Genomic DNA, 461,373 nt, shown 5'->3' on the forward strand with positions numbered 1-461,373 from the left:
GATCGCATACCCCAAGATGGCTGACGGACCAGAGAGCACAGCTGCCTGCCCAATACCTAAAAATAGCCCCGTACCTATTGCTCCGCCAAGAGCAATGAGCTGTATGTGCCTATTGCTTAGCCCGCGTTTTAGTTTTTTGTTTTCTGTAGCGTTTGTTTCCAAGATATGTGTAGTCGTTTTGATGTAAAATGCTGTAGCGTTGTAGTGCTATCGATTTCTGTTGTTTATGCCAAGTTCGCTGTAACCGACGAGTTCGTCCCAATAGGTGCCTAAACGTCGATTATAGATTAATATTTGGTAATCATTTCCCGTTTCAAAATGATTTCCGGAGAAGGCGTCGGTAACGGTTTTTTTTTCGGGCTCTTCCAATACATAGGTATAGTCATATAGCCCTTGTTTTAGTTTTAGTGCTGCCGTCCACCGATCCTTTTCTTGATCATAATGTAGCTTGTTTTCCGCGTTACGCGCATAGTTGTTGAATCCGCCCACAATATAGATATTTCCGTTGACCGTTTTGGCTGTTTTTAGCGAAAAATGAACGGTCGCATAATCTCCGTCAATATCTTCATCTGAAAAATCTCTATTTCTGAAATAAAAACGTCCGTTTTCATCGAAAGTGGAGGCGTAGCTGCTTCCAAATTGGTCCTCATCGGTGTTAAGCTCCACGGTGATAGAAGAATCGAGTGAATTTAGCGTTCGAATGCGTTCAGATGCGATGCGTAAGCTGCGTAGATCTACAAAACGAAACTCATCGCGCCCATCAAAATCCAACGTTGCACTGTTGTTATATGTGAAGACATTCGTGCTGGAAAAATTTGGTTTCTGTATCTTCAGGAAGTGGTCAGGACGCTGGTTCTGCAACACATAAACCGCTAAATCTCGTTCTGGGTTGGGGATGGTGAGGGCGGTACGCAGCTCGATATCGAGCTTTTGGTTGTGCGGGCGGTTGGCGACGTTCAGCGAAGGCTTGATCTGCGCAGCTATGCTTACCAAGTCATGCAATACATAGAATCTACGTGTCAATATAAGGCGTTCCTTATCGCTATCTTCATATACTTTAAGAATATAGTTACCGGCTAGCTTTGGTTTGAGGTTTGCTGATGGAAAGGTCAAGCTGTAGCGTGTATAGGCTTGGGATGTTCCTTTGGAAGAGGTGAACTCCTCCAGTCTATCCTCGTTGAATCCGTCTACGTAGTCGAGGATTGTCGCGCGGCTAGGCGTCCAGTCTTGGTTGCAGTGTTCTATCCCGTAGTAGTAGTTACGCACGTCGCCGCGGAGGTCGTCAAAGGTGAGTATCAATGTGCTATTACTGCCCAACGTATATACTGGGAGCTGGTTTTCCTTGCCCACTGGATACAGCTGCACACTTCGTATAGCCGTTAGATACGCATGGTTGTCATATAGCATCTCCTGCTTTGGTGAACGCTCGAAGCTGCTTCTTTCTTTTTTCTTCTTTTGGGCGAAAGACAGCAAGGCGATGTTCGAGAGAATAAGCAAAGACAATAATCGGATAGTCAGGGCCGTGTTCATTTCGTAAAAATAAGAAAACGGAGACATTAACAAGGTCGGGGCTAGAATTTATTTATAAAAAAGGCCTAAAAGTATGGCGATCCTTTTTGTTGTATTCATCGGATACAATAAAAAGGATAGCATAGAAAGATTAGCGTTACTGCTATTGGAGAAGGGGGAGCGAATAGTGTTGCCCTAGGGCAGTTCTACAGATTACTTTTCTCCACGTTTGTATCGGTCATCGCGCAGCCGCAGCCTTTGGCGCAACCACCCGATTTCTTTTTCGATGGTATAAATTTTTTGAACAGGTAGGCCATTGCAACGACGAATACCAGTCCAATAACAATATACTGTATAGTCAAATTCATCTTCTATTTCATTAGTTGATACACGACAAATGCGATGAGGTAAGCTATACCGGTCATCATCACCGTCTGTATCATGGTCCATTTCCACGATCCCGTTTCGCGTTTCATAATAGCAATGGTACTCATACACTGCATAGCAAACGCGTAGAACAATAATAACGAAATACCCGACGCTAAATTGTATGCCGGACGGCCCGTGTTTCTGTTGATTTCCGATTTCATTTTACTCAACAGGGTTTCTTTCTGTGCATCATCTTCGATGTCCACATCTTCGCCGAGGCTGTAAACCGTGGCCATAGTGCCTACGAATACCTCGCGTGCCGCAAAGGAAGATACTAAGCCAATACCCATTTTCCAGTCATAACCCAAGGGCGCAACGACAGGCTCAATACCCATGCCGATGTAGCCCAAGAAGGAATGCTCTAATTGGAACGATGCAACTTCCTCGGCAAGCTCTTCTTCTGCTAGGCCGGGGTTCGCCTCCGTAACGTAGCGTTCGGCCTCGCTGAAGCGATCGTTCGGCCCGAAACTGCCCAGCACCCATAAGATCACGGCCATGGCTAGGATGATTTTTCCAGCTCCAAAAAGGAAACCTGATGTTTTATCCCATACGTTGGTGGCCACATTGCGCCAGTCTGGCGTCTTGTAGGAGGGGAGTTCGAATATTAAGAATGATTTATGGTTGCTCTTGACAATCTTGTTAAGTACCCAGGCTGATACCAAGGCTGCAAGCACGCCCAAGATATAAAGTAAGTTCAATACTAAACCCTGCAGACCGAATCCTAAAAAGGTGTCATCGGGAATCACCAAAGCGATAAGTACCACATAGATAGGAAGACGAGCTGCACAGGTCATAAATGGGGTAACAAGCATCGTGATCAACCGTTCTTTGGTATTTTCGATATTGCGTGCCGCCATGATCGCTGGCACCGCACAACCAACACCCGACATCAAGGGAATGACAGACTTTCCATTCAACCCATATGGACGCAACCACCTGTCCATCAGGAAGACTACCCGGCTCATGTAACCTGTTTCTTCCATCAAGGAAACCAAAAGAAACAGGATGGCAATTTGCGGTACGAAAATAACGATACCACCAATGCCCGCCAATATTCCCTGGGTGAACAGATCTGCAATAGGTCCTTCGGGCAGGGTAACAGCCATGAAATCAACAAATGCCGCAAAATTTTCGTCTATCCAATCCATGATCGGGGCAGATAGGGTGAAAACCAGCTGGAAAAGGAGGAACAACAGGAAAAAGAAAATCACATACCCCCAAACCGGATGCAACAGCACCTTGTCGATTTTGTTTGTATTGCTTACATGTTGGTTTTCCTTGCTGAAGACGATGTCTGCAATATCTTTTTCTATGCGCTTATTGCGCTGTATGGCTTCAGATTTCTGCAGCTGGTTCCCAGAAATTTTGTGTTTCTCCCGAATCTCGATCAATTTTTGTCGTTGCTCCATCGAAAGAAAGGATACATGGTCTTGCGCCAAATATTGCCAGGTTTGGTATTCGGTGCTGAGCGGGAATACTTTTTTGGTTTCTTCCAGCGCCTCACTATACTGCTCGTCTGCTGTAAATCGGCTGAGGTAATGCCCGGGGCGCTCGTCGAACGCTTGGATAAGATGTTGAATGCCCTTGCCATTACGCGCATCGGTAGTGAACACTTTTGTACCCAGATAGCTTTCCAGTTGCTGGTAGTCTATTTCCAGTCCTTTCGTTCGCAACTCGTCAATCATGTTGATCACGAAGATCGCAGGTACCCCAAGTTCACGTGCTTGCTGGTAAAGCACAATCGATCTTTTTATATTGTTCGGCTCGGCGACCACGACGACAAGATCGGGGTAGGTAAGACTATTTTTGTTTGCTAAGGAATTGAATACAATCTCTTCATCCAAGGATGTAGGAAACAAGGTGTATGTGCCCGGTAGGTCAACCACGGTATATGTCTTTCCATTGGTTTTCACGGTACCCTCTCTCTTTTCAACGGTGATGCCGGGATAGTTTCCTACCTGTTGATGTAACTTGGTGATGCGGTTGAACAAAGACGTTTTCCCGACGTTAGGATTTCCTAAGAGGGCAATGATTGTTTTTTTCATAGGATTATTTTTCGACAAAAATGTGGGAGGCTTCAGATTTTCGGATGGCTACCAAACTGTTTGAACCAAGGAGATGAAGGCCAATGGGGCCATTGAATGGGGCCTTGTGCCTAACTTCGACGATGCATCCCGGAAGCAGACCCATTTCAAAGAATTTTGCCGGTAATTCCGTGGTGCTCAGTTCGCTAATCGTGGCCCTGTCGCCAACTTTTAAGCGATCCAAAGTGAAACTTTTTTGCATTTTCTGTGTTAAAATAATAATATAATTTATATTCGTATTCGAAAATATTTCGCTGTGCGACCAAAGATAACCAATTTGGATTTATTCTAGGGAATTTAAGTTGTCACACTTTTGTATTACTAAGCCATGTACATGAAGATCGAAGAAGAACTTAAAGTGAAAAAATTTACAAACGATTGGCAGCGAGCTACTGTCAATGTATTGTTTACGGCAAGCTGGCTGGGGTTGATACTGGAGAAGCGGGCCTCAAAGCGGCAGATAACGCTGCAGCAGTTTAATGCTTTGCGAATATTGCGCGGTCAGTTGCCCAGTCCTACAACAAACAATCTCTTGCGTGCCCGTATGATCAGCAACACGCCAGACATATCACGGCTAGTGGACAGGATCGTGGCTAAGGGGCTTGCTTCGCGCTCCAAGAACAAAGATGATAAGCGCGCCGTCGATCTCTTTATCACACAAAAGGGGCTAGATTTGCTCGATGAAATTGAGGAGGACATGATGCTTTCGGACATCCTGCCCGACAATTTATCGGAACAGGAGGCGGCTACGTTAAGTGCGCTGCTCGATAAGCTGCGCGGCGAAAGTTCGGAAGAGGATTAATGCTTATGCCCTTCATGTCCATGATCGTGATCATGGGCATGATCGTGGTCGTGGTCGTGATCGTGGTCGTGGTCGTGACCTTGTTCTTGCGGAGCGCTATGTTCTCCGTGGTTGTGGTCATGTCCTTCAAAAAGGAAATTCGCTAGCGATACCAGTACGCCCAAAAGCACGGCGATCATCTTTTTCTTGTTGAATTTGTGGTGATCTGCCGATCCAGATTCAAAAAGAATGGTGGTCGAGATATGTAGGAATATACCGATCACAATGGCCATGATCTTATCGAAATATTTCGATATGCTGCCAATTTCGCCTTCACTTATTCCCTTACTGGTTATAAAGCCCAGTGGCGTCATGGCGGCAAAAAGCAGTACGAAGAGACCGATCTGTGTTTTAGATAGGCGAGTGCTCAAGAGCAAGCTGCCTAATGCGAATGCCGCAGGTACGTGGTGAATGGCAATACCGAAAACAAGTTCCGACTGATGTCCCGCCGCCAAGGGCATGCCTTCGAGAAAAGCATGCAGACACAAGCTTACCATAATACCCAGCGGAAATACTTGATGGTTGTGCTGGTGGATATGCCCGTGCTCGATGCCCTGTGAAAATTGCTCCAATAACAGCTGAAATAGAAAACCGCCCAAGATATACAGTCCTATAATTTCGGGACGAGTACTATCCGTGAGGTATACATGTGGTATAAGGTGTAAGACCGTGATACTAAAGAGGTAGGCCCCACTAAAGGATAGTACAAGTTTAAGCAGATTGGTGTTGTCTCTTTTCACAAAGAAGACCGACAACCCGCTAACGAAAGCAGAAATGAATAATACGCTGACGATTAAGAATGAACTCATGTTGTTACTGTTTCAGGAATTTTAGTGTTTTGGAGGAAACTGGGAAAGAATCGTTTGAAAAGGTAACCTACCCCTGTGCCGATTAATATACCCAATAATGCACCACATATAATGTCTACGGGATAATGTACCCCAACATAGATTTGCGAAAAGCTGATCAAACTGGCCCAAGTGATGCCTAGCCATAAAGCATGTTTCCAACGTCTGCGGAACAGGCTGATCCAAAAGAAGGCCATGGCAAAGTGGTTCGTAGCATGCGATGAGGTGAAGCTGAATCCAGAACCACAACGAACGCGTATGTTCACCTCGTTTTTAAATACCAAATCGTTGCATGGACGAATGCGCTTCACATTCTTCTTGATCAAGTGCGAAGATAGTGCATCCGAAATACCGAAATTGGCCAAGGTGAAGGCTACGATCAAGATGCCCATCTTGCCGTAATGCTTGATGAAGAAAATGATTAAAAAAAGATACAGCGGAGCCCAAGTGTAGGGATTGCGCAAGATGGGGAGTAGCCAATCAAAAAAAGGATTGCTTAATCCTTGATTGATGGCCAGAAATACTTCCTGGTCAAAATGAATGAGTTGATTCAACATAATTTCCGTAGATATATAAATACCCCCAAAAGTAATTAATAAATATATAGGTCGCATGCTTTTAACAAAACGACACAATGTTGCAACAAAGGTATGCTTTTGCCGTCAAATGTGAAACTTTTATATGATAATTTGTTATATAAAGCTATTTTTACGGTTCAAATAATTGATTATGACACTTATTAAATCGATATCGGGTATCCGCGGAACCATTGGCGGAAGGTCTGGGGAAGGGCTTACACCGATAGACATCGTAAAGTTTACGGCTGCATTTGGCAAGATTCTTTTACGCAATACAGGAAACAAGAAAATTGTGGTGGGGCGCGATGCGCGCCTTTCTGGAGATATGGTGAGCAACTTAGTGGTTGGTACGTTACAGAGTATCGGCGCAGACGTTGTCAACCTAGGACTGTCGACAACGCCTACAGTAGAGATTGCAGTGCCGCTAGAGCAGGCCGCCGGTGGCATTATCCTGACAGCGTCCCATAATCCGGGACAATGGAATGCACTGAAGCTCCTTAATAGCAAAGGCGAGTTCATTAGTGACGTAGAAGGCAAGGAGGTACTTGCATTAGGCGATAACCTAGACTTTGATTTTGCTGAGGTGGGCGACTTGGGTGTTGAAGTGAAGGACGGCAGTTATTTGCAAAAACATATTGACGCGGTTTTGGCTTTACCACTGGTGGATGTGGACGCTATCCGTGCAGCCAACTTTAAGGTAGCCGTAGATGCTGTAAATAGTACTGGCGGAACCTTTATTCCGGCCTTGTTGGAAGCGTTAGGCGTGCAGACGGTATACAAGATACATTGCGAGCCAAATGGGCATTTTCCGCATAATCCAGAGCCTTTGAAAGAGCATTTGACGGATCTTTCGGCTGCTGTGGTGGAGAATAATGCCGATTTGGGGATTGCGGTGGATCCTGATGTGGACCGTTTAGTATTTATGATGGAGGATGGCGAATTGTTTGGTGAAGAGTATACACTCGTAGCTGTGGCGGATTACATCTTGGCGCATACTAAAGGTAACACGGTATCTAATTTGAGCTCCACACGCGCTTTACGTGACGTTACACAAAAGCATGGTGGCGAATATTTTGCTGCAGCTGTTGGTGAGGTCAATGTCGTTACAAAGATGAAAGAGGTCAATGCCGTGATCGGCGGTGAAGGAAACGGCGGAGTGATCTATCCGGATTCCCATTATGGACGTGATGCCTTGGTTGGGGTAGCCTTATTCTTGAGCCATTTGGCGAAACTGGGTAAGAAAGCTTCCGCATATCGTGCCGAGCTGCCGCAATACTATATGTCCAAAAATAAGATCACCTTGACCCCAACGTTGGATATTGATGATCTACTCGCTAAAATGGAGGAAAAGTACAAGCATGAGCAGTATTCCAATATCGATGGCTTGAAGATCGATTTGGAGAATGAGTGGGTGCATCTTCGCAAGTCAAATACCGAGCCTATCATTCGTATCTACTCCGAAGGCCCTACGCAGGAAGCTGCCGAAGCCATAGCGCAACGGATTATCCAAGAGATAGAAGAAATCATTAAATAAAAAAAACGGCCTAGGCCGTTTTTTTTATTTAAGACCATTTCCAGACCAATATGCGGATACTTTTGTTGCCATGTATCATTGGGATGATTTCCAATTTCGGCACCTTATGGTATTCTAAGATGGCGATCAGCGGCTTTAGGTTGTCCTTGTCGGATACGAGGGTAGTGATCCATCCCAATTGTTCCTTATAGTCCATGCTCTCATAGATCATCGTGCGAATAAATTGTTTTTCGCCACCCTCACACCATAGTTCGTTGGGATGGCCGCCGAAGTTCTGCACTGGAAGCTTGCTACTGTCTTTATGGAGGTTGTTGAACTTTCTAGTTGTTTTTTGCCAGTTATCTTCTCTAGACTTGAAAAAAGGCGGGTTACAGAACACCGCGTCGAAACGATCTTCCGGAATGATGATACCTTTAAATACCTGATTTTTTTCTTCTTGCAGGCGCAAACTAATGTCACGCTTCAAGCCTACGTTGGACTTCAGAGTCGACTGCGCATGGTTTAATGCAGGAAGCTCAATATCCGTTCCCACGGCGCTCCACTGGTAGCTTCGCTGTGCGATGATCGGATAAATAACCGATGAGCCCGTGCCGATATCCAGCACCTTTACCTTAAATCCTTTGGGCACCACGCCGTCGTTATCTTTTGCGAGCAGATCGGCTACGTAATGCACATAGTCTGCACGTCCAGGAATGGGCGGGCAGAGGCTGTTTTTTAGAATGGACCAGTTGTCGATCTGGTAGTAATTTTTTAAGAGGCCTTTGTTGAGTTCGAATACAGCTTGTGGGTTTGAGAAATCGATAGACTCCTTACCTGTAGGCGTAGTAATAACGAAATCTTTTAATGCGGGGTTTTTTGTGCTTAGTTTTTTTATATCGTATCCGTTCAGATGCAGGTTGCGCGGATGTAGACTTTTGCTTACTGGTGTGCTCGACATAACATGTTATTTTAGGCAAAGGTACCATTATTATTGTTGTCTTTGGGGAAACTAGCTATATTTACTCCCTAAGATATCTCCTCACGCATTTTTTTGATAGATGATAGAATCAAACGTATTACTGGTCATGCTGCTTTTTTTCTTCATGGCTATGCTTTTTGTGCTCAGCCAGCGGCTGAAAATTTCCTATCCGATACTATTGGTGGTCGGTGGCCTACTGATCTCTCTGATACCGGGCACACCGCAGATAAGCCTGGACCCCAACATTATTTTTCTGGTCTTTCTACCGCCGTTATTATTTGAAGCAGCTTGGTATACCTCTTGGGATAATTTTCTGAAATGGCGACGTTCGATATTTATCATGGGCTTTGGGCTGGTTTTTGTTACCTCGCTGGCCATTGCTTATTTTTCGGTAGCTATTATCCCTTCATTTACCTTGGCACTGGGCTTTTTGTTGGGCGGTATTATATCGCCGCCCGATGCGGTGGCGGCAACTTCGGTGTTGAAGGGCGTCCGCATTCCTAAGAGGGGAATTACGATATTGGAGGGCGAAAGCTTGGTTAATGACGCGGCCTCTTTGACGGTATTCCGCTTTGCACTGGCGGCGATTATTTCGGGCACCTTCGTGCTGCAGGAGGCGGCTACCGAATTCCTTATTCTCGCCGTGATGGGCGTTGTCGTCGGGCTGGCGATTGCCCATGTGCTCTATATTTTTTTACGCTATGTCGCGAAATCGTCGAGCATTACGACACCCATTACGCTGATAGCGCCCTACATCATGTATATCGTGGCCGAGCATTTTGAGTGGTCGGGGGTGCTGGCGGTGGTGAGCGGGGGACTGTTCCTTTCGTATCGTGCAAAGGATTATATGAACCACCATACCCGAATACAAACGAAGGAAGTATGGGCTACGGTGGGCTTTTTGCTGAATGGTTTTGTGTTTATTTTGATCGGTCTAGAGTTGCCGATTATTGTCCAAGGGCTGGATGGATACTCCATTGAGGAGAGTGTAAAGTATGCGCTGTTGATTAGCGCTATCGTTATTGTGTTGCGTGTCGTTATGGTCTATCTATCTGCCTTCGTGCCTAGGTTGCTGTTTCCACATATACGACGAAAAGAAGTCAGCCCGGGTTGGAAGCTTCCCTTGGTGGTAGGCTGGGCTGGAATGCGCGGCGTAGTATCGCTCGCGTCTGCGCTTGCCATTCCCTTGACATTGGATAACGGCAGTTCCTTTCCTCACCGTAACCTGATTCTTTTCATCACCTTTGTGGTTATCTTGGTGACCTTGGTGTTTCAGGGCTTGACACTTCCTTTCTTGATTCGCTGGGTGAAACTAGAAGAGATGGATGAAGAGGTGCCAGAAAATGTACAGTTGGAGTCCATACGCTTGGCTTTGGCCAAGGAAGCGATCGATTATATGGATACGCATTATGCAGACGCTATGCAGCAATACGAAACGATTGCGCGCGTGAAGGAGCAATATCAACGTAGTGTACGCGCTACGGAGAGCGCGCTGGATGACGATGCACGACTTCGTTTGAGTGGTGTTCGCGCACTGTACAGCAAGGTAGCACTAGAGCTAATACAGGTGCGTCGGCAAGGCTTGGAGCGCTTTCGTAGCGAGAAGAAATTTGATGCAGAAGTCATCAAGCAGATCGAACATAATTTGGACTTGGAAGAGTCCCGCTTAATACACGGTTAATGGCAGATTTTGATATTAAAGAGTTTTTGGACGCTAAGGTCAGTTTGTTCAACAGGCCTAGTTTTATTGAGAACGACCCTATTTGTATACCACACCTGTTTTCAAAACAGCAGGATATCGAAGTGATGGGCTTTTTCGCTGCCATTCTTGCTTGGGGGCAGCGCAAAACGATCATCAACAAGTGTAACGAACTTATTGAGCGTTTTGACGGTGCCCCGGCACAATTTATTCAGCAACATCAGGAGCAGGATCTTAAGCAACTTCTCGGCTTTAAACACCGCACCTTTAATGATACCGATCTCCTTTATTTCGTCGCCTTTTTGCGCTTTCATTACCAGTCATTCTCCTCCTTGGAAGATGCTTTCCTTATCGGGCAAAAGCATGCACAAGTTTTTAGTATGGAGCAGGCACTCAATGCGTTCAAAGCTTACTTCTTTTCCTTGCACGACCACCCAATACGCACCAAAAAGCATATCAGCTCGCCGGCACAGAAATCCAGTTGCAAACGCTTGAACATGTTTCTGCGCTGGATGGTGCGCAAAGACGACCAAGGCGTAGATTTCGGGATCTGGAACCGCATTTCGCCAGGCGCACTCATCTGTCCCTGCGATGTGCACGTGGATCGTGTAGCGAGGCGATTTGGATTGATTGTCTCCGATAAGATCAATTGGAAAACGGCTGTGGAGCTCACGGAAAACCTCAAAGCTTTTGACCCGACTGATCCTGTGAAATATGATTTTGCGCTTTTTGGAATTGGTGTAGAGGGGGAGATATAGAAAGCGTGCGGCCGAACCGCACGCTTTCTAGGGTATATTATCTGGTCGCTATACGCAACAAGAGATCCACCATCCTGTTGGAGTAACCAAATTCATTGTCGTACCAACCCACTACTTTGACCAGTCCGCCCACAATAGATGTCAGCTGTGCATCGAATACACAGGAATAGGGGTTGTTGATGATATCCACCGATACGATAGGATCTTCAGTATAGAAGAGCACATTGGACAAACTTCCCGCGGCGGCTTCCTGAAACTTTTGATTTATAGCTTCGACCGTAGTCTCTGCTCGCAGTGTGCAGGTAAAGTCGGTGAGCGAACCATTGAGCACTGGAACACGAATACCTGCACCGCCCAGGCGGCCTTCCAAATGGCTAAACACATTAGTGATCGCTTTGGCCGCCCCTGTAGTCGTCGGAATGATAGAGGAGGATGCAGCGCGTGCGCGGCGAAGGTCGCGATGTGGTGCATCGTGCAGGTTCTGATCGCCCGTCATGGAATGCACCGTCGTGATGTAGCCATCTTTAATTCCCCAGTTTTCATCGAGGATCTTGACTAGCGGCGCTACGTTGTTGGTCGTACAGGATGCGTTGGAGAACAGATCGCTGCTCCAGTCGAAGTCCGTATCGTTAATACCCAAGACCACCGTAGGTACATCTTTATCTGTTGATGGCGCCGAGATGATCGTCTGTTTGGCACCTGCTAGCAAGTGCTTTGAAGCCTTCTCACGACTTGTAAAGAATCCAGTAGATTCGACAACAGCATGAATGCCTAAGCTTGCCCAAGGCAGGTTTGCCGGATCTTTTTCGCGAAACACCTGTATGCGATGACCATCTATATAGAGGCTTTCGGCATCGAAAGTAACCATATGCGGAAAAGGACCATGTACCGAATCATATTTCAACAGATGGGCGAGGGTAGCCGTATCCGTCAGATCGTTTATGGCGACAACCGAGATGCGCTCTTGCAGGCCACGACGGTAGATATTACGCAGGGTATGTCGGCCTATGCGACCAAAACCATTAATGGCTGTTTTCATTATTTGGTAAACTCCGCCAACACAAAACCGATCTCTTTCTCTCCGTCCCAACTGTTTTTTAACTTTCCGTCGGCACCGTAAACATAGTTTGCTGGGAATTGCTGCGGCACATGGAATTTCTGAATAAACTCTTGGTTTCGGTCATACAGTACTTCCACGTTGGGCTTATCGACGAGCTCTTTACCAAATGTTTCGAGAAAGGAAGCCATCAGGGCAGGGTCATTCATCGAAATGAAATAGAGGTTCACATCCTTGATCTTAGCATAGTTTTTAGCAAGAAGGCCTGCTTCGTGCTGGCAGTGTCCACAGCTGGGGTCGAAGAGTATAAATACACTATTTTTTCCGGTGGGGATATCCGCTTTGCTAAAACCAATGCCGGATTTTACTTTATAAAATTTGAAGTCAGGAATGTTGGTAGCGGCTTCCTTGGCCATAGCTGGAGCTGCTGCTGCAGGGGCTGACGCTGCCGCGTGTTCATGCTGAGCCGCAGCGGGCTGCTCTTGCGTCTGTTGCTCATTGGTTTGCGAGCTGCTGCCCGATTGACAAGCACTGAAATAAACCAACGCACTTAGTGCCATGCTGCTGAAAAAGTATTTCATGTATACGGTGTTTTTTTTGATATCCAAAACTAGGAAAATTTGACGCAAGGCGACCTATAAAAAGTAGGAAATGATGATAAAATGAAAAAAGGCTTCTGATTTTCACCAGAAGCCCTTTTTATATCGTTTGTTTCGTCCTTACGGCGCAACAACTTTTGCAGCAGGAACCTTCTCTTCCGAGATGTGTTTTCCTTTGCCCAAGTCATAAACAGCAGGAGCAGCAAGGATAATCGAGGAGTAAGTACCCACAATAATACCGATTAAGATGGCGAAAGAGAATCCGCGGATAACCTCACCACCGAAGATGAATAATACCACCAACACGAAGATGATCGTAAGGGAAGTGATTACTGTACGGCTTAACGTAGTGTTGATTGCGTGGTTTACCACCTCACCGAAATCTTTACTGTGTGCACCCGGTTTGCTCAAGTCTTCACGGATACGGTCAAATACAACAACCGTGTCATTCACCGAGTAACCTAATACCGTTAGAATCGCCGCTACGAAATGCTGGTCGATATCTAAAGAGAAAGGTACTATTCCGTCCAAAATGGAGAAAAGACCCAATAAAATCACCCCGTCATGGATAGTTGCGACAGCTGCACCAGCAGAATATTGCCATTTGCGGAAACGTACTAGGATATATCCTGCAATAATCAAGATCGAGAATACACCAGACCAGATAGCTCTATCTTTGATATCTGTAGCGATGCTTGGTCCCACTTTTTGCGAAGAAAGAATCTCATGCTTGTTGCCAGAAATTTTGGAAAGACCTTCGTTCAATTTCGCCAATACTTCTGCATCCGCTTCGTCGCTTGTTTCTTCGATGTGATAAGTCGTTGTTATGCGCACTTGGTTTTCGCTACCGAAAGTTTTCACCTCTGTAGTCGAGTTGAAGGTCTCGTCCAAGTTTTTACGAACATCTTCTAAGTTCACCGGTTGCTCATAGCGCACGGTGTAGGTACGTCCACCTTTGAAGTCTACGCCTAAAGAGAAACCTTTAGTGAAGATAGACCCTACACTGATAACAACTGCTACTACGGAAATAGCGTAGAACAACTTCCGTTTTTTGATGAACTGGAAGTTCGCATTTTGAAGTGTTTTAGCCGACCAAGGGTAGGATACCGAAATCTTCATGTCTTTGTCTAACATGTACTCGAAAATCAAACGAGAGATGAAGATAGACGTGAATAGGGAAGTGATGATACCGATCATCAAGGTAGTGGCAAAGCCTAAGATTGGTCCGCTTCCGAAGAAGAACAATACTAAACCAACCAAGAAGGTCGTGATCTGTGAATCCAAGATGGAAGGCATTGCATGTTTGTAACCGTCGGCGATAGCCTGGCGGATGCTTTTACCAGCACGTAATTCTTCACGAATACGCTCATAGATTAGTACGTTGGCATCCACCGCTGTACCCATGGTCAACACGATACCGGCAATACCTGGAAGGGTCAATACCGCATTCAGGGAAGCCAAGATACCCATCAAGAAAAATACGTTGAACAATACCGCGATATTCGCTGCGATACCTGCACGGTTGTAGTAGGCAATCATAAAGATCATTACGACTACGATACCGATAACCGCAGAGTTTACACCCGCATCGATAGCCGCTTGTCCTAATGAAGGACCAACGATAGCCTCTTCTACGATTTTAGCTGTTGCTGGAAGACGTCCAGCTTTCAAGATGTTAGCTAAATCTTTGGTGTCTTCGAAGGTGAAGCTACCAGAGATTTGGGAGCTACCATTTGGAATTTCTTCATTTACGGAAGGAGCGGAGTATACCACACCATCCAATACGATTGCAATAGCTTCTCTATTTTGAGCAGCCTGCGCGGTGATACGACGCCATTGACGCGCTCCTTCAGTGTTCATTTGCATGGATACAACAGGTCTGTTTTGTTGATCCACGTTATCAGTCGCATCGGTGATTACTTCACCAGTCATCACAGCACCATTATCTGTGCCGGATGTTTTGATGGCATATAACGACAAGAAGTTTGGTGTGCGTTGTTCCGGTTTAACAGCCCATAAAAGCTTAAGGTTGCCTGGGATGGTTGCCTTAACTTCCGGACGATTTAGGTAAGCATTTACGCGCGCCGTATCTTTTAAGCTCGCGATACCTACCATCGGGCCAGCCATCAAGGTAGGTTGACCATTTTGACCCATTGCTGTTGCTGGGTTCAATAGTGCAAATAAAGGGTTGCTTGCAGCTAGTTCGGCCGAAACGGCTGTGGAGTCTGTGCTATCCTTTTTCGCCGCACCTAGGTTGGCCAATAGATTGTCGTCGTTTTTGGTGCTGTCTGCAGTCGCTGTAGAGTCATTTGCCGCCACAACAGGTTTTGCTGCTGCTGGCGTATTTGTTTTAAGCGATGAAGCTAAAATATTGTTGATGTTTTCCAACAAAGGATAAACTTGGAAGTTATCATGCGTAGCATAGAATTCCAATTTAGCCGATCCTTGAAGAAGCTTCCGTACACGAATCTCGTCATTCACACCCGGCAATTCAATCAAGATACGGTTGGTACCTTGTTGGATTTGGATGTTTGGCGACGCTACCCCAAACTTGTCAATACGCGTACGTAAAACTTTGTAGGAGTTTTGGATAGCATTGTCTGCTTCCTTGCTTAGAAAATTACGAACGTCAGCATCTGAGCTGGTCGCTTTGATCAATGCGGAGTTATCTTTTGTTGCGAAGAACGTCGCTAATGGGGTAGAAGCACCGCCAGCTTTGTATTCGTCCACAAAAAGCTCAACAACGCTCTTGTTTACGGATTTACTTTTCTGAACAGCTGTTTCTAAAGCTGTGTTGAATTTATCGTCTTTAGGATTGTTTGCTAAGTTTTTGATCAACTCGTCCAAGGATATTTCCATGGTTACGTTCATCCCACCTTTAAGATCCAGACCTAGCGCCAGCTCGTGTGCTTTAGCTTCTCTGTAAGTGAACTTCGCAAGTCCCAAATTATAAACCTCTTCACCTGCCATCGAATCGAGGTATGCCTTTTCTTTGGCCATATCGCCTTTGGCATACTCGGAAGCATCTCGTTCTACTTTTCGTGTAACAAATGTGAATGATAGGGAATAGAGGCATGCTATTGACACCACTATTACCAAAAATTTAATCAGCCCTTTACTCTGCATTGTCTGTATTCGTGTATTTGTTTGATAGTTTATATTATTCTTTATGTACGATTTAGCTTAATAATACCTAGCCAAGATTCGCAAAGGTATAAAAATTTTGTATAAAGAATACATTATTCAACATATATGCAAACAAAAAACGATTTTAATTGTAGGTCGGCTAGGAAGCGCTTGGTAATAAGCAGAATGGGGTAAAACTGCTGCCAAAAAGCAAGGTGGACAGGGCTATGTTGAGCCGTCCACCTTAGCTATTGATCTTTAATGTTTTACTTGATCGTGAATTTGAAACCCAGTGTGAAACGAGCTGGTTCAAAACTGGAGCGGTTGGTCAGGTTCCACCACGGCTTCCAGTCGAAGTGGAAAGCAATGGGAGCGGTCGGAATTTTGTATTCCAAACCTGCGGCAGGCCTGATCGCAAAAAATGTGCGATCGCCTCTTCTGTCCCAACGGTCGTCCCAGCCAAACCAGCGGTCGTCATCAACAAAGGTCAACTGTGGTCCCACGCCCACATACCATCCCAATCCGTTTGTGCCGGGAATCTGCTGATTGTACGAGTAATCTACGCCCAACGTCACGATATCCTCGCCAAATAATACTTGTGCATTACCTGCGTTAGCGCCACCAAAGGAGTGCTTTATTTGCGGACCTACCAACGTTGGTCCATCTCCTACATCGATACCAATTCCGATAGCCGTTCTGTATGGGGTTTGCGCGGATGCTTCCTGCGCGCCCAATGCCAAAAATGTTGCCGATAGTAGCGATAAAAATACTTTTTTCATGGTTGTGTAATCTATAATTCCATATGCCATCGACTTTCGATAGCGCATTTGGCATCTCTTTGCAAATAGTTTGCCAAATTTGCGCTGCCGCCCGGTAAAAAAGGAATCCTCATGCTATTTTAATCTGAATGTCATCCTTTGATAAAAAAGTATTATTTTTTGATAAATTCCAGGAAATATGTAAATTTGCCTGGCAAATAGAAACTCCAAAGATATTTGCCATATGCAATTAGATCCACAAAAATTTGTAGCTGAAGGTCTCACATACGACGACGTTTTGCTTATCCCAGGTTATTCAGAAATTCTTCCACGCGACGTTGACACAAGCACACAACTGACTCGTAAGATACGGTTGAACATCCCTTTGGTGTCCGCAGCTATGGACACCGTAACAGGCGCCGATTTGGCTATTGCCATAGCACAGGCGGGCGGAATCGGGATGTTGCACAAAAACATGACGATTGACGAGCAGGCCGCAGAAGTGCGTAAGGTTAAACGCTCGGAAAGTGGTATGATTCAAGATCCCGTTACCCTATTGGAAGGATCTACCGTAGGTGATGCTTTTAAGATTATGAAAGATCACAAAATTGGTGGTATTCCGATCGTGAGTGAAGTGGGAAAACTGGTTGGGATTGTTACAAACCGCGATCTACGTTTTCAAAAAGATATGTCAAAACCCATTAATGAGTTGATGACGAAAACCAATTTAGTAGTAGCGCCGGAAGGAACAGATTTGATTCAAGCAGAGGAGATTTTGCAGAACCAAAAAATTGAGAAACTTCCTGTCGTTGACAGCGAAGGCTACCTGAAAGGACTTATTACCTTTAAAGATATTCAGAAATATAAACATTATCCCAATGCTGCAAAGGATAGCCATGGACGCCTGCTTGTCGGTGCTGCTGTGGGGGTGACTGGTGATACACTGGAACGTGTTGCTGCTTTGGTAAAGGCCGGCGTTGATGTGGTGACCATCGATACGGCTCATGGTCATTCCAAAGGTGTGGTGGATAAATTGAAGGAAGTAAAAGCGGCCTATCCGGAGTTGCAGGTTATCGTGGGTAACATCGCAACAGGTGCTGCCGCGAAGATGCTGGCTGAAGCAGGTGCCGACGCAGTGAAAGTGGGTATTGGACCAGGCTCGATCTGTACGACTCGTATCATTGCTGGTGTAGGGGTGCCACAGCTATATGCTGTTTACGAAGTTGCCAAAGCCTTGAAAGGTACAGGTGTGCCACTTATTGCCGATGGTGGTATCAAGCAAACAGGAGATATCGCGAAAGCGATCGCCGCTGGTGCAGATACTATTATGGCGGGCTCTTTGTTTGCCGGAGTAGAGGAAGCGCCAGGCGAAACCATTATTTACGAAGGACGTAAGTTTAAATCCTACCGCGGAATGGGTTCCCTAGAGGCTATGGAAAAAGGTTCTAAAGACCGTTATTTCCAAGATGTCGAAGACGATATTAAGAAATTGGTACCGGAAGGTATCGTAGGCCGGGTGCCGTATAAAGGGACTTTGGCCGAGGTGGTTTACCAATACATTGGTGGTTTGCGCGCATCAATGGGTTACTGTGGTGCACCTACTGTCGAGCGTCTAAAAGATGCGCAATTTGTTCGTATCACCGGAGCAGGATTGCGCGAGTCGCATCCGCACAACATCTCCATTACGAAGGAAGCACCGAACTACAACAGCCGCGGCTAGGGATTGTTAAAATCCCTTTATCCTTTGCTATTGCAATATTTTGTTATTAAATTGCTGTTAAGTAATTGATAATTATAAATTTTAAACAGTAGCATTATGGGAAAAGGCGATAAAAAAACACGTAAAGGGAAAATTATAATTGGATCTCACGGCAAGAAAAGGCCGAAAAATGGACCACGAGTAACTATTAAAAAGACGCAGGAAGAAGCGTCATAAAAAAATCCCCGATCGCGATTTTGTGCTCGGGGATTTCTTTTTATGATCTACCCATATGGTCGTTAGGTAGACCCGTTAAAGCAGACTAGCGCTAAAGCGATCATTATCCAATAAACGGGATACCGTTTCGTATGATTTGGTTTCTTAGGTTAAGTGATAGATATCGTCGAAATATGGGCTAGTTGCTGCTTTTTGATATGTTAAGGTTTACAAAACTCCTTTTAAAATCACCTATGTTATGAATATCATCAGATTGTTCGTGATCGCGGCACTACTTTTAGCAAGTAACCAACTGTATGCACAACACGCTAAATTGTTAAAAGGGAAGGGATATAAAGGTTTTGTCTTTCCAAAAGAATACGCTGTTTGGGGCTTTCCTCCAGAAAACGGGCGTTATACGCCGAGTTCAGAGGATATTGAAAATGCAGAGGAAATCTTGGCGAATAGTATGAATACGGCTTACATGCTTAATAAGCAGAAGCAATATAAGCATCCACCGATCAATAGAAAAACACTCAAAAGATATATTCGACAATATGTAGGGCATGTATTGCCAGATTCTAGCGCCGTTGTTGAAATATTTCTTCACAGAGGACTGGATATGAATGATGAGGACTTCGCTAGAGATGTACTTCATGTACTGGACGGGGGCGCCAATCATTGGTATATTCGAGTGAACCTTTCTAAAAAGGAGGTATCTGATATGGCGGTGAATGGGATAAGCTAAAGAATGAGTCAAATAATGTATATTTTTCAATCTCGTAATGGTTAAAAAAAAACATTCGATAAAACCGGTTAACGAGATAGCAGCCTTTAGAAGACAATTCGCTATAGTAGGTGCAAAGCTATCAATAGTTACAGGATCTTACGTCCGTAATTTGATAGATTCCGAAGGGGCCTATCTGTATCGTCAATTACCTGGAGTAGCTTTAAATTCAGGTATGCATTTGGGAGTGGTTGATGCATTACTTAAACAGAATAATGCACGAGGGATTTATTCAGAAATACTCCATCCGGATACCGCTGCGCAATTATATAGAAATCATTTTCGTAATTCGGCTTAGATCATCGTCAGATAAGGAGGCTTAGTTAGAGAAGATATTTGTTTACATAAATACTATTAGCTATGAAAATATCGGTTGTGTTCGTAACATTTTGCACCTTAGTTTGCTCGGCGGTGTTATACTCCTGTGGCACGCTTGGAAACAAAAGTTTACATCTTGATAACCATACCTATTCCACGGGACATTTAGGTATGCTTGGTGAGGCAACTATGCGCTTCCGTGAAAATAAGTACTTTGTTTATCGAAATCATTCACCATACGTATTCTCCGAGGGGGAGTTTAGCTGGATTGGGAGAGACTCTATCTTACTCAGGTCATATCCTAAAGAGTTAGACAGTACAGGTATGTATTACGAGAAGAATAGAGGGTTCTATTCTAATCTGTCTGGAAAAAAAATTAAGGTAACTAAGAGAAAATTGTATTTTATCAGTTCGATTTTTTATCTGAAAAAATGAGTTTTATCTCTACAGCTATAAATGATTGAATTGAAGGTTTGAAATGCCATCCCCATTTGTATTGATGTGCGTTTTGTTTATATACTGATCGACGGAGGAGGTACTTAGGTACCCGTGCAATTATACGGGTATAGAAAAGGGCATTCCAATGAGAAATGCCCTTTTTTAGTCTGCTAAAACTTACGTTAGTCTGCTATTTAAGATTATTGATAGCTTCCTGCTCGCGTAATTTTTCGACGTTGTTTTTCTCGCCGAATTCTTCCGTTTTTTCTTGGAAAGAATCCAATATAGCTTTGATTGCGTCAGCGTTGTCGGCGGTACGTTGGTAAATGTCCGGTATTTTGGACTCGATGGTTTTATCACCCAGTTCGATATTGTCCACTTCGATTTTACCAATTTTTTCTAAAACAGCCTGCTGGCTATTTCTTACATCTTCCAGCTCTCTGGTAATCTTTGCCATAAGGTCAAATTTCTTCAGTTTGTCCATAGTCTTCATTTTGTTTTAGTACTGATAATAAAACGTATGGAAAAAGAAATTGTTTTAAAAAAAGCGATAAGGTAAACCTCATCGCTTATATTTTAGGGATCGCGGCGAAAGCAGTAGGGGCTTATAAGCTACGTCCGGGGTATGATTTCAATCCTTCGGCGATACAAGCGAGTGCCGCTTGTAGGTCTTCCTGTTTTAACACATACGCCATGCGCACCTGGTTATATCCGGCACCTTCACTGCTGTAAAATCCAGTTGCCGGCGCCATCATCACGGTTTCGTTATTATACGAAAACTCTTCAAGCATCCATTGGCAAAAACGATCGGCATTATCTATCGGGAATTTGGCTACCACGTAAAAAGCACCACCCGGGTTCGGACAAAATACACCCTCGATGGCGTTAAGTCCATCCACCAAAGTATCGCGGCGTGCGGTGTATTCCTTGGAAACGGCTTCAAAGTAGCTGTCTGGTGTGTCCACAGCCGCTTCGCTCGCCAGTTGACCTTCTAAAGAAGGGCTCAGTCGGGCCTGCGCAAATTTTAATGCCGTTTGGTAAAGCTCGCGATTTTTGGTGATCAAGCAGCCTATGCGGGCACCGCAGGCAGAATACCTTTTGGATACCGTATCGAATACCACGACATGCTCTTCCAGTCCTTCGAGATGCATGGGCGAAATAAACTCGCGTCCATCATAGCAGAATTCGCGATAGGCCTCATCGGAGAAGAGGTAGAGATCGTGTTTCAAGCAAAGGTCGCGCAAGGCTTCCAGTTCTTCACGCGAATAAAGATATCCCGTGGGGTTATTGGGGTTACAAATCGCAATTGCCTTTGTTTTTTCGGTAATCAATTTCTCAAATTCTGCAATAGGAGGAAGTGCAAAACCGTTTTCTATGTACGACATGATGGGGGTGACCACGATATCGGCCGCACAGGCAAATCCGTTGTAGTTGGCGTAGAAAGGTTCCGGGATGATAACTTCTTCGCCAGGGTTTAAGCAGGCCTGCATAGCGATGGTAATGGCCTCCGAGCCACCGTTGGTTACCAAGATATCTACGGGGGTGAGGTTATAGTTTAGCTTGTTGTAATATTCTGCCAGTTTGGCGCGGTAGGATGCCGTACCTTCAGAGGCCGTGTAGGCCCACACCTTGAAGTCAATACCTTTTAAGGCATTCAACATACCTTCCGGCGTTTCAATATCTGGTTGACCGATATTGAGGTGGTAAATTTTCTTGCCATCTTTCTTCGCCTGATCAGCAAAGGGCGTTAGCTTTCTAATCGGCGAAGCAGGCATTGCTATACCTTTGTTCGATATCTTTGGCATCGTAGACTAATTTGTTTATGTGCTGCAAAAATAAGAAAAAGAAAATGCTAGCAACGAGATTGGAGGTAAAGTTTTTAATGCAATGCGCACAAAAAAAGCCATCGCGAGGATGGCTTTTATCGTAAAAAAGTATTTAATCGTTATTCAACACTACCTTTTACCGTCAATGTTTTTACCGGAGTCTTCGTGTTCGACTTCACCGTAAATTGTTTGGTAAATGGACCTTTCGCTGCTGCGTTGTAGGTTACGGTAATGGTACCAGCTTCACCTGGTTTGATAGGTGTTTTGGTAAATTCAGCTACTGAACATCCACATGAAGGCTTTACCTCTGAAATGATGATCGGCGCATCACCTGCATTGCTAAATTTAAAATCGTAAGTAGCAGGCTTATTCTGCGGAATGTTGCCATAGTCATGGGTTTCCTTCTCAAATTTGAATTCTCCGATGGCTGTGGCCATAGCGGTAAATCCTATAATCGCTACAAATACGGCTAATATTCCTAATGTCTTTTTCATTTTTCGTTTTCTTTAGTATAGATACCTAATCCAATCAAAATACAAGCCAAAATTACAAATTAACAGCGCGTTATCGCCCCGTTTTGGCTAAATAAACAAAAATATTACAGAAAGTCTAGATAATGCCCTCTTTCAAAAGGTCTTGCAAGTGTACGATACCGCGATACTTGCCGTCTTCCACCACGAGCAGTTGGGAGATGTTGTCCTGACGCATGCGGTGCAGGGCTTCTACGGCGAGCTCTTGACGATCGATGGTTTTAGGTGCTTTGGCCATGATGTCGCTTGCTTTTAGTCCGGTGAGGTCTTCGTGCTTCTCTAACATGCGGCGGATATCGCCATCGGTTATGATACCCAGCAGCTCATCGTTATCGATAACAGCTGTTGCACCAAGACGGTGTTTGGTGATGGTGATGATGACCTCACGGATATTGGCGTTGGGAGCCAGCTCCGGTTTGCCATTATTGTCGGATAAGTCCGCCACACGCAGGTACAGCTGTTTGCCGAGAGCGCCACCGGGATGGTATTTGGCAAAGTCGCGATCCGAGAACTGTCGACACGTTTGTAAAGCTACCGCTAAGGCATCGCCCATAGCCAGCTGGGCCGTGGTGCTTGTTGTCGGCGCCAAGTTATTGGGGCATGCTTCCCTTTCGACAGTCGTATCTAGGATATGGTCGGCCTGCTGTGCAAGGAAGGAGTTGAGGTTGCCCACCATGGCAACGAGCGTGTTACCGGTTTGTTTTAAAAAAGGAACAAGCACCTTTATTTCCGGCGTATTTCCACTTTTTGATAGGGCGATGATAAGATCTTCCGGTTGGATAATACCCAAGTCGCCGTGGATGGCGTCGGCGGCATGCATAAAGATGGCGGGCGTGCCGGTAGAGTTAAATGTGGCCACCATTTTCTGTGCGATGATGGCACTTTTTCCGATGCCCGTCACGATCACGCGACCCTGTAAATTCAATATTCTGTTCGTTACGTCAACAAAATCCTGATCGATAGTTTGGGTCAAATGTTGTATGGCCGCAGCTTCCAGTTGCAGCGTCTCCACCGCGTTCTTTTTAATATCGATGTTGTGTATCACAGAAAAAATATCTAATTTTATATTACGAAACTACAAAAGTAAGTTATTTAAGACGCATTAAAGTCACAGGTCCATCTAATTTTTTGTTCTACAGTCAATGGAAATAGAAAAATCACTATTTGACAATTTGCAGGAATTTTTCGGCTTCGATACATTCAAAGGTGATCAGGAAGCTATCATAACAAACATCCTTAACAAGAAAGATACGTTTGTTATTATGCCTACTGGTGGAGGGAAATCAATCTGTTATCAATTACCCGCTTTGATGAGCGAGGGTACCGCAATCGTTATTTCTCCGTTGATTGCCTTGATGAAAAATCAAGTCGATCAATTACGGGCATTTGGCGGCAATGAGAGCATTGCTCACTTTCTTAATTCATCGCTCAATAAGAGCGAAATCACTAAGGTGAAGCAGGATGTGACCGATGGGAAAACGAAGTTGCTTTATGTGGCTCCCGAATCGTTGGCGAAAGAAGAAAATACGCAGTTCTTGCGGCAGATTAAGGTATCTTTTGTTGCGGTGGACGAGGCACACTGTATCTCGGAGTGGGGGCATGACTTCCGACCAGAATACCGTAAGATTCGTCAGGTTATCAACGGCATTGGGGAAGGTATTCCTATCATTGCCTTGACAGCAACGGCCACACCGAAGGTGCAATCCGACATCCGTAAAAATTTGCAGATGAACGATGCCACCCTGTTCAAATCGTCTTTTAACCGATCCAACTTGTACTACGAGGTGCGTACCAAGAAGAATGTTGTGAAAGAGATCGTGAAGTTCATTCGTGCGAATGCAGGCAAGACTGGTATTATTTACTGTTTGAGTCGCAAGAAGGTGGAGGAGATTGCTGAAGTTTTAAATATTAACGGGATCAAGGCGCTGCCCTACCATGCAGGGCTAGATGCCAAGACAAGGGCCGATACACAGGATAAGTTTCTGATGGAAGATGTGCAGGTCATCGTGGCGACGATAGCTTTTGGTATGGGTATCGATAAGCCGGATGTGCGCTATGTGATCCACCACGACATTCCGAAGTCTATGGAAGGTTATTACCAAGAGACAGGGCGTGCGGGGCGCGATGGTGGCGAAGGCTACTGCTTGGCCTTCTATTCGGAAAAGGATGTCGAGAAGCTTACAAAATTTATGAAGGATAAGCCGGTTTCGGAACGGGAAATTGGTACACAGATATTAAAAGAGGTGATCGACTATTCGGAATCCTCGGTTTGCCGTAGGAAGCAGATATTGCACTATTTCGGCGAGCAATTTGACGAAACCGGCTGCAACAGCATGTGCGACAATTGCCGCACGCAGAAAACACAGTTTGATGCTGAAGAATCGCTGTTGGAGGTGCTTGGTTTTGTGAAGGAACAGGGAGACAAATTCGACGATCACCACATTATCAATGTGATGATTGGGCAAAACAACCAACCCATATCGGCCTACAAGCATGATACACATCCTTTGTTTGGTAAGGGTAAGGAGAAGGGCGTAAACTATTGGAAATCATTGATCCGGCAAGCGGAGCTTAACGGATTTATGAAGAAGGATATCGACCATTATGGGCTACTGATATTGACGGAGAGCGGAAAGAAATATTTGGCCAATCCTTATGCCATCAAATTTATCTTGAACCGGCCGATGGAAAAATCGGATGATGAGCTGGGGGATGATATTGGTGCAGGCGCCGGAGCATTGGATACCGAACTGTTGAAGATGTTGAAGGAGCTTCGAAAAAAACTGGCCAAGCAAAAATCGCTGCCGCCTTTTGTAATTTTTCAGGATCCGTCGTTGGATGAGATGTGTACGCACTATCCGGTAAGCTTGGATGAGCTGAAGCAGATTCAAGGGGTAGGAGCCGGCAAGGCCACGAAATTTGGTGTTCCTTTCGTGGAAATGATCAAGAAGTATGTGGATGATAACGACATCGACCGTCCGCAGGATATGGTGGTGAAAAGTACCGCAAACAAATCGGCGTTGAAGGTTTCCATTATCCAAAATATAGACCGTAAAATTGGTCTAGACGATATTGCTTCGTCGAAGGGTATCAGTTATGAAGATCTGCTGAAAGAAGTGGAATCAATCGTAAACTCGGGTACCAAGCTCAATATTGGCTATTTTGTGGACGAAATGATCGATCGTGACCGTCAGGATGAGGTGTACGACTATTTCCGATCTGCCGAGGTAGATTCCATTAAGGAAGCTTTGGCCGAGCTTGGCGAGGAAGATTACACGTTTGAAGATGTGCAGTTGATGCGGATCAAGTTCATGTCAGAATTAGGAAATTAATTACCAATAGATTATATGATTCAACAGTATTTGCCGGGCATAAAGAATGCTGATTCTAAACAGTTTTTTTTGATGGCCGGCCCTTGCGCCATAGAGGGGGAGGAGATTGCTTTGCGTATTGCGGAGCGCATTGTCACGATAACCGATAAGTTTAATATTCCGTATATCTTTAAAGGTTCCTACCGCAAAGCAAACCGCTCTCGGGTGGATTCGTTCACCGGTATTGGCGACGAAAAGGCACTTAAAGTATTGGAGAAAGTAGGGAAGACTTTCGGTGTACCTACCGTAACGGATATTCATGAAAGCCATGAAGCCGCTATGGCCGCGGCCTATGTCGATGTGTTGCAGATCCCGGCATTTTTGTGTCGCCAAACAGAGCTGCTAGTAGCGGCAGCAGAGACCGGCAAAGTGGTGAATATCAAAAAAGGACAATTTCTTTCGGCTGGATCCATGCAGTTTGCCGTGGATAAAGTGAAAGACTCAGGCAATGATAAGGTGTTTTTGACCGACCGCGGGAACTCTTTTGGCTACCAAGACTTGATTGTCGATTTTCGGGGTATCCCAGAAATGCGTGCTTTTGAGGTTCCGACGATTATGGATTGTACGCATTCCCTGCAACAGCCCAACCAAACCTCGGGTGTGACAGGCGGTAAGCCGGCGCTTATTGAAACGATTGCTAAGGCAGCTATTGCCGTAGGCGCTGATGGTTTATTTATCGAAACACATCCTGATCCGGCCAATGCAAAATCCGACGGCGCTAATATGCTCCACTTGGATTTGTTGGAAGGACTACTGGAGAAGTTGGTTCGCGTGCGCGAAGCTATTCTTTAAGATACAGCAATAGAAAATTTAAAATGCCCGCGATCGCGGGCATTTTGCTTTCAACAAATTTTTATAGCCGAATGGCACTTATCTAAAAGCTTATCGGGAGCCGAGCCCTGCGCGATTTTTTCTAATGTTTGGCGGGATGGCTCCCATGCTCCATAATGCCCAATAGATCAAGACAGGCTGAAAGAATAGCCTAGTCAAGCGTGCGGTATCGGAATCAAGTCCAAAGGCGTCACGATGGTTCAGGTATTGGGCAATGTTGCCCGGAAATACGAGAACGAAAAAGATAGCCAAGAGCCAGGGGATCGATCGGCTGCGGTGTCCCGCAAAAATAACCAAAAGTCCTAAACCAATTTCTACAACGCCTGAGAGTACCACGACGCGATCCTTATCCATCGGCAACCAATCAGGAACCTGCGCACGAAAGGCCCTTCGCGCAAAGGTAAGATGTGCAATGCCGGCAAACAGCATGAAAGTACCCAGCAACAGCCGCGCTCCATGCTTAACCATACCCAATTTATTCGTTCTTGCCATAATGCTTATGTTCTACGATGTCCCTTCAGTAGAACGGAATGGGATCAACTATGTTTGTTTATTGACTGATTTTTTGCTAGCCTGTCTCTTCTTTTAGCTAAGTATTGCTATGCGATGCAAGGGCTACCTACAGTAAAAAATAAAATCTACAAAAAAGGTAGACTTTATTTAAAACTATTTTTATATTTGCCGTATCCTTACCATATCATATGGAACGATACAAACTATACAAGTAATCAATTGGCGTTGGCACTTGTCATTATTTACCCTTAAACAACTCAAATCCATGAAGGCATTTCGCGTAGATGCGTATTTTTTACCTACATTTCTCTCAGTCCCTGTCTGTGGACAAAAAACATTTAGTATTCGCTTCACTCGGACACAAGTAAGCGCCATGTTAAACGCTCCCATGCGGATGGTTAACACCGTGCTTTGGATGTTTTCGTCTGCAATTTCCGTCGTTCGGGACATACAATAATCAAGACTTCCTAACTATCCTTATTAATCGAGGAAAGCCGGTCTGTCATCATTGTTAAGGATGACAGCTGGTTTTCTATTACCCAACCACAAAAACTATTCTAATGAAAAAAAATAGCATATGCTACTATCTTTATGCGCTGCTGTTGGTTTTATGGCTCCCGTATGTGCAGGGGCAGGAGCAAGCAAAGCCTATTATCAACGCGGTGCTGAGCGGCACGGTGATCGATGCAACGACTAAACTGCCTTTGACCGGCGCATCGCTTAGCTTGCAAGCCGTTACGCATACTGTGACGACGGATAAATTTGGTCGTTTTCAATTTGTTACCGGACAGAAGCTGCCATTTACCGTCACTATTTCCTTTGTAGGTTACGAAACCAGAACGATCACCGTGGAGCAGTCGCCTGCGGTACTTGAGCTACAGGCCTCCGAAAATACCTTGGAAGAAACGGTAGTCGTAGGATACACAACGGCGAAAAAGTCTAGCTATACCGGTTCTGTGGCGACCGTTGGCGCCAAGGAGCTGGATAGATTGCAGATCACAACCATTGGTAAGGCTCTACAGGGGAGCGTGCCCGGGCTGCAGTCTATCGCCGCGTCGGGACAGCCGGGAGCAGATGCAGATATTTTTATCCGTGGTGTAGGCTCGGTAAATGCGTCTACGGCGCCGCTCTATGTTGTCGACGGTATCCCGGGAGCCAATCCAAATAATCTAAATCCAAAAGATATCCTTTCCATCTCGGTCTTGAAGGATGCCACGGCTAGTGCACTATATGGTTCGCGAGGTGCGAATGGCGTTATTGTGGTCAGCACAAAATCTGGGGATCTTAATGCAAAAACCGCAATTAACTTTTCTGCAAATTATGGATTCACCGGTAGAGCAGTGGCCGATTACGACTACCTATCGCCGCAGGATTACTACGAGTTGCAATGGGAGGCGATACGCAATACGCAATTGGATCAAGGCAAGGCCGCTGATGTGGCCGCTCAATATGCGACAGACTACCTAGTAGATGGCGCACTGAAGGTTAATATTTATGGGCCGGCGTATCCTAAACCCGTTGGGCTTGACGGCAAGCTGCTGGCGGGAGCCACGCCACTGTGGAACGACGATTGGGGAAAAGCGATAGCACGCACAGGCGTCCGCCAGCAGTATGACCTGAGCGCAAGCGGTGGAAGTGCAAACACACGCTACTATTTTTCAGGCGGCTACCTCAACGAGCAGGGCTGGATACGCACATCGGAATTTGAACGCTATAACTTCCGTACAAATGTGCAATCAACCGTAAACAGTTGGTTTGAGATCGGCGCCAATGTCTCCCTCTCGTCCGGCGCACAACGTTCGCCCAACCAAAGTGATAGCAACACCGGTAATTATGCTAATTTTCAGCGGCTCATCTCGAATATATATCCGGTTTACGAACGGAACCCCGATGGCAGTTATGTGCTGGATGAAGATGGGGGGCGGAAATGGGATTACGGCTTATGGCGACCTACCACGGCAGCAAGTGGATCCAACATCTTGGGAAGTGCAGAGCATGCTATTTCGGGAACAAAAAACGACGCGGTCTTGCTGGGAACAAATTTCAAAATCTCTTTTCTTAAGAACCTCTACCTGCGCAGTACGGCAAATGTGGATTATAGAGCATCGAGTTCGCACAGTTATTCGCATTCCTACTACAGCACAGGTGTGATTGCGGAAGGGGCGGGATCGGCAAGCAGAAGCGCGAGTCGTGCACTGAACTACACCGTGAACAGTTTCTTGAACTACGAGCTTAATCTGCTTGATAAGCATAACTTCTCGGTGTTGCTGGGGCCGGAAGTTTATGTGGAAAACCGATCGTCTCTATCGGGCAGCCGTACTGGCTTTCAAGTGCTTGGCAAAACGGAGCCTTCGGCAGGCACCTTGAGCGGTGTGTTTAATGGTACCTCGGAAGATTATCGCCTTTCCAGCTGGCTGTCTCAGTTAAACTATAATTTTTTGGGTCGTTACCATTTCTCGAGTAGTTATCGTCGGGATGGATCGTCTCGCTTCAGCAAGCAATCGCGCTGGGGCGACTTTTGGTCTGTTGGTGCTGCCTGGAATGTCAAAAAGGAGGCGTTCTTGACCAATGTTTCCGCTGTAAACAACCTGAATTTGCGTGCCAGCTATGGTGCACAGGGCAATGATAAGGTGGGCAATTTTGCCTACGGCGGTTTCTACTCCATTTATAACAGTTTGGATATGCTCGGGCTGTTGCCTTCTGATCTACCTACGCCGAATTTGAAGTGGGAAACAAACCTGAACCTGAATGTGGGTGCCGATGTGGCACTATTCAATAATAGGTTGATCGCGCAGATCGACTTCTTTGATCGACGGTCTAAAGATTTACTTTTTCTAAAACCTCTTTCTCCATCGACGGGATACAGCGGCATCAATGCCAATATCGGATCGTTGAGCAATCGAGGAATAGATGGGCAGATTACGGGTGTCGCTATACGCAACAAAGATTTCCGCTGGACGGTAACCGCAAACTTTGGACACTACAAGAATAGGATTACCAAGTTGCCGCAAGAAGAAATATTGACCGGCTCCATAGGTCAATACGGTAATACCAAGAAGATGGTTGAAGGAGGCTCTATCTATGATTTCTACATCAAGGAGTGGGCCGGTGTAGATCAGGAGACCGGTAAGGCCACTTGGTATAAGGATGAACTGGATGCGGAAGGTCGCGTGACGGGACGAACTACCACGGCAAACCAAACCGAAGCGACGCCTTATTTCCAAGGGAGTTCGCTGCCCGACCTGTATGGCGGCTTAAGCAATACATTCAACTATAAAGGCCTTGAGCTATCTTTTCTGTTCTCCTATAACCTAGGCGGCAAAATCTTCGATGGGGATCAACCTATGGTGATGCATGTAGGTTCAGCACCGGGGCGTGCTTGGTCAACGGAGGCGCTGAACCGCTGGACACCGGAAAATACGGATACCGACTTTCCGCGCCTGTCTTACGTGTCGGATCCTTGGAACACGATTCCATCCACGCGGTTTCTGTATGATGCTACCTACGCCCGGCTCAAAAATATCAACTTAAGCTATGCTCTTCCGCGAGAGCTGGTAAACCGTTGGTCGCTGGCCGATGTACGCCTACGCTTCGTTGGCGAAAATTTGCTGACCTTATATGCGCACAAGGGTCTAGATCCCGAGCAAACGGTTGATGGTACCACCTATTACCGCTATCCGGCGCAAAGAGCTTACTCTTTTGTTTTGAATGTGTCCTTTTAATTTAATTAAAATTCGATCATGAACTTGAAATTTCGATCTATATTGGCTTTCCTACCTTTGCTATGCGCATCGTGTAGTGATAGTTTTTTTGATGCGGCTCCGGCCACGCAAATTACCACTCCTGAGGTCTTCAATTCTGAAGATAATATCAATGCTTTTGTAAATGGCGCTATCCGCTACCTGTTAGAAAACAGTACTTCACAGGACAATCCGGGGCTGCCCACCATTTTCCTTACTCACGAGGTGATGGGCGAAGACGCCTTTGCGCGCGACGGACGTTATGGCTTTCGCGATTCGTATCCTTTTCGTGACCCTTTCGACAATACTACACGCAGGGCGCTGTTTTTTTGGACCTTGCAGTACACATCGATAGACCATGCCAACAACATCATTGCCAACCTACCCCTTGACGAAAATAGTAAGGAAACGCTGAAGCATCTTAAGGGACAGGCCTATGCGCTTCGAGGACACAATTACCTGAACTTGGTGCGTCAATATCAATTTACTTATGTAAAAGACCCCAATGCGAAGGCGGTGCCCATTTATACGGAGCCGACCACGCCTGATACCGATCCCAAGCCATTGTCTACTGTAAAGGAGGTGTATGATTTGGTGATTAGTGATTTAAAGGAAGCGGAGCGGCTATTAGTGGGCTATCAGCGTAGCGTGAAAAATCGACCTGATTTACATGTCGTCTACGGTCTGCTCGCACGTACCTACTTGACGATGGAGAACTGGGAGCAAGCAAGGGATTATGCGATAAAAGCACGAGCGGGATACGCCATCATGTCTGCCGATCAGTATAAAGAAGGCTTTAACGATGTGAGCAACAGCGAATGGATTTGGGGCCATCCGCAAACGGCTACACAAAATAAGGGCGGAGCATCCTATCTCGCCTACATTGAAACAACACCCTACACGACGGATGCACGTGGTACGAACTTATATTTCGGTTACAACAGTATTATGCCGGATCCAAATTTCATCGCTCTATTTGAAGCGGGCGATGTGCGAAAGTCGCTATTCGATATCGCTAATCAACCTGCAGAGGCGATTTACCGTTCCTACCGGTACAGGAAATTCCGCAACAAACATCCGAATCGCGATGGGCATATTGTACTGATGCGTTCGTCCGAGCAATTGCTGATCGAAGCGGAGAGTAAGGCGCGTTTGGATAACTTGACAGGAGCAGTGGAAGTACTGAACGAATTACGGCAAAAACGTAATTTGCCACTACTTGGCGTGTCTGGCTTTTCAAAGGCTGCATTGATCGATGAGATTCTTTTGGAACGTAGGAAAGAATTATGGGGAGAAGGATTTCGGCTCTATGATATCTTGAGGCTGCAAACCGCGCCGCAGCGTCGTGAAAGTAGCGAGACATTTGTTGATGCGGCAGGCAACAGGGTGGGCATTCTAGGACATTGGATCACCAAATTTCCTGACGGAAGCAATTTCGTACCCAACAGTAAATATTACCTGTTTCCTATTCCGCTGAATGAACTAAATAACAACCCCAACTTATAGAGCCCGCGTAAAGAAAGGAACGCTTTAAACAAAAATCCCAAGGTTTATCTTCTTGGGATTTTTGCTTTGAGATAAACGTCGGATCAAGGTGTCACATCAGGACTTTTCAACTTGGCAAGCTTGCCAAACTTAGTAAGCTTCACGTAGGCGAGCGGGTCATCTTCCGCCATGCTTTCGGGCAGGTGTATAACGCCTTTTCTATGCAGGGAGTTGATGCTCTCTTCCAGATCCGAGCGGCCAGATAAAGCCGCTATAGTAAGGGCTGCCGTCCGTTTTGGATTTTGCAGCAGCGTTACGATGGTAATTTCTGTATCTGTTAGCATGACTCATCAAATTAAGGTTAAACAAAAATATAATCTCTGTTCATTACTTGTATTTCGCCTTGTAGAGCGCATGCTACATTTATGAAAATACTGCGTAGAATACTACCTTAATTCCTATAATTCGTCTTTTCCCATTCTGCGATCGACCACGATTGTCTGTCCTTGTGGTATGTGCTGCTCGATAGCCGCTTCTTTTTCAAGATCCTCGTCATCGATGTCCAGCTCCTCGTTTTCTTCCCATTCATCCAGATCCGGATTCTCACGCTCGAGTGGATCTACATCGGGTTGTACGGGCGGAAGATTTTCAATTTCTTCGCCCTCTTTAGGGAACTTGTCCAGCTCGTTGGGTTTTTCTGGATCATTCGCTTTTGTTTTCGATGACTCGTCGTGTGCTCCTTGGCCCGTCATCATTAACGCGATGATGGCGGGATGATGTATGTTTGTTCTTCTCATGTTTTATGTTTTTATATAGAACTCTCTAGCGTGCATTTGGTTCATTTTCGGGAGGTACGAAGTGCTTTTGCTATTCGACAGTATTTCTTCTTAAAAATTGCTAATTTAGGGCTATGAGTTATATCGGCAATCCGTTGTTTCAAGCGCTATTTCAAGGAGATATCCCGCGTTTAATCGTAGGTGAAAATACGACAGATTGTATAGTAGTGGATTACAATAGCGCTTACGAATTGTTGTTTCAGCTGGATGCATCTATCGACTACCGCGGTAGCGATTGTTGGCTGCTGTTTGGGCATGACAATAGGAGTGAATCTAGGGAATCAGCACTTACGGCAGCGCTGCAACAAGCAAGTAATTTAGGGAAATCTGTATGTATCAAGGTAGGAGATGCTGGCTTTGTGATGCAGAACGATAGGCGGCTTTTGCAACCGGAGGACGAGTTGGAGATTTTGCCAGTTTATAGCGATGGGAATATCCCTGCTTATTTTATTCTTTCTTGGATAGGCTCGGATACGTATTTGGCTACCAAACAGCTTCTTAATAAGGAAGAGCTTGCTGCAAATATGGAACAGCAACATCGCTTAGCAGATAGTTTGGCGAAGGAACAGGCATTGGTGGAAGAAATGACGGCACTGAACGACGAGCTTAGCGCAACCGTAGAAGAGCTCTCGGCCACGAATGAGGAGCTGCTGGCGTCGCAGCATAGTTTGAACAGTAAGCACGAAGAGCTGTTGGCTAGCGAGGAGCGCTTCCGCCTGCTGATTAGGCAGGCACCGGTCGGGATTTGTGTCATTCGGTCTTCCGATCTGAAGATTGTTGAGGTCAACGATGGCTACTTGACGCTAGTGGGCAAGAAAAGAGAAAATCTAGCCTACAAAATGGTATGGGATGCCATTCCTGAGGCTGCATCCTTTTACGGGCCGATTATGGACGAAGTGATTCGCTCGGGAATGCCTTTTGTGGCGACTGAACACGAACTGCTGCTGATCCGTTTCGATCAGCCGGAGACGGTGTGGGTGGATTTTGTGTATGAGCCGGTGATTGCTGATAACGGAATGGTGAATGCCGTGTTGGTGCTAGCGATAGATGTGACGGAGAAAGTGAAGTCTAGGAAAGCCATTGAGGAGGCAGGAGAGCGCACTCGTTTGGCGGTAGAATCGGCAGAGATTGGCACTTTTGAATATAACTATGATACGGATAAAGTGCTCACTTCTGCACGGTTTGATGATATATTTGACGTTGCACGTCCGGATTCAAGAGCGCAGCTGCTAGGCAATTTTCATCCGGATGATGTACACCTGAGTGCAGAGGCACACGCCGTAGCAGCGCGGGATGGCAAGATGATGTATGAGGCAAGGATTTTGCGTCGTGACCAATCCGTGCATTGGATTCGTGTACATGCAAAGGTATTTTACCATCGTGACGGGACCGCGCACAAATTGCTTGGGACGGTACTTGATGTCACCACGCATAAACAATTGCAGCATCAGAAGGATGATTTTATCTCCATTGCGAGCCACGAGTTAAAGACGCCCATCACTTCGTTGAAGGCCTCCCTACAGTTTTTAATGCGTATACAGGATCGGAAGGATGTCGATCTTTCGGGAAAGCTGCTGCAACAGGCCAATCGTAGTATGGAGCGAATCAGCAAGCTGATTGATGATCTGCTTAATGTAAGCACCGTGAATAGTGAACTTCAGTTGAACAAGAAGCGATTTGTGTTGAACGATTTGTTTACGGATATCTGTGCAAATATGCCGGCCTTAGATCGTTACAACCTGTTGATCGAAGGGGATAGCAATGTATCGGTTTATGCAGATGAACACCGTATAGAGCAGGTTTTGGTTAACCTCTTGAATAATGCGTTGAAGTATGCTCCCAGTTCGCAGGAGATAGGCTTTAAAGTAGAAATTCAAAATCAATTTGTACGTGTCTCCTTGCGTGACCAAGGGCCAGGCATTCCTGTCGAGAAACAGCATAATATATTCAAGCGTTATGTGCGTGCCGATGATTCCGGGATAAAGGTATCGGGCCTTGGTTTAGGACTATACATCAGCGCAGATATCATTCATAGGCATCAGGGAGAAATAGGGGTGGAAAGTATACCTGGCGAGGGTGCTACATTTTGGTTTACTTTACCGGCTTTGTAGGTAAAGTAGAAGAACATTAAAAAGAGCGGTAAAGGACTATGAACCATGCATTGATAGCGGTACGACAAGCATTGACAGGTTTGGCAAATGAAGAGGGGCAGAAGGCCGTGCAGCGATACCATAAAGACGATATAAAGACTTTGGGCATTAGTGTTCCTAAATTGCGGGAGTTATCCAAAAGTTGGATCAAAACTATGAAACCCTTGGGAAAGCAGTCTTGCTTTGCAACTTGCGACGAACTGTGGCGCACCGGCTGGATAGAGGAGGCCTTTTTGGCGTCGGAGCTGGTCTACGCTTTCCGGAAGGAATTTGAGAGAGAAGATTTAGCGCGTTTTTACATATGGATAGCGCAGCATGTGTCCAATTGGGCAACATGTGACAACTTTTGTAACAATACGGTGGGTAGTTTTTTAATGAAGTATCCCGAATTGCTTTCGACGATGCAGCATTGGGCTGTGCAGGATAACCGTTGGTTGCAGCGGGCGGCGGCGGTTTCGCTGATCGTGCCGGCACGCAAAGGATTGTTTATGGATGTTGGACTTGCTATCGCGGACACGCTATTGCTGCGGGATGATGATTTGGTGCAAAAGGGCTATGGCTGGTTGCTCAAAGTGTATAGTAAAGTGCGTCTGGATGCGGTATATGCTTTTGTGAAAGCACGTCAGCATGCGATGCCTCGCACAGCGCTTCGGTATGCAATAGAGCATTTTCCTACAACGTTGCGGCAGGAGCTGATGCAAAAATAGCTGTTTCCGAATAAAATAACAGTCTAGCATTCCAGGCGTATCGTTGGAGAAGTATAGGCTTCGATAAAAAATAGGCATGCTACCTCTTTTTGGTAAATTGTCCTCAAAAATAGCAAACTATGAAAAATGTAGAAAGGGTATATAAAATGTCATTCGCTGGCGTTTATCCGCTTTATATCCAAAAGGCGGAGAGAAAAGGGAGAAGTAAGGAAGAGGTCGATCAAATTATTTTTTGGCTTACGGGCTACGATGCGGCAGCCTTGGAAAAGATCTTGGAACAGAAAACGGATTTTGAGCATTTTTTTAAGGAAGCACCCTTGTTAAACCCCAACGTTTCTAAAATCACGGGCGTTATCTGCGGGTACCGGGTGGAAGATATTGAAGAGCCACTGATGCAAAAAGTGCGTTACCTTGACAAGCTTATTGATGAGTTGGCGAAAGGGAAAGCAATGGAAAAAATTCTCCGGGCATAAAAATGATTAATGTAGGATCGGCTTGTAGCGTAACTCTCCTTTAATCTCCATTATTTTTTCGTCCTTTGTAGTAATCTTGATGTTGGCCTTTAAAGCTTGTTGTTGCAGGCTTTTGAAGGGCTGGATAAGCCACGTACTTGGCCAATAGTTAAAATCCATAACGAGACCTAGCAGCGCGTCCTTTTTCGCAAATTTGATATCCTTATGCGGATTGGCATCTGTAGATAGGAAAATATGCCGTCCGTTTACTTCCTTTTTGAATTTATAAAACATCTTGTCGGGTAGCTGTTGCGCGAACGTGCTGTCGCCCTGCCACACACTCTCTATCATCGGAACCTGTATTTCCTGTATAGCACTTGTCTCTACGCTGTTGAAGTCCTCATCATAATCGTAGGTGATGATGGTATCTTGCTGGGAAACTGTTTGCTGCCGTACAAGTAAATCCATGTAACGAAGTTGACTAGAGGTTTTGTCTCCTCCTGTCGCAGTATTCGAAAAATTCGATAAGGCTTCCGTTAGGAGGGGTACGCTGGATATCGGGAGCTGGCTCCAAAAAAGTAGGGCGATGTCGTTCGCGTTGAAGGCTCTTGCCTCATATTGGCCTTTGGGCAATGCTCTGTCTAACTGCCATGAGCCCTGAATCTCCGTTTTGTCATTATGTATGTGAGCCTGTATGGATAACTTACTATCTAACGTCCAGTAGCTTAAGTGGTCTTGTTTAGGAAGCTTTTTCACCGCGTTAAGTTGGCGAATTTGTAACCAGTTATCTTCTTGCTGTAGCACTTCGGCTGTAAAGGATGGGCTGCTGCTATCTCTTAGTGCAAGGCGAAAAAGTATTTTATCTCCCGATTGGAGTAACGCTATATTTTTTGATAAGTGAATCGCCGTACCATCTGCGGAAGTTTCCGTTTCGAGCTTATACTTTTGTAGGAATGTATCCCATTGCGCTTGATCATTGATCTTCTGTACACTATAATAGCTATGCGAATCTTCGGGTAAACTGTAAAGATAGATGCGGGCAGGGATGTCTATGCCGGCATTCCAAATATCCTGCAGCAGGGTTTTCGTCAGGCTGTCGTTGGATGAACCTTGCTTGGAACGAGCGGACATAAGGGAGCCGAGGTTGTCGATAAGAAGATCGTCCACGGCCAAAGCCAGTATCGCTGCACTGTTTCGATGTACATACTGTTGCTCCGCCTTGGAAGCTCTAATATAGTAAAGTATCATTGCCGCAACACAGGTTACGACAAGGATACTTACTACGATTCCAATTGCTTTTTTCATCGGTTGGCGGCCTACTTGCTATCGATATTTACTAGTATCTGCTGTAGGAGATACTGAAGTGCATTGTTTTCCTTCTGCGGAAATGCGATGGAGAACTCGCCGCCGATGCGGTTTTTCTTTAAACCATTTGCCGTGATGCTGATATCGCCAAATTCGGAAAGGCTCTTCACTGTTTTGTGCCAACTGCCAACAATAGGCACGCCCAATTTGTTGATGACATCGGGTATCTTCGCGGTGTGTACGGTAGCGGCCATGTTGTTTCCAAAAATTTGTTTTCTCACCGAGGCGTCTTTACTGGCTACAAAACGGTTTTCCTTGATGGATAGCAGTTGTGCTTCGTCATTGCCCACAAAAACGATGTCGTCTTTGAAAAAGATATAAACAGGCATGGATTTTTCATTCTCCGAAATCTTAAAAATACCATTCGTAAGGCTCGCCTTCTGCTCTTTCTCGGCAAAGGCCAACAGTCTAGTAAATATGCGCTGATCTTCCGAGGTGAACATCCACAGGAAATTGGGTATTTCCTCCTCTTTGGTTTTTGTTACCTGCGTATAGTTGTAGTCGTCGTCATACTCATAGTCCACGTATTCAGTGGTCACTTTCTTCAGGTCATTGATAAATACCACGTGGTCACCCTTCATGACTTTGCTAATGGCCTTCTCGTCCAAGGCGATCTGTAGCGCTATTCCACCTATGCTTACCAAGTCGCTGTAGGAAGAAACCAGCGGGCCATACCAACGTTCAAACAAGGTAGGGATACTATTTAAATAGGCTTCCGTATTGACGTTCAACGAAAGATAGCCGAGATGGTTTTCTGGTACATATTTCGCGAACTTACGGTTTGCTTTGTTCTTGTACATCTTGGCAAAGATTTGCTGCACATCTTTGTCTAAGCCGATAGATGTTTTTAGCTTTAGAACATTATTCTCTTGTACAAAGTCTAGGACGGCATCTTGATAGCCATAGTCTAGATTTCTCATGTTGAAGCCGAAGCTCATGCTTAGCACATCGTAAGGAAGTGCGCTGCGGTAAACATCGTCAAGATCCTTTACCCAAAGGTGCACGAGGGTATTGTTCTTGTCATACTCCAATATCTTCTTGTCTAGGCTAACTGCGTTCTGTGCCTGCAGCAAGGATTCGAAATCTCGGGATATCCAATTCAAGAAAGCGGTATTCCGAATAGAGTCGTTTTTGGTATGAACGGCCATTTCTGCCTGATAGGTTTCGTCAGAGTAGCTTTCTAATTCCACATCGTAATGTGTGGCATAAGCCGTGTCTACCTGCGTACTAGGTACAGCCCAATCGGCGGCATCGGATTGGACGGGTGGAGGAGGAGGGGGAACGGAGATGAACACAGGCGGTGGAGGGACAGAATCATATTCAAGCTCCATCTCTACCGCGACGGTGCTGTCGGCCTCGGCCATTACCCAGTCATCTTCTACGTCTGCTGCAACGGCAATTGCGCTATCGGCGGCGACGGCCCAATCGTCTGCATACATATCGTCTGCCGTAACAATCGTATCAACGGCATAAGGCGCATCATACCATGTATCAGCGGCGGCGGTAGGCGTTATGCCATACGCTGCTGCAATGCTATCGTTTTGGAAAAAGTGGCTCTTGTAGTCGCCCGTAAGGATGAATAAGCTGTTGTCGTTCCATGCAAGCTGCGTCTTCCCTTCTTTGGCGATGGTTTTACGGTATCCGCCGGGGGCGCTTTCAACCGAAAAATCGCTAAAAATATGCTGCTCGATCTGATGCCCTGCCTTTAGTGGGATTAGGATGCCCACGTAATAGGAGCTATCGGTATCCGTTTTATAGACGTAGGCATTGCGATCATAAGCAAGATCAAAATCTTCGATCTTGTTCATGTCTAATGCATGTTCGGCCTGTAATGCCTCGAATGCACCGAGCTTCGAAAGCACTTCATTGAGTTTTTCAAAAGAGCTGTGCTTGACGATGGCCTGGCTATTCACGACGGCAACAAGATCGGCCTGCGCTGGAATGCGCTGCACCAAGTCTTGCCCATAGACCAAGGTCGATGTTGACAGGGCAAGCAACCCTACCAGATAATTTTTTGGAGACATAGTAATTATTTTGTTAACGTGATGGTATTTGCTAAACTAATTGACCCGTTGATTAGCGCCGTTGCTGGCACTTTTAAGAACACTGCATTTCCGTTGCTGGATACTTTTGCTGACTTATTAGTCTGGGATTTGATGTTCTTTTCAAAGCGTATGATGTTCGTATAAAAGGCCTCGGCAAATAGCTTTTGATCCTCGTTAGGAATCTTGGCAAACTCTTTGGCGATGTCGGGCATATACTTGTAATTGCGCACAAAAGCAGGGGTAGATGCCTGATAAGCATAGCTGTTGTAGCTCGTTATCTTCGCTTTAAATTGCTTCGAAAGCGTGTTGCTAAATTCGTTGAGGGCTTGTACCGACTTAAAATTGCAGGAAAGCGTAGCGATGTAATTGTTGAAATCGAGGCTATACTGTACATTGCTGATGCCTGTTGTGGCCTTGAGGCTGCGTACAGCATTTTCCATCTCTTGCTTGACTGTCGCTTGCGATGGAATATTGATGCCATTCACGGTTTTTAATTTCATCAGTGAGGCTACTTTTGTCTTGCTTTTGCTGAGGTTCAAGGTCGCTTTTATGCTACCCGATCCATCCTGTTTCATGTCAATTTGTTCAACCAGATCGAAACAGCTGCTGAGCAAGCAGGATCCAACGATAATAAATAATGCGTTAAACAGTCGTTTCAATAAATTCATCTTCATATGGCGTCAATAGTTTGCTTGATGTTTATGATTAATCAAGAATTTTAGCAAAAATAATACGGTGATATTCCTTTTATTTGATGGCCAATAATTCTCGTATCTTTAGCAAAAAGAGCGCCAACGTCTGCGTTCAGCAGTATTTTTTTTCTAGAATTATGCAGAAATTCCATAGAGCCATTTTTTTGTGTAAAACAATCTATCTTGAACTTATATCAGTTGTGATGTCTTATAAGTCCGTATTCAATGGCTAGTTTGATAGCCGAGCTGAGATTCGATGCTTTGAATTTTTCGATCACATTTTTTCGATGGCTTTCCACAGTGTGCGGACTGATGAACAGCTTCTCCGCAATCTGTATGGTTGTTAACCCTGTGGCGGCCTCTGCTAGGATTTCCTTCTCGCGACGCGTTAGTTTGGGCACTCTTTTTAGTCCATCCAAATCTTTCTGTTCAATGACTTTACGCGACTGCGCACACAGGAACTTCTTGCCTTCCAAAACCTGTTCTATGCCTGCGATGATTTCTTCTGCCGAAGCATTTTTTTGGATATATCCACTGGCACCTTCCTGCATCACACCATTGATCACCGCATACTCGTTGTGTACGCTAAGCATGATGATGGGCATCTCGGGGAACAGCAGTAGAAGCTGCTCCAGCAGTTCCATACTGTTGGCGTCAGGTAAGTTAATGTCGAGCAGGAGGATCTCGGCAGGATGCTGCTGCAGTCCACTCATCATGCTAGCAGCATCAGCATATCCGCCTACCACCTCGAGGTAATCTTCTTTGGATAGTATATTCTTCAACCCTTCTAAGAGAAGGGGGTGATCATCTGTAATCGCAATTTTCGTCATAGTCGCGTGGCCTTGTATAAGGACGACTATCGTTGCCGGTTATCGCCCTATTTGAATAGCCTAAAGATAAGCATTGCCGAGACGATCTTATATCCCCGAAATCCACCATTTTAAATCCGTGGGCTTTTTGCGCTTTGTAAATGGAAGGCTGTGCAACAACAAAAAATCCTGAAGCGGGGAACTTCAGGATTTTACCAAACCAATTATTAACCTAAATTATGAAATTATGAATTCTTATTTTATACTACCAAAACGAAGAATTTATCTCGGTATTACGCCTGCTTGATGATTTTAACAGTTGTTAACATTTTGGAGGTTAGACTATTCAGGAAGCTCGCGTAAATTTTGTCCTAGAAAGAGCTCGTTCCTTTGCTCGGCAGATAGCGCCATAAATCGCTCGTAATGTTTCAGCACGTCACTGATCATTTCATTTTTTGTAAAATACTGTATGTCGTATCCGGCTCTGTTATCCCCGAAGTAAGTGTGTGGCACATATGTGTTTTTCTCGCTGATGTCTGGGGCATTATCTTCGTTACGCAGATAGTCGGAGACTGTCTTGGATTCGTTTCTTACGCCATAGATGAAGTCGGCCATGTTCTCGTGTTGAATTTTGATTTCCACATAATAGGGGGCTTGTTCAAGCGAACTTTCCACCTTGGCGATAATACCATGTTCTTCGAACGCTAGTTTCAGCTCTTCCAATGCGGGTTTAACAATCTTAAAGAGGTGTTGGTTGATGTCTTTTTTCTCGTGATAGGAAACGATACTTTCCAGTCGATCCTTCCAAAGAGCACCCGACCAGCTGTTGGTAGCATGCGATAAGGGCCTGTCATAATATTGGGCATCAATGAGCAATCCACGTATCAAACTGTAACAGAATAACAACATGATGATTGCGAAGGGCAGCGCGGTGATCAAGGTCATGGTTTGTAATGACTGTAAGCCCCCAGCGTTTAGCAGGATTAATGAAACGATGGCGAGCATGCCGCCCCAAAAACTCAATTGCCATTTTGGTGAATGTTCCGCATTATTGGAGGAGATATTGTTCATGACATAGATACCCGAATCTGCTGAAGTCACGAAGAAGATAAAGATGATGAATAGGGAAAAGATACTTACGATATCTGATAGCGGGAAGTATTCAAAAAACTTGAAGAGCAGCAGATCTGCTTGGTTGACCATGGCAGATATGTTTCCCTGTGCCTCATGCTGATCCAACCATATGGCGCTGTTGCCGAAAAAGGTCATCCATAGAAAATTGAAGAGTGTGGGGATCAGCAATACTGCTCCTATAAATTCACGTATGGTTCGGCCTTTTGAAATCTTAGCGATGAAAAGTCCGACGTATGGCGACCAAGATATCCACCAAGCCCAATACAATATGGTCCAGTTGAAGAACCATTCCTGCCGCTGCGGCTCGTAGGCGTGCGTATTAAACGTGAGACTAAAAAAAGCATTGATGTAATAGCCGATTCCTTCTGAAAGACTACCAAACAGGAAGGTAGTGGGGCCACATAGGAGTACAAAGAGCAATAGCAGAACTGCTGCTATGATATTAAGTTGACTAAGGTACTTGACGCCTTTCGTTACACCGGAGGTTGCAGACAAAATAGAAATCGCCATGATGACCAACACAATGATGACCTGATAGAAGAAGTTGACTTCAGGTAATAGGCCGATATGCACTAAGCCGGCACAGAGCTGCATCACGCCGAAGCCCAGCGTGGTCGTGATACCGAAGAAAGTGCTGCATAGGGCAAACATATCTACGATGTCGCCTGCGCGACCGTTGATCTTATCTTTAAGTATGGGGTAGAAGCAACTACGCAACGAAAGGGGAAGGCGGTACCTGTAGGTGAAGTAGGCTAGGCTTAGGCCCACGACACCATAAATGGCCCAGGCGTGTATGCCCCAATGGAAAAAGGTATACAATTGGGCATCTTTAGCGCGTTGCTGTACCGATAGATTGCCCAGCGAGGCATCCGCGTAATGTGAAATGGGTTCGGCCACGCTAAAATACATCAACCCTATGCCCATTCCAGCCGCAAATAGCATGGATACCCAAGAGAAAAATGAAAACTCGGGCTTGGCGTCGTTAGGGCCCAATTTGATATTCCCGTATTTGCTGATAAATAAAAAGAGTAGAAAGAATACAAAAAGGGTGACTACCAGTACATATAGCCAATTGAAATTTTGGAAGAGGCTATTTTTGACGATGGATAAATAGTGCTCCGTTTGGGATGGAAAGATAACAGAAAGAACCGAAGTGCCGACTATGAAGAGTAAGCTTGGTATAACGATACCCGGAAGAAATGTAGTTTTACTTTTTTTTAAGCGCATGTATTACATGTTTTGACAACCTTTGGCTGTAACAAACGACTAGTGCAGAGGTGATTTTCGATTTTTATTGAACTCAAAGATATGCAGCTTACCATCAACGTAGTGAACCGATGCCCATAGTTTAAAATCGAGTTGAGGAAAAATAAACGGTACCTTTTGCTAGTCTTGGTGAATAGAATTTTATACTGTATTTTGGTTGTTTTTCCTCTTAAAAGTCTGCGAATATAGCTTAAATAAGTTGTTTATGCAAATTTTGTTTCGTTACTTATGTGCCGGCCCCGATGTTGAAACAAAAAAAAGGCCAACGTACATGGGGTAGCTGACCTTTTTTTTGGAAATCTTAACCGATGATCTTTTACAGAACCTCGGCGATAAAATTCCCCGTTTGGTTGATTAAGTCTCTTTTTGCGATGATTTCTTTTAGGTTGATCTTTCCGATCACGTATTTGAAATCTTGGCCATAGAAACGCTCGCTAATGGATTCGAATTTTAAGCTATTTAGCACGTTATCGTCTGCATACCGTAAATAGACGGTCAGCTCGTAGTTGCTGCTGTATTGTATTTGACCTGCTTCGAGATGTTTTTTATATTCGTAGCGATAGCCATAGCGCAGGGCGGTAATGTCAGATAGGACGGCAGAACCGGTCGGGTGTCCGCCGGCACCTTTGCCATAGAAAAATTGTTCGTCGGCAAAGGCCGCTTTGACCAAGACGCCGTTGTTTTCGTTTTCTACGTTGTACAGAATGTTATCTGGGCGAACGAATTTCGGCAATACATACAGCACTACCTCGTCATTGTTTATCTCCTTGGCCAACGGCAACAGCTTAATCTTGAATCCCTTTTCCTTGGCAAAGCGAATATCTTGATCCGCTAACTTATCGATGCCCAAATTGAGGATGCTTTCCGGATCGACGTAAATGCCGTAAGCGTGGGAGGCCACAATGGCGAGCTTATACTTCGGATCGTAACCGCCAACATCAAGCGTAGGGTCTGTTTCTGCGAAGCCGAGGTCTTGTGCCTTTTTCAATGCAACATCATAGCTCTGCCCCTCATTGAATATCTTCGATAAAATGTAGTTGGATGAACCATTGAAGATCCCACTCACGGAATGCAACAGCTCGTTATCGTAGTATTCTTCCAAGTTACGGATAATAGGGATACTACCACAAACGGCTCCTTCGTAAAGCAGGGAGGTGCCATGTTGCTGTTGTATCTCTGCCAACTCTTCAAGATGCGAGGCAATCATTTTTTTATTGGCCGATACCACATTTTTTCCAGAGGTCAACGCTCTTTTGGTAAAGGTATAGGCCGCATCGGCATCGTCAATCAGCTCCACCACGGTGTTTATCTCTGGATCGGCCAATATGGCTTCAGGATCGGTGCTGAATAGTTCTGCAGGCAAGGTTCTTTTCTTATCCGCATTTTTTATAACGAATTTCTTAATTTCTAAATTTAACTTTTTTGTTTTTATAATATCATATAGACCCTGTCCCACGACACCGAAGCCAAACATGCCTATTATTAATTTCTCTCTCATCTTGTTTTGTTGTATCTACTTTATTTTAATATGCTTTAGGTTCTATTTTATTGAATTTTTTCAAACGCTGCCTGTAGATCGTCTTTGATATCGTCTACATGCTCGATGCCTACGGATAAACGGAGTTGGCCTGGATACACACCGGCGCTGCGCTGCTCCTCGTCTGATAGTTGCTGGTGCGTCGTTGCTGCAGGGTGAATGATAAGTGTCTTCGCATCGCCTACGTTGGCCAAGTGGCTGATCAGATCCAAAGCGTCGATAAATTCATTGGCTTTTTCTGCTCCACCTTTTATGGTAAACGAAAGCACCGATCCATAGCCATTCTTAAGGTACTTTTGGGCAGCCTCATGATAAGGATGATTCTTTAGTCCAGGATAACTTACCTTTTCAACCTGCGGATGTGCCTCTAGCCATTGCGCTATTTCATAGGCATTGTCCACATGGCGTTGCACGCGCAAAGAAAGGGTCTCCAATCCTTGTACTAAGAGAAAGGAGTTGAAAGGGGAGAGTGCAGGCCCGAAGTCGCGTAGGCCTTCCACCCGTGCACGGATGATAAATTGTATGTTTCCGAAAGGGCCGTTGGGGCCAAATACATCGGAAAATACCAAGCCGTGGTAGCCTTCGGAAGGTTCGGAAAACTGTTTGAACTTGCCGTTGCTCCAATTGTAATTTCCGCCATCGATAATTACGCCGCCAATACTAGTTCCATGTCCGCCGATCCATTTTGTGGCCGACTCGACAACAATGTGCGCCCCATGTTCCAAGGGTTTAAAAAGATAACCTCCAGCGCCAAATGTGTTGTCCACAATCAGGGGTAGATCATATTTTTTTGCCAAGGCAGATATTTTGTCGAAATCGGGAATGCTGTAGCTGGGATTACCGATAGTTTCTAGGTAAATAGCCTTGGTTTTGTCGTCGATTAGTTTTTCTATGTTTTCGGCTTCGCTATCCGCCGCAAAGCGTGCCTCGATGCCTAGGCGCTTGAAAGATACCTTAAATTGGTTGTAGGTGCCTCCATATAGATTGGCTCCTGCAACAAAATTTTCTCCACTCTCCAAGATGTTGGTCAGCGCGATAAACTGAGCAGCTTGTCCGGATGCCACAGCCAATGCGGCAACGCCGCCTTCCAATGCGGCAATGCGCTTTTCAAACGCGTCGGTGGTGGGGTTCATGATGCGCGTATAGATATTGCCAAACTCTTTTAACGCAAACAGATTGGCACCATGCTCAGCATTGTTGAATACATAGGACGATGTTTGGTAGATCGGCAAGGCGCGAGCGCCTGTTGTAGGGTCTACCTCCTGGCCAGCGTGAACCTGTAGGGTTTCGAATTTATGGGATTTATTTATTGACATAATATGCGGAATTAATGATTAAACAATGTTGTTATGCACACTTCGGGGAGAGAGGTGGTCGTTCGCAAAGATGAAATATCGACGGATGGGCATGTGCGTCGCCCATTGCCGTTTTTCAAGAACGACTAGCGCATTCGTGTGGCACAGCCAAAGCAACAAGAAATAGCGCTTAATGGATATACTACAGATGTAAATAATAAAATTGAATGTTGTGCTATCATTGTCTTATTTCATTTATATGCTCCAAGAAGATATTTCCTTGGACAGGAATTGGCACCTTTTCAACACCTGCTGAAGGTTGCCAGTGGGTCATCGAGCCAGTCTCTCGCCACTTCTTTATAAATCAAGACCTAGCCAATGGAAGGTGTTGATTAGTGTACCACAATTGAAGTACAGCAGCAAATATAGTCCTTTTTGCAGATAATGCAAATTATTTTTTTGAAAGATGGAAGTAGGATGGAAAAAGGCGTTAAAAGGAAAAGCCCCTTCGTAAGAAGAGGCTTTTGTGGTGCCAGCTGGATTCGAACCAGCGACACAAGGATTTTCAGTCCTTTGCTCTACCAACTGAGCTATGGCACCGTCAAGTTTTTATTTTGAATCTGTTACTTTCAGATTGTGGGTGGTGCCAGCTGGATTCGAACCAGCGACACAAGGATTTTCAGTCCTTTGCTCTACCAACTGAGCTATGGCACCGCTAAGTTTTTGTTTTAAATCTGTTACATTCAGATTGTGGGTGGTGCCAGCTGGATTCGAACCAGCGACACAAGGATTTTCAGTCCTTTGCTCTACCAACTGAGCTATGGCACCTTTTTGCAACGTATTTTTCTTCCATTGCGTTGCAAATCTAGGTTCTTTTTTTGAATTCTAAAACTTTTGCTGTAATTATTTTCGGGGCTCGAATCAACTGATTGATTTTGATTGAGATAAAATTACATCAAATAAACACTGTAGAAGGCTAAATAAGCTATCTTTGCACTTCACAAAATTATTATGAGTAAAAAAGGTAGAGTTTTGGTCGCAATGAGTGGTGGAGTTGACAGTTCCGTAGCGGCCGTCATGTTGCACGAGCAGGGCTATGACGTTATCGGTATTACGATGAAGACTTGGGATTATGCGTCTGCGGGAGGTTCGTCAAAAGAGACGGGCTGCTGTAGTTTGGATAGTATCAATGATGCTCGCGCACTCGCGGTGGGGTATGGCTTCCCTCATTATATTTTGGATATTCGTGACGAGTTTGGTGATTATGTGATCGACAACTTCGTTGATGAATACATCGCTGGTAGAACACCCAATCCCTGTGTCTTGTGCAATACGCATATTAAATGGTCGGCGCTTATGAAGCGTGCCGATAAATTGGATTGCGAGTTTATAGCCACTGGACATTACGCCAATATACGGATGCACGACAATGGCCGTTATGTGATTTCCAAAGGGCGGGATGAAAATAAGGACCAATCGTATGTATTGTGGGGCGTGTCGCAGGAAAACTTGGCACGGACGCAATTCCCATTAGGAAGTTTTACGAAGAAAGAGATACGCCAAATGGCCTTGGAAATGGGGCAGGCGGAGCTCGCGCAGAAATCGGAAAGTTATGAGATATGCTTTGTGCCCGATAATGACTATCGTGCCTTCCTGCGCCATAAAAGACCAACTTTGGACGAGGAAATCGGCCCTGGGAACTTTATTCTTTCTGATGGAACCGTGGTAGGTAAGCATATTGGCTACCCTTACTTTACGATAGGACAGCGTAAAGGCCTTGGAATTGCCTTGGGAAAACCGATGTTCGTTATCGAGATCCTTCCTGAAAGCAATTCGGTGGTACTTGGTGAGGAACACGAGTTGGAGAAATCACAGGCTTTTGTACGCGATATCAATTTGGTGAAGTATGCTTCGTTGGAGCAACCCTTGGAGGCGGTAACCAAAATACGGTACAAGGACGCTGGCGCGCAATCGCTGTTGACGCAACAAGGGAATATTATGCAAGTGGATTTTGCCCATCAGGTGAAAGGCATTGCACCTGGGCAGTCGGCAGTATTCTATGAGGGAAATGACCTGCTTGGTGGCGGCTTTTTGATGAAATAAAGTATGCTCCTCGATGGAGGATAAATCGAACATAAAAAGGGGATGCAAAATTTGCATCCCCTTTTATTTTATCGTTTATCGCGTTGCGATTAGAGTTTTGCGATCTCTTGTGCAAGGTCGATAATTTTGTTGGAGTAACCCCACTCGTTATCGTACCAAGATACTACTTTCACAAAGTTGTCGTTCAAAGAGATACCAGCTTTAGCATCGAAGATCGATGTACGTGCATCACCCAAGAAGTCCGTTGAAACAACCTCATCTTCTGTATAACCCAAAATACCTTTCAAGTCGCCTTCAGATGCGTCTTTCATTACTTTCTTGATGTCTTCGTAAGAAGCACCTTTTTCTAAGCGTACAGTTAAGTCAACAACAGAAACGTCAGCTGTAGGAACACGAAGGGACATACCTGTCAATTTTCCTTTCAATTCAGGAAGAACCAAACCTACGGCTTTAGCAGCTCCTGTAGAAGAAGGGATGATGTTTTGGTAAGCACCACGGCCACCTCTCCAGTCTTTCGCTGAAGGTCCGTCAACTGTTTTCTGTGTTGCTGTTACGGCGTGTACTGTTGTCATCAAGCCCTCAACGATACCGAAGTTATCGTTCAATACCTTTGCGATAGGCGCAAGACAGTTCGTTGTACAAGAAGCGTTAGAAACGATAGTATATTCTGCTTTAAGATCTTTATGGTTAACACCCATTACGAAAGTAGGGGTATCATCTTTTGCAGGAGCAGACATAACAACTTTCTTCGCGCCAGCGTCGATGTGTTTTTGAGCCAATTCTTTAGTCAAGAAAAAGCCAGTAGATTCGATGATTACTTCAGCACCTACTTCGTCCCATTTAAGGTCTGCAGGATCTTTCTCTGCCGTGATACGGATTGTTTGTCCGTTAACGATAAGGTTGCCATCTTTTACTTCTACGGTGCCATCAAATCTGCCGTGTGTAGAGTCATATTTAAGCATGTATGCTAAGTAATCAGGCTCTACCAAGTCGTTGATACCAACGATTTCGATATCGCTGCGATTGATTGCTGCTCTAAATGCTAAACGGCCGATACGGCCGAATCCGTTAATTCCAATTTTCATTTTATTAATTTTTATTAATGTAATACTTTACTAGATTTTGAACTGGTTCTTTGATGATTTCCCCAATATTCAATCCATACTCATTACCCAGCTCGCGGAGGGTATCGGCATAATTGCTGGCCACGGATCCCGTAAAATTAAACTGATGGTCAGGATAGGTTTCCGATAGCGGTATCAGGTATGTTTTGATATAGATTTCCAATCCCTTCTTGATGTGCTGTGCAAAGTAGGGCTCCTCACGGTGCTCATATATAAAGTCTGCAAAGCTGGTCAGGAAAAGGTTAGGGTTGGGGTTGTAATAGATACGGTCAAGGATCAATCGGCGGTCAAGGTTGTATCGATGCAGCAGTTTTTCCTGAATGCCCGTAGGCATAGTTTCCGTTAGGAAGTCTTTCAACAATTGCCTGCCCAACCAATTGGTCGATCCCTCGTCGGCAAGGATATAGCCCAAGCCGTAATTATTGGGTAACAACTTCTTGCCATTGTAGTAGGCCGCGTTAGACCCGCTACCGATAATACCGATAATGCCTTTCTCATCGCCGAAGGTAGAAATGGCAGAAGCCAATACATCATGACTCGCCTTCACTTTGGCATTTTTGAAAAACTGAGTGAATACACGTTCGATTTTTTCTTGGCGCTCGGGCGACGAAGCCCCTGCACCGAAGAAATAGATCTTCTTTATTTTTTCGGCATTATTAATAAGGTGTGTGCTCTTGTTCAGTAACTGTAATATGTAGCGATCATCCTGTATGTACGAATTAATGCCCGACGTGCGAAAGCCATGCAACACACGGCTTTTGTCGGCTATTCGCCAATCAGCATACCTCGATCCACTAAAAACTACTACAATCATACTCCTTATTAAATGGCCATAATTTTTGCAATCTCCACAAGGTCTTCGTTCAGTTTAAGTTCCTTCTTGCTCAACGCTTCTTCTAGGGGAGTGGTTACGATTTCCGATCCGCGAACGCCAATCGTCGCACGCGAATTGCCTTTGAGCAACTCCATAACTGCAGAATAGCCCATACGTGTCGCTAACACACGATCGGCACTACTTGGTGCACCACCACGTTGCAAATGCCCTAAGATACTAACTTTTGTGTCAAAATAATCAAATTTTTCTTTCACACGCTTAGCCACATTGGTGGCGCCACCATTCTTATCGCCTTCGGCAACGATCACGATCATCGATGATTTATTGCTATCAGCACCTTGCTCGAGCATTTCGATCAATTCTTCGATAGCGGTGTCTTTTTCCGGTAGTAAGATCGCTTCAGCGCCACCGGCGATGCCTGCGTTGAGGGCAATGCAACCCGAATCGCGGCCCATCACCTCTACGAAAAACAGACGGTTGTGGGAGGCTGCTGTATCGCGTATTTTGTCGATGGCATCAATCACGGTGTTGTTAGCCGTGTCATAGCCAATGGTCAGGTCGGTGCCGTTAAGGTCATTATCGATCGTGCCCGGGATACACATCACAGGGATGTCGTACTCGCGGGAGAAAATTTCCGCTCCTGTGAACGTACCGTCGCCACCAATCGCTACCAACGCGTCGATGCCGGCCGCTTTGACGTTCTCATAGGCCTGTGCACGTCCCTCTGGCGTTCTGAAAGCCATGCAACGTGCCGTTTTTAATATAGTACCTCCTTGTTGGATGATCGAGCTTACCGATGGACTGTCCATATCGAACATCGTATTGTCTATCATACCTTGATAACCGTGGTAAATTCCGGTTACTTTTTTGCCATTGTATATTGCTGTTCTTACAGCTGCACGAATCGCTGCGTTCATGCCTGGCGAATCTCCGCCCGATGTAAAAACACCTATTCTTGTAATTTCTTCCACTCGATGAATCATTTTAGGTATTACGAATATAGTGTGTATTTTTTACACTATTAAATTTTTTTTGCTTTTTTTAGATTATTGTGATATAATTGGGGAATATTGTTAAATGATTTAACAATTCGATTATAAAGAACGCACTTAAATTTGAGATTATTTTGCAGACTCATTTTACGATAGACTGTGTTATCTACAGTTTTAACGATGGAAAGCTACAAGTATTGTTGACGGAGCGTAACGAATATCCTTACAAAGACTGGTGGGCCTTGCCTGGTTTCTTTGTCGAAAGAGGAGAGGAGATGGAAGACGCTGTAAAGCGCATCCTGTATGAGCATACCGGATTAAAGGATATCTTCATGGAGCAGCTTGGTGCATTTGCAGGCGTTAAGCGGCACCCGCAAGGTAGAATTCTGACGGTAGCTTTTTCGACGATCGTAAAATATGAAGACGTGAAGTTTAAGATTAAGCCGATGACTTCTTATATGCGTCAGGCGCAATGGTTCCCTATCGATCAGCTGCCTGAACTGGCATTCGACCATCACCGCATTATCCAACAGAGCCTGCAAAAGTTGAAACACGGCATCAACTATTCGACCGCCATCTACGAATTGCTACCAGAAAAATTTACGCTCACCCAATTGCAACAGGTTTACGAGGCTATACTAGGCAAAGAATTGGATAAACGAAATTTCAGAAAAAAGATTGCTAACGACGGCTTCCTCAAAGAACTGCAAGAAGTGCAAAAAGGGGTTTCCTACCGTGCAGCACGGCTTTACAAATTCGATAAACGCAAATTTCACAAACAGGTTGGCTTAGACTAAACGCAACTAGATTCGTCATCCATTTGTTAATTTCCCGTTAAATTTCAATTCTTTAGGAGTTGATGCTTGGCTGGTCTTTTACTTTTTTATATTTTTGAACGTTTTTAGAAAAAAGTCAGAAAGTATAAAGGTAAAATGGACAATAAGAAGGATCAGATTATTCAAGCGGCCCTCAAACGATTTGCACATTACGGTTTCAATAAAACTACGATGAGCGAGATAGCGGTGGACTTGAATATCACGAAAGCCAATCTATACTACTACTATCCCGACAAAAACGCGTTGATCAAAGATGTGTTGGTGCATATCTCCGAAGACATCCTGCAGAGTCAGTATGCTATCATTGAAGGTTACGACAGTAATTTGGTGGCGGTGTTGCATGCACTACTGGAAAAACGGGCAAACTATCTTCGGGACTACTATGTGCTCCATATCAGCGAAAATCTGGAATGGATAAAAGGGCAGGGTGTAGGTACGGTATTGGAAGAGATGCATGTTAAAGATAAGGAGATGATGACCGTGTTGTTTGAGAAGGCGGTCGCAGCAGGCGAGGTGACGCTAGATAATGTAGCCGAAAATGCAGCCTGTTATATCGAGATCATCAAAGGTCTAAGTCTTATTCGCAGTGTCGCGGATGTACTTTCGGGCATGCCCAATGCATACAATGTCGACGAAATTCTGGATAGCCAAAAGCGTACAACGGAATTTGTTTTCAAAAATAAAATAATCAGCAAAAACTAGTATACAGATAATCTTCTTAAAAATGAAATTCAAATTTTTGAGTGTTATGGCGGTCGGTCTGCTCTTCTCATGGAGCAGGGCCCAAGCTCAGGAGACCTTGACGCTCCAACAAGCAGTCAAATTTGCCTTGGACAATAAAAAAGAGGCGAAAAATGCAAAGCTTGACTTGAGCAATGCCCAATTTCAGATCGATGAAGTGCGCGCTGGCGCATTGCCGCAGATCACCGGTGTTGGCGGATTGACGTACAATCCATTGATTCAACAGAACGTTATTGTGATGGAAGATCCCGCAACAGGTCAATCTACATCGACGGTCATTCAGTTTGGGCAGCCTTGGCAGGCTAATTCAAACCTGCAGGTTAGTCAGCAAATATTTAACCAAGCGCTCTTTACGGGGCTGAAAGCCGCCAATACCACTCGGGAATTTTATCAGATTAATAAAGAGCTTACCGACGAGCAGCTGATCGAGAAGGTTGCGAATGCTTACTATCAAGTGTTTCAATCGCAACTACAGGTTGCTACTGTTCAAAGTAACTTGAACAATACCGAAAAAAACCAACGCGTAATCCAAGGTTTGGTGGATGCTGGGTTGGCGAAGAAAATTGATTTGGATCGTACAACAGTACAGGTCAATAACTTAAAAGCACAACTTCAACAAGCGAAAAACGGGATGGAGATCCAAGAGAATGCGCTCAAGTTTGCGATGGGTATGGAGATTACGACAGATATCGATCTTCCAGATGAAACATTTGCCATTGACGCTGAAGCATTGGAATCGTTACCTATCGATCTTTCTAACCGCACCGAGATACGTGCCTTGGAAAAGCAGGCTGAACTGTTGGAGTTGGACAAGAAAGCAAAGATAGCCGATTACTACCCAACGCTTTCTTTCTCCGGTAACTTAGGCTATATGTCTTTTGCGCAAAGTTTCCCGATCTTTAATAGTAATGCCACGAAGACAGCCTATTCTGCAGTCGGATTGAACTTGTCAATTCCGATTTTTAATGGCGGAAAAACGAAAGCGCAGGTCAACCAAAAGAATGTAGAGATCTTGCGTGCAAAGACAGACTTGGAGGATACCAAATTGGCCTTGGTTATGGCTAGTGAAAATGCACGCACCCAAGTGAAAAATAGCTTGTTGACGATCAACTCCAATCAGGCAAACGTGCAATTAGCGAAGGAAGTTTTAGATAATACCGAAAACAACTATAAAAATGGTCTAGCTACCTTGACGGAGCTTTTAGATGCCGAAAATGCATACGCAGATGCGCAAAATAATCTAAATACCTCTTTGCTAGACTACAAAGTTGCTGAGGTACAGTTAATCAAATCCAAAGGAAATTTAAAATCATTAGTAAACGAATAACTAACTATATATGAAACGTATAATAATTACAGTAATCATCGTGGCCGGCGCTTTGGCAGGTATCATGTTTTTATTGAATAAGAATAAAGCAAAAAATGAAGCACAAACGGCTGTCGTTGCGCAGAAGAATGCTGCAGTCGCTGTACGGGCCGATTTGGCAGATATTCGTGAGGTAAATACGCAGTATATCACTAATGGTTCGTTCTCGCCGAAACAAGAGGTTGTGCTTTCTGCGGAGGCTTCTGGTCGCGTAATTAGGGTTTTGGTGGATGAAGGTGATGCAGTACGTGCAGGACAAACCCTAGCCGTGGTTGATGGCGATAAGCAAAGCGTAGATCTAGCGAATATGCAGGCTAACTATGAGAACGCAAAGGCCGATCTAGCACGCTACGAAAACGCATTCAAAACAGGCGGGGTGACACAGCAACAGCTTGACCAAGCGAAATTGAAGGTAGAAAATGCAAAGAACAGTTTGAAATCTTCACAGCTATCTGCGTCTGATGCCAATATCTCGGCTTCCTTTGCGGGTGTTGTTAATAAAAGAAGCATCGAGCCAGGTACTTACGTGTCGCCAGGTACGCAGATGTTTGAAATCGTCAACGTATCTACCTTAAAATTATTGGTCAACGTGGACGAAAAGAATATCGGTCAGGTAAAAGTGGGGCAATCCGTAAAAGTGGAGTCTACTGTTTTGGCCAATCAACAATTTGATGGTGTGGTGAAGTTTATCGCACCTAAAGCGGATGCTAGCTTGAACTTCCCGGTAGAGCTAGAGATTCGTAACAATGCTTCCAACGATTTGAAAGCAGGTATGTATGGTACAGCTTACTTCGGTGCAGATGCCAAGTCTAGTGTGCTTACTGTACCTCGTACAGCATTTGTTGGTAGTGTAAGCTCCAACCAAATATTTGTGATCAAAGATGGCAAAGTTGTCTTGACGAAAGTGGTTTCGGGAAGAAGCTTCGGCGACTATATCGAGATTGTTTCCGGTTTAGAAAAAGGTACACAGGTTGTTACATCCGGCCAAATCAATCTTTTGGACGGAACTGCAGTGGAAATTATTAAGTAAAAAAGCGAAATCAGTTCGATGAAAATATCTGAAATATCCATAAAAAGGCCAAGTATAATTATCGTACTCTTTATTATACTTACACTTGGTGGTATCTTCTCTTACTCCCAAATGGGGTACGAGTTGGTGCCGAAATTTGAGGTCAACGTAATTAACGTGCAAACGGTATATCCAGGTGCTTCGCCTTCCGAGGTGGAGACGTCGGTCACGAAAGTGATCGAGGATGCCGTCGCCAGTTTGGAGAACGTAAAGAAAATAGAGGCGAAGTCCATGGAATCTGTGTCGATGGTGATGATCCAGCTGAACACAGGTGCGGATGTGAACTTCCTCTTAACGGATGCGCAGCGTAAGATCAATGCCGTAATCAACGAGCTTCCTGACGATGCGGAAACACCTGCATTGTCGAAGTTCTCCATTGATGACGTGCCGATCATGAACCTGTCGATCACGTCTAAATTGACGGAAAAGGAACTATATGATCTATTGGATCAAAAGATTCAGCCTGTGTTCGCGCGTATCAACGGTGTAGCCAAGGTCGATATGGTTGGTGGTGAAGAGCGTGAGATACAGGTGAGCGTAAACCCTAGTAAATTGGAAGGCTATGGTCTATCCATTGTACAGGTGCAGCAAGCGATAGCTTCTGCCAACTTGGACTTTCCTACGGGAAATGTGAAGACCCGCGACAATCAAACGACGCTACGTCTTTCGGGTAAGTTTGCTACGCTAGACGAATTACGTGAACTTCCGTTGAACACGCCTAGTGGTGTGATGATCCGCTTGAGTGATATCGCAGATGTGCAGGACGGTATTAAGGATATCGAAAAGATAGCACGTATCGACCGTCAAAATACCATCATGTTGCAGGTCTACAAACAGTCTGACGCGAACGCGGTGGCGGTGTCGGAACTGGTGCAGAAGATGATGGGCAGCGTAGAGAAGGATTTCGAAGCGCAAGGTGTTAAAGTTGGATTGGCGAACGATACCACAGAATATACGTTGACAGCGGCAGATAACGTGGTGCACGATTTGATGATCGCAATCGGTTTGGTAGCGTTTATCATGTTGTTTTTCTTGCACAGTTTGCGCGACGCGTTTATCGCTGTAGTAGCTATTCCGCTTTCCTTGATCGCGACCTTCATCTTCTTGAACCTATTGGGCTATACGCTGAACTTGATGTCACTATTAGGGCTTTCCCTTGTGGTAGGTATCTTGGTGGATGATGCGATTGTGGTTATCGAGAATATCCACCGCCATATGCAGATGGGTAAAAACAAGGTGCGGGCGGCTTTTGATGGCGCGAAAGAAATCGGTTTCACGGTATCGGCCATTACCTTAGTTATTGTGGTGGTATTCTTACCAATCGCGATGTCTTCGGGCTTGGTGTCTGATATCTTACGTCAATTCTGTGTGACGGTCATGGTTTCTACCTTGTTGTCGTTGTTAGTTTCCTTTACCGTGGTGCCTTGGTTGTACTCCCGTATGGGACAGTTGACGCACTTGGACAACAAAACCTTCTTTGGTCGTATCTTGACCGGATTCGAGGCTGGTTTGACGAAATTGACACACTGGATCTCGGGTATCTTGGAGTGGGCCTTGAAGAACCGTTGGAACAAGGTGATTACCTTGGTGCTATCGCTGGTTCTCCTTATCGCTTCCTTTATGTTGGTAGGCAAAGGCTATATCGGTTCCGATTTCTTCCCGGGCAATGATAAAGGGGAGTTTTACCTGCAGATTGAAATGAACAAGGATGCTTCATTGGAGCAAACCAACTTCATGACCCAAAAGGCAGAGAACTATTTGGCGCAGAAGCCGGAAATCGAGCGTATGATCACGACCGTCGGACAGGCGTCTGATGGAACGATGAGCACCTCGGGAACGAAATATAAAGCGGAAATACATATTATCACCAAAGAAGGCTTTAACCAAGAGAACCCAACGAAGGTTTACTCGGCACAATTGCGCCGGGAAATGGAAGGCGTATTGGTGGGCGCTAAGGTGAAGACGGTGAACATGGGCTTAATGGGGGCTGAACAGGCGCCGTTGATGCTGACGTTGATCGGGTCTTCGCAGGCCGACGCCTTGGAGGCAGCACGCAAGTATGAAGCTATTTTACGCAATATTCCGGGAGCTTCGGAAGTGAAGTTAACATCGGAAGATGGTAATCCAGAGATCAGTGTGAAAGTGGATCGTGATAAGATGAACTCCCTAGGCTTGGATGTATCTACGGTAGGTATGACCATGCAGACGGCATTCTCTGGTAATGATGATACCAAGTTCCGTGCAGGTGATACCGAGTATGACATCAATATCCGTTTTGACGAGATTGGTCGCGGTAACATTGCTGACGTACAGAACCTGAAGTTTATGAATAAGGACGGCCAAGCCATGCGTTTAGAGCAGTTTGCAGATGTATCGTATACTTCGGGTCCGAGTTTATTGGAGCGTCGCGATAAGTCGCCATCGGTATCGGTACAGGCGCAGGTTGTTGGACGTCCATTAGGATCTGTCGCTGCCGACTGGCAAGCAGAATTTGAAAAGGTGCAATTGAAGCCAGGTGTTTCCTACAAATGGGGCGGAAACATGGAAAACCAAGAGGAAGGTTTCGGAACCTTGGGTATCGCATTGTTGGCGTCTATTCTATTGGTTTACCTTGTGATGGTTGCGCTATATGATAGTTTCGTGACTCCATTTGTGGTATTGTTCTCCATTCCGTTGTCGTTCATCGGCGCGCTATTGGCCTTGGCTTTGACCAACCAAACGCTGAATATATTTACCATCTTGGGTATTATTATGCTTATCGGTTTGGTGGCGAAAAATGCGATTATGTTGGTCGACTTTGCTAACCATAAAAAGGATGCAGGTTCAACGACCTACGATGCGCTCATCGCGGCGAACCATGTGCGTTTCCGCCCGATTTTGATGACAACCATCGCGATGGTTATCGGTATGATTCCTATTGCCGTGGCAACAGGTGACGGTGCCGATATGAACCGCGGTTTGGCTATCGTGATCATCGGTGGGTTGCTTTCTTCCTTGTTCCTGACCTTGGTCGTGGTGCCGGTTGTATATTCCATCTTCGATGGATTAGGACGCCGTTTTGGTAAGAAAGAAAAAACACCGTATGCCGAACTTATTACGGCAGACTATGAGAAGAGTGAAGACTATGTGGACGAAATGGAAGTCCAACATTAATATATGATCGCTTAGCTTACCTTAGTAAGCAAAAAACGGGGAGAATGCATACGCATTCTCCCCGTTTTTGTTGTTGGATACAAACAACTTAGCATTGGAGACTGAATATAATTCTTTGCGATATTTTGTCATTTTTTCGCATAAACACGCACGAGGATAGGAATAATTTCTATATTTGTCCTTTATTAATAATTAATCTAAATAAATACTGTGCGTTTAGCCATTATTTTAGTAGGGGTTTTTTGGTCGTTTTTCGCTTACGGACAACGATATCTAGAGGGACAAGTATGGGATGAACATGGGCAACCATTGCCGCTAGCTTCCGTAATCGAATTAAACACACGAGTGACGGTTACGACAGATAAGCAAGGTAGATTTCAGTTGAGAGCAGTTGGGCAGGACTCTATTTTTATAAAAGTGAATTTTATAGGAAAACGCAGCTTCACGCAAAAGTATCCACAATCAGCGCTCGGGCAATTGCAAATCATCCGTTTACAAGATCTTTCTCTTAGACTGGATGAGGTAACTGTTCTACCAACATTTACTAATAGCGGAGAGTCTAATTCATCTATCAGTATAGACCGACAGGCTATCGAACAATTACAGGCATTTAGCTTAGTTGATGTGATGAATTCATTACCTGGAAAAAAGACAGCGCCACTTGATCTCAATACGCTTTCTACCTTAACATTTCGAGGTACTATTGGTGGAAATCACGATTTTAATAATTCGCGAGGTATCGCGATCATCATCGACGATACACGTATATCCAATGACGCGAATATGCAGACGCGTGGTTTGTCTCGTGGGGGCATACCTAGCAGTACAATTACTTCGGATGGTTATAGCGACAGTTACTTTGGAAACCAATCTACTAAAAGCTATGATACGCCTTTTCAAGGGATTGACCTACGTGACATTCCGGTAAATAATATCGAGAAAATAGAAGTAATACAAGGTATCGCGCCTGCTCGTTATGGGGAGGTGACCAATGGCGCGGTGATCATCGATAGACAAGCAGGAAAGAGTCCCTATATAGTTAGCTTCAATATCAACGGTGGTTCTACAAACAGCTCTATAGCAAAAGGTTTTCAGCTTCCAGGAAATTGGGGGGCACTTAATTTCAATGGAAGTTGGGGCTATAGCAATGCAGATCCAAAGGATAAGGTCAAAAGCTTCAATCGTTTTAGTGAAGGGATTGTGTGGACAACAACTACAAAGCGTATGAAAAACACCTTGTCGCTAGACTTTAGTCATCGCAAAGATGACAAAAAACAAGACCCTGATGATGAAACCTTACGTACTTCGCGCTTCAGCAATTTTAAGGTTGGGGTCAGCAACCGATGGAGTTATGCCGTCGACAAACAATTGATGCAACGTATTCAGGTGAACGCAGCAATGTCTTTCGGAAAGCAGGAGTCATATGCGTCTTATGCTATTAATCAAGGTTTACGACCAATTGCCAACATGGATACCAGTGGAATTTATGAAGGTGTCTATCTCAATCAATCGGTGATGACGGAAGAACATATCTTAGGCAAGCCGCGTACCGCTTCGTTATCGATCTCCAGTAACGGCATTTGGAATTGGGCAAATGTGCAACATACGGTGAGTTACGGTGTAAACTACAGCCTATCGAACAATGGAGGCCGCGGTGTCATTTCGGATCCGAACCGACCTCGGTTTGTAGGTACTAATCACCAAAATTTGCGACCATACTCTTTTGAAAATATTCCCGCAGCTCAAAATATCGGCATTTATATGGAAGACCAGTTTAAGTGGATGATCGGATCTCGGGAACTATCAAGCAATTTGGGCTTACGTTTTGATCTTCAAAATGGTTGTGGAACGATTCAACCAAGAATCAATTCGCGCTTAAAATGGAACGAGCGTTGGACTTTCACAGGAGCATTGGGAGTGGCCACTAAAGCACCGTCATTGGCAGACCTATATCCGGGGCCTACTTTTATAGATTACGATTTGATTACGGCTACAACCGGTTCTATTGATCCATCGCTCTACGTGCTCTTCACCGATAAGATAATAGTTGATAATAGTGCTCTCAAACCTGCTAAATCCCTACAGATCGAGCTGGGTGCGACAAGGAAAGATAGATGGATTTCTTCCTCGATGTATGCTTATTTTAAACGGAACTATGATGGTTTCACCGCGCTTAGTAATTTTCGACGTTACGTGTTGCCCAAATTTAACTATTGGCTCAATGAGGAAACAAATAAGTACGAGTATGTTCCTTCGGGCGAAACGCTTGCCGTTGGAGGCTTTTGGGATTATAGTATGACGAATGGTTTACAGTCCGACAGTTATGGAGTGGAGTGGTTTCTCAGTACGCCCCGTATCCCCTTGATACAAACCTCATTTTCATTGAATACCTCATTTACATACACGTACAATAAAAGTGCAACCAATCAAGCTGTAAGTAGAGAAGACCGTATTTACGTAGATGGGGATCGCTACATCAAAACCGTATACTATGAGCCGTTGGAGACGACGGGCACCTTCTTGATGACCAAGTTAAATACGGTTACGCATATACCACGCCTAGGCTTCGTTGTAAATTTCTCCTTGGATCTGAATATTCTTGATAGATCGAGTTCGGTAAGCAGTTCAATACCTATAGCCTATATTGATGACCAGGTATACTATCACGAGCTAGCTGCGGAACAACGTTCGACAGAACCGTTTGCAGGATTAAATCGCCTCTCTAGCGACGCACGTACCGTAAGGGTACCATTTGTGTATGGAACAATCAATATGGGATTAGAAAAGGAAGTAGGTAAAAATATAAGGATTAACATGCGATCCTACAACCTTTTCGATATGCGTCCCTACCGATTGGTCAGACTCAACAATGGACAGGAGCAGGTGTTTAATCCAAATACGAAACCAAGCATTACAATAGGGACAACAATTAAATTTTAGTATATATGAATAGCAAATTTTTATTATTGATGACCATGGTCGTTGCTTTATTAGCATCTTGCCAGAAATCCGATGACAATCGTGTACAACCTGTATCGTTTAATTTGACCGTGAATGCCAAGGAAGGGGAATTTTCTTTTCCTGTCAATAATGCGAGCGTCAAAATAACAAATAAAGCCAGCGGAACAAGTTATACAGCTGTTGCCGAAACCGAAGGAAGAGCACTATTTTCCAGTTTAGTTCCTGGTAGCTACGACTTAACGGTGACCTTGGTTGTACCCGCAGCAACTTATACGCAGATCACAGGAATCGTTACGGAGGAAGATGTGACATTTAATGGTTCGATGGAGGGACTAAACCTTCAGCAGGATACTGATCAATCCATAGATTTAGTCGTCGGTCGTGTAGGCGGTTGGCTATTCAAGCAAATCTACTACGCCGGATCAAATACCACACGTGGAGCCAGCTTCCGTGACGTATTCTTTGAGATCTATAATAATTCTAACACGGTGATGTATGCCGATAGTCTCTACTTCGGGCAGGCTGAAGGTAAGAACAATAACAGCAGCAACGATTATGTGTTGGCCAACTTCCAGTACGACTGGAGTAAGTCACTCAATATTTCAACATCGGCTGGCCTTAATGCTAATACGGATTATATTTATGCCAATAGTATCTTGATGATTCCTAGCGATGGTAGTGGGAAAAAATATCCTGTTGAGCCAGGTACAAGTATCATCATAGCAGCTAATGCCGTAGATCATACCGCTAGTTACCCATTGGCGGATGGTTCGCCTTTGCCGATTACTGATCCTACACTGACGGTAGATTTATCAAAAGCCGACTTCGAAACGTATTTGGCGAGCTACCTCGGAGGGACTCCTTACAGGTTCGATATTGATAATACAAATGTGCCCAATGTAGAGGTTATCTATTTTGTTTCTGGAAACGATATGGTGTTGGATGCAAATGGCAGAGACGCTTTTTTCCTGTTTAAGGTAGATGCTAGTGCTGCACGTGTTAACGATTTACCCAACGTCGCGATCCCTACTGTTCGCGAAATTACGGCAACAACGAATCTGTTCAAGCAAATTCCAGTAAGCTACATTGAAGATGCCGTGGAAGTTCAAAATCCAGTTGATGGATCCCGTGTGCCCAAACGGTTGCCTACGGTATTGGATGCCGTACGCACTCATGTCCCAGGCGGTCGTTATTCAAGCCAATCAATTGTGCGCAAAACATTAAAGACGGTCAACGGAAGACGTATCTTGAAGGATACCAACAATTCTAGCGAAGATTTTGGTGTGCTATTGAAGGCTGATGCAAGCAAATCGGCTTCATCTTTTATTGATTAATAATATTGTCGAGCATGGATAACGTGAACTATGCTCGACATTTCATATTCCTTATGCGGTATCTATTCCTTATCTGTACCTTATTTACTGGATTCTATGTGCACGGGCAGAGCCCAAAAACAGATAGTTTACTATTTACACGAAACGGAGAACATAGGCTTGACTTCCTCTTTCGCGCAACTACGCTAATGTCTGACAGTGCGCGAAGCAATATTGGGACAGCTAGTCTTTTCTTTGATACTGAAAAACGCGACTATCGGACGGCACAGCAGGCACAACATACCAATACAGTGGGTATGGATGCTCGAGGGATCAGTTACCTCGGTGGCAAGATGGTCGTTTCGGGTATTTTCAGTTACCATAAGGTTTGGCAAGATAGCTTGTCCTATAGCCTTTCTGGGCTTGAAGATAATAGCTTGCCCACGTACTACTTCGTCCAAAAGGCGGGTCAGTTTGAACGACAAACTTATCGAGCAAATGCGCACATTGGTCATGAGTTGAGCCAAGATTGGCGTGTAGACGCTGCATTAGATTATACGCACCATTGGGCTACACGATCAATAGATCCGCGGATGGATTTCTACAGCATGGCTTGGTTGTTTAAGCCAAGTCTTAGCTACAATCTGCATATAGGCAAAATTTCCTTGCAGCCTGTTTACGGTAAAGGAACTGCGCAAACCGATATATCCTATAAACATGATCCATACAACTCCGGCGATCAGTATCCTGAATATTATTATGTCAATAATTACGGCTATGGATCAATCGATGCACAAGACTCTATTCCACTACGGCAATATGACCGATACCTGGGATTGCAGTCGGAGGGAGCGATTCGCCTTGATCGTTATGAACTGTGGTGGAATATAGGATATATGCTAAGAAACATTGAAAGTACGCACGATTCTAGGCATCTGGACAATTACTTTGTAGTGCAAACGTTTGATCTCGAGACTTTTCATATGGATTTTCTGCTTTCGCAATTAGGCGATAATGCGGGCAGCTTGCGGTTGGGCTTGGTACATCGCTCCGGCGTGGATGGTGCGTACTACAATGGACAGAATTATTTTCTAACACAATGGGAGGGGAGTCTGTCGCTATCCAAAACGGTACAACAAGCGTCAACGTGGCCCAAAGAATTTGGGATAGATTTAAAAATGGCTTACGATGAGCGCGATGATGCGGCTTCCAGTCACTATGCGGAGAGAGTAGGGCTTGATATTGCCTTACCTATTTCTATTGCAAAACGATGGAGAAGCCAAAGAAGTGTTCGGTGGCAGGTTGCACCCGCCATACGTATTCCCTTACGAAATACCCTGGATATCCCTGTGACACAGGTTAATCATTTTTCAACGGGAATTGCTTACCCTGAGTTTTATTACTATTCTGTGAAATCGGTAAATTTGCAATCTCGAATTACATTCTTAACGAGGTCTCTTTGGAAAAATACACCTGTAGGATTTTTTGCCTTGGGTGATTTTACCAAGCCTTTTGGCTTCAAAGGCGAGCTTTACGGTAATAGCCTGCGTTATACGGGTAGTAACTTACGCCTACGGATTGGCGTCAATTTTTATTTGTAGTTTTATTCGCTTGAGAGAAGAGAGGCGATAAAATGAGTGTTTTTTTGAATGACTTCAGTGATGAGAAAATGTGTTGTTTTACTGTTGATAGCTTTTGTAATACTGCTATCATCTTTTTTCACTAATCGAGATCAGCAACTTAGAGCGCTGTACGAACGTCCGGTAGCAGCTTGGCCGAAACCCGACATCGATTCCGGAGTACGTTGGCAGGAATTCAGTGCTCTGCCAAAAGTAGATAGCAATTATTTCGAACTAATGGAGTCGCCGCAAGTGGTATTGGGTAAATATCTTTTCTTTGACCCAATTTTGTCAGGGTCGAATCAAATATCTTGCAGCTCATGCCATAATCCACAAACATCTTGGGCCGATAAACTGACCGTACCCGTGGGCAACGATCATTTAGAAGGAACGCGCAATACACCATCCCTGTTGAATGTGTATGCTAAAACTACACTGTTTTGGGACGGCCGAGCAACTTCCTTGGAAGAGCAGGCTTTATCGCCCATAGAAGCACATCATGAAATGAACATGAAGCTCACTGCCCTTGTTCCCAAATTGAAGGCTATAGCGGGCTACCGTGAGCTTTTCGAAAAAGCGTATGGGGATCCTGACTTTTCTATGCCCGAAATCATGCAGGCTTTGGGAGCATTCCAGCGTACGCTAAAAAGTCGGCGTAGTCGATTCGATGAATTTTTGGACGGGAATTACAGTAGTCTTTCTGATCAAGAGCTACGTGGTATGCACCTGTTTCGTACCAAAGCGCGTTGTATGAATTGCCATAATGGTAAATTTTTTACTGACGATGAATTTCACAATATTGGATTAACTTACTACAAAAGGAAATATCAGGATTTAGGACGTTATGAGTTCACCAAGAATCCCGTAGATGTCGGCAAGTTTCGCACACCCTCTCTGCGCGACGTTATGAACACAGATCCCTGGATGCATAATGGCCTCTTTTGGAACATGACGGGACTGCTAAATATGTATAACAGCGGTATGCAGATGAATTCGGCGACGCCCGAGCAAAAGGCTGCTGATCCGTTGTATCCAGTTACCGATCCGCTTATGCGTAAGTTAAATCTCAGTAAAGCAGAAATCCAAGACTTAGAAGCTTTCCTCCATGCTATAACTGCCACCAAATACCGAATGCATAGACCGGAGAAGTTACCACGATAAAAGCTTTGAGCTTTTTCTACGTTCAAGTGGTAAGTTTAAAAATGGCGGTTTCAAACTTCGTTAATAGTATTGACAAATTTCTTCAGAAAATACAATCATCGTATATTTGTTTAAACGCAAAAAGCTATGAGTACATCTGAAACATCTCCATTTTACGATTTGTCTGCCCGCACTCCTGCAGGGAAGGAGCTTTCCATGATTGATTTCAAGGGCAAGGTGCTGCTTGTGGTCAACACGGCTACACGTTGTGGACTTGCGCCGCAGTTTGATGGGCTTGAGCGGCTTCATCAACAGTATAAGGATCAGGGGTTGGTGATCTTGGGCTTTCCCTGCGACCAGTTTGCGGGGCAAGAGCCAGAGCGGAATGAAGACATGGAGCAGTTTTGTAAGGTGAACCATGGCGTTACCTTTCAGCTAACGGAGAAGTGCGACGTGAATGGTGCCCATACGCATCCAATCTTCGCTTATTTAAAAAAGGAATTGGGCGGTCTGTTTGGACGCCGCATCAAGTGGAATTTTACGAAGTTTGTCGTCGATAAGCAGGGGCGACCTGTAAAACGCTTTGCACCGATCAGCAAGCCAGAGGCAATGGAATCTTTAATTCAGAAACTACTAGCGAAAGGATAAATGCAAACCATCCGCCTGCAAACGTTTATAAAGGCAAAGGCAGAACTTGTGTTCGACCTTTCTCGTGATATCGATTTGCATAAGCAGTCTGCTGTGGGAACAAACGAGACCGCTGTTGCTGGAAAAACCGAAGGGTTGCTTGCACTTGGCGAGACGGTTACTTGGCGAGCTAATCATTTTGGTCTGTTTCATCGGCTCACCGTTCAGATAACGGAGATGGAAAGACCGCTGCGGTTTACCGATGTGATGCTCAAGGGGCCATTTAAGTCCATGCAGCATCAGCATCTTTTTTCAGACGTAGATGACGGCACTTGGATGTACGATGTATTTTCCTTCGAAGCTCCTTTTGGTTACTTAGGGCGTTTTGTCGAGCTGTTGTTTTTAAGCAGCTATATGACAGCATTCTTAAAAAAGAGAAATGAGATTTTAAAAGCGGTTGCAGAATCAATGGCATTATCTTCTGACGACCAGAATTATCCAAATAAATGACTTTCCCTTGTGATTCCATTTTCTTCCTAAACAACAAAAGGACATCGGCATAGATGTCCTTTTGTTGTTTATGCTTTTTAAGCCTTATTTTTTTGGAACAATCGTTTGGTAGACGACCGATCCTTCATGATCTATGCACTGCACGCTAAGCTGCGTCTTGTTGATGGCAAAGTACATAAAGCCATAGCTCGATGCCTCAAAGCGGCTGTAGGCCAAGCCCTTTTTTACAGGTGTCACCTCCGAGCCACTGCCGGAGATAAACTGTTGAAACGACTTGTCGCTAACCTTCAGATGCTGCATGGAATGCTCGTGGCCGGAAAGGTAAACCGGGATTTCGTGTTTCTGCAAAATAGGCTCTAATACTTTCCGTACAGCAAGGGTATCATAGTTCTCCGTGCGTGGTCCTGCCGTATAGATAGGGTGGTGGCCTACTACAATTTTCCATTGCGCACTAGAATCGGTCAAAAGCTTGTCGAGCCAGGCTAGTTGTTTCTCGGGCTGTTGTCCCGCCACATGAGGGCCGTACTCGCTGTTTTTGTAAAATTCAGGAATAAGCGGATTGGTGTCGATAAAGGCCATCAACACTTCGCCTTGTTCTCTTAGCTTAAAGGTTTTGCTATAGTATCGCGCTGGCATTTTCCAACGACGACTGATGGCACTATACCGCACTTGCGCATCGGGATCTGATTTATAGTCGTGGTTGCCGAGGATCGGATACCAGTCCCATTGCAAGGAAAAGTCGGTATAAACGTTTTCAAAGGAATAATGCCAAAGTGGATCGTGCTCGCTAATCACCCCTGATGGGTAAAAATTGTCGCCGGTGGATATGATAAAATCATTGGGATGGTTTGCCGTCCATTTACCCATTTGCTGCGCCACTTGCACTTGGTGGTCGGCACCATTACGTCCCCAGTCGCCTATAGCGACAAAATGTAGATCATATTCATCTTTTAGGGATGCTCGGCTGTTCAGGTCTTCACTTTCGATCATCGTTGGCCGCGAGGATGCTGCGAGAGCCATTGGTACAGCGGATAAACCAGCACCCAAGGCTGTGCCTAGGGTGCTTTTCATAAAATCTCTTCTTTTCATGTGCTGCTGATACTTTAGTAGCCCCTGTTTTGAGTCCAGTTCGTGTTGACATTCATCACATCTCGAGGGATAGGGAAGATTCTCCGGAAGCGCTCGGAAGTTCCCGCAGGATAGAGGGATTTAAACCCCCAGTCTTCTTCAAACTTGCCAAACCGAATTAAATCATTCCTGCGCCAAGATTCATCAGCAAATTCGCGGGCACGCTCGTCCAAAAGATCGGCAAGTGTCGGCTCTGTTGTTAACAAAGGCGCATTCACGTAACTGCGGATTTGATTGATAAGTGACCTTGCAGTTTCGCCATTACTAGCTGTTCCTCCGCGGAGGATGGCTTCCGCTTTCATCAGCAGTACATCTGCATATCTGAAAATAGGTACATCGTTGCTTTGACTACGTTGGTTGGCCGCAGTGACATTAACATCCATATAGAATTTTACCGAGCGGTAACCCATAGAACGTCCTTTTTGGTCGTTCCCAGCATTGAGTGTTGCTGCTCCATCTGGCCGTAGGGTAATATCTTTGGTTGTTTCCATTTGCCAATTAAAAGTAACATCTGCATCACTACCATTATAGTCCTGATCTATTCCCTTTTTAGAAGTACGGATAAGAAAAGGGCGACTTAGATCCGGAGCATAGTCCGCCCAATAATATTGCAGTCCACCCATATAGGCATTATTGCGCTCGTCTCCTGCAAGATTGAACTTGGCAAGAAATGCAGGTAACACGCGCAAGGTTCCGCCCACACTTTGTGGCAGTGCTGCAAATTGATTTTGCCCGCTGCGGTGTATCCAATACCGGGCGTAAGTCATTCCCTGTTGCTTTTCGCGGTCAAATGGCATGGCAAAAATAAAATCCTTAATTTGTGGACCATTATCTGGGCGGAATTTCTCTAAAAATTTATGACTTGTTAGATTGAACTGTCCAGACGCGATCACATCATCACACATCGCAATCACTTGATTCAATTTTTCGTTAGTCATTGAGGGCGTATAGCTAGCTACATCTTCTGTGTTGTAAACAGACCAATTCAGATAGAGCTTTGCCAGTAATGCATCGGCCATAAAGCGTGTGGCCTTACCATAGGTTGCTGTTGACACCTCTGCAGGAAGACGCTCTCTAACGGCTAGAAGCTCTGATTCAATGAAGCTACAGATTTCCGCCCTCGACGTTCTGTTCGGTATACGATCTACCTTGCCCGTAATAAGCGGAGCCGCACCGAAATTATCCATTAATATAAAGTAAAAGTAGGCGCGCATGGCACGCATCGGAGCTGATTTTTCGCTCTCATCATCGCCAAAAATGGTCAATACATTGTTTGAAAGGTTTATGCCCGTCATGGCGGCGTTCCACATGCCCGGTAAAATGGCGTTGTCTGGTGTCCAGTTGTGCACATGTAGTTCACGGAATCGCCCGCCGTCGTAATAGTCTGTCCCAAGGGCTAGGCTGACGGCTTCGTCAGAAGATAATGTTTGTACCATCCAATGGTTGTAGCCTATTGCCCCCCGATATGCGGCATATACATCAGCAGAAATAGCCTCAGCTGCGCGTTCGGTGTTTGGGAATTCGGTGTATTGAGACTTGATATCCACGTCCAAGTCGGTACATGAAGCGACTGTACCAGCCAAAATGGACGCAGCGAGTAGTCGAAGAAATATTGTTGATTTCATGAGTTTTTAGCAATTTTTATAGGTTGAAATTTAATCCGAACATGACAGTTCTCGTACGTGGGTAGGTTTGACGGTTATCAACGCCTGGGGTTAAGCCACCTAGATCGATCTCGGGATCGATTCCTTTGTAGTTCGTCAGTACGAAGACGTTGTTCATCGTTGCATACAGTCTAACGTTTTTAAACTGCTTGCCGAGATTGCGGAAATTGTAGGAGAGACTTAAGTTGGCCAGACGTAGATAGTCACCACTTTCAAGATAGCGATCAGATAAATAGTGAGCATTGATATCTGTTGCTCTTTCGGTATCGACAACACTTGCCAATAAGTTCTTTTGTCCTGCATTACCCACAACGTTGGAATGTCTTGCCCGAGTGGCATTCATGACCTGATGTCCGAATACACCTTGAAACATGGCTGTCAATGCAAAATTTTTGTAACGGAGATTGTTGTTCCATCCCAAAGTAAACTTTGGCTGTGCACTTCCCGTCACTGTTCTGTCCTTGTTGACCGGCGTGATGGTGGTTTCACCTGTACGCTGTCCTGTTTGTGCATCGCGAACAAAGAAGGTTGATACACCATTTTCATTGTATCCGGCCCATTCCCACGTATAGAATTGCCCAATAGGAGCTCCTTCCATCAATCGCTGTTGAAAAGCATTGCTTTGTCCAGCGCCACCTAGATCGGCAAGGTCAACGTATCCAGTAGAAAATTCTTGGTTGGTAATGCGTGTAACTACATTTTTGTTGTGCGAAGCGACGATTCCGCTAGTCCATTCAAAATGCTCAGATTTAACCGGCACGACGTTTAAGGTAAGCTCGACCCCTTTATTGTTGATCTCACCGACGTTGGCCGTCAAGGAGCCGTAGAGATATTTCGTTGTGGAAACGGCATAGTCGTAAATCAGGTCAGTGGTATTCTTGTCGTAAAACTCTACTGTACCGCTTAATCGATTGTTCAGGAGGGCAAAGTCAATACCTAAGTTCAACATACCTGTCCGTTCCCAACGTAAGTCCGGATTCGAATTGCGAAGTGCAGCTAAGGTACGGAGGTCGTTGCCAAAAGCATCGGTATAGAAACTAGACGTGGCGCCGTATACTTGGCGTGACGTAAACACATCAAATCCCAATGAGTTTCCACTGACGCCGTAGCCAGCGCGCAACTTAAGGTCGTCAAATAAACCTAGATCACGTACGAATGCTTCCTCCGATAAACGCCAAGCAGCAGATACTGATGGGAATGTTGCCCATCGGTTATTTGCGCCAAAGGCGGATGATCCATCACGCCTTACTGTAGCTTGAAAGAGGTACTTACTATCATAAGCATAATTTAGGCGTCCGTATACGGATATCATCCTTAACGTGGAAAGGTAGTAATTGCCGAAGCCGAGAAGATCAACAACATTGGCCATTCCGGGATTGTAGTAGCTCAGCCCATCATCGTAGTAATCTGAAGTAGTCAGCTGAAAGCCGTCGTTATTATTGTTTTCTTCCCATGAATAGCCAGTTAGAGCAGACACTTTATGTCTTCCAAAAAATGTCTTGTCGTAGCTGAGGTTCATCTCCATCACCTTGCGTTCGTCTTCTACTGATGCACGAATCGATTTACCGTTTTGATTTCGTGCTGCCATGGAAAGGCTCGTGTAGTACTGTGCATTGTTATACTGTCTGTTTTGTAAGGACAGATCGATATTGTAGGTTAAGCTCGGTAGAATTTCGTAGCCAACTTTTGCGTGTGCTTGGATGACTTTGGTTTTCGAAAAGTTTGTGTTTTCTTCAATCAGCGATACCGGATTGACGTATTGCGAGCGATCTGTTTTTTCGAACCAACTGCCATCTTCTTGCCGAATAGGGGAAACCGGTAGGTAATAGTACATCGCATCATATACGCTGAGCCCATCGCCTAACGCCAATACATCATTTTGCTTGGTTATGCTGGTGTTAACATTGAACGAAGCGGTGAGCTTGTCCTCCAAAGCTTTTGTTTGTACAAAACCACGTCCGATTTGGCGTCCCATGTCGGTGCCTTTGATCACACCATTGTTTTGCAATGTATTTAAACTTGCACTGTATTGCGTCTTTTCTGTTCCTCCGATCAGCGACACGTTATGGTTCGTGGATATTCCCCGCCGTTCTACTTCCTTTTGCCAGTCTGTATCTGCTCCTAGATCATCCGTCGGTTCCATAGAAAAACCGTTTTGATCAATGAAATTGCGGTATTGTTCGCCATTCATCATTTGGTAGCGCTTGGCGACGTTGTCCAATGCTAAATAGCCATTGTAAGAAATCGAGGATTGCCCAGCCTTACCGCGTTTCGTGGTAACAATGATCACACCGTTAGCCGCTTTTGATCCATAGATCGCTGTGGCCGATGCATCACGAAGTACGTCAATGCTCTCGATGTCATCTGGTGCTACCAAGGTAAGTGATGCTCCCGGAACGCCATCGATAACGTAGTAAGGTTCCATCGCTTCTCCAGAGCGGAGTGTCGATGCCCCTCGAAGGCTAACCGATGGACGTGCATTTGGATTACTGTTATTGGTCGAAATGGTCAAACCGGGGACTTTGCCTTGCAACATTTGGGCAGGGGAAGATAATACCCCTACGTTCATGTCCTCTGCTTTCACCGTTGTGATCGAACTGGTTACATCTTTTCTTGCGATACGTCCATAACCAATAACAACCTCTTCGAGTGCGGTGCTAAGAGGCAATAGTTTAACACTTAAGGCCAACGGTTTGCCCGCTTGCACGTTGTAGCCAGCGAGCGTGTCGGGCTGAAAGCCTACATAGCTAAAGATAAACTGGTAGGGACCACCTTCGGGTAGGTTGCTGAAGGAGAAGAGCCCTTTATCGCTGGAGCTGGTGGCAAAGCTTTTGCCCGTAGCGCCATGCACGGCCTTGATACTTACGCCCGACAAAAATTCGCCGGATTCATTTTGCGTGGCGCCTTTTACCTGCTCCTGTTGTGCCTGCGCTTGCGAGAGGCCGGCCGTGAGCAAAGCGAAGAAAAGTACGCTTTTTCTTAATTGAGACGGTTTGTTAAACATGGGTTGTTTTACTTATAGGTTTTCTTGTGTGTTGTGTGTGTTGTTTTGCTCTTGTTTGTAAATATGGTACTGCCCATTGGCATCCACCTCGTACCGTAGATCATTGATCAGACAGATGACCGCAAGTACTTCCTGCACCTGTTCGCGTTCCGGCTCGATTGTACCTGTGTACTGGATTTTTTCAATGCTTCGGTCGTTGATTTTGATAGCGATGTTGTATGCTTTTTCTAAGGCTGCGAAGACATCGTCCAACGGTATGTTGTCCAGTTGAATACGTGAGCTGTTTTGCTCCATCTGTGCTGAAGGTTTTGTTGGCTTCGGCTCGATTTCCTTCTTACCGCTGTGTGCGACTAAACGCATGCTTGCATCGAATAGGAGGTTTTCCCCGATATTGTCCAAAAAGATATTAGCGAAGGCTGGCTTTGTGGTTGTGGATGCAACAAGCACCTTCCCGCTATGTAGCTTGATGGTCGTCTGATGGTTTTTTGATCGGGTGTCGATGGTAAAGGAGGTGCCCAGCGCGGTGGTCTTGGTTGCGTTGGCATAGACGCTGAACGGACGTGAAGGATCTTTAGCAACCGCGAAGTATGCCTTACCATCGAGCTGTATCTCGCGGCTGTGTGCCGTAAAATGTCTACGGTAGCGGATACTACTGTGGGCAAATAGCTTTACTTTGGATTGATCAGCAAGTACCACAGCGCTGTCGGTACTTTCGTTGTTGGCTAAGACCACCCAGCCGCTATCCGTTAGCGGAACTTGCTTCTGCTCGACACGATTGCTTTGCATGGCCGATTGTTCTTCGCTGTTCCAGCGCCAGAGGTTAAACGTCATCAGCAAGAGTACAGACGCCGCGGCCGCATATGCTATTAAACGCCGAGTTCTTACTTCTTTCCGCTCCTTGCGACTTTCTTGCTCGCTTGATGCATGTATATCCTTTTCGATAGCAGCCTGCATTTTCGCAGAAGGAACTTCATGTTCCGTATTCTGCTGTTCAAAGGACTGCCAGTCTTGGTCATTGAAGATATCTTCAATGATGTAGGGATTCTCCAATATTTTTTTTCGCGCCTGTTGTTTCTTGTCGATTGCGTCTTGCTCGCCTTTTCGCCTGTTTTTTCCGAACTTCATATTAATATTACGCGGCTCGAAAGGGTATCCCCCGTTGCTTAACAATTATTTAATGTGGGGATTGGTGATGGATAGTGACGAAGTGACGAGGTAATGGATAGTGATGGATAGTGACGAAGTGACAAGGTGATGAATAGTGATGAAGTGACGAGGTGATGAATAGTGATGGACAATTTCAGGTCGTCACTTTATCACGATGTCACTATATCACTATTTACAACATAATCGAGTAAAGATGCTGTTTGAGTTGCAGGAGTGCTTTGCCGATATGCTGCTCGACGGTTTTGGGAGAAATGGAGAACAGTTGTGCAATTTCTTTGTGCGATAGTCCCTGTTTTCTGCTGAGTTCAAAAACAAGTCTTCTCATTTTAGGCATATTTTGTATATCATGCTCCATCAGCTGCAAGAGGTCTTTGCTTTCGATGGCATCGATCAAGCTATCTGTAAATGGCGTTACAGCAGAATCTCCTTCATATTTGAATCGGGTAGCTTCTTTGCGCAGCAGGTCGATCATCACTTGTCTAGCCATGCCAAACAACTGAATATTGATGGCGAGCTGCTCACTGAGAATATGCCTTTGTTTCCATAATTTAATAAAAGTCAGTTGGGTAACTTCCTCTGCAATATAGGTGGATTGTGTGCGTTGCAGGATGAAACCATAAATCTGACTATGGTATTCATTATAGACAAGATTGAAAATCTTCTGATTATCGGCCTTTATCGCTTTTACATATTCCATGAGTGCAGCAAAGTTAAAGGCTTTGTTTGCACATCTTTGTTAAGGCATTGTTATGCTTATGTGAATTAGTTTCACGTTTGCTCCTGTGGCATACGCAATACGGGCTACTGGAAAAAAGAAGTTTATACCTGTTTTTCAGCAGCCCGCAGGCAGGAATTCTTCGTATTACGAAAGTCTAGGTATTCTCGTTTTCGACTTTCTCTAATTTATACAATTGCTCGTCGAGTTTAGTCAACCGATAGGATGCTCCTTCGGCAAGATCGAGCTCTGCTGCGGCAACTTTTCCCAAGTTGAGCACGTGAGAGCGGTCGCCACGATAAGAGAATCGGCATTCAAACTCGTTGATGATAACGACTTTGACCTTTTTTGTGCGGTTGGGGAACAGCGACTTAAAATCTTTGGTAATGCGTATCTGATTTTTCTTGACATCATCCGCTGTGATTTTGTTGCCTCGAGATGGTAGTATGGCCGATTCCGAAACGGTTTCGTTGCTAGGGGGCGTTACCGATTGGGCAGCTGCCGCACTGGGCTTGTTGATGATATTCCGAATATAATACAGCCTGTTTCTCGACTTTTCGTTCGATCGTTCATCGATCTCAAAATCTTCCTTCCTCGATTTGAATAGATGCGATACCTTTTCGAATCCGTAGTTTCGAGCATCAAAATCGGGTTTACGCTTGATGATGAGGCTTCCTATTTCGCCAAGAAAGGCCCAACCATTTTCGTCGGCCGTATCATCAACGGCATCCTTCAGCATCAGCAGAGTATCTTCATCCAGCTCCGTGATGCGCGGCTCCTCTGGTGCTGCAACTTCAGCGGCCGCCGTATCCACCGGGACAACTTCTACAGGTGCTGCTTCGACGACCACTGGTTTGGCTGCTGGCTGGTTGTTTTTCTTCGGCGTTTTCTTTGCTGGCGCTACCTTTTCTAGGATTTCGACGTAAATAAACTTGTCGCAGGAAGCGATAAATGGCTTGGGTGTTTTACGTTCCCCAATACCGATGACGAGTTTACCCGACTCGCGCAGCCGCGTGGCCAAACGCGTAAAATCGCTGTCGCTGGAAACGATGCAAAAGCCATCGACCCGGTCGGAATGGAGGATGTCCATAGCGTCAATGATGAGTGCCGAATCCGTTGAATTTTTTCCTTGGGTATAGCTGTACTGCTGAATAGGGGTAATGGCGTGGATCAATAAACTGTTTTTCCAGTTTTCCACGTAGGGACGCGTCCAGTCTCCGTAGATACGCTTGATCGTTGGAATACCGTAACGGTTCACCTCATTCATTATTTCCTCTACTTTCTTGGATGACACGTTGTCCGCATCGATCAATATTGCAATTTTTAGATCTTTCTGATTTGCCATGATAAAAAATATCCGTAAGCCGAAGCGGCTTATGGTCTGTATTGTTACAAAATACGGTATTGTGCAGACGTATGCAAATGTTGCTAGCCTTTCCAAGAACCTGCCGATACTTTGGCCCAAGCGGCAGGTGTTGAAGTAGGGATGTATTCATCTCCTAACAATTTGTTGACAGTGTTATACGATTGCTTGGATACCTTTTTTGATTTGACTTGGTGTGATGCCGAATTTGCGGGTAAAGGCGGTCGAAAAGTGCCGCGCATTTTGATAGCCAATGGCTTCGGCCACCTCGTTCACAAGCATTTCCTGCTCACGAAGCATACGCATGGCCTCCGTCATCTTGAGGTCGTTCCAAAACCCGAAAACGGTATTGCCGAAGAGCTCTTTAAAGCCTTTTTTTAAGGTGAATTCGTTGGTACCAAATTGATGGGCCATATCGATCAATGAAATCTGCCGATCCATGTTCTGGCTGATAAACTCCTTTACCGCGTATATTTTATCGATATCTGCCTTCTTGAACGATGTTGGTCGCTCGTCGTTTGCAAGCTGTTCGAGTTGAAGCATCAGCAGCTCGATGATCTTCGACTCCAAGTACATCCGTTTAAATAAACCGGTTCTCTTGCAGGCAATGATGTCATTGATCACCTGTCCCATCTGTTGGCTAATAAGCATGTTGCTCGCTTGGAGCAGATCCGATTGTTGGTTTATTATTTTATTGCGGAAACTGTCGAAAACCTGCTGCTCCTGCGGCAGGTATTTTTGAAAAAATGCAGGCTCCAAGTTGATTTCAAAAAGCTGAAGTTCCTTATCGTTCCAATGCATCTCTCCCTGTATTTGGTTGGCATATATGATATTGTGCTGGTTGGGAGAAAAGCGGATCCCTCGATCAAATCTGCTGCTATTTGCCAAGCTTTCACCCTTTAGTGTAAAATGCATTTCCACACTTTCGAAATCACTCTCAAAAGCAAATTTCGCACTTTTCATAAGCCTAGCGTGGCCATAACCGATATGTACTCCCTCAAAATAGATCTCCTTATAGAAGCCTTCTCCCGAGGCCGATTGCAGATTGGTCGTGCATTCCGAAAGCGTATGCCATTCCGAACTGTATCGGTCTGGATATTCTTTCGTTAGTAGGGAATCGTTCGCAATAGGGTCATATAAACGTACATGCATAATATTTATTTGATGTTGATCGCGGATTATTTACTCCGTCTATCGGAGGCGGTCATATCAGATACCGCGTATTTTTGTACAAAGCTACTATTTATTTAGAATGATTCTTGATTATTAAATATTTTTTCATGACAACAGATCAACCTGTAAAACGAAAGACGGGCATCGCTCGATTGCTGGAAATAGCTGGCCGGCGAAAACTGTTACTTTTTTTATCCTGCCTACTCGCAATCCTTCACGCATTACTTAGCCTAGTGCCCTACCTGATGGTCTACCTTATACTGGAGGGGTTGACCCAACAGGATATCAACTTTCCGATTATACAGCAACAACTGTCTTACGCCGTTATCGCTGCATTATGCAGTATGTTGTTGCTCTTCCTTTCCGGTGTGTTGTCGCATGTGGCGGCATACAATATTCTATACGAACTACGCTGTTACATTGCCGAGAAGATTGGGAAGCTATCGATGGGCTTCAGTAGCAATCGTAATTCTGGCGCGATAAAGAAGGTGCTGTCCGATGATGTCGAACGTATTGAGGGATTCATTGCTCATCAAATTCCTGACTTCGTTAAGGCCATTGTATTACCTTTGGTGACCATTTCCTATCTGTTTTTTCAAGATTGGCGTTTGGCAGCCATCAGTTTTGTGCCGCTGTTCGTACTGGCGGTCTACATCCCAATAGCTTATTCCAGTCAGAGTAAAGTCTTGATTCAACGTTATCATCAATCGTTGGAAGATATGAATGCCGGCATTGTGGAGTATGTCAGGGCCATGCCCGTGATGAAGATTTTCAGACAATCGGCAGAAACTTTCGACAAGTATGGTCAAACGGTACATCGATTTGATGGCTTTGTACGGGATTGGATCAAAAGTAGTACGCCAGCCTTCGCTGTTTTTATGAGCTTCACTAGCAACGCGCTTTTGCCCGTTTTGGCCTTGGGTCTGTATCGCTACTTTGGGCAGGATCTCTCGTTGCCGATACTGCTGTTGTTCCTGATTTTGGGTACAGGCTACATCAAGCCACTGTTTGCCCTCAGCAACATGAGTATGCAACTATCGGTTATCAATCGAGGGGTTGCACAAATCGATGCGCTTTTGGACGAGGAGGTACCAGAAGAAGCACCGTTTCAGCAGCGCCCAGTGAACTATGATGTGACTTTTCAGGATGTTTCATTTAGTTATGATTGTTCGGAATTGGTGTTGAGAAGTCTGAGTTTTCATTCTAAGCAGGGCACTATAGTCGCTTTGGTAGGACCTTCTGGGGCAGGGAAAAGTACAGTGGCGCAGTTGCTATCGCGCTTTTGGGATGTGCAGAAAGGAAAGATTACTATTGGAGGGATCGACATCCGCGATTACCCGACGGCACAGCTTATGGACATCGTTTCTACGGTATTTCAGGATAGTTTTATGTTCCAGCAATCGCTGTTAGAGAATATCCGGATGGGGATGAAAAAGACCGACGAGGAGGTCGTCGCGGCAGCAAAGGCGGCGCAGATTCATTCGGTTATTCAGGCGCTGCCCCATGGATATGATACTCTTTTTGGCGAGTCTGGCGTACATCTCAGTGGGGGCGAACAGCAGCGCATACAGTTGGCTAGGGCTATACTGAAAAACTCGCCCATACTCATCTTGGATGAAGCTACTGCTTTCGCCGATCCAGAAAGCGAATACAGCATTCAACAGGCCTTAGCGACACTCATCGCCAATAAGACTGTTTTCGTCATCGCTCATCGGTTAAGTACCATTGTCGATGCCGACCAAATCTTACTTATCGACAAAGGCGAGCTTGTGGCGCAGGGTAAACACAACGAGCTGTTGGAAAATGCGCCGCTTTATACGCGCATGTGGAATGCGCATCAGCGCGCGAAGGAATTTGCCGTTACGGCACAGCATACATTAAAGGAAGGAAAAAATGCTTAAGAATCTAAAATACATCGCCACACTGGATAGAAAAGGAACCTACCGCGTGATCGGTTGGGAGGTGTTGCACAGCTTGTTTATAGCAGCGCCATCAGGCATTCTGTTGATTATTGTACGCGAGCTTTTCGCCGAGCATCCCGATGTGGATAAAGTGTGGCGCGTCGTCGCGCTGATGCTTATCCTGCTACTTTTGCAGTTTATGGTGGCCTCCAAGGCTATGGTGACGTCCAATTTATGGGTCTATGGACTCGCCAACAAGCTGCGGATCAAACTTGGGAATAGGATCCAACGATTTTCTTTAGGCTTTTTTAAAAAACGTGATCCCGGTGATATCGCAGCGGTACTTTTACAGGATGTAGCCAATTTTGAAGGAATTTTTGGACATAGCGTAGGAAACATTGCCGCTGCCTTGTGTGGTACGCTGCTTTTGTCCTGCTTTCTATTTGTCTACGACTGGCGCTTGACACTTTGTTTGCTGGCGGCATTGCCGCTGGTGTATCCTTTCCTTCTTATTGCGCAGTATTTTGTGCGTAAGCTTGGAAGAAAACAAATTGCCGCAAGAAATGCAGTAGGCGCAAAATTTTTGGAGTATATAGAAGGTATCCGACACCTGAAGTCCTACGGTCAGGTGGGGGATAGGAATGATCGATTAAACCAGGCTTTCGACGATCTACGCAAGAAAAGTATCCGCATGGAAGCGATTCCAGGACCGTTTATTTTGACAGCAGGTATCGTCTTCGAAATCGGATTTATCTTGATGATCGCTCTCGGCGTGTTTTATCTTACTACGCAGGAGATCAGCATCCCCGTTTTGATCACCTTTCTGATTTTGGGATACAACCTATATCAACCGCTTAAGGTTATCATGGTCGATTACGTCATTCTACAATATATGAATGAAAGCTTAGTGCGTATCATCGATGTTTTGGAGCTACCCACCATGGAGACAGGAACGGCAGCGCTGCCGGACACTTGCGATATCGTCTTTGACGCCGTGACTTTTGGTTATCAGGGGCAGCCCACCGTATGCGATCTGAATTTTACCGTTCAAGCCGCTTCTATGACGGCCTTGGTTGGACATTCGGGATCCGGTAAAACAACGATTGCTTCACTTATAGCCCGCTTTTGGGACGTGGATGCCGGAGCGATACGTATCGGTGGAATTGATGTCCGAGCTATTTCCCAAGATGTATTTTATGGCATGATAAGCGAAGTATTTCAAGACGTGTACCTATTTGATGATAGTATCTACAATAACATCAAAATCGGTAAACCGGATGCCAGCGAGATGGAGATTATAGAAGCAGCTGATAAGGCGCAGGTATTGGAATTTGCCTGGGAATTGAAGCAAGGTATGCACACACGGGTTGGAGAGGGCGGTAGCAGGCTTTCTGGCGGGCAGAAACAACGCGTAAGTATTGCTCGTGCATTATTAAAAAATGCACCGATCGTGTTGCTTGACGAAGCGACGGCTAGTCTTGACCCAGAGAACGAATTTTTTATCCAGCAGGCCATTCAGGAGCTTGTCAAGGAAAAAACGGTGATTGTTATTGCACATAAATTGGCAACGATACAGCAGGCTGATCAGATATTGGTTCTTGATAAAGGTAAGATTGTTGAGCGCGGTACCCATGATCAATTGCTAATCCAAGGAAAGACGTATAGCCATATGTGGACACTGCAACAGCAATCCAAGGGCTGGCGTATGTAGTTGTGGGAAACAATATGCTGGGCATCGTTGTTTATTGGGTGGGTAAATTCAATAAACTATGAAAGAGCGCATCAGAAAACTAACGGTATTAGGAAGTTTTAATCAAGTACTGGTATTCTTGGTTTTGCTCTTTGCTATTTTGCATTTTGCCAAAGCTTTTCTGATCCCGGTGTTGACGAGTGCATTGTTTGCTATGTTGCTTGTGCCAATTTGCCATAAACTGGAAGCGTGGCGCATGAAACGCGGATGGGCAGCCGTGCTGGTGGTTTTGTTGACGCTTTTGTTAATTGTTGCTGTTCTTTACGTGCTGGTAAACGAGTTGGTAGGCTTAGCAAGCGATTTGGCGCTTATCGGTGACCGCGTTGCTGAGATGTTGGACAGTGGCTACGATTATGTAGCTGAACATTTCGATATTTCGAAGGTGAAACAAAAAGAGTACCTGCAAAAGCAGGCGGCGCAGTGGTCGAGTTCGGCAGGGAAAGTGGTAGGAGGAGCGATTTTCTCGTTGGTGTCGGTACTAGGGAACCTATTGATTATTACAATTTACACCATTTTAATGTTGATTTATCGAGCACGGATAAAGCGCTTTGTCTTTGAATTGGTAAGCCGACATGCGGGACAAAGCGAGCTCGGGCATGCCCGCAGTATTGTAGAAAAAATCACCAAAGTATCCAGTTTGTACGTTGGCGGTATTTTTCTCGTTGTGGCCATCTTATCCATTATCTACTTCACGGGCTTGACGATTATCGGTGTGAAGAACGCCTTGTTTTTCGCTATTTTGGCAGCCCTGATTAATGTTATTCCTTACATAGGATCTGTGGCGGGAGGAGCTATTGTTGTGCTTTACACGTTGGTGACGGGAGATACATTGACCATTCCGATTGTGGTGGCGCTGTTTTTTACCGCTGTGCAGCAACTTGATAGCTATGTGCTGACTCCTAAAATAACTGGTGGGCAGGTAAAGATCGGTCCGTTGTTTACGATTATGGTCTTGTTGCTGGGTGGAATGTTGTGGGGGGCTGCAGGAATGATCCTATTTATCCCTTTACTGGGAATCTTTAAGGTGATTTTTGATAATATCGAACGTTTAAAGCCGTATGGACATCTTATTGGCGACTAAGACTCACTTTTTTCTCGTCGCTTGGCGGTTAAACTTCGGTATTTAAGAACGCATTTAAAGGCAAAATATCCTGTGGAAATTAAGATGAGTGCAATGCCCAATGCAATAGCTAGGTAATTTAAAGTGTTGGTCTTTAGCTTCGCCGCAAGGCCAATAAGCGTAAAGTGCATTCCTCCATAGAAAAATGCGATCAACAATAAGACGCGCTGTATTACCTTCTTCTTCAATTTAAATAGCTCAATGTTCCTTAGACTTTTCCGCAATGACCACGGCTGTAACCTGTTGCGCAGGTATTTCCGGTTAACGTATTATCGCCGATGAACCAAAGATATTACTTTAAGTTTTTCTTTCCAAGAAATAAAAACGATTCCGTGTAAACTGTTATAAAAATGATACAACTCGTGAAACCGGCAGTTAAAATGCAGATTGTAGTGCTTATTATTGGTTTACATAAGGTTAGCCAGCGATTTATCCCTGTTTGCTGGTTAATATCATATAGGTAATCACACATTTTGTGACGCAATAGGCCATCACTAATAGGATGAGTAATAGGCCAAAGAAAATAGACGAATAATTAAACAAACTGCTGCTAAACCTAGATTCTAAGCCCAGCCCCATCAAATTGAGTCCCGCGTAAAAAAAAGCGAATAATTTCACGAATTTTTGTACTAATTTCTTTTCCATCGTGTGCAGTTTATAATGTTATAAAAAACTATGCCTTAAACTTTCTTGTATCAAATTTACCTGACGGATGTGTTAGCTCTGTAGGTTTGTAATTGATACTGCTAAAGTATACGTTTTTTTAGTTGGCTACAAATCAAACTTATAATATGTAGATTTTCAATTACAGCTGATTTTGTATTGAACAATCTTAGGCTTAATTCGTTCAGCAATATATGTAATATTTAATGATTAATGAAAATAAAATATCATGTGGAAAGAAGATAATAATATGCTCTATCGCCAGTTTTCATTCAAGGATTTTGGAGAAGCATTTGCCTTTATGGCTCGTGTGGCGTTGCTCGCCGAAAAGCATCAACATCACCCTACGTTGACAAACAGTTACAGTAAAGTAGAAATTTGGTTGACCACGCATGACGCGGGTAACCGTGTTACGGAAAAGGATAGAGCGCTTGCAGCAGCTATTGATCAATTCGTTTAAGGACGCTTTACACACTATAAAGCAAAAAAAAAGGTTTTCAAACGGGGAGAATGAAAACCTTTAGCTAACCAATTATAAACCTAAATTATGATGATACAAATATAGTGTATTTTATACACTAAGTGCAAGTTTATTTTTATTTTTTTTTTCAATAACGTGGTTGTTGAGACGCTTTCATTACGAAGCACTCAATACTTTTGCTTTTTCTTGGTCAAACTCGGATTGTGTCAAGATGCCTGCGTCCAATAGTTCTTTGAGATCGAGCAATGCTTTTTTCTTATCGATATTACCTGTAGTTGCCGTTACTTGTGTGGTATTTACAGTCCGTGTGCTACCCGCATGCGATCCATGTTTGATAAGGAGTGCAGTAATTTCATAGAATCCTTTGCTATTGGCATAGTCTATCGCTTTTTGCTCTTTAACGTTAACGATGTGTGGATCAGCCTGCTGCTCCAAAAGATAGTTAACGATATCTTTTTTTCCATTGGCGGCGGCATAATGCAGGGCCGTGTTGCCTGACTCATCCTGTATATTGATAGCAGCACCGCGCTGTAGGAGCAATTGGACCATACTCAAATGGGCATTTTTAACGGCCAAATGCAACAAACTTTCCCCGCCTTGTGCTTGCTGTGGCTGCAGATTGAGCTGGGCATCGATGCTCAAGTTGCTATTAGTTTCTACCCAGTCGAGGTAGCCATAGAGATATTGTTCGTTTCCGTTTACGGGACGGCTGTAGTTGACATCAAGTCCTTTTTCCAAAAGAAGTTGTATCACATCTTTCTGATTGTGTGCGCAGGCATACCAGATCGGGGATAGTCCATCCTTGTTGTTGCCATAGATATCGGCACCGTGTTCGATCAATTTAAAGATCATTGCTTTGTTTCCTTGATAGCAGGCCACTAAAAGTGGGCGTTCTTCTTGGTGGTTACTGTGGTCCACGGATGCGCCATATTCCAAAAGCAAGTCGGTCAGGAGGGCATTTTTGTTAACCACGGCAAGTAGGAGGGCGGTATTTCCCTGTTTATCGGTATGATCCACCGTTGCGCCGACCTCTAAAAGCTTGCGTGCTAAGGCCGTGTGTCGCGCTGATGCGGCAAGCAGCAGTGCTGTTTGCGCTAGGTTGTTCTCGCCATTGACATCCATCCTCGCATCGATCAACGGTTGCAGCAATTCCAGTTGGCCGGTTTGTGCCATCACATGCAGCAAGCTGTTGCCCTGAAGGTCATTGATGTTGGCGTTAGCACCTTGCTCCAAGAGAAAGAGGAACGTTTGTTTTTGCTTTTGTAAGGCAGCAAAGTAAAGGGGCGTTTCGCCCTGATGATCCTCGTAGTCTAGCGTGGCACCAGCATTCACCAAGGTTTTTACTAAATCGAGATAACCTCGATGAGCAGCATAATGGAGTGCTGTTCTTCCTTTTTCATCGGTATACTGCACATCAACCTCGTTGTTTTGCAGCAGTAGCTCCGCTATTTTCCGTTTGCCGTTTTCGCAGGCAATAATAAATGACATCGACATCTTGTTAATTTTGCTGGGTAAGTAGTAGCTCTACGGTTTTCACTTTCAGATTATCATTAGAAGCAAGTTGGAGTGCACTTTCCTCTTTATTGTTTACCAATGTCGGATCAGCACCAGCCTCCAATAGCATTTTCACTTTGCGGTAGATGTTTTTAGCCACTTTTTGATCATAGTTGCAATCTATCGCGCATACGTAATGAAGAAGCGTATTTCCCTGTTCGTCTGTTTCGTTGACATCGGTAGAACTGCTTTTCAATGCCTCTTCCAGTACGATCGGATCTTTTACGACTACCCATTGCCATCCGGACTTAGGAACACTGTAATAGGGGCTCGTGCTGTTGAGGTCGGCACCGTCGGCTAAAAGCTGTACCAACAGCTCTGGGTTTGTCTCGTAGCTCGCTGTCAACATGCGTAGATATTCGTGAAACGCACCGACGCCTTGCTTATTACGTTGTTCAAAATCTATGGGCTCATAAGTAGCAAGCTGTCGGTAGAGCTTCACATCCAGTTTGTGGGCTAATGCGTAGAAGTAGGCCGAGTTGCCTTCAGCGTCCTGTTCGTTGGGGCTGGCTCCTTCTTGCAGCAATCGATCGAGCAACTGGGGTTTATTGTTTTCAATGGCCATGTGTAGTGCCGTCTTTTTAACCACATTTGTTGCATTGACGTCAATACCTTCTGCGAGCAGCAGGTCTAAATAGGCTAATTGCCGCTCGATCGCTGTTCGGCTGTAGCGTGTTAGCTTATGGATAAGCGTTTCGTCTGCATTGTTACGCACGTTGCTGTCTAAGCCGGCCTCAAATAGTGTTTTTATAATGTCGGGATGTGCTCCAAGTTCAATTGCATAGCTGAGCAGCGTCTCACCCTCCACTTCATCCTGCACATTGTCGGCGGCGGAAAGCAATTGGCTTAACATGGAAAGCAGGGCTTCATCGGGTTCGTTAACGCGAAAGATGTCTGCGTAAATACTGTCGGAAAAGCGATCAAATTCGTAAATATCATTGGGGACAAAGCCTTTCTTTGAAAGCGCGAGCAGTAAATCATACTGTTTATGGCGTATCAGCTGATCGAAAATACGACCTAGGGCGTAAATACCTAAGTTGGGAGGAATGCCCTCGCCATTTTCCAATAATTGTGTGGCCATTTCGAAGTCTCGTTGATCGAGGGCCTGCATGAATGCGGTTTTTTCTGTCATATACTAAAAACGTTCTTTGGTGGAGCTTCCGTATGTTGTCTTGTGAAAACAAGGTTGATGCTGACTTGTCACAAGGAAGGTGCCAAAGTCTTGAATTATTATGTCCTTAACAGGATTTTGATAAGTTAAGGACATTTGTTTGCGGTCAATGGATCGTTTTTCGGAGTTATCGTTATATTTGAATTTTACAATTCGGATGATGAAAGAACCTCAAGTTACCAGTATAGACGATTTTTACAGGGAAGCCTCTTCTTTTCTGAAAAAAGAGGTGGAGGAACTGTTGCCCCTTGGGATACAAAAAGACATCGGACATTTCAATGTTTTCGATATCTTCCAAACGATACAGGATGCTAAGCGCAACAAAACGATGCCCTACAACCGTCGTACCTATTATAAGATCAGCCTTATCCGCGGACAAAATCGTGCGGAGTATGCCGATCGTGTGGTACAGGTAAAACGAAACGGTTTACTATTTGCCACACCCAAGATTCCCTACCGCTGGATTCCCGAAGCAGAAGAGCAGGGCGGCAGTTTTTGCGTGTTCACCGCAGATTTTATGCACAAGAACAAATCGGGACTAGACCTCGAAACGCTTCCGCTGCTGCAGCCCGGTGGCTATCCCATATTTGAACTTTCTGATGAGGAAGCACAGGAGGTGTCACTATTGTTCAGTAAGATAAAAAAGGAGATCAATGGTGATTATCTCTATAAATACGATTTGCTTCGCAACTACGTGAATGAGCTGCTGCACTATGGACAGAAATTGCAACCTGCTGCTTGGAGCAGTCCAAAGATGGATAGTGGCGCGCGCGTGTTAGCTCTGTTTATCGAGCTGCTCGAAAGGCAGTTTCCCGTTGAGTCTATTTCGCAGCGGCTGCTTTTGCGTTCAGCTAAAGACTATGCAGATCGTCTTTCCATACATGTGAACCATTTAAACAAGGTACTGAAGGAAAAAACGGGATTTACGACCACGCAAGTCATTGCGCGACGAGTGATTAACGAGGGCAAGATTTTGTTGAAACAAACCGGATGGAATATTTCCGAGATTGCCTTTGCACTGGGTTTTGAAGAGGTTGCCCATTTCTCTAATGCTTTTAAGAAATATACCCTCATGTCTCCGCAAGCCTTTCGATCATCATGATGATTTGAATTTTGCAAAGGAAGCTTTGATGACTGCAAGTCCGGAGAACCACTTGCTGCGTAATTTTGTTTTATAAATATCGAAAAGATGAAAACAGCAAAATTAGCACTTATCACAGGCGGAAGCCGCGGCTTGGGCCGCGACATGGCCTTGAATTTAGCGAAAGAAGGTAAAGATGTGGTTTTTACCTATCACAGCGACGAACAGAAGGCTTTGGCTACGGCCAAGGAGATTGAAGAACTGGGACAGCGCGCCTACGTTTTTCAGTTGGATACACGTGATGTCAAGCAGTTTGACGGCTTTATTGCGCAACTGATGCAACGTTTACAAGAGGACGGACGCGAGCAAAAGATCGATTTTCTGATCAACAATGCGGGTACAGCACTGTACGCCGGCTTCCTAGATACGACGGAAGAGCAGATCGACGAGATGTTCTTGATCCATTACAAAGCGGTGTTTTTCTTGACACAGAAATTGGTGCCTTATCTACAGGATGCCGGGCGTATCATCAATATATCTTCAGGCTTGGCACGCTTCTCTTTCCCGGGAAGCTCGGGCTATGCGTCTATGAAAGGCGCCGTAGAGGTGTTAACGCGTTACTTGGCGAAAGAGCTTGGGGCACGTAAAATAGCGGTCAACGTGGTGGCGCCGGGCGCTATAGAAACAGATTTTGGTGGCGGCAGAACGCGCGATGACGCAACGATCAATGCCAACATCGCCGCAGCAACAGCCTTGGGCCGTGTAGGCCTTCCCGAAGATATTGGGGCTATCGTTGCATTCCTCTGCTCCGAAGGCGCCGGCTGGATAAACGGCCAGCGTATCGAAGTGTCTGGCGGCATGCTGTTATAAGTCGTAAATCCCCAACAAAAACGGCCTAGCTCCAAAGGAAGCTAGGCCGTTTTTGTTGGGACAAGTTTAAGGTTCCAATGTCGCGCTCAAGGTAATTGCAAAACTGAATGCACCACTTACGGGGCAATTTTCCTTTGCTCCTTTAGCGATTTCCTGAAACTGATCATCGGCTATACCAGGAACTTTAGCGTTTAAGGTCAATGCTGATTCAACGATTTTTCCATTATCTAGTGAAATGACCGATGTTGTTTCCAGCTTTTCCGGTGTGAAGCCTGCTTCAGTGAGATCCAAGCTTAACTTCATGGTGAAGCATCCGGCATGTGCCGCAGCCAGTAATTCTTCCGGATTGGTGCCTATACCATCCGCAAATCGGCTGTTAAATGAATATTGTGTTTCGTTCAATACCGTACTTTGGGTAGTCAAATGTCCTTGTCCCTCTTTAATAGTGCCGTTCCAAACGGCGGTTGCTTTGCGTTTCATATGCTTTTTATTGATGTATTGGAATAACAACCGTAATTGAAAATAGTGTGCATTTTCATAAAAACGTGACGATTGGCTGATAAAGTAGGGTCAATAAACGGCTGTAGACGCTATTGTTTCCACGCATTAACAATTTTATGCCTATTTTTAGAGTAAATAAGATAGCCTAACGTCTATCTTACCATGGACATTCCACAGCATTTAGAGATGGCGCAGAAAAACTCCAAATCCGTAACAGATTTGATAAAAACCTATAGTGGTCAGCTCTTGCGTTTTGTGAAAGGAAGAGTGAAGAGAGATGAAGATGCCGAAGACATCCTACAGGAGGTTTGGTTTCAGTTTAGCCGCCTGACCAATATCGATGAGTTGGAAAATGTAGGTGCTTGGTTGTATCGCGTCACACGTAACAAGATCACAGACAGTTATCGCAAAAGCAAGACTGAGGCGCTCGACGAAATGGTGGAGGATGGCGAGGAAGGGGAATTTCCCATTCGGCAGCTATTGCTTGCCGATGATTCGCAGGATCCAGAGCTGAAGATGTTTAAGGATATCTTTTGGGACGAGTTGATGAAGGCACTGGACGAACTGCCCGAGAAGCAGCGGAAAGTCTTTCTGCTGAACGAGATGGAAGACAAAACCTTGCAAGAAATTGCTGATATGGAAGGCGAGAAGCTGAAGACCATCATTAGCCGCAAAGGCTACGCGGTGAAGCACTTGCGTTTGCGTTTGAAAAGTTTATATGACGAATTAAAATATTAGGAGATATACGATTATGGGATTTAATAGACATGGAAAAAGAAAAGGCAAATTTGTTTTTATCTTTTTTGCGATACTCTTAGGCTGCGGTTTGCTGATTGCGCTGCTGCAGTATCTATGGAATACGTTATTGACCGATATTTTCGGCTTAAGAGCCATCAGCTATTGGGAGGCGCTCGGATTGTTTATCCTGTCGCGCATTCTTTTTGGGCGTGGATTTGGAAAGCCTAAAAACGGTTTTCGAAGGAACCAACAGTTAGAAGAGTCGATGTCAGAGGAAGATCGGGAGAAATTAAAAAGCGAATGGAGGAAACGGTTTGAAGAAAAATGTAAATGTTAAAAACTGCATAAAGATATAAATGCGTAAAAGAAGGTCGGGACGATATGTTCGACCTTTTTTTGTGTAAAATCGTTCCGTTTTTATAGGTATGGACCCGTTTAAATTGAATTGTTATATCCATTAGGAGCCTATTTTTTTAGTTTTCGTCGGTCTCCGAATAATTTTTGGAAGAATTTTGAAAATGCTTAAAGTAAAGTCGAGGGATTGCTCGTCTACTACAGCAAAGGCCTTTAATATTAATTGTAAAACAAAAGAAAAAATGAAAAATAAATTTAAATATATCTTACCGAGCCTGATAGGCTTGACGGTCATCTTGGGCGCATTGAGCTTCTTGATTGTAGCGCTGTTTAAGATCATGATATTGATCACCGTTGTTACGGCAGTTGGCATGTGGATCGCTGCAAGGCGTTTCAAAAGAAGGATTCGCCAGCAAGAAATGGCCGTTCCACACTTTCGGAATGCCGGTTTTTTTGCAAATGAAAATATGATCGCCGTCGTACCCGTATCATTTAAGTCACAGTCGGCCAAAGCCGCCATTATTCCCGTTCGATAACCCATTAAAAAATTACAACATGTTTAGAAGAAATCAACAATCCGATAATAACCACCAACAAGCAGCATTTTGTGGTGCTGCGTTCCGCAATAAATTCGAGAAATTTCAACAGCACTTTTTTGACGGTGCTTTTAATGAAGGGCATGGAGCGGCCTCCCAAGTGCCAGCGAATATAGTTGAACACCCAGCTTATTTTGAAATTCAGCTCTTTGCCGCAGGCAGAAAGAAGGAACTTTTCAAAGTTGTCGTAGAAAACAACTTGTTGCAGGTGTCGTATGAAGAGCCTATAACCGAGCAGACTTCGGAGTTTCGCCATCAGGAATATGTAGCTGGATCGTTCAATCGTGCATTTAAACTGGACGAGCAGGTGCTTAGCGATAACGTGCAGGCTAGTTTTGAGGATGGTGTGCTTACCATTATCTTGGCCAAGAACCCGGAAACTAACAAGCCAGTTCAAGAGGTGCACATCAGTTAGCTGTGTAGACCTCATTTCTAAAGAGGCAGCTTAACAAACGAATACTTTTCGTCATCGCGAGGTGAAATGACAAGGCAGCAATCTTTGCATATAAACTGCAGATTGATTCCTACAGACCAGCATACGGCGGTCGTCATACATCCTCGCGATGACGTGTTTTTATCGAGTAGTACCCCCTCAACAAAAGCCCTTTTTTTATGATACCCGTTTATTTATGCATCCGCAGTTTTCGATAAACCAATAGCCTTCGCTCTACTATCCCTATGCAACGGAGGAGATGCATTATGCAAAGGGATCTTTGCGCAATGAAACAACTTAAAACCACTGGGAAACCATCCAAACGCTAACTGTTCTGCCTCTAATACTAGCGATAATTTGGCGTTTTCAACCTGAAAAAATGTAAAACTTATGGGAAATGCCTCACTTCACTAGTGAAATGACATTTTTTCTATGGAAAGCTTGTTTAAAGCAGTGTAAAACGTGTTTTTTGTCGGTCGCAAATTTCATCGTCTCAAAAAAATCATCTTTTTTGTCATTTTAATGTCATGTGGAAATAGCGTTTTATTGCTATAAGGAGCAAATTGCTGTTCGTTCTATATATTTTTATGTTTTTTAATTATACTAATTCTAAATAATAAAAGTTTAATTATATTTGCCCGAATACAGAAGGGGCCATTAATCCCCCTATTGTGTTCGGTTGTTTAGTTTAAGTACATTAAAACATAGAAAATGAAATCATTATCCTACGTATTACTCGTTTTTGTCGCGCTGATTCTGGGTGGAAGAACCGCGGAAGCACACGCTATTTGGTTGGAAAGCTCAGCGCAAGCAAGCAAAGGGCAGGCGCAAGAGGTTCGTGTTTACTACGGCGAGTATGTCACTGCTGAATTGGAGAAAACAACGGATTGGTACTCTGACCTACGTTCTTTGGAGGTATTTGTTGTAAAACCTGATCAATCGCAAATAAAGCTAACCTTAGAAGATAAAGGCGATTATCTATTATCTTCTTACACGCCCGAAGAAGATGGAGTTTATTTGATCTATACCACACACCCCACGAAGGATTTGGGTGGTAAAACGCGCTACGAGTTCACTTCACAACTTGCTGTTCAGGTGGGAAAATCCACCGCCGCTGCGCAAAGCAAATTGCCTTACGAGGTTAAGGTAGCTGCGAAAGCTTTCAAGAAAGGTGATAAAGTTGCGATAAGCTTGACGAAAGATGGTAAGCCCGTTCAAGGTCAGGATATCCTACTGATGTCTGCTTCAGGCTGGTCAAAAACCTATAAGACGGATGCACAGGGCATCGCTACGGTTGATGTGCTTTGGTCTGGAAAGTATGTTGCGGAGTTCGGGCATAGCGAAGAGGCTTCCGGCACTTGGCATGGGGCGGCATATAGTGCAACTTGGCAAGGTATAACCACCAGTTTCTCTGTAAAATAGTACTTGCTTGGTTGTCCAATGGGTTAAAACTGGACATCCCAACAGATATAGAGATGGCTACCTGCACAAGCAGGTAGCTATCCGTTTCACAAACAGCCCTAATTAATTATGTTTTCGTTTATTTTATTCCTTTTTTTTCTAGGCTTTTTTTGCTTGATGAATACGTCAAAGCGTATAAGTTGGCCGCAGAAAAATGATTTTCTACAACGATGGAGCGTTCGCCTGAAAGAAAGTCGGTTAGTAGCCGGCTTGTTATTTCTACTCGCCACCGTGCTAGCGATTTATTTCCTAGGATTAGGAGCCGGGATTTTTGGAGCGCTGGTTATGCTGATGGCGATCGGCTGCTTGAGCATCTTGTTTTTTCCGTTTCGTTATATCGGACTGCGTGGCGTTGTCGCGTTGTTCATCGTTTGTCTTGTCTTGGAACTGATTTTTTAAACCATGCCAGCTAATAAGAAATATTTAACAAAATCACCATGGCTAAGGCTTAGTAAGATCCTTGCCGGAACTGTCGGCGGTTATGCCGTGATGCTAAGTTTTCATCTTGCACTTTGCAGCTTTCTCCCTAAAGGAGAAGTCGTGGCCACGGCCTTTATCATGGGGTATATTATGTGGTCATTTTTACTGCTGTGGGCTTTCGTCGCCAAAAATGTATGGCGCGTATGGTTAACCTACATCCTGTTGACCATTATTTTTTTATTACCTTATTTATGGAGTACTACATTTAATCATGGATCCTAGAAAGTATAATATCTATTTTCATACTCATACGATCAGCGGTATTATTATAGCAGCGCTGTTGTATGTTATATTCTTTGCAGGATCTTTTTCCTTTTTCAAAGACAATATTACAGCCTGGCAGCATGGCAAATCTGCTGTTGCCGATACCGTGGAGACAGACTACAATTACCTGTTGGATTCGCTTTCCAAGCAGTACAATCTACTTGGTCGAAACTTCGATTTCTATTACCTCAAACAGGGGCATGGCGCTTATGTCAATATGAGTGTATCGGCCGACACGACAGTCAGTAAGCCAACACCTAAAAAAGAAGGGGGCGGCAGACGCAGGCGCGGCGCATCGGCAGAAGATTCTGCTTACTTTTTGTATCATTTTGCAGAAAAGAAGCCGAGTTCTTACGCAGAAGGATACGATATGGGTGAATTTTTGTATCGCTTGCACTTCTTGGCGCAACTCAATCAGCTGCCCATCAAGATTGGAACGCCTTTCGGCTATTTGTTGGCAGGCATTGTTTCCTTTCTATTCTTGTTTGCTTTGATCACAGGCTTATTTTTGCATTGGGACAAGATCAAAACCAACTTTTTTCTATTTCGGCCCTTTAGTAAATGGAAAACCGTATGGACGGATATGCATACGGCCCTTGGTGTAATTGGGTTTCCATTTCAGTTTGTGTTTGCTGTAACAGGAATCATCTTGATTGTCAATTTTGTGCTGATTACGCCCTTCAGTAAGCTGCTGTATGAGGGCAATGACGAGGCTGTCTATGAAGAACTGTTGTACAGCAAAAATATCAAGGTCGATTATGCGTACAGTAAGCTCGATCAAAGGTTTGACTTGAATGCCTTTGTTAAAAAATGGGAGTCGGAATGGAAAGACGCACAAATCACGCGATTATATATACGTAATTTCCAAGACAAGAGCATGCAGGTAGGGATTGAGTTCAAGCCGCTTTCCAAGGTTGCCTTCGCCGGATCGGGATACGCCCTGCAGGAAATTGAGAGCGGTAAGGTATTGGCCTACAAGTCACCGACCAAGGACGGTACCTATATCGATGCCGTCAAAAGCATCATCTACCACTTACATTTCGGAGACTTTGGAGGACGACCGTTGCAGATCACTTTTTTCACCCTTGGATTGATGGGCTGCATGGTCATTATTTCAGGTATTGTGATTTGGCTCGTCGCGCGCGATAAGAACAACGTGCCGGCCCACAAACGAAAATTTAATTTTTGGGCTTCCAACTTCTTCCTTGCCGGTTGTTTAAGCATGTTGCCCGTCACGGCCTTTACATTCGTTATGCTCAAGGCATTGCCCGTTATTAACCAATCGGTGATCTATAATGTATATTTTTACAGTTGGTTAGTTCTTGGGGTTTATTTGATGGCATTGCGCAACCTCGGACGCATGAACAAGCATGTATTGGTTCTATCTGTGCTGACCTGTTTTGCCGTTCCTATTGCGAATGGAGTGACAACTGGGCACTGGTTTTGGAGAACTTGGGCAGCGGGAGCTACGGATCTTCTCGCTATTGATCTGTTGTTTTTTATTTTGGGCATAGGTTGCTTAGTTGCTTTCCTGAAGGTACGTAAGCAAGCAAAGCCTTTCCAAATATTGGCTAAAAAGTAATCTGTCCCCTGCGCCGTACGATGACGGCTCGTTGATCGCCTCGGTAGCATTTTCATGTTGTCGAGGCGATTTTGTTTCCCGGAAACCCTGTTCTAGGTCATGCTTACAGCATATGCCACTATACATCTAAACGTTTTTTGCTTGGTTTCGTTCTTTATAGTAAAGAACAAAAGCTATGGAACAGATAACAGTAACGACCGAGCGAGGTGTAGAGACGACAACAACATTGAAAAATGGCGATGTTCTGATCGAGATTGCCCAAATCCCAAATGACGATGTTGGTATCCCCCAAGCAACAGCATTTTACCTGAATAATGAATTGGTGGAACGGAGTTTCTTCCAGCAGCGATTAAAGGAAGGCTAGCTGAGGTAAGCCGAAGCGTTTAGTCGAAAGATGTCGGTTTAAACTTTCTGTTAAACGAGGAATTGTTAACAAAAAAATATTTTTTGTGCAGCAGCGGGAAACGATGAAATGAGCGGATTAATTCCTACTTTAGTGCACAAAAAAAGACATATGGCATCAGGTATTTTTGCAATTTTTGATGATATAGCTGCGTTGATGGACGATGTGGCTGTGGCAAGCAAAATTGCTACACGGAAAACGGCAGGTATATTGGGAGACGACTTGGCAGTGAATGCCGAGAAAGCAACGGGCTTCCTCTCTTCTCGCGAACTTCCGGTACTGTGGGCGATCACGAAGGGATCGTTGTTAAACAAAATCATCATCGTACCTATTGCATTGTTGCTCAATGTTTTTTTTCCTATCGCCATCAAAGTCATATTGATTTTGGGTGGATTTTATTTAGCCTATGAAGGGGTAGAGAAAATTATCGAATACCTTTTCCACCGCGCAAAGACGGGTGAGGAGGTGATCGCAAAAAGCGAAGAAAATGCAGAAGAGGTAGAACGTACGAAGATCAAGTCGGCAGTTACGACGGATTTTATCCTCTCGGTAGAGATTGTGATTATCGCCTTGGGTACCGTGTTGGACCAAAGTTTAACGATACAGATATTAACGGTGTCCGTGGTCGCTTTGTTGGCTACAGTAGGCGTGTATGGCATTGTAGCGCTTATTGTTCGGATGGACGATGCGGGCTATGCATTAATAAAAAAATCAGAAAATAAAGGCTTTTTAGCGAAGCTAGGTGCTGTATTGGTGAAATCGTTACCCATTATTATCAAATCGTTAGCCGTGATTGGAACTATTGCTTTGATTTTGGTGTCGGGCGGAATTTTCGTGCATAACATCGATTACTTGCACCATCTATTGCCGGCAGTACCCGCGATGCTCAAGGAGGCCTTGATAGGCTTAATAGCAGGGGTTCTTGTGGTAGCGGTCGTCAGTATTTTCCAAAAGCTGTTCAAGGTCAAAAAGAGCCATTAGAAAAAAAGAGGTTTTTCGTTTTCGAAAAGCCTCTTTTTTTGTTGCAGAGGAAGGGATCGAACCTTCCATTTACTCTCCACTGATCGAGTGCTCTGCTTAGTGTTTCTCCACGAAACGGAGGCAAAAATAGTAGATTTTTGAAAGGATAAGTGGTTGGATTGATTTGATAATATAATTATCACGATTCGTTAATGTTAACAGATGCTCGCTGTTAACCTCATGTTCATATTGAAGTTTTATATTTGTTTTATGATGGATAATAGATTTCGCACCGCCGTTGTTTTAAAGGAGATAGCGGATGACGCGCATAACTTTAAAGCTTTACCAGAACCTAGCGGTTGTTTTCCGTATCGATTGCAGCTGGAGGCCGTATTGGGTGATGATGTGGCAGCATGGTCAGACAAGATTTCTTTTCACATGCTTGGCGATACCGGCAGCCCGCGCTATTCTTCGTTTCAGGCGGTGGTGGCCGAGGTGTTGAACGAGCAGAGTAACCGCGAGGTGTATGCCGAAGATACCCCCGCTTTCTTGTACCATTTGGGTGATATCGTTTATAACCACGGTGAAGCCAAGGAGTACCCAAAGCAGTTTTTGGGTCCCTATGAACGTTACGAGGCGCCGATATTTGCGATTGCTGGTAACCACGATGGAGACATCAACCCCGAGAGTGCGGTTCCCTACCAAAGCTTAGAGGCCTTTATGGATGTTTTTTGTGATACCGAGAGGCGCCCCATTGGCTTTGGCGAAGGAAGTAAGCGTAAAAGCATGATTCAGCCGAATGTCTATTGGACGTTGGAAACTCCGGTAGCCCGCATCATCGGTCTTTATCCGAATGTGATCAAACATGGAGCTATCGATGCGGAGCAGCGCGCTTGGTTTATCGAAGAGCTTCGCCATGCGCAAGCACATCGGGAACAGCAAGCTGTTGTGTTATGTATACATCATGCGCCTTTTTCTGCCGACACCAACCATGGATCGAGCGAAAAAATGATTGACTTTCTAGATAGCGCCTTTGAAGAGTCTGGAATGCGACCCGATATCGTGTTCAGCGGTCATGTGCACAATTACCAACGTTTCGAAAGGACCTATGCAGATGGTCAGGTGGTCCCCTTTATTGTGGCAGGCGCTGGAGGCTATGTGGATTTGCATCAGGTGGCGCATAAGTCGGAAGCTAGGGTAGAGGCATTGTCGGTAGCGGATGGATCGGTGCAGTTGGCTGCATTTTGTGAAGACCACTATGGATTTCTGAAAGTAGATGTGCAACGCACAGCCGAAGGGTTTCTTATGGATGTTGCCTATTATATACTTCCCAAAGATGTAGAGGAAGCGAAAAATATCGGTGCAAGTCTCTTTGAGCAAGTTTCCGTGCCAATTAACCGTGATCTATGCCTTTCACACGAGGAAAGTAAAGGTTTTTCGGAACGATCGTGATGCTTCATCTGCAAAATGAAGAAATCTATGATGCTATGTGGCTATTTCGGATATTAGCCCTTCAACAAAGGTTGTAACACTTTCCAAACGTTGTCGGCAACTTTTACTTGCCCAGCTTCCGTGGGATGTATGCCATCGGCTTGGTTAAGGGGAGCTTGACCCGCCACACCGTCTAGCAAAAAGGGGATCAATTCCATTTGCTGTTCCTTGGCCAACTTGGGAAATAGAGCTTTAAACTCTCCGAAATAATCTTCACCCACATTTGGTGGAACCAACATCCCGGCAAGCACTAGTTGGCAAGACGGATATTTTTCCTTCACTTTTTGTACGATTTGGCGTAAATTTTCGTAGGTGCTGGTAGGATCTATGCCGCGCAATCCATCATTGGCACCCAGCTCTAGGATAAAAATGTCTACCGGATTTTGGAGCAGCCAGTCGATGCGTTCATTACCTCCCGCACTGGTTTCGCCGCTAAGCCCGGCGTTCACTACGGTATATGGTAGATTTAAAGAATCAATTTTTGCTTGGATCAGTTCTGGGAAAGCGTCCTTAGGATCTTCAAGTCCGTATCCGGCGGTCAAGCTATCACCAAAAAATAATATGGTCTTCGACTTCGTTGAAGGGTTGTTTTGGGATTGTTGGGTTGAATCGGAATCGCTATTTTCTGCCGTCGATCCGCTGGAGCTATTTGTATTGCTGCAGGAAATAGAAAAAATGACAACGAAAAGAAAAAAGCACCGTCTATAAAGTGAAATCATATTACTAATTTAAGCAAAAGTAAGAGAACAACAAATATGTCAACAGCAATACTACATATCAATAAGGTATCCAAGTCATATGGCAAAGGAGAATCTGCCGTTACGGTTTTAAAAGATATTGACCTTTCGGTCGAAAAAGGAACGTCATTATCCATTGTCGGCCCATCGGGCAGTGGCAAAACAACGCTCCTCGGGCTGTGCGCCGGCTTGGACCAGTCGACCACGGGCGAGATTATGCTGAACGGCATTCGGCTGAATGGGCTGAGCGAGGACAAATTGGCGGCAGTGCGAAACGCACACGTGGGCTTTGTATTTCAGAATTTCCAATTGCTGCCCACCCTTACTGCCTTGGAAAACGTTATGGTGCCCTTGGAGCTAAAAGGTATGCGTAACCACCGGAAAACAGCCATAGATCTTTTAGAAAAGGTGGGCCTCGCCCATAGGGCGGCACACTATCCATCGCAACTTTCAGGAGGCGAGCAGCAGCGGGTGTCGTTGGCACGAGCCTTTGCCAATCAACCGCAAATATTGTTTGCCGATGAGCCCACGGGTAATTTGGATGCCGAGACTGGCGCTTTGGTAGAACAACTGCTTTTTGACTTGAATAAATCTGCCGGAACCACCTTGATTTTGGTGACCCACGATTTGCAGCTGGCGGCGAAAACAGATCATATCTTATCCCTTAAAGGAGGGCGTATCGTATGAGTTGGAAATGGATTTTTTTGATGGCTTGGCGCGATAGCAGGCGTAGCCGCGCCCGTCTATTTTTGTATATCGCATCGATTGTTTTAGGTATATCCGCTTTCGTGGCCATGGATTCGTTCAAGACCAATCTTAACCGAGATATTGATGCGCAGGCGGCCGGTTTGCTGGGCGCCGACCTAGAGCTGTCCTCACGCACATCGCCGCAGGATGGAGCGCTTGCCTTTATTGATAGTATCGCAAAAAAAAGTGAAGGCCATGCTCGAGAAGAACGTTTCGTGTCGATGCTGCGCTTCGTGAAAAATGGTGAATCCCGGTTGATACAGGTTCGTGGATTATCCGCCGGCTATCCCTATTATGGCGCTGTGGAAGGTGAGCCTACCCATATGATGGATAGCCTCAGCGATCCTTCAAAAGTGTTGCTGGAAAATGAGTTGATGCTGCAATTTAATGCGTCGATAGGCGACTCTGTACAGATCGGCGATCAAGTGTTTACCATTGCTGGCAAGGTGTTGAAGATGGCCGGCAGAACAGGCTTTGCCAGTAGCATGGCACCATCGGCACTTTTATCATTGGATGCCATGGCCGCAACAGGCCTCAAGCAGGTGGGCAGCCGTGTAGATTACTTTTACTACTTTAAGCTACCTCGTTCCTTCGCTATCGATGGTTTTGCACAGCGAAATGAAGAGCTGCTGGAAAAATACCAACTGGGATCGGCGACGATAGCTTCGACTAAGGAAAATACAGGACGATCTTTTGCTGACGTGACCCGCTTTATGCAACTGGTGGGCTTCGCAGCTTTGCTACTGGGAGCCATCGGTGTTTCCAGTGCCGTGCATGTTTACGTGCAGGAAAAGATGGTCACAGTAGCCACCTTGCGCTGTTTGGGTGCTACCGCCAAAAAAACGTTTGCTATTTTCTTTGTGCAATTTGCGGTTATCGGTGTGTTATCCGGTATCGTTGGGTCTGTTTTGGGCTCGCTCTTACAGTATCTGCTGCCGCTAGTGATGCAGGAATTTGTACCTGTTGACCTTTCATCCGCCGTTTCGTGGACAGCCATCTTACAGGGCATTGTGCTGGGCTTTGGCATTGCCGTTTTGTTTGCTTTATTACCGCTCAGCAGCATACGCAAGATTTCTCCTTTAAATACCTTAAGGGTAATCTCTGATACAGCTGGTTCGCCTGCAGATCCACTACGTTTGGCCATTATCGGCTTGATCCTGCTATGTCTAACGCTGTTTTCCAGGTTGCAATTGGAGGATTTGAAACAGACGGCCTTTTTCGTATTGGGGATTGCCTTTACCTTTGCGGTGTTATATGGCACGGCACAGGGATTGATGTTTATGGTGCGGCGTTTTTTTCCGCAACGATGGCCTTACGTGTGGCGACAAGGGCTCGCCAATCTGTTCCGTCCGCGTAACCAAACGATTGTCGTGGTATTAGCGATAGGATTCGGTACCGCGCTGATCGCCACGCTATCCTTTGTGCAAGACATGCTCTTAAAGCGTGTGGATGTAAGCAATGATGGCGGACAGGCCAATGTTGTATTGTTTGACATACAGCCCGGCCAGCGGGAAGGTCTGAAAACATTGATCGAGGAGCAGCGTCTTCCGGTGATGGAAGAGGTACCTATTGTTACCTTGCAGCTTTCGGAGATCAACGGGCACAATCTGCAGGATGTGCTAGCCGATTCTACCTTGGGGTACTCGGCGCGTGCTTTTCGTGGCGAAATACGAGCTACCTATCGAGATTCCTTAGCCGATTCGGAGACATTGGTCGCCGGAAAATGGATAGGGCAGGTTCAAGCGATGGATACGGCACAAGTATCCTTGGAAGAAGGCTACGCAGAACGGATAGGAGCAAAGGTTGGGGACAGGCTACTGCTCAATGTGCAAGGACTGCCAATGCCAGCGCGCGTGGCTAGCTTGAGGCGTGTAGATTGGAACCGCTTTCAGACGAACTTCCGCATGGTGTTGGCCAAAGGCTCGCTGGAGAAAGCACCTCAGTTTTTTGTGATGATGACCAAAGCGGAGAATGAAGGACAGTCGGCAGCCTTGCAGCGCAACGTGGTGCAATCTTTTCCGAATGTATCGGTTATCGATCTACACAGTTTGATCGCCACCTTGACCGAAATTTTGGATAAAATAGGCTTTGTCATTCGCTTTATTGGTTCGTTCAGCATCTTAACAGGTGTTATGGTGCTATTTTCATCGCTGATGATTAGTAAATACCAACGGTTGAAAGAGAACGTCTTGCTACGCACCTTGGGCGCCAGCAAGCGGCAGATTGGACAGATCTTGTTTTCCGAGTACCTGTTTTTAGGGTTGTTTTCTGCACTCACCGGTTTGCTGATCGCCGTGGTTGCCACCAATGCGCTGGCTCTATTCGTTTTTGAAGCTACCTTTGTACCATCTATCGTCATCCTGCTAGGACTGCTTGTTGCCGTCGTACTGGTATCGGTAGTTATTGGTGTCTTTAACAGCTTGTCCAGCCTGAATAGGCCTACATTGGAGATACTAAGGAAAGACTAAGCGTATACGCAACTTTTATTTAGTGAACTAAGTCGGAGCTTCAGTTGCTACCGGCTTTTTTCGTAGGCTGCTAGGCGAGGGCTTGTCCCATTTTTTTAGATAGTGGCACAAGTGGCTTTCATCGCTAAAACCAAACTCAGCGGCTATCTGTTTCAAGGTCATCTGCCCAGATCGTACACGACTTTCGATCAATTTTGATCGATAGGCATCAATGTATTTTTTGTAGCTGATCTCGAAGTTACGCTTAAAGTAAGCGCCGAAGTAGTTTTCTGCAATATGAAACTGCTCGGATATCGCTTTGATGCGTATCGCGCTCGGCTGGTAAATATGCTGATGGATGTAGTAGATAAGTTGCTCTTTATCGATGACGTCCTTATTTGCTGTTTTTTCCTGTTGTAGGTTTGTTTCTACGAGAAGTCCGAAAACGGAAAGGATTTGATGATATAGCAAAGGTGAATGGGATAGTTCCTGAAGCCCTTGATATTCGGCAATATTGTCGATCAAGTTTTTTAAGGTCTTGCGATAAGGCTGGGGAATCCGCAATTTTTCCTCTTTCCAATGCGCATTTTTCATTAACGCTATAGGAAAAAGATCCAACGAGCCATGAAGGAAGAGATCTTGATCCTGATGAAAAAAGCTGTCCGTGAATTTGATGAAGCAGAACCGCGTCGTTTTCACAATTTCAAAGTAGTGTTCGTCGTCTGGAGATAGCAAAAACACATCCCCCGCAGCATAAGGTACAACTAGCTTGTTGAAGTGGTGTCTTCCGGAGCCCTTATAGATATAGATAAGCTCGTAGTATGTATGGCTATGTATGGGGAGCGGATAGGTATCCGTACTGTATGTTTCAATTTCTAGTTCTTCGAAAAGTCGACGTTTCATGCCGTTAAATTACAAGTTTATGTTTGTTTTTTACAATAGATTGGCTGCCGTTTTCAAGAAATTGCACTATAGCGATTGGTATAGTGCTTCAAGCGCTGTCAAGATCATTTAGAAAACAGCACATTTATTATGACAGAAAACAAAATCAATACAGCAATCTTAGGATACGGTTTTTCAGGTTCGGTTTTTTTTGCACCATTTTTGGCTATTCATCCCGGTTTTAATCTTGTGGCCGCGTTGGAGCGAAACAAGAAACGTATTCAGGCTGACTACCCAGACGTTACCTCGTATGAGAAACTAGATGAGCTCTTACACGACGAAAGGATTGAACTGGAGGTTGTCAATACGCCCATTGATACGCATTATGAGCTCGCTAAAGCGGCGCTGGAAGCGGGAAAACATGTGATTGTAGAGAAAACGTTCACTACCTCGGCAGATCAAGCGCTTGCGCTTCAACAGTTGGCTCTCGATCGGAGTTTACAGCTTTTTGTTTATCAGAATCGACGTTTTGATAGCGATTTCTTGACTGTAGAGAAGGTATTGCGCAGCGCGAAGCTAGGGGAGGTCGTAGAAGCCTCGTTATCCTATGATCTGTACCTGCCGCAAGTGCGTGGGGATGTACATACGGAGCAGCCTTGGAGTGGAGGCGAATTTAACAACCGTGGATCGCATGTGGTGGATCAGGCCGTTAAACTATTTGGTCTTCCAAATGCGGTGATGGCAGATTTTGCGGCATTTCGTCCGCATTCACCCGTAGAGGACTATTTCGAACTGACGTTGACCTACGTGGATAAGCGGGTGAAAGTACGCGGAACGGATATAGCCTGTGGACAACAGCCCGCCTTTGTGTTGCATGGACTGAAGGGCAGTTTTATAAAATCAAGATCGGATAGGCAGGAAGAGCTACTGCTACAAGGGCAAAAACCAAGTGCGCTTGAATGGTGGAGCGAGGAGCCCACAGACTTCGGCCATTTAAGGTATGAGCTAGAAGGACAAATCATGACAGAACCTGTGGAAAGCGAGGCGGGAAACTACTACCATTACTTTGAAGGCGTGTATCAAAGCTTGCGACACGGAGCTGCTGTTCAGGTATCGGGTATAGACGGCTACAAAACGATGTTGGTCATGGATGCCGCGCGCCGCAGTGCGCGTGAAGGCCGTTGGATAAAGATTGAAGCTGCCACCGATTTATTGTAAGCGATGAATAGAAAAACATTTATTGGCGCATCCAGCATAGTAGGGGCTTCGTTGTTGGCCAATGTAGGAAAAGCAGTTTCCAGTAGCCGGCCGCTGCCCGTATCTTCGGCGTTAACGTTGCCCAGGTTGTCTGAGCTTCGGCGGCTGGCTATCTGCATACCGGGGGAGCATGCCGTAGGTCTTAACGTGACGAAAGTAGCTGATGCGGTGCGTCCGGCCAATGTGGTGGTCAAAGGACATGAGGCTCAGCAAATGATGACCTTAGCTCGAACAGTTTATCAGCTTGAATATGCTGATGGCACGGTGATGATCGACTCGGGCATGGACCTTGAAACGCACCGCACATTCGGAAAAACGGAGGAGCCATTCTACCCAGAAAACTTCGAAACTGTTCAAGAAGCTTTGTTGCAGGCCAAGCTTATTCTTTTTACGCACTACCATGCCGACCATACCGCCGGCGTTATCCGTTCGCCCCATTTCGATAAGATTGCTCATAAAGTGTGGTTGACGCGCGACACGGCAGATTTGTTGCTCCATCATCCGCACAAGGAAACGGTGCATATAGCGGAAGACCGATTGAACCGTTTTGTCGTTGCCGACTTTTCAAACTGCTTGCCCTTGGCACCAGGGCTGGTTATTTGGAAGACTCCCGGGCATACCACAGATTCGAAAATGCTCTATATCCGTTTGCAGGACGGTCAGGAATTTATACATAGCGTAGACAGTGGCTGGTCGATGCAGAACATTCTGGAGATGAAGATGAAAAACGCTAGCTGGGTGAAGGAAAATGAAACGCAACTGTTGGAACAGTATCGCTGGCTCAACGAGATAATGAGCGAGAACCCCAAGTTGACCGTGCTCTGTACACACGATAATGAGCAATATGAGAGGCTACGTGCCGACGGGATTTTAGGAAGCACGCTGCATACTGCTGCTAGTCAAACGAAGCGTTGAAATCACTTGATAATAAAAACGCGTTGCTCCCGATGGAAGCAACGCGTTTTCTTTGCCAAAATGTTGGACTTAGATAACGCGAACGCGAACTGCGTTTACGCCTTTTTTTCCGTTTTCAACTTCGAAGCTAACATCGTCACCTTCGTTTACTTCGTCAACTAGACCTGATACATGGACGAATATGTCTTGACCACCGTTTGATGGTGTAATGAATCCGAAACCTTTAGTTGTGTTGAAAAATTTGATTTTTCCTTCTTGCATGATAATTGTATTTAAATGTATTATATTTTATTAATGTCTATTGATGTTTAGGCTACGCTTTCCTTGCGTGACTTTAATTTTGCCACCTTGATCACGTTGCCTGTTAATTTCTGTATGCCATCGAGGTTTTTACGTTCCTCACTGCTGCATAGCGATACAGCAATACCGGTTTTTCCGGCTCTACCCGTTCTACCGATACGGTGCACGTAGGTTTCGGATACTTCGGGCAGTTCGTAGTTGATCACGTGAGGTAGCTCGTCGATGTCTATACCTCGTGCCGCAATATCCGTTGCCACTAAGATCTGTATTTTTCCATTTTTGAACTCACTCAATGCCTTTTGGCGAGCACCTTGCGACTTGTTTCCGTGTATGGCCATGGCATGAAAACCTTGCTTGTTGAGCATCTTCGCAACGCGATCGGCACCGTGCTTCGTCCGAGTGAACACTAGTGTCTGTTTCGGGTTTTCTTGTCGCAATAGGGAAACGAGAAACTTTGGTTTTTCGGGTTTTTCCACATGATATACCGACTGCTCGATAAGTGCTGCCGTTGACGACACCGGATTTACGTTGATCTCTACATTTTCGCGAAGGATGGATGTAGCAAACTTGCGGATAGGAGGTGGCATCGTTGCCGAAAAGAACAGGGTTTGTCTTTTCGCCGGTAGGAAGCTTAATATTTTCTTGATATCATTCACAAAACCCATATCCAGCATGGTGTCTGCTTCATCGAGCACAAGGATCTCTACCGAAGAAAGTTTAATTTCCTGCTGCCGTGCCAAGTCTAGTAGACGTCCCGGCGTAGCGATGACGATGTCAGTACCTTTGCGCAGGCTGCTAATCTGCATGTTGGCAGAAACGCCTCCGAATATCAACGTTTGTCTGGTCTTTAGGTATTTTCCGTATAACTTGAAGTTTTCTTCTATTTGTATGGCCAGCTCGCGTGTAGGCGTCAATACCAGCACACGTGGTGCTCCATTAGACGACTTTACTGCTGCAATTTTTTGAATGGATGGAATGGCAAAGGCTGCCGTTTTTCCCGTGCCAGTTTGTGCACAACCAATAAGGTCTTTATTGCTCAAAATAACCGGTATAGCCTTCTCCTGTATAGGCGAAGGGTTGTTATAGCCCATTTCGCGTATAGCGTCTAGAATAGGCGGAATAATGTTTAAATCTTGAAATGTCATGATAGAGTAGGAAATCTCTTACGCGCAGCGAAAGCTATCCCTTGAAAGGCCTTTAAGTGTATAGTGGATGTTTTTTGCTGACAATCCAAATGTGGTGATCATTGTTCTTTTCCTAAATAAATAATAGGCGGCTGATAAAGCGAAAACTGAACAATAAAAATCAAATCAGCAATAGCAAAGGCAGTAGCCTGAATAAGGAACAAAGGTACAGTAAATTTGTGTAAACAAAATATTTATTTTTTTTCGTTTATAATAACACCCGGAAAGATCGGTTAGGCGGCCTTTTAAATCCCTATGGAAAGGGCATTAGCCTTAGTTTTGCCTTCATATTTTAAGAAATACTTTTAAAATTAAATTTTTGTTTTAACGGATTGACATACAAGTTCTTTTGTTGTTTTGCGTGGAAAATGACGTGTTTTGCTCTTTAGCATAGACCTCTACCTTTCTAGAAAGCCTATTTTATTTTGTACATTTACAAAAATCGGCAAACCATACGTGGCCGGTTAGTAATATGAAAGAAAACTATAGTGAATTTTTAGGTCGTTTTGAGAAGAGGTTGCATTGCCTTTTCCATAGCGAATCGAATATCAATGAATTGAGTGTGAACCGCGGCCTTCCTGCCGAAATATGGGACGGCATAATGGAGTTGAAACCACTTAGCGTGGCTATTCCAGAGGAATTTGCTGGACGGGGTACACAGGTGAAAGAATGTTTAGGAATTCTAGCCGCGGCCTCGTATGAATCGCTGCCTCTATCATTGACCTTCGGTATCAACATAGCGTTGTTTCTCGAGCCCTTCGCCAAGTATGGACAAGAGGGGATGAAGAACTACGTCTTTAGTCGCTTTTTGGAAGGACAAGCGATGGGCGGGTTAATGATTACGGAACCTGATTTTGGAAGCGACGCCCTAAACATGCGTACATTTTACACGCAGGAGCAGGACTCTTATCGCTTAAAAGGGACAAAGCATTGGCAGGGACTTACCGGAATGGCTGAGTTTTGGCTTGTGGCGGCTCGTAAACAGTTGGCCGATGGCGAATTGGCGCGCGATATAGATTTCTTCGTAACAGATAATAATAAAGAAGGACAGAAAATTCATGTAGAGCACTATTTTAACAACCTCGGGCTGTACATGATTCCATATGGTTTGAATACAATTGATATCGAAGTGCCCGCTGAACAGAAGTTGTTGCAGCATAGCACTGGTATTAAAATGATGTTGGACATTCTGCATCGCAGCAGGCTGCAATTTCCGGGGATGGGCATGGGCTTTATCAAACGTATGTTGGATGAAGCGTTGGCTCACTGCACCAGCCGCAAGGTAGGAGCACAAAAGTTGCTTGAGTTGGATTCGGTACAGTATCAGTTGTCACGTATTCAATCTTCGTATTCCCTTTGCTCAGGTATGTGTGCACGCAGCACAGCCATTAGTGGTATTGATCACGACCTAGCGACTAAAGGCTTGGAAGCCAATTCTATGAAAGCGTTGGTGACCGATTTAATGCAGGAAGCAGCACAGATTTGCGTGCAGCTATCCGGCTCTAGCGGTTACAAGATCGATCACGTTGCGGGACGTGGGATCGTGGATAGTCGTCCTTTCCAAATATTCGAAGGGTCAAACGAAATGCTGTATACACAGATTGCTGAAATCGTGGTTAAGCAGATGAAAAAGGAAAAACAGTCGAATTTGGGCGTTTTCTTGCAAACATTGGAACAAACGAAGCTTATAGGCGACCGCTTTGCCAAGCTGCTTGATTTTACTTTGCCCGAGGGCATGGTGCAACGTCAATTGATAGTGTTGGGTAAAGTTATCGCCCGTCTCATTACGTTGCAGTATGTTTTTGAGATGAGCGCCAAAGGCTTCCGATCGGATCTATATGAAAATAGTTTCAAGCATATGCAGATGGATATTCGCAAATTGCTTTCGGACTTCTCGAATGTCAATAACGCGACACCTATTGTCGAGTATCAAGAGGCTTCCAACTGGATGGATTTTATCTAGAAAACTAGGTTATATACTAAACAGAACAGGCTCAGCAAATTCTTGCTGAGCCTGTTCTGTTTAGTGCCTAAACCAACCAAGTAGCTTTCTTTACGGGGAGGTCTTAGTATTCCGGAAGAAATATTTCGCCACGCAGATAGAGCGCTGCACGTCCGGCAATTTCTACGCGGTCTTTTTGGTGGGCGCAATACAGTTCGCCACCCCGCTTGGAGAGTTGGCGCGCCGTTAATGTTTGTTTGCCGAGTTTTTGACTCCAATAAGGGATGAGGGTGCTGTGGGCCGAGCCACAAACGGGATCTTCGTCAACGCCCACGGCAGGTCCGAAAAAGCGAGATACAAAGTCCTGATTATCGCCTCTTGCGGTAACGATAATCCCACGGGCATCGATCTCTTTCATCAGTTGCAGGTTGGGAATAAGCTCGGCAATCTCTTTTTCGGAAGAAAAAACGAGCATATAGTCCGTCTTTCCTCGATAGGCTTCGATAGGTCTGGCATTCGTAGCTTCGATCAGGAGGTCGGTCAAGTCGGTTTTTTCGATTTGGTCTGTCGGAAAATCCAAGGCGAAAAGTCCGTCGACGACGTTGACATGTAGATAGCCACTGCGTTGCGAATGAAAGGTAATTTGCTGCTGCGAGGGCTCTTCAAAGTGGTGGATGACGTAGGCCGCGGCAAGGGTTGCATGTCCACAGAGGTCCACCTCGACGGCAGGTGTAAACCAACGGATGGCGTAATGCTCGGCATGTTTGACATAAAAGGCCGTTTCAGACAGGTTGTTTTCCGCTGCAATGTTTAACAATTGTTCATCGGAAAGCCACTTGTCTAGTGGGCACACGGCGGCAGGGTTTCCTCCAAACGTTGTAGCGCTAAATGCATCGATTTGAAAAATAGGGGTGCTGTGCATGGTATTTAAATTAGCTATGTTGTATTACTGTGTACGAATCAAGTTTCCCAAACGCTGTAGATCGAAACGTAGGCCCTCATTCCATTCGAGTGCAAAGTTCAAACGTAAGCAGTTGTTGTAGCGGTTATGTTGGGTGAACATGCGGCCCGGAGCGAAGCCTATTTTTTGACGGATAGCGAGATCGTATAGCTTGCTGCTGTCGCAATTTTTATCAAGCTCTACCCAAAGCATAAATCCACCCTGTGGACGTGATATTTTGGTGCCTTCCGGGAAGTAGTTATGTATCACGTCTTCGTAATGAAAGAAATTTGCTTGTAGTTTTTTTCGTAGCAAGCGCAGGTGATGATCGTAGCGTCCATGTTCCATAAACTCGGCCACTACTTCTTGGTGTAGGGAGGGCATAGCAATGGTCTGCAGGAGTTTTTGGCGTAGTACTTGGCTTTTGTAGCGTCCGGGGGCCACCCAGCCAATGCGGTATCCCGAGGCCAAGGTCTTGGATACCGAGCTGCACCACATCACGATGCCCGCCTCATCAAAGGCTTTGCAGGGCTTAGGGCGGCTGTTGTCGAAGGCTAGGTTACCGTAGATATCGTCTTCAATCAAGGGGATATTGTGCTGGGTTAGCATGGCTACCAGCTCTTTTTTATGTGCTTCGGGCATACTAGAGCCTAAAGGATTGGAGAAATTGGTTACGAAACAGCATACATCGATTTTATGAAGCACTTTCTGCAAGGCGTCAAGATGAATCCCGGTGAGGGGATGAGTGGGGATTTCAATTGCTTTTAGTCCCAATGCTTTGATGATCTGTATGGTGCCAAAGTAGATAGGGCTTTCGATAGCTACGGTGTCGCCCGGTTTTGTGACCGCCATAAGGCAGTTATATATCGCATTCATGGCGCCGGAGGTGGTAATAAGATCGTCCGCTTTTAATTTTCCATCCCATAACATGGACCATTTTGCAACGGAGCGCCTCAAATTGGCACTTCCCTGCACATCTTCATAGGACATCGATGCATCATGAAGATCCGTACGCCGAGCCAGCGTGATTAGGCTCTTGTGAAGTTTTTCTGTTGGCAATAGTGTTTTATCGGGCACCCCCAACGAGAACTGGCGAATTTCTTTGTTTTGCAGGTTGCTGAAAACCTTGGATATGAGGTCATCCGATATTTGTTCCTGTTCATTATAGCTGGGCAAAGAGCTGCTGGGCAAAGGTAGCTTGCGCAATGAGGTATGGCTAACAAAGTATCCCGACCGCGACAGGCCGTGGATGAGTGAGCGTCCTTCTAAAGTAAGGTAGGCTTGTTTGATGGTGTTGAGCCCCACTTGATGGAGTTGCTGCAGGCTACGCAGTGAGGGCAGCTTGTCGCCCGGGCTTAGTGTGCCCGCTTTAATCTGGTTTTCCATTTGGGCGGCTATTTTTAGATATAATGCTTCCTTCTTCATTCTTTTACAACCGGTATTTTATTAATTCCATTGATTGATCCATCGTACTAAAATAGTGATGTCTGTCGCCAATATTTCAGCCTCACATAAGTCGCCGAAGCTTTGTTTAAAAATCTCTTCTGAAAATAAAACTAACTTTCTTTTCGATACGTTGTCTACATTTTTTTTATCAAAGCAGGTATGAATTTCGATGGATCTTCCTTCCACGCAAACTGCACGAGCGAAGCCGATGATTTGTTGGTCTTCCTGCAAGATCGCTAGCGGTATGCCGAAGTCTGCCTGCACCGTGTTTGCCGCTACGCTAGCACTATGTTTATCGCGAATATTTGTCTTGTTTCCGCTTCGGTATACCGATACCAGCGCGCGCATGTCTTCAAGGTATACGGGTCTACAGAACTGTTCATCATGTTGCTTTTCCATGGCTCTATCTTCTTTGTGCATACAAAGCTATTCGGATGGAAGCAGCAGATACAGATCCAAATAAAGGAATTTTTTAGGACACAGACGAGGTTTTTGTTTGCTTGCACAGGTGTTTGCTCAGGGCAGCGGCTTTACACAAATGTAAACTGCTTGCAGAAGTTTTGCTAACACGTATTTGCAAGGCTGAAAACATAAAAAAATATAATGCATAAGTTAGGGCTGAATTGCGCAAGAATTAGTTCCTTTGTCCTGCGTCAGGTCGGTTAGTAATGGCTTATCGACCACCGGACGTCGATTTATTGTATTAATTTATATCATATGCCTTTTTTATTTAGATGCTTTTTGACTTTAAGTTTGCTTGGCGGGCTAGCCTTTGCCCAAAAGCAACCTATTGATTATGTAAATCCTTTTATCGGTACCACAAACTATGGAACAACAAATCCAGGAGCCCAAATGCCGCAAGGGCTGATGAACGTATCACCTTTTAATGTGATGGGATCTACGTTGAATGCTGTTGATAAAGATGCGCGTTGGTGGTCTACACCATATGAATATAACAATAAGTATTTCACTGGTTTTTCGCATGTCAACTTAAGTGGTGTTGGATGTCCGGACATGGGGAGCCTTTTGCTGATGGCAACTGGAGGTGCTCTGGAAGTTGACTACCATAAATATGGAAGCACATATAGCCAAGAAGCTGCTCGTCCGGGATATTACACGAATACGTTGGATAAATATGCGATCAAGGCCGAGGCGTCCGCGACGCAGCGCGTAGGTATTTCGCGATTTACTTTTCCGAAGGGGCAGCACCACATTCTGCTGAATCTAGGTGAGGGATTGACCAACGAGACGGGAGCCAGTGTGCGCCGTGTGAGCGACACCGAGGTAGAAGGTTCGAAGTTGCTGGGTTCTTTTTGCTATACCAATAACCAAGCAGTGTATCCCATTTATTTTGTCTTGCGTGTAAATAAAAAACCAACACGTGCCGGATCATGGAAATTTCAACGACCGGGCGCAGCGTGGGAGAACGATTGGAATAAAGACGCTGGAAAATACAAGCTTTTCACAGACTACCGCGCTGAACTATCGGGCGATGACATAGGCAGTTACTTTACCTTCGATACACAAGCGGGCGAGACCGTGGAGGTGCAGCTCGCGGTGTCTTTTGTGAGCATAGAAAATGCACGACGTAACTTGGAAGCGGAGCAGCCGGTGGGTGGTTTTGATGCTATTCGCAAGCAGGCAGAAGCGGCTTGGAACAAAGACCTGTCAAAGATTGAAGTCGAAGGTGGAACAGATGATCAAAAGACGGTGTTCTACACCGCACTTTACCATGCCTTGATTCACCCCAACGTGTTTCAGGATGTCAATGGCGAGTATCCCGCTATGGAAACGCGCGAGACCCTTAAGTCGGATGGCAACCGGTATACCGTGTTTTCCCTCTGGGATACCTATCGGAATGTACAACCCTTGATGAGCCTACTTTTTCCCGAACGCCAGCGGGACATGATTCGTTCTATGATTGGGATGTACAAGGAGCATGGCTGGATGCCAAAATGGGAACTGTACAGCCGTGAATCTTATACCATGGATGGCGATCCAGCTATACCTGTTATTGTCGATGCCTACATGAAGGGAATTCGTGATTATGATATCAATGCCGTGTACGAGGCCTTTTATAAATCGGCTACGGTGACGGATAGCAGCAATCGGATAAGACCGGATAACGCGGATTATGTAAAATATCATTATGTGCCTTTACGTGATTCGTTCGATAATTCGGTATCGCACGCAATTGAATATTATGTGGCCGACTGGAACTTGGCGCAGTTGGCGAAATCATTGGGCAAGACAGCGGATGCCAAGTTGTTTGAAGAACGTGCACAGGGTTACAAGAAATATTACTCCAAAGAGTCTGGCACTTTTCGCCCGATTCTGCCAGACGGGAGCTTTCTGACGCCTTTTGACCCGCTGATGGGTGCTAATTTTGAACCCAACCACGGTTTTCATGAAGGTAATGCCTGGAATTACAGCTTTGCCGTGCCTCATGATATTCCTGGCTTAATAAAGCTTATGGGCGGCAAAAAGAACTTCGTGGACAAGCTGCAAGCGACGTTTGATAAGGGATACTTTGATGTAACCAATGAGCCTGACATGCTTTATCCGCATATCTTCTCGGAAATAGCAGGGGAGGAATGGCGCACGCAAAAGCTGGTTAGCGCCATATTGCAAGAACATTTTACCAATACGCCTGCCGGTATTCCTGGCAATGATGACACGGGAACCATGTCAACCTGGGCCTCTATGAATATGATGGGCATTTATCCGCTTTGTCCTGGGCGTCCAGATTATACTGTTGTTACGCCGGTATTTGATAAGGTGACAATTCATTTAGATCCAGCTTATCATCAAGTTGCTAGCCAGTTGGTTATCCGAAAGGAAGGCAAAGGGGCGTACATCAAACGAATCAAGGTCGACGGAAAGGTAAATTCTGGGTTCAAAATTGGGCACCAGCAATTGGTACACAGTAAGGAAATAGTGATTGAAACCAAGTAAGTAGCTTGGGAGAGCTACGTTAGCTGTTCTCATCAAAAAAAATGCCCGTATGTAAAGACATATGGGCATTTGCTTTTTTTGCCAAAACTTTTCCTGTCTCTATTTACTTGTCGTTTCTGCTATGTTGCAGGAGCAGCCCCGACAGTTCAGATAGGTGGGCGCTGCCCCGCTGAACCGGATCCATTTTGCTGTTACCACCCCAGCTTTCATCATCGCTATTCCACAATACCGACCAAGTAGTGTTTTCTCGTAGCGGAACTTCCTGTTTATGGGATGAGAAGTTGAATATGCACAGCAGATCTCGTTCCTGCGTTTGTATATGCAAGGTAATCGTTTCGCGATCTTGATCGTGTTTAACAGAAAATTGTTCACGACTCCATTCGACCGCAGATAGAAGCGTTTTCCGGAGGTGTAGCAGAGCCTTGTAGTATGAAAGGTTTTGCTGCCCATAAGCACTTTCCATCTCTTTCCAATCCAATATCGAATCCCGATATGTAGATATTGCCTGTGGGTCTGGCGGTTCACCCGAAGCATGGAATTCCGAAAATTCCTGCTTACGTCCCTTTCGTACGGCCTCAATAAGCTCATCATCACCGTGGCTCACAAAATATTGGAAAGGTGTTTGCGCGCCCCATTCTTCGCCCATAAATAACATGGGCGTGAAGGGAGATAAGGATACAGCCATGGCCATTAGGCGTTGAGCCGCTGGAGCGAATAAAGTAGCGCTTCGTTCGCCTAGCATTCTGTTTCCCACTTGATCATGGTTTTGCGCGAACACCACAAAACATTCGGCCGCCAATCCATCGGCGCTGCTGCCAAAGAATTTTTTTCGGTGAAACGAAAAGTTGCCATCAAATACGTAGGCGTCTTGGTAGGCTTTTGCGAGGTGGGCTACTCCGTTAAACTCGGCATAATAGCCTTTTCTTTCCTCGCCGACGGCCACACGTAGTGCATGGTGAAACTCGTCTAACCACTGTCCATCCATGGCAAATCCATTTTTTGCTAGCGGTTCCAAGTACCGTCGATCGTTTAGGTCGCACTCCACAAAGAGGTAATGCGATCGGCCCGTCTCCAACATGATGGCATCTGTTAGCGTCCGGATATCTTGTAAGATGTGTACTGGACTAAAATCTTTGATGGCGTGAACGGCATCCATGCGCAAACCATCGATATGGAAGTCTTCAAACCACATGCGTACATTATCAAGGACGAAATCGCGCACGCCATAGTTATAGACATCATCGAAATTGACGGCCTTTCCCCAAGGGGTGCCATACTTGTCGGTGAGGTATGGCGCAAATTCAGGCAGATAGTTTCCTTCCGGGCCGAAATGATTGTACACGACATCTAAGATAACGGCTATGCCCGAGGCATGGCAGGCATCAACCAGCGCCTGCAATCCCTTCGCGCCACCATAACTATTTTGGACGGCAAAAAGGAAGACACCATCATAGCCCCAGTTGCGCTCGCCGGGAAACTGTGCGACGGGCATAATTTCTATAGCGTTGATACCAAGCTCACGCAGATAGGGGAGTCGGTTGATGACGCCCTGAAAGTCATGGCTATCGGAAAATGTACCGATGTGTAGCTCGTAGATAACCAGCTCGCGTTGCTTCGGAGCGCCATAGTGAAGATCTGTCCAAGCATATGCGAGATCTACCACGGCTGATGGCCCGTGTACACCTTCGGGCTGCGCGCGTGATGCCGGATCTGGCAGTTCCTTCTCGTCTACAAGCAGTCGATAAAGGTCGCCCTCCTGCAAGATGTCCGTATCGAGCTGCCAGTATCCATAGTCGGCAGCCTGCAGGGATAGTTTGCTGTTGTTGGCTAAAATCAGACAGTCAACCTTTTTAGCTAACGGTGCCCATACCCTCAAATGAGCGCGCTTGTCTGTAATGGAAAGTCCTATTTTTTGGTTCGTTGTGCTGTGCATGTTAAAGCTTTTCGTGAGTTGTAGGCGTCTTGTGTTGTTAAGCTTTATGTTTAGACATCAGTAACACAATCGATCGAGCAGGTACCACCACTTCGGCTCCAGCAGTGTATTCTTCGTGTGCTTCAATAACATCTAGGTTGGTGTCTAGCATTTTTACCCATTCTTTGCTGTATTTTTCGCTCGGTAGCTTGTAGGTGATGGGCTCCCAATAGGCATTGAACATGATATAAAAGCTGTTGTCGACGATTTTGGATCCATCATCATTTAGGGAACGAATGCCCTGTCCGTTTAGGAAAACCGCTAGGGAACGTGCAAAATCGTGCTGCCAATGAGCATCTTCCATCTCGCTGCCTTCAGGTAAAAACCAAGCAATATCTTCTAAGCCTACACCTTTTATAGGCATGCCTTGGAACCATTTTCGCCGACAAAACGAGGGGTGGTCTCTTCGGAAAGCGATTAGCTGTTTGGTGAAGGCTAGCAAACGCTCATCTTTTGCAGCCCAGTCTAGCCAAGAGATCTCATTGTCTTGGCAGTAGGCATTATTGTTGCCCCCCTGTGTGCGACCATATTCATCTCCTGCGACAATCATCGGCACACCTTGTGACAGGAATAGGGTAGCCAAAAGGTTTCGCTTCTGCTTTGACCGGAGGGTGTTGATCGCTTCATCATCGGTTGGGCCTTCGGCGCCACAATTCCAAGAGCGGTTATGGCTTTCACCATCATTATTATCTTCTCCGTTCGCTTCGTTATGCTTTTCGTTGTAGGAAACCAAATCGTGCAGCGTAAAACCGTCGTGGGCAGTGATAAAATTGATGCTGGCGGTAGGTTTCCGGTAGTCGTCGAGGTACAGGTCTGACGAGCCCGTTAGCCGCTCTGCAAATTCGCCCAGCATGCTATCGGCACCAATCCAAAAGTCGCGAATACAATCTCGGTATTTTCCGTTCCATTCGGCCCATCCGGAAGGAAACTTGCCCACTTGGTATCCACCTTCACCAATATCCCAAGGCTCTGCGATAAGCTTCACCTGCGAAATAATAGGATCTTGGTGAATTACGTCGAAAAAGGAGCTTAGCTTATCCACTTCATGAAGCTCGCGGGCCAAGGCCGAGGCCAGATCAAAACGGAAGCCATCCACATGCATTTCCTGAATCCAATAGCGCAGGCTGTCCATAATCAAGCGTAGCACGCTAGGGAATCTGGCGTTAAGCGTGTTTCCGGTGCCGGTATAGTCCATATAGTAACGAGCATCATCGGCCAGTCGGTAGTAGGCGGCATTGTCTATGCCGCGAAAGGATAGCGTAGGCCCCATTTGGTTGCCTTCTCCCGTATGGTTGTAAACCACGTCTAGTATTACCTCTATACCAGCTTTATGCAGCGCTTTAACCATGTTTTTAAATTCGTTGACCTGTTGTCCTTCTATGCCGTTTCCCGCATAGCGTACATCCGGGGCAAAGAAACCTACCGTATTATATCCCCAGTAGTTGGTTAAGTTGTTGTCCTTGAGGTGCCTGTCGGTAATAAAATGATGCACGGGCATCAGCTCGATAGCGGTAATACCTAATTCCTTAAGGTAATCTAGCGTAACGGGATGTGCCAAAGCAGAATAAGTGCCACGTATTTCTTCCGGAATATCGGGGTGAAGCTCCGTAAATCCCTTCACATGTGTTTCGTAGATGATACTTTTATGCAAGGGGATGCGCAGCGGACGATCGTCTTCCCAGTCAAATGCATTGTCTACCACCACGCATTTAGGGATAAATGCTGCGCTATCTACTTCGCTGAAGCTGAGGTCTTCATCCGGATGACCAACTTCATAGCCAAACAAGGCATCATCCCACTGTAACGTACCGGCGATAGCTTTTGCATAGGGATCGATTAACAGCTTGTGCGGATTGAAGCGGTGGCCTTGGGCTGGGTCGTATGGACCGTATACGCGAAATCCATACAGCTGTCCCGGTCCGATATCTGGAATGTAGACATGCCAAACTTGGTGCGTGCGTTCTTTTATCCTGATCTTCAGCGATTCTGTAGGATCATTGGTATTATTGAATAGACATAGATCTACCCCTTCGGCATTTTCCGCATAGATCGAAAAGTTAACGCCTTTTCCATCATAGGTTGCGCCCAAAGGGTATGGCGAACCTGCAAATACTGTTGTGTTCATTGTTTTAATAATTTCTTTTGTTAAGGTTGATAAAAACTGGGTAATGTACGCGTGCTAAATGTCCAGCGTGCTTTCCTTGTCAGAGGCGCTAGACCTAGTTTGGTAATATTCCATATATGGCGGCCATTATATTCCTTTTTTTGTTCCTGTTATTGAACAATCATAGCTGTCGCTAAGTTTTAGAAATGGATTTTTTATTTTAATTAGATAGTCCGAACAACTTTTGATGGTAAAAAAGGTTATAGCTCAAAATAACAATTGAATTTATGGCAGCAATAGAAAAATTGTTTATGATGGGCGTAGAGATTGGCTTTGTCGGGGAGATCGTATGGCGTACGGTTATTATGTTTATCTTGATATTATTGATTTTGAGATTGTCAGGTCGGCGGGGCGTGCGTCAGTTAACGCTTTTTGAAGTTGCTATTATTATCAGCTTGGGTTCAGCGGCGGGCGATCCGATGTTTCAGGAAGATGTTCCAGTACTTTACTCGGTGGTTGTATTTTCTTGTGTAATAGCTGTCTATAAGATGGTGACATGGGCAGCCTCACGTTTTCAATGGGTTGCCACAGCGATGGAAGGAAAGGCGATGACCATTGTTAAAGATGGCGTTTTTGATGTGCGAAATGAAAATAAACACGACTTCTCGAAGATGGAATTCTTCGCAGAGCTACGAAACTTAGCTGTCGAGCATCTCGGGCAAGTGCGTGAAGGCGTGTTGGAGGTGGATGGAACCATGAGCGTGCTATATTACAGTGACGAGGAAACAAAGTATGGCTTGCCGTTGTTTCCCTCGCATTATAAAGAAGTGGATGTTCAGCAAGAGCAAGGTCCATTTGCCTGTATGTACTGCGGTTTCATACGGACCATAGTTGAGCATAATACATTAACGTGTACGCACTGCCAACGTAGCAAATGGACTATTGCTTTACATACAAAACGTATCGCCTAATTTCGAGATTGAACATCTATCACATCCTGTCGTAACCTTTTGCATAAGATTTCAGGCGTTCCTGTACATGTTGGTTAAAGGCGGCGGGTAACATTCGCCATGTCCAATTTCCTGTCGTGCTTGACGGCGTGTTCATTCGATTCTTTTTACCAAGCGATAAGACATCCTGCATCGGTATGATTACTGTATCCGCTACGGAGGCATAGGCTGCTCGGATAAGAAGGTCTGCCACATTCTTGGCATACACGGTGGACGATAGATAAAATTGCATGCGTCTGCGAGCATCGGAATCTAAATCTTCTTTGAACCAGCCCACGGTGGTATTGTTGTCGTGCGTGCCCGTGTATACCACAAAATTATTGCCGTAGTGATGCGGCACATGTGTAGAATGTGGCATGTCGTCGCCGAATGCAAATTGAAGGACTTTCATGCCCGCCAGTTTGTATTTGTCGCGTAGGTCATACACCGCTGCATCGATGTCTCCGAGGTCCTCGGCAATAAAGGGCATGTTGGGGAAGTTTGCTTGTATCTGTTTGAAAAGCGCTGGCCCAGGAGCTTCCACCCATTGTCCTTCTATAGCGTTATCGGCCGGCATCGGAATTTGCCAATAGGCCACGAAAGCGCGGAAATGATCCAAACGCACCAAATCGTATAAGGCCAAATTTTGCTTGATTCGTCGTAGCCACCAGCTGAAGTTTTCTTTCTTATGTTCAGCCCAATTGAATACGGGCATACCCCATTGTTGTCCTTGCGCATTAAAGTAGTCGGGAGGAACGCCCGCTATGAATTGAATCTGCCCGTCATTGTCCAATGAAAATAAATCGGGCTTTGCCCATACATCCGCGGCATCGTGTCCAACATAAATCGGGATGTCTCCGACGAAAGAAACATGAAGGTGGTAACAATATTCTTTAAGTTCTTTCCATTGTTTAAAGAATATGTACTGTATCCATTGCTCAAATCGTATGTCTTCGATATGGTCTTTAGCGAAGGCTGCCAGCTGTGCGGAATCTCGATGTTTAAAAGCTGCCGGCCACATGTGCCAAGGCTGTTCGCCATGCTGCTTGCGCAAGGCCATGAATAGGCTGTAATCATGAAGCCAACTTGACTCTCTAGCGCAGAAGTCCACAAAGTCGGCATCTTGATCTAAAGGAGCTTGCTTAAATGCTTGATGAAGGTAGTGCATCTTAATGCGCACAACGTCATCGTATACGATACTATTCGATAGCGGAACATGAGCACTTTCCAATTCGCTAGCATCCAAGAGTCCGGCGCTAGCCAAACTTTCTAGACTGATCAATAATGGATTGCCGGCCATAGCACTTAACGTGCTATAGGGCGAGTAAAACTGCTCTTTGGAAAGTGGGCCGAGCGGCAATACCTGCCAGTACTGTTGCCCGGCATTGTATAGCGCATGGGCAAAGTCTCGCGCTGGTTTTCCCAAATCGCCGATACCGAAATCGGAAGGCAACGAGCTGATCGACATGAGGATTCCAGCTTGACGTTTGTTGGGTTGGCTTTCATATTGCACGATGGCTAGCGGAATGTCTGTAAATAGGTTGTTTACATGCAACTCGTTGCCCTCGCCTTGGCGCGCCCGTAGGCAATCCGTCCAGCTTACTGTGTCTATTGTAGGTAGGATGACACGTGTGTCGCTCCAGTCAAAATCAGTTACCGTACATTTATGCAGTTTGTCTATGCGAGCTAGATGAAGCGGAAGAACAACGATTGTCCAGCTATCGCGGTGTTGCCGAGCAAACGCCAGTATATGTGCTTGGTATTTGCCCGTAACCGTCAGTGGCAGGTAGCTAGCCTTCTCGGACAGGCTGTCTGCATGCTTACGGAGTATGGCCAGTTGTTGGGTTAACCACAATTTTATTTTTCCATTGTTTCGCTCTTTCCATAGCGTCGACGCCTTTTCACTGGGTTGTATGCGGGAGATGTCTGTAAGATACTTGCTCCGTTGTGCGAAATCAACAGCGCGACGATTGTCTGGGTCAACGAAGCTAAAGTCCCAAAGTTCCGTACCTTGATAGGTGTCAGGTATGCCGGGCAAGGTAAACTTTAACATCACTTGACAGAGTGAATTGATTATCGCAAAATCATTTAACTGTGCATGTAGCTTGTGTAGTATTGTCTGAAAATCGTTTCCCTCCATTAGTAGAAAACGGGCAAATGCTGCTGTCTTTTCCTCATACTGTTCATCAGGCTGCGCCCAGTCGGAATGCTCCTTGCCTTCACGCAGATATTTCGTTATGTAGGCCAGTAAACGTTCTTCAAAATGCTCGTCTTGATCCAATATGGGGTGGGAGGCGAATATTGCTTGGAATATCGCATACTGGTCATTTGGATGTGGCAGTGCATGCTGGTACTGACTTTTAAGTTGTTTTTGCCACTTTTTGACCGTCTTAGCCCATAATGCCGGGCAGGCTGTCAATACTTGAAGGCGGGCGCGGGCGTCCTCACCACGCTTGGTGTCGTGTGTCGCGGTGGTATTGAGCGCTTTTGGCCAAGCTCGTTGGCGATGGATCATAGCTGCATGGAAATCTTCGATAGCGATTCCAAAATTTGCGGGATGGTCACCCACCTCGTTTGTCCCGAGAAACCGATTGTAGGTGTACATCAAAGTGTCTTCTACACCTTTGGCCATTGCTGGTCCCGTAAATTGCATACAGCGCGTAAAAAAGCGGCTAAAGCGCGCTGCATATGTGGCGTCATCTCCCAGTTGTGCACGTCTGCATGCTGCCCAAAACAGCTGCACCTCCGAAGGCGTATCTGGATTATTCTTCTTGAGCTTTTGGTATACGGCATCGATAATTTGGAAATCCGATTCGGAGCAGGGGAAAGATGCGGCATAGCTTCGGTATGTAGGGAATAGCACAAGGAAAGAACGGATGACCTTCGCTAAATTTCTAGCTTTCGGTGCCTGTTCGCCATCTGCTAATTGCAGTCGGATGAAAAGATGCGCGAGCTGATCCATTTCGCCCTGCATATGTTTTGTCAAAATCGCGGTCTTCTTATTGCGCTGTTGTCTTTTTAAGGATAGCTGCTTACCGACATATTTTTCGTAGATTTTTGTGAAGGCTTTTTCTCCGTTAGCATCAATAAGCACGTTATTTACAGCAGCAAGAAACTCATATCCGGTTGTGCCGGCAATAGGCCAGTTGTTTGGTAAGTCCTCGTTGTGCTCCAGAATCTTTTCGGCAACGATATAGGTATCTTCACCAACGAGGCTCCTTAAGTCCATTAAATATTGTGTCGGATTATAAATGCCATCAATATGATCGATACGTAAGCCATCAATTATCTTTTGTTCAAGCAATTGACCAACAAATCGATGTACATCCTGAAAGACCTTTTCGTTGTTGATCTGCAAACAAATGAGTCCATTTACGGTGAAAAAACGGCGAAAGTTAATGTTTGTGTCGGTTTCTTGCCAGTGGCAAAGGCGGTAATGTTGCTTTTTTAAAAGCTTGCGCAATTTGCTGTGCGAGGCATTGATTTTAGCCAGAAAATCGCCAAATCGTGCTGAAGTGTTGGGTTCTTCCGCATGCTGGGACGTAGCTTTCTTTTTGTTAAATTCAATTAATAGCTCCTTTACACTTAAAGCGGACAGTGGCCATTGTTGTTCAAAATATTGAAAATATAATTTGTTGTCATTAAGGGTGATATTGATTTCATTATTCTCGATGACTTCATCTAAATCATTTCCTAAAACGGGTACCATCAACTGCTCTTGAGAGAACCATTCCTCACTGAGGCTACTATCGAAGTAATCGCGATAAGATGATGCTGGGCCGTGCTCCAGCAGATCCATCAACCATTTGTTTGCAGGATGGAAGGCCATATGGTTGGGCACGATATCCTGCAACCAACGCATCTGTTGCTCGCTCAGTTTTTGCTTAATACCAATGAGCTGCTCCAAGCTGCCTATCTCTGGGTTTATCGTATGCATGTCAACACCATCATATCCATGATTGCTACCCGCGACGGCTTGAAAGATAGGCGAGGCGTAGATGGTATCTATGCCTAGATCGGAAAGATAGGAAATGATGCTGTTTAACTGGTCGAATGTAAAGTCTTTATTTAGTTGGAGTCGGTACGTTGCTTTTGGCGCGTTCATATGCTGTGATATAGCTGTGTTTTTTCTTGGAAAGAGAACAAATCTGCTTGCTGAAAGTTTTATCGATTTAAACCGGAATTTAACAAAACGTTTTCTCGGCGCAACTGTTCTAGGGGTATATGAAGTGGCAAACGAAACGGCAATATTACGACAGTTACTATCGGGTATCCTACAATCTTCGTGATCTGGACTTTCCTATGGAAATCGACACCCTGCTTTGTAAAAATGAGGCCTTGCGCTTGAGAAATCGGCAGATGTATTTCGATCACCTTGTTGCGATTGGCCACGCCAACCTACGCGAGGAGATGCTGCAGTTCGATATGGTATCCCAAAATTTGTTGCTGCTCGATCCGTTGGCTATGCAGCAGCTGGTGAAAGCATGTCATGTTAGCGTATTACAGTCTGATATCTGGATCGATGATGAAGATTGCATTTTCAAGCTAACCCACGTTGCTGAAGATCAGGTATTGTTCGCGTTGGACAAAACGTTGACAGCTATCGTGCAAGTCAATGTGTTGCCGCAGGAACTCATCGGTTACCGTGCGGTTTGGGTGGATATCAGCGAATTTCAGCATAGCCTCAGCACGGCGGATCTAGATCGATACCGTAGTCGCCTAGCGTCTTAGCCCTACTTTTTAGAAATAAATCATTGAACAACATATTATGAGTACAGAGAATTTAGTGCAACAAGATGCTATAGCAAAGCTTAAAGAAATGATCGATGCCATGGATATCGGCATGTTGGGATCTTATCCAGTGGAGACAGGTTATATGCACGCCGTGCCAATGAGTAGGCAAGAAGTGGATGACGAAGGTGCTATTTGGTTTCTATTTTCCAACGAGAGCGATTCGTATGCGCATTTTGAACAGCAGGATAAAGCTACGCTACTTTACAGCGATATTAATAAGTATAGTTTTTTAAGTATCAACGGGCATGCGGTGGTGAGCCGCGATAAAGAGCGCATCGAGAAATATTGGAATAAGATGATGGAAGGCTGGTTTGATAAAGGAAAAGATGATCCGCGCATCCGCGTCTTGAAGATCGTTCCGTCGGAAGCACATTATTGGGATAACAAATCCAATAAGTTGATCACCCTAATTAAAGTGGCTGCGGGTGCTTTAACAGGACAAAAGGCAGATACGGGGCGTCAAGGAGATCTTGATTTTTAATAGCCTGCTTGGGCTCTTGCGAATCCATCAGATTTTTTAGCGGATCACATTACACAAGATAATGTGATCCGTTTTTTACTTTATACCAAAGCGTTCAGCTATGATCTATGGATAGTGGTTATCTGATGGATCTCCGTTTACCGTATTTCCCAAAGCCATGATTGCTCCCTATCCTTTACTCGTTTCTTTAGCCGTAGATTTTGACTAAAAAACTACGTAAAATATGCAAGTAGGTGTAAAAACACCTGTTCGTGCGGATGTTTTTACATCATTTGAATATCAGATTATCGTACAAACTCCTGTTTTGTTTCATCCGGTGAAAATAGCGCCGGAAAACTAAAACTTCTTTGATTAATCAGCGTTTTTACCCTACACATCGCAAGAAGACGATCGAAATTTTTAACATCTCTTTGGCGCCGTGTAGCGAATGCGATTTTCGCATGTTGATTTTTTTTGACGAAAAACATAACATTTATACGATGAAAATAGGTATCACTTTCTCCGCTTTCGACCTCCTCCATGCAGGACACATTAAAATGCTTGAAGATGCAAAAGATCAATGCGATTATCTAATATGCGGTTTGCAAACCAATCCTACCTTGGATAGGCCAGAGAAAAATAAGCCGACACAAACGGTTTTTGAAAGATATATGCAGCTTCGAGGATGTAAACATGTCGATAAAATTATACCCTATGCAACGGAGCAAGATTTAGAAGATATCTTACGTTCCTACAAATTGCATGTACGCATTTTGGGGGACGAATATATCAACAAGAATTTTACGGGTAGGGGATATTGTGAAGAAAAAGGAATCGAGCTCTACTTCAACAGACGGGAAAACCGTTTTTCCAGTTCTTCGCTACGGCAGATCATAGCAACGAAGCAGGAGGTTGTCGATACAGCCATTGTCAATTTGAAGGAAAACTTGGACTTCTCGCCAAAGCGCGCAAATGCGTAGTTGGTTTTTCGTTACCATAATCAGATAATAAATGAAGATAGGAATAACATTTGGCGTATTCGACCTACTGCACTTAGGACACTTGGTGATGCTTGAGGAGGCAAAGCGAAATTGTGACTACCTGATCGTAGCGCTACAGGCTGATATGCCTGACGCAGCTAGCGGAAATATGGCCGCACAAACCATGGTAGAACGCTTTATCAAATTGGAAGGCTGTCAATTTGTGGATGAAATCGTGCCTTTTGAATCTGATAGCGACGTGATGGATATGTTGCAGTCTTTGGCGGTCGATATTCGTTTTGTTGGCGAGGAATATAAAGATTCCAATTTTTTGGGTAAGCAATACTGTATCGCAGAAGGCATTGCATTACATTACACCAAGCGTAGGCATCGTTTTTCGAGCGCGGCTCTTCGCAATATCGTTACAGAAAAGGAGATGGCGAAAGCGAACACTGCTCAAGCGGTAGAAAAAGCGACATTGACCTTACAGCGATCTTAGGATAAATAACAAGAAAATACAATTTTAATAATATATCAATATGGGAAGTATAGCAATTTTAAATGATTTGACAGAGATCAATAATGATCGTGTAGCAGGATTCGAAAAAGCTTTAGCAGATATCAACGATGAAAACGTTGACCTAAAAGCAATTTTTCAACGCTATAGTGAGCAGAGCCGTAAGTTCAGTCAAGAGCTAAGTGCGTTAGTGGCTAGTCACGGTGGTGATATTGAAACGGGCAACAGCGTAGCAGGCACCTTGCATCGTGCATGGATCGACGTAAAGTCTTTGTTCGGTGGATCAGACCGCGTTAGCATCTTAAATGAAGCAGAAAGAGGCGAGGACGCCATTAAAGCGGCTTATAAGACGGCCTTGGAGAAAGGTGAGTTAACCGGCGAAGCATTGTCGACGGTGAGCAAGCAAGCAACAGAAATCAACGAAGGACACGATGAAATCAAGGCCTTGCGTGATGCCGCTCGATTGGTCGATTAATTTGTTAATAACGTAACTTGAAAAAAGCCATGCTTCCGAGCGTGGCTTTTTTATTTGGCGAATTTTTATGCTTTTGCCCAATACTACAAATGCGAAATAAAAGTTGTCTTCAATAGAACTTGTTGGTTACATTTGCATTCAAGAACCGTATTTGATTGTTCGCTCAAACGCTTTAGCTGTTTTGAGTGACATCTTTCACAGTGTATCCATAACATATGAAACGAAAGCTCTTTTTTACCGTATTGACCGGTTTGACGCTGGTAGGATGTGCCGCTTTGGACAACAAAGGGGAAACCTCCTACGCTGATTTGGTGAACCCCTTCATTGGCACTGATTTTACAGGGAATACTTACCCCGGTGCACAGTCGCCATTTGGGATGGTGCAGCTAAGCCCGGATAATGGCCTGCCCGGTTGGGACCGCATTTCGGGGTATTTTTATCCTGATAGCACTATCGCTGGATTCAGCCATACCCATTTGAGTGGTACCGGCGCTGGCGATCTTTACGATATTTCGTTTATGCCGGTCACGTTGCCTGTGCGCGAAGCCGAAGCACCGCTAGGCATCTATTCTGCGTTTTCTCACGACCAGGAGCGTGCCTCTGCAGGTTACTACCAAGTGAAATTGCTCGATTATGATATTGATGTGGAGCTTACGGCCACGGCGCGTTGTGGGATACAGCGCTACACTTTTCCGGAGGCTGATGCTGCCATCTACCTCAATCTTAAGAAGGCGATGAACTGGGATGCCACGCAAGACTCGTATATTGAAGTGGTGGATTCCGTAACGATTAAAGGTTACAGATACTCGGATGGATGGGCGCGAAACCAACGTGTTTTTTTCTATACACGCTTTTCGAAGCCATTCAAACAGGTTAATTTAGATACGACTGCAATAGCAGTGGCCAACGATGGCGTAGCGGTGGTTGGCCCTAGTGGTCCCCAAGGGACGGCGGGCAAAACACCGAGAGCATTCGTTGCTCGGTTTGATTTTTCAACCCAAAAGGGGGAGCAGATCCTTGTTAACACCGCAATTTCGGGCGTGAGCATGGAAGGTGCGCAAAAAAATCTGGAGGCAGAAGTGCCGACAGATGATTTCGATCGCTATTACGGCGAGGTAAAAGAATCATGGAATAAAGAGTTGGGTAAAATCGCGGTCGAAGGAAACGATCAAGATGATAAGGTTAAGTTTTATACGGCTCTATATCACGGTATGTTAACGCCTACCATCTACAGTGATGTTGATGGTTCCTATTTGGGGGCTGACCGGAAGATTCACAAAACCGATGGCGGAATCAACTATAGTACATTCTCCCTTTGGGATACCTATCGTGCCTCACATCCGCTGTTCACAATGCTGGCGCCAGATCGTGTCAACGATATGGTGAAATCGTTCATTAGCTTTTACGAGCAACATGGCCGTCTTCCGGTATGGAATTTCTACGGTAGCGAAACCGATATGATGATCGGCAACCACGCAATCCCTGTTATTGTGGACGCCTACCTCAAAGGTATTGGTAATTTTGATGCAGAGAAAGCACTGGCCGCTTGTGTAGCCAGCGCTAACACTGATGCGTATCGCGGTATTGGACTCTACAAACAGTTGGGCTACGTTCCTTATGACGTTACCGATAAATACAATGCCGAAAACTGGTCGTTATCCCGCACATTGGAATATGCTTTTGATGATTATTGTGTTGCCGTAATGGCCAAGAAGATGGGGAAGACCGATATCGCGGATACCTTCTTTAAACGTGCCGAACATTATAAAAATGTGTATAACCCAAGCAGCAGCTTTATGCAGCCGCGCGACAGTAAAGGAGTATTTATTGCAGACTTTGATCCAGAGGAGTACAGCGCACATATTTGTGAGAGTAATGGCTGGCAGTATTTTTGGTCGGTGCAGCATGATATAAAAGGCTTGGTCAAGTTGGTTGGCGGTGAGCAGCGTTTTGCAGCAAAACTGGACAGTATGTTTACTTTTCATTCGACAGATACCGCTTCTTTGCCAATCTTTAGTACGGGTATGATCGGTCAGTATGCGCACGGTAATGAACCGAGCCACCATGTCATATACCTGTTCAATGAAGTGAAGCAGCCTTGGAAAACACAGGCTTATATAGCAAAGGTAATGCAAGAGCTATATTTGAATAATCCGGCGGGCTTGAGTGGCAACGACGACTGTGGACAGATGTCTGCCTGGTATGTGTTGAGTGCTATGGGTTTCTATCCGGTAGATCCCGTGAGTGGAAGATATGAGTTGGGTAAGCCGACTTTTCCTTCTGCAAAACTACAGTTGGATAACGGGAAAACCTTTACCGTGCTGGCGAAAGACGTGAGTAAGAAGAATATCTATGTGCAATCTGTTTCGCTGAATGGTAAACCATTGGACACAAGTTATATCACCCATGATCAACTACTTGCCGGAGCTACCTTAGAATTCCAAATGGGCGACCAACCCGGACCCGTGTGGTATAAAAATTAAACAGGCGCTATCTAGCGGATAATGTATTGAACCCTGTGTTTTGAACGCTATTTACAAGCGCTTAAAACACAGGGTTTTCTTTATAGATTCTTTTTAAAATAGGAGTAGACTAAGGGCCGGCGTCAAGATTAAGGAGATAATAGACGAAGCACCCACTAAAACCGCGGCATCTTCCTCTTCTGTCTCTAAAAACGAAGCAAAGACAACCAAGTTGGCTGCGATAGGAAAACTTGCCATCAGGATCATCAACATGCGCTGTTCCTCGTCTAGAACGGTGATGAAGTTTTTTTCGAGAAGTACCAACAGGAGGAGGACGAGCGCACCTGCGACATACCGCAGACCCATAATTTTGCCGAGCGAGGCATAGGCCACCTTTTTGAAGTCTATGCTGCCCAACGTGAGGCCGATGATGAACATGCCCAATGAGGAAACTATCCAACTTACCACATTAGCCACTTCCTCCATCACTTTGGGCAGCTCCACGTTGGCTATGTTAAGTCCGATCGCTAGCGCACAGGCGTATATCGCCGGAATTTTAAATACTTTCAAAGCGGCTTCTTTCGCTGATATTCCTTTCGTTCGCGACATCAGAAAGAAGCCGATTGTGTCGCCATAGAGGGCATTGCCTACGTATGCACTAATGATTAATGGCATTTGTTGCTCACCGAACAATGCCATCACAATAGGAATACCAAACCAGCCGATATTATAGTAGGAAAAAGCGCCCTTCAGCAGGTTGCCGTCGAAGTCTTTATGGACTATTTTCTTGCAGATGATGGCGGGTATATTCATAGCAAGAGCCAATATGAAAATAATGGAACCAATAACTGCTGTCTCTTGCAAATCTGCCTTCAGCAGGTTTTCAATGATCAGGAAAGGGATAAACAGAAACAATAGGGATTTCGATATCCAGCGGCTATCCATTCCCCATTTCTTGTTGACGCCCCAGCCAATCAACATAAAAATGTATAAAGGCAATACCTTTGTTGCGAGTGCTTGTAATAAATCCATTAGCCTAGGTTTTTGAGTAGGTCGTCGGTTAAGATGTCCGCCTGTTCAACGTTAAACCAAAGCGCATTTATGTCGAGTTGCAAGCCAGCAAGTTGGTGGCCGATGACATAAAAAGGAGAGGGCCTTTTCCGCCGAGAGTGCTGAACACGTAAACTTTCCAAGTCCGCCTTTATCCCGCCTGCTGGATGCGCTTCTATATAACCTTTTTTCAGCATACGAGGGAGCAGGGGTTGATCGATCATTTCGCTGACAGTGACGGTTGGTCCCGAGGCATTGATTACAAAGTCTGCCTCGCTTGAATTTCCATCCTCGGTGGTTAAGACAAAGCAATGGCCGTTCCATACGATGTCATCGGTGTTTCCAATAATGCTTAGTTGACCTGAGCGCAACGCATGCTGAATCTTAATAGCATTCTCTACAGGCATTGCATGTCTATTTATATCAAAGTAGGGCTTCATCCATTTTAGGAACAGCAGCTTTTGATCAACAGGAAGCAGTTTCCAGATGGCATAAGTTTCCTCGCGAAGCGAATACAGGATGTTTTGCAGGAGACATTGCTTGCCGGTTGCCAAGGCTATATCCTCATCGAGAAGAGTCAGCTGATTACGGTGCTCCCGTTCTTCAGCTAGCCAGTCTATTGGTTTTTCCAGATAGCTCTCTGCTTCCGAACGAAACATACGAATCAAGTCGGTGAAACGCAATGGCTTTTGTTTCTCGCGGATCGACTTGCGCACATTGGCCAACGTTAAAACCTTTCGTTCGTAGGGAATTTCGGTAGGCGATTGCACACGAGGCAATAGTCCCTTCAGAGAAAAGAAGCTAATAGGCCCTCGATGACCATTGTCTATCAAGGTGATAAGTGCGTCTATCGCCGTTAGACTACTACCGACAATACTTACACGAGCGCTTTTATCTGCTATTTGATGTAACAAGCGGCTTGAAGGCCAAGGCGAAGAAATGAAGTTAGCCTGTTTTCTCAGTTTGCCGAAGGCATTTGATGCGGTATTTCCGGTTGCCAATATGCTGTAGTCGACGGTGTGCCGCTTACCCTCATCAGTTTCTAGGATCAGTATGTTCTTTCTTGTCCAGGTTGCATCAACGACCTCGGCGCGGATAAGATCGACGGAAATACCTTCCTGTTGTGCAAGCGTGCAGTATGACGAAAACATTTCGTGTAGGTATTGGCCAAAAAGCATGCGTGGAGGGTAAGCATCTGGGTGTACACTCACTTGCGGAAATTGTTGGGCGATCCTATCATGGCTTTGGTGCATCCATTGAACAAAATGCATCCGCTCATGCGGAAAGATACCCATCAACCCAGCTTTCGTGTTGAGGAGGTGTCCTTCCTGACCCGTTCCGAAAGCCAACCCTTCTCCAAAATGCTCTCTTTTTTCGAAGATAAGAATACGCAACGGATGGGGAGGTCGCTGCAGGACGTATTTCAGGACGAGTTGCAGAAAACAGGCGGTGCCACTTGCGCCAGCGCCAATAATGGCGACGGTCTTAGAATCGTTTTGCTTCATATCTAACGTTGAACAATATTGGAAGCACATCGTTCAGGACGATAGGAAAAAACGTTCACCGTCTTTTGCTAGTTAAGCGATATTGCGCTTAACTTTCATACGTTTTCCCTGCTATTGAAACGGGAATGTTAAACCAAAAAGTGGTTCCCAAGCCAAGTTGGCTTTTGACGCCAATACTGCCGCCATGGAGGTTGATGATCTCTTTTGATACATACAAGCCTATACCAAATCCACTTACAATATCTGTTTGTGTATTTTCTATCCGATAAAAGCGGGTAAATATTTTTTGTTGGTCTTCCTCTGCAATACCCGATCCTTCGTCAGAGACCCCTACGTATAGGCTATCTTGGTCTTTTCGAGCCTCAATACGAATGTCGCTTCCGCTGGGGGAGTACTTTATGGCATTGTTGATGAAGTTTATGATCACCTGTTCCACTTTATCACGGTCGGCGGAAATCTGATGTTCTTCTTCCATGTCGAACACGAAGTTGTGACTGCTGACCGTCTGTTGAAGCATCTGCCCGATGGTAGATATCAGCTCCTTGAGCGAGAAGACATGCTTGTTCAAGCGCAACTTGCCTTCGCCAATTCTGGCGATATCCAAAAAGCTTTCTATGAGCAGTTTCATGCGTGCACTTTGTCGGTTGGCACTTGCTATCAAATCGTGCATCTGCGGGTTTTCCAAACTTTTGCTTTTGTGCTGTAGGATCTGTAGGTAGCCCGATAGTGAAGTTAATGGCGAGCGTAGTTCATGGCTAACGATACCGAGAAAGTCTAGCTTACGCTTTTCTTCCAATTTCTGCACCGTAAAATCGATGATTACACCATAGGCCATTAGGTTTTGGTTTTCTTCGTTCCAAATACGACTTCCGACCATGCGTAGCCAGCGTTTGTCATCTACATGGCGATTCATTACGAACTCCAAATCAAAGTTGTTCTTTTCAAGGATAACCTCCAAGATGTTGGTTTCCTGTTCCACATCGGCGATAACAATCGGATAGCCAAAAATCGCTTCGGCATCAGAGGGACTGCTATCGTCCAAGCCATACATAGCGCGCACATGTTTGTTGATGATCGTTTCCTTGGTTTCCGGATTAAAGGAAAAGGTGCCTATCTTTCCGGCATCAACAATTAAGCGCTGCTCCAAGGCATTCTGCGCAATAGCGCGGTTGAATGCGTCGATACGTTGTTGCGCAAGCACGCGATCGCTGATATCTAGGATGGTTCCGGAAAAATGAATCGGACTATTGGTTTCATCAAAATAGGCTCTTCCTTTTGCTTGCACCCACACTGTGCGCTCGTTTTGATCACCTATCGTCCGGAATTGTATATCGTAATACCCTGCTGAAGCCGGAGTTCGTGCATAAGCTATGGCTTCGGCAACAGCTTTTCTATCTTCGTGATGTATATATGTCAAGGCCAGCTGATAGGGAATTTCGTCTTTTTGTGGAGCACCGAACAATTCTTGGCTACGTTGGTCCCACACGACGATCTCATCCACAATATTGAATTCCCAAATACCTATTTTTGCCGATAAGAGGGCTAAATTCAACCGTCGTTCGCTTTGCGACAGCTGTTCAAAAGCACGTCTCAGGTGATCGTTAACTTCGCTGTTGGTCTTTTCGGACTCTCGCAGTTGCAAATTGGCCGTAGCCAAGTCACTGTTTACGTCGGTCAGCTCCTCCATCGTAGCCGCAAGTTCTTCATTGGCTTCCTGCAACCGACGTTCCCTATCTTCCAACAGCTTTCTGGCATGCACAGATGCTGTCACATCCATAACGGTACCTATAAAACGGATCGGTTCGTCAATTTCATTGAAATAGACCGTGCCAACGGCATGTACCCAAGTCACCTCTTCTGTTTGTATATTTACAGTCCTGTAATGCACATCGTATCGTCCATCGCTAGCCTGACGATCGAAAGCATGTTTGACAGCCGCCAACGTGTTTGGCTTATCTTCGGGGTGAAGCCCAGCCACAAAATCGCGGGTATAGCTCACTTCGCTTTCTCTCGGTACACCAAAAAGTTCTTTGCATCGATCATCCCAAATCAGGATATCCTGTTTTACATCCAAATCGAATATTCCAAGATCCGCGGCCTCCTTTGCACGCCTTGACTGGTCGAGTGCTAAGTCTAGTTGTTTATAGGAGTTGCTAAGTTCGTCAACCGTGTTGGATAGTTTCTCGTTGATAACCATGTATTCTTCGGTCAGCGCTTGCTGCTCTTCAATACTGGCGCGTAGTTCTTCGTTCAACGCAGCTTCTAGCATTTCCTTTTTGCGCACGGTGGCCCAAGCCTCTAATCTGCTAGATACTTCTTGTGCTGTGTGCAAAATCGCATAGGTCTTTTTCTCCGCATTCAAAAGGGGACGGTATTCAAAATCAAAGTAAAAAGTAGTGGGAATACCATCAATTAGGATGTTTGCTGGCACATCTTGCGCTCGGTATATTTCTCCAGTTTGCCAAACCCCTTGTAGGATGTCAACAAAACCCTGAACCGCGAATTCAGGAAAGCTGTCGCCCAGATTGGTGCCAATAACCTCTGCTGTGGTCGCCCACATATCAAGCATATCGCGATTGGCATAGACAATATGTAAGTCTTCACTGTCGTATATCGCTGTAGCTTGCGGCACTTGGTTCAGGACGTTGAGAATGTCTTCTGGAGTAGTAATCATAAGCAAATATAGGCCAATTTACTCGCTGAAATCTCTGTAGCATTCTATGGCTTAAAGAACAGGTATTTTGACGGGGTCGCGTGCTGAAAACTACCTGCTGAGATCGCTTTTTTTTGGAGATATTGTTCTAAAAGAAGGGAGTGGATACTGAAGTAATTTAATAGTAGCTTCGAGAGTCGCAGTATTGATCGATGAAGTAAGTCGCTATCAAATAAAAAGACAGCCGTCTCCTGCGTTCGTTAATACCTACACAAGAGACGGCTGCGTGCTGGATGCCGGTTGTTACCGACGGAATAAAACGTTATCTTACTACACGTACATTTTTTGCGTTGATCCCTTTTTTGCCTTCTTCGGTTTCATATTCGACAGTGTCGTTCTCCCGAATATTTCCCAATAAACCGGTAGAATGTACGAAAATGTCTTTGCCTCCATTAGATGGCGTAATAAAACCGAATCCTTTTGTTTCGTTAAAAAACTTTACTTTTCCTTGTTGCATGTTTTTAAAATTTGTAAATGATCATTCTGTGCTCATGCAAGATGCATGAAATGATTTTGGTAACAATTTCTATACCAAATAAATGACTTTTAATAAGTATTTTGTTTTTCATTTTATGCGTGGTATCCAAGGGGCATGGTCTCAAATTCTACAAAACATTCCGTACAAATGTTTGTTTTTTTTATATGGAATGGAAAGAAAGGTTATGGGGCTATAATGCTGTAGATGGATTCTATGAAAGCCCACAGAAATTTAATTTTGAGTTCAGTCCAGAGAGACTACTCGTGCGCAACCAAGCACTACGCAATGCTGATCGAAGTCTATATCGGAATTTTTTATTGGAAAACTATCCTTTTCACCAGAGGCAGGAGATGGAGAAGTTTGATCGAGTGGCCAATAACCTGCGTAGACTATCGGCATTTGAAGCTTTGCGCTACATTGATGATCGGCAAGTGAATGTTCTTTGTGCAGATCTCGATTTCCATGAGGAGTATGCCATATTTAGGGCGATGCATGTTGAAGAGGCAGAGCTGGCAACATTCAAAAATGCGGTTGATCACGAGTTGTTAGAAAATTATGTGATGCCCGAGCAGCTCTTAAGTCGACCCTACGTTTGGATCGATATGTCGAGTTTGCCCAAGCAATAACTGGTTTATCACCGGATATTATTTTTTAAAAACTTTTTTTGTCGTAAATTCGTGACTTATTCTTTTACCGAGTTTATGAAATGAAAGAAAATCAAGTTATTTACCTGCTGTTGGGAGCTGTGCTGTTGAGCAAGGTTATTATAGGATTTCTGATTGTACATCTTTTACGCCGAAAGCGTGAGTTAAAAAAAGAACGAACGAAGTTATGTGCATCTAATGAACAGTTAGAGGACCACATTGCAAAAATCGAAGAGCAACAGAAGGAACTTTTAGCTGCGGAAAATTTCAAACTCAAAATCTTGTCCTTAGCCTCCCACGATCTTCGTACCCCTTTTCAAGAACTATCCATGCTACTGGAATACGTAGATGTGCTCCAATTGGATGAAGCGTCCCTTAAAGAGGTTACATCCAGTGTGAAAGGGCAGGTAGGCGTTTCCAAGGCCTTGCTGGACAATGTATTGGTATGGACTGCCGGGCAGTTACGTGGCAACGAATATACCAAAGTCACATTTTCCTTGAAAGAGCAAGTAGACCAGGCGATCAGTCTTTTTGCTACGCAGAGCAAAAAGAAAGGGTTACATATCGAACAGCATATCGATTCATCGCAGGCTATCCAAGGTAATGTGGATATTTTCAACTTTGTGTTACGCAACTTGCTGAGCAATGCCATCAAGTATTCTGATATCGGCGGAACGGTAGAGATCGGCTTGCTAGGCGATAAAGAAGGTATGCTTCGTTTTTTTGTGCGTGATTTTGGATCGGGTATGGATGTCGCTGTGTTACAACGTTTGCAAAAGGGCGAGTTAATGGAAAGCAAAAAGGGTACGGAGAATGAAAAGGGGATGGGACTCGGGTTATCGCTGTGTCAAGATCTTATTGCTCGCGTAGGCTGGTCTATGGATATCCGTCGTGAAGAAAGAGGAAGTTGTTTTAGTTTGCTACTGCCTTTGGAAGATGCTAAAGAAGCTCCAAAAACTGGCAACGAATTGTTTTACAGGAATAACTAGCACGAATATCAAAATGAGTAACGTGCCATTAGGTACTTAAAGGCGCTATGGCGCATATGTTATTCTGGCGATGCGTATTCACTTTTTGTTTTCTTAAAGCGATGCGCATGCTTTTTTTGTTAATGTTTATTACGCAGGAAAATACGGATGAAGTAGACTAATCCGATAATAGATAGTAGATTGAAAATAAATATAAAACCCAATAGATAGATGAAAGAAGAAGGGGCGTATAAGTAATAAAGCACCAATAGTGCAATGATGCTTATCGACGAGAAAATACCAATTTTAAAGTATTTTTTCTGCTGTGCAATGCGACCGGATAGACGTAATTTGCGTTCGCTTCTGCTTTCAATTGTTATTGCTTCCACTGTTTTCACGCTGCGTGTTTCATGCTTGGTTTACGAATACTTATTTAATTTGATTATTGTTCAATCATCGGAACGTCAAAAATACTGGCAAAGAATATGCCGCTTTTTGATAAAAATCGTTACCACTGTGTAATTTAAGTAGAAATTCGCAGCGTACCAAGTGAAATATCGTTTTTCTACGTATACACTTGATTTTCAATAAGCAGTCATATTGATTTTTGTCAACTACTTTCTGTTGTATTGTAAGTAAATATCCCTTCTCGATGAAGCAAATAAAAGGTTTTTATAAAAGACTAGTAATTTAGTAGTTTATTTATTTTGTTGATGTTTGAACATTGCTTAGTTTTGAAAAATACCAATACATACTAACATGCTTCTATTTTTACGTCAATTAAGCCATCGGATTTGGGTGCGATCGTTCTTTTCAACAGTACCGGCGTTAGTTCTTCTCGTACCAAGGGTCATTTCATCAAAAAGTGAATCCTATCTATGTACCAAGAATCTCGTTTTGTTGTTTGCTATACTGTTAGGGGTGATGCAAGGGAACGTTTTTGCGCAAGAAAACGATGAGCATAGTACGAAAAAGCCAATGAACATTCTGTTTTTGGTGTCGGATGACATGCGTACGGAGCTTCATGCTTATGGTGTTCAGCGAGCAAAGACACCAAATCTAGATCAGTTGGCAAAAGATGGGGTGCTGTTTGAACGGGCGTACTGCCAATACCCGTTGTGCGGACCGTCTCGAGCCTCTTTGCTCAGCGGAAGACGGCCAACGACAAGCGGTTTGTATGGCAATAGGGAGTGGTTTGGCGCCAGTTTCCCAGATTGGGTAAGCTTACCCAAATATTTTAAGCAACAGGGATACCTTACCCTTCGTACAGGCAAAATCTTTCATGGTGGTATCGATGATACCGAGGCATGGGTAGAAGGTGGAGAGCAACGTTTGCATCAAAATCCTATTTCCGTGGAAGGTCCGGGATCTGTGGGCGTTGAAGAATTTTATCGAGGAATTTGGAACAATATGCCTAAGGTAGCCCCAGGTGCCAACCCGCAGGTAAAGCCCGATCGCTGGGAGGCTGTTCCCGATGAGCAGGCGCTATCCCTTGGCGATACCAAGGTTGCTGATCAGGCTATCGCCTATATTCGATCCAGCAAAGATGCCGATAAGCCATTTTTTATAGCCTGTGGCTTTTCAAAGCCGCACGCACCATTGATTGCGCCAAAGCGTTTTTTTGATCTCTATAATCAAGATGATATACAATTGCCTCCGAATTTTGCATCACTCCCCTCCATTCCTTATGGATTTCCCGCCGGATCAATTCGCCCGCGCAATGCGGATCTTTTTGTCAACCGTTCGGCATCGGTAGAGGAGGCTCGCGCCATGACTTTGGCTTACCTGGCCTGTGTAAGTTATGTAGATTGGAATGTAGGGCGTGTTCTACAGGAGTTGGAAGACCAAGGGCTACGGGAAAACACCATTATTGTTTTTTGGAGTGATCACGGTTATCAACTGGGCGAGCGCGGCAAATGGTCAAAAGCAGGGTCATTATGGGAGCAAGGAACTAGGGTGCCGTTTCTCCTTGTTGATCCGCGCGCACAAGGCAATGGACAATCGTCTCCGCGCGTCGTGGAGCTATTGGATATTTATCCCACGCTGGCCGAACTTTGCGGATTGCCTCAGCCGGAAGGTGTTGAAGGCTTGAGTTTGGCGCCGCTGCTAGCAGATCCCCGTTCTTCTTGGGATCGACCGGCCTACACGGTTTGGAATGAACATGGTAAAGGCATTACCGGGGTGGCCGTGCGCACCGAGAAATGGCGTTATGCGCAGTTTTTTGGCATTGGCGAAGGCGCGTTCTTAACGGATGCTGAAAACGATCCGCATGAACTCGTTAATTTGGTCGCTGATCCGCGATATGCGGAGGTGGTGCGGCATTTACGAGCGCTTGCTGAGGCCTATGTGGCTGGCAAGACGGAAAGATCAGCGGCGCCGTAGGGATCGTTGTCGATCGATCCCTACGCTGTGTTGTGCCCGGTGCTGCTGTGCGATAGTACCAAAGGAATTATTGACCGGTTTGTGTCGCTGATATACCGGTGTATCGATCACCGACTATTTTTATAGCCGATAGGGCTGCGGTAAGCTGTTCCAGTTCACTAGGGTCAAAGCTATAGTCGGCGGCCGCAAGGTTTTCGTGTAGATGCGCCGCTTTTGTTGTGCCCGGTATAGGGACAATAAAAGTTTTTTTAGCCAGTAGCCAGGCTAGTGCCACCTGTGCCGCGGTGAGCCCGCGTTGGTCGCCAAAATCTTTCAAGATCTCTATTAGGGGCCAATTTGCTATAACCGCTTCTTTTTGGTAGCGGGGTAGTGACGGCCGATTGTCGTTCGCCGCATTATATTTCGTGCGTTCATGGAGATAGCCCGAGAGCATTCCGCGACTAAGCGGCGAGTAGGGTACGAAACCGATGCCCAACTCTTCACATGTGTTAAGAACATGTTGTTCTGGTGAGCGGGTCATTAACGAATATTCACTTTGCAGTGCCGTTAGCGGTTGTATCGCGTGTGCTTTGCGCACTTGTGCAGCGCTTGCTTCGCTCATTCCAAAATGTTTTACCTTGCCCTCCTTTATCAGATCGCTCACCGTGCCAGCGACCTCCTCCAAGGGAACCTGTGGATCTACGCGATGTTGATACAAGAGGTCTATATAATCGGTGCGCAGATGCTTGAGTGAATTTTCCACGACCTGTCGAATACGTTCGGGGCGACTATCCAGTCCTTCGCTTGGAATACCATTTTTGAATCCAAATTTTGTTGCTATGATTATCTCTTTGCGGAAGGGTGCCAGTGCTTCGCCAACCAACTGCTCATTTATGATGGGACCATAAGCTTCCGCGGTATCAAAAAGTGTAACGCCCATGTCTTTCGCTTTTCTTAACAAGCTGATCATGGCGCCTCGATCCGGCACGAAACTGCGGTGGTAGCTCATGCCCATGCAACCTAATCCTAATGAAGATACCTTTAGGGCTTGCTTTCCCGATCCCAAAACTCGGCTCGCGGATCCATCGGTTTTGGATTGTGTACTTCCGTTTGATGCGAAGGCCGTCGATGTGAAAGATAGTAGTGAAGGGACACCTAGCGCGGCCGTTTTTAGAAAATCTCGTCGATTGTTACTGTTCATACGATTGCTGTTTTTAGTTCTACATCGTTTTGTTAAAAACAAAGTTCAGCAATTCCAAATCTGTCGTTGGTGTATGGATTACGGTTTTAGCTACCACTTTTACCGAAATCGTGTTGATTAATGCTTATTGAAGTCGGTTAGGTTGACGATATTTTTGATTTTTTCGTCCAGTTCTCTGGTGCTCAATTTAAGCATGGCTATTTCTTCGGGCATATCCTTGCCAAATTTTTCACCAAGGTATTCGGCAATGCCCAAAATAGAGGATACGGGCCTGCGTAGCTCGTGAGATTGGTAGAAGGTTACCCTGCGCAAATGTTCATTTTGCTCAGTCAATCGCGCATCCTGTTTCACTTTTTGTGTAACGTCCAGCGCATTGCAAGATACACCAATAATATTGTCTTCAGGATCTAGGGCCGGCTCAAAATAAACGAGCCAATAAAGATGAGTTTTTTCGCTTTTAGAATCCACATGCACCACGCTAGGTTCGCCTTTTAGCGCGAGTTTGTAGCTTTGCATTAATTCCAGAGCACTGTGTTTCTGTATGTATCTTCGTACGTCATCGCCTTCTTTTGGGTCTTCCGCACAGTTTTCAAAAACAAGGTCTGCGAATATGGTGTTGTAGCTTAATATTCGGAAATTTGTATCTAATAGGAGATGAAGGACAAGTTTACTGTTAAAAAAGGACTTTAATCGTATCTGCGAAAGACGCACATCTTCCAGTTTCTCTTTGAGAAGCATAATACTCGCTTGCAGTTCAAACAATTGCACGATTTGTTTGGCCAGGATGCTTAACATCGATAGCTGCGTCTCGGAGAGGGTAAGGCAATGGTCACTCAATACACATAGCGTTCCCACCTTATGTTCATCGTGGGTCAATAAGGGAACGTTTACGTAAGACCGTATAAAGGGGGCGCCCAAAACATAGGGGTTGTTGAGTAGTTTTGGTTCTTGCCAAGTATCTTGTACAATAAAAGGACGTTGGCCAACGATCGGTATATCGGAAAAGGCCTCATGCCAATAGTTGTTCTCTGGCGTGATGCCCCAATTGTAATGAAAATGGGGAGCAACGGTATCTAATATGGTGATCGAGGCAATCTGTGCAGAACATACTTCAGCGGCGAGTTGCACCAAATCGCGTACTTCTTTTTCATTTTCGAATTGTATACTGAGAAAACGGTCCAGCGCTCGAAGTCTTTTTATCTCCCTTAATGGCATAGTTGTTTACTCGGTTGGTAGCGGTTTGTGTTGTTGATTTCGTGCATAAAACTTAGGAACTTCCGAATGCATTTTCGAAAATTCGCTTAAAATTACTAATACTTAAGGGTTTTTTTAAATAATCTTTGACGAGTTTCTTTCCTAAACTACGATCGCGATCACTTTCGGCTGTAGAGGAGCTCACCATGTAGACGTGACTGTTGTCAAATATATTCATTTTCTCCATCTCATCAATCAGTTGCCATCCATCGATCAGCGGCATATTAATGTCTACCAAGATTAAGCTTGGAATATCTTCCTGCGTTAAAGAATCTGCACCAAAATAGGTAAGTGCTTCTTGCCCGTTGCTGAAAAACAAAAGCTTGGCATCGCTAGAACAGTGCGTAAAATATGTTCTGCACAAAAACTGAAAAACTGGATCATCATCAACAACACTTATCAACATACGCAAACAATATATTTGTTTAGTTAAACACGTAAAACTTCCTCATAATTTAATTTACGCCCCAATTATACGAAAAAATGATTAGAACAAATGGTATTAGGCGACTTTATTTGATAGCTAAATGTTGCACATTGTGTACCATGGGGTTAGAAGCTCTACATTTTATAACATTATTGGCAGGACTTTGTTTTCAATCGATTGCGTAAATTGGATTACATTTCGATTTTGCTAAGAAAACGGCAGTTTTATAGTTTGTTTATCAAAAAAAGCGTTATATACAATATGCATGAATTTCAAGATTTGTTTTTAGCGTTAAATTATTAAAGGTCTTGTTTTTTGTTGCTGGACAAACAGGATTTATTCTTTTGTAAAAGAACACCTGCTCATCTACCGTTGCTGTGCATACTGTGCTGTGTCCTGTTCTATATAAAGACGCAACCTGCTGATTTGGAAATGATAAATACGGAAAAATTAGCTAAGATTAGGGAATAAAACCAAAAGCTCCACCTGCTTTCGGACGATATTTTATTATATTTGCTCTTAATTTAGATTTAATATAAATAATTAACTATCGATATATGATAAAGAAGTTTATTCTATCAGCCTTGTTACTGGCTTCGTTATCGGGGAAAGCACAGAACAGCACCTTGTTGACTGCCGATTTTTGGAAATCAAACCCAACACTTGTACAGGTTAAAGCAGAGATCGAGAAGGGCAACAGTCCTTCGACGCCGAATGCGGCATCCTTTGATCCGGTCACTATGGCGATCATGAATAAGGCTTCAAATGATGTCATTAAGTTTTTGATCGAGCAGGATGGTAACAGTGTGACCAAAAAAACACACCACAGTAGAAGCTATTTACATTGGGCGGCATCCAGTGGCAATTTAGAGTTGGTTCAGTATCTTATCGAGAAAGGTTCTGACGTCCATTACCAAGATAGTCATGGTGATGCTATTACAGCCTACGCCGCTTCATCGGGTAACAAAAATACCGCGATATTCGATGCTTTGTTTAAGGCAGGGGTTGATCCAAAGCAAACTTACAGCGATGGTGCAACACTTTTAATGCTCGCTGTAGCAACGGATAAGGATTTGAGCATCAGTGATTACTTCGTATCCAAGGGCTTATCCCTTGATGCCAAAGATGCGCTTGGACGTACTGCAGCAGATTATGCTGCGAAATTGGGGGATACGGCCTTGATGGAGAAATTGGCAACAAGAGGAGTGAAGCCTACAAATCAAGCGTTGTTTTTCGCAACACAGGGTTCACGTCAATCAAGCAACGGTCTGGAAACCTATAAATACTTGGTGGAAACCTTGAAATTGGACCCCAAAGCAACTAATAAAGATGGAGCAACTATCCTACACGCTTTGGTCCGTCGTCCAAATATGGAGATCGTCAACTATTTTATCGGTAAAGGTGTTGACCTCAGTAAAGCAGACCGGGAAGGCAATACGATCCTGATCAATGCTGCCGCTGGACACGATGCTAAACTTGTTGAGCTTTTACTTAGCAAAGATAAGCAGGTTAATGCGCGCAATGAAAAAGGAGAATCGGCATTGACGAAAGCAGTGGCCAATGGCTCTTCGGAAGTTGTCGCACTGTTACTGAAAAATGGTGCTGATGTTAAAGTTTTGGATAAGGATGATAACAACTTGGCTTACTACTGGTTTAGCTCTTTCCGTGAAGCCGGTGCTGGCGGCGGCCCGCGTGGTCCTCAAGCTACTGGGAATGACTTCGAAGAAAAATTAGCCATCTTAAAGCAAAATGGCCTATCGGTAACCGAAGCACAGAAAAATGGAAGCTCTTTATTTCATGTGGCGGTAGCCAAGGAAAATATCAACTTGATCAAGAAAGCTTCGGAGCTTGGTGCAGATGTAAATGCACAAGACAGTGAAGGCACTACCGCTTTACATAAAGCTGCACTTATTGCCAAAGATGATACCATGCTGAAAGCACTACTTGCTTGCGGTGCTAAAAAGGAGCTGAAAACAGAGTTCGATGAAACGGCTTATGATTTAGCCAAAGACAACGAGTTTTTGACCAGTAACCAAGTTTCTGTTGATTTTCTAAAATAACATAATGAATAAAACATTGCGATTTTTAATGATCATCACGGCGTTCGTGCTGTTGAGTAACGTAAGCTATGCGCAGTCGAGCAAATACAAGTGTATGATTCAAATGAATAGTTATGAAGGAGAGGCAGCCTATGTGGTGATCTCTTTGATTAGCCCTAATGGAGCCTACGAGAAGACATTGTCAGTCTTGGGTCCTGATAAACAATGGTACAATACCCTTAAAGAATGGTATAAGTTTCAGACCAAAACAGGCGAGAAGCTCAGTGCAGTCACTGGCGCCTCTGTTGGCGGTGGCGATCGCGCCGTACGGACTATTGCCATCGATGATGCTAAATTGAACAAGGGCTACAAGCTACGCTTTGAATCAGCTGTAGAAGAGAAGAAATATCATGTACAAGATGTAGAGATACCGTTGACTAGCGACGCGGTCACGGAGCGTGCTGTCGGCAAAGGCTATATCCGTTTTGTAAAGCTTAGTAAGGTTCAGTAACAGCTAGGCATGACATTATCGCTATGGAGGTATGCGCATTTAGCCTTAGCAATCATATCTTCACTTTTTTTGTGCCTGCTGTCTATCACAGGGGTGATCCTAGCGGTGGATGCCGTGGTCGAGAAAACCCCAGGATACCGGGTTGAAAATTTTGATACATTAAACCTCGCGCAGGTCGTCCCACGATTGCGCGAGGTTTATCCCGATATTATTGAGCTAGTTGTTGATCACAACGGCTTTGTTCGCATCGATGCGCTGGATGAAGAGGGCAACTCGGTCAATGGGTTTGTCGATCCTAATACAGGGAAGATCCTCGGATACGTGAAACCCAAAAGTGCATTCATACAGTGGGTCACAGCCTTGCATCGTTCCCTTTTTCTGCATGAAACTGGGCGGGTTATTGTCGGTATAACCTCTTTTCTGCTGCTACTCATCACCTGCAGCGGATTTGTATTGATCGTTAAGCGGCAACAGGGGCTTCGGCAATTCTTCGCCAAGATCAATAAAGATAGTTTTTCCCAGTATTTTCATGTGACCACGGGTCGATGGAGCTTATTGCCGCTTTTACTGATTTCCATAACGGGCACCTACTTGTTTATGGCGCGGATGGATTTTTTTTCGCGGGATGCCTTCACCGTGGAAAGCGAGTCCGCCGCCAAGGCCTCGGCAGAAGAGCTGCCCTTAGATAGATTTCTTGTTTTTAAGAACACCGGGCTGGCCGATCTCGAGAAATTGGAGTTCCCCTTTATGGAGGGCGATCCCGAGGAGTTTTTTGTGCTGAAGCACCGAAAAGGCGAGCAAAAGATAAATCAGCTGACGGGGGAGGTGTTCTCGGAGACAAGAAGCCCCTATAGTGTTGTCTTGGAGAAGTTAAGCCTTGACCTGCATACCGGGCGGATCAGCATATGGCTTGCCGTGTTGCTGGGCTTAGCCTCGCTCAACATCCTCTTTTTTATCTACACCGGTTTTGCTATCACCTATAGGCGCACCCGCACAAGGATCAAGAATGTGTATAAAGCCGAGCAGGCCGATATTGTGCTGCTGGTAGGTTCGGAAAATGGCAGTACGCTATTTTTTGCAAACCAAGTGCATAAACAGTTGCTGCAGGATGGTAAGCGTGCTTTCCTGGCCGAGATGAATGCATATCGCGTTTTTCCGCAGGCAGAGCAGCTGCTGCTATTCACCGCGACTTTCGGTATGGGCGATGCGCCAACAAATGCCCACAAGTTTTTGTCTTTGCTCGCTGCTCATCCCCAGCAGCATCCTATTCAATTTTCCGTCGTTGGCTTTGGTTCGCGCTCCTACAGCAATTTCTGCGGATACGCCAAGCAGGTCGATACAGTGCTTGCAGAGCAGGTCTGGGCTGAACGGCAACTCCCTTTATATTGCGTTAACGACCGCTCGCCGGATGAATTCGTACGTTGGGTGCATGCTTGGTCGGCAGAGAATTTGCTCGCTTTGGCCACCGCGCCAACGCTGTATAGCCCTAAGATTTTGGGTTTAAAAACGTTGAAGGTAATCGATAAAACGGAGGTGAGTACGGATAATCTGACCTTTAAAATTAGTTTGAAAGTACGCGCACGTACGAGCTTCCAATCTGGAGATCTCTTGGCTATCTATCCAACAAACGATTCCGTAGAGCGCTTTTACTCCATTGGTAAGCGCAACGGGCATGTGCAGCTGATGGTCAAATTACATGAACAGGGGCTTGGATCCAGTTACCTATATCGCCTTCAGGTTGGTGATGAGATACGAGCACGGCTGATGGCCAACCCTCATTTTCATTTTCCCAAAAAGGCTAGAAAAGTTTTGATGATTGCTAATGGAACGGGTATAGCGCCGTTCTTAGGAATGATCAGCAGCAACGCTTCGCACACAGCTATTCATCTGTATGCCGGTTTTAGGTATAAAAATTCTTTATCGGATCAGTATCAGCAATTTGCAGATGAAGCAATCGCTAAAGGGCGCTTGCAATCCTTTGATATGGCATTTTCCAGAGAGGAACCTGCACAATATGTAATGGATCTTATCCGTCGAGATGCCGATTTTGTGGTAGATCTATTGCGCGGTCAGGGCGTTTTGATGATTTGTGGAGCATTGGCTATGCAAAAAGACGTAGAAGATCTTATTGATCAGGTGATCTCCGTGAGGGGGGGACAGTCTTTGGCGCATTACAAAGAAAATGGGCAAGTACTAACGGATTGTTATTGATATGGAGGCGGTGAAAAGCGTGTGTAGGTTAGCTATGTTGCTATCGATCGCCATCTGCTTGATGGGCTTACCCTTTAAACTTGACGCACAAGTCACCGTAAAAAGAGGAATGACCTTGATGGGCTCGCGCTTTGAGGTTACCGTCATCGAGCGCGATAGCGTATGGGCAAATATGTATATAGACAGTGCGGTATCGGAGATAAGGCGCATCGAGAACCTTATTTCGGAATGGCAGCCCCATACGCAAGTCTCGGCCGTCAATCGAGCGGCTGGCATTAAACCGGTGCGCGTAGATCGCGAAGTATTTGCGCTTACACAGCGTGCTTTAGCATTTTCTCGCTTATCTGATGGTGCCTTCGATATCAGCATTGCCGCGTTGGATCGCATTTGGCGCTTTGACGGAAGCATGGACGAACTGCCTACGCCCGAGGCCGTGCAGCGGTCGATTGCCCATGTCGGTTATCAGGATATTGTCTTGGATAGCGTGGCGTCCAGCATTTACTTGGCGCGTTCGGGAATGAAAATAGGATTCGGCTCCATAGGCAAGGGCTATGCGGCAGATCGAGGACGTGATCTGCTGAAGCGCTTAGGTGTTCAAGGCGGAATTGTCAATGCCTCCGGCGATCTGTCTACTTGGGGTACCCAGCTTAATGGGCAGCCCTGGCGGGTCGGCATCAACAATCCGCTTAAAGCGCATAAAATGATTGCCGTGCTGCAGATGAAGGAGGAATCTGTCGCCACCTCTGGTAGTTATGAAAAGTACGTGGAGTTTGGTGGTAAACGCTATGCGCATATCATCAACCCCAAAACCGGATTTCCTGCTTCGGGGCTTATTAGCGTGACGGTTTACGGTCCTTCCGCCGAGTTTGCCAATGGCCTAAGTACGTCCATGATGGTCTTGGGTGCTCGTGAAGGAGCAAAGCTCTTACGCCGGTTTCCGGCCTATAAAGCGGTGTGGATGAGTGATGGGGGACGCGTGAGAAGAATTCGTTAACTGAATTTTTATCGCTTCGGTTCCGTCTGCTGGAAAAATGCCAACCATGGCTTGTTTGTTGATGGTGAAATAGTTAGCCTCGTTTCCGCTATAACGTTTAGTTAGGCGCTTAATGATCCTTGTAAAAAAGACCTCGACGTAGTCAAATTATCCTCTCCTACAGTTAAGATGTTTAGTTTTTATTGATTAGATTTGTTGTTCAATCAGGTACTAAATAACCATTTCTGTGGCATTACTATTTAAAGATGGCCGTCCAGTGGTGAGGTTGAGAGCGTTTCGCGCTATTGATGATCCAGCAACTTGTGAGCGTTTTATTGAAGGACATGCTCGCGTATTAACTGCGATAGGTGTAAAGAAAGTGACTTCGTCTAAGGACGAATGGATGTTTAACCCGGCGGCCTTTGTGTTGATCGTTGAATCCCTCGACGGAGAGAATGTATATGGCGGCGCTCGGGTTCATGTTGCTGGAGGCACGCAACCACTACCGATCGAAGAAGCAACCGGTAACATGGATTCTAAAATATTCGATCTGGTTTGGGCTTATGCACGGCAGGGAACGGGTGAAGTCTGTGGGCTTTGGAACTCTCGGGAAATAGCAGGATACGGTGTGGGCAGTATCTTTTTAACGAGGGCGGCTGTAGCCATATCTACGCAGATTGGCCTGAAGTCTTTGTTCGCCCTCTGCGCTCCCTACACAGTAGCGATGGCCCAAAGCGTTGGCTACCAGCTAGAAACAAGCGTAGGTAACAATGGAACCTTTTATTACCCCAAATTAGATCTTTTAGCCACTACACTAATCCTTCAGGATGTCAAAGAACTCTCTTCGGCAAATGATGAAGAGCGTGATGCTATATTCCAGATCAGAAAGCAGGTGAACTTGACTACCGTGGAGAAATTACGGAAAAGGGAGATTGAGATCGAGTACAAATTGGAACTGCCGTTTATGGATAGTTGGGATTTGGAGGCCGTTATTGCCAAACTGCAAGGTAACTTGCCGCGAACAAATGTGGACGATAGCAACGGGATCAACCTTTTTTAATAAACCTTGTCTTAGACATGTCTATACCTATGGAACATACTTATCGACCGGAATTTTTATTCTTGAGCAATCCTGCCGATCAAGCCCGTTTTGATTCGTTGCTAGCAGATCAACCTCATATAACGCTGTTTGATACCTTGGAATCGCAGCTTAGGGAATTGGTCAAGGTGCTACGGCCCACAGAGAATCCCAGTGACGCGGAATTTGCTACCTACATTACAGAACATCTAAACGGAACTTCTTTATCCAGCTACGGCGTTTGGGTATATTACCCCTGGAGCAATAGGCTGGTGCATACCTTGGCAGAAGAAGAGTTTGTCCGCGTTCGTACCAATCGAAACCAAAACAAGATTACACAAGCAGAGCAAGATACCCTATCACATAAGGTCGTTGGCATTATCGGCTTGTCTGTTGGGCAATCCATAGCCTTAACCATGGCCATGGAGCGTGCCTGTGGGACATTAAGGCTTGCCGATTTCGATACGGTAGAGCTTAGCAATTTAAATCGCATTAGAACCGGGATTCACAACTTAGATATCCCCAAAACGGTGATCGCTGCTCGTGAGATTGCAGAGATCGATCCCTTTATTCAGGTAGAGCTTTTTAATTCCGGATTGACAGCGGAAAACATGGATACTTTTCTGTTGGAAAACGGCCGGTTGGATATACTTGTCGAAGTGTGCGATGGTCTGGAGATTAAATTGAAAAGCCGGGTAGCAGCTCGTAAACAGGGCATCCCGGTACTTATGGAAACGAACGACCGCTGTATGGTTGATATCGAACGTTTTGATATCGAGCCTGATCGAGCCATTCTACATGGCCTAGTACCTCAAGAGGATATCGACAAAGTGAGCAGCTTGTCAGGGCAGGAGCGCTTGGCGCTTATCTTGAAGTTGGTAGATGCCGAACAGCTTTCAGCAAGGATGAAACAGTCTTTTGCTGAGGTGGGCAAGACATTGCGCTCTTGGCCGCAGCTAGCTTCCTCCGTTGTCTTAGGTGGTGGCATCGCAACGGAAGTAGCACGCCGCATCATGTTGGGCGAAGATATTCCATCTGGCAGGCGCTACTTCGATGTGGACTTGATTTTGCCGCAAATTGTTTAAAAAAGGAAATTGGTTTCCAAGAAATGAGGAGTACCTTAGGTTTGTCTTGAGAAAAAGGGTTATGGTATTTAGGCTAGTTTTTATTGCTTTTCTGTTTTGTGGTACACTGTTTCATGCGGCGGCACAGCCTACGATCAGTATTACGTCCCAGCAGGTTATTAGTTATTTTGGGCGGGAGGTCTCTGTTTTTCAGGATTCCAGCAATAATTTGACCTTAGATGGAGCCATCGCGAAGGATTTGCTGTTTAAACCATCGCGCACAATGGTGCCAAATTTTGGGGTGAGCGAATTCAATAACTGGATAAAGTTTAACCTAGTCAACCAGTCTGATGAAGAGCACCTCGTGCTCAATGTCAGCAATCCCGTTATCGATGAAATTACCTTGTACACTGTGCGTGGTGCAGCGCGTGATAGTGCGGTTGTCCATCTTTCCGATTCCTTGGGAAAACGAAGGTTTGAGCATCAGTTTTACACCTTCGACCTTTCGCTAAAAAAGGGCGAGTCGGCTACCTGTTACCTCAAAGTGGTTAGTAGCAAGCAGGTGTTGGTGCCCATGAGCTTGTCCGACGAGAAATCCGTGGTAGGCGAGATTTCCAGATTTGACTTTCGATCGGGTATTTACGTAGGTATTATGCTGACGATGTTGTTGTACAACTTGTTTCTGTATTTTTCTGCAGGCGATAAGCACTATTTAGTTTATGTACATTATATCTTCTGGGTAGCTGTAGCTCAGGTTGCTATTTTAGGTTACCTCAATCGTTTCTTCCCAGATACTATTTTGGCCAGCCGACATTTGATTACCTTCGCTGGGGCCATGTCGGGTATTGCTTCCGTAATTTTTGTAAAGTCGTTCCTGAATGTAAAGGCTTACGCACCCAAACTCTTGAAATGGTTGAATCTGGTCATTTTAGGGGATGTCATCGCCCTATTGTTCTTGTTGTTTGATAAAGCGGTCATCAGCTACAATATGGTGAATTTTGTAGCCGCATCAGGTTCGCTTATTGTGTTGTTAACCGGTCTGTTGACCTACAAGAATGGAAATAAGTCTGCCACACTATTTTTGATTGCTTGGGGAATATTTTTAGGTAGCGTAATCATTTATGTGCTGAAGGATTACGGTATTGTGCCCTACAATTTGTGGACGGCGCACATCGTTCAGATTGGGGCTTCCTTGGAAGCGCTCTTGCTTTCCTTTGCATTGGGGGATAAGATCAACCTATATCGAAAAGAAAAAGACGCCTCGCAGGCGCGTGAATTGGCTGCTTCTTTGGAAAATGAGCGGTTGATACGCGAGCAGAATACCATGTTGGAGTTGAAGGTTGTCGAGCGCACCCGTGCGTTGACGAGCTCCAATGAATCTTTGCATGATGCCTTACGGAATTTGAAGGAAGCGCAGTCGCAGCTTGTCGAAGCAGAGAAGATGGCCTCTTTGGGTCAGCTTACCGCAGGTGTCGCGCACGAGATCAATAACCCGATTAATTTTGTGACGTCGAATGTGGCACCCTTAAAGCGTGATATCAACATGCTGTGGGAGACATTGTATGAAATTGAGAAATTGGCTTTTGACGAACAGATCTCACTGACCGATAAGAAAGATCGTATCGAAACATTCAAACAAGAGATGGATGTCGACTACCTGAAGACGGAAATCGAGTTCTTATTAAAAGGTATGCATGACGGCGCTCACCGAACCGCCGAGATTGTTAAAAGTCTGCGTATATTCTCTCGCGTCGATGAGGATACCGTTAAATTCGCTGATATCAACGAGGGGCTCGAGTCTACACTGGTTATCCTAAGTAGCTTGGTACGCGATGGAATTACCGTAGAGACCATATACGGCGATATTCCAAAAGTAGAATGCCATGCTGGAAAGCTGAATCAGGTGTTCTTAAATGTGCTCACCAACGCCGTGTATGCCATCAACGATAAGTTCAAAAATAATGGTGGTGGTACCTTGCATATTGAAACCGGTATTCACGAAGATGAGAAGTACGTCTTTATCCGTATTGTCGATAATGGGGTCGGTATTCCAGAGGAAATTCGGGAAAAGATTTTTGAACCATTTTTCACGACCAAGGATGTCGGCGAGGGCACTGGTCTCGGGATGTCGATCGCTTACAATACCATTGCTAAGCACCACGGCCGCATTATTGTCGATTCCACATTGGGTGAAGGAACTTCTTTTACATTGGTGATCCCTATAGAGCAGAATATTTTATAAAAGGCTCCCTAAACCACGTAAATATGATTAACTTCGTGTATCGCTTGCCAGACTAACATTTTAGCGTTATTCGATTATGCAAAATAAGCTACAGATACTTTACATAGATGATGAGGTCAATAACCTAGTTGGATTTAAAGCTAACTTTAGATACCAGTATGAGGTACACATCGCATCGAGCACCAAGGAAGCCGAAGAGATTTTGGCAGCCAATCCGCACATACGTATTATCTTTTGTGATCAACGTATGCCGGATGAATTGGGGGTAAATTTTCTGCAGCGCATAAAAAAGGACTATCCGCGTCCTATTCGTATTTTGTTGACGGCTTATGCCGATATGGAAACGGTTGTCGATGCGGTCAATAAAGGGCACATCTTTCGCTTTGTGCGCAAGCCTTGGATGGAGGAGGAGATTATCACTTCGATCGAAGAAGCCGATAAATTCTATGTGGCTAACTCCTTGCTGGACATCCAAAATGAACAGTTGACAAAGGCATATGATGAGTTGGACAAGTTTGCCTATAGTGTGAGCCACGATCTGCGTGATCCGCTATCCGGCGTGTTGTCTGCCGTGAAATTGGCGCTGCAGTTTGATCAAGTAGAGCATATTCATGAGTTGTTGCGCCTTATGGTCGATTCCTTGACGAAGCTCGATGCCTATATTGATAGCCTACGGGATTACTATCTTTTACGCCGCGGAGATTTAACGCTTTCGGATATCAATTTCGAACAGTTGTTTGAAGATATTAGTGAATTCTACAAGGTGTCCACACGCAGTGGTACTGTTGTTTTAAACACGCATGTTGATCAGTATACGCTATTTCGTAGCGATAAGGTGGTGCTGGAACTTATCCTGCACAATCTGTTGTCCAATGCGTTCAAATATCAGCGTCAGGAGCATCAAGATAAAAAGATTGATCTTGCCGTTAAAGTCGCCAATGGCGAAGCCAAAATTACCGTGCGTGATACAGGAATAGGAATTCCCAAAGAACATATCGACGATATCTTTACTTTGTTTTTCCGAGCCAGTGATCAGGCGCAAGGTATGGGCTTTGGTTTGTATAATGTGCAAAGTGCGTTGCTTAAACTTCAAGGTACCATATCGGTCGAGTCGGAGTTGGGAGAAGGGACGACTTTCACCGTGGTGGTTCCGGCCAAATAGTAGCTATAACAAAAGGGCGTTTTTCAAAAAAAGACGCCCTTTTGTTATACGTTAAAAGTATTTTGTTTAGATGGCTAGAAATAGCCTGTTTATGACAATAGTTTTTGGCGAAGCAAAAATTCCAGTTGCTCGTTGGATACTTCTAGTTTGGAGTAGGTCTCCAATATTTGTTTGCGCTCGGCATAAAGCTCATAGGCTCGCTGAATAGTCTGATCAAGCTCTTCTTCGCTCCAAGGTTTATTCAAGTAGTGGAAGATTTTCCCTTTGTTCACCGCGTCCACTACGGCCGCCATATCCGTGTAGCCTGTCAATAGTATACGCATCGGATCTGGGTCAATCTTAATGATCTCCTCCAAAAATTCTACGCCCGTCATCTCCGGCATACGTTGGTCGGTGATAATCACGTCGATGGCATTCTTGCGAACAATCTCCAATGCTTTTGCTCCGCTTATTGCCGTGAATACTTGGTATTTTAGACGGAAAGTAGCTTTAAAAGAAATCAGGTTATTTTCTTCGTCATCCACATACAAAACCGTTATTTTTTTGCTTTTCTCTTCCATGGCGCTTCGTCTTTTTTCAAAAGTAGATAAAAGAAAACTAATACAGCAATGTAGCATAAAAAAAGCAATATTGCAAGCGGTTTTTTCGATTACCTAGCTCGTGTATTCTACCTAATCGATCGTGCAAAACAGCTACTGGGCTCATGCTAGGCCTTGTTTTGCTGTTTGTGTTTGATATTCACTTAGTTCTTAATAAGCACGCTTACAGTTGCTTTGTAACGGTTTGATCGAGTACGCAGACCTAAACTGATGTTGATACTTTTGCTTTTTTTAAGGTCAACACCGTAATTTCCGGCCATATACCAATGCGCCCTTGCAAACCATGGAAACCGAAACCCCGGTTTACATACAGGTATTTTCCGTCCTGCTGATAAAGCCCAGCCCACTGCTTATAGAAGTATTGGATGGGGCTCCAGCGGAGAAAGGGTAGGTCGAGGCCAAATTGCATACCGTGCGTATGACCTGATAAGGTCAGCTGTACGTCCTGCGGGTGATCGATTACCTGCTCTGTCCAATGCGAAGGATCGTGGGACATCAAGATTTTGAACGCAGCTTTATCTACGTTTTCCGTCGCCCTATTCAAGTCGCCGTATTGCTGGAAACCTCCCTTGCCCCAATTTTCTACGCCTACCAACGAAATGCTTGCGTTGCCTTTGTGAATGTTCATGGACCTGTTGCGTAGCAACTGAAAACCGATCTCGTGGTGGACTTCTTCGAGTTGCTGCAGGTTGTACGATTTTGCCTGTTGGCTTTCCCAGCGCACGTAATCGCCATAGTCATGGTTTCCCAGCACGGAATATTTACCATAGCTGGCCCGCAATTCACCAAAGGTGCTGCTCCAAGGTTTCATCTCCTCGGCCGTATTATTGACCAAATCACCGGTAAATAGGATGAGATCACTTTCCTGCGCATTGGCGAGATCAACGCCTTGCTGCACGCGTCGTTTATTTTTCAAACTTCCCGAGTGAATATCGGAAAGCTGCGTGATGGTGAAGCCGTCGAAAGCTGTAGGCAGGTTTGGGAAGTATAAGGTCTCCCGCCGCACCTTGTAGTGGTATTTGCCTCGTGTAAGCCCGAAAATCATAATCAGGAAAGTGCCTACAGCGATAAGCAGTGCCGCTTCACTCACGTAGATATTTCGATATGCAAATCCGGTTAGCAGCCGAACGATATCTTCGCCCAGCAATATAGGCGAGGCAAGGAGTTTAGGAATGAGCGATAGCATGAGCGCACTAATAAGCCAAGGGAGATAATCCTTGGCGCGCGCACGAAAAGCCGGAACCAAAGCAATGCTGCTCAGCGCGAAGATCAAGCCCAAGTCGATGGCCCAATAAAGAAAGGCCATACCGGGAACTACCGTCAAAGTGGAGACCGCCTGATAAAAGTAAATATCGCCGATTACCAAAAGTATAATCAGCAGAATAATGCGCTTTGCCATGTTTGTTTTTTTAGGTAGACGAACCGGAGAGGGAAATACTTTAGGGGATGTAAAGTTTTCCTTGAAATGACATTTATTCATCTCGAAATTAGTTGACAATTTCGCTGATGGTAGGGGAATTTCAAACGTTGTAGTATTTCAAACAATCGTTTGTGTTAATTTATTCGCAATACCCGCATTTTCATTATTAACTATTTTCTTTTGCTTTGCTCTTGGGTGATCTAATGCCCATTCATAACTAACCAGATATACTTAGATGATAATTATTCGATTGAATTTTAAGTGCTTGATTTTTTTAAGACCGACTACTGTTGGTCTTCGTAGATCTGCCAAACTGATGCGATTATGCCTTGTCGTGTTGGTTACGACATGTTTTTCGTCGCTTTTATCCCATGCTTATGCGTCTTGCGAAACGCCTCCTGTTTTCTATGTCGAAAGTGAAGTACTTTTAGATAGGGACATTCAAACGCAGGTTTCGGGATCGGTAAAAGATAGTTTGGGAACGCTCATGGCGGGAGTATCCGTTTTCTTAAAAAATAGCCCTTCAAAAGGTACTACGACGGATTTGAATGGCCTCTTTGCATTGAATGTACCGGCTGATGCCGTTCTCGTTTTCCGAATGACAGGTTATCTTTCTCAGGAGATTCCACTAGCAGGTCGAACGGTAATTGATGTTGTCCTTCATGAGGATAAGCAGGGCATCGAAGAAGTGGTGGTCACGGCTTACGGGCAACGCGCAAAGAAGAGTGACGTTATCGGCTCCATCACGTCGGTAAGTCCTAAAGAACTCCGCGTGCCCGCCAGTAACTTAACATCTGCTTTGCAGGGGCGTGCCGCTGGGGTGATTGCTTTTCAGCGAAGTGGCGAGCCTGGGACGGACAATGCCGATTTCTTTATACGCGGGGTGGGTAGTTTTGGCACCAACCAACGCCCTTTAATCTTGGTCGATAACATGGAGATGACGGTAGATGATTTGGCACGTATTCCGGTCGACGATATTGAAAACTTCTCGATACTACGAGATGCATTGGCGTCCTCGGTGTATGGTTCACGTGGTGCGAACGGCGTTATTCTCGTAACAACAAAAGCCGGACAAGAAGGACCTACGAGAATAGGCTTTCGTGCAGAACAGCGCATCTCCAAACCCACGCAGTCCCTTAAATTTGCCGATCCGGTAACCTGGATGCGTATGTACAATGAAGCCGTTACAACACGGGATCCGCTAGGTATCGAACCGTATTCACAGTTTAAAATTGATCGCACTGTGGCTGGTGACGACCCAATAAGTTTTCCAGCAGTGGATTGGCTCGGCACATTGACCAAGGAAACCACCACGACTCAAAATTATAACCTCAATGTTTCCGGTGGAGGGCAAATAGCGACCTACAATGTCAGCGGAAATTACACCAACGACAACGGGCTATTGCGGATGGATCCGTTAAATAATTTTAATAACAACGTCAATTTTCAAGTTTTAAATCTTCGAAGTAACGTTGGGATAAACTTCACGAAGAGCACGAATGCGATGATTCGTACAGTGGCCAACCTGCAGAACTACAACGGTCCGCCGACTAATGGATCAGAGGTGTTTAACGCTGCCGTTCGTGCTAATCCGGTCATGTTTTTGCCCGTTTACCAGCCTGGTGCATCCCAATCCTATATTCAGCATCCTATGTTCGGAAACATGGGTGATGGAACACCACTATTTGTTAACCCCTATGCACAGGTGATGCGGGGATATTCGGAAAGGCGGCGCAGCAATATTCAAGTCCAAATCGAGTTAAGCCAAGATTTTTCTGAGATTGTAACCCCTGGTTTACGGTATCGTGGTTTGGTTAATATACTAAGAAACAATTACTTCACGCAATCTCGTGTGTACAACCCTTTTTACTATGAGCCCATCGGTACGGACCCTACAGATGGTAACTCGCTATTGTTTCGTCCTATAAATCCAGACACTGGAACGGAGTTTTTAAATTTTGTCGCGGGCGAACGTACACAAGCAGCCATCTATTATATAGAAAACCAATTTTTCTACAACAAGACCTTTGCGGAAAAACATCGTCTCGACGCCATGATGATCAACACCATCCGAGACAATATTAGTACGCCTGTCAATGAAGCAATTTCCCTCATCAGCTCCTTGCCCAGTCGTAACGTATCCTTCTCCGGAAATTTAACTTACGGATATGATAGCCGTTATATGGCGCAGTTTTCTTTTGGATACAACGGTTCCGAAATTTTTTCCGATCAGTATCGTTGGGGTTTCTTCCCCTCTTTTGGCGCTTCTTGGACCGTTTCAAACGAAAAATTCTTCGAAGCCTTAAATTCCGTGATCAGTAATCTGAAAATTCGGTTCTCCCATGGTACACTGGGCAATGATCGGATTTTGGATACGCGTTTCTTCTATCTCTCCGATGTGAATCTGAATAATGCTACCTATTCTTATCCTTTCGGCTTGCCCGCAGAAGCAGGTAGAAGAATTGTCAACGGCGTACTGGTAAACCGGTATGCCAACCCCAATATTGGTTGGGAAATGTCTCGCCAAACCAATTTAGGGATGGATTTAAGTTTGTTTAATGGCGCGCTCTCTTTGAATGGTGAACTTTATCAGCAATTTAGGGATAATATTGTGCAGCAGCGTACGCTATCCTCCATCAATGGACTTACTGCACCTGTTTTCGCCAATGTGGGCAAGTACAAAAGCAGGGGCTTTGAAAGTGAGGTGATGTTTAACAAAACCGTTAATTCGCATTTCTGGCTACAAGGGCGTGGTACCTTTACCTTGGCGACTGGCGAATTTGTCTTTTTTGAAGAGCCTATCTATGCCGATCCATATAGAACGCGTATCGGAAGTGCCGTAAACCATCAATTTGGTTATATCGCCGAACGACTATTTGTTGATGATAATGAGGTATATAATAGCCCCGAGCAGGCACTTGGATCAGTGGTGCGCGGAGGTGATATCAAATATCTAGACGTCAATGGAGATGGCGTTATCAACGATGACGATCGCATGCCCATCGGGCATCCCACGACACCAGAAATCAATTACGGCTTCGGTTTAAGTACGGGCTATAAGGGATTTGATTTTTCGTTTTTCTTTAGTGGAGTAGGGCGTACTTCTTTATTCATTAATCCAACCACGATAAACCGAGGTGTAGGGCCTTTTGGTAATCCTAGTGCTCCAAATGCTGTGTTGCAAACCTGGGCCGATAGCTACTGGACAGAATCTACAAAAGATATCAATGCGCTTTGGCCCCGTCTAAGTGAAACACCATTGGCCAATAATACGGTGCAAAGTACATTTTGGATGCGCAATGGAAGTTTTTTTAGACTGAAGCAAGTGGAACTGGGCTATACGCTGAACAAGAAGTTTTCTGAGCGATATAAGTTTAAGACATTTCGGGTGTATGCCACTGCTACCAATCTTTTTACGTGGAGTGCTTTCCGACTATGGGATCCTGAAATGGGAGGAAGCGGACTGAACTATCCATTACAACAGGTATTTAATATTGGAATAAACGCCAACCTCTAATTATACTAGACTATGAAATTTAAAAAATATATTTTCAGCATGTTAACGGTTTTTAGCTTAACGACTTCCTGTAATAGCTTCCTCGACATCGTTCCAGATAATGCGCCGGTTTTGGATCAGGCCTTTGCCATGCGCACTATGGCCGAACGGTATTTGGTGACCTGTTATGCTTCTATTCCACCTAGTTTTTCGTTAACGGGCAATGCGGGTTTGCTCGCTGGCGACGAATTTTGGCTGAGTTCCGAAGCAACATATACGGGATATGCCAATTGGCGTATCGCCTTGGGTAACCAAAATGGAGATAATCCCTTGTTAAATTTCTGGGATGGCAATAATGGCGGAAATAGTCTTTGGATTGGCATTACCAATTGTAATGTCTTTTTAGAAAATATTATGTCTGTCCCAGATATGAACGACATAGAAAAAGAGATGTGGGCCGCAGAGATCAATGTACTTAAAGCCTACTATAACTTTTTATTGCTTAAGCAATATGGGCCTATTCCCATTCGAGATACCAACATTCCTATTTTCGCTCCTTATGAAGAGTCGCAATTGCCTCGAAATTCGGTGGATGAATGTTTTGCCTACATTGTCAATTTGATTGATGAAGCCAGACCCAGCTTAATGGAAGATGTATCTACACCTAATACCGAGACAGGGCGCATTACACAATTGGTTGCTGTAGCACTGAAAGCGGAAATACTCATGTATGCCGCTAGTCCATTATTTAACGGCAATGTCGGCTTGGAAGCGTCTATACGTAATCGGGATGGCAAGGTACTTTTTGATCCTAATTTTTCGATGGCCAAATGGCAAGCTGCAGCGACAGCATGTAAGGAAGCCATTGATTTTGCACATGCTAGAGGAAAGGCGCTGCACACCTGGACGCCTTTTAACCAGGCAAATACCTATCAAGCTAGCACCCATCATCAAATGAGTATTCGCGAAGCATTCAATGAAAGCTCGAATAATGCAGAGCATATTTGGATCGATTCAAGATCGCTGGCTAGCGGTGCCGTACAAGGAAATTTCATGTTACCCAGATACACGGCTAATGCTTCTACCGGAACCTTATTAGGCTTTATGAGTGTAACCTTAAATATGGCTGAAAAGTTCTACTCAAAGAATGGGGTGCCTATTGAAGAGGATATCTCTTATCCGTACAACACACGTTATGGACTGACCGCAGTGCCTAATACGGATGCTTATCGTTTTGACCTTGTTGCGGGCAGACAGACGGTTCGCTTAAACATGGATCGCGAACCTCGATTTTACGCCAGCTTAGCCTTCGATGCTGGTCGGATATACATGAATCAAGTTGGGTCCGACGCCAGCGCTTACAATGTAGATATGCGCTTGTCAGGTCCATCGGGAAAAGTTAATCCTAATTTTTTCAATTGGACAGGCTATGCATCAAAAAAACATTACAACTATCGAACAGAGGTTGCCGGCAGTAACGCCTATACACCTCGGGTTTTTGGTTACCCTTTGATTCGCTTGGCCAATCTCTACCTCTACTATGCAGAAGCGCTAAATGAGATCAATGGCCCATCTGCGGAAGTGTATTCATTTATTGATTTGGTTCGAACACGCGCGGGTTTACCGGGGGTGGTTGAATCCTGGCAAAGTTTCTCTTCTAATCCGGGAAAACCCACTACACAAGCGGGACTACGAGAAATTATAAAAAGGGAGCGGACCTGCGAATTCGCGCTCGAGGGAATACGGTATTGGGATTTATTACGATGGAAAGATGGTATTGCAGAATTGAATACAGCCATTACAGGCTGGAATATCAATCAATCGGCCGATAACGCCTATTACCGTACTACTTTATTTTACACAAGATCATTTACCGAACGAGACTACTTCACACCAATCAGTTTGAATGAGCGTAGGAGAAACCCCAACCTTGTTCAAAGTGGAGGATGGTAAAAACAACTAACAATAATGATTATGAAAACATGTAGAAATACTTTTATGAATAACTTCTTTTTGAGACTGTTGATGGTCATTGCATTTGGTGTAAGCAGTTGCCAAGAAGATCTAGGCTTAAGCCATGTGCGTACAGGAGAGCAATCTGCGCCTCCCACAAACTTGACGTTTGAGGAGGCTCCCGGTGGGGCTACTATTTCTTATAACCTGCCTACTCATCCAGATTTGCGTTATGTTAAAGCAACGTATACCCTAGAAAATGGAAGAACCATGGTGGGAAAGGCGAGTCTCTACGACAATAGCATAAAGGTAGAGGGCTTTGCACAAATTGGAGATTATGATGTGACATTGGTGGCGGTAAGCGTAGGGGAAGTAGCGTCCGCCCCGGTGTCTATCCGTATTCGTACCGGAAAGCCGTCTTATCAAATAATAGCTGAATCTTTTCAATCGAGCGAGCATTTCTACAGTACCTTCGGTGGAGTAAATGTATTCTATGAAAATGCCGCGGCTGCGAATCTTATTCTACGAACATTTCGATTTGGCTTAAATCCCGAAACTAACGGACGAGAATGGCTTTTGCTGCAGGAAACTTATACTAGAGCACTCAATGGTACCATTCGTGTACGCGGACAGCAGCCTCAAGAAGAGCGCTATGGCGTAGTGGTTCGAGATCAATGGGGAAATGTTTCTGATACGATTGAACGTTTATTGACACCGCAAGAGGAGTATAAATTTGAAGGTATTCGCATGTTCACGGGAATACAGCCATACTCCGAACAGAATAGAAATGGTGATTTTGTGCGTAACAATGCTGGGCAGGCAAATAGCGCTGATATGCAGATTGCTTTTTTTGACGGAGTGGAGGCTACGCCTTTTTATAACACCATGCGACAATGGTGGGGCAGTGGTACACCTATACCTTTTCAATTCACCATGGATTTAGGGAGAGCTTCACAAATCAGCAGGATAAAAATGTGGGGAAGGAACGATAATCAATCGCTTTATTTTCAGGCAACCCACCCCAAGGAATTTGAGCTGTATGGTAGCAATGCTCCAGCAGCAGACGGATCATGGGACAGCTGGACACGGATTGGTACTTATGAGGGAGTACGCCCTTCTGGTTTGCCCTTTGGTACCAATGCAAATGCTGAAGATATAACATATGCAAGGACGGGAGAAGACTTTGAAGTTGATTGGGAACACCCCGGAGGGTTCAGGTACTTTAGAATACGTGTGAATTCAACGTGGAACGGTATCAGGGAACAAGTATTAAACAATGCATTAACTGTCGCTATAGCCGAGTTACAACTATTTGGTGTTTACGTAAATTAATTATGAATTATGATAAAGTTAATAATCTATGCGATCCTTATACAACTGACCTTGTCTTTGATGAATAGTTGTAAGCCCGCCGATTTTTGGTATGGGGAATACCGCCAAAATGGCGAAGTATATTATCCTGGCCGGATAGATTCGCTATCGATCTTGCCGGGAAATCAGCGAGCCATCTTACGATTTCGCGCGACAACGGACCCACAAGTAACCTATTTAAAAGTTTATTTAAGAAATAGCTTATCTGCCAATCAAACTTTTAGTGTTCATGATTTGCGAAGTGGCGATCACGGACAAATTCAACTGCTTGAGCTACCCAATCTTGCCGAAGCGACCTATACGGCGAATGTTTTTTCCTTTACAGCACAAGGAGATAGTTCACGTGCAGTTACAGCCTCTCGTTTTGTGTATGGCAATAGATACATTAATACCTTAACAAATCGACCTTATTCCACAATAAACCGTACGAATCCTGATGAGCATTTTCTAGTCTTTTCGCGGGAGCCTAACCTTCCACGGCTAGGATTATTTTATCCGATGCAATTTACGGAGATAACGTATACTGACAGAGCTGGCGCAACGAAAACCGTGACTACAACACCTTACAATGACTTTGTGAGTTTAGCAGACGCGGCACGACCGAGCATTATACGTTATCGAACGGCCTACAAACCCGTTGCTACCTCAATTGATCTGTTTTACACAGATTACAATGACGTTGCTTACGATTAATTTGTTGTGTTAATTTTTATCATTTCCTTAGGCTTAGCAAGCCGAAGGAAATGATCATTTATACCTTCATTATCTTTGTCAATATTATAGGCAGGGATGCCAAGTCATAATGATTTTCATAGATCAAGTATTTCGTTTCCCACTGCGGGCCAAATTTATCTTTGAAGTCGTAGAGTCCCTGATAGTGTCGGAATTGGCGCAGGCGTTCGTAGGCAAATTTCATGGCCCATTCGGGCAGTCCCTGCGGTTTGTCGATGCCCGACATGGCGGCCATCCCCATGTTGAGGTATTGTTTATCCTGTTTTTGAAGTTCGGAGATCAAAGCGACAATCAAAGCGTCCATCACGCCGGCTGGCGCATCTGCCGTCTTACGGACGAGGTCGTACGTACCTTCGTCCGATGCATAGTCGGGAATAATGTTCAGAAATGCGACGACTTTTTCATCGCTATTCTCAATAGTTATAATATCTTGAGCCTTCAGTTCTTCCCAATCAAACATACCTGAGGAAAACAGGATCTCTTTACGATCCATGCTTGTCAACCATTCGTCGGATACGTACTTAAGTTTCTGTAAAAGTCCATCTTTTACGGGAGCTGGATGTAAAATGGGTGCGTAGCCTTTCTTGCTCAGCGCATTCAATACATTGCGTAGTGATTTGCGATCTTTTCCTTCCAAACTAAAGGTGGGTAGGTGCAAGCGAGCCTCTTGTCCCAAAGGCAGGGCTTTCTTATCGAGTGACTGAAATAGGGAAACTCTTTCTTCGGCAATTTTGTAATAGGCCGTCTTCAATCCATTGGCGAGGCAAAAGTGTTCAAATTCGGCTACTATGCCTAACATTGTCGTCGGGTCGTCCTCGCATACAGGCTCGCCTAGCGCTACGGCAAAGCCTGATGCGGTCTTGTAGGCTACAAATCCGTCCTGCGCTGCCGCAAAGAAATACGCTTTATCGGGATAAGTTTTAAAGTAGTCGTCTGCAGATCTACCATAACGGGATAACAAGGCCATCGCTCGCTCTCGTTCCTGCTGTACCGGCGTGACATGAAAAATAAAAGGCTTGACAAACACATAGAGGAGCAGCAAGAGCGAGATGGCACCAAGGAAATTAATCGAACGAACGAAGCCCATCCCAAATCGGGTAATTGGTTCTGGATCGGGCTCCAGCAGCAGGTAACTACGAAGCGTTCCTTTTATCGATTGCCAAAGCGAAAAGTCTACATTGAATTCTTTTTTATCCAAAAAATAGAAACCTACAATACCATAGATAAGCACCGCTAGCAGAATAAAAAGGGCGGTTTGTACGCCAAAATTTTGGAGATGTGGATCACCTTTGAGTCGGTAATGCTGCCGTGTAAAAAGGAGTACCACGATGGTGAACAGTGCGAGTGAAGCCTCTTCGTAGTCTATCCCCTTGGTCAGGTTTCCAACGAGGCTTAGTCCTGCGAAAATTAAGGCCAGCCACCAGGCATTGCGCAGTCCTCGTACCAAGAATGCAGCGCAGCACAGCAAGAGTATACCGAGGATAAGTACAGCAACGGACGAAAAATGAATGAGATCTAGCGGAATGAAGTTTTCCAACAGCCGCAGCCGATTTCGAAACGGCGGTGTAAGCACCGATATCATATTGACAAAGCCCAGTAGGGTCAAGAGTATGCCGGGTAAGAGGCGTAAAATAATGTTACCCCGAACAAAGAAGAAAGCAGCTACGCCCGCTAACAAAGGTAGCCAGAATTCGAATACCCGATACAGGAGGGTGATGGACAAGGCTTCCACATCAGCTATGCCATAGGATTGGAGCACCAAGACCAGCGATATCTCTACTGCGCCGAGGCCTCGTAGAAAAGGGGAGATGGCGAAAAACAAGGTGGCGATAATGTAGCCTGCGGCACAGCTTTCCAATGAGGCCTCAACGCCCAGTGCCTCCATCGCGATATAGAGATGCACAATACCTACTATTTCCACGCCCAGCGAGCAGAGGAAGGTATACAGCAGATCCCATTTTTTAAATTTTCCGCTACCAATCTCGTTGGCAAGCACCTCAAACTGTGGGCTGATGCGGTAAAGTAGTTTGTAGACAGCTCCGCGTTTTAGGAAAGAATAGGTGGCCACAGTCAGCGTGATGATCAGCAGGAACAGGCCTAGTAGCGCAGCCCAGGTGCTTGATGTGGTACTTTTTGTAAGGGCAAGGTACACGATGACGGGTAAAGCGACAAGGGCTAAGGACGCAATGCCCGTCATACCAAAGATGTAGGATGCAAAGCCGATCTTGTTTTTGCTAATGCCTTTACGCTCGATTTCCTCCGTAAAAAAGGCCAACGACGTAACACCTCCTCCAGGGAGGAATACGCTTACGAGATTTCTTTTCAAAAATAAGCGAAGGGCTTCGGCCAGCCGGATGCTACTGTTCACAGCACGAAACGAGAAGATATACATCATCGCCTGCAGCAGGATATAAATGATGGTCACCAACAGTCCCAAACCGATATATTCCGGTATGGCCTGCGCCAATACCTTTCTTGCTTCAGCTATTTCTGTGTACTGCTTGCGGAAAAAGTAGACGGCCAAGATCAGGAAAAGAAAGGCCAAGACTTCCTTAAAATAGTAGTTATTAGCTTTGAGCTGTAATTTCATAGGTTAACGTGTTTTTGACGTTGCATCCACGATGCTGTTAAAGTCGTTATTGTAATGGTGGCCTCCCGGTAAAATTTCCACCGCCACGCCGATGCGTTTGAAAGCTTGCGTCACGGCTGAATCTTCACCGTCACCAAACAAACATAATCTCTGTATGCCGCTCGTTTTCCGTAGTTCTGCTACCACATCGTATGGATTCTGCCGTAGCCCGAAGCTCAACATATCACTCACATGTATTTCAAAATCCCCATGGGTATCTGGCGAAAGTAAGATGATTTCCTTTAGGTTTTCTTTAGGTTTACCGATCAACCTATTGGCGACAAAGGGCGCAATACACGCACCGAAAGAATAACCCATCAGTGCGATGCGGGCATTGGGATGTTCTTTTAAATAAAGCTGTAGCACATGGCTGATAGCGGCGGTCGTTTCTTCAGGACTACGCTTTTGCCAAAAATATTTTTGGGCATCAAGCCCCATAACGGTAAATCCCTGTTTTGTGTATGCTGCTGCTAATCCTTGATCAAAGCTTGTCCATCCGCCATCGCCGGAAAGGAAGAACAGGAGCTGATCGCCTTTATTTTCCTTTGCCGCAAGGATGTGTATAGGTAGATCTGTTTGTATCGAGATGAAATGCTTGCTGCCTAAGCTATTCTCCAAATGTGTTTGCCTGATCTTTTGGTATGCACTTTTAAATTGGGGTAGCCAATTATCGGTAATGGAGAAACCATGTCCAACCAACGGTAGGCCAATGAGTTCTGCTTGTTGCATATCTTTTAAGAACAGCTCGGTTTTCTCGTAATCACATACCTCATCTTTAAGTCCGTTTAGTACAAGGAAAGGACTAGGAACCGCCTTGACCGGATCTAGGTAGTAGGTGTTTTTTTGTTTTAGGCGATGGAAGGGGAGCCCATTTGCTTTGCAAGGGGCTGCCGGCAATTCGATATCCGGCGAAAATCCAAGCGCAATAGCTCCCATGAAAGTTCCGGATGGAGCCTGCGCCAATAATCCATACACTAGTGTTGCACCATACGAATAGCCTACTAAGATCGGCTTTTGGTAATCTTTGAACTTGTATTTTTTCTGTAGCATCAAGCTCAGCTGTTCAAAATCAGCTGCGGGATAGAGACAGCCCTTTTTTTGTTTTGCCAGCGCAGCTTTGTAGGCTTTTGCATCGATCCCGGCAACAAGGGCACCTTGCTCAGCAAGGTAACGTGCCATGTTGCCAACCACCATCGCCAGACACGAACAATACCAACGATTGCGCTTCTTGTGGAGGATGGTAGAGCGTAAGCTTTCCAAATCGGCCATAGGAGAGTGCTTCCTGTGCAGCAAATGATGTCACATGGAACAGGGAGCTGTTAATAATTAGCGCTATGTAGGTCAACGTTTTTAATACCATCATGACAAGCGATTAACGGGACATCTCTAAAACAATAATTTAAAAGGAATGTTTTCCTGCACGAATTGAAAGTTTTTTAGGACTAGCATTTCCTAGTATAAGGTAATTAGCTACGCGGATTGTCGCGATAATCATTGTTCCTAAAGCTTTATGGTACCCTGCAGACAGCCCGATCTCATGTCGGGCTGTCTTCTTTTAATCTTTACTGCAGCGGTAGAACCATTACGTTGTCAGGTTCTTATGGTGGTAGAGGTAGGGTTTTAATTACTTTTGTTGTTTTTCTTACAAAAGATAAACAAAAGTAAATATATGTAATTATTTATAACTATGAATGCTTGTTAATGTGTTAATATGTCGTCGAAAATCTACAACTGATCGTCTAATGATTAAATTATGTGTAGCTTTTTGCTAGTTTTTGGATTGATTTTTCGTGTGCTGATAATCACGATGACTCCGTGTGCGTTAGTCTATTGATCTTTAGGGGTTTTCAGAATAAACTGATTTTAAAAGCGTCGGCCAATCATCTTCACGCCAGTATAGTTCTTCCATTAATAGCTTCGCTTTTCCGCCATCCTTGGCGTCGTATCCATGAAACACCAAGTAATCTTGGCTATGGATGTTCAGCACAGCGTTATGTCCTACACCATGCCAGTCGGCATTTCCTTCAAGCAACAATTTTCCTCCTCCTTTTGCCATGTCGATGCCTTCGCTATCCAAATACGGCCCCTGCAACTGCTTGGAGCGTCCCACGATCATCTTGTAGGTGCTGGCTGCTCCTTTACAGCAATAGTCTATCGAGGCAAAGAGATAATAATAGCCATTTTTATGGCGAAAGATAAAGGGCGCCTCTATCGCATTTTCGGCTACGCCCTGAGGCAGATCACTGTGGATGCTGTCGGCAGCAGCTCGTCGGCTGGCAATAGTGGGGAGATTCGTTAGATCATCATTTGTTCTTAAGCCATCCTTGCTGAGTTTAACCAGTTTTAGTCCTCCCCAAAAAGAACCGAAGCTTAAATAAGGCTGCCCATGTTCGTCGCAAATGAAATTCGGATCGATGGCATTCCAGTCGGTGCTACCGGGGAACGATTGGAGCAGGAGCCCATGGTCCACCCACTGAAATTCAGGGTCTTTCGGGTCGAGTGTTTTGTTGCTGGCTACAGCAATGCAGGAGGTGTTTTTTCCGAATGCCGAAACACTATAGTATAGGTGGTATCGCCCGTTGTGGTAACTGATGTCGGGCGCCCAGATGTGACCCGTAAAGCTTGGTACGGCCTTGACGGCCCAAGCGGGTGGTTCGGCAAATACGGGCGCTTCACGCGTCCAATTTTTGAGATCGCGCGAGCTTGCTACGGTTATGCCTTGACCAGTGGAGAAGAGGTAGAAGCAATCGCCCTGCTGTATAAGCACAGGATCGTGTACGGGGAGCTTGCCCAAGCGCTGTGCTATGCACATGTAGCATCCCAGCAGGGTAACAAAGAGCAAGCTGATAACTTTCATGCGATGGATTGGTTGGTTTAGTTTGGTCAAAAATAAAAAAAGGATAGCAATTTAGCTATCCTTTCTAATATGGCGCGTGACAAAATATAGGTCACCGGTATCTTTGTCTTTGTAAGCCTCTGTTAATATGCCCTGCCCGTAGCTCAGGTCGATGAGCAAGTCGCCCTTTTCGTTGTACTGCTTTTCTTCCATAATTTTTTTTGTTTATATACTTCTTCTAAGAGCAACAACCATACCGTTTGCCGCTTTTGCGTGAATAATATTTAAACATGAACTTTACGAATCTTACAAGTAAGCCATATTTAACTTAGACGGAAATATTGATATTAAGCCAAAGAAAATGGAAATTGGCTATACAAAAAAGGGAAAGATTATTACCGATATCTGTATTCTAAAGATAAGCTCAAAAATTTGGATCAATGTTTAAACTTCTTATCTTTACCTATTATGTGCCAATTTTGCGAGCTAATTTATTTATTTTAACATAGTATCTTTATTTGAAAATCAATATTAAAGACTGATGTAATAATGGGCATAAAGTTATTTGATGAAGGTCAATTGGATATCTGTTGCCCTTGCTCCGCAAACAGGCACAAGGTAGGGAAATTGCGTACTAGTTGCTTACGGGAAATAGGCTTCAAAACGCTGGAGTTAACATGAACATGTCGGAATATGGAACTTTCGAATAACGAACATAGCTTCTATAACGAAATCAAAGATTTGCTTACGCAGGCTCGAAACCAAGCCTATCGTGCGGTCAATTCCATTATGGTGCAAACCTATTGGCAGATCGGTAAGCGTATTGTAGAGCAGGAGCAGCAGGGTAAAAGCCGCGCAGACTATGGCGATTATTTGGTGACGAATCTATCTTCCTATTTGTCGGATACCTTTGGAAGAGGTTTTTCAGAAGCCAACTTGCGGAACATGAGGCATTTTTACCAGACTTTTCCCGACTTCGACCAATCCGTTACGCACCGCGTAACGAATCTCAGCTGGACAAATATCCGTCTGACTATGCGGATTGATGATCCCACAGAGCGGGACTATTATATCAAGGAGGCCACAGGACAAAATTGGAGTTCGCGTGTACTAGAACGCAATATTAAGAGCGGTTACTATCGTCGCTTACTTTCTACACAACACGCTCATGCACTTTCAGATTCGGATAAACATAATCCAGCGGATTTCATTAAAGACCCTTACATTGCCGAGTTTCTGGATGTACCCGAAGATTTGACCGGAAAAGAGTCCATATTAGAAAAGTCATTGATCAGCAATTTGCAAAATTTTCTGCTTGAACTTGGAAAAGGTTTTTCTTTTGTCGAGCGTCAGATGCGTATCAGCACAGAGACTTCCCATTTTTATGTGGATCTAGTTTTCTACAACTATCTGCTAAAGTGTTTTGTGGTAGTCGATTTGAAAACAACCAAGCTTAGCCATGGCGATATCGGTCAGATGGATATGTACGTTAGAATGTTTGATGCAATGAAGCGTGGAGAGGACGATAATCCGACGATTGGTATTATACTTTGCTCAGAGAAGGATGAAACCATTGTCAAATATTCGGTTTTAAATGAGAATAAGCAACTGTTTGCTTCTAAGTACAAAACTGTATTGCCCACTGAAGAGGAGCTGGCAGAGATGATGTTCTTACGCAATCTTAAATTGGTTGAAACAAGAGCGGATAATGACTTGACATAAAAACTACTATGTCATACGCAGTAAGTAAATGTTTTTTCTATTTACTGCGAGAGTTTTGTAGATTTGCGGCTTATAGCGGTACCTAAAAAAGCATCGCTGTTGTAAAACGTTTAATATCAATCGGGGTGCACGAAAGTGCTGAGAACATACCCATTCTCGTATCACAATACGAGAGGAACCTGATCCAGGTAATGCTGGCGTAGGGACAATTTCCTTTCTTACTGCTTTGTGCGCCGCTTTTTCGATGGATTTTTATTGGGGAGACCCGCATGTAGATGACAGAATTTATAGAGAAAATCAGCAGCGCGCTGCAAGCAACTTCATGGATAGAACGCTTGGCCGTAGGCTTCAGTATTGTGCAGGTGCTGCTATCCAGTAGGAACAAGATATCCAACTACTTTTTTGGCATCTTATCCATCGTGCTGACGATATCCGTGTTGTTTCAGGCGCGGTTGTATGCCGAAATTTTACTCAATATGTATTACCTCGTGATGAGTTTTTACGGCCTTTGGTATTGGAAGTTTCGCAATCAGCAAGCCGAGGTACCTATTACACGCTGCACAAAGGGAGAGTGGCGCACGGTATTCGCAATCGTCATTTTGGGCTATGGCGCACTTTTCCTCTTCCTCCGTTATTTTACAGATTCTGATGTTCCCATGCTGGATGCCATTGTTTCCAGTAGCGCCTGGGCAGGCATGTGGCTCTTGGCAAAGCGGAAGATCGAGAACTGGATTTTATTAAACATCAGTAATTTCATTGCTGTTCCGCTATTGTTCTACAAAGATCTGTATCTTTTCGCCTGTTTGACCATCTTTCTATTTATCGTCGCTATTGGCGGTTATATCAAGTGGCGCTCCATTATGAAAGATCAATTTCAATCCAATCCCCATCCCCATGTTGCATAAAGAAACGCTAGACCTGATCCAAGAAGATATTGCGCTATCTATCGAACAAAAGAAGCTTAGCGATAAGATGTTAAAGCTTATTTATGACAAGAAATGGTTTAACCTGTGGGTGCCCAAGGGCTATGGCGGCTTGGAGATGCCCTTGGCGGAAGGATGTGTGCTGTTGGAAGAACTGGCCTACGTTGATGGCGGCTTTGGATGGACGGTGACGCTCTGTGCGGGAGCCAATATGTTTGCCGGCTTTTTAGACCCTGCTTTGGCTGTAAACATCTTCGGCAAGCGCGAGGTATGCTGGGGCGGCAGTGGCAAGCCATCAGGCCGTGCCGATAAGCTGGCGGATGGCTATCTCGTGACAGGCTACTGGAAATATGCGACGGGCGCACCGCACCTCACGCATTTCACCTTGAATGCTTGGATTTATGAGTCGGGAAAGCAAGTCTGCGATGCTGCAGGCAATCCGGTGTACCATTCCTTTTTTGTCGATCGCGACGATGTGCTTGTTCATTACGACTGGGACACCTTTGGCTTGGCTTGCACGGCGAGCCACAGCTTCTCGGTGGAAAAGGTATTCCTGCCAGAGGATAGGGCCTTTGATTTGCTACCCGAGCGAAGGCAGCATGAAGCGCCCTTGTATTATTATCCTTTTATGACCTTTGCCGAGTGTACCTTGGCCGTCAACTATTGGGGGATGTTCCGTCGTTTTCTGGATGTGCTGGAGCGGCAGCTTTTTGTGAAGTCCACCGACCCTTCTTGGGATGCGGCGGCTGGGAAAAAGCGCTTTATGCAGGTGGATCAGTCGCGCTCGGCACTCACTGAACAGGCCAAACGGCTCTACGCGCTTATGGACGCTACTTGGGGAGATCCACAACCGGACGATACAGCCCTTCAAGAAATAGCGACTTTAAGTCGAGAGATGGTGCAGCGTATAAAACAGGATGCGGCAGCATTATTTTCCTTTGCGGGCATTAGCGGAGCGCAGCAGGATAGCGAGTTGAACATTGTCTTTAGGCATCTCTTTACCGCGGCGCAGCATAGTTTGCTCAACAGCTAAGTTCAGCCTTTGCGGCTGATACCTAGATCGTCCTTAGCAGTCAAACTGACGGCTAGCTTCGTAGACTTTGATACCCTGTTCGGTCATCTCTCGCGAGGGGATCCATAAAACACGCTCTTCCTCATAGCCACGAGGCACGGAGATAATGAAATCCGGTCGGTTATCACCGTCGAGATCGCCCACGAAAAGAACTTTAATAAAGGTATCCTGAAAAGACTCCTCTGCCACCAAGGTAAAGGCACGACCTGCTGCGTCGGTTAGGGTAAGGCTGTAGTTTGCTACCACATGAAAAATAGATTCCTTGCCATTGTCCTCGCTCACCGTAAACGATTCTTGGATATCGCCTTTTCCGACTAGGCTATAGCGGCTACCACCGCAGGTGAAGTCTTGTTTCTCGTTGGGCCAAATCTTATCGTTCGCCAAGGCGATGGCAGGATAGCTGCCGCTCTTTAAGTCGGCATGGCGCAGCAACAGCAAGCTTTTGTTCTTGGTCTCTACAGCTTTCGTTTTTATACCGGCACATTCATCAAATCCAGTAGACGTGGTATACTGCAGCGGTGCTAGGTGCAAGTTATTACCCTGTTGGTACACATCAAGCCAATCCCCAAGTAGCAAGGAGTCGGGGTCATCACGAGGTTCCCATAGGCGGTAGGTACCCGTCAAGTAGCTCTTGCCTTCGATAAAGTCCATGGCTGTCACGGCGTTGGCCTGTTCCTCGGCAGGAGGAGCAGCTACCAAAGTAGAGTCTGTATCATCCCTGTTTTCCAAGGAATCTTCCGCTACGGTTACCAGCTGCTGTCGTGGCTTGGAACCAATATTTTGGCAGGACGATAAGACCACACAGGCCGCAAGAAGAGAGTATATAGTATGCATGCACGAACGTTTAAGAAAAACACCTATCATCCTTAACGAACGAGCACCGCTGTTTGTTTGCAGAAGCTTGTTGATACGGGGCTGTCCTAAAAGATAATTTATCAAATCAAAATGCGTCATTGCGAGGAAGTATGACGACCGCCGAAGGCAGCTCCGTAGGAAACCAATCTGCATTTTGATTTTCTAAGATTGCTTCGCCGTCGTTCCTCCTTCTCGCAATGACGAAAGTTAGTTACTTTTTAGGCAGTCTCGCTATGCTCTGTTAAGAAGCGCCGTTTAAGGCCTCTTTGATGATGCGGAACGATTCCAGTCTTTTTCCATTGTCAAAGATATAGTTTGTTGTCATGATTTCATCGATTTCATATTTTTTTATGAAAGCTGGGACCTGGTCGGCAATCAGCTCCGCATCACCGATAAAGGTACAGGCGGTCATGTTGTATACTGCTTTTTCGATTTCGGGAATGCCGTCGTAAATAACCTTCTCGGTGGGAGGTGATAGTGGGCGACGGTGATTGGTCAATATACCGGCGAACATATTAAATAAGCTGGTCGACAGAAATTCTGCTTCGGCAGTGGTCTCGGCCGCGATAATGTTGACGCAGGTGATAAAATAAGGTTTATCCAAATGGCGGGATGGCTTAAATTCACGTCGGTATATCTCAGCCGCTTGGGCAAACATGGCTGGGGCGAAATGCGCCGCAAAGGCGTAGGGCAATCCCAGTTCTGCCGCCAAATGTGCCGAGTCGGTGCTGGATCCTAAAATATACAAGGGAATCTCCAAGCCTTCACCGGGAAAGGCTCGTACTTTCTCCGTAGGATCATCGTTTTCAAAATACTGTTGCAACGCCCGCACATCATCCTTAAAGTAGAACGCCGTATTCAGGTTGTTGCGGCGCAGCGCCATAGCCGTTACTTGGTCGGTGCCGGGAGCACGCCCCAAGCCAAGGTCTATGCGGCCTGGATAGAGGCTTTCCAGCGTGCCAAATTGCTCGGCCACCACCAGCGGCGCATGGTTGGGCAGCATAATGCCGCCAGAGCCTATGCGGATGCTCTTCGTTTGCGAGGCCACATGGCCTATCAACACGGCCGTGGCCGAGCTGGCGATATGTTCCATATTATGGTGCTCCGCAAACCATATACGTTCGTAACCTAATTGCTCTATATATTGTGCGCCCTCTACGCTTCGCTCGATAGCCTGCTTCACCGAATCTCCTTTGGATACGGTTGCCAGATCTAGCGCGGATAGTTTAATGTTGTTCATAGCTTAAAAATACAAGCTTCCCTGCAACAATGTGTAATCGCAGTGTAATTCCAACAAGACTGTATAAAAAGCTTGACATTCTACGGACTTTTTAACGATGCTGTTGCCCACTCGAAGGTTTAATTAGGAATATTCTCGATACGATTCCGCTTAGGCGGGATGGAGACAGCGCTGTTATTCTTCAGGCAGACGGATGGCCTGTATAGCGACATGCTCGCCACTTTGCAGGCTGCAGAAGAAGAGAAAGTCGTCGCCGCCATCGGCAATCTTAAATTTCTTACGGATATCTTCTACCCGGAGCGGGAAATTCTTGCTGATGACATTCGCCTTGCGGAGGCCTAAGCCTTTCTTGAGCGAACGCAGGGGATGTACGGCAATGACCTCAAAGCGGCGTCCGGGAAAGTCGGGCAGGAGATCGGGACTCGTATATAAGTGGGTATGCGGATGCAGCTTGTTGATCCCTAATTTATGGCCTAGGCTTTTGAAAGCACCGGCTTTCGTGAGCGCGACATCGGGGTCGTATAGGTAAGCATCCACGGGGCCGAAGGAGGATTCCGCAGCTTGCTCCTCGGCGTAGCTGAAGCTGAAGGTCTGTTGCCCTTGGGGCAGCAGGCGGACGGCATGTACCTGCACATCGCCTTCGTAGCCTTGCTCTTGCACAAAGAGTAGCTCCTTGCAGTCGTTCTGCACGCTGAGAACATACACCTCCTTGACATGTTGCAACGTTTGCAAGGCCAAGGAAATATCCAGCAGGGGCGCTAGCTTGCTGATGATGCACCGCGCTTTGGAAAAGAAGAGTGCCTGATGCTCCACAATATTTGGTTCGCAATCTTGCAAGCGAAAAACCTTTTGCTGCTGCACACGCCGTGATGGGTCGGAATAGATATAATCAAAGCGCTCCTTGCTGCCCTGCAGTAGAGCTATGCCATCACCCGCATGGCAGCTGATATTTTCGAGACCCAGTGTTTGGAAGTTATGCGCAACGATTTCCGCCAAGGCTTCATTGCGCTCGCAATGCCATACCTTGGTTGCGCTGCTGGCAAAATAAAAGCTGTCTACCCCAAAGCCTCCGGTGAGGTCGATAAGCTTGCTGCCAGCTTGTATCAAGGAAGCCTTGAAATTTCCGGTCTCCACCGATGAACATTGTTCGAGGCTCAGCTTTTCCGGATAATAGATACCCGGTACCAAGGTCCAAGGTGCTATTTTCTTTGCCGCCCGTTGTCGCCCATCAATCTGTTGCGCCAGCTCGCTGGATGAAACGGACGTAAAAGGAGATTTACGCAAGGCCATATCAGCAGCCTGCGCATCCTGATGTTGGCGCAGGTAGTCTTGTACGGCTTCGGATAGAATGGCTTTATTCACCTTGGTATAATTTCCTGATCTGTAGGTAGACTACAGTTTCTTGACCAGCAATTGGCAAGTATAGCTGTCTTTCAATTCTCTGATAATTTGCTTGTTGACCAATACCCTGTCAATGGTTTCTTGATTGAAGTAGCGTATGGTGATCAGTTCCAGTCCTTTTTCTACCGAAACTTTGTAGCGTTTTTCCAATTCTTCGAGTAGCGTATCGATGTTTTTACCGGTATCGTCTACACTCACACAAAAACTGATCGCACTGTTGTGCATCATATTTATCTTGATGCGGTTGCTGTGGAAGAGGTTGAAAATATGGCTCAGGTTATCCTCTACAATAAAGGAGAAATCCCGAGGCTGTATATTGATGAACACCTGGTTGACCTTGAAGATAAAGGAGGGCACGGGTAGGCCTTGGTTGGTACTGCGGATAAAGGTGCCCGGTTCCGAGGGATTCACGAAGGAACGTACATTCAGCGCAATCTTTTTGTTCTGCAGCGGTTTGATGGTTTTCGGGTGTATCACCGTTGCCCCATAGTAGGTAAGCTCTATGGCATCCGTGTAGGAAAGCTCCGGTATTAGCTCGGTATGGTCAAACCATTTCGGGTCTGCATTCAAGACGCCCGGAACATCTTTCCAGATGGTGATGTCTTCGGCGTTAAGGCAGGATGCAAAGATCGCCGCCGAATAGTCGGATCCTTCACGCCCTAGCGTGGTGGTGAAGTTCTCCGAGGTCGAGCCAATAAAGCCTTGCGTAATGATAACATGCTCATCCAGCATTGTCGGCAGGTCGCGGCGAATTTTTTCTTCGGTTTTCTCCCAATCCACAGCCGCCTCGCGGTAGGTATTGTCGGTAAATAAATAGTCGCGCGCATCGAGCCATTTGGCAGCAATACCGCTGTGCAGCGCATAGGCAGCAAGAATTTTTGAAGAGGCCATCTCACCGGTCGATACGATTTGATCGAAGAGGTAATCGTAGGTATCCTGCGGTTCTTCCTCTAAGACCCATTCTACCTCTACAAAGCAGTTGGCTATCTCGTCGAAAATAGGATGCTTGGGGTCGTCGAATAGGTCGACTAATATTTGATGGTGCCAGGCTTTGACAGCGTCCAAGCGCGCAAAGGCTTCGCCCGTTTGCTCAACATAGTGCTGGGTAACCTCCTGCAGCCTGTCGGTCGTTTTGCCCATAGCCGACACCACCACCAGCAGCTCGTCCTTTTTATAGTTGGCTACGATATGAGCAACGTTTTTTATACTTTCCGCATCTTTGACCGATGCACCTCCAAACTTAAATACTTGCATGTAATTCGTTAAAAGTTAGATTTTGGTTGATAGCTCTTTATATAGCCTGCGTCCTTCCTCTGTCAGGAGTTCCTCAATATCCGAATAGGGGATAACCAAGGTGGTGGAACCCTCTGCATAAGATTTTATCTCGTAGGGGTTGTAGTGAAACAACAAGCCCTCTCTCGTTAACCCAAAATTTGCCGGAAGCACAAAGCTGTCGTTGGCAAAGAAGTAGGAGCTGCCATAGGCGGCCGTGTCGGCTAGGTTTTCCAGCTTTTTAAAGTGCCTTTCGGCAACCGTCAATAGCTGCGTGGTATCGCTAACGAAGTCGGTCAGCGCAAGGCGTTTTTTTTGTGCCACATCGAAGGTAAACCACAGCTCGATCTCCATGCCATGCGCACCACCCGTGTAGTCGTTTATCGCCGTACGCAGCGTCAATACCCCCGGTTCATTCAGCACCACTTTGGAATCTTGGTGCTTGAACCAAGCATGGAAGGCCTCGTTGCCGGCGTCGATCTGCTCTTCGGCATACTCGTTAAATCCGCCAAGAAAACTTTCGGAAACCTGCTCCACGGTTTGCTCGCCATCAATGAAGATCGCCTCCAGCACCATGCTGTCGATTTCTGGGTTAAACACCGGATATTGCGCGGTGAACAGCGTAGAATCTATGCTGCTTTCGGTGCCCGTGAGGTAGGGGCTGAATGCTTTAAACTGCTTCAGCTCGTAGTGCAGGGTGTCTCCCGCGGCCGATCCATTCGTGGCCTGCGTCGACGATTCCGACCTGCGGTCAGCAAAGCAAGCGCTCGCCAACAATGCGGCAAGCAGACCCGCAAAAAGACTGCTATTGCTTAATTTTGAAAATTTAAAGACACATTTACCCATTCGCTATCAAAATCTGCATTGTACTTTTTATAAAACTCGATGGCCGGCGCGTTCCAATCCAACACTTGCCACATCATGCCGCTATAACCCTTTTCTTTTGCATAAGCTACCGTGCTATCCAGTAGCAGCTTCCCGATGCCCATCCCGCGCGCTTCCTCGGTCACGATCAGGTCTTCTAGGTACAGGCGGCGCCCTTTCCAAGTGGAGTAGCGTATGTAGTACAGCGCCAAGCCGATGATGCGGCCATCGCGCTCGGCCACAAAAGCGCCCCATACGGGCTGCTCGCCAAAGCCGCTGTTCACAAACTCCTCCATACTTACCGTCACAGCATCTGGCTGCCGTTCATAAATCGCCAACTCGCGGATCAGCTCCAGCATCGCCGGACAGTCGGCTGCTTGCGCCGCTCTAATTGTCGTCATCTTTGAGTTTGAAGTGTTTGACTACGCGTTTGCCAAATACGGTGCTGCCCAAGCGCACCATGTTGCTGCCGTTTTCCACGGCCAGTTTGTAATCGGATGACATGCCCATCGAAAGGGTGTCAAACGATTCTACGCCACGGTAGAAGCTAGTTTTTATACCGTCGAACAGCATTTTCAATTCGTAAAACTCTTCTTTGATTACCTTTTCGTTTTCCGTGTTGGTGGCAATGCCCATCAATCCGCGGATACGTACATGCTGCATCGCCGCAAACTCCTCATCGCGCAAGAGCTCGATAAGCTCGGCATGATCCAGCCCAAATTTGCTGTCCTCATCGGCAATGTATACTTGCAGCAGGCAGTCGATCACGCGATTGTGCTTTGCCGCATGTTTGTCGATCTCTTTTAGTAGTTTAAGCGAATCCACAGATTCGATCATGGCCACAAAATGGGCTATATATTTTACTTTATTCGTTTGCAGGTGGCCAATAAGGTGCCATGCTATATCTTTCGGAAGCGCTTCCTCTTTTTCCAATAGTTCCTGCACCATATTCTCACCGAAAACGCGCTGCCCAGCGGCATAGGCTTCCAGGATATCCTTCACCGGTTTGGTTTTGGAAACAGCCACCAAGGTGACGTCCATCGTTTTCAGTTCTTTTTGTAAGGTTTCAATATTTAATGCAATGCTCATTTCCGTCAAATTTCAACGTTCAAAAACTTAAAAGTGGTTATTCAGATGCCTTTTCGTAAATTTGTACAAACTTACGAAATGCAACGCTTATTACTTATTATATTGTCTTCGTTTTTTTTGTTGATTTCTTGCAAAAAATCAGCGCCAGAAGGAATTTTATCGGAAAAGAAGATGGCCGACCTGATGGCGGAGGTGCATTTGCTGGACGGCTATTTGAATACGCTGCCGGTGGATAGCTCGCGCAAGATTATCGACGGACTGTATGGCCAAGTGTTTCAGAAGTATGGTCTCGACTCGGCCAAATTTACGCAAAACCTAAGCTTCTACCTTGGCGACCCCACGCTATCCAAAAAGATCTATGTCGAGGTCAATAAGAAGTTGACGGGGCTGGATCGCGAGTATCGCCTAGGCGATTCCTTGGAGAATGTGCGCGTCAGCGACAGCATACGGTATGTGCAATATTACACACGCTTGCGGGATGAGGCTTACCAACTTATTCAGCAGGTGTATCTGGATAGCATTCCGCTGACCTACCGCACCTATAGAAACGATTTTATGCGCCGAGCAGGATTGACCTTAAATATTTTTCAAAATGAGCAGGTGCCCGTAACAGGGCCGGTGCCTTTACCAAGCAGCAACCTGCAGCAGCCTGCGCCCGTGTCCGGTGCAGATGCCACACCTAAAACACTGCCCACGGTGCCCGCATCGGGAGCAGCCGAGCGCCCACCCGCTGTATTACAGCGTGAAGTGGTGCCCCAAGTAAATTAAAATTATATATGATTTTCCCTAAAAATGCCCTAGATAAATTGGGCTTTATAGAAATTAAAAGCCTGATCAAAGAGAAGTGTTTGAGTGAACCGGGACGGGAGATGGTGGAAAAAATACAGCCACAGACCAAACTGGATCAAATCGATCGCTTTTTACGTCAAACCCAAGAATTCAAAGATTTGTTGCAGCATGATGCGCCGCTGCCGGTGGATCATCTCTACCCAATAAAGCCCTTGGCCGAAAAGGCCAAGCTGGAAGGCGCCTTTCTCGCCGAAGAGGAGTTCTACCGCATATTGCTGTCCCTGCGGACGGTGTATGCTGTTATCCGCTACTTCAATGAGCGCGAAGGGCAGTACAGCAACCTGGCCTTGCTCTTCGAGCATCTGCCCATCGAAACTAAAATTGTACGGCAGATTGAAACGGTAATCGACGACCGCGGTAAGATGAAGGATAATGCCTCGCGTTTGCTGCTGGACATTACCCAACAGATCTTGAAAAGCGAGCAGGAAGCTCGCAAACGCATCGATCAGGTGTTCAAGCAGGCGCAAAATAACGGGTGGACTGCCGATGGCAACCTGACCGTGCGCGATGGCAGGCTATGTATCCCGATTCTAGCGGAGAACAAACGTAAGCTCAAAGGCTTGATCCATGACGAGTCGGCAACAGGTCAAACGGCTTATATTGAGCCGGAAGAGGTGTTTCACCTTAATAATAAGGTGCGCGATTTGGAGTTTGAGCGCCGCCGCGAGGTGATCCGTATCTTAACCGAGCTGACAACCGAGCTGCGCCCTCATGTGCCTTTGCTCTTGGCCTATCACGGCTTGTTGAGTAAACTGGATTTTGTGCGCGCCAAGGCTTTGTTTGCCATCGATATCGAGGCACACATGCCCGAGCTGTCTAAAGAGGCGGAGGTGAACCTGGTCAACGCGCGACACCCTTTGTTGCTTATCAACGCCAAAAAGGAACAGCATACGGTTGTGCCGCTTAATATCAAGATCGATCAGCAGGATCGCGTGATTTTGGTATCGGGCCCTAATGCCGGCGGTAAGTCGGTTTGCATGAAAACCGTGGGTCTCTTACAGTTGATGGTGCAGGCGGGCTTGCTTATTCCGGCAGATGATACCTCTAAGATAGGGGTGTTTCGGCAGGTGTTTGCCGATATCGGCGATGATCAATCCATCGAGAGCGACCTCAGTACCTATAGTGCGCACCTCTCCAAGATGAAGCACTTCACTGAGTTTGCGGATGCGCGCACCTTGGTGCTAATTGATGAGTTTGGTACGGGGACGGATCCGCTTTTTGGTGGCCCTATGGCCGAGGCGGTGCTCGAAGCGCTCAACAAAAAGAATATTCGCGGCGTGGTGACCACGCACTACTCCAACTTGAAGGTTTTTGCGGCCAATACGGCTGGTTTGGAAAATGCATCCATGCTTTTCGATAATGTGGCCATGCGCCCGCTATATATCCTGCAGGTGGGTAAGCCGGGCAGTTCATATGCTTTTGAGATCGCACAGAAGATCGGCCTTCGGCCAGAGATTTTGGAAGCGGCCAAGCAGAAGATTGGCACCCAACAAAAGAAGGTCGATACCTTATTGGTGGATTTGGAGCGCGATAAAAAGCTGGTGCACGATACCAAGATTGCCATCGGCAAGCGCGAGAAGGAACTGGAAACCCTCAAAGCGGAGTATGAATCGTTGCAAGGGCATCTGGAAGAGAACAAACGACAGCTGCTTCGTGATGCCAAAGAGGAAGCGCGGCAGATTTTGAAGGATGCCAATAAGCTTGTCGAGCATACCATCGCTGAAATTAAATCGGCCCAAGCGGATAAGGAGCGCACCCGCGAACTGCGACGTGACCTGCATGCCGCGGTGGACAAGAATACGCAGAAGAAGCCGAGCCCTAAGCCGGTGGAAAGTGCCAACCATGTTTCGGATGAGCTGATCGAGGTCGGCGATTGGGTGAAGCTAATCGATGCGGATACGGAAGCTCAAGTGATGGAAGTGGCCAAAGGCAACAATCTGATCTTGGCCTTGGGCGACCTGCGCACCGTGGTTAAGAAAAATAAGGTAATCAAGTTGCGGGGCAAGGAAAAGGCTAAGGTCGTTAAACGACACCGGGCTATGTCCAGCGACTCGGTGGCCGATTTTCAGCCCGAGGTTGACGTGCGCGGTATGCGTACCGAAGATGCTCTTCGGCAGCTGGAAACGGTATTGGATCGCGCCGTCATGATCGGTTACCCTACCTTAAAGATATTGCACGGAAAAGGGGATGGCATCCTCCGTAAATTTGTGCGCGACTACCTGCGCAAATATAGCCATGTGTCGCATTTCGAAGATGAGCATGCCGACCGCGGTGGCGATGGCATTACCTACGCCTATATCAGTTAAAATTTCAAAAGCCTGCTAGGAACACAAATTCTAGCAGGCTTTTTGTAGGAGGATAAGGGATAAATACGTTTTCAACCTGTGTAACATTAAAACATATGCGTAATATAATTATCCTTTCCAGTATCTCCCTTTGTGTGTTAAGCGCCTGCTCAACCAGCAAACAGACTAAGTCGTTGATCCAAGACTGCCCCGAAGAGAAAATCGTGAACAAAATGCCTATGGTGCAAACAGAGGGCAAGTCTGATAAACCGAATAGCTATTTTATCTATAAAGGCGAGCGTCGCGAAATTGCGGAGTTTGACGAGCAATGGTTAAAGGAAAATTGTGATATTAAGGAGACGGAGGTGCATTAGTATCGTAAGGTGTTTTTTGGAAGAGTTTTTTTAAAACGGTTTTCCAAAAAAATCCTAACCCTTATCCCTTCGGTCTTCAGCTCGGACGGGGCCTTCTTTTTTTCTAAAAAAGAAGCAAAAAATCGTCGCTGGATTTTTGTTGCATCCTTGTGGGATAGTGCAGAGGCAAATGACTACAGTCGCAACAAAAATGAGGCGACATTTTCGGTTAATATAAGGGGCAGAGGCAATAATATTATAAGGCAACCTTTCTGCCGCATACCGCGTCTAGGCATGGCGCACCATTAAAAAAATCCCAACACGTATCCCTTCCGTCCTCAGCCCGGACAGGGCCTTCTTTTTTTCTAAAAAAGAAGCAAAAAATCGTCGCTGGATTTTTGTTGCATCCTTGTGGGATAGTGCAGAGGCAAATGACTACAGTTGCAACAAAAATGAGGCGACATTTTCGGTTAATAAAAAGGGCAGAGGCAATAGTTTTATGAGGCAACCTTTCTGCCGCGTACCGCGTCTAGGTACTAGGCATTCGAACATGATAAATTAAGGCATCGTCCGTATTTCGACATTACATATTATTAAAGGCATACACATAATCTAACGATATAATGGCCTCGCTGGCGCGCCGAATGTTCTTGCGGTTTCCGGATACTTCATACACAACGGTGAGGTGCTGTCCTTTTTTTTCGAGCCCTTTGCGCTGCATACGTACCTTGTGTTCTTTCATAAAACTCTCAAATTCGCCCAAGTGGGATACCTGTATATCTTGAAAGGTGACATAGATGGTGCGCATAAAATAGATATCGGATAGCAAATGTTCCATCTTTTGGAAAAGCGACAGCACGAGTACCATCAAGGCGGTAAGAACAAAGCCTAGTTGGTATTCTTCAAAGCCTACCATCATGCCAATTCCCGCCATCGACCAAATAACGGCTGCCGTGGTTAATCCCTGCACGGAAAATTTGCCTTGGTATATTACGCCGGCTCCCAGGAAGCCTATACCCGTAACAATATTGGCGGCAATACGATCGTCGGATACATTACCCATACGCGAAAGCAGGGTGAATACCGTAGACCCAAAGCAGATGAGGATCACGGTGCGAAATCCTGCCGACTTATTTTTATACTCGCGCTCAAAACCTACAATAGCGCCACAAAGGATAGACATCATAATGCTTTGCAGCCTGCTATCTTCGAACCATTCAAACATACCCCGATTATTTTACGTAATGCCGTAAATATACATGTTTTTCAAAGGAGTTTTATGAGCATCACGAGTAGGGGACAATCATGCTTGCACATCATCCGCCCCATGTAGCGCCAATAGGTATATCTACGTTTTATAGGCTCGCTAGGTAATTATTATGTAGATTAAATCTAAAAATGACGTTTCTCAATAAGTTCTTGTCGATTTTCAGTAAATGGACTGCGTTATTCTATCCCAATGTTAACATAAGCTCCCACTTGTGTCAAAGAAGTTTTCCACATTTTTGATATGTTAAAATTTGTTAAAATGACAACAAACGGGCAACTTCATTGAAATTATGAAAATCAAAATAGCGCCAACTATTTAAGGGTTATAAATTTATAAATATCTACTGCTTGAATTTTGAGGAGTCTCCGCTAATTCTTTGTACTTCTGTGTATTAAGTTTATGTTAAGTTTCAGAATTATCACCCGTGATTTCTAACTTTGCAGTACTAATTTTAGAACAACAAAAATTAAGTATGAAAAAATCTCTACTTTTCTTTGCTTTAGTTCTCGCTAGCTACGGGACTATTCAAGCACAGGTAACCACAAGTAGTGTGACTGGACAGGTCACGCAATCTAGTGGACAACTTACTGCTGGCGCTACTATTAAAGCGACGCACACACCTTCCGGAACTGTATACAGCAGCTCTACAAATGAGAGTGGTCGTTTTAGTCTTGCTGGTATGCGCGTTGGTGGCCCTTATCGCGTCGAAGTTACTTATATCGGCCAAACACCTATAGTTTATGATGACATTTATTTAAAATTGGGAGAACCATTTGCATTAAATGTTATATTTAATGAGAATGCTACTTCACTTGATGAGGTTGTTGTGACTGCAGAAGGTAGCAGAACGTTAAGAACAGGAGCTTCTACAAGCATTTCTAACAGACAAATCCAATCATTGCCGACAGTTTCTAGAAGCTTGAATGATTTTACTAGATTGACTCCTCAAGCAGATATTAAAGGTAGTTCATTATCTATCGGCGGTATGAATAACCGTTTTAACCAGCTAACGATAGATGGTGCGGTTAGCAATGACGTGTTTGGATTAAGTGAAGGAGGAACAAATGGCGCTAGTACAGGTGTTTCGCCTATATCATTGGACGCGATTGAGGAAATGACAGTGCAAGTGGCACCGTTTGATGTTCGTGCGGGTGGATTTGCTGGCGGTGGTATCTCCGCTGTTACGCGTTCAGGTACAAATGATGTTCAAGGGTCTGCTTATTTTTTCACTAGAAATCAAAATCTTACTGGAAGAACACCAGGAGCATTAATCGGAGATGATGGCGAACGTCTAAAACTTGCAAACTTCACAGAGAGACAGTACGGCGTTCGTGTTGGAGGCCCGATAGTAAAAGATAAGTTGTTTTTCTTTTTGAATTATGAAAAGACAGAAAACGTTACTCCATTAAGTTTTATCCCTGGTGGAGCTGATGGTTCACAATTGCGCGTTGCCGATATTGAACGTGTTGCAGCTCGTGCAAGCGCGTTAGGCTACGACCCAGGAAGTTTCTTAGATCAAGAAACTAGAAATGAATCAGACAAAATCTTCGCTAGATTTGATTACAACATCAATGATATTCATAAATTAACAGCTCGCTATAGTTACGTTAGTGGTTCAGCTACTGATTTAAGTAGATCGATTAATGCTTTAACGTTCTCTAATGGTGCTATATTAAGAGAAAGTAAAACGAATTCCGCAGTTATTGAGTTGAATAGCCGCTTTTCAAATGAGTGGTCTAATAATCTAGTTGTCGGATACACAGCGGTAAGAGAACCTCGTTCAGCACCAGGATCTCCTTTCCCAAGGGTTGCCATTCAATTGGGGGGCGGACAGTTTATTAATTTGGGAACGGAGCCTTTCTCTACGGTAAACCAGTTAGACCAAAATGTGTTTACGTTAACGAACAACTTGACGTGGTATAAAGGTAATCATACCTTGACGTTTGGTACACATAATGAGTTCTACAAGATGTACAATGGTTTTATTGGTAGTGCGTTCGGTAATTACACCTTCAGTAATTCACCTGCTAGCGATATCAATCCCGCAACTGGACAATCTTACACGGCAATCGATAACTTTGAAAGAGGTTTAGCAAGTGCTTTTCAATATAACTACAGTAACACGGATGACCCTAGACAGGGTGCTGATTTTAGTGCTTTACAGTTAGGCTTTTATATTCAGGACGAGTTTCAGGTTGCTAGTAATCTGAAGTTAACTGGTGGTATCCGATTGGATATTCCGATGTATTTGACAGATCCCATGGAGAATACCGACTTTAATAGCTCTATCTTGGCAATGCGTTATGACGTCCAAACTAACAGAATGCCGAAACCAGCATTTATGTGGTCCCCTCGTGTAGGTTTCAACTGGGATGTAAATGAAGATAGATCTACAGTGATTCGTGGAGGTGTTGGTGTGTTTACATCTAGATTTCCATTCGTATGGGCATCTGGAGCATATACACAAAGTGGCGCTTTACTAGGAGGAAATCAGCTTAATGCTGGATCTGGTAACGCTCCTAATATCACATTTATACCGGATGTTAATAATCAGCCAAAGCGTGATGGCACTGTAACACCTTCTGGTAATATCTCCGTATTAGCTGAGAACTTAAGATTACCGCAAATTGCTAGAAGTTCGATTGCTGTCGATCAGAAATTGCCATGGGGTATCCAAGGTACTGCGGAATTTATGTATTCAAAGAACCTTAGTTCTTTCCGCTTTACAGATTTAAACTTAACCGATCCTATCGGTCAATTGGAAGGTGCGGACAATCGCGTTATTTATGCTGCTAACAATAATGATAAACGTGTGTTAGATAATTACACGCAGGTGATCTATATCAACAACGAGAATCAAGGTTATTCTTGGTCTGCAACGGCACAATTGTCGAAAAGCTTTGCTCAAGGATTCTTTGGATCTATCGCTTACACGTATACAGAGGCGAAAGATTTATTCTCTGGATCTTCTTCGCAGAACCAATCTAACTTCTTTAGAACAGCTACAGTGAATGGTCCAAATAATATTACATTAGGACATAATCCATTTAGTACAGGTAGCCGAGTTATTGGAGTTGCATCATATACAAAGCAGTATATTAATCACTTGGGTACAACCATCTCGTTGGTGTACAATGGACAGTCTGGTGCTAGATTCTCATACCTTATCAATGGTGATCCAGGAAGAAGCTCGTCAGGTAGTGCTAGTGACCAATATGCTTTGATGTACATCCCTAGAGATGCAAGCGAAATGCGTTTTGTAGCACAAAATAACATGACGGAGGCACAACAGTGGCAAGCTTTTAACGAATTTATTGAAGCAAATCCTTATTTGAGAGATAGAAGAGGTAAATATGCGGAAAGAAATGGTGATCGCGCTCCTTTCTCTCACAAATTTGACTTTAGAATCTTACAGGACATCTTCACGAATGTTGGTGGTAAAAAGAACACAATTCAGTTATCTTTGGATATCATGAATGTTGGTGCGCTGTTGAATAAAGATTGGGGTAAGCAATATAGCGGTGGTGGAAGTTTTTGGGATAATTCTTTCCGTCCTGTTACTTTTGATAGTTATGTTGCTGGTACAACAACACCTCAGTACAGATTAGGTGATTTAAATGATAATGTGCCTTATTTTGTGTCAGACTTACCATCGAGATGGTCTGCTCAAGTTGGTGTTCGTTACATCTTTAACTAAGATCAAATTGATTTAAGATAAGAAAAGTCGTCTCTTCGGAGACGACTTTTTTTGTGGATATGCGGATGTATTGTTTTTGATATCAGCGATTTGTAAAGCTAATATCTTCTACAATATATGCACTTCCAAAGTTGTTCGGATCATGTCTCACGGTCGCGATTATATGTTTCCATTTAAGTATTGTATTGAACTTAGGATCGCTTACGTCAATTGGATCGATAGATTGGAGTACTTGCTTAAATGCAGCGGCGACTCTCGCAGCTTCTACATTCATTTCTTCTAACTTCCCTTTAATTATATCGTCGGTAGGAATTAATGTTATCGACGGATAGGAGAACTGGAATACTCCATCTTCTGTTTTGTTTATAAGGATTGCATCTCCGTCAGGTAATGTGCTTCTTATTAGTTGTATTTTAAAAACATCATTACCGTTATATTTTGTTTTTTTTAAGACCTTAACAAATTTAAAGTGACAGCAACTACCATCCATCGGCGGATTATCTAGAATAACGAATTTTGCACGGACGTTGTAAGTGTAACCGGGTATCCTCGGAAAGTCATGAAGTTTCATATCTGTGGACTCCTTTGTTTTTGTAACGATCAAGCGATCGTCAGTTGAGCCTTGATGTGGTCCGACAGTCAGATTGACAGTTTCTCCATTTCGAAAGCCCCATTCCGACGTTTTCTCGCATGCTGTTAATCCCATTACCAGCATACAGCATAAAATAGATTTTAATTTCATAAAGTTTAATTATACGTAGATTTATTAATACGGCTTTGCTTTTAGATATGCTACAGCTTAATAATTATTTAATATTCTCTTATGCTTTCAAAAGTAGCGTTACTCAATTTGTATATTTATTAGAAAGAAATCCATCCCTAATTTCATTTGAGTAAGATACAAGTCAATAAATTGACTAAACGGTAGGCATAGGTGCCTATCTTGAAAATGATCGGAATTGATCGGATTTGATCGAGATTGATCGTTTTTGATCAAAATCACTACAAAAAGGATGTCATCTGCATACATCAAGTTTGTTTTGACGGACATCAGATTTACGTCGTCATGTGAATGTGTTAACAAAGCACCCATCAGGTTGAACCAATCATGGGAATAAATGAACCAGACAAGCATCAAGTCGACCTTGTCAAGTGAATAGTGTAACCAAGCAAGCATCACGTTGAAACCATCACCTGAATAAGCCAGCTAAGCATCCAACAAGTTGACTTTTTCATATGAATATATTGACCAAACATCCATCAGGTTGAGTTTGTCGAGTGAATATAAGGATCAAGCAAGCATCACGTCGCCTTTGACGCCTGAAGACATGAACCAAGCATACATCAGATCAGGGGAACTCAATGAAGACATGACGCAAGCATTCCTCAAGCTTTTATTGATACTAGCCGATGCGCTGCCGACCATGTTCAATATTGATGGCAAGGTGATTACTTGTGACCGACAAGTGATTACTTGTGACCGACAAGTGATTACTTATGACCGACAAGTGATTACTTATGGCTGACAAGTGATTACTTATGGCTGGCAAGTGATTACTTGTGACCGACAAGTGATTACTTGTGACCGACAAGTGATTACTTGTGACCGACAAGTGATTACTTGTGACCGACAAGTGATTACTTTTGGCTGGCAAGTGATTACTTGTGACCGACAAGTGATTACTTATGGCTGACAAGTGATTACTTGTGACCGACAAGTGATTACTTGTGACCGACAAGTGATTACTTGTGACCGACAAGTGATTACTTGTGACCGACAAGTGATTACTTTTGACCGACAAGTGATTACTTATGGCTGGCAAGTGATTACTTTTGGCTGGCAAGTGATTACTTGTGACCGACAAGTGATTACTTGTGACCGACAAGTGATTACTTGTGACCGACAAGTGATTACTTGTGACCGACAAGTGATTACTTGTGACCGACAAGTGATTACTTATGGCTGACAAGTGATTACTTGTGGCTGGCAAGTGATTACTTATGGCTGACAAGTGATTACTTATGGCTGGCAAGTGATTACTTATGGCTGGCAAGAATACGGTATGATCCGAACCACTGATAGTCCGTCGAGAACGCTGATGATTCGTCAAGAAACCCTTTTGGCTCGCCATTTAGGCCAGCAGCGTGACCTAATCTTTGATCGGATATAATAGGGGTGTGTGTGATCCATATTGCTATACAAAAAACAAGGAGCCTCCGCATTGGAGGCTCCTTTATAGTATACGGTTATTGTAAAGCGAGAAAATTACTCAGCTACAACTTCGAAAGGAACTTGAACTTTCACTTCTTTGTGCAAGTTTAAGTTAGCTACGTATTCACCTAAGTGTTTAGGCTCTTCTTCGAAAGTAATACGGCGACGATCTACGTCAAAACCTTGTGCTTTCAAAGCTTCCGCCAATTGGATGCTGTTCACTTTACCGAAGATCTTACCAGACTCACCAGCTTTTGCACCGATAGAAAGTTTTACGCTTTCTAATTTCTCTGCCAATGCTGTTGCATCTTTTTTGATTTTCTCTTGTTTGAACTGCGCTTGTTTGATGTTTTCTGCCAACACTTTTTTCGCTGAAGGAGTAGCTAAAGTAGCAAATCCTTGAGGAATTAAGTAGTTACGACCGAAACCAGGCTTTACAACTACAACGTCGTCTTTCTCGCCTAAGTGTTTAATATCTTGTTTTAAAATGATTTCCATGTCGTCTCCTCCTTATTTTAATGAATCAGCTACGTAAGGCAATAGACCAACGATACGCGCACGTTTAACCGCTTGCGCTACTTTGCGTTGGAATTTCAATGAAGTACCTGTAAGACGGCGAGGTAAGATTTTACCTTGATCGTTTACAAATTTCATTAAGAAGTTTGCGTCTTTGTAATCGATATATTTAATACCGTTCTTTTTAAAACGACAGTATTTTTTACGGTTGTCCTCTACTTTAGGGGCAGTTACGTATTGGATGTTTTCGTTTGCCATTAGTTTGCTACCTCCTCAGTTTTAGTTTCCGTTTTTTTGTTAAATGCACCGCTACGTTTTTTCTCGTTGTATGCCAATGCATGTTTGTCAAGAGCAATAGTTAAGAAACGCATTACACGCTCGTCACGTTTGTATTCAAGCTCTAATTTTTTGATTAATTCACCTGGAGCCTTGAATTCAGTTAAGTGATAAAATCCAGTTGTTTTTTTCTGGATTGGATACGCTAATTTTTTCAAACCCCAATTGTCTTCAGCGACAATTTCGGCTCCGCCCTCTGTAAGGATAGCTTTGAACTTTGCGATTGTTTCTTTCGCAGCCTCCTCAGAAAGCAACGGGGTAAGAATGATGACAGATTCGTACTGTTGCATTTTTAATAGATTTGTTAATTAAATAATACTTTCCGCACTTACGGAAGTGCAAAGGTATAAATTTAATTTGTATTTATGCAAGTTGATTGGAAAAAATTAGCTACACAGCTGCCCATCGACATAGTACCACAATCCCTGTACTTTTTTGAAGTTTGATTTTTCATGATGTACGGCTGTTTGAAACTGCGCATCAAGGTAATGTGCTTTAAATTCGACGCTGTGCGTGCTGGCTTGGATAATCTCGAGCTGCATCCATTTGTTGGCCTGCGCCCATTGCCGAATATCCTGCTTGCTTTGGTAGCGACGGCTGCTGGGGTGAAAGCTGTCGTATAGAAAGTCGATAAGCTGCAGTGTGAATGCCGTATAGCGCGCACGCATCAGCTGCTCGGCCGTTTCAGCGGCGGCGAGGTTGCTATGCACCTTGCTACAGCAATCGGCATAGGGAAGGGACGAACCACAATTGCAGCGCGACATGTTAAGCTGTTTTTTGTTGTTTACGCTGTAGTGCTTCTTGGCTTTCGCGAAAAGCCTTCTCCTGCTTATAGCGCACCCATTTGGCCTTAAAGAGTTTGCGCATCAGCTTGTCGGTATAGCGGATTACGAACACCTCGCGCAGCATCTTGAGCAGGCGCAGGGGCGATGCCGGAAAGGAGCGTAGCGTAACCGAGAAGCCTGCTTCAAGGTAACGGTTGAAGTGCCAATAGCCGCTAGGCATAAACAGCGCATCACCATGCTCCATAAAGATTTCGTAGCCTTGCGCATGTGCTAGGGCAGGGAACAGCTGGTAATCGGGGTTTTCGTAATCGATATTGTACACGGTATGCACAGACAAGGGCACCTTATAGAGGTAAGGCGCTTGGTTGGGTGCGAACAGGAGCACGCGTTTTTTGCCTTCAAACTGAAAATGCAAGAGGTCGCCTAGATCCACATCGTAATGCATCAGTACGCGTGCCTCACTGCCCCCGAAGAACAGGGTAGGGATGCGTTTAAAGTACTTGAAGCCCAAGTCGGGGTAAGAGAAATTCTTGAGTAGCTCCGGAAGCTTATCGGTAATGATATAGAAAAATATACGGAGATCGGATGGTTGCGACTTGATGAGTTTGATGTAGTCGCGCATCTTCATCGTGGTGACGGGCTCGTCGGTCGCTTTGTTGGGGTCGGCCGGCTTATTGTCATAAAGACCTACTTCTTGTTCACCGGCCTGTTCGAAGATGTAATCCAAGTTCCATTTGTCGTAGGCCTCCCAGCTCTTTGCCAGTCCCTTGATCAAAACCGGTCGCTGGGGCCGGAAATATTGCGCTAAAAACGTCTCTTTACTTATATTTTCTACGGTATCGACTTCCGATAAAAGCATAATATGAATTTTGTAGTTAAATGTAACAAAAATATTTCTGTCAGAATAACATCATACTGCTTTTTGACAAAACTAAGCGAAGAAAAAATACGTTATCCATATAAACTAAACAAAACACTATTTATGACATCACTCAAAAATGAACTAGTCGGAACTTGGAAATTGCTCTCCTATATAGAGGTTCCCATCGGAGGTGATGATTCCCTGTTTCCCATGGGCAAAAATCCATACGGATTGCTGATGTATTCGCCAGATGGATTTATGTCGGTGCAGATCAGCCGGGAAGAACGTTTACCCTACAAGAGCAATGATAAATTACAAGCTAGCGAAGAAGAGATGCTTTCTTCCTTGCATGGCTACATCGCTTTCAGCGGAAAATTTAAGGTAGATAACAGCAGCGCTATCGTTACCTACATGATTAAGAGCTCGCTCTTTCCCAATTGGAAAAATAAGGTGCAACGCCGCAAGATCGACTTTGAGGGCGATATCCTCTACCTTAAGTCCACCGAGCCCATCCTCTCCAATGGGCTGCATGTGAATTCCTATATGACTTGGCAACGTACAGACCGGGTTATCGACGAGTTTTTCGAAGAACGTATACGTAAAGAATTGAGCTTACAGCCCTAACAAGAAATGATCAACGCATAAAAAAGGACGCCATCGGCGTCCTTTTTTATGTATATACGGCAAACGATTAGTTGGCCGCGTCAATTTTTGCTTGGATCTCAGCCGATTTAGCCTCGTCCTGTTGGAAGTCATAGTAACCTTTCAAGCTGCGAAGTGCATCGCTATCGGAAGGATTCAATTCTACCACTTTCTCTAGATAAGGAAGGGCTTCTTTGATCTGCTCTTTCAACGCATTCACCTTGGTGTTATAATCCGTATTAGATAAGGATTTGTCATCGTTCAAGGCATTCAGTTGATCTCTCACGCCATTGATGATCGTTGCCGCCGCATTTCTGTTCGCATCGGAGTAGTTTGGATCGATAGCAACCGCTTTTTTGTAGGCTTCAATAGCTTTATCGTTGTTATTTGCTGCCGACTGTGCTATACCTAAATAGTAGTACAACGATTTGTTGTTGCTATCTTTCGCAATTTGGCTCTCGATATCAGTCACTACTTTAGCCTCGTTACCCACGATCAGGTTCAGCTCGATGTTTTGTACCGCTGCATCATTGTCGTTAGGGTAGGCCTGTGCTGCTTGTGCTGCATATTCAATTGCGCTCGCTGTATCTTTAGCCGATAAGTAAAGCTTTGGAAGGTCAACCATTACCGCTTTGTGCGAGGAGAATTCCTTTGCTGGGATCAACAATTTATACTTCTCGATGGCATTTGGATAATCTTGGTTTTGGATCGCCGCCAAACCCGAGTAGTAAGTCAAGGTGGTGTCGCCAGGCAAGAAGGTCAACGCTTGATCGAAAGAAGCATAGGCAGTTTTAAAATCTTGTTTCTCCCATGCAGCTACACCTTGGTTGAAGTTGAACTGTCCAAGAACCTGTCCAGCAACCTTGATGTTTTCAGCGTGTTTGCCTTCTTTGTCAAGCTCTTTTGCTTTGGCAATACCTTCTTGTGCAGCCGTAGCAGCTTCTGCCGTGTTGGCTGTGGCCGCTAAGTTAGCATTTACCAAGGCATATACCGTCCACGTATCTGGATCTTCTTTGGTTTTTTCGTGCGCAACAGCTAAGTCGATCGCTTCTTTTGCAGCGTCAAGGTTGCTTTTACCCAATTCTGCCGAACCTGCTGCTTTCAGCTCTTCAAATTTCTGCAAAGCAGCTTTTGCTTTTCTTAAATTACCTGATTGTGCAAAAGTAGTGGTGCCCGCGGCTACCAATAAAGAAAATACTATTGCTTTTTTTACATTCATACCTAATTATTTGATAGTTGATTCAATAATAATTTTACACGATCCAATTGTGCTAGATCGCCAGACTTCTCATAGTACAATGATAGTGACTTTAAAGCATTAACGTCATATGGACGAATTTCGTTTGCCTTCAGCAATAAATTTTGTGCATTGTACTGCGCTTCGCCATTATCTTCGTTCTGTAGGAAGTCATTCAAATAGATCAAACCTAGCGCCAAATTGGACTCGTAATTGTTTTCGTTGAGCTGCAACACCTGTTGGTAGTACTTTTTTGCTACATCAAGGTTGCCCACCGTTTCGTTGGAGTATCCCGCTAGGTAGTTGAGCTCAATGTTCTGAGGCTCATAACGAATAGCTTCATCGATGATCGGCACGATGGCCTTATATTCCGTGTTCTGCGCGAACTCTTGAATAAGGTTCATCAATACCGCCTTATTTTCTGGAAACTTGGTGCGTGCCGTTTGCAAGGTATTCAACACCGCCTGCTTGTTGCCTAGTGCTTTGTAGATATTCACCAGCTCGAGGTAACGCTCGGCACTAGGATCACCCGTTTTCAAAATCTGATCATAATAACCTACAGCAGCTTCATACTGCTTGTTTTGCACAGCCAATAACGCCAAGTTGTAAGTCACATCATAGTTTGCAATGTTCAACTGCTTAACGCGCATGTAGCTGTTGTAGGCCGCTGTATAATCTTGCTTGCCCAAAGCTTTGTTGGCTTGGAAAATATGCGCGGCCGCTAAGTTCTGCTTTACATATTTCGCTTCCGATGCATAGTTCTGCAAGTCACGTGGCTTTAACTTCGCCAAGGCGTCGTAGGTGATGTCGATAGGATCCTTCGGGTTTTTGATGGTCCGCGAGGAATCCGCATAGGCCATAGAGCTATAGATCATCGCGCGCAACACATTTACGCGGACGCTCGTCGAGTCCCGGCGTGTGAGGTAGGCCGCATCGATAAATTTCTTCGCGCTTTCCAAATTTTTCAAATCTCCGGTTTGCGTGAAAAAGGCAAAGCTGTTGCTACTCTCCTTATAGTTGGATTGGGCAACGGCGTTTACCGAAATACAAAGCAACACCCCCGAAGCGAGGGCGCGCCAGCTAGAAGCTCGTTTATTGCTCGTTATTGTCATTTGCATCTGTCGATCCATTTGATTCTTCGTTATCTGTATCGGCATCCGATCCTTCGATTCCTTCGATTTCCTCGTCTTCCTCGCGGGCTACTTTGGTGATCGAAGCGATGGCGTCCGTTTCCTTCAGCGTAATTAGGCGCACACCCTGTGTGGCGCGTCCCATCACGCGAAGCGTATCTACACCAATCCGTATCACGATTCCCGACTTGTTGATCATCATGAGATCGTCGGCATCGGTCACCCCTTTGATCGCCACCAACTCGCCCGTTTTATCGGTCACGTTGATGGTTTTGACACCTTTACCACCCCGGTTTGTTACGCGGTAGTCTTCGATGTCGGTGCGCTTGCCGTATCCTTTCTCGGAAACCACCAATACCGTGGTATCCGTACTATCTACAGCAATCATGCCAACTACTTCATCGCTTTCGCTGGCTAGGCTAATACCACGCACACCGGTAGCCGTTCTTCCCATTGGGCGAACCGTCGATTCATTGAATCGGATCGCTCTTCCCGAACGTAAGGCCATCACCACCTCGCTGTTACCTGTCGTTAGACATGCTTCTAGCAGCTCATCACCCTCGTTGATATTGATGGCGTTGATACCGTTAGCACGTGGACGCGAGTAGGCCTCCAGCGATGTTTTCTTGATTGTACCTTTTTTGGTACACATGATGATAAAGTTGTTCTCCAAGTAGTCCTGATCCTTCAGGTTGATGATCTTGATGAAAGCCTTGATCTTCTCTTCCTTCGGCACATTGATAATGTTCTGTAGGGCACGTCCGCGCGATGTGCGGCTACCTTCCGGTATTTCGAATGCACGAAGCCAGAAGCAACGACCCTTATCCGTAAAGAGTAGGAGATAGTTGTGCGCAGAGGCCGTGATGATATGCTCGGTAAAGTCCTCGTCGCGGGTAGTAGAGCCGATAGCCCCCTTGCCGCCGCGTCCTTGCCTACGGTATTCCGTAAGCGGCGTGCGCTTCACGTAGGAGTTGTGCGAAATGGTGATTACGATCTCTTCATCGTCGATGAAATCTTCCATACGCATATCTTCTGCCGAATGCACAATCTGCGAACGGCGCTCATCACCATATTTCTCTTTGATCTCGGCAAGTTCATCTTTAATGATCTTCATGCGCAGACCCTCATCAGCCAATACTTCTTTCAAGTAGTCGATCGTTTTCATCAACTCCGCATATTCTTCTTTGATCTTGTCGCGTTCTAGTCCGGTCAACCGTCTCAGCGTCATATCCAAGATGGCACGTGCTTGTACATCGGTTAGTCCAAACTGCTCCATCAAGCCCAAGCGCGCGTCTTCCGGCGTATCTGATGCACGAATCAATTTGATGACTTCATCCAAATGATCCAATGCGATCAAGTATCCTTCTAAGATATGTGCTCTTTTTTCAGCTTCTGCCAGTTCGAATTTCGTACGGCGGATAACCACTTCATGGCGGTGCTCCACAAATTCGTGGATCATGTCTTTCAGGTTCAGCAGCATCGGACGTCCTTTTACCAAGGCGATGTTGTTTACTGAAAATGAAGTTTGTAGCGCTGTATATTTGTAGAGGTTGTTTAATACCACATTGGCATTGGCCTCTCTTTTTATTTCGTAAACAATACGGAAACCGTCACGATCGGATTCGTCACGTATAGTAGCTATACCTTCGATTTTTTTCTCGTTCACCAGCTCGGCCGTACGCTCGATCATATTGGCTTTATTGACCTGGTAGGGGATCTCCGTCACAATGATACACTCGCGTCCATTCTTCAAGGTTTCGATTTCCGCTCTACCGCGCATCACCACGCGTCCGCGACCCGTTTCGCAGGCATCCTTCACGCCGTTATAGCCGTAAATAATACCGCCCGTTGGGAAGTCGGGGCCTTTGATGTGCTGCATCAATTCGGAAACCTCTATATCGCGGTTATCAATGTAGGCTACCGTACCGTCGATTACCTCCGAAAGGTTGTGTGGCGCCATATTGGTGGCCATACCTACTGCAATACCGGATGCTCCGTTGACCAATAAATTGGGGATACGTGTCGGCAAGACCGTCGGCTCCTGCAGGGAATCATCGAAATTGAGTTGGAAGTCCACCGTATCTTTATTAATATCGGAAAGGATTTCCTCGGCTATCTTTTTCAACCTAGCCTCGGTATAACGCATGGCCGCTGGAGGGTCACCATCTACCGATCCGTAGTTTCCTTGTCCATCCACCAACGGATAGCGCATGCTCCACTCTTGTGCCAAACGTACCATCGCATCGTACACCGACGAATCACCATGCGGGTGATACTTACCTAAAACGTCTCCAACAATACGGGCAGATTTCTTGTAAGGTTTTCCACTCGTTACGCCCAAGTCCAACATGCCATAAAGTACACGTCTGTGTACAGGTTTCATACCGTCTCTAGCATCGGGTAGGGCACGGGAAACAATGACTGACATAGAATAATCTATGTAGGCAGATTTCATTTGATCCTCGATGTTAATAGGAATGATCCTGTCGTTTGCAGGGACTAAATTGTTTTCGTTTTCTGTTTCTTCAGCCATATTTATGTGGTTTCGATAAAACTTGATGTGTTAAGAAATTTGCACACATCGCATGCGAAGTTACGAATTTTTTTAATTGATAGGTGTATGCACTGCGCCGAAAAAGTTGATCTATAGCGCCTGCAAACCTGTGAATAGCATATAGTGAGCCAGTTGCTGAAATTCGCGGTAGATACCTTTCCGCGAAAAACAAAGGTGCTTAGTTTTATTTCTGTCATATTTTTATTAAAAAAAGCTAATGTTTGTGTTTTTTATAATAAAAGTTTGCAAAGTGTGATAAAATTTAAAAAATATGCTATTTTTGCTTTTCATTTGACCAAGGGATGTCGAATGGCTATGTTATAATTTATTTACTATTAATATATTAACGATGAAACACAATTTTGGGGCAGGACCATGCATTCTTCCAAAGGAAGTATTTCAAGAAGCTTCCGAAGCAGTTATTGAGTTTAACAATACCGGGCTTTCCATTCTTGAAATATCGCACCGTTCCAAAGAGTTCGAGCAAGTGGTCATTGAAGCTGAAGCATTGGTGAGAGAGCTGTTGAATGTGCCTGCCGATTATTCGGTCCTGTTTTTACAGGGTGGTGCTAGCCAGCAGTTTGCCATGGTGCCGATGAACATTTTGCCGGAGGGAGGAAAGGCTGCGTATTTAGATACAGGCGTTTGGGCTTCGAAAGCAGCCAAAGAAGCGTCGAAACTAGGTACTGTTGAAATTGTTGCTTCATCGTCGGATAAGAATTATACCTACATTCCAAAGGATTTCACCGTTCCGGCGGATGCTACCTATTTTCACTATACCTCAAACAACACCATCTACGGAACAGAGATTTTCGAGAAACCAAATGTTAATATTCCTACCGTGGTGGATATGTCTTCAGACATTTTAAGCCGGGTGATCAACGTTGCTGATTTTGATATTATCTATGCGGGTGCACAAAAGAACATGGGGCCGGCAGGCGTTACCTTGGTGATCGTGAAAAATGATTTGCTCGGCAAATCGGCTCGCGTTATCCCAAGTATCTTCGATTACCAGCAACATGCTAAAGCTGGTTCGATGTACAATACGCCGCCTGTTTACTCGATCTACGTATCAATGTTGAACCTGCGTTGGTTGAAAGCCAAAGGTGGGGTGGAAGTGATTGAGCAAGAAAACATCATTAAGGCGCGCACGCTATACGAAGAAATTGAACGCAATCCATTCTTCAAAGGCACAGCCGCCGAGGCGGATCGCTCACGTATGAACATCACCTTTGTGATGGACACTGCAGAGCAGGAAGCTGCATTTTTGGAATTGGCGAAAGAGCGCGGCTTGGTCGGTATTAAAGGGCACCGCTCGGTGGGTGGTTTCCGCGCCTCGATCTATAATGCCTTGACGATTTCGTCGATCAATGCTTTGGTGGATGCGATGAAGGAGTTTGAAGAAAAGCATTCCTCATAGGAGTTCGTTACTGAAATCCCTGTCCTAGGCAGCGGTTTCAACTCTTCATTTTTGACTTTTTTACTTTTTACTTTTTAATTTAACAATGAGAATATTAGCAAACGATGGTATTGACGCAGCCGGAAAAAGACTGTTGGAAGAAGCCGGTTTTGAAGTTGATACAAACCATATACCTCAAGAAGAATTAGCCGATAAGCTAAATGCCTATGATGCCGTAACGGTGCGCAGTGCTACAAAATTGCGTCAGGCGCTTATCGATGTATGCCCCAATATCAAAGCGATCGGTCGTGGCGGTGTGGGCATGGACAATATTGATGTTGACTATGCGCGCTCCAAAGGTATTGCCGTGATCAATACCCCTGCAGCCTCTTCCTTGTCTGTTGCAGAACTGGTCTTCGCTCATTTACTTAACGGCGTACGTTTCTTATTTGATGCCAACCGTAAAATGCCGGTAGAAGGCGATACCAATTTCGCAGGCTTGAAGAAAGCTTACGCTAAAGGGGTAGAGCTGCGTGGCAAAACAATTGGTGTGGTAGGCTTTGGCCGCATTGGTCGTGAAACCGCGAAAGTAGCCCTAGGCCTTGGTATGGATGTGATCTACACCGATCTGTTTGATGGTCCTACGACCTTGAGCGTAGCATTCTCTGGCGGTATTACGGTGGAGCTTCCTGTAAAGCAAGTGAGCTTCGAGGAGCTGTTGAAAGCGGCTGATTTCATAAGCTTACACGTTCCTTTCTTGGATAAACCCGCGATCGGTAAAGAAGAGTTTGCCTTGTTGAAAGATGGCGTGGGCTTGGTTAACGCATCACGCGGTGGTGTGATCGATGAGTTGGCCTTGATCGAGGCATTGGACAGCGGCAAGGTATCGTTTGCGGCATTAGACGTGTTCGATAACGAACCTACACCACGTAAAGAACTTTTGGCGCACCCACGCATATCGTTGACACCGCACATTGGGGCGGCAACAAACGAGGCACAAGAGCGTATCGGTATTGAACTTGCCGAGCTGTTGATAGACAGCTTGAAGAAGTAGTTCTCCGCATAATCTTACTTATGCGGCACAAAAGCAATTTCCAGCGTTTGTGCCGCATTTTTTGTTTAATATACACGTTGAATTAATTACTTTTACACGTTTTTAAAGAATAGCTTACAATAAAATTATGAAAATTTTAAAATTCGGTGGTACTTCTGTGGGTAGTGCCCAGCGCATCAAAGGGCTGCTGGATATTGTGAATCCTGCAGAGCGCCAGATTGTCGTTTTATCCGCTGTGGCGGGCACAACGAATGCTTTGGTAGAAATTGGTCAAGCCTTTTTGGCCGGAAAGCGCGAAGAAGCGATAGAACTTGTCAAACAACATAAAAATAAGTATGAATACCTCATCAAGGAATTGTTCAGTACCGAGCAGGGGCTCGATAAGGGCAAGAACCTGATCGATTACCATTTCAATTATATTGCTTCTTTAGGCAATGAGATGTTTACACCTGTTGAAGAGAAGATTACCCTTGCGCAAGGCGAGCTGCTATCAACCACCTTATTTCATTTTCATTTGGAGGAGATTGGTGTGCCTTCGGTGCTTTTGCCAGCCTTGGATTTTATGAAGATCGATGAGGACAATGAGCCAATGGTGGAATACATCGGCGAGAAATTAAAGAATTTGTTGAGCATACATCCGGCAAATACCTTGTTCATTACGCAGGGCTTTATCTGTCGCAACTCCTTTGGCGAGATCGATAACCTGCGCCGTGGCGGATCCGATTATACGGCTTCCCTTATTGGCGCTGCTATCCAAGCCGACGAGGTGCAGATCTGGACAGATATCGATGGTATGCACAATAACGATCCGCGCGTGGTGAAAAATACCTCGCCGATTGCCAACCTCAGCTTTGATGAAGCTGCGGAGCTTGCTTACTTCGGAGCGAAGATCTTACATCCACAAAGCGTTTTTCCAGCACAAAAATACAATGTGCCGGTACGCCTTTTGAATACTATGGATCCGCAAGCAGCAGGTACGCTGATTAGCAAAGAGGGGGGAACCACCGGACAGATCCGCGCTATCGCCGCGAAGGATGATATCACGGCTATACACATACATTCTTCCCGCATGTTGTTGGCTTACGGCTTCCTACGCAAGATTTTCGAAATTTTCGAGCGCTATAAAACGCCGATCGATATGATCACGACCTCGGAAGTTGCCGTGTCGCTTACCATAGACGATACCCGCAACCTTGGCGATATCATTCGTGAGGTGGAAGATTTTGGACATGTGCGCGTAGACCACAACCAAACGATTGTTTGTGTGGTGGGCGACTTCAGCGCCAATACGCATGGCTATGCGGCGCGGGTGCTCGATGCCGTAAAACATCTTCCTTTACGCATGATCTCTTATGGAGGCTCTGACTACAATGTTTCCATCCTGTTGGATACGGAGCACAAAACGGAAGCCCTTCGCTCTTTACATAACCGTTTATTTTAATTGATCGATACGCATGTTGTTTAACAAGTCTCAGGAAGAGAAAATAAAGCATTTAGAAACACCCTTTTATTACTACGACTTAGCGCTGCTGAATACAACCTTGGATCAGGCCAAGGCAGCTGCCGATAAGTATGATTTTCATGTACACTACGCCTTGAAGGCAAACTTCAACGATCGTTTGTTGGAGACTATACAAGGGAAGGGCTTTGGCGCGGATTGCGTTAGCGGCAACGAGGTGCAGAAAGCTATAGACAGCGGCTTTCCGGCCAGCAAGATCACTTTTGCCGGTGTGGGCAAATCCGATAAGGAGATCCGTATGGCCCTAAAGCATGGGATCTTTACGTTCAACGTGGAGTCTATCCAAGAAATGGAAGTCATCAACGAACTGGCGGAAGAAGAAGGGGTAGTGGCTAGTGTATCGCTACGCATCAATCCCAATGTGGATGCGCACACGCACCATTATATCACGACGGGGCTCGATGAGAACAAATTTGGCGTGCCGACCTCCGAATTGGAGAAAGCGGCGGCTGTGATTCGCAAGTCGGCCAATGTGGAACTGATGGGCTTACATTTCCATGTGGGCTCGCAGATTACAGATATGAACGTGTTCAAAAGTTTGTGTGTCAAAGTGAACGAGTGGAAGAACTGGTTTGAGGAGCGTGGAACGCAAATCAAAGTGCTTAATGTAGGCGGCGGACTGGGCGTTGATTATCAGCAGCCGGACGCGCATCCTATTCCGGACTTTGAAGCCTATTTTGCGGTGTTCGACAAGTTTTTGGAGCGCTCGGCGCAACAAGAGGTGCACTTTGAGCTGGGCCGTGCCCTGATCGCGCAATGTGGATCCTTGGTGAGCAAGGTGCTGTATACCAAAAGCGGTATCAAGAAGCACTTTTTGGTGCTCGACGCAGGGATGACTGAGCTTATGCGGCCGGCTTTGTACCAAGCCTATCACCAGATAGAACGGGTGGGCGGCGACCATGCACAGGCAGCAACCTTAAACTATGATGTGGTAGGTCCTATTTGCGAGAGCTCGGACTGCTTTGGTAAGGAAGTGCCACTACCGGAGTCTAAGCGTGGCGATCTAATCGCTATACGTACGGCCGGTGCATATGGTGAGGTGATGGCTTCCCGCTATAACCTGCGCGACGAAATTCGTTATGTATACGACAGTGAACTGTAAGCGCTAGTCTCAAGCCGGACAGCCATATAGATCATCTAAGCTATTTAGAAGCCGAATACTTTTCGTCATTGCGAGGAGGAGGAACGACGAGGAAGCAATCTTTGCGTGTTACATGCAGATTCACTTCCTACACAGCTGCCTTTGGCGGCCGTCATACTTCCTCGCAATGACCTTTTTTTAACGGTGCGGTGGATTCACACGGAAGATAAAGCCCGATCCGTAAATAGTTTCAATAGACAGCTGTTTAGAGTGCTTTAGCAGCTTCCTAATCCGAGAAATAAATACATCTAAGCTGCGTCCCATAAAGTAATCGTTTTCCCCCCATATCTGCAGCAGGATATCTTCACGGCGCAACAGTTTCTCTTGGTTTTCATTTAGAAAAAGCATCACCTGCATCTCGCGCAAGGTGAGGTCTACCTGCTTGCCATCGGGGCAGTTCATTTTATGGGTGTTTCGGTTGATCTGCACATCGCCAATCTGCGTGAGTATACTGTCGGGTTCGCGGGGCAAGGGCTGCGGACGCTGAAAGTCCAGTCGCTTTAAAATGTTCTTGATGCGTAGCACCAACTCATCCACATCGAAGGGCTTGGTGATGTAATCGTCTGCTCCGATATTAAGCCCTTGTAAGCGATCTTTTTTTTCACGCCGAGCTGTCAGAAAAAGAAAGGGTTGCCCGGCGAGCTGCTCACTAATTTCTGCCGCCAGCTGGAAGCCGTTATAGTCGGGCAATTGCACGTCGATAAGTACCAAGTCGAAATTGCTGGATGCCTTAAACACTTGCAGTGCTTCGGTAGCGCTTTTGGTCCATGCTACCTCGAACCCCACCATTTCTAGATATTGCGACACCACATTGCCGAGGTCGGTTTCATCTTCTACATACAAGAGTCGTCGTTTTTGCTCCATGAGGTGATAAAAATAAGCGTTCAAAAATAATTAATCGATCCAAATCGTAAATAGGGTGCCTGAATCTTTGGCACTATCGACATCGAGTTGCCAACCGTGTGCCTCGGCAACCTTCTTGACGTAAAATAGACCTAAGCCTAGACCTGGCCGATTGCTAGATTCTTCGCCTCGGTAGAACTTCTGAAAAATAGATTTTAGCTGCTTCTCATCTAGGCCTATGCCGTTATCGCCAATCTGTATGCCCGTGCGATCGGCCTGCCGTATAAGCTGCACGCGGATACTTTTGCGTATGGACTTATTGTACTTGATCGCGTTATCAAAAATATTATATATCGCTGTTGTAAACAGGAACTTGTTGACTTTTATTTCGATGTCTGCATCAGGCAGATCGTTGATCAATTCCAGATCGATATGCTGCTCTAAGGATAGGCGATAATCGCTTACCGACTCCGCCAGTAGGGGCAGCAAGGGGAGGCTCTCCTGCTCGAGGTTATACTCGTTCAGTTCGGTGATATTAAGCGCTTGCTTAATAAGCTTTTGCAAGCGGGAGGACTGCCGCGCGATGATGGCCGTCAATTCGGGAATCTTCTCTTTCCACAATGCCTGATCCAGATTTTCAATGCTTCTGTTGGCCACGATAATGGTGGTGATCGGCGTATGAAACTCATGGGTGATGCTATTCAGGAAGTCGGAAGTCATCTCGGTCATTTTCTTTTGCCGCAGCCAGTTTCGGTAGGTTAAAAAGTAGATACCGATGACCATGGCGATGGCTAGAAAAGACAGGAGCAGCGTGGGCATCATCTGCTTCAGGATTTTGTAAAATCGGGAATCGAGATCGTCGGCATGAAGCTCAAATGCAATTTTGTAGGAGTTGCCCTGCGGACTGCTAACCGTAAGGCCGGTAATTTGGTTCTGCTTGTCAATAACATCCAAGGAGCCATCGATTAAGATATGGGGGATTTGCTCATCCACCTTCCATTTGCCGTTGAGCACGGGAATGTAGTGGCGACCATCAAAGGTGATCTGCAGATCGGTGATGATCAAAGCAAAGTTCATGGTAGTATCTAATGTTCTGCTGATGACAAGCTCCCGGAAGATGCTGTCCATATTGCTTTTATCCCGCAAGGCGGTGAAGAGGGTGTCACAGAAAGATTGTGTCAACTTATCAAACTTTGGAGAACCATCGCCATAGGCCTCGCGAAATCCGGCATAGCGCGGCTTGATAATGGAGTCTATAATCTTCTGTCCGCCTAGGAAAAGCTTATCGTTTAGCATCAAATTGCGGTAGGCGCTATCCAAGCTCTTGCGCTCCTGCACCTGATATTGGTTGTTGCGCAAGACAAAGGTATTGTAGATAAGCAGGTACTGCACAATAAATAGCACCGAGAAGCTAATAATGGATATAGGGATATGCTTTTTGTTCATGTGATCGTTAAAGACCGTCTATCTTGAGCCCAGGTCTGCATTTAATACGCGATAATACAATAAAAATCGAACATTGCGCCCTGAAAAAGGCGGATTATTGCGCCCGTTAACAATCTGTTAACAATCTATTAGGAAGTCATTAACAGCGATTGGTGGGGATAATTTCTTATTTTGGATAGCGGAATGTTGTATTGTTGGGCATAGACCTGACAGCATATGGCAGCTACATAACCACAAAACTACAGTGACTATACTACGGCAGATAAAGACCTTTACCAAGAATATATGAAAGTAAGCAAAACGAAGAATTGGGTGATAGCCCTGTTGGGCTTGGGGATGCTCCAGGCAAACAGTGGCCTAATCGCGCAGCAAAAGACGTCGGCAGGCGCAAAGAAAGCAGCCGTGCAGACGGCTATCCAAGAAATTTTGGAACCGGTGGACTATGTGAACACCTTGATGGGTACAGATTCGAAGGTGTCCCTATCCAACGGTAACACCTACCCCGCGGTAGGCCTGCCTTGGGGGATGAACATGTGGACCCCACAAACCGGAAAAATGGGCGATGGCTGGCAATATACCTATGGATCGGATAAAATTCGGGGTATCAAGCAGACGCACCAACCCTCGCCCTGGATGAACGACTACGGCCAATTTTCATTGATGCCTATATCCGGCAAAGCGGAATTTGACCAAGAAAAACGTGCCAGCTGGTTCTCGCATAAATCGGAAGTCGCAAAGCCTTATTATTATGGTGTTTACTTGGCGGATTACCATGTGATGGCAGAGGTTACACCAACGGAGCGTGCCTCGATGTTTCGCTTTACCTTTGGCAACCCCGATAGCGCTTTTGTGGTGCTAGATGCCTTCGATAGAGGCTCTGAGGTGCAGGTGATACCGGAGAAGAACATGCTGATTGGCTATTCTAGCCGCTACAGCCGCGGCAAGCTGCCAAATTTCAAGAACTACTTTATCATCGTCTTTGACCAGCCGATCGATACCTACCAAATTTTGGAAGAAGGAAAGCAGGTTGCTGGTAAGAAAACAAATGGCAAACATGCCGGAGCCATTATCGGGTTTAAGAAAACAACTGGCAAGCAGGTGGTGCAGGCTAAAGTAGCCTCTTCCTTTATCAGCGCCGAGCAGGCCGAGCTTAACCTAAAAGAGCTGCAGAACGACAGCTTTGAGCAGATCAAAGCCAAAGGACGTGCAAAATGGAACGAGGTGCTGGGTAAAATTACTATCGAAGGCGCTACCGACGAGCAGTACCGCACCTTTTACAGCACGCTTTACCGCACGGTGTTTTTCCCGAACAAGCTTTACGAGATCAATAAAGAAGGCAAGGCGGTGCACTATAGCCCTTATACAGGCGAGGTAAAGCCGGGCTATATGTTTGCAGGTACAGGTTTCTGGGATACATTCCGGGCACTTTATCCGTTGTTGAACATGTTGTATCCAAGCATCAACAAGGAGATGCAAGAAGGCTTGCTAAATTGCTACAAAGAGGGCGGTTTCTTGCCTGAATGGAGCAGCCCGGGCTTTGCGGACATTATGGTGGGCAACAACTCTGCATCCGTGGTAGCGGAAGCTTACCTAAAAGGTGCACGTGGTTATGATATCGGCACACTGTATGAAGCATTGCAGCATGGAGCAAACCATGAAGGACCGATGACGGCAGTGGGTCGCAAAGGTGTAGGCTACTACAACGAGCTGGGCTACGTGCCTTACGATGTGGGTATCAACGAAAACGCAGCGCGTACGTTGGAATATGCCTACGACGACTTCGCGATTTATCGCCTAGCGAAAGCCTTAGGCAGACCAAAAGAAGAGATTAAGCTATATGCGGATCGTTCGCAGAACTATAAAAAGCTGTTTGATCCAGAAACCAAGCTGATGCGCGGTAAAAACAAAGATGGCAAATTCCAAGCGCCATTCAATCCGTTGAAATGGGGTGATGCCTTTACAGAAGGCAATAGCTGGCATTACTCTTGGTCGGTATTTCACGATGTGCAGGGGCTTATCGATTTAATGGGCGGCGACAAGGTATTCGTCAACATGCTTGACTCGGTATTTAACCAAGCGCCAGACTTTGACGATAGCTACTATGGCGGCGTGATTCACGAGATCCGTGAGATGCAGATTGCCAACATGGGGCAGTATGCACACGGAAACCAGCCTATACAGCATATGATCTACCTGTACAATTATGCTGGCGAGCCATGGAAGGCACAATATTGGGCACGCGAGGTATTGAACCGTATGTATAAGCCTACACCAGATGGTTACTGCGGTGACGAGGATAACGGGCAGACTTCTGCTTGGTATGTGTTCTCGGCCTTGGGCTTCTACCCAGTTTGTCCGGCGATGGATCAATATGTAATGGGCGCTCCTTTGTTCAAAAAAGCGACCTTGCATTTGGAGAATGGTAAAACATTTACCATCGAGTCTGCCAACAACTCGGCCGAAAACCGTTACGTGAAAGATGCCAAATTGAACAATAAAGCCTTCACCAAAAACTGGATCGGCCACGAAACGATCTTGAACGGTGGTAAACTGACGATCGATATGGACGCGGTGCCTAACAAAACAAGAGGGGTGAGCAAGGATGCCGTGCCTTACTCGTTCACATCAGATAAGGATAAATACTAAGAAATTAACCAAAGAAATAACAAGATGAAGAAGATGTTTTTAGTAGCGCTATTGGCGGGCAGCATAGGCTTGGCAAAAGCACAGGACGGATGGAGCCGTTTGGATAAAGATATAGAGCTAGCCGTTTCCGTCGATACCTTGAAAGAGGGCAAATATAGCTTGGTATATATTGATAAGGCTACACAATTTGATCCGGTCGTGAAGCAACGTTTAATCAAGACGTTCTTTAACACCTATCCAAAATTAGCGAAGAAGTACAATAAGGATGCGACAAGCAAAGTTGTCTTTGTCATGGATCCTGCCTATACCGGCATTGCGGCAGCAGGCGGTGGGGTGATTCGCTTTAACCCGGAGTGGTTTAAGAAGAATCCAGGCGATATCGATATCGTGACGCACGAAGGCATGCACTTGGTGCAGGCCTACCCGGGCAACTCGGGACCCGGATGGATTACGGAAGGTATTGCAGACTATGTGCGCTTTGTGGATGGTGTGGACAATGCCGGTGCAAACTGGAAGTTGCCTGACCTAAAGCCAGAACATCACTACGAAAATGCTTACCGCATTACGGCTCGTTTCTTCTATTGGTTGGAAACCAAAGTTAAAAAAGGAACCATGGTGAAGCTTGACAAGGTGATGCGCGAGCGGAAATACAACGATTCGTTCTGGCAGGAACAGACCGGTAAGACACTGGATGCCCTGTGGCAAAGCTATGTGGCTAACCCTGCTATTTAAGAAAAATTTAATTAAGTTCGTAAGTAGGAAGACCGAATGGGAAGCTAAAACTTTCCATTTGGTCTTCTTTCGTAAAGTTAACATATGATGAAACTGAAAAATTTAGGCCTGCTGTTGCTTCTTCCGTTTGCGGCAGCGGCGCAAAAACAAGAGTTGGTAAAGTATGTGTCGCCCATCATCGGGACGGCAAAGATGGGGCATACCTTTCCCGGCGCGACGGTTCCATTTGGCGCTGTGCAGCTCAGTCCGGATACCGACACTATTCCCTACGCGGTAAACGGTCGATACAATGGCGAGGTATATCAATATTGTGCTGGCTACCAGTATAAAGACCCTACGATCGTAGGCTTTAGCCATACGCATTTCAGCGGCACCGGCCACTCCGATTTGGGCGATATATCCGTGATGCCTACGGTAGGTGCGGTACAGCTTAACCCCGGCACGGCCGATAAACCGGAAACAGGCTATCGCTCACGCTTTGACCACGCCAAAGAGACGGCAGAGGCCAATTATTACAAGGTGTTTCTCGATGATCCAAAGGTGCTGGCAGAGATGACCACTTCCAATAGGGTAGGCTTTCATCGCTACACTTTTCCAAAAGCAGCCGACGCACACATCATCCTCGACCTTAAATCGGGTATCTACAACTACGATGAGAAGAATGTGTGGACGGTGGTTCGTGTGCTTAACGATACGCTCGTGACTGGATATATGCAAAGCCATGGTTGGGCGCGTACACGGACGGTTTACTTTGCCATCAGCTTTTCCAAACCATTTAAGAACTATGGTGCGCAGCAAGATGATAAAAAGCAGGCGTACAAAGGCTTTTGGCGTAAATTTGACCAAAGTGATAACTTCCCAGATTTGGCAGGCAAACAGTTGAAAATGCATTTTGACTTTGCTACCGAAGATGCGGAACAGGTACAGCTGAAGGTAGCCCTAAGTCCTGTGAGCATGCGCAATGCCCTGCAGAATATGGAGCAGGAAATTCCGCATTGGGATTTTGAGCGGGTGAAAAAAGAAGGTCAACAACTTTGGGAAGCGGAGCTACAGAAGATCAAAGTAGATATGTTGACCAAAGATGATTACGTGAACTTCTATACGGCGATGTACCACGCGGCCTTGATGCCTACCGTATATATGGACGCTAACGGCGAATACAAGGGCTTGGATCAAGAGGTGCATAAAGCCGATGGATTTGTAAACTACACGTCTTTCTCCCTTTGGGACACTTTCCGCGCATTCCATCCTTATATGAACCTGATCAACCCTGCGCGCAATGCGGATATGGTGGCATCTATGATGGCCCATTACGACCAAAGTGCGCTGAAGATGCTGCCTATATGGTCGCATTATGCCAATGACAACTGGTGTATGAGCGGCTACCACGCCGTTTCCGTTGTGGCGGATGCGATTATCAAAGGGGTGTATAAAGGCGATGCCAAAGCAGCGCTAGCAGCCTGTGTGCAAACAGCCAACGCGAGACGGTATGAAGGTATAGGGCCTTATATCGACCTAGGATACGTGCCAGATGAACTATCGGGCACCTCGGTGTCCAACACCTTGGAATATGCTTACGATGATTGGTGTATTGCCCAGCTGGCCAGGCACCTTGGAGATGAAGCGGTTTATCAGACTTTCGCCAAACGTGCCGACAGCTGGAAAAACCTATTTGATGACCGTATCGGCTTTATGCGCCCAAAAGATTCAAAAGGAAACTTCAGGGCTAAGTTTGATCTTTTGGAAACACACGGACAAGGATTTATCGAGGGTAATACTTGGAATTACAGCTTGTACGTGCCACACAACCCAGAAGGCCTAATGGAACGTATGGGGGGCAGCAAACGCTTATCCGCTTACTTGGATTCCTTGTTTACCATGCATTTGCCAGATAAGTTCTTCGCCAATACAGAGGATATCACCCGGGAGGGTATCATCGGTAACTATGTGCACGGCAATGAGCCGGCTCATCACGTGGTGTACCTACACAACTTGGCCGGTATTCCGTGGAAGGGCCAAGATCGTATCCGAATGATCTTGAAGAACCAATACCATACTGGCCACGATGGGCTAGGTGGTAACGATGATTGTGGGCAGATGAGTGCTTGGTATCTATTCAGCTCGTTGGGCTTCTATCCGGTGAGCCCGGGAAGCGACGAATATTGGTTGGGAAGCCCTTCCGTGAAACAGGCTAGTGTTACTTTGGCCGATGGTAAGCTGTTTGAAATCGAAGCCGCAAACCAGTCGGAAAAGAATGTGTATGTGAAGGAAGTGCTCTTGAACGGTAAGCCCGTGAACGGATACCGAATCAAGCATCAGGATATTGTGCAGGGCGGAAAGCTTAAATTTGTGATGAGCGACAAACCCAATAAGCGTGTGAAGTAGTGAACGCGTTGTAAATAAAAAATGAGCCGCATCTTTTGATGCGGCTCATTTTTTTTATAGCGTTTCTTTAATCTCCACCTACTTCATGTTGACCACTTGGTCAACCACATAGCGGGTGTTGCCACGCCAAGGCAAGATGCCGTGATATTCTTTATAATGCAAATCAAAGTATTTGCCACTATTCACTTCAAGGAGGTTAAAGATGGAATCGCTCTCGATGGAGAACTCAAATTCATTGCTGGAGATACCCGTGCCCACCTTGGCGCTGCCAAAGCCTTCCTGTATTAATTTTCCTTCGTAGGTCTTAAAAAGATTCCCCTTTTTTACGGCGTAATTGAGGTATCCTGATTTTACCCCTTCCCCGAACACAAAGTAATACCTGTAATATACATATCCACTTCCCGCAAGAAGTAATATTAATACGGTCCAGCCTAAAATTTTTCGGAATGTGCCGGATTTCTTTTTCGACGTATCATACGTTGCTGCCATCTCGTTTTTTTCTTTATTGTAACTAAAGATATCATCTTTGAATGATATAAAGAAATATATCGAGTTAATCCTGTATGAAATCGATTGTCAACATGCCCTTGGTGTTTTCGATCAGGCGGCGACCATCATCATTGACATGCCGCAACTTGATGTTTTTGCCAAGTGCTTGGTAGCGATCCTGCACCTTTTTGAGCGCTTCCAAGGCCGACATATCAACTATGCGGCTCTCCTGAAAGTCGATAACAATTTCTTGGGGATCGCTTCCGAAGTCAAATTTTTGGGCGAAGGTGCCTGCCGAACCAAAAAATAGGGGTCCATGTATATAGTAATGCTTTTCACCATTTTCGGTAAGCACTTTACGCGCCCGGATCATTTTGGCATTGTCCCAAGCGAAGACCAAAGCAGCGAGGATAACGCCGATGAGCACCGCGAGCGCAAGATTGTGCATCAAGATGGTGATGGCGGCAACCAGCACACAGATCAATACATCGCTTTTGGGCATCTTGTTCCAAATGCTGAAGGTGCTCCACTTAAAGGTGCTGATGGCGACGACCATCATTACACCCACTAGTGCAGCCATCGGGATACGCTCGATGATGGAACTACCAAAGAGAATGATCAATAAAATCGTTAGCGCACCGATAATACCGCTGAGGCGTGCCCGCGATCCGGCATTCAGGTTGACAAAGGTTTGCGCAATCATGGCGCAGCCGCCCATGCCCGAAAAGAAACCGTTGGCGATATTGGCGGTACCCTGCGCAATGCATTCCCGGTTAGCACTCCCTCGTGTATCCGTTACCTCGTCCACGATGGTTAAGGTCAACAGGCTTTCGATAAGGCCCACGCTGGCCATAATTAATGCGTATGGAAAGATGATGAATAGCGTGTCAAGGTTGATCGGTACCTGCGGTATATGGAAAGGAGGGAAGCTGCCTTTTATTTGGGCGATATCTTTCACCGTTTTGGTATCGATGCCAAAACCTAGCACCAGCAAAAATAGGACGATGATGGCGATCAGGGAAGCGGGGACGGCTTTGGTGATCTTTGGAACAGTAAAGACGATGGCAATGGTCAGTAGAACAAGACCTAGCATGGTATAAAGGGAAGCTCCCTGTAGCCATACCAGCTTTCCGGCATCCAATACTTTAAACTGCTCAATCTGTGCCATAAAGATAATGACGGCTAAACCATTCAAGAAGCCATACATCACGGGTTCGGGAATCAGGCGAACAAACTTACCAAGACGGAAAACACCCACTACTATTTGGAGTAAGCCGGCCAAGGCCACGGTGGCAAAGAGGTATTCCACACCCTGCGTGTGGATCAAAGCAACAAGCACGACGATGGTGGCGCCGGCACCACCGGATACCATGCCTGGACGACCGCCCAAGATGGCGGTGACCAAACCCATGATAAAGGCAGCATAAAGGCCTGTCAAAGGTGACAGGCCTGCAAAAATGGCAAAGGACAATGATTCTGGAATCATGGTCATGGCAACGGTTAGACCGGCCAGTAGTTCGTTTTTATAGTTTACCTTTTGCTTGAAATCAAAAAGTGTAAAATTTTGCATAATCTGTCTCCGAAATTAACGGCTACAAAAATGCAAAAATTTCAGGGTTATCAGCTTTTGTAATTAAACCATTTTATCAATTCCTTAAAGCTTGCTTTCTTGCCATACATCAGGATTCCGGTGCGGTATATTCTGCCGGCTACCCAAGTGGTCAGTAAAAATCCGGCAACGAGCAGCAACAAGGACACAATGATTTGCCAAGTAGGAACCCCGAAAGGAACACGCACGAGCATCGCAATAGGCGAGGTGAACGGAATAAAACTTAACCAAGTGGCAATGCTACCATTTGGATCGTTGACCAATACTCCGAAAGAAAGGATATAAGTCAGGAGCAAAGGCATGGTGATGGGCATGGTGAATTGTGTGGCTTCGGTCTCACTATCTACGGCTGAACCTACTGCGGCAAACAACGCGCTATACAGGAAGTATCCGCCCAGAAAGAAAGCGAAAAAGCAAAGCAAGAGCTCCGTGAAATTGACCGATTGCAAGGCGTTCAAAAAGTCAAGGCCTCCCGCTGCCGGCATAGCGCCCTTGTTTTGAGCCATAGCTTGTGCTGCGATATCTTGCTGCTCAAAAATGAGGGTGGTGGCAGCACTAGTCAAGGCCGTGGTTAAAACTAGCCACAGTAGAAATTGCGTCAAACCAACGAGGCCAATGCCGATGATTTTGCCCATCATCAGTTGAAATGGCTTCACGGAAGAGATAACCACCTCCACGATACGACTCGTTTTTTCTTCGATAATGCCGCGCATCACTTGTGCGCCATATAAAAATAGCGACAGGTAGACCAAGACCGATAAAGCCATCGCAATGCCCATGGCAACCTCTGTATGGCTCTCTTTGGCATCGCCATCTTCGGATAGTTCCTTGGCAGCGATACTGATACTATCGTTGATCTTTTTAATATTCTCGCCATCAAGCCCTAATCGTTTATATTCTACATTGCGGATGATTTCCTTTAAATGATCCTTCACCTCATTTTGGGTGGTGATATTGGGTTTGCCGGCAGACAGTAGTTCCACCTGCCGTGTTTCGTAGAAGTCTTTCGGGATAATCAGCAGGTTGGTGTTGTCTTCTTGATTTTTAAGCTGCTCAATCTGTTTTTGCAACTCCACATTGGAATTGGTATAGGTCAGGTTCTTATTGCTTTTGAGCAAAGCCGCCACGCTGCCTTCCTCGTCTACAATATGAACAATGGCGTGCTTATCTTCAAAGCTCTTCTTGGTGAGGTAAAATACACCGACGTACATACCGATGAAAAACAAGGGCACAAGAAAGGTGGTGAGTAAAAAGGATTTCTTTTTTACACGACTGAAATACTCACGCTGTATAATTAATGGAATTTTGCTCATCGTCTTTTAGGATAAAGTGTGGTTAGCGTTTTTGGTGACTTTGTCTATAAATATATCGTGCATGGAAGGCACGATTTCCCGTACCTGCAGGATATCTATCTGCGGAATGAGGAACAGCAACAGTTCATTGAGGGAGGTCTGGTTGTCGGTGCGCACGGTCATCACTTGCTCTTCAGCTGTAGCCGATTGGTCAATCACCTCAAATAAGGCTGGGTTGAACTGCAAAGTTACACCGCTCTTAGTTTGATAGACGATGCTGTAGGTCTGGTTTTTGTACGAACTTTTGATATCAGCGACCGAGCCATCCAGTATCTTCTCCGATTTGTTGATCAACGCGATATAGTCACAGAGTTCTTCCACAGACTCCATGCGGTGGGTGGAATAGATGATGGTGGCTCCTTTTTGATTAAGCTCCAAGATTTCCTGTTGGATAATCTGTGCATTCACCGGGTCAAAGCCAGAAAAAGGTTCATCGAGGATGATTAAGTCGGGCTCATGTAATACCGTGGCCACAAACTGCACCTTCTGCTGCATACCTTTACTCAGGTCTTCGACTTTTTTATCCCACCAGGATTGCATCTCCAGCTTTTCAAACCAGTATTTGATACGCTGCATCGCGTCATTCTTTTTAAGTCCTTTAAGCTGCGCCAGATAAAGCATCTGTTCGCCGATCTTCATCTTCTTGTAGAGGCCACGTTCCTCCGGCAGATAACCGATGCGCTCGATATGTTTGGGTTTGAGTGGCTCGCCGTCGAAGATGATCTCACCGCTATCCGGCGCCGTAATCTGGTTGATGATGCGGATGAGCGACGTTTTGCCAGCACCATTGGGACCCAAAAGACCGAAAATTGATCCTTTGGGTACGTGTAGTGACACGTCGTTTAGGGCGCGGTGGTTGCTATATTGTTTGACAATATTTTTGATTTCCAGCATTGGTTTGTCTATTTTTCCTTAAAATAAGGCAAAAAAAACCTAAAATAATAGTGCCTTGAAAAAATGAGTTGTTTTTAGCTTTCGGAATTCTTTACCTTTGCGTATGTTAATAAAATCTGCAGAGTTTGTTTGTAGCAATACAGATGTAAGACAGTTGCCAGCGCCACAACTGCCTGAATATGCATTTATCGGACGGTCAAACGTTGGTAAATCGTCGCTAATCAATGCGATGACACGCAGGAAAGGCTTGGCAAAAACCTCGCAAAAGCCCGGGAAAACACAATTGATCAACCATTTTATCATGAACGAAGATTGGTACTTGGTGGATCTGCCCGGTTACGGCTTTGCGCAGACCTCCAAAAAGAACCGTTCGGAATGGGAGAAATTTATTCGTGCCTACCTCACCAAGCGTGAGAACCTACAGTGTATTTTTGTACTGATCGATAGTAGACATGAGCCGCAGAAGATCGATGTTGACTTTTGCTGCTGGTTGGGCGAACAGGGCTTGCCCTTCCTATTGGTGTTTACCAAGGCCGACAAACAATCTGCCGTGAAAACAGATCAAAATGTAGCGAAGTTTAGAAAAGCTTTGTTGAAGTTTTTCGAGGAGGTGCCCCAGCATTTCATTACCTCGTCGGAGTTGAAGACCGGCACAGACGAGATCTTGGCCGCCATTCACGAGGTAAATCTAAATTTCCAAGCGCCAGAAACCAACGATCAGTAATGAAGAAGTATATGTCGCTGGTGCTTTTTGCACATAGTATCTTTGCGCTGCCCTTTGCCATTATTGGTTTTTTTCTAGCCCTACAGACGACGGATCATGCCTTTGACTGGAAGAAGTTGGCCCTGATGTTACTTTGTATGGTGACGGCTCGAAATGCGGCTATGGCCTTCAATCGATTCTTGGATCGTGATATCGACGCCAAGAATCCGCGCACGGCCATGCGCGATATTCCTGCCGGAAAAATTAGTGCACGCCATGCGTTGACCTTCACTATTGTGAACTGCCTGCTGTTTATGGGCGCTACTTTTTTCATCAATAGCCTGTGCTTCTATTTGTCGCCGGTGGCCTTGTTTGTGGTTTTGTTTTACAGCTATACGAAGCGCATTACGCCGCTGTGCCATTTGGTGCTTGGGGTAGGCTTGGGCTTAGCACCTATAGGTGCTTATTTGGTGGTTACCAATCAGTTTCATAGCATACCTATATTCTTCGGATTGGCAGTGATGTGCTGGTCGGGAGGATTCGATATTATATATGCCTTGCAGGATGAGGAGTTTGATAGGCAGCAAGGATTAAACTCCATTCCCGCTTATTTTGGAGGAGCGAAAGCATTACGGATTTCAGAATGTTTACATCTTTTGTCTTTTATTTTCGTATTCTTGCCGGTATTATATATGGAGGTGAGTTGGTTTTATTACGCAGGCTTGCTTTTTTATGGCCTATTGCTTATTTATCAACATTATATAGTAAGCCCCACGGATCTGACGCGTGTGAACCGCGCATTTATGACGACCAATGGGGTGGCTTCGGTTATTTTTGCGGGATTTTATCTGTTGGATATTATCTTTCTGGTATAGACGAAGCTAAACACGGTTTTTTAGGAGGAAGTGACAAAAAATATTGTCATTCCATTTTGAAATACCTTTATTTGCAAAATTCAATCACGTATAGATGGCAAAAAATTTATTGATAGTAGAGTCACCGGCAAAGGCCAAAACGATAGAAGGATACCTAGGAAAGGATTTTTTAGTGAAGTCCAGTTATGGTCATATCCGCGATTTAGTGAAAACGGATGACGCTATTGATACCGAAGATAATTTTAAACAAAAATATGAGGTTCCCTCCGATAAAAAGTCGGTAGTCAGTGAGTTAAAGAAGTTAGCGAAAGAGGCAGAGATGGTTTGGCTAGCATCCGATGAGGACCGCGAGGGGGAAGCTATTTCTTGGCATTTGTACGAAACCTTGGCCTTGAAAGATGATAAGACAAAGCGTATTGTGTTTCATGAAATCACTAAGCCTGCCATCTTAAGTGCAATTGAGAAACCTCGAAAAATTGATTTTAACCTGGTTAACGCTCAGCAGGCGCGCCGTGTGCTGGATCGCTTGGTAGGCTTTGAGCTGTCGCCCGTGTTGTGGAAAAAGGTGAAACCATCTTTATCTGCAGGACGTGTACAGTCTGTAGCTGTGCGCCTTATCGTAGAGCGCGAGCGCGAGATCAATAGGTTCGAAGCAGAAGCTTCCTATAAAATCGTAGCCCAATTTACCACAGGTAAGGGGCGCGAGCAGTTTAAAGCCGAGCTTCCTCATCGCTTCGAGCGTAAAGAAGATGCAGCGCAATTCTTGAATGACTGTATACAAGCATCCTTTTCTATCGCATCGCTGGAGAAAAAACCGGCTAAGCGTTCGCCATCGGCACCGTTTACCACCTCTACTTTGCAGCAGGAGGCCAGCAGAAAGCTGGGCTTCTCGGTAGCACGCACGATGCAGGTTGCGCAACGTTTGTATGAAGCCGGTCGCATCACCTATATGCGTACGGACTCCGTTAACTTGAGCGACACGGCTATCAACGCCGCAGAGCAGGAGATTGTAAATGCTTATGGCGAAAAATACCACAAGCTACGCCGCTATAAAACGAAATCTGCCGGCGCACAAGAGGCTCACGAAGCCATCCGCCCGACTTATTTTTCAGAACATAGCATCGATGGCGATAATGCCGAGCGCCGTTTGTACGAGCTTATCTGGAAGCGTGCTATCGCATCGCAGATGAGTGAGGCGGAGTTTGAGAAAACTACCGCGAAGATCGATGTGTCCACCCGTTCGGAAGATCTAGTGGCTACCGGCGAGATTATGAAATTTGATGGCTTCCTGAAAGTGTATATGGAATCTTCAGATGATGATTCGGAGAACACGCAAGATCAGGAAGGTGATAACGCCTTGCTTCCTCCTTTGGAAAAAGGACAGGCACTATCGCTTAAAGCGATGAATGCAACGCAGCGCTTCTCGCGTCCACCCGCCCGTTATACGGAGGCTTCATTAGTGAAGAAGTTGGAAGAGCTGGGTATAGGACGTCCGTCGACCTACGCACCGACCATATCGACCATTCAAAACCGCGGTTATGTGGTGAAAGAAGATCGTGATGGCCGGGAGCGCCATTATACGGTATTGACCATCAGCGAGCAGCAGGTGCTGGAAGAGCTGAAAACGGAAACGACGGGCGCCGAGCGTTCTAAGATGTTTCCTACCGATATTGGCGTGTTGGTCAACGATTTCTTGGTAGAGCATTTTAACGATATCATTGATTACCATTTTACGGCAAAAGTAGAGAAAGAGTTTGATGAGATCGCCCAAGGTGATAAGGAGTGGACAGCGATGCTGAAGGATTTCTACGGACCTTTCCACCACGGTATCCAAGATACCTTAGAAAATGCTGATCGCGCAAGCCACGAACGTGAATTGGGCGTAGATCCTGCATCTGGTAAGCCGGTAACCGTGCGCGTGGGCCGTTTTGGTCCCTTGGTGCAGATTGGCGCTGCCGACGACGAGGAGAAACCGCGCTTTGCATCCCTGCGAAAAGGACAGATGATCGAAACCATCAGCTTCGAAGAGGCGATGGATCTATTTAAGCTGCCTAAAAAAGTGGGTGAGTTTGAAGAGAAGGAGATGACGGTTGCTATTGGCCGCTTTGGTCCGTACATCCGCCATGCAAGTGCGTTCTACTCTTTGCCAAAAGGAGTAGATCCTATGGAGGTTTCTGAAGACGAGGCGATCCAGATTATTAAAGAGAAACGCCAAAAAGATATTGAAAAGGTCATTCGGGTATTTGAAGAAAACGCCGAGGCGCAGATCGAAAACGGCCGTTGGGGACCTTTTATCCGATTGGGTAAGCAAAACGTCAAGATTCCGAAAGGAACGGACGTGGATAAGATCACTTACGAAGACGTGTTGAAATGGGCGGATGCCGATCCGAAGGGAAAAGCGGCGGCGGCGAAGAAGGCTGGCGCAAAAGCGACGACCAAGAAGGCTACCACAAAAAAGACGACGGCTAAGAAGACAACGACAAAGGCAAAGAAGTAGACTATGAAGAAGGATTTGCCCGATAATATTGTAGAAGACATATCCATTGCGATCGTCTTGGAACGGGAGAGCCCATCCGAGAAGGTTTGGAATGTGTACTTGATCAACGAAAAGGAAACGGCCATCAACAATGTGCTGGTGTCCTCTAAGGGCTATGGACAGAAGGATGGACGCGAGGTGAAGACCAGCAGCCTTCGACATTTCATAGGCGATGTAGATGCCTTGTCTGCCGTGAAGGTCGAAGCTATCGATACGCAGGTTTTTGGATTGACCAATGAATATTGGCTGAGCTATTATATCGATAATACGATTTACGATAAGAAATATATCTTTTTGCCCGAAAGCATTGTTGATGAAAATTTGGTGAAGATCCCTTTGGTGAATAAAGCTGGTATTTTAATAGGAGGTACCCGCTAATGTCTAGAAAGAATTTTATTATCGCCATTGATGGTTTTTCATCCTGTGGAAAAAGCACGGTGGCGAAGGCGCTGGCTAAGAAGCTGCATTTTGTGTTTATCGATAGCGGCGCCATGTATCGGGCGGTGACCTTATACTTTATACGGCAGGGTATCGATATGACCGATGAAGCGGCGGTAGTGGCTGCCTTGGAAAATATACATATCGACTTTGTCCCCAATGCGGAGAAAACACAGATACTATTGAACGAGGAAGATGTATCCGACGAAATTCGCATGATGCATGTATCCGACCTGGTGAGCGAGGTGAGTGCCATCAAGGCCGTTCGGCATGCCATGGTTGCCCAACAGCAAAAGCTGGGCAAACGTAGGAATATCGTGATGGATGGTAGAGATATCGGTACGACCGTATTCCCGGATGCAGATCTCAAGATCTTCATGACGGCCGATCCTCGTGTGCGTGCAGAACGTAGGTTTGCGGAGCTCGCCGCAAAAGGGGAGACGGTGACCATGGAAGAGGTCGTGGAGAATCTTTCGCATCGCGACCATATTGATAGCACCCGCGAAGAAAGTCCTTTACGGCAAGCAGCGGATGCCTTTGTGCTCGACAACTCAAGCATCGATCAAGCAGAGCAACTGCGCATTGTGATGGAACAATATGAACACATAAAAAACGATCGATAATTTATCGATCGTTTTTTATGTGATATCTTCTCTGCACTAGCTTCGGTTATTGTCCGTCGAAGTAACTCCTGATATTTTTCTCGTCTTCTTTAATCTGTTCACGCATGGCTTCTAACGACTCAAACCATTGATCGTGACGGATGAACTTTAAGAATTTCACGCGTAGCGTTTTGCTGTAGATATCATCTTTGAAATCCAATAGGTTGATTTCAATCTTGCGGTTCATGCCGTCTACTGTAGGACGTGTGCCAATATAGGCCATGCCTTTGGCTACGCGTTCAGGAGCGGGGTCAATATAGTCTCCCGTCTGTATAAACGGAACATTGGGATAGATCTCTGCTTCCACCGCATAGATGCCATAGGCGGGTATCAGTTTATGTGCTTCGTGCACGTTCAGGTTCGCCGTAGGGAAACCTATCTCGCGTCCGATCTGATCACCACGTACCACCGTTCCAGTGAGCTCAAATGGATAACCTAGGTATTTGTTGGCCGTTTCAATATCGCCTTTGATGAGCGACTCGCGAATCCTAGTGGATGAAACAGCAACATCTTCGATATCCTGCTCGGGAATTTGATCGACAGCATAGTCGTAGATCTCGGCAAAATGCTTGAGATCTTTGATAGTGCCTGCACGATCTTTACCAAAATGGTGATCATAGCCAATGACGATTTGTTTGGTGCCCAGTTTACCCACAAGTACATTGCTGATATACTCTTCCGGCGATTGATTGGAGAAGTCACGCGTAAATGGCGTGATGATGAGGTGATCAATGCCCGATAGCGCCAATCGATGCGACTTTTCTTCGATATCGTTGATCAACCTTAGGTTATCGTCATTCGGGTTGATAATCAGACGTGGATGCGGGAAAAAGGTTAATAGCACCGTTTCTCCGCCATGCTCACTCGCACATTCCTTTAACTTGGACAGAATCTTTTGGTGGCCTATGTGCACACCGTCAAATGTGCCGATTGTCACTACAGCATTGGACAAGGTTTCGAACTCATCTAGGCTTCTATATATCTTCATTCCTTATCTAGGATTATTTATTCTTGATTAGTGGTCTTTTGTAATTTAATCTTTTCGATTAAATCTTGCAAGTCCCAAGCATCTTTTACATCAAAATTGCCACTTTTTGTGCGGCGCAACTCGCTGAGATGCCCACCGATACCCAATGCTTTTCCAAAGTCGTGGGCGATGGATCGGATGTAGGTACCTTTGGAACAGGTGATCCGGAAATGAACTTCGGGAAGGTCAATTTTTTCGATTACGAAATCGCTGATGCGAATATGTCTGACCTTCAACTCGACTTCCTCACCACGTCGTGCCTTTTCGTACACGCGCTCGCCGTTGATTTTGATGGCCGAATGTGCGGGAGGAACCTGGGTAACGTCACCAATAAACTGTTGCGTAGCATCCAGTATATCCTGTTCCCGTAGCTGGCTATAGTCAAAGGCTTGGTCAATCTCCGTCTCGAGATCGTAGGAAGGCGTGGAGCCACTCAGGTTAATGATGCCGGTATACTCCTTATCTTCTGCCTGAAAAGAATCTATGCGCTTGGTAAACTTACCCGTGCAGATGATGAGTAGGCCGGTCGCTAGGGGATCCAATGTGCCGGCATGGCCCACTTTAATTTTTAACGGCTTCATGCTGTTGCGCAACTTGCCTACAACATCGAAGCTGGTCCACGTTAGTGGTTTATCTACCAACAGTACCTCGCCCTCCGCAAATTGGAATGCAGGAAGGCTGGTTTCTTCACTTTTTGTCATTTATATTATCTGTAGGCTATGCCCACTCCATATTAACACAATAATCACTACTCCCACAATAATCCTATACCAGCCAAAAGCTTTGAACCCATATTTTGTCAATATATTGATAAAGGTTTTAATCGCAACAATGGCGACAACAAAGCCCACGATGTTGCCAACGATAAGCAGATTGATTTCCTCACCGGTAAAGGTATGCCCTTCTTTTAAGAACTTGTATAGTTTAACAATCGATGCACCAAGCATCATCGGAATGGCCAAGAAGAAAGAAAACTCTGCTGCCGCTTTCCGTGTGAGGCTTTGCGTCATGGCACCAACGATGGTACTAGCCGAGCGCGAGGTGCCGGGAATCAGCGCCAAACACTGGTATACGCCAATAATAAAAGCCTGCTTGTAAGAAATTTCATCGGAATTGTCTATGGCAGGCTTATTGAACCATTTGTCGACAAATAACAACACCACACCACCTATTACCAACATCACCGCTACCATCAGTGGGCTTTCCAACAGCGAATCAATAAAATCACTCAACAACAAACCCAGTATAGACGCTGGAATGGCCGCTACAACAAGCTTGTAGTAGAAATTAAGGGATCTGAAGAAACGTTTGAAATAGAGCACCAGTACGGAAAGGATAGTGCCTAGTTGGATAACGATCGTGAAGAGCTTCACAAAGGCTGACGGCTCCATGCCCATTAACGCAGTACCGATAATCATATGCCCGGTGGATGATACAGGTAAAAACTCCGTTAATCCTTCGATAATGGCTAAAACAATAGCTTGGAAATAGGTCATTAGTCTTGCGCGTTTTTGCTTTTCGGTTTATACAATATGGAAACAAAGCCTAGTGCGAAGCCTAACACGACAACCAAGGGCGCAAGGGTGATCTTGGTGAAGCTGTAGATATCTTCGGTACCCATCATCAATATAAAACCGATCAAAACGACCACGATGCTCGCGATTAACAATTGATAGTTTATCTTTTCAAAAGCAAAGCCTGCCTTGGCATGGCTGTTTGAAGATGTAGTCTTGAATTTTTTTTCCGACATGTGTGTTGCAGATAATTAACGGTATAAACTGTGTGATTTAGCTTTAAGGTATTTTGTGACGGCAAAGTATGTGCTGAACCCCGATATGAGAATGCCCAGTGCCACCACAATCAAGAAAATAGCGCCAAACTCGTACCAATCGCGTAGGAAAACGAGATCAGGAATTTGTTTCTGCGCAAATTGAAGGGTGAAAATAAGCAATAGAATAGCAATCAAGGCGCCCAACAAACCATGGAAGATGCCATAAAAAAGGTAAGGCTTCCGGATAAAGTTTTTTGTAGCTCCAATCAGTTGCATACTTTTGATCAAGAATCGTTGCGAGTATATGGCCAAGCGGATTGTGTTGTTGATTAGCGCCACAGCAATAATAAGCAACACCACGGTGAAGGCTAAGACCACCATACCGATGATGCGAATATTCTTGTTGACCATGTCAATAAGGGATTCCTGAAAAACCACCTCTTTTACACGGCTGTTTTTAGAAGCTTTCTGTATAAATGTCTGTATGCTATCGGTGTTGGCATATTGCTCTTTAAGATATACGTCAATAGAGGGTAATAGGGGATTGTGTCCAAGGTATTCGACAAAATCCTCACCCAAATCCTCTTTTAGGTTTTTGGCCGCCAGCTCCTTGCTGATGTATTCGGTGCGTAGCACATACGGATCTTTTTCGATGTCTTTCTGCATGGCCAAAACATCGCCTTCATTGACATTATCATTGACGATAATGTTGAGTACGATATTTTCCTTAACGTATTTGGAGAGATTTTTAGCGTGTACTAGTATCAAACCCAGTAACCCTGTCATCAGTAAAACCAGTGCGATACTGATAACCGTAGAGACGTAAACTGACTTCGTTTTCTTTCTCGATGAACCTTCTTCGTGAGTCGACATATACTGTTTTTAATGTATTTTGATGCGAAAGTAACTAATTATGCGCATTTAAGGAATACTTTGCTGTAATATCTTGCGTACGTTGTTACAGTCTTCGCTATTGATTTAACACCCAATATCCGAAATTTATTGTTTAATATGAAACTTTTATGTCTATTATGGCGCAAAATAGCTATTTTCGCGTCTATTTGAGAATAAGTACACGAGGTCAAAATGGAATATAATCATCAATCTTTAGAAAAGAAGTGGCAACAATTTTGGGCGCAGCATGGCACATTTAAACCATCGCCGTCTACCGAGAAACCCAAGTATTATGTGTTGGATATGTTTCCCTATCCTTCGGGAGCAGGGTTGCACGTAGGGCATCCGCTGGGCTATATTGCTTCCGATATATTTTCTAGATATAAACGATTGAAAGGGTTTAATGTACTGCATCCTATGGGTTACGACTCCTTTGGTTTGCCTGCAGAGCAGTATGCCATCCAAACGGGCCAACATCCGGCCATCACCACCGAGGTCAACATCAACCGCTACCGCGAACAGCTCGACAATATCGGTTTTTCGTATGATTGGTCGCGCGAGGTGCGTACCTCTGATGCCAGCTACTACAAATGGACGCAATGGATCTTTATGCAGCTGTTCAATGCTTGGTACAACAAAGCGACCGATAAAGCGGAATCTTTGGATTCTTTGATTCAATATTTTGAAGCGAATGGATCTGCAGGGCTGCAAGCTGTCGCAGACGAAGATGTATCAACATTTACGGCGGATGAGTGGAAGGGTTTTACAGAAGAGGAGCAACAGCAAGAGCTGTTAAAATATCGCTTGGCCTATCTTCGTGAAAGCACCGTGAACTGGTGTGCTGCGCTAGGTACCGTACTGGCCAATGACGAGGTGATAAACGGCGTTTCCGAGCGTGGTGGATACCCGGTGGAACAAAAGAAAATGATGCAGTGGTCTATGCGCATCACGGCCTATGCAGATCGCTTACTTCGTGGTTTGGATACGATCGATTGGCCGGAGCCACTTGTCGAGATGCAGCGTAACTGGATCGGCAAATCGGTGGGGGCATCTGTGAAATTTCCGGTGCCGCAGGCCGCTACAGATATTGAAGTGTTTACGACACGTGTGGATACCATTTATGGTGTTTCCTTTGTGGTGTTAGCACCCGAGCACGAGTTGGTGGATACGTTAACAACAGATACGCAACGGGCAGCCGTTGAGGCGTATAAAGATAAGACCTCCAAAAAATCGGAGCTCGATCGTATGGCCGATACCAAAACGGTATCCGGTGCCTTTACGGGGGCTTTTGCCAAGCATCCGTTGACGGGCGAAGACGTGCAGATCTGGATTGCTGACTATGTGCTGGCAGGATATGGAACCGGGGCGGTGATGGCTGTACCTTCGGGCGACCAGCGCGATTATGTTTTTGCGAAGCATTTCGATTTGCCGATCATCCCGATTTCGGATTCCCAAAATATTGAAGAGGCTGCCGATCCCAATAAGGATGGACGCTATATCAATTCAGACTTCGTCAACGGAATGACGTATAAGGAAGCCGTGCCTGCCTTGATCGATCGTTTGGTCGATTTAAAATTGGGTAAGGCTAAGGTGAATTTCCGTATGCGCGATGCTATTTTCGGACGTCAACGCTACTGGGGCGAGCCTGTTCCGGTTTACTTCAAGAATGGCTTGCCTTACTTGTTGAAAGAAGAGGAGCTCCCTTTGTTGCTACCAGAGGTCGATAAATACTTGCCTACAGAAACGGGCGAGCCGCCACTGGGCAGGGCCGAAAATTGGAAGTACCAAGATCAATATGAATACGAGTTGAGTACCATGCCGGGTTGGGCCGGATCTTCTTGGTATTGGTTTCGGTATATGGATCCGCAAAATGCAGATTCCTTTGCTGCCAAAGAAGCGGTTGATTATTGGAAATCAGTAGATTTATATATTGGTGGTTCTGAGCATGCTACGGGGCACTTGCTGTATTCCCGCTTTTGGAACAAAGTGCTGAAAGATTTAGGCTTCCACAAGGAAGAGGAGCCTTTCAAAAAGTTGATCAACCAAGGGATGATCCAAGGTCGTTCTAACTTTGTGTACCGCCTGTTGGATGCGGAAGGAAAGGGAACCAATACCTTTGTGTCTTATGGATTGAAGGATCAGTACAATACCATTCCGCTTCACGTCGATGTCAATATCGTGTACAACGATGTGTTGGATACCGAAAAATTTAAGTCTTTCCGCCCCGATTTTGCAGACGCTACGTTTATTTTGGAGAACGATAAGTATGTGTGCGGAACGGAAGTGGAGAAGATGTCCAAGTCGAAATTTAATGTGGTCAACCCCGATGATATCATCTCTACCTATGGCGCAGATACCTTGCGTCTGTACGAGATGTTTCTTGGGCCGCTAGAGCAATCTAAACCTTGGAATACCAATGGTATAGAAGGTGTATATAAATTCTTGCGTAAGGTATGGCGTTTGTTTCATGATGCGGAAGGAACCTTTGCCGTGTCTGACGAAGAGCCTACAAAAGCGGAGTTTAAGGCTTTGCATAAGATCATTAAGAAAGTGGAGGAAGATATTGAGCGTTTCTCGTTCAATACCTCGGTATCTGCTTTTATGATCTGTGTAAATGAATTGACCGATCTTAAATGTAATAAGCGCGCTATTCTTCAGGATCTTGTTGTGGTATTGCAGCCTTATGCGCCGCATATCACGGAGGAACTTTGGTCCTTGTTGGGCAATGCTGCCGGTACGCTTTCCTATGCATCCTATCCGCAGTTTCAGCCGGCTTATTTGGTCGAGTCGGAATTTGCCTATCCGGTTTCCATCAATGGCAAAATGAAGTTGAACTTGCCGCTGGCGCTAGACCTCGATGCGAAGGCGGTGGAGGAGATTGTTCTCGCGCATGCCGATGTGCAACGGTTTTTGGACGGCAAAGCGGTGAAGAAGATTATTTTTGTAAAAGGGAAGATCATCAACGTTGTGGTGTAGATAGCTACACGACTTTGATCTGTCATAATAGCGAAAAGGTGAGCCACAGCGATGCGGCTCACCTTTTCTTTTATGCAGATATGCTGGAAAACCAGTAAGCTATTATCTTCGATTTTGAAGATATTTTTAATTATCATCGAAATCGAAGATATTTTAATTTATCATTGAAATCGAAGATATTTTGATTTATCATTGTATATGATGATATTTACTCAACGGTATCCGGTAGGGATGAAACGTAAATAACTATGATTGCTGTAATAACAGGAGATATTGTAAGATCGCGAAGTGCGCAACCCGAAATATGGCTTCCCATTTTGGAGAAAGCGATAGCGGTATATGCCAAAACCTATGATGTTTTTCGGGGCGATAGTTTTCAGATGGAGGTGTCTTTGGAGCAGGCCTTCACCGCCGCCTTCTATATTAAAGCGGCGATGATTGAGGCCGGATTAGATGTGCGCTTGGGGATTGGCATCGGCGAGAAAGACCATAACTCGCCTCATATCAAAACAACGTTCGGCTCGGCCTTGGTCTATTCGGGCGAAGCTTTTGATGAGCTGAAGAAAGATACGCTGTACCTCAAGTCTGCCAATGCAGAGTTTAATGCCTTGTGCAATACTATTTTGCCGCTGCTAAGTGAACTATGCCTTCGTTGGACACCCAATATTGCCGAAACCGTTAAGGTAGCGCTCCAGCATGACGGCGCAAATCAAGTGGAATTGGCGAAGATACTGCACAAAAAATACCAAAGCCAGGTGAGCACCGCCCTGCAAAAGGCGGGCTTCTCGAAAATGCAACATGCCTTGTCTTATTGTACACAACAGTTGTTAAAACTATGAGTCTACTTTTTCTTAAGCTTTTGCTTGCCCATCTTATAGGTGATTTTGTATTACAGCCAAGCAATTGGGTGGATAAACGCAAGGAGCATGTGCGTTATCTATTCTTTCATGTTGCCGTGCACATCGTTCTGTTGGGCTTGTTGTTTCTCCCTGAACTATCGGAAAAATGGCCTATCGTTGTGCTGGTGTCGGCAACGCACCTTTTGATCGATAGCTTAAAGATCTATATGGAGCGCAAATGGCCACTGAAGCCCTTTCAGGTGTTTGTAGTAGACCAGACCTTGCATGTGCTAAGCCTCCTATTGGCGGTGGTTTTTGTTTACGGAATGCCCGAAGCCTGGGTTGAACAACTGTATGCGGCGAAAACAATTTGCTATGTGTTGGCTATCTTATTGATCTGCTTTGTTAGCCCCATTGCTCTGCGTGTATTTTTCAGTCGCTGGGATACCGAAAGCGACTTCAAAACCAAGCCGCAAGGTTCGTTGGCCGATGCCGGTCTACTGATCGGTATCATGGAGCGCTTGCTGATCGTTTTATTTATACAGCTGGGTTTCCTGTCGGGCATAGGCTTCTTACTGGGGGCGAAGTCTATTTTCCGCTTTGGCGATCTCACTAACGCCAAGGATGCTAAATTCACGGAATATATTCTTGTCGGGACGTTTGCAAGTTTCGTTTTGGGGATTGTTATTGGCTACGCGCTAAAATTCGGTCTGAAATATTTGGCCTAAATTAGCGTGAGGATGTTACAATCTGTCATTTTCAAGTACGCCGATAGGGGTATTTCGCAAAGGAATAGGTATAATACGCATTTTATCGCGTAATTAAATCGTTGAAGTTGGCTTGTTTTTTGTATTTTTCATCATAAATAACCAAAGCGTGAGCTTATGATGAGAAAATGCTTGTATATCACGATTCTGCAGGTCATACTTTTGACAGGCCTATCGGTAGCACAAAACCTACGCATCACCGAGATACGAAAAGATTTTAAGGTAGGGCATAAAGATGAAGATAAATGTAAACGACATCTTGAAGCCCTGGAGAAACATGCCGATTCTCCTGTGGAACGCGGTTATGAGGCTGCATACCATATGTTTATGGCTAAACATAGCGGTAACCCTTTGAAGAAGATGAGCTATTTTAAAGATGGTAAAAAGAGACTCGATAAGGAAATTGCCGCTAATCCCAGTAATGTAGAACTTCGTTATATCCGTTTACTGATTCAGTTTTACACGCCATCCTACTTAGGTTATCGCGATAATATCGAGGAGGATAAAGACTTCTTGATGAACAATCTCTACAAAATCAATGATAGGGAGGCCAAGCAAATTATATACACCTATCTCAAAGGAGCGAAGATGTATTCCGAACAGGAGTTAGCTTTGTTGGGTCGCTAACAATCTTTGTGTAGATTTGTGCGTTGATAATAGTATATGAGTAAACTGTATTTTTTTATACTGGCATGTGCGGGTAGCATGGCTTTCGCTACTGCCCAAACGAAGCTGGACATCGGAGCGCTGCCGGAGCTGCATGCCACCGATAAATTGAATGTTGTGCTGATCCCGAGCGACGAAAACTATGTTTCTATAGAAGGCGAGCTTTCGGATAAAGTAGAAGTGACGCAACAAGGACGGGTGCTACGCATCAAAATGGCATCTGGCTATCCGCTGAAAGGCATTAATACTTTCGTGAAGGTGTACAGCAAGGCTCCATATAGCTTCACAATCCAAAAAGGCGCTATTTTGCAGACGGAGGACGGTACATTGGCGGCAGACTCCATATTGGTGTGGGCCAATGAAGGCGGAAAGCTTGACTTGGCCGTGAACGCTAAGCGCGTAGAAGTGTATAGCACCACGGGATCTGCAGTGACACTGCGTGGCGAAACCGATACGCAAGAGGCTATCTTAACTTTTGGCGGAAGCTATTATGGCGAGAAGCTTACGAGTAACAAGGCTCTTGCGCGCATAAATGGTGGCGGCGTGTGTGATATCCGTGCCAGCGTATCCGCGGATGTGCAGACGCGCGCAGGTGGGGCAATCAATATCTACGGTAATCCTGCAGAAAAGAAACAGAAGCGTTTGGCAGGCGGCAAGATTACGTTTTTAAACGATAAATAATAGCGATGTAAAGCATAAAAAAGAGCGGTGCATTGTCATGTGTACCGCTCTTTTTTTATCGGGTGCTTATCCAGCTTTTTTGAGATTTACGCCGGTAGCCTTAATTTAATATGTTTAATAATTTGATGCCTACTACAACACCTGCAGCCTGTTGTCCTGCTTGCAAAGACCGCACGTAGTCCACGCGGAACAAGCGATATTTTCCCCAGCCGATATTATCGATGCCGAGGCTGAATTCATGATAGGGTTTGCGCTCTTCCGTCGCCAGCTGGTGGTAGCCGGCGATAAGTCCCCACTGCAAGGCATCGAGTAAGGGTATTTTATTAAAGAAATACCCTTTAAAGTCCTGCTCTGCATGAAGCTGTACATAAGCCTTATTGCTGCTGTGGCTGTAATAGGGCAGCAACAGAAAATTGTTGTCGTACACGGCGCTGGTGCCTACATGCGTTTGGTTGCCCGCAAAGTGCTTATAGTCGGTAAACGGCATGTTTTCAGCATGGAAGAATTTCCCCGCATTGATGCGGCCGCTTAATAGTCCCAATGTACCAAAGGAAATAGTTTGGCTTGCCGTTCCATAGAGATGCTGGTAGCTCATGCTGCGATCCGTTAGATTGATGCTGTGGTTATAGCCGAGGGTAAACAGAGGGTAGCGATTGTTGCGCAACAGCAGCGTTGCATCGGGACGATCGATAGACTTTTGACCAAGGGCCCAGCGGAGCGCAGCGCCCAGCTCCAATACACTGTTATTGTTGAACGGCGCTGTTTCATAATCATCGGGAGCCAATGGGTTGTTTGCTGCATAAAATTCCTCCTTCCGCAGGAACGAATAATTGCTGTGGTTGTATAGCGGACTTCGCTTTGCCCAAGCTGCAGATAAGAACAGGCGCAGGGGTATACTCACATTTTGTGCGTAGTTTAGTTTTACCTGTTCGCGTTGATACAATTGTATGTAGCTATCCTTAAAAAACAGGGAAGAGAAATTGTTGATTAATGGGAGAACACCCTGTCCCTCGTTAAACGGTACCGCTTGGTTGCCAAAACCTAGCGCTAGCGTCGCATAGTTTTTGGTATTGAAGCGATGCTGATAGTCGGCGTAAAAGCGTAGTTTTTTTTCTGAGAACGCATATTGAAAATCGTTGTTCAAACTGGTCAACCTGCCGGTTTCATTTTTTCCAAACTTGGCATTGATGGCCGCGGTAAAGGTAAAGCCTTGCACAGCATTAAAGCTCGATTTCGTCAGGTTGGATAGACCAGCATAAGAAATGCTGTAGTTTCGATAGGAGTTTTGATAGGTGTAGCCCATAATGGGCGATAGCACACGAAACTTATTTCGGACACGGTCTATAGAATCGAGGTAGCCGACGCTGCTGCGCACCGCCTGTATGCTGTCTTTAAAAGCGTAATCCAAGCGTTCCTCGCGAGTGAGTTCAATAGGGCGTGTTTCTTGCCAGTAGAGCGAGTCTTTCAGGTTAGCTCCGCTGTTGATTTTTGCCAGTGTGTTACCAAATGTTCCTTTTGGAAATTCTTGCACAAATCGATAATTGGAAAAGTTTTGTAAGTAGCTTCCGTTTGCTTTGATACCAAAAAAGCCCAAGCTAAAGCTGATGCGCTGCATAGACTTGGTCCATCGCTTGTCCTGCGTATGCCAAGCATAATGTTGCAACAGGGCGATGCTATCCAAAATAGGCTGTTGGGTGCGGTATCCCGGTATCGTAAAATCCACGGCATAGATTGCCCAGCTTTCGTCCACGATGTAGATGTAGCCATCTACGGCAGGCTCCTTGTCGCGCTTGGGCTTCACCTGTATCTTGTACACCTGTTGCCCATCTTCTTCTCTGGTGTCGATCAATTTGTACGCGTAGTAGCTTAGCGCATTGTTGGCAATGGGCGATATGATGCCCGTACCGAGATCGACACTGTTGCTGTAGAAGTCGAAATTGGCACCCATGGCGGTGTTAAAGCTAAACCCTTGATCGTTGCCACTTACCTTGGAGGCGGTAATCTCTTCGTATAGTTTGTTGGGTTTTTGAAAACTGATTTTGGAAACCGTTTCCGAGAGGTAGATGACGCCCGATCCGGTGGAGTCTAAGCCCGGGATGTTCTCTGATGCAGCCTTTGCCATTTTTTTCGGCATGTTCTGCATGCGCATGATTCCTTTCGAGTAGAAATCTGCCTGATACTTGTCTATCACGTTGCCGTTGGCCTCGCGGTGACGGATAGCTTGCTTAATGATGCGCAAGGCAGGGTTTTCGCTGTTAGTCACGACGACTTCTTCCAGCATTTGCTCGTCTTCTTCCAAGATGATATGCAGGGGCGTACTGTGGCTATTTGCTTCCAAGATCTTCGCTGTTGTCTTGTAGCCTAAACTTTTAAAAATCAAGGTTTTCGTCCCAAGAGGTAGCTTCGGGAATGAAAACTCGCCGTTGCTGTTTGTGGAAGTGCCCAAGTAACTGTTTTTTACAAGAACACTCACCGAGGCCAGTGGTTTGTTTTGTTGATCGACCACGGTGCCGCTGATTTGCGCCTTGGTAAAAAAGGGAAGGAGCAGCGTGAGCAAGAGCAAGGTATACTTCATCAGGTATTTAAATAATCGCGTTTTAGACCAAGATACTGTTTTTCAGTGAAGGGGACGATTAAAGTTTGTTAAAATCTTGCGATTACACCGGATGCCTGCAGGGACAAAAAGCCGCTGGAAAAATTACATGAAAATTCATCACGAATATGTAACTTTGCGGCATGTCCGAAAAAATTATCATTCTTGATTTTGGCTCGCAGTATACGCAGTTAATAGCACGCCGTGTACGTGAGCTCAATGTGTATTGTGAAATTCATCCATTTAATAATCTTCCCGAATTTGATGACAACGTTAAAGGTGTTATCTTCTCAGGAAGTCCCTATTCTGTCCGACAGGAAGAGGCACCACAGATTGACTTCAGCTCCATTCAGGAACGCTTTCCTTTATTGGGGGTATGTTATGGTGCGCAATATCTGGCGCAGAAATCCGGAGGTGAAGTGTTGCCTTCCGAGATCAGGGAATACGGACGTGCAAACTTACAGTTTGTAGATGGTGAAAATGAATTGTTAACAGGCGTGCCTGTGCAGTCTCAGGTGTGGATGTCGCATGGCGACACCATCAAAGAGGTGCCGGCAAACTTTAAGGTGATCGCTAGCACGGATAAAGTTCGTGTAGCAGCCTACCATATCGAAGGTACCCGTACATACGGAATCCAATTTCACCCCGAAGTGACACACAGTACGGATGGTCAAGTGTTGTTGAAGAATTTTGTGGTTAACATTTGTGGTTGTGCGCAAGATTGGACATCAACGGCCTTTGCCGAAACTACGATTGCAGAATTGAAAGAGCAACTTGGCGACGACCACGTTATCATGGCGCTTTCTGGCGGTGTAGATTCGACGGTAGCAGCGGTCTTGTTGCACCAAGCAATCGGTAAGAACTTGCACTGTATCTTTGTAGATCACGGTCTATTACGTAAAAACGAGTACGAGCAGGTGTTGGATTCGTATAAGAACATGGGTCTTAACATCAAAGGAATAAACGCTAAAGAATTGTTTTACGGTCGTTTGGCTGGTATTTCCGAGCCTGAGCAGAAGCGTAAAATTATTGGTGCTTCTTTTATCGATGTATTTGACCAAGCGGCCAAAGATATCCAAAACGAGCTGCCTGAAGGTATCGAAGCAAAATGGTTGGGACAGGGCACGATCTATCCAGATATTATCGAGTCTATCTCTGTCAAAGGACCATCTGCAACGATCAAATCGCACCACAATGTGGGCGGATTGCCAGACTTTATGAAGTTGAAGGTAGTGGAGCCGCTAAAAACATTGTTCAAAGATGAAGTACGTCGTGTAGGAAGAACCTTAGAAGTTGATCCTGCTATCCTAGGACGTCACCCTTTCCCTGGCCCTGGCTTAGCGATTCGCGTGCTGGGTGATATCACGGAAGAAAAGGTACGGATTTTGCAGGAAGCAGACGATATATATATCCGGAATTTGAAGGAAACAGGCTGGTACGACAAAGTGTGGCAAGCCGGTACCATATTTCTTCCGGTGCAATCGGTAGGGGTAATGGGTGATGAGCGCACCTACGAGCATGTGGTTGCTTTGCGCGCCGTGGGCTCACTCGACGGGATGACCGCTGACTGGATTCATCTTCCTTACGATTTGCTTGCGAAAATTTCGAATGAAATTATCAATCATGTTAAAGGAATCAACCGAGTAGTCTATGATATCAGTTCAAAACCACCAGCGACTATTGAGTGGGAATAAACTTATACTAGCTTTAGGACTAGCGCTCAGCTTGGGCGCTTGTTCTCCTAAAGTTGGCGTATTGAAATCACCCGATCATCGTGGTGGAAATGTAGGAAGTACCACAACCGGTACGGACAAATCGGGCGGCACAAAGCCCGGAGAGCCCGGCGAGGTTGCTGGCGCTAAGGGTAAACGGGTTTTGGAAAATAGCATTGCTCTTGTACTCCCTTTTCAATTGGATCGGTTGAATCCCAATGCCGTATCTAAAGAAGATGTAAAGCGTTCGGCTATTGCATTAGATTTTTATCAGGGTTTTCAGCTGGGATTGGATGAATTGGCGAAAGCTGGTAAATCTTTTGCCTTGAATGTGCTTGATTCCCGCGACAACGAAGGTCAAAACATCAGCATTGCCAAATCAGAAGATGTGTCGGAGGCTGCGCTGATCGTGGGGCCAGTATATCCGAAAGAGATTCGTGCGTTCGGAACAAACTTAGCCGATAAGCAGGTGTTGCAAATAAACCCATTAGCGGCATCGCGTGCTAGTGAATTTAATCTTCCAAACCTCGTTTCCTTAACTCCGTCCATCGATGTGCACATGAAGGCTGCTGCCGCTCGTGTAGCGCGCGATTATAGTGCGGGGGATGTGGTGATTATCTATAACACCACGGATAATGATGGTCGTCAGTTTTTAAGTGGATTTCTGTCGGAAATCCGTCGGGCAAAGCCGTCGGCGACGGTACGTTCCGTGTCGTCTGTAGCGCAGCTTAATGAAGCGTTGCTGACCACTGGTGCGAACCTTATCGTTACCGGAACGACCGATAAATTCCAACTGCGCACCTTATTGAACAACCTCGACGCCAAGTCTAACGAAAGCTTCTATTCGGTTAATCTTTATGGCCATCCGCTGTGGGATCGCATAGACTTCAGCATGTACGAAAACTTCGCCAACTACAATCCGGTGATATCTGCAGAAAGCCATTTAAAGTCGTGGACTACAGGTGTGAAGCAGTTTAAGGACAGCTATTATACGCTTTATGGTGTTAATCCTTCGGATTATTCTTATAAAGGCTATGATGCGGCTAAGTTTTTTGGCGGCTTGTTAGCGAAATATGGTGTCAAATATCCAGAGCACATCACCAAAGAGTCTTTTGATGGTTTGTTTAGCGGTTATCAATTTGAGCAAAGTGAGGGCGCGGGATTTGTGAATCACGCTGTTACGCACAAGTTGTATCGAGGCTCTTCCTTCCAATTGAACTAATGGCAGAGATTAACCAGCGAAGGGTTGAGCAGCAGCTTCGTAATTTCGAACGCGCGCTGCAGGCCTATGGGCATGACGAGCCGTTAAGTCGTTTCCTGACACGTTTCTTTAAGGAAAATAGGCAGATGGGTTCCGCCGATAGGCGAATGACATCGCGCTATTGCTATAATTACTTTCGTTTGGGCGAGGCTGTTAAGGCGATATCCCTACAAGAAAAGCTGGTCATTGCCGAGTTTTTGTGCGAGCAGGCTAGCGATTTGGTTGCGCTTCATCAGCCGGACTGGTTAGCAGCGATTACTGCTCCTTTGGCCGAGAAGATAGCATTTCTTCAGGATCAGGGCATCGCTGTTAAAGACGCTATTTTCCCTTTTCAGCAGCACCTGTCGCCGGATGTACGGACGGAAGATTTTGTGCTAAACCATCTTATTCAACCTGATTTATTTATCCGTGTACAACAGCAGGCCACGGAGCAGGTAGAAGCGGAGCTACAACGGGCTGCTATTTCCTTTTCGTCTATTGGTAAAGCTGGCTACCGATTGCCCAATGGCAGTAAGTTGCAAGAGTTGAAAGGAATTGCGGGGCTTTATGAAGTACAAGACCAGTCGTCGCAGCAGAGCTTGGACATGGCACAATTGCAACCCGGTCAATCCTGGTGGGATGCTTGCGCGGCGTCGGGCGGCAAATCTTTATTGCTTTTGGAGAAGGAGTCCGCTGTACGTCTGTTGGTGTCTGATATACGCTTAAGTATACTCCGAAATCTCGACGAGCGATTTCAGGTAGCGAAGGTGAAGGCAGCATACCGCAAGAAAGTCCTTGACCTGACCGAAGATGTAGACCACATTATGCAGGGCGAACGTTTTGATGGCATCATCTTGGATGCGCCTTGTTCTGGTTCTGGAACTTGGTCTCGTACACCCGAAATGATCAAGCAATTTTCCGAAGCTAAGATTGCGGAATTTTCCGATTTGCAAAAGCGTATTGCCAAACAGGTATCTGCTTATCTTAAGCCCAAGGGTCAGTTGATTTACATCACTTGCTCCGTGTTTCAGGAGGAAAATGAGGCGGTAGTCGCATTTTTGGAAGCGTCCTGCGGGTTGAAAGTGGAAACACAACAGCTTATTGCGGGCTACAACCGGAAGTCGGACAGTATGTTTGCCGCCCGACTTCGGAAGATTTAACCCCTTAAGCTATTTTTTCTAGTCACATTTACCCGGAATTACCAGTACGGGGCAGCTCGCTTTGCGGATAACCGACTCGGAGACACTGCCAGAGATGAAATGTTCGAAGCCCGTCTTTCCGTTGGACCCCATAATGATAAGGTCGGCTGTCCATTCGCTGGCCGTATTTAATATCTCGTCCCGAACATTCCCAATTTTATTGAACAGAAATACCTCTTGGGCGCCTTCAAAGCTATTGCCTATGCTTTCGAGAAAACGCTGGGCAGCGTCCTGTTGTATTTCGGATACTTCGGGCACAATAATGGGCTGCTGGCCGAGTAGCGGATCAGCACCATAGGCTGCCGGCGATGTAGGCGGTACCACAGTAACCAATGCGACCGACGACTGGAATTCGCGTACCAAATCCTTGGCGTACTCAATGGCTTTTAACGTACACTCGGTGTCGTCAACAGCTAAAAGGATGCGATTAAATCTATGATTACTCATGTGCGTGCGTATAAAAAAGTTATATTCGTATACGTAGAGAACATCTGCGCAATATTATTTGTTTTACTAAAAAAGCGAAAAAATGGTTTTAGGTATCTGTAATCTTTCCGTCGTTCCCTTACGATCCAACCCGGCACACCGAAGTGAAATGGTAAACCAACTGCTCTTTGGAGAGTGTTTCGAAATTTTGGAAGACGGGAAGGATTGGGTGTACATCCGGATGTTGGACAATGATTATGAAGGTTGGCTTCAGGTAGGGCAGTTTATGCTGTGCAACGAAAGCTTCAATCCGCAGATCGGCGCAGCATATGATATTGTTGGAAGCGTTGGCGCGACCGCTATGCGGCAGGACAAAAAGATTCAATTGCTGGCGGGAACGAAGCTGCCTAGCTATCTTTTGGTAAAAGATCAACAGCCCCAAGATTGGGACTATGAGCTGTCTGGCGATATCTGTCCTGCAACGATAAGCGATTTTAAAACGGAATTTCTGCGCTTCGTCCGCTTCTACAACTACAGTCCCTATCTTTGGGGAGGTCGTTCGCATTACGGCATCGACTGCTCCGGACTTACACAGGCAATCTTTGCGCAGTTTGGCATTCAACTGCCTCGTGATGCCTACCAGCAGGCTGAACAAGGAACGACGGTTGATTTTGCAACGGAAATAAAAACCGGCGATTTGGCCTTCTTCGACAATGAGGAGGGGCGCATCACGCATGTGGGCGTTATGTTGGATGGCGAGCGTATTTTTCATGCCTCGGCGTCCGCACGCATCGATCGCATGGACAGCGAGGGGATCTTTCGGCAAGACTGGAACCGATACACCCATAAATTGCGGATCGTCAAACGGTATTTCGAACTTGATTAGGCCTTATACTAAGGATAGGATTGCCCGAGCGAGATCGTGCAACACATATACATCAAACAGAATATGCTCAACTACTACAACACATTCGTTTAACTTTAGAATATGCAATTAGACAACAATCGATATTTCTTGCTGGCCAGCGCACAGCTATTTCCTTTTTCTACTCCTGCGACAGCCTACAGCGTATCAGGCGAGGAGGCATTAACGCTTGCTCGATCGGCTTTTGAGCTTGTCGCAGAGGGTAAGTTACAAGAAGCAATCGCCCTATACACGCAAGGTATAGAAGCTTATCCCGAGCAAGCATTTTTCCATGCTTGCCGTTCTTTGTTAAACGAGCAGCTGGAAGACCAAGAAGGTGCGTTCTACGACTATCAGGTGGCAAAATCGATCGATTTTAATTATCACATCTATTTAGAGTGGCGCGAAAATAGACCGGAAACGGCGGATGCCGATCCCGCCATAGGATTTTCTGATCTGCAATCTTTGTTAGAAGCTGCCCTAGATGCTACCCAGCAATTTGACTACGAGCACGCACTTAACCTATATGGGCAGGCATTGGTAGCTTTTGGAGAGTCTGCCGACCTCTTTGTGTACCGTGGTGCGCTACAGATGCGCCTGTTACGTTACGATTTGGCTGTTGCCGACTTTGAAGCGGCCTTGCATATGGATCCCACGCATGTACAGGCGCAGCTTTCCTTGGCCAAGTTTTATGAAGCGATTCATGAACCAGAGGCTGCTCGCAAGGCTTTTGATAAAGCGGTGCTGCTCGCTCCGGAAAATAGCGTGATCTATGAAGAGCGTGGTAATTTCCTGCAGGAGCAAGAAGCTTACGCAGAGGCTTTGGCCGACTATGATACCTTGGTATCGCTATTGCCGGATGACTTTTACGTGTATGCTATCCGTGCCGATTTGCTAGGCAAAATGGAGCGCTGGGATGCTGCCCTTCTAGACTACAGCAAAGCGATACAGCTTAATCCCTATTATTCGGATCTGTATACCTACCGTGCGGAGGTGAAAGAGAAACTTGGTGATAACGATGGCGCCGAAGCCGATCGACGTAAGTACGAGGAGATCGAAGCGGAAGATTAGGCAGTAATCCTAGATACTGCACCTTATTTTAAGCAGCTACTGCTTAAAATAAGGTCGATTGTCCATTATCCTTCCCCTTATTGGGAATGCCCAACTGCGTACCTACAGCTTTGTTGAGCTCGGCTATAAAATGCGCAGCAAGTAGGGGTGATTCCACCTCCACATTTTGGTGGATAAAGAAATAGAGCTTTTGCAAGCCCGCATCTTTCCACTCCTTGATGCGCGCCACCCAAGCGGATAGCCTGTCGTAGTCGCTGGGATGGTTGGCTCCGACATAACGCACAAAGGCAACGGGCGTTGTCAGGCGCATATGCAACAGTTCCCGTCTTCCTGCCGTGTCGACAATAACGTTGGTCTTATCTGTTTTCTCCAAAAGTGTAACCAACTTCTGCTGTATGGCATCGTCGGTAAACCATTCGCCGTTCCTTACTTCCACAGCCAAGGGGTATCCCTTCGGAAATCCCTCCAAGAATGCTTGCAGCCTATCGAAATCTTTCGGTTTATAGTTGTCATGCATCTGTAGGAAAGCCATACCCAGTCGGTCTTCAAAATTTACCGTGGCATCCACAAAGGCGGCAACCTTCTCATCGGTGTTCAGTAGACGGCCAAAATGGCTTACGGATTGTGGAATCTTGGGGAAGAACTTAAACCCCTCATCGGTTTTTTCGCGCCAGGTGATTACCTGCTCCTTGGATGGTGAATTATAGAACGTAGCGTTAAGCTCGATGCTGTTGAACTGTTGGGCATAGTATACCAACTCGTCTTTGGTTCCGCGCGGATAAAAACCTTTAAGATCGGCTTTGTTCCATTTTGCACAGCCAACATAAGCTTCAAAGGAACCGCTATTTTTGTACTCCTTCAGCAGTGCGATGGTTTCAGGTGCCGTAGGTGGCAGGGTGAAATCAATATCTTCGGGGTTTTCTACTTGTCCAAATTTCATGCACTAAGATAAACAATAGCATAGAAAAACAAAAACGAGGCACTAGAGGCCTCGTTGTTATTTTTTTTTATTTCTTCTGCTTATACGTTGAAGCGGAAGTGCATGATATCACCATCTTCCACGATGTAGGTTTTTCCCTCTACGGCAAGCTTACCCGCTTCCTTCACGGCCGCTTCGGAGCCATACTGTACGTAGTCTGCATATTTGATCACCTCGGCGCGGATAAATCCTTTTTCAAAGTCGGTGTGGATAACGCCTGCTGCCTGCGGAGCGGTGAATCCATTCTCGATGGTCCAAGCACGTACTTCCTGTACACCAGCCGTGAAATAGGTGGATAGCTTTAATAGGGAATAGGCCGCGCGGATCAACTTGTGTACGCCAGATTCTTCCAAACCAAGATCTTCTAAGAACATTTTACGTTCGTCGTAAGATTCTAATTGTGCAATTTCTGATTCAATTTGAGCAGAGATAACCAATACCTGTGCATTTTCATCCTTCACAGCTTCTTTAACGCGTTCTACATAGGCGTTACCCGTGTTTACCGATGCTTCATCCACATTACAAACATATAATACGGGCTTTACGGTCAAAAGAGCGAGGTCGGAGATAAAGTCAAAATCTTCTTCCGTGATAGCCGCTGTTCTAGCAGAGCGTCCTGACTCCAAGTGTTCCTTAACAACAGACAGGATTTCGAATGTTTTCTTGGCATCTTTATCACCACCTGTTTTCGCCATCTTCTCTACCTTTTGGATGCGTTTAACCACGGTATCCAAATCTTTTAGTTGCAATTCGGTGTCGATGATTTCTTTATCGCGAATAGGATCTACCGAGCCGTCAACGTGGATGACATTGCCATCATCAAAACAACGAAGCACATGGATAATGGCGTTTGTCGTGCGGATATTGCCCAAGAACTGGTTTCCTAAACCTTCTCCTTTGGAGGCACCTTTAACAAGTCCCGCGATATCAACAATCTCGATGGTGTTGGGAACGATGCGTTGTGGATTGACCAACTCGGCCAATTTATTTATGCGTTCATCGGGTACGGTAATAACGCCGACGTTAGGTTCTATCGTGCAAAAAGGAAAATTAGCTGCCTGCGCCTTCGCGTTGGACAAGCAATTGAATAATGTTGATTTACCCACATTTGGCAAACCTACGATACCACATTGTAAAGCCATGTAAATTGCAATTTTTTAAACGCACAAAGATAGGTAAAATAACCTAATCTTGGCAGCGATAAATAATGCTGTACGAGGGGTATTTAATTTTTTCGTGTTGTTCCTATCTCGTTGAAATATCCGTATATTTATCGCTAAAATATTATTTATGAAAAAACTACTACCACTGTTGTTGCTTTGTCTTGCTGTTGCCAGCGCATCCGCGCAAGATTTTAAGCCTTACTTTTCCAACAATATCAATTTTGGCATGTCCTACACCAATGGGCAGTTTCGCCAAAGTAACCTTGGATCCAACGATAATGATTTGGACTTTTTAGGTCTTCAATTTAATTATATTGGTTTGGTGCACTTAAGCCCAAAAGTGGCTGTTGGTGCCGGAACGGGTATTCGCCACCTAGTGAGTGTTGGTGACTACTGGGAAGATTGGTATGATTACGACGATTTTGATTTTATCCATAGCTACTTTTCCGTTCCCCTTTACGCGCATGCGCAGTTCCGCTTTATGGATCGCAAAGTCAGTCCTTTCTTAAATACCTCGTTGGGTTACCATTTCCGCGTTGGTGAGAGTGAAAATAATGGCGGTTCGCGATACAACGCTACGAGCGAGGTATCATCTATCTCCTCTGGATTGCTTGGCAGTGTGCAAGCAGGTGTCAGTATCCACGTTGGTCGTCGTTTCAACATTATGGCGGGTCCTTACTTTGAGTATAGACAGGCTACATTGCAGCGTAACATCACCGACTACGCAAGCTCGTCCATGATGCCCATAGTCATTGAAAACGATTTGAACCTCTTTGAAGCAGGGCTGAAAGTTGGTTTTGCTTTCTAGATTTTACACTTTTTAACATTTAGGGCTTTAATCCTTTCTGTTTAGCAGGCTGTCCTACTAATAAATGAGATCAACCTGATAATTTAAACAGAAAGGAGCCCTATGAAAAAGTTTGTCTACACCGTCTTCGCCTTAAGCTTTATTGCTTTTGCACAGCCTGCTGAAGCGCAGGTGAATGTACAGATCAACATCGGTTCGCAACCTACTTGGGGGCCCGTTGGCTATGACTATGTTCGTTATTATTACCTGCCGGAAATCAATGTATATTATGATGTTGTTGGTCGGCGTTACACCTATCCGCATCGAAATAGATGGGTAACGACCCGTTCCTTGCCGCGACACTATCGTCATGTGGATATGCACCGCACCTATAAGGTAGTGCTTAATAATGCACAGCCTTGGCGAAACCATAGCCGGGTACGAAGCCAATACGCACGATACGCGAACAACCATTCGCAACGTGTGCTACGCGACCATCGTGGGCATGATCGTTACGACAAGAAATACTACAAGAAGGCACCTAAGCATCGTGACCACGGTCGTAAGGGCAAAGGTCGTCATCGTGATTAACAAAGAAACATCAACGAATAAAAGGGGCAGATAAAGCAAATCTGTCCCTTTTTTGTACTTGCAAAGGCTTGTATTTCTCTTGTTTTTCTAAATCTCCAAAATGTTAGAAAAAAGACTACAAATCGAGACTTTTATCGGTTAATATTTTTGCGGTTGATCGCTTAATAATCTAACTTTGCAAAAATATCTCAATAGGGAGTAAGCATGTTTAAAGGGAAGAAAAACCTCATTGGTATAGGGGCGGTATTATATTTTTCAGTGGCATTGGTATCTTGTGGAGGCGGCATCAGCAGTAAAGCTGCAAATTCACCACAAGATTCTGTAATATGGACAGACAGTCTGGTAACGGAGGCGACCGACACGGTTCCGGTGTTAACCGGTTTTTTGAGTAAACGATGGAAGGATCCGGTACATATCGAGGTGGACACGCTGCATCCGATCAGCAAAGATTCGCTTGCCAAATTGGTTCGTGTAGAGCGCCGTCGCATTCGGGACTCCGTGCGTTTGGCGTTGGACAATAAGCCTAAGCACGTTTACTTCACTTTTGACGACGGTCCTTTGTTGGGCAGTAAAGCCATCGACTCTATCGCTAAATCTCGGAATATCCGGATCAACGCCTTTTTGGTCGGCAAGCATGCTTTTATGTCGAAGGGCTTAAAACGCGATTACCAACGGTATTACGACAATCCGCTGGTGGAGTGCTACAACCATAGCTATACGCATGCGAACAATAAGTTTACCACCTTTTATAGCAACCCGGTGGGAGCATTCAACGATTTTGAAAAGAATGAGGAAGATTTAAAGCTGCAGCATAAGATTATTCGTCTGCCGGGACGTAACATATGGATTTACGACGATGTGCGTCGAATAGACTTACAGAGTGGTGCCAGCACGGCCGATATGCTCTACAGTAATGGATACAAAATTTTCGGTTGGGATGTGGAATGGAAAATACATGGCCTTACGGGCAAACCGATTCAATCGGTGCATGAAATCTATACGCGCATCCGAAACTATATGAACAACAAATCGTCTATGGAGCCCAACAACGTGGTGCTTCTTATGCACGATGATATGTTTCAAAATAAAAAAGGGCAGCAGCTGCTCTCTTCTTTGATTGATACTATTCAGAACAATACGGATTATAAGTTCGAATTTATGCAGGACTATCCTTTCCGCTACTAAGGATTTAGTATGTTCATATAAAAGGCCCAACATGTGCATGTTGGGCCTTTTTGGTAATCGAGTTGTTGCAAGCTTATTCTACGACAACACCCATGTTACTGAATTTTTCAATGCGTTCGTTTACCAGTGTATCGGCATCTTTCAAGCCAAGCTCCAAGAGGTCGGCCAGTATTCTAGCTTTGACATGTTCAGCGGTAGCAGCAGCATCTTGATGCGCTCCACCTATCGGCTCGTCAATGATACCATCGATAAGGCCATTTTTCAACATATCTTCCGCGGTCAGCTTCAACGATTCTGCCGCTTTTTCTTTTTGATCCCAGCTACGGTATAATATCGAAGAGCAAGATTCCGGCGAAATAACGGAATACCAGGTATTTTGCAGCATATACACGCGGTCGCCCACGCCAATACCCAAAGCACCACCTGAAGCGCCTTCGCCAATGACGATACAGATTACAGGAACCTTCAATACCGACATTTCGAGTAGGTTGCGGGCGATGGCTTCGCCTTGTCCACGCTCTTCGGCTTCTAAACCGGGGTATGCGCCCATCGTATCAATAAAGGTAACGATCGGTCTATTGAACTTCTCGGCCATTTTCATCAAGCGAAGCGCTTTACGATAGCCTTCTGGGTTAGCCATACCGAAGTTGCGGAATTGTCTTTCTTTGGTGTTTTTTCCTTTTTGATGCCCAATAACCATAACGGATTGACCAGCAATGGAAGCGATACCACCTATAATAGCTTTGTCGTCCTTAACAGTTCTATCCCCATGGAGCTCGATAAATTCATCACATAACATTTCAATGTAATCAAATGTCTGTGGTCTATCAGGGTGTCTTGACATCTGTACTTTCTGCCATCCAGTCATATGGGTATAGATATCGTGTTTGGTCTGTTCCAATTTAGTTTCGAGCTCGTTGATGGTCGCACTCATATCGACCTTTGTTTTTTCCTGGACTTGTAAAACCTTCTCAATTTGCGTTTGCAAATCGGCGATAGGCTTTTCAAAATCAAATGTTGTTTGCATAATTATATGTATCTAGCACATTTCAGCTTGCTAAGTTAATTTATTTTTACCTATTTTAAAACCAAGTCTATCGATAAGTTTCCTATCTTTTTTATAATCAAACGCTTGAGGCGGATAATTAGTTTTCCGCCGCTTCGGCAAATCTCGTATTCCTATGCTTGTTCAGCTTGGAGACGCCTTAATGCCTTATGAAAAGCATACATTATTTGTGGAAAGCATTGCGTCGCCGCGCAAAAAGTGATATTTTAGGCTGATTAAATCCCATGACAGCAGAGAAAAAACATACCAACACCTTTCAGTTCTTAGCTAAGCTAGTGCTATGGATCTTACTGTACACGTCCTTTTGGTATTTTCAGGACTTTTATAAAGAACATCAGTTGCTGGACAATGCGTCCAATGCACTCAACCTGTTCTTGACCGCGAGTATTCTTTACTCTATCGGTCGGTACATTATGATTACCCTTTACAACAAGCGGCACGAAAACCGAGCGGTGCGGGGCAATTTTGTGCTGGGCATTAACCGGCTGACCGCTGTGTTGAATACCAGTACGGCTATTATCTCGGTGATGCTGGCCTTGGGTATTGATCCGCGCGAGTTTGTCACCAGCTTAACCATTGTCGCCATGGCTATTGCCGTCACATTTCGGGAGTATATCACCAATATGTTGTCGGGTCTATTTATTATGTTTAACGACCAGCTGTCTGTTGGCGATCGGGTGAAGATAGGCGAGTATAAAGGGCGCATCGTGGACATCACTTTTTCCAGTTTGCTTATTCAGGATGAGGAGGATGATATCGTGATGGTGCCGAATAACTTGGTGTTTACCTCGCCCATGGTCAATTTTTCGGCACACCGTTCCAGTTTGTTTTCCGTGCGCTTTGAGTTGCCCTTACAGACGGCCGTGGAGATCGATAAGTTGGAAGCTCGCATACAAAAGACCTTGGTCAATCATCCTTACCTTACCGGTGATGACGACTTGCATCTGAAGGTAGTGGAGATAGGGAAGGATTACGTCAAATATAAAATGGAGATGCACGCCACCAGTAGCAGCAACAAGCTGCATCGGCAATTGGAGAATGAAATATTAAAAGAAGTGCTACAGTTCAAGCGGGAATATGATCTAGCGCAATAGGCTAGATCTTTCTAACCTTGATCTGCTTGACGAAGTGATGCGATCCCTTTTCCAAAATCAGATCTGCGCGGTAGCGCGTAGGGAGGATGTTTTCTTGCAGGTTCGGACGGTTTATCTCGTTCCAGATATTCGTGGCCATAGCTAAACTTTCTTGGGGATCCATGCCTGCATAGCGATGGAAATAGCTTTCCGGATTTTGAAAAGATGTTGCGCGCAGTGACTCAAAACGACTTACATACCAATCCATAATATCTTTCTCGTCGGCATCGACATAGATGGAGTAGTCGAAGTAGTCTGAGACAAATACAATATTTCCTTTGGAAGAGTTGACCTGTAATACGTTTATTCCCTCAACAATCAAGATATCCGGCCGTACAACGTCTTGCATATGATTTTCAAGGATATCATACTCCAGGTGGGAGTAAACAGGAACCTGAATTTCCTCTACACCGGATTTCATCGCGGATAGGAAATTTAGCAGTAACTTGGTGTCGTAGCTTTCCGGAAAACCTTTTCTGTTCAGGATGTTTCGTTCGTTCAACACCTTATTGGGGTAAAGAAAACCATCGGTAGTCACTAAGTCAACACGTGGTTTACCGGGGAGCATGGAAAGCACCTTTTGTAACACCCGCGCGGTGGTGCTTTTGCCCACAGCCACAGATCCTGCGATGCCGATTATAAAAGGGAGGCGTTGTGTATGCTTGTTCAGAAAGCCATTTACTACCGCATGTGCATCTTTCGTTCGTTCGATAAAGATATTGATGAGGTGTGCCAAGGGGAAGTAGATATCTTCAATTTCCTTGATATTGAGCGGTTCGTTGAGCGCGTGGAGGTTGTCCACCTCATCTTGCGAAAGGTGGTAGGAAAAATGGCCGTTTAAACGTTTCCATTCTGTTCTGTCAAATAGTTGAAACGGGCTACTTACCGCGTTATTAGCACTTGAAGACATACGTTTATAGTTAGAATGACGGCAAATATACTACCTAATACCATATATCCCTGTAACTTTTTACACTAAATTGCTTTCAATCACGATTGGGCTCGTCAGTATTTTATGGACGGGGCAGCGCTCGGCGATGGTCAGGAGCCGTTGCTTCTGCGTATCGTCCAAATTTCCGCTCAGGCGGATATGGCAATGCATAAAGGTTGTTTTCTGCAGGTCGGTGCGTTGCTCGCTGAGCGACATGCTGATCTCCACGGCCGTGAGATCCCATTCTTTGCGGTCGGCATACATCCGTACGGTCATTGCCTTGCAGGTGCCAACGGAGGACATCAGCAGTTCTGTTGGCGACGGTCCGAGATCTGTGCCCCCCACGTCTGTGGGTTCATCGGCCAGCAGCGTATGTTGTGCAACTTCGATTTCCGTTTTAAAGCGCTCCGTGCCTATCCTAACGATTATATCTCTTGCCATACTTCTTTTAAAAAAGTCCCTGTATAATTAAACTTCCTGTCGCTGGGTTTGTTGCTAGCGGCACATTATAGAGGTCTGATATGCGCATCAACATCTGTATATCCGGCTCGTGGGCATGCTTGCCCAGTGGGTCGCGGAAGAAAATAATGCCGTCTACTTTTCCTTCGGCCGCCAAAGCCGCTATCTGGGCATCGCCGCCCATCGGGCCGCTAAGCTTCAGTTCTACTTCTAAGCCGGTTTGGCGGACGTAAGAGCCTGTTGTTCCGGTAGCAATGATGTTTGCCTTACGTAAGTCTTCAATATGATCTTTGACAAAGGCAACCATATCTGCTTTTTTGCCATCGTGTGCGACTAATGCTATGGTCTTTTTCGCTTGGTCCATTTCTTATCTATTTGTTTTATTATTATCCAAAAAATATGTATGCTAAAATAATCGCGGCAATAAGGCCCACGACGTCTGCTATAAGGCCGCAGGTAAGGGCGTATCGGGTGTTCTTGATGCCTACAGAACCAAAGTAAACGGCTAATACGTAGAAGGTTGTTTCTGATGAACCTTGGATGATGCTGGCCAGCCGCCCTTGGAAGGAGTCTACGCCGTAGGTCTGCATCACGTCTACCATTAGTCCGCGGGCGCCGCCGCCGCTTAAGGTTTTCATAAGACCCACCGGTAGGGCAGGCACAAAGCGGGTATCCATGCCCAAAGCGGAGAAACCGTATCCTATAGCATTTACGATATAATCCATGCATCCGGTGGTGCGGAATGCGGATATGGCCACCAAGATTGCGATCAGAAAGGGGATGATCATGACGGCCGTACTAAATCCTTCCTTCGCACCATCGATGAAGGCATCGTACACATTTATTTTTTTGATAGCGCCAAAGACGATAAACAGCATGATGATCGAGAAGATCAGCAAACCGCCGATCAAGCCTGTTATTTTCTCCATTTGCTCGGGCGGAAGTCCATTTAACCCGAAATATAGCAGGGCCATTAAGCCAAGGAAAAATCCTAGAAACAGCAGTACAGGCAGTTTGAACAGGTTAATACGTTGGTAGATGGCTACGGCAATCATGCCCGACAGGAAGGAAATAAAGGTTCCAATAAGGGCAGGAATAAAAATATCGGCCGGGTTTTGGGCGCCGCTGGCCAAGCGCAATGCTATAACGGAGGTGGGGATCAGCGTGATTCCCGCGGTGTTCAGCACCAAAAACATAATCTGGGCGTTTGTGGCGGTGTCTTTCTCCGGATTGATCTCCTGCAGCTCTTTCATAGCCTTTAGGCCAACGGGAGTTGCGGCGTTGTCTAAGCCCAGCATGTTGGCGGAAAAGTTCATGATGATGGATCCATTTGCAGGGTGGTTTTTAGGGATGCCGGGAAAGAGCTTGCTAAAAAATGGGTTTACGCCTTTGGCGAAAAGGGTAATCATACCGGCCTGCTCGCCCACCTTCATGATACCGAGCCAAAAGGTCATGATGCCCACCAGCCCTAGCGAAAGCTCTGCTCCGGTTTTTGCACTGTCAAAAAGACCATTAATTAATGCCGAGAAGATTTCTGTATCACCCAAAAAGATCAGTTTTGCCAAAGCAACGATAAAAGCTATTACAAAAAATCCGATCCAAACGTAGTTTAATGCCATAAAGATAGTTTACGCCGTAAATGTAAGGTTTATGCGGCAAAAGCATTCCCGTCGGGCTAATTTTTTAGGAAATTCCAAACCGATTTGTCCTTTTTTCCGGGCTTATCCTCCACAATATCCGCAATAATCTGCTCAATAAGCGCTTCGTTCTCGCTCACCACACGATCGCCCAAGGAGGTGATCTTTTGGATATTACTCGCCGTGGCGGCATCCATGGATGGGTCGATGGACGAGAGGTTGCTGGGCTCGATACGGATGTAGTTTTCGCTTTTTCCTACCGATCGAAAAAGTTGTTTCAAGTAGTAGTTTGTACTCTCGGCCGAGCTGCTGCTCATAATATCAACCAATGCTGGACCGATGGAGATGGCTCTTTTTTTCTTGAAATCTTCATAGTTGTAGGATATCTTGGACAGGCCGGTGCCAAGGGACAAGATCCATATATCGTCAATCTTGTAGCTGTTGTAGCTTTTTATCACCTCGAGCAGTGCCGACAGGGAGGGGTTGTGTGCAAAGACACCTCCGTCTACCAAGGGATAGCGGGTATTGGCCAAGGAGAAAATTTCCGCAACGGAGAAGTAGGTAGGCGCCGCAGAAGTCGCGCGACATACATCGCGTACATAAAAGTCGCGCGAATCGCCGTGCGAGATTGCTTTCTGCTGACGGAAAAGGTGATTCTTGCGTAACTCTATGTTGTAGGCCGTGATAATGCAGGGCTTCAGCAGCTCGCTCAATTTAAGGTTATCGAAATATTCCTGTAGTATTTTCTCAAGCACGGTGTTATTATATAGCTCGCTCAACAGTCCGAAGCGGCTAAGGAAGCGTCGCCAAGCCTTTGCTGCGAAGATCTCGGTGCCATGATGCAGGTATATGTCCAATGCATCTTTGGCGCTATATCTGGGCTTGCCGGGATTTTCCGGATCGGGACATAATAGGATCGATAACAGGATTCCGCCTGTGCTGGTGCCGGCAAAGAAATCGAAATAATCGGATAGATGCGCACTGGGGTTGCCTGTTGCTTGCTGTAACTTTTCCTCCAAAGCTACTAAGAACATCCCTGGAATAATGCCCCGTATGCCGCCTCCATCGATGGAAAGTATTCTTTTCATGCTGTTATCGTTGGTTTCCTGATTTTCGAAATTAGTAAAAATCAACGGCATGTTGAAGCGGCATAAAAAATTAAGTTTGTGGAAATCGTTCGCAGCGAGTATGTTAAGATTAGTGTGCGCTATCATTGCCGATGAGGCTCGCTGTGGACGCAAAAAAATAATTAAAATAGCCTCCAAAATCACAATAATCTCTTATATTTGCACACCGAAAGGAGAGATGTCAGAGTGGTCGAATGAGCAGACCTGGAAAGTCTGTATACGGGATGACTGTATCGAGGGTTCGAATCCCTCTCTCTCCGCAGAGAGCTATTTTCAAAGCTTTTAAAAACACTCAAAAACAGTATAAAAGCCTGCAAATAATACATTTGCAGGCTTTTTTATTGAAATAGCAATCGCTATAATTTTTATAACCGCTCAGAATTTTGGTGCCATTTCGGTGCCAAATCAAAACTGGAAAAAAAAGTGGCACCAGAAGTGGTGTATAGCGTTATAATATAGCCTGTTAAGCTGCTTTACATTCTTGATCAGAAGAACGTCAATGCCTAATTTTGTACACTGTAAACATAGAATTATGCTTGAAAGAAGTTTCGGAATCTGCTTTTTCCTCAAAAAGCGCTCCGTATCAGGAAAAGACGAATGCGCAATCCATTTGAGGGTAACCGTAGATGGCGTGCGCAAAGAAGTTTCCACGAAAAGGAAATGGTTCTCTTCACGTTGGGACAACAGGAAAGAGAGAGCGATTGGACAGCGCGAAGACGCTAGGACTGTCAATAATTTTGTTGACAATTTACTGCTAAAAATAAACACGTACAGAAATGACATTCAAAGCAAAGGTGGAGCAGTAACTGCAGAAATGGTCGTAGATTTTCTCAATGGCAACGCTAAGCGAACGACAACTGTTTTAGAGGAGTTTCAGAAACACAATGACGAAATGTTAGCTTTAGTGCCTCAGGAATATGCGATAGGTACTCACCAGCGATACTCGATCGCGAAAAATCATATTGAGAGTTTTATAGCCGAAAAATACAATAGGAAGGATATGTTCTTTTGGGACTTAAATTATGAGTTTATTAGGGACTACGAATTTTATCTCAAAACCGTTCGGAAATGTTCTGCTAACACAAGTCTGAAATACATTTCCAATTTTAAGAAAATTGTCATTCGAGCAATTGCAAAGGATATCATCGATAAAGATCCATTTATACGGTTTAAAGGAAAAAAGACAAAACCAAATAAAAGACCGCTTACATCAGAAGAGCTATTCAAAATAGAACAAAAGAAATTTACCAGTCAGCGATTGGAAAAAGTTCGAGATGTTTTCGTTTTTCAATGTTACACAGGTTTGGCCTACATCGACGCGTTTCAGCTCAAAAGAACGGATATCAAAAAAGGTAATGACGGACAATATTGGATTTTTTCAAATAGGCAAAAATCTGGATCGGTTACAGATGTTCCATTACTTCCTAAAGCACTTGAAATAATTGATAAATATAAGCTTAATGCCGATTGCATTGCATCAGGTAAAGTTCTTCCGGTCAACTCTAATCAGAAAATGAATGAGTATCTCAAGGAGATAGCTGTAGTTTGTGGTGTCGATAGCGTACTAAATACGCATAAGGCTCGACGCACATTTGCAAGCACTATTGCTTTAAAAAATGGTGTTCCCATGCACATTGTAAAGGAAATGCTCGGTCACCAATCGATAAAGCAGACCGAAGAATATGCCATCGCTGAACAAGAATCAGTAGGAAGAGAAATGAACCTGCTGAGGAAAAAGCTAGAGATACCCGATGAAGAGTTGGGCGTAGATCCTTTGTCTAATAGAGTACTTCGATTGGAGAATAAATTAATAGATATAAAAAGTGTTGGATCAGACGCCCTCATTATCGATGAAATCTTAAGTGAGTTGAGCGATATAAAGCAGAAGTTAGGTAAATGAGATAGCTAGTTATCTTAGGCTACTTTGTTTTTTAGGGCAGAAGCCCATACTACTTCAGCTTATAAATGATAAAACCCTGAAAATGATTTGTTTGCAGGGTTTTATCATTGGTGTTATATATTTGAACATTTGTCTTTACGGAGAGGGCGGGATTTGAACTGATGTAACTAACTTTTTTTAGTTAGTTGTTTAAGTTTTTTTTAAAAGCCATTGCCACAAAATTGCCACAAACATTATGATACTATTTGAAAATTTCGCGATTTCACTCCACGAATCGACAAATTTTTGCCTGCTAGATTTTGATTAATTTAAGAACGATTTTAACTAGTGTCAGCACTAATTTACAAAAAAATAAACTATGATAAAAAACCCCTTTACTAAAGATTCTCATATGAAGTTGGCGGTGATTCCAAATGGAAGCTTGATCGCGTTATTATTTTTTTAGCGTCAATTGAATTAATGCCGAAAAAGGGAAAGCTAAAGAAATAATAGTTTATTGGCTACTATGATTTTTAAGATCGCCCTAGATTCCGATCTTAAATTAAATTCACAAGTTAAAGTATATAAAATCATCGCGATAACCAAGAACTCTTTTTTGTAGCAGCATGCGTTTCATAAGACTTTAGTGATAGATCGAGTACGCACGGGAGCTGAATACTTGTTCGCCTTAGAATCGAAAAGTCCGTTTTTAAATTATTAGACACCCAAGAGTGTATCAAGTTGATTGAGTCATTATAAATTCGATAAGTTTGACGTGCTAATTATGGCGTTAAAAGAAGCTTTATCTGTTAATTCAGAAGCCGCTGCTTCATTTTTTAGCTATACCATACTTGCATATGCTTTTGTCTTAACGACCTTTAGGATGAAAACCAGTAGTAGGACATATTTTATTAGCTAGAAATCCGTCTTTGTATTATCTTTATCTTATCCAAGAATTAATTGAATGATGATTGAAACCGTATTTGCAAAAGTGCTAGGAATACCTTTCGTTACCGATCTCCTGAAAGCTACAGCAGCTCTAGGTTATAAACAGATGAAAGAGCGGAATAATATGCATAAGATTTTGGCAGAACATGGCCTTGCAATGCCAACGGATGATACGAGGTCGTTGTATATACATGCTTTAATTCTCCTTAACGCTCAGATTTCGGATCATGCATATGCTGAAATATTAATCAAAGAAGATTCATTTGCCGTTTTCAGGAACATTGAACGGTTTAACGATAATCAACCTTTTAAGACGTATGTGATAGCTGAAATTTGTAAGGATATGACCGATCGCAATCTCCGTGTACAGAGCGAATTTACGGCTAATAAGATAATCGATCAGTTTTTCGCCATTTATGATTCTTTGCTTCGAAGTGTTGCCTCACCTGTACAGAACACAATCCTGAACAAGGTGACAGATTTGGGGAATAAATTTGATGATGGGCAAGCGTTAATTTTTCAAAAGTTAGAGGAGCTTAAAGAGGACAGTCCAGTGATAAAAAAGCAAATCCAGCATATCAATCGATTGATTGAGGAGAGGAATTTGCAATTGGCCTTGGACTCGCTTTTAATTTTAGCCGACGAAATTGGTAGAATAAAGTCCGTAGAGTTAAAGTCGACGATATTGACAAATATTGGATATGTGTATCACGATTTTGGCAACAGGACGGAAGCTAATTCATATTTCAAAAGAGCCTATGATATAGATTCGCAAAATTTTGCGGTAATATGTAATTACTCCCAAGCGCTAGCATCTGAAGGAAATACGACTTTAGCAGTACAATTACTAGATCTCGCTATTGAAATACATGGTGAGAACAAACCTCAAATTTGGGAGGCCTATGTACTCGTTAATAGGTCTGCTCTTGATTACGCAGAACTTAAAAGTAGGGTTCCGTTTTCGCTTCTTGACAGGTCCACTATTAAAAGAGCTTTAGCTATCGTTTGCCGAGTCCAAGAACTGTATGATGAATACAAAACATTGCTCCAAGAGGCCTTTCACAAGGATCCCGATAACCGTGAAATAAAGCTTTCTTACCTGGAGAGCGTTTTGTTCTCTTATCAGACCGATTATAAAATATTTAATATGCGCGCCATCGATGACGAATTGGCCGCTAAGATGGAACGTGAAATTCTGTTCATTGAACATGCGATCGCACTTGAGCTTGATAACACATATGGGAAACTTGTATTCTGGCACGCAAAAATTATTCTACTTTATATTCTACGTAGGGAAGATGAGGGCTTAGGTGAGTTTGCTGCTCTAGAGCGTATATACAGCCTAGAGCAGCATCATCTGTATAGAACTAAAGTGGTTTTGCTGCTCGTGAAGCAAGATTTTAAGGCAGCAGGGGCATTAATGAATGAATTTTATTTAAAATTTGGATTATTGGAAGACTTGATGATGTCTTTTGAGATTGCTGGTAATGCCAACGATATGGATGCTGTAAAGATTCATCTGCGGAGCATCATCGCTTCTGAGGATCGTCTATGTATATTCCAAGCTTATTTGATCCTTATTCAGTGCTATCATCGACAAGCTGAATTAGGTGAACTTGCTCACCTATTGGACGAATTACGGCAGTACACCGGAACTGAATTTAGAATTTTAGAAGCAAAAATTCATGTTTCACTTAACCTTGATACCGCGACCGAGATAATTAGGACGTGTGAAGAGGCCATAACGACAGAAACAACATTTTCGACTTTTAATCTTTTCATGGAAGTATTGGAGCAAGCGGAGCTTTGGAACAAACTAGGGAATTACTTGCAGGAGAGGTTAGGAGAGAATTTGCAGTACAATATGCTTACGGATCGCTTGGTTATCGCGTTGGAGAAATCAGGAAATGTGCGAAAATTGTTGGATCTCCTATACGATTTGCGGTCGAGACTCGGTATTCATGTGCGTTATACCCTCAAGGAAGTTAGCTTCCTAGCAGATTCGTATCGATACCAAGAAGCAATATCATTGGCGAACGAATATGTAGGGATTTATAGTGAACGCCTCGATATTGAATTTTTTATCGTGACAACCCAGTTTCAAATTGAAGATTTTGGAGCAGTTGATGCCTTTTTGGAACGAAATTTTGATGTTAAACTATTGAATAAGGTTGATCTCAATAATTATCTGGCGCTTTTGGCAAGTAGGGGACTCACAAACAAATGTGTCGAAGTTCTCTATGATTATCATAGGGACAACTATTCACCTTATTCCAATGATCTGTACTTAACCTTCTTCTTAAAATATGGACTATCAAGTTGTCTGACAAAACCTGATCGTGTTCAGTTTAATACTTTTGTTAGATTGTATGACGGGATACGAGAACATCAAGATTTGGTCGTTATCTCTCCCTCTACTGATGCACCTATCTTAGCTAGGAATGAAATTAGTGCCGATGATCCCTTTTTATTGCCCCTTCTTGGACAGCAAATTGGTTTTCAATTTGAGGACAACAGCGAGTTTATTCCTAAAAGTTGGTCGATTGTCTCCATTGAAAATATCTTCCTTTACCAATATCGGAAATGTCAAAAGGATGCTGCTAGTATTTTTAAGCAAAAAGGGGCTATTAAGGTGTTTCATTTCGATGATATTACCAAACTAATAAATTCTTCCGTCACTGAAAATAAAGAATGGCAAGATCCGTATTTGGAAATCTTTAGTTTTTATGAGAACTTTAGTGCGGGTATTGGCACCTTGAGTGAGGCGCTGGAGGAAAGTATCATGGAGATAAGAACTAGGCTACGGTCCAATAGAATGCAGATTATAGTCTCACTAGGCACGGCTGCTGAACTTAAAGGTCTTGATATTATTGCTAACGACGTCGTTTTTATATTCGATATCACTTTTATCCTCACACTCTTGGATCTTGGTCTTTTTGACAAGGTGGTTACGAGTGGCCTAAGAATCTCAATTAGCCGTTCAACCTACCTAGAGCTACGCGAGGGTATTGAGCGGAAGGATTTCAAAATTGATGTGTCTAACCAGTCACCGATTCTAGAGTCGATTAGGACTTATGTTACTATTCTGGATCCAGATATGACATTGGTAAATAGTATCGAAAGAAGACAGGGCTCTAAGAATATAGGTAAGTCACTTTATGATTCAGCTGTCCTTGCCAAACAATTAGGCGCACTGCTAATGTCGGACGAATACTTTGCTCGAGTACAGATAGCTAGCAATCTGAAAATGGAGGCTAGTTGGATAGTTCCCTTCTTAAAATTTCTTGCTAAAGGTGGTCTCCTCGATGAAAATGAGCTGCATGAAATTACATTAGAACTTATAAGCTTAAATTATCGGTTTGTTGATTTTAATGAAAAAACTATGTTGTGCTGTTTGGCTAAGGATAATTTTAATGTATCCCAAACGTTTCTACAATTGCTATCTTTACTTTCCGGAGGGAAGGTATCTATTGAAGGCGCTGTAAGCACCGTAGACCAATTTATCGTACTTTTGGCGACATCACAGTCAATCGATGCAGATAGATTTTATGAGCTCTGTGATCTCGTCCTGTCCTTTCTTTTTATAAATCGAGGCATCCATGAGGTAATTAGCCAATTTAGGTCGCTTCTCGAAATGCAGGCGGCAACTCGTGAAAGAGGTCGTTTGATATTCTATATTTTAAATAAGTATATAGCAAAATTTTCCATCAAACCTTATGCGTTTTGATAACTTGTCTTAAGTTACGTGTTGTTCTCCGTATTAGAAATATCGAAAAGGTATCGACTTTTAAATATTTTTTATCTTTCGGCCTTATTTTCAAAACATATATTTTTTTATTAGGCGCTGACGCTCCTGTTTGCAGCCAGACCATCAATGTACTGCGGTAGGATGTTATCCGAGTTTTTCGGAAGAACTCGTTTTCTTAATTTCAACCTATCCCTAAACTGTCTAGAAATTTCCTATGATATCTCGTTAAAATTGTCACTTCCATCCGCTCGTTTTCGATAAAAGGTATTGATGGAATGGCAATGCTCATACTCGAAAGTTAGTCAGCAATGTTTTATCCGATCTACCGCAAGAATGTCCGATTATTTGAACCTGAAAACTATCAGAGTCGAGAAAACGTAATAAATCCCTGTAATTTTTTGTATGATGGAACCATAGGGATTTTATATGCGTAGGAAGCCTTAAATGCTCTCATTTTCAGTCGCTGCAAAGTGAGCGTCCAACTCATCGCCATATTCAGATATCATCGGATTTCCCAAGTCACTAATTGATGCATGAATCTGATTGATAATAATTTAACTATATAGTGTGTACTATGTATCACGATAATTGCTATGATGAGCGAAGACGTTATGTCGGATTTTTCTTGATGATGATTTCTTCCCTGGATTACTATGGGCGATTTTGATCGAGTGGACACCAATCAATCAAGAATATGCCAGCCTTTCTAGGAAGATGAACTATCCGATATTAGTTAAATCCTTTAATCAAATTTTTGTTGAATCTTTAGACCAATCGATACCTAGCGGTTCTGATTTTTTGAATTCTTGGGTGCTAGCTGCTGATTTTTTAAATTTCTCATGTGGTTTATTTTAGCTTCGGAAATTTTGAAAAAAGAATATCAGACTTTTAAATTTAGGCGTAATTTAGTAGTTTTAAATTAACTATCTACCAATTAATATTTCCGAACTCATATTGTTTAGATTATGAAATCCTTAAAATCAACTCACCGTTCAGCTATCGAATTCCCTTCAAATTCTGCCAGCATTGACTATTCAAAAACCTATACTTGGCAGATATGGCTCCTTCGAATCTCATCCAAAGGGGTAAAGACCCAGATTAGAACACTGTATTCTTGGATTGTTCCCAATAGTATCTCCGACAATGGTTGGCTATCATATGCAGCTGATAGTATTGAGTTAGACGGTTCCAGTACTAAGTCATTGAATGTAGAAGTTCTTAAAGCAGATTTTGTTGGTACCGGAAACGTTATTAAGCATTGCATTAACGGCTTAATGAGGGGGGAATATTTGAGCGAAATTATGACTGAAGAATCGCGCGTTCCAAATTACCTGACAAATTGGACACTTGTTCAAAATGATGGTAAACAAATATTAGCGGATACATATTTAGTCAGACCGGAGGTCTTTTTGCCTGTTGATCATTTGTTAATTCCATGGCAGCACAAAACGACCCCTAATCCGATCGATTATAGCATTTTTGTAAATCAGTTATTTTATTTGTCGAAAGAAAACTTATTTGTGTTTGATGATTTCGCAATAAATGAAATCGGTAAGATGAAAATTATTGACCATTGCAGAAAAGTGATTAAAATCGATACGGGTTTTAATATTACTAGATCCAGTGCTCCAAGATTAGGGAATTTCGAGTGGTTTGTAACGCCTCTCAGCGATCGATTTCTAAAACCCTTAGTCTCCTTTTACGTCAGTGGTAATAGGCCTGCTGAATCCAATAACTTGTGTGTGGAATTAAAGCCGCTTGTCGGACAAGTCAAAGAAATACTATTAAGATGCCGTACCATCAATGGTGAGGAAGTGACTTTGGATGAAATTCGTCAATTGGTATGGACGGACCAAATGCTTCAGCTTCAATTCACTTCTGGGGAACCAATTTCGGAAGCGCAATTGACAATTTGGGAAAGGAGCGGAGAAGACAGTTTTTCAAGGATTATCTTCGAACAATCGTTTATTTATCTCCGTACGAGTACTTGGCAAATGCAAGTTATAGGTAGCCAGATCAATTCTGGAGAGATTTCTCTGCTCGATAAACTGCAGGGCAAGAAAGAACTATCAAAAAAAACAAGTTTGGCAAAATATAGTCGGTCAACAGCTGCCGGAGAATCGACAATTGGTGGATATAAAATGGATCCTTGGGTGAGTTCTTCAAGAAAAATAAGCGAAATAATGGGACGGCTATTTCCAGAGAAGTCAGATGCTCAATTTTTTAGTGCCGGTTGGGATAAAAATATAGAGAGATCTGGACAATTGTCGTTTTTCGAATGGATACTTGAGAAGATAAGTATTACTTATGCTGGTAGCCTCATGCTACTTGACCCATTTTTGGACAAGGATGGAATTGAAATTTTTGCAAATTCTCGTACTACGAATGCTGAATTTCATTTGGTTACCTGTACCCAGCATCGAGAACGTACAGAGGAAATTGATGTTAAGCAATCGACTGGAACGGGTTCGGATGTTACGATTAATACGGGCAAATTGACAAAAGCAGCTCTTAATATCCAAAATGCATGCAAGCAAATGCACCCACTATTGCGAGGTCTATCATTGACTATTACCGATCTAAGAAGTAATGATTTGGGAAAAAAGCAAATTTTCCATGACAGATACTTATTGTTGTTCAATCGCGATAAACAAGTAATTAAGGGTTATAACTTGTCAAATTCTTTGCAGGGGGCAACCCGAAAAGCCCCGCTGTTGGTCACACCGATTCCCTACGATGTGTTGTCTAATGTATGTGCGTATGTCGATGAACTTCTAACGGTAGGAAGCGAATTGCCTTCCGCTAAAAAGATTGAGCATGTTATACTTTATCCAGAGGTAAAAGAATCCGAAAGCTCAAAATTTGTAGCTCTAGATGCTAGTACTCAAAATTGCGGTCCCCTAAGCCGTATCCCGGATGCAGGCTTTTTGTTTTCAATGCTTTTTGATAGAGGAGATTTTCTACATGCTGATTTAAATACGCTGTACACAGAATTGAAAATGTTAAATTTATATGTTGATGGTCGTGATACCGCCCGACTTTGCAACGTTTCGTCCTCAATAGTTTTTGTCCTCAGTCAAAAATTAAATGTGATGGACGATTTAGATTTTTTGCGACTTTTTAACGCTCTAGGAGAGTTGATAGCACGTTCTGAAATGTTTAAACAAGAAACATTGAATGGCGTTAAACATATTTACGACTTTTTTCAAGAATTTGCCAAACATGTTGAAACATTCCCTAGAATTGCAGCTAAGCTAATAAAATATTTAAAGGGTTACGCTGATCAGAGATATCCGCGTGATCGTGAACGTATTTGGCAAATTTTCAATAGCAATTCATTTCAAGACGCCTTAGATATTTCTTATTCATATCTTTCAAATATGGGGCCAGACTTTTTTGGAATTAAGTATGGTTACTACTATGCCTGTAAGTTGCTGGTAAGGTGTTTCCCAACAGAAGCGAGGTCGTTACTGGAAAGTTTAGTTGCAGCAGCGGATAAAGCGGAATGGAACGAAGGAAACGATAAGGTGCGGAATGTTCTAATGTTGATCTCCGCTATTGCGCATCGGCTTTTTATCACTAGAGACCCTGAAAACCAAAAAATATGGTTGCAAAGTACAGATTACCGTATTCGAGCAGCGGTTGCTGTTTCGTGTTTTCATTCCGCAGCAAGTAATATAAGAGACTTTTCATTTGATAATCTGCAGCAGCTTTGGAAATCCAGTTTGGCTAAAGACGAATATATCCAAGTTATGGCTTTTTACAACGCAAACTTGCGTCTAAAAGGCCATGCGCAGAACGGAGTAATCATTAGAAAGACTTTCCATGAGGTGGTCGAAAATACACCGAGTAACGAGCTAATTATGGTAACGCTGATAGAGATATTTGCTGGACGTTTAAAAAACAATTGGAGCTATACAATCAGCTTAAATTTTTTAGACCCACTCATCAAAAATGGTAGATTGGCTGTGCTTTGGTGTTTCAACTACTGGAATCTTGCTTTTTTAAGTAAACTAAAGTTTAAGAAGCCTTACATAAGCAGCGGGTCTGATACATTACAATATCATTATTGTGAAACTACTGACGTGGAGTTAACCCAAACTTTAATCTACTATTATGGTCGGATGGATTCGCAAAATAAATTGCAGAAATATCAAGAATGGTGTACCGCAATAGATATGTTTTGGACGATTATTCGACACCCATTTGCCCGTCATAATAATCATAATGGGTTTTCAAGCGCCTGTGAGCGCGTAATCTGGTTAGTCATCATCACCGAAATCCTGCTAAATGTAAAGAATCAGGAAGTGAGAGTAAAGATGGTGTTGGAATCTTTTTTGAACAGGTATCATAACGAGATCACCTACGTACGAGCACACCTTGGGGAAAATACGCGCTTACACATCCTATCACTAAGTGGCACCGTGCAATCATTTTAGTAATGATAACGGTGCTTAAAGATGCGTTTTTATTGGATGTTTTGGTTTGTTGTTTAATGGGAGCGCAAGGTATCAAATTAATCAATCGGTGATTGCAAGTTATTTTTGCTCAATATCTTTACTATTGGTATCGGAAATAAAAGTATTTTGATTTTTGATTTGTTCGTTGAACTGTTCTTGCGTTATATCGGGCATTCCGGATATCCATGATGACATGTCGTTTACATGTTTGTCTTGCACAATGAAATTTTTAAAAAATTCTTTATAGGGAACTTCTATGATATCAAATGTCAAAGCAGCCATGCCTTCACTGAAGAAACCTGATATTGGTGTATTAAGGCCAAATTTGCTTTCTAGATCAATGCCTTTGAGTATAATAGGGTTATTGAGTGCTAATAGTGTTGCTATAGTTGATACGGTTTTGATATAAAGTTCTAAAAAGATTTCTAGTGTATTCGTGTTTACAAACGGGAGGTGACTGGCCATTATTCGGGAATTAGAGCCTGATAGTTCGCGGTAACTTTTGTCTGCACCTTTATTGTGCGAATAATCTGACAAGTTGTAGTAGTGTTGCTTAACTCCTGCGGACCAGTCGTAAAGTTCTTGTACTTTTGAATATTTATCTAGTTTAACTAGTTCTTTTAGCATCTTGGTAAAATAAGGGGTGTCCGTTTTCGATTTATACCATTCGGATCCTTGTTCAAGCTGTGTCTCTCCCTGTGTAAAGTAAACAGTTAACACTGTCAGTTCTAGTGCGCGCCGTAAATCGGCGAAACTTGCTTTATAGGAACCCAATAGTGCATGTTTTATGGCGTAGTCTAATTCGTCGATAGCCTCTGTTATTGGAAAAAATCCGATCGTTTGATACAATTCAAAAGAATAGGGAATTGCATCCAACATACAAACGCTGGTAAAACGAATACAACTCTTTAATTTTTGGGAGCTAAGATATTCCGTGTCTATAAAATCTAAACTCTTTTGGAATCTGTTTTCCACCCCAAAAAGATGTATCCATCCTTTTGCTTCAATTTCATCTTCGGGAAGAGAAGAGAAATCGAGCGTATTAGCCTTTGTATAGTTTTCTTTCATAGTTGTGCTTACTTTTACCGATACCTCTGAAGCTGAATATCCAAGAGAAAACCGGTCTATTTTGACAATAATTGCTTCTTAATTTCAGTATTATCGGCAATTTTATAGCTTATTATTAGCGGCCATATTGCGCTCACTATTCAACATAACTGTGGCTATTGAAACAATATGATCTTAGCAAATTAAATATAGCCAGTAGTCGTTAAATAACAAAATGTTTGTTTATTTGGTGATCAACTTGCGAATACCTCTTGTTCTGCTAAAATTTTAACGTATTTCTGATAAATCTGCAAAACGAGGCCGAGATCAGACTACCAAAATTTCCTTAAGTTTGCGTAATAGCCTTTCAACTTGCTTTTTACAAGCAAGTTGAAAGTGGTTTGTTCTTTTCGTTTTGGTAATTGATTAAATGGATGGATGTGTTGAAAGTATTAGTCTGCCAATGAATCTTAAATAGAGAGAAACGGGTAGCGTTATTTATTAGGCTTTATTCAGGGGCCTTACTTTTACCTATCGAAACCAATGTGTAGACTACTGCTGAAAGTAATGGCCCCCAAACAAGCTTGAATCCGACAGCGTAATGCTGTATTAGTTCCCCGTGTGAATGAAATCTAGTATAAGTCCACAGATTGTCAGAATGATAAAATAAAAGCGAAAACATTATCTCCCAATTCCATAAAGGCCATACAATCAAAAATGAAACTGTTAGAGCAATTATGAAACGCTTAACTATGAAACCTAAGGGAAATAGAATCAGATTTTTCATTCATAGTTGTTTTAAGCTTCTAATCTAGAAAATGTTTTTTTGACATCTTCGGATTTACATAATTACTTTACTATTCAAAAGCAAGATAAATAGGTTTTGTGCTAATAGATTTAACAAAGTGGCGCACTGCGCGAAATTTACCGCCCAGGCCTATTATCTACGTTTATGCAACAAATGATCGTTTTTTAAACGGTATCAAGATTATTGCTCCTTGATTGTACAATATTTATAATCCCTAATAGAACCTTCGTATATTTTCCATTTACCATCAGTTTCGACCTTGTAGGATCGGGGTTTTCCATCTTCTCCTTGATAGAACACAGCAAAATTTGCCGTTGTGGCCAGTATTCCAGAAAAGATATTGAGCTGTATTTCAACTCGTGATGGCGAGGTTTCTTTTGCTGAAACAATTTGGTATTTCTCTGGTACAAGACACTTTAGCGCTGAACGTACTATGCCAGCTAGCTCCTTTGTTGTCATTCGTTTATTCCCAATGCCAAACAGTGAAACCTTTTCAGCAAGGGCATAGTAGTTTCTGCTTTGCCAATATTCCACAAACTCGGCAATGAATCTCAATGGTGTACCGGTACTAAAATTCGTCGAGGGTCCATTTGCTGGATAATCTTCACCTATGTTATATACTTCGGGAACGCGCGTTTCAAAAGGGGGCAGCAGTATTCGGGTTTCCGCCGGTACGATGGTCGTTTTTTGAACGTACTGCTCATCGTGAATGGATTTTGTTTTTTCTGCCTCAAGTTGATCTGAAACGTGCAATCGGCTATTTAGGATCTGTATTCCCCAGTCGTACATTGCGATAGTAGCTGCCCAACATTTAGCGTTTACAAATGAATTTGCATAACCTAGATCTCTCCCATGTAAAATGCCATTTCGGTAAGGAATGCTGATGTCTTCACTTCGGGTAGTTTTCCGTGCTTTGGAAAATACTTCCCTGATTTTTGGTAATCCAGACTGATGGCCAGCTATGGAGTCCTCGAAAGTTAGATCGCTTGATTCTGTAAAGAAGACATTCCCATTTAGCAAATCTGCTACAACACCATCCATCATCATTAGTAGCAAAGGGATGCTTGCATGGTACCTTCCTGCTAGGGTATCTTCAAAAGCGGCTCTGTATAGTCCATACCGTTCTTTAAAAGGAGACCGACGTTTGAATTGTTTCAACAGCGATTGTAGCTGGTTTGAATTATAATACGCCACCAATCGAATTTCTCCGGCCTTTAAATTTCCTCCTAATCCGTCTTCGACGACGTGCTTTAACAGGTCCGTTTGCATGCTCTCATGCGCTACCCATCCCATATCACCATACAGTCTATTGAAATTATCTGCAAGATTGGACAACGCATCGAAACTTTTTAACATTTGTTCCAATTCCGCTAATTGCTCCAGATTTGATCCGGACTGATCAGTTGCTATTAAGTGCTTGCGCAGGATATCTGCATCCGCAATTTTCGCCTCTAAATCCTTGAATAATTTGTTGTTTTTTATCGGTTTCATAAGATGTTATCTAAGGGTTAGGTCTATATTTTTTTTATCGTTAAAGTACTAATGATGCTGTTAGCATATTTTCCGGTTTATCGGCATCAAGTTCACGTAAGCTATTATCCAGCAAAATTAGCTTCTTACTACGCAGTCAAGCTGCGCAATGTGCGGTACGTGTGTTTTTCTTATATTAACCTTAAATTTGAGATGGTAATTGGTTGGGTGGACGGCTAAACATAGATCTTTGTTTATCGGGGTTTTTCCAAAATTTTAGTCAGATGGCGAAAGATATGCAGTTTCTATTTTTTGCGATTGAAATCATCTCGCCCGATGTCTAGGAAGTCCAATCTCGTTCTCTAACGGATAGGGGGCACGATTTGTCATACTGACATCTTCTTTGACCTTGTAGTGTACATCGAATGCTTTGCTTTTCTCGTGTGAATAACGCGGATCGGGGATAAACGGCATCTTGGCCATTTTTTGGATGGTAACAGTGGGGAAATGATAGTCGACTTCTACGGTGCCCAGTAATAGATAGCAACCACCACCTAAAAAAGGGGAGTGCTCAAGGCTGTTTGGAAAGTGGGCGGTATCGAAGTAATCTCCATTGGCATCGACCCAGGTGCCAAAGAACATGGTGCCGCGTTTGGTGGGTACGTGCTTGCGTGAAATGAGGTAGGCTAACATCTTGACCTGCCGCTTGTGGTGGTAATTAAGATTCTTTGCCATAACATGGCCGCGGTATTTGGTTTGCAGCAGGTCGAAAGGCGTGCAGGAAACAGGAAAGCTCAGTAGCTCGATTTCGTCAAACGCATCTTCAAATACAGAGCGTTCAAGTTTTGGAAGCTTGTATTCTTTTGCTGGCTCGTTTATCAGCAGGCCGTTTCGATCTTCGGGTTTAAAGTTTATCAGTAGAAGCCGAGCCTGCACCAATAGCTCGCTCTTGCTTTTGCCGGTAAAGCGGAAAGCACCTATAAAGATCAGAATTTGCAAGCCTTCGATACCGATCGGAATGCGACGTACGAAATCTTCCAGTGTTTTATAATCGCCATTCTTTTTGCGTTCTTCAGGGATGAGCGTGCCGATCTTGGATTCTAGACTTTGTAGGTGCATTAACCCTAGGTAAATGTCCCTGTCGTACAGCGTTGTCTCGTATTCGCTTTTGTTGACGCAGGGCGTGAGGATGGTTGCACCGGACATGCGCGCTTCGTGTACATACACTTCCGTGCGATAGAAGCCTCCCTGGTTATTGATGACCGCTACCATAAACTCGATCGGGTAGTAGGTCTTTAGGTAGAGGCTTTGGTAGCTTTCTACTGCATAAGATGCTGAGTGCGCTTTGCAAAAGGAATAGCCGGCAAAGGATTCGATCTGTCGGTAGACTTCTCGGCTCAGTTCTTCAGGATGACCTTGCCTGTTGCAGGAGGCAAAGAAGTTATCTTTCACTTTTTGCAATGCAGCAAGTGAACGGCCTTTGCCACTCATGGCGCGGCGCAAGACATCGCCATCGGCTGCGGTCAGGCCTCCAAAGTGCATGGCGATCTTGATCACGTCTTCCTGATAGACCATAATACCGTATGTGTCGCCCAAATGTTCCTCAAATACGTCATGGAAATACTCGAACTGATCGGGGTGATTGTGCCGAAAGATATACTCTTTCATCATGCCGGATTGGGCCACGCCCGGCCGGATGATCGATGATGCGGCGACGAGGGTTTTGTAATCCTCACATTTTAGCCGGCGAAGCAGCCCGCGCATGGCAGGGGATTCGATGTAAAAGCAGCCGATCGTTTTGCCTCGGCTGAGCATATCATTACAGCGTGCTTCGTTCTTGGACATCGTGGTATCGCGAATGTCGACGTTTAGTTGCCTGTTTTTCTTGATGAGCTTGACGGTATCATTGATACTGCCAATACCGCGCTGGGAAAGGATATCGAACTTCTCAAAGCCAATATCTTCGGCAATATGCATATCAAACTGCACGATCGGAAAGCCCTTGGGTGGCATCTCCAGTGCGGTAAAATTGGTAATCGGTTCTTCTGAAATCAGTATACCGCAGGAATGCATGCTTCGCTGGTTGGGGTATTTCTCCAGCATCTTCCCATATTTCATCACCAAGCGAACGACCTGACTATCGTCATCACGCTCCGCTGAGCGCGTGGCCAAGGCGTCGAGTTCTTCTTTTGGTAGACCAAAGACCTTTCCGACTTCCCGGAAGATAGAACGGTACTTAAACTCCACATTCGTGCCGCAAAAGGCAACATGATCTCTGCCATAGCGATCGAAAATATATTGCAGAATCGTATCGCGCTCTTGCCAGCTCCAGTCGATATCAAAGTCGGGTGGTGTTTTGCGGTTTAGGTTCAGAAATCGTTCAAAGTAGAGATCAAGCTCCAATGGACAGATATCGGTTATGCCCAGGCAATAGGCAATGATGCTGTTTGCCCCGCTACCTCTGCCGATGTGCATAAAGCCCATACCGTTGCTATAGCGGACAATATCCCAAGTGATCAGGAAATAGCCACTGAAGCCAAGTTCATCGATTACTTTGAGCTCTTTTTCTACACGTGCCCGTGCTGCGGTATGCTTGTCGCCATAGCGTTTTTTTAACCCTGCGTAAGCCAAGCTGCTGAGCAATTTGATATCGCCTTGCCGGTTTTCGGTATAATGCTTCTTGTTTCGAGGCGTTCCGAAGTCAAACTCAAAATTGCAGCTTTCGATTACCTTGCGCGTATTGGCAATGATTTGCGGGTAGTCTTGATAGTTTTCTAGTAGCTTATTGAGGGGCTGCAAGGTTTCATCTATTTTGCAGGTGTCGTCCTCGCTAAGCTTGGAAAGTATGACGTTTAGATCCACTGCGCGAAGAATGCGGTGCAGGTTATGCTCGGTCTTGCCGGATACCGTAACGGGACTTAAGATCACCATGCGAGAAATATAGGGCTTCCACCTCTCGCGGATAAGTTGGCTTATTTGCTCAGGGCGAATGCCTACATATTCATTATCCTTCAGCTGCTCGGGTACATTGGATAGGGGATAGATCGTGATAACTTCTTGGAATGTGGGAGCAAACTGCGGTAGCGGTATATGCTCGACATTGCGATCGGTTAACAAGCGGCAGATTTCGCCGATCCCGGATTGCTTTTTGGCAAGGGTGATGTAAAGCAACCTTTTTTCTTCGCGGACTTCCATACCCACAACAGGTTTGATGCCCTCGGCCAGGCACGCTTTGGTGAAATCGTAAATGCCCGCTACTGTATTGATGTCGGTCAGCGCCAAAGCGGTAATATGAAGCGCACGCGCTTGCTTGACCAGCGTTTCGATTGCTATGGTACCGTAACGTAGGCTATGAAAGGAGTGACAATTGAGGTACATGGCTTACTGATCTTCTTTGCTTGCAAACCGGAAACCTGATGCGCGGCCTACTTTATCAGCCCCAAAGCGATTTTTGATCTTGTCCATAGCCTGATAGAGCGATACCATTTCCTGTGTGTCTTCAAAAATATTGATCTGCAGGCTGCCCCGTACCAAGTTGGTAAACCGTACACCGATCAGACGGATGCGCATGCGGCGGTTATAAAGCTTATCGAACAGCTCCATGACGGTTTGCGAAAGCGTATGGTCTGCAGAGGTGTAAGATACCCTAGATTGCTTGGTTTCGGTATCAAAATTTGAATAACGGATTTTAAGTACGACTGTGGAGGTGAGCCACTGCTCAGCACGTAGCTGATAAGCCAGTTTCTCGACCATGCCGGTGATCAGTCCGCGCAGCTTCGGGATATCGATCGTATCCATCCCAAAAGTATGCTCGGTAGAAATGGACTTGCGCTCGGAGTAGGGTTCAACGGGGGAGTGGTCTATGCCGTTTGCTTTCTTCCATATCTCCCTGCCGTTCTTGCCGATCATTTGCTGGAGCACCTCAACAGGCATCTCGGCCAGCGTAAAGATCTGACGGATGCCGATTCGTGATAGCAGCTGAAAGGTGGCATCGCCCAGCATGGGGATTTTCTTGATGGAAAGTGGGTTGAGGAAGGAGCGGACACTCAGCTGCTGGATTTCTTTTTTGCCTTTGGGCTTGGCCTCTCCGGTGCCGATCTTGGCTACGGTTTTATTCACCGATAGGGCAAAGCTGATGGGAAGACCAGTGTGCTTTGTTATGGAGCTGGACAGTTCGTCAGTCCATTTATAAGCGCCAAAAAATTTATCCATGCCGGTGATGTCAAGGTAATGTTCATCGATGCTTGCTTTTTCTACTACGGGGGCTTTCTCTTCGATAATTTCGGTGACCGTGCGCGAGAGTTTGGAGTACATCTCTATATCGCCTTTGATGACTTTCGCCTCCGGACAAAGACGTAAGGCCATCTTGATCGGCATAGCCGAACGCACGCCATAATACCGCGCCTCGTAGGAGCAAGAGGCTACAACGCCGCGTTCGCCACCACCGATAATAACGGGTATACCGCTCAGTTTACTGTTGTTCAAACGCTCGCAGGATACGAAAAATGTATCCAGATCCATATGCACTATCGCCCTTTCCATCGTGACCTCCTTTGTAAAATTTCTACAAAGCTAATTTGAAATACTAAAATAATTAGTAATATTGTTGTCCATATTTAGGACAATGTTGTATTGGATAGATAACATAAAATACCTCCGGGCGAGGAAAGGGCTCTCCCAGCAGGGCTTAGCGGATGCTTTGGGGATTACACGTGCACGTTATTCTAAGTATGAGTATGGGCAGGCCGAACCGCCACTTGAGCTTGTGGTGAAGATAGCAAGGTTCTATGGGGTTAGTATTGATGTTTTGCTAGACGACGATATATCCGGCTACAAAGGCGGATAACTTTGGGATATTTTGGATTATTCTTGCCTAAATATTGTTAAACTCCAGTTCGTTATTTAGATTTGTAGTATACACTGCCGTTTCTTAAATAGCTATTAACCTGAGAACTGAATTTACATGTTTGTCTGCCGGATGATTTTTGCTAGCTGTGATGCGGTCATTTTTTTTACATTTTTTTTGTTGAAAATGGAGTTAAATGTTTTCAGCCGAGTGATAGCCTAGTGGCTATTACTTTTAACTGCGTGTAATTTTCAATAAAATAACAATGAATCGATGAGAAATGGTGATTTTAATAAAAGCGTGATACTAACACTTTCCAAAAGAGCCGGTGCACATTGTTCTATTTGCAAGGTCATTACTAGTATTCCTCATCAAAACCCAGAAAAATTTCATAATCTTGGTGAGGCTGCACATATTTATGGTTTAAAGAATAGACCAAATCTCCGATATGATAGTAATATCGATCCGAAATACTTGTCTTCTGCAAAGAATGGAATTTGGTTATGTCAATCCTGCCACCATATCGTCGACAACGATGCGGACACGTACACTGTAAAAGTTCTTGAGAAGGCAAAAGCTGATCACGATGCATTAATTATCGCCATCCATAGCTCTGGAAATAAATTGATGCCGGAGCTTTCGAAAAAAGATGATGAAATTAGAGCGCTTAAGAAACTTATAAAGGCGAGAGAGGATCTGGTAGATGCAAAAGAAATTATCTATGATACGGAGGTTAATAGGCTTAAAATTAGTTTATTGGATTTTGAAAAACAGAAGGTCTTCTTGGAAGATCAGCTAGCTAAATTGAAATCGGAACTTGTTAGTTTTAATGATGAGAATCTAAATTTACTATTGCGGAGTAATGACTTATCGGAAGCCTTAGATTTCATAAGCGACGTTAGATTACGTGAAAATGAAGCGAAGCTAGGAAAAGCGAGGTTGTTAAAAGCTCGTGTGCATTTATCAAAAGGGGAGTACGAAACAGCGGAAACTAATTTTGATAAGGCGTTTGAATTGTGGCCATCAAGCTACGTTGCATTGGAGTTCATCAACGTTCTTTATTACATTAAGCTAGATTATAGTAAATTAATTCGAATTGCAAAATTGGCAATCGAAAACGAGGAGCACCCAAGAGTGTTGGTCGAGTTAAATGGGCAGCTTTCCAACGCTCTTCTAAAAGTTGGACGAGCTAGAGAAAGTCTATATTGCTTACAACAGGCACTTACTATTTTGGATAGTTTGGAAGATCAAAATGCGCCAATGATAAATGTTCAACTAGCGCGGCTTAATAAAGCTGCCGGTGATTCATATAAGCTTCTGGGTAAAATTAAAGAGGCATTAAATTATTACGAGATCTCGCTAAATCTATATTTTCGTCTTGCCCTAAACAGCGATGAAGGTGCTACAACCTCAGAGTTTGCTGGATTAGCGACGGCAATTGGATTGTTGTATGAACAAAATAACGACGAAAAAGAGGCTTTGATCCATCATCTTAGAGCGAAAGAAGTTCTAAAAGATATCCACGACGGTAAAAACACCAAAGCCTTGATCTTTTTAAATATTGCTACATGTTATATGAAAGCCGCTAATTTTGATCCGGAAAAAGCGAAACATCATGTAACCAGTGCAATTGATATCCTTGAAGATTTAAGTAGGGAAAGGCCAAATGAAAATCTAGAATACCTAGTAGGAGCCCGTTGCCAATTAGCAGATTTACATATCTTAAGCGATTTAAAAATCGCTTTCAGTTGTTATGAGGACGCATTAAAACTTGCAGAGATGCTCCTTCAAATTAATCCAGTTTTTTTAGCGGTAGTCTCGCATGTAAAACATAACTATGCTGTTTCCCTTCTATTTGGAGGGCAACCAGTTAAAGGAATGAAATTGTTGGACGAATCAATTGAAATACTTCGTGAATCTAAAGATTATCATGCTAGACACGTTGAGGAACTCTCTTCATCGCTCTTCTTAAAGCTTGATTTTACGTCCTCAAATCAGGAAAAGAGAGCTCTCTTAAAGGAGATAATCGAAATAAATCACGATACAGATCCATTCGACAAGTGTATTCTTTATAAGAATAAAGCTGAAAAAATGCTGCATCATTTCGGTGCTGATAAAGAGTAGTTATCTTTGTTTTTAATACATTCATTTACAGAACAGATCTTTAGCATTAATTATCATTATTTTTAAAGATGGATTGTCTTCGTAGTCGAAGTACAATCGATAAACTACATTACTGTCTTATTGATAATGGTCTATATTCCCTTCAACCAATTGACAAGCGATTCTTTCGCTGCCATCGTCACAAACGGTTATAGTAATTTTGTTGTGCAGCGATTCGAATGGCCCGGCGTAGAGCACAATACGGGATTTTTGCTTTCTCCCTACATGGAGCATGCCGATGCTTTAGCGCATGCCTTTCACTTGGCGCCCAAAGAAGGAAAAGCACTCACATTACCTGATGACTTGGATAAAATCCAACCATTGCTCGAGTCAGGATCGGGCTACCGTATATACTTAAGTCGAATCAAAGAGGTCGGCTGGGAAAAGCGAATGCTCCGAATGTATAAAGACACGATCATCGGCTATTTGCGCAACAATACGCGCTTTAAGCGAAGTGATAGCATTGATATCTTGTTTACCTTAGAAAATGGAAGAGTATGGGCAGTGATCTCTAATGGGAACACTGAGAAGAGGGTGAAGGCGATTGACCTTATTAGGTAGGAATGAAGCTTCCCAGTTATGTAGTTCCGTTTCTTATTTTTTCTTCAACTCTTTAGGTAGCGCTTCAGCGTAATTATGGCTCCTAAATGGAACATGCTCTTTGCATTATGTTTTGCTTTAAGCTCTTTAATGAGCTTTTCTACGTAAGAAAGGCTAGATGGTTTATGGCCCGTTTCTTTAAGGGCTGATGCTATCTCCTGTTGGCTCATGCCTTCCAACAAATAGTCGACTACAATTTTTTCTAACTGCTCGGGATTCATTTTTTGTTTGTAAACGCTTGATTCAATTTTACGGATTAGCTGATTGATCTAAATTACTGCTTCCGAAATACGTTAGCTAAGGTCGGAAATATGGGGGAACTGCTGGGCTCTTTGCTGTATCTTTTAGCTAAAAGGATGACGCTACGATCCCTGTTCCATGGTAAGATACATGTTTTGTATTGATATACCGTGATATTAGTTTTTTGACATCATAATACTGTACTGGTTTTACCGTAGTGTACATATGAATTTAATCTAGTATGAAAAGGTAACGACTTGATTTAGCGCCGGGTTGATTTTACAGGCGTAACGGCCAAGATTGGATTACGGGAAATGTTTCTTATCTTTCGTTTATTAGTCAACTAAACACTTCATTATGTGCTGGGATATTTCACTCCATACCGATATCGAACTGGCTAAAGCCATCTTTAAAACTGTGCGTGATGAGCGCTACGACTTTGATTACAACTATGTCTATTTCGAAAACGTACAAGCAATCACTTTTCCAAAGTATCCCATTATCTATAAAGACAAGGAAGGATCGGGTTTAGGTCTTATCGAGATGGAATGGGGGGGATTGCCAACTTATTTGAAAGATCCCAAGGAACAGGCTGATCGTAGGCGTAATATGGTCAACGTGCGAAGCGAACGTATATTGGAGGATCATAAGTCATATTGGTATAGATTACGAAACCAAAGATGCCTAATTCCGGTGTCTGGCACCTTTGAACATCGAAAGGTAAATGGCTGGAAGAAAAAGGTACCTTATTATATCGGTGAGGCTGGTCGTGAATTGTTTTTTATTCCCGGTTTGTACCAGTGGCATGAGATGGTGGATGAACATGGAGAGATTCACAAAGTGGAAAGTTTCGGTATGCTGACGCGATCAGCAAACGATGTGATGGCAACAATTCATAATGATGGACCCAACAAGCACCGCATGCCTTTATTTCTTCCGGAAGATTTGGAGAAGCAATGGCTAAATGATATTTCTGAAGAAGAAATGCTGCCCATCTTTAATTTTGAGATGCCCAGCGGTGCGCTTGAGGCCTATCCCGTATATACCCTGCGGGGCTATCCCGAGCGACCAGACGGTAAACGTCGTTACGAACCTTTTGGATGGGAAGGATTACCTCCTTTGGGGCAAGATTCTCCGCAGCAGTCTCTTTTTTAGCAAGATCAATTATGCTATTTGATATTTACGTTATGGAATCTAGGGTTTAGTTTCCTCTTATGCGTGTTTTAAATTGTCTCGCTATGTTCGTAACCTTAACTATGAAAGTGCTGACCTCCATTTCACCATTATCCGATGAGGATCTCGTTTGGTATCCAGAGACAATTGATGTAGCGGAGTTAATGGATCTCAATAATGAGTTTATGCGCAGGATTTCCATTCCACTCCATGAGCCACATTTTTTGATTATTGATGATGCTATAAAGAACATACATGAGGATTATTTAATTGGACAGGTATTCCTTGAGCCGATGTATCGAACTCCCGAACAATAGGAAAATTGTTTCGGTCTAAGTACATTGATATTATTGCGGCTGGCAAAATAAAGAGCAAATTAAAGATGAAAAACTTAGTTCCATATTCTTTGTTACCTGTAGCAATCCGAGAATACTTTTGAGCAAATAGAAATGGATTAAATCGCCGCTCAATAATTTAGTTGGCGTTTATTTAGCTAAGATTGCATGGTGACTTGTTCGAACATTTACACCACCAAAATACTACGGGAATAATATTAATATTTTTTTTGCTAATATTTTTAGGGTATTTCGTAGTTTCGAAAACTACAAATATGGAAGAGACAGTCGGAACATCAAGCAGCTATCCCTATAAAGGACAACCGTTGCGGGTATTTTATAAAGGGCAGGATTATAATTTTCAGCTTTTGCAGAAGGGACTTCGTAAAGAGGACTTAGAAATCAAGGTTTTATTGGATGGCCAAGTTCAGGTGCTCATTATGCGTGAGGGTAGATGGTACTTTAGTGGATCGGATCATGATCAACTACTTGCACATGAAATTTACAGAGCAATTTCGCTGCGGTATAGATTGTAATTAGGCATTTAATGTCATCGAAATAAAGCCTTGCTCCATTAATTTACCGCTGTTAAAGATGGCGATTAATTAAAAAAAGCAGATTGTGGTTAAATAAGTGAATTTGTGATGTGTTTGTTTATTCCAGTCAGACAATGGGAAAGGCATAATATACACAGCAAATGAAACCAAACCTATCCCGAATTGTCTGCCACGGTTTGTCAGCTTAATGATTCGCAATATAAACCCGCCGCCTGACAAACGTTAATTCTCGGCGTGAAAATAGTAAGATTTGTAATATTTTCAAACTTATGGTAAGTTAAGATATTGTTAAGGAAGACTTGTTTTCGCAACTAACTTTTCGGTTACCATGAGCTTAGTTCCCAACGCTGGGTGGATAGGACACAATAATGTTTTCTGGATCGCTCACATCAAAAACATAAACCTTGCCAGGTGAGTTAGAAGGAAATGGATTTTCGCTGGCCGAGGCAACTTTCTTCCCATCTAGATAGAATTCAATGGTAAAGTTCATTGTTGGAGTATTCGGATCAACGAAGATCTGGTACGGAGCTGCGATAGCCACACTCAGTGTAGAAACAGGCTCGGAAGTCTTAAATCGGACTTCATCTGAAGGAATGCTAGAATACGTAGCGGTTTTTATCACGCTTGCTTCGTGAATAATGCTACCTTCTTCCTGAGTTTCTAGACCAATAAAATTGAAGTCTGGGCTTAATCCTCCATTTATACTCGTCCCCTGAGCCGATAGGTAAAGGGCATGACTACCATAGGTCGATCCAAATTTCAAGCGAGTTTCGACAATCTTTTTCTCAGCTTGTGTAGGGGCGGCAGCATCATCACCTTTGCAAGAGGAAAGTAATGCAAAAAATAGGAGTGTAGCGGCTAAAATATATGGGTATCTTTTCATAATTGTATCACTTGAGGTTTCTACTTCTTCATGGTATGGGATCATTGTAGTAAAAGTAATTATTTTATTATTGTTTCAATGAAATATCATAAGTAATGTTTGTTATTCTAAATGACTACATGTTCACTTTTTTGTAATTGTACCCAAATGTCTATTGGCGTATATTGGCGAATACATGACATGGGGTTAGATTTGTGGCTGCCCTATGTTCTCCATCATGATTTTATAGCCAAAACTTATTTTTTGCCCATTGAGGTAACTTGGCGAATTTATTTTTTTAGAGTGCCGAGCTTTGAGATCGTTGATTATTAAAGTAGTTACGCTTATGTTCGAAAAGGTATTTGAACACTTTTATGATAGCATGTACGCGGAGTTGGATCGTCTTTCTGCGCAGACGGAGACTTCCCCTGAACGTTTGGAAGCTTCACTTAAATGTATCGAAGATACTATGGAAATGCTTTTTGCTTATCTCGATGCGCATCCGATCAGCGATGAGCCAGCGGAAATCAACTTCTTTAAGTATGTGAAACCAAAATTTCAATCTTGGCAAATTTATGTGCTCGAATTGCACCAATTGTTGGTCGCTGAACCTATTGGCACGCGAGAAGTCGTCAACACTTATTACAAAGATGAGTTGGCTGCTATCGAACGATTTTTTAAAAGGCATCTCTTTCTTTACCAATACTACGTTACCGGAGAAGATGCAAAGGATGCCGCGTTTTTCCTTCGCAAGAATATAGGAAAGTTTCCGTTAGGTCAAGAGTCGGTTAGTGGCCGATTGCGTAGGTATTCCTCCAGTATGGACTTTATGTTCGCTAAATTCCGAGCAATGGAAATGACTCGTGATTTTATTCTCTCGCGTTTAAAGCTTCTAGAAAATAGATATGAGGAACTAGCGTTAAGCACCGCTTTAAAACGCAAGAGGCGCTGGTGGTCTGGAGACAAAGCTGAACTGGTAGAGTTGGTGTACGGTCTTTATCTGACCGGAAGGATAAATGATGGAAAGGCGGATATTGGAGAAATAATTGAATGGCTCGAGGACAGCTTGAATATCGATCTTCGACAAGCGTATCGAATCTTCCTTGATATTAAAAGACGGAAGAAAATTAGTCACACAAAGTTTCTTGATGAAATGAGTAAGGCAATTGAACGGAGCATTCAAACCGGAAATTCGTAATTAGACGAGATGTTGATTCCTATTGCCTTATGTGCCATTTCTCACTAGATAGCTTTAGTAATCCATAATCTTGAGATCGATAGGTAACATGGAACCCGAGGACAAATTATCTATACACAAAGGTACTTCGCCAGATTGATGCGCCCCCATGCACAGTCTGATCTTAATAAAAAAATCAAAAAATGGGTATCCAACCGGTCGAGTTGGAGCCTCCTACACTTCGTCATTTTTTGACGTTTTTCTTTGCTTTTCAATCTCTTGGCTCGTAGGGATGAGGTGTTAATAATTTTTTCACTTCAATTCTTTCATTATGCAAACTACATTAGATTTTCAGAACCGTAACACCCAGCACAAAGGAATTTATGCCAATGAACTTACATTGAGCTACAAGAAAGCCATCAGGTTGGAAGATCCTGGATTTAAGCAGATCAATAGCTCGCTAAAAGTTAGCCAAATCCTTCGATCAATATGGGATGAAGATCAGCTGACGATTCGAGAGAGCTTTTACTTGCTATGTTTCTCGACCAAACTTGACCTCATCGGTTATTATAAAGTAGCAGAGGGAGGTCTTGATCAGGTATTGATTGATATCAGAATTGTATTCTCTACAGCACTTTTAGCAAGATCTTCTTCCATCGTAGTGGCTCATAACCACCCGAGTGGTACGTGCGAACCGAGTTCCGCGGATAGAGTACTAACTAGAAGATTAGCAGATGCGGGCGAATTACTGGCCATACAACTTAATGACCATATAATCCTAACCGAAGATTCTTATTACTCTTTTAGGGATGAAGGGGACTTATAGTCCTTTTTTAGCTAAGCTAATTGTCGTTCGCTTCAGCTAGAATGTTGTTTACATATTTTTTATTAGAAGATTCATTGAAATGGATAGATTATTACATCTTAAAAAATCAAAAATTATGAGATACATCGCATTTTTCTGCATTGGGACGGTGCTTGCCGCACTCGTGATGCTTGGCGGAGTCGCCTCGGGTAAGGTATTATTGCTTTATCCTATAGGGATTGGAATTTGGGTCTTAACAGTTTATATCATTTTTAAGCGGATTGATAAAAGACGATCGAATCGGATTCGGGAAAAGGCTATGGAGAACTATATCCTAAACCAGATGAGGAATCAACAAAGGCAAAGATAATTTTCCTACGGTCTTCATTTGTATAATTCGTCTTAAAGTGATAGATTTTCAATCCTTTATCATTCACTTGCGAGCGACGTTTGCGGCTTGTAAATATTGATTTTCTTGCCTCTAACTATTTTGGTTCCACTTATTTGTATCATAGGGTTACTTCGTGCCATAGCACTTGAGATGTATGCACTACTATATTTCCATGATAGCTTTTCAAAAAAGGTCTTGATTTCATTAACCGAATAACCATTTTGTGCAAAAGCAGGGTCAATCATAAGATAATACTGGATAGCAAAAGTAATAGTAGGTCGTTTTTTTAAGATAACTGAATACTCAGTGTTATTTTTATGCTTATCAATGAGATGATGGCGAAAATGTGATTTTGCTAGAAAATTACCTTTATTTAGATCCGCAATCTGGGACCCAAAAAATGACACTGATAAATTGACGTCATCAATATTGAATTCCGCTTCTCCATTTCGCATTCTTTTTAAGGTTCTATCAGATTTTTCTAATATGTTGGCAAAATCTAGATCGCTCATTCCTGAATAATCGATTAGCGTTAGTATATTTTTTGTTATTGTTTTAAGATTGATATTGCGCATTGGCTAAATTTCAATCTGTTGAAGATTACAAAAAGTGACATTATGTTCTTTTTTTGTGATTTATTTCGTATTTTTGAATTACTGATATTGATTGGTGTATTTAATTAAGAGTCTTGCGGTTGCATATTCTGAAGCCGTAACGCAAGGCAGTAGTTATAATACCCATGTCTATCCTTATTGTTAACATTTACTATATTTGTTGCATAAGATAGATGTGGGGCTACTGTTAGTCCGTGTTACGTTAGGCTTCAGAAACTTTTTCGCAACCACGGCTTGTCGCCCCACATTTATCGCTTACTGGGGCAATTGTCGGGACTCATTAACTATAATGAGTATGAGTTTAAAAAAACAATTGTACAAGAACTTGATTTGCGCGCCTGAATAACCTAGGTCGCAACTTGCTTATGGATGCGCAGCGAATAGCCTTTTATGCTGAAATATGAAATTCCGCAATTAACTCGCATTCCTTTACTACTTACTTTTTAACCGCAATTCAATAATTGTAATAGGCTGGGGATAGCTGCAGAATCTTCGGTGTGTCAACTATTGTCTTTGCTCAAACAACAATAGAATGCGAAAATTCCGCAAATGGAACTGGTATGCACTTTTGAGAACCGTGCATCCTCCGATAATCAAAAATATAAAGTTGATTTCTTATCTATATTACACTAGGGGAACGTGCAGTCGCCCTTTAATCTGTTTTACATTTTTATTTCTAATGCCCGTTTTGTCGTTTTCACAACAGATGGGCACTTTTTATGTTAGAGGGACAGTAGTTGATGAAGTAAACGAACGCCCTCTCGATGGAACCTCAATACGACTTTTAGGGGGGCGTATAGTTGGTATTACTGATAGTCTCGGGAATTTTAGCTTATCAGTAGATAATAGGCGAGGTATACTAGTGTTTAGCCGAACAGGTTGTGAAAAAAAAGAGGTTCCTTTTGACCTAAATACGGAGCTAAAAGAAGGCTTTAAAGTCCGTTTAAAGCAACTTTCTAATTCGCTCGATGATGTCCAAGTGATCGGTTATGGTACAGTTTCTCGCCGCTTAAATACAGGAAGCGTAGTCTCGGTTAATGGATCAGAAATTGCAAAGCAGCCAGTCTCGAATCCTCTCGCTAGCCTTGCAGGAAGGGTGCCGGGAATGACGGTAGCGCAAAATAGTGGTAATGCTGGATCTAGAATTACCGTGCAGATACGGGGGCGAAATAGTATTGCCCAAGGCAGTGAGCCGCTGTTCCTGATCGACGGGGTTCCTTTTCCCAATTCTCAGCTAAATGGCGGTATGACCGCACTTGCAAACGGCGGTCAGAGCCCAATGAATAATATCAATCCGCAAGATATCGAAAGTATTGATGTGCTCAAGGATGCCGATGCAACGGCTATTTATGGAAGTCGAGGTGCTAATGGGGTGGTGCTGATTACGACAAAGAAGGGGCAGCAAGGAGTGATGAGAGGTGAAGCTAATGTTTTTCACGGAATCGGAAAAGTTAACCCTAGGCTCAACCTACTCAATACGGAACAGTATTTAATGATGCGCCGAGAAGCTTTCGCAAATGACAGGATCGAACCGACAGGAATCAATGCACCTGATCTGTTGCTATGGGATACAACACGTTATACCGATTGGCAGGAGTATCTCATTGGAGGAACTGCTCACTTTACCAATGCAAACTTTAGTTTATCTGGAGGGGGTGAGCTCACTCAGTATCTTGTGGGGGCTAATTATAATAGGCAAGGTGCAGTATATCCTGGACGCTATTACAACAATCGAGGAGGCGCGAGCATGAGCGTGACACATCGTTCTGCCGATAAACGCTTTTCTGCAATGTTTTCTTCAAATTTTAGCATAGATAATAATGAACTTCCGGGAAACGATTTAACGGGATCTATCACCTTGCCTCCAAATCATCCCGTATTATTTGACGACCATGGAAATTTGGTTTGGGAGGAAAATGGTGGAACATTTTCTAATCCGCTTAGCTATCTGAAGCGTAAGACATCCGCGCGAACGGACAATCTACTTGCCAACGCTAATTTGCAGTATCGACTACTTGATGGTTTGATTGTACGTGTAACTGGTGGATACAATCTTATTCAGCTTGATCAAATTGATACTTGGCCTGCTGCCGCAATCGATCCAAATTCAAGTAGTATCGCACCCAATACGAGCGTTTCTAATGCTAGGAGTAAAAGTTGGATCATAGAACCTCAGCTAGAGTATTCTTTACAATTGGATCGTCATCGCTTTAATGTCTTGTTGGGGACGACTATGCAAAGCGATGTGCGAAATATGCAGCTGGTTGAGGCTTCGGGTTTTCCTAATGATGGGGTAATGGAAGCCATCGCTTTTGCCAGCCAGATTGATGGCGAAAGTTCGAAGGTGGATTATCGTTATCAAGCCCTCTTTGGAAGGGTCAATTATAACTATGATGGGAAATACTTGTTCAACTTGACTGGAAGACGCGATGGGAGTAGTCGTTTTGGACCAGATCGAAAGGTAGCAAACTTCGGGGCACTTGGCATTGGTTGGATATTTAGTGAGGAAAGTTTACTGCAAGATCGGTTAGCATTTTTAAGCTTCGGAAAGCTTCGAGGAAGCTATGGTGTGACGGGTAACGATCAAATAGGTGACTACCAGTATCTCGATAACTATGGCGCGGTTTCCTATCCATATCAAGGAGAGATAGGATACTTGCCTGCTAGACTGTTTAATAGCGATTACTCTTGGGAGCGAAATAACAAGTTGGAGTTCGGCCTAGAACTTGGCTTTCTGTCGGACCGGATACAGTTTGCTTCGAATTGGTTTCGTAACCGAAGCGACAGTCAGCTGGTTAATTACAGGCTTCCAAGTCAAGTGGGATTCTCAAGCATATTACGAAACTATGGTGCACTGGTAGAGAATTCAGGCTGGGAATTTGTGCTTTCGGCAAATCCGAAGTTAGGTAATAACTTTTTATGGACAACTTCGATTAATGTTAGCTTCAACCGTAATAAATTACTCGAGTTTCCGGGGCTGGAAACATCAAGTTACGCTAACACCTTGGTTTTAGGACAGCCATTGTCCATTCGCAAACACTTTCAATTTATCGGCGTTGATCCGACTTCTGGACAATATACATTTAACGGCACGGTTGTGCCGACGGATCAAACGGTTCTATTTGATCCAACACCTAAATACTTTGGTGGATTTAACAATGATTTTTCCTTTAAAGGCTGGAATCTTAGCTTTTTGTTACAGTTCGTTAAGCAACAAGGATATAACTACTACCAAGGTTTTAGTACGGGATCGGCACCCGGTATCCGTAGAAATCAACCCCTACAGGTGCTCGATCGCTGGCAAAGCGAAGGAGATCAGGGAAAATTTCAGCGTTTTACTACAACTGGCGAAGCACTTCGGGCGTATAACAATTTTGTGAACTATTCCGATGGAGTGCTTACCGATGCATCTTTTGTTCGACTGAAAAATTTGCACTTATCCTACAGATTGCCACCAACGTTGCTTAGCAAACTTAGGTGTCGTTCACTAAGAATATATGCCCAAGGACAGAATCTGTTCACAATCACAAATTTCCTTGGCATGGATCCGGAGACAGGTGCAACTTCGACGCTTCCTCCAATGGCTGTTTACACCATAGGGTTAAATCTAGGTTTTTAATTATTTTATCATGAATAACTTGAAGAATTTTTTGATGGCAATTGCTCTTGGTCTAGGACTTTTGCTTTTTATAAGTTGTGAAAACTGGCTGGAGGTTGATCCCCCAAACGATCGTCTAGATCGCTCGGTGATTTTTGCCGATAGTGCATCTGCTTCGCTGACCCTTGCTGGTATTCACAACGACATGATTTCCAGTAGCAGTGGCTTTGTGACTGTCCTAAGTAGTCTTGCTGGACTTAGTGCTGGTGAACTGAGTTACACATTAACCAATCAGGATTTAATGCAATTCGACCAAAGCAACATACTTGCTGATAATGCAACCATCCTGAGGACATGGAACAATATCTATAAGCACGTCTATCAGTGTAATAGCGCGATGGAAGGGATTGAAGGAGCGGACAATATAGCACCTACTGCGAAATCACGTTTGATAGGAGAAGCACGGTTTATGCGAGCCTTGCTCTATTTCCATACTGTAAATTGTTGGGGAAGTATTCCTCTAGTAACAAGTTCAGATTATCGCGTTAATGAAGTGATCGGTAGAACGCCCATCGACGAGATCTACGAGCAGATTGTTACGGATCTGGAGTATGCTACGCAAAATATGAACGATATGTATCTAGCATCTGAACGTGCCAGACCTAATCGGCTTTCGGCATTTGCACTGCTAGCAAGGGTATACTTGTTTCGCCAGCAATGGGAGCTTGCAGAGCAAGCGGCAACAGTGGTAATCAATTCAGGACTATACTCGTTGGAGGCGTCACCTAGTGACGTTTTTTTGAAGGAAAGTAATGAAGTGATATGGCAAATGGCACCTTCTACAGGTAATTCGGCGCATACACCTGCCGCGGGTTATTTACCGATCAATGCAAATGATAATAGTTTGCCGCAATTCTTAATCAATGAAAATTTATATCAAAGCTTCGATCCCTCAGATCGTCGACGTGCGGATTGGATAGGCATTAAGTCAATTGGACCTCATTATTACTCCATCAAATATAGAGTTCGCTCGGCGCCGATGTCCAGTAGGTCAGAATATACGGTCATGCTTCGCCTTGCAGAGCAATTCTTGATTAGGGCAGAAGCTAGAGCTGAACTTGGCCAGTTGACGCCAGCAATCGATGATTTGAATGTCATTCGTGCACGTGCATCAATTGTAGATTTACCGATTGGTGCTTCTACTGAACAAGTGCTAGCCAATGTAGAAGCGGAACGCTATAGGGAACTGTTTGCTGATTGGGGTGCCCACCGCTGGTTTGATCTGAAAAGGAAAGGTCGCATTGATGCAGTAGTAGGCCCCTTAAAGGGAAGTAATTGGAAGCCTACCGATGCTTGGTGGCCTATACCACTAACGCAACTATTAACTAATTCTAATTTAGTACAAAATGATGGATATTAAAATGAGGAGTATCAATAAGTATAAATTGACGAAAAATATTTATTTGGTTGCAATTGGTAAAGTGACGATGGTCTCAGCGTACCTACTGATGGTTGTCTATAGTAGGGCGCAACAGATAACCGATCCCGTAAAATATGAGATTGGTGACCAAGTTTCAAACTTTCAGTATGATTCAGTAATTAGTAATGTCGATGATGGTGATATTAGACTATCCGACTATAAGGGAAAGGCGATTATTATAGATTTTTGGGCTACGTGGTGTAAACCTTGTGTGGCATCATTTCCGAAGCTGGAAGCAATCCAAGAGAAATATAAAGATGAACTAAAGGTTCTTTTGTTCAGCGATGATAAGGAAAGCAAGATCAAAGAGTTTTACCGTTTACGTCCAGAGTTTAAATTGAGTACTGCCATGTTCGATTCGAAAGATTCGATGATACTGCGGTTTCCGCATAAATTTCTGCCACATTATGTTTGGCTCGATAGACACCACAAAGTGCATTCTATCACCGGAATGGACGGACTCACCGAAGAGAATGTGAAGGAATTACTCGCTGGAGACAAAACTAACGCTTATCAAAAGGATGACTCCGAAGATATGATGGATTTAAAAGGTATGGTTGTCGATAGTATTGAAATAGGACGGATGGGGGCTCGAATGTTATCCATAGACAGTAACCTCATGGCTGGATCACAGATCTCTAAATACGATTGGCGTTTGACCAAAATGAGTAGATTCTCGAAACCAGGAGATAAAAAAGGATTTATGGAATTTACCAACTATTCTATTGCTGGACTTTATCAAATGGCGTATCTCGGTGTTCGAAGGGATAGATTGCACAAAGAATTGTTCTTTATCGATTGTGTAGATTCCACGGTGACTTATCCCAATATGGACGATATGGCTAAGTTTAAAAAGTGGGAGAAAACGCATACCTATAGTTATCGCCTTATTCTTCCAAAAGCAAAAGAAGATAGTGCCCTTATGTTTACTTACATGAAAAGAGATCTTGATAATTTTTTTGGATTGACGGCGGTTTACGAAACGCGTGAACTCGATTGGATCGTTTTGAAAACGGTTGATGCAGCTGCACTAAAGTCAAGCGGTCGGCGACCGCAATTAATCGTCGAAAGAGGGACTGCGATTTCCGTTATTAATAAACCTTTTGATCAACTGATGTATGCGCTGCGGGTTTGCGGGATTAATTATAGATCAAGGTCAATTAATCCTTGGCTTCCTTTGATAGATGAAACTGAAATTAGCGGCAATATCGACTTTGTTGCCGATGGTTTGACTTCTGACGATAAATTGGTGCATGCACTTGAGGAGAAAGGAATAATGATAATAGAAGAGAAGAGAAAAGTAAGAGTATTAGTACTCAAATAATTTTTATCAACTTCCTAAACCAAAGAACACCGCATAGCATTGCTTTGCGGTGCTTTTTGTTAGGACAAGTCTACTGCTTTAAGACTTTAGTTAAAGGTGCCATTAATAGTGGTATCCCACTCAGTAGCATTAGCCTCAAAATGATACAAGCAGGTTTCCAATGTGTTGTCCTCACATTGTGCTCTCGCACTAAGAGTGCTTGTTGCTTCAGGAATAGCATTTTCTGCCGGCATGGGGCTTCGGTACCAACCTTGCTGAACAACTAGTTTTTTAGCATTTGAACTTCCCGCAAATGCTCCTCCAATTGCGACAACTGCCGCGGCCAATGTTAAAATTTTTCTTTTCATGGCTTTTAAATTTAGAAATATTGACTATTCCGCCCATTATCCATTTGATCTGTAGCGCCGGACGGACTGGCCCTACGTATCGTATTGTAACTACCGGTAATTCGTTGTTTATGATTTTTGTATTGTTCTTCTTTGTTTAAGTCTGTGCCGATGAAAATCGCGATGAGATTTAAAACTACCAGTATGATGTTTACCCAAAGATGCTCTTGCCAACTGAGGCTTTCAAAAATGCCCATGCAGGCACAGGGTAAATAGGAGGCTTTTTGCATCATCAAATAGATGTAAACAGTAAAGCTGCTCATCAAGTATAGATGGAAGTACAGGACTAGCTTTCTTTTATAGTGAGTCAATAACAATACGCCTAGTACAGTTTCGATGGTGATTAGCAGCACAGGTAGTATTTCAAAGCGGTTGTAAAGAAAAGGACTTTTATCGATCTGCTCTGTGAAATTATGGAAATCTAATAGTTTTGAGCTACCAGAATATAGCATCAACAGACCTAAGATTGTCGAGATTGCGAAGTTTATGATCGTTAGATTCTTCATTTCATTGGTATTGAAGGGATGTTGTAAATTTTTAAGCGCTGAGGATAGAGGCAGTAGATTTTATTATCCGAAACGGCGAAGTTGCGTAGCCGACTTCCGTCACCTTTATCGAGTCTCAATGAACCAAAATACTTGCCATCCAACTGATCGTACAGATCGAGAACGGTCATGCTCCTTTGGCTTTCTGTATCTTCGTTATCGGCAAGCACGGCACTTTTTATGAATAAAATACCTTCATTCATCGCTATAGACCGGTTGACATAAAGCTGTGGCCCCTTATTACTAACGGTTTCACTATTTCGGCTTTTAACATTGGCAACCTGAGTGCGGTACGAGGAAAAAGTGTCTATGCTTGAGGTTTTAGTGAGAATATTTAGGCGATGATCCAACATTGTGATTTGGTTTGCGTAGCGTGTGACATAGGCTGCTCGCCTTGTAACTGTGTCATATGCTAACAGTCCTGCCGTGCTGTAACCTCCGTCATGTCGTTTGGGAGTCACCCTAGCTTCTCTAACAATCTGACTATTACGTTGATTGATAAGGTATAACACTTGATCGCGTATGCCTGGTTTAGCCTTTCTAAGGATCACAAGACTATCATTTATCGGAATCGCGCGGCTGAACGGCTCACTTGTGGTTGTTATTTTAATACTTGAGTCTATAATACCCTTGCTCACAAGTGTTTTTCCTGTGCCGTTGATTAGAAATTTTCCATAGGGTGTGACCGAGATAATCGATTTACTTTCTATTTGGCTTTTAAATTGATACTCCGCAAATGGCGTACTTTCATTTAACCGACTATCGTTTTTGCCGATAGAAAAGAGCTGTCCTTGATTAGTTGATGTTAGATAAATCGAGTCTGTATATAGACCAGCGATATATGCGACTTCAATCGGTAAATTGATCTCTTTCGACGGCTGTACCGCCGGGTTTAGAAACATTCTTTCGAATCCATTTCCTTGAAGGTTGCTATCACCGCTTGTTTGCCAAAGGATATAAACGCTCAGTACAGCTAATAGAATAATGATCGAGCTTTTGGCAATTTGTTTCTTTAGCGAGAAAATGGGTTCTGTATAGAATGCATTGTTTTCCACGTTATCAGATTCTTTTTGCAGAATCGCTACCAATTCTTGGATTTGTGGTCTATGCTGCGTAAAATTCGATTGCGAGGCCTGTATAAAGTTTTGAATATCATGGGGGGCACCGCATGCATAGATCTTATTGTTGCGCACCTCCTCGCTGATATTACAAAGTGACCTGGGATGCTCGTTGCTAAAGGCAAAGTAGAGCAGTGCCCCAAAGGCAAAAACATCATCAGCGGGATGGGGATCAAGACCTAGTGTTTGCTGCGTTGACATATAGCCGATCGTGCCGCTTTCGAACGGAGGGAACATTGCTCCATTAATGGGGTAGGCAAGCTCTAGATCAGTTAAGTAAACTTTACCACTGGCGCTAAAGATGATGTTTTTTGCGGTTATGTCTCGGTGAATGTAACCAAAAGCGTGCATTTGCTGGATTTGAATTGCTGCTTCCTTGATAATGAATAGTATGTTTGATACGTCGCTCTTGCCTGTCTTGACTAGTGCGTCAAGCGATTGGCCATCAATATATTCGGTTATTAAATAACTATAATGGCTGGACTCTATTAGTTGGATAGCTTTTGGGACGTTTATTTGGTCTTGCAAAATGTTTGCAAGACTCATCTGCCAAGACAGTCTGTCTCTCATTTGCCTACCATGGATGTCTTCTCCAGCCCAGTCGCGGGCTTGCTTAATGAAGCTCCATCGCATGGTTCGGATATCAATTCCTTTAATTATGTTACCTTTATGGCTACTTAGTATGAGCTTAAAAGGTATATGTCGGCCTCCAATAAATCTAGAGATATTTGCTTTTTTGAGAATTGCAGTTTCGTAAAGAGATTCAGAAAGCTCTTGGGTGATGATAAATTTGTATGGGAATTGTTGATTAGCGTCATAAGATATTCTGGTACTGAACGCAACGTAACATATATTTCCAACTTGAAGGCAATTTGGTAATATTAAAGCGCTAAAGTCGTTTGTTACTGCAAGTAGATCTTTCAATAGTCTTTTTGTAATATCCAGATTTTTGGGAAATATGATCAGTGGTTTACCAAATAGTTCCAAAGGAAATGCATGATTATTGATTCGGTTGTGTTGTAATTGATCTGTAACCAAAATAAAGGAAGCTTCTTGCTGCTTTAGAATTGGAAGTACAGCCGTTAATATCAGATCTGCATGCTTTATCGAAATGGATAAGCAGATAACCAACTTATCGTTAAAGTCTGGCTTTCCGACTACGAGCCATGGATGCCGTTTTTCAAAGGATATGTCAGTTCCTGTTAATAGAGCATCATAGGACGCTAACGTACTTTTCCTATTTGTAGCCGCTTGAGTTATTGATTTATCGCTATTGTTGGTCATCTTTTATTAGATTTAAGTCGATCTAACCATTCTAATCGTTTCCTTTTGTAAAATTAGCTTTGTTCGTCATTAGCAAAGGGCTAATATTTGACTATTAATAGTATAAGTTTTGACTTATTTTTATTAGTGCTATTTGCTGTCGTACAAAAGATTGTATAGTGACTGTTTGGAAATTCCCAGATAAGAGGCCTTTTGCATAACGGTGAGTCTGTTGAAGGGATTCTTTTTAAATTCCTTGGCGTGCTTAAGTCGTTCATGGGGAAGTCTAAATTTATAATGGTAGAAATCGGACTGTATTTGTTCCATCCTTTTAGTAATCAAGGCTCCGATCAGTTGATCAATCTGGGCATAATACGTCTTTAGTTGTCGAAGTTGCTGGATGTCCAGCAAAATGACGTCGGTCGACTCCAGAAATACGATACGATCATCCGGATGGCTTCTTGCAAGTAGCAAGCTTCCCTCAATTAGAAAATCATTTTTGCTCCAGAGCCAGATAACATGTTGTTTACCATGTTCATACCGATACAGCATGGCACTGCCTATTTTTAATAGTCCTATTTCTTTGTTCCGTTCGCTTCTTGAAAGCCATGAGTCTCGCTTCTCATACCTTTCTATTCGAGATAATGAGACAATGCTGCTGAGAAGCCCAGGCGTTAGGTTTTCCGTAAAACGTAAGTCGTGGATTAGTTGCATGATGGTATTTCGCATGACATTTCAATTTGGTTTGACTGATTTTTCGCTTTTCATGGGATTGCCTGTAAAAGAAACAGCTTTACGATATGCCGTCAAGTGACAAGGGTGACAAGCATATATTAGTGGTTATATAATATTGGCCGCACCGTACCTTAAAGACCGCATTTTAAGGTGACATTTTTGAAATATTTTTTTAAAAAACTTTGAGGAGAACGTCGTTTAGGGTGACTACGCTGTTGTATACATTTTTTTTGCCCGTATTTCTAGGCCTTTGATAGGTTTGTTTCAGATCTATATAAAATTTGAGTGCTCAGATATGGTTGAATTTAAAAATTTAAAAACATGAAATCCAACAATCTCAAAACTGAAAAGCCAAAGACAATACGTATTATTGAGCGTGCTTGCTCGACAGCCCCAAGATCTCTCGCACAGATTAGTTTGTCCGTTGGCGGCCTAATACACGTTGCTAATAATTGTGAAATCATACTCCCTGGACTGGAATTATTTTAATAGAACTGAGCTTCTGGATTGTTTTTCAGAAGCTCTTTTAAATTTTAACCAAGATGATTGATAATCAAAATAATAAGCTAGCTAATACGTCTTCAGAAATAACTAGTTGTTCGAAGGAAATCGCTGCTGTAAATACTTATTCCTTTTTCAGTGCAAATCTGCTCAACTTCATTCCATCAATACCTTTTGATTTACATCCCTATTTATTTAAGGAGTTTAGGAAGAACAAAAAAAGAAATGGAATTGACGCAACATCGTTCAGTGCTGTATACCCTTATCCGATTGTTGGATGGGAAACCATTGATAAAATGATGTTAAACGGCGCTTCTATTTTGTGTACCTTTCACTTCGGACCATTTCAATTATTAAACTATGTTCTAGTGAAGCAAGAGGAAGCTTATTGCTTACTTGTAGCGCGCGAAACCTATGATAAATGGAGAGAGCGATACCCAAATTTAATTAAATTACTGTGCCAAGCCCAAGCGAAAGGTTTATTTGATCTCATAAATGTCAATGACCGAAATGCATTGCGAACAATGTATAGGCAGACCGCAGAAGGCCGTAAGCTGCTCATATATGTAGATGGTCTAGAAGGAATGAGCAATGAAAGACAGTCTAGTTTGCAAAAAATAAACTTTTTAGGACAGATCATTACAGTACCAAGTGGCGCAGCACAGCTGTCTTGGTCATTAAAGTTACCGCTTCAACCTGTAATTGCAGAGCAAATAGGCGATACCGTTAACTTACGCTTTGGAAAAGCGATATATCCCAATGGTGGTGTAAACAGGGACTTGTACCTCCACATGACAATGCAATCGCTTTTTAGTTTTGTATCGTATTATATCATGCGCAGGCCGGAACTTTGGACCAACTGGCCTTCGGCGCATCTCTACTTAGGAAGTAAGCCTCCTATCGAAGATAGTATTTTCGATGAACTCTCTGCCGCGAATCTCCACGCCAGAAAGTTCGGACTTTTCTCCAGTGGTGAACAGTACTTTCTACTTCGCAAAAAGGACTACTTATCTTTTGTGATCACCGGTCTGGAATTTAGCCAATTACTTGAGGATCCTCACTTTAGTGGTGTTGTTGATAACACCCCATCAGTATAAGTGGAACATAATTAAGTGGTAAGTCGCTACAAAATAACCTAAGAGCACGCAACAATGAATGATGTAAATTTACAGTTTCGGCTTAGCTCCCTAAGTAGGGAACTTGATAAACTAGATTTTTTGATCGAAGAGGACAGTCTTGCCTTGAGGCATATCGCAGATTATCGTACTCAATTGGAAGGTTTTCTTCTCGACATTTCGACTTTTTTAGATGGGAAACATAAACAACTGGTGTCACGTGGGATGTTGCAGAATTCGCTAGGTGACCATTTCATTGCACAAGAGAGTTTGCAGTTGTTCTGTATAGACCAAATCAATTTTTACAAAGAGTGGATGCTATCAATGTCCCTGTACATCGAAAATCCGAATTATCGGTGTCATCTAGATATTTCCTCACGTGAGATGTTGTTGATAGTTCGACTACTACGTGAAGTCGGGTTGCTACAAGACTCGACAATAAAATCTAATATCTATTTCCTCAAAACTTTTTTTGCAACAAATAAGCGGGAATACTTCTCCTATGAAAGCCTTCGGAAGAAATACAGTGAGTTAGACAAACGAACCTTAAAAAAGGTCAGACAGAACTTGGTTTCACTTGTAGAGCTAATTGACTTTTATCTGGTGGAAGTAGATGGAGGACGTCGATAACTCAAAGTATGTATGGCTCCTTTAGTTGCGTTGGTTTAGGATGCAAACTAAAAAAGTAGACAAATCATGTTAAGATGTAGGTAGTAAAGTGTTGGCAAAAGGTTACTGTGCGGTATAAGGATAAATCATTATAGCATAAAACGTATCATGAAAATCGCGCTATCAAATATATGCAGTTTAATTAGTGCTGAGCAGGATAGATTGACACTTAGCGGAGCTTCGCTCATTGAAGAATCTTCGTCCATGACCATATTTTTAAAGGATTTGCTGTTGAAATTGAAAGTGCAGATCTTAAAAGACAGTTTTACAATGCGTGAGGACGAAATTCAGTTTTTTCGGGTAATTAAGCCATACATCTTGGGACGTCTGATGTTCTATAATAAGATATTCAAAATTGAAACAGGATGCCCCTTCGCCGGGGGAGAGATTGCTAGGACATATTATCTGCAGCTCATTAATGTTTTGGAAGAGGAATTCAGGCGGAGCACCACTTCGTCTGATTTCTACCGCTACTATAGGTCTGGACGGACGGATCGGGATAATCTTTACTTTGTTCGAGGAAATATTGACTACAACGACGGTTTGAATAGTTTTGCTTTTGAATTAGATTATAACTTTTCTACCTATTATGATTACAAGGTATCTAAAATTGTAGGAAATGATTTGCTCTATAGCTATCTCGCAGCTAGGACGAGCATTTTGGTTGAAACGCAGCGAAGCTTAGATTTTTTGGAAGAGCCCATTACTTGGACAGAATCCAAGAATGCGCTCGCAGAACTGATTTACTCGCTACATGCTGCCTCTTCAGTGAATAATGGGCAGCTGGGTATTCGCAGGTTGACTTTGATTTTTGAAAAAATGTTTAACGTCTCCCTACCAGAGGTCCATCATTCTTTCCACAGGATGAAGGCACGATCAGGTTCACGAACTAGGTTTTTAGAAAAATTAAAGCGGTCAATTGAAGAATATATGAACGAAGAATAATGCCATGATCTTCGATAATTTTTAGGCTGCTCTTTGCCTAGAAGATGCGACTTAATATCTGATAACGATTTTTTAATAATAAGTTTTTTGATTAATAAGTATCAATTTCATTTAATCTTCGTTTATATAGGTGCGCACAGGTTATAAGCTTTGGACATTTAGGGGTGTTTCAAATATGTATAACTATGAATGCAAAATTATTCTTTTTAAAGGAATCTCTGATGATTCAATCGGTAGGCTGGCCGATTTATACGATTTTGATGCTGGTGACCAATGCGAATGTGTATCCGGAGCGAACCGTCCCTGAACAGATTTCCGCGCTGCTACTAGTGATTCTAGCTTTCAATGTTTGTACCGCAATTTTCTTTCTCTTATTTTTTTCAAAGAGAAAAGGCCTTGCGTTTATACTTTTTACAATCATGTTTTTTCTTCTTGCAAGATTCGTATTCCACTCGGTCTATGAATGGTTCCCTAGCTATTCGATTGTACTGTTTAAGAATCCGTTGGGTGGTGCCGATAGCTCCTACTATTGGAGCATGCTACACCGCTATCTATCGGTGCTACTGCTTGCTTCGGCGATGACGCTACATATTCGCTCTAAATGGAATCTATTGGGTAAGCAGCGGGAGGAGAGACGTCGGTTTGAAAAAGAGTTGGAAAGTAAAGAGATGCAGCTTGCCATGCTCAATGCACAGATAGATCCGCACTTTGTTTTCAACATCCTCAACGGAATGCATGATGCCGCGATTGAAAGGCTCCCTAAATTGGCGCATGCTATCGAACGCTTGTCGGGATTGATTCGATATATTGTTGATACAAGAAAATTGGGGCGAAGTATCATGCTTGTAAATTACGAGATTGATGCGATAATGCGCTATATTGAGCTGGAAAGTCTTCGATTTTCACCAGATGTGGTCCATTTAAGCGTAATAGGAGAACCCTGTGGACAGAAGGTACCGCCGGGAGTCTTGCTAACATTTCTTGAAAATGCTTTTAAATACGGCTATAGGAAAGATCCAACAAAGCCTATTACTATCAAATTGATTCTGGATGATGATAAATTTGAATTTTATTGCATGAACTTTATTAATCCGGAACGTATCTACGAAAATTCATCAGGTTTGGGCTTGAAGAATACACGATATAGACTCGATATTCTGTTTCCGGATACCCATTCGCTAATAATTGAAAATAACAAAGAAACTTTTACGGTATCCCTGAAAATTTGCTATTTATGAAAATTCTAAAATGCTTAGTCCTCGACGATGAGCAAGCATCAATCAATTCTTTAGCTAGACTCATCGACTCTCGAGACGATTTGCAATTGGCAGCCGGTCTGGAAAACCCTATAGAGGCTCTTGAAATTATTGCTGAGACTGATATCGAACTCCTTTTTGTTGATCTGCACATGGATCTTATGCATGGCGTAGAGGTGATAAAGCGGCTGCAAGGTAAAATTGAGGTAGTCTGTGTGTCGGCACACAATAACTACGGCCCGCAGTTATCGGAACTCGACGTTGCCTACTACTTGGAAAAGCCTATTTCTAAAGAGAAATTTAATCGCGCAATAGATCGTGTTTGGTCTAGAATTACGGGTGTTAGTGCAGCAAATAGTCAAGCTCGGACTAGGCCATTAGATCTTGACGATACAGTCATGGTGAAACTTCCTGGTAAGATTAATTTCCATCAGGTTCGACTGCTTGAAATTGAACTTATTCTTGTTGAAGATAATGTCACCAAAATTTTGATTACAGAAGGAAAAATTGAGGTTACCTATGGTATAGGAGATCTGGAATTAAAACTTCCAGCTTCTCATTTCATGCGCATACACAAAGGGTTTATCGTTCCTCTTGATCGGATACGAAGCTATACAGCAAAAGAGGGGATAAAACTTAGAACTTCTAATTACAGTGCTTTTGTTCCTGTAGGACGAAAGTACAAAGATAAGCTTGAAGGATTTATCGACAACAGGGAGCGCTTTCGGAAATCGTAAAAATGTCCTACAGCATTTTCGTTCCGATTTTATAATGTATCAATGATTTTCCACTATTCATTAAGGACTTTTGCTTATGTGTTTCGATGCAAATTTATAGTGTAGTAATGGATGCAATATTAATGGATTGATTATGGCACCAAAATGTTGCTGCTATAGATATCCGATTTAAACTTAATGGTCGGCGCAGAAACCAAACTATTGCTTCCCCGTTCTTTAATAGAATGTGTACATAATAATTATACTATGAAGACAACTAAAAAAGGAAATCCTCGCGATATTTATCCAATTCCACCTTTTCCAAAACAAGACCAACATACTCCCGGCGTTAATAGCAAAATGATACCAGCTCCTGATCATGGTGAGGAGAGTTATATTGGAAGCGATATTTTATTAGACAAAGTCGCTATAATAACGGGTGGAGATTCGGGTATCGGCAAAGCGACAGCGATCGCGATGGCTAGGGAAGGGGCGGATATTGTCATTTCATATGCCGATGAAATCGAGGATGAAGATGCTGAAGATACTAAAAGATGGATAGAGAAGACAGGGCGCAAAGTGCTTCTTTTTAGAGGAGATATCCGTAGTGAAGACCTATGTAAAAAGATCGTTGAGGAGACGGTGACAGCGTTTGGAAAGATCGATATTTTGGTAAACAATGCCGCATATCAAATGACCTTCAAAGATATTATAGAGATTTCCGCTGAGGAATGGAACAAAACTTTCGAGACGAACATGAGTGCAATGTTTTACTTCGTCAAGTATGCCAAACCCCATATGCCACCGGGTTCATCAATCATTAACACGACCTCTGTGAATGCCTACAATCCCAATCCTACGCTAGTACCCTATGCTGCAACTAAGGGGGCAATTCAAAATTTTACCTCAAGCTTGGCTCAGCTATTTCTAGAAGATGGCTCTGGCATCCGCGTAAACGCAGTGGCACCGGGGCCGGTATGGACCCCGCTCATTCCAAGCACAATTCCGGAGCACGAGAAGTTTGGCGAGAATACGCCGATGGGGCGTCCCGGTCAACCGGCAGAAATGGCACCGATATATGTGTTTCTTGCATCGGATGCCGCTTCTTATGTAGCTGGTGCGACTATCCCGGCGACTGGTGGAAGAGCAACAATTTAGCGTGCAACTCTTAGGATAGAGGATTTTTGAGACGGTGAAAATCTTAGGCCCTCTCCATTTTTTTGCAGTCAGTTTTTTTTGAATTTGAGAATTGACATTAATCATTTTTGAGAGGTATAAAACGTGTTTTTTTATTAAGCATCAAAAACTGTGGAACAGGATCTAAGGTATATGCAAAAAGCGATTTTGCTAGCAGAAGGTAACTTGAAATCATTAGATGGTGGTCCTTTTGGTTGCGTGATCGTAAAGGACGGAAAAGTGCTCAGTGCCGAAGCCAATACCGTGAATCGAGATTGCGATCCGACTGCACATGCGGAAATGAATGCGATACGCAAAGCAGCAAAAATATTGGAAAGTACGGATTTAGCAGGTTGTGTGCTATACACCAGTAGTGAACCTTGCCCCATGTGCCTTAGTGCGATATACTGGTCGAATATTAAACAGGTCTTTTATGGAAATACGAGAAACGATGCACAGTGGGCTGGTTTTGCAGACGAATATGTATTAGACCAATTGCAAAGAGAAAGCAACGAACAGGATATAACATTTGAACGCCTTGCGGCAAAGCAGGCTATACGTGCATTTGAGCAGTGGGTTGACCTAGGGAGATCTACAGTTGATAATACCACCACAGGTAATTATTGAAAATATTTATTATAAATCGTTGATAGTAGTTAGAAAGGTGGTCAATTGTCGGTGGCAAATTAGTTTGCTGCCTAAATCCGAAATAGTCGCTGATAAAATTTGATCTATGCACAGTCGACCGGGAATTGTAATATGAATTCAGTGCTTTCTCCTTCTATACTGCTGACCTGAATGGTTCCGTTTAAAGTTTCTACCAGTTTTTTAACTAAACTCAGCCCGATGCCAGAACCTTTAAATTCTTGGGCGTTGGAAGCACGCCTATAGATTTTAAAGATATGCAACATATCTTTTTTAGGTATGCCAATCCCATTATCCTTAATAATATAGGTGACATGGTCTCCCTGCCTGTAGCTAAAAATACTGACCGTGGGCGATGAATTGTTGCTGCTATATTTTACAGCATTTCCGATCAGATTCATAAACACTTGGTGGAGTATACCTTTGTCCCCGCAAATGCTGTGAAGTTCTCCGAAATTGAACTTGCATTGTATATTACCATAAAGTAACTTCGCGTCGTTTGCGAGTTTTTTGATGAGTGCTGACATAGCTACACTATTTTTTGCATATACACGACTTCGCTCTTTTCCAATCTTTACGGTATTTTCTATCAGACTTTCTAGATCCATAACCCCGGTGGAAATTGTATCTAGCCATTTTAACTGCCCCTGCCGTGGTAATTGCTCCTTCGCCTGTAGGTATTGTACGCCCATTTTTACGATAGCCAACGGATTTTTTAGATCGTGAGATAATGTGGAAGTTAGCATCTCTAGTTCATTGTTCAGTATCTTTAGCTCTTCCAGTGATCGGTTCTGTTCCTTATTTCGCGATAGTACTGCCTCATTAATCGTTTTATCCAGCGCTTTGATAAAAGCTAAGTCATTGCCGTCCCATGCTATAGCGGTATGAAGTAGAGTCTCGTCAATGATCCTATACTTGTTGGATATGGATTCCTCCTGTGGCGAGAAATTTTTGTTTTGCTCGACTTTTATTTCCTTTGAGCTCGTTTCTTTACGGAACCACAAGAGATAGTGTTCGTTGTTCTTCGCAATTTCTAGTGCTGCTAGACCAGCAAAATTAAGAACTTCATCAAAGCTGTCCTGATGACGTAGTCTAAAATTACTATCCTTGAAAATAGATTTATTTGTCTTCGTGGCCACATGCTGCACTATTTTTTCCGTTACATCTTCAGTCGGACATAGCCCATGACTAAAAAGCTGACCGTGGAAATAAAGGGCGACACCATCAGCACGTGGGATTTGTTGGATGGCCGGCAGGTTATCCAGAAGAGCTTTGTTCAATGTTGAGCTGTCTATTAAGGCCGTTCTGTAAAAATTTTCGGCTCCCTTTAGGATTTCCATAGACTTGAATTGGGCATCTCGAAGCTGTGATTCCATGCGGTTGGCCGCGTTCTGTACAATTAGCTGGCAAAGCTTTCTTTTTTGTGCATCGATTTCGCGCGTAGAGCCATTGCTCGCGGCCACCAAGCCCCATAGCTTTCCCTCTACAGACAGTTTAAAAAAGATGGCAGAGGATGCGCCGATTTGCTGAAGATAATAGTGAAACTTTTCCGCTATAGGTTCTAACGTGCTAGCCGATAGATCGATTTCGATCTGCTGGCTATAAACCTTTTGTTGTTTTTCTAGTAGATCGGGGAAGTAGCGATAAGCACGGGTCGAAAAACAACCTAAATCTTCTTGATCAATAAAGGTAGATGAATACCTAATATCCATCATGTGGTTAAGTTCAGCATTAATTGCTTCCGCTACAATACGTGTATGCCCCATTTCTGTAAGCTGCAATACGCTGACGCGCTCGTAACCTAACAGGCTTTTGGTTGATTGGCAGAGGGAATGAAGGATATCTTCCATAGGAAGCTCATTGAGCAAACCTTCTGCATGCATCTGCGACGTAAGCAAATGTTCGCTAGACTGCCTTTCCCATTCAATATATAGCAGCGCACCATGAAGGTAAATATCTACATAGTAGGGATTCTCGTCTATGCTTATTAGTATAACCTGTCTGGCTGTTTTTCGGGAGGACACTTCACGAATCGCTTCTACGATCTTATCCTGCTCACCAAAAATCGAAACAATACTTGATTGGAGGTCAGTACCAATTAGCGCGGACGCATTATTCGTATTAAACCAGCTTATCTTTTCACTAGCTGCCACAATACTCCCATTTTTATCGGCGACCAAAAGATGACCAAACGACTGTATAGATACGTTCTTCACAAGTGTAGTTAGGTTTGTTTCAATGAAGTTTTAACAAATCAACTTCTAAAATGTTTGGCAATAAGCTCCCTTAATAGTTTTTTCTACCTTTCGCTATTACAATAACAGTGATATGTGTTAATTTATTTATTTTTGATTATCCATGAATAACGCAGCTGAAACAACACATACCTATTTCGATGACAGTCTTCTGTTACTTGCTCTAAAATCTTCACCAGAGCCGGTTGCCATATATTCGGAGGAGAACATGATCATTCGTTTTGCCAATCAAGGGATGCTCAAGCTCTGGGGGAAGGAAGCTCTTGTAGTCGGCCGGCCACTTTTAGATGCTATTCCCGAACTAACTAATCAACCTTTTCTTTCCATCCTTCAAAATGTATGGACTTCTGGAGAAACTTACGCTGTTCGTGCTGCACCTGTTGAGTTAATGCAGGATGGCGTCAGAAGGCTTGGTTATTATGATTTTGAATACAAAGCGATAATTGACGAATCCGGTAAAACCCGCTGTATTCTCAATACGGCACGAGAGGTAACTTACGAAAAAGAGTATTTGGAAAAGATGCTCGAAAGAGCCGATCGTGAGGAGGCATTGACGATGGAAATGTCCGCGGCGCTGGAAGAGATTTCTGCAACCAATGAGGATTTGCTATCCTCGATGAGGCTACTTTCAGACAGCAGGGAAGAAGTTAAAACTATTATTGAGCAGGCACCAGTGGGAATGACCATGCTGAAGGGGCCAGAGCATATTATTGAGATAGCAAACCCGGCTATTCTACATATTTGGGGGCGAACCGCAAACGAGGTGGTAGGACGGCCGCATCGGCTCGCCAGACCGGAATTAGCCGGACAGCCTGTTTATGACTGGCTTGATCAGGTATACGCAACCGGAGAACGCCGGACAAACAAGGAGTTTGCTGTAAATCTTTATAACAATGGCGGATCAAGGCAGGCTATCGTAAATTCGATTTATCAGCCTATTTTTTCCGGGAATGGCGCGGTCACTGGTGTACTGGTGATACTTGAAGAGATTACCGAGCAGGTAACGGCCCGCAGAAAAAATGAAAAAGATCAGCATATGCTGACTCTTGCCCTTGACGCCGGGCACTTAGCGACCTTCTACTATGAGATTGCTACGAACCTTTTCGCAGGAAACGATCTCCTCTACACTTGGTTCGCTCTAGAACCTTCAAAGCAAATACAATTGTCAAACGCACTTGCTATGATAGTAGAAGATGATCGAAAGCACGTTGCCGATGCAATAACTCGTTCGCTTTCTAGGGAATCAAACGGAGATTATGCTATGGAATACAGCATTCAAACGCCAAATGATACTGCTCCTAGACTCGTGCAAGCTAGGGGAAAGGTGTTTTATGATAACGATGGCAATGCTATCAGCTTAAATGGAACACTGCGTGATATCACCGAGCAAAAGAAGGATGAGCAGCGAAAGGATGACTTTATTGGAATGGTTAGTCATGAGCTTAAGACTCCACTAACTTCTTTAAGGGCCTACCTGCAATTGATGCAACGCGCAGGTATTATCTCTACGAAAATGAATGTGCAAGCTGCATTGGATAAGTCACTTCGGCAGGTGCAGAGCATGACCGGTATGATCAATGGCTTTTTAAATATATCTAGGTTGGACGCTGGTAAGATGATGCTCAATAGATCCTACTTTAATTTTAAAGCGCTTTTTACCCAGCTTCAGGACGATGTCCTGCACACAGTCCTAAGCCACCATGTAGTATTTCTAATATCTGGCGACGTCCAGATTTACGCGGATCGCGAAAAAATTGAGCAGGTAATGCACAATTTGATCGGTAACGCAGTAAAATATTCTCCTCCAGGATCACGTATCGATCTAACCTATTCAGTAGACGATGGGCGGTTTATAATGGTTCGTGTGAGTGATGAAGGAATGGGTATTGCACAGGAAGACCATAACAAAATATTTGAACGCTACTACAGGGTTAACAGTACAAAGATGGGGTCGATTGCTGGTTTCGGAATTGGTCTACATCTCTGCCGCGAGATAATCGAACTGCACCAGGGCACCATATCTGTTGAGCACAGTGGTGGAAATGGAACAACGTTTAAGCTTGTATTACCGCTGCAATCGACTTAATTTAATTAGTTAAGGGCTGAATGATTGGGTTTTATTTTTACATAGTCTCATTGCTTAAGTGCGGTTTTTTAATTGCCGACTGTACATTTGTCCAATAATTTTATACTTTAACTTCTTTCTTCTTGCGAACAGTAAGGCGGGACGACCTAGAATTTCTGCGGTGAAACGTAGATGATTACTATTAAATTTTACAGTGACGGCGCTCAATGGCGAATTGATTTATTGCTTAGCCATGGGGCAATAATGTATAAAGACAGCTGTTTAAATTGCTGTCCAAATTGTAGTAATAGTTGTTAAACTTTATAGGGCTGCTGTAGAAGAGCAAGTGTTGACGCTTTTTGTGAACAAAAGTTTGCTAGCAACGTTTTCTAGTAAGCTATCTTTCAATAATATTTATGCTATGGCTTTTTATATCTCTGCAAAGAAAATAACACTTTCAGTTTTGTTTTTGTCAGCCTTTCTTCTACGTGCTCAGCAGGTAGAATTCCAGATGCGTATTCTAAAAGCTGGTCTGGCAGATCCCTGGTCTGTTGCCGTAGACGGAAAAAATCAGCTTTGGATTACCGAAAGTAAGAATTACAAGGTGAGCCGGGTTGATCCCCAAAGCAAGGCGTTCCATACGGTGCTGGATCTTAATTCTCAACGCGAATTTCCGCGAAACGATACCATTAAAAATGCCAAGGAACCTTGGCCACAGGGCGGGCTCATGGGCTTGGCTATACATCCAAAATTTGATGAAGGACAACCCTATATTTACCTCGCATACGTATATAAGTTTACTGGGAATAATCGATTTCTCACTAGGGTTTCCCGATTCTACTACGATGGTGACGCCGATAGTCTGCTTAGGGAAAAAGTGATTGACGAATCGATTCCCGGGAGTAATGACCATAACGGAGGAAGGTTAGCAATTATGCAAGATGAGGAAACTGCTTACTTATTTTACGCAGTCGGGGATATGGGCGCAGGACAGTATGCAAATGCCAAGGAAATCAACTATGCGCAAGATAGCTGTCGAAAGGAGGGTAAGATATTGCGCTATCTGCTCGATCCGGAACGCTTGGTCGAGGGTAAGGAAAATTGGGTACCAAAAGAGAATCCTTTTTATGGATCCGATCCTTCTCCGGTCTATTCGGTTGGCCATCGCAATCCCCAAGGCTTGACATGGGGGCGCAGTGAGGGATTTTCGCAATTGTACTCCTGCGAACATGGCCCTTTTTCCGACGATGAAGTTAATATCATCTTATCCGGCCAAAATTATGGTCATCCGCTTATTGTCGGCTATGCGGATGGAAATTATAATGGCTTGGCTGCGGGGGCATCGGAGGAACTTGATTTGCCAGGACCATGGCATACGTCCCTTCCAACAATCGAAGATGAAGAGCTTTCTGCACATGATTTGTTGGGTTACCAGAATCCCATTTATAGTTTTTCAGCGACTTCAAATAGCTATCTCCGTGGAAAGTTACAAAAGCTGGTGCTGGGCGAACGCGAGGATTGGAAATCTGTTGCACCTAGTAGCTTGGCTTTTTATAATAGCAACGCTATTCCCTTATGGAAAAACAGCCTGTTGATAACGACCTTAAAAGCTGGTGCAATTTATAGGTTGTCTCTGTCTGCTGATGGAAAGAGAGTGACAGGGAATCCAGAGAAAATATTAGTCAATAAACTTCGATACCGGGACATCGCGATTTCCAGGGATGGTCGTAGTATATTCGTACTTACTGACCGATCATCTGTAACATCGGGTCCCACAGAAGATAATCCCAAAGAACTACAGCTGAGAGGTTGTTTACTCGAATTTCGTTTGCAGCAATAGCAGCTTTACTCACTAAACCAAAAGCGCGCACAAATTGCAATATCCTAAGCAGTCCTTGTCCTCGATCATACCCATCAATATTCCTCTACCTTGCATTTGATAGTTGAGGTGGGTACAGTTATTCTCTTTTATGCTCTTATTCACTGCCTGAGCATTCAGGATCTCGATTGCCCCCGAGAAAGTACTCTTCCTTCTTGGCCATCGTCAGGGAATTTGTCCCCTTCTTCCGCAAGTATTTTACTTCCATCTGCAGCTCGCGGGGATTGATCACTATCTTGTATAACTTGGGATTTACTGCGTTGGCCAGCCCCGATGATAAGTTGCTCGTAATCATTCCATGTCCTGCCCCAAAATGATCCTAAACCAATAGCGCTAAAAATCTCCTGTTTTGTAGTCATTATACTCCTTGTTTTTTAAACGAACGATTGTCTTTATTGAAAAGTTCTTGGCAGCTTATATAAGTTGTAAATAAACCTGTCATTGTGTGATTACCGCCTTAATTGAGATACAAAAGAAGTAGATGCTTAGCGAAATATTAAATGTTTCGAGTGGTAGATTATTTTCATCCGCGCGGCTAAACTTGCTTAAAAGATGGTAGCACATCACTTCCCATCAATTCCAGAAAGCCAACTTGATCACGATTGACATTGTGCAACGTTATTCTGGTAAAGCCCATCGCTTTGTATTTTTTAAGTGCGCTGATCAATACTTCTGGTCGATCAACTAAGAGGACATGGTCCCTCATATCTTCAACTCGGACAAAGCGGGCGGCCTCATCAAAAAGTTTGGGATGCGAAAGCATGGCTTGGGAATCTCCTCCCAGTATGTTGTTCCTCCAATTTTCCCAAGCCAGTATCTCCGCAGTTTTTAGATCCTTGGCATAGGAAAGCTGTACCTTTATGGTTAATTCCCCATTTGGATTCCCCGAGCGGTAAGTCGTGGTAAGCTTTTCAAGCTTTTCATCAGGATGATTAATGGTAATTAAACCATCGCTCCAAGAGGCTAGCCAACCTGCTGTTTTCTCGCTAAGAGCCGCCCCAAAAACATTAGGGCTTGCAGAAGGCAAAGTATATAGCCTCGCTCCGACAACGTTGATATGCCCGTAATGTGTAACCTCATATCCGTCCCATAATCTTCGCATGATGTTTACACTTTCTTGGAGACGTTCGTTTCTCGTTTGTTTGTCTGGCCAAAATTCACCCTTAATGTTTTCGTTCATGGCTTGCCCACTGCCCACAGCTATCCATAGTCGATTATCAAACATTTGGTTAAGTGTGGCAACTGCCTGTGCTACGATCGCGGGATGATAACGAGGCGCAGGAGACGTGATGATCCCGAACTCCAATTTGATCGCCTGCAGGGCGGCTCCTAGCCAGCTCCAGGCAAAACCGCTGTGAGAGTCAGTTTCCGACCAAGGATGGAAATGATCTGAAGAGGTGATAAGCTGGAACCCGATTTTCTCGGCATTCTGCGCATACTGTAGTAGATCGCGGGGTGAAAATTGCTCGTGTGAAGCATGGTAACCGATTTTTAACATAGTTGGGCAGTTAATTAACTTTTTAAAGAAACGATCGAAGTCGCTTATCGTTTAGATTTTTGCTTCGAATAAAATTAAGGTGCTACAATTTGAATATCCTTAAAACACTTACTTGGCAAAATATGTTGTTCACCAATCTTGCTGCTTTTATTTTTTATCTAAAAAAGTTAGTAGGTTTATGAACCTTTATAGCTATTGCTCTGTTCTTCGTATGCAGTAAATGACCAGTATATAGACTTTAAAATAAAACAATATGGAAAAAATTGATGTCGGCATTATCAGTAGCTGTAAAAATTTTCGTATCGCTTTAAAAACTATTTTATCCTGCGCATCAGATGGCGATGTCAACAGCGTATGGAGCGAAAAGGACGTTGATATTGTGTCGGGAAAGAGCACTACTACTTTTAAAAAGCCCAAGGTTGTGATTTTGGATACTGACAACTCCCAGATACCAGTAGCTGATTTACTGGAATTTGTTCGTAGGAGTTATAAACGAGTAAAACTAATCGTACTGCTAGGAAAGCGGAGAATGGATTTAAACCTCGTCACAAAATATCAAATTGATAAAATACTGAAAAGAAATTGTTCCGAAAATGAACTCCTTTCTGCAGTTCGTTTTTGTTCCGATCATTCCTATTAAATTCTGTAGCTTAGTGAAGGAGAATTGATTCGGACGTTCTGGCTAACTTGCAATGATACACGTACCAGCTACATCATAAGAGATTGATTTTCGGTTTTCCTTGTTACAACTGCAACCTAGGTGCCTATTTCAACAAGCACAGGCATTTAATTGTAAACGGATAGCGCATTCGGGATTACCGTATTTGTGAGGCAGGCTTTAATAATCCTGTCTGCTCATATTTTATCGATATTATACCTTATGTTTCTTATATTTTTTATTATTCTTCCTTTTAAAGAATTCTTTCCATAGCAACACTTCGGAAACCTAAATTCTGGCTTTGCGTGCAGCTTTGACCCATTCTCGATGCTGACAGCGACTGCACGCTTGTGCATGGTCGGTAAAAATTGTTTGTGCGCAATTCGTACATGCATAGTAATCTAAACTTGTAATAACGATCGATTTCTTTTGATACTCTTTTCGGAAGTATTGGAAGTCCATATTTTGTCTGCTCAGAGGAATAGAAAAAAATACTCATCTTTCCATTGGATTCCAAAATTGCCGTTTCCACCTGTCCGATATGTTCAACACCTGCCTCGCGCATTTCTGCGAAAAACTCATCTTTTGCAAAGGTATGCTCTTTTTTTGCCTCTAGACTGAAAACGCCTTCCTCTACAATGTAGATCGGATCTCCCTCTAGAAGTCGTTCGAATTTGGAGTTCTTAGCTGCGAAATAGGTCAGAAGGCGATAGAATAGTACGATACAAACAAATACGATCAGTGATGGAAATACCGCCATTTCCCTATCAACCATGGGGTCGCCCGCAGCAGATCCAAGCGCAATAATGATAGCTACCTCAAAAATACTGAGCTGCCGAATTCCTTTCTTTCCGGTCAAGCGCAGAAACAAAAGAATAATCATAAACATGATGAAGGACTTTATCGCGATATGTCCAGCGAAGCTCCAATCAAGTTCATGAATAAAAATTTCTTGCAGTTCTTGTAAAGGCATTTTAATAGTATGTTGTGGTTTATCTAATAATGTTTTCTGAACACTTTAGTTTATTATTTTTAATCTTTTAACTCAGTCTGCGCTGACTTTGGAGGTGATTAGACTCACACAATACAATTCGGAGATCGATAGATTATCAAAGCGTTTTATGCAATCTTCTTAAATTTTATGCATCTTTCAACGGATGGAAGGACGATGCCATTTCTCCACGAAGTGGTTACATACCTTTTTCGCTCACTTATGTGACCATTGCTACCGCTTACATGGGGTAGTTAAAGCCGAATTCTGTTAGTGACACATCTTTGAGCATATCGTCTTTCTCGATGCTTTTTGGCATGCATATTATGCCCTTCTGTTGCAGTAGCGTGAGATTTTTTATCACGTCAGCGCAGTGTTCGAGAATGCTGTTCGTAATACCTTGCTGATTACGTATATCTCTTAGTAAATGAATTATGGTAATTTCTGTAGCATTGAACATAACTGCTGCGATTTAAGGGGATAGATGAATGATGCAATGATATTAATACGTTTTAACTAATGAAAAGTTGTTTATATTACAAATTGTTGTCACATAGTTTTACGTTAATTGGCACGTCTTCCAGATAATCAAGCCAAATTTTTCTTTTTAGTTCCATTGAAAAATAGTCTTACTAAAGAACCTAGGATATCAGAGTTTTATTATGGCGGTTAGCTGTAGGCGCTACATCAGCGAAAGTTACTTTAAATTATAACGACGCTTTGTCGGGTATTTGAACAAAGGATGATGTATTTTGTAACTTTCAAACGAAGGCGCTGTAAATAAAAAACAAACCACTAGAAAGACAATAGGCTTTCTAATGGTCGTTTTGAATGCTGAGCTATTTGCGCAAGATTAGATGTCTTGCGATATGCTGGTGTTTCTATGGGTGCCCCATTCCACCGGCCGCGCCATATATTTGCCCCGTTGCATAACTTCCCTCATTAGAAGCTAATAAAACAAAAATACCTGCTAATTCTGCTGGCTGACCTGCGCGCTTCAATTCGGACATTTCGCCAAACTGGGGAATAGCTTCTGGTGGCTGACCACCACAGATTTGTAGAGGCGTCCAGATGGGACCCGGCGAAACGCCATTGACGCGGATACCCTTGCTGCCAAGCTGTTTGGATAATGACTTAACGTAGGCTACGTTTGCCGCCTTTGTCTGCGCATAGTCGAAAAGAATTCCTGCCGGATCATAAGCTTGTACGGAAGTCGTGGCTATGATAACCGATCCAGCTTTCAGGTGCTCAAGTGCAGCTCGGGTGATCCAAAAGGGCGCATAAACATTTGTTTTCATCGTTGCATCAAAACTATAACTGGAAATATCCGCAATGGATTCGCTCGCCTGCTGACGCCCAGCGTTATTAACCAAAATATCTAATCCTCCCAAATTTTTGACTGCTTGTTTGACTAGGTCCTCGCAGAAACGCTCGTCGGTAATATCCCCTGGTATAGCGTATCCCTTTTGACCAGCCTCTTCAATAAGAGCGATAACCTCTTGGGCGTCCGATTCTTCTTCGGGAAGATAATTGATCGCTACATCAGCGCCTTCTCGGGCATAGGCTATCGCCGCCGCACGCCCTATGCCAGAGTCTCCACCTGTTATTAAGGCCTTACGTCCACGTAGACGATTTGACCCAACATAGCTGTCCTCGCCATGGTCGGGGAGTGGATCCATTTTCGATGCTAGGCCGGGGAATGACTGCTGCTGTTTAGGATAGGGCGGTTTTGGATATTTTTCCAACGGATTTTCTAAGGCGTCTTTTTGCGTTTTTTCCATAGTGTTCTTTGATGATGTAAATTAATAAGTAACATTCTAGCGCATGTGCTACGATACTGCACTTACTGTGCTAATAGAACTGTGCAACTTAGTAATCGTTCTTGAAAATGCATTTTAGATCTTTACCCTTACTTAGCTAGATTATCTCATGCAATAGCATAATATTATATCTGTACTAATGCAAGCATGCTGTTGCTTGAAAAAGTGTCCTTGCAACATAATTAAGTACTACAGCATTTTTGTGGCCACCTTATGCAGCGTATGCTAAGTAAAATCCGACTACTTGGGATTACGACTAGTACCGCAATACATATTGTCCACACTTTTAGAAGATGAAGGCTTGTTTATTATTAATAGAACAATTGGTTTTGGTGAACTTTTGGGTCGGTGGTTTGTGCTATGTTAAACAAATAAGAAGATGACACCTGCGGAGAGACACCTGAAGATCATACAGAATGGAAGGGAGCTAAATTTTATTTACTATCCCGGAAGAAGCGAAAACACTTTTGATGTCATAAACCTTGATCTGAAAGATACGGTATATTCTTTCAGCTTTGACCTTGACAAGAAGAAGTACTCAACTGCTAAAGGCCTATTAGATCAGCATTTGCTCTATTTTATTGGAAAACATATCCTGCACGCGGAGTTTTAGTGTGCCGTATGAAACGGATCGTTATATGAACACTTTCTTCGGCCAATTTCATACAATTATGTACATTTCTCCAAAAGCATGCTTACTGATTAGTATGGCATTAACAATAGATAAAAATAGAAAATAGTCAATGGACAAACAACCCAAAATTGAAGATCTCGCCCTGATCAGCGATAAGAATACATGTGCGATTCTGGATAAACAAGGAACTATTCATTGGTATTGTCCTAGCCGCTTTGACGGTGAAGCTGTAATAAATAGTCTACTGGATGTTGAAAGGGGAGGACATTGGACTGTTACGTTGCCTGAGGCGAGTTTTTCCAAAAGATACTATGGAATTAACAACAGTTACTTAAGTACGAATTTTGAAGCGAACGGGAATGAGTTGGAAATCAAGGATTGTATGCCGATCGGAACAGAATGGAAAGGTATTCTTCGCATATTTTCACCTATGGCTCAAGGACTGTATTCACAACTAAAGTTAACGCCGGGATATGGTACAAAGATCGACCAACCAATATTGGTAGGAGATGGCACCATATTCTTTGAAGATAGTCAACTTTATCTTCATACTTCAGCCGAGATCTCTATCGAAGATGACTCTACGGTTGTTCTACAGGTTGCTGCATCGCAAGAATGCTGGGCGCTATTAACTGCTAAAGCCATTCGTCCCATCGATGCAGATATTGCATGGATGTTGAAAAGCACAGGGGAATACTGGTCAGAGATCGGCAGTCATTTTTCTTATGAGGGTCTATTTCAAAGGCAAGCAGTACGTTCGATCCGCGCTATACAGCAGCTTAGCTGCGCACAAACAGGGGGAATGCTGGCCGCCGCGACAACCTCCTTACCCGAAGTTATTGGAGGTGAGCGGAATTACGACTACCGTTATGTTTGGGTACGAGATACGGCATTGATCACTGGAGCGCTCTCGGTACTTGATGGTGATGTACACGCCGAATACAGATTTTTGGATTTTCTTTCCAAAGCGATTGAGAAAAATCCACGTAAGTGCATTTATCCACTCTACACCATTGATCATGAAAAAATTGATCATTTGGAGGAGTTGAATCTAAGTGGATATTATGGGAGCCGTCCCGTACAGATCGGCAATGTAGCCGCCGAGCAGCTGCAGCTTGATGCTGCAGCCAGCGTCTTGATAGCCTGTCAGATGATTTATGAGAAGTACAAGGAGACGCCTCACTGGCCCCTTATTCGTAAAATTACGGATTTTGTAAGTAAAAATTGGCGAAGACCAGATAATGGTATTTGGGAGGAAGGGAAAGAACTGCATTACACTGCAGGGAAGGTGTTCTGCGCGAGGGCATTGGAGATGATGGCTCGCTACAGTGAAGATCCTATAGAAGCTGACGAGTGGCTTGAGCAAGCAGCTCTTATCCGTAAGTTTGTAAAGGAGCATTGCATGACCAGTGATGGCGCGTTTGCTAATTTCGCAGGGTCACAGGAGGTTGATATTTCGGCGGCACTTTTCACGGTCTGGGGGTATTGTGAGGCGAACTCCAATGAAATGAGAGCGACGACGGATTACTTGGAAAAAAACTATCAAAAGGACAACTTATATTGGCGATCCCTAGTGGAGTTTGATTCACATAAGGAAGGGGCATTTCTCGCCGGCACATGTTGGTTGGCCCACCATTATGCCATAGCAGGAGATTTTAGTAAATCTGAACAGATTCTGCGTGCGGTAGAAGCTTGCGCTAATGATCTGGGATATTTCAGTGAGGAGTTCGATCCAATAGAAAATCGCATGTTGGGCAACTTCAATCAAACATTTGTGCATTCTTCATTTATTTGTGCGGCTAATGGTCTGAGCTGCGAAATGAATGGTATAAGTACGATTGTACGATAGAATACATTAATCGCAAAGTTTGGGTAAATATGTTAGATTTTATTGCCTTTTTAAAAGCTGTATACAGATAGTTTTTTGCCCGTTTTGAACCTTATGCATACTGCAGCTGATCAAATAAGCATTAACAATGCTTATTTGATCAGCTGCATGGTTACTCTTCTGGAGGTAATTCTGTGCTTGATGCTTCGCAAATTGTTAGCTATTTGATAACACACATTCTATGTTTAAAACTTTAAAAAAATCAACAAAGGTTGTCTTATCAATATTTCTTGTCCTCTTGGTTCTGCGGATAGCGCTTACACCGATAGTAAAAAGCTATGTAAATAAGCAACTAAATGAGCTGCCTGGCTATAAAGGACATGTAGATGATATCGAAATCAGTTTATACCGGGGTGCCTATCAGATTAGAGGTTTGGTGCTAGATAAAATTTCGGATACCACAAAGTATGCATTTCTAAATATTCAGCATGCAGACCTATCTATCGAATGGAAGTCGATATGGAAAGGAAAATTGGTCAGTGAAATTGAATTGAGCGCACCGCAGATTCATATCCTAAGGGAATCAGCCGATCTATCTAAGGAGCCTTCCAGAAGGCATTGGTCGGAAACGGTTAAATCGCTGATGCCTATCACCATAAATAAATTGGTGATTCAAAAGGGATCCTTTACATACTTGGATCGACAGGCCAGTCCACATATAGATCTGCATGTGGATAGCATGCAGCTGACGGCCTATAATCTAGCAAATGTAGATGAAGATAATGGGCAATTGCCCGCTACGCTTTCGATAAGTGGAACCTCGATTGGTGGCGGTAAACTAAACGGCGACATGAAGCTTAACATTCTTAAGGAGATTCCGGATTTCGATCTGGATCTGGAACTGCGTGATGTCGATATGACGAGTTTAAATAGTTTCATCAAGGAATACGCGACCGTGGATGTAGAGCGGGGAACGTTTAGCGTCTTTACGGAACTAAAGCTTATCGATGGACAAATTGACGGTTATGTAAAACCGTTCGTAAAAGATCTGAAGGTACTTGATTGGAAGAAAGATGTGAAAAAAGGGGGATTCTTTCAAGCTGCTAAAGAAGCGGTTGTCGGACTGGTAGCTAAGGTAGTAGAGAATCCCAAAAAGGAGACTGTTGCAACGACAGTTGTAATAGAGGGAAATATTAAGGATCCTAAGACCAGTACATGGCAGACCTTTTTAGGTATACTTAAAAATGGATTTATTAAAGCGTTAAAGCAAGGGATTGAAGGCACGGTTTAATAAAACATTTTTTCTTGGTATGGATGTGCTATTGACCAGTTAATTCTGCTCACCAGGTGAACCAATAAAAAGACTGTAGTGGCTGAATATCTTTTTAATTTATTGCGTTGTAATCCTCTTTACGCTTAAGTACCTAACAATATGCGTCGCTTAATCGACCTGAGGTCGATTTTGACCTTGATAAAACAAATAACCACACGCAGGTCAAATCATTATATCTGACATAAATTTTACTATTTACCTGTTTCCATATGGGGAGCATCTACAGGTTTTGATTCTGGAGATCCTTTTTGTCTTAAAAAAATCGTTAAGATGACTATAGAGGCGACGGAAAGAAATTCGCTCTGCCAATTTTGTAGCGATTCAAACCAGAAATCGGGCTTTGAAATAAAGGATACCAGGTCGATCGAGGGTTTATTGACCATGCCCAATTCATCATTGTAATAGCGAAAGCTTCCAACCAGATGCATCGCCCAACTGAAAACAAATAGAAACGCAAATGAAATTGATAGCGAATGCTTGTAAAGTTTAAGTCTCCAACCTCCTGACCTGACCGGCCTTGGCGCGTCCAAAGTCGGGATAGGATCCCGATCAACAGGTTCTTTCTCGTTCAGTTTTTTTGATTCGGCTGAGCCAATCTGTCTTAAAAAAATAGTCAGAACTACGTAGAGCATCATTTGCAAGAATTCGCTCTGGAAATTTTCAAATGTAGCAGAGATGAAATGTCCGCTTCGCAAATAATACAAGAGGTTCAATGGACGCTGTCCGACATCTGCAAGTTCAGAATTGTAGACTTTCCATCCGAAAATTGTCTGTCCAAAAAGTGCGGCAACAAACAACGCCAAAAAGACGATCGATAGGCTGTTCTTATATATAAAGGATTTTTTCATGTCTCAGTACTTAGTTTTCCGAACCTAAAATACCAAGCACGAGTTTTTCCCATTGTGGATGCGACAGGCCCAACTTAGCACCCAAGCCAACAAACATATTCCTGATATTATCCAAAGACCGATCGTTTTCTCTATTTATTTCCTCATTTCTTCCTGCATAAATGACCGTTAGTTTTTCGTCTTCGACTTTTACCACAAGGGTAGTACTCGCATTGGCCTTAAAAAAGTGAGCCACCTTACCGCTATCCGGTTTATCGGGCGGAGGAGCGGGTTTCAGCGTGAGCATTACGTAAAGTTCTTCAAGGCGTTCGTCGATCTTCGTAATGGTTACCCAGTCGAAGCCATTACCGTGTGCAGGTCCTGGTCCCGGTATATCGATCTTAACATAGTCACCTTCCTTCGCTATGCGAGACACTTCCTGTCCTGTCTTGTCAAGAAGATAAAAGGTTGAACTTGCGCCCGCTACCAGATCGGCCCAATTATTAATATGCAATAAACGATTTCTTGCCTCGGTAAACGTTGCTTTAAGTTTTAACGGATCTCGGAATAGCCGCTGTTTAGTTATATCAAGTTTTTTTCCCCTTATCTGTGGTGGAATGTTGTCTTTTTCAAAGCGTTCCATAGTGTGATGTATCTGTCATTCGTTAATTCGGCTATATATTATGCATCATTTTTATTTATGTCATCTTCTAAGGCTGTTCATCGATTGTGCTTTATTCAATCGATACCCGGCCGAAAACCTGAAACGTTCTTAGGAATACAAGAGAAGTCAGGTTTTGTTTGCAATATGCACCTTAGCAACACACTACTGTAATATGGGTCTTACTGACTATATCTTATTTCTATAATAGGTGTTGCCTAATCGTAGATAACACGGTTTTAGCACAAATTGGTTTGCAATATTTATTTTTAATATTTGGATAATCTTTCAGGCATTCTTCTAGACGCCTAATGTTAACCAGTGTTTGCAAGCTCCTTATTATAGCTGCAGAATTTGGCGCGTTTTGCATAGCGAATACTTTATTTTTTTGCAATAAGTACACTCATAGAATGCGATTGTACATCGACAGAATTCACGGGCCCATATATATGTCGGTGATCCTTTTCGGGCGAATATGTGTCTATCGCTATCTTCCATCCTTTTGCATATTGTCGCGTGGGTAGTCTGAAATCTTCGACCTGCTTTGTTGGATTGAAGAGAATATAAATGTCGTCATCTTGTATTTGTTGATTGAAATGGAAAACCTAGAATTATTGCTAGGATACCTTCTTGGTTTCCAGGGTAATATCGGTGCTAGCGGGTGAAGCGTAAAAATTATGGGATTGTAAAACTAAGTTTGTTTAATGTCGTTCTTCAGATAAGAAAATAAAAACGATATGGCAAAGAAAACAGAACAATCAGACATGCCCAATGCACATCTACATGAATTGTTTGTGGATGAGCTCAAAGATATTTTAGGGGCAGAAAGACAGCTATTGCAAGGACTTAAAAAACTAATAAAAGCTGCAACGGGAGAAAAATTGAAAGCAGCATTTCAAACGCACTATGAGCAAACAGAAGGACATATTGATCGTCTGAAAGAGGTTTTTTCATCTTTGGGAATTCCTGCCAGAGGCAAGAAATGTAAGGCTATGGAAGGTCTTTTAGCTGAAGCAGAGGAGATTATAGAGGAATTTCAGGATTCTCCTGAAGTGATCGATGCTGCTTTAATCGTAGCCGCCCAAAAAGTAGAACATTATGAAATAGCAAGTTACGGGTCTGTCGTCACCTTCGCGAAGTTGATGGGCCATGAGGACGCTAAGGAAATTCTAGGGCAAACGTTGGCCGAAGAAAAGGAAACTGATGAGCTGTTAACAGATATTGCGCTATCTGATGCAAATACCGCAGCTTAATCGAAATTTAAAGTATCAAAAGCCGGCATTTAGCTGGCTTTTTTAGTTTCATAGCGGCCTACCGATATTGTCGAAAAGAATACATACTGAGACGGACTTTGACAAACTTATTTCATGCTGAATTGTTGTATTGTTAAGCATAGATAGACAGCCATGAACAATACCTTACTCGTGCTTACCGATTTTTCAGACAATGCCTGGTCGGGCATCCGCTACTCGGCATTTCTCGCTGAGCAGTTTCAGTGGAAGCTACATATTCTGCACACCTATACACTTTCAGCCAATTTGACCTTTCAAGATCATTTTGGGGAAGATATGGTAGAAGTACAGCGAGAAGAACGGGAATCGAAAATGGATATTTTGCTAACAAAATTAACTGCTTTCCATCCACATTGTAATGTGACCACGGCCTGCATGCAGGGTGATGTGGCTGACACCGTCCTCAATTTGCTGCAGGAAAATAGCTACACATTTGTCGTTATGGGAACAGCTGGTGCAAGTGGACTAAAAAAACGCACTTTGGGAAGTAACACGTTAAACATGATCAAGTGTTGTCCAATTGGAATAATAGCTGTACCGGAGCAGTTAGAACAGTCTAAACTCGATAAGGTGGGATTGCTCACTAATTTTAAAAATAATGAACGAACCTTGTTGCAATCGTTAACCGATCGCGTGCCCCGCTCTTTCGATCTGCTGTTAATGCATGTGACGGAAAAAGATATAACTACTGCTCCAGAGACGATCACGAGTCTCACCACAGCATTTTCCGACAAGCTTCAATTGGATAGCATTAAATATATTGAAAAGAATGCCGTGTACCGATTGGACTATTATATGCCTATACCCCGGGCGATCGATTGGATGATTGAAAAGGAGGGAGTAGACCTATTACTCGTTTGTTACAATCAAAAGAGCTTTTTTACAAGATTTATATCGCGGAATCTGCCAAAGTATATAAGTAATAACCTGTTGATTCCTACATATTTTAAATCCGAGAGCTTTTTATAGTGTCGATTATTTTCTATGAATGATAAATAGTCTAAAGCTTTTACGATTTCCTTACTAACCTCAAATATGCTTGCTTAAAGCAGTAGCATTTAATAGATAAATCTAACGGTTTAGTTTACCGCCTACCGGATTTTGTAGAGGGCTTAACTAGTGTGTTTTGGTAAGCAGCTATGCTTGAAAAATACTGATTTGTTTAAGCATAATATGACTATTTGCCAATCGAAACGGTCAAAAAGGCTGCAAAGGTACAATGGCCGCCATCCGCTCATCTTCCACCAAAAGACTACGGCATAACGGACTACTTCCCTAAAGGGCGCCCTTCCATTATTCCGTTTCCTTTTGGTCTTACCCTTGTCCATAACCTTATTTGGCTTTCTTTTTTTCCGTTTTTTCTTTTGGAAAATAGCTAGAAAAAACAAACGAGAGACGGAGAGGGGAGCTGAACAGATTTTTTAATTTTTAAACTTTTTAGGTTATGAACATCATTGGTAGAGTAACAAAAGATGCACAAGTGCAGACCACCGCAGGTGGCAAAGAAGTCGTTAATTTCTCGGTAGCGGTCAATGACAGCTACAAGAACAAGCAAGGCGAACGTGTCGAGCAGACAGAGTTCTTTGACTGTGCCTATTGGCTCACACCTAAAGTAGCGAAGATGCTTGTTAAAGGTTTGCTTGTGGAATTGATCGGCCGAGTAAGCGCTTCGGGTTGGATAGATCGGGATGGCAATCCGCGTGCAACGCTGAATTTTCATGTATCAAGCATTAAGCCGCTTTTCGGTAGTGGTATTCGGGCGGAGGAAAATGATGAGGTGGTTGCCGAAGCAGTAGAGGACGACCTCCCATTTTAGGACAGCGGTTTTAAAGTGGTAGTCGTTTAGGCTATCACTTTAAAATCTTGCCGAATGGGTCGATTTTTAATTATTCAATAAGATAGAAAGTAATTCTTTTAGATATGGAAAATGGATTTTTTAACAATATAGCACGTTTGGATTTTGCAGGTAACCTGCAATTGACGATCGGAAAGAGCGCGGAAAATGGATTGGTGGTATCGATTCTACTCCGCAATGACGCTTGTGGTGATAGCGCCAAGGATTTGATACCGCCGCTAACCTTGAAGGGTACAGCGGAGGAATTGGACGAAGATTTCTTTGGGCAGATCGCAAAGCCTATGGAGCAGGTTTCGGGTTTAATGGTGGATATGGAGGCTTTCCTTGCACAAATGGAGATTGCAAAGAAGAATTCGGCAATGGAAAAGCAACAGGAGGAAATGAAGCGCAAGGGTAGAGAAACCAAAGACAAGAAGTACAAAGAATCGATGGGCAAGGTGGACGCGCTTGAAAAGGAGGGCAAATTTCGTGATGCATGGACAAAGCTTCCCGATCCTGCTGAATTTCCCGAGCAGGCAGAACTTATTCGTAAGCGCAAAGCGGATTTGTCGGCTCGCTTTGCACCTGACCTCTTTGGTGCGAGCGCTTCGCAACTGGAAGATGTATCCGAGCACGTGGAGGAATCGAGTAATCTAGAAGATGATAGCGATCCGCTTGATAATGATGGATTCTCGGACGAGGAAGAATAGAATACTAAATTTTAAACTTAATAGCTATGCTACTAGCAACACAATTACCACGCGTTTTCATCTTGATGGATAAAGGGCAAGTGATAACCTTAACAGACCCAAACCCGAAGTGGTCTCCCCAAGCGGTGCTTAATTTTTACAGCGCGAATTATCCTATTGTGACTACGGCCAAGATTTCCGCACCAGTACTTAAGGATGACGCGGTACAATACCGCTTTGAAACGGTGATCGGAACGAAGGGTTAATTTTTAGATAAATAGTTATGAATCATGCACGAAAATATGGAACATTTGATCGAGCTGCCACAAGATCGCGCGCAGGAAAGATTGCACGCCGCGCTCGTCTACTTCGTGGATTACATGGAAAGACCGCGCGATGCAAACGAAGTTTTAAAAGACAGACAGCAATCAGTACCTGTGGAGATGCTTCCCATGGTTTTTTGAGGACGGCTTTTGCACCTAAATTGGCAAAGACTGATCTTAGCGATGTATGTGTAGACAGCAAGAAAATGGAGAGGGACTTTTATAGTTCCCTTTCTATGCTCTGCAAACAGTTAAATTTCTCCTTGCCGGAGACCGAGCAATTAGGTTTTCCTTGCAACATGGCTTGCGCTATGGATCATTTGCAAAGGGCGCTTAAGGCAACTGGTGAGGAATGGCAGGATATCAGGCTAGTCGAGGATGAAGGGTCGGTGTTCTTTGCTAGACAGCAGCGCTTCGACACTGGAATGACGCTTTATTATATTCCGGTAGAGCCGCTATTTTATATGCTTCGCGATAATAGCCGAAAAAAAGCTTCGCATTTGTTACTCTCCGCATTTGCTTACTTGTTTCAAGTCGCGCGGATTCCCTATCACAGGCATGAAGGGAATTATCTAAACTACACCTATGATATGCTTAATGATTGGAAAATGCAAGATGACGAAGAGGATTTGGCGTTTGTGAAAGAATATAGATGCATGGAGTACGTCGGAGACGTCATTGAACTTAAAATCCAAAATCCCGAAAACTTACGTAACTTCAAGAATCGTCTGGAAGGTTTTCGCACTAAAGATGACTTTGATCGCGATTGTCTTAAAATTGGAGAGTTAGCTTTTACACTTTTAACCGTTTATCCTGATGCCCATATTTATGATAAGTTTAGGGAGGGTTCATTTGTGGAGGAAGACGATGACCTTTCACGTCAAATTAGCCTTGATAATTACATCTCTTTTTACGGATCGGCTTGCGGTGAGCTTTCTGATCTTGTCATCGAAACGGTGAACACGGATTTACAGCAGTTTAGCGGTATCGACGAACCAACGATTTTTTTGCCGATTGACGGAAGGGAAATCAAAGGTAACAACTTTGATTTTGAAATCAAGCTATTTAAGTTAGTTGAAGATCTGTCCATTTTATTAAACAATTACAACTACTAATATTATGAAGGATATAACCCATCAAATTGGTACGCTGTACCACCCTAAAGCAGGTCTGCTGATTTATCAAAATTCAAAAACAAACAAAGATACTTATGTGGAGTATTTTGATATGGATGCATTAGGTCGTCCGATCAGTGCGCATCCGCTTTCGATTCGTGAGGCAGAGAAGCTAGCTAAATCGCTAAGCAACCAAGCGGAAGGCAAGCTAAATTACTTATCGGCAAAAGGCATGTTGCCTAGCAATGTCTTGCATTTTGATGCTGTAAAAAAGCAAGTGCTCTGGTATAGTAAGCCGCAGAACCGCGAGTTGTTCTTTGCTCCAGCTCTCGGCATTAACAGCGGGAAAGCGAATATTCCGGCTTTGCTTTGGCGTGCGGACGCGCAGTCTCTACGAGTCTATGCTTTCACTTCGGGCAAACGACCAACAGAAAAAACGACACTTTACCATGCACCCTTCTTTAACATTTACCAAGATGGTAAAGTGTGTATGGGGACAGTAGATGTTGATCTGCAAAATGAACGCTCTTTGGAGCGTTTCATGCAAACGTGGGAGAGCTACTTTTTTGAAAGCTATTTCAGCCATTTAATGAATGGTCACGAGCCAATAAAAGGTAACTGTGTCTTGCTATGGGAAAGCTTAGTTGGTAACGATAAATCTTTTCCGGCAAAAGTGCTAAAGAAAACGAATATGTCCATTAAAACTTTACTACTATGAATACAACTAAACCAAAAGTACACTTTGTCGATAACGGACTCTTAAATCCGACCAATCCGATTACGGTCAATTTGATCGGGGCAGGAGGGACTGGCTCGAAGGTGCTGACCGCTCTCGTGGAAATGAACCACAGTTTGCTTGCACTTGGTCATGCAGGTTTGCAGGTACGGCTGTGGGATGATGATTCAATCAGCGAAGCGAATTTGGGTAGACAGCGCTTTGCTTCCTCGGAACTTGGATTACACAAATCGGTGGCACTGATTAACCGCACCAACCGTTGGTCGGGAACACGATGGAGAGCGGAAGCAACAAAGTATGGTTTGGAGAGTTTCGCTGCTGATTCTACTAATTTCTCGGCTACTTTGACTGTTTCTTGTGTGGATTCTGTAAAGGCACGATTTGAAATTGCTGAAATACTACGAAAGATTGGACGAATTAGTAATTACAACAATCGCCCAAAGTATTGGCTAGACTTCGGCAATGGCCAAAATACGGGGCAGGTTTTGCTTTCAACTGTCGGGGAAATTGCGCAACCGAAATCGGAGCAATTCATTCCCGTGGCGAATTTGCCATTTGTTACGAATGAATTTGCGGCTTTGCTTCGGCGGTCGGAAATCATAGATGATACGCCCAGTTGTTCGGTCGCGGATGCTTTGCAAAAGCAAGATTTATATATCAATTCAGCGCTTGCGCAGATGGGTATGTCCTTACTTTGGAGCTTGTTTCGGCAGGGAATGACGTCACACAGGGGCTTCTTTTTGAATTTAAGGGATTTTAGGGCGCAACCGATAGACTTCGGATAGTGCTGTTTTAGCGCGCGCTTCGGGACTTCCGGTTTAGACCTAGAAGTCCCGAAGCGGAAAAAAGGATTCAATGCCGAGGCATCGATGTTATCTGAGTTGAGACGCTTCGCTGATTCAACTATCTTCTGCTATGAGTATTCGCGCAGGACATGTGGTATTGTGGTAGGATTAAAGTCTTTTTATGTAGCTGTATTTTCATCAACTGTGCTACTTAAAAATGTTGTACTTTAAAATCGGATAGCTGACAAAATCCTGTCTATTATATTTTGAGGAGATCTTGGTTTATTAAAAATATAATCGTAATATTGCGATCATATATGTTGGAGATATGGGAATAACTAAGACAGACATATTTTCAGAAGAGCAGAACAGACTAGCCTCTTTGTTTAAAGTGCTGGGGCATCCGGCACGAATTGCTATTCTGAATCATATTATTAACCAGAATGCTTGTATCTGTAATGATCTCGTTGAAGAGTTAGGCTTGGCCCAAGCCACCATTTCTCAGCATCTAAAAGAGCTAAAAAGTATTGGTATCATTCAAGGTTCTATTGAAGGAAAGTCTGTGTGCTATTGTATTGAAGAAAAAACTTGGAAGGACGTGCAGAGAGTTATCAATCTGTTCTTTGATCAAGACGTTAAAGTAGAAAAATGCTGTTAGCATTTTTTTTATCACAAACATCGTTATATAGCGATATTACAATGTATTATTTAATTACCAAAGGAGATAAATATGAAACTATCAGAAATCAAAACAATCCTACCAACATTAGACAATGTTGAATTTCAATTGGAAAACGGTGCTTTCGTGCCGGAACATTTCCATGTAACCGAAGTCGGTATCATCACCAAGAGTTTCATCGACTGTGGTGGCACGATAAGAAGTGAAAGCGTAGTCAATTTCCAACTGTGGAATGCAGATGACTATGAGCATCGACTAAAGCCCAACAAATTGCTTAACATTATTAAACTATCCGAAGAACAACTTGGAATCGCAGATGCGGAGATTGAGGTTGAATATCAAACCGAAACGATTGGAAAATATGATCTTGCGTTTAGCGGAAAACATTTTGTTCTTAAAAACAAGCAAACGGCCTGCTTGGCAATGGATGCATGCGGCGTACCAAGTGATAAACCTAAGGTTGAGCTATCACAGTTACAGAATTCTTGTTGTTCACCAAATTCAGGCTGCTGTTAAATTATAAAGAGATATAATTATGTACCCCAAATTACTAGATACCATAGGGCGATTTCAAGTGGATACTGCCCAAATGAGCGAACGCCAATCTATACTAAAGCCGCTGATTGAATATATTCAGCAGAAGTATGATGGAGATCAAGAAATCAATATCAATTTTATTTGTACGCATAATTCCAGACGCAGCCATTTATCGCAAATATGGGCGCAGACCGCAGCTAGTTTCTACGGTATAGAAAACGTTCATTGCTACTCGGGAGGGACAGAAGAAACAGCGTTGTATGGTAAAGTGGCCTTTACATTGAACGAGCAGGGATTTCAATTCCTCCAATTATCAGAAGGTAACAATCCTATCTATGCGATCAAGTATGATGATAATTGCGCTCCTCTTGTCGGCTTCTCCAAGAAATACGACCATTCCTATAATCCCATCTCGCATTTTGCAGCCGTTATGACTTGCTCTCAGGCAGATGGGGGATGTCCCTTCATCGCAGGAGCCGAAAAGCGGATTCCGATCACCTTTGAAGATCCGAAGATATCCGACAATACACCTGAGCAAGACAAGGTTTACGCCAAGAGAAGCTTGGAAATAGGCCAAGAAATGTTCTACGTGTTTTCACAGATTAGTAAAAAAAATGATGCAGCCAAAATTAAAATTTCTTGATCGCTATCTAACGCTTTGGATATTCTTGGCGATGGCAGTTGGGATTGGGCTAGGATACCTATTCCCAAATATCTCTACTGTTACTGGGGCGCTTTCTATTGGATCAACCAACATCCTCTTGGCAATTGGTTTGATATTAATGATGTATCCTCCATTGGCAAAAGTTGATTATTCACTTTTACCATTGGTGTTCAAAGACAAGAAAGCGATTAGCGTGTCGCTGATCTTAAACTGGATCATCGGCCCGATCCTCATGTTTGTTTTAGCCATCGTTTTTTTGCGTGACGAACCTGACTATATGATTGGGCTTATCTTGATAGGTTTAGCACGATGTATTGCTATGGTGATCGTCTGGAATGACCTAGCGAAAGGCAACCGTGAGTATGCCGCTTTATTGGTAGCCTTAAACAGCATTTTTCAAGTATTCACCTACAGTTTTCTGGTGTGGCTATTTATCAATGTTTTGCCTAGCAAACTTGGATTAGCAAATTTTGATGTAACAGTTTCTATGTGGGACGTTACTGAAAGTGTCCTGATCTATTTGGGTATTCCATTTCTAGCAGGATTTGCAAGCAGGTTTTTTCTTGTAAAAGCGAAAGGAATTGAATGGTACAATCGGAAATTCATTCCTGCAATTTCACCAGTTACGCTCTATGCATTGTTGTTCACAATTGTATTGATGTTCAGTTTGAAAGGGGATCAACTTTTAGAACTCCCTTTAGATGTCTTTAAGATAGCTGTGCCATTAGTTATTTACTTCTTTCTGATGTTTTTCGCAAGCTTCTTAATTGGTAAATCTCTTAGAATTCCTTATGACCGCAATGCTTCCATCGCATTTACCGCGACTGGAAACAATTTTGAGCTTGCTATAGCAGTTGCAATCGCTGTCTTTGGAATTCACTCGCCACAAGCATTTGTAGGCGTGATAGGTCCCCTTATTGAAGTACCTTCGCTAATTCTATTGGTTAAGATCAGTTTTTATTTAAAGCGTAAATTTTATACGATAAGTAATTGAGGTGTGCCATATACTTATAGAAAGATCCGCAGCTTTGATACAAGAAACTAAATCCCAATGAAATTATTTACCAAGTTGTCGGACTTGGTAATATAAGTCCACATATTTTACGTTTTTGTTGGATTTTTTTAAGTTCTCGCACGTAATGGTGCATTACAGCCTTATTTTATAGAAGATGAAGTTTATTATCCACAGTTTTTAATAGTGCTTCTGCTATTTTTCTTATGGAAATACTACGGTAAATATTTGTACCAAGATCTTTGGCTTGTTAAATATCAGAATTTACTCTGTACAATTTTGACCACGATAAAGGACTCGTTCTTTGACATCGTGGGAAGAAGCATTTCTCTTGAAATTAAGTGCAGGGGTTTGTGACGGTGATTGGCCGTCGAACCTTGAACCTTAGGCAGCCAGTTTTGGCGGGCGCTTATACGCCAACGTGAGTATTCCCGAGTAGCATTCTTTTGCGATTATCCTTTTTATCGTAGTGATACGCTCGTAAAAGATCAGTACAAGATAAGATCAATTTTATAAACATATAGGGGAGCGATGGTACATCGACTCCCTTTTTCTATTTATAGAGGCCGTTCCCAAATCGGCCAAAACCAATTTTATCATTTCAAAATTTATACTTATGGCAAATATTGTAACCGCCGATCAGATCAAGCAAGAGGTCTCTTTGGTGGATCTGCTGGCAAAACTTGGTCACCGGCCATCTTACCGTAGCGGCAAGGAGTTATTTTACAAGAGTATGCTTCGAGAGGAACGGACGCCCTCACTCTGCGTCAATAAAAATCTAAACGTTTGGTTTGATCACGGTGGCGCGGGCGTTTCCCAAAAGCAGGGCGGCAATGTGATCGATTTTGCGCTTGCTTACTGGTTTCCTTCCGATTTCGGTCAGGTACTTAAAAAGATCAGTGAAACAATGCTTTTGGACTTCCCTGCGAATATTCCACCGGCCAGTCGACCTCGGAAGACCACTTCGCAATCTGAAAAGCTTACCAACTACAAAGTTACGGACGTAAAGGAAATTGGCGGAAACCAGCGGATCAGCGCCTATCTGAAAGATAGAGGAATCTTCAATCAGGCCAAAGGTCGGATCAAGGAGGTCTACTATGAGATTGTAACAGGACCAAAGGCGGGAAAGTCTTTTTTCTGCGCAGGTTGGCAAAACGATCTGGGTAGCTGGGAGCTCAGCAATAAAGGAAAGCATTTTAAGTTCAAGGCATGCCTTGGTCGTAAAGCCATCACAACGATTACTGGATCAGAGTCGAGGATTACGCTATTTGAAGGGTATATGGATTACCTAAGTTGGCTTGCCGATAATCCTAAAGCTACGGATTCAGTTATTGTGCTCAACTCGGTCAATTTGCTGGAACCTGCTTTATCCAAGATTGCATCGTTTTCTTCTGTTCAAGCATACTTCGATCGGGACAAGGCAGGTGAGAAGGCCTTCCTGCAATTAAAAGGTGCTGTACCCCATGCACAAGATCGCTCAAGTCTCTACCGGAAATACAAAGATTACAATGATATGTTCATCAATAGACCATCTCCAAACGTCATCTATGAAGAATCTCATATCTATGAAAAGATGATGTCTGCCTTCAAAAGATAATTCCCGTTTTCATTTGGAGATGCTTCCAAGCTGCTGAATGGCTAATTTGCCAAATGCTTTACCAATTAGCCTACTTATCATTTTCCAAAATGGCTATGGGACAAAAAGGCTGGTGATATGCTTGGCTGATGATCCAATTGGCGGCATGCCTCATTAGCTGGCTAACTTGATAAGCAAGAGATCAGTTAGCAGATTAGCTATTAAGCTGATGGGGTAGTACTATAATGACGGATTTTCTTACACAAGTTATTAGCTGATTAGCATACCAAGTCATAGGCTGTTGTAGCGCTTAACAAATTGGCTTGATAACTAGCCAACTATATCACTAGACAGCTGACCAAACGATACCATACTTAGTTATGGTGCTACTCAGCTCAGCCATTAATTAGTAAATAAGCAATTCTATTGATTTGCCAATTAGCAATTAGGCTAAAAAGCTTCGTACGAATTAGTGTATGGAGTAACTTGGCTGATAGGTCGCTTAGCGGAGAGGCAGATTGGTTAATTGGCTAGTTAAATATTAAACTTATCCAAACGGAAGCAGATGACTTTAATTGCAATTAGGTCATGAAAGTAAACGATGAGTTCAATGTTTATGGACTCGCTTAGTAAAAGCCTGCTAGTTCCGAAAAGTTATTGTATTCAACTTCAAAAATGGAAGTAAACCCCGCAAATGTCCAATGCACAAAGCAGCGTAGGCTATAGCCCCACTCTTGTTTTGTTAGCAGCAAGTTGTATTTTGGGTGCACCCAAAAATTCCTTGCCTTTCCGGTTCGCCCGACCTGTGGTCAGCCTGCTCAGAAAGGATCGAAAAACTGCGCAACTTGTTTTTCCTCTTAAACCTTAATTAATACACCGATGATTGATCCAATTAAGATACGGGGCAGGCCTGCGAAGGTTTACCCTAAGCGGCTACGTGTGGTCACTGTCAAGCTCACCGAGAGCGAGCTGGAAGAACTTAACCTGATGAAAGCGCAAAGCGGCATGAACCGAATGCAGCTGATCCGAAAGAAGATCTTCGCTAGCGGCGCCGTAACAATGGTCAATGTGAAGGAGGTGTTAGGGGAACTCTCGCGTCAAGGAGCGGAGCTTGGCCGGATCGGGAACAACCTGAATCAACTCGCAAGACATGCCAATGTGCTAGCCAAGCAAGGTAAGTTGCACCCCCATGTAGCCGAGGAACTTAAAAAATTGCTGGAGCAGCACGCAGCTATTCAGAAGCAATTGGACATAACCTGGCGGCATCTCTTACGCGCCTTAAAAAAATAGCAGCACACATGATCGTTAAATTTCTTCGTAAATCAGCCAGCTTTGGCGGGGTGCGTTATAATACCAATAAAGTAGATTCCGATCAGGGGGAGCTACTCAGTATGCGTAACTTCGATGCGCTTCAAGGTTTAACCAACTTGCGGCCACAGGACTATATCAATTATCTAGAAGCAGTTTCTTCGATGAGCTCCCGCATCAAGTATCCACAGTTACATGTGGTGATCTCTGCAAAAGGTAAACAGTACGCGACCGGCGAACTTAACGCTGTGGCACATGACTGGATGCAGGGGATGGGTTATGGCGAGCAGCCATATCTAGTTATCCTGCACAGCGATACCGCAAATGTTCATGTACATATCGTATCGACAAGGGTGGGCAAAGATGGCAAAAAGATCGATAACAGTTTTGAAAAGATCCGAGCTTATGAAGTGCTCCACGAAATTCTGGGCGAAAAGGCACTGCATAAAGTGCAGAAAGATCTGGCTGATGCCCTAAGGTATAATTTCAGCACAAGAGCGCAATTTCGAACATTACTGGAGAACCGCGGTTACTCGCTGAGCGGGGAGGATCAGCGCCTCAAACTATTCAAGTTCGGAAAATTGCTCGGTGAGGTGCGCTGGGAGGATATCGATAAGCAGATAAGGCAGTACAGCGAAAATTCTGGCCGAGAGAAGCAGATTTATGCGCTGATCGATAAATATCGCTATCAGTTTGATCAGAAGCTCAAGCAGGAAAAGGGAATCTTTAGTTCTGAACTGACCCGTAAGTTGGCAATACGATTCGGTCTACACTTTGTTTTCCACTCGGCTAGTGGCAAGCCGCCCTATGGTTATACCATTATAGACCATAGCAAGAATAATATATTTAAGGGCAGTCAGGTTTATCCGCTAGCACGGCTAACGGGAGCAGGGGAGAAGAACGCACGCAGAATATCGGACGATAAAAGGGATCATGCCGCTGCTTCAACCTATAAAGGCGAACCATGGACGAAGGCTGATCGTCAAGAGTCGGCGATAGAAAAGGCTGATCGCCCAGCGGCAATCGGATCCGTGGAGGAACCGATCGCTGCGCCGATAATCGGACTAAACCTAACGGATGACGTGGACGATGAGGCTGTACACGGCAAAAAACGAAACCGTCAGAATAATAAATCAACAAAAAAACGCTAACATTTAAAATGGATCATTATGGTCATCTTATTAGGAAACCAGAAAGGCGGAGCAGGGAAAAGTACCGTAACACTGCTACTGGCCAATTACCTTGCCGTCAATAAAAATCGGCCCGTTACGGTCCTCGACATGGATTATCAGCAGTCGATCTCCTCCAAGTACGAAAAAGCGCAGCTTACCGAAAGCTTGGTTCCCTATGAAGTGCTGGCTGCCGACCTTCGTGATTTTCCAGATTTAATGACCGTGCTGAGCAAGAATCCAGATGAGATAGTGCTCATTGATCTGCCCGGAAAAATGGATGACGACGATCTGATTCCGGTAATCCGTGCAGGTGATCTAATCCTTTGTCCCTTTGGCTATGATCAGTTTTCGGTCGATTCGACTTTGCTATTTGCCATGGTCGTCTCCAAGATCAATACCTCGGCTCCCTTGCATTTTATTCCAAATAGGCTTAAAAGCGGCGTTAAATACCAAACTAGGCTAGAGGTGGATAAGGCGCTAGCTGGCTTTGGCCACGTTGGAAAAGGTTTTCCGGACAGAATCGATTTTCAGCGGGTGGATACCACCTGCATTCCGGCCATCCTTTTGCCTGTAGTGCTTCCCATACTTGGGGAGATCTATGAGACCTTTATAGAAAGCGAGGCCAACGATGCGTAACATTCGCTCGCTTGCCGATCAACTTCGTGATGAGCTGAAGGCCAAAGAGCAACCGGAAAAGGAAATTACAAAAGAGATTAGTGAAGGAGCAGAGGCCAGTAAGCCTAAAGTTGCTAAGAAGGTCAAAGCCGATCCTCATGAGAAACAGGCAGAAGCATTTTTTAAGGCTATTGAAGACTTTAAGCCGGAATATTCCGAGAAGAGCATGATCCGACTGGATGCGCGCACCGTCAACCTGCTTAAGCGCATCAAACTTGCCAAGAACATCGATATGAACCGCTTTATCGTGTACAGCCTGCACCGCTACCTTGAGCAGCATCCGTGGCTGGCAGAACATATTCAAGAAACCATCAAAAATACAGAACTATGAGCTGGACTACTTTTTCCCTTAGTTTGGTACTGGCGTACCTGATCTATTATGTTATAAACCTGCTTTATGACCGCTGGCTGGCTGGCAAAGTTGGTGTTATAGCAACCACAGAGGAGAAACTCTACTTTGAAGATGATGTGGTGCCGGAGCTGATCACGCTGGAAGAACCTGATCAGCAAGAGGAAGTGGGTTCAGCCTCCGATATGCAGTCGACACCAGCACCATCGACCGCGATCAGTTCGGTTACAGAATCAACGGGCGGAGTAAGTCTCGGTGAACTAATGCGCCTAGCCAAGGATAACCTGATCGAGCACACACGTGCCATTCCGTACTAGGATGCGGAAAACCTATTGCTTTAAAACTATCCTAAGTAGCATCTTCCTTTTTTTACCTGCGCTGCTTCTCGCACAACCTGGACTTTCTGAATTCTATGGCGCCAGCTCGGAAGTTGGACGCTGGTACTATGCGCTTTCGGACTTTGTGCTGGTATTGGGCGCCATAGCCGGCATACTCGGCGGACTGCGCATCTATGCAAACTGGCAGAGCGGCCGTCACCACCACATCGATGCACAGGTGATGGGCTGGCTGTTTTCCTGCCTCTTTTTGACCTTGGTCAGCGCTTTTCTAAAGGCCCTTTACGGCATTTAAAAATCCATTCATCCTTTAATTTTTTATCCATGACAGTAAAGACCAGAAAACTGTTTGCTACCGCTATGGCGGTAATGGTTGCATCCCAGTCGCTGCTTGCCCAAACGGGCGGCGGAACAACCGGGATCAACGCGGCAACCTCCTCGCTGACCAGTTACATCGATCCGGTATCGACCCTGACCCTTGCCATTGGCGCCGTGGTGGGGATCATCGGCGGGGTGCGCGTGTACATCAAGTGGAACTCGGGCGATCAGGACATCAACAAGGAGCTTATGGGCTGGGGCGGTTCCTGTCTTTTCTTGGTGCTCGTATCCGTGGTCATTAAAGCCTTTTTCGGCGTTTAGTATGCGCAGGTATGCAATTTACAAGGGGCTCGAGCGGCCCCTTGTTTATCGCGGCTTTAAAGGCAAGTTCATCGGTTGGGGGATCGGATCACTGGTGCTTGGACTGGTAGGTGGCGGCCTGCTGGGCGCGCTTAGCAGTATGTACCTCGGCGCCGTGGTCACGCTGGCCATTATCGCGGGCGGACTGACCTTTACCTTTCAGCGCCAGAAAGGTGGCCTGCATATTAAAACGCGCAGCACAGCGCTATTTGTTCACCAAGCTAAGCTGAAACACTATGGCAAAACAATATCGCGAAACCTTTAAGTTACCCTACATCGGGATAGAAAGGCAGGGCAGCCATACGCTGCTTTACGGAGAGAAAGGGGAGTTTTCGGTGCTGCTGCAGATGCGTAACCTCGCTATGCAACATGGTGCCGATCCGGAGCCCTACACGGCTTATCACCAGCTGCTGCTCAACCTGATCAAGATCCTCGGCGAAGGACACATCATCCAAAAGCAGGACGTGTTCTCGCGCAGGAACTATGATGCGCCTCAGGCCGCTGAATTTCTGCAGCAGCGGTACAATGCGCATTTTCAAGGTCGAGCTTACACGGATCTTTCGACCTATCTCATCATTACCAAACAGATCAAAAAGGGTCGTTTTTATGTCTACAGCCCGAAGGCTTTGCTCGATTTTACCCAGCAGGTGGATAAGGTGATCGATCTATTGGAAGGGGCAGGTCTAGATCCCAAGCCACTTGATGAGCGAGCAATCAATCAATACGTGAGCCGAATGTTGGCGATGGATTTTAGTTCGGATAGCATTGTACTGGATAACATCCGTGCGGGCGATAGGAATCTGCTCGTCGGCGACCACGCCCTGCGCAGCATAAGCCTTGTGGACACGGACACTATCGATCTGCCCGAGGATGCCGCTACACATGGTACCAGGCAGGAGGGCAGCAACCTGCGTAACTTTCCGGAGGATAACTTTTCCTTTCTTCACGGGCTGCCGGATTATCACTGCCTAATCTACAACCAGCTCGTGGAGATCCCAGCACAGCAGCTTACTTTGAACAAGCTTCAACTCAAGCGTAAGCGTCATTCGGGCGTGCCCGATCCAGCAAATCTGATCTGTGTGGAAGATATTAATCAGCTGCTGGTGGATGTATCGCGAGAAAATCAGCTGTTGGTGCATGCGCATTTTAATATGCTGATCTGCGCCGATACCGATAAGATTGCCAAAGCAGGAAACTACATCGAGGCAGCACTTTTTCAGCAGGGGATCATTCCCTCGCGCAATGCCTACAACCAGATGGAGCTTTTTCGTACCTGCCTGCCGGGAAATGGCGTGGAATTGAAGGCCTATGACTGGTTCCTGACGACCTCCGATGCTGCAATCTGTTTCTTTTTTAAGGAATACCTGCAAAAGGATGAGCAGTCGGACTTCCTTATTCGCTTTACCGATAGGCAGGGAATTCCAGTTGGTATTGATCCTTCGGATCTGCCCATGCGGACAGGGCGGACAAACAACCGATCGCGTTTTACCCTTGGACCCAGTGGGAGTGGCAAATCCTTCTACATGAATGCGCTGGTGGAGCAGTATTGTCTGTACAATATGGACGTGGTAATCGTAGATACGGGAGATAGCTATTCGGGACTTTGCAGCTATTATGGTGGTAAGTATATTACTTACACGGAGGAAAAGCCAATCTCGATGAATCCCTTTGCCATCTCCCAAAAGGAGTACAACCTGGAAAAAAAGGATTTCCTAAAGACGCTGATTGCCCTACTCTGGAAAGGGCCTGATGGGCAGCTAAGCCAGATCGAGGATACCGTGCTTTCCAACGTGCTTTCTTCCTACTACTATGCTTATTTCTGGTCGGATGAAGAGGCTGACCCCGCGCGGCCGAAGGTGTTAAACTTTGATTCCTTTTACAGCTACTCCGTGGATCGGATCAGCGAGATCACGGCGCAGGAAGCGATTACCTTTGATCTGGACGAGTATCGCTATGTGCTGCGTAAATTCCATACCGGAGGTGAGTTTGGTACGGTGCTCAATGAGCAGGCTGATGCTTCGCTTTTTTCTGAACCTTTTATTGTCTTTGAGATAGATAATGTGAAGGAAAATAAGGTTTTATTTCCGATCGTCACGCTGATTATTATGGACGTTTTTCTGCAAAAGATGCGGCATCGCCGTGACCAGCGTAAGGCCCTTATCATCGAAGAAGCATGGAAGGCTATTGCCAGTCCGCTGATGGCGGGCTACATTTTGTACCTCTATAAAACGGTTAGAAAGTTCTGGGGTGAAGTGATCGTGGTGACCCAAGAGCTGGGCGACATCTTGGGCAATCCGGTGGTTAAGGACAGTATCCTTGCCAATTCGGACACGATCTGCTTGCTGGATCAGTCCAAGTTCCGCGAAAACTACGATGCCATTGCCAAGCTGCTTTCTATTACCGATACCGAGCGCAGAAAGATCTTTACGATAAACCAGCTAGATAACAAGGAGGGACGGGGACGATTCAAGGAGGTCTATATCCGGCGAGGATCCACGGGCGAAGTTTATGGCGTAGAGGTTTCCCTCGAGCAGTACCTGACCTATACAACAGAGAAGCCGGAGAAGAATGCCGTGCTGACCTACGTGGAGATGTATAAAAACTACCAGCAAGCACTTGAAGTGTTTGTGCAGGATATGAAAGCTAGCGCATTGTCTCTCGGCGATTTTGTGAAGAAAGTCAATGCGCTCGGTACTCCGCTTTCCAATGACAATGCAATTCCTTAAAATGTTAATCAAAAACTATATGAAGCAGTTATTTATCTTATTATTCGCGCTATTTTGGGCGTCTCTCGTGCGTGCGCAGATTTATATTGATCCGGCAGTCGCAGCAGCAACGGCAGTACATTCGGGTATTATTGACCAGCAGCTGGATAACACTAACGAGCGGTTGACACTTATCCAGCGCGGACAGCTCGCCGTAACGGGGCAACTGGTTATCGTGAATGATATGCAGGATAAGATCTACAAAGGCTTGAGCGAGGTTTCTGCTATCATGCGAAACCTGCTAGCGATAAAGGATATTACCCAGATAGGAACTGATATCGTACGGGACACCAATAAAGCGATCACGCTTGCCGGCAGCAATCCTGCGCTGTTGTTATTTGCCGAGCAGAGCGCAATGGAGTTTAAGAACCGCTCTATTGCGCTCGCCTCAGAGGTAACCAGCTTTGTGACCAAAGGCGGTGCAAATAATCTGATGGACTCAGGCGAACGGGCGAAGCAGCTCAACAGGATCGTCTCGGAGATGACCATTCTGCGTGGGGTAGCTTACGGGATGTATCGCGCCATGTACTGGTCAAAGCAGCGCGGCATTCTGCAATCGCTGAACCCTTATGCAGGCTTTATTAATATGGATACCCGCATTGCGGACGACATTGTTCGCAATGCCAAATACCTCCGGTAATGAGATGGTTTTTAATTATTATAATCTATTTGTTTGTAGGTCTTAAATATTCCTTTTCTCAACTGAATGTGGAACTGATTCACCAGCTGGTTGCTGAAAGTAAATCGGAGAACCAAAGGCAGAAGGAGGCTTTTAACCGGCAGACGGTGACCACGGCAAATGAGGAGGTAAACCGCGGGAAGACGGCAACCTTTAAGCAGAAATACCGGCGGTTGCAGCAGCGGTTCCATACACTTGGTCTAGTGATCGATGCCGCGCAGATCGGCATGCAGGCATGGCCGATCATCGCTGATATCCAAGATCAGCAGGCACGAATATTTGCGCTGGCAAAAGACGACCCTATCCTGATTGCCATGGCTTATCAAGTGGAACTGGATCTTGCAGGCAAAGCCACACAGCTCAGTAGCTATCTGTACGCATTGCTGATTTCTATCGGTGATCTTAACCAAATGAAGGTAAGTGATCGCAAGATGCTCTTTGGCCATGTGCTCACCGAACTGCGACTGATTGCGGGAAGTTCAAGGGGACTTGCAAATTCCATGTACCAACAGCAATTGCGGCATGCTAGTTCAGCAAATAATCCATTTTCGGCCTTTGTCAATCGTGACCGGCAGCTGGTGGACAATATTCTTTCCAAGATAGAACAACTTAAATAGTAGTATATATGGGTTTTGCTAAATATTTAATTATCTGTGTGCTATGTTTTTTATGTCTGCGATCCGCCTTCGCCCAAAGCTATGTAACCATCGTCTACGATGCCAAGCATTTGGCCATCGTTGGTGAAAATGCAGCGGTGCGCTCGGCGGCCGAACTTACGCATCATGAGTACCTCAAAACGATCAATAATCGGCTGGACGATATCAATATCAACCTTTTCTCGGTGGTGATGGTGCAGCGGATGATTCATGGCGCGCTGACTGAGGTTGACCAGGCCTTGAAGAGCGGTCTTATGCTCAAGCAAGTCGGATCGATTTCTTCAGAGATCATTGCGGAGTGTAATAGTATATTGGAAACGACCAAGGGGGCTCCACATTTGTTGCTTTTCGCTGAGGATGTAACCATGCAGATGAAAGATCGAGGCATTCGGCTAGTTTCCGAGGTTTCGGACTTTGTGCTTAAGGAAGGCAGCAACGTGTTAATGGATTACGAGAAACGGGATGCGCTACTGGTAAAAATCCTTTTGGAGCTGCGCGTAATGCGCGCACTTTGCTTTAGCGTGCACCGGGCAATGTATTGGGCGAAGCTTCGCGGTATAATCCCTTCGCTGAATCCCTTTCAATCTTTCATCAATCGAGATAGGCAGCTAGTGGATCAAATCATTTTTCAGTATAACCTTTTAAAATAAGTTTTATGTTTAAGTTATTTAAAGTAACACTTTACCTGTTACTCGTTGCCTCTTCCTTAGATTTGCATGGGCAGAACGTGAAATATCAGACGGATAAGCATGTGGTCAACCAGCAGGAACGGATGGTATTTAAGCAGTGGAACCGCAAGAAGTTTACCCCAACAAGGGGATTTTTGAGCCTCAACTATCAGTACTGGCTAACCTGGGGACTGCACCCGAATTATCCCAAGACGGACCTTCGGCCGCTAAGTGTTGTCGGGCCACAATCCCGAAGATTGCTTATGGTAGCTGCCATGAGAAGTACCGAGGAAGCCTACAAGCTCCATGCGGATACTTTGCGAAATACAGCTTTAAGCGAGACCGCTAATTATGCGGGAATCGCCTCGCAGACCGATCCGCTTTGGCAGCTCTACTATAAAAAGGAGTTTCAAGATTTACTGGATTTTAATCAGGCTGATCCTTTTGAGGGACTTGAACCGCAAGTAAAGGATTACCTCGAGCAGGGCGGATCAGGCGATTGGTATCGGCAGGAAAGCCAGATGCTCCGAGAGCGGCTAGAAGCAGCACGAACAACCAACCTCGATCGAGGGTCGCGTATAATCGCCTATCACCGAATGCTGGGAGAATACCGAAAGTTGCTGGCTATTTGGGATACCAAGCGGCAGCGTGCCACGCTGTATTTGTCCATCAAGGATAAGGTAAAAGAGCTGCAGGAAAGCACTACGGTAGCCAAGGCGACCCTAGGTAAATCGGATCTGCAAATAGCCGACGATATTCTTTCACGTGCCAAATTATAACCCAATGAGCTTACTTTCTAATATAGGTATTATGCCCTTACTGCAAGTGCAAACGGTGCCGGACTCCTTTAAAGATTCTTTTAATTTCTTGCAGGGTAACGGAATCTACGAGGAGGGGATGATGCACTTTTTAAAGCAGATGAAAAGCACGATATGGACGCATTACGATGCCTTTACCAGCGATGCGCAAGCCCTCAGCGCCATTTTTATGCTGATTTTCTTTTCTATCCGTGCCTACGAAATGATGGCCGGAGACAAGCAGCTGGAGATTATGCCGCTGCTGCGTCCTTTTGGACTGATCATGGTGATCCTATGGTGGCCGACCTTCACGCGCGTTGTGGCTTTTCCAACAGATATTGTAGCTGCTAAGACCGAAGCGATGTTCGATGGTAGTCAGACGGAGATCAACAGCCTTCGTTTACAGCGCGCAAAACTCATGGCAGACCTTTCCAATCAGATAATGACTGTGCAGGCAGAGGCCGAGACGGCAAAGACCGAGGCGGATACTTGGTACGAAAATGCTTGGGAATCGGTGCAGTCTAGCGTCAAGGAAGGCTTTGCTTCGGTATGGAACCCGATCGTGGAGATGCGGAATCGCCTTCAAGCGGGTTTTCAGTTAATGTTGACTTCACTTGTCGAGACGTTGGCTATCTGGCTGCTGCGGATTTGCGTTTACGTGATATTTATTATTCAGATCATCTTTTCGACGATCCTTATCATTCTTGGGCCCTTCGCCGTGGCTGCAAGTATCCTGCCGGCATTCCGCGATTCCTTTTCCACCTGGATTGCCCGCTTCGTCTCGGTGAACCTGTATTCCGGCGTGGCTTATTTGGTGATGTATATCGCTTCGCTGTTTCAACATTATGCCATGGAAGCCGAAATCAGCCGCTATCAGGTATTGGTCGGCACCGATGGTGCAGATTTAGAGAAGATTGCTTGGTTCCTTGGTAATGGCCTGCTTTCCTTTGGTATCGTGATCGTCACCTTTGTTATTGGCGCGCTGACCATGCTTACCGTCCCCAGTATCTCTACATGGATTGTCTCCACTTCGGGTGTATCTTCCGCGGCTTCTACGATGGGACGTCATGCGCCAATGATGAGCGGTTTGGCCGGAAAACTTCTTGGTAAATCTAAATAGCTGCTATGATTATTAAAAACATCGAGGGTAAGGTACGCCTTGCCACTTTTATTGCAGGGGGAAGCCTCTTGGCATCGCTGCTGATCAGTATGATCGTTTCTTTTTTTGCCTATCGGCAGGTAGCCTCAGCTCGTCAGAGCATTTACATCATGGACTCGGGTAATGTCCCCATGCGCGCCTCACAGACCGACGTGCAGATGAACCGCGCTGCGGAATACCGCTCGCACATTGGACGCTTCCATAGCTTGTTCTTCTCCTTAACGCCGGACGACAAGTTTATCGAGTACCAGATGAAGCAGGCGATGTACCTGATTGATGAGAGTGGCGCATTGCAGTATAACAATCTCAAGGAGAAAGGTTTCTTCAACTCTATTCTTTCCTCTAGTGCCGTGCTGACCATTCGTACGGACAGCATTGTGCTAGATTTGCCTACTCGATATTTCCGTTTCTACGGCACCCAAAAGATTGATAGGCGTAGTTCGACCATCACACGCTCACTGGTCACCGAAGGGTACCTGAGTGATCTAGAGATTCGCTCAGAAAACAATCCCCATGGGGTGCTGATCACTAAATGGAAAACACTGGAAAATAAAGATCAACAAAATGTCCAAAAAAATACACTCTAATCCGCTAGAAGGTATGTTGTGGCAGGCATTAAAGACGAAGCTTTCGTTCGTGCTTACTCGCTATCCAGCGTATCTTTTTGCAGGCATGCTGGTCTGCGTGGTCATCTCCGCTGTTTGGGTGTTTAGCGCCAGAAGGGCTGATAATAATATGGCTGTTTTTGAGTCTCCACGTCCTCGGTACATGCTGCTTGATACCCTTGGTGCCAAACTGCCTTCCATCGCAGAAACCTATGGGGCACTTAACCGAGTGTTAGCATTACAATCTGAAATAGGAGCGCTTATCGAAAAGGATAGCCTGAGCTCCTCGGACAGTATTGCTTTAATTGGTGCGCTAGACGAGTTTGAATCCCTTCAGCGATCCATGCAACCTAAAAATAATTTACAATGAAAATAGATTTCAATAAACCGCGGTACGTCGTGCCGCTGATCCTGCTTCCCTTTTTATTTATCTTCTTTTATATCTATAAGTCGACTTTTGATAAGCAGGAGCTGCCCCAAGCAGGCAAGGACTCCCTGCAGACAGGAGTGGCCGATGTATCGGATCAGGTGCGCGAGAAGGCACTTTCTGGAAAATTAGATGCTTATCGGAACCAGTATCGTCAGGCAGATGGTTATACGGCTGTCGGCTTGATCCAAGAAGAAGAAACGGAGAAGGAGATGCCGGGAACGCTGTATAATATGCGCGAGCGGCAAATGCTCGACTCCATCGATCGGGCCATGAAAAATAGGTATAGCCCATCGCAGGAAAAAGGCTTCCCAAGTGCGACCATGCAAAGACCGTCCTTTGATGCCGAAGACCGCGCGATGGAGGAAGCTCTAGCCAGGCTGTCTGCTCCACAGCGGTCAGCGCCCGCGGAGGCCGTTAAAGTGAGTGAAGACCCCATGGACTTGTTTCGCAAGCAAATGGCGCTGGTCGATAGTATGGGGAAAGCGAACGACCCAGATTATCAGGCCGAGCAGCAGCGAAAGGATTTAGAGCAGGGGCAGCTGGCTTTGGCTAAGTCCCAGCCTGCGCTAATGGTTAGTAAGGCCGCTGGCCACACGGATGGTTTTAATACGGTCGTGCCAGCGAAATCGGAAACCTTTATCTCGGCCATAATTGACCAGAACATCACGGGCTATGTGGGGTCGCGCTTGCGTATTCGACTGCTAGAAGACATCGTGGCGGGTAGCGTGCCGATAAAAAAGGGGAGTTACCTTTATGCGCAGATATCGGGCTTTAGCGGGCAGCGCGTTAACCTCACGATTACCTCAGCCATGATTGGCGAGCAGATCCTGCCCATCAATCTGGAGGTCTATGACCATGATGGCATGCGCGGCCTTTTCGTACCTGCGTCCGAATTTCGGGAATTTACCAAGGAGCTTGGTGGTAATGCCTCCCAGGGCATCACTATGCAGCAGATGGAAACAAACAGTCAACTGGCCATGAGCATGGTACAGAAGGTATTCCAGTCTACCAGCACGGCGGTCAGTAAGATGATCCGCCAGAACAAGGCCAAGATCAAGTATAGCACAATCGTTTACCTGATCGATCCTCAACAATTAAAAACACAGTTCTAAACCCATTCACAAATTTTCTATGAAATCATTTTTGCTATCTATGCTGGCACGCTTTGCCATGCTTTCGCTTTTTGCTCAGCAGCCGGCAACCTTCAGAAGCCAGTTGCCGCAGATACTGCTGGAAAAAGAGGTCTCACTTCACATCCTTTCACCCGAACCCATCAGCTATGTGGATATTTCCTCTAATCAGGTGATCGGCGATCTGCCCCAAGAAAACGTGCTTCGCTTAAAGTGGAAGCCTGATTCCTTAGCGGAGGGTTTTAGTGACGTTGAAGGAAGTCTCGGCGTGCTCACTGTCGTCGGTGAGAGTTTTATTGCGCAGTATGAACTTTCCTTCAGCGACATGGCAGGCATTTCTTTTGCTCCGGCGAGTTATAGCATCTCGCCCAAGGATATCAAGCCACTGGTAGGTAAGGCTACTATTCCAACTAGTGAACTTCGAAAGCACGCGCTTACGGTGCTTTCTAGTCGTAAGTTTCGACCACTTCGAAAGGTAAAGGCGCATGGCGTCAGCATGCAGTTAAATGCGGTTTACACGGTGGGTGATTTGGTGCTGCTGGATATCACGGCCAGCAACAGCACAAATTTGAGTTATGAGATTGACCAGCTACGCATGAAGATTGAAGATCGTAAGATTACCAAGGCTACCAATGTACAGGCTATAGAAGTAGAACCTATTTGGCAGCTCTATGGGCACGGAACCTTTAAGAGAAGTTTTCGGAATATCTATGTGCTAAAAAAGATGACCTTTCCAGCAAATAAAATCTTGCATATCCAGTTATCAGAAAAGCAGCTTTCCGGGCGAACTCTTGATCTGAAAGTCAAGTACAAGGATATCCTTGAGGCCGACACTTTTTAGAGAAAGCTGCTCTTAGGCTATTGTTTTACCTCAAAACTAGTTTACATGGAAGAATCTAAAGAGCAACAGTCCTTGCACCGCTTCTTGCAGTTTACTATCTACTTGCTCGTACTGCTCGATATTCTGTTTTTTGTTGGTGCTGACTATATATTGGAGCTAGCAGGGGACACTCGTCATGCGGGTACAATGATCTTGGGAAAACTACAGGCATTTAAAATTTACCAGCATCCATTCTACTCCAAGCTCTTTACGCTGATGATTATTGCGCTGGTATCTATCGGCACCTTGAGCCGTAAAAAGAAGGATCTCGAGGTTGGAAAGGCCATTGGTTTGCCTTTTTGTTTGGGGGTGTTTTTCCTTCCGCTCTCTATTTGGGTTTATGATCAGCTTGGAGATGCAACTTTAGGTGCGATTTCTTGTTTTAAAAGTGCGTATGTACTGCTAACCATTGCAGGGACAATCCTGCTACATCTAGCGCTGGACAATATGTCCAAAGTCATCAGCTCCAAATTGGGAAAGGATCGCTGGAACATCGAAGGGGAATCCTTTATGCAGCGTACAAAGCCGAAGCTTGGACGCTTTGTGGTTAATATTCCCATGCTTTTCTACTATAAAGGAAAGGTGCGCAAGGGCTACGTGGTGCTGGAAAATGTGTTCCGCGGTACGCTACTGATCGGTACCCCGGGTAGTGGGAAGAGTTTTGGCGTGGTGATGCCGGTGATCCGGCAGTTTGTCGCCCTAGAATTTACTATGCTGATCTATGATTTTAAGTTTCCCGATCTAGGAAAGGTGGCCTACTATCACTACCTGTTGGCTAAGCAGGGAGGCAAGTGTGAGGACTACGACTTCCATGTGGTTAATTTAACTGAGCCCGAGAAGAGTAGGCGACTGAACCCTTGGCGAAGCGAGTACCTACAATCGTTAGCTGATGCTTCGGAAACAGCGGAGGCGCTGGTGGAAGCGATGAAGAAAGGGGATAAGTCGGGAGGTAGTGACCAGTTCTTTACCCAATCGGCGATCAACTTTCTATCTTCCTGCATCTATTTCTTTGCCAAACACGAAGGAGGGCGCTATTCCAGCTTTCCGCATGTGCTTGCCTTTCTCAACCGGTCTTATGAGGAGATCTTTACGGTGCTATTTTCTAATCCCGAGCTGGAGTCGTTGCTTTCTCCATTTATGACCGCTTTTAAGGCGAGGGCCTTTGATCAGCTCGAAGGGCAGGTGGGAACGCTGAAGGTCTTTATCAGCCGCCTAGCGACCAAAGAAACCTTTTGGGTGTTTTCCGGCGATGATTTTGAGCTAAAGATTAGTGACCCGCGCAATCCATCCATATTGGTATTGGCCAATGATCCTAACACGCAAAGCATCAATTCGGCTTGTTACTCGGTCATCTTAAACCGTATAATGCGCTTGGTAAACTCCCGAGGAAATAAGCCCGTAGGCTTAATCATCGATGAGGCGCCAACGCTGTACGCCCATAAGATCGAAAACTTGATCGCTCAAGCGCGGAGTAATCTGGTCGCAGTGCTGCTCGGGCTTCAAGAGTTACCGCAGTTCAAACAACAGTATGGCAAGGAGACGGCAACATCAATTACCGCAGTAGTCGGAAATGTACTTTCTGGATCGGTGCGTAACAAAGAGACGCTGGACTGGTTGGAACGCATCTTTGGTAAGGTTAAGCAGGTTAGCGAAAGCCTTTCGATAGATCGTACCAAAACTTCGGTATCGATTTCCGAACGTCTGGAGCCGCTCATTCCCGCAGGAAAGATTGCTGCACTTAAAGCAGGGGAGATGGTCGGTATGTTGGCCTCGGACGCTGTAGAGGATTACACGGGCAAATATGAGCCATCGGCGATTAACTGCCGGATAAACTTGGATGTCAAAGCGATCAAGCAAGAGGAAGCGCAGTATCGTGATCTTCCTGCGTTTTACGATTTTGCTGGCAAAAAGGAGGAAATCCTACTGGCTAATTTTGCCCAAATCAATTCCGAAGTCGCGGAGATTGTGATGGGGTTCCGACCTGCGAGCAATGCATAATTCGTTAATACAGATGGCAAAAATCATAGTAATGGTGTATAGAGCTACATTTTTTAAGTGGGATTGCCATCTATATGCCTTATCGGTTTACAGCATCACCGCCGCATCTACATCAATCCCCTTTAATATTCAGGGGATTAATTAGCCAGCGTAAAAAACAAAACAGTCATTTTATGGACAAACTATTCAATGAACAGGATATTCCTGTAGGAGAATTGCGTAAACTGGGATTGCTCAATAATGGCAAGCCAAGATTGTCTGAGGCAGGTATGGATGCCTTATTGGCAGGACATCGTACGGATCTCATTACTTTACAAGATATTAATGCTGATGGTATTCATATTAAGAAAATGGACGCTAAATTGTCCCTTGAAAGAATGCCAGATGGACATATCACCTTACAACTGCACCCCATATACCGTGATATAAAAAAGCATCCGCTTTTACTGGATGCCGAAGCGGAGCAGCTTGAACAAGGGAAACTGACCCATGTACTGAAAACCTATCAGGAAAATGACGGTAAGCGTAAATCTTATGTGATCGAGTACGATCCGGAAACGAGGGAGTTTATCGCTGCTGACCCCGATAAAATAAGAGTACCTGCGATGATCAATGGAGAGAAGCTGTCTGATTTGCAGAAAGAGCAATATAGAAATGGATCTGTTGTTGAACTTTCCGATGGTACACGCTTACAGCGTAGAGCAAGTAGCCGTAGTGGCGTCACCTCGAATCGGGAAGCGCTAATGTATTCGCTTGTCCTTGATGGTGGTATTTCTTATCTATTGCTCCGCAGTCTCCGGAATCTATTCGGTAGTAAGTCCAAACAAAAAGATCCGTATACCGAAGGCTATCAAAGAGCGCTTCAGGATATGCAACAGCGAGAGCGAAACAAACCGGTGATGCTCCAGAATTATGCTGCCGATCCTGGATATGATCTAGGCAAAGAGCAGCAGCGCGATTTGGGGAAAAGTCGCTCCCGTTAGTTCGGCGTGCTGCCTCTATGCCAAATAGTTCCTGTTGTGGTCAATCAGCAAAAGACTTAGATCTTATTGTAAGCATCCAGTGCGTCATAAAAATCATTGGCATGCCGGATGGTTTTTCGAAAAAACTGGCTAAATAGTTCTAGTTGCAAACCAATTAGCCATAGATCCACATTGACTGGATCTGTTTGGAAGTTGGCTTTATGCCATGCGAAGAAATCTTCCCGTGCCTTCCCGCGAAGGACCATTTGCCTTAGCGGATTGTCTCCACCTATTCTATCCATGATGCTATTAGGTTAAAATTCATTAATAAAAGATATATTAATATTGGTTGCTACAAATGTACTAATTATTCTCTGATTAAGCCTATCTACGCTAGTGAATGTGATTTGGTTTTTCGTTCATCATAAATACTTGATCTCCCTTATTATGGCTAAACTTTTTCTTTGCATGCTGCTGGCTGTACCATCTTTTGTAGGACCAGTATCTAAAGCTCACGCGCAGATTACGACAAACTTAGCGAAACCTAAAAATGATGCAGTGCAGGAGAGGAGTAGCTGTGGTCGAAAGGCTTCTTTGGCAGACTCGGTAGAATCCATCGTCGTTTGTAGTCCACTGCGCACACCGAAGATAACCTCGCATTTTGGCATGCGAAGACATCCAGTAACCGGTAAAAACAGTTTTCATAATGGCGTTGACCTTAAGTCTAATAATCCTGTTGTGATGGCAATCTATAACGGTATTGTAGTTCAGGCCGGAGAGCATCCTTTTCTGGGCAGGTTTATCTGTATCGATCATGGAGGCGTCCACAGCATTTATGGCCACCTTTCTGCTTGTGTTGTGGTTGTTGGCGACGAGGTGCGTGCTGGACAAGAGATTGCCTACACAGGGCGAACGGGCAGAGCAACGGGAGTTCACCTACATTTCAGTATTCGGATTGGTACGCACTATATTGATCCGCTAATGTTTCTGCTAGTACTGCAGAAGCAATTTCTAAACAAATAATCCTTAAATCAATGCAATACTTATTTAAAGAAGCAGAGCTTCCCCGTGAAGCGCTGGAATCACTAAATCTGTTCAATAATGAAAAGGTAACTATCGATAACGACAATCTGGAGGCTATGTTAGCCGGTAGGCGTTCTGCCTTAATCGCAATCAGCGACGTGCAGCTTAATAACTTTCGTATCGCTCGGCTGGAAGCGAAGCTATCCCTCAGTAGAATAGACTCAGGTGAAGTAGAACTGCTAATCCACCCAGTTTACCGGACACCCCAGCAGCATTATCTCCTTGATCAGGATGCGATGGGAGCGCTTATGGATGGTGAAAAAACAAATCATGTGGTAGAGCTAAACGGTGGTGATGAGAAAGTTAAGCGTATGGTGGTGGAGTACGACGCCCAGACACGTGAATTCTTGACATACGACGCTGCAAATGTGCAGACGCCTACGATGATTAATGGCGAGGAGCTAGATGCGAATCAACGTGAAGCTTACCGACTTGGAAAGCAAGTAAGCATCTATGATGATACCACCGTGCAATACCGCGTGTCAGAGCCCAAAGGTATTTTATCCAATACGGAAAAAGTTATCCTAAGTTTTGAAGATGATGGTAAGCTCAGACATGTTATGCTCCATGAGCTACGAAACCTTCAAGATGGCTTTCATAGACAGCTTGATTACAATAGAAGCTCTTACCAAAACGCATTGCAAATGATGCTGAAGAAAGATTTTCCGCATTTGGCCGCTGCTGATCTACAGGTTAATGAGCAGCGCGAGCGTTTTCGGTCTCGTTAGCCACTACGTACATTTAATCTCTTCCAAAATTCTATTCCAATCAGTAACCGGTTGGAGTGACACCAATTCCCTATCTATTTCATTTTATCATTTAATCCATTAGCTCATGAACGAGAACAATTTAGAGTACCTCAAAAAAACATTGGACAATCTAGGCTTCGATAATAAGCTGAACGATGTGCTCGAAACCGCGATTCGCCGTGAAATGCCAAATTTTAGTCTCGGCATCCAAACCAATCACAGACCGCTGGATTCTGTCGATCCCAAGGCAGCGCGGACCGATAAGCTCAGTTTTGACATCAATTTTAACCGATCGAAAGATAGCGATATGTATTTCCTTAATGACTACAAGGTTACCTTGCAGCAGAAGGATAATCCAGTCATTCGGTCGCAAACCTTCAATCTGGAGCGGGATTACCGCGTAACGGCTTTACAGGCTTTTAAGTTACTTTCCGGTCAGGCCATAGAAAAGGATGTTTTCTTGCGAACCAAAACTGAACCGAACCGAGAAAATACTCCAAATCAGGAAAGAACGCCAGTCTGGTTTAAGCTCAATCTCGAGGTGAAAGATGCCTACGGTAATCATCCGATGCGCACTTTTCGTCCAGAGTATGGATATGATTTGGAAGCTTCGCTGAAAAAATACCCGATTAAAGGGTTAAATGATGCGGAAAAGCTTCAGGAAGTTTCCAAAGCACTACGCAACGGAAATATCGTGCAGGCAGACTTGCAGATCGGCAGACGTACGATACCGGTTACGCTTGCTGCCAACCCGCAAATGAAGACGATCGATATTTTGGATAAGGATCGTCGGGAAGTAAGAGATGAGGCAATCTTTGCTTCGAAAGATAAAATGCAAAGTGTTAAAGTCCCACGAGCTGCCGATTTGGCGGCAGGCAGAGAAGCCTCCAAACCAAAGATCGAGGCCAATAGACAGGACGTCGAGCAAGTACCATCGGCGAAAAGATCTAGATAGTAATTAAGGAAAAACCCGCATGTGTAAAATATTGCAACGCATAGACCGGATCATGGAATCCGGCTATGCAACGATTAAAATTTTCCTGCATATGCCACCGAATTATCTGTGTATGCGACAAACATCACTGTTCTTCTCGCGCATACTCTACCGCTTAGACGAAATTTAGATTGTTTTTTTCATCACTCAATCAGTCTAGCACAAATCAATGTCTATTAGTATGGGCTGAGCTTCAAATTATCTGTGAAAATTATCAGCTTCTTACAGCAGCGTGATAAAGCAACATACAAATGCTCCGGAGTATCAAATTTGTTAGCATCAAGAAGAACAACCGTGTCAAACTCTAGACCTTTTGTAAGAAGTGTTGTGCCTATACATTTCCCATCAACCTTCCGGCCGACTCTTTTTATTTGATTTCTATTATTTTTCATCGCTTCATAAACGGAGATGTTCTCATATGTAGATTGTTTGAGTGAATTCAAAAGATTTCTATGGATCGCTTCCCTTTTTTGCTTTAAGCCAAATTGAGATTTAGCTTCAACTAATAGCGCTAATAGATTGTATGTGCTAGGCTCTTTAAAAAACGAGTTAAACTTCTGCTTTACCTTAAACGTTTTCCCTTTGTCCGATTCTGATCTCTTTACCGTAAAATCTTCTTTTGAAAACCAACTATCGATTTCTGTTTTTTTAAATACAGAAAGCAAAATATCCTTCTTAACTCTATTGATCTTGTTTTTGGCTCTATTTATACCTAGCACCAGTTCGTCAGCAGTACGAGCGATTTGATAGAAGGATCTATCATCTATAGCCTCTAGGAGTGTTAGTCGGTTAGCAAAATCTATCCTGTTTTTGATATTAACACGATCTGAAATTGTACCTCGGTTTCTGGATCCAACCGGCAATACTTCTTCGTATTCAGGAACAATTATCAGTAGGCTCTCCATTGTTGGGTCCTTGCGTCGATTTGCAATGATTGCTTGAAGAGGTTTTGTATAGCTGCTTTTAAAAGAGTATAAATCTCCATTTTGTACTGGAAAGATATGAAGACCACTTGGTATGTTTTCTATAAGAGAAACTGGTTCTCTACTGATCAAATTTTCCCGAAATCCCTTAATAATATCACCTAGGGTGTTATAACCATTCCGATACCAACGATTAGGAACATCCAAATCGGGGTATGATGTGAAATCAGGCAAATCCCTTTCGAAATCAACTAGATCGCCATTAAAATCAAATATACTTTGCAGTGGATCACCTAGAATTCTCGTAGGAAATAGATCTGACAGGACCATTATGACATCATGTTGTTTTTTAGTACAATCCTGATACTCATCTACAAATAGTCCTACAAAAGTACTTTTGACGATATGCTGCACCATCGGCGACTTAAACAGTAGAAAGGCTTTATCTAGGGTAAATGCGTGATACTGCTTATTTTCTTGATCAGGTATATCATTACCAACATAAAAGTTTTGTACATACTTTTGGCAGAAACTACTTATTGTTTCGATATGAAATTGATTAGAGGGAATGTTCTCATTTTCAATTTTTTCTCTGATTGACGCTACGCCTGCATGGGTATGAGTTAAAATTAACTGTTTGCCTTGAGTATACTTGAGACTTTGTACTATCGTATAAGTTTTTCCATACCCAGCCGGAGAAACTAATAGCGCTTTACGTTCAGAAACAAATGATCGATAATCCATTAGTTATCAATCCAATTAATTAGACCCTCAAAATTCTGCTTTAGTAATGCGCGTTCATTGATCTGGTCAAAATACTCGAATATGATTGACCCTAAGAACTCTCCATGATCTATTCTTTTAAACCACTCTTTATCTTTTTTGACGGATGCTTTGGCTAATGCTGTTCGTAATTCAGAAGTATCTTCTTCAAGCCAATTCTGGTTGAATCGATAGCCATGTGGAAATTGAGCTTTAATTGATGCTTCAAGTGCAATTTGATCATTGCTTTTATGAACCACTAAGGCGTATTGTAATAATTGCTTTATAGCCCCCCAAGGTATATCTTGGAATACTTGCGCTTCGATACATTTATCAACGTCACAGTCAAACAAATCAATCCCTAACGCTTTTAAGCCTTCTTTTTTTTGATTAACAATGGGGTCATCGGAATCACAGAATATTACTGACTTTAAGTTCGCTTTTCTTATTTTTTCAGCCCTCTCCACAAAACTGCTTCCGCCTCCGTCAATATAGGCGCAATCCTCGAAAGACATCTGCTGCTTACCAATCTGCTTTCTATACTTATCCAAGGATCTCATAATTCCGACCTCGGTAGCTCCTTCGCAAACAATTATCTTCTTTGCAAAAAATGCTTCGGGACACGCTCTTACAACGCGCTGCAATGATTCTATGTGAGAGAGATCTCTTCCCTCTATTTTAGAGTTGCTTTTATCTTTTAATATTAAGATCAGCGATTCAATACTCAACTCGGTTATAACATCACGAGAATGGGTAGTAATGAAGATTTGTCCTTTACCATTATCGCTCAGCTCCCTTATTAACTGTTTTGCGCGATCTGGTTCTAAGCCTTGCTCGATCTCATCAACGAGCATTATTCCACCGTCTTTGACTAAGATAGACTGTATTGCTAGAGAGGCTAATCTCTTCGATCCCTTACCTTTCAGCCGGAATGGTATCCTATCATCATGCAAACTGATGCGGTTGTCTCGGATGGATAGTTCTTTAAAATCGAGGGTTGTGCTAGTTTTCTCGATATTCAAGCCTAGGCCTGCTGCTTGTACCTTTACCATATCGGTCACTTCAACAAGCTTCTCGAAACCGTGCTCATCTATTTTGTTTTTTGCAGATCGGAGAGATTCTAATACGATACTGTTTTCTTCTGCATCCTCTGGTTGTTGTGCTGCGCTTTTTAAAAGAGAGTATAATGGATTCCCTTTATTCCACGAGAAATGCCTATCAATGTTATCAGATACCATATAGCAATTCAGCAAAGCTCTTTCTGCGGCAGAGATTGGCTTATCGTCCTGCGCGCGCTCATTGATGATATGCCAATTTGGTTCCAAATTCTTATCGACTAATAGTCGCACGGATAACATTGGCTCCCAGTGTGCTGTATCTTCGAGTGATAATATATCATCACTAATTTCTGAGCTTTGTTTGTTGAATGCTCTTATATTCAATCCAAACTTGTGATCTGAAAGCAGTTTGACTGGAATACCGACAATATTTGCAGTAATTTTGATAGGTTTATTGTAGTTAACATTGTAAAAATCAGTGTCGTGGAATGATAAGTTCCATGTTGATGACAGAACTGCTGAAATCGCTTCCAATATTGTTGTTTTGCCGCTGTCTCCACGACCAATAAGGCATAATAATTTTTGGTCATGAGGAAAATTAAGGGAGAGATTTTCGATACTACGGAAATTCTGTATTTCTAATTTTACGATTTTTGACATTGGCAATTATTGATTTGGTACTTAGCTAACGAAAAAAGAGCCCATAAGCAGGTATACAACTCTTCTTGCTAATTTAAGGTATTTATTTATACAATGAAAATTCTTTCGGTTTCAAGCTAGGAATGAATTCGCTGTTTAAGCTATATTATATCATAAATATTCTTTGTACCACTGCAACATGGATGGGTTTGAGCGACTACATCTAATGGATGCAAAGGACATCAATTAAAAGCGGCAGAGCTTTTTGGCTAGCAATGCACTAATTGACACTTTAATCGTACATAAGCTTTTAATGTATTACTTAAGCGAACCACGGTTTTTTTTATCTGATCGCTATTTTGATGATGTTTACGCTAGTGATGCTTATTTCCCGAAGTATTTTCAGTTAATCACTAAAGATCGACTGGCCTTCTTTCACAACTAACCGTGCTCATCTACTCAAACCTTAAAATCTACTAAGGATAAGTACCTTTTGGATTATTTTGGCTAAACGCGATCATTTTAAATTAAGGTCTTTGTATTAAAATATCAATTACTCGATTAACTTCTGCCACCATATCTATATAGGGATTTATATTTTCAAAATCCTGCTTTTCAAATCTGCAAAATGAGTTAATTTTTGCAGTGATATCCATTACCGCTGTTCTACTTTCCCTATTAAGAAAAATGCTATTATGTACAAGTGAATTATTTAAAAGATTCAGGGTTTGTACTGATTCTTTTGCGTCAATGCTCCTGGTTAGAAACGGATTATTATAGATATTCGGTTCTAACTCAAATCTATAGTTAATAAGTATATTATGAAGCTCATTAAATGCCCGTAATTTGTGTTGAAAAAGAATCTCTATTCGTTTAGAACGGTTGGACAGTTTATGACTTACAACACCTAAAATAATTCCGCTCACCACTGGTGAAAATATCGCAAGCCATTTGAAAAGTTCTGTGTTATCCATTGGAATTAGGTTTTGACAAAACTAATAAAAGCCTTTGTAATGCCCGGTGTTTTTGATTTATTTCTGACAATAAATGAAGCAGACTTTTCAATTTTATTTGGAACGCACTTCTAGAGTGCAGATGCTACAGCGCATGTTATATGTTATCAAAAAGTGTTACAGATAGGTTTAGCCTTAAGTTTCTACACATCGAAAATTTTCAGTATAATAATCTTGTAGGTCAGAAATGAAGTTTTTAAAATGTATTCGCTTGAACCGTCCCAAAGTCTCGAAATCTTTTGGTCTCTGAATTGAGCCCAAGTGGGCGCACAAAAACAAAAAAATGTTGGTCTTTTACTTATAAAATGGCGCTGATTTGTTTACAGTTCAAAAAAGGCTTGTTCACAAGGAGATTAAGACAACGGCCATCTATGCAAAGATCGTAGATGATAAAATGAGGTAGTCTCCTAGCAGACAGGTGCAGCAAGTGACAGTCTTGGAGGGTAAGATTGTATAGTTTTTTGTCTGAAAGATATAACTTAATACTGTACGATTAAACATTACGGATTTAGACACAGTTATGCGGAAACTCGAAGATATCCAAATCAAGAAAGAACGCCTGTCTGGTTTAGGCTTAATCTGGAAGTAAAGGATGCATACGGAAGCCATCCTTTGCGTACTTTTCGTCCAGAGTTCGGATATGATTTGGAAGCTTCCCTGAAAAAATATTCGATTAAAGGGTTAAAAGATGCCGAAAAGCTTCAGGAAGTTTCCAAAGCACTGCGCAACGGAAATATTGTGCAAGCAGACTTGCAGATCGGTCGACGTACGATGCCCGTTACGCTTGCTGTCAACCGCAAATGAAGACGATCGATATTTTGGATAAAGATCGAAGGGAAGTAAGGGATGAGGCTATCTTTGCTACTAAAGATAAAATACAAAGTGTCAAAGTCCCGCGAGCGGCCGATTGGGCGGATGGAAGAGAAACCGTCGAACCGAAGATCGAGGCAAATAAACAGGATGTCGAGCAAGCTCCATCGGCGAAAAGATCTAGGTAGTAATTAAAGAAAAACCTGCATGTACAAAACGTTGCAAAGCAAAGACCGGATAAGCGCATCCGGCTATGCAACTCTAAATCTTCCCATTCTCATTCCCACTCCCAACACTAATACTTATATGGAAAAAGGCTTCCCGTTATGCAAATGGGGTTGGCCAGAGTAAAATCTCCTAGTAGAAATATTTGACAAAGAATTTGCTACAATTAATATTCTTTTATGATTTCCAAGAAAGCTAACTATCGCTTTTAATTTAATAGTCGTTCAGTCAGTAAGACACTCTGTTACAGAGTTACGGTTCGGTGTCCTAGTGGATCTATATTTTAAGAGTGCGCAAGCACTATAATTTTAGATAATCTTTATCTTAATTGGTGCGCCAAGGTACATCTTCGACTGTGCGTGCTAAAACCATCTCCTTAGAGCACCTGTTTGAATACTTGCCGTTGTAGCCCAGAATTTTTAATAAAGCCATTTCGATGTACCAAATACACAGGTGAAGTGCTTGATACTTTGTTTTTGAGTCAATTTTACTTAGTTTCTTTCTCTTTTCTTGTTGGGAGTGTACAATTGCATTTCTTATTTGCACAACAGCCTCTGGCGCGTCATTAATTTCTTTATTACCCGCTACGAATTTTGAAAGCGATTGAAATGCTATTGGAACCTCGTGTGAAATATTCAATTGCGACAGTAGTAAACGTAATTTGTTAGCTGCAGTGATGCTTTCCGCGTCCTTTCCAAGGATAAATTTCTTTTGTTCGACAATGTACCAGTTGTAAAGTAGCTCAATTGCTGTCTGCGCCATTATAATTGGCCCCTCAAGAAATAGGTCGCCGGAATTTGCTTCAACATACCAATATATAGCGGTCCTTAAGAACTCTCTGTCATCACTGTTCTTCCACAACCTAGAAAAACTTTTCCATAGCGCGTCATGCGACTCGATTGAGTTTCGCACTGTCCAGGATCGGACCTCTTTGTGTGGATCAATGATATAGTCCGTATAATCAAACCATTTCGTTTCTTGATCGAATATTCCCTGTTGAAACATAGCAGAAGTTCTCCTTCCATTTAGAAATGTAAGAAATGTACCTAAGCAATCAAATACATCCTTGCTGTTTTCCAGTGTGAGCGCTTTCTTTTTGCTTGTAAGCTCTCCGGAATAAAGTAGTCTGAAGCCTCCTTTTTCCTGTAGTAGGTTCAATGCGTCATTGTAATCTAAATTTTTATCTAAAATTATTTGATAACTTTCATTATCGAAAATTAACCGATTTCTTGAAGTCTGAACTATATTATCACATATTTTTTTCACTGGCATCCCGTGGAAATTCCTTAGATTAGGGACAGCGAAAATTATTTTCTCAACTGCAACTGAGCGGTCCCCAAATACTGATTCAGCGGACATTATGCCCTTCAGTCTATAGTGTTCTCCCATCTTAGCTGTCGTAATGAAACCTTCGCCGAATAATAGCTCGTCTACAATTATCGAGAAAATTGCATTGGTATCAAATGAGGGGGGCGATTTTGCATCCATAACAAGTGTAGCTGTAAAATATGCGCCTGAAGTTCCTCCCCACCCAAAATAAATTCCGCCGCTAACAAGTAGCTCTTGTACATTGTTTTTTAGCAAAAATGTTCCTTCATAAATTGTTATTGGGCAGTTTGGGTCAGACATTTTAATAGCACTTTCGATAATATTTGGTATGTGCTCTTTTTCTGCGATTAAGTCTGATTTAGTCATTGTAGAAATTCTTTAGTAGTATACGTGTTTTTGAATAATGAAAACTAGCCCAGTTTATTGTATCCAAGATAAAATTTGAAATAAAAAATGACCCTAATATAATTAATGTTGAGCTATATTCACTTAGTAGATCGTGGACGTTTGCTACAATATGTTAAGTAATATTTTTATTGTGCTTTTTTGGGAATGGACAGGTGGGCAGTTAATTGCCGCAAATGGGGGATCCTGAAAAGCTTTAATTTGGAACGAGATTCAGCGATATCATAATTTTGAAATGTTTAAAACAGAAAAATAGGCAGAACTTATAAAGGGGAATGTCTAAAATAATGCCTTTTTTGCTGTTTATACTGACGGTGCTCGGACTGTTGATAGGAAAGATAAAGTATGGCATTTCTTATTTACAGCCCGTAGAAAAGCTTCGAAATCAACAGGAAAATTACGAAAAAAAGAAAGAGCAGGAAGATCTTAAACGATTATCACCGACAAGCACTTAATGTTGGGGAATGATTTACTGAATTTGGGTTATTGGTCGGTTGCATTAGGTGAATTTCAGGATGCATTGCGTACTGATAAATTTAGTAAAAAAGCTTCTTGGGGGATATTTAAATGTCAGATTGGTATGGATATTAAAGATCGTAGATATCCCGTAGAAGTGTTACAAAAAAAGATCGATTTGATATCCGCACACGGAAAAAGGGATGCTCATGCGGCATATTTCAGTGGCATGTTATCTCGCGAAGGGGATGATTACAATAAAACAATCGGCCATTTCAAATTAGCAATTGAATACGATAGTTCCTTTTCAGATGCTTACTATCGACTAGGTATGATTTACGAAACAGTTGATGCCCTTGATACTAGAGAAGCGTCAGGCTATTATAAAAAGGCTTATCAACTTTCTCCATTAAATCTGACCTATATAAATAACTATGCTTACATCAAGCATCAAATCGGTGAATATAACGAAGCTATTGAGCTTTATGACAAGCAAATCAGATTGGATAAAGATGATTTGCTTCCCTATTTAACCAAATCCCACGCGCACCTTAAATTACTTGACATCAAGGCTTCCGTTGAATTGATAAATAAGCTGATCTATAAATTAGAGAACCAGCCTACTTTGTTGGAATCCGAACTTAATAGTATGCAATGGTTTTTTGAAAGTTTTGAGGGTAAAAAAATTCTTATTCATAAAAGTTACCAAAAACTTACCTACATCTATTTGTCTGCATATTATAAGAACCTAGCCAAAGATGGCAAATTTGACACGCACAGGAAATACTTAGATAAAGTCTCGCTATTTATCGAACCTCATTTCTATGATCTACAATATTTACCTCAATTGATAAGTTTTGAATTGGCTCACTATGTTGATCCTTCCTTGATGTCAAAAAATAGAAAAGCAAGAATAAAAAAGGAGATCAAAAATCTCTTTAATCCTTTACGGGGAATCTGTGGAAAGAGCTGCATCTTCGAAACCAAAACATTAATAAAATGCACTTCACAGAGAATGCAAGAGGTTGCGGAATAAATGTGCCTAGGTTATTAGATCGAAGTATTATTTTGATGCAGTAATGATGAGAATTAAGAATTGAATAGCTATCTGTTTGGTCTTCCAAAAATCTACTACCATTTCTAGGTAAAGACGGTATAAGGTGATAAATCCCTATCTGCTAACAGTTTCCCTTTTACCTATATTACTTTCATACATAAATCGAGAGAATTTCTTACATTCGATAAACAGCAACCTAAAAATAATGGAAATGTCTAAGAAAAGAAGCAGCGAAGAGATTCAAGAGTCAGGTAACATTTTGCTTGACAATGTATTGGAAAAAATTCGGGTCGCTTATCAAGATATAAAAATAATTAAAACTTCTGAGGAGCATCAAAAAGATCGTGGCGTAGATTTTCAGATTGAACTTATTGATAAATCAAATGAGAGAACTTTAGAAATGTTCAAGTTGCAAGTTAAAGCAACAGATGAACCAGTCACTGCTTTAAAGACTACTGAAAATAAGGGCTTGATATCATTTCAGATTGATAACAGGCATATACGCTATTATCAAAAAGAGATGCCTTGGGCTTTGCTGTTCCTTCTTTGCGAAAATGCTAATCAGAAAGTGTATTGGTATGCTATCCAGTTGGATAGTTCGCTTGAACGTCGACTAAATCAATCTATAGCTCAAAACAAAAGATCTATGCAGATCTTTTTAGATCCTAAAAATGTTCTGGAAGAAAGTAGTTTTAACACTTTTGTTAATGATGCGAAAAAATCGAATGTGGCGCAATTCTTTAGGGATTCAGAACAACTAGTGACTACCATCAGTGCTGATGTAGATTTTAAAGTTGACCGAAGTAAACCCCTTTTAGATCAATTGTATTCTTTGTTTGAATATCTTTTTGGGGAATTATTGTACCTTCCAAAACATTTAATAACTCAATATTATCCATTTAAAATTTCTGAATTTCAATCGTCATTCTATCACCAATTTAAACTGTACACTAACAATGAGGAATTGGTGACAATGATCGATAGTTTTAAGGTTCAATCCGATGGAAATATTGATTTTACTGAACCTGCGTTTATTAGGGATGTGGATGAATACGAAAAAAAAGCGAAAATAATTTTTGAAAGGTTTAGCAATAATCACATTTACAGTATAATAGCTGAAAAATCAAGGCGGGAAGTTCCCACTCGATATTTTAAGAAAAGGAAGTGTAATTGCATAGTTTGCTGTTACAGCAGACTTGAAATTCCTAAGGTACTCAAGATGCTGCAAAATTCTCGAGCGCAATCTTTAGAAGACCGTATGAAGATGGCGTATATGAATTATATGTTTGGTAATTATCTTCAGGCTGCAAAGGCATTTGAAGAAATTGGAGTAGTCGCAAAAAAAAAGAAAAAAGAGACTTTGAACTTGATCACGCAATTTAATTTAATCAAATTGGGGAGGCTAATTAGAAGTAACTATTATAGCCATGAAGAACTGGAGCTTGGAAAAAAAATGATGGAAATCAATTTGGACAAAGCTGTATATTTTGCTCCCAGCAATAGTCATCACCGAAAGCTTTTTAACTACATCAAAGAGTCGAGATTCTATACTGATAGTGTTTACGAAGTACAGAGCGCAATATCAAAATTGCGGAGCGAGTATCAGAGTTATATTAACGGCGCACAGTTTGTAACGCATTCCTATGAGCAATTACTTACTGGTTTTGCCAAAATGAGTTCTTTTATTGGAGGAAATATGATCATTTACGATCGCTTCGCGGAATTTAGCATGCAGATGACTGAGTTCACTGAGGGACTGTTTATTGCTTTGGCGCTTAGGGAGACTAATAGCAATGTAATTTCTAATTTTAATAATTACCATATCAAAACGCTTATCTTTGATGGCGATCATAAAGTAATATGGCGCTATTTTAATAAATATCATTTAAAATCAATCTCATATGTAGAAAGTGATGGTGAATTTTTCTCATTGATTGCTAATTTACTGTCGAATCATCATGTAGTTTGTAACGTATACAAATCATATCCGGACGAAAGAAAAGACTTTCTGCATGAACGTTACGCTGAAATTTTTGCAAACTGTTTTTGTCTTGCAGCGATTGTTAATATGGATGAAAAGCAGGTGGAAAAAATTGTTATTGGGATCATGCATTGCTTTACCAAAGAAGATTTGCCTAATTTTGAGGTTTATGTTCAGGTTAATAATTTTTTTAATTTAAAACGTCGTCAGCTATCCGATGAAATGCTAAAGAAACTTATCATTTTCTTTTTAGAGTGTAGGGGAACGTATCGTGAAAAACCATTAGAGCTTTTTGCTGAAGAATTAAAACTTAGAAATATTTCGATCAGTTTATCTACTTCTCAATACCAGAAACTCTTCAATTTTGCGTTAGGAGATAACGGGGAATTGATGGAGAATTTTAATGTACTTTGTTCATTTTATGCCATTTCGGAAGAAACATTCAAACTCCGTGTTAAGCGCAAAATCGAAGAACAGCTCAATAAAAAATTTGATCCCTACCACTACAATTATGCCGTAATCTGGGGGGTACTTCCGTTTGAAAAATCTGATCTGTTGAACAGATTTATAGAGGCTACATATCCTGATCCTTCTCATGTCTCTTTTGGAGCCAGTTTTTATGGACCTCAGGCTAATCCGTATCCAAAGTTTGATATGCTTTTTAATCTGTGTTTTAAATTTGAGTTGAGTGCCAGCGCAATTACTAAAAAAAAGATGGTTGGTTTTGGGGATTACTATGATTGGCTGCTGGACCTTAACGGTTTTGACTATAACAAATTTAAAGTATCTTGGCTTATTTTAAATCCCACAAAATTCTTCTTTCAATATTATGCAAAGTCGCCAAAATTAAAAGAGATAATAGAAGATTACTTGCAAAATAATAGGGATATTCAAGTGGAAAGGTTGTATTTCGATATATACAGTAAGAAGAATAATAATCTGAATGCCTAAAATTATTGGAAATAGGTTAATCTTGTAATTTCTGCGCCATAGTCCCCCAATTGGCCAGTCGCATCGTCCATTTTTTCTTAATGTTTTTATGTGCTAAATAGACCAGTTTCAATAAGGCCATATCTGAAGTGAAGGCACCTTTGGTTTTAGTGACCTTACGGATCTGACGATGGAATCCTTCTATCGTATTGGTGGTGTAGATCAATTTTCGGATGGATTTATCGTATCGGAAATAGGTGGGCAGACGATCCCAGTTACGCCGCCACGAGTCGATGATCACTGGATACTTTTCGCCCCATTTATCATGAAGTTCATCCATCCGCAGTCCGGCAAGATCCAATGTATCGGCTCGGTACACTGGTTTTAGGTCGTTCATAAATTCCTTCTGGTCTTTACTGGCCACATACTTTAAGCTATTACGGATCTGGTGCACGACACAGGTCTGTACTTCGGTGTCGGGAAAAATACTTTGTATCGCCTCTGAAAAGCCTTTTAGATTATCGATACAGGCTATTAAGATATCCTCCACACCACGGTTCTGTAAATCGGTCAGTACGCTCAGCCAAAAGTTAGCACCCTCATTTTCCGAAACATACATTCCCAGTAAATGCTTGTACCCATTTCGATCAATGCCAAGGATATTGTATACTGCCCGAGAAACAAAACGATGATCTTCTTTTACCTTGTAGTGCATAGCATCCATCCACACGATCGTATAAAGAGAATCTAGGCTTCTTGATTGCCATTCCTTGATCTCAGGAATGATCTTATCGGTAATGGAAGAAAGTGTACTGTGGCTGATGTCAGTGTCGTACATTTCCTTGATGTGGTTCTAAATATCACGTCAGCTCATACCAAAACCATACATACCTAAAATCTTCTTCTCAAGACTCTCCGCTAAAATAGTCTCTCGTTTCTTAACCAACTGGGGCTCGAAGGTAGATTGACGATCACGGGGTGTTTCGATATCGATCGTACCATCCGAAGTTCGGATCTGCTTACTGGACTTGCCATTACGCCGATTACCACTGGAGCGCTGGTCCTCGTCCATATGGCTCTCCATTTCAGCTTCTAACGCTGCTTCTAAAAACTTTTTCATTAATGGAGCAAAAGCTCCATTCTTACCATAAAGTGATTCTCCGCTGCGTAACTGCTCCAGAGCTTTATCCTTCATGGACTCAAAATCAAAATCACTGTCTTTAATACTCATAATTACTATATCAAAAATAATATTTCTATTTATTATACTTGACACAGTTTGTTTTACACTCACAAAAAAATGGCGTTGTCATATTGCTTTCGCTATTAATAGACAGATAACCAATTGAGATAAAGACCAAAATAATTGATGCCACGGCTCCCTTTTTGTTCGCTAGTATCAAATCTCCAAACCTCCCAGCACCTTTAGTAGCTGATATTGCTTTTGTTTGGGTTTGTAGTAAAATTGCTAGTACTGTCAATAAAAAACCGAAACTAATCGATGAATAGTCGACAGCTTTATCAAAAAGCTTCTCCATATTAATTTTGGAGCTCCATTTTTAAAGTAAGTCCATAAAAAGTAACAACAGCGACAATGCTATCGATAGAAATTGTTCTTTAAGTCTGTATTTTAAGTTCCGCTGTAAGACGTAATGGTGCCGTATAGTTACTCTTTCTTTTATTTATATTTAAGGTAGTAACAAAGCCTAATTAAACGATCCATATGTTGACACCCGAACAAGATGATTTTTACCATAGATGGCTACAGAAGGCTAATCACGTAAACGGACATGATGTTGCTGATCTGATCGATGAATATGTTAGTCTTTTTATCGTCTATAATTTCTTATACAACATCGTTCCTGCAGAACGCTACAGAAGGGAGGGTGTGCGCAGAGAATACGTGAAAGACATGGAGAGGGCCACAGCGCATATGGTTGGTTTTGTTGGTGCGAAAGCCATGGCTAATCACCTGGATGCGCAGGGGCTGAATGTGGGAATAAAGGAGCTGGCAGATGCCATGCCACATTTCAATATAGTCCTAGATAAAGGGCGACCGCGCAAACTTCAGGATGAAAGGCTGATTTTGGAATTAACTTCAGATGATGCTTTGAAGATGCTTGCTGTAATGAAGATTTTGTATCATATCCGCTGTAATATCGTACACGGAGAAAAAGGGCTTTACCAGTATCAGGAGCTTCTGTTACTACCTGCTTTAACACTGCTACGCGCGATCGTAGTTTATCTTCATGATAGATTGTTGGAAGTAAGATAAGGAATTAGTATCCCAAGATGGCTAGAAGTATGTCCCTTAACCACCTTGGGATATTTTATGGAGACACTATTCTTTTGCCTCTGTTTCTTTGTCCGTTTCCTTTTCTTTGGTCAATACCTCGAGTATGGATTTTAGTACAGAGGTGCCAGATTCACTGGTCGCATCTACAAATGCGGCACGTTGTGCGGCCTTGATCTTGGCGGGGTTGACTTCAGTGACGACAACTTCTATTTCGTATAAGCCAGAGTTTACGTTTAGAGCTTGAGGTTTTTGCGTTATTACACTTTTTTTGATTAGCTCCTCTGTTAGTTGCACCGGTGGCTTTTTCCCTTCAGTTTTTATTGTAATGGTCGTGTCTCTCGTGTCAGAAGTGTCAGCTCTGGATACAACAGATTTAGGCAGTATAGGAATCCAACCACTGTATATTTTATCGTCAACCACGGGTTCACCAACCCGTACCATGGGGATATTCATGGAGACAGTTCTGATATCATTCAACTTATATTCACCGGCAGCAAGAGAAAGACTTTTGACCTTAATTTCTACGGTCAGGTCAACGAATCGCGAATTGCCTTTCAGTTTAGCTATGGAATAGTTGTACTTAAATGAAGAGGTATCTTTGTTTACCATGTATCGGAATGCTGTCTGATCATCAGATTGCTCAGGTATCAGTTCAAACGAGATTGCAGGAGTAGTGGTACCTGTTTCTGCATCTTTCTCCAATACAATGTTTCTCGATATTGTGAGCTTTGGTAAGTTTATAGTCTCGGCCGAAGTACGGAAATTCTGCGCCGAATTAGACGCCTTATATGAGCCGGTATATTTGAGTGCATCCGACTTTAGTTTTTGCTGCACACTTTTCACGCCCAAGTCAATCAATGAAGGTCCGATGATAGCAGCAATTCCTGCTATACCACCCATCTGATTTTTGCTTTTTGCACCAATGGGTGTGATTGTTAGTGTAGTTTTTTCCGACACTATTTTTGGGTTATCGCCACTGCTATAGTTTTTTAGTCCACTACAACTACTTGCTAGCAATAGGATGGCAAGTAGGAAGATGTTAGTTTTCATAAATTTCGTGTGTTTGTTTTTTTACTGCGTTTAGTATAGATGTTATTGATGTAGCAACTGCATTTGTTTCGCCATCGCCCTGGCAGTGTAATCCAACGATTTTTATATTTGTATCATTGTCGTTTACGATCCATAGCGATCCGGAATCACCGTCCAGTGAGAGTGGTAGGTTTTTGTCCTGAAAGTTCGGATCTGATATGATTGGAAATCTCGCGGGGTTGCGCAAAGATTGGCCATACACTATCCCGTAAGTTATCCCGGAGGTCGCTCCGGTCTTTTTGACTTTTGTTTGTCCATAAATAGGATCGACAGGTATAATCTGTTTTATTACACCAGGAAAGCCATTCAGGGATTGGGTAAGGTTTACCGGCTCTTCTATGCCAATAAGTGCGAAATCAAGTGCCTGATCGAATACCGTTGATGCAACGCCGATGCTATTGATGGATTTGGTATCGTGCAAGTGCTGAAATATCCTGCATTTACCGGCGTAGTCAGTTTGTACCATTTGAGCTGGGATAGATCCATAGAGTACATGATAATTGGTGATTCCCACGTAGGTGCCGTTCAAGGTCATTACGGCGCCCAGCGTACCGTATGCGTATGGATCTGCTAAAAAAATCTGACTTAGGATCTGTGAGCCGCCAATAAGGGGACGGATTTTTGTTCGTGGCGGCAATACCAATATCTGTAGCCTGTTGTCGAAATCTACCACATCAGTCTTGAAACCAGCAATTTCATTAGGCAAGACAAGATTACTTCTTAGCGATTTAGTAGACATCTTCTTTCTGACATTGAACCGTATGCACAGTTCATCCGTAATCAGGCCATCTACTAATTTAAGGCCGAACTCGATATCTACAATATCCGGTCTGTCCGCATAGTCCTCTATAGCCTTCGCTGCCCTTTTATATAGTTGTTTCTGTTTTCGCAGTGTTAGTTTCATCGGTAGTTAAGGTTTAGTTTATAATGTGTTAAGTTGGGTGATTAAATACAAATATGCAATACCCCAAAAGGGGTATTTTATGGGTCGTTTTGGAGGCATCTTTCCTTGTAATTACGGCAATTCCGCTTCAATTTTCAACACCTTTTTAATCGTTGTGAAGGCATCGGCAATAGAAAATAGGTTCCCCCCTTTATTTATGAAATTCACGAATAAGATAAAAGTAAATTAGTTTTTTTGTATCTTTGTAAAATTATAAAGATTCTATTATAAGATATTTTTCAACGTTAATTTCAACTATTTTTTTCTTACTATAAGTGTAGCTCAAACCAAACCATCCAATTCTAAGTCGAAGCAGTATCGAAGTGGTGAGACTGGAAGATAGGTTACAAAAGAAACAACAACAAAAAGTCCATCTACCACTTATAGCACATCAAGGAAATCGAGAAATTGATTTTTGATACTTTAGTTGTGTTTACTATTCTGAAAAAGTGGAACGGTCTGCTCGTCGTATTTCTGCGGATGAAATCGAGAATAATGGATATAACCTTAATATTACTCGTTATGTTAGTATATCGGTGGCCGACGAACAGATTGATTAGAAACAAGTCAGCAAAGATCTAATTGACATAAGAAAAAAACATAAGGGAGGCTACGGATAAGCATAATCAATATTTGAAGGAATTGGGACTGCCGCCGATTTTGTAATAGATTAAGGTTAGATTTATGGTAAATAACATTATTAGATTTCTTAAGAAAAATGAAAGATTTAATAAATACGGACAAAGTCCAACCTTTTTTGGGAAGTTTAGATTAGGAGAGTTTAGTTTTAAGGAAAATCAAGCCAGCATAATTTTAGTCAATATTAATAGATGAATAGTGTGGTTTACCATTATACGTCAATAGATATTTTAGATAAAATATTGAGATTTAAAAAATTGCGATTTTCAGAAATGAATTCTCTTAATGATAAGTCCGAGTATCAGTATGGAATTCAGCTTTTAAAAGATAGGATTGTTGAATTTGAAGAAGAAAATAATGTAAGTTCTCCTTTTGAAATATCTATGTTAGATAGATTTTCTTTTAGAGATTCTCTGTTCTCAATTTCTTTTACAGAGTATGGCGACGATTTGGCCTTTTGGAATAGTTATTATGTTGATAAAGAGAAAAGTGTTTCCATCGGATTTACTAAAGATTCAGTTTTTAATGATAATTTTATTATTAATCAATGTATTTATGGTAATCCCTATCCTAAAATGAGTAGAGAACGTTATAATTGGTTTAGGAAAATATTTGATTTAAACACTAAATTAAGCAATATAACTGAAAGAGAATATCTACAAATTACGTTTCAGACGGCGCATATAAAACAAAAAGCTTTCAAAATTGAAAATGAGTTCAGAAGTGTTTCATTTTGTCCAAAAGATAAGGAATTAGGCGAGTTCACTAGAAATGGAAAGAGTGTAAGGTTTTTTGACCAGAGTTTTCAAGTAAATAGTATATCTGAGATAATTATTGGTCCGTCTGTAAAACAGATCTCAAATTTTATGGAGGTTAGGTCCTTAATCGATGAGCTTGGCTTAGACATTGAAATTAAGAGGTCTGCAATTCCACTTGAACTTTAAAAGAAAGTGATCTTATGATGTTTGATTGTTAGGAAGCGCATTCGAACGGTTGCTGAGCTAAATACAGATCAGGAAATTACAGCGGTATTGGGTGATAAAGTCAGAATTATTAAGGTAGAGGAGTTGACGTCATAATTAGATTTAGAAGATTTTTGACGAAGATGGTCTTATGATGACTGAGAAGAAACTTTTATAAATTGTAATAATTCATGCGTTGTTTTCGTCAAAAATGGGAGTGTAAAACAAACTGTGTCATTTGCTGAATTACCGCCCAGCGGGGCGGTAATTCAGCCACTTTGCTTATTGCAAATCTAACACCATTCTTCCCAGAAACCAAATTGCTAATTTCTGAGCCGTAGTCCCCCAATTGGCCAGTGGCATCGCCCATTTTTTCTTAATGTTTTTATGTGCTAAATAGACCATTTTCAATAAGGCCATATCTGAAGTGAAGACACCTTTGGTTTTAATTTTATCAGATCAAGTTTAATTTGAATAACTGTAATTATTAATCACTCTCTGTGCCATTTGTAAGTTTTTTTACAACAAGTTATGAAAGCTGTTATACACAGAGACCACACCGAAATTTTTTCGTTCAACAGCCATTATTGCTATAGTGTCTGCGATAGCCTTTAGATTATTTTCATACAATTCCTTCAATATTTCAATAAGTTTCATCTCGTCAAAATATGCTTCTTGGCTACAATTTTCCAATAACATCTGCAATAAAGTTCCTGCCAGTTTAGTTTCACCAACAGCTACCTTGGCTTCTATAATTTTTAAAAGACGGTATGTATTGAGGCTCTGTTTCCCTAGTCTTAGTGTTCGATAAAAAATTGGGAGATCAGCATCACCAAAATTATTAATTATTTCAGCAAAATAAACCATTTCATACACTTTTTCCCTTAGCGTCGTATTAGAACTTCCTTCGGCAAGAACCAGTACTAATTCCCAAACATATCGGATCTTTTGAGCTTTTGAAATGTGATCTTCGATTTTTATTCGATCAATGAGTGAGGCGATCTGTCGCTCATTTCCCATACTGATTAATTCAGTAAGCAGCTTGTTTGCTCCTTGTAAATCAATTGTATATGCAATCCAGATATGTTCGACAAACCGTCGCGTAATCAGATTATCATCTGTTAATGTGGAGAGTTGCCTTTCATATTCATCTCGCAGTAAGTCATACAAATTTTTATAAAGCTGTTGGGAGAACAAGAGGTACCCGTAAAAAACTGGATTTTTATATTTTCCCTCACGATATTTTAACATTTCGTGACGGTTCATTTTCAACCAATCCATATCAAGATAGCTGATTTGCGGTATGTAAAATCCTAAACACCAATAGAATTCGGCGATTTTGCAAGATGAAACGAGACGTTCTGTAAATAAACTTTTTACCGATTGGTCCCATGCGGGAGGACCATTTTGCAAACCCACTCGTTTTATAGAAGCATTGATTAATGCATCATAGATCTTGCCGCGTGTGGAATTGGTGATATCCATTATGGGATCATTGTTTAGCCATTCAAATTCAATTATATAGTTCGTCTCTAACTTAATTAAAATTTCGATCGCACTGCTGATGTGTTCACCAGTCAACTTACATTCTTTGTTCTCAAATACGCTATTTATCAACGAGGCGATCATCCCTACTGCGTTGGACTTTTCTCGTTCATCAGAAGTTACATCCCAAAGGTCGTGTCGTTTTTCTAATATGGTATCTATGAAAGGCAAAACTTCTCCTGCAATCAGGGAGGTTGATTTTTCAATGACTGAGCGTAAACCACTCATGAAGCTGTAGATAAAGCGTACTGGCAGCGCAACAAATTCATATAGCACTGGTGAAATTAAATCGTATTGATCAATAACATAGGCTGTTAAGTCGTTTTGTAAACCGTAAGTATTATAGCCGCTCCATCGCTGCTTATCTGCAAGGATGTTGAGCACCTCAAGTGGGGGTTTCTCCAATATACGTTCGTCTGTGCTGTAGTCATCGCCCGAGCTCATGGAAAAGTAACTAACGTATCCTGGATGCGAAGGTACAACGCCATTTGTCATTTCTTTTAAAGCATGGTAGTCCTTGATAAGAAGATCGGGGTAACGGTACCGTATTGGTTCTAACGCCATATGCCATTCTAGCTCAAAATATGCACGGCGGGCTGGATAGTCCTTTTCTTTGTCTTCACTCCTTCTTTCTACAGTCAAGCCTTTTATCCAAGATAGAAGTTGATGTACTTGTTCAATTTCAAATTTAAAACAATTTCTGTTAATCAAGCGATAGACCTCGAGCATCGTGTTCCGATCATCTAACGGATTCGCCTGTTCCCAAAATATAGGAGACAGTTGCTCAAATCGGCGGTCAATGAAATAATAAGCTATACGCCGCAAAATAGGCAGTTCATTGAGGATCAGTGTGCTGATTTTGGATGACATTTCGTCGGGTGGAACTTCTTCCAAAAGTCCAACTAATAACCTAATTATCGAAAAATTAAAGGCTGATTCGTCGATGTTTTGCCTGTCTGGCTCGATCGACGCCATATGGAGTTTGGAAAAATCCAATGGTGATTCGCGAGCAACATCTTCTATTTTTGCTATAGCCCATTCCAGAACGGTAGTATCGAACTTCTTAAAAAGTTTTGATGGAGCACTGGTACTGAAATTTTCCAGCGTATATTCATCGACAATTGCTCTTGATCGATAATTTTTTTTCTCTGGTAATGGTGTAAAAAGCAAATCCAATAGCTTAGAAGCTAACAAGGAATTACTGTCTAACAGTTTAAAAAAGAATATTTCACATATATCATGAGAAAGTATGGAACGCTCTCTTTTAAGCCCAAAATCAAATAGAAACTTTATGTGAATGTTGTCAATCGAATCAGGAGGTAAACTCAATATGCTCCGAGATATTTGATAGTCAACAGTAAAATTCCGGTCTAGGGAATTCTCTTGCACATAGCTAAATACAATGTAACCATTAATAATTTGTACTACAAGCGTATGGATCTCGGGAAACTGTTCTACATAACCTGCAGCCGATTGAATGAGAAAGGCACCTTCCCAGCTTTTATATTGGAAGGAAATCTCCCCTTTATTCGTTGTGAAGGGGATAGGTGGTGGAATCTTATTAAATGACAGTAAGCCGTTTTCGTAAGCAAATTTAAACCATTCTGGGTCAAATTGATTTGTGAGCTTCTGGATAAAATATGATCTTTCGATCGAACCCTTTATATATTCGATCATGAAATGATCTTCTACGCGCTGAGATTCGACGAACAATCGATCAATGTTATTTATGTTTTTAATGATGTGTGACACAGTTATTCTGGTTTGTAAGTTGTTGCGGCCGCTGCAATTGGTTCGTTTAGCTTTCTTAATATTAATTCGATCTGGAGATATTGATCTCCTTCAAAATGTATAAGCTCGATATTCAACTTGTTGAGTAGCTTAATTTTCTCCTGATTCTCTTTATATCTTTGAGCTAATTTTGTAAGATGTTTCTCGCTAGCAAGCGGAAGTCCCGCATCTAAAATTCGATCAATTGCATCGTCTTGAAATTGGTACTCGATGGCGCCCGTGACTTTATTTTTGTAGTCTACAAGTATGCCTTTTGATTTCCACAATGCAATGTCCGAACAGGATCCTTTCAGCTCGTGGTCGGCATAGGATTCTTTAATCAGGTTATCACTGAAGATGCAAAAGTGCTTTTGTTGTTCCCGATTATAGTTTCGCTTTTCCGCACGTATGGATTCCATCGCTTTTTCCAAGAAGTTTACAAAAGTCTTATCCGAAAAGCTGAAACCGACAAAGACAGTACTGTAGTTCGTAAACACCGAGGACACGAAAGTTTGAACGCCTGATAATGGCTGCTCATATTGTTGCAAGTACGACTCTTCTGTTAGAATTACTTCCCCAGAAGAAGATGTTCCATGAATATGATATATCTTTCGGTCATGGCCAATTCCGCGTATATCTAAATCTCCGGTTGAAAACGTCTGGTGCTTACAATCCGAATCGGGATTGAATCGCTCCAATGCACTTAACGTTTCTTCAAAACTATCGTCGTAGTTTGTCGTAATGATCGTTTTGGAAAGACGGACAAGCTCAATATGTAATGAGGTGAAATGACAAGCAACCGGTTTTGTGTATTTCTTCACAAGCTCTCGATATTTCATAACATCTGCTTTACTTTTTATATTGGATGCAACTTTAGGATATCCATCGGTATCAATCGCATTTTTTACGGCATTGTCATCATAATAGTATTTAAATTCTCGGTTTAGGCCTATTAAAAGGTCTTTCCAAAGGGGAATTTTTAGCGCAGAGGAACAACCTGCACCAATAAAAACAGCGATACCATATGGCTGACGAGCTAAATTTTGAAGTTCGTCAATCTTCTCGTTCAATAAATAGGACATTAAAAAAGGCTAATAGTTCTGAACATCGGTTTTATCAATTCAACAATGAAAATAGGGATTTAAATTATTAATACAAAATCAAATTAAATCAATCTAAGAATTATTAAAAATGATCGTAAAACTTTCATAGGAAATCTCCCTTTGGTACTATTTTGCATTTTTATTGTTATGAAAAGTACTAACCAAAGTTTAGTTTTTCTAACAGTAAGTTCTTCATAGATAGAAGGAGTCCCGCCTGTTTGAGCTGGCGATAGTATTTGACAGATTGCTCAAGAACTTGATGAAGAAGAACCAATTTGACGTGAAATTAGTGGGGCAAATAAATAACAAAAAGTGTTACAAATAGGTTACAGCGTCAAATTTCTAAATTTCAATAATTATCAATAAATTGCCTCTGTAAGTCAGAAACAAAGCTTTTCCACCATATTCGTTTGCACCGTCCAAAAGTCTCATAATCTTCTGTTCCTATTTCTTTTATCAAGTTCGACCTTTATCCTGTATTCTCCTTTAAATATTTTTATACCAACATTTTCAACTTGGTAGACGAGATATTTACTGTGTATTAGTTTTGGACTGTATTCAGTTTTTAAATTTCTTAAGCCCTCAGAACTGTTCCTCTAGCGTTCCCAAGGCTTCAGAACACAGTGATCCTTTGAGCTAACTATTAATTGAGGCTCTAAACCAAAAATTTCTTTCACCGAATTTGTCATATGGAAAATTACATTACAAAAGATGATTTACTCGAATTCCGAAGACTTTTGCTTCTTGACCTTCGCGAGGTGCTAAAAGAAAGCGAAAACGTTAACGCCGGTCTACTTGAACAGGAGTGGTTGCGCAGCAAAGATGTCCGAAAATTTCTTAACATTTCAGCTGCAACGATCCAAAATCTCCGTGTCACTGGTAAATTGAGAAGTCAAAAGGTTCTCGGATCCTATTATTATAATAAAAACGATCTCTTAAAATTGTTTACTGAATGAAGTATAATGAAAAGCAAAGCCCAATTACGAGGCTAATGAGCAGAGTAACTCATGATTCAAGGCTTAAGGTCTGTCACATTGCGCTAATTACAGGAATTATTGAACTGGCTCAACAGCAAAATGAATTTTGTAAAATTAAGATGAGTAGAAGACTGTTAATGAAGTATTCTCACATCAATACAGCGCCGACATACCACAAATATCTTAAAGAGCTGCAAGAACTCAATTACATAAAGTACAACCCATCATTTGATCCTAGAATTTCCAGTACATTAGAAATTTTGTTATAGAGTAGCAATTCGATCAGAAAGCACATGGAGAAGTAGTGGCAACTGGCAAGCTTTAGGAGGGTAATAATTCTTCTTAATTTTTTTTATATTTCTCTAATAAATGAGAATATAATTTCTTAGCTTTAATCTATAAATCATTGGCATTTTCGTTCTTTTAAAGATTGTATGACTATTTTTTGCAAGTTTAAGTCAAAGTTATAGTGTAGTTTTTTGTTGGTGCGAAAGAGGTGCCAATTACGGTTTTCGTTTTTAAGATATTGTATATAAAGGGTTTATTGGGGAGGTTCGAATCCCTCTCTCTCCGCGAAAAGCTTCAATTTAAAAGATTGGAGCTTTTTTTATGTTCAGCGTTTGCTAATAGGATCGCTGAGGGATGAGAACCCTCGGGTTCGATCCGAAGGAGGTTTAAGGCCGAGTGCGGGGTTGTGGGGCTAAACCAATCCCTCTCTCCGCAGCTGCTAGTGTTTTACACGTCTATGCAATAAAAAAGCAGGTGCTGTTGTTCTCCTCGACACCGTGTATTTTAGAGTCTCGCTAATACGCGTGGCGTTCGCCTGAACCGCAGTGTATCAGTTGTTGCCTTGTTCGTATATTTTTAAACTATTGACTTGCCTTTGTGGTTATATACTATATTCTCCCAAGCGAAAAATCAAAATTCTTATGGTAAAAAAGCCGATACTAGTTGAGTTAAATTATATATTATATTTTCTGATTGCATTATTCGGTATCATGTATGTAGCAAGCTCCTTTCTAATACCGTTGACTATTGGATGTTTGTTAGCAATGCTGATGATTCCAGTCTGTCGTTGGCTAGAGGAAAGAAATTTTTCAAGATTTGCGGCTTCATCCCTCAGTGTCTTTGCGATGGTTGTATTACTACTTGGGTTAAGTACTCTTTTGGTTCAGCAAATTACTTCCCTTAGTAATGATCTCTCTCAACTCGATGAACGTGTATCCAATGTTACTTCTTCTGCGCAGGACTTTCTTGACGATACTGTGGGCGTATCAAAGGATCAGCAACAGAAGTATTTTGCTGAGCAGATCGATCGCTTTGGAGAAGGAGTAGCCTCATACGCTGCACTATTCGTTACCCAGCTGGGTGCTTTCTTGGTTAATTTTGTGATTATCGTAACGTATACCTTGCTCTTGCTTAACTACCGTGGAAGAATTAAAAACTTTGTGCTTAAGCTAGTGGAGAGACACACGCGTGGCGATCTATCAGGTAGTACTGGAAAAGTAGTCCATGAAGTGGCTACTGTCGCAAATGGATACGTGGCTGGTGTTTTCTTGGTGGTACTTATTCTTTCGGTAAGCAGTACCATCGCTTTGTTTGCGATTGGCGTAGAACATGCGTTACTGTTTGGCGTGCTGGCTGGTGTTTTAAATATTATACCTTATCTCGGTTCTTTGCTAGGCAGCTTGATACCTGTAATCTATGTGCTGCTAACAAGGGATACGCTCACATACGCCGTTATCGTTGGCGCTTATTTTCTGATCATCCAGCAAATAGAAAGCTATGTACTTACACCAAATATCACTGGTGGTAAGATAAAGGTCAGCCCCCTTTTTACAATATTGATTGTTTTGTTTGGCAACTTGGTTTGGGGTATAGCAGGAATGGTGCTATTCATACCTTTGTTGGGAATTGCCAAAGTGATTTTTGATCATGTCCCACAGTTAGACGCATATAGCTATTTGATAGCTAAAAAATAGCTCTGTATTGTTTGCCCATAGCAGTGTCGGCAGCAAGCTTTTTGAACTGGGCAATCTCCTGTTCCAGTTGCCGTCGGCCAAGCAAATGCTATACACAAAATACAATATTTAGGTAGCTTAGTCCGGTGTTAGCATTTAAGCCTGTTTTTTATAATAGCTACTTTTACACGATGCATGAAAATTTAAGGAGATTTTTGGAAAGCGATGTAACAAAAAAAAATAAAATGTAGACCAATTTAAAGACAGGATGCAAAGCGCGATCTACTCGTTTTGTGATATAGGCAGGCTGGATAGTGTTGACGCTACGTTACCACGGCTACTCGATCAAGGATACTTTCTTGTTTTTTTTGGTCAGGTAAAAATTGGGGCACAGGTCAGCGGAAAAATGTTGCTACTGCTACAGCGCGATAATTTTGAAAATCTACAGTTGGAAAAGCGTGCAAGCGGCGGCCAATATTTTTTGTTCCGCGCTGATTTGTTTAAAGGTTATAACTTAAAAGGACACCTGAACAATTTTGGATTTTTAAAATACAGCCTGTCGGAATCTATCGTACTTTCTGGGAAGGAGCTCCATATTATTGAGGCATTGTTTAGCTTGATTGGGCAAGAATGCACATCGGAGGCCCCATGGAATACCGTATTTCACTGGTATAGTAAATTGATGCGGCTTTGGTATAAATGCTTCAAAATGATGTTGATTTTTAGATCAAATGAAGATTTCGTATCGCTTCCTGACGCTTTTGTTAGCTTTACAACTTAATTTCGCTAGAATAAGGCACAGATATTGTTTCGTGATTGGAAAGACAAAACGATGAACGTAAAACGCACTTTCGGAACCATTCTTACTATACTGGGTATAGGTGGACTAATATACACAGGTTATGGATTAATCAATAAAAGCACAGACTACATGGCTTTGTCCGTAGTGGGTATTATCGCCTTAATTTTTTTCTTTTCAGGGATAGGGCTCGTTAAGAACACCAAAGATGTGGCGTAGGCTCGTTTTAGTGGTTTTGATCGGAAAGATAAAATGGCAATAAGATTTTATGTTTGCTGTCCGATAATACCTAGTATGATCCCGATGCGTACCGCCTCCGTCGTATTTTTAACATTCAATTTTTTTAGTATGTTTTGTCGGTGCCGAAAGGTGGTGTAGAGGGCCATATTCAATCGTGATGCAATTTCCTTGCTGGTAAGGCCTTGAGCAAGCAGCTGTATGACCTCGGTTTCCCGTTTCGTTAGAAATTCTTTACGAGCTGTTTTTAGTTCGGATATTGATTGTGCGGTTCCGGTTTCCTCATTTAAGATATGTCCATCAATCCCGCTTACTGTTGACTTTTCTATGCAAGGCGCGTATATGCAGAATGCCAACCAAATATTTCCATTCGCAAAACTTTCCATGTATTGCATACGATGATTGATAAGAACATAACTTCCATTCGCGGTTTTCATTCTGATTTTACATCGCGAAGTGAACTTGGGCCGCTCGTGGGACGGCACTGCTTTTTGAAATTGCAAAAAGGATAATTCCAATCCATGTCTTTCCAAAAGATCGTCGGGATGAACGCTATCGAAAATAAAGCGTTCAAATGCAGACGCTATATCAGATATGCCCGGATCGAATCCGAAAACTTCTCCGAAAGTACCTGTGTATATATAGCTTTTGTCCGATACAAAATCCGATAGTACGACTAGGCTATTTTCGATGGTGACGTAAGATGCTGCCAATCGCTTATAATGCTCCAGTATTTGGTCGTCATTATTGTTAGGCTTTAGCATAGGACTAAAGTGTTGCGTTAACAACGTATCGCTTAGCAGTTTCGCGGGATCTTCCTTTTCATACATAAGCGCAAAAATGGCTAATTTTAAGTATTGTACAAAATTTGCTGCTATCGTAAGTTTGTATTTATTTTTCTACCCATAAATTGATGAACAAACAAACCTTTAGTATGCTAATGCTTTGCACAACGGCATTAATGAGCTGTAATCAGCAAGAGAACAAATCTGCGCACCATACACAAGCCGTCGCGGATTCGCTGCCCTCGAGATTAGAAAACTGTGATGTAACGGTTTCTGAAATTTACTTCAGCAAGTCACTGAATGATGCCAAAAAGCTTGTCTCTATAGATGATCAAGGCCAAGTTATTTTTAAAGTCGGTGAAAAGCGGGATTTCTTTTCCGACCCGGACGGTAAATTGTCAAATAATACGGCGCCGATTTTACTCAAGGAAATCGATAATGAGCAGCCTTTTACATTCTCGGCTAAGGTGATTCCGCAGTTCACGGAAAATGGGACATATGACGCGGGCGTACTCTATGTGTATGCGAATGACCGATTATATCAGAAACATTGTTTCGAACAGGATGAGGCAGGACAGCATCGCGTCGTTACGGTAAAAACTGACCAAACCTCCGACGACAGCAATCATGAAGTGATCCAAAACAAATTTGTGTATCTTAAACTGTCTTCAGATGGTCAAACAATCGCGAGTTATTATTCGATAGACAACAAGAATTGGAAAATGGCTAGATTATACAAAAATAATTATCCCAAGCGGCTGTACGTTGGCATAAGTGCACAATGTCCGCTCGGAAAAGGCAGTACTAGCATTTTTGAAAACGTAACCTTTACAAATGCTGCAGTTAAGGATTTTCGAAGAGGCATTTAATTAGTGCTCACGCGTGATTTTACTGTGCGCGGTGGATAGCTTATTTACTGGCTATCCTATAAATTAGCCTTTCTCGTTATACCTGCTGTTCAATCTCCGAAACAGCAGGTATATATTTTGTCGGCATCACCCGTATTTCAGTCGATATCCTCCTATTTATAATGGACAAATAGACCGACTCTTCGTTAACGGGGGCTTCTGTGAGGCAAACCAATTACCTTTAATCTGGCGGGTTTATCCCGTCGGCGTGAAAACTTGGCGGTAAATCGATCAAATTGTTTCTCACGAAATGTTTAAATAAGCGTACGATTAGCTACATTTGGATAATAGACCTGATTTTTTTCCATGAGTAAGCTTTTTTATGTACTCGTTGCTGGTATAATTTTGCTGGTATCCGCAATTTCACAACATGCGGAGGCGCAGAACCACTATCCGTTTACGCATCTAACGATAGAGAACGGATTACACAGTAACCATATCAATGCCATCATGCAGGATAGCGACCATTATATGTGGTTCGGTACATCAACGGGGCTTTCTAAATTTGATGGAAAGCGGTTTCAAGTATACCGGTACAACGCTCAGGATAACCAATCGCTTCCCGGAAATAGCGTGCAGGAATTTTTTCATGGACCGGCAGCCAGCCTTTGGATAAAAACCTATGGTGGCTGGGCGATGTATAACAAGCAGAAGGACGCGTTTATCCGTAATATAGATAGCGTATTGGTATCATTTGGGTTGCCGCGCGGCCCGATTGATAAAATACGACAGCTTGAAAATAAACGCTATGCTTTTATCTATGCAGACGGCACCGCTGTCCTTTTAGATAGTGAACTTGGAAAAACGAAAAAGTTAGACCATGTTGCTATCTTGGATGTCATTTCGTCAAACAGTCGCAACGAGTTGTATATCGTTGATCGATCTGCAAAAGTCACGATTCTGGATAGGGAGAGTTTGCGACAAAAAGAAACCTTTACTATGCCCGTTAATGTCGGCCATGATATCTTGATTGACTACCGCATATTTCTGGATAGTAAGGAGCGACTTTGGCTCTATGCAAAGAATTTCCCACTGGGTGTTTTCAGTTGGCACAGAACGAGCAAACAAGTGATACATTTTAGTCGACGTAGTAGCCAGCATAGACTAAACAGCGATAACGTGAGTAATGTACAGGAACTCAATGGCGAAGTTTGGTTGGGAACGGACCATGGTGGAATAAACCTCATCAAAGACGATCGAGTTGAGTACCTCGTCAATCAACCTTTTGATAATTATACGCTTCCGTTTAACTCCACGACTGCACTCTATTGCAGCAAAGACGGACTAATGTGGGTGGGTACCTACAAAGGAGGTACAAGTTTTTACAGTAAAGATCGGACGTACATCAAAGCATTTCAGCAACAACTTGGAAATCCAAATAGCTTGCCCTTTGATGATGTCAATTGTTTCGCGCAGCGCGCATCTGGCGAGTTGCTGATTGGTACCAACGGTGGTGGTTTGCTGGTTTATGATCCCGTAAAGGAGAAGTTTGCGAGCTTTACCAACCACATTTCAGACAAATTTTCGATATCCGGTAATGTAATTGTGAGCTTATTTCCGGATAAAACCGGCGCCGTCTGGGTAGGGACTTATCGTGGAGGACTGAACCGCATGAACAACGATGGTACATTCACACGCTTTGGTGATGCCATTTCTACAAACCTCAGTGTATGGGATATTTTTGAAGATAGTCGAGGTAGATTTTGGATTGGTACATTATCTCATGGGCTTCACCTTTTCGATCGTAAAAAGGGAACATTTACCCCTTTTTTAAGCAAGGCAAACAAGCGACTTCCCTCGACATATTATTCTAAAATATTCGAGGATTCGCGGGGAAATATTTGGCTCGGTACCGCTACAGGCATAGAAATCATTGGCCACGATGGTGAGATTTCATTGTTTCGGGAGGGGCGGGGTACATCGGGATTGAGCAACAACATGGTATCTGATATCGTGGAGGATCGTTTTGGCCGGATTTGGGTCTCTACGCAGCAAGGGGTGAATGTTATTGAAGGGAGGCATGTTACCAAGCTTAACGAAAATACAGGTCTCCTGCATGAAGTCGTCGTTGAATTGGTTTTGGATAGGCAAGGAGACATTTGGGTGGCAACGGAGAAGGGGATTTCGAAAGTTACGGTACGCAAAAATCTTAAGGATTGTATTTTCCATAATTTTAACGTATCCGATGGGCTTCAATCGATAAGTTTCAATGAAAATGCGGGTTTACTGTTAAACGATGGTTCGCTGGTTTTTGGTGGTCCGAGAGGCTTCAACAAGTTCGGCCCCACTGATGCGGACCTGCTCCCTAAAAATTATCAGATTTATCTGAGCAATGTAACGGTTGCCAAATCTGGAAGTGCCAATAAAGAGAGGGAGGATCTCGGAGGAACCGTCTTTCAGCTAGCAGACGCAAGCATGAAGGTGGCCTATAATCATAATTCGATCACCATTAATCTGACGGATTTTGATTATTTGGGAAACAACAAGGGCAAGTTTCAATACGTTGTAGAAAACCTAGATATGGATTGGAAGGATCTTTCCGTTAGCGATTTTTCCATATCATTACCCAATCTTTCGCCTGGAGACTATTTGGTTAACGTTCGTTATCAGGACAGCGATGGTGCGCTATACGACGGCGTAAAGCTACTCAAAGTTACCGTGTTGGCACCTTGGTGGCGCTCAGGTGTGGCGTATTGTTGTTACTTACTGGCTATTTGCGTTTTCCTTTTTTACTTGCGCCGATTCGAGAAACTGCGTGAACGAACACGGTTCAATCTCCTCGAGGCCGAACGCTATGCGAAGAATATGAAAGACTTGGATGAAATGAAGACGCGATTTTTCATGAATGTCAGTCACGAATTTAGGACACCTATCAGCCTTATTCTATCCCCAATATCGGTTCTTAAGAAAGAAATTGGTGCTACCTCTATGTTGAATTATGTAGAGATTATCGAGCGAAATGCCAAGCAACTGTATAGTTTGGTGGGACAATTGTTGGATTTCAATAGAATGGATAAGGATATTCTGCAATTAAGTGAACAAACTGGAAAACTTTCTCCCGTCATACAGCCTATATTGGACTCCTTTGCCAATTTAGCGAAACTGCGTGATATGATATTTCTAGAAGACGCTTTTGAAGCAGATCTGTTTTATGTATTTGATCAAAATAAACTCGAAGCTGTATTAAATAATTTGCTGTCAAACGCATTTAAATTTACGGCGCAAGGGGGAACGATAAAGGTTCGTGTAATGGTTTCGGATTTGGATATCCTCTCGATTTCTGTAATGGACACAGGGAAGGGGATTTCGCCTGAAAATCTCAGCAAGATATTTGAACGGTTTTATCAAGAAGATGCTTCAAATCGTGGCGCCGCAACTGGCAGTGGCATTGGTCTAGCCATTGTTAAAGATTTTGTAGATCTGATGAAGGGAAAAATAGATGTGCAAAGTAGTCCAGGCAAGGGCACAACCTTCTCTGTGCACATTCCAATAGTTCGCAAAACGGAAATCGTGGTACACCATGGCGTGCCAAAACGGAGGCCAGCACGCCAAGGCGGAATAAAAGTAGAAGCCCAGCGACGCGTGCTCGTGATAGAAGATAATAGTGATTTCGCATTTTTTCTGCAGCATGAACTCTTACAGGGATATCAACTGGAAATATGCGCTTCGGCAGAACTCGCTTTGGAACGGATTAATGCCTTCCATCCCGATCTAATTGTGTCGGATATGAGCTTGCCCGGTATATCTGGCATTGAATTGTGCACGCAAGTGCGGCAGGACGAAAGAACGAAACACATTCCTTTTATTATCATCACGGCGGTGGCCGAAATCAACCTACAATTGGAATCGCTCAAGGCAGGGGCCACAGATTTTATTACCAAACCTTTTCATGCGGAGACATTTCGATCAAAAATTAAAGCCGTTATAAAGCAACACGACGTGATGCAGCGTAAATTCAAAAGACAAGTGGATATCAAAGTAAGCAAAACGGAGCCCGAGCATGCTGACGAGAAATTTTTGAGAAAAGCAACGCATATAATCGAATCCAATTTGGTTAACCAAAACCTGACGGTTGCTTTTCTAGCTGCAGAACTGCATATGTCTAGAGTCGGCTTATATAAGCGTATCTTGACGTTGACAGGTGGTACACCTATCGAATTTATACGGAATATACGTCTGAAGATGGCGCTCGATCTGCTGCAACATTCGGCGAAGAATGTCAGCGAAATCACCTATGAAGTGGGCTTTAGTTCGCCCAAGCAATTCAGCAAATACTTCAAAGCATTGTATGGCAATGTGCCCTCATTTTATCGAAAATAAGCGTAAGCCTATTTCCGGAATCTTGTCTTCCTGTAGAAGGATACTGATTTATTTTGGTTTAAGATAAACATCTAATTATTAGCGTTTTATTTTAGTTTCGGTTTTTTAAGGTTAACATTTTGACCCTTAAATGTTAACCAATCGGCTATTAATGCAATCGGTTGCTTCTTTACATTTGTCTTGTACTTCAGTTGATAGGTACATGTTGACCAAATTTTATAAACCCGTACTATGATGTTTTTTAAAAACACTATTTTCCTTGGGATGATCGCTATGCTTTTTACGGAGCTGTCTGCACATGCCCAAGACAGCAAGCCGATCTACCAAAAGACGAACAGCGGTGTACAGCTAAAATACAGAGATGTTCCCGCTGCGCTCGATCAGGATATCTACCTTGATTTTTATACCGAGCAAGCCGTTCGCATACGAGTTACGCCACCCGATACCAAAAAGCCTAATAATGAAAGTCTATTACTCGTCGATACCGTTTTAAAGCGTAGAATAGAGTTTTCGGTTTCGCAGGTTGGCGATAGCCTGTTTGTAAAAACATCAGGTATGCAGGTGAAGGCATTTCTTCCTACTGGATCACTGCACTTTTTTGATGCGCAGGGCAAACCGTTAGTGCGCGAAGGCGCTAGAAATGCAGTAAGCTTCCAAAAAGATGCCTACGATGGCGACAGTTTCTTCAATATAAACCAATCGTTTGAAATTAGTGCCGACGAAGGTTTATATGGGTTGGGCCAACACCAAAACGGTGTAATGAACTACAACAACGGTCGTCGGGTCAGTTTGTTGCAATACAATACGGAAATCGCCGTACCATTTTTAGTGTCTACCAATAACTACGGTATTTTATGGCATAATTATTCCATTACCACAGCGGGCGATACGCGGCCACTACTTCCTTTGCATGCGTTTAAACTTTTCTCTCACGAAGGTAGGCAGGGCTGGCTGACGGCGCGCTACGTAAACAAGGAAAATGAAGCCGAGGTTTACGCGGAACGCCCAGAATCAACCATTGATTATAATTACCTGAGCGATCAGCATAAGTATCCACAAGGCACCCTGCTTTCAAAATGTAAGGTATACTATGAAGGCGAGTTTGCTTCGCCTTACGCGGGCCTACATTATCTTCACTTCAAATATTCGGGTTACATCAAAGTGTATATTGACGGAAAATTGCTGCAGGATCGCTGGCGGGAAGCCTGGAATTCGGGCACTTTTGAACTTCCCGTAACATTGGAGAGGGATAAAAGGCATCGTTTACGCATCGAGTGGACACCTGTTGGCAATGAGAGCTATTTTACATTAAACTGGCAACGACCTCAGGAAGAAGGTACACCACTCTTTGGATTCCGTTCCGAAGCAGGAGATGCCATTGACTACTTTGTCTTTGCGGGTGAGAATATGGATAACGTCATTTCTGGCTACCGACAGCTAACGGGCAAAGCGGGGATTATGCCCCGTTGGAGTTTTGGTTATTGGCAAAGCCGTGAGCGTTATAAAACGCAAGCTGAATTGGAAGAAGTGGCGCAAATCTTCCGCAAACGCCGCATTCCGATAGATAATATCGTTCAGGATTGGTCATATTGGTCGGAAAAGGATTGGGGAAGCCACGTCTTCGATCCGAAGCGCTTTCCTGATCCTGACGGCATGATTGACAGGTTGCATCAACAGCACTTTAAGCTGATGATATCGGTTTGGCCAAAAATTAATGAAGAATCTACGGTTTTTGATGAGTTTAATCGGAATAACTGGCTGTATATGCGCAATATATATGACGGACGAAAAGACTGGATTGGCAAAGGTTACACGTCGACGTTCTATGATGTGTATAATCCTGCGGCACGAAACGCCTTTTGGAAGCAGATGAATACTAAGCTTTTTTCCAAAGGCATTGACGCCTGGTGGATGGATGCTAGCGAACCGGATATACATTCCAACATTAGTGTGGAGGAGCGAAAAGCGGTGCTTCAGCCCAGTATCGGATCGTCTGTGCGCTACTACAATACATTCCCTTTGCTCAATGCGAAAGGTATTTACGATGGGCAGCGTGCCACCGATAGCAGTAAAAGGGTGTTCATTCTGACACGATCGTTCTTTGCCGGGCAGCAGCGTTACGGCGCGGCGGCATGGAGTGGCGATATTGCCTCCACCTGGGAAGATATGAAAGATCAGATTTCCGCAGGCGTCAACTTCTCCATGTCGGGCACGCCGTATTGGACGATGGATGCGGGTGGATTTCTTGTGCAGCGCAAATACTATGACCCGAATGAAGCGGACTTGGAAGAATGGCGCGAATTGAACAGCCGTTGGTATCAATATGGCGCGTTTTTGCCTTTATTCAGAGCGCATGGACAGTTTCCCGCAAGAGAACCCTTTGCGATTGCGCCAGAAGAGCACCCTGCTTACAAAAGTATGTTGTACTATATCAACCTGCGTTATCGCTTACTTGCCTACAACTATAGCATCGCAGCGCATACCTACCTAAACGATTATTCCATGATCAGAGGATTGGCGATGGATTTTTCTGCCGATACGGCAGTTTACAACATCAATGATCAATTTATGTGGGGGCCTTCACTCTTGGTTAACCCCGTAAGTCAACATGGCGAACGCAAGCGTGCCGTTTATCTTCCGGCAGGAAAGGGTTGGTACGACCTGTATAGAGGTCGGTATTTCGCTGCTGGACAGACTATTGAGGCGGATGCACCGTACGATCGGATACCGGTTTTCGTTCCTGCGGGCGCGATTCTTCCCTGGGGCGAACCTCTCCAATATACGAGCGAAAAACCACAAGATGTATTGACCCTGCTCGTTTACGAAGGGCAAGATGGCGAATTTGTGCTATATGAAGACGCGGGTGACAATTATGATTACGAAAAAAGCGCCTACAGTACGATAAAATTCTCCTTTGATAACCAACATGGAATTCTTTCCCTTGGCGATCGTAAAGGCACATTCGAAGGAATGACGAAGCAACGCAAATTCAATGTGCTGCTGGTGGGCAGCAATAGTCTGATAGGTATTGATGCCTTACCAAAAAATATGAAATCTGTAAAATACAATGGACGTGCAATGAATATAAAACTTAGATAGAATAATTAACCATTATAAATCAAGCAATATGTATAAACAATTATTTCGAAGGGCCTTAGCAACAGCCATATTTCTGCTGCTTGCGGTAACCTCTTGGGCGCAATCCATTCGGGGCCGGGTGCTGTCCAGTGAAACGGGAGAAGCCATAAGTGGGGCGAGTGTACTGGTAAAAGGCCAAGGTAAATCTACCAGTACAGATGCGAATGGTACATTTATGATCGATGTCTCCGAAGGCACGATGCTTACCGTGAGTTATCTTGGGTTTCAATCACAGGACGTTGCCGCTGTGGGGAATATACAGGTAAAGCTGGTGCCTATGTCGGCCGACTTAGATGAAGTTGTGGTCATCGGTTATGGCGTTCAAAAGAAAAAACTCAACACGGGCGCCAATCTCCAAGTTCAGGGAGAGGATATTGAGAAAATGAACCAACTGAACCCTTTACAAGCTATGCAGGGACAAGCGCCCGGCGTGTCGATTACCTCGACCTCAGGACAGCCCGGGGCCGCGATGAAAGTTGTCGTGAGGGGCTTGGGAACCATTGGCAATTCGGGGCCGCTCTATGTGATCGACGGCGTGCCGGGCGGTGACATTGCCGTGCTAAATCCAGCCGATATTCAATCAATCGATGTATTGAAAGATGCTGCATCTGCGGCAATTTACGGATCACAAGCTGCAAACGGCGTTGTTCTAGTAACCACGAAAATGGGTGCTGCGGGCAAAAGTCAACTGTCATTCGATGCCTTCAAAGGCGTGCAGAATAGCGCGCGCAAAGTGCATCTGCTTAATGCTGATCAATATAAACTGATCATGAACGAGCAAGCGTTAAATTCCGGAGCTGCTCCCTTTAATTTTGGCGCGATGCAGGGACTGGCAAACACCAACTGGGTTGACCAGATGTTGGCTCGCGACGCCGACACGGAAAACTACAACGTTGGCCTGCAAGGCGGATCAGAGCGCTCTACCTACGCGCTTAGCCTAAATTACATCGGACAGGAGGGCCTCGTGGGCGGCAGAGATGTATCGAATTATGAGCGTTACGGATTTCGGACCAATGCGGAATACAAGGCTTTTGAAGGCGTACTGAAGATTGGTCAGCACCTAAACTTCAACTATATTAAAAATCGCGGGATTAATGTGGGCAATCAATATAACAATACGCTCCGCGCGGCCTTTACGACTTCGCCTTTAACACCGGTCTACGGCGATAACAACCGTTACGGGCATCCTTTCTATGACAGCTCAGATTCGCCTTGGTTTAACGGAGATGGCAATCCCTATGGTGCGATGATGATCAATTCTAATAACATGAACGATGCGCAACGCTTACTTGCTGATGTCTATGCACAGCTGGAACCGATCAAAGGGTTGACTATTCGCTCTTTATTAGGTTTTAACTACAATGCGTCCGAATACAGAAGTTATACGCCGCGTTACCGATTCTCCATTTATAATTTCAATGAAGACCATACCACGACCTTGCAAAGTATGAACAAGGGGCATACGATTACCTGGACGAATACGGCAAACTATGATTTTACCGTGGGTGATGGGCATCAATTTTCGGCATTGGCCGGTATGGAAGTATTACGCTATCAAGGCACTTACCTCTCGGGTAGCAACTGGAATTTGCTTTCTCAGTTTGATGATTTTGCCCATGCTTATCTCGATAATACCACCGGCAAAGCATTTTTAGATGAAAATGGTAAGGTTGTTGAAACGCGCGTATTAAACGGTGGGCCAGACGTGATGAACCGCAGGTTGTCTTATTTTGGACGTTTGGGATACAATTATAAAGAAAAGTATCTGTTAAATGCGACGCTTCGGGCCGATGCTTCATCCAAATTTGCTGCGGGAAATCGCTGGGGCTACTTTCCATCGGTATCGGCAGGTTGGGTAATGACGGCGGAAGACTTTATGCAAGCTACCGCTACGACGCTGAACTTCTTAAAATGGCGCGTCTCTTGGGGACAAGTTGGAAATCAGGATATAGCGGATTTTCAGTTTGCCGCTCCCATCAATACGTCTACAGGCGTTACCGCGGAAAATCCTGCGGCATTCTACAATTTCGGGTTGGGCGGCGTAAACACACCGGGAGCTTATCCAAGTCGATTCTCCAATCCTTTGGTGACCTGGGAAACCTCCGAACAGATAAATGTGGGATTGGATTCTCGCTGGGCAAACAACAGGCTGGATGTAGTGGCCGACTTTTATGTGAAGACCACAAAAGATTGGTTGGTAAGACCTCCCGTGCTCGCCACGGCCGGAACGCAAGCGCCTTTTATCAATGGCGGCGACGTGCGAAATACCGGATTTGAGCTTGCGGTGAACTGGTCGGATAAAATCGGGCAATTGGGCTATCGTTTTGGTGTGAATGGTGCCTATAATAAAAATACGGTTGGCAATATTCCGACGGAAGATGGCATTATCCATGGTGCGATCAACATGCTGTATGACAATTCGGAAGAATTTTACCGTGCACAAAATGGTCATGCCATTGGTTACTTCTGGGGCTATCAAACAGCGGGTATTTTCCAAAGCGAAGCTGATATAGCAAATTGGCGGCAGGAAGGAAAAGGCGTATTGCAAGCTAATGCAAGGCCAGGTGATGTGAAATATGTTGATCAGAATGGCGATGGTCTGATCAATAGTTTGGATAAGATTGATCTCGGCTCTGGCTTACCTAGCTTTACCTTCGGTTTTCAGATCGGACTGGATTACAAAAATTTTGATCTATCTATGCAAGCCTATGGTGTGGCCGGCAATAAAATTGTGCAATCCTATCGTAACCACACAAATAAACAGGCCAACTATACCACGCGCATTCTCGATAGATGGACGGGAGAAGGTACGTCCAATACTATGCCCCGAGTGACGGAGAACAATGTCAACTGGCAGTTTTCTGACCTGTATCTCCAAGATGGTGATTTTCTGCGGATAAGCAATATCACGCTTGGATACAATTTCTCCAACTTGATCAATTGGAAATATGCAAGCCAGATAAGGATGTATGTGCAGGGTCAAAACCTATTTACGTTCACCAAATATGATGGTATGGATCCCGAGATAGGCTACGGTACAGACGGCTGGGTGTCGGGTATCGACCTGGGTTACTACCCGCGTCCCAAAAGTTGGTTAGTTGGTGTAAACTTTAAATTTTAAAACGCTATGAACACAAAAAATATACTGGGTGCGGGAATATTATTGTACTTCCTGTGTTTTTCAAGCTGCTCTTCCAGTTTTCTAGATGTGGAGCCCATGACAAACGTACTCGAAAATAACTTCTATAAAAATGTAGCTGATGCAGAAATGGCCTTGGTAGGCTGTTACGACGGTTACCAACGGACTGCTTCTAACGGCAGCTTATCTTTCAATGTCGTTGCTGATGTATTAGCCGATTTGTCTTTCGGTGGAACGGGAAACACGGATAACAGAGCCTATCAGGTATTGGATAGGTTTGACAAAAACGAATCTCCTTCGGATAATAATCTTTTCGATGGTACTTGGACGGACTATTATGCGGCCATATACCGTTGTAATATATTGCTGGAGAAATTGGAAGGCGCTGATTTTGGCAGTAATCCGGAAGCGAAATTACGCATCGAGGGAGAAACACGATTTCTTCGCGGGCTGCTGTATTTTGATCTAGTCAGGCTTTTCGAACGGGTTCCTTTATTGGTTAAAACGACCACGGAAAATGTGCCGCAAGCTGAGGCCAAAGAAACCTACGACGTTATTGTTGACGATTTAAGGTTCGCCGCTGAAAATATTCCTGCAGATGCGTATCCCAAATCGCGCGCATCTGTCAACGATGGCCGTGCAACGCGCTACGCTGCTCAAGCACTATTGGCCCGCGTGTACCTGTTTTACACCGGATATTATGCAAAAGAGGATCTTGCGGTTTCGAAAGCGCAAGTACTCGCCGGCTTGGAAGAAGCCATATCCAGTGGCGAATTTGCGTTGGTGTCGTCATTTGCATCCTTGTGGCCTGCGGCCAGCTATAAACCCAATACGGCGGAAAATACACTGGATAGAACAGTCTATGCCGGTGAAGGAAACAGCGAAATCGTCTTCGCACAGAAGTTCAACAGTACGCAGGATTATAATGGAAATAGCGATGGCAACAGGTGGTTGGTGATGTTGGGCTTGCGCAATACCAATGCATCGCCCTACGGACAAGGTTGGGGAGGCGGAACGGTAAGTCGACGATTTGTCAACGAATTTTCGGCCAGCGATACGAGAAAAGTCGCATCTATCATTGACATTGAGGGCGAAGGTATCGCGAATTTCGACAGTAAAGATCAGCGCGAATATACCGGCTTTGCGAACAAAAAATATACGCCCACAGCGCTGCCGGATGGTACATCGAACACCGGAGGGGAGAAAGATTTTCAGATTTCACAAGATCAGGATTTTTTTGTTATCCGGTATTCGGATGTGCTGCTGATGGCTGCCGAGTTAGGTAGTGCAAATGCACAGAGCTATTTCGATCAAGTGCGGCGAAGAGCACACCAAGAGGCTTTCACGCCACTTGCCGTTTCCAAAGCAAACATTCTGCGGGAAAGGAAGTTCGAATTTGCTTTCGAGGGTATCCGCTATTGGGATCTTTTGCGACAAGGTTTAGAAACTGCTGCGAGTAGCTTGGTCATGACGGAAAATGTGCTCAGCGGAACGGCTCCGGATCAAGTAATCGTAAAACGGGAAAACTTCGTAACTACCAAAGGCTTTATGCAGATACCGAGCAATCAGATCACCCGTTCAAGTGGTTTGCTGGTGCAAAATGCAGGTTGGTAGTCGTAATTTATGAGTAAGATTAATAACTAGATTAACACGTAAATGATAATGAAAAGATCGATATATTGGTGCATTTTACTATGCTGTAGCTGCCTGTTTTGGGCGGCGTGCACACCCGAAAAATACGAACTTGGCGCGATAGATGTGGAGGCGGCAGATATCAAACAGGGAACATCGTATACTATTGAACACGATCCGGCAAATCCAAATATCATCCATCTGACCAGTTTGATGGACAGCCGATATACCCCGCTGTGGCAGCATCCTCAAGGAAGAAGTCAAGAAAAAAAAGTGACGCTGAATATGGCGTTTCCGGGCACGTATGAGGTGGTATTTGGCGTGCAGACGCGCGGTGGTATTGTGTATGGCGACACGGCAAGATTCGAAGTAGAGAATTTCTATGCCGGATTTGTCGATAATGAGTTGTGGACATTTCTCTCTGGCGGGGTAGATCAGGAAAAGATCTGGTATTTGGATCTCGATGCGCAGGGCTCCAGCAAATATTTTGTAGGTCCGATGTACTTTTACGGCACGGCAGATAGCTGGGCCACGGTGACCGAAGGCAAGACCGTGGAAGGGGATTCCTGGAACTGGAAACCGGAATACAAAAGTAATACCTGGCTCATGGCTGCCGGCGATTATGGCACGATGACATTTTCGCTCAAAGGTGGGGCTAATGTGGTTGTCGATCATAAAATGCTGGCCAATCGTGGTGTACAGCGCGGAACATATATGTTGGATACCGACAATTATACCATGCGTATGAACGGCGCGATGCCTTTGCACAATCGCGAGCGCGACACGCACGTGGTCGATTGGGGCGATATCCGGATTATGTCACTTACGGAAGATTATATGCAGCTCGGTGTGTTGCGGGATAAGGCGCTTTCGGGTGAAGACCCGGCATATTTGGTGTACAATTATGTGAGCAAGGCGTATTATGAAAATGCGGTGCAAGCGCGACGTAACACCAGTGCAAGGAGAGGCAATCCATGATAAAATACTTGGAATATCTGCGTTGCGGCATGATTGGTTTATTTGTTTTAATGTGTGTATCCGTTGATGCACAGCCTAGAACAGTGCTTGATTTGAACAGCGACTGGAGGTTTTTGCTTGGGGACTCAGTGCATCCAGATGGTCGCGATTTTTCAACATGGCGATCGCTCAACCTGCCGCACGATTGGAGTATTGAAGGTATGTTTGATAAAGCAAATCTGTCCGGCAGCGGCGGCGCCTATCTTCCTGGCGGAATTGGCTGGTACGCCAAAAAATTTAAGTTACCTTATGGTGCTGAGCAGCTTGTGTCGATTGCTTTTGAAGGCGTTTATGAGCGCAGCGAGGTTTGGCTTAACGGCCAATACCTCGGCATGCGACCCAATGGGTTTATAGGATTTCAATACGATATTTCGGAATACCTGCACAAAGATGATCGCGAAAATATCCTGCTGGTGAAGGTAGATAACAGTGCGCAACCTAATGCACGGTTCTACACCGGGTCAGGTATTTACCGAAACGTCAGCCTGATTGTAAAAAACAAGGTTCATTTGGGTGATTTGTTTGTTAAAAGCCGCGATGTAGATCAAACAAAAGCAACGCTGCTGCTTGATGTGCCGATAATGCACGGTGAACAGTTAAATGGCACGTCGCAGCTGCGTTGGGAAGTGCTGGATAGCGATGGAAAGGTCGTAGCAACGAAAACGGCTAAACAGGCTAGCGAAATTCGCGTACAGCAACAAGCCCGGTTTGTGGATAGCATAACGATCAGCGATCCTCAGCTTTGGAGTCCCGAATCGCCTTACTGCTATCAAGTTCGTTGTTCACTCATCAGCGGTGCTGACGTCCTGGACCAGTTGACGCTTAAAACAGGCATTCGCTATTTTCATTTTGATGCGGATAGCGGTTTTTACCTCAATGGACAACATCGGAAGATACGCGGCGTGTGTATGCACAGTGATCTTGGCGCCTTGGGCGCAGCATTTCATCCGCAGGCAGCTAAACGACAGCTCGAGATGCTTAAATCGATGGGTGTTAACGCGATCCGCACTTCCCATAATCCTGCGGCAACTGGTTTTCTGGACTTATGTGACAGCTTAGGCTTTATGGTGATGAGTGAGACATTTGATGTTTGGAAAATAAAGAAAAATCCATTCGATTACCACCTGTATTGGGATGATTGGTTCGAGCGTGATTTTATTGACCACATCAAAAGGGATCGAAATCACCCCTCGCTTTTTATCTGGTGTCTCGGAAACGAGGCCCAAGAGCAGTGGCATTCCGTTGAGCTTGGCACCTCCATTCCAAAGCGATTGGCCGAATTGGTGGATAGCTTAGATGGCACACGACCGAAGGTTGTGGCCAATAATGAGCTGTCCACAAAAAATCCGGTGCTAAATTCGCAGGCCGTGGATTTGCTGGGCTATAATTACAATCACCTGCACTGGCGCAGCTATCCAAAACATCATCCTAATCGTCCGTTGATTATTACGGAAAGCGTATCTGCACTTTCTACACGGGGGCATTACGATAACGTATCCATTGATATCGTGCGTTTATGGCCATCGCGTTGGGATATTCCTTTCGACGGTGGGAATGCTGATAAGCACATATCAGCCTACGATCATGTGCGCACACCATGGGGATCTACGCATGAAGAAAGCCTGTTTCTTTCCGAGCGCCTTCCTTGGGTTTCAGGCATGTACGTGTGGACAGGATTTGACTACTTGGGCGAGCCGACACCTTATACCTGGCCAGCGCGTAGTTCTTACTTTGGAATCGTGGATATGGCAGGCTTCCCGAAGGATGTATTTTACCTCTATCAAAGTATTTGGACAAACAAACCGATGCTGCATATACTTCCGCATTGGAATTGGTCGGCGGGGGATACCGTAGACGTCGTAGCCTACTATAACTGCGCGGACGAGGTCGAACTTTTGCTGAATGGAAAATCCTTGGGAAAACGAGCCAAGGCAGATTCGCTGCTGCATGTTTCCTGGAAAGTACCTTTTATAACAGGTGAACTAAAAGCTATCTCGAGAAGCGGAGGAGCAGTAGTTAAAGAAGCGATTGTCCGCACCAGTGGAGAGCCACATGTGCTGGATATAATGTGCGAACAGTCTGCAAGTTCTGAAGCGGATGCGTTAGCTTTTATACAGGTCACAGTGCGCGATAGGAAAGGAACATTGGCGCCACGGGCAGCGGTGAATATACGATTCGAAGTGGAAGGAGCAGGGGAATTGATGGCGACAGATAACGGCAATCCTACCGATACCACATTTTTCGGCGCTTCACAGCGCCAGACGTTACATGGTAAGGCGCTGGCGGTGGTGCGTAAGCTTGGGAACAACGGACAAATCAGGGTAAAAGCCGAGGCAGACGGCATGAAGCCGGTCTATCTCGATATCCCCGTGCAGAAGAAGTAATGGCTGATAGCTCTTCTACATTCAAGAAGTGTATAAGCTAAATGATAATGTGTTAATAGCAAAAAATAGTTTTATGAAATTTCTTATTCGTTGTTTTTTATGGATAGCGCTTGCCACATCAGCATACACAGCGGCCTATGCGCAGCAAGGCTATCGAAATCCTATTATTCCAGGTTTTAATCCTGACCCGAGCATTTGCCGGGTCGGAGATGATTTTTATCTCGTAACGTCTTCATTCGAATATTTTCCCGGTTTGCCCATTTATCATAGCCGAGATTTGGTCAACTGGGAGCAGATAGGCCATTGCCTCACGAGAGATGAGCAGCTACCGCTAAAAAATGCACCGGCATCGGGCGGGCTCTTCGCGCCGTCCATTCGCTACCATAAAGGCACGTTCTACGTTATTTGTACCAATGTATCCGGCGGTGGGAATTTCTATTGTACCGCTAAAAAGCCGACAGGACCTTGGAGCGATCCGATTTGGGTAGACGTCAAAAGTATTGATCCGGATATCTTTTGGGATGACGATGGCAAAACCTATTTTGTTACGCAAGGAGATCAGGGAATACGGGTTACCGAAATTGATCTGGAAACCGGGAAAGTCATCGGACCGGAAAATCTAGTTTGGGGAGGTATAGGTGGACGTTTTCCGGAAGCACCGCATATTTACAAGAAAGATGGTTATTATTATCTGCTACTTGGAGAAGGTGGCACAGAATATATGCACAGCGCGACCATTGGGCGTAGCAAAAATCTGCTTGGACCTTACGAGTCCTGTCCATTAAATCCTATCCTCACGCACGCCAATAGAATAGGCCAAGGCAACCCTATTCAAGGTGTAGGCCATGCCGATTTGGTTCAGGCTGCTGATGGTTCTTGGTGGGCGGTATTTCTAGGTTTTCGCGTGACGCAGCGCTATGCCTATTATCACGTTCTCGGCAGGGAAACTTTTCTGGCGCCGGTAGATTGGCCTGCTGGCGGGTGGCCACAAGTGAATGGAAATGGAACGGTAGATATCAAGATGGATGTGCCTACACTTCCACAATCTCCTTTCCAAGCGAAACCCAATCGCACCGAGTTTGATCAGGCTGAACTGGGTGTGGAATGGCAGTTTCTGCGAAATCCTATCCGCGCGCATTATTCACTGTCCGAAAGAAAAGGAAAATTAAGGATTTCGGCTAGTAAGCATACGCTGAATGATTTGGATGCTGTTTCTATGGTAGCACGACGTCAAACAGAGCACGATTTCATCGCTGAAACAGCGTTGGAGCTTGCTTCTACAGATCAAGATGCCGAAGCCGGGATAACGCTCTTCCAGAACAATACGCACCATTATGACCTATTGGTTCGGAAAAAGGACGTGGGATATGTAGTTCAATTACGCGTTAAAGTAGGTTCTCTCACTTACATCGCTGGCGAGAAGCAGGTGTCGTCAGCCCAGCTGACCCTAAAAATTGTAGGGAATCCACATCAATATTCGTTTTTTATCAAAGAAAACAAAGTAAAAGATTATGCGGCAATTGCTGCTTTAGATACGCGCTATTTGTCGACAGAAGTTGCCGGCGGGTTTACCGGTGTAATGATCGGGCTATACGCTTCCTCATTGTCTGAATCTTCTAACGCAAAAGCCTATTTCGATTGGTTTCTTTATGAGCCTAGTTTCGGATCGTATTAGACGAGTATGTATATGCGAAATTCCAAAACAACTTATAGGGGATTTTATACAGTAGAAAAAATAACGAGTGCATCATGACGGCCAGTCTAAACTATAAAGAATATGATTGCTAGCGAGGAGAATTATCAGTCAATTTTTTGAGTAGCTTAAGTAGATTATTTTCATCATCCTGTGTTAAAGCTGCGGATAAATAAGAGTTTCTCGATACAGCATCTTCAAGCCAGTCCGTGAGTGCTTTTTCACCATGTTCACTCAACCGTACGTGAAAAAAAGTACGTTGGTTGATTTTCCGCTCTTTCTGCACCAACCAACCCTTTTCCAAAAAATGTGTGATGTCGGCAGTTCTATGTTGCTCTTCAATACATGTCCATTCATATGATGCTTTGCCCGTTGTCGAGGCTAAAGGCAAGTTGTTCTTAATCGAAAAATGAGCGGGTACGCTTCTCCAAAACCTGGACAAATTGAGTAATTCTAAGGCGTTGGTCAAACGAAAGACCATAGCGACAAATAATTCCGAATCTACTATCTTCAGATCATCGCTTGGCACCTCATCTTTATTAAGATCGTCTGCAGTTAGCATTTGGTCTTTTAAGAGCCAATGTATAAATGCTGTATTGTCTTTACTGGCTGAGCTTTTATCAGATTCGAATTCTGCTAACAGTGAAAGCATTTCTTTCAAGAGCTTGTAATCCATAGTTGCTGGTGATGTTGGTATATTTCAAATACAGTTTTGTACGATTACAACTTTATCATTCCCTCTTTGGTCACGAAACGATATGCCTTGGCTGTAGATACCGAAAAATAGCCTAAGGCATTATTGGAAATATTTGATGTGGGGTTTCCTGGCGCGGCCGCACCAGGATTTATTGACTCGAAATCACTCCAGTATTTGTAAACTTGTTGATCTACGCAATATCGAATAACTTGTACACTATCGCCCAATTGAAGATCGATGTTTCGGTCGGAGATTTTGTGCGTGACATATCTTCCGTTGTTGAACTTATCATCATAGGCGGAAGCAAACCGTAGAAGTGAATTGTTTATTGCGACTTCATATAGGTAGTAATTTTTCTCCTCTAATGGATCGCGGAATTGAAAGGTGGGATAATAGTTTTGCGTATTAAAGGTTTTCTCGCTTGTGATACCCAATGAATCAAGTTCGACGTATTCGGGCATTTGCGATGTGGCAACGAATTTTTCACCCTCAAGAAATACTTCTAAGGAGTAAACAGTTCCAGATTTAACCTCAAAATTCTTTGCTTGGTAAAAACCATCTTTATGATGTGTAAATACAAATTCTTCATTTGTAGACGATCGGACGGTAACGGTTGCTTCAGTCACAGCTGTACTCAATTGATTGGTACCAACAGGTAAAGTTCTAGAGATCCTGATGACCTGTGTAGTACCTAAGTCGTTTAAGTTACCTTCTATGACCGTTCTTGGTGCTGCATTATCAAGTTGTAGATCTACGACTTCTTCACAGGAAAGGAAAAGAAGTATCAACCATGGTAAATAAAATATCTTTAGTAGTCCCATTTTTTTAAAATTTAAAATTCCAGGTAATTGATGGTATAATCCCAAACAGCGCAATTTTGTAAGCTTCAGTAATAGCAGGATTTAACTCGCTCTCTCTGAAATCGATGAGGTAGGCATTTCGCCTATTGTAAGCATTGTAGAGGCCGAAAGTCCAGCTTGAGCCGTAACGGTTATTATTTCCTAAACGCTCGTATGTCGCCGAGATATCTAATCGATGATAATTTGGAAATCTATTGGCGTTTCGTTCATTATAATAGAATAGTGTCGTGTTACTGATGGTGTACTTACCCGCAGGATAAGTCACCGCGTTGCCGGTATTGAAAATAAAATTCGTTCCCAATGTCCAGCTATCCGCTAAACGGTACATAGCAACAATAGAAAGATCGTGTGTCCTATCTTGCCGAGCATTAAACCACGTGCCGTTATTTATGCCGTCAAATTGTCTTTCGCTTTTTGAAAGAGTATAACTGACCCAACCATTCAGCTTTCCAGAAGATTTTCGAAGGAAAAATTCAAGTCCATAGGAACGGCCTCTTCCGTATAAAAGCTCCGCTTCAAGGCGTGTGTTCGCCTGAAGATCAGCACCAGTCTTGAAGTCGATCTGGTTAGCCATTTTTTTATAGTAAGACTCCACCGAAAATTCGTAGTTATTGTCATTGAAGTTTCTGAAATACCCGATCGAAAATTGATCCGCCAATTGCGGCTTGATATTCAAACTGCTTAAAACGTATTGATCTGTTGGTAGTGCAGATGTTGAGTTTGTTAATTGATGTAGGTTCTGTGCCAGACGGTTGTACGATCCCTTGATGCTACTTTTGCTATTCAATAGATAACTAGCCGAAATACGGGGTTCAAGATTAAAGTAATGTTTGAGAACGCTATTGCCCGTATAAGCGCGCTCATTAAGCACTTCGCCAGCGTTATCAAAACTGTAGAACGTTCCTGGTCCCAACACCATAAAATCTACGAATCTAAGTCCGTATATGATGGATAGCTTATCCCAAGGTTTCCAGTCGTGTGATATATACGCGCTAATATCTAGTCCATTACGTTTCTCTATCTCGATGGAGTTAACATTGGCTCCTTCTTGTGCATCTAGGCTTGCCGGGCTCACCGTTTGCCGTAGTGCATTAAATCCAAAGCGCCAGGTTGATCGGTTGGATGGGTAAAACGAGAAATCTTGTTTTACATTCCAGTTTCCTATTTTTGAAGCAATGTCGAAATCTCCATTATTGCCGGTAATACCTACGTTGTAATTAAAGGTACTGTAGATGAATGAGGTATTACTGAACAATCGGTCACTAAGAATATGGTTCCAGCGCACTGTCGCCGTAGAATTTCCCCAATTAAACCCAAACCGATCGGCAAATCCCAGATCGTCTTTCCCAAAGTAACCAGAAAAAAGCAGCCTGTTACGATCGTTGATCTTTACATTCAATTTGGCATTTAGATCATAGAAAAATAGGTTGCTTTGATTGATATCAGGATCATCTGATAGTTTGAGGAATAGGTCGGCATAGGTCCGGCGTCCGCTTATCATGAAAGAGCCGCGATCATTCGGGAGCGGGCCAGACAGCTTCAATCGTGATGCGATCAAGCCAAGGCCGCCCTCTGCCGATAGCTTTTTCTGGTTTCCGTCAACCATCGTGATGTCCATCACAGAAGATATTCTGCCGCCGTACTGACTGGGAATTCCCCCTTTATAAAACTGCACGTCTTTTACAGCATCGGAATTAAAGGTCGAGAAAAAGCCCAATAGGTGAGAGGCATTGTAGACAATGGCTTCGTCAAGAAGGATGAGGTTTTGGTCTCCACCGCCACCTCTTACGAAGAAGTTTGCACTTCCTTCACCTCCGCTTTGTACACCAGGCAGGAGCTGTATGGTCTTCAATAGATCTTTTTCACCAAATAACACAGGGACATTTTTAATTTCCTCTATGCTGAACTTGAAGCTGCCCATTTGTGGAGTTGTGATATTTTTATTTCTTGCCGAGGCTGATACGACAACCTCCTCCAACGAACTCTGGTCTACTTCCAGGGCTACGTCATGTTTTACGGAGCCGTTAAAGTCAATTTCTTTCACAAGGGTTTTGTAACCGACGTAACTAAAAACGATGGTGTTTTTTCCTTGGTTAACCGAGAGAGAATAGAAGCCATAGCTATTCGTGGGAACACCGTTAGAGGTTCCCTGTTGTGACACTACAGCGCCTATTAACGTTTCGCCAGTTGTAGCATCTCGCACGGTGCCTGATAATGTCATCCGCTGTGCGATAGCCGATAAACTCATTGCTGTCAATAAAATACAAAGGTATATTTTCATCGTGCTGATATGGAAAAGGGATAAATCACATGACAAATGTAGTATTAAAAAATACTATTTTAGTATTTTGTTATTCTTTTTTTTGGTTTGATCAATACTTGTAGCAGCTGATCAGCTTTACTATCCATTATACAGACGATTGTAACATCGAAAAAATAGGAATCAAGGATTTATGCTGATCACATATGCGCAGACGGATAATTCAGAAGTAAAAATTAATAGGAGCTAGTAAATGGCCGATAAGGACAATCTATTTGGGAAGATAGCTTTCCAGTGATGGACTATCATTATTATTATTCATCAAAGCATGATGATAATGGTCAAGTTTTGCAAGGAGTAAAATTAGGAGATCACGTTCCTCGGCTGAAAGGTTTCCGATTAAAACGTTTCCCACGATTTTCATTTTTGGAAGCAGAGAAAAGAGCAGTGTGCGACCTTGTTTCGAAACGGCAATAGGCCTGGCTCTTTTATCCTCCACATGTGGAGCTTTTTCTATAAGCCCGAGTCTGATCAATCTTTTTATCACTTCGTTGCCCGAGGCTTTTTCCATTGCATTTTTTCTGATGAGCTCTGACTGTAAAAGTTTGTCGTAGGAAAACAGAACCATGAGATAGGTGAAGTCTTCAGGAGTCTGCAATTCTGTACCATCAAATGCAATTTTGATATAATGTTTGGCATATCGGTTCATCATCAAGAGTAGTTTTCCCAAGTCCTCCGCCGGAACGTCTTTCTTTTCCATTAGCGTTTTGCCTCCTCCTACTTTACGTGTATTTGGATATCCAATGGAATGCTTGAGGTACATGTAGTTCAGAAAGTCAGGCAATGTAGCGTTCGCCGACTCACCTGCGCCATACACTTCTAATTCTTCTACAAGCTGAAATAATAAATCCTTGTTGATCATCTTATATCTTGATTCTTTACAAAAGACGGTTTTTTGCTTCGCATATGAAAATCTTGAACAAACAATTGTGTATTGGATCAAATGCAAAGCATGTTGTATCATAACTTTTTTGCTATGTTTGGTTATAGGGTAAAAAAAGTTCTGTAGATTAGTTTTTAAATGATATTTCCAATTTCAAGATAAATCAATGAACGAAAAAACGCATATGGTAAAATCCCTGCTTGGCCTGCCTCCGGTTATATTTGGTACGAGCGCTTTAGGAAACCTCTATGAGGAGGTGGAATACAATGTCAAACTGGCGATAGTTAAAGAATGCTTTTTACATACAGATTCGAATGTTGTTTTTGATTCAGCCGGTAAGTATGGTGCTGGACTTTCTCTAGAGATGCTGGGAAGGTGCTTGGATGATCTACAGATCAATCCTTCGGATGTATTGATAAGTAATAAATTGGGATGGTATCAGGTGCCACTCACAGCGGAGGAACCGACTTTTGAGAAGGGTATTTGGAAGGGAATTAAACACGATGCTGTTCAAAAAATAAGTTTTGATGGTATTTTGGATTGTTATTACCAAGGAAATGAATTGCTTGGCAAGTATGAAGCGCAATTGGTGTCTGTACACGACCCAGACGAATATCTTGCCCAAGCAAAGAACATCGAGGAAGAAGTTAAGTTGTATGAAGATATTTTAGAGGCTTACAGAGCTCTTTTACAATTGAAAGCTTCTGGAAAGGTGAAGGGAGTTGGCGTCGGATCGAAAGACTGGAAAGTTGTTAAAAGAATTTCAAACGATGTGGAGCTTGATTGGGTAATGATCGCGAATAGTTTAACGCTTCATGACCATCCGAGTGAATTAATTGATTTTATTGCCGAGCTACGAGCGAAGGATGTGACGGTTATAAATTCAGCTGTGTTCAATGGCGGCTTTTTAATTGGTAGTGATTTCTATAATTATAATTTTATAGACCGTAATACATCGGAAGGACAATCTTTGTATAGATGGCGTAGTAAATTTTGGGAAATATGTGATCAGTTTTCCATTCTTCCGGCAGAGGCCTGCTTTGCTTTTGGTTTCGCTATTCCCGGTGTTTCGAGTGTAGCCCTGAACACCACAAAGCCCGGTAAAGTGAAAAGAAATACGGATTTAGCCAAAAAGGTCATTCCGGAAGCTTTTTGGCTCGAAATGAAGCAGGAGGGACTGTTAACGTTAGATTTTGCAAAATTTTGATAATGGTAGGAGATAGGTTGTTCATCGGCACCAGACCTAGATCATTTACCACATTATCTACTATCCGTATGATGTGCTAACCTCCTTTTGTATGCACTGGGATTTTCTCCAGTTAGTTTCTTGAATAAACGATTAAAATACGAAACGTTTTCGAACCCGAGTTTATAGGAAAGCTCCTGTATACTGGGGTTTTCCAATAACATGATGAGTTGAGCTTTCTCAATCTTTTTCCTGTTGATGTATTTTCCGGGCGTACAGTTTAACTGTTTTTTGAAGGATCTAATCAGATGATCCTTGGTTAAAAATGATATCTCTGCAAGTTTATCAATGCTGATAGCCGAATGAATATTGGTATGGATATAATCGAGCACCCGCAAAACGCGTGCGTCAGCTTGCTTTGTTTTAGGTTCGGTGAAAGCATAAAATCGAGCAAGTAGTACTTTTATGATACCTTGGCTTTCAAATTCCAATGCGATAGGCGTGGTATTTTGGAATGCGATGTTTTTGATGAGTTCGCTAGAGTTGTCGTACGATTTCGGATCATAAATCGAAAGTTCTCGTTTTGGATTTATAGCTTTTAGCCTTTCGATAAGCTGGTTTAGCAAATCATCACTTTGTATCTCTACTGGAAAATGCATGAGGTCGAAGATACTGGACTTCTTTTCTAGCTTTTCGTAGATGTGTATATAATATAAAGAGAAATCGCCATCACATTCGTAACTATGCGGTGTGTAAGAAGGTGTCAGGTATACATGGTTTTCCCGCAGAACATACGTCTTGCCCCCACGATGAATTTTTGCCGTACCTTTGGTTATAAGATGAATCCGTGCAAACGGACTGTTGATGTCCTTCCAGTTCCAATCTGCATGATGCTCCGCATATCCGATATTTAATAGTGTAAATTCTAATTGATGTTTTTCTCCCAGCATGATTAGTGAATCTTGTTTCTTTTTTACTCGGTACAGTCCTGCTGCGTACGTTAAATAGTTAGCGCATTAAATATCATTATTTATTTTCGATTTGCCGATAAGAAATTGCCGTGAAAGTCGATATAGTGTGGTTTAATGTCGATTATAGTCAATTTAAGTGGGTTTCTGATTTTTAATTTTGACGTCGTTATAGATTAAAACCTGATGGTGTAAAGATTTAAACTTTACGTGATTTCATCTTGAAAACCGCTTGAACAGCGCCTGATTTTCTTTCCATCGAATTGATGCGTTTTTTTAGATGGTTATATAGGGCTAATGTCAAATGCTTGATCGTTCGCAACGATCCTGAATTAATTGTGAAATACATAGCGCTTCACAGAAAGGAATGTCATTGGAAGATTGCTCGCGATGGTATCAAAGAGGTCGGAATCTTGGAGATGGAAATTTACCGATGCAAGAAGAATGGGAGGATACGGTATCTCCGCTTCAGGATAACGCGGGTGGGGCATCATCAGACAAATCGATACCGATGGAACGCATGTTTTATTTGTACGAAGAAAACCTCTTGTGATGTATGTAAAATATCGATATTGTTTTACTTTTGGTCGATATAGTTTTTCCTGTAGCAGGGAACTTGGCTTAAATTTGAATTTGAATATGGCGACCATTTATAAGCCGTTGCATTAACTACTATAGTGAATCAGTGCTAACGGTATTTTTATTAAGATAAATCTAAAATTAAAAAAAGATGAATAGAAGAACTATGGTAAAAGCTTTGGGCTTAGGTATACCAACACTATATCTGAGTAAGTTTACTTACGGAGCTGAAAATTGGGGAAAGGTACCCTTCAGACCAGAGTGGACTTCCCTTGAAAGCTATCAAGTTCCCGCTTGGTTCAAGGATGCAAAATTCGGATTATGGGCACACTGGGGACCACAATGCCAACCGGAAAGGGGCGATTGGTACGCCCGCGGTATGTATCAAGAAGGATCCGATCAATATAATTTTCATGTTCAAAAGTATGGTCACCCTTCAAAATTTGGATTTAAGGATGTTATAAATGAATGGACAGCGGAAAATTGGGATCCAGAGTCGCTCATGGATCTCTATAAGACGACGGGCGCACAATATTTTATGGCACTGGCCAATCACCATGATAATTTTGATCTTTATAACAGCACGCACCATGCTTGGAACAGCACCAAACTTGGACCGAAAAAAGATATCGTTCAAGGCTGGGAAAAAGCTGCAAAAAGAAGAGGTATGCGATTCGGTGTTAGTGTACACGCGGCACATGCTTGGACCTGGTACGAAACCGCACAACGCGCCGACAAAAAGGGACCACTGGCTGGTGTGCCTTATGATGGGAAATTAAAGAAAGAGGACGGAACAGGGAAGTGGTGGAATGGTTACGATCCCCAGGGTCTATATGCGCAAAATCATGCGTTAAGCCGGAATAGTGAGAAAGATCATACGGTTCATGAACAATGGCACTGGGATGTTAATACGGGTGTCAATGTTCCAACAGAATCTTACTGTAATAATTTTCGTGACCGGACGATCGAACTGATTGATAACTATAATCCCGATGTGGTGTATTTTGATGATACGGCGCTTCCATTATGGCCAATAAGTAACGTCGGACTTGAAATCGCAGCACATTATTACAACCAAAGCCAAAAATTGAATAAAGGAAAACTTCAAGCTGTTATCAATGGGAAGATACTTAACGAACAACAGCGTAAGTGTATGGTTTGGGATATTGAGCGCGGACAGAGCAATCGGATAGAACCCGAACCATGGCAAACATGTACTTGTATCGGTGCTTGGCATTACGATCGAAGGATATATGAGAATGGTCACTACAAATCTGCAAAGACAGTAATCCATATGTTAGCCGATGTAGTCAGTAAGAATGGTAACCTTCTGCTCAGCGTGCCGTTGAGAGGAGACGGCTCCATTGATGATAAGGCAAGAAAGGTCGTGGAGGGAATTGCTGATTGGATGCAGGTAAATGCAGAAGCCATCATTGGAACTAGGCCTTGGCATACTTTCGGCGAAGGCCCTGCACAGAAAGAAGCTCCAGAACTTCATGCTCAGGGATTCAATGAAGGTAAAGGCAAGCCGTTTACTCAAGAAGACATTCGTTTCACACAGAAGGGAAAAGATGTATATGCTATCGTAATGGGCTGGCCTTCAGAGCGGAAGATTAGCGTAGCTTCTTTTGCAAATAAACCAAATAGTTCGAAAGTAAATAAAGTGATCATGCTCGGCCATAAGGGCAAGATCGTCTTCTCGCAGAATGAGGCGGGCTTAGAAATCACCGTTCCGGAAACAGCGCAGATCAATGATATCGCAATCGTGTTCAAATTGTCATAAAGCATGCCGGGAGATGGGTTTATCACCCTTGAATTTTAAAAACTGATCGCTATGGGGCTGGCTTACGGTTGTTGTCGTAAGTTTTGCCCCTTAGCGGACAGCACATTGTACATCTGTTTCTAAAATAGGTCGTGCATTGGATTATTCTTTTAACGAGGGCGATGGCGCCGCCTCGAAAAATGACTCGCAGTGACTGATGCTTCCACAGGGATACCATTGTCAGGGGCAAGTATCAGCATAAAAAACGGAACAGTGCCTATGTAATCTTCCCTTAGCCATTGGCACTCATGAACTCACTCCGTTCGGGTTTCGATAACGTCTTTTAAAACTGTGATCTGTAAAGTCTGCTCGGCAACAATCTTTTTGTACTGCGCAAACTCTTTTTCCATTTTCCGAAGCTGCTTGAGCTGGGAAATCTCCATGCCCGAATACTTGCTCTTCCAAGAATAGAAGGTTCCTTGGCTAATTCCGTGCTCACGGCAGATCTCCGAAACAGATTGACCAGCTTCCTGCTCTGAAAAAATCTTGATGATCTGTGGCTAGCTAAACTTACTTTTTTTCATTGTCCCTAAATTATAAAACTGCATTAATAATCGTAACTGTTTTCGGGGAAGATTACACTTAAGATTATATGAAGCCTTCCCGTTTTTGAAACTGAAGTCTTCCCGGTTTGGTACAATTAACTGTTTTAGCATCTGTCTTATCTTGTTCATGCGGATCGTTGTATTCTTCATATTGGAGCTGCTATAAAATAGCTTGCGCTAGAAAACAAAAATCGGGGGCAACGTTGCATGGCGCAATAGTTCGTACACAATCGTTCATATTATCGGCGATGCAGATAACAGTCTTGTTCAGGTAAGGTTAAAAAAGAAATCCCCGGCCTCGCGCTGGGGAATTCAGTCATAGTATTAAATCCGATAGTTGAATGTTTAGCAAACCAAAAGGTTTTCGCACGATCAAACCTGTTTGTTACCAGTATGCTGTAGGAAAAAATACCATTTGACCAATAAGATAGGCAGTTACACTTAAAGCATCAACTGATTTCGCATTAAGACATCCAAAAGCAAATATCGCATTAACAATCCATTAACATCTTATTAGGAAGTCATTAACAATAGTAAGCGCTATAACTCACTACTTTCACGTGCCGAAACTGACTAACGTATTAACAGTGGGCTAAACAAGCAATTACTAAAAGTTATGAAAAACAAAATGTTGCAATCCATTTGCAAGAACGTTTTAGTTTGTCTCTTCTTTTTGAGTTGTGCCATCGTATCTGCACAGGCGCAGGGTACGCTGAACATAACCGGTAAAGTACAGAACAACCTAAATCAACCGCTAATTGGTGTTTCGATTACCAATCTTTCCAGCCGAACAACCGTCTCGACCGACGAAGCTGGAAATTACGCCATCATTTCTAACCAAGGCGATAGCCTCGAGTACCGCTATGTCGGCTACAAGTCCCTTAAGCAGCGTGTCACAACGAGTATCGTGATTAATGTCATGTTGGAAGGCGAAGACAACTCCCTTAATGAAGTTGTGGTCGTCGGTTACGGCCAGCAGCGAAAGATCAACATGGTCGGATCCCAAGCTACCGTCAAGGTCGAAGACCTGAAACAGCCGGTAGCCAACCTTAGTGCCACTCTTGCCGGGCGTATTGCGGGCCTAGTGGGCGTCCAACGATCAGGTCTACCGGGTAGTAATTCTGCCGATGTGTGGATACGAGGTATTTCCACGTTTAATTCGCAGAACAGTGCCTCGCCACTTATTGTCGTAGACGGGGTGCAAGGAAGGGACCTAAATGCATTTGATCCGGAAGACATTTCAACGTTGACGATCTTAAAAGATGCGTCTTCCACAGCAGTATATGGTGCGCAGGGAGCAAATGGCGTCATCCTCATTACCACAAAGAAAGGCCGCAGCGGAAAGCCTACACTGATGTTCAACTATAACCAAGGGATGGTTAATTTCACCAAATCTCCTGAGCTTACAAATGCGGAACAGTACATGCGCCTACGTAATGAAGCGATGGTAGCCTCTGGATTAACGCCAGAGTATAGTCAGGAATATATCGATAATACGCTTAACGGCGTAGACCCGTATCTCTATCCTAACGTGAACTGGATGAACGAGATTTTTAAAAGTGCTTCGTACAATCGTCGTGCAAATTTTAGTGCCAGAGGCGGTTCAGAAACCACACAATTCTATTCCTCGGTAGCTTACTATGATGAGTCGAGCTTGCTCAATATGGATGCCTTGCAGGACTACAAAGCGGATTCACGCTTCAAGCGCTATAACTTTACCTCTAACATCGACATGGACTGGACCAAGACGACCAAGTTCTCGCTCGGTATTCAAGGCTACATAACAAACACCAATTACCCCAACGGGCAGACCGACATCTCACAGGCTAACGCGAATCCTGCTGCAGGCGTACAATCTATTTTCGATAAGGTTATGCAAACTAATCCGGTGCTGTACCCAACTATGTATCCAGGGAACCTCGTTCCTGCGGTAAACCAATCCAACGATGCACAGCCCAATCCCTATGCACTTGCAACCCAAACCGGATATATCAACAACTTCCGCAGCCAGGTTTATTCCAATGCGAGGATCAGCCAGCAATTGGACTTCTTTACCCAAGGACTTAGCGCATATGCCATGTTCTCTTTCGATACGAACAATTCGCACAGCATTTCCCGTTATAGATTTCGCAACACTTACGGTATTGATCGCGCGAACCCATACCGAGAAGACGGATCACTGAATCTGGTAACATTATCCAACGGTACAGACAACCTTGGATATAGAAGGGCAAACAATGGAATGCGCCAATTCTATTTTGAGGGCGGCACGAACTATAACCGTCAGTTCGGAAACCATGATGTAACAGGTCTACTTCTATATACCCAGACCGATGAGGTACGCGCTTTTGCCACAGACCTAACAAGTTCACTTCCTTACCGTACCCAACGCGTGGTTGGAAGAGCAAACTACCTCTACGACGACCGTTATGCGGCTGAATTTAACTTCGCTTATGATGGTTCGGAAAACTTCGTTCCTAGCCGTCGCTATGGTTTCTTCCCGTCGTTTGGAGTAGGCTGGATCCTGTCCAATGAGAAATTCTTCGAGGGTGCGAAGGAAACATTCCAGATGGTAAAATTACGCTATTCCAACGGTATTACCGGCTCTGGAGGAGGAGGAAGACGCTTTGGGTTCATGACCTTGGTGAGCACAGGAGCCAGTGGATACTCATTCTATACAGGATCGGGATTTAAAGACTACAATAATGGTGTTGCGATATCCGACTATGGTTACGATGTAACATGGGCGGAGTCACATAAGCAGGATATAGGATTGGAATTCACTACCCTGAAAGGGAAGTTAAACGTCACAGTAGATTGGTTCAAGGAAAACCGCACGGGGGTGTTTCTTCAGCGCGCAAGTTTACCCAACTACCTAGGACTGCAAAATCAACCATTTGGTAACTTGGGAGAGATATCCAACCAAGGATTTGATGGAACGATTTCCCTAGAAGGACTTCAACTGGGACAAACAACCTGGTCGTTCAATGGTACATTTTCTTACAACAAGGATCAGGTTATCGATAACGACAACCCAAAACAGTTATTCCCTTACATGGAGCGCCGCGGAAGGAATTTCCTATCTCGTTATGGCTATGTGGCGGACGGACTTTTCCAAAGCCAGGCAGAAATCGACAACCATGCAAGCCAATCGGCACTTGGAACGCAGCGTGTAGGAGATATCCGGTATAAAGACCTTAACGGCGATGGTGTAATCAATACCTATGACCAGACAAGGATCGGAAATGGAGATGTTCCGAATCTCGTTTACGGAGCAGGATTCAACGTCAGTTACAAAAACTTCTATGTTGGTGCGTTCTTCCAAGGGGTAGATGGAGCTGATAGGTTACTATCCGGTGACGGCATCCTTCCGTTCAACAACAGTACAGGACCAGAGCGAAGCAACCTACATGCAATTGCAGAGTCACGATGGACCCCAGAGAACCCTTCGGAAGATGTTTTCTACCCACGCTTAGGCTACGGGAATTCGGTCAACAAGAATAATTCGGTAGGCTCGACATGGTGGGTGAAAGATGTTGATTTCTTACGCCTAAAAACTGTCGATCTAGGCTACAACCTGCGTAGTGAAAAATTGAAAGCCTACGGACTTAAATCCGCTAGGATTTACGCACAGGGTGTAAATTTGCTCTATTGGAGCAGTTTCAAACTCTGGGATCCGGAGCTTAACAGCAACAACGGTTCAGCCTATCCAAATACAAGAACTTTTTCACTTGGTATTCAGGCCAATTTCTAGACAACATTGTTTACACTCTTCAATCACACGAAAATGAAAAGCTATTTAAAAAGCAAATTAGGGGCAGCAATCGTTATGACGGGCTTGTTATTTTCAACGTCCTGTTCAGGGTTTCTTGATCAGATCCCAGACAACGTGCTTACTGCCGAAGATATATTTAAATCAAAGGAAAACATTGATAATTATCTGATTCAGGTTTATGCGAACCTGCCCAACGAACTTGCCCAACGGCAATCGGAGCAATTCGCTGGTCCTTGGACAGCGGGTTCGGATGAGGCAAAATACAACTGGGACTTCAACTATGCCAACAACATGAACAGAAGTACTTGGGCAACGACCGATGGTGAGGTGTCTAAGTATTATGACAACTTTTACAAGAGTATTCGGAATGCGACGGATTTCATTGCCAACATTGATGGCGCTGTAGAAACGAACGAAATCACACCGGCCTATAAATCTAGGTACAAAGCGGAAGCGCGTGCACTTAGAGCGATATACTATTTTTACTTGGTGCGCATTTATGGCCCAGTTCCAATTGTTGAAAACGTCTTGGCGCCGGATGCTCCTCTTGCGGATGTACTCTTGCCAAGAAACAGCATGGAAGAATGCATCAATTACATTGTTAGTGAGCTCGATGTAGCGTATCAGGAACTTCCACTTACGCCCGTCAATCAGGAATTTGGCCGCATGACGCAGGGTATGGCCAAGGCGTTCCGCCAGCAGGCGTTGATGCTTAACGCCAGCCCACTTTTCAACGGAAATACAGATCTTGCTTCGCTTACCAACAAGGATGGAAAGCAGCTTATCAACCAAACCTACGATCAGAACAAGTGGAAATTGGCAGCGGATGCGGCGAAAGCTTTTATCGACGAATTTGTACCGACAACATACGATCTGTACGTTCAAGCTGATGCGGATCCTTTCATGCAGGCCTATAACTCTACACGCTACGTTATGTCGGTGGACTGGAACAAGGAATGGATATTTGCACGTCCGAAATCGATGAACCGATCGCAATATGACAAAACGCCCAAGCATATCGGATACACCACCGATGTACAGGGAGCCGGAGCCTTGGGCGTCACCCAGAAAATGGTAGATGCATACGCCATGGCAAACGGACTACCTATCGATAATCCACAGTCAGGTTACGAGCCAAATGGTTTTTCAGATTATAAAGCTCCGTTTGACAGCAAGGCACGTTCTACGTTCAATCCATGGAAAAATCGGGAACCTCGCTTTTATGTTGGCGTGACCTACAACAAAAGCCTTTGGCTGAACAAGGGAAACAACACTGGCGAAGTTATTACCAATATGGAGCTTTCCGGAAACTCAGGGCGTAAGCAAAGTACGTCTGACGTATCTCCGACAGGATACATCGTTCGCAAGAATGTCGTGGCAAACTCCAACGATAGGGGGTCGGTACAGCTACGCTTGGCCTTGATCTACCTAGATTACGTCGAAGCGCTCAATGAATATGCACCCGGTAATGCCGATATCGTAACCTACCTGAACTTGATACGTTCCCGGGCAGGGGTGCCAACCTATGGAGGCGGAGCTACGCAACTACCTGTTCCAGCTTCCCAAGCAGCAATGCGCACAGCGATACGTAAAGAACGCCAGATAGAGATGGCATTTGAAAATTCGCGCTACTTCGATTGTCGAAGATGGAAAACGGCTGCCGCAGAGTTTGCTGGTGATGTTTTTGGAATGAATATGTTCGCCGATGGAAACGCATTCTACGAACCCACATTGATAGAGACACGGACATTCCGTCAACGTGATTACTTTTGGCCGATACCAAATGGCGAGATCCTAAAAAATGAGCTGATGGTACAAAATCCAGGATGGTAGACGAAAAATTATGGTATCAAAAATTTGATAAATCAACAATGAAAAATATAGTTAGATCAATATATAAACATCGACTTCTCTGCGTCGCGGCACTAGCTTTGACCACAGGAGCAAGCTCCTGCACAAAGGACGTTGTCTACGAAGTAGAAAACGAAGGTACAATCTATATGGCACAGGCCTATGATAATGAAGCTCGCGTGAACCTTTTTGTTATCGACACCTTACAGGATATCAATTTCGGTGGATCATACGGAGGCATACATCATCCGCAGGCAGACATTCCATTAGAGTTCCAAGTGGATCAAAGTTTAATCGCTTCGTACAACCAACAGCATGGTACGGAATTCCAGCCTTTTCCAGAGAGCTCCTACACCATTTCCGGATTGCAAACCATTATCAGAAAAGGAAAGGCAGATTCAGATCCGCTCAAGATCGTTGTTGATGCAGGCGAACTTGAGATGGGCACCCCTTACATGATACCCGTTAAATTGATCAGTGCCGCCGGGAGCCCTATAAACGACAACTTGGCAATTTCGTACTTCCGGATCGACTCGCTTGTGCGCCGAGAACGCGATGTAACAGGGCAGGCAACTCTTGCTGTAAGCCACGAGAACAATGGTGGATCGGGTGCTAATGAAGGATCGCGGAAGTTGGTGGACAACAACACGGGAACGAAATACCTTACCCAGAACTACGCGTCGGGGATGTGGTTCCAGTTAACCTTCCCTGCAGCCAAGGCATTGGGGGCCTACACCTTCACCTCTGGAAATGATGCCGACACTCGGGATCCTAAAACATGGAGATTGGAAGCGTCCAACAACGGAACAGACTGGACTGTGCTCGACACGAGAACGGATATTGTATTCAGTGGACGCACCCAGACAAGAAGATTCGAGTTCGAGAATACCACTCCTTATACAAGGTACCGCATCGTGGTGGTCGCGAACAATGGAGCGACGATCTTCCAGATGAGCGAATGGAGGATGATTGAATTCTATTAAAAGTAGTGTTTTGTAATAATTTAGAATAGTGTTTGGTGCCGGATCGATAAATCGATCCGGCATTTTTTTACGAAGTTGACAGTCGTTTAGATCGGTATGTTCGCCGACCGGCAGATGTACACCGAAAAAGGCTAACTTTTATGATCGTAATTCCTTAATAAAATAAATAAAACACCTTTTTTCTTTGTGTGAATGTTGTAATTTGTTATCTTTAAGTGCGATACGAATAGTTTAAACCACTCAGGTTAGATCTTTGTATCTGATTTGATCATATTAATTGTGAAATTTAATAAGCACCTGTGTACAAAGAATTGTTCGATGGCGATTTTCAAGATATTAACTTGCAAAAAAAGAAATTGAAATAAAAACAGGCTTAAGAACAGCTGTGCCTACAAAACCCGGATACCAAGCTCTAGCTAGTTAGTACATCGACTGTAAAACACAAATAGGTACTCGCGAAGCATGACATATCGGCGCGTTTACCTTTATATATATAAAAGAAAACATCATGTTTAACACCATCAAGACAAACCCTTTACCTCTTTTGCTGTGTTTTTTTTGCGCGATACTATTTCTACGATGCGACGATGAAGATGAAGCGCTGCAATCAGACATCAAGCTTAGCGGAAGTATAAACGGTGTAAAATATATTGATCGCCTGCCTTTGTTTCTTCCACCCGGTGCTCGACGTACGCCAATCATTCATGTCGAAAAAGTGGAAGAACCATATTTGCAGTTCTCTTCAAGCCTAAGTCCCGAACATAAAGAAAATACGCAGGGGGATTTCTCGCTGTTTCTACGATTGCCATATGATGGTTCTATATTAATCGATCAACCTTATCATTTGCTTCCATTTGATGGACAGGATAAATTAACCGGCATAGACCGGTTGCTTTACCTAGATTCACCCGGCCCATTCGCCGCCATATCGTCTGCAAAATTTAATTTAGATACCACGTATTATGGTACGGGAACCATACTGTTTCAAGAATTCGATCTAGAGACAAACAAAGCACGCGGTACACTAGATATTAGTTTTCCCTACACTGATTCCGATCGCAAACCGATCAAACTATCCGCCACTTTCTATTGCGAAATTATGTTTAATGATTAACAGCTTTGTCAGGAGGGAAGGTCTATACCGCTCATTTGCCCATTACAACCCCAACTTAAAGATGAAAGAATATTAACTTCCTGTCAGTTTCCGACTGTTCCGATTTCTGGCCCTTCAAAATCATGATTATCGGCTATTCGCTAAAAGTACTTTTTTTCTCCATTTCATCCGATTTCCCGATTTGACCTTGTTACATAAGAACGCCAAAAGCTTTTCCAACTCGTTCGTTTTCGTTCGTTTTTGTTCTTTTTCGTCCGTTTTCGTTCTTTTTCGTTCTTTTTCGTTCCCATAGGCCTCCATGTCTTTTTTTTTTGTAAGCGGTTGATAAACTTTGTGTTGTAAGATAGACGAATGGGTACCCGTAAAACTTACGCTACAATTAACAAATAAGTTTAACCATTTAAAAAATCAGAAAAATGAGAAGATTAAAAGCAAGGATTGACTATACCAATCTACGAAATGAAGAATTAGCCGTGTTGGCTGGCAAAGTCAGCATTGCACTGGCCGACAATCCACATTTCACGACGACCAATACGCTAATTGAAAGCTTTATGGAGCTGGCAGCAGATTATATGGAGAAGCTACAGGTGGCGATCCGTGGTGGGAGCAAGAATGATAAAGAGCTGAAAGACGAGAGTAGGGTCAAACTATTGGATGCATTTCGGGAACTGGCGCATTTGGTCAATAGCGTCGCGCAGGGCAGCGCAGCTATTATCAGCAGCACCGCATTAATTCCAGGAAAGCCAAGCAGTACATTGACTAAACCCGGGCCGATCATGCTTGTTCGTATGGGTGATGGGACAGTTAGTGGCGAAATTAGCGTTCGCTTCCAAGCAGATAAAGTTGCAACGGAATATCTGATCGAAGTCGTAAGGATGCTGGGCGATACTGAAAGTATCAGCTGGGAGCAATCGTACGCCGTGCGAAATTCCCGTCGGTTCATTATCGGCAATCTCGAACCAGGCACGCGGTACTTTGCGCGGGTACAAGGCCGAAATGCGCTCGGCAGCGGCGACTGGAGTGAATCTACCTCCATTATTGCGCGTTAGCCATAACCTAGGGTGGAGGCTGTGCTATCTGCCTTCACCCTGCATAAAAGATTAAAAATTAGCACACCTAATTTTAAGAACAGCTGAAAACCATCTCCCTAAGGCCTGCTTGGATAAATAAATAGATTAAACAAAAAAGATCGATCTCTTTTTTGTTAATCATTCGAACAAATGGCGAGCAGAAGTGGATTCCTTACGGCTAGTCAAGAACCCTTTACGGCTAGTCAAGAACCCTTTACGGCTAGTCAAGAACCCTTTATGGCTAGTCAAGAACCCTTTAAGGCTGGTCAAGAACCCTTTACGGCTAGTCAAGAACCCTTTATGGCTAGTCAAGAACCCTTTATGGCTGGTCAAGAACCCTTTATGGCTAGTCAAGGATCCTTTATGGCTAGTCAAGGATCCTTTATGGCTAGTCAAGAACCCTTTACGGCTAGTCAAGAACCGTTTACGGCTAGTCAAGAACTCTTTACGGCTAGTCAAGGATCCTTTATGGCTGGTCAAGGATCCTTTATGGCTGGTCAAGGATCCTTTATTGCTAGTCAAGAACCCTTTACGGCTAGTCAAGAACCCTTTATTGCTAGTCAAGAACCCTTTATTGCTAGTCAAGGACCCTTTACGGCTAGTCAAGAACCCTTTACGGTCCGTCAAGAACCCTTTACGGCTGGTAAAGGATTCCTTGCGGCTGGTCAAGAACCCTTTATGGCTGGAAAAGGATTCCTTGCGGCTGGTCAAGGATCCTTTACGGCTGGTCAAGAACCCTTTACTGTCCATAAAAGGGCCTATCCCGATAAGTGTATAAAGGGTTTTAGTTTTAAATTTCTTCCGATCCTCGCTGGCAGACTTTCGATTCTGAAAGAATTAATCTATTTTTATTTTTCAAACTATGATAATAAACCAACTGATACCGATAACACTAATTACCCTAACCTTTGTTAGCGCTCTAGCCTGGTGCATATGGCGTTCATTGCTCTACCTCCTGTCTTTCGCGTGCCGTAAGCCAAACGCCGCTAAGAACTTCTATTGGTTGGCATGCTGTTAAAACTATTATTATTCTATGAACGATAATCAATTGTCAGTCCTTTTTCTTTCCATTATCAATATACTGATTGGTATTACGGGGAATAGATTTAACATGAATAAATATTGGCGATACCGCTTTATAGCGTTCGGCATTTTTCTTATGGCCTTGGTACTGTTTGATTGCTATTTAGGAGGTTTATATTGAAAGTAGCTGCTTATCGAGGGGTTTCTAGTCCCAAAAGTTAAAGTAAGAATTTCTTTTATTCGTTTAACGTTTGCACAATTCATTTAATACAAATTCTATTGATACAAATAATGGTGTTGAGATTGTCGTTTTGGAAACATTTTGAAAAGCTTTGGATGCTTTTGGTTTACATTGTGGTTTTTGTGGGGTTATTTTGGACTCTAGATTTTGATTGGAAGTATCTGTCTGTAGTAGCAATTCCTTTATTGGTTCTTGTTATTCCATCGGCTATAATCCACCTTAATCATTATAAGTACTGCAAGAATAAAGAGCTTCATTTGTTAGATAATGAGCTTCGGATTGTGGGGGAGGATTTTGTGCATAGAATCAAAATTGAAGATATCGCCAAAATAACTGTTTATATGTCTGCCAGTAGATACATAAAAGTCGGTAGTCTACAAACCTTCGTATTTGAAGACTACTATTACTGTGTTGTAGAGACCAAGTCTCAGCATCACACCATTTTATCGTGTTTGTTCTCCGATAAGCTAGACGACTTTTTAGAGGAACTTTACATTGTTCCCTTGGTCAAAGAAAGAATATTTTACCCGTTTATAAATTAATTTTGAAAGTGGATATATATATACATTTTCCAAATATCAGTATTTAGTTTTTAGCGCATGGCATATTTTTGAAGGGCATGCTTACTTTTGTGCCATTCGGCTTGCATTTAAAGCGTTGTAGCTAGGCTACTACTGATTACTTGCTCATCTGCTGTGCTTTCTGCATATCTTCATCTGCGAGATCGGTATTGCCAGTTTTTTGATAGGCTTCGCTTCGGTATTCCAGCGCTAAAGGGTCGCTTGGATCGAGCGCGATAGCTTGCGTATAGTCTTTTATAGCCTCTTCATACTTTTCCATGTATACATGTCCTCTTCCCCGATTGCGGTAATACTCGCTATTTGATGGAGCAAGTGCGATCGCCTGGTCAAAGTCTTGCATGGCGCGAGCATGATCGCCGCTGAAGACCAATGCCTTTCCACGCTCGGCGTAATGGGCATCCTTGTTTTCCTTTTCAAGGTCAATAGCTTTTGAGTAATCGGCAATGGCGGCAGCAAAGTCCTTTTTGTACATAAACATCGCTGCGCGGTTGGCATAATGATCGGCCTCGCTGCTATCCAGCGCTACAATTTTATTAAAATCTTCGAGCGCTAAGTCATAGTTTTGATCAAGGACAAAGCGTGCACCAGCCCTAATCCGGTAGGCCTGTATATCGGTTGCATCCAGATCTAGCGCTTTGCTGGCATCCGCGACGGCTCTGTCCATATCTTTTATAAAGAAATAGGCGGTTGCACGATTCCTATAGGCGCGTTGGTTTGTGGGCTCCAGTTCGATAATTTTGCTGCAATCATCAATCGTAAGCTGAAAGGCACCCTTGTTCATGTAGGCCTCTTGGCGGTTGGTGTAGGCGCTGGTTTCCTGCGGCGCAAGGGCAATAGCCTTGGTAAAGTCAGCAATGGCCAAGTCAAAGGCTTCCTGTTTGCGGTGTGCCATGCCGCGAATGTTATAGCTGGCGGCGAGTTTATCATTCAGCGAAATAGATTGATTTGCGGCTTGCAACGCGTTAGGGTAGTCTTCGCTTAGTAAATAGGTATAAGCAAGTGCATTGTATGCCGAATCGGAAGGATACTTCGTCGTGATTTCCTTAAAATTGCTAATGGCAGCGGCGTAGTTGCCACTATTGTATAGTTCGGTGCCTACTTTCAGGCCTGCTGCGGTTTTTGCACTGCTGGCGTTGCGTTTATTTTGCGCCGATACGCAAGATGTTATCAAGAAAAAACAGACGAACAGAAGTTGCTTCGGTTGTGCTATTGCATGCATATGTTTAGCTTTATTGTTTTTAATTAAACGTATTACAGCCTGTATTGTTCCGGAAAGACCCTTGTATTGTCATTTTCCGCGATTTGACCTATCTTTTAAGCGTGATTGTAGGCGATTTAGTATAGGCCATAACAAAAAAAAGCCGACGCGGAGCCGGCTTTATAGAAATAATCTACCTTATTGTGGATCCCACCAAACGCGTCCGGTCAGCAGGTCGCCTCCTGTAACGGAGGCCGAGGCTGCCCGATAGGCTTCCGGATTTGTGGATTCCTCGGCTGTTGGGTAGGGGAACCGCCGTGGTATCGTACCTTGGGTAGCATTGTTGACATAGTTTATTGCCGTCAGTTCTGGATATCCAGTTCTTCGCCAGTTGCTCCATACCTCGTAAAAATTGAAGGTCGTACAATTATGTATCCAATACTGTTGCGAGATCTGCTCTAGGCCACTTGCTTGCACAAAAGGGTTTGCTGTCAGGTAGCTTGCGGCGGCGGCATCGCTCACGGTAAGGGCGCTTCCCCATTGGGATAGGTAGGTGATGGATCCGCGCACACCGTTGGCGTAATGCTCGGCAGCGGAGCCTCCTATTCCCCAGCGTAGCGCCGCTTCGGCTAGCAGCAGTTCGCCTTCGGCATAGGTCAATAAAAAAGTCGGTGCCACACGGCTGATCATCAGCGGATGCGGTGCCGAGTAGTCGGCGATGCTGCTGTAGCTTGGATCTGTGGAAATGTCTCTTCCGGCAATGCCGCTCAGGTCCTTGCCGTTGGGCATTCCCTTTTGGCTTGCCGCCGCCGTAATGTAAGCCGCATTGGGACTGGCCGATGAAGGAATGCTGCCGCTGGACGTGGCCGGATAAAGGTTGGTGACGGCCACTGCTATGCGCGGGTCTGCTGTCTCCTGAAGCACATCGATAAACGTTTTAGACCACTTCACGTAGTAATGTTCTTGGCCGCCATCCAAAAATACTTGGGCAGCCCTATTTTGCGTAACGCGTCCGCCACTTTCATCGTGTAGGATAAAAGCATTGTCATTATTGGAACTAAATGTGTTGCCGATGGCTTTTTCGGCATAGCTGCGTGCCGTAGCCTCGTCTACTTTCGTCAGGCGCATGGCCATGCGTAGCATTAGCGTGGCTCCGAAGCGCTTCCATTTGGCAATATCGCCTTGGTAAACCATGTCGCCCGAGATGGCATCTTGCGATGCATCCAACGCGGCGGTAGCTTCATCCACCTCCTTAAGGATGTCCATATAGATGGACTGTTGGCTGTCGTATTTGGGGTAAAGAATACTTTGGTAGTATCCCAGTCCTGCTTCGGAGTAGGGGATATCGCCATAGAGGTCTGTAATTCGTTGAAACACCATGGCTTTCCAAATGCGGGATAAGTGATGTAGGTTCTGGTATTGCGGTTTGTCGCGGGTAAATTCGACAAGATCTACCACTCGTTTCACTTGCTCGTCATAGGCGCGTTCCCAGTAGGCCGAGGTATAGCCCGGCGTGAGCTGATACTTGTCGCCTGCCCAGTAGGACATCACCGTGGATAAGCCCTGCATCATGGTAGAGGCATAGATCAGGTTGGCCCGCCAAGTGTCGTAGGCAAAGTCGTTGCTCCCGGTATAGGCTAGTTGGGCTGTGCTAAGTACGAAATTGGGGTCAAAGTTTTCTCCGGTGTAAGAAATCGGGTTAGTATTGAGCTCATTGAAGCTCTTGGTGCAGGAGCTCGACAAGGTTAGGGCAACAGCAGATGCCAGTAAGGCTGCTTTTGTCGTTATTTTTTTATTTGATAGGTTCATCTTTAAATTCTTCATCATCCTTAAAATTTAGCACTTAGGTTTATTCCAAAGGTTCGCGTCATGGGGATACCGCCCAGCTCGATGCCGGGAACCGTTGCGGAGTAGCTTGATTCGGGATCTATATTATCCGTTTTGCGCATCAGAATAAAAGGATTGCGCGCTACGGCGCTAATGTTTAGTGATTTAATGCCGCCATTCCATAGTTTAGGAAAGGTGTAGCCAATGATAACCTGGCGCAATTTGATGAAATCAGCAGATTGAACATTAAGCTTGGATACATTTTGAACAAGTTGCGAATAGTAGGTGGAAGCCTCCGTGACGGTATTGCTACCAGCTGGCGCAAAATTACCCTCGCGGTTTTCCAAGGTAGCTTTGTGCAATCCATTGTTGTAGGCATAGTAGTCTGATCCGGAATAGATTTTAGCGCCCCATTTTCCGTCAATCAGGAACGATACATTTAGTCGTTTGTAACTCAGTTCGTTGTTCCAGCCTAGCGTCCATTTGGGGATGGCAGAACCCATCGGAATAAGCTGTCCTCTTTCGGGCACGCCGGAGGGAAGGTATACGATATCGCCATTATCATCATAGCGGTAGTCGTAGGCCATAACCTGTAACATGGGCATGTCGAGTAGGTTTTGAATAAAGCCATAGCCTGTACGGGAGGTTCCTAGGGGCATAATGCTTGTTCCTTCGGCCATTTCCAACACCTTGTTATTGTTTATGGCTCCGTTGAAGGCCGATGTCCAAGAGAATCCATCAGGCTGTCTGAAGATACGTGCCGTAATAAGGGCTTCGACACCTTTGTTCTGTAGGGAGCCTGTATTTAACACAGCGCCGCCATAGCCTGTTGTTTGGGAGATGGATACTGGGATGATCTCGTCGCGCGATATCTTGTTGTACCAACTTGCGTCGACCGATAAGATGTTGTTGAAAAGGGAAAACTCTGTTCCAATTTCCAGTTCACTAGCGCGCGAAGGCAATAAGGCAGAATTAGGAATGTTGGAATTGGAGATTGTTCCGAGTGGGGTGCCGTTTACCGATTCGCTGAGAAAGCCATAGGTCAACAGCGTTTGGTAGGGGTCGGTAGCGGCACCTACCTCTGCATAGCCGGCGCGAATTTTTCCGAAGCTTAGGAAGGATGGTTTCCATATCTCACTAAATACGAAGGATGTATTGATACTAGGGTAGACGATATTCAGTTTGTTGTCGAAACCGGGTGTAGCCAAGGTCGAAAACCAGTCGCTCCGCACTGATCCGGTCAGGTAAACGAGATCCCGATAGGAAAATTCCGCGTTGGCGTATACCGATTGTACTTCTAGGCGGCTATCCGTATAGTTGACACTCTTGTTGGCGGCGTTTAAAATATTGTATACGAAAGGCACGTTGAAATCGTTGCCGCTATTGGTTGTGGCTAGGGTTTTGGTATGCCGGTAAGATCCGCCTACAACCGGCGAGAAACTAAAATCCGTATCCCAGCTGTACGTTTTTCCAATCAGTACGTCGGCATTCATATCCACAAATTCGGTGTTGGTCATTGATATCGATCCATTTGGCCTGTAGGCCGTTCCTGTGGGCACCACATTGGTGTAGTTGTCGGTGAAATTGTCCCGACCTCCCCTTGCCTGTACAAAATAGCCTGATTCCAGTTCGTAGCGTGCAGAAAAAGAGGTTATTAAGCGCTCTCTACGTGTGTCATTGATAAATTTTTCGGCTGCAAACCAAGGATTTGTGGCGAAGGTATTGTTGGAGTTGAAGGCTAATTCGGAGCCATCTGGATTGCTGCCGGGTTTCAAGTTGTTGATGTCTAAGCTGGTTGGCAAGAACATGGCTTGGTAGTTGGCATTACCTGCGCCATCGGAAAGCATGGCTCTATTCTTTGCATTTTCCAAAATGTAGTTCACCCGGGCATCGATGCTTAAGTTTTTAATAGGATCGAAAATAGCGGCAAAGTTAAAGGTCTGTCTGCCGATCTTTGAGTTGGGGACGACGCTTTTATTATCGAGGTTGCTTCCCGATAGTCGGATGGAGCCGCCGGTGAAGGCTTTCGTCAAGGTGAGCGTATTGGTCCAGTTGCTTCCGGTGCGGTAGAAGTTGGAAAGGTTGTTCTTTACGGCGCTGTAGGGACGTTCTACACCATCAAACTGTGGTACCATGCTGCCATCAAGAAGTCCGCCCCAGCTGGATCCTCCTACTTGTGCAGCAGCAGTTGCGTTGGTCGGCTTTAAGTTGTTTGTGCCTTGGCCATATACATATTGCCAATTGGTGAGGTCCATAATCTGCTCGCCAACGAAATTGGAATTAAATTCTATACCATCGGCTTTGCCACTTTTGGTGGTGATCATAATAACACCTGCTTTCGCTCGATAGCCATATAATGCGGAGGCTGCTGCGCCTTTAAGCACCGAAATGGTCTCGATATCGTCGGGATTTAAATTGCCAACAGCATCGCCAAGGTCGGGCGCATTGTCCCATTGACCGCCCGGTTGCGCTCCACGTGGGTTTTCCATGGGGATACCGTTTATCACGTATAGTGGTGATACGGTACCTCCAATACTGGATACGCCGCGGATAAGAAGATTGCTAGACGAGCCGGGGCCGCCGGATCCACCGATAACATTTAGCCCCGCTACCTTACCGGCAAGGGAATTCATAACGTTAGTTTCCCGCGCTTGTGTAAGCTCGTCGCCCTTGACTTCGCTTACCGAGTAGCCCAGTGCCTTACGTTCTTTTTTGATACCTAAAGCCGTTACGACAACCTCGGTCAAGGCTGTCGAATTTTCCTGCAGCAGCACATCGATGTTTGTTCTTCCTGCGAGCGCAACATCCTGTGTGGCATAGCCCGCATAAGTAAAGCTGAGAGTTACATTGCTGTTTGGAACGTCGAGTACGAAATTTCCCGCTTGGTCGCTTGTTGCGCCATTCGATGTTCCTTTTTGCATAATCGTGACCCCGATCAAGGCTTCTTGGGTCGTGCTTCGTACGCTTCCGGAGATGCGCGTTTGTGCATAAACCCAAAAATTCACCAAAATAAGGAAGATGGTTAGTGATAATTTTTGTTTCATGTGTTGTTTAGTTGATGTTTTTGGATGTTTGTTCTTTTTTAAAATTCATTTTAAGGGTAAATGATGTGTTTTTCCGGTGGTAATCATGAAATAATTGCACCTTTTTGTTATTTAGATAATATAAATATATGTTTTTTATTCTTTTATCCTGTGTTTGTTGATTATTTTGTGGTTGTTTTTGATATTTTTTAAAATTATTACATTTTTTATCGTAGTTTTTTTGATCTTTTGATCAATTTTTACGTTGCTATTGCTGCGTTTTTTTAAACCTTACATAGCCACGAGTGTACGTAAATGCCCTCGTTTACTTCTTTTTTGAAAACATAAATAACATCCGAACTTTTCTTAAATTAGGTGATTATTCATATATACTATGGATCATCATTCCCTTGCCAACAAGACAGTCGATAGCTCAATGTTGGATATACTCATGCATGCCAAGGAGGCAACGGCTGTTTACACCAGCAGGGAGCTTCATGTAGGCTTTATTAACCTGGCTATGCTTAACCTTTGGAACAAGGCCGCTATTCCCTTCAATGAACGACTGATGGATATCGCTCCCGAGTTTCTTCCTTTTGAGCCTTTATTGCAACAGGTTTGGGACAGTGGACAGACCTATGTGGCTAAAGAGACTGCGGCAAATATCGACGTGGGAGGGGAGTACAAGACCTATTATTTCGACTTTGAATACAGGGCGGTCCTCGGTGCCAACGGTACTACCCAAGCTATCATCAATACCGCGACCAATGTTACCGAGCGCATGTCGGCACAGCTGCTGCGCGACGAAAATGATCGTCTCGAACGCGACTCCAGCAAGCAGATAGCGCGTGCCAACAACGACCTGCAACGCTTAAACCGGCAATACCACGATGCAAATGACAGTCTTACCCACCTGAATGACGAGCTCATCCTTTCCAACGATAGGTTGGACAGGGCCGAAGAGGGGCTGCGCTTGGCCTTGGAGTCTGCCGAGCTCGGAACTTGGTATATTGATTCGATGACGCGCGAGTTTACGCCCTCCGTTAGGCTTATGCAGCTGTTTGGCTTTCCTGGCGATGGTCCTATGAGTTTTGAGGATGCCGTCGGCCAGATTCCCGAGCCTCATCGGCAGGCGGTGCTCGATGCGGTGGAAGCGGCCATCCTTGATGGAAGCCGTTATGATCTGGAATATCCAGTGTTGGGCTACAGCGACGGCGTTACCCGTTGGCTTCGTGCATTTGGCAAGGCTTATGGTCGCACGGACCTGCATCCGGCGCACTTCTCCGGCGTGGTGTTGGATATCACGCAGCAGAAAAATGACGAGCTTCGCAAGAATGCTTTTATCAGTATGGTGAGCCATGAACTGAAAACCCCGCTCACCTCGCTGAGCGCCTACTTGCAGCTGTTGCAAAGGAGGGCTGAAGTATCGGCTGATGCCTTTGTGCTGGACGCCTTGGAAAAGGCCAAGCTGCTAACGGCGAGAATGACGGGGCTGATCAATGGCTTTCTCGATGTGTCGCGGTTTGAGGAAGGTAAAATATACCTGAGCTATGAACGCTTTGCTATCGATCAACTTATCGACGAGGTGCTGGGGCGCATTGCGGATATCAACAGCAGCCATCCCATTACTTTTCATCGGCAACAGGTGCCTGCTGTATTTGCTGATCGCGAAAAAATTGGACAGGTTTTAGATAACTTAATTGGTAATGCCATTAAATATTCGCCCAAGGGATCGCCTATAGTTATCTATTGTACCCATGATGATGTGTCTATACACCTGCGTGTAGCCGATAAGGGTATGGGCGTTCGCGAGGAGCATCGGGATCGGCTTTTTGATCGTTATTTTCGTGTGGAAGAACCATCGACAAAAAATCTTTCTGGCTTTGGCATCGGCCTCTATATCAGTGCGGAAATCGTGCGCAAGCACGATGGCGAAATTTGGGTGGAAAGTGTGTATGGTGAGGGGTCGATATTTCATTTTACCATTCCCATTAACTAGCTGATGCACATGTGCCTTCGCTGTTGGCCAAAGATACATCAAGCACACAGCTAACTTGTGTCTAGCAAAGCGATTTCCGCTGCCGGAGCTTCTTGTTCGGAGCAGGCGTCGCTTCAAGCCGTTTGGGCTTTCTCTCTGCATTTCTTGGTGTCTTACGCTATGCGATATTTAATTTCTTGTTAACTATTTATTTCCTGTGTTTGGATTTGTGCATATCGTATCGTTTGTTAATTCTTTTAGAAAACCTTTATTGATTAATTTGTTTCGAATATTGTTTTAAAATTTAATTTATTTCAATTTATTTGTTTATTTTTCTTTTATATACTTATATTTGCTTTAGGTGTTAGTTTGGTGGATTGAAATTGTCGCTATGCTAAAATAGTGCATATCTATTCAAAACCATGTTTTTTATGATAAGCCAGTTGAAATAATGGAAACTAAATATGGATTTACCAAAATGTCTGCGAGCGCGTTTTCCGCTTGGTTAGGTGGACTACGCCTTTCGCGAACGATCTTACCCATACAGCAACATCATACCTACCTACCAAGCTATGTTCACTTTACGGGAGATAATCATTTCGAGCGCCAAAAGGCTATGAAGGATCATCATATACGCAGCAATGGATGGAAAGACATTGGTCAACATTTTACGATTTTTCCGGACGGTAGTATCTTGACAGGCCGAAGCTTGGAGATAGCGCCTGCTTGCATCTTTGGACAAAATGCCAATGCCATCTGTTTGGAGCATTTTGGAAATTTTGATGCCGGCGCCGATCAAATGATCAGGCAGCAACAAGAAAGTATTATAGCTGTGACGGCAGCCTTATGTCGCCGGTTTAACCTACAACCCTCTACAACGAGTATTGTCTATCACCATTGGTTCGATTTAGGTACGGGCCTCCGCAACAACGGCACGCGCAACAATAAGTCTTGCCCCGGAACGACTTTCTTTGGCGGGAATAAGGTGCTGGATTGTCAACATAATTTTCTGCCCTTGCTGCAAGCTGCCCTACAGGACAGCCCTATCGCGGATCATTCTTCCGCAGTAGAAGGCTTTGTGGCCGTCACCGCTACGGCGCTACGCGTGCGGACTGCTCCTAGCACGCAGAGCGCAATGGCTGCCGGGCAGACCAGCGTGCAGCATGGCGCCGTGTTACGGGTATATGAAAAGCGTGACGGCTGGCTGAAGATCTCGAAAAGCACTGCGCACTGGGTTGCGGCTCCATATACGGTGCCGGTATTTCCCGCAGTGGTGCGTGCGGAGAAGCTTCGCGTGCGCTCGGGGCCGGACTTCGCTATTGTCGACAATCGCTACAAAGGGGAGCTTGTATTTGTCTTTGGCCGTGAAGGGAATTGGTGCCGTATAGACCTTGATGGTCGATGGGTTCATGCCAGCTATCTCGATATGTTGCCGGTAACATCGATGGACTAGCTTATAGCTGGTTGAAATAGGTAACTCAATAAGACCATTATAAGATTATCCGGCACATTGGCCAAATGCCAGTGACGGTATTTTTGGACGGATAGAGCCACTGTCACTATCAGAGATAGAGATTTTAGAATTAGATTATAGCAATGGACAGTCATTTCCACAAGCACTGCGTGAGCTACTGTTTCTTGCAGGCAAACGGTGTTACATTTTAGATTACGGTTACGATGGTAGTATCGAAAAAATGCAGCAAACAGTTCGACGCTTTATGTCGCAGTATAATCAGGTATTGACAAGGCCGTTTTTGGTACTCGATGCATACAATGTGCTAGACCAGTTTCTATTTGTCTTTTTAGATGAAGGGGATGATCCTGTGGTGTGTCAAGCTTACTATGATCTAGATCATATGGAACCTGGGCAATGGTACAAAGCTATGCAACCAAGCTTGTCGACCTTTATCAATAGAGTAGTGCAACGCGTGAAGGAGGGCGGCAGTGCTTTTTAGTTCGTGGTATTTGCAGAACTACTAATTTCTAACCTATTTTTAATGAAATTGCTAAGGTGTTTTAATGATTAGTAATAAATTATTCTATTGTTACGCCTATACCCCGCATATTATCTAATATTTAATATAAACTTAATACTTCGTGGATTTAAAATAACATTGGTTCAATTAGTTTTGTATTGTTAATCTATGGTAGGGAATGTGTGTCGATTTTAACGTTACACGGCATAACACATCTTGATTGTGAAACAAAATTTTAATCTATTGATAAGTAGTAAGTTAGGTTTAAGGGGCTGCATGAGCCTGTTGTTAGGGATGGCATTTTTGCTGTCTTCTTGTCGTAAAGAAAATGTACTTATTTCTACGGGTGCAGATAATCAAGTCGTATTTACAAGTCGTATTTCCGGATTACCGCAAACACGTGCACAAGGCACGCAATGGGCAGATCGTGATTCGATTGGTATTTTTATGTATCAGCGTGGAGGCCCATTAAATGCTTCGACCATTGTCAATGCCGGTTTCAACCGCGTGTACATGACCAATGGCAATGGTAATTTTTCGCCAAAGGACGGAGGCGAGTCGCTAAGCTATCCTGCCGATGCTGCGGTAGATTTCAGAGCCTATTATCCTTTTCAACGATCTGGAGGTCTCTTGCCCAGGATCGATGTCAGTGGGCAAAGCAATCAGCCATCGCTTGATTTTATGCTAGCCACGGGTAGCGGCGCAGGGTCAGCTGGAGCGCCTGTTTCCCTGACCTTTGAGCGGCAAATGACCAAGCTGGAGCTTAAGATTAAAGGCGAGGGCCTTGCAGGGCTACGCGCACGATTTACAGCTGTGCCAACGGAAGCCGCTTTTGACCTATCGGCCCAAGAATTTTTGCCACCGACGGATGTAGCAGATCTATCGGCTAACGTGCAGGTCAACGCATCCAATGAGGCCATTGTGGAGTGGACATTATTTCCGATGACAACCAATACTGCACAGCAAATTGTGTTCACGAAAGCGGATGGTAGCAACTTTACTTGGCGAATCCCTACGAACAGCAGCTTTCTTAAGGGGCATCGCTACCAATATGATGTCACCCTGGGACAAGATGGCTCCGTAGACCCTACGCCTACGGTATCGTACATGGAAATTCCCATCATCCGCAGCGGAGCTAACCTGCAGTACAGCATGAAGATGTCTACCGGAAAAAATAGGCGCAATTTCTCCATGTTGTATGACACGCAAAACAAATTGGCTGTTTGGGTGGCTTACCCGCTGAGTGGAGACTACTTGGGAAGCTTAAGCAGAACCGACCGATGGGGTTATGATCCCTTTTATCCGCAAAATTTGCAGGCCAACCTTTCCAGTGGTTACCCAAACAATGCCGCCTTGGATATCGATCGTGGACACCAGTTGCCTAGCGGCGACCGCACCGATGATTACAATGAAAACGTTGCCACTTTTTATTATACCAACATGACACCGCAGACGAAGTCCTTGAACCAACAGGTATGGGCACGCTTGGAAGATAAAGTGCGTGCATGGGCTACCCAGTCGGGGGTAGATACGATGTATGTGGTAACCGGCGGCGGCGTGACCACCGCCAGCGACCAGCGGATCGATTATGTCAATGATAATAGCAGTAGGCCCGTCGCCAAACCAAAGTATTACTATAAAGTATTGGCCATGAAGCGAGGTACAACCTACCATACCATCGGCTTTCGCTTCAACAACGTGGCGACAGACAATCGCGCAAACTATATGAATTATACGAAGACCGTCGCTGAAATTGAACAAGAAACGGGCTTCACCTTCTTCCCGGCACTTCCAGCGGCCGTGAAATCGAGGATAGATACACAAATATGGAATTGATCGATAATCGTTAATAAAAATTAGATAAACCATTTATTTTAAGTAAAATGAAAAAAAAGCAATTATTAGGTGCTGCCATAGCACTAATGGTCATGGGGAATTCCTGTAAGAACGATGCGTATCGCGATTTGGAATTGGAAAACAACGGAGCGGTGCAGTTCACATCATCCATTGGCGGGAATGTAGCAACACGCGTAACGGGCAATGCTTGGGATAGCAACGATGCTATTGGTGTATTCATGAAGCAAGGTGCAGGCTTAAATAGCCCACTTGCAGCTAACAAGAAGTTTACAACTGGCGGCAACGGTAACTTCTCCGCTACGGGTACGGACGTAATCGACTATCCGGAAACGGGAACAGTAGATTTTATCGCTTACTATCCTTACACGGCCGATCTTGTCGGCACTACCTTGCCGGTATCTGTTGCATCACAGGCCAATCTATCGGCGATTGACGTATTGTATTCAAACAATGCGACGGCATTGTCGAAGACATCTGGAACAGCAAACCTAACATTCACGCATAAGCTGTCTAAAGTAGAATTCGTCGTGAAAGGTGGAAATGGTGTGGCCGATGTTGCCGGATTATCTGTCGCTTATAACAACGTGAATACCACTGCATCACTTGACTTGGCTACAGGTACGCTAAGTGCTGCTGCATCGCCACAAAACGTGACGGCTAAAACAACAGCGTTGACAGGTACGCAAGCAGGCTCGCAATTCGTGGAAGCCATCTTATTGCCCGGAGATTTATCTGCTAAACAAGTGGTGTTCACCGTCGGCGCGAATACATTCACGTGGACGATTCCTGCAAACACTACTTTGGAAGCTGGTACCAAGCGCACATACGACATCGTGTTGCAAACGACGCCTACGGGAAATGAAGTTGCTGTGACTGGTGCTGGCACAATTACCGACTGGACAACCGTACCGGGAGGTGCAGTAAACGTTGATCTTGATGAAGAGCAAGGTGGCGGTACTGATCCAGGCACAGGCACAGAAGAAGAGTTTTTCTTTGAAACATTTGGAGAAGCAGGCCCAACGAGCAATCCAAGGGGTAGAATGGGTACATACACGGATTACGACATGACTTCGCCCGTTGTGTATTCGGATTCATATGCTGACTCTTGGGCAGATATTCGTGCGACAAGCACCATGAACTCGCACGTTTGGCTCCCTTCTGCCAGAACCACCGGCATCAAGATTGAAGGTATCAATGGTACAGGCTATACAAATCTTAAATTATCCTATGATTTAGCCGCTAATGCTACAGGAGCATCAGCAGCCGTGATCAAAGTTCGCGTGAACGGTGTTGAAAAATCCGTGACGGGCGCATTGGGAACATCAAACACCTACAGTTCCTACACTATTGAAGATATCGCAGCGAGTAATACGTTAACGGTTGAATTTTATGCAAACAGCGCAGAGAATGAGGCCGGCTACCGACTTGATAATATTAAACTAGTAGGTACAAAATAAATTTAATCACCAATCATTAATGCTCATAGTACGAGGAGGTATTCCTCCTCGTGCTTAATTTTTAACCTAAGACAATACTATGCGTAGTACGCTATATGTGTTATTTTTTCTTCTAGGATGTACCCAGTGGAGCTTTGCGCAGGAAAAGGCACAGCTTTCCGGTACGTTTATAGACGATAAAACCAAAATGCCTATTGTCGGTGTGGTGGTGCTGTTGGAGAACAATAAGCAAACCGTAACAACCGATGCGGACGGCGTTTTTATATTTGTGAATTTAGATGCTGGCGACGACCAGCTGGTTGTTAACTCGGCTGGTATTCGTCCTTTTCGTACCGCCGTTTCCCTGCTCGCAGGTGAATCCAAAAAATTGCCTGCCATCAGCCTGATGCAGGAAAATCAAATCGATGTACAGACCATTTTAGGCGTAATCGATGATGATGTGCTGAATGATGGGGACAACCAAGGGCAAGATATCCGCTCTTCGGTCATTCTGTCTAATGACCTTTATTTGAATAAGGTGGGCTTTAAGTTGTCCCCTTTTCGATTTCGTGTTCGGGGATATGACCCCTTCTACGAACAAACCTACGTGAACGGTGTATTGGCCAACGACCAGTACCGTCGCGTATTTAACTTTGCATCCATCGGTGCGCTTAACGACTTAACGCGTAACGGTGATGTGGTGAACTACAATAATGCTGGAAATTTCACTTTCGGAGCCATAGGCGGAGCCGAAAATATCAATATGCGTGCTAGCTCTTACGCAAAGGGCGGCAAACTAACCGGATCTTACACCAACAGAAACTATTATGCACGCGGCATATTTAGCTACTCCACGGGATTGATGGATAATGGTTGGGCTTTTACAGGTGCTGTTGGCGGACGCTATGCAGATAAAGGCTTTATCGAAGGAACATCCTACAATAATGTTTCCTATGCGCTATCTATAGAGAAGCAATGGGCAGAAGGGGCGCATTCGCTTTCTTTGGTTACCTACGGCTCGCCTGTAGTGCGCGGACAGCAAGGAGCATCTTTTCAGGAAGTTTACGACCTAGTGGACAACAACCTCTACAACCCCAATTGGGGATATCAAGACGGGAAGGCGCGTAACTCGCGCATGGTGACGGCATACGATCCTACGGCTGTTTTGTCCCATATCTGGAAGATAGACGAGAGAACATCGTTAACAACCGGAGGAATGTTGCACTACGGGCGTTACGCCAGCTCGGCATTGAACTGGTATAATGCCGCCGATCCAAGACCGGATTACTACCGCTACTTGCCTTACTATTTCTCGATGAATCCGGAGACTACCGATCCGTTTACTTATGCTTACTACGAGAATCTGTGGACCTCGAATAATACCTCCGTTACGCAGGTAAATTGGGAGGAGATGTATCGGCAGAACATGGATCCGGAAAACCGCCGTAAGTATAACGGTGCGGCACTGTATATGGTGGAGAAAAGACATTCCGATCTGCTAGAGGCAACCTTAAGCTCTACCTTTAACAAGCTTTACGACAACAATATGCGGCTAACGGCTGGCGTGGAAGCGCGCAAATCTCGATCCTACCAGTACAAGACGGTCGATGACTTGCTGGGAGCAGACTATGTGTTGGATAAAGATAAGTTTGCCGAACGCGACAACCCCGGAAACGACGATATTAAACAAAATGACCTCTTGTTTCCCGACCGTAAAGCTTATGTGGGCGATATCTTCGGCTACGACTTCGATATAGATGTGCAGTCGGTCAACGCATGGGTGATGAACAACTACCAAACCTCGCATCTAGACTTCTTTTACGGCACGAAACTAACCTACACGGATTTTCAGCGCAACGGAAACATGATGAACGGCAGGTTTCCAAACAGCTCTTACGGAAGGGGAGAAAAATACACATTTTTTGACTATACGCTTAAGGGAGGACTAACCTACAAGATCAATGGTCGCCATTACCTTTCAGCGAATACCAGTTATGCCACCGAGGCTCCGATCCCCGATAGGGCATATGCTATGCCGCGCGTTACTGACCAAGTGGTGAAAGGCTTGAGCAGCAGCAAGATTTTCGCCTCGGATATCAACTATACCTTTTCCATGCCGCGCCTCTCGGGACGTATCTCGGCCTTTCAAACCAATTTCTACGATCAGTTGGAACGTATGGCCTACTACCATGATTCCGAGCGTACCTTTGTTTTCCATAATCTAACGGGCGTCAACCGGGTACACCGAGGTGTAGAAGCTGCCGCAACCTACCGCTTGGACGACAACTGGAATTTTGACTTTATCGGTACTATGGGCGAGTACTACTACAGTAATAACCCCATGGGTGTCATGAATTCCGAAAATGGAAAGCTGGTCGATGTCGAAGAGACGGTGTACATGAAAAACCTCTATGTGTCTGGCACACCCCAGTTTGCAGGATCCGTAGCTGCTCGTTACTTTTACGATTACTGGTTCTTGGAGTTGAGTGCTAATGCGGTGGGCCGTAATTACCTCGCGGCCTCGGCGCTGCGCCGGCTAGCGTCCAACTACAGTAATATTAATCCTTACGACGAAGCAAGCTACGAGGCCTACAAAACCTTGACTACGCAAGAACGTTTTGATGATGCATTGACCTTTGATGCATCCATAGGCAAGCTGTTTTACCTTAAAGATCGTCGGGCGTTAAATTTTAATTTTTCGGTCATCAACCTGTTGAATAAAAAGGATATCCGCACAGGCGGATACGAGCAGGGGCGGATAGACACGTCTTTTCCAAACCGCTTTGCATCCCGCTATTTTTATATGCAGGGCATGAATGTTTTCCTTAATATAAGTTATCGTTTTTAATAGCTGAATAATATGAATACACTAAAATATTTGTTCGTTGCGTTGTGCCTAGTATTATTTAATACCTCCTGCGAACGGGAATATATGGCGCCGCCCTTAAATGAGCCAAGGTACACCGGTAATTTGGACAACATATCCATTTTACAGCTGAAACAGCGTTATGCGGCGATCACCGCGCCGGTATTGATCGAAGAGGAATTGATCATCAAAGGTATCGTTGTAGGCAATGATGAATCGGGCAATATTTATAAGCAAATCTATCTGCAAGATGCTTCGGGTGCCATCAATATTGGTATAGACCAAAATGCCATGTATGCTAGCTACCATGTGGGGCAAGAGTTATATGTACATCTTAAGGACTTGTATGTGGTCAAATATGGTGGCGAATTGCAGATAGGTATGGGCAGCACTAATGCCAATCGTATCGCTTGGCAGGTTTTTCAAGAGAAAGCGTTTCCACACTCTTGGCCTAATGTCGAAAATGCGCAACCGAAAGTAGTGACGCTTAATGCGCTTACGGAAGATATGGTGCATACCTTGGTCGAAATACAGGATGTACGATTTACCAATGGCGGGAAAAATGCGTTTACCACGGGTGATGCGACCACCAATGAGCAAATACGCAACGATGCCGGCAATGTGTTGGATGTGCGTTCTAGCAATTTTTCCGACTTTGCCAAGGATATTCTGCCGGTTGGTAAAGGTACTGTAGTGGGCATCTTAAGCCGTTTCAATGGCGGATGGCAGTTGTTTCTGCGTACTAAAGCCGATGTTAAGGATTTTGATGGTCAAGCGGTAGAACCTGAAGCACCGCAGGCCGGTACTTTCTTTAATGAAACGTTTGGTACGGGTACTTATCCATCTGGAAACAGACCAAAGATTAATGCCTTTACAGAATTTGATATGAAAGCGCCTATCCAATATAGTGATGAATCGGGATGGGCCGATATCCGCAGCGTGTCTGGCGATAATGGTGCGCATATCTGGCTGCCAGCGACACGGGATGCCATTGTGAAGATCAGCGGCATCAATACGCTGAACAAAGGGGCGGTGACCTTAAGCTTTCAGCTTGCAGCAAACCTATTTAATGCAGGTGAAACGGCGAACACGACGGATATTCAGGTACGAGCAAATGGGACATTGCTTTCCTTTACGGGGCAGGCTTTGAGCAATGCTGCGGGGGATAATAGTAAATTTTATACCATCAGCATCCCGAATATTCCGCAGTCGGAGAACCTGAGCTTGGAATTTGTTTCTGGCGTGAACAATAAACTTGGTTTCCGCTTGGATAACATCAAACTGGTAGGCGGAGATGCCAATAGTGGCGGTGGTTCCTCAGGGCCAATTATTGTTAATCCATAAGCGTAGGATACGATGAATAGAACAAGCTTCGTTAAAGTCGCTATTATCCTGTTTTTTGTTGCGCAGTCAATGCTTTCGATTGCGCAACAAAAGAAGTATCAGGTTTATGCGGCGGCCTTTTATAACTTGGAAAACCTTTTCGATACAGAGAGCGACACCTTGATCAATGATGACGAGTTTACGACGGCTGGTGCCAATCGATGGACACCGGAAAAATACCGTAAGAAACAGCAGAACATGGCGAAGGTGATCTCTCGCCTTGGCAAGAAATATTGCCCGAATGGTCCAGCCATCATTGGGCTGTGCGAGTTGGAAAACCGGCGTGTGCTCGACGATCTGGTCAAACAACCCGCATTGGCGGCGGCTGGCTACGGCATTGTGCACTACGACTCGCCCGATCGTAGAGGTGTGGATGTGGCAATGCTCTATCATCCGGAACAGTTTCAGGTGCTATCGTCGAAAGTGTTGCCCTATCATTTGGAACGCTTGCCCGACTACAGCACGCGAGATATCTTGTTGGTTTCTGGAAAATTGGCTGGCGAAATGTTGCACGTTTTTGTTAACCATTGGCCATCGCGCTATGGCGGCAAATCATCCGAACTGCGTGAGCATGCGGCTTCCATTGTACGACAGGCTGTTGACTCGCTGTATACCTTGGATCCACAGGCAAAAATTATTATCATGGGCGATTTAAACGATGATCCCACAGATCGTAGTGTGCGCGTTGTGCTGGAGGCCAAAAAATATGCAGAACAGGTTGGAGACACAGGCCTGCTAAACACCATTTGGCAGCACTATGATCGCGGCATCGGATCCTTGGGCTATCAAGGAAAATGGAACCTCTTTGATCAGATAATAGTATCCAAGCCACTCTTGGGCGAAGATCGCTCTGCCCTGAAATTTTGGAAATCGGAAATCTATAATCCCGAATTTCTGATCACACAGGAAGGGCGTTACAAGGGCTATCCTTTCCGCACCTTTTCGGGGAATGTGTTTCAAAATGGATTCTCGGATCACTTTCCCACGCTGATTTATTTAGTGAAAGATTTAAAATAGTTGGTTATTTTTGGTTGACTGATGACACTACTGCGTTATATATCGTTTTTTTTCGTCGCTTGCTTGGTATCTAGCTGCGCTAAGGATGATGAGCTTATACCCGAAAAGCCGGTGGCCCGTACCGTGATGGTGTATATGGCTGCCAATAACAGTCTAGCGGCAAATGCATACGCCAATCTCAATCAGATGGAGGAGGGCTTCCAAGCAGTGGACGGCAAGTTGGTTGTGTATGCCCGTATATTTGGGCAGCAGCCGAAGATATATGAAATAGTGCATGATAGCAGTCCAGAAATAAAGAGCAAGGTGCTGAAAACTTACGGCGATCATGACTCGTCGGATCCCGAAATGATGAAAATCATCTTTGCGGATATGAAACAGCTTGCCGCAGCAGATTCCTACGCTGCCATCTTGTGGTCGCACGCCACAAACTGGGCTCCCGCTAATCTGGGACGTGTAGGACTGCGCTCATTTGGCGATGACAATTACAGCAGTATGGATGTGCAACAGCTAAAGGCGGCGCTAGCCACCGATTTGGATTTCCTCATCTTCGATGCCTGCTCCATGGCCTCCGTCGAGGTGCTCTACGAGTTACGCCAAGTAACGCCCTACATTTTGGCTTCCCCAACGGAGGTGCTTAGTGTGGGGATGCCCTATGAGCAGCTCGGTTCGCTTTTGTTTGCTGCCGACGTACCCACGAGCTTGGCCCGCATGGCGGAGGTATATGTGCAATACTACCAGCAGAAAAACGGCCTCGAACAGTCAGCCACATTTTCGTTGATAGACACTAGGGAGCTAGATGCTCTCGCTGCAGCCACCAAGCAACTGCTCGCCACCTACAAGGAACGTATTCCTACCTTTAGTCGCTCGGGCATTCAGCGTATGGATCTTGATCCCAGCAGTCCGGTGGTCGCCTTTGATTTTCAGGATTTCTTGGACAAACATTTTATTGAAGCGGAGCAGCAAGCTGTTACAGCGGCAATAAACCGTGCGGTGCGCTATAAGGCACACACCAGCAACTTCCTAGGGCAACCGATTAATGTGTTCTCCGGCTTATCCACCTATATTCCCGTGCGCGAAGAAGAGCATTTGCGTGCTTTTTATAAAAGCTTAGCATGGTCGGCCGACGCGGGCTATGACAACCTCTTTTGGTGGGATTGAGTGTAGTGCGTATTGAGTAGTGCGTGTTGCGTACAGAGATTCCGCAAAACTTTAACTTGATTGCAGCTGCCCATTGTTAATGGAAAAGACGGTGTTGGTTTTTTTGCGAGTATTGCTTAGTGCGTATCGAGATCGCGCATAACTTCAACTTGATTGCAGCTGCCCATTGTTAACCGAAAAGTCGCATTATTTTTGTTGCGTCTGCAGCAATTTGCCTCTGCACTATCCCATAAGGATGCAGCAAAAATTAGCGACAGGGTTTTGGTTACTTTTGTCCCACAAAAGTAACGCCTTGCCGCGGCGAGCGGCGGAAGGGATATAGGGAGGGGAGAGCGCCGTGAAATAGCAGTCACTCGTCACTACATCACCTTGTCACTTCATCACCTTGTCACCTCATCACTACTTCACCCTACAACAAAAGATGAAGCAGCGCCAGCATATCTTCGATTTTCACAGCGCTATCACCGGTGTCGGCTGCTAGGGCATTACGCATTTCGATTTTTAGTGGAATACTATTGTCGTTAAAACTGACCAAAAGGGCGCGGGAGAGCGTGCGCGAGAACAAAAAGTAAAATGGCGAATCATTGATCGTCAAGCGGATGGCATAGTAGCCATTGTCCAGCTCGTAGGCCTCCTTGATAGGTAAAAACAGCGGTTTATCCATTTGCGATCCGTTCAATGTATAATATCCACCGGCTTTGCTGCTATTGATGGCCAGTGAGAACCAATTCTTTACATTTTTCGCTGTTGCGAAGTAGAGCGACTCATTTTTGCTGCTTTTATAATCCAAGCGTCCCTGCGCAAAGGATAGACCGAACAGTGCCCATAGTAAAAAAGAGGTAACGAAAAGTTTCTTAGCCATTTTGTAATTCTTGAGGTACGGAAAAAATAATAGAAGCCCAAAACTAACCAATCTACGGCAGTCTTCCGAACATGTTTTGTCTGTGTTTTGTCATACGCCCGTCGTTGTAGCCGGCGGCCTACAGCGTTGCGACCGTCATTTCAACAGCACGTTTATACTGTTCATTTTGCCTTTTCATCGTCTCATCTTCGTTCTCAAAAACGGCTGTTCACCATGCCTTAGTTTTGTGGCTACAATAAAAAATAAGGTATAAAATGAAAGCAAACAAGATTTCAATCAAACCAGTGCGCATTGGAAAAAGCAGCCGCATTGTAGCCATGTTAACCCTCACGATGTTGGGTTTTGCACAGTTAGCCCAAGCACAAAAGGAGCTGGCGATGAACGCCCTGACGAAGTATGGACTGGACAAGGACCTCATCAATAAGGATTATTTTAAGCAACCGGATAACTATGCTTATGATTTGGAGCAAACCACCACGGCCGCGAACAAGACAACGGTGCTGCTGGCCAAATATGATCCGCAGGCAGCATCACCCTGGACCGTGTTATCCGTAGATGGTAAAGCACCGAAGAAAGCCGATATCAGTGCCTTTGAAAAGGCGCAGGCCGAGGAGAACGAACGCTCGAAACCACAAGATGCCAGCTATCGCGTGGATGAAGAGACAGCCGATAAGTTGGTGATCAGCTATAAACTGGACCCCGCAACGCTGAGCAAAGAACTGGCCTTTATGAAAGACTGCCGCATCTATATTCATATCAGTCTGCAGTCCAAACGTTTGCTGCAATCCGAACTGGTCAATGAAAAGCCCGTCAAGATCAAAATCCTAACTGCTGAAAAGTTTATTAGCACGGTGCAGTACCAGTGGGATACAACAGCACATCGCTATTTCACGCTTCAAAACGAGGTGGATATGCAGGGTAAATTTATGGGACAAAAGGTTGATGTGCATACCCAAGCCAAATACAGTAATTTCAAAAAGGCCGATACGGAATAGCTTTTCAAAGCTTAGCAGGGCGCTGTATGTTAAAAAGGTCGGAAACACTTCCGACCTTTTTTCGTTGTGCGAGCTAGATGATAGACCATTTCAGGCCCAGCTGAAACTGGTTTAGCTGGGCATGTCCATTTTCTATGATATTGTTGTATCGACGCATATTACGGTAGCGGAAATATACGTTGCCAAGATCAATGCCGAGCATATAGCCCACATTCGGACGCCTCACAAAAGCCTGCGCACCGTTGTTCAGCCTATGCACATCCACGTTGATGAGGTGGTTGAGGTCTGGGCCAGCAAGTAATGCTAGGCCGCTTGTGAGGTTCAGCTTGAGTAATAGCGGGACGTTGATGTAGCGTAGTGCACGTCGTCCACCGCTTATCCCATGGGCCTCGTTAGGCGAGTAGTCGTGGTTGGAGACGCGGAGCAGGTGATAGGTTGGCTCGGCCTGTATGGCGATCTTGTCATGAAACTTGAAGCTGAGATCGGCGCCGGCCTGAAAGCCGATACGCTTACGCGCCTGAAAGGCACTGCCATCCGTCCCTGTGAGGTTGCCGCCCAGCCGTATGCCGAAGCCCAGTTGGGCAAAGCTGGAATGGCTGATGAAGAGCAATAGCATGGAGGGAGCAAATAATTTGATAGTACGTAGCATGATGTATTCTTGTATAAAGTTGATGGATAAAAGTTTTTATTCTTGTGCGGATAAGACTGTCTTATGTCGCTATTTGTATTCCTTGTCTATTCGTATCGGAGCGCTTGGATAGGGTCGAGAGCAGAGGCTTTACGTGCCGGATACCAGCCGAAGAAGACGCCCGTGAGCGTACACACAGCGAAGGATATAACGATAGCTTGCGGCGGAATAACCACTTGCCAATCGATGATATGACCAACGAGCAGGCTGATCAGCACGCCGGAGATAATGCCGATCAGCCCGCCGGCGAAGCTGATGAATACCGACTCCATGAGAAACTGGCGCAAGATATCTACCGCTCGTCCGCCCACAGCCAATCGCAAACCTATTTCCCGGGTGCGCTCCTTCACGCTGACATACATGATATTCATAATACCAATACCGCCAACGACGAGGGAGATGCTGGCGATGGTGACCAACAACAGGGTGAGCATTTCGGTGATGGAGCTGAAGGTGTCAATAAGTTCTTTTTGGGAGGATACTTCGAAATCATTTTCCTTGCCTTCCTGTATATGGTGCTTGTCCTTCAAGATGTCTACCACCTGCGCGACGGCTTCTTCTGCCGCATCTTCACTAATGGCCGATGCAGCGATGGAATGCAGGTGGCTAATGCCTAGAATCCGCTTTTGCACCGTGCTGTAGGGTGCGATGATGATATCGTCTTGATCTTGCCCAAAAGTGCTTACGCCCTTGGCTTCCAAGATACCGATGACCTTAAAGGGAATATTATTGAAACGGATTGTTTTGCCGATCGGCTTTGCCTCGTAGGGAAAGAGGTTTTCCAGTACGGTTTTTCCGATCACGGCTACCTTGGCATTCGTTTTTACATCATAGTCAGAAATCATTACGCCATCGGCAATCTTCAGGCTACGGATAAGCAGATATTCCGGTGCAGCGCCAAAGAGGGTAGCCTTCCAGTTGTTGGCGCCATAGATCGCCTGTCCGCTGCCCGACACGATGGGGGATACTGCATCGACCAAGGACACTTGTCGCTGTATGGCTTGGTAATCTTCGATCGATAAGCTCTGCGTGGCCGATGCATCAAGACGTACGCCCGTTTGTGCATTAGATTTGGGAGATACCATAATCAAGTTGGAGCCCATGTCCGAAATATTGGAGGTGATTCCTTTTTTGGAGCTTTCGCCTACGGTCAGCATAACAATGACCGAACATACACCAATGATGATGCCGAGCATGGTCAGAAATGCGCGTACTTTATTTATCCGTATAGCCCTAAAGGATATCTTGATCAATTGTACAAAATCCATGTCGTTATGTTTTAGGGGTGTGGAGGTTGAGTGCATGCAGCATGTCGGCTGCACTTTTGGGATTAGTGTTACGTTCGTCGGCCTCGATCAGTCCATCGCGCAGGCGTATGGTACGGCTGCTGAAATCGGCAATATCCTGTTCGTGCGTGACGAAAGTGATGGTGATGCCGTTGGCATTGAGCTCCTGAAAGAGCGCCATAATCTCGTAGGAAGTGCGTGTGTCTAGGTTGCCGGTTGCTTCATCGGCAAACAGCATAATGGGGTTGTTGACCAGCGAGCGGGCAATGGCCACGCGCTGCTGCTGCCCGCCAGATAACTGGCTGGGTGTATGTTGGAGCCGCTCGCCCAAGCCTACCCGATGCAGCAGCCTTATGGCTCGCTCTTTACGTTCCCGGCTGCTTATACTCGAATCATAGAGCAGCGGCAGCATGACATTGTCCATACAGCTTGTTTTGGAAAGCAAGTTGTATGATTGAAAGATAAAGCCCAGCTTGCTATTTCGCACGCGCGCCAGCTGGTTGCGAGAGAGCTTATCTACGGCTGAGCCCTCCAGTTCGTAGCTGCCCGCAGTAGCGGTATCTAGACAGCCCAAGATGTTCAGTAGGGTTGATTTGCCCGATCCGCTGGGCCCCATGATGGTTACAAACTCTCCGCGTTCAATCTCTAGGTCTATACCTTTTAAGATAGGATTTACTTGGTTGCCCATCACAAAATCCCGGCGGATGCCATCGATTTTTATTATACGATTATTCATTTGCTGCTTGCTTGTCTTTGGATGCCGTGTTCGTCGATCTTTGCTCGGTCGATTTTTTGCTGTCTACCAACGCTGTCATAATAGCTGTTCCCGCCTTTAGGCCAGCCCGTATTTCGGTGCGTATGCCATCACTGATGCCTATCTGCACGGTTTTAGGCATTATCGTTCCCTGTTCTTGCACCCACACTATGCGCTCGTCTTTTTTCGCTACCGTCGGCAATTTTTCGATATCCGCCGTTTTACCATATTTTTCTTTTATATAGCGGTTGAGCATAGGCAGATCGGGCACAAAGCTGAAGGCTTTGTTCTCCACCAGCAAGATGCCTGCTTGTTCTTTGGTCAAGATGGAGATTGTTGCCGTCATACCGGGCATCAGCAGGCCACTGCTATTGTCGGCTTCAAGTATACAGGTATAGGTGACCACATTGGAGTTGATAGCGGCATTGAGGCGCACCTGCGCCACGCGCCCTGCAAATACCTCATCAGGATGGGCGTCCACGGTAAAGGAGATCGCTTGCCCAACCTGCACCGCGCCAATATCAGCCTCATCGACATTGGCTTCCACCTGCATACGTTTCAGGTCGCGGGCAATAGTAAAGAGCACCGGTGTGTTGAAGGTTGCAGCCACTGTTTGCCCTTCGCTGATCTCGCGCGATAGTACCACGCCGTCTATCGGCGAATAGACATTGGCAAAGCTCAGGTTCGTCTTTTCCGTATGTACATCGGCCAGACGCTGCGCCACGGTAGATACGGCATTCTTATAAGAAAATTCTACCTCCTGGAATTCGGCTAGACTGATCAGCCCATCGTCAAAGAGTGTTTTGTTGCGCGCATAAATGGCTTTTTGATAGTAGAGTGCCGTTTGGGCATCGTTGTACTGCGACTGGGCGAGGGAGAGTTTCTGCTCGAGGTTTTTCCTGTCTAGTTCGGCCAGCAGCTGCCCCTTGCTCACGGCGCTATTGTAGTCCACGTGCACCTTGTTTACAATGCCCGACACTTGGGTGCCTACTTCCACCAGTTCGATGGGTTGAAGTACGCCGGTGGCCGTAACCTGCAGTTGCAGCGTTCCTTCGCTCGCGCGAGTAAAGTCCGCTTGGGTGTTGTTTGCCGTGGTTCCCACAAGGTTATAAGCGATTAAGCCGACCACGAGAGCTACTGCCAGCAGTGCTATGATTTTAGATGTTTTCATCGTTGGTTTTGATCTGTTGTTGTTTGTGCTTGATAGAATGCAATCAGTTTTTGATAAAGGGCGAAGGTGAGTTTGGCCTGCAGATATTTGTCGGCAGCGTTGAGGTACTCGTTCTTGATGACGATCAATTCGGCTAAACTCAGGGCGCCCAGGCTGTTTTTTCGATTGGCCAGTTGGTAGGATAGGCTGGCAGCCTGCTCGGCATCACGCGCAGCACGCAGCTGTGCCGTTGCCGAGCGAGACTGTTGCAGGAGCTTTTCCAAGGTGCCGTACAGTTCGCGATCCTGCTTCTTGCTTTCCAGCGCTGCACGCTGTATGGCTAACTTCGCATTTTTGACGTTCGTACGGTTGGTAAATTGGGCGAATATCGGTATGCTGAGATCGAGAGCCACATTGGGCGAAAAGTTGTTTTGAAGCTGTCGGGCGAAGCCAAAAAATTGTGTGTTGGTGTATCCGCTCATCATGCCGCCGCGCAAGCTCAGCTTGGGGTAATAGCCACTTTTGGCAAGCTTGAGTTCTGTTTCTTTGAGGTGTAAGTCCACGTGGGAAAGCTTGGTTTCAGGCATATGTTCTTTTATTTCGTTGTAGAGCTCGGCTGTGGTTGGTATGGGATAAGCCTGCTCCTGCAGGGCTATTTTTTGGATGTCGAAGCTATCGCTCGGCGGTATTTCGAGTAGCTGCTTCAATTCCAGCACCTGCGAGCGGTACTCGTTTTCGGCGTTGATTAAGGTCAGCGTATCAGTGGAAAGCTGTGCCTTGTAGGTAGATAGGTCAATGCTGGACAGCGTGCCCACGGCATGTCGTCCTTTCGCTGCCCGATATTGTTCCAAGGCATTGGCGATCGTCTTTTCTGCAATGCCTATACTTTCATATAGTGTTAGTGCCGTCATATAGGCTTGGATTGTTGTGAGCACGATGTCATTTTTAGCACGATCAACGAAGAACTGGTTTTGCGTTACCATTAGCTTGTTCTTTTGTATATCCGTTTTTAGGAATCCGCCATTCCATAGCGTGATGTTGGCCGAGGCGGCTAAGCTGGTGGAGCGTAACCGTGCGTTAATAAAATCGCTGGTTATGGGGTCTATCGTTCTGCCTGTAGCGTGCTGTTGCAGCACATTGGCCGCTAGTGTCGGCAGCCTGTTGTTCTTCGCCTGTTGGAGATTATTCTCTGCGGTGGAAAGGTCGAGCTTGCTCTGGTTGAGCTGCACATTGTTTATTAGCGCATAGTGTATGCAGTCTTCCAAGCTCCAAGCTTGGACGGATGAGCTAGTGGTTGGGTGTGTAGGTTGCTGCGCAATGCTCCATTGCACGAGCAACAATGCGATCAGTATAGAAAAAATTATTTTCATCGTTGTTTTGTTCCTTGACATGTGCGGGTCTTATCGGTAGATCTAGCTGCATGATAAAGCAAATAGATCGCCGTCTGTGCCGCAAAACAACGGTATTGCTCGGCGCTATGCAGTTTGAAATCGGTGGACGGTCAAAAAACGGGAATGAACCTACAATAAGAGCTGGTGAAAAGCCTAGTTAAATAGCGCTTTGCTGGTTGAAAATCGAGTCTACGGTTATCCTGATATGCAATTTTCAAAAAGCATAGAGCCAATCGTTAAAGGAAAAGGAATTTGGGTTTGTAGGATGGATTGGCGTTAGTGCTGAAAGGTTACACGGGCTGCCGTCAAGAGCGTGTTCGGCGAATGACCGACTTAGTAATCAAGCCATTCGCGCAACAGGGGCGCCTTTACGCGACTCACAATCACGCCTTCCGGGCAGTGGCGGATTTCCAGCTTCAGCTTGGCATTAAAGTAGTTGTGCACCTTGTCTACGGCGTTCATACTAACGATATACTGCCTGTTGGCGCGGAAAAACTGTGCGGGATCGAGTTGCTGCTCTAAACTGTCTAGGGGCTGTGTGATGATGTAGGTTTCGCCATTGAACAGACAGGCAGAGGAAACGCCGTCTTGCGAGACGAAATAAGCAATATCATCGGTTGCAATACGGCGGAATTCGTCGCGAAACGGGATCAGGAACCTTTTGCGATAGACCTTTTGATCCATATAATCTATCAGCGTCTTGAGCAGGGGCTCCTGCTGTAAGGTGGGCACGGCCGATCGCTCATACTTGGCCAATGCAAGCTCCAGCTCGACCTGTTCTATGGGTTTAAGCAGATAGTCTATACTATTGTATTTAAAGGCCTGCACGGCGTATTCATCGTATGCCGTGGTAAAGATGACGGGGCAGGGCAGATCGGTGCGGTTGAAGATTTCAAAGCTAATGCCGTCGCTCAGCCTGATATCCATAAAGACCAAGTCTGGCGCTGCATTGAGCTCAAACCAAGCAACGCTTTTCTTGATGCTGGGCAATACTTCAAGTAGCCTGTAGTTCGGGCGTATCTTGGCGAGCAGGCGCTGCAGGCGGTCGCTGTTGGCTTTCTCATCTTCAATGATCAGTATGTTGGCGGGCTGTGTCATGCAAATAAGGGTATGGATACGGTAAATGAAACATCGTCTTGGCTGATGCGCGGCTTTCTGTCGGTGAGCAGCGAATAGCGGCTCACGATATTTTTTAGTCCAATGCCGGAGGAATGATGTTTGTTAAGCAAAGGCAATAGCTCGTTGTAGACCACGAGCTCTTCCATATCATTGCTATAGATACGGATGTGGAGCGGCCGATCTTCATCGATGCTATTGTATTTTAGTGCATTTTCTACTAACAGTTGTAGCGTCACGGGAGGTAAGTGCCGATTCAGTAATGCTTCATCCACATCGATGTCAAAGATCGCCCCATTGCCGATTCGGCTCTGCAGTAGTAATAGGTAGAGATCCAGAAATTTGAGTTCCTCGCGCAGCGTGATGCTGTCTTTTTTTGCATTGACGAGCAGGTAACGGTATACCTTTGCAAAATTCTCGGTATATGCAAAGCCGAGTTGAGGGTCTTTCAAGATCAGCTCGGACAGCACCGTTAAATTATTGAACACGAAATGCGGATCAAGTTGTAGGCGTAGCGATTGCAGTTCGGTTTCGGCGGCCAGCTGCTTGCTTTCTGCCGCTTTGACCTTGTATGCCGTGGCATTGAGTAGTTCTGATTTCCAGTTGGCAGCCAAATAATATACGGAGTTGGCAATATTGATAATTAGGGTAAGTATCAAAATGGCAATGACGTACTGCCAAGCTTGTGTTAAGGTCAGTCCCGCAGTATTGCTTAGTTTGTCTATTAAAGAAAGGTAGATAGCAAATATGGAAGCCACGATCAGCACCACGATAAAGGTACCCGCGATTTGAATAATAGTTTGGAAAAACAGGCGATTGAGTGCATGCTTCGTCCATGGTATCCACTTGTCTAGCCGTTTATCAATAAGGAAGTTGAATTCCACAATCACCACACAGATAATAAGGGTGGTGAAAAGATCAAAAAGCAGCTCGGGAACGGACATGTTCAAGAGCAGATCCCAATAGGATGTCGGGTAAATAAAGAACGACAGCACGTACAACCCGATCAGGGTATACAGTACCATGGCCAGTTTGGCAATCTTATTGCGCGAAGGGGTATGTTCCTGTTTTTTCATTGGCTGCTCTTCCTCCATGTTCATTGTCCAAGATCATGCTGCTAGGCAAGTTAACCATTTTTGCTATAGCCATGCGCATATTTTACATCATTGCCCACTGCTGCGATGACGGTTAGGCTTTTAGAATCGATGTCTATTACCCGCTACACATCCATCGTAAAGCGGCTAAGCTTCTCTTTCATTAATCGGAGATTTTTCTCCTTCCCGCTGTTGTACCGTTCCTGCACATAGCTGGTATGGAACTGATGATTTTCCAAAAATTTGATCGATAGGGCTATCCATATGTTTTTATCAAAGTCAACCTTGCGCAGGTCTACAATTTCTTGAAACATGCAGAAGTTTAACTTGGAAAATTCTTTGTCTCCCAAGTGCATCAAATCGGCATCGCAGAGGATCGACTCCAAGAAGGTGGTGGGATGCTGCTTGTCGCGAGTAGCCATAATGCAGTTGATCACGCTTTGCGTGGTGGCCGTGGTCACCGATTTGCTGTCAAGAAAGGCTTTGGCCAGCTGGGCGCCCGTTGCCTCGTGGCCTTCGGGACCGTGGCTGATGTAGCCCAAATCGTGAAATAAGGCTGCTGCTTTCACAATAAAATAGTGTTCGGCGTCAAGCTTATAGTAGTCGCTTATCTCGTCTATAGCTTTCGAAACATCTGCGATGTGGCGCATATTGTGAAAGGAGTACGGATGTTGGCCGTATAGTGCTGCGTATTGTTCAAGATAGCTGTGTGCTTCCTTCAGTATCTTTTTATAGTTCATTGTTATTGCTATGCGTTGGTATTACGTTGGGTTTGTTTATCGCTAAACTTATTCGGGCGAAGTGCCGGTCAACAAATTCGAGACGCAGGCCCTGCTGCAAGCATAGATGCAGGAAGATGTGTAGATCCGAAAAGTTCATCTGCATGCTGATGGTGGTGTCCAGTCCGCGCTGTTGTATCGCCACAAGCTGCAGATCCAGCAATTGCTGCCCAATCAATTCGTTTATGACAAGCGGGAAATTATTGATCGCCCGCTCCAGTTTAAAAATCATGATCTGTACTAGCATAATAATGTATCTACATGCCGCGCTATCCATAGGCTGTAATAGGCACTTCTACCGACAAATTTATCCATTGCCACCTGCAATGCTCGTCTGAATGCCCTTGAAACGGCAATATTGGAAGGTGAACCGTTAATATTTAGGGTTGAACGGGGAGGGATCAAATGAGCATTTGCCTTTTAGCGCCTGATTTTACGCATATGAAACGTTTTGTAAAAGTGACAGTCCTTGGAAATACAACAATAAGAACGCGCATAAGGGCTTGCATAGATGAGCTTTTCGATTGCGATCGGAGAGCGATAACTTCATAGTAAATCTTTCTTTGATTAATAATAATTTCCTATTTTGGAAAACCGTTACAGATGATTTTAATAAGGCGGTTTTAAGATTTTTGATATGATTTCTTCCGAAAAAGCGAATGCGTTTATACAACAACATAAGAAAATTTCGATCTCGAAAGAGGAACTTACTAGTTTTTCTAGGCCATACGAGCTATTAGGCCTAATCATCACGGGACATTTAGAAAGTGGGTATTCTGATCAGGCTAATCTACAGGCTTACCAAGAAGGCTTTGGGATAGATAGTACGGCCAATCCCTGGGATAGTAAAGAAGGATTGCGCCTAGCCGACTTACTCTTTGGCGCTGTTATGGGGCCTATGGTGTCAACGGTATGGGATAGCATGAAGAAGTTGCCCTTCCAAAATGAGTACACTAGACGTCCATTTCGGTTAGACCCAAAATTGTACTATGTACAGATCCAATTAACAACCTTAAAATATATTTACTATGCTGGTGCATCGGGTTTCAACTCGATGGCTATAATTGATCAGCTCCAGTATGATGTGTATCAAAAGGTGCCCATGATAGGTCTGTTTTATGCGGTCGTGTTAACGGCGGATAAGGAAAAGTATTACCCGCTTTTGGAGGAGATATTTCTCGGCGAACACGACATCGGTGGTGTGTCCAGCGAGCTTATTAGAGGACTGTTGTTAACGGAAGAAGATAGCTATCATTTGTTGGTCGAAAAATTATTGTTGGCTGCGCAGCAACAGGAAGGGTTGCGACAGACAATCCTAGAAACCTTGGACTTTACCTCGGTGAAGGCGCTGAAGCGATTTATAAAAGTGATACTGGATCATAACTTGATGCGCTTTTCTTCGGTAGTACGTGCTGTGGATACTTGGTTTGGCTTTGGATGGGAAGCGCCAAAGGCAAACACCATCAAGCGGACGCTAGAGCTAGCGCAGACTTTTTTGGAGGATCCTACAGCAGGAGAGCAAGCAGTATTCAGTAAAGACAACTTAGCGCTGTATGTGGCATTATGGGCAAAAGCGATCGAGGATGTTGATGTCGCCAACAGGGCGGCATTCTCCGTGCTGTTTGATGATCAAAAACCCGTAATACTAAAGTTGGTATCCTTATTCTTCGTTCAGCAGACCGAACGCACCCACTCAAATCTGATCCCATATGCAGAACAGCATTTTGGAGAGGATATCGAAATGGATTATTGGATGCTGGTTAATTTCCCTGCGCACGAGCTTTCTGACAGTCTTTTCGAGCGGCTTGTTCGGTCTGCAGCTTCACTGCCCAATGAAGGAAAGACATTTTCCGAGCGAGGGTTTTCCTGGAAACATTATACGATCAAGCCCGAATACTTTTATGACGCGATCATTAAGTATGCGCAGCCCCACCAATTTGTGATTTTGGCCAATGACTTAGCTGCTATCCCTTCCAATGCGCGTGAAAGCTTGATGCGTAAACTTTTTCCAAATCATATCTCCTACAGCTGGTCTTACCGCTACGGCGGTGCGCCAGCGGAAAAAGAGCTGTCATTTGCTGCCGATGCTTGGCAGCGCAAGGTGGTGAGACAGGCCATTTCCGATCGTAATACTTCCGTATCGGCTACGGGACTGAATCTCATGCGAGCCATAGATCTCTATGAGGAAGATATCGTGCTACTGGAAGCCCTCTTGGCTAGAAAAGGAAAGGAGCAAAGAAAAGCAAGTATACAGCTGCTGCTAAACCAGCGCGACGAGGTGCTGATGGCATCGTTATCGCGACTATTGAACTCTTCAAATGTGGACCAACGTTTGGCCGGACTAGAAATGCTAGTGTTGCTTGGAGACAAACCCGACTGGACTGCATATGTAAAACAACAGGCAGAGATCTACAACACGCGCAAAGTTGGTAAAAACGAATCTGTATTCTTAGAGCGGTTGAATAAAGAATCTGCTGCCCCCGTATATAGTCTCCAAAATGGATTTGGCGCAATTGATTATACAAACTTGACAGCGATGCGGCTGCCCGAGAGCCGTTTTAAACGACCTAAGAAAAAGTTATTCTCTTTCAGTAAGAAGCAATTTCTATTTGAAGACCTGATCGATGTAAAGAAAACAAGCAAGGCTATCAATGCGCTCTATGCGCTGTTTGACCAGCACAGGAAGCACGAGTATAGCTACGAGGGTTACCAAGGAGCTTTGGAAACCACCTTGCTGGAAATCGCCTTAAGGGAAATCAAACGTTTGGACGTGGAAGCCACTGCAATGGAACGATTGGACAACTTGCCATTAGCAACCGTATGGAAAGATTGGTATAAGCAATCGGAACTAAATGACTTCGAAATACAGGCCGCAATGTCTTATATCTATACCCATTTCAACGATCGCGACCTCCACCCTGAACTGAAATCCTTTAAAGCCCTTTATATTCCGGAATTTACAGTGGTTAATTTTGGGCAAGGACAGTATTACTATAACAGTGATTCGCACAAGGTTGTTGATATACTCGATGCGCTACTGGAATCCTACGGGGACAGGTCGGTATTGGCCGCGTATAAATTGGACCTGTTGGAAGATAGCATAACTCATTTTCCGGAAGAGCTGAAAAGTCGGAATTTTAAGAACATTCAATATTATTATCAGAACGACGTCTATTGGACCGACTTAATCGGCAATATGCTTTACACGATAAGCGTAGCCGACTACCCGTTTTTTTCGCGCGAAGATTTACTACGCCTTTACCAATTGCGCTTATTCCTTCTTGGGCAGCAGCTCGCAAAAGGACAATCTGTATCCACTATACAACAGGTAATCCCTCACTTAACCGTTGCATTGAATCCGGAGAAACCTGTGCAGGTGGATTTTCCGCCTTTCGAACTTTTGTTTGAACTCTACAGAGATCAGCAGATAAATGATGATGACTTGTTGTTCCTTTCATTAATTGGTAAAGACTTGTTCTTTATCCTCGATGGTGGACAAAATTATCATACGCAGCGATTGAAGTCTTATACTATTCCCGAGATCAACGGACCGTTGAAGAAGAATATGCTTGTGGTGGAATTGGAGCGTGGCGATGTTCCTACGGAGGCCTCGCCTTATATTGGGAAGATTCAAAAGGTGGAAGGGTTGAGCTATTTCTTTGAAGTGCTGCAACGTATGGGTAAGGAAAACTTCGATCGAGGCTATAGCTATGGCAATGACCTAAGCAAAAAATATACCTTCAGCCGTATTTTGAAACAGAGCAGTCCGAACGATGATGAGGGGTACGCGGAATTTGTTGCAGCGTTGAAAGAAACAGGTATCGATAAAAAGCGGATCATAGAGGTTTCTTGTTATGCGACGCAGTGGGCCGATTGGCTGGGAGATTACCTTCGTATCCCGAGCTTAGCAGAAGCGGTATGGTGGTTTTTAGCCCACACAACAGATTATATGGATGCTGAAAAGGAAACGATATTATCCCGGTATTCAGCAGTGCCAAAAAATGACTTCCAAAAAGGAGCAATCGACATAGACTGGTTCCAGCGGGTGTATAGTAACTTGGGAAAGACCAATTGGAAGGTCGTCCACGAGTCGGCAAAGTACCTGTCGGATGGAATGGGCTACCGTAGGGTGAAAATTTATTCGTCGGTATTATTGGGCGAAACCAAGATTACAGAAACCATAAAGAAGATCACCGAAAAGCGCGACAAAGACTATGTCATGGCATTGGGCCTTATCCCGATCTCGAAAGCCAACGCCGAGGCAGACTTGTTGAAGCGATACAACATCTTGCAAAATTTTCTTAAAGAGAGTAAGCAGTTTGGTGCACAGCGCCAAGAAAGTGAGAAAAATGCTGTAGCGATCGGGATGGACAATTTGGCCCGGAATGCAGGTTTTGAAGATAGCGTACGCTTTGTGTGGGCCATGGAAGGAAAGGCTACACAGCAGATATTGAAGGAATCAATGGTGACGATCGATGATGTAGAAGTGCAGCTGGTGGTAGACGAGGAGGGGAAAGCAGAGTTGTTGGTGAACCGAAACGGAAAAATGCTGAAGAGCGTGCCCGATAAGTACAAGAAGAATAAGGCTATTGAATCGCTAAAAGAGGGAAAAGCTTACTTAACAAAACAATTTTCTAGGACAAAGCTGGCGCTCGAAAATTCGATGTTAAGACGCGATAGTTACAGCATGTCGGAGTTGCGACAGATTATGGAACACCCGATTGTGAAAGCCATGCTCAGTAAGCTGGTGCTGTATATACCGGATAACCAACAGGCTGGATTCTGGTCGGAAGAAGGTTTGCTCGATAGTAGTGGGAACGTTGTACCGGTGAAGGAAACTGACCGTATACTGATCGCTCACCCTGTTCATCTCTACAACTCGGTGCAGTGGGATTTGTATCAGCACTATCTTTTTACACATGCCATACAACAGCCCTTCAAACAAGTATTCCGGGAGCTATATGTACCGACGGCCGATGAATTGGAACAGCTTACACGATCTGCCCGCTACCAAGGACAGCAGATACAACCGCAAAAGACCATCGCCTTATTACGGGGAAGGGGCTGGACGGTAAGTTATGAAGAGGGTTTGCAGAAGGTATTCCATAAGGAGGGCTATCTGGTGACGATGTTTGCGATGGCCGATTGGTATACGCCTTCGGATGTAGAGGCGCCAACTTTAGAGCTGGTCTGCTTCTATGCGTTACGAGACCGAGCACTTTTGCCGATTACCGACATCGATCCGGTCGTTTTTTCGGAGGTGATGCGCGATATGGATCTTGTGGTCAGTGTGGCTCATGTTGGTGAGGTTGATCCTGAGGCGAGCCACAGCAGCATGCAGATGCGTGCAGCCTTGGCCGGCGAAAGTGCTAAGCTATTTGGATTGGATAATGTGGAGGTTAAAGAACGACATATCCTGATACATGGGACACTTGCAGACTACAGCATACATTTGGGCAGTGGAATGGTAAGTAAAGGCGGTCGACAACTGGCCATCATCCCTGTGCATAGCCAACACCGCGGGCGAATTTTCCTCCCGTTTGTCGATGACGATCCGAAATCGGCAGAGATCATTAGCAAAATGCGCTATTTGGCCCAAGATAATAAGATTAAGGATCCGACAATCTTAGCACAGATTAACGGCTAATATGTAGGGGTAAATTGCTTGCTTATAAGTGAAAAACTACACCGGAGGCAATTTACCCTAATTGTACTATTTTCAGAAACATACATCCTATGGAACTGGTTTTACAGCTAAAGCGATTGGGAAACAAGCGGGTGACTACAGTGCCCTATCAGTTGGATCTGATTCCCGAAACCCTGTCTGAACTAATAAAGGCCTGTGTTGTTGCAGAGGTTACGAAATACAATCAACGACGCGAGGAAGTGCAGTTGATGGCTTTTTTAAGCCCTCAACAGATTCAAGAGCAGGCGGAATTTGGTAAGATATCGCTAGGCGATTTAGAGAATCTGCAGTCGGCTGTCGTGGAGAAAGCACTAGAGGCAGCACTATTGGCACACCAAGATGGTTTGTTTGTCGTCTTTATCGACGGGATCGAGGTCAAAGATCTGCAAGCGGCTATTCAACTGCGGCAAGATACTGAGCTTGTCTTTATTCGTTTGACTTTTCTTGCTGGACGCTTGGGCTGATGTGCGGAGTTTGCTTGGCTTAATTGAATATACATTACAAGAAACGCTTCCACCGCACGCCGCGTCAAGAACGCAAAGAGATGAAAGCAAAAAGGAGGTAGCGTATGGGAAATAGGTCGCTCGTCTAGCTACGAAAAAGCGTATCCAGCGCCTGCAATAGGAGACTTAAGTTCCAGCCTTTCTGATTTTAATGCTATCTGTAGCCCAAGATAAGCTAGCAAAGAAGGTAGAAACGCTAGCATTTGGATGAGAAGTGTAAGGATGTGGACATGATGTGCTAGCATGTTAGTTAGAAATGCTAGCACTTCGAGTTGAACAGCTAGCACTTTTTCCAGAGATGCTAGATGTTTGGTTTCACATGCTAGCATTTCTATTGTACATGCTAGAACTTCTTATAAAAGAGCTAGCACTTTTTCCAAAGATGCTAGATGTTAGGTTTCACATGCTAGCATTTCTGTTGTACATGCTAGAACTTTTAACAAGAATGCTAGCACTTTTAACAAAAGTGCTAGAACTTTTTACAAAAATGCTAGCATTTCTGACAAAAGTGCTAGCATATTTAAAACGCTATTTTTAGTTTTTTGAGGCGCGAGTAAATATCCCTTAGAGGGCATTTAAAGGCAGTTTTAAGGTAGAAAATAGGAGGAAAATTCCTTGAAAAGTAGGATAAATGAGCCAATCACTTTTTTTGAGTGAGCCGTTTTTTGGCTCATATATCCTGTTTTTTAAGCATTTATGATCTCATCTTTGTAGAGTAATTATTTGTTTACTTAAAACTTTAAAAAAATGGCACGACCAATTTTTAAAAGCACAGACGCAACCGGACTGTTGCGCTATGCAGAGAGCATCTTACTAAAGATGAGACAGAATGCGGATCTTTTTACAGATCCAGTACCCGATTTGGCCAGCTTTGAAAGCTTATTGGAGAACTACCGGAATGCTTTCGCCGAAGCCAGTTTCCGCGACAAGCGCGCGTTGGTTGTCAAGGGAAAGACCGGCCAAGCACTACAGGATGCTATCTACAGGCTTTCACCGTATGCAGATGCGTGCAGCCTTGGCCGGCGAAAGTGCTAAGACTTGATTCCCAGAACCCTGTCCGAACTAATAAAGGCCTGTGTTGTTGCAGAGGTTACCACATACAATCAACGTCGCGAGGAAGTGCAGTTGATGGCTTTTTTAAGCCCTCAACAGATTCAAGAGCAGGCGGAATTTGGTAAGATATCGCTAGGCGATCTAGACAATCTGCAGCCGGCTGTCGTGGAAAAAGCAGTAGAGGCAGCACTATCAGCACACCAAGATGGTTTGTTTGTCGTCTTTATCGACGGGACCGAAATCAAAGATCTGCAAGCGGCTATTCAACTGCGGCGAGATACAGAGCTTGTCTTTATTCGTTTGACTTTTCTTGCTGGACGCTTGGGCTGATGTGCGGAGTTTGCTTGGCTTAATGCCCTTGAAACGGGAATTTAGGAAGGTGAATGTTAATATTTAGGATTGAACAGATTTCCCACGAAATAGGCATCGATTTATCTATATTTGGTTAACAGTTTTCTATATGAAAGTTCTCGCGTTGTATTTACTTACCCTATCTATGTTTGCCTGCTCTACCAAGCAACCCTCAAAAGAAAATGTTTCGGCTATGCTGTCAACGGTTTTCTCGGAGGAGGATTCCATAGAAGTATCGCTACCCGAAGATTTTCATAAGTTTTTGCTATCAATTAGCGAAGACTCATTATTTCAACGATCTAGAACACGTTTTCCTTTAAAATCGATACGATCGAGCGAGTCAGAATCCAATGTTTATGATACAGTATTTATTCAAGGTAGCGAATGGTCATCGATGGATTTCATATCTTCACACTCCTTAGAGCGAGAAGTTGAACTGATCGATAGAAACAACGCCCATGTTCACTATGCAGATCCGGAAATCGCGTTTGAGATTATATACCATTTTGCGCTTATGGATTGCAAATGGTATTTTGTCAGTATTGTCGATAAAAGCAACTAATTTTTAGCCGTAGAGAAATCGAGAATTTAAATAATGAGGTCATGTAACATGTCTTAGCTGCAAAAGCCTTTTGTGAACAGTAATTGTCCTATGTCACAATTGATATATGTATCTTTATACTATGAAAAAACTGCTCTTTATATTTAGCCTCTCCATACTCATGTTATCTTCATGTGTGTTGTTTACCTATCCGAAAAGCTGGTCGCACACCATGCAGTTATGGCCGGGCGAGGAGGAAGACCAAGTTTATCTCGTGTATGGAGCACCGGCCCGAAGCCAAGAGCTTACGGATGGAAGAAAGATTGTGACCTATGAATTTAAGCGCTCACAGGATGGGGATGTAGAATTTGGAGAGGTTACTTTTGGCATCAAAGACGGTCGTGTTACTACGGCTCGCCCCAGTGGATCGAGGTTTGCCCTACGCGGGCGGATTAAAGCGCCTACAGCTGAGCCCGTAATTAAGTAGTAGGGTCAATAAATCGTAAGGGTATTCATTTGGTTATTTTGAGCCGTCATTGTATACCTTTTTGCCTACTTAAAGAATTAGTGTTCGCCACCTGCATAAATCCACATAGGCTGTGTTTGCCCAGCCTTTTCGAAACCCATTTTCTGATAAAATTCGATGGCGTCAGCGTCTGCTGTTAACATTTGCATATGAAAATCCTGATATAATTGTTGTAATCGATCCATGATCTTCCTGCCAATGCCTTGCCCATGGTAATGCGGAAGCACTAATAGATGAGGATAATAAACTACCAAGTGACCATCGGATATAGCATTCCCTAAGCCCACCAGTCTAGTGTTATCCCAGGCTGTAATCAGCGCGTGTGAATTTCTCAATGCAGCTAGCAACTCGTCTGGTTTTTCCGCAGCACTCCAGAAATTCGCTTTGTATAATGGTAAAACTTGATCAAGAGTGATTGTTTTTGCTGCTGAGATCGTTATTGGCATCTATCTATGTAATTTATTTTGAAAAAGGAATGTTATTTGGTCCGTAGATATTTACTTTTTTACCATCAACGACCTTAGTGTCGATAACGGTAACTAAAGTGTTATTTCGAATCAAGGCAGTTGATATGGAGCTACTGGTGAATTTCCAGCCTTTGTTCATAAAAAAAAATTGGACCTCATTTGTTGCCATACCTTCCTTCACAAACTTTTCATGGGATAATAGTCCAAACTCTATCGCATGTCTTAACGAAGGACGCTTGTTCAACAAAACGTAATATTGATTCTTGTGCTTATGTTTTAGTGCTAGCTTCCTACGATAGTCGTCTTCTATCTTTATTTTTGCTGCATTTAAACTTTTGATCGATTGTACAAAAAAATCGCAAGCAAGATTAATCTGTTTGATATTAAAACTAGCCTTACCTTCCTTTATCAATCGAAATTGCTTTTCTGAAATCTCTAGAATAGCTGCAAACTCCATATCTTTAATGCCGACATGCCTTAACAAAAGCAGAATATTCTGAGTTATATTTTGCAGATCAAGATTTTCCATACGACGAATTTCGAAGAAAACATGAACTCAAAAACGGTAATTTATTATGTTTTTTGAGTTTTTGTTTTTATCTTAGTGATGTTGATATTCAGTTTCTTATTTTGCTTAAGTGAGTGATTGTTTCTGGCGCTCAATTTGCCAATATATCTTCTGCTAATACACTTTTATAAACCAACATATAACAAGCTATGAGACAAACCCTGAATGTACACGTTAACAAAGATTTTCTGCTGACCTGCGAGGCGCTGCAGATCGATCTATCTGATGCAGTCCAATGTTATGTGGATCGCGTGAAGCTTCTGGAAACGGTGACTGACGAAAGGAAAACGGAAACCCATACGGCCAGCAAGATTTTCTTTTGCTACTACCTGCCGAAGTGCCGCGCGCAGGAGCGCCCACTTCATGAAGGCAATGTGCGGCAGATATGTGCGGCTATCGAAGACCTGCAGCTGCTGCAGCAAGGGCAGGAGATAGATCCGCAGTCAGCCATGTACCAAGATTTTATAGATCAATTGTTCAATAAACTTACCCTTGACTATGGCACAACGAAAGATAAGCATTGACCTGCCGGCAGATTTTTTGATCTGCTGTGCGCTCAGCGGCTTCGAGCCGACGCATGCCTTGCAATATTTTGTGGATCATCTGTCCTTCCCGAAAATGATTAGTGGTTATCCCATCGATCCCTACCGTGCGGCCACAGGGCTGGTATATCTATATGCCAAGCGCCATATTTCCGAACGGGTGCAGGGAATGCTGGATGAATCATTTGGCAACGAGTATTGGGGAGCCTTTGCCGTTATGATGTACAATGCTGGAGAGCAGGAGCAGGCGGAGCTTGAGGTTATTGCCCGCAAAAAGCTGATGGAGTTACGCAGGCGCAGTCGGCGCATGCTGCCGATATACCTCGACGTGGACGTGCGACTCAAAAACTCGGGCCGATGACGATTGAGCTGTATCTCCCCAAAGATTTTCTGCAGGCCTGCGACATACATTATGTGCAGCCTGAGCAGATGATACATTATTTTGTGACATCCGTGGCCTTGGCGCCCCATTTTGCGGGAATGGCAGACGAAGCGCAGCACTTGGGTACGGCTTTTTTCCTAGCTATCGATGCGCAGCACAACCGTCGTCGCTTGCCTGTACCGCGGCTACGCAATCAGTTTATGGATTATGCAGCGATAGTAGTGGAAGCCGCCGCAGATATTCCTTCTGCGCAGGAGCGGCTGGAGCTGTTCAAGTCTCTTTATGCAACCTGGCATATGGAGCTGATCAGGCATATTTCAAAGGATGACGCCATCATCGACCGGGCGGAACGCAAGCAGCGCTTTGGCTACCAGTTTTGATCTGTCGGTGATCGCGGAAGGCGATGGTGTTTTTTGTGAAAACATCGCTAGTGTGGGCATAAATACTTTTTTTGTTCCAAAAGCTCCCCATTTTATTCCTTGAAAACAGCTAGCTTTTTTATAAAGACTGTTAGCCTTTTCGGAAATATGCCTAGGCTTGACAGCGCAAGCGCTAGGCATATTTAACGACATAAAGTCAAGCTGACGCAAGTATGGGGCTTTTACCCCAGCATTTCGCCCATATCGAATAGTCTGATGCCTTGCTCATATTGCGCGGCAACAGCACGGTTGGTCTCCTCGATAAATTGACCCGTAATAGGGTCTACGACGGTACGCAACGGTCTTTTTCCTTTTTCGGTATCGATCAATTTGACAATGGCATCGGCCACATCTTGAGGATTTGGTTTCACCGTTTGCATCAGCTGTCCCAATGCTTCCACCATCTTGTTGGGCATCTCGGCAATCGCCTGATATCCTTCCAATACGGATGTATCAGAAGCAACGTTGATTTTCTGTTGCATTTCGGTAGGGAAGGCGCCGGGCTCCACAATGGCCACATCGATTCCCAGTGGCCTTAATTCGTAATGTAGACCCTCGCTCAATCCTTCTAGACCAAATTTTGAGGCGCCATACATCACGGCAAAAGGAAAGGAGAAACGTCCAAAGCCGCTCGTCACATTAATAATAAGGCCTTCCTGTTGCTGACGCATCGCTGGGAGCGCCTGTTTCATTAGTCGCCAAGGGGCTATGACGTTGACGTCGAATAACGACTGCACATCGGCCGTGGTAAAACTCTCGGCTACTCCATTGATGGAGAAACCGGCGTTGTTGACGATCACGTCGATCTTACCTTCGCGCGCTATGATCTGCTCAACCGCCTGCTTCACGCTCTCGTCGTCGGTAATGGTAACATCCAACACCGTGATATTCTCCTGTGCAGACAAGGTCTTGGCCTTTTCGGCATTCTTGCCTGCGGTATCCCGCATGGCTGCATACACCTGATGCCCCGATGCGGCCACGCTATGCGCCGTTAACCAACCAAATCCGCTATTTGTTCCTGTAATAAAAACTACTTTTTTACTCATTTTCTTGTTGTTTTAGATGAAAACAAAATTCGTTAACAGGGAGCCAAATGCGTTTACCATATGGTAAAAAGGATTTGTTGCAAGGTTGGTTTGCAGACGACGCATAAATGAATTGTATTATTTGTATTGTTTTTTCAAGTTATTGATTTTTAATATATTATTTATTAAATTTGCATGGATATTGGATAAGTATTCTTGCATCTCTGATGAGATGACAAATTAATTACAATTTGATAAGTTATGTCTAGGCTGAAAGAACTTAAAAGTCATTTGAAAAGGGGAACCGTTTACCGCCGAAAACATTTAGATCAGTGGTCCAAATCTGTTGATCGAGATCTAAAGGTGTTGATCAATGATGGGACTTTGCAAAAGATCGCTCCCGGCATGTACTATTATCCCAGTTTGTCTGCATTTGGTCCCGCCCCAGCAAAAGAAGAGGAAGTGATAAAAAAATATTTAGACGACTCTCGTTTTTTGCTGATATCTCCGAACTTATATAACCGCTTAGGTGTGGGTACTACACAGTTGTATAATACCCGTATTGTTTACAATAATAAACGACATGGTGAGGTCACGTTTGGCAATCGTAAATTTTCTTTCCAACGTAAGCCGCGGTTCCCTAGCAAGATAACAACGGAATTTCTCGCTGTTGACTTAGTAAATAATCTAGATAAACTGGCGGAAGACAGCGATCTTATTTTAGAAAAATTGGCTGAAAAACTAGCTTCATTGAATATGAAAAGTTTAAAACAGTCTATATCCTCGTATGGCAGTGTTAAGGCAAAAAGAATTTTTGCATCGTTGTTGCGGGAAACCGATTATGAGCATGGCCATAGATTATCTTCATAACCACCAAGATTTTGCTGCACTTTTACGGATTGTCGAAGAGGAGACAGGTATTGCGGTGGGATTAGTCGAAAAGGACTATTGGATCATGCATGTATTGTATGGATTGAAAAAACAGGGGTTTACGTTCGAATTGAAAGGCGGAACTTCATTATCCAAAGGATATGGGCTTATCGATCGGTTTTCGGAAGATATTGATATACATATTCATCCCGACAAAGAATTCGGAATAAACGAAAATCCAAATAACACGAAACCTAAAAATGTGGCCGCTCGCCGGTCTTTTTACGACAGCCTAGCCAAATCCATACAGATAAGCGGAGTTGTTAGTGCAATGAGAGACCTTGCTTTTGACGATGAAAAGGCTTATCGTAGCGGTGGAATTCGTTTACACTATGATAATAAGGTTGATAAAATTCTAGGCCTAAAAGAGGGGATATTGCTTGAGGCGGGGTTCGATATGGTCAAGCCTAATAAGGCGATGACCATAAGTTCCTGGGCATATGACAGAGCTTTGCAGTCTGAAATAGACGTTATTGACAATAGAGCAGTCGACATTCCTTGTTATCATCCCGGCTATACCTTCGTGGAGAAGCTGCAGACAATTGCGACAAAATTTAGGCAAGAAAAAGAAGGTAAAGTTGCCAAGCCAAATTTTATGCGGCAATATTATGACGTGTATTGTTTACTAGGAGATGAAGTTGTGCAGAACTTTATAGGTAGTGAGAACTACCTTGAACACAAGGAAAACCGATTTCCGCAGGCTGATTATGCAATACCCATCTCCGAGAACGAAGCCTTTTTGTTGAATGATCCAGCTACAAGAGCGGATTATAAAAAAATGTATTCAGACACCTCAGATCTGTATTACAAAGGACAACCCGCTTTTGATGAACTGCTAGATAGGATAAGCAATTATATCGCTAAGCTTTAAAAGAAATACTGATTCCTGTTCACAAACATCTATTTATCGGATACCCTTTCGTATACGGCTTAAGGATTGCTGCGTGATGCCCAAGTAGGAGGCCACGTAGGATAAGGGTATACGGTTGACAAGATTGGGGAAGCCTTCAAGAAAAGAAAGGTAACGTGTGGTGGCATCTTCGGCTATAAGCGGGCTTCGGCGCTCTACCGCTAGGGCCAAGCACTTTTGTGTTATCTTGGCTTTGATCATTTCAAAGCCCACAATGGTGTTGCCGATATCGTCCCAGTCTTTTTTTGAGAACACCAATAGCTTGCAATCCGTGATGGCCTGCACATATTCCACCGCAATAATCTGCGATTCGAACTTCTGATTGTCTACCACAAAGTTGCCTTCATCCACGAAATAGTTGGTAATCTCTTCGCCCTTGTTATTGTAGTAGCAAAAGCGAAATACCCCCTCCAGTATAAAGCCTACATATTGTGGAACCTTGCCCGCCTCGGAAAAGTATGCCTGCTTTTTTAGCTCCACGGTCTTCGCCTTACTCATGATATAATCGATCTGCTGCCGATTCAAATCGCCAAATCGTAAAATGAAATCTATAAGCGTGTCCATGGCACAAAGATAGGGGCTATCAAGCCAATTATTTTTACCCTATGGTAAAAAATGGAACGTTGTCTCGCGATATCGATTTTAAGAATATATGCGACTCTTTAATTAACATCCGCAATTCTGTATTCATTTGGACTTTTTCCCGTTACTTTTTTAAAGAAGCGTGAGAAGTGTTGTGGATAGCGAAAACCGAGGGCATAGGCAATCTCGTTGACCGTTTTTTCTGAATCAAACAGCATACTTTTCGCCGTATCAATGATCTTGAAGTGGATATATTCTTGTGGTGATTTACCCGTTTCCTTTTTGATGAGATCGCCAAAATAATTGGCCGATAAGTGTAGCTCTTGCGCCATATAGGCTACCGTGGGCGTACCGAGTTCCTGCGGTTTATCAGACAGAAAGTAACTATCTAACAGGGTTTCGAAGCGCTCTAAGATGCCTTTGTTGACTTTCTCTCGCGTTATAAACTGCCTATCGTAAAAACGTTGGCAGTAATCGAGGAACAGCATAATATTGGCGGTGATCAACTGTTTGCTATGCTTGTCAATGCTATGGTTCAATTCGTAGCTAATCTTGTCGAGGCAATCGAGGATAATCTTCCGTTCCTGTTCTGAGAGGTGTAGCGCTTCGCTAGCTGCGTAGGCGAAAAAATTATAGTTTTTCATGTGGGCGGCCAACACTGTGCCGTGCAATAGATCAGGATGAAAAACCAAGGCCGTGCCCTGTGGGCTGTAAAATTCTTCCTTGTATTCACCAATAACCTGCCCTGGAGCCAAGAATATCAAGGTACCTTCTTCATAGTCATAATAATCTAAGCCATAACGCAGGTCACCGCATTTGATCTGTTTGAAAAATACCGTGTAAAAGTCGTAACGAAGGCGTCTCAACTGCCGCGGCGACGCTTTTTCGAGATCCACAATGCTGATAAGCGGATGCAGCGTTTCGTTGTTATTGAAGGTGTTATACTCCCGGATGGTATGAAAATGAATGATTTCGTCCATAATGCTTGCAATTGCTTACTCAAAAATACGAAGTATCATCCATATCCGCTGCCCGTCGGTAATTATGGTAGCATAAACCAAAGGACAACCGCCCAACGAAACGCTGCGCCATTTATAGACCAGCTTCAGATCTCGCTTTGCGCTAGCCTTCAGACATAACTAAGGTCAGGTCTGTATCAAATTCTAGTCCCGTACTGCTGATCGCACGCAGCATGATTTTATAACTGCCGGCTCGTAAGCTAGGGTCTTTCTTGACCGATACCACACCCGTTTGACTATCGACGGAAAAAATATCGCCCGTATTTTCAAAAGACTTGCCATCCACGGAGACTGATAGCAGTTGGAAGGTAGATCGGTATTGTTCAGGGTAGAACGTAGGAGCCGAAGACCGATAACCATTGGATAGGCCGATATGGATCAGGTTGAAGTAAATGGTGAGGTTCATATCCGCATAGTAAGTGCCGAAAAAGAATTTGATCTGTGGGATAAATACCACGCGAAAAGCAGTGCGCGCCACCGTAAAGCCGTCTTTTTGCAATAAGGCTGATAAATCATAAGCCTGTTCTGCCTTTTGCGCAGGATCACCAGCACCCTTGGCAAACTGTAGGCTGTTTTGATTTATGGTTACCATGCTGCGCACATCGGCATTTGCATCGATCGTCCAGTTGCTGCCTTGCGTAGGGAGCGCCAGTGGATCGAGCTCAAAGTTTGCACCTTGATCGTTGTAAAGCACGTAGGCAAAGGGAATATCGCCACTGTTGTTCGCACCTTTGACCGCTACTTTGCCTTCCCGTACCTGAAGTTTAAGCTGTGCCTCGCCTAACTTAGTACCCTGCGCATCATGGGCGCTGAGTAGCACGTTATAGGCATCCGGAATACGTTGCCCAGTGCTGCTGGAGGTTGTCGCATTCGGATACAGCATGCCGCTATTAATGAGGATGCTATTTGTCTTGGCATCAATCGTAATAGCGGCTGCCAGCTTATCGTGCAATTTGCTGGAGGCATCGATCTCGATATTGGATGTTTGGGAGAAATCGAGCTTAAATTGCAGATCCTCTGCCGTTGATAGTGCACTGGATAGCAAAATCGTGTCGCGCTCGCCAAATGTTAGGCTTAGCTCGCTGGGCAGATTGATTTCGACAGGACTGGGCGTTGACGCTTGGTCTTTTTTACAGGAGTTGAGGCTGGCCAGCAACAGGGTAGCTAAACTGCCGACCTTCAAAATGTGTTGGATGGTGTTCATGTTCTTGAATTTTTTTGGCGAAGTTAGTATAAATTTTTAAAAAAGCAACATGGTTGCATTTGTGTGATTATTTTATACTTTTGCGGATCGAAACAATAATTCAGATAGATCATGACTCCCCAAAAAAACAACGGCCTCGTGCATCCGCTACTTCTTTTGATATTCGCAATGCCACTTGCTGTTCCTGCGCAAACGGCGCCCGATACCCTCAAAAATATTATTATTCCATCAGCGCAGGCCATAGGTAGACGCGTCGTCGAGGCAAGGTATACAGAACTGGATAGACAAGCCTTGGATCGGATACAGGGGCAAACGTTGGGCGAAACATTAGGACATGTGGCCGGTGTGCAAAATGCCTATTTCGGGCCGAGTGCAGGGGCTCCCATGATCCGGAGCTTAAGTGGCAACCGTGTGCGCCTACTCGCTAACGGAATGTCGGTACACGACCTATCGGGCATTAGCCCTAATTTGAATGCGCAGGTGGATATGGATGCGTTGACGGGCATCGACCTGTATAAAGGCGCTGCCACGGTATTGTATGGAGGGAAGGCTATCGGTGGTGCGGTAAATCTGCGCGACAATACGATTCCGGCAAGCCGGCTACATGAAAAATGGACGGGACGGGTAACCTTGGAAGGGGGAACTAACAGCGGTAGCAGACAGGCTTTGCAAATCAGCAGTAATCTAGCGAAGCGCTGGACCTGGCAGTTGAGCGGCATGAATCAGCAACATGGCAACTTACGTATCCCCGGCAATACAAAGGCGCCTATTGCTTATGATCCCCGTATAGATCACCTGACTGCTGCCATGGCGCAGGTGAACGTCGATCGGGAAACAATCCGAAACCTGAGCCTTTATCCATACCTTAGCCAATTTGTGCTGGACAACCTGAACGATCCGGCTTGGGGACTTTCCGAAGCAGATCTCTACACCTTTGAGCGCTATTCGTTTATTGGTGGTCAGGAAGTGGCAAATCCTGCGAACGATAAATTTATTGCAGGCCAAGACCCCAATACACCGCTGTCTACCAGTATCGTGCATGGCATCACCGATTATGCTCCCGTAAAAAAGGGCATCATGCCCAACAGCCATGCCGATAGCCGTGCCATTGCTTGGGGCGCTAGCTATTTTGCGCCGCGCTTTCGTTTAGGCATTGGCTATCGTGCGATGGAAGGCTTTTTTGGTGTACCCGGTTTCGCGCAAGCGACCAAGCCCAAGCATAGCCATGATGTTGTGCAAGCAGCGGCGGCGTATGAAGCGATCAATACACGTACCCTCTCGCATGCAGCGATGATGGAGTCGGCGTATAGCCCACAAAAAAAGTGGCTCGATGAACTGAAAGTGCAATACTCCCTGCAATATGCCGACGATAGAGAGCTGGTGGGCATTTATCGGGTAAACAAATTTTCCAGTTATCGGCAAGCGGCTAGAACGGAAATGAAACAGCATATCGGTAAGCACTGGTCGGCATTGACTGGAGCGGACTTTTCTTTCTTGCGTATGCAGGGTGAAGGCGTGCAGCGTTACCTTCCAAATAACCTAAGCCGAGAGCTAGGGATCTTTACCACGCAACGCGTGGAGCTGCAGCCCTTGGCTCTAGAGCTCGGCTATAGACACGATTGGGTGGGGCGACGCGCGCTTTTTGATGGCGAATATAAACCCAGTAGGGGACTTGCGGGCGGCAACCTCACGGCAAAAGACTTTCATCTCCATCAAGCATCGGCCAATATTCGATACAACATTTTCGATAGGGCATTTGTACGGGCTTCAGTGGCGCATGCCGAACGTGCACCCGAGGTCAATGAGCTCTACGCGGGGAATGATCATTTTGCCATCTTGGTGGAAGAAAATGGGGACGACAGGCTAGGGAAGGAGCAGGCGCGTACTTACGAGCTTGCCGCGGGACTTCAGTTCGGTGGATTTCGTCTTTCTGCAAACTACTACCATACTGATTTCCAAAACTACCTCTATTTGGCGCATACCGGTATATCTCGTGCGGGCGGCTTTCTAGTAAAGGAATGGCGCGCCTCGGACACACAAATAAAAGGCTGGGAATTGGAGTTGGCGGCAGAACATAGCTGGGAAAGCGGTCTTAACCTAACACTAACCTCCTTTGCTGATCTCGTGAGAAACATCAATGTTGCGGACGATAGCATGCGTCAATGGGCGGAAGGCGATTATATGCCCAATCTGCCCAGTAGCAGGTATGGCCTATCTATGGGCTTGAAAAAAGGACGGATTTCTACCCATTTCATTTTCGAGCGGTACCTACGACAGCGCTACTTGGGCAAAAATATCAACCCAGAGCCGCCCATGCCCGCCTATAGCCTGTTGCAAGGGCAACTGGGCTACCGGATCAACCTAGCGGGCTATAGTTTGGATTGCTACCTAGCAGGCAACAACCTGCTGAATAGCGAGGCGCGGCCACAAAATTCCTTTTTGAAATACCTGGCGCCGCTTCCGGCGCGTAATGTCAGCTTGGGTATCAAGGCTGCTATTTAAAGCTTGGGTTCGCATGTGGAAATGCGGATGCTACTTGTCTCTGCAAGATCTACAGCGTATATTTCGTTCTAGAAAAACAAGGGTTGATGAACCGGACTAGGTGTAAAATAAAAACCGGACTAGTATCTTTTGGTTGCGAGATGCCATTTTTGCGGAAATATTATTTTTATGAAATTATTGAAAAGGGGTTTGTTGTTTCGTTTGCTTGTACTATGCTGTGCTATGGGCATGCAGGGGGCTTATGCGCAACAGCCAGTGGATACTGCCGCAATTCCATTGCGTGAAGTGCTGATTTTTGGAAATCGTCTACAGATGCCGTTTGCTGAGCAGAGTAGGAACATACAGGTCCTCGATAGAAAGCAGATCGAAGCTTTGCCGGCGCGATCGGTGAACGAACTGCTGAGCTACTTGCCAGGGGTTGATCTTAGGCAGCGTGGTCCTTTCGGCGCACAAGCCGATGTGAGTATTGATGGGGGTAGTTTTGAGCAAACCTTGGTGCTGCTGAACGGTGTCAAGATGTTGGATGCACAAACCGGACATAATATGTTAAATCTGCCCATTCCGCTAGATGCCATTGAACGTATAGAGGTGATTCGTGGTCCGGCAGCTCGGCTGTATGGTATCAATGCATTAACTGGTGCTATTAACATTGTGACACGCAAGCCGGTCAATTCTGAACTGTTGGCACATGCCTATACGGGCACAGGATTCAAACGAGATACCGCGAATAACGACGCGCTATTCCACAGCCGAGGTATACAGCTTGGCGGAACTTGGGCCGGTGCCTTGGGAAAGCATTCCCTCTATGGCAGCCACGAGTCTGGAAATGGCTACCGCTATAATACAGCCTCGCGCAATAACAAATTGTTTTACCAAGGTGAGATTCCCACGGGCGAGCAAAATGGCTTTTCGCTGATGGGAGGATTTGTAGAAAGTGATTTTGGCGCGAATGGATTTTACGCGGCGCCGGGTGATAAAGAATCGCAGGAGGTGGTGCAGACGTTGCTGGGCTCCATCGGCTACCAAGCTAATCTTTCGGAGCGTTTCCGCATCGCGCCCCGCGTAAGCTATCGCTATGCCTATGATGACTACCGTTACTTTAGACATGACTTGAGTAGGGCGCGTAGTCAACACTATACGCATGCGCTAAATAGCGAAGTAAATGCTGTGTTGAAAACGGATTTGGGTGATTTGGGCATGGGGATCGAAATGCGTAATGAGCAAATTAGAAGCAGTAATATCGGCGATCACGATCGCGATAATTACGGTATGTATGCCGAGTTTAAAACAGATCGGATTAATCGCTTGATGCTAAACCTAGGCGCCTATGTAAATTACAATAGTGATTACGGTTGGCAGGTATTTCCGGGCATCGATATTGGCTTCGCTTTGACGGAACACTGGAGACTGACGGCGCACAGTGGAACGGGGCAGCGGATACCATCCTTTACAGACCTGTATCTAGACCAACGTCCCGGAAATATTGGAAATCCTAGCGTTCGTCCTGAAGAAGCTTGGCATATCGAAGGAGGTGTTAAATATAATGACGATCGGTGGTTTGGCCAAGCACATTATTTTTACAGAGACATCAATAATTTTATTGATTGGGTAAGACCTGCTGCTGGAACGCCTTACCAACCCTTCAATTTTGAAGGTAATAAAGTGCATGGTGCAACAGCACTTATCAATTACCAGCTATCCAATCCAGGGGCATTCGTTTCTTGGTTTGCTGGCTTATCCTATACCCACCTTTGGCCTTCTATTGCCACGCAGGAAGGAACTACCTCCAAATATGCTGTGGAAAGCCTGCGCCAGCAAGTTATCGGAAATGTCCGTGCAGGTATCGGCAAGTTCTCCGCATCGGCGGCACTGCGCTTCAACGAACGTATTAGCTACAAGAGTTATTTCTTAGCCGATGCCCGCGTAGCGTATAGCTTTAAGCCTTTGGAGCTGTACCTAGACGCGCAAAATCTGTTTGATATCACCTACATCGAGGCCGCAGCTATTCCTATGCCCGGTCGTTGGATGAGTTTAGGTGCTCGATTTAATATGCCGATGGGTAAATAAAATAAAAATAGATCGCGCCCAAGCTTCTCGTATTTATGCTTGCGACCTATGTATACAAGAGGCAGCTACCATTACCTATTCTGCCTCTTGTTTTGCTTTTTTATCCGGTTGAAGGAAGATAGATCATTCTATTTCTTCAATAAAGTGCCAACAGACCCCCGCGATATCGATCACATTGACTTCTTTTCCATAGGGTTGTGTGATCGGGCTTCCAATGGGTGGAATGCCGAATTTTTTCGCTAGGTTGCTGGCATCTAACCTTTCCCAAAAACTGTCCGCATCATCTACTCTGACAGCAATCATGAGGTTCTCTGCAAAAGATTGGTTATCGTAATGCTGTAAAATAAAGTTGCAGTTGCCATGACGAAAACCCACGGTATCGCCCGCATCCCATGCTATCTCGAAACCGAGTTCCTGAAATAGCTGTTTTGATTTTTCTAGGTCCTTTCCTGATGGAATGAACGGCTCGAGTGATAAATAGGTCATAATTTTTTCTTTTTGCGATGATTATAGTTGTTTATAATGATTGCTCCTTAGGTGAAGTTATGAATTTTATTTAATTGTGCAAATAATTGTTTTTACGTGATTCGAAAAACTGTTTTATGGAATTATCCTTGCGAACAGCAATAATAACGATGTTCCGCATTATGCTGTTTGTTTTGTTCGGATTTCATTCATGAACTATATATCGTTAAATACCTTGTCTTTTTCTTGTTTATTTGATTTTTTATACGGATATTTCCCTTATACCAAACCATTAATCGCGAAATGAGCAAAGCAGAAGTTATTCAAAAGTTAGAAAAATCTGGATATAGACTAAGTGAAAAAAGACTTCGCATTTTAGAAGAGCTTTATGCTGTTGAACAAATCATCGATATGGAGCGGTTTTGGATAACTTTGCGCGAGCGCTATCAAATTTCTTGGGCTACCGTGCAAACGTTTCTGCAGCGACTGCACAGCGAGGGACTGCTGTTACGAGAATATGGAGCAGGGCGATCGATTGTTTATCGTATAAAAGGTAGCGGATAGCTAGGAGGGGGACGACAGTAAATACTAACGAGCCGGACTTAAGCGATACAATCGGCAAGGAAACATCGTTTTTCCTGTACCGATTGCACCCCTTAGTAATAGAATGAGATTATTGCTTTTCAAAGATCAAGAGATCTTCATCGATATCACCGTAGTCATCGGCCACTTCAATACGATCTGCGGTGTAGCGAATGATTTCCCAATCTTCGTTCAATGCGCGAAGGTCTACCGTGCCCGAGAAAAATATATTGAGATCCAGATCCGCAGGGCCATCGTCATCTGCCGTTACCGACCAAGAGCCATTGTGGCTGGTTGATCCTTGTGCAGCCCGTAAAACATTACCCGCATCAAATTGAAACACATAATCGCTGAAAAGTGTCGTGCGGTCAACGCCATCGTGTTTGTACTGACGAATTACCCAACGACCTTCCTGTAAGACCGTGCGTACGCGCGCCGTTTCCTCATTTTGTATATTATCGTCGTCGTCTTTGTCGCATGCTATGACAAAAATGCTCATCAAAGCGATAAAAAATGGAAGTATATACTGCTTTTTCATATGCCAAATATATTAAAATAGATAACCAACAGTTAGTTTGAAATTCGAATTGTAGGCGTTATCGTCCCAGTTTGCCTTCTGTTTGTTGACACGTAGCACACCTTGGTCATAACCCGCGCCAAGGAGTAGATTGCCCAACCCAACCTGTACGCCGGCAGTACCACCGAAGTCAAAACGTTTGGCGAAATCGTTGAAATAGTCTTGCTGCTGTGCAATATCTATGTTTTGGATTTGACCCGTGGCTTTGATCTTTCCCGACAAACCGTAGCCGGCGTAGATACCAACGGATGGGAAAAGTTTCACCTTGTCGGACAGCTGGATTTCGCGAAAAACGCTAACCGGAAGCTGTAGGTAGTTTGCCGTGGCGTTTAATTTGTAATCTTCATCGAAATCACGATCTTGATCACGGCCACCCAATTGCGTAAAATAGAGGCCAGTTTCCAATCCCCATTTTTGATTGATATAGATTTGCGAGAACACACCGGCATGAAACCCTACTTTGTATTCCAATTGCGCATCTTCGTTGGCCAGCAACACATGCTCATACTCGCCCAAGGAGGAGAGGTTTGCGCCACCTCTGATTCCGAAACGCACTTGTTGTGCCTGCAAATAAAGCCCACCAGCCAAAAGGGCCATCGTCAATACGATTTTTTTCATAGTTCTATTTTTTGTTTTACGAACTTATAACCCGTGGACGCTGGAAGACCCTACTATTTTTTTTATTTTTTTTTGTTGGTAGGGTTTTGCGATCTTCGACGGTTATATCTTTATTTGAAACACTAAAAACGTAAATTCAATAAGTGGATACATGTTCATTGGATGATACATCCATTTGCAAAAAGGAAGTCTTTGCCGCGTTTTTTCAGAAACAGGTGAAGGCGTTGCGAAATTTTCTGTTTTATCGCTACGGCGATCAAGACCAAGCAAATGATATAGCGCAGGAAGCCTTCGTGGCGCTGTGGCAAAACTGTCATCGGGTGCCCTACGCAGGAGCACAAGCCTATCTATATAAGGTAGCAAACAATAAAACGCTAAAGGTAAAAGCACATGAGAAGGTGGTGTTGACCTATCAGCAACGCAGCAACTATAACGAGGAAAATTACGAATCGCCGCAGTTCCTACTGGAAGAAAAGCAATTTAAAGAGCAGCTATTGCAGGCTATAGCAGGTTTAAAGGAAACGCAGCGCGTAGCCTTTTTGATGCACCGAATTGATAAGATGAAATATGCCGAAATTGCTGATGCTTTAGGTATTAGCGTCAAGGCAGTGGAGAAGCGTATACATTTGGCGATGTTGGCGCTTAAGGATCAATTAACGACATTTAAGTAAATTTCAGCTCGTAAAACGATGAAAGAAGAAAATAGATTGGCCAAATTTCTTGATGGTTCACTTTCCGACGCGGAAAAAAACAATTGGGAGCAAGATCCCGACAAGGAGCTTTATGAGCAGATCAAACGGTATTCTGCCGACTTATCGGTACCCAGC

385 protein-coding genes, 4 tRNA genes, 3 pseudogenes and 1 riboswitch (2 of these 393 running past the window's edge) are annotated in these 461,373 nt (G+C 44.1%); of the genes and pseudogenes, 227 read left to right on the forward strand and 165 right to left on the reverse strand.

The features are described 5' to 3' along the window. The 5 genes from SCB77_RS20060 to SCB77_RS20080 all read right to left on the reverse strand — a co-directional run. On the reverse strand, positions 1-162 hold the 5' end (the start) of the coding sequence (locus SCB77_RS20060; RefSeq protein WP_320183782.1) for an amino acid permease. Its footprint begins 1,269 nt before the window's first position; 162 of the gene's 1,431 nt are visible here — the first part of the coding sequence; the start codon lies at positions 160-162; its stop codon lies off the left edge, out of view. A 45-nt stretch (positions 163-207) separates the two neighbouring features. Next, positions 208-1,530, reverse strand: coding sequence for a type IX secretion system plug protein (locus tag SCB77_RS20065; RefSeq protein ID WP_320183783.1), 1,323 nt, complete (start codon positions 1,528-1,530; stop codon positions 208-210). A 185-nt stretch (positions 1,531-1,715) separates the two neighbouring features. Then, positions 1,716-1,877, reverse strand: coding sequence for a FeoB-associated Cys-rich membrane protein (locus SCB77_RS20070; RefSeq protein WP_320183784.1), 162 nt, complete (start codon positions 1,875-1,877; stop codon positions 1,716-1,718). 3 nt (positions 1,878-1,880) lie between these two features. Further along, entirely contained in the window at positions 1,881-3,983 is a 2,103-nt protein-coding gene (feoB, locus tag SCB77_RS20075) for a ferrous iron transport protein B (protein WP_320183785.1), read from the reverse strand. 4 nt (positions 3,984-3,987) lie between these two features. Then, positions 3,988-4,224 (reverse strand): FeoA family protein, encoded by a 237-nt coding sequence (locus SCB77_RS20080; RefSeq protein WP_320183786.1) that lies wholly within the window; start codon positions 4,222-4,224, stop codon positions 3,988-3,990. A gap of 132 nt (positions 4,225-4,356) precedes the next feature. On the opposite strand from SCB77_RS20080, the gene SCB77_RS20085 reads away from it, so the two are divergent. Continuing rightward, complete coding sequence (locus SCB77_RS20085; protein ID WP_320183787.1) at positions 4,357-4,824, forward strand: MarR family winged helix-turn-helix transcriptional regulator; 468 nt, start codon at positions 4,357-4,359, stop codon at positions 4,822-4,824. Here the strand turns inward: SCB77_RS20085 and SCB77_RS20090 are convergent. Together SCB77_RS20090 and SCB77_RS20095 are read right to left on the reverse strand one after the other, a co-directional pair. Beyond that, positions 4,821-5,672 (reverse strand): ZIP family metal transporter, encoded by an 852-nt coding sequence (locus SCB77_RS20090; RefSeq protein WP_320183788.1) that lies wholly within the window; start codon positions 5,670-5,672, stop codon positions 4,821-4,823. The genes SCB77_RS20085 and SCB77_RS20090 overlap by 4 nt on opposite strands. Next, complete coding sequence (locus SCB77_RS20095; protein ID WP_320183789.1) at positions 5,669-6,268, reverse strand: phosphatase PAP2 family protein; 600 nt, start codon at positions 6,266-6,268, stop codon at positions 5,669-5,671. The genes SCB77_RS20090 and SCB77_RS20095 overlap by 4 nt, the downstream gene beginning before the upstream one ends. 172 nt (positions 6,269-6,440) lie before the next feature. Here SCB77_RS20095 and glmM point away from each other — a divergent pair, with 172 nt between their 5' ends. Then, a complete protein-coding gene (gene glmM / locus SCB77_RS20100) occupies positions 6,441-7,823 on the forward strand; it encodes a phosphoglucosamine mutase (RefSeq protein WP_320183790.1) in 1,383 nt (460 codons plus the stop codon). A 28-nt stretch (positions 7,824-7,851) separates the two neighbouring features. Here glmM and rlmF read toward each other — a convergent pair whose 3' ends face one another. Beyond that, a complete protein-coding gene (gene rlmF / locus SCB77_RS20105; protein ID WP_320183791.1) occupies positions 7,852-8,760 on the reverse strand; it encodes a 23S rRNA (adenine(1618)-N(6))-methyltransferase RlmF in 909 nt (302 codons plus the stop codon). Between the two features lie 100 nt (positions 8,761-8,860). Between rlmF and SCB77_RS20110 the strand changes: the two genes are divergently transcribed. Both SCB77_RS20110 and SCB77_RS20115 read left to right on the forward strand, forming a co-directional pair. After that, positions 8,861-10,462 (forward strand): Na+/H+ antiporter, encoded by a 1,602-nt coding sequence (locus SCB77_RS20110; RefSeq protein ID WP_320183792.1) that lies wholly within the window; start codon positions 8,861-8,863, stop codon positions 10,460-10,462. Then, a complete protein-coding gene (locus SCB77_RS20115) occupies positions 10,462-11,238 on the forward strand; it encodes a TIGR02757 family protein (protein WP_320183793.1) in 777 nt (258 codons plus the stop codon). Before SCB77_RS20110 ends, SCB77_RS20115 begins: the two co-directional genes overlap by 1 nt. 37 nt (positions 11,239-11,275) lie before the next feature. Here SCB77_RS20115 and gap (SCB77_RS20120) read toward each other — a convergent pair whose 3' ends face one another. The 4 genes from gap (SCB77_RS20120) to SCB77_RS20135 all read right to left on the reverse strand — a co-directional run bounded on the left by gap (SCB77_RS20120) (position 11,276) and on the right by SCB77_RS20135 (position 16,799). Continuing rightward, complete coding sequence (gene gap, locus SCB77_RS20120) at positions 11,276-12,277, reverse strand: type I glyceraldehyde-3-phosphate dehydrogenase (protein WP_320183794.1); 1,002 nt, start codon at positions 12,275-12,277, stop codon at positions 11,276-11,278. Next, positions 12,277-12,876 carry a peroxiredoxin family protein gene (locus tag SCB77_RS20125; RefSeq protein ID WP_320183795.1) on the reverse strand — a complete coding sequence of 200 codons (600 nt, stop codon included), beginning with the start codon at positions 12,874-12,876 and terminating at the stop codon, positions 12,277-12,279. The genes gap (SCB77_RS20120) and SCB77_RS20125 overlap by 1 nt, the downstream gene beginning before the upstream one ends. Positions 12,877-13,014: 138 nt before the next feature. Next, positions 13,015-16,020 carry a protein translocase subunit SecDF gene (secDF, locus tag SCB77_RS20130; protein ID WP_320183796.1) on the reverse strand — a complete coding sequence of 1,002 codons (3,006 nt, stop codon included), beginning with the start codon at positions 16,018-16,020 and terminating at the stop codon, positions 13,015-13,017. Between the two features lie 266 nt (positions 16,021-16,286). After that, a complete protein-coding gene (locus tag SCB77_RS20135) occupies positions 16,287-16,799 on the reverse strand; it encodes a hypothetical protein (protein ID WP_320183797.1) in 513 nt (170 codons plus the stop codon). 223 nt (positions 16,800-17,022) lie between these two features. Here SCB77_RS20135 and guaB point away from each other — a divergent pair, with 223 nt between their 5' ends. The 4 genes from guaB (at position 17,023) to SCB77_RS20155 (ending at position 19,778) form a co-directional block, all read left to right on the forward strand. Continuing rightward, a complete protein-coding gene (gene guaB / locus SCB77_RS20140) occupies positions 17,023-18,498 on the forward strand; it encodes an IMP dehydrogenase (protein ID WP_320183798.1) in 1,476 nt (491 codons plus the stop codon). Between the two features lie 96 nt (positions 18,499-18,594). After that, positions 18,595-18,714 carry a 30S ribosomal protein THX gene (locus tag SCB77_RS20145; protein ID WP_320183799.1) on the forward strand — a complete coding sequence of 40 codons (120 nt, stop codon included), beginning with the start codon at positions 18,595-18,597 and terminating at the stop codon, positions 18,712-18,714. A 238-nt stretch (positions 18,715-18,952) separates the two neighbouring features. After that, positions 18,953-19,441, forward strand: a complete 489-nt coding sequence (locus tag SCB77_RS20150; protein ID WP_320183800.1) for a hypothetical protein — start codon at positions 18,953-18,955, stop codon at positions 19,439-19,441. A gap of 37 nt (positions 19,442-19,478) precedes the next feature. Continuing rightward, on the forward strand, positions 19,479-19,778 hold the full coding sequence (locus tag SCB77_RS20155) for a hypothetical protein (protein ID WP_320183801.1): 300 nt from the start codon (positions 19,479-19,481) through the stop codon (positions 19,776-19,778). Between the two features lie 648 nt (positions 19,779-20,426). Here the strand turns inward: SCB77_RS20155 and SCB77_RS20160 are convergent. From SCB77_RS20160 to SCB77_RS20175, 4 genes are all read right to left on the reverse strand, one after another. Then, positions 20,427-20,720 (reverse strand): hypothetical protein, encoded by a 294-nt coding sequence (locus SCB77_RS20160; protein ID WP_320186641.1) that lies wholly within the window; start codon positions 20,718-20,720, stop codon positions 20,427-20,429. A gap of 121 nt (positions 20,721-20,841) precedes the next feature. Next, a complete protein-coding gene (locus SCB77_RS20165) occupies positions 20,842-22,041 on the reverse strand; it encodes a pyridoxal phosphate-dependent aminotransferase (RefSeq protein ID WP_320183802.1) in 1,200 nt (399 codons plus the stop codon). Between the two features lie 140 nt (positions 22,042-22,181). Next, a complete protein-coding gene (locus tag SCB77_RS20170) occupies positions 22,182-22,556 on the reverse strand; it encodes a DUF1573 domain-containing protein (RefSeq protein WP_320183803.1) in 375 nt (124 codons plus the stop codon). Positions 22,557-22,671: 115 nt separating this feature from the next. Next, positions 22,672-23,634 carry a KpsF/GutQ family sugar-phosphate isomerase gene (locus SCB77_RS20175; protein ID WP_380935547.1) on the reverse strand — a complete coding sequence of 321 codons (963 nt, stop codon included), beginning with the start codon at positions 23,632-23,634 and terminating at the stop codon, positions 22,672-22,674. A 100-nt stretch (positions 23,635-23,734) separates the two neighbouring features. Here SCB77_RS20175 and recQ point away from each other — a divergent pair, with 100 nt between their 5' ends. Beyond that, positions 23,735-25,924, forward strand: a complete 2,190-nt coding sequence (gene recQ, locus SCB77_RS20180) for a DNA helicase RecQ (RefSeq protein WP_320183805.1) — start codon at positions 23,735-23,737, stop codon at positions 25,922-25,924. A gap of 15 nt (positions 25,925-25,939) precedes the next feature. Further along, on the forward strand, positions 25,940-26,755 hold the full coding sequence (gene kdsA / locus SCB77_RS20185; RefSeq protein ID WP_320183806.1) for a 3-deoxy-8-phosphooctulonate synthase: 816 nt from the start codon (positions 25,940-25,942) through the stop codon (positions 26,753-26,755). Between the two features lie 90 nt (positions 26,756-26,845). On the opposite strand, the gene SCB77_RS20190 is transcribed toward kdsA, so the two are convergent. Further along, positions 26,846-27,286: a DoxX family protein gene (locus SCB77_RS20190; RefSeq protein WP_320183807.1), complete on the reverse strand. Its 441-nt coding sequence runs from the start codon at positions 27,284-27,286 to the stop codon at positions 26,846-26,848. Between the two features lie 581 nt (positions 27,287-27,867). Between SCB77_RS20190 and SCB77_RS20195 the strand changes: the two genes are divergently transcribed. Further along, the gene (locus SCB77_RS20195) at positions 27,868-31,029 is read left to right on the forward strand and encodes a SusC/RagA family TonB-linked outer membrane protein (protein WP_320183808.1); all 3,162 of its coding nucleotides are present in this window, start codon (positions 27,868-27,870) and stop codon (positions 31,027-31,029) included. Between the two features lie 18 nt (positions 31,030-31,047). Beyond that, positions 31,048-32,553, forward strand: a complete 1,506-nt coding sequence (locus SCB77_RS20200; RefSeq protein ID WP_320183809.1) for a RagB/SusD family nutrient uptake outer membrane protein — start codon at positions 31,048-31,050, stop codon at positions 32,551-32,553. A gap of 83 nt (positions 32,554-32,636) precedes the next feature. Here SCB77_RS20200 and SCB77_RS20205 read toward each other — a convergent pair whose 3' ends face one another. Next, positions 32,637-32,876, reverse strand: coding sequence for a hypothetical protein (locus tag SCB77_RS20205; RefSeq protein WP_320183810.1), 240 nt, complete (start codon positions 32,874-32,876; stop codon positions 32,637-32,639). Positions 32,877-32,990: 114 nt separating this feature from the next. Continuing rightward, a complete protein-coding gene (locus tag SCB77_RS20210) occupies positions 32,991-33,329 on the reverse strand; it encodes a hypothetical protein (RefSeq protein ID WP_320183811.1) in 339 nt (112 codons plus the stop codon). A gap of 113 nt (positions 33,330-33,442) precedes the next feature. Between SCB77_RS20210 and SCB77_RS20215 the strand changes: the two genes are divergently transcribed. The 3 genes from SCB77_RS20215 (at position 33,443) to SCB77_RS20225 (ending at position 36,698) form a co-directional block, all read left to right on the forward strand. Further along, positions 33,443-35,479: a sensor histidine kinase gene (locus SCB77_RS20215; RefSeq protein WP_320183812.1), complete on the forward strand. Its 2,037-nt coding sequence runs from the start codon at positions 33,443-33,445 to the stop codon at positions 35,477-35,479. A 38-nt stretch (positions 35,480-35,517) separates the two neighbouring features. Beyond that, positions 35,518-36,225, forward strand: a complete 708-nt coding sequence (locus SCB77_RS20220) for a DNA alkylation repair protein (RefSeq protein ID WP_320183813.1) — start codon at positions 35,518-35,520, stop codon at positions 36,223-36,225. 119 nt (positions 36,226-36,344) lie between these two features. Then, a complete protein-coding gene (locus SCB77_RS20225) occupies positions 36,345-36,698 on the forward strand; it encodes a DUF2200 domain-containing protein (protein WP_320183814.1) in 354 nt (117 codons plus the stop codon). A 6-nt stretch (positions 36,699-36,704) separates the two neighbouring features. Here the strand turns inward: SCB77_RS20225 and SCB77_RS20230 are convergent, their stop codons facing one another. The 10 genes from SCB77_RS20230 to SCB77_RS20275 all read right to left on the reverse strand — a co-directional run bounded on the left by SCB77_RS20230 (position 36,705) and on the right by SCB77_RS20275 (position 47,648). Then, a complete protein-coding gene (locus SCB77_RS20230; protein WP_320183815.1) occupies positions 36,705-37,982 on the reverse strand; it encodes a hypothetical protein in 1,278 nt (425 codons plus the stop codon). 11 nt (positions 37,983-37,993) lie between these two features. Continuing rightward, positions 37,994-40,066, reverse strand: coding sequence for a hypothetical protein (locus tag SCB77_RS20235; RefSeq protein WP_320183816.1), 2,073 nt, complete (start codon positions 40,064-40,066; stop codon positions 37,994-37,996). A 5-nt stretch (positions 40,067-40,071) separates the two neighbouring features. Further along, positions 40,072-40,761, reverse strand: coding sequence for a hypothetical protein (locus SCB77_RS20240; RefSeq protein ID WP_320183817.1), 690 nt, complete (start codon positions 40,759-40,761; stop codon positions 40,072-40,074). A 212-nt stretch (positions 40,762-40,973) separates the two neighbouring features. Beyond that, positions 40,974-41,609, reverse strand: coding sequence for a response regulator transcription factor (locus SCB77_RS20245; protein ID WP_320183818.1), 636 nt, complete (start codon positions 41,607-41,609; stop codon positions 40,974-40,976). A 321-nt stretch (positions 41,610-41,930) separates the two neighbouring features. Beyond that, a complete protein-coding gene (locus SCB77_RS20250) occupies positions 41,931-43,949 on the reverse strand; it encodes a BCCT family transporter (RefSeq protein WP_320183819.1) in 2,019 nt (672 codons plus the stop codon). 355 nt (positions 43,950-44,304) lie between these two features. Beyond that, complete coding sequence (locus SCB77_RS20255; RefSeq protein ID WP_320183820.1) at positions 44,305-45,486, reverse strand: homoserine dehydrogenase; 1,182 nt, start codon at positions 45,484-45,486, stop codon at positions 44,305-44,307. Positions 45,487-45,533: 47 nt separating this feature from the next. Beyond that, positions 45,534-46,841 carry an O-acetylhomoserine aminocarboxypropyltransferase/cysteine synthase family protein gene (locus tag SCB77_RS20260; RefSeq protein ID WP_320183821.1) on the reverse strand — a complete coding sequence of 436 codons (1,308 nt, stop codon included), beginning with the start codon at positions 46,839-46,841 and terminating at the stop codon, positions 45,534-45,536. Positions 46,842-47,072: 231 nt separating this feature from the next. Further along, a riboswitch (SAM riboswitch) is annotated at positions 47,073-47,186 on the reverse strand. 161 nt (positions 47,187-47,347) lie between these two features. After that, positions 47,348-47,420 (reverse strand) — tRNA-Phe (locus SCB77_RS20265). 41 nt (positions 47,421-47,461) lie between these two features. Next, positions 47,462-47,534 (reverse strand) — tRNA-Phe (locus tag SCB77_RS20270). Positions 47,535-47,575: 41 nt separating this feature from the next. After that, a tRNA-Phe gene (locus tag SCB77_RS20275) sits at positions 47,576-47,648 on the reverse strand. Positions 47,649-47,831: 183 nt separating this feature from the next. Between SCB77_RS20275 and mnmA the strand changes: the two genes are divergently transcribed. After that, positions 47,832-48,923, forward strand: a complete 1,092-nt coding sequence (gene mnmA, locus SCB77_RS20280) for a tRNA 2-thiouridine(34) synthase MnmA (protein WP_320183822.1) — start codon at positions 47,832-47,834, stop codon at positions 48,921-48,923. 89 nt (positions 48,924-49,012) lie between these two features. Here mnmA and gap (SCB77_RS20285) read toward each other — a convergent pair whose 3' ends face one another. Genes gap (SCB77_RS20285) through pfkA form a run of 3 tightly spaced genes read right to left on the reverse strand, consistent with a single transcriptional unit; the run spans position 49,013 to position 51,853 of the window. Then, complete coding sequence (gene gap, locus SCB77_RS20285) at positions 49,013-50,008, reverse strand: type I glyceraldehyde-3-phosphate dehydrogenase (RefSeq protein WP_320183823.1); 996 nt, start codon at positions 50,006-50,008, stop codon at positions 49,013-49,015. Positions 50,009-50,012: 4 nt separating this feature from the next. After that, a complete protein-coding gene (locus SCB77_RS20290; protein WP_320183824.1) occupies positions 50,013-50,861 on the reverse strand; it encodes a hypothetical protein in 849 nt (282 codons plus the stop codon). An 8-nt stretch (positions 50,862-50,869) separates the two neighbouring features. Further along, positions 50,870-51,853, reverse strand: a complete 984-nt coding sequence (gene pfkA, locus SCB77_RS20295) for a 6-phosphofructokinase (RefSeq protein ID WP_320183825.1) — start codon at positions 51,851-51,853, stop codon at positions 50,870-50,872. 155 nt (positions 51,854-52,008) lie between these two features. Between pfkA and SCB77_RS20300 the strand changes: the two genes are divergently transcribed. From SCB77_RS20300 to SCB77_RS20350, 11 genes are all read left to right on the forward strand, one after another. Next, positions 52,009-52,671 (forward strand): NUDIX hydrolase, encoded by a 663-nt coding sequence (locus tag SCB77_RS20300; protein WP_320183826.1) that lies wholly within the window; start codon positions 52,009-52,011, stop codon positions 52,669-52,671. A gap of 135 nt (positions 52,672-52,806) precedes the next feature. Continuing rightward, positions 52,807-53,412 (forward strand): TetR/AcrR family transcriptional regulator, encoded by a 606-nt coding sequence (locus tag SCB77_RS20305; protein ID WP_320183827.1) that lies wholly within the window; start codon positions 52,807-52,809, stop codon positions 53,410-53,412. Between the two features lie 22 nt (positions 53,413-53,434). After that, complete coding sequence (locus SCB77_RS20310) at positions 53,435-54,778, forward strand: TolC family protein (RefSeq protein ID WP_320183828.1); 1,344 nt, start codon at positions 53,435-53,437, stop codon at positions 54,776-54,778. A gap of 10 nt (positions 54,779-54,788) precedes the next feature. Continuing rightward, a complete protein-coding gene (locus SCB77_RS20315) occupies positions 54,789-55,847 on the forward strand; it encodes an efflux RND transporter periplasmic adaptor subunit (protein WP_320183829.1) in 1,059 nt (352 codons plus the stop codon). 18 nt (positions 55,848-55,865) lie between these two features. After that, positions 55,866-59,039 carry an efflux RND transporter permease subunit gene (locus SCB77_RS20320; protein WP_320183830.1) on the forward strand — a complete coding sequence of 1,058 codons (3,174 nt, stop codon included), beginning with the start codon at positions 55,866-55,868 and terminating at the stop codon, positions 59,037-59,039. A 210-nt stretch (positions 59,040-59,249) separates the two neighbouring features. Next, positions 59,250-61,979 carry a TonB-dependent receptor gene (locus SCB77_RS20325; protein WP_320183831.1) on the forward strand — a complete coding sequence of 910 codons (2,730 nt, stop codon included), beginning with the start codon at positions 59,250-59,252 and terminating at the stop codon, positions 61,977-61,979. A 5-nt stretch (positions 61,980-61,984) separates the two neighbouring features. Then, on the forward strand, positions 61,985-63,334 hold the full coding sequence (locus SCB77_RS20330) for a DUF4876 domain-containing protein (RefSeq protein ID WP_320183832.1): 1,350 nt from the start codon (positions 61,985-61,987) through the stop codon (positions 63,332-63,334). 53 nt (positions 63,335-63,387) lie between these two features. Beyond that, positions 63,388-64,914 (forward strand): DUF6850 family outer membrane beta-barrel protein, encoded by a 1,527-nt coding sequence (locus tag SCB77_RS20335; RefSeq protein WP_320183833.1) that lies wholly within the window; start codon positions 63,388-63,390, stop codon positions 64,912-64,914. Positions 64,915-64,974: 60 nt separating this feature from the next. Next, positions 64,975-66,093, forward strand: a complete 1,119-nt coding sequence (locus SCB77_RS20340) for a cytochrome-c peroxidase (protein WP_320183834.1) — start codon at positions 64,975-64,977, stop codon at positions 66,091-66,093. A gap of 126 nt (positions 66,094-66,219) precedes the next feature. Beyond that, positions 66,220-66,720 (forward strand): glutathione peroxidase, encoded by a 501-nt coding sequence (locus SCB77_RS20345; protein WP_320183835.1) that lies wholly within the window; start codon positions 66,220-66,222, stop codon positions 66,718-66,720. Then, entirely contained in the window at positions 66,721-67,209 is a 489-nt protein-coding gene (locus SCB77_RS20350; RefSeq protein WP_320183836.1) for an SRPBCC family protein, read from the forward strand. Positions 67,210-67,293: 84 nt separating this feature from the next. On the opposite strand, the gene SCB77_RS20355 is transcribed toward SCB77_RS20350, so the two are convergent. From SCB77_RS20355 to SCB77_RS20385, 7 genes are all read right to left on the reverse strand, one after another. Further along, complete coding sequence (locus SCB77_RS20355; RefSeq protein ID WP_320183837.1) at positions 67,294-68,298, reverse strand: purple acid phosphatase family protein; 1,005 nt, start codon at positions 68,296-68,298, stop codon at positions 67,294-67,296. 14 nt (positions 68,299-68,312) lie between these two features. Next, positions 68,313-69,962, reverse strand: a complete 1,650-nt coding sequence (locus tag SCB77_RS20360) for a RagB/SusD family nutrient uptake outer membrane protein (RefSeq protein WP_320183838.1) — start codon at positions 69,960-69,962, stop codon at positions 68,313-68,315. A gap of 16 nt (positions 69,963-69,978) precedes the next feature. Next, positions 69,979-73,005, reverse strand: a complete 3,027-nt coding sequence (locus SCB77_RS20365; RefSeq protein ID WP_320183839.1) for a SusC/RagA family TonB-linked outer membrane protein — start codon at positions 73,003-73,005, stop codon at positions 69,979-69,981. A 12-nt stretch (positions 73,006-73,017) separates the two neighbouring features. Then, positions 73,018-74,130: a FecR family protein gene (locus tag SCB77_RS20370; protein ID WP_320183840.1), complete on the reverse strand. Its 1,113-nt coding sequence runs from the start codon at positions 74,128-74,130 to the stop codon at positions 73,018-73,020. A 214-nt stretch (positions 74,131-74,344) separates the two neighbouring features. Continuing rightward, positions 74,345-74,869 carry an RNA polymerase sigma factor gene (locus SCB77_RS20375; RefSeq protein WP_320183841.1) on the reverse strand — a complete coding sequence of 175 codons (525 nt, stop codon included), beginning with the start codon at positions 74,867-74,869 and terminating at the stop codon, positions 74,345-74,347. A gap of 175 nt (positions 74,870-75,044) precedes the next feature. Beyond that, positions 75,045-76,232, reverse strand: a complete 1,188-nt coding sequence (locus SCB77_RS20380; protein WP_320183842.1) for an NYN domain-containing protein — start codon at positions 76,230-76,232, stop codon at positions 75,045-75,047. A 174-nt stretch (positions 76,233-76,406) separates the two neighbouring features. Then, positions 76,407-77,402, reverse strand: coding sequence for a helix-turn-helix transcriptional regulator (locus SCB77_RS20385; RefSeq protein WP_320183843.1), 996 nt, complete (start codon positions 77,400-77,402; stop codon positions 76,407-76,409). A gap of 128 nt (positions 77,403-77,530) precedes the next feature. On the opposite strand from SCB77_RS20385, the gene SCB77_RS20390 reads away from it, so the two are divergent. The 3 genes from SCB77_RS20390 to SCB77_RS20400 are packed head-to-tail and all read left to right on the forward strand — an operon-like array spanning position 77,531 to position 82,155. Continuing rightward, positions 77,531-79,324, forward strand: a complete 1,794-nt coding sequence (locus SCB77_RS20390) for an ABC transporter ATP-binding protein (RefSeq protein WP_320183844.1) — start codon at positions 77,531-77,533, stop codon at positions 79,322-79,324. Beyond that, positions 79,317-81,035, forward strand: a complete 1,719-nt coding sequence (locus SCB77_RS20395) for an ABC transporter ATP-binding protein (protein ID WP_320183845.1) — start codon at positions 79,317-79,319, stop codon at positions 81,033-81,035. The genes SCB77_RS20390 and SCB77_RS20395 overlap by 8 nt, the downstream gene beginning before the upstream one ends. 58 nt (positions 81,036-81,093) lie before the next feature. Beyond that, on the forward strand, positions 81,094-82,155 hold the full coding sequence (locus SCB77_RS20400; protein ID WP_320183846.1) for an AI-2E family transporter: 1,062 nt from the start codon (positions 81,094-81,096) through the stop codon (positions 82,153-82,155). 468 nt (positions 82,156-82,623) lie between these two features. On the opposite strand, the gene SCB77_RS20405 is transcribed toward SCB77_RS20400, so the two are convergent. Then, entirely contained in the window at positions 82,624-82,839 is a 216-nt protein-coding gene (locus SCB77_RS20405; RefSeq protein WP_320183847.1) for a hypothetical protein, read from the reverse strand. A gap of 247 nt (positions 82,840-83,086) precedes the next feature. Here SCB77_RS20405 and SCB77_RS20410 point away from each other — a divergent pair, with 247 nt between their 5' ends. Beyond that, positions 83,087-83,317 (forward strand): 4a-hydroxytetrahydrobiopterin dehydratase, encoded by a 231-nt coding sequence (locus SCB77_RS20410; RefSeq protein ID WP_320183848.1) that lies wholly within the window; start codon positions 83,087-83,089, stop codon positions 83,315-83,317. 177 nt (positions 83,318-83,494) lie between these two features. Here the strand turns inward: SCB77_RS20410 and SCB77_RS20415 are convergent, their stop codons facing one another. Then, positions 83,495-84,826, reverse strand: a complete 1,332-nt coding sequence (locus tag SCB77_RS20415) for an ankyrin repeat domain-containing protein (protein ID WP_320183849.1) — start codon at positions 84,824-84,826, stop codon at positions 83,495-83,497. Between the two features lie 10 nt (positions 84,827-84,836). Beyond that, positions 84,837-86,024: an ankyrin repeat domain-containing protein gene (locus tag SCB77_RS20420; protein ID WP_320183850.1), complete on the reverse strand. Its 1,188-nt coding sequence runs from the start codon at positions 86,022-86,024 to the stop codon at positions 84,837-84,839. A 196-nt stretch (positions 86,025-86,220) separates the two neighbouring features. Between SCB77_RS20420 and SCB77_RS20425 the strand changes: the two genes are divergently transcribed. Then, positions 86,221-87,165: a helix-turn-helix domain-containing protein gene (locus SCB77_RS20425; protein ID WP_320183851.1), complete on the forward strand. Its 945-nt coding sequence runs from the start codon at positions 86,221-86,223 to the stop codon at positions 87,163-87,165. A gap of 87 nt (positions 87,166-87,252) precedes the next feature. Then, positions 87,253-88,014, forward strand: coding sequence for an SDR family NAD(P)-dependent oxidoreductase (locus tag SCB77_RS20430; RefSeq protein WP_320183852.1), 762 nt, complete (start codon positions 87,253-87,255; stop codon positions 88,012-88,014). 66 nt (positions 88,015-88,080) lie between these two features. On the opposite strand, the gene SCB77_RS20435 is transcribed toward SCB77_RS20430, so the two are convergent. Beyond that, positions 88,081-88,494: an OsmC family protein gene (locus tag SCB77_RS20435; protein ID WP_320183853.1), complete on the reverse strand. Its 414-nt coding sequence runs from the start codon at positions 88,492-88,494 to the stop codon at positions 88,081-88,083. A gap of 183 nt (positions 88,495-88,677) precedes the next feature. On the opposite strand from SCB77_RS20435, the gene SCB77_RS20440 reads away from it, so the two are divergent. The 11 genes from SCB77_RS20440 (at position 88,678) to SCB77_RS20490 (ending at position 97,238) form a co-directional block, all read left to right on the forward strand. Further along, on the forward strand, positions 88,678-89,253 hold the full coding sequence (locus tag SCB77_RS20440) for an RNA polymerase sigma factor (protein ID WP_229826434.1): 576 nt from the start codon (positions 88,678-88,680) through the stop codon (positions 89,251-89,253). Between the two features lie 13 nt (positions 89,254-89,266). After that, positions 89,267-89,590: a hypothetical protein gene (locus SCB77_RS20445; RefSeq protein ID WP_320183854.1), complete on the forward strand. Its 324-nt coding sequence runs from the start codon at positions 89,267-89,269 to the stop codon at positions 89,588-89,590. Positions 89,591-89,849: 259 nt separating this feature from the next. Next, positions 89,850-90,143, forward strand: a complete 294-nt coding sequence (locus tag SCB77_RS20450) for a hypothetical protein (protein WP_320183855.1) — start codon at positions 89,850-89,852, stop codon at positions 90,141-90,143. Between the two features lie 19 nt (positions 90,144-90,162). Next, complete coding sequence (locus SCB77_RS20455; protein WP_320183856.1) at positions 90,163-90,618, forward strand: Hsp20/alpha crystallin family protein; 456 nt, start codon at positions 90,163-90,165, stop codon at positions 90,616-90,618. 729 nt (positions 90,619-91,347) lie between these two features. Next, positions 91,348-92,058, forward strand: a complete 711-nt coding sequence (locus tag SCB77_RS20460; protein WP_320183857.1) for a DUF4198 domain-containing protein — start codon at positions 91,348-91,350, stop codon at positions 92,056-92,058. 156 nt (positions 92,059-92,214) lie between these two features. Next, positions 92,215-92,496, forward strand: a complete 282-nt coding sequence (locus SCB77_RS20465) for a hypothetical protein (RefSeq protein WP_320183858.1) — start codon at positions 92,215-92,217, stop codon at positions 92,494-92,496. A gap of 3 nt (positions 92,497-92,499) precedes the next feature. Next, positions 92,500-92,799 carry a hypothetical protein gene (locus tag SCB77_RS20470; RefSeq protein ID WP_320183859.1) on the forward strand — a complete coding sequence of 100 codons (300 nt, stop codon included), beginning with the start codon at positions 92,500-92,502 and terminating at the stop codon, positions 92,797-92,799. After that, the gene (locus tag SCB77_RS20475; RefSeq protein WP_320183860.1) at positions 92,789-94,423 is read left to right on the forward strand and encodes a PepSY-associated TM helix domain-containing protein; all 1,635 of its coding nucleotides are present in this window, start codon (positions 92,789-92,791) and stop codon (positions 94,421-94,423) included. Before SCB77_RS20470 ends, SCB77_RS20475 begins: the two co-directional genes overlap by 11 nt. A gap of 175 nt (positions 94,424-94,598) precedes the next feature. Further along, positions 94,599-94,787, forward strand: a complete 189-nt coding sequence (locus SCB77_RS20480; RefSeq protein ID WP_320183861.1) for a hypothetical protein — start codon at positions 94,599-94,601, stop codon at positions 94,785-94,787. A gap of 150 nt (positions 94,788-94,937) precedes the next feature. Then, a complete protein-coding gene (locus SCB77_RS20485; protein WP_320183862.1) occupies positions 94,938-95,807 on the forward strand; it encodes a DUF808 domain-containing protein in 870 nt (289 codons plus the stop codon). Positions 95,808-96,056: 249 nt separating this feature from the next. Further along, complete coding sequence (locus SCB77_RS20490; protein WP_320183863.1) at positions 96,057-97,238, forward strand: metallophosphoesterase family protein; 1,182 nt, start codon at positions 96,057-96,059, stop codon at positions 97,236-97,238. A gap of 53 nt (positions 97,239-97,291) precedes the next feature. Here the strand turns inward: SCB77_RS20490 and SCB77_RS20495 are convergent, their stop codons facing one another. Continuing rightward, positions 97,292-97,996, reverse strand: coding sequence for an arylesterase (locus tag SCB77_RS20495; protein WP_320183864.1), 705 nt, complete (start codon positions 97,994-97,996; stop codon positions 97,292-97,294). 36 nt (positions 97,997-98,032) lie between these two features. Here SCB77_RS20495 and SCB77_RS20500 point away from each other — a divergent pair, with 36 nt between their 5' ends. After that, positions 98,033-98,701 (forward strand): ABC transporter ATP-binding protein, encoded by a 669-nt coding sequence (locus tag SCB77_RS20500; protein WP_320183865.1) that lies wholly within the window; start codon positions 98,033-98,035, stop codon positions 98,699-98,701. Continuing rightward, positions 98,698-101,229, forward strand: a complete 2,532-nt coding sequence (locus SCB77_RS20505; protein ID WP_320183866.1) for an ABC transporter permease — start codon at positions 98,698-98,700, stop codon at positions 101,227-101,229. Before SCB77_RS20500 ends, SCB77_RS20505 begins: the two co-directional genes overlap by 4 nt. Before the next feature lie 27 nt (positions 101,230-101,256). Here SCB77_RS20505 and SCB77_RS20510 read toward each other — a convergent pair whose 3' ends face one another. Next, a complete protein-coding gene (locus SCB77_RS20510) occupies positions 101,257-102,111 on the reverse strand; it encodes an AraC family transcriptional regulator (protein ID WP_320183867.1) in 855 nt (284 codons plus the stop codon). 129 nt (positions 102,112-102,240) lie between these two features. Here SCB77_RS20510 and SCB77_RS20515 point away from each other — a divergent pair, with 129 nt between their 5' ends. Together SCB77_RS20515 and SCB77_RS20520 are read left to right on the forward strand one after the other, a co-directional pair. Next, positions 102,241-103,308, forward strand: a complete 1,068-nt coding sequence (locus SCB77_RS20515; RefSeq protein WP_320183868.1) for a Gfo/Idh/MocA family oxidoreductase — start codon at positions 102,241-102,243, stop codon at positions 103,306-103,308. A 3-nt stretch (positions 103,309-103,311) separates the two neighbouring features. Next, positions 103,312-104,262 carry an MBL fold metallo-hydrolase gene (locus tag SCB77_RS20520; RefSeq protein ID WP_320183869.1) on the forward strand — a complete coding sequence of 317 codons (951 nt, stop codon included), beginning with the start codon at positions 103,312-103,314 and terminating at the stop codon, positions 104,260-104,262. A gap of 69 nt (positions 104,263-104,331) precedes the next feature. Here SCB77_RS20520 and SCB77_RS20525 read toward each other — a convergent pair whose 3' ends face one another. Then, on the reverse strand, positions 104,332-104,523 hold the full coding sequence (locus SCB77_RS20525) for a cold-shock protein (RefSeq protein WP_320183870.1): 192 nt from the start codon (positions 104,521-104,523) through the stop codon (positions 104,332-104,334). A gap of 47 nt (positions 104,524-104,570) precedes the next feature. Then, positions 104,571-105,707 (reverse strand): DEAD/DEAH box helicase, encoded by a 1,137-nt coding sequence (locus tag SCB77_RS20530; RefSeq protein ID WP_320183871.1) that lies wholly within the window; start codon positions 105,705-105,707, stop codon positions 104,571-104,573. Positions 105,708-106,218: 511 nt separating this feature from the next. On the opposite strand from SCB77_RS20530, the gene SCB77_RS20535 reads away from it, so the two are divergent. Further along, the gene (locus tag SCB77_RS20535) at positions 106,219-107,709 is read left to right on the forward strand and encodes an acyl-CoA dehydrogenase family protein (RefSeq protein WP_320183872.1); all 1,491 of its coding nucleotides are present in this window, start codon (positions 106,219-106,221) and stop codon (positions 107,707-107,709) included. A 103-nt stretch (positions 107,710-107,812) separates the two neighbouring features. Here the strand turns inward: SCB77_RS20535 and SCB77_RS20540 are convergent, their stop codons facing one another. The 3 genes from SCB77_RS20540 to SCB77_RS20550 are packed head-to-tail and all read right to left on the reverse strand — an operon-like array spanning position 107,813 to position 110,473. Beyond that, entirely contained in the window at positions 107,813-108,610 is a 798-nt protein-coding gene (locus tag SCB77_RS20540; RefSeq protein WP_320183873.1) for a PhzF family phenazine biosynthesis protein, read from the reverse strand. 24 nt (positions 108,611-108,634) lie between these two features. After that, entirely contained in the window at positions 108,635-110,053 is a 1,419-nt protein-coding gene (locus SCB77_RS20545; RefSeq protein ID WP_320183874.1) for an aminotransferase-like domain-containing protein, read from the reverse strand. 21 nt (positions 110,054-110,074) lie between these two features. After that, a complete protein-coding gene (locus SCB77_RS20550) occupies positions 110,075-110,473 on the reverse strand; it encodes a hypothetical protein (RefSeq protein ID WP_320183875.1) in 399 nt (132 codons plus the stop codon). 318 nt (positions 110,474-110,791) lie between these two features. On the opposite strand from SCB77_RS20550, the gene SCB77_RS20555 reads away from it, so the two are divergent. Then, positions 110,792-113,029: a GH92 family glycosyl hydrolase gene (locus SCB77_RS20555; RefSeq protein ID WP_320183876.1), complete on the forward strand. Its 2,238-nt coding sequence runs from the start codon at positions 110,792-110,794 to the stop codon at positions 113,027-113,029. A gap of 103 nt (positions 113,030-113,132) precedes the next feature. Here SCB77_RS20555 and treZ read toward each other — a convergent pair whose 3' ends face one another. Both treZ and glgX read right to left on the reverse strand, forming a co-directional pair. Next, on the reverse strand, positions 113,133-114,962 hold the full coding sequence (gene treZ, locus SCB77_RS20560; protein ID WP_320183877.1) for a malto-oligosyltrehalose trehalohydrolase: 1,830 nt from the start codon (positions 114,960-114,962) through the stop codon (positions 113,133-113,135). Positions 114,963-114,999: 37 nt separating this feature from the next. Beyond that, positions 115,000-117,126, reverse strand: a complete 2,127-nt coding sequence (gene glgX / locus SCB77_RS20565; protein WP_320183878.1) for a glycogen debranching protein GlgX — start codon at positions 117,124-117,126, stop codon at positions 115,000-115,002. 266 nt (positions 117,127-117,392) lie between these two features. On the opposite strand from glgX, the gene SCB77_RS20570 reads away from it, so the two are divergent. Further along, a complete protein-coding gene (locus SCB77_RS20570; RefSeq protein ID WP_320183879.1) occupies positions 117,393-118,076 on the forward strand; it encodes a DUF421 domain-containing protein in 684 nt (227 codons plus the stop codon). 19 nt (positions 118,077-118,095) lie between these two features. On the opposite strand, the gene treY is transcribed toward SCB77_RS20570, so the two are convergent. After that, positions 118,096-122,199 carry a malto-oligosyltrehalose synthase gene (treY, locus tag SCB77_RS20575; RefSeq protein ID WP_320183880.1) on the reverse strand — a complete coding sequence of 1,368 codons (4,104 nt, stop codon included), beginning with the start codon at positions 122,197-122,199 and terminating at the stop codon, positions 118,096-118,098. A 119-nt stretch (positions 122,200-122,318) separates the two neighbouring features. Between treY and SCB77_RS20580 the strand changes: the two genes are divergently transcribed. The 6 genes from SCB77_RS20580 (at position 122,319) to SCB77_RS20605 (ending at position 127,803) form a co-directional block, all read left to right on the forward strand. Beyond that, the gene (locus SCB77_RS20580; RefSeq protein WP_320183881.1) at positions 122,319-122,825 is read left to right on the forward strand and encodes a hypothetical protein; all 507 of its coding nucleotides are present in this window, start codon (positions 122,319-122,321) and stop codon (positions 122,823-122,825) included. A gap of 37 nt (positions 122,826-122,862) precedes the next feature. After that, complete coding sequence (locus SCB77_RS20585) at positions 122,863-123,369, forward strand: pyridoxamine 5'-phosphate oxidase family protein (protein WP_320183882.1); 507 nt, start codon at positions 122,863-122,865, stop codon at positions 123,367-123,369. A gap of 479 nt (positions 123,370-123,848) precedes the next feature. Further along, a complete protein-coding gene (locus tag SCB77_RS20590; RefSeq protein ID WP_320183883.1) occupies positions 123,849-124,328 on the forward strand; it encodes an adenylyltransferase/cytidyltransferase family protein in 480 nt (159 codons plus the stop codon). 31 nt (positions 124,329-124,359) lie between these two features. After that, the gene (locus tag SCB77_RS20595) at positions 124,360-124,827 is read left to right on the forward strand and encodes an adenylyltransferase/cytidyltransferase family protein (protein WP_320183884.1); all 468 of its coding nucleotides are present in this window, start codon (positions 124,360-124,362) and stop codon (positions 124,825-124,827) included. Positions 124,828-124,867: 40 nt separating this feature from the next. Next, the gene (locus SCB77_RS20600; protein ID WP_320183885.1) at positions 124,868-125,320 is read left to right on the forward strand and encodes a ferritin-like domain-containing protein; all 453 of its coding nucleotides are present in this window, start codon (positions 124,868-124,870) and stop codon (positions 125,318-125,320) included. A gap of 215 nt (positions 125,321-125,535) precedes the next feature. Then, positions 125,536-127,803 carry a GH92 family glycosyl hydrolase gene (locus SCB77_RS20605; protein WP_320183886.1) on the forward strand — a complete coding sequence of 756 codons (2,268 nt, stop codon included), beginning with the start codon at positions 125,536-125,538 and terminating at the stop codon, positions 127,801-127,803. A gap of 93 nt (positions 127,804-127,896) precedes the next feature. Here the strand turns inward: SCB77_RS20605 and SCB77_RS20610 are convergent, their stop codons facing one another. The 4 genes from SCB77_RS20610 to SCB77_RS20625 all read right to left on the reverse strand — a co-directional run bounded on the left by SCB77_RS20610 (position 127,897) and on the right by SCB77_RS20625 (position 133,507). Then, complete coding sequence (locus SCB77_RS20610; protein ID WP_320183887.1) at positions 127,897-128,814, reverse strand: AEC family transporter; 918 nt, start codon at positions 128,812-128,814, stop codon at positions 127,897-127,899. Continuing rightward, entirely contained in the window at positions 128,814-130,337 is a 1,524-nt protein-coding gene (locus SCB77_RS20615; RefSeq protein ID WP_320183888.1) for an FAD/NAD(P)-binding protein, read from the reverse strand. Before SCB77_RS20615 ends, SCB77_RS20610 begins: the two co-directional genes overlap by 1 nt. 88 nt (positions 130,338-130,425) lie before the next feature. Further along, positions 130,426-133,011, reverse strand: coding sequence for an ATP-binding protein (locus tag SCB77_RS20620; RefSeq protein ID WP_320183889.1), 2,586 nt, complete (start codon positions 133,009-133,011; stop codon positions 130,426-130,428). 301 nt (positions 133,012-133,312) lie between these two features. Beyond that, a complete protein-coding gene (locus tag SCB77_RS20625; RefSeq protein ID WP_037502086.1) occupies positions 133,313-133,507 on the reverse strand; it encodes a cold-shock protein in 195 nt (64 codons plus the stop codon). A gap of 185 nt (positions 133,508-133,692) precedes the next feature. On the opposite strand from SCB77_RS20625, the gene SCB77_RS20630 reads away from it, so the two are divergent. Next, the gene (locus tag SCB77_RS20630; RefSeq protein ID WP_320183890.1) at positions 133,693-134,154 is read left to right on the forward strand and encodes a hypothetical protein; all 462 of its coding nucleotides are present in this window, start codon (positions 133,693-133,695) and stop codon (positions 134,152-134,154) included. Positions 134,155-134,234: 80 nt separating this feature from the next. Next, the gene (locus SCB77_RS20635) at positions 134,235-135,161 is read left to right on the forward strand and encodes a sensor histidine kinase (protein ID WP_320183891.1); all 927 of its coding nucleotides are present in this window, start codon (positions 134,235-134,237) and stop codon (positions 135,159-135,161) included. Positions 135,162-135,280: 119 nt separating this feature from the next. On the opposite strand, the gene SCB77_RS20640 is transcribed toward SCB77_RS20635, so the two are convergent. Further along, positions 135,281-135,529: a hypothetical protein gene (locus SCB77_RS20640; protein WP_320183892.1), complete on the reverse strand. Its 249-nt coding sequence runs from the start codon at positions 135,527-135,529 to the stop codon at positions 135,281-135,283. Between the two features lie 589 nt (positions 135,530-136,118). On the opposite strand from SCB77_RS20640, the gene SCB77_RS20645 reads away from it, so the two are divergent. Beyond that, entirely contained in the window at positions 136,119-137,522 is a 1,404-nt protein-coding gene (locus SCB77_RS20645; RefSeq protein WP_320183893.1) for a sulfatase, read from the forward strand. Positions 137,523-137,589: 67 nt separating this feature from the next. Here SCB77_RS20645 and SCB77_RS20650 read toward each other — a convergent pair whose 3' ends face one another. From SCB77_RS20650 to SCB77_RS20660, 3 genes are all read right to left on the reverse strand, one after another. Then, the gene (locus tag SCB77_RS20650; RefSeq protein ID WP_320183894.1) at positions 137,590-138,702 is read right to left on the reverse strand and encodes an aldo/keto reductase; all 1,113 of its coding nucleotides are present in this window, start codon (positions 138,700-138,702) and stop codon (positions 137,590-137,592) included. A gap of 117 nt (positions 138,703-138,819) precedes the next feature. After that, a complete protein-coding gene (locus tag SCB77_RS20655; protein ID WP_320183895.1) occupies positions 138,820-139,917 on the reverse strand; it encodes a GAF domain-containing protein in 1,098 nt (365 codons plus the stop codon). Between the two features lie 52 nt (positions 139,918-139,969). Then, on the reverse strand, positions 139,970-140,362 hold the full coding sequence (locus tag SCB77_RS20660) for a response regulator (protein WP_320183896.1): 393 nt from the start codon (positions 140,360-140,362) through the stop codon (positions 139,970-139,972). Positions 140,363-140,940: 578 nt separating this feature from the next. Between SCB77_RS20660 and SCB77_RS20665 the strand changes: the two genes are divergently transcribed. The 8 genes from SCB77_RS20665 (at position 140,941) to SCB77_RS20700 (ending at position 151,663) form a co-directional block, all read left to right on the forward strand. After that, positions 140,941-142,443, forward strand: coding sequence for an ankyrin repeat domain-containing protein (locus tag SCB77_RS20665; protein ID WP_320183897.1), 1,503 nt, complete (start codon positions 140,941-140,943; stop codon positions 142,441-142,443). Positions 142,444-142,447: 4 nt separating this feature from the next. After that, the gene (locus SCB77_RS20670) at positions 142,448-142,933 is read left to right on the forward strand and encodes a DUF2271 domain-containing protein (RefSeq protein ID WP_320183898.1); all 486 of its coding nucleotides are present in this window, start codon (positions 142,448-142,450) and stop codon (positions 142,931-142,933) included. Positions 142,934-142,942: 9 nt separating this feature from the next. Next, on the forward strand, positions 142,943-145,144 hold the full coding sequence (locus tag SCB77_RS20675) for a PepSY domain-containing protein (protein WP_320183899.1): 2,202 nt from the start codon (positions 142,943-142,945) through the stop codon (positions 145,142-145,144). A gap of 34 nt (positions 145,145-145,178) precedes the next feature. Next, positions 145,179-146,138 (forward strand): FAD:protein FMN transferase, encoded by a 960-nt coding sequence (locus tag SCB77_RS20680; RefSeq protein ID WP_320183900.1) that lies wholly within the window; start codon positions 145,179-145,181, stop codon positions 146,136-146,138. Between the two features lie 226 nt (positions 146,139-146,364). Beyond that, positions 146,365-147,177 (forward strand): hypothetical protein, encoded by an 813-nt coding sequence (locus SCB77_RS20685; RefSeq protein WP_320183901.1) that lies wholly within the window; start codon positions 146,365-146,367, stop codon positions 147,175-147,177. 29 nt (positions 147,178-147,206) lie between these two features. After that, on the forward strand, positions 147,207-148,280 hold the full coding sequence (locus tag SCB77_RS20690; protein WP_320183902.1) for an Rv1355c family protein: 1,074 nt from the start codon (positions 147,207-147,209) through the stop codon (positions 148,278-148,280). Positions 148,281-148,341: 61 nt separating this feature from the next. Next, entirely contained in the window at positions 148,342-150,501 is a 2,160-nt protein-coding gene (locus SCB77_RS20695; protein ID WP_320183903.1) for a sensor histidine kinase, read from the forward strand. 76 nt (positions 150,502-150,577) lie between these two features. Beyond that, positions 150,578-151,663, forward strand: coding sequence for a sensor histidine kinase (locus SCB77_RS20700; protein WP_320183904.1), 1,086 nt, complete (start codon positions 150,578-150,580; stop codon positions 151,661-151,663). Positions 151,664-151,752: 89 nt separating this feature from the next. Here the strand turns inward: SCB77_RS20700 and SCB77_RS20705 are convergent, their stop codons facing one another. Together SCB77_RS20705 and SCB77_RS20710 are read right to left on the reverse strand one after the other, a co-directional pair. Further along, complete coding sequence (locus SCB77_RS20705; RefSeq protein WP_320183905.1) at positions 151,753-152,223, reverse strand: response regulator; 471 nt, start codon at positions 152,221-152,223, stop codon at positions 151,753-151,755. A gap of 241 nt (positions 152,224-152,464) precedes the next feature. Further along, positions 152,465-153,661 carry a metallophosphoesterase gene (locus SCB77_RS20710; protein ID WP_320183906.1) on the reverse strand — a complete coding sequence of 399 codons (1,197 nt, stop codon included), beginning with the start codon at positions 153,659-153,661 and terminating at the stop codon, positions 152,465-152,467. A gap of 337 nt (positions 153,662-153,998) precedes the next feature. Between SCB77_RS20710 and SCB77_RS20715 the strand changes: the two genes are divergently transcribed. The 4 genes from SCB77_RS20715 to SCB77_RS20730 are packed head-to-tail and all read left to right on the forward strand — an operon-like array spanning position 153,999 to position 161,195. After that, positions 153,999-157,199, forward strand: a complete 3,201-nt coding sequence (locus tag SCB77_RS20715; RefSeq protein ID WP_320183907.1) for a SusC/RagA family TonB-linked outer membrane protein — start codon at positions 153,999-154,001, stop codon at positions 157,197-157,199. Positions 157,200-157,211: 12 nt separating this feature from the next. Next, positions 157,212-159,131, forward strand: a complete 1,920-nt coding sequence (locus SCB77_RS20720) for a RagB/SusD family nutrient uptake outer membrane protein (protein ID WP_320183908.1) — start codon at positions 157,212-157,214, stop codon at positions 159,129-159,131. A gap of 21 nt (positions 159,132-159,152) precedes the next feature. After that, positions 159,153-160,463, forward strand: coding sequence for a DUF5000 domain-containing lipoprotein (locus SCB77_RS20725; RefSeq protein ID WP_320183909.1), 1,311 nt, complete (start codon positions 159,153-159,155; stop codon positions 160,461-160,463). 9 nt (positions 160,464-160,472) lie between these two features. After that, entirely contained in the window at positions 160,473-161,195 is a 723-nt protein-coding gene (locus tag SCB77_RS20730) for a DUF4998 domain-containing protein (RefSeq protein ID WP_320183910.1), read from the forward strand. A 58-nt stretch (positions 161,196-161,253) separates the two neighbouring features. On the opposite strand, the gene SCB77_RS20735 is transcribed toward SCB77_RS20730, so the two are convergent. The 5 genes from SCB77_RS20735 to SCB77_RS20755 form a co-directional block, all read right to left on the reverse strand. Continuing rightward, positions 161,254-163,824: a phosphatidylglycerol lysyltransferase domain-containing protein gene (locus SCB77_RS20735; RefSeq protein WP_320183911.1), complete on the reverse strand. Its 2,571-nt coding sequence runs from the start codon at positions 163,822-163,824 to the stop codon at positions 161,254-161,256. Positions 163,825-163,827: 3 nt separating this feature from the next. Further along, positions 163,828-165,042, reverse strand: a complete 1,215-nt coding sequence (locus SCB77_RS20740) for an AcvB/VirJ family lysyl-phosphatidylglycerol hydrolase (protein ID WP_320183912.1) — start codon at positions 165,040-165,042, stop codon at positions 163,828-163,830. Next, positions 165,023-165,226, reverse strand: coding sequence for a hypothetical protein (locus tag SCB77_RS20745; protein ID WP_320183913.1), 204 nt, complete (start codon positions 165,224-165,226; stop codon positions 165,023-165,025). The genes SCB77_RS20740 and SCB77_RS20745 overlap by 20 nt, the downstream gene beginning before the upstream one ends. A 474-nt stretch (positions 165,227-165,700) precedes the next feature. Further along, complete coding sequence (locus SCB77_RS20750; RefSeq protein WP_320183914.1) at positions 165,701-166,720, reverse strand: family 43 glycosylhydrolase; 1,020 nt, start codon at positions 166,718-166,720, stop codon at positions 165,701-165,703. 51 nt (positions 166,721-166,771) lie between these two features. Beyond that, positions 166,772-166,912 (reverse strand): hypothetical protein, encoded by a 141-nt coding sequence (locus SCB77_RS20755; protein ID WP_320183915.1) that lies wholly within the window; start codon positions 166,910-166,912, stop codon positions 166,772-166,774. Between the two features lie 480 nt (positions 166,913-167,392). On the opposite strand from SCB77_RS20755, the gene SCB77_RS20760 reads away from it, so the two are divergent. The 3 genes from SCB77_RS20760 (at position 167,393) to SCB77_RS20770 (ending at position 170,377) form a co-directional block, all read left to right on the forward strand. Then, a complete protein-coding gene (locus SCB77_RS20760; protein ID WP_320183916.1) occupies positions 167,393-168,421 on the forward strand; it encodes a PDDEXK nuclease domain-containing protein in 1,029 nt (342 codons plus the stop codon). A 275-nt stretch (positions 168,422-168,696) separates the two neighbouring features. After that, positions 168,697-169,326, forward strand: coding sequence for a nicotinamide riboside transporter PnuC (gene pnuC / locus SCB77_RS20765; RefSeq protein WP_320183917.1), 630 nt, complete (start codon positions 168,697-168,699; stop codon positions 169,324-169,326). Further along, positions 169,316-170,377: an acyl-CoA dehydrogenase family protein gene (locus tag SCB77_RS20770; RefSeq protein ID WP_320183918.1), complete on the forward strand. Its 1,062-nt coding sequence runs from the start codon at positions 169,316-169,318 to the stop codon at positions 170,375-170,377. The genes pnuC and SCB77_RS20770 overlap by 11 nt, the downstream gene beginning before the upstream one ends. Positions 170,378-170,410: 33 nt before the next feature. Here the strand turns inward: SCB77_RS20770 and SCB77_RS20775 are convergent, their stop codons facing one another. The 7 genes from SCB77_RS20775 to SCB77_RS20805 all read right to left on the reverse strand — a co-directional run bounded on the left by SCB77_RS20775 (position 170,411) and on the right by SCB77_RS20805 (position 177,137). After that, positions 170,411-171,250: a hypothetical protein gene (locus SCB77_RS20775; protein WP_320183919.1), complete on the reverse strand. Its 840-nt coding sequence runs from the start codon at positions 171,248-171,250 to the stop codon at positions 170,411-170,413. A 262-nt stretch (positions 171,251-171,512) separates the two neighbouring features. Further along, the gene (locus SCB77_RS20780; protein ID WP_320183920.1) at positions 171,513-172,511 is read right to left on the reverse strand and encodes an LLM class flavin-dependent oxidoreductase; all 999 of its coding nucleotides are present in this window, start codon (positions 172,509-172,511) and stop codon (positions 171,513-171,515) included. Between the two features lie 174 nt (positions 172,512-172,685). After that, positions 172,686-173,873, reverse strand: coding sequence for a class I SAM-dependent methyltransferase (locus SCB77_RS20785; protein WP_320183921.1), 1,188 nt, complete (start codon positions 173,871-173,873; stop codon positions 172,686-172,688). A 30-nt stretch (positions 173,874-173,903) separates the two neighbouring features. Then, a complete protein-coding gene (locus SCB77_RS20790; RefSeq protein ID WP_320183922.1) occupies positions 173,904-175,166 on the reverse strand; it encodes an aspartate kinase in 1,263 nt (420 codons plus the stop codon). A 15-nt stretch (positions 175,167-175,181) separates the two neighbouring features. Further along, complete coding sequence (locus tag SCB77_RS20795; RefSeq protein WP_320183923.1) at positions 175,182-176,030, reverse strand: DUF3298 and DUF4163 domain-containing protein; 849 nt, start codon at positions 176,028-176,030, stop codon at positions 175,182-175,184. After that, the gene (locus SCB77_RS20800) at positions 175,997-176,449 is read right to left on the reverse strand and encodes a GNAT family N-acetyltransferase (protein WP_320183924.1); all 453 of its coding nucleotides are present in this window, start codon (positions 176,447-176,449) and stop codon (positions 175,997-175,999) included. The genes SCB77_RS20795 and SCB77_RS20800 overlap by 34 nt, the downstream gene beginning before the upstream one ends. Further along, the gene (locus tag SCB77_RS20805; protein WP_320183925.1) at positions 176,436-177,137 is read right to left on the reverse strand and encodes a YggS family pyridoxal phosphate-dependent enzyme; all 702 of its coding nucleotides are present in this window, start codon (positions 177,135-177,137) and stop codon (positions 176,436-176,438) included. Before SCB77_RS20805 ends, SCB77_RS20800 begins: the two co-directional genes overlap by 14 nt. A gap of 78 nt (positions 177,138-177,215) precedes the next feature. Here SCB77_RS20805 and SCB77_RS20810 point away from each other — a divergent pair, with 78 nt between their 5' ends. From SCB77_RS20810 to SCB77_RS20820, 3 genes are all read left to right on the forward strand, one after another. Then, complete coding sequence (locus SCB77_RS20810; protein ID WP_320183926.1) at positions 177,216-177,905, forward strand: DUF4296 domain-containing protein; 690 nt, start codon at positions 177,216-177,218, stop codon at positions 177,903-177,905. A gap of 8 nt (positions 177,906-177,913) precedes the next feature. Further along, the gene (locus SCB77_RS20815; protein ID WP_320183927.1) at positions 177,914-180,292 is read left to right on the forward strand and encodes an endonuclease MutS2; all 2,379 of its coding nucleotides are present in this window, start codon (positions 177,914-177,916) and stop codon (positions 180,290-180,292) included. A 95-nt stretch (positions 180,293-180,387) separates the two neighbouring features. Further along, positions 180,388-180,645: a hypothetical protein gene (locus tag SCB77_RS20820; RefSeq protein WP_320183928.1), complete on the forward strand. Its 258-nt coding sequence runs from the start codon at positions 180,388-180,390 to the stop codon at positions 180,643-180,645. 562 nt (positions 180,646-181,207) lie between these two features. On the opposite strand, the gene SCB77_RS20825 is transcribed toward SCB77_RS20820, so the two are convergent. After that, complete coding sequence (locus SCB77_RS20825; RefSeq protein ID WP_320183929.1) at positions 181,208-181,849, reverse strand: MgtC/SapB family protein; 642 nt, start codon at positions 181,847-181,849, stop codon at positions 181,208-181,210. 517 nt (positions 181,850-182,366) lie between these two features. Here SCB77_RS20825 and SCB77_RS20830 point away from each other — a divergent pair. Next, on the forward strand, positions 182,367-185,591 hold the full coding sequence (locus tag SCB77_RS20830; protein WP_320183930.1) for a TonB-dependent receptor: 3,225 nt from the start codon (positions 182,367-182,369) through the stop codon (positions 185,589-185,591). A gap of 82 nt (positions 185,592-185,673) precedes the next feature. On the opposite strand, the gene SCB77_RS20835 is transcribed toward SCB77_RS20830, so the two are convergent. Then, complete coding sequence (locus SCB77_RS20835) at positions 185,674-186,333, reverse strand: hypothetical protein (protein WP_320183931.1); 660 nt, start codon at positions 186,331-186,333, stop codon at positions 185,674-185,676. Between the two features lie 481 nt (positions 186,334-186,814). Here SCB77_RS20835 and SCB77_RS20840 point away from each other — a divergent pair, with 481 nt between their 5' ends. After that, positions 186,815-187,117 carry a hypothetical protein gene (locus tag SCB77_RS20840; protein ID WP_320183932.1) on the forward strand — a complete coding sequence of 101 codons (303 nt, stop codon included), beginning with the start codon at positions 186,815-186,817 and terminating at the stop codon, positions 187,115-187,117. A 740-nt stretch (positions 187,118-187,857) separates the two neighbouring features. Here the strand turns inward: SCB77_RS20840 and rplI are convergent. The 5 genes from rplI to SCB77_RS20865 form a co-directional block, all read right to left on the reverse strand. Then, positions 187,858-188,301 (reverse strand): 50S ribosomal protein L9, encoded by a 444-nt coding sequence (rplI, locus tag SCB77_RS20845; RefSeq protein ID WP_320183933.1) that lies wholly within the window; start codon positions 188,299-188,301, stop codon positions 187,858-187,860. Positions 188,302-188,313: 12 nt separating this feature from the next. Further along, positions 188,314-188,577 carry a 30S ribosomal protein S18 gene (gene rpsR, locus SCB77_RS20850; RefSeq protein ID WP_037502742.1) on the reverse strand — a complete coding sequence of 88 codons (264 nt, stop codon included), beginning with the start codon at positions 188,575-188,577 and terminating at the stop codon, positions 188,314-188,316. Further along, positions 188,577-188,945, reverse strand: coding sequence for a 30S ribosomal protein S6 (rpsF, locus tag SCB77_RS20855; RefSeq protein ID WP_320183934.1), 369 nt, complete (start codon positions 188,943-188,945; stop codon positions 188,577-188,579). Before rpsF ends, rpsR begins: the two co-directional genes overlap by 1 nt. A gap of 96 nt (positions 188,946-189,041) precedes the next feature. Then, positions 189,042-189,419: a YchJ family protein gene (locus tag SCB77_RS20860; RefSeq protein WP_320183935.1), complete on the reverse strand. Its 378-nt coding sequence runs from the start codon at positions 189,417-189,419 to the stop codon at positions 189,042-189,044. Between the two features lies 1 nt (position 189,420). After that, positions 189,421-190,299, reverse strand: coding sequence for a cupin-like domain-containing protein (locus tag SCB77_RS20865; protein WP_320183936.1), 879 nt, complete (start codon positions 190,297-190,299; stop codon positions 189,421-189,423). 123 nt (positions 190,300-190,422) lie between these two features. On the opposite strand from SCB77_RS20865, the gene SCB77_RS20870 reads away from it, so the two are divergent. Then, the gene (locus SCB77_RS20870) at positions 190,423-190,926 is read left to right on the forward strand and encodes a lipocalin-like domain-containing protein (RefSeq protein WP_320183937.1); all 504 of its coding nucleotides are present in this window, start codon (positions 190,423-190,425) and stop codon (positions 190,924-190,926) included. Between the two features lie 67 nt (positions 190,927-190,993). On the opposite strand, the gene SCB77_RS20875 is transcribed toward SCB77_RS20870, so the two are convergent. Genes SCB77_RS20875 through gyrA form a run of 3 tightly spaced genes read right to left on the reverse strand, consistent with a single transcriptional unit; the run spans position 190,994 to position 195,844 of the window. Continuing rightward, positions 190,994-192,163 (reverse strand): tetratricopeptide repeat protein, encoded by a 1,170-nt coding sequence (locus SCB77_RS20875; protein ID WP_320183938.1) that lies wholly within the window; start codon positions 192,161-192,163, stop codon positions 190,994-190,996. 2 nt (positions 192,164-192,165) lie between these two features. Continuing rightward, positions 192,166-193,299, reverse strand: coding sequence for a tetratricopeptide repeat protein (locus tag SCB77_RS20880; protein ID WP_320183939.1), 1,134 nt, complete (start codon positions 193,297-193,299; stop codon positions 192,166-192,168). Further along, positions 193,274-195,844 (reverse strand): DNA gyrase subunit A, encoded by a 2,571-nt coding sequence (gene gyrA, locus SCB77_RS20885; protein WP_320183940.1) that lies wholly within the window; start codon positions 195,842-195,844, stop codon positions 193,274-193,276. Before gyrA ends, SCB77_RS20880 begins: the two co-directional genes overlap by 26 nt. 370 nt (positions 195,845-196,214) lie before the next feature. Here gyrA and serC point away from each other — a divergent pair, with 370 nt between their 5' ends. The 4 genes from serC (at position 196,215) to lysA (ending at position 200,939) form a co-directional block, all read left to right on the forward strand. Then, positions 196,215-197,285 carry a 3-phosphoserine/phosphohydroxythreonine transaminase gene (gene serC, locus SCB77_RS20890; RefSeq protein WP_320183941.1) on the forward strand — a complete coding sequence of 357 codons (1,071 nt, stop codon included), beginning with the start codon at positions 196,215-196,217 and terminating at the stop codon, positions 197,283-197,285. Positions 197,286-197,370: 85 nt separating this feature from the next. Continuing rightward, positions 197,371-198,318, forward strand: coding sequence for a D-2-hydroxyacid dehydrogenase (locus SCB77_RS20895; protein WP_320183942.1), 948 nt, complete (start codon positions 197,371-197,373; stop codon positions 198,316-198,318). Between the two features lie 127 nt (positions 198,319-198,445). After that, the gene (locus tag SCB77_RS20900) at positions 198,446-199,759 is read left to right on the forward strand and encodes an aspartate kinase (RefSeq protein WP_320183943.1); all 1,314 of its coding nucleotides are present in this window, start codon (positions 198,446-198,448) and stop codon (positions 199,757-199,759) included. A gap of 16 nt (positions 199,760-199,775) precedes the next feature. After that, positions 199,776-200,939 (forward strand): diaminopimelate decarboxylase, encoded by a 1,164-nt coding sequence (gene lysA / locus SCB77_RS20905; RefSeq protein WP_380935549.1) that lies wholly within the window; start codon positions 199,776-199,778, stop codon positions 200,937-200,939. 177 nt (positions 200,940-201,116) lie between these two features. Here the strand turns inward: lysA and SCB77_RS20910 are convergent, their stop codons facing one another. Together SCB77_RS20910 and SCB77_RS20915 are read right to left on the reverse strand one after the other, a co-directional pair. Then, complete coding sequence (locus SCB77_RS20910) at positions 201,117-201,842, reverse strand: response regulator transcription factor (RefSeq protein ID WP_320183945.1); 726 nt, start codon at positions 201,840-201,842, stop codon at positions 201,117-201,119. A gap of 30 nt (positions 201,843-201,872) precedes the next feature. Next, a complete protein-coding gene (locus SCB77_RS20915; protein ID WP_320183946.1) occupies positions 201,873-203,267 on the reverse strand; it encodes a sensor histidine kinase in 1,395 nt (464 codons plus the stop codon). A 285-nt stretch (positions 203,268-203,552) separates the two neighbouring features. Between SCB77_RS20915 and SCB77_RS20920 the strand changes: the two genes are divergently transcribed. The 3 genes from SCB77_RS20920 (at position 203,553) to SCB77_RS20930 (ending at position 209,030) form a co-directional block, all read left to right on the forward strand. Then, entirely contained in the window at positions 203,553-205,913 is a 2,361-nt protein-coding gene (locus tag SCB77_RS20920) for a GH92 family glycosyl hydrolase (RefSeq protein WP_320183947.1), read from the forward strand. 24 nt (positions 205,914-205,937) lie between these two features. After that, positions 205,938-206,645, forward strand: coding sequence for a basic secretory protein-like protein (locus tag SCB77_RS20925; protein WP_320183948.1), 708 nt, complete (start codon positions 205,938-205,940; stop codon positions 206,643-206,645). An 84-nt stretch (positions 206,646-206,729) separates the two neighbouring features. Beyond that, complete coding sequence (locus SCB77_RS20930; protein ID WP_320183949.1) at positions 206,730-209,030, forward strand: GH92 family glycosyl hydrolase; 2,301 nt, start codon at positions 206,730-206,732, stop codon at positions 209,028-209,030. 78 nt (positions 209,031-209,108) lie between these two features. Here the strand turns inward: SCB77_RS20930 and SCB77_RS20935 are convergent, their stop codons facing one another. From SCB77_RS20935 to SCB77_RS20950, 4 genes are all read right to left on the reverse strand, one after another. After that, entirely contained in the window at positions 209,109-209,519 is a 411-nt protein-coding gene (locus SCB77_RS20935; RefSeq protein WP_320183950.1) for a hypothetical protein, read from the reverse strand. Positions 209,520-209,583: 64 nt separating this feature from the next. Beyond that, positions 209,584-211,089, reverse strand: coding sequence for a SulP family inorganic anion transporter (locus tag SCB77_RS20940; RefSeq protein WP_320183951.1), 1,506 nt, complete (start codon positions 211,087-211,089; stop codon positions 209,584-209,586). 50 nt (positions 211,090-211,139) lie between these two features. Then, the gene (locus tag SCB77_RS20945; RefSeq protein WP_320183952.1) at positions 211,140-212,441 is read right to left on the reverse strand and encodes an ABC transporter permease; all 1,302 of its coding nucleotides are present in this window, start codon (positions 212,439-212,441) and stop codon (positions 211,140-211,142) included. Between the two features lie 6 nt (positions 212,442-212,447). After that, the gene (locus SCB77_RS20950; RefSeq protein WP_320183953.1) at positions 212,448-213,374 is read right to left on the reverse strand and encodes an ABC transporter ATP-binding protein; all 927 of its coding nucleotides are present in this window, start codon (positions 213,372-213,374) and stop codon (positions 212,448-212,450) included. 103 nt (positions 213,375-213,477) lie between these two features. Here SCB77_RS20950 and yihA point away from each other — a divergent pair, with 103 nt between their 5' ends. From yihA to cmk, 5 genes are all read left to right on the forward strand, one after another. After that, entirely contained in the window at positions 213,478-214,098 is a 621-nt protein-coding gene (yihA, locus tag SCB77_RS20955; RefSeq protein ID WP_320183954.1) for a ribosome biogenesis GTP-binding protein YihA/YsxC, read from the forward strand. After that, positions 214,098-214,952 carry a 4-hydroxybenzoate octaprenyltransferase gene (locus SCB77_RS20960; RefSeq protein ID WP_320183955.1) on the forward strand — a complete coding sequence of 285 codons (855 nt, stop codon included), beginning with the start codon at positions 214,098-214,100 and terminating at the stop codon, positions 214,950-214,952. The genes yihA and SCB77_RS20960 overlap by 1 nt, the downstream gene beginning before the upstream one ends. A 94-nt stretch (positions 214,953-215,046) precedes the next feature. After that, positions 215,047-217,449 (forward strand): type I DNA topoisomerase, encoded by a 2,403-nt coding sequence (topA, locus tag SCB77_RS20965; protein WP_320183956.1) that lies wholly within the window; start codon positions 215,047-215,049, stop codon positions 217,447-217,449. Between the two features lie 3 nt (positions 217,450-217,452). After that, entirely contained in the window at positions 217,453-217,866 is a 414-nt protein-coding gene (locus tag SCB77_RS20970; protein WP_320183957.1) for a hypothetical protein, read from the forward strand. Beyond that, the gene (gene cmk, locus SCB77_RS20975; RefSeq protein ID WP_320183958.1) at positions 217,866-218,549 is read left to right on the forward strand and encodes a (d)CMP kinase; all 684 of its coding nucleotides are present in this window, start codon (positions 217,866-217,868) and stop codon (positions 218,547-218,549) included. The genes SCB77_RS20970 and cmk overlap by 1 nt, the downstream gene beginning before the upstream one ends. A 46-nt stretch (positions 218,550-218,595) precedes the next feature. Here the strand turns inward: cmk and SCB77_RS20980 are convergent, their stop codons facing one another. Genes SCB77_RS20980 through SCB77_RS21000 form a run of 5 tightly spaced genes read right to left on the reverse strand, consistent with a single transcriptional unit; the run spans position 218,596 to position 222,259 of the window. After that, complete coding sequence (locus SCB77_RS20980; protein ID WP_320183959.1) at positions 218,596-219,576, reverse strand: bifunctional riboflavin kinase/FAD synthetase; 981 nt, start codon at positions 219,574-219,576, stop codon at positions 218,596-218,598. 17 nt (positions 219,577-219,593) lie between these two features. After that, positions 219,594-220,316: a tRNA pseudouridine(55) synthase TruB gene (gene truB, locus SCB77_RS20985; RefSeq protein WP_320183960.1), complete on the reverse strand. Its 723-nt coding sequence runs from the start codon at positions 220,314-220,316 to the stop codon at positions 219,594-219,596. Then, positions 220,317-221,111, reverse strand: a complete 795-nt coding sequence (locus tag SCB77_RS20990; RefSeq protein WP_320183961.1) for an undecaprenyl-diphosphate phosphatase — start codon at positions 221,109-221,111, stop codon at positions 220,317-220,319. It lies immediately after the preceding gene. Further along, on the reverse strand, positions 221,111-221,365 hold the full coding sequence (locus SCB77_RS20995) for a DUF3098 domain-containing protein (protein WP_320183962.1): 255 nt from the start codon (positions 221,363-221,365) through the stop codon (positions 221,111-221,113). Before SCB77_RS20995 ends, SCB77_RS20990 begins: the two co-directional genes overlap by 1 nt. A gap of 15 nt (positions 221,366-221,380) precedes the next feature. Further along, positions 221,381-222,259 carry a cell division protein FtsX gene (locus SCB77_RS21000; protein WP_320183963.1) on the reverse strand — a complete coding sequence of 293 codons (879 nt, stop codon included), beginning with the start codon at positions 222,257-222,259 and terminating at the stop codon, positions 221,381-221,383. 213 nt (positions 222,260-222,472) lie between these two features. On the opposite strand from SCB77_RS21000, the gene leuS reads away from it, so the two are divergent. The 5 genes from leuS to SCB77_RS21025 all read left to right on the forward strand — a co-directional run bounded on the left by leuS (position 222,473) and on the right by SCB77_RS21025 (position 228,209). Continuing rightward, positions 222,473-225,256 (forward strand): leucine--tRNA ligase, encoded by a 2,784-nt coding sequence (gene leuS, locus SCB77_RS21005; protein WP_320183964.1) that lies wholly within the window; start codon positions 222,473-222,475, stop codon positions 225,254-225,256. Positions 225,257-225,504: 248 nt separating this feature from the next. Beyond that, entirely contained in the window at positions 225,505-226,095 is a 591-nt protein-coding gene (locus SCB77_RS21010; protein ID WP_320183965.1) for a hypothetical protein, read from the forward strand. Further along, the gene (locus SCB77_RS21015) at positions 226,092-226,823 is read left to right on the forward strand and encodes a DUF3307 domain-containing protein (RefSeq protein WP_320183966.1); all 732 of its coding nucleotides are present in this window, start codon (positions 226,092-226,094) and stop codon (positions 226,821-226,823) included. Before SCB77_RS21010 ends, SCB77_RS21015 begins: the two co-directional genes overlap by 4 nt. A 156-nt stretch (positions 226,824-226,979) precedes the next feature. Then, positions 226,980-227,489: a hypothetical protein gene (locus SCB77_RS21020; protein WP_320183967.1), complete on the forward strand. Its 510-nt coding sequence runs from the start codon at positions 226,980-226,982 to the stop codon at positions 227,487-227,489. Positions 227,490-227,525: 36 nt separating this feature from the next. Beyond that, positions 227,526-228,209 carry a head GIN domain-containing protein gene (locus SCB77_RS21025; protein WP_320183968.1) on the forward strand — a complete coding sequence of 228 codons (684 nt, stop codon included), beginning with the start codon at positions 227,526-227,528 and terminating at the stop codon, positions 228,207-228,209. A 100-nt stretch (positions 228,210-228,309) separates the two neighbouring features. Here SCB77_RS21025 and SCB77_RS21030 read toward each other — a convergent pair whose 3' ends face one another. Then, the gene (locus tag SCB77_RS21030; RefSeq protein WP_320183969.1) at positions 228,310-230,784 is read right to left on the reverse strand and encodes a DUF5686 and carboxypeptidase regulatory-like domain-containing protein; all 2,475 of its coding nucleotides are present in this window, start codon (positions 230,782-230,784) and stop codon (positions 228,310-228,312) included. Between the two features lie 161 nt (positions 230,785-230,945). Here SCB77_RS21030 and guaA point away from each other — a divergent pair, with 161 nt between their 5' ends. Genes guaA through SCB77_RS21045 form a run of 3 tightly spaced genes read left to right on the forward strand, consistent with a single transcriptional unit; the run spans position 230,946 to position 234,914 of the window. Continuing rightward, on the forward strand, positions 230,946-232,496 hold the full coding sequence (gene guaA, locus SCB77_RS21035) for a glutamine-hydrolyzing GMP synthase (RefSeq protein ID WP_320183970.1): 1,551 nt from the start codon (positions 230,946-230,948) through the stop codon (positions 232,494-232,496). Next, on the forward strand, positions 232,453-233,736 hold the full coding sequence (locus tag SCB77_RS21040; RefSeq protein ID WP_320183971.1) for an ABC transporter substrate-binding protein: 1,284 nt from the start codon (positions 232,453-232,455) through the stop codon (positions 233,734-233,736). Before guaA ends, SCB77_RS21040 begins: the two co-directional genes overlap by 44 nt. Then, the gene (locus tag SCB77_RS21045; RefSeq protein WP_320183972.1) at positions 233,736-234,914 is read left to right on the forward strand and encodes an RsmB/NOP family class I SAM-dependent RNA methyltransferase; all 1,179 of its coding nucleotides are present in this window, start codon (positions 233,736-233,738) and stop codon (positions 234,912-234,914) included. The genes SCB77_RS21040 and SCB77_RS21045 overlap by 1 nt, the downstream gene beginning before the upstream one ends. Before the next feature lie 18 nt (positions 234,915-234,932). Here SCB77_RS21045 and SCB77_RS21050 read toward each other — a convergent pair whose 3' ends face one another. Beyond that, positions 234,933-235,400, reverse strand: coding sequence for a universal stress protein (locus SCB77_RS21050; protein ID WP_320183973.1), 468 nt, complete (start codon positions 235,398-235,400; stop codon positions 234,933-234,935). A gap of 82 nt (positions 235,401-235,482) precedes the next feature. Between SCB77_RS21050 and SCB77_RS21055 the strand changes: the two genes are divergently transcribed. Both SCB77_RS21055 and SCB77_RS21060 read left to right on the forward strand, forming a co-directional pair. After that, positions 235,483-236,265, forward strand: a complete 783-nt coding sequence (locus SCB77_RS21055; RefSeq protein ID WP_320183974.1) for a C40 family peptidase — start codon at positions 235,483-235,485, stop codon at positions 236,263-236,265. Positions 236,266-236,367: 102 nt separating this feature from the next. Continuing rightward, entirely contained in the window at positions 236,368-237,354 is a 987-nt protein-coding gene (locus SCB77_RS21060) for a tetratricopeptide repeat protein (protein ID WP_320183975.1), read from the forward strand. A 43-nt stretch (positions 237,355-237,397) separates the two neighbouring features. Here SCB77_RS21060 and SCB77_RS21065 read toward each other — a convergent pair whose 3' ends face one another. Further along, positions 237,398-238,294 carry a DUF72 domain-containing protein gene (locus tag SCB77_RS21065; protein ID WP_320183976.1) on the reverse strand — a complete coding sequence of 299 codons (897 nt, stop codon included), beginning with the start codon at positions 238,292-238,294 and terminating at the stop codon, positions 237,398-237,400. Between the two features lie 80 nt (positions 238,295-238,374). Continuing rightward, positions 238,375-239,475, reverse strand: coding sequence for a redox-regulated ATPase YchF (gene ychF / locus SCB77_RS21070; protein WP_320183977.1), 1,101 nt, complete (start codon positions 239,473-239,475; stop codon positions 238,375-238,377). A 148-nt stretch (positions 239,476-239,623) separates the two neighbouring features. On the opposite strand from ychF, the gene SCB77_RS21075 reads away from it, so the two are divergent. From SCB77_RS21075 to SCB77_RS21085, 3 genes are all read left to right on the forward strand, one after another. Beyond that, positions 239,624-240,304, forward strand: coding sequence for an outer membrane beta-barrel protein (locus SCB77_RS21075; protein WP_320183978.1), 681 nt, complete (start codon positions 239,624-239,626; stop codon positions 240,302-240,304). 102 nt (positions 240,305-240,406) lie between these two features. Next, positions 240,407-240,874, forward strand: a complete 468-nt coding sequence (locus SCB77_RS21080; protein WP_320183979.1) for a hypothetical protein — start codon at positions 240,407-240,409, stop codon at positions 240,872-240,874. Positions 240,875-241,078: 204 nt separating this feature from the next. Then, positions 241,079-242,059, forward strand: coding sequence for a polysaccharide deacetylase family protein (locus SCB77_RS21085; RefSeq protein WP_320183980.1), 981 nt, complete (start codon positions 241,079-241,081; stop codon positions 242,057-242,059). A 73-nt stretch (positions 242,060-242,132) separates the two neighbouring features. On the opposite strand, the gene SCB77_RS21090 is transcribed toward SCB77_RS21085, so the two are convergent. Beyond that, a complete protein-coding gene (locus SCB77_RS21090) occupies positions 242,133-243,086 on the reverse strand; it encodes an acetyl-CoA carboxylase carboxyltransferase subunit alpha (RefSeq protein ID WP_320183981.1) in 954 nt (317 codons plus the stop codon). Between the two features lie 263 nt (positions 243,087-243,349). Here SCB77_RS21090 and SCB77_RS21095 point away from each other — a divergent pair, with 263 nt between their 5' ends. Then, positions 243,350-244,219 (forward strand): mechanosensitive ion channel family protein, encoded by an 870-nt coding sequence (locus tag SCB77_RS21095; RefSeq protein ID WP_320183982.1) that lies wholly within the window; start codon positions 243,350-243,352, stop codon positions 244,217-244,219. Between the two features lies 1 nt (position 244,220). Here the strand turns inward: SCB77_RS21095 and coaA are convergent, their stop codons facing one another. Genes coaA through SCB77_RS21120 form a run of 5 tightly spaced genes read right to left on the reverse strand, consistent with a single transcriptional unit; the run spans position 244,221 to position 248,373 of the window. Next, positions 244,221-245,168: a type I pantothenate kinase gene (gene coaA, locus SCB77_RS21100; protein ID WP_320183983.1), complete on the reverse strand. Its 948-nt coding sequence runs from the start codon at positions 245,166-245,168 to the stop codon at positions 244,221-244,223. A 60-nt stretch (positions 245,169-245,228) separates the two neighbouring features. Beyond that, positions 245,229-245,630 (reverse strand): OsmC family protein, encoded by a 402-nt coding sequence (locus SCB77_RS21105; RefSeq protein WP_320183984.1) that lies wholly within the window; start codon positions 245,628-245,630, stop codon positions 245,229-245,231. Positions 245,631-245,637: 7 nt separating this feature from the next. Beyond that, positions 245,638-246,012, reverse strand: a complete 375-nt coding sequence (locus SCB77_RS21110; protein WP_320183985.1) for a methylglyoxal synthase — start codon at positions 246,010-246,012, stop codon at positions 245,638-245,640. A 22-nt stretch (positions 246,013-246,034) separates the two neighbouring features. Beyond that, complete coding sequence (locus SCB77_RS21115; RefSeq protein WP_320183986.1) at positions 246,035-247,267, reverse strand: nucleoside recognition domain-containing protein; 1,233 nt, start codon at positions 247,265-247,267, stop codon at positions 246,035-246,037. A gap of 56 nt (positions 247,268-247,323) precedes the next feature. Next, a complete protein-coding gene (locus SCB77_RS21120) occupies positions 247,324-248,373 on the reverse strand; it encodes a patatin-like phospholipase family protein (RefSeq protein ID WP_320183987.1) in 1,050 nt (349 codons plus the stop codon). A 211-nt stretch (positions 248,374-248,584) separates the two neighbouring features. Here SCB77_RS21120 and SCB77_RS21125 point away from each other — a divergent pair. From SCB77_RS21125 to SCB77_RS21140, 4 genes are all read left to right on the forward strand, one after another. Further along, positions 248,585-248,672 (forward strand) — tRNA-Ser (locus SCB77_RS21125). Between the two features lie 272 nt (positions 248,673-248,944). Next, positions 248,945-250,312, forward strand: a complete 1,368-nt coding sequence (locus SCB77_RS21130; protein WP_320183988.1) for a site-specific integrase — start codon at positions 248,945-248,947, stop codon at positions 250,310-250,312. A 943-nt stretch (positions 250,313-251,255) separates the two neighbouring features. After that, a complete protein-coding gene (locus SCB77_RS21135; protein WP_320183989.1) occupies positions 251,256-254,966 on the forward strand; it encodes a tetratricopeptide repeat protein in 3,711 nt (1,236 codons plus the stop codon). Between the two features lie 986 nt (positions 254,967-255,952). Next, positions 255,953-259,426, forward strand: coding sequence for a VPA1262 family N-terminal domain-containing protein (locus tag SCB77_RS21140; RefSeq protein ID WP_320183990.1), 3,474 nt, complete (start codon positions 255,953-255,955; stop codon positions 259,424-259,426). 99 nt (positions 259,427-259,525) lie between these two features. Here the strand turns inward: SCB77_RS21140 and SCB77_RS21145 are convergent, their stop codons facing one another. The 4 genes from SCB77_RS21145 to dinB all read right to left on the reverse strand — a co-directional run bounded on the left by SCB77_RS21145 (position 259,526) and on the right by dinB (position 267,314). Then, positions 259,526-260,515 (reverse strand): hypothetical protein, encoded by a 990-nt coding sequence (locus SCB77_RS21145; protein ID WP_320183991.1) that lies wholly within the window; start codon positions 260,513-260,515, stop codon positions 259,526-259,528. A gap of 967 nt (positions 260,516-261,482) precedes the next feature. After that, positions 261,483-262,793, reverse strand: coding sequence for a hypothetical protein (locus SCB77_RS21150; protein WP_320183992.1), 1,311 nt, complete (start codon positions 262,791-262,793; stop codon positions 261,483-261,485). A 303-nt stretch (positions 262,794-263,096) separates the two neighbouring features. Beyond that, entirely contained in the window at positions 263,097-266,150 is a 3,054-nt protein-coding gene (locus SCB77_RS21155) for a DNA polymerase III subunit alpha (protein ID WP_320183993.1), read from the reverse strand. Positions 266,151-266,153: 3 nt separating this feature from the next. Continuing rightward, a complete protein-coding gene (gene dinB, locus SCB77_RS21160; RefSeq protein ID WP_320183994.1) occupies positions 266,154-267,314 on the reverse strand; it encodes a DNA polymerase IV in 1,161 nt (386 codons plus the stop codon). A gap of 82 nt (positions 267,315-267,396) precedes the next feature. On the opposite strand from dinB, the gene SCB77_RS21165 reads away from it, so the two are divergent. From SCB77_RS21165 to SCB77_RS21175, 3 genes are all read left to right on the forward strand, one after another. Continuing rightward, positions 267,397-267,618, forward strand: a complete 222-nt coding sequence (locus SCB77_RS21165; RefSeq protein ID WP_320183995.1) for a helix-turn-helix domain-containing protein — start codon at positions 267,397-267,399, stop codon at positions 267,616-267,618. Between the two features lie 273 nt (positions 267,619-267,891). Next, complete coding sequence (locus SCB77_RS21170; RefSeq protein ID WP_320183996.1) at positions 267,892-269,742, forward strand: tetratricopeptide repeat protein; 1,851 nt, start codon at positions 267,892-267,894, stop codon at positions 269,740-269,742. 126 nt (positions 269,743-269,868) lie between these two features. Further along, entirely contained in the window at positions 269,869-270,342 is a 474-nt protein-coding gene (locus SCB77_RS21175; protein WP_320183997.1) for a hypothetical protein, read from the forward strand. A gap of 44 nt (positions 270,343-270,386) precedes the next feature. On the opposite strand, the gene SCB77_RS21180 is transcribed toward SCB77_RS21175, so the two are convergent. Next, positions 270,387-270,602: a helix-turn-helix transcriptional regulator gene (locus SCB77_RS21180; protein WP_320183998.1), complete on the reverse strand. Its 216-nt coding sequence runs from the start codon at positions 270,600-270,602 to the stop codon at positions 270,387-270,389. Positions 270,603-270,978: 376 nt separating this feature from the next. Here SCB77_RS21180 and SCB77_RS21185 point away from each other — a divergent pair, with 376 nt between their 5' ends. From SCB77_RS21185 to SCB77_RS21195, 3 genes are all read left to right on the forward strand, one after another. After that, positions 270,979-271,776: an SOS response-associated peptidase gene (locus SCB77_RS21185; protein ID WP_320183999.1), complete on the forward strand. Its 798-nt coding sequence runs from the start codon at positions 270,979-270,981 to the stop codon at positions 271,774-271,776. 101 nt (positions 271,777-271,877) lie between these two features. Then, the gene (locus SCB77_RS21190) at positions 271,878-272,111 is read left to right on the forward strand and encodes a hypothetical protein (RefSeq protein WP_320184000.1); all 234 of its coding nucleotides are present in this window, start codon (positions 271,878-271,880) and stop codon (positions 272,109-272,111) included. A gap of 293 nt (positions 272,112-272,404) precedes the next feature. Beyond that, positions 272,405-272,665, forward strand: coding sequence for a hypothetical protein (locus SCB77_RS21195; protein ID WP_320184001.1), 261 nt, complete (start codon positions 272,405-272,407; stop codon positions 272,663-272,665). A 355-nt stretch (positions 272,666-273,020) separates the two neighbouring features. Here SCB77_RS21195 and SCB77_RS21200 read toward each other — a convergent pair whose 3' ends face one another. Further along, positions 273,021-273,569: a hypothetical protein gene (locus tag SCB77_RS21200; RefSeq protein WP_320184002.1), complete on the reverse strand. Its 549-nt coding sequence runs from the start codon at positions 273,567-273,569 to the stop codon at positions 273,021-273,023. A 325-nt stretch (positions 273,570-273,894) separates the two neighbouring features. Between SCB77_RS21200 and SCB77_RS21205 the strand changes: the two genes are divergently transcribed. Continuing rightward, positions 273,895-274,746: an RteC domain-containing protein gene (locus tag SCB77_RS21205; RefSeq protein ID WP_320184003.1), complete on the forward strand. Its 852-nt coding sequence runs from the start codon at positions 273,895-273,897 to the stop codon at positions 274,744-274,746. A 310-nt stretch (positions 274,747-275,056) separates the two neighbouring features. Further along, complete coding sequence (locus SCB77_RS21210) at positions 275,057-275,551, forward strand: JAB domain-containing protein (RefSeq protein ID WP_320184004.1); 495 nt, start codon at positions 275,057-275,059, stop codon at positions 275,549-275,551. Positions 275,552-275,959: 408 nt separating this feature from the next. Here SCB77_RS21210 and SCB77_RS21215 read toward each other — a convergent pair whose 3' ends face one another. Then, positions 275,960-276,496 (reverse strand): hypothetical protein, encoded by a 537-nt coding sequence (locus SCB77_RS21215; RefSeq protein WP_320184005.1) that lies wholly within the window; start codon positions 276,494-276,496, stop codon positions 275,960-275,962. Positions 276,497-277,241: 745 nt separating this feature from the next. Between SCB77_RS21215 and SCB77_RS21220 the strand changes: the two genes are divergently transcribed. Genes SCB77_RS21220 through SCB77_RS21230 form a run of 3 tightly spaced genes read left to right on the forward strand, consistent with a single transcriptional unit; the run spans position 277,242 to position 282,937 of the window. Further along, positions 277,242-280,154: a SusC/RagA family TonB-linked outer membrane protein gene (locus SCB77_RS21220; protein ID WP_320184006.1), complete on the forward strand. Its 2,913-nt coding sequence runs from the start codon at positions 277,242-277,244 to the stop codon at positions 280,152-280,154. Positions 280,155-280,164: 10 nt separating this feature from the next. Further along, positions 280,165-281,553, forward strand: coding sequence for a RagB/SusD family nutrient uptake outer membrane protein (locus SCB77_RS21225; RefSeq protein ID WP_320184007.1), 1,389 nt, complete (start codon positions 280,165-280,167; stop codon positions 281,551-281,553). Continuing rightward, positions 281,540-282,937 carry a TlpA family protein disulfide reductase gene (locus SCB77_RS21230; protein ID WP_320184008.1) on the forward strand — a complete coding sequence of 466 codons (1,398 nt, stop codon included), beginning with the start codon at positions 281,540-281,542 and terminating at the stop codon, positions 282,935-282,937. The genes SCB77_RS21225 and SCB77_RS21230 overlap by 14 nt, the downstream gene beginning before the upstream one ends. A gap of 86 nt (positions 282,938-283,023) precedes the next feature. Here the strand turns inward: SCB77_RS21230 and SCB77_RS21235 are convergent, their stop codons facing one another. The 4 genes from SCB77_RS21235 to SCB77_RS21250 all read right to left on the reverse strand — a co-directional run bounded on the left by SCB77_RS21235 (position 283,024) and on the right by SCB77_RS21250 (position 286,978). Next, on the reverse strand, positions 283,024-283,284 hold the full coding sequence (locus SCB77_RS21235) for a DUF6520 family protein (RefSeq protein ID WP_320184009.1): 261 nt from the start codon (positions 283,282-283,284) through the stop codon (positions 283,024-283,026). A gap of 11 nt (positions 283,285-283,295) precedes the next feature. Then, a complete protein-coding gene (locus SCB77_RS21240; RefSeq protein WP_320184010.1) occupies positions 283,296-283,829 on the reverse strand; it encodes a MauE/DoxX family redox-associated membrane protein in 534 nt (177 codons plus the stop codon). After that, on the reverse strand, positions 283,826-286,270 hold the full coding sequence (locus tag SCB77_RS21245; protein ID WP_320184011.1) for a serine/threonine protein kinase: 2,445 nt from the start codon (positions 286,268-286,270) through the stop codon (positions 283,826-283,828). The genes SCB77_RS21240 and SCB77_RS21245 overlap by 4 nt, the downstream gene beginning before the upstream one ends. A 129-nt stretch (positions 286,271-286,399) precedes the next feature. After that, complete coding sequence (locus tag SCB77_RS21250; RefSeq protein ID WP_320184012.1) at positions 286,400-286,978, reverse strand: Crp/Fnr family transcriptional regulator; 579 nt, start codon at positions 286,976-286,978, stop codon at positions 286,400-286,402. A gap of 548 nt (positions 286,979-287,526) precedes the next feature. Here SCB77_RS21250 and SCB77_RS21255 point away from each other — a divergent pair. The 7 genes from SCB77_RS21255 to SCB77_RS21285 all read left to right on the forward strand — a co-directional run bounded on the left by SCB77_RS21255 (position 287,527) and on the right by SCB77_RS21285 (position 293,989). Continuing rightward, positions 287,527-288,582, forward strand: coding sequence for a lysophospholipid acyltransferase family protein (locus SCB77_RS21255; RefSeq protein ID WP_320184013.1), 1,056 nt, complete (start codon positions 287,527-287,529; stop codon positions 288,580-288,582). 54 nt (positions 288,583-288,636) lie between these two features. Then, entirely contained in the window at positions 288,637-289,230 is a 594-nt protein-coding gene (locus SCB77_RS21260) for a hypothetical protein (protein ID WP_320184014.1), read from the forward strand. Between the two features lie 147 nt (positions 289,231-289,377). Next, the gene (locus SCB77_RS21265; protein WP_320184015.1) at positions 289,378-290,214 is read left to right on the forward strand and encodes an RteC domain-containing protein; all 837 of its coding nucleotides are present in this window, start codon (positions 289,378-289,380) and stop codon (positions 290,212-290,214) included. A 185-nt stretch (positions 290,215-290,399) separates the two neighbouring features. Then, a complete protein-coding gene (locus SCB77_RS21270) occupies positions 290,400-291,452 on the forward strand; it encodes a sensor histidine kinase (RefSeq protein ID WP_320184016.1) in 1,053 nt (350 codons plus the stop codon). Continuing rightward, positions 291,449-292,207, forward strand: a complete 759-nt coding sequence (locus tag SCB77_RS21275; RefSeq protein ID WP_320184017.1) for a LytR/AlgR family response regulator transcription factor — start codon at positions 291,449-291,451, stop codon at positions 292,205-292,207. The genes SCB77_RS21270 and SCB77_RS21275 overlap by 4 nt, the downstream gene beginning before the upstream one ends. A 339-nt stretch (positions 292,208-292,546) precedes the next feature. Next, positions 292,547-293,344 carry an SDR family oxidoreductase gene (locus SCB77_RS21280; RefSeq protein ID WP_320184018.1) on the forward strand — a complete coding sequence of 266 codons (798 nt, stop codon included), beginning with the start codon at positions 292,547-292,549 and terminating at the stop codon, positions 293,342-293,344. A gap of 150 nt (positions 293,345-293,494) precedes the next feature. Next, a complete protein-coding gene (locus tag SCB77_RS21285) occupies positions 293,495-293,989 on the forward strand; it encodes a nucleoside deaminase (protein WP_320184019.1) in 495 nt (164 codons plus the stop codon). Between the two features lie 104 nt (positions 293,990-294,093). Here SCB77_RS21285 and SCB77_RS21290 read toward each other — a convergent pair whose 3' ends face one another. Then, on the reverse strand, positions 294,094-296,223 hold the full coding sequence (locus SCB77_RS21290; RefSeq protein ID WP_320184020.1) for a sensor histidine kinase: 2,130 nt from the start codon (positions 296,221-296,223) through the stop codon (positions 294,094-294,096). Positions 296,224-296,365: 142 nt separating this feature from the next. Between SCB77_RS21290 and SCB77_RS21295 the strand changes: the two genes are divergently transcribed. Further along, positions 296,366-298,348, forward strand: a complete 1,983-nt coding sequence (locus SCB77_RS21295; protein WP_320184021.1) for an ATP-binding protein — start codon at positions 296,366-296,368, stop codon at positions 298,346-298,348. A 400-nt stretch (positions 298,349-298,748) separates the two neighbouring features. Beyond that, a complete protein-coding gene (locus tag SCB77_RS21300) occupies positions 298,749-300,167 on the forward strand; it encodes a PQQ-dependent sugar dehydrogenase (RefSeq protein WP_320184022.1) in 1,419 nt (472 codons plus the stop codon). Between the two features lie 155 nt (positions 300,168-300,322). On the opposite strand, the gene SCB77_RS21305 is transcribed toward SCB77_RS21300, so the two are convergent. Both SCB77_RS21305 and SCB77_RS21310 read right to left on the reverse strand, forming a co-directional pair. Continuing rightward, positions 300,323-300,565 carry a hypothetical protein gene (locus SCB77_RS21305; protein WP_320184023.1) on the reverse strand — a complete coding sequence of 81 codons (243 nt, stop codon included), beginning with the start codon at positions 300,563-300,565 and terminating at the stop codon, positions 300,323-300,325. A 176-nt stretch (positions 300,566-300,741) separates the two neighbouring features. Then, complete coding sequence (locus SCB77_RS21310; protein ID WP_320184024.1) at positions 300,742-301,704, reverse strand: TIGR03885 family FMN-dependent LLM class oxidoreductase; 963 nt, start codon at positions 301,702-301,704, stop codon at positions 300,742-300,744. A 253-nt stretch (positions 301,705-301,957) separates the two neighbouring features. Here SCB77_RS21310 and SCB77_RS21315 point away from each other — a divergent pair, with 253 nt between their 5' ends. Next, the gene (locus tag SCB77_RS21315) at positions 301,958-302,344 is read left to right on the forward strand and encodes a hypothetical protein (protein ID WP_320184025.1); all 387 of its coding nucleotides are present in this window, start codon (positions 301,958-301,960) and stop codon (positions 302,342-302,344) included. Positions 302,345-302,615: 271 nt separating this feature from the next. Here the strand turns inward: SCB77_RS21315 and SCB77_RS21320 are convergent, their stop codons facing one another. Together SCB77_RS21320 and SCB77_RS21325 are read right to left on the reverse strand one after the other, a co-directional pair. After that, positions 302,616-303,335: a DUF421 domain-containing protein gene (locus tag SCB77_RS21320; protein WP_320184026.1), complete on the reverse strand. Its 720-nt coding sequence runs from the start codon at positions 303,333-303,335 to the stop codon at positions 302,616-302,618. Between the two features lie 899 nt (positions 303,336-304,234). Next, positions 304,235-305,134 (reverse strand): SDR family oxidoreductase, encoded by a 900-nt coding sequence (locus tag SCB77_RS21325; RefSeq protein WP_320184027.1) that lies wholly within the window; start codon positions 305,132-305,134, stop codon positions 304,235-304,237. 418 nt (positions 305,135-305,552) lie between these two features. Here SCB77_RS21325 and SCB77_RS21330 point away from each other — a divergent pair, with 418 nt between their 5' ends. The 4 genes and pseudogenes from SCB77_RS21330 to SCB77_RS21340 all read left to right on the forward strand — a co-directional run bounded on the left by SCB77_RS21330 (position 305,553) and on the right by SCB77_RS21340 (position 308,926). After that, a complete protein-coding gene (locus tag SCB77_RS21330) occupies positions 305,553-305,786 on the forward strand; it encodes a hypothetical protein (RefSeq protein ID WP_320184028.1) in 234 nt (77 codons plus the stop codon). A 130-nt stretch (positions 305,787-305,916) separates the two neighbouring features. Further along, positions 305,917-306,105, forward strand: a pseudogene (locus SCB77_RS23185) (trehalase-like domain-containing protein); the annotation flags it as partial. Between the two features lie 84 nt (positions 306,106-306,189). Continuing rightward, on the forward strand, positions 306,190-307,656 hold the full coding sequence (locus SCB77_RS21335; RefSeq protein WP_320184029.1) for a glycoside hydrolase family 15 protein: 1,467 nt from the start codon (positions 306,190-306,192) through the stop codon (positions 307,654-307,656). Positions 307,657-307,876: 220 nt separating this feature from the next. Continuing rightward, the gene (locus SCB77_RS21340) at positions 307,877-308,926 is read left to right on the forward strand and encodes a DUF748 domain-containing protein (protein WP_320184030.1); all 1,050 of its coding nucleotides are present in this window, start codon (positions 307,877-307,879) and stop codon (positions 308,924-308,926) included. Between the two features lie 233 nt (positions 308,927-309,159). Here SCB77_RS21340 and SCB77_RS21345 read toward each other — a convergent pair whose 3' ends face one another. Beyond that, positions 309,160-309,816 carry a DUF6766 family protein gene (locus SCB77_RS21345; RefSeq protein WP_320184031.1) on the reverse strand — a complete coding sequence of 219 codons (657 nt, stop codon included), beginning with the start codon at positions 309,814-309,816 and terminating at the stop codon, positions 309,160-309,162. A 10-nt stretch (positions 309,817-309,826) separates the two neighbouring features. Next, the gene (locus SCB77_RS21350; protein ID WP_320184032.1) at positions 309,827-310,438 is read right to left on the reverse strand and encodes a hypothetical protein; all 612 of its coding nucleotides are present in this window, start codon (positions 310,436-310,438) and stop codon (positions 309,827-309,829) included. A 755-nt stretch (positions 310,439-311,193) separates the two neighbouring features. Here SCB77_RS21350 and SCB77_RS21355 point away from each other — a divergent pair. The 34 genes from SCB77_RS21355 to SCB77_RS21520 all read left to right on the forward strand — a co-directional run bounded on the left by SCB77_RS21355 (position 311,194) and on the right by SCB77_RS21520 (position 338,965). Next, on the forward strand, positions 311,194-311,709 hold the full coding sequence (locus tag SCB77_RS21355) for a YciE/YciF ferroxidase family protein (protein ID WP_320184033.1): 516 nt from the start codon (positions 311,194-311,196) through the stop codon (positions 311,707-311,709). Between the two features lie 153 nt (positions 311,710-311,862). Beyond that, complete coding sequence (locus SCB77_RS21360; RefSeq protein ID WP_320184034.1) at positions 311,863-312,717, forward strand: universal stress protein; 855 nt, start codon at positions 311,863-311,865, stop codon at positions 312,715-312,717. Between the two features lie 475 nt (positions 312,718-313,192). Further along, positions 313,193-313,564: a single-stranded DNA-binding protein gene (locus tag SCB77_RS21365; protein ID WP_320184035.1), complete on the forward strand. Its 372-nt coding sequence runs from the start codon at positions 313,193-313,195 to the stop codon at positions 313,562-313,564. Positions 313,565-313,668: 104 nt separating this feature from the next. Next, the gene (locus SCB77_RS21370) at positions 313,669-314,292 is read left to right on the forward strand and encodes a PRTRC system protein E (RefSeq protein WP_320184036.1); all 624 of its coding nucleotides are present in this window, start codon (positions 313,669-313,671) and stop codon (positions 314,290-314,292) included. Between the two features lie 26 nt (positions 314,293-314,318). Next, on the forward strand, positions 314,319-314,537 hold the full coding sequence (locus SCB77_RS21375; RefSeq protein ID WP_320184037.1) for a PRTRC system protein C: 219 nt from the start codon (positions 314,319-314,321) through the stop codon (positions 314,535-314,537). 24 nt (positions 314,538-314,561) lie between these two features. Beyond that, positions 314,562-314,735, forward strand: coding sequence for a hypothetical protein (locus tag SCB77_RS21380; RefSeq protein WP_320184038.1), 174 nt, complete (start codon positions 314,562-314,564; stop codon positions 314,733-314,735). A 65-nt stretch (positions 314,736-314,800) separates the two neighbouring features. Further along, positions 314,801-315,709 carry a hypothetical protein gene (locus SCB77_RS21385; RefSeq protein WP_320184039.1) on the forward strand — a complete coding sequence of 303 codons (909 nt, stop codon included), beginning with the start codon at positions 314,801-314,803 and terminating at the stop codon, positions 315,707-315,709. Between the two features lie 4 nt (positions 315,710-315,713). Next, a complete protein-coding gene (locus SCB77_RS21390; protein WP_320184040.1) occupies positions 315,714-316,427 on the forward strand; it encodes a PRTRC system protein B in 714 nt (237 codons plus the stop codon). Continuing rightward, positions 316,424-317,230, forward strand: a complete 807-nt coding sequence (locus SCB77_RS21395; protein WP_320184041.1) for a PRTRC system ThiF family protein — start codon at positions 316,424-316,426, stop codon at positions 317,228-317,230. The genes SCB77_RS21390 and SCB77_RS21395 overlap by 4 nt, the downstream gene beginning before the upstream one ends. A 328-nt stretch (positions 317,231-317,558) precedes the next feature. Continuing rightward, positions 317,559-317,888 carry an ArsR/SmtB family transcription factor gene (locus tag SCB77_RS21400; protein ID WP_320184042.1) on the forward strand — a complete coding sequence of 110 codons (330 nt, stop codon included), beginning with the start codon at positions 317,559-317,561 and terminating at the stop codon, positions 317,886-317,888. Between the two features lie 72 nt (positions 317,889-317,960). Further along, complete coding sequence (locus SCB77_RS21405; RefSeq protein ID WP_320184043.1) at positions 317,961-318,425, forward strand: DUF6428 family protein; 465 nt, start codon at positions 317,961-317,963, stop codon at positions 318,423-318,425. Positions 318,426-318,444: 19 nt separating this feature from the next. Next, complete coding sequence (locus SCB77_RS21410) at positions 318,445-319,089, forward strand: protein-tyrosine-phosphatase (protein ID WP_320184044.1); 645 nt, start codon at positions 318,445-318,447, stop codon at positions 319,087-319,089. After that, complete coding sequence (gene arsB, locus SCB77_RS21415; protein ID WP_320186642.1) at positions 319,064-320,104, forward strand: ACR3 family arsenite efflux transporter; 1,041 nt, start codon at positions 319,064-319,066, stop codon at positions 320,102-320,104. The genes SCB77_RS21410 and arsB overlap by 26 nt, the downstream gene beginning before the upstream one ends. 634 nt (positions 320,105-320,738) lie before the next feature. Next, complete coding sequence (locus tag SCB77_RS21420) at positions 320,739-321,719, forward strand: toprim domain-containing protein (RefSeq protein WP_320184045.1); 981 nt, start codon at positions 320,739-320,741, stop codon at positions 321,717-321,719. Positions 321,720-322,577: 858 nt separating this feature from the next. Next, on the forward strand, positions 322,578-322,988 hold the full coding sequence (gene mobC / locus SCB77_RS21425) for a plasmid mobilization relaxosome protein MobC (protein WP_320184046.1): 411 nt from the start codon (positions 322,578-322,580) through the stop codon (positions 322,986-322,988). An 8-nt stretch (positions 322,989-322,996) separates the two neighbouring features. Next, a complete protein-coding gene (locus tag SCB77_RS21430) occupies positions 322,997-324,157 on the forward strand; it encodes a relaxase/mobilization nuclease domain-containing protein (protein WP_320184047.1) in 1,161 nt (386 codons plus the stop codon). A gap of 18 nt (positions 324,158-324,175) precedes the next feature. Next, positions 324,176-324,814, forward strand: coding sequence for a ParA family protein (locus SCB77_RS21435; protein ID WP_320184048.1), 639 nt, complete (start codon positions 324,176-324,178; stop codon positions 324,812-324,814). Further along, the gene (locus tag SCB77_RS21440) at positions 324,807-325,184 is read left to right on the forward strand and encodes a hypothetical protein (RefSeq protein ID WP_320184049.1); all 378 of its coding nucleotides are present in this window, start codon (positions 324,807-324,809) and stop codon (positions 325,182-325,184) included. The genes SCB77_RS21435 and SCB77_RS21440 overlap by 8 nt, the downstream gene beginning before the upstream one ends. Further along, positions 325,181-325,519: a hypothetical protein gene (locus SCB77_RS21445; RefSeq protein ID WP_320184050.1), complete on the forward strand. Its 339-nt coding sequence runs from the start codon at positions 325,181-325,183 to the stop codon at positions 325,517-325,519. Before SCB77_RS21440 ends, SCB77_RS21445 begins: the two co-directional genes overlap by 4 nt. Before the next feature lies 1 nt (position 325,520). Further along, positions 325,521-325,832 carry a DUF4134 family protein gene (locus tag SCB77_RS21450; RefSeq protein WP_320184051.1) on the forward strand — a complete coding sequence of 104 codons (312 nt, stop codon included), beginning with the start codon at positions 325,521-325,523 and terminating at the stop codon, positions 325,830-325,832. Positions 325,833-325,861: 29 nt separating this feature from the next. Then, positions 325,862-326,176, forward strand: coding sequence for a DUF4134 domain-containing protein (locus SCB77_RS21455; RefSeq protein ID WP_320184052.1), 315 nt, complete (start codon positions 325,862-325,864; stop codon positions 326,174-326,176). A 94-nt stretch (positions 326,177-326,270) separates the two neighbouring features. Then, on the forward strand, positions 326,271-326,480 hold the full coding sequence (locus SCB77_RS21460; RefSeq protein ID WP_320184053.1) for a hypothetical protein: 210 nt from the start codon (positions 326,271-326,273) through the stop codon (positions 326,478-326,480). Further along, positions 326,452-328,941, forward strand: coding sequence for a TraG family conjugative transposon ATPase (locus SCB77_RS21465; RefSeq protein WP_320184054.1), 2,490 nt, complete (start codon positions 326,452-326,454; stop codon positions 328,939-328,941). The genes SCB77_RS21460 and SCB77_RS21465 overlap by 29 nt, the downstream gene beginning before the upstream one ends. 19 nt (positions 328,942-328,960) lie before the next feature. Then, positions 328,961-329,620 (forward strand): hypothetical protein, encoded by a 660-nt coding sequence (locus tag SCB77_RS21470; protein ID WP_320184055.1) that lies wholly within the window; start codon positions 328,961-328,963, stop codon positions 329,618-329,620. After that, positions 329,620-330,276: a hypothetical protein gene (locus tag SCB77_RS21475; protein ID WP_320184056.1), complete on the forward strand. Its 657-nt coding sequence runs from the start codon at positions 329,620-329,622 to the stop codon at positions 330,274-330,276. Before SCB77_RS21470 ends, SCB77_RS21475 begins: the two co-directional genes overlap by 1 nt. An 8-nt stretch (positions 330,277-330,284) precedes the next feature. Further along, entirely contained in the window at positions 330,285-330,965 is a 681-nt protein-coding gene (locus SCB77_RS21480) for a hypothetical protein (protein WP_320184057.1), read from the forward strand. Positions 330,966-330,970: 5 nt separating this feature from the next. Next, positions 330,971-331,762, forward strand: a complete 792-nt coding sequence (locus SCB77_RS21485) for a hypothetical protein (protein WP_320184058.1) — start codon at positions 330,971-330,973, stop codon at positions 331,760-331,762. A 4-nt stretch (positions 331,763-331,766) separates the two neighbouring features. Further along, a complete protein-coding gene (locus tag SCB77_RS21490; RefSeq protein WP_320184059.1) occupies positions 331,767-332,900 on the forward strand; it encodes a plasmid transfer protein in 1,134 nt (377 codons plus the stop codon). 5 nt (positions 332,901-332,905) lie between these two features. Then, positions 332,906-333,526, forward strand: coding sequence for a conjugative transposon protein TraK (gene traK, locus SCB77_RS21495; protein ID WP_320184060.1), 621 nt, complete (start codon positions 332,906-332,908; stop codon positions 333,524-333,526). Continuing rightward, complete coding sequence (locus SCB77_RS21500) at positions 333,504-333,914, forward strand: hypothetical protein (RefSeq protein ID WP_320184061.1); 411 nt, start codon at positions 333,504-333,506, stop codon at positions 333,912-333,914. Before traK ends, SCB77_RS21500 begins: the two co-directional genes overlap by 23 nt. After that, the gene (gene traM, locus SCB77_RS21505; protein WP_320184062.1) at positions 333,911-335,086 is read left to right on the forward strand and encodes a conjugative transposon protein TraM; all 1,176 of its coding nucleotides are present in this window, start codon (positions 333,911-333,913) and stop codon (positions 335,084-335,086) included. The genes SCB77_RS21500 and traM overlap by 4 nt, the downstream gene beginning before the upstream one ends. Before the next feature lie 19 nt (positions 335,087-335,105). Continuing rightward, positions 335,106-335,945: a conjugative transposon protein TraN gene (traN, locus tag SCB77_RS21510; RefSeq protein ID WP_320184063.1), complete on the forward strand. Its 840-nt coding sequence runs from the start codon at positions 335,106-335,108 to the stop codon at positions 335,943-335,945. A gap of 45 nt (positions 335,946-335,990) precedes the next feature. After that, positions 335,991-337,982 carry a type IV secretion system DNA-binding domain-containing protein gene (locus tag SCB77_RS21515; RefSeq protein WP_320184064.1) on the forward strand — a complete coding sequence of 664 codons (1,992 nt, stop codon included), beginning with the start codon at positions 335,991-335,993 and terminating at the stop codon, positions 337,980-337,982. A 173-nt stretch (positions 337,983-338,155) separates the two neighbouring features. Next, positions 338,156-338,965, forward strand: coding sequence for a DUF4099 domain-containing protein (locus SCB77_RS21520; RefSeq protein ID WP_320184065.1), 810 nt, complete (start codon positions 338,156-338,158; stop codon positions 338,963-338,965). 56 nt (positions 338,966-339,021) lie between these two features. Here SCB77_RS21520 and SCB77_RS21525 read toward each other — a convergent pair whose 3' ends face one another. Continuing rightward, the gene (locus tag SCB77_RS21525; protein WP_320184066.1) at positions 339,022-339,246 is read right to left on the reverse strand and encodes a hypothetical protein; all 225 of its coding nucleotides are present in this window, start codon (positions 339,244-339,246) and stop codon (positions 339,022-339,024) included. Positions 339,247-339,391: 145 nt separating this feature from the next. Between SCB77_RS21525 and SCB77_RS21530 the strand changes: the two genes are divergently transcribed. The 3 genes from SCB77_RS21530 to SCB77_RS21540 all read left to right on the forward strand — a co-directional run bounded on the left by SCB77_RS21530 (position 339,392) and on the right by SCB77_RS21540 (position 341,731). Further along, the gene (locus tag SCB77_RS21530; RefSeq protein WP_320184067.1) at positions 339,392-339,967 is read left to right on the forward strand and encodes a M23 family metallopeptidase; all 576 of its coding nucleotides are present in this window, start codon (positions 339,392-339,394) and stop codon (positions 339,965-339,967) included. Between the two features lie 11 nt (positions 339,968-339,978). Continuing rightward, positions 339,979-340,755: a DUF4099 domain-containing protein gene (locus tag SCB77_RS21535; protein WP_320184068.1), complete on the forward strand. Its 777-nt coding sequence runs from the start codon at positions 339,979-339,981 to the stop codon at positions 340,753-340,755. Positions 340,756-340,861: 106 nt separating this feature from the next. Further along, positions 340,862-341,731, forward strand: coding sequence for a hypothetical protein (locus SCB77_RS21540; RefSeq protein ID WP_320184069.1), 870 nt, complete (start codon positions 340,862-340,864; stop codon positions 341,729-341,731). A gap of 215 nt (positions 341,732-341,946) precedes the next feature. Here SCB77_RS21540 and SCB77_RS21545 read toward each other — a convergent pair whose 3' ends face one another. The 3 genes from SCB77_RS21545 to SCB77_RS21555 all read right to left on the reverse strand — a co-directional run bounded on the left by SCB77_RS21545 (position 341,947) and on the right by SCB77_RS21555 (position 346,126). After that, complete coding sequence (locus SCB77_RS21545) at positions 341,947-343,437, reverse strand: UvrD-helicase domain-containing protein (protein WP_320184070.1); 1,491 nt, start codon at positions 343,435-343,437, stop codon at positions 341,947-341,949. Further along, entirely contained in the window at positions 343,437-345,173 is a 1,737-nt protein-coding gene (locus SCB77_RS21550) for an ATP-dependent nuclease (protein ID WP_320184071.1), read from the reverse strand. The genes SCB77_RS21545 and SCB77_RS21550 overlap by 1 nt, the downstream gene beginning before the upstream one ends. A 506-nt stretch (positions 345,174-345,679) precedes the next feature. Beyond that, positions 345,680-346,126 (reverse strand): hypothetical protein, encoded by a 447-nt coding sequence (locus SCB77_RS21555; RefSeq protein WP_320184072.1) that lies wholly within the window; start codon positions 346,124-346,126, stop codon positions 345,680-345,682. A gap of 651 nt (positions 346,127-346,777) precedes the next feature. Between SCB77_RS21555 and SCB77_RS21560 the strand changes: the two genes are divergently transcribed. Then, positions 346,778-346,969: a hypothetical protein gene (locus SCB77_RS21560; protein ID WP_320184073.1), complete on the forward strand. Its 192-nt coding sequence runs from the start codon at positions 346,778-346,780 to the stop codon at positions 346,967-346,969. Then, positions 346,966-347,163 (forward strand): hypothetical protein, encoded by a 198-nt coding sequence (locus tag SCB77_RS21565; RefSeq protein ID WP_320184074.1) that lies wholly within the window; start codon positions 346,966-346,968, stop codon positions 347,161-347,163. The genes SCB77_RS21560 and SCB77_RS21565 overlap by 4 nt, the downstream gene beginning before the upstream one ends. Positions 347,164-347,524: 361 nt before the next feature. Here SCB77_RS21565 and SCB77_RS21570 read toward each other — a convergent pair whose 3' ends face one another. Then, positions 347,525-348,895 carry a HEPN domain-containing protein gene (locus SCB77_RS21570; RefSeq protein WP_320184075.1) on the reverse strand — a complete coding sequence of 457 codons (1,371 nt, stop codon included), beginning with the start codon at positions 348,893-348,895 and terminating at the stop codon, positions 347,525-347,527. Between the two features lie 314 nt (positions 348,896-349,209). Here SCB77_RS21570 and SCB77_RS21575 point away from each other — a divergent pair, with 314 nt between their 5' ends. From SCB77_RS21575 to SCB77_RS21585, 3 genes are all read left to right on the forward strand, one after another. Further along, complete coding sequence (locus SCB77_RS21575; protein ID WP_320184076.1) at positions 349,210-349,389, forward strand: hypothetical protein; 180 nt, start codon at positions 349,210-349,212, stop codon at positions 349,387-349,389. Next, positions 349,389-350,426 carry a tetratricopeptide repeat protein gene (locus SCB77_RS21580; protein WP_320184077.1) on the forward strand — a complete coding sequence of 346 codons (1,038 nt, stop codon included), beginning with the start codon at positions 349,389-349,391 and terminating at the stop codon, positions 350,424-350,426. Before SCB77_RS21575 ends, SCB77_RS21580 begins: the two co-directional genes overlap by 1 nt. A gap of 232 nt (positions 350,427-350,658) precedes the next feature. After that, the gene (locus tag SCB77_RS21585) at positions 350,659-353,379 is read left to right on the forward strand and encodes a DUF4365 domain-containing protein (protein WP_320184078.1); all 2,721 of its coding nucleotides are present in this window, start codon (positions 350,659-350,661) and stop codon (positions 353,377-353,379) included. Between the two features lie 16 nt (positions 353,380-353,395). Here SCB77_RS21585 and SCB77_RS21590 read toward each other — a convergent pair. Both SCB77_RS21590 and SCB77_RS21595 read right to left on the reverse strand, forming a co-directional pair. Further along, positions 353,396-354,589 (reverse strand): annotated as a pseudogene (locus SCB77_RS21590) (IS256 family transposase). A gap of 25 nt (positions 354,590-354,614) precedes the next feature. Further along, positions 354,615-354,896 (reverse strand): hypothetical protein, encoded by a 282-nt coding sequence (locus tag SCB77_RS21595; RefSeq protein WP_320184079.1) that lies wholly within the window; start codon positions 354,894-354,896, stop codon positions 354,615-354,617. 185 nt (positions 354,897-355,081) lie between these two features. Between SCB77_RS21595 and SCB77_RS21600 the strand changes: the two genes are divergently transcribed. Continuing rightward, positions 355,082-355,633, forward strand: coding sequence for a hypothetical protein (locus tag SCB77_RS21600; protein WP_320184080.1), 552 nt, complete (start codon positions 355,082-355,084; stop codon positions 355,631-355,633). Positions 355,634-355,699: 66 nt separating this feature from the next. On the opposite strand, the gene SCB77_RS21605 is transcribed toward SCB77_RS21600, so the two are convergent. Next, positions 355,700-356,704, reverse strand: coding sequence for a hypothetical protein (locus tag SCB77_RS21605; protein ID WP_320184081.1), 1,005 nt, complete (start codon positions 356,702-356,704; stop codon positions 355,700-355,702). Beyond that, positions 356,694-357,647, reverse strand: coding sequence for a hypothetical protein (locus SCB77_RS21610; protein WP_320184082.1), 954 nt, complete (start codon positions 357,645-357,647; stop codon positions 356,694-356,696). Before SCB77_RS21610 ends, SCB77_RS21605 begins: the two co-directional genes overlap by 11 nt. Before the next feature lie 869 nt (positions 357,648-358,516). Between SCB77_RS21610 and SCB77_RS21615 the strand changes: the two genes are divergently transcribed. Further along, entirely contained in the window at positions 358,517-359,269 is a 753-nt protein-coding gene (locus tag SCB77_RS21615; protein ID WP_320184083.1) for a hypothetical protein, read from the forward strand. 300 nt (positions 359,270-359,569) lie between these two features. Here SCB77_RS21615 and SCB77_RS23210 read toward each other — a convergent pair. The 3 genes and pseudogenes from SCB77_RS23210 to SCB77_RS21625 form a co-directional block, all read right to left on the reverse strand. Further along, positions 359,570-359,734: pseudogene (locus SCB77_RS23210) on the reverse strand (IS256 family transposase); the annotation flags it as partial. A gap of 72 nt (positions 359,735-359,806) precedes the next feature. Next, positions 359,807-362,509: a hypothetical protein gene (locus SCB77_RS21620; protein WP_320184084.1), complete on the reverse strand. Its 2,703-nt coding sequence runs from the start codon at positions 362,507-362,509 to the stop codon at positions 359,807-359,809. A 77-nt stretch (positions 362,510-362,586) separates the two neighbouring features. Beyond that, positions 362,587-363,684 carry an SIR2 family protein gene (locus SCB77_RS21625; RefSeq protein ID WP_320184085.1) on the reverse strand — a complete coding sequence of 366 codons (1,098 nt, stop codon included), beginning with the start codon at positions 363,682-363,684 and terminating at the stop codon, positions 362,587-362,589. 710 nt (positions 363,685-364,394) lie between these two features. Here SCB77_RS21625 and SCB77_RS21630 point away from each other — a divergent pair. The 4 genes from SCB77_RS21630 (at position 364,395) to SCB77_RS21645 (ending at position 367,661) form a co-directional block, all read left to right on the forward strand. Continuing rightward, positions 364,395-364,661 carry a helix-turn-helix domain-containing protein gene (locus SCB77_RS21630; RefSeq protein WP_320184086.1) on the forward strand — a complete coding sequence of 89 codons (267 nt, stop codon included), beginning with the start codon at positions 364,395-364,397 and terminating at the stop codon, positions 364,659-364,661. Between the two features lie 950 nt (positions 364,662-365,611). Beyond that, positions 365,612-366,664: an AI-2E family transporter gene (locus SCB77_RS21635; RefSeq protein ID WP_320184087.1), complete on the forward strand. Its 1,053-nt coding sequence runs from the start codon at positions 365,612-365,614 to the stop codon at positions 366,662-366,664. A gap of 247 nt (positions 366,665-366,911) precedes the next feature. Beyond that, positions 366,912-367,424 (forward strand): hypothetical protein, encoded by a 513-nt coding sequence (locus SCB77_RS21640; protein ID WP_320184088.1) that lies wholly within the window; start codon positions 366,912-366,914, stop codon positions 367,422-367,424. Positions 367,425-367,475: 51 nt separating this feature from the next. Further along, positions 367,476-367,661, forward strand: coding sequence for a hypothetical protein (locus SCB77_RS21645; RefSeq protein WP_320184089.1), 186 nt, complete (start codon positions 367,476-367,478; stop codon positions 367,659-367,661). A gap of 47 nt (positions 367,662-367,708) precedes the next feature. On the opposite strand, the gene SCB77_RS21650 is transcribed toward SCB77_RS21645, so the two are convergent. Further along, the gene (locus SCB77_RS21650; RefSeq protein WP_320184090.1) at positions 367,709-368,509 is read right to left on the reverse strand and encodes a response regulator transcription factor; all 801 of its coding nucleotides are present in this window, start codon (positions 368,507-368,509) and stop codon (positions 367,709-367,711) included. A gap of 83 nt (positions 368,510-368,592) precedes the next feature. Here SCB77_RS21650 and SCB77_RS21655 point away from each other — a divergent pair, with 83 nt between their 5' ends. From SCB77_RS21655 to SCB77_RS21690, 8 genes are all read left to right on the forward strand, one after another. Next, the gene (locus SCB77_RS21655) at positions 368,593-369,333 is read left to right on the forward strand and encodes a DUF1349 domain-containing protein (RefSeq protein WP_320184091.1); all 741 of its coding nucleotides are present in this window, start codon (positions 368,593-368,595) and stop codon (positions 369,331-369,333) included. Positions 369,334-369,678: 345 nt separating this feature from the next. Next, complete coding sequence (locus tag SCB77_RS21660; protein WP_320184092.1) at positions 369,679-373,692, forward strand: hybrid sensor histidine kinase/response regulator transcription factor; 4,014 nt, start codon at positions 369,679-369,681, stop codon at positions 373,690-373,692. A 231-nt stretch (positions 373,693-373,923) separates the two neighbouring features. Beyond that, positions 373,924-376,791, forward strand: coding sequence for a glycoside hydrolase family 31 protein (locus SCB77_RS21665; protein ID WP_320184093.1), 2,868 nt, complete (start codon positions 373,924-373,926; stop codon positions 376,789-376,791). Positions 376,792-376,819: 28 nt separating this feature from the next. After that, the gene (locus SCB77_RS21670) at positions 376,820-379,951 is read left to right on the forward strand and encodes a SusC/RagA family TonB-linked outer membrane protein (protein WP_320184094.1); all 3,132 of its coding nucleotides are present in this window, start codon (positions 376,820-376,822) and stop codon (positions 379,949-379,951) included. 6 nt (positions 379,952-379,957) lie between these two features. Further along, entirely contained in the window at positions 379,958-381,583 is a 1,626-nt protein-coding gene (locus tag SCB77_RS21675; RefSeq protein ID WP_320184095.1) for a RagB/SusD family nutrient uptake outer membrane protein, read from the forward strand. Between the two features lie 48 nt (positions 381,584-381,631). Then, positions 381,632-382,579 carry a hypothetical protein gene (locus tag SCB77_RS21680; RefSeq protein ID WP_320184096.1) on the forward strand — a complete coding sequence of 316 codons (948 nt, stop codon included), beginning with the start codon at positions 381,632-381,634 and terminating at the stop codon, positions 382,577-382,579. After that, complete coding sequence (locus tag SCB77_RS21685; RefSeq protein ID WP_320184097.1) at positions 382,576-385,002, forward strand: glycoside hydrolase family 2 TIM barrel-domain containing protein; 2,427 nt, start codon at positions 382,576-382,578, stop codon at positions 385,000-385,002. Before SCB77_RS21680 ends, SCB77_RS21685 begins: the two co-directional genes overlap by 4 nt. 73 nt (positions 385,003-385,075) lie before the next feature. Continuing rightward, positions 385,076-386,677, forward strand: a complete 1,602-nt coding sequence (locus SCB77_RS21690; protein WP_320184098.1) for a glycoside hydrolase family 43 protein — start codon at positions 385,076-385,078, stop codon at positions 386,675-386,677. 109 nt (positions 386,678-386,786) lie between these two features. Here SCB77_RS21690 and SCB77_RS21695 read toward each other — a convergent pair whose 3' ends face one another. From SCB77_RS21695 to SCB77_RS21710, 4 genes are all read right to left on the reverse strand, one after another. Then, positions 386,787-387,371 (reverse strand): hypothetical protein, encoded by a 585-nt coding sequence (locus tag SCB77_RS21695; protein ID WP_320184099.1) that lies wholly within the window; start codon positions 387,369-387,371, stop codon positions 386,787-386,789. A 44-nt stretch (positions 387,372-387,415) separates the two neighbouring features. Further along, positions 387,416-388,213 carry a DUF4249 domain-containing protein gene (locus SCB77_RS21700; RefSeq protein WP_320184100.1) on the reverse strand — a complete coding sequence of 266 codons (798 nt, stop codon included), beginning with the start codon at positions 388,211-388,213 and terminating at the stop codon, positions 387,416-387,418. Positions 388,214-388,217: 4 nt separating this feature from the next. Continuing rightward, a complete protein-coding gene (locus SCB77_RS21705) occupies positions 388,218-390,533 on the reverse strand; it encodes a TonB-dependent receptor (protein ID WP_320184101.1) in 2,316 nt (771 codons plus the stop codon). Positions 390,534-390,783: 250 nt separating this feature from the next. Continuing rightward, positions 390,784-391,434, reverse strand: a complete 651-nt coding sequence (locus tag SCB77_RS21710) for a MarR family winged helix-turn-helix transcriptional regulator (protein WP_320184102.1) — start codon at positions 391,432-391,434, stop codon at positions 390,784-390,786. Between the two features lie 187 nt (positions 391,435-391,621). Here SCB77_RS21710 and SCB77_RS21715 point away from each other — a divergent pair, with 187 nt between their 5' ends. After that, on the forward strand, positions 391,622-392,662 hold the full coding sequence (locus SCB77_RS21715; RefSeq protein ID WP_320184103.1) for an aldo/keto reductase: 1,041 nt from the start codon (positions 391,622-391,624) through the stop codon (positions 392,660-392,662). Positions 392,663-392,715: 53 nt separating this feature from the next. On the opposite strand, the gene SCB77_RS21720 is transcribed toward SCB77_RS21715, so the two are convergent. Then, complete coding sequence (locus tag SCB77_RS21720) at positions 392,716-393,591, reverse strand: AraC family transcriptional regulator (RefSeq protein ID WP_320184104.1); 876 nt, start codon at positions 393,589-393,591, stop codon at positions 392,716-392,718. Between the two features lie 385 nt (positions 393,592-393,976). Here SCB77_RS21720 and SCB77_RS21725 point away from each other — a divergent pair, with 385 nt between their 5' ends. Then, on the forward strand, positions 393,977-394,162 hold the full coding sequence (locus SCB77_RS21725; RefSeq protein ID WP_320184105.1) for a hypothetical protein: 186 nt from the start codon (positions 393,977-393,979) through the stop codon (positions 394,160-394,162). A 177-nt stretch (positions 394,163-394,339) separates the two neighbouring features. Continuing rightward, a complete protein-coding gene (locus SCB77_RS21730) occupies positions 394,340-395,971 on the forward strand; it encodes an alpha-L-fucosidase (protein WP_320184106.1) in 1,632 nt (543 codons plus the stop codon). Between the two features lie 293 nt (positions 395,972-396,264). Here the strand turns inward: SCB77_RS21730 and tnpA are convergent, their stop codons facing one another. Beyond that, entirely contained in the window at positions 396,265-396,504 is a 240-nt protein-coding gene (tnpA, locus tag SCB77_RS21735; RefSeq protein ID WP_320186643.1) for an IS66 family insertion sequence element accessory protein TnpA, read from the reverse strand. A 667-nt stretch (positions 396,505-397,171) separates the two neighbouring features. Here tnpA and SCB77_RS21740 point away from each other — a divergent pair. From SCB77_RS21740 to SCB77_RS21765, 6 genes are all read left to right on the forward strand, one after another. After that, positions 397,172-400,309, forward strand: coding sequence for a SusC/RagA family TonB-linked outer membrane protein (locus SCB77_RS21740; RefSeq protein WP_320184107.1), 3,138 nt, complete (start codon positions 397,172-397,174; stop codon positions 400,307-400,309). A 33-nt stretch (positions 400,310-400,342) separates the two neighbouring features. Beyond that, on the forward strand, positions 400,343-402,163 hold the full coding sequence (locus SCB77_RS21745) for a RagB/SusD family nutrient uptake outer membrane protein (protein WP_320184108.1): 1,821 nt from the start codon (positions 400,343-400,345) through the stop codon (positions 402,161-402,163). A gap of 38 nt (positions 402,164-402,201) precedes the next feature. Next, entirely contained in the window at positions 402,202-403,164 is a 963-nt protein-coding gene (locus SCB77_RS21750) for a BT_3987 domain-containing protein (protein WP_320184109.1), read from the forward strand. A 508-nt stretch (positions 403,165-403,672) separates the two neighbouring features. Beyond that, on the forward strand, positions 403,673-404,278 hold the full coding sequence (locus tag SCB77_RS21755) for a hypothetical protein (protein WP_320184110.1): 606 nt from the start codon (positions 403,673-403,675) through the stop codon (positions 404,276-404,278). Between the two features lie 416 nt (positions 404,279-404,694). Continuing rightward, positions 404,695-405,327: a fibronectin type III domain-containing protein gene (locus SCB77_RS21760; RefSeq protein WP_320184111.1), complete on the forward strand. Its 633-nt coding sequence runs from the start codon at positions 404,695-404,697 to the stop codon at positions 405,325-405,327. A 171-nt stretch (positions 405,328-405,498) separates the two neighbouring features. Next, the gene (locus SCB77_RS21765; RefSeq protein WP_320184112.1) at positions 405,499-406,263 is read left to right on the forward strand and encodes a hypothetical protein; all 765 of its coding nucleotides are present in this window, start codon (positions 405,499-405,501) and stop codon (positions 406,261-406,263) included. A gap of 1,027 nt (positions 406,264-407,290) precedes the next feature. On the opposite strand, the gene SCB77_RS21770 is transcribed toward SCB77_RS21765, so the two are convergent. From SCB77_RS21770 to SCB77_RS21780, 3 genes are all read right to left on the reverse strand, one after another. Continuing rightward, positions 407,291-408,412, reverse strand: coding sequence for a tetratricopeptide repeat protein (locus SCB77_RS21770; RefSeq protein WP_320184113.1), 1,122 nt, complete (start codon positions 408,410-408,412; stop codon positions 407,291-407,293). 177 nt (positions 408,413-408,589) lie between these two features. Beyond that, positions 408,590-410,218 carry a SusD/RagB family nutrient-binding outer membrane lipoprotein gene (locus tag SCB77_RS21775; RefSeq protein WP_320184114.1) on the reverse strand — a complete coding sequence of 543 codons (1,629 nt, stop codon included), beginning with the start codon at positions 410,216-410,218 and terminating at the stop codon, positions 408,590-408,592. Positions 410,219-410,220: 2 nt separating this feature from the next. Then, a complete protein-coding gene (locus SCB77_RS21780) occupies positions 410,221-413,262 on the reverse strand; it encodes a SusC/RagA family TonB-linked outer membrane protein (RefSeq protein ID WP_320184115.1) in 3,042 nt (1,013 codons plus the stop codon). A 373-nt stretch (positions 413,263-413,635) separates the two neighbouring features. On the opposite strand from SCB77_RS21780, the gene SCB77_RS21785 reads away from it, so the two are divergent. The 9 genes from SCB77_RS21785 (at position 413,636) to SCB77_RS21825 (ending at position 426,912) form a co-directional block, all read left to right on the forward strand. Next, on the forward strand, positions 413,636-415,240 hold the full coding sequence (locus SCB77_RS21785; RefSeq protein WP_320184116.1) for a sensor histidine kinase: 1,605 nt from the start codon (positions 413,636-413,638) through the stop codon (positions 415,238-415,240). 430 nt (positions 415,241-415,670) lie between these two features. Next, positions 415,671-416,672, forward strand: coding sequence for an SH3 domain-containing protein (locus SCB77_RS21790; RefSeq protein WP_320184117.1), 1,002 nt, complete (start codon positions 415,671-415,673; stop codon positions 416,670-416,672). A gap of 241 nt (positions 416,673-416,913) precedes the next feature. Next, on the forward strand, positions 416,914-417,174 hold the full coding sequence (locus SCB77_RS21795) for a hypothetical protein (RefSeq protein WP_320184118.1): 261 nt from the start codon (positions 416,914-416,916) through the stop codon (positions 417,172-417,174). Between the two features lie 297 nt (positions 417,175-417,471). Next, a complete protein-coding gene (locus SCB77_RS21800; protein ID WP_320184119.1) occupies positions 417,472-419,031 on the forward strand; it encodes a DNA/RNA non-specific endonuclease in 1,560 nt (519 codons plus the stop codon). A gap of 47 nt (positions 419,032-419,078) precedes the next feature. Further along, entirely contained in the window at positions 419,079-420,509 is a 1,431-nt protein-coding gene (locus tag SCB77_RS21805) for a fimbrillin family protein (RefSeq protein WP_320184120.1), read from the forward strand. 79 nt (positions 420,510-420,588) lie between these two features. Next, positions 420,589-423,336, forward strand: a complete 2,748-nt coding sequence (locus SCB77_RS21810; protein WP_320184121.1) for a TonB-dependent receptor — start codon at positions 420,589-420,591, stop codon at positions 423,334-423,336. Positions 423,337-423,348: 12 nt separating this feature from the next. After that, positions 423,349-424,698, forward strand: a complete 1,350-nt coding sequence (locus SCB77_RS21815) for a DUF5689 domain-containing protein (protein WP_320184122.1) — start codon at positions 423,349-423,351, stop codon at positions 424,696-424,698. A 12-nt stretch (positions 424,699-424,710) separates the two neighbouring features. Beyond that, positions 424,711-425,754, forward strand: a complete 1,044-nt coding sequence (locus SCB77_RS21820) for an endonuclease/exonuclease/phosphatase family protein (protein WP_320184123.1) — start codon at positions 424,711-424,713, stop codon at positions 425,752-425,754. 21 nt (positions 425,755-425,775) lie between these two features. Continuing rightward, a complete protein-coding gene (locus SCB77_RS21825) occupies positions 425,776-426,912 on the forward strand; it encodes a clostripain-related cysteine peptidase (RefSeq protein WP_320184124.1) in 1,137 nt (378 codons plus the stop codon). A 409-nt stretch (positions 426,913-427,321) separates the two neighbouring features. Here the strand turns inward: SCB77_RS21825 and SCB77_RS21830 are convergent, their stop codons facing one another. Then, positions 427,322-427,774, reverse strand: a complete 453-nt coding sequence (locus tag SCB77_RS21830) for a hypothetical protein (protein WP_320184125.1) — start codon at positions 427,772-427,774, stop codon at positions 427,322-427,324. Positions 427,775-428,028: 254 nt separating this feature from the next. On the opposite strand from SCB77_RS21830, the gene SCB77_RS21835 reads away from it, so the two are divergent. After that, positions 428,029-428,769, forward strand: coding sequence for a hypothetical protein (locus SCB77_RS21835; protein ID WP_320184126.1), 741 nt, complete (start codon positions 428,029-428,031; stop codon positions 428,767-428,769). A 73-nt stretch (positions 428,770-428,842) separates the two neighbouring features. Here SCB77_RS21835 and SCB77_RS21840 read toward each other — a convergent pair whose 3' ends face one another. The 9 genes from SCB77_RS21840 to SCB77_RS21880 all read right to left on the reverse strand — a co-directional run bounded on the left by SCB77_RS21840 (position 428,843) and on the right by SCB77_RS21880 (position 437,259). Further along, positions 428,843-429,418 carry an outer membrane beta-barrel protein gene (locus tag SCB77_RS21840; RefSeq protein ID WP_320184127.1) on the reverse strand — a complete coding sequence of 192 codons (576 nt, stop codon included), beginning with the start codon at positions 429,416-429,418 and terminating at the stop codon, positions 428,843-428,845. 86 nt (positions 429,419-429,504) lie between these two features. After that, on the reverse strand, positions 429,505-430,725 hold the full coding sequence (locus tag SCB77_RS21845) for an ABC transporter permease (protein WP_320184128.1): 1,221 nt from the start codon (positions 430,723-430,725) through the stop codon (positions 429,505-429,507). Between the two features lie 4 nt (positions 430,726-430,729). Beyond that, positions 430,730-431,479 (reverse strand): ABC transporter ATP-binding protein, encoded by a 750-nt coding sequence (locus SCB77_RS21850; protein ID WP_320184129.1) that lies wholly within the window; start codon positions 431,477-431,479, stop codon positions 430,730-430,732. Next, positions 431,472-432,668 (reverse strand): efflux RND transporter periplasmic adaptor subunit, encoded by a 1,197-nt coding sequence (locus SCB77_RS21855; protein ID WP_320184130.1) that lies wholly within the window; start codon positions 432,666-432,668, stop codon positions 431,472-431,474. The genes SCB77_RS21850 and SCB77_RS21855 overlap by 8 nt, the downstream gene beginning before the upstream one ends. Beyond that, positions 432,665-434,017 carry a TolC family protein gene (locus SCB77_RS21860; protein WP_320184131.1) on the reverse strand — a complete coding sequence of 451 codons (1,353 nt, stop codon included), beginning with the start codon at positions 434,015-434,017 and terminating at the stop codon, positions 432,665-432,667. Before SCB77_RS21860 ends, SCB77_RS21855 begins: the two co-directional genes overlap by 4 nt. A gap of 354 nt (positions 434,018-434,371) precedes the next feature. Further along, positions 434,372-435,136 (reverse strand): LytR/AlgR family response regulator transcription factor, encoded by a 765-nt coding sequence (locus tag SCB77_RS21865; protein WP_320184132.1) that lies wholly within the window; start codon positions 435,134-435,136, stop codon positions 434,372-434,374. Next, complete coding sequence (locus SCB77_RS21870; RefSeq protein ID WP_320184133.1) at positions 435,133-436,254, reverse strand: sensor histidine kinase; 1,122 nt, start codon at positions 436,252-436,254, stop codon at positions 435,133-435,135. The genes SCB77_RS21865 and SCB77_RS21870 overlap by 4 nt, the downstream gene beginning before the upstream one ends. Positions 436,255-436,373: 119 nt before the next feature. Continuing rightward, positions 436,374-436,988 (reverse strand): HD domain-containing protein, encoded by a 615-nt coding sequence (locus SCB77_RS21875; protein WP_320184134.1) that lies wholly within the window; start codon positions 436,986-436,988, stop codon positions 436,374-436,376. Then, positions 436,978-437,259 carry a hypothetical protein gene (locus tag SCB77_RS21880; RefSeq protein ID WP_320184135.1) on the reverse strand — a complete coding sequence of 94 codons (282 nt, stop codon included), beginning with the start codon at positions 437,257-437,259 and terminating at the stop codon, positions 436,978-436,980. The genes SCB77_RS21875 and SCB77_RS21880 overlap by 11 nt, the downstream gene beginning before the upstream one ends. Before the next feature lie 405 nt (positions 437,260-437,664). Here SCB77_RS21880 and SCB77_RS21885 point away from each other — a divergent pair, with 405 nt between their 5' ends. The 6 genes from SCB77_RS21885 (at position 437,665) to SCB77_RS21910 (ending at position 445,648) form a co-directional block, all read left to right on the forward strand. Beyond that, positions 437,665-442,674 carry a DUF4132 domain-containing protein gene (locus tag SCB77_RS21885; protein WP_320184136.1) on the forward strand — a complete coding sequence of 1,670 codons (5,010 nt, stop codon included), beginning with the start codon at positions 437,665-437,667 and terminating at the stop codon, positions 442,672-442,674. Positions 442,675-442,763: 89 nt separating this feature from the next. Next, entirely contained in the window at positions 442,764-443,177 is a 414-nt protein-coding gene (locus SCB77_RS21890) for a hypothetical protein (protein WP_320184137.1), read from the forward strand. A gap of 786 nt (positions 443,178-443,963) precedes the next feature. Continuing rightward, positions 443,964-444,251, forward strand: coding sequence for a hypothetical protein (locus SCB77_RS21895; protein WP_320184138.1), 288 nt, complete (start codon positions 443,964-443,966; stop codon positions 444,249-444,251). A gap of 3 nt (positions 444,252-444,254) precedes the next feature. After that, positions 444,255-444,599, forward strand: coding sequence for a hypothetical protein (locus SCB77_RS21900; RefSeq protein WP_320184139.1), 345 nt, complete (start codon positions 444,255-444,257; stop codon positions 444,597-444,599). 130 nt (positions 444,600-444,729) lie between these two features. Then, the gene (locus SCB77_RS21905; RefSeq protein WP_320184140.1) at positions 444,730-445,182 is read left to right on the forward strand and encodes a hypothetical protein; all 453 of its coding nucleotides are present in this window, start codon (positions 444,730-444,732) and stop codon (positions 445,180-445,182) included. A gap of 121 nt (positions 445,183-445,303) precedes the next feature. Beyond that, positions 445,304-445,648 carry a hypothetical protein gene (locus SCB77_RS21910; RefSeq protein ID WP_320184141.1) on the forward strand — a complete coding sequence of 115 codons (345 nt, stop codon included), beginning with the start codon at positions 445,304-445,306 and terminating at the stop codon, positions 445,646-445,648. Positions 445,649-445,725: 77 nt separating this feature from the next. Here SCB77_RS21910 and SCB77_RS21915 read toward each other — a convergent pair whose 3' ends face one another. Beyond that, on the reverse strand, positions 445,726-446,133 hold the full coding sequence (locus SCB77_RS21915) for a GNAT family N-acetyltransferase (RefSeq protein WP_320184142.1): 408 nt from the start codon (positions 446,131-446,133) through the stop codon (positions 445,726-445,728). Positions 446,134-446,146: 13 nt separating this feature from the next. Continuing rightward, entirely contained in the window at positions 446,147-446,683 is a 537-nt protein-coding gene (locus SCB77_RS21920; RefSeq protein ID WP_320184143.1) for a hypothetical protein, read from the reverse strand. Between the two features lie 188 nt (positions 446,684-446,871). Here SCB77_RS21920 and SCB77_RS21925 point away from each other — a divergent pair, with 188 nt between their 5' ends. From SCB77_RS21925 to SCB77_RS21935, 3 genes are read left to right on the forward strand one after another with little or no spacing between them, the layout of a single operon-like run. Next, complete coding sequence (locus SCB77_RS21925) at positions 446,872-447,246, forward strand: hypothetical protein (RefSeq protein ID WP_320184144.1); 375 nt, start codon at positions 446,872-446,874, stop codon at positions 447,244-447,246. After that, positions 447,221-447,625, forward strand: coding sequence for a hypothetical protein (locus SCB77_RS21930; protein ID WP_320184145.1), 405 nt, complete (start codon positions 447,221-447,223; stop codon positions 447,623-447,625). The genes SCB77_RS21925 and SCB77_RS21930 overlap by 26 nt, the downstream gene beginning before the upstream one ends. After that, the gene (locus SCB77_RS21935; protein WP_320184146.1) at positions 447,622-448,026 is read left to right on the forward strand and encodes a hypothetical protein; all 405 of its coding nucleotides are present in this window, start codon (positions 447,622-447,624) and stop codon (positions 448,024-448,026) included. The genes SCB77_RS21930 and SCB77_RS21935 overlap by 4 nt, the downstream gene beginning before the upstream one ends. Positions 448,027-448,247: 221 nt before the next feature. Here SCB77_RS21935 and SCB77_RS21940 read toward each other — a convergent pair whose 3' ends face one another. Then, entirely contained in the window at positions 448,248-449,111 is an 864-nt protein-coding gene (locus SCB77_RS21940; protein WP_320184147.1) for an SDR family oxidoreductase, read from the reverse strand. Between the two features lie 240 nt (positions 449,112-449,351). Between SCB77_RS21940 and SCB77_RS21945 the strand changes: the two genes are divergently transcribed. Both SCB77_RS21945 and SCB77_RS21950 read left to right on the forward strand, forming a co-directional pair. After that, positions 449,352-449,960 (forward strand): hypothetical protein, encoded by a 609-nt coding sequence (locus SCB77_RS21945; protein WP_320184148.1) that lies wholly within the window; start codon positions 449,352-449,354, stop codon positions 449,958-449,960. Next, positions 449,938-450,891 carry a nucleotidyl transferase AbiEii/AbiGii toxin family protein gene (locus SCB77_RS21950; RefSeq protein WP_320184149.1) on the forward strand — a complete coding sequence of 318 codons (954 nt, stop codon included), beginning with the start codon at positions 449,938-449,940 and terminating at the stop codon, positions 450,889-450,891. Before SCB77_RS21945 ends, SCB77_RS21950 begins: the two co-directional genes overlap by 23 nt. A gap of 33 nt (positions 450,892-450,924) precedes the next feature. On the opposite strand, the gene SCB77_RS21955 is transcribed toward SCB77_RS21950, so the two are convergent. The 3 genes from SCB77_RS21955 to SCB77_RS21965 form a co-directional block, all read right to left on the reverse strand. After that, positions 450,925-451,494: a Crp/Fnr family transcriptional regulator gene (locus tag SCB77_RS21955; RefSeq protein WP_320184150.1), complete on the reverse strand. Its 570-nt coding sequence runs from the start codon at positions 451,492-451,494 to the stop codon at positions 450,925-450,927. 98 nt (positions 451,495-451,592) lie between these two features. After that, positions 451,593-452,492 (reverse strand): helix-turn-helix domain-containing protein, encoded by a 900-nt coding sequence (locus tag SCB77_RS21960; protein WP_320184151.1) that lies wholly within the window; start codon positions 452,490-452,492, stop codon positions 451,593-451,595. Positions 452,493-452,634: 142 nt separating this feature from the next. Next, complete coding sequence (locus SCB77_RS21965) at positions 452,635-453,735, reverse strand: hypothetical protein (protein WP_320184152.1); 1,101 nt, start codon at positions 453,733-453,735, stop codon at positions 452,635-452,637. A gap of 111 nt (positions 453,736-453,846) precedes the next feature. Here SCB77_RS21965 and SCB77_RS21970 point away from each other — a divergent pair, with 111 nt between their 5' ends. Both SCB77_RS21970 and SCB77_RS21975 read left to right on the forward strand, forming a co-directional pair. After that, complete coding sequence (locus SCB77_RS21970) at positions 453,847-456,237, forward strand: TonB-dependent receptor (protein WP_320184153.1); 2,391 nt, start codon at positions 453,847-453,849, stop codon at positions 456,235-456,237. 168 nt (positions 456,238-456,405) lie between these two features. Next, positions 456,406-458,304 (forward strand): TonB-dependent receptor plug domain-containing protein, encoded by a 1,899-nt coding sequence (locus SCB77_RS21975; RefSeq protein ID WP_320184154.1) that lies wholly within the window; start codon positions 456,406-456,408, stop codon positions 458,302-458,304. Between the two features lie 123 nt (positions 458,305-458,427). On the opposite strand, the gene SCB77_RS21980 is transcribed toward SCB77_RS21975, so the two are convergent. Further along, complete coding sequence (locus tag SCB77_RS21980; RefSeq protein WP_320184155.1) at positions 458,428-458,790, reverse strand: VOC family protein; 363 nt, start codon at positions 458,788-458,790, stop codon at positions 458,428-458,430. A gap of 282 nt (positions 458,791-459,072) precedes the next feature. Between SCB77_RS21980 and SCB77_RS21985 the strand changes: the two genes are divergently transcribed. Further along, positions 459,073-459,333: a hypothetical protein gene (locus SCB77_RS21985; RefSeq protein ID WP_320184156.1), complete on the forward strand. Its 261-nt coding sequence runs from the start codon at positions 459,073-459,075 to the stop codon at positions 459,331-459,333. A gap of 109 nt (positions 459,334-459,442) precedes the next feature. On the opposite strand, the gene SCB77_RS21990 is transcribed toward SCB77_RS21985, so the two are convergent. Then, the gene (locus tag SCB77_RS21990; RefSeq protein ID WP_320184157.1) at positions 459,443-459,889 is read right to left on the reverse strand and encodes a hypothetical protein; all 447 of its coding nucleotides are present in this window, start codon (positions 459,887-459,889) and stop codon (positions 459,443-459,445) included. Between the two features lie 12 nt (positions 459,890-459,901). Next, the gene (locus SCB77_RS21995; protein ID WP_320184158.1) at positions 459,902-460,546 is read right to left on the reverse strand and encodes a porin family protein; all 645 of its coding nucleotides are present in this window, start codon (positions 460,544-460,546) and stop codon (positions 459,902-459,904) included. A 143-nt stretch (positions 460,547-460,689) separates the two neighbouring features. Here SCB77_RS21995 and SCB77_RS22000 point away from each other — a divergent pair, with 143 nt between their 5' ends. Together SCB77_RS22000 and SCB77_RS22005 are read left to right on the forward strand one after the other, a co-directional pair. Continuing rightward, positions 460,690-461,217, forward strand: a complete 528-nt coding sequence (locus tag SCB77_RS22000; protein WP_320184159.1) for an RNA polymerase sigma factor — start codon at positions 460,690-460,692, stop codon at positions 461,215-461,217. Between the two features lie 18 nt (positions 461,218-461,235). Beyond that, a protein-coding gene (locus tag SCB77_RS22005; RefSeq protein WP_320184160.1) for a FecR domain-containing protein crosses the window boundary here: on the forward strand, positions 461,236-461,373 show its beginning. 771 nt of this gene lie beyond the right edge of the window; the window shows 138 of its 909 coding nt (coding positions 1-138); its start codon is at positions 461,236-461,238; its stop codon lies off the right edge, out of view.

This window comes from Sphingobacterium bambusae (assembly GCF_033955345.1).
In the GTDB taxonomy this organism is placed as follows: Bacteria; Bacteroidota; Bacteroidia; order Sphingobacteriales; family Sphingobacteriaceae; genus Sphingobacterium; species Sphingobacterium bambusae.

Coding starts and splice junctions, on each gene's coding strand:
- SCB77_RS20065 (WP_320183783.1), bottom strand. CDS start 1,530: ATGAACACGGCCCTGACTATCCGATTATTGTCTTTGCTTATTCTCTCG.
- SCB77_RS20070 (WP_320183784.1), bottom strand. CDS start 1,877: ATGAATTTGACTATACAGTATATTGTTATTGGACTGGTATTCGTCGTT.
- feoB (WP_320183785.1), bottom strand. CDS start 3,983: ATGAAAAAAACAATCATTGCCCTCTTAGGAAATCCTAACGTCGGGAAA.
- SCB77_RS20080 (WP_320183786.1), bottom strand. CDS start 4,224: ATGCAAAAAAGTTTCACTTTGGATCGCTTAAAAGTTGGCGACAGGGCC.
- SCB77_RS20085 (WP_320183787.1), top strand. CDS start 4,357: ATGAAGATCGAAGAAGAACTTAAAGTGAAAAAATTTACAAACGATTGG.
- SCB77_RS20090 (WP_320183788.1), bottom strand. CDS start 5,672: ATGAGTTCATTCTTAATCGTCAGCGTATTATTCATTTCTGCTTTCGTT.
- SCB77_RS20095 (WP_320183789.1), bottom strand. CDS start 6,268: ATGTTGAATCAACTCATTCATTTTGACCAGGAAGTATTTCTGGCCATC.
- glmM (WP_320183790.1), top strand. CDS start 6,441: ATGACACTTATTAAATCGATATCGGGTATCCGCGGAACCATTGGCGGA.
- rlmF (WP_320183791.1), bottom strand. CDS start 8,760: ATGTCGAGCACACCAGTAAGCAAAAGTCTACATCCGCGCAACCTGCAT.
- SCB77_RS20110 (WP_320183792.1), top strand. CDS start 8,861: ATGATAGAATCAAACGTATTACTGGTCATGCTGCTTTTTTTCTTCATG.
- SCB77_RS20115 (WP_320183793.1), top strand. CDS start 10,462: ATGGCAGATTTTGATATTAAAGAGTTTTTGGACGCTAAGGTCAGTTTG.
- gap (WP_320183794.1), bottom strand. CDS start 12,277: ATGAAAACAGCCATTAATGGTTTTGGTCGCATAGGCCGACATACCCTG.
- SCB77_RS20125 (WP_320183795.1), bottom strand. CDS start 12,876: ATGAAATACTTTTTCAGCAGCATGGCACTAAGTGCGTTGGTTTATTTC.
- secDF (WP_320183796.1), bottom strand. CDS start 16,020: ATGCAGAGTAAAGGGCTGATTAAATTTTTGGTAATAGTGGTGTCAATA.
- SCB77_RS20135 (WP_320183797.1), bottom strand. CDS start 16,799: ATGAAAAAAGTATTTTTATCGCTACTATCGGCAACATTTTTGGCATTG.
- guaB (WP_320183798.1), top strand. CDS start 17,023: ATGCAATTAGATCCACAAAAATTTGTAGCTGAAGGTCTCACATACGAC.
- SCB77_RS20145 (WP_320183799.1), top strand. CDS start 18,595: ATGGGAAAAGGCGATAAAAAAACACGTAAAGGGAAAATTATAATTGGA.
- SCB77_RS20150 (WP_320183800.1), top strand. CDS start 18,953: ATGAATATCATCAGATTGTTCGTGATCGCGGCACTACTTTTAGCAAGT.
- SCB77_RS20155 (WP_320183801.1), top strand. CDS start 19,479: ATGGTTAAAAAAAAACATTCGATAAAACCGGTTAACGAGATAGCAGCC.
- SCB77_RS20160 (WP_320186641.1), bottom strand. CDS start 20,720: ATGGACAAACTGAAGAAATTTGACCTTATGGCAAAGATTACCAGAGAG.
- SCB77_RS20165 (WP_320183802.1), bottom strand. CDS start 22,041: ATGCCAAAGATATCGAACAAAGGTATAGCAATGCCTGCTTCGCCGATT.
- SCB77_RS20170 (WP_320183803.1), bottom strand. CDS start 22,556: ATGAAAAAGACATTAGGAATATTAGCCGTATTTGTAGCGATTATAGGA.
- recQ (WP_320183805.1), top strand. CDS start 23,735: ATGGAAATAGAAAAATCACTATTTGACAATTTGCAGGAATTTTTCGGC.
- kdsA (WP_320183806.1), top strand. CDS start 25,940: ATGATTCAACAGTATTTGCCGGGCATAAAGAATGCTGATTCTAAACAG.
- SCB77_RS20190 (WP_320183807.1), bottom strand. CDS start 27,286: ATGGCAAGAACGAATAAATTGGGTATGGTTAAGCATGGAGCGCGGCTG.
- SCB77_RS20195 (WP_320183808.1), top strand. CDS start 27,868: ATGAAAAAAAATAGCATATGCTACTATCTTTATGCGCTGCTGTTGGTT.
- SCB77_RS20200 (WP_320183809.1), top strand. CDS start 31,048: ATGAACTTGAAATTTCGATCTATATTGGCTTTCCTACCTTTGCTATGC.
- SCB77_RS20205 (WP_320183810.1), bottom strand. CDS start 32,876: ATGCTAACAGATACAGAAATTACCATCGTAACGCTGCTGCAAAATCCA.
- SCB77_RS20210 (WP_320183811.1), bottom strand. CDS start 33,329: ATGAGAAGAACAAACATACATCATCCCGCCATCATCGCGTTAATGATG.
- SCB77_RS20215 (WP_320183812.1), top strand. CDS start 33,443: ATGAGTTATATCGGCAATCCGTTGTTTCAAGCGCTATTTCAAGGAGAT.
- SCB77_RS20220 (WP_320183813.1), top strand. CDS start 35,518: ATGAACCATGCATTGATAGCGGTACGACAAGCATTGACAGGTTTGGCA.
- SCB77_RS20225 (WP_320183814.1), top strand. CDS start 36,345: ATGAAAAATGTAGAAAGGGTATATAAAATGTCATTCGCTGGCGTTTAT.
- SCB77_RS20230 (WP_320183815.1), bottom strand. CDS start 37,982: ATGAAAAAAGCAATTGGAATCGTAGTAAGTATCCTTGTCGTAACCTGT.
- SCB77_RS20235 (WP_320183816.1), bottom strand. CDS start 40,066: ATGTCTCCAAAAAATTATCTGGTAGGGTTGCTTGCCCTGTCAACATCG.
- SCB77_RS20240 (WP_320183817.1), bottom strand. CDS start 40,761: ATGAAGATGAATTTATTGAAACGACTGTTTAACGCATTATTTATTATC.
- SCB77_RS20245 (WP_320183818.1), bottom strand. CDS start 41,609: ATGACGAAAATTGCGATTACAGATGATCACCCCCTTCTCTTAGAAGGG.
- SCB77_RS20250 (WP_320183819.1), bottom strand. CDS start 43,949: ATGCGCTTAAAAAAAAGTAAAACTACATTTCTTCCGGGTATCGTTATA.
- SCB77_RS20255 (WP_320183820.1), bottom strand. CDS start 45,486: ATGAGAGAGAAATTAATAATAGGCATGTTTGGCTTCGGTGTCGTGGGA.
- SCB77_RS20260 (WP_320183821.1), bottom strand. CDS start 46,841: ATGTCAATAAATAAATCCCATAAATTCGAAACCCTACAGGTTCACGCT.
- mnmA (WP_320183822.1), top strand. CDS start 47,832: ATGAGTAAAAAAGGTAGAGTTTTGGTCGCAATGAGTGGTGGAGTTGAC.
- gap (WP_320183823.1), bottom strand. CDS start 50,008: ATGAAAATTGGAATTAACGGATTCGGCCGTATCGGCCGTTTAGCATTT.
- SCB77_RS20290 (WP_320183824.1), bottom strand. CDS start 50,861: ATGATTGTAGTAGTTTTTAGTGGATCGAGGTATGCTGATTGGCGAATA.
- SCB77_RS20305 (WP_320183827.1), top strand. CDS start 52,807: ATGGACAATAAGAAGGATCAGATTATTCAAGCGGCCCTCAAACGATTT.
- SCB77_RS20310 (WP_320183828.1), top strand. CDS start 53,435: ATGAAATTCAAATTTTTGAGTGTTATGGCGGTCGGTCTGCTCTTCTCA.
- SCB77_RS20315 (WP_320183829.1), top strand. CDS start 54,789: ATGAAACGTATAATAATTACAGTAATCATCGTGGCCGGCGCTTTGGCA.
- SCB77_RS20320 (WP_320183830.1), top strand. CDS start 55,866: ATGAAAATATCTGAAATATCCATAAAAAGGCCAAGTATAATTATCGTA.
- SCB77_RS20330 (WP_320183832.1), top strand. CDS start 61,985: ATGAATAGCAAATTTTTATTATTGATGACCATGGTCGTTGCTTTATTA.
- SCB77_RS20335 (WP_320183833.1), top strand. CDS start 63,388: ATGCGGTATCTATTCCTTATCTGTACCTTATTTACTGGATTCTATGTG.
- SCB77_RS20340 (WP_320183834.1), top strand. CDS start 64,975: ATGAGAAAATGTGTTGTTTTACTGTTGATAGCTTTTGTAATACTGCTA.
- SCB77_RS20345 (WP_320183835.1), top strand. CDS start 66,220: ATGAGTACATCTGAAACATCTCCATTTTACGATTTGTCTGCCCGCACT.
- SCB77_RS20350 (WP_320183836.1), top strand. CDS start 66,721: ATGCAAACCATCCGCCTGCAAACGTTTATAAAGGCAAAGGCAGAACTT.
- SCB77_RS20355 (WP_320183837.1), bottom strand. CDS start 68,298: ATGAAAAGAAGAGATTTTATGAAAAGCACCCTAGGCACAGCCTTGGGT.
- SCB77_RS20360 (WP_320183838.1), bottom strand. CDS start 69,962: ATGAAATCAACAATATTTCTTCGACTACTCGCTGCGTCCATTTTGGCT.
- SCB77_RS20365 (WP_320183839.1), bottom strand. CDS start 73,005: ATGTTTAACAAACCGTCTCAATTAAGAAAAAGCGTACTTTTCTTCGCT.
- SCB77_RS20370 (WP_320183840.1), bottom strand. CDS start 74,130: ATGAAGTTCGGAAAAAACAGGCGAAAAGGCGAGCAAGACGCAATCGAC.
- SCB77_RS20375 (WP_320183841.1), bottom strand. CDS start 74,869: ATGGAATATGTAAAAGCGATAAAGGCCGATAATCAGAAGATTTTCAAT.
- SCB77_RS20380 (WP_320183842.1), bottom strand. CDS start 76,232: ATGGCAAATCAGAAAGATCTAAAAATTGCAATATTGATCGATGCGGAC.
- SCB77_RS20385 (WP_320183843.1), bottom strand. CDS start 77,402: ATGCATGTACGTTTATATGACCCTATTGCGAACGATTCCCTACTAACG.
- SCB77_RS20390 (WP_320183844.1), top strand. CDS start 77,531: ATGACAACAGATCAACCTGTAAAACGAAAGACGGGCATCGCTCGATTG.
- SCB77_RS20395 (WP_320183845.1), top strand. CDS start 79,317: ATGCTTAAGAATCTAAAATACATCGCCACACTGGATAGAAAAGGAACC.
- SCB77_RS20400 (WP_320183846.1), top strand. CDS start 81,094: ATGAAAGAGCGCATCAGAAAACTAACGGTATTAGGAAGTTTTAATCAA.
- SCB77_RS20405 (WP_320183847.1), bottom strand. CDS start 82,839: ATGGAAAAGAAATTAGTACAAAAATTCGTGAAATTATTCGCTTTTTTT.
- SCB77_RS20410 (WP_320183848.1), top strand. CDS start 83,087: ATGTGGAAAGAAGATAATAATATGCTCTATCGCCAGTTTTCATTCAAG.
- SCB77_RS20415 (WP_320183849.1), bottom strand. CDS start 84,826: ATGTCATTTATTATTGCCTGCGAAAACGGCAAACGGAAAATAGCGGAG.
- SCB77_RS20420 (WP_320183850.1), bottom strand. CDS start 86,024: ATGACAGAAAAAACCGCATTCATGCAGGCCCTCGATCAACGAGACTTC.
- SCB77_RS20425 (WP_320183851.1), top strand. CDS start 86,221: ATGATGAAAGAACCTCAAGTTACCAGTATAGACGATTTTTACAGGGAA.
- SCB77_RS20430 (WP_320183852.1), top strand. CDS start 87,253: ATGAAAACAGCAAAATTAGCACTTATCACAGGCGGAAGCCGCGGCTTG.
- SCB77_RS20435 (WP_320183853.1), bottom strand. CDS start 88,494: ATGAAACGCAAAGCAACCGCCGTTTGGAACGGCACTATTAAAGAGGGA.
- SCB77_RS20440 (WP_229826434.1), top strand. CDS start 88,678: ATGGACATTCCACAGCATTTAGAGATGGCGCAGAAAAACTCCAAATCC.
- SCB77_RS20445 (WP_320183854.1), top strand. CDS start 89,267: ATGGGATTTAATAGACATGGAAAAAGAAAAGGCAAATTTGTTTTTATC.
- SCB77_RS20450 (WP_320183855.1), top strand. CDS start 89,850: ATGAAAAATAAATTTAAATATATCTTACCGAGCCTGATAGGCTTGACG.
- SCB77_RS20455 (WP_320183856.1), top strand. CDS start 90,163: ATGTTTAGAAGAAATCAACAATCCGATAATAACCACCAACAAGCAGCA.
- SCB77_RS20460 (WP_320183857.1), top strand. CDS start 91,348: ATGAAATCATTATCCTACGTATTACTCGTTTTTGTCGCGCTGATTCTG.
- SCB77_RS20465 (WP_320183858.1), top strand. CDS start 92,215: ATGAATACGTCAAAGCGTATAAGTTGGCCGCAGAAAAATGATTTTCTA.
- SCB77_RS20470 (WP_320183859.1), top strand. CDS start 92,500: ATGCCAGCTAATAAGAAATATTTAACAAAATCACCATGGCTAAGGCTT.
- SCB77_RS20475 (WP_320183860.1), top strand. CDS start 92,789: ATGGATCCTAGAAAGTATAATATCTATTTTCATACTCATACGATCAGC.
- SCB77_RS20480 (WP_320183861.1), top strand. CDS start 94,599: ATGGAACAGATAACAGTAACGACCGAGCGAGGTGTAGAGACGACAACA.
- SCB77_RS20485 (WP_320183862.1), top strand. CDS start 94,938: ATGGCATCAGGTATTTTTGCAATTTTTGATGATATAGCTGCGTTGATG.
- SCB77_RS20490 (WP_320183863.1), top strand. CDS start 96,057: ATGATGGATAATAGATTTCGCACCGCCGTTGTTTTAAAGGAGATAGCG.
- SCB77_RS20495 (WP_320183864.1), bottom strand. CDS start 97,996: ATGATTTCACTTTATAGACGGTGCTTTTTTCTTTTCGTTGTCATTTTT.
- SCB77_RS20500 (WP_320183865.1), top strand. CDS start 98,033: ATGTCAACAGCAATACTACATATCAATAAGGTATCCAAGTCATATGGC.
- SCB77_RS20505 (WP_320183866.1), top strand. CDS start 98,698: ATGAGTTGGAAATGGATTTTTTTGATGGCTTGGCGCGATAGCAGGCGT.
- SCB77_RS20510 (WP_320183867.1), bottom strand. CDS start 102,111: ATGAAACGTCGACTTTTCGAAGAACTAGAAATTGAAACATACAGTACG.
- SCB77_RS20515 (WP_320183868.1), top strand. CDS start 102,241: ATGACAGAAAACAAAATCAATACAGCAATCTTAGGATACGGTTTTTCA.
- SCB77_RS20520 (WP_320183869.1), top strand. CDS start 103,312: ATGAATAGAAAAACATTTATTGGCGCATCCAGCATAGTAGGGGCTTCG.
- SCB77_RS20525 (WP_320183870.1), bottom strand. CDS start 104,523: ATGCAAGAAGGAAAAATCAAATTTTTCAACACAACTAAAGGTTTCGGA.
- SCB77_RS20530 (WP_320183871.1), bottom strand. CDS start 105,707: ATGACATTTCAAGATTTAAACATTATTCCGCCTATTCTAGACGCTATA.
- SCB77_RS20535 (WP_320183872.1), top strand. CDS start 106,219: ATGAAAGAAAACTATAGTGAATTTTTAGGTCGTTTTGAGAAGAGGTTG.
- SCB77_RS20540 (WP_320183873.1), bottom strand. CDS start 108,610: ATGCACAGCACCCCTATTTTTCAAATCGATGCATTTAGCGCTACAACG.
- SCB77_RS20545 (WP_320183874.1), bottom strand. CDS start 110,053: ATGAAGAAGGAAGCATTATATCTAAAAATAGCCGCCCAAATGGAAAAC.
- SCB77_RS20550 (WP_320183875.1), bottom strand. CDS start 110,473: ATGGAAAAGCAACATGATGAACAGTTCTGTAGACCCGTATACCTTGAA.
- SCB77_RS20555 (WP_320183876.1), top strand. CDS start 110,792: ATGCCTTTTTTATTTAGATGCTTTTTGACTTTAAGTTTGCTTGGCGGG.
- treZ (WP_320183877.1), bottom strand. CDS start 114,962: ATGCACAGCACAACGAACCAAAAAATAGGACTTTCCATTACAGACAAG.
- glgX (WP_320183878.1), bottom strand. CDS start 117,126: ATGAACACAACAGTATTTGCAGGTTCGCCATACCCTTTGGGCGCAACC.
- SCB77_RS20570 (WP_320183879.1), top strand. CDS start 117,393: ATGGCAGCAATAGAAAAATTGTTTATGATGGGCGTAGAGATTGGCTTT.
- treY (WP_320183880.1), bottom strand. CDS start 122,199: ATGAACGCGCCAAAAGCAACGTACCGACTCCAACTAAATAAAGACTTT.
- SCB77_RS20580 (WP_320183881.1), top strand. CDS start 122,319: ATGAAGTGGCAAACGAAACGGCAATATTACGACAGTTACTATCGGGTA.
- SCB77_RS20585 (WP_320183882.1), top strand. CDS start 122,863: ATGAGTACAGAGAATTTAGTGCAACAAGATGCTATAGCAAAGCTTAAA.
- SCB77_RS20590 (WP_320183883.1), top strand. CDS start 123,849: ATGAAAATAGGTATCACTTTCTCCGCTTTCGACCTCCTCCATGCAGGA.
- SCB77_RS20595 (WP_320183884.1), top strand. CDS start 124,360: ATGAAGATAGGAATAACATTTGGCGTATTCGACCTACTGCACTTAGGA.
- SCB77_RS20600 (WP_320183885.1), top strand. CDS start 124,868: ATGGGAAGTATAGCAATTTTAAATGATTTGACAGAGATCAATAATGAT.
- SCB77_RS20605 (WP_320183886.1), top strand. CDS start 125,536: ATGAAACGAAAGCTCTTTTTTACCGTATTGACCGGTTTGACGCTGGTA.
- SCB77_RS20610 (WP_320183887.1), bottom strand. CDS start 128,814: ATGGATTTATTACAAGCACTCGCAACAAAGGTATTGCCTTTATACATT.
- SCB77_RS20615 (WP_320183888.1), bottom strand. CDS start 130,337: ATGAAGCAAAACGATTCTAAGACCGTCGCCATTATTGGCGCTGGCGCA.
- SCB77_RS20620 (WP_320183889.1), bottom strand. CDS start 133,011: ATGATTACTACTCCAGAAGACATTCTCAACGTCCTGAACCAAGTGCCG.
- SCB77_RS20625 (WP_037502086.1), bottom strand. CDS start 133,507: ATGCAACAAGGAAAAGTAAAGTTTTTTAACGAAACAAAAGGATTCGGT.
- SCB77_RS20630 (WP_320183890.1), top strand. CDS start 133,693: ATGGAATGGAAAGAAAGGTTATGGGGCTATAATGCTGTAGATGGATTC.
- SCB77_RS20635 (WP_320183891.1), top strand. CDS start 134,235: ATGAAAGAAAATCAAGTTATTTACCTGCTGTTGGGAGCTGTGCTGTTG.
- SCB77_RS20645 (WP_320183893.1), top strand. CDS start 136,119: ATGAACATTCTGTTTTTGGTGTCGGATGACATGCGTACGGAGCTTCAT.
- SCB77_RS20650 (WP_320183894.1), bottom strand. CDS start 138,702: ATGAACAGTAACAATCGACGAGATTTTCTAAAAACGGCCGCGCTAGGT.
- SCB77_RS20655 (WP_320183895.1), bottom strand. CDS start 139,917: ATGCCATTAAGGGAGATAAAAAGACTTCGAGCGCTGGACCGTTTTCTC.
- SCB77_RS20660 (WP_320183896.1), bottom strand. CDS start 140,362: ATGTTGATAAGTGTTGTTGATGATGATCCAGTTTTTCAGTTTTTGTGC.
- SCB77_RS20665 (WP_320183897.1), top strand. CDS start 140,941: ATGATAAAGAAGTTTATTCTATCAGCCTTGTTACTGGCTTCGTTATCG.
- SCB77_RS20670 (WP_320183898.1), top strand. CDS start 142,448: ATGAATAAAACATTGCGATTTTTAATGATCATCACGGCGTTCGTGCTG.
- SCB77_RS20675 (WP_320183899.1), top strand. CDS start 142,943: ATGACATTATCGCTATGGAGGTATGCGCATTTAGCCTTAGCAATCATA.
- SCB77_RS20680 (WP_320183900.1), top strand. CDS start 145,179: ATGTTGCTATCGATCGCCATCTGCTTGATGGGCTTACCCTTTAAACTT.
- SCB77_RS20690 (WP_320183902.1), top strand. CDS start 147,207: ATGGAACATACTTATCGACCGGAATTTTTATTCTTGAGCAATCCTGCC.
- SCB77_RS20695 (WP_320183903.1), top strand. CDS start 148,342: ATGGTATTTAGGCTAGTTTTTATTGCTTTTCTGTTTTGTGGTACACTG.
- SCB77_RS20700 (WP_320183904.1), top strand. CDS start 150,578: ATGCAAAATAAGCTACAGATACTTTACATAGATGATGAGGTCAATAAC.
- SCB77_RS20705 (WP_320183905.1), bottom strand. CDS start 152,223: ATGGAAGAGAAAAGCAAAAAAATAACGGTTTTGTATGTGGATGACGAA.
- SCB77_RS20710 (WP_320183906.1), bottom strand. CDS start 153,661: ATGGCAAAGCGCATTATTCTGCTGATTATACTTTTGGTAATCGGCGAT.
- SCB77_RS20715 (WP_320183907.1), top strand. CDS start 153,999: ATGCGATTATGCCTTGTCGTGTTGGTTACGACATGTTTTTCGTCGCTT.
- SCB77_RS20720 (WP_320183908.1), top strand. CDS start 157,212: ATGAAATTTAAAAAATATATTTTCAGCATGTTAACGGTTTTTAGCTTA.
- SCB77_RS20725 (WP_320183909.1), top strand. CDS start 159,153: ATGAAAACATGTAGAAATACTTTTATGAATAACTTCTTTTTGAGACTG.
- SCB77_RS20730 (WP_320183910.1), top strand. CDS start 160,473: ATGATAAAGTTAATAATCTATGCGATCCTTATACAACTGACCTTGTCT.
- SCB77_RS20735 (WP_320183911.1), bottom strand. CDS start 163,824: ATGAAATTACAGCTCAAAGCTAATAACTACTATTTTAAGGAAGTCTTG.
- SCB77_RS20740 (WP_320183912.1), bottom strand. CDS start 165,042: ATGGCACGTTACCTTGCTGAGCAAGGTGCCCTTGTTGCCGGGATCGAT.
- SCB77_RS20745 (WP_320183913.1), bottom strand. CDS start 165,226: ATGATGGTATTAAAAACGTTGACCTACATAGCGCTAATTATTAACAGC.
- SCB77_RS20750 (WP_320183914.1), bottom strand. CDS start 166,720: ATGAAAGTTATCAGCTTGCTCTTTGTTACCCTGCTGGGATGCTACATG.
- SCB77_RS20755 (WP_320183915.1), bottom strand. CDS start 166,912: ATGGAAGAAAAGCAGTACAACGAAAAGGGCGACTTGCTCATCGACCTG.
- SCB77_RS20760 (WP_320183916.1), top strand. CDS start 167,393: ATGGAACTTTCGAATAACGAACATAGCTTCTATAACGAAATCAAAGAT.
- pnuC (WP_320183917.1), top strand. CDS start 168,697: ATGACAGAATTTATAGAGAAAATCAGCAGCGCGCTGCAAGCAACTTCA.
- SCB77_RS20770 (WP_320183918.1), top strand. CDS start 169,316: ATGTTGCATAAAGAAACGCTAGACCTGATCCAAGAAGATATTGCGCTA.
- SCB77_RS20775 (WP_320183919.1), bottom strand. CDS start 171,250: ATGCATACTATATACTCTCTTCTTGCGGCCTGTGTGGTCTTATCGTCC.
- SCB77_RS20780 (WP_320183920.1), bottom strand. CDS start 172,511: ATGAACAACATTAAACTATCCGCGCTAGATCTGGCAACCGTATCCAAA.
- SCB77_RS20790 (WP_320183922.1), bottom strand. CDS start 175,166: ATGCAAGTATTTAAGTTTGGAGGTGCATCGGTCAAAGATGCGGAAAGT.
- SCB77_RS20795 (WP_320183923.1), bottom strand. CDS start 176,030: ATGGGTAAATGTGTCTTTAAATTTTCAAAATTAAGCAATAGCAGTCTT.
- SCB77_RS20800 (WP_320183924.1), bottom strand. CDS start 176,449: ATGACGACAATTAGAGCGGCGCAAGCAGCCGACTGTCCGGCGATGCTG.
- SCB77_RS20805 (WP_320183925.1), bottom strand. CDS start 177,137: ATGAGCATTGCATTAAATATTGAAACCTTACAAAAAGAACTGAAAACG.
- SCB77_RS20810 (WP_320183926.1), top strand. CDS start 177,216: ATGCAACGCTTATTACTTATTATATTGTCTTCGTTTTTTTTGTTGATT.
- SCB77_RS20815 (WP_320183927.1), top strand. CDS start 177,914: ATGATTTTCCCTAAAAATGCCCTAGATAAATTGGGCTTTATAGAAATT.
- SCB77_RS20820 (WP_320183928.1), top strand. CDS start 180,388: ATGCGTAATATAATTATCCTTTCCAGTATCTCCCTTTGTGTGTTAAGC.
- SCB77_RS20825 (WP_320183929.1), bottom strand. CDS start 181,849: ATGTTTGAATGGTTCGAAGATAGCAGGCTGCAAAGCATTATGATGTCT.
- SCB77_RS20830 (WP_320183930.1), top strand. CDS start 182,367: ATGAAAAAATCTCTACTTTTCTTTGCTTTAGTTCTCGCTAGCTACGGG.
- SCB77_RS20835 (WP_320183931.1), bottom strand. CDS start 186,333: ATGAAATTAAAATCTATTTTATGCTGTATGCTGGTAATGGGATTAACA.
- rplI (WP_320183933.1), bottom strand. CDS start 188,301: ATGGAAATCATTTTAAAACAAGATATTAAACACTTAGGCGAGAAAGAC.
- rpsR (WP_037502742.1), bottom strand. CDS start 188,577: ATGGCAAACGAAAACATCCAATACGTAACTGCCCCTAAAGTAGAGGAC.
- rpsF (WP_320183934.1), bottom strand. CDS start 188,945: ATGCAACAGTACGAATCTGTCATCATTCTTACCCCGTTGCTTTCTGAG.
- SCB77_RS20860 (WP_320183935.1), bottom strand. CDS start 189,419: ATGTCGCGCTGCAATTGTGGTTCGTCCCTTCCCTATGCCGATTGCTGT.
- SCB77_RS20865 (WP_320183936.1), bottom strand. CDS start 190,299: ATGCTTTTATCGGAAGTCGATACCGTAGAAAATATAAGTAAAGAGACG.
- SCB77_RS20870 (WP_320183937.1), top strand. CDS start 190,423: ATGACATCACTCAAAAATGAACTAGTCGGAACTTGGAAATTGCTCTCC.
- SCB77_RS20875 (WP_320183938.1), bottom strand. CDS start 192,163: ATGAATGTAAAAAAAGCAATAGTATTTTCTTTATTGGTAGCCGCGGGC.
- SCB77_RS20880 (WP_320183939.1), bottom strand. CDS start 193,299: ATGCAAATGACAATAACGAGCAATAAACGAGCTTCTAGCTGGCGCGCC.
- gyrA (WP_320183940.1), bottom strand. CDS start 195,844: ATGGCTGAAGAAACAGAAAACGAAAACAATTTAGTCCCTGCAAACGAC.
- serC (WP_320183941.1), top strand. CDS start 196,215: ATGAAACACAATTTTGGGGCAGGACCATGCATTCTTCCAAAGGAAGTA.
- SCB77_RS20895 (WP_320183942.1), top strand. CDS start 197,371: ATGAGAATATTAGCAAACGATGGTATTGACGCAGCCGGAAAAAGACTG.
- SCB77_RS20900 (WP_320183943.1), top strand. CDS start 198,446: ATGAAAATTTTAAAATTCGGTGGTACTTCTGTGGGTAGTGCCCAGCGC.
- SCB77_RS20910 (WP_320183945.1), bottom strand. CDS start 201,842: ATGGAGCAAAAACGACGACTCTTGTATGTAGAAGATGAAACCGACCTC.
- SCB77_RS20915 (WP_320183946.1), bottom strand. CDS start 203,267: ATGAACAAAAAGCATATCCCTATATCCATTATTAGCTTCTCGGTGCTA.
- SCB77_RS20920 (WP_320183947.1), top strand. CDS start 203,553: ATGAAAGTAAGCAAAACGAAGAATTGGGTGATAGCCCTGTTGGGCTTG.
- SCB77_RS20925 (WP_320183948.1), top strand. CDS start 205,938: ATGAAGAAGATGTTTTTAGTAGCGCTATTGGCGGGCAGCATAGGCTTG.
- SCB77_RS20930 (WP_320183949.1), top strand. CDS start 206,730: ATGATGAAACTGAAAAATTTAGGCCTGCTGTTGCTTCTTCCGTTTGCG.
- SCB77_RS20935 (WP_320183950.1), bottom strand. CDS start 209,519: ATGGCAGCAACGTATGATACGTCGAAAAAGAAATCCGGCACATTCCGA.
- SCB77_RS20940 (WP_320183951.1), bottom strand. CDS start 211,089: ATGCAAAATTTTACACTTTTTGATTTCAAGCAAAAGGTAAACTATAAA.
- SCB77_RS20945 (WP_320183952.1), bottom strand. CDS start 212,441: ATGAGCAAAATTCCATTAATTATACAGCGTGAGTATTTCAGTCGTGTA.
- SCB77_RS20950 (WP_320183953.1), bottom strand. CDS start 213,374: ATGCTGGAAATCAAAAATATTGTCAAACAATATAGCAACCACCGCGCC.
- yihA (WP_320183954.1), top strand. CDS start 213,478: ATGTTAATAAAATCTGCAGAGTTTGTTTGTAGCAATACAGATGTAAGA.
- SCB77_RS20960 (WP_320183955.1), top strand. CDS start 214,098: ATGAAGAAGTATATGTCGCTGGTGCTTTTTGCACATAGTATCTTTGCG.
- topA (WP_320183956.1), top strand. CDS start 215,047: ATGGCAAAAAATTTATTGATAGTAGAGTCACCGGCAAAGGCCAAAACG.
- SCB77_RS20970 (WP_320183957.1), top strand. CDS start 217,453: ATGAAGAAGGATTTGCCCGATAATATTGTAGAAGACATATCCATTGCG.
- cmk (WP_320183958.1), top strand. CDS start 217,866: ATGTCTAGAAAGAATTTTATTATCGCCATTGATGGTTTTTCATCCTGT.
- SCB77_RS20980 (WP_320183959.1), bottom strand. CDS start 219,576: ATGAAGATATATAGAAGCCTAGATGAGTTCGAAACCTTGTCCAATGCT.
- truB (WP_320183960.1), bottom strand. CDS start 220,316: ATGACAAAAAGTGAAGAAACCAGCCTTCCTGCATTCCAATTTGCGGAG.
- SCB77_RS20990 (WP_320183961.1), bottom strand. CDS start 221,111: ATGACCTATTTCCAAGCTATTGTTTTAGCCATTATCGAAGGATTAACG.
- SCB77_RS20995 (WP_320183962.1), bottom strand. CDS start 221,365: ATGTCGGAAAAAAAATTCAAGACTACATCTTCAAACAGCCATGCCAAG.
- SCB77_RS21000 (WP_320183963.1), bottom strand. CDS start 222,259: ATGTCGACTCACGAAGAAGGTTCATCGAGAAAGAAAACGAAGTCAGTT.
- leuS (WP_320183964.1), top strand. CDS start 222,473: ATGGAATATAATCATCAATCTTTAGAAAAGAAGTGGCAACAATTTTGG.
- SCB77_RS21010 (WP_320183965.1), top strand. CDS start 225,505: ATGATTGCTGTAATAACAGGAGATATTGTAAGATCGCGAAGTGCGCAA.
- SCB77_RS21015 (WP_320183966.1), top strand. CDS start 226,092: ATGAGTCTACTTTTTCTTAAGCTTTTGCTTGCCCATCTTATAGGTGAT.
- SCB77_RS21020 (WP_320183967.1), top strand. CDS start 226,980: ATGATGAGAAAATGCTTGTATATCACGATTCTGCAGGTCATACTTTTG.
- SCB77_RS21025 (WP_320183968.1), top strand. CDS start 227,526: ATGAGTAAACTGTATTTTTTTATACTGGCATGTGCGGGTAGCATGGCT.
- SCB77_RS21030 (WP_320183969.1), bottom strand. CDS start 230,784: ATGAAGTATACCTTGCTCTTGCTCACGCTGCTCCTTCCCTTTTTTACC.
- guaA (WP_320183970.1), top strand. CDS start 230,946: ATGTCCGAAAAAATTATCATTCTTGATTTTGGCTCGCAGTATACGCAG.
- SCB77_RS21040 (WP_320183971.1), top strand. CDS start 232,453: ATGATATCAGTTCAAAACCACCAGCGACTATTGAGTGGGAATAAACTT.
- SCB77_RS21045 (WP_320183972.1), top strand. CDS start 233,736: ATGGCAGAGATTAACCAGCGAAGGGTTGAGCAGCAGCTTCGTAATTTC.
- SCB77_RS21050 (WP_320183973.1), bottom strand. CDS start 235,400: ATGAGTAATCATAGATTTAATCGCATCCTTTTAGCTGTTGACGACACC.
- SCB77_RS21055 (WP_320183974.1), top strand. CDS start 235,483: ATGGTTTTAGGTATCTGTAATCTTTCCGTCGTTCCCTTACGATCCAAC.
- SCB77_RS21060 (WP_320183975.1), top strand. CDS start 236,368: ATGCAATTAGACAACAATCGATATTTCTTGCTGGCCAGCGCACAGCTA.
- SCB77_RS21065 (WP_320183976.1), bottom strand. CDS start 238,294: ATGAAATTTGGACAAGTAGAAAACCCCGAAGATATTGATTTCACCCTG.
- ychF (WP_320183977.1), bottom strand. CDS start 239,475: ATGGCTTTACAATGTGGTATCGTAGGTTTGCCAAATGTGGGTAAATCA.
- SCB77_RS21075 (WP_320183978.1), top strand. CDS start 239,624: ATGAAAAAACTACTACCACTGTTGTTGCTTTGTCTTGCTGTTGCCAGC.
- SCB77_RS21080 (WP_320183979.1), top strand. CDS start 240,407: ATGAAAAAGTTTGTCTACACCGTCTTCGCCTTAAGCTTTATTGCTTTT.
- SCB77_RS21085 (WP_320183980.1), top strand. CDS start 241,079: ATGTTTAAAGGGAAGAAAAACCTCATTGGTATAGGGGCGGTATTATAT.
- SCB77_RS21090 (WP_320183981.1), bottom strand. CDS start 243,086: ATGCAAACAACATTTGATTTTGAAAAGCCTATCGCCGATTTGCAAACG.
- SCB77_RS21095 (WP_320183982.1), top strand. CDS start 243,350: ATGACAGCAGAGAAAAAACATACCAACACCTTTCAGTTCTTAGCTAAG.
- coaA (WP_320183983.1), bottom strand. CDS start 245,168: ATGTCTTCAAGTGCTAATAACGCGGTAAGTAGCCCGTTTCAACTATTT.
- SCB77_RS21105 (WP_320183984.1), bottom strand. CDS start 245,630: ATGGCAAGAGATATAATCGTTAGGATAGGCACGGAGCGCTTTAAAACG.
- SCB77_RS21110 (WP_320183985.1), bottom strand. CDS start 246,012: ATGGACCAAGCGAAAAAGACCATAGCATTAGTCGCACACGATGGCAAA.
- SCB77_RS21115 (WP_320183986.1), bottom strand. CDS start 247,267: ATGGCATTAAACTACGTTTGGATCGGATTTTTTGTAATAGCTTTTATC.
- SCB77_RS21120 (WP_320183987.1), bottom strand. CDS start 248,373: ATGAAAAGAATACTTTCCATCGATGGAGGCGGCATACGGGGCATTATT.
- SCB77_RS21130 (WP_320183988.1), top strand. CDS start 248,945: ATGCTTGAAAGAAGTTTCGGAATCTGCTTTTTCCTCAAAAAGCGCTCC.
- SCB77_RS21135 (WP_320183989.1), top strand. CDS start 251,256: ATGATGATTGAAACCGTATTTGCAAAAGTGCTAGGAATACCTTTCGTT.
- SCB77_RS21140 (WP_320183990.1), top strand. CDS start 255,953: ATGAAATCCTTAAAATCAACTCACCGTTCAGCTATCGAATTCCCTTCA.
- SCB77_RS21145 (WP_320183991.1), bottom strand. CDS start 260,515: ATGAAAGAAAACTATACAAAGGCTAATACGCTCGATTTCTCTTCTCTT.
- SCB77_RS21150 (WP_320183992.1), bottom strand. CDS start 262,793: ATGAAACCGATAAAAAACAACAAATTATTCAAGGATTTAGAGGCGAAA.
- SCB77_RS21155 (WP_320183993.1), bottom strand. CDS start 266,150: ATGTACCTCAATTGTCACTCCTTTCATAGCCTACGTTACGGTACCATA.
- dinB (WP_320183994.1), bottom strand. CDS start 267,314: ATGGAAAGGGCGATAGTGCATATGGATCTGGATACATTTTTCGTATCC.
- SCB77_RS21165 (WP_320183995.1), top strand. CDS start 267,397: ATGTTGTATTGGATAGATAACATAAAATACCTCCGGGCGAGGAAAGGG.
- SCB77_RS21170 (WP_320183996.1), top strand. CDS start 267,892: ATGAGAAATGGTGATTTTAATAAAAGCGTGATACTAACACTTTCCAAA.
- SCB77_RS21175 (WP_320183997.1), top strand. CDS start 269,869: ATGGTCTATATTCCCTTCAACCAATTGACAAGCGATTCTTTCGCTGCC.
- SCB77_RS21180 (WP_320183998.1), bottom strand. CDS start 270,602: ATGAATCCCGAGCAGTTAGAAAAAATTGTAGTCGACTATTTGTTGGAA.
- SCB77_RS21185 (WP_320183999.1), top strand. CDS start 270,979: ATGTGCTGGGATATTTCACTCCATACCGATATCGAACTGGCTAAAGCC.
- SCB77_RS21190 (WP_320184000.1), top strand. CDS start 271,878: ATGAAAGTGCTGACCTCCATTTCACCATTATCCGATGAGGATCTCGTT.
- SCB77_RS21195 (WP_320184001.1), top strand. CDS start 272,405: ATGGAAGAGACAGTCGGAACATCAAGCAGCTATCCCTATAAAGGACAA.
- SCB77_RS21200 (WP_320184002.1), bottom strand. CDS start 273,569: ATGAAAAGATACCCATATATTTTAGCCGCTACACTCCTATTTTTTGCA.
- SCB77_RS21205 (WP_320184003.1), top strand. CDS start 273,895: ATGTTCGAAAAGGTATTTGAACACTTTTATGATAGCATGTACGCGGAG.
- SCB77_RS21210 (WP_320184004.1), top strand. CDS start 275,057: ATGCAAACTACATTAGATTTTCAGAACCGTAACACCCAGCACAAAGGA.
- SCB77_RS21215 (WP_320184005.1), bottom strand. CDS start 276,496: ATGCGCAATATCAATCTTAAAACAATAACAAAAAATATACTAACGCTA.
- SCB77_RS21220 (WP_320184006.1), top strand. CDS start 277,242: ATGGGCACTTTTTATGTTAGAGGGACAGTAGTTGATGAAGTAAACGAA.
- SCB77_RS21225 (WP_320184007.1), top strand. CDS start 280,165: ATGAATAACTTGAAGAATTTTTTGATGGCAATTGCTCTTGGTCTAGGA.
- SCB77_RS21230 (WP_320184008.1), top strand. CDS start 281,540: ATGATGGATATTAAAATGAGGAGTATCAATAAGTATAAATTGACGAAA.
- SCB77_RS21235 (WP_320184009.1), bottom strand. CDS start 283,284: ATGAAAAGAAAAATTTTAACATTGGCCGCGGCAGTTGTCGCAATTGGA.
- SCB77_RS21240 (WP_320184010.1), bottom strand. CDS start 283,829: ATGAAGAATCTAACGATCATAAACTTCGCAATCTCGACAATCTTAGGT.
- SCB77_RS21245 (WP_320184011.1), bottom strand. CDS start 286,270: ATGACCAACAATAGCGATAAATCAATAACTCAAGCGGCTACAAATAGG.
- SCB77_RS21250 (WP_320184012.1), bottom strand. CDS start 286,978: ATGCGAAATACCATCATGCAACTAATCCACGACTTACGTTTTACGGAA.
- SCB77_RS21255 (WP_320184013.1), top strand. CDS start 287,527: ATGATTGATAATCAAAATAATAAGCTAGCTAATACGTCTTCAGAAATA.
- SCB77_RS21260 (WP_320184014.1), top strand. CDS start 288,637: ATGAATGATGTAAATTTACAGTTTCGGCTTAGCTCCCTAAGTAGGGAA.
- SCB77_RS21265 (WP_320184015.1), top strand. CDS start 289,378: ATGAAAATCGCGCTATCAAATATATGCAGTTTAATTAGTGCTGAGCAG.
- SCB77_RS21270 (WP_320184016.1), top strand. CDS start 290,400: ATGAATGCAAAATTATTCTTTTTAAAGGAATCTCTGATGATTCAATCG.
- SCB77_RS21275 (WP_320184017.1), top strand. CDS start 291,449: ATGAAAATTCTAAAATGCTTAGTCCTCGACGATGAGCAAGCATCAATC.
- SCB77_RS21280 (WP_320184018.1), top strand. CDS start 292,547: ATGATACCAGCTCCTGATCATGGTGAGGAGAGTTATATTGGAAGCGAT.
- SCB77_RS21295 (WP_320184021.1), top strand. CDS start 296,366: ATGAATAACGCAGCTGAAACAACACATACCTATTTCGATGACAGTCTT.
- SCB77_RS21300 (WP_320184022.1), top strand. CDS start 298,749: ATGGCTTTTTATATCTCTGCAAAGAAAATAACACTTTCAGTTTTGTTT.
- SCB77_RS21305 (WP_320184023.1), bottom strand. CDS start 300,565: ATGACTACAAAACAGGAGATTTTTAGCGCTATTGGTTTAGGATCATTT.
- SCB77_RS21310 (WP_320184024.1), bottom strand. CDS start 301,704: ATGTTAAAAATCGGTTACCATGCTTCACACGAGCAATTTTCACCCCGC.
- SCB77_RS21315 (WP_320184025.1), top strand. CDS start 301,958: ATGGAAAAAATTGATGTCGGCATTATCAGTAGCTGTAAAAATTTTCGT.
- SCB77_RS21320 (WP_320184026.1), bottom strand. CDS start 303,335: ATGCCTTTACAAGAACTGCAAGAAATTTTTATTCATGAACTTGATTGG.
- SCB77_RS21325 (WP_320184027.1), bottom strand. CDS start 305,134: ATGGAAAAAACGCAAAAAGACGCCTTAGAAAATCCGTTGGAAAAATAT.
- SCB77_RS21330 (WP_320184028.1), top strand. CDS start 305,553: ATGACACCTGCGGAGAGACACCTGAAGATCATACAGAATGGAAGGGAG.
- SCB77_RS21335 (WP_320184029.1), top strand. CDS start 306,190: ATGCCGATCGGAACAGAATGGAAAGGTATTCTTCGCATATTTTCACCT.
- SCB77_RS21340 (WP_320184030.1), top strand. CDS start 307,877: ATGTTTAAAACTTTAAAAAAATCAACAAAGGTTGTCTTATCAATATTT.
- SCB77_RS21345 (WP_320184031.1), bottom strand. CDS start 309,816: ATGAAAAAATCCTTTATATATAAGAACAGCCTATCGATCGTCTTTTTG.
- SCB77_RS21350 (WP_320184032.1), bottom strand. CDS start 310,438: ATGGAACGCTTTGAAAAAGACAACATTCCACCACAGATAAGGGGAAAA.
- SCB77_RS21355 (WP_320184033.1), top strand. CDS start 311,194: ATGGCAAAGAAAACAGAACAATCAGACATGCCCAATGCACATCTACAT.
- SCB77_RS21360 (WP_320184034.1), top strand. CDS start 311,863: ATGAACAATACCTTACTCGTGCTTACCGATTTTTCAGACAATGCCTGG.
- SCB77_RS21365 (WP_320184035.1), top strand. CDS start 313,193: ATGAACATCATTGGTAGAGTAACAAAAGATGCACAAGTGCAGACCACC.
- SCB77_RS21370 (WP_320184036.1), top strand. CDS start 313,669: ATGGAAAATGGATTTTTTAACAATATAGCACGTTTGGATTTTGCAGGT.
- SCB77_RS21375 (WP_320184037.1), top strand. CDS start 314,319: ATGCTACTAGCAACACAATTACCACGCGTTTTCATCTTGATGGATAAA.
- SCB77_RS21380 (WP_320184038.1), top strand. CDS start 314,562: ATGCACGAAAATATGGAACATTTGATCGAGCTGCCACAAGATCGCGCG.
- SCB77_RS21385 (WP_320184039.1), top strand. CDS start 314,801: ATGGAGAGGGACTTTTATAGTTCCCTTTCTATGCTCTGCAAACAGTTA.
- SCB77_RS21390 (WP_320184040.1), top strand. CDS start 315,714: ATGAAGGATATAACCCATCAAATTGGTACGCTGTACCACCCTAAAGCA.
- SCB77_RS21395 (WP_320184041.1), top strand. CDS start 316,424: ATGAATACAACTAAACCAAAAGTACACTTTGTCGATAACGGACTCTTA.
- SCB77_RS21400 (WP_320184042.1), top strand. CDS start 317,559: ATGGGAATAACTAAGACAGACATATTTTCAGAAGAGCAGAACAGACTA.
- SCB77_RS21405 (WP_320184043.1), top strand. CDS start 317,961: ATGAAACTATCAGAAATCAAAACAATCCTACCAACATTAGACAATGTT.
- SCB77_RS21410 (WP_320184044.1), top strand. CDS start 318,445: ATGTACCCCAAATTACTAGATACCATAGGGCGATTTCAAGTGGATACT.
- arsB (WP_320186642.1), top strand. CDS start 319,064: ATGCAGCCAAAATTAAAATTTCTTGATCGCTATCTAACGCTTTGGATA.
- SCB77_RS21420 (WP_320184045.1), top strand. CDS start 320,739: ATGGCAAATATTGTAACCGCCGATCAGATCAAGCAAGAGGTCTCTTTG.
- mobC (WP_320184046.1), top strand. CDS start 322,578: ATGATTGATCCAATTAAGATACGGGGCAGGCCTGCGAAGGTTTACCCT.
- SCB77_RS21430 (WP_320184047.1), top strand. CDS start 322,997: ATGATCGTTAAATTTCTTCGTAAATCAGCCAGCTTTGGCGGGGTGCGT.
- SCB77_RS21435 (WP_320184048.1), top strand. CDS start 324,176: ATGGTCATCTTATTAGGAAACCAGAAAGGCGGAGCAGGGAAAAGTACC.
- SCB77_RS21440 (WP_320184049.1), top strand. CDS start 324,807: ATGCGTAACATTCGCTCGCTTGCCGATCAACTTCGTGATGAGCTGAAG.
- SCB77_RS21445 (WP_320184050.1), top strand. CDS start 325,181: ATGAGCTGGACTACTTTTTCCCTTAGTTTGGTACTGGCGTACCTGATC.
- SCB77_RS21450 (WP_320184051.1), top strand. CDS start 325,521: ATGCGGAAAACCTATTGCTTTAAAACTATCCTAAGTAGCATCTTCCTT.
- SCB77_RS21455 (WP_320184052.1), top strand. CDS start 325,862: ATGACAGTAAAGACCAGAAAACTGTTTGCTACCGCTATGGCGGTAATG.
- SCB77_RS21465 (WP_320184054.1), top strand. CDS start 326,452: ATGGCAAAACAATATCGCGAAACCTTTAAGTTACCCTACATCGGGATA.
- SCB77_RS21470 (WP_320184055.1), top strand. CDS start 328,961: ATGAAGCAGTTATTTATCTTATTATTCGCGCTATTTTGGGCGTCTCTC.
- SCB77_RS21475 (WP_320184056.1), top strand. CDS start 329,620: ATGAGATGGTTTTTAATTATTATAATCTATTTGTTTGTAGGTCTTAAA.
- SCB77_RS21480 (WP_320184057.1), top strand. CDS start 330,285: ATGGGTTTTGCTAAATATTTAATTATCTGTGTGCTATGTTTTTTATGT.
- SCB77_RS21485 (WP_320184058.1), top strand. CDS start 330,971: ATGTTTAAGTTATTTAAAGTAACACTTTACCTGTTACTCGTTGCCTCT.
- SCB77_RS21490 (WP_320184059.1), top strand. CDS start 331,767: ATGAGCTTACTTTCTAATATAGGTATTATGCCCTTACTGCAAGTGCAA.
- traK (WP_320184060.1), top strand. CDS start 332,906: ATGATTATTAAAAACATCGAGGGTAAGGTACGCCTTGCCACTTTTATT.
- SCB77_RS21500 (WP_320184061.1), top strand. CDS start 333,504: ATGTCCAAAAAAATACACTCTAATCCGCTAGAAGGTATGTTGTGGCAG.
- traM (WP_320184062.1), top strand. CDS start 333,911: ATGAAAATAGATTTCAATAAACCGCGGTACGTCGTGCCGCTGATCCTG.
- traN (WP_320184063.1), top strand. CDS start 335,106: ATGAAATCATTTTTGCTATCTATGCTGGCACGCTTTGCCATGCTTTCG.
- SCB77_RS21515 (WP_320184064.1), top strand. CDS start 335,991: ATGGAAGAATCTAAAGAGCAACAGTCCTTGCACCGCTTCTTGCAGTTT.
- SCB77_RS21520 (WP_320184065.1), top strand. CDS start 338,156: ATGGACAAACTATTCAATGAACAGGATATTCCTGTAGGAGAATTGCGT.
- SCB77_RS21525 (WP_320184066.1), bottom strand. CDS start 339,246: ATGGATAGAATAGGTGGAGACAATCCGCTAAGGCAAATGGTCCTTCGC.
- SCB77_RS21530 (WP_320184067.1), top strand. CDS start 339,392: ATGGCTAAACTTTTTCTTTGCATGCTGCTGGCTGTACCATCTTTTGTA.
- SCB77_RS21535 (WP_320184068.1), top strand. CDS start 339,979: ATGCAATACTTATTTAAAGAAGCAGAGCTTCCCCGTGAAGCGCTGGAA.
- SCB77_RS21540 (WP_320184069.1), top strand. CDS start 340,862: ATGAACGAGAACAATTTAGAGTACCTCAAAAAAACATTGGACAATCTA.
- SCB77_RS21545 (WP_320184070.1), bottom strand. CDS start 343,437: ATGGATTATCGATCATTTGTTTCTGAACGTAAAGCGCTATTAGTTTCT.
- SCB77_RS21550 (WP_320184071.1), bottom strand. CDS start 345,173: ATGTCAAAAATCGTAAAATTAGAAATACAGAATTTCCGTAGTATCGAA.
- SCB77_RS21555 (WP_320184072.1), bottom strand. CDS start 346,126: ATGGATAACACAGAACTTTTCAAATGGCTTGCGATATTTTCACCAGTG.
- SCB77_RS21565 (WP_320184074.1), top strand. CDS start 346,966: ATGAAGACGATCGATATTTTGGATAAAGATCGAAGGGAAGTAAGGGAT.
- SCB77_RS21570 (WP_320184075.1), bottom strand. CDS start 348,895: ATGACTAAATCAGACTTAATCGCAGAAAAAGAGCACATACCAAATATT.
- SCB77_RS21575 (WP_320184076.1), top strand. CDS start 349,210: ATGTCTAAAATAATGCCTTTTTTGCTGTTTATACTGACGGTGCTCGGA.
- SCB77_RS21580 (WP_320184077.1), top strand. CDS start 349,389: ATGTTGGGGAATGATTTACTGAATTTGGGTTATTGGTCGGTTGCATTA.
- SCB77_RS21585 (WP_320184078.1), top strand. CDS start 350,659: ATGTCTAAGAAAAGAAGCAGCGAAGAGATTCAAGAGTCAGGTAACATT.
- SCB77_RS21595 (WP_320184079.1), bottom strand. CDS start 354,896: ATGGAGAAGCTTTTTGATAAAGCTGTCGACTATTCATCGATTAGTTTC.
- SCB77_RS21600 (WP_320184080.1), top strand. CDS start 355,082: ATGTTGACACCCGAACAAGATGATTTTTACCATAGATGGCTACAGAAG.
- SCB77_RS21605 (WP_320184081.1), bottom strand. CDS start 356,704: ATGAAAACTAACATCTTCCTACTTGCCATCCTATTGCTAGCAAGTAGT.
- SCB77_RS21610 (WP_320184082.1), bottom strand. CDS start 357,647: ATGAAACTAACACTGCGAAAACAGAAACAACTATATAAAAGGGCAGCG.
- SCB77_RS21615 (WP_320184083.1), top strand. CDS start 358,517: ATGAATAGTGTGGTTTACCATTATACGTCAATAGATATTTTAGATAAA.
- SCB77_RS21620 (WP_320184084.1), bottom strand. CDS start 362,509: ATGATCGAATATATAAAGGGTTCGATCGAAAGATCATATTTTATCCAG.
- SCB77_RS21625 (WP_320184085.1), bottom strand. CDS start 363,684: ATGTCCTATTTATTGAACGAGAAGATTGACGAACTTCAAAATTTAGCT.
- SCB77_RS21630 (WP_320184086.1), top strand. CDS start 364,395: ATGGAAAATTACATTACAAAAGATGATTTACTCGAATTCCGAAGACTT.
- SCB77_RS21635 (WP_320184087.1), top strand. CDS start 365,612: ATGGTAAAAAAGCCGATACTAGTTGAGTTAAATTATATATTATATTTT.
- SCB77_RS21640 (WP_320184088.1), top strand. CDS start 366,912: ATGCAAAGCGCGATCTACTCGTTTTGTGATATAGGCAGGCTGGATAGT.
- SCB77_RS21645 (WP_320184089.1), top strand. CDS start 367,476: ATGAACGTAAAACGCACTTTCGGAACCATTCTTACTATACTGGGTATA.
- SCB77_RS21650 (WP_320184090.1), bottom strand. CDS start 368,509: ATGTATGAAAAGGAAGATCCCGCGAAACTGCTAAGCGATACGTTGTTA.
- SCB77_RS21655 (WP_320184091.1), top strand. CDS start 368,593: ATGAACAAACAAACCTTTAGTATGCTAATGCTTTGCACAACGGCATTA.
- SCB77_RS21660 (WP_320184092.1), top strand. CDS start 369,679: ATGAGTAAGCTTTTTTATGTACTCGTTGCTGGTATAATTTTGCTGGTA.
- SCB77_RS21665 (WP_320184093.1), top strand. CDS start 373,924: ATGATGTTTTTTAAAAACACTATTTTCCTTGGGATGATCGCTATGCTT.
- SCB77_RS21670 (WP_320184094.1), top strand. CDS start 376,820: ATGTATAAACAATTATTTCGAAGGGCCTTAGCAACAGCCATATTTCTG.
- SCB77_RS21675 (WP_320184095.1), top strand. CDS start 379,958: ATGAACACAAAAAATATACTGGGTGCGGGAATATTATTGTACTTCCTG.
- SCB77_RS21680 (WP_320184096.1), top strand. CDS start 381,632: ATGAAAAGATCGATATATTGGTGCATTTTACTATGCTGTAGCTGCCTG.
- SCB77_RS21685 (WP_320184097.1), top strand. CDS start 382,576: ATGATAAAATACTTGGAATATCTGCGTTGCGGCATGATTGGTTTATTT.
- SCB77_RS21690 (WP_320184098.1), top strand. CDS start 385,076: ATGAAATTTCTTATTCGTTGTTTTTTATGGATAGCGCTTGCCACATCA.
- SCB77_RS21695 (WP_320184099.1), bottom strand. CDS start 387,371: ATGGATTACAAGCTCTTGAAAGAAATGCTTTCACTGTTAGCAGAATTC.
- SCB77_RS21700 (WP_320184100.1), bottom strand. CDS start 388,213: ATGGGACTACTAAAGATATTTTATTTACCATGGTTGATACTTCTTTTC.
- SCB77_RS21705 (WP_320184101.1), bottom strand. CDS start 390,533: ATGAAAATATACCTTTGTATTTTATTGACAGCAATGAGTTTATCGGCT.
- SCB77_RS21710 (WP_320184102.1), bottom strand. CDS start 391,434: ATGATCAACAAGGATTTATTATTTCAGCTTGTAGAAGAATTAGAAGTG.
- SCB77_RS21715 (WP_320184103.1), top strand. CDS start 391,622: ATGAACGAAAAAACGCATATGGTAAAATCCCTGCTTGGCCTGCCTCCG.
- SCB77_RS21720 (WP_320184104.1), bottom strand. CDS start 393,591: ATGCTGGGAGAAAAACATCAATTAGAATTTACACTATTAAATATCGGA.
- SCB77_RS21725 (WP_320184105.1), top strand. CDS start 393,977: ATGTCATTGGAAGATTGCTCGCGATGGTATCAAAGAGGTCGGAATCTT.
- SCB77_RS21730 (WP_320184106.1), top strand. CDS start 394,340: ATGAATAGAAGAACTATGGTAAAAGCTTTGGGCTTAGGTATACCAACA.
- SCB77_RS21740 (WP_320184107.1), top strand. CDS start 397,172: ATGAAAAACAAAATGTTGCAATCCATTTGCAAGAACGTTTTAGTTTGT.
- SCB77_RS21745 (WP_320184108.1), top strand. CDS start 400,343: ATGAAAAGCTATTTAAAAAGCAAATTAGGGGCAGCAATCGTTATGACG.
- SCB77_RS21750 (WP_320184109.1), top strand. CDS start 402,202: ATGAAAAATATAGTTAGATCAATATATAAACATCGACTTCTCTGCGTC.
- SCB77_RS21755 (WP_320184110.1), top strand. CDS start 403,673: ATGTTTAACACCATCAAGACAAACCCTTTACCTCTTTTGCTGTGTTTT.
- SCB77_RS21760 (WP_320184111.1), top strand. CDS start 404,695: ATGAGAAGATTAAAAGCAAGGATTGACTATACCAATCTACGAAATGAA.
- SCB77_RS21765 (WP_320184112.1), top strand. CDS start 405,499: ATGGCGAGCAGAAGTGGATTCCTTACGGCTAGTCAAGAACCCTTTACG.
- SCB77_RS21770 (WP_320184113.1), bottom strand. CDS start 408,412: ATGCATGCAATAGCACAACCGAAGCAACTTCTGTTCGTCTGTTTTTTC.
- SCB77_RS21775 (WP_320184114.1), bottom strand. CDS start 410,218: ATGATGAAGAATTTAAAGATGAACCTATCAAATAAAAAAATAACGACA.
- SCB77_RS21780 (WP_320184115.1), bottom strand. CDS start 413,262: ATGAAACAAAAATTATCACTAACCATCTTCCTTATTTTGGTGAATTTT.
- SCB77_RS21785 (WP_320184116.1), top strand. CDS start 413,636: ATGGATCATCATTCCCTTGCCAACAAGACAGTCGATAGCTCAATGTTG.
- SCB77_RS21790 (WP_320184117.1), top strand. CDS start 415,671: ATGGAAACTAAATATGGATTTACCAAAATGTCTGCGAGCGCGTTTTCC.
- SCB77_RS21795 (WP_320184118.1), top strand. CDS start 416,914: ATGCAGCAAACAGTTCGACGCTTTATGTCGCAGTATAATCAGGTATTG.
- SCB77_RS21800 (WP_320184119.1), top strand. CDS start 417,472: ATGAGCCTGTTGTTAGGGATGGCATTTTTGCTGTCTTCTTGTCGTAAA.
- SCB77_RS21805 (WP_320184120.1), top strand. CDS start 419,079: ATGAAAAAAAAGCAATTATTAGGTGCTGCCATAGCACTAATGGTCATG.
- SCB77_RS21810 (WP_320184121.1), top strand. CDS start 420,589: ATGCGTAGTACGCTATATGTGTTATTTTTTCTTCTAGGATGTACCCAG.
- SCB77_RS21815 (WP_320184122.1), top strand. CDS start 423,349: ATGAATACACTAAAATATTTGTTCGTTGCGTTGTGCCTAGTATTATTT.
- SCB77_RS21820 (WP_320184123.1), top strand. CDS start 424,711: ATGAATAGAACAAGCTTCGTTAAAGTCGCTATTATCCTGTTTTTTGTT.
- SCB77_RS21825 (WP_320184124.1), top strand. CDS start 425,776: ATGACACTACTGCGTTATATATCGTTTTTTTTCGTCGCTTGCTTGGTA.
- SCB77_RS21830 (WP_320184125.1), bottom strand. CDS start 427,774: ATGGCTAAGAAACTTTTCGTTACCTCTTTTTTACTATGGGCACTGTTC.
- SCB77_RS21835 (WP_320184126.1), top strand. CDS start 428,029: ATGAAAGCAAACAAGATTTCAATCAAACCAGTGCGCATTGGAAAAAGC.
- SCB77_RS21840 (WP_320184127.1), bottom strand. CDS start 429,418: ATGCTACGTACTATCAAATTATTTGCTCCCTCCATGCTATTGCTCTTC.
- SCB77_RS21845 (WP_320184128.1), bottom strand. CDS start 430,725: ATGGATTTTGTACAATTGATCAAGATATCCTTTAGGGCTATACGGATA.
- SCB77_RS21850 (WP_320184129.1), bottom strand. CDS start 431,479: ATGAATAATCGTATAATAAAAATCGATGGCATCCGCCGGGATTTTGTG.
- SCB77_RS21855 (WP_320184130.1), bottom strand. CDS start 432,668: ATGAAAACATCTAAAATCATAGCACTGCTGGCAGTAGCTCTCGTGGTC.
- SCB77_RS21860 (WP_320184131.1), bottom strand. CDS start 434,017: ATGAAAATAATTTTTTCTATACTGATCGCATTGTTGCTCGTGCAATGG.
- SCB77_RS21865 (WP_320184132.1), bottom strand. CDS start 435,136: ATGACACAGCCCGCCAACATACTGATCATTGAAGATGAGAAAGCCAAC.
- SCB77_RS21870 (WP_320184133.1), bottom strand. CDS start 436,254: ATGAACATGGAGGAAGAGCAGCCAATGAAAAAACAGGAACATACCCCT.
- SCB77_RS21875 (WP_320184134.1), bottom strand. CDS start 436,988: ATGAACTATAAAAAGATACTGAAGGAAGCACACAGCTATCTTGAACAA.
- SCB77_RS21880 (WP_320184135.1), bottom strand. CDS start 437,259: ATGATTTTTAAACTGGAGCGGGCGATCAATAATTTCCCGCTTGTCATA.
- SCB77_RS21885 (WP_320184136.1), top strand. CDS start 437,665: ATGATTTCTTCCGAAAAAGCGAATGCGTTTATACAACAACATAAGAAA.
- SCB77_RS21890 (WP_320184137.1), top strand. CDS start 442,764: ATGGAACTGGTTTTACAGCTAAAGCGATTGGGAAACAAGCGGGTGACT.
- SCB77_RS21895 (WP_320184138.1), top strand. CDS start 443,964: ATGGCACGACCAATTTTTAAAAGCACAGACGCAACCGGACTGTTGCGC.
- SCB77_RS21905 (WP_320184140.1), top strand. CDS start 444,730: ATGAAAGTTCTCGCGTTGTATTTACTTACCCTATCTATGTTTGCCTGC.
- SCB77_RS21910 (WP_320184141.1), top strand. CDS start 445,304: ATGAAAAAACTGCTCTTTATATTTAGCCTCTCCATACTCATGTTATCT.
- SCB77_RS21915 (WP_320184142.1), bottom strand. CDS start 446,133: ATGCCAATAACGATCTCAGCAGCAAAAACAATCACTCTTGATCAAGTT.
- SCB77_RS21920 (WP_320184143.1), bottom strand. CDS start 446,683: ATGGAAAATCTTGATCTGCAAAATATAACTCAGAATATTCTGCTTTTG.
- SCB77_RS21925 (WP_320184144.1), top strand. CDS start 446,872: ATGAGACAAACCCTGAATGTACACGTTAACAAAGATTTTCTGCTGACC.
- SCB77_RS21930 (WP_320184145.1), top strand. CDS start 447,221: ATGGCACAACGAAAGATAAGCATTGACCTGCCGGCAGATTTTTTGATC.
- SCB77_RS21935 (WP_320184146.1), top strand. CDS start 447,622: ATGACGATTGAGCTGTATCTCCCCAAAGATTTTCTGCAGGCCTGCGAC.
- SCB77_RS21940 (WP_320184147.1), bottom strand. CDS start 449,111: ATGAGTAAAAAAGTAGTTTTTATTACAGGAACAAATAGCGGATTTGGT.
- SCB77_RS21945 (WP_320184148.1), top strand. CDS start 449,352: ATGTCTAGGCTGAAAGAACTTAAAAGTCATTTGAAAAGGGGAACCGTT.
- SCB77_RS21950 (WP_320184149.1), top strand. CDS start 449,938: ATGGCCATAGATTATCTTCATAACCACCAAGATTTTGCTGCACTTTTA.
- SCB77_RS21955 (WP_320184150.1), bottom strand. CDS start 451,494: ATGGACACGCTTATAGATTTCATTTTACGATTTGGCGATTTGAATCGG.
- SCB77_RS21960 (WP_320184151.1), bottom strand. CDS start 452,492: ATGGACGAAATCATTCATTTTCATACCATCCGGGAGTATAACACCTTC.
- SCB77_RS21965 (WP_320184152.1), bottom strand. CDS start 453,735: ATGAACACCATCCAACACATTTTGAAGGTCGGCAGTTTAGCTACCCTG.
- SCB77_RS21970 (WP_320184153.1), top strand. CDS start 453,847: ATGACTCCCCAAAAAAACAACGGCCTCGTGCATCCGCTACTTCTTTTG.
- SCB77_RS21975 (WP_320184154.1), top strand. CDS start 456,406: ATGAAATTATTGAAAAGGGGTTTGTTGTTTCGTTTGCTTGTACTATGC.
- SCB77_RS21980 (WP_320184155.1), bottom strand. CDS start 458,790: ATGACCTATTTATCACTCGAGCCGTTCATTCCATCAGGAAAGGACCTA.
- SCB77_RS21985 (WP_320184156.1), top strand. CDS start 459,073: ATGAGCAAAGCAGAAGTTATTCAAAAGTTAGAAAAATCTGGATATAGA.
- SCB77_RS21990 (WP_320184157.1), bottom strand. CDS start 459,889: ATGAAAAAGCAGTATATACTTCCATTTTTTATCGCTTTGATGAGCATT.
- SCB77_RS21995 (WP_320184158.1), bottom strand. CDS start 460,546: ATGAAAAAAATCGTATTGACGATGGCCCTTTTGGCTGGTGGGCTTTAT.